This window comes from Chloroflexota bacterium, from assembly GCA_016887485.1.
Lineage (GTDB): Bacteria > Chloroflexota > Anaerolineae > Anaerolineales > Anaerolineaceae > Brevifilum.
This window is the reverse complement of the sequence record CP069394.1, coordinates 1326444-1787816: the sequence shown is the minus strand read 5'-3', so window position 1 is coordinate 1787816 and position 461373 is coordinate 1326444. Positions and strand designations below refer to the sequence as shown.

The following is a 461373-nucleotide window of genomic DNA, read 5'->3' as shown; positions in this document are numbered from 1 at the left end:
CTGACGTCATAAAGGTCACAAATTTCCGAATGGCTAGGGAGGTTTTCTTCGTTTCGCCAAATCCCATCAGTGATTTCTGACTTAATAAGTTCTTTCAATTGGGCGTAGTAGGGGACAGAACTTGAAAAATCAATTTTATTCATAACCTCATTCATGTATTCTCTCCATTGACAAAACGATAATCCTTTCTTATAATCTTATTATAATATGATAATATCAGTTAATGCAACCTTAACCTCGCAGTAATGAAACACCTCGTACGTTAACAGAAGTTATAGGAATAATTCTAAATTGATTATATGTTCTAGTCAAAAATTAGTAAACGATTTTTTAGTGGTTATGTCTAGAGCGTTATCCTATGGAAGGAGGAGAAATCTAACTTTAGAATTTTGTCACTTTTTGGGGAAGAAATCACCAGATCTATCCATTTAAGGAGTTTTAGAAAAAATGAAAAAGAGTTTGTTGGTTGTTAGTGTTTTACTTGTCATCTTCTCGATGTTGGTAGCTGGCTGCCAGTCTGCTGCTGAACCCACCGATGCGGTTGTCGATGAGACCGAAGCGGCTGTCGTTGAAGAAACCGAAGAGGTTGAAGAAGCTGTGAATCCCGAAGACCTGACCATTGCATTGGTCTATGGTATTCAGGGCGATGCCTTCTATATCACCATGGAAAAAGGCGCCCGGGCGAAAGCTGAAGAATTGGGCGTGAACTTTATCGCTGATGGCCCCTCAAAATGGGATCCTGCTGTGCAGACCCCCATCATTGATGCTATGCTGGCCCGCGGTATTGATGCTCTGATCGCTGTCCCCAATGATCCTCAGGCTATGATTGCTCCCCTGCAACGGGCCTATGAATCCGGTATTCCCGTCATCACCACCGACCAATACATCGGCGATGGCGACTATGCCAATGGTTCCGTGACATTCCCCTACTCCGTGATTGCCTCTGACAACTACGAGGGCGGAAAGATCGCCTGCGAAGCTCTGATCGAAGAAATCGGTGGGGAAGGCTCCATCTATATTTTGACCTCAACCGCCAATGTTCCTTCTGACATCGCCCGCCGTGATGGTTGTATTGCCGCCATCGACGCTGTTGACACCGTGACCCTCGCTGGTGTGGACTACACCGAAAGCAGTGCCCCGATTGCAACAACCCAGACCCAGGCTATGCTGGAAAAAGAACCTGAACTAAGCGCCATCTTTGGTGCCAACCTCTTCAGTGCCCAGGGCGCTGCCGCTGCCATCAAGAGCGCCGGCCTCGAAGGTATCGTGAAGATTGCCTCCTTTGATGCTCCCGAACAGGCCATTGTTGACCTGCGCAACGGCGTGATCGACATGGTCATCGCCCAGCAACCCGCTCTGATCGGCGAACTGGCTGTACAATATGCTTATGATGCACTGATGGGCAACACGGATGACATTCCGGCACGGGTCAACACACCCTTTGTCGTCATCACCCGTGACAACGTCGATACTGATGAAGCTCAGAACGCGATCTACAAGTCAGAATAATCTCAACATAATTTTCAACCTAAAATACCTTCCTGAGATCTTCTCAGGAAGGTATTAGGAGTATTTATTCGCATGAAATTATTTAAGAAGAGTAATGAATCATCATCAGCGATTTCCTCACCACAGGATCAGAAGCAGGGTGTGGAATCCGGCAGCTATGTTGCGAAATCGGGCATTGGATCGAAGACGCTTCTTCTCATCGGTAAATATTGGGTACTTGTTTTTCTGGTTCTGCTTCTGACTGGGTTTTCTTTTGCCCCAGGCTTTCTGAGCCTGGATAACTTTCAAGCAGTTCTTGCCAATAATGCCATGCTTTTGGTCCTGGCGATTGGGCAGACATTAGTCATTATTACCGGGGGGATTGACCTCTCGACAGGTTGGGTGATGGGCTTGGCCAGCGTTGTTGCTTCACTGGTGATGCGCCAGTTCGCTTTGGATGCCAACCTGATTTACGTGATTGCGACAGGCTTTTTTACGGCGGCTATCATTGGGATCCTGGCCGGTTTGGTCAATGGGGTCGTCATCTCGAAACTTAAAGTACCGCCATTTATTGCGACATTGGGTATGTACGGCATTGCGAGAGGGCTTGGTTATATCCTCTCCGGTGGGCCACCCGTGAGCATCAATTTCCCTGATGTGGGTCATTTTGCCAACGGTTATCTGATCTATATCCATCCTACCGCAGGCTTTTCGTTCTTTAATCTTCCTGAAGGATTGACCGGGATGGATCTGAGAAACACCATCAAGCTGATCCCATTCCTGATCATCTACTTTGTGATCATCATCCTGATTTCCCACTGGGTGCTCTCCAAAACAAAATTTGGTCAGCATGTTTATGCTGTGGGTGGGAATGTGCGGGCTGCATTACGGGCAGGCATTCCCGTCAATAAAATTTTGCAGAAGGTCTACATCTTCTCCGGGCTGATGGCCGGTATCGCTGGTTTCTTTTATGTCATGCGCTATTCAGGCGGTGTTGCCGCAGCGGGAGATGCGCTCAACCTGAACTCGGTGGCTGCCGTGGTCGTGGGCGGCGCGTCCCTGTTAGGTGGCGAAGGGACCTTGATTGGCACCCTCCTGGGGACCCTGATCATTGCCTTCATTCAAAACGGGCTGATCATTGTTGGCATCGATCCCTTCTATCAATATGTGGCGGTTGGGGTGATCATCATATTCGCGGTCATTATTGACCAATTAAAGAAGCAGGCGGTCAAATGAAAGAGCAGAAGATAAAAAATACAATGAGCGCTCCTTCCGAGAATGAACAGGCTCCGGTTCTCAAATGCGTTGGGCTAACCAAGCATTTTGGCGGCCTGGTGGCGGTTAACCGTGTCAGCTTCCATATCAATCCTGGCGAGGTTGTTGGACTCGTCGGTGATAATGGCGCTGGTAAATCGACTATGATCCAAATGATTTCAGGTGTCTATTCGCCGGATGAAGGCGAGATGTACGTTGATGGGAAAAAGGTCTCTTTTTCAACGCCCCTGGATGCAAGGAATGCAGGGATTGAAACTATTTATCAGGACTTGGCCCTCGCGACGAACCTGAATGCGGCGGATAATATTTTCCTGGGGAAAGAAGTATCCACGAAGAAGCTGGGTATCTTCCCTACATTAAATAAGCGAAAAATGCAGGAAGAAGCCAGAAATATTCTGAAAGAATTGGATATCAAAATCCCCGGGTTGACTCGGCCAATTAGAGAACTCTCCGGCGGTCAGCGTCAGGCAGTTGCCATTTCACGGTCCATCTATTGGAATGCAAAACTACTGATTATGGATGAGCCTACAGCAGCCCTGGGCGTTCCGGAACAAAGAAAAGTTTATGAGCTTGTCAACAAGCTGAAGGAACGGGGGATGCCAATCATCCTTATTAGCCACAACATGCGCGATGTCTTCGCAATCGCAGACCGGATCATTGTTTTGCGGCGCGGCGTCAAGGTGGCGGATATTGAAGCGCACACAACCAATGATAAGGAAATTGTGTCGTTTATGGTTGGCAACGAGAACGAATAGAAAAGACAAAAACCTCAAAGAATAAAGATTAGAGGATATTTTTATGAGTAACCAAAAGACAGAACTAGCTTCATTAATGACAACATCAGAGCTTCGGGCATTCCAACGAATATGTTCTGACAGTGGGAAAATGCTGGTGGTTGCAATGGATCAACGCAACAGCATGCGAGCTGCTATGAGAAATAATGGTGACCAGGCAGATGAAATTTCAAATGATGACCTTGGGGATGTGAAATGCCGGTTGGTTGAAGGCCTGGGTAATTTTGCCCCTGCACTATTATTGGATCCTGAATGTGCGCTGCCCAAAGCAGTTGATACCGGTGTTTTATCCAGAGATACCGCCCTCATCGTCAGCCTGGACGCTTCCGGCTATGATCGCGGTGATAATTCCGGGTTGAGAGAATCTCGGGTTGTCGAAGGTGTCAATGCCCGAAAAGTGAGAGATTTAGGCGGTGACGCTGGTAAATTGTTGGTTTTCATGCGGCCGGACAAGGATGATGGCGATTCCTTTGCCCAGAGCCTGATTAAGAAAACTGTAGAAGAATTTGAAAAGGAAAATGTCCTGCTGGTGGTTGAGATCCTGGTTTACCGCCTGGAAAACGAGACGGAAGAGGATTATCTCAAACTCAAACCTGAATTGATCCTAAATTCAGCGAAACTGGCGGTTGAGAATGGCGCAAAATTCCTGAAATTGCAGTATCCTGGTTCTGGAGAAGCCTCTGCAAAGGTCACGGCTGCCATGAAAGGCGTGCCTTGGGCTGTGCTTTCACAGGGCGTTGACCATGAGGTCTTTATCGAACAATTGAAGGCTGCGATGGATAACGGCGCCATTGGCGCTATCGCCGGCCGGTCATTGTGGAAAGACTGTGTTGCATTGGATGCTGAGAAAATGAAGGCAGACCTTAAGGAAAAAGGCCAACCCCGCTTGAATGAGATCCTTAATCTGTTGGGCTAGTTGTACAATAACAGGATGAATAAAGTACCGATGGAAGAAACACAAACGACGATCGGGATTGACCTGGGCGGGACGAATGTCCGCATTGGGAAAATCACAGCGGATGGAACCATTCTGGAGTTTGTTAAGTCCCGAGTTCCCAAAACACGGGAAGAACTGCTGGATTTGATCCACGAAGCTGTTCAGGGTATGTTGGATCCGGATGTGTTGGGTATTGGCTTTGGCTTCCCGGGTCGGGTGGATCATGAAACCGGACTGGTCTTGTCGGCGGGCTTTCTGGATTTTGCTAATGTGAATCTTGTCGATGTTTTTGCAAGTTGGACGGACCTCCCATTTTTCCTGGGTACAGACCCCAATATGGCCTTATTCGCTGAAATCCAAATTGGTGCCGCCAAGAGCCATCAGGAAATTGCCTTACTGACTATTGGGACCGGCATTGGGGGCGCAATCGCCTCAGATGGCGAGTTGTTCTATGGCAATGGCTGCTCTGCCCAGTTAGGACATATCACCGTCAAGATGAATGGCGATCTCTGTAATTGCGGCCGACGAGGTTGTGTCGAAACGACCAGTTCAGGGACCGCTCTTCATAAAATAATTCTGAATTCAAGTTTCACCAAGGATATCAAGGTCCAAACGCTAGCGAAGATGGCCGGGCAAGGGCACCTTGAAGCAAAAGAATTGCTGCTGAAGTGGGTCAGTCCCTTACGTCGTGCAATGGATTCGATTTGTGCCACTTTGGGCTCTGATCTGATCCTGATTGGCGGAGGATTGGGAGAGGCGGCTTGCCAACTCGTCAAAGAGCTTACAACTGCCGAATCCGAATGGTTTGTTTACGATGTAAAGCATTGTCAGCTTGGGGATGATGCCGGCGTGATTGGTGCCGGTTTATATGCCAGGCATAAAGTCAGCCAGCTGCGAAATTAGGTTATGACAAATGAATAATGAGAATAAGACCCAACGAAAAATAATAATGGTGAATGGTTTGCCTGCGACAGGTAAAACCTCGATTGGACGGGATATCGCCGAATATTACCATGCCCCTTTGATCACTCTGGATATGCTCAAGGAACCCATGTTTGATGAACTAGGCGTCGGTGACCGTGAATATAACCGGACACTGAGCAGGACCTGTAAGAAAATCATCTGGGCGGAGATTCGCGATTTCCCTAAGGATGCCATTGTCGTGTTGGATGCATGGTTTGGCTTGCCGCCCAATGAGGATGTGAAGGCAGGACTGGAGAGCGTTGGCGCTGATAAGGCAGTTGAGATCTGGTGCCATGCAGCAGGGGAAATTCTGAAAGAGCGTTATATTTCTCGCGTTGGGCTGCGCCACTCTGCACACCCCGGTGCGGAATTTGGCGATGAACTGGCCGAGCGTTCCAAGACCGTGGTCCCGATGGATTTTTGCCCGATGTATGACATTGATACTGGTGACTTTTCAACGATTGATTTTAATGATTTGCATCAATGGTTGGATGAAAATTTGTTTTAGAGTTGTTATAAATTATTAGTGCTCCCAACCCCTGGCCGGTTTATCCGGCCAGGGGTGCACTGGGCATTTTCCCCTTATTGTTTTGTGACAATTTAACCCAGGCATCTATCAACCGGGTTTTGACTGGATTAGGTTATCGTTTTGTTAATTAACAGAGAATCCCCTAATTTATTAAATGATATGCCATATAATTACTCCTACCAAAATTGAGTTATTCGCCGAGTATTTTCTGGCTTTCGGCTGAGACCATTCACCAAAATTTCTCCATATCATAAGAGGAACCCTCTTTGACAACTCAAATGCAAGCAAATTACCATGCTTCGGAAACCTCCCGCGAGAGGATTATGAAAGCGCTGCGCCATGAGCCCACCCGCCGGGTCCCAATTGACCTGGGCGGAATGGCTTCCACCGGGATTATGGCAATTGCGTATGACAAGCTGAAAAAACACCTAGGGATCGAGAGCGGCCAGATCCGCATCATCGACATTGGGCAGCAGCTTGCGGAAGTGGAGCTGGAAGTACTGGAGCGATTTGGCGGTGACGTGATTCCTCTGACGCATTCGCTGGGTGAAGCTCAGACCGGTAAGTGGAAACCCTGGACGCTGCCCAATGGGGTGGGGTGTTGGGTCTCTGCGGGGCTGGACCTGCGGCCAAATGAGTCGGATGGCGGCTGGCTGGTCTGGGAGAAGGGCATTCCGGTTCGCCGAATGTCACCGGACAGCCTCTATTTCACCCGCGTCAATCCACCGCTGCGTGATGCAACGTCATCAGCGGACCTGAAAGACATTCCCATTCCCCTCCTGACCGATGAACAACTGAAAGCCCTGGCAGACCGGGCAAAACTGCTTGATGAGACCACCGATTACGCCATCATGGCGGCTTTTGGCGGCAGTATTCTGGAGATGGGGCAGAAGCTGCGGGGCTGGGAGCGCTTCATGGAAGACTTGGCCGAGGGCGGCGCCTTCACAGAGGACCTGATTCAGGGCATGGTGGAGAAGCATCTGAAAAATCTGGCCCTATATCTGGAAGCGGTTGGCGACCATGTTCAGATCGTCCAGTTTGGCGATGACCTTGGCGCTCAGGACCGCCCACAGATGTCCCGCCGAATGTATCAAAGGACCATTAAGCCCGGACATAAACAACTTTATCACTTCGTTCATGACCATTCACAATGCAAGGTCTTCCTGCATTCCTGTGGCAGCATCACCCCGCTGATCCCTGACCTGATCGAATGCGGTGTGGATATCCTCAACCCCGTTCAGACCAGTGCGAATAATATGGCGCCGGAGAAGCTCAAAGCTGAATTCGGTGAGCAGTTGGTCTTTTGGGGCGGCGGGTGTGATACCCAATCGGTCCTATCCAATGTCAGCCCGGATGAAATTCGGGCGCATGTGACGGAGCGGCTGCAGATCTTCATGCCGGGTGGTGGTTATGTCTTCAACCAGGTGCACAATATCCAGGCCAATGTCCCCCCGGAGAATGTTGTGGCCATGTACGACGCCGCCCGGGCGTTTGAATTACATCAAGCAAGATAATGACAATTTACCAGTCCACTTATTAGCATAATGTCATATGATTTTTTGGTAATTTGTTCATGATTAATTGGATGAATATCCTAACTTGGTCTGGAAGGGTGTCTAATCTGGGTGATTGACCTATAATTAACGGTGTTTAGAGTTATGTTATGTAGCCCTTGAAGGCCGCCTGCCCAGAAAATGGAATGGCGGCTATAAAATGAGTTCGATTTACAAATTTAGAAGTGGAGTGTATTAATGACAGAAAAGAAGATCCATACGATTGAAGAAGTGACCGCATTAATTGAGGAACAATCGCTCACTAAAGAGCAATTGATGACTTATTTGCGGCAAATGATGGAAATCCGAGCCCTGGAGAACAATATTGCCAGTCTATTGGGGACAGCGGTATTGAAGGGCGCTTCCCACCTCTATGCCGGTGAAGAGGCTGTTGCTGTTGGTGCCGTTGGTGCGATTGATGATCGTGACTTTATCACCAGTACCCACCGCGGTCATGGTCATGCCCATGCGCATGGCGACATGGCAGCCAAGACCCCCGAGGCCAAGCAGGAACATTACAACAAGATGATGGCCGAGGTTCTTGGTAAATCCGGTGGTTATTGTAAGGGTAAGGGCGGTTCCATGCACATCGCTGATGTGGCCCATGGTAACCTGGGTGCCACCGGTATCGTTGGCGGTAACCTGCCGATTGCCGTTGGTGCTGGTCTGGCTCAAAAGATCAAAGGTACTGATTCTGTAGTACTTTGTTTCTTTGGTGACGGCGCTTCTAACACCGGTAACTTCCATGAGGCCCTCAACATGGCTTCCGAATGGGACCTGCCGGTTATTTTCGTGGTTGAGAACAACAAATACGCCATGTCCACACCCTTCGTCAAAGCCAGCAAGCTGGACCATGTTGCTGACAGGGCTTGTGCCTATGGCATCCCCGGCGTGATCGTGGACGGCATGGACGTTTTGAAAGTCCGCAAGGCCGTTTCCGAAGCTGTGGCCCGCGCTCGCAAGGGCGAAGGTCCTTCCATTGTTGAATGTGAAACCTACCGCTACTATGGCCATTCCCACTCTGACCCGCGTGCTTACCGCACCCGTGAGGAAGAAGCGGAATACAAAGCCAAAGATCCCATCAAACGTCTTTCCGCTGAATTGGAAGAAATTGGTATGGCCAAAGAGGCTGAGATCGAAAAGATGGACGAGACCGTCGATGAGAAACTCGATGCCGCGATGGATTTCAGTAAAGCCTCACCACCCCCAAGTGCTGACCTCCTGATGACGGATGTCTATGCACCTGATAACTGGACCGATGCTGACATTGCCGCTGAGAAGAAACTGCGCGAACAGGTTCGCAATGACAAAGATATGCGCCAGATCACCTATTCCCAGGCTCTGAACGAAGCTATGCGTGAAGAACTGATCAAAGATCCCTCCGTCTTCCTGATGGGTGAGGATATTGGTCTGTATGGTGGTGCGTATGGTGCGACCCGCGGCCTGGTGGATGAATTTGGTGAGGAACGTGTTCGCGATACACCCATCTCCGAGGCGACCATCGCTGGTGCAGCCGTTGGTGCAGCGATGTGCGGTATGCGTCCTGTGGCTGAGATCATGTATGTTGACTTCACACCCTTGATCATCGACCAGTTGGCGAACGTTGGCGGCAAGAACCGTTATATGTTCGGCGGTAAGACTTCCGTGCCCGTCACCCTGCGGACTGAAGGTGGTGCCGGCCGGGCGATAGCAGCCCACCACTCCCAGAGCCTTGAGGCCCTTTGGACCCATCACCCTGGTGTATACGTTGTGATGCCCGCGACTCCTTATGATGCCAAGGGTTTGCTCACAACCGCTATTGAAAACGACAACCCAGTCATGTTCATTGAGCACAAGATGCTCTATAAGGAAAAGGGCCCCGTCCCCGAAGGTGAATACAAGATCCCCTTTGGTGTGGCCGATGTGAAACGCGAAGGTAAAGACCTGACCATCGTGACCTATTCTCGCATGGTGCTGCGTGCCCTGGAAGCTGCTGAAGTCCTGGCGAAGGAAGGCTATGATGTGGAAGTGGTTGACCTGCGGACCCTGATGCCCCTCGATATGGACACAGTGATAGAATCAGTGAAGAAGACCGGTCGTTTGGTGGGCGTCACTGAAGCTTATGAAAACACCAGCTTCATCAACGAAATTATGGCTCGAGTCAATGAAGAAGCTTTCGATTATCTGGATGCTCCGATGGTCCGGGTTGCTTCCCTGAACATTCCCGTTCCACGGGCCGAGGTTCTTGAAGATCTGACCATCCCGAATACGCAGCGCATTATTGATGCCTGCAGGAAGGTGATGAGCTAATAATGGCAACTGATTTATTCATCCCTAAAATGGGGCAGACTGTTGAAGAAGTGACTCTTATCAACTGGCTGATCCAAGAAGGCGACAAAGTTGACTTCGGCGATCCAGTGATGGAAGTTGAGACGGATAAAGCTATCTTCACGGTGGAAGCCAATGGCAAGGGCTATGTCCATTTTGGACCCTTTGAAAAGGGCCAGGTGGTGCCTGTCCTAAGCGTTATTGCCACCATTGGCAAGAAGGATGACTCCTTCTCCCCCAGTGTATCTGTGATTTCACCTGATGGTGAAGCTGCTAAGGCGGAAGAAGAAGCGCCAAAAGCAGAAGAGCCAGTTGAAGAAGAAAAGCCAGCCGAAATGGCAGTTGCTGCCTCACGCGCTAAGGTTTTCGCTTCCCCTCGCGCCAAGAAATTGGCTGCGGCCAAGGGCGTTGATCTCTCCAAAGTGGCTCCGACCGGCGGTGAAGGCGTTCGGGTGACCGAGAGCGACGTAACGGCTTATCTTGAAAAGAACGCCAAATCGGCAACACCTATTGCAGCGAAATTGGCTGCGGAAATGAATCTCGACCTCTCCGGTGTGACCGGTACCGGCCCCAAAGGCACGATCACCCGTGAAGATGTTGAAGAAGCAATCCGCCAGCGAATGGCAGCCGGCCCTGTGGCATCAGCCGCACCAGCCGCCGCTGTTGCAGCCGAAATTCCCTATGCCTATAACAAGGCTCTGAACACCAAACCGGTCTCCGGCGTCCGCAAGATCATCTTCGACCGGATGGGCATGAGCGACCAATTGACCGCCCGTGTGACCCTGGTGACAGAAGTTGATGTGACTGAACTGGTTCGCTTCCGCACAAAGTTGAAAGCGGAGAAATCCGAGGCCTGGGGTTATAAACCCGGTTTCAATGAGATGATAGGCCTGATCGTGGCCCATGCTCTCAAGGAAACACCTTATATGAATGCCCGGCTGAGCCAGGACGGCACCAAGATCGAAATCCTGGAAGATATCAATGTGGCATTTGCTGTGGATACTGACCGCGGACTTTTGGTCCCGGTGGTCAAGAAAGCTGACCAGATGGAGTTGAAAGACCTGGGTGCCCGGTTCCATCACCTGGTGGATGCCGCCAAATCAGGCCGAATTTCCCCCGATGACCTGGTGGGTGGCACGTTCACCATCACCAACCTGGGTAGCTACGGCGTTGATGCCTTCACCCCTGTGATCAACCTGCCTGAACTGGCTATTCTGGGCTTGGGTCGAATTCAAGAGAAGATCGTACCTGTGAACGGTCAGGCCGAGATCCGCAAGATGATGACCCTGAGTTTGGTCTTTGATCACCGCCTGGTAGATGGCGCTCCGGCAGCGAAATTCCTGCAGACTGTCAGGGAATTGCTCGAAGATCCGATTATGATCTTTGTGTAAGCAAGAAATAAATTCAATATTGCTTAATGCCTGGGACAAAGTCCCAGGCATTTTTATATTCCCAAAGCAGTTATATCCAATTGAAGGGAGAGCTATGTTACACTCTGGTATAGTCCAACTGGAGGAAAGGTGAGGTGTGTGTTGAAGATGGTATCGATTGTCAATCAGACTTCTCCAACCGGAGAAATCCAGGTGAAGGTGTGCGAATCCTTTTTCAGCCGGCTGCGGGGTTTGATGTTTACCAAGGAGATCAACCCAGAGGGCGGGATCATCATGGACGAGAAAGTCCCCTCCCGGATGAATGCATCAATCCATATGCTCTTTATGAACTATGCCATCGCCGTGATCTGGTTGGATAGGGACCTGGTTGTGGTGGATAAGGTGCTGGCAAAACCGTGGGCTTTAGCCTATCTGCCCAAGGTGGCCGCCAGATATGTGATCGAACTGCACCCATCCCGGTTGGATGATTTCGCTGAAGGGGACCGGATAGAACTGGTGGGTGAGGGCAGCTGAATTACCTCGTTCAAGGGTGTAATTTCCAGTTAGAATTAAAGTAGAAATGTCAGGCTCCTGCTGAGTGTTGAGTGGAAGGGTTCCTTTTCCCCAGCACCAACAGGATGGCTTGATGTTTATAAGGTTTGACCAATGAGAAAAAGGAATGAGATGAGAGAACGAAAAAGCCCACTGCTCGGTTACCTTCTTCCTAACTTCAACGATCTGGTCTGGATCGTTGCTTTCATTGGCGTCCTGGCGCGCGGTCATAAGATGATGAACCTCGATGGGGACCTCGGACGGCACCTGACCATTGGTAAATATATCCTCCAAAACCTGACCATTCCCCGCTTTGACCTTTTTTCACACACCATGCTGGGTGATCCAGTCACGCCGCATGAATGGCTTTCACAGGTGGTCTTTGCCCAGGCGCATAACCTGGCCGGTTTCACCGGTGTGATCCTGGTTTGTGCTCTGTTGATCGCCACCACCTTCTGGTTGGTCTACCGGCGGATCCGGCTGAACACTAATTCAATGCTGATCGCGTTGTTGGTGGCTTTTCTGGCGATGACGACCTCTGCACTGCATTGGCTTTCCAGGCCGCATATCTTCACTTTCCTTTTTCTGGCGTTGTGGGCGGTGGTGTTGAACCGGATGGTGCAGGGAAAGGTGAAGAGCTGGTGGCAGCTGCCGCTGCTGATGGTCTTGTGGGCTAATTTCCACGGGGCCTTCATTGCCGGATTTATGACCTGGTTTCTGTTTGGCTTCGGCACGTTACTGGACCAAATTTGGGCGAAGCGTCCCTTGCGGGAGGGCTTGCCGGCAAAATTCTGGCAGTCCTATCTATTGGGCGGCGGTGCGTCCCTGTTGGCTTCGTTCATCAACCCTGCTGGGCTGGGCATTTGGGGTACCAGCGTAGGGTATTTGGGTGAAAGTTTCCTGGTGGATATGACGATTGAATATCAATCGCCGAATTTCCACCTCTACCGCATGTGGCCGTTCCTGTTATTCGTTGTCCTGCTTTTGGTTCTCTTTGCGGTCAATAAGCGGGACCGGAAATTCCGTGACCTGGTTCCCGCCATCGCCTGGCTGGCGATGGGGCTTTATAGCGCCAGGAATGTCCCCTTATTTGCGATCATCTCCGCCCCGCTGCTTGCTGCTGAACTGGATATGTTGTTTATTCAGGCAACGGAGAAGTTCAAATGGGTGGCTCGATTGAAGAAGTCGGATGACCGTTACTTGAGTCTGGACGGCCAGTTGAAGGGGTATGTCTGGCCGGTGTTGATTGTCCTGCTGGCGGTGATTGGCCTGAGCCTGGGATTTACCTTTGATGCCCAGCAGGAAGGGTATGCCTATGACCCTGATATCTTCCCGGTGGATGCGGTGGCCTGGATGGAGGATCACCCCCAGGAAGGGAATATGTTCAACTATTTCATCTGGGGCGGCTATCTGCTTTATGAGGAATGGCCGGATGATCTGGTCTTCATTGATGGCCAGACGGACTTCTATGGCGAGGCGCTAACCCGGCAATATCTCGAGGTGCTCTCCGCTGAGGATGGCTGGGCGGATATTTTCGAAAGCTATGATGTCACCTGGGCGATCCTGCCGCCGAATGAGATTGTGACGCATTTGATGGTGGTTGACCTTGGCTGGGAAGAAGTCTATCGGGACGACGTGGCGGTGATTGTTCACCAGTAGTTCGGATGCTTTAGTTGGAAATGGTTTCATGAAAGAAAAGTAAAACCTTCCTTATGATCCTGTTGGCAGGGGACGGTGGGCGGCGGAAGCTGGCTAGCACGAATGGCGCGCAGGAGGAACTGAATAGTCAGTTGCCAGCTGAGTGATAAGTTTTTAGAGGGGATGGGTTATTGATTTAGGGATTAGATATAAAAGATCATGATGATCCCAAAAATCAGGAAGGGGGCAAACGGGAGCGCATTGGAGAAGGCGCTATATTTTTTTGTCAGGATGAGCACAATCAGGGCGATCACGGAAACCAGAGCGAATGAGACAATGGCGATGATGATGACGCCCACAATGGCCGGCCAGCCAACCAGCAAGCCGAAGATTGTCGTGGCCATGACATCCCCGAGGCCAAAAGCAACCTCCGATAATTTCTTCTTGCGTATGGCCCCCACGATCTTTGAAACCAGGATCCCGAGGAAGTAGAACGCCAGGGTGATGAGCAGCCCACCTAAAGCACCCAAGAGGGATTTCTTCCAACCCAGAAAGATAAGACCATAGGTGAGAAAGAGAATGAAGCCGGCACCGGTGGTCTCCAGCAGGACAGCATGATGTTCGATATCAATGACGAAGATGATGCCTAACAGAGCCGTGACGGGCAGTGCGGCCCAATAACCCAATAGGGCCGGCGGGAAGAACTTGAGCAGGAAGCTGATGGCGGCTGAGACGAGAATGACCAGCAGGTTCCTGGCAGGCAGCCTGGTGCCGCAGTGCGAACACTTATATTCGTAAAGGTAATCTTTCAGGGATAAAGGGCGCTGACAGGATGCGCAAGCGGGCATGGACAGCCCTGAGTCACTCGGAAGGATATCGGCAAAAAAGTTGATGATGATTCCCAGGAGAATTCCGATGACCGCAGTAAGTATATATTCCATTTTGGCTCCGAACTTGCATGGTTTATTTTATTGTTACGATATTGTATTTGATTTTTTGGAAAATTAATGTAAAATTAATCTATCACTCGAAATAAATTATACACGAAAAGAGTATATATTCGAGATTTGCCATAGCGTCGATTTTGAAATATCTTCTCCAAAGTAAACAGTTCTTATTAATTCAGTTATATTAGCATCTAGTTAGTGACGTTGTGAGATTATCTTGAAAGCTTTTTGAATGATTAATAAGTGATATCAATCAAATTTATTCAAAAGGGGTAGCTATGATAGAAAACTTAGTATTGCGGCCCAGAAAAAGTGCGATATTGGAAAAGCACGAAAAAGAAGAGGGACAAGGTTTGATTGAATACGCATTAATTGTTGTCTTGATCTCAATCGTGGTGATTATTGTTTTAGGCCTGGTGGGCGGCGAGCTTAATGGGTTGTTCCAGGATATTGTGAATGGGCTCAGTACTTAATTCGCGGGCATAAAACGCTTCCGGGTGATTAATTGATACTTGGAATTTTTTTACCGTCGCTGGATAGTTGAAAGGACCAAATTATATAATAATGGTTATATTACACTGGATTTAAACTGATATCCATTATTATGCGAATCGTAATTGACAACTTGGTATATCTGTTTATAATGTTTTATACACTTTTTAGAAAGGGAGATGAACGATGTTTTTGCAAATGTTGTTAGCACAGCTCAAACAGCATGATGAAGGACAGGGGTTGATCGAGTATGCTTTGATCGTACTCCTCATCGCTATTGTCGTGATCGTTGTCCTTACCGCAGTTGGTGGTGAAATCAACGGCGTATTCTCTGATATTTCCAACGAACTCAGTGGCGCCGGCACGTAATCACTAACAGCTTGTCAATTCTTTACGAAAAGCATATAAGGTCTCTGAAAAGAGACCTTATATGCTTTTCATGGTATGTTTGCGTTCTTTTGTCGGGGCTTCTTGTGCAAAATTTACATATTAATTTAGCATTAAAATTGGGTATTAGAGTTTACACCCTCTTTTTATTTTCCATTGACTCTATGCTATAATAATTATTGTCAATTCCGCTCAGTTCTGGGAGATAACTGTCTATGCGGACTTTAAAACATTTAAATTCATATTCCCTTCTCTTCATCGCCGCTATCATTTTTATCTTTTTATTTGGAGGGATCGTATTCCCGTCTGTTCAACCTCAGGTGGTTGAAGCGCAGACTGTTTCTACCTGTCTTAATCGGGTCAACATACCCACATCTGATCTGCACTGGGCTTATGTACCTGAGACTGCGGACCAGCTCTACACTGAAGAAAAATACTATTACTTGGCTGGACAGTTGATTGCCAACGGCGTTGTTGACGCAAGCACTTGTCCTTCTAATGGTTTGATGTCCACCGGTTATGCAAATGCCTGTGGTATGTCAGAGGCTTTGCCAACAGTCATTATTGTGCAGAATCTATTAAACGAACCTATTTTGCAGGCTTATGATGATGTGGGCGTTCCCCCAGTTATTTTAAAACTATTGATTGGTACAGAGAGCCAGTTCTGGCCATCATCGATCAACTCGATCCATTTTGGCTATGGACATCTGACCAATATGGGCATTCGGAATGCTGTCCAATGGAATTCCGACCTTTATAACCAGGTCTGTCCTTCCGGGACGGATTGTGTGGCAAGCTACAGCATTGCCGACCAGATCCTGGCTTCCCTGGTGGATACCTGCCCAACATGTGAATATGGCATTGATACTACCAAGGCCAGCCGGAGCGTCAATGTTTTGGCTGAATCACTGCTTGGTTATTGTTATCAAACGGAACAATTGATTTATAACGCAACCGGCTGGTATTCAGGTTATGCAGTGGATTATGCAACGATCTGGAAGCTGACATTAATGGATTACAACGCAGGTTCGCAGTGCGTTTATAACACACTTGAATCTACATTTGATTATACGCAGGGTCCAATGCGGTGGTCTGATATCTCTGCTCATGTATCCGGTGATCTCTGTATTCGTGGCTGGAATTATGCCAACACCATCACATCGAGGTATTTCGATTTTCCACCGACTGAGGACTAGCATCGATCTCCAGGGTTTTTGATAGAGCAATGCAGTATTAAAAGGAAGTTCGGTGAACGGACTTTCAGTTTTGGGTACCCGAGGGTTAAACTGCGTCAGAGTATAATTTTCATCACAAAGGATAAGCTTCTTGTGATGAAGGAAGAGAGCTTCCCCAATTGAAATATTCGCACTTTTATGTCCTGGGGGATCATTGCTAAGGTTAATGAGACTCCTTTGAAGAGGACGGATTAAGCGGATATGACAACTTGGGGGTGAGAATAAGGAAAGTATGTCTAGCGACCTGAATTTTAAACGGAGAAATAAACGTTCCAAAGGTCAATCCATGATCGAAATGGCGTTGTTATTGCCGCTATTATTGGTGTTGATCATTGGCGCTTTGGAGTTCGGACGCCTGTTCTTTACGCATATTGTGATCACGAATGCTGCCAGGGAAGGGGCGTTCTACCTTTCTACACATCCTGAAGATTATGATTCTGGCACAGGAAATGCACCTAAGGCAGTATTAGCAGCGCAAGCTGAGGCGGCAAATTCCGGGGTCTCGGATATTACCGTTACGATCACCCAGCATAACTGCTGTACCTTCGGCTTGTATAGTGTTGAGGTGACAGTTGAGACGGATGTGGATGACGTGCCAATATTAGGTTTTTTTGGTGACATTTTTAATGTCACCCTCCTAAGAGATGGCGCTTTTCATCTGACTGCGTCAGTGGAGATGATGGTTCAATGAAAATTTCGCATTCAAAGGCAGGCCAATCTCTGGTCGAATTTGCTCTACTTTTGCCCCTATTGATGTTGCTCATCATGGGCTTGTTTGATCTTGGCCGAGCCATATTTTATTACGCCGTACTCAACACCGCAGTTCGTGAAGGAACCCGTTATGCCATTGTGCAATCGGACTGTGACTATCGAGTTAACACCGGTTCATGTGATGGCGGTTATTGGGAAAGTTATCCCCTCAACTGCGCCGATGCCATTTCGGTGGGCAATGTCAACATTTGCAATGAGGTACGTTCAAAGTTGTTTGATGTCAATGAACTTTCAGACACCGTGATCACGATTAACCATCTAAATAACGCTGATGGTGAGCCGTTGATTGAAATAGAAATTGATTTTTTGTTTGAGCCATTGACGCCTGGAATAGCGTTATTTGGCGATTTAAATATGCACGTTCAATCACAGATGCTGCGGACCGCAGTCGCCATTCCATTTTAGGAGGGAATACAATGAAGAAGTTCCGCGTTAATGAAAAATTTGAAATAGGTCAGACTTTACCCTTCATTGTGTTGATGCTGTTTGTGATTATTGGGATGGTGGCATTGGTTTTGGATGGCGGATCTGTGATGGCGAACAGGCGTACGGCTCAGGTTGCCGCTGACTCCGGTGCGATGGCAGGCGCTAATCGGGCTTGTTATGGTTATTATGATGCTGAGGCAGTTGCAGAAGCCTATGCCACGAATAATGGTGCAACATCGACTTCTGTAACTGTCACAGGCTCAACCGTCAGTGTTGAGGCGACGGTAGAAAACCCTTCCTTTTTTGCTAAGATTTTTGGCCGAGAAACATTGACCGCTTTGGCAGATGCGACGGCAGGTTGCTATCCCCTTAAAGGCGCGGGTGCTGTTATGCCGGTGGCATGGAGTTGTCGACCTTCAGTAGGCGGTGCAGGGTTTGATGAGGGCAAAGATTGTCAGATCAATTCCTTGGATTGGGATGGCTTGCTTGAACCTCTGGTCAACGGAGAGGTGTCGTCCATCTCCATCCCAGGTAATGATGGGACTTTTAAGATGGATGGGGATGAGATCATAAATAGGGTTACCGGTGATCCACCCAGCCAAATCTATATCTTGATGGATGAGGAAAAAACTGTCGATGATGTAACCTGTATTGAAGATAATCCCACCTATCCTGGTGCACTTGTTTGTGACCATGATGGGGATGGACAAAGTGATTTCCGCTTTGGCGGGGCGCGGGGATGGCTCTATTTGGAGGACAAACTCAAACCTCAGGACGCTTTGTCGGATGGGTTTGATGGAACCCTTTCACCAGTTATCTGGCTGCCTTCTGATAACGGTAATATGACCGTGGCTTTTGAGGCTGCCAAAGATTATGTAGTCGGCACTGTTGTCCTGGTCCCTGTATACAATCAACTCTGTGAAGGGAAATATAATGCTGGCAACCAGACAATTGGCAGCTGTTCCACTGCCGGAGAAGATGTCAGTCCAGGCACAGGCGATCAAAAATACTACCGTGTCATCACCCTGGCCCCATTTTATGTGACTTGTGTTCATGCCGTACCTGGTGATCCCATATGTTCAGGATTGGCACTCGCCAAAGCATTAAACCCCAGTCTGAAAACAAATAAGGCCAGAACAATTGAAGGATTTTTCCTTGAAAATATCGATCTTGGTTTGGATATTGCGCTCGAATGTGATGTCAACCTCGGCAACTGCACAGTATCAATTATTCACTAGTATGGATGAAGTAATAATTCCAGATAAAACCAACTAATCTGGAGGCGGAGATGAAAGTGACAAATAAGGTACGAAAACTTGAGCACGGTCAGATGATGGTTTTGGTCGTCTTCATGATATTTGCCATTGCTGCGATGATTGTGCTGATTCTGGATGGGGGAGCTATCATGTCCAACCGGCGCACTGCACAGGCTGCAGCGGATGCAGGCGCGCTGGCTGGTGCGCAACGGGTTTGCTATGGATTTTCAGATGGTGAAGCTGTTGCGACCCATTATGCCATGGAAAAAAATGGAGCAACTTCTGTAAATGTTTCCATTGTTGATTCTGTTGTCTATGTTGAGGCTACAGTTCAAAGTGAGTCGTTTTTTGCGAAACTCTTTGGCATGGATACTTTGACAGCCACAGCCGATGCCTCCTCGGGATGCTTTGGCCCGATGGGGAAGTCCGTTATCCCCTTGGCCTGGAACTGTCGAGCGCCTTCTGTGGGCGGCGAGTTGCCAGATATGCCCTTCCCCGATGATTATGGCTGCCAGATGCAAACCATGGATTGGGATGAGCTCAAGACATTGGTCAATGGCGATGTCCCTAATCTAGATATCAGTGATTATGATGGTAATGTTGACTCCTATCATATGGATGGGACGAATGTTGTTAATGCATCCAATCAACCACCTGAGCAGATCTATATTATTTTCGATTCCGATAAGATTTGCATGGAGGACGACCCTTTACTTGGTGCGATTCAATGTGACCTTGATGGCGATGGTAAGAAGGACCTCCAGGTTGCTGGCGATCGGGGCTGGCTCTATCTGACGGCTGACACCTCCAACATCGGGGACTGGGTGGATGAGGGACCACACCCGAATATCACCATTGATTCGCATACCTGGCTTTCGGGCAAGAGTGGTGTTGTGGTTGCTGTACTTAATTTGATGGAAACCCACGGATTTGCAGGCGAGGTTGTACTGATCCCGGTTTATAACGTGATCTGTGATGAGAACCCTCAGATTCAGAGTCCTCAGACCTGTGTTAATGACGCTCATGCTTCACCCCCATGGCCAGCATACTCTGGAGTGGATGATTTTTCAGAGATGAAGAATTCCGGACCCTATTACCATATCCTGACATTTGAACCTTTCTATATCACTTGTGTGGCTAGTAACGGGGATTGCCCGGGCTATCGGTACGCTCAGACCCTACCGAATAATGTAGACCTCTCCGATAACGAACCTGTGATTGAGGGGTTTTTCCTCTCGGATGTTGGCGTTATACCGGATATTACCCAAGGCTGTGAAATTAACCTTGGCAATTGTACGATTTCATTAGGTAACTAGATATAGATCTTATACGATCATTGGAGGTTTCCTTTGTCAAACAAAGCTAAAGTATTCTTGATAGTTATTGCGGGGTTGATCCTCGTCGCTGTGGGTGTTTTTGCCAGTATATTATTGGTCCAACGTTACCAGGCAGCCCAAACCCCCGTTAATGTTGAGGAAGAGACAGTCAAAACCACTGTTGTCGTATTGACACGTGATCTTTCTCTTGGTGACCGAATTGAGACCGGCGATGTCGAACTGGCGAGTGTGCCAGTGGAAATCGCCCCCCGCGATGTGCTTTCCACACTGGATGCCGCTGTGGGCAAGATGGTCAAAACTGATATGATCCAGGGTGAGATGGTGCTCCTCCATAATTTAGCTGATCCGACCAACAACATCGGCGATATCAGCTTTATTTTAAGTGAGGATCATATCCTGATGGCCTTCCCAGCCAATGACTTGATGAGCCGCAACAGCATGGTCCAGCGGGGTGACATCGTTGATATCTTTGCCACCTTTGACGAAGAGGTTGAGACTGTTGGCGATACCCCCGCGGCGACTGATGAGGAAAATGAGCCTCAGACGAGGACATTCACGGTTGACACCATGCAACGGATCAGTGTTACGGCGCTTGTGGTAGATGTGATCGAAGCATCAAATACCAACACAGAAGAGAATATGTTGAACACCAATAATCAACAGTCGACGGCTGTGAAAGGGACGATTGAAGCCTATCTCTTCGCTTTATCCCCCCAGGACGCTCTGATTCTGAAGCACCTTAAAGATACAAATGCCATCTTCGATATTGTACTTCGTGCGCCCACATCAACCATGCAATTTGAACTGACACCCGTTACCGCTGAATACATTATTGAATTTTATGGTCTTGAGATCTTACCTTGATTGTATAAGGAACTCTAATAATGGCGAAAAACAACGAATCCGCAACAATACTCCTGGTTTCGAAGAATCCATCAGTCATTGAGGCAACCAGAACCACTCTGGCAGAACAAGATGAGTTGAAACTGCTTGAAAAGGAAATCACACAGGAGAACTTACTGAGTGTGATTTCACAATTGAAACCAGATGTTGTCCTCCTCGACTTTGGTTTTCAACATCATCCATTTTATTTGGTAGATAAACTTGCCTCTGATTTTCCTAAGAGCGCCGTAGTTGCGTTACTTTCAGAAGCGGAAATGGTTAATTTGGATCGGGTTGTTTTGTCAGGTGCCAGAGCATTTCTGCAGTACCCTTTCCAATCGGAAAAATTAGTGATCATCATCAAGCGAGTATTGGAACTTTTAGAACGCAATCAAACCACACCGACTGAAGGTACCCTTATGGAGAATATTATCAACGCGAAAAACACATATACTGTATTTAGTCCTAAAGGTGGGGCAGGAACAACAACAGTTGCCATTAACCTGGCAATCAGCCTGAATAAGGCGCTTAACGAGGACGTCTTATTGATTGATGGTAAGCATTTGTTTGGGCATGTCGCACTGTTCTTGAACCTGTTCACTGGCAACTCGATCACCGATTTGATTGCTCATGCCGGAAAGTTGGACCAGCAATTGATCAAACAAGTTGTGGAGCAGCATGCATCCGGTGTTTATGTGCTGCCCAGTCCAAATTCGATTTCTCAGGCCCAAGGGATCAAACCCGAGAACCTTTTCACTGTCGTTCAAAGCCTACAAGAAGTCTTCCCGAATATCATTATTGATGGCGGCAATTACTTGGATGAAAACACGGTCACTTACATGGATTCATCGGATAAGATCCTGCTCGTCCTGAATCCTGATCTTGCCTCCATGCGCGATGCCAGGCAATTCCTTGAAATTGCCTCAACGCTCTCTTATCCGAAAGAAAAGATGCTGTTCCTCCTCAATATGGTCGGCAGAAAAGCCGATGTGAAGAGCGATGAGATTGAGAGCATCTTGAAGATGAAGGTATTTGGCAAAATTCCTGCTGATGAAAATCTGGCACTCAGTTGTTTGAATGAGGGCGTTCCGATTGTGATGAAGAAGGGCCGCCATCCGATCAGTCGGGCCTATACCGATATTACGAAAGATTTGCTGAAGTTGATCCAGAGCCCTGAAGGTAAATAGTCAATAAGGATATTTCTTTATTTAGGTTCTGGAAGGAATAATAAGCGAGGATCTTTTGAGTCAGACATTAATCACCGGCATCCTAGTTGCGGTTTTTGGCGTTAGCTTTCTTGGGCTAATCGGGATCGCTGTTTGGCTATATCGAAACAGACTGTCGGCAAAGAAGCAAGGCCGGATCTCACAGTTTGTCACTCAGGAAGAAGAAGTTGAGGACCAGCGTAAGCCGTCCCGCAGGACTGTGCCTTTGCCTTCCGTGGAAGATATCAGCAATTTTCGGGAATGGATCAATTCATCTCTCTCGAATATATCTTCTGAAAAACTTCAAATAAAGATTTCCAGTGCGTATTGGGAGATCACGGATATTGAATACATCCTTATTCGTGTCTCGCTCACAATATTGACTTTCGCAGCTTCCTGGTTGATTTTTGGTTCAATGTTAGCAGGATTGTTTATTAGCGTGGTTGCGATTATGATTCCGCCGATCTTGTTAGATAGGGCGATCATCCGCAGGCAGAATAAATTCCAGGATCAGCTCCTGGATGTTCTGGTTCTGGTCAAGGGCGCGGTTCAATCCGGTTACAGCTTGATGCAGGCTCTCGACCTTGCGGTTAATGAGGTGCCTGCGCCGGCATCTGAGGAGTTCGGACGGGTGCTTCATGAGGTTCGCCTAGGTATTTCAACGGAGGATGCTCTGTTGAACCTTTCCGAGCGTATGGCAAGCGATGACCTGCAGATTGTTGTCACAGCGATCATCATCAACACGCAGGTGGGTGGCAATCTTTCAACCGTTCTTGAATCCACGATTGACACCATCCGTGACAGGATGCAGTTGTTTGCTGAAATTCGATCACTGACATCGTATTCGCGCTATGTTGGCAACTTTTTGTCATTAATGCCATTTATCACAGGTTTAGCGATTTTCATGTTGTCCCCCAGTTATTTTGACGCCGTGGCGACATCGATTATCACCCAAGGGATTTTCTTAGGTGCTCTGGTGTTGGTGATCATCGGCAATGTTTGGATCCGAAAACTCATTCAGATTAAAGTTTAAGGGTTATTTTCTATGGAAAATCTTCTGGATAGCGATTTATTATTTGTTGGCGTAGGGGTGGTGGTCGTCTTCCTTGGTTTGGGGACGATTATTTATGGTATCGTCTCCTGGCTTAAGTCGGGGAAGAAGGTCTCGAACCGGATCGAACAGTTCGTCAACGCTGAGCCAATTGTGTCGGAGGGCGGCCCAAAGCGCCCAATGATCGTCCAGCGTGAAATCAGTGGGTCGCTCTTCAATCGGACCATCGTCAATTGGTTTAAAAAGATCCTCCAGTTTCTGGGGCGATTTACGCCTGAAAAGCTGGTTGTTGATCTGGAACACAAATTGACGATTGCGGGGAATCCACGCAATATGCACGCGGGTGAATTTTATGCTATCCGTTTCCTGGCCTTTGTGGCTGGCATTGTGGTCGCATTCATTCTAAATCGCGATTTTAAGAATATTGACTTGAAGATGTTGGGCATAGGTGTAATTATCGTCCTACTCTGCTATATGTACCCAACGGTCTGGCTGAATGGCAAAGTCAGGGTCCGGCAGGATGAAATTCAGCGAGGGCTGCCGGATGCCTTGGATATGCTTTCAGTTTGCGCCAGCGCCGGTTTGGCGTTTGATCAATCCTTGTTGAAGATCAGTGGTTATTGGGATACCGATCTTGGGCATGAGATCAAACGGGTGACCAAAGAGATGGAAATGGGTATCTCCCGGGCGACCGCGCTGAGGAATATGAGCAACCGGTTGGATGTGGATGACCTTTCCCGTTTCGTCGCAATTATCATCCAGGCAGAAAAAGTCGGTATGAGCTATGCGGATGTTTTGCACAGTCAGGCTTTACAGATGCGTGTTCAGCGCCAGTTTAGGGCCAGAGAAATTGCAAATAAACTCCCAGGGAAGATGTTGTTCCCAATTGCTTTGTTAATCTTCCCGGCCATGCTTGCAGTCATTCTGGGCCCATCCATCCCAGCCATTATGGACCTCTTTAGCACTTTATAGATTGATTTATTAGGTAAGAGCGGAAGAAAATGGGATCACTACGACCGAATTTTGGAAGATCAAAAAATGAGGATTCCAAGTTTGAAGGAATAGACGAAAAGATCGTGATACCGATCGATCTTTCGAATGATCCTGAGTACATTAATATAATCAAGCTATTTCAAAACGGCGACTTCTCTGAATGCAATGAAGCCCTTGAAAAGATTGAAGAGCGTTATCCGGAACACCCGGCATTATTAAAGTTTAAAGAAAACCTCCAGATGAAGCTGATGATTAAGACAATGGAGGATAAAAATAAGAAGGTTGAAAAAAGAACAAAAGTCAAAAACTCCTTTGGCTTTATCATAATGATTGTTGCCGTCATTCTGATCGTCGCTACCGTTTTCTATTTTTCCTTTAAATATTTCAATAATCAGATCGCTGAGAAACAACGCATTCAACAATCCTATACGTTGGACAATATGGCCAATCAGGCGGAACAGCTCTTGCTGGTTGGCAATCCCCAGCCTGCTGCCGCCATTATCGATAATATTCGTGAAATCAATCCGGATTATGAACGGTTATCCAATTTGACAACGGAAGTCGAGCTGCTCTTGCGCATGGAGTCTAAATATCAGGAAGCCGAATCTCTTCTGGAGGCTGGCAATCTGGAAGATGCGTTAGTTTTGTTCTATGATATCCAGGTAGAAAGCCCTGGATTATGGGACGTATCCCAGCAGATTGAAGCCATCGAGACGGAAAATCAAATAGCCATTTTGTTGGCTGATGGCAATACAGCTTATGAGAACGAAGACTGGGATACCGTCATCGGTTCTTATGAAAGTGCACTCGCATTAGACTCTCAGCTGAATGATCCCCTGATCACAGAGCAGTTGCTTCAGGGCTATCTGAAAAAGATCATTAGTATGCTTGAGGATGATGGGGCTACCATTGAAGACATTGAGGCAGCGGAACAATATTATCGTAAAGCCGTTGCCCTGATTCCGCAGAGTAAGCAATATGCGAATGAGCGCGAAAACCTGCAGGAAGCCAGCAGCAACCTTCTGCAATTAAAATTTGTTCAGACGGCGAAGGAAATGCTTTCGGACAGCAATCAGACGATCACTTCGGTCAAGAAAGCAGTCACCTATCTATCCAAAGCCGCAAGTATTGACCCGAAGAATTCGGCGTTACAAAGAGACCTGAACAACGCTGAGTATTATCAAGTGGCGTTTCAGGATTTCCTGGATATGGATTGGGCGCCTGCGATTACAAATTTGACGAAGATCATGGAATCAGATCCCAACTTCGCTGGTGGAAACAGCGCTACCTTGCTTTATGAGGCGTATTCTGCCCTGGGCGAGCAGTATTACTCAGCAGGATTCTATTCCGATGCGCTCAACAATTTTGAGCAGGCGGAATTGGTAGCTTGGGACGATAGAGAAAATGATTTGAAGTTGTTCCAGATTCAGCTATATATCGGCGACACTTATGGGAAGCTTAGAGATTATGAGAATGCTGTGTCATATTATCTCTATGCTTTGAATTCGATTGAGATCACCTCCTATACTGAGCTGGGGTCCGTCAATAATTTGATGGCTCAGGCCAGTTACTGGGATGCAACCGGTGATTATGATTCGGCCTATTCAGCGCTGCAGGAAGTGCTTCAAGGAATCGGCGGCATATATATTAATACTGAAATTGAGATCAGCGATGGGGCTTGTTTGGCCTTCTTCGCAGATGACAACCTATCGACCATTGATGCTATTCTTGAGGCGAATAATTTGCCTAAGAGCACGGTGATCAATTTTGGGAGACAATTGATTGTTCCCAGCATTCAACAATAAAAAGGATTTATCTGTAGGACCTTGTAGGAGGGCTCATGTTTTCAAATCGACCAGCGATGAATAAGGAGAGTTCAACTCCCGTTCAACAAAGCCAAACCATTGCTTCAGAGCATCATAACGATTTTATTGCCATTCGGGATGCAGTCCAAAAGGAACTGCTTGAAAACAGCAAATCTGACTCGTCGGTCAATCCTGAAAAGCTGAAGGTATTGATTGAAGAAGTCTTCAATAAAGTTCTGGAAGAAGAGCATTTTCTTTATAACCATGACACCCGTAATCAGCTTTTGGAATTGGTTGTTGCGGATATTGTGGGGTATGGCCCAATTGAACCTTTGTTGAAAGATAACGACATTACAGAAATCATGGTCAATGGCTATGATAAGGTCTATGTTGAACGATTTGGTCTTATCAAACCGACTAATGTGAAGTTTGAAAGCGAAGGGCACCTGATGCGGGTCATTGACCGGATTGTATCGCCCATCGGCAGGCGTGTGGATGAATCCTCGCCAATGGTGGATGCCCGCTTGCCCAGTGGTTTCCGTGTGAACGCAACCATTCCACCGCTTTCACTGAACGGCGCTGTACTGACTATCCGTAAATTTGCCACCCGGCCGTTCCAAGTGCAGGACTTGATCTCGAATGGGACGTTGAACATCAGTTTGGCCAACTTCCTCAAGGCTTGCGTTGAGGCCAGGGTTAACATGGTGGTCTCCGGTGGTACCGGTACCGGTAAAACCACCTTCCTCAACGTGCTTTCCTCGTTCATCCCTGAGGGTGAACGGGTGATCACCATTGAGGATACAGCGGAGCTTCAGCTGCGCCAGTCGCATGTGGTCCGGCTTGAGAAACGCCCACCGAACATTGAAGGGAAAGGCGAAATTACCATTCGCCAATTGGTGATCAATGCCCTGCGTATGCGCCCTGACCGCATTGTCGTCGGTGAGTGCCGTGGTGGTGAAGCGGTTGACATGCTTCAGGCCATGAACACTGGTCATGACGGCTCTATGACCACCATCCACTCTAACGGTCCTCGGGATGCCTTACGACGTATTGAAACCATGGTGATGATGGCCGGGATGGATCTGCCCCTGCGGGCTATCCGTGAACAGGTGGCCTCCTCCATGGAATTGATTGTGCACCTTGAAAGAATGAAGGATGGTACCCGTAAGATCGTGAAGGTGGCTGAGGTGCAGGGCATGGAGAGTGACACGGTCGTTATGCAGGACCTCTATGCCTTTGAACATGCCGGCATCAAGAACGGTATGATCCAGGGCACGCATAAGCCCACAGGTTTGCGCCCAGGGTTCACCCCGAAACTGGTTGCCGCTGGGATTAGACTGCCTGATAGCGTGTTTGAACGGTAAGTAGCACCTAAGATGATAAACGCCCCCACAACGTGGGGGCGCTTTTGTCATTAATGGGAGAAGGATAAAAAGTTATGTTATCAGGGCCTGGCATAGTCAAGCGCACAATATGGCGTGTTGTTCAAGATTTTCTCGCGGCGGTGATCCATATACCTCTCGCACCAGGCATCCAGGTTGTTCATATCCATGCTCCGGTGGATGATGATGTAAAGGTCCATTTCCCGCAATTTGAGAAAAAGAGGGATTTGAAGTAACCAGCCTGGATCAAGTGTGAATTCCTGCCGGTAACCGCTCAGGAAGCTGCTTAGAAAGGTCTGGGCGGCTTCCAGTTCCTCCTGGCTCTGGCAGTCCATGGAAATGGCATAAAACAACGCCATCGCAATGTCATAGATATACCAGGCATATTGGCAATCATCAAAGTCGAATAGGGTGATTTGGCCTTTGTCCGTTATGAAGAAATTGCCACTGTGAAAATCGCTATGGCAGAGGCCAAAACCGCCATTGTCCCTTGGGAGGGCCAAGATTTTATCAATCGTCTCCCGATAGAGCGCTTTGATGACTTCGTCGCCCTTTGGGAGGGATTTTTCTGCCTCAGCAATCATCGCCTTAGAATCCACATCGAAGGTGTATCGCTTTGGGGTATTCTCGTCTGGCTGATAGGCTGCGCTGAATGTGTGAAGCCGGCCCAGAAAGGCGCCCATCCGCTTGAACAGCTCGGGGGTCCGGTCCTTGCGCTTGGGGGGATGACCTAGTGCTTTTGTGAATAAGGCTGTGATGAAATGTGACCCATCAGCGGCCGGAATAGCACTGACCAATGTGCCCTCACGCGTCGGGTGGACGGCGGGGACCGACAACCCGCATAGTGAAAGGTAATTCAGAAAATTCGCTTCGGCATAAACCAGGTCAGCACCGCGTCGATGGTCGTGACCAATACGGAGGATATATTCCTCGTCGCCCATTGTGACCTGGTAGATGAAGCTCTCAAAGCCGTCCAGAATCTCAGCCTCTGCGGGTTTTATGCCGTAGGCAGCCAAGGCTTGTGCCAATAGTTCGTCAGTGAAAAGTTTTCGAATGCTTTTATCCATTTGAGTTGGGTCCGAAATTCCTGTTAGAAGGTTTATGGTTGATGAGGATGGGTTGATTATAAATCACATATTATGAGGATAACATTTACCATATGATGGAGGTTGTGTTATATTTTATAGGTTGGGCCTTTTTACCAAAAAGGATAGAATAATTTAAACGGCCCTGGAAAGTTATATGAAGATTATTTTAGATTATTACCCATTAATCATTTATGCTCTACTTTTTGCGGGACTCAAGATCAGTGAACGAGCTGTCCTGCGGCGTCCCGGAAACAACATTCGTAAAGGTTGGGGGGATTGGACTGTGTGGCTGATCCTGGCCCCGATGTGGCTGGTGCTGGTTGGACCCGTGGCTGAGTTTATTTTCCTTCACACCCAACCTTCCATCTGGGAGATGGTTTCTGGTGGAGCGCTATTTGCTGGGGCGGTGTTTTTCTCTGTCAAAGGATATTTGAACCTGGAAGAGGGCTTCAGCCAGGCCATAGAACGCGACGATACCCAGCTGGTGATTACCGGCCTCTATAAGACTATTCGGCATCCCGTTTCCCTGGGAAATATTCTTTTCCTGGTTGCCTGTCCGCTTTTTTTGGCGGCTGGGCCATCTTGGATTCCTGCTCTGGTGGGTGTTCTGGGCGTCATGCTGCGCATCTCAATTGAAGAGTCTTTCATGCAACGCCATGTTCCCGACTATGCGGCCTATAAGGAACGCACCTGGGCGCTGATTCCGTTTATCTATTAGTTGATATACTCGATATTCTTACCAAAAATAAAAGCCCCATCCGAACTTCGGATGGGGCTTATGTATTATCCATGTGTAGGCCCTCAGGGAGGGCCGGAGAGGGCCGTAACCAGATAATTAGTCGTAATTACCAATTTAGTGGTTGCTATGGTCTTTTGGTAGCTTGGGGAGCAGCCAGGAAAGGAATGCGTCCGTTGAGCGGGTCTGCAGCAGGACTTTTCCGGGGCCAGTCAGATCCACCACCAAGCCCTCACCACTGAAGAGGGTGGACTTGATGCCACCAACGGCCCGGACATTGAAGCCCATGTTATGGCTAAAAGCGACCAAATGGCCGGTATCAACGGTGTAACGTTGGCCGGCAGCCAGGTCCAACTCGTGGATGGCGCCATAGGAGGAAAGGACGGCTTTACCCGTGCCGGAGACCTGCAGCATAATCAGCCCTTCGGAGGCAAAGAAGGTTTTCGCGCCGCCCCATTTGGTGTCAACAGTGACGCCGTTTTCCGAGGCCACATATGAGCCGGATTGCACGACCATGGCATCATTGTTTAATTGAACGATGTGCATATCGCCCGGTAATGCGGGGGCAACCGTGATCTCTCCGCCTTTTGGGCCGGCGCGGAAGGTGTTCTGAAAAAAGGATTCGCCGCCCAGCATCGCCCGGCCCAGTGATTTGAGCAGGCCACCGCGCGCCTTGGTTTCGATGGCAACATCCGGGGACATGCTGACCATTGAGCCGCCTTCCACCTGGATTTCTTCACTTGGTCCGAGGGTAACGATCCCCAGGGTGTAGGAGGGTTGATATTTGAGTTCGATATTCATTGCTACTCCTTTAAATTTTGGATTGACAAACTTTGATTAGGGTTGAGTAAGTCAAAGTTGCTTTCTCGCTGGATTGGTTAAGGGGTGGTTGAAAGTACCCGTAGAAGCACTCGCCTTTGGTGGGCTGAATTCCGATGTTCAGCCAGGTAGATGCCTTGCCAGGTTCCTAAACTGAGGATTCCATTATCCACTGGTATTTCAAGGCTGATGTTGGTGACCATGGTGCGTAGATGGGCGGGGGTATCATCTTTGCCTTCCAGGGTGTGAGCGTACCAGAGTTCCCCTTCCGGTGCGATATGCTCTAAAAAGTTCTCCATATCGGTTTGGGCGGACGGGGCATAATTTTCGTTTATAACCAGAGACGCACTGGTATGCTGAACAAAGAGGAAAGCCATTCCCTCTTCGATTTCCCACTGGCGGAGCTGGCTATTGATTGCGTCTGTAAAATTGTAGAAGCCTTTGCCAGATGTTTTGATAAACAATATTGATTTGAACCACTGCATACGAATAATCCTTTATCTTAAACACTATTATACATTTTTCAAGGCATTAAATCGATTATATGTCAATAAAAATTTTTGATTAAGGTGCTGTTTATACGGTTTACTTGTCTTGAATAAGTAGAGTTATTCACAAAATGTGTTTTGTCTGATAAGATTAACAAATATTGATTTGGAATGAATACATGGAGTGATTGCCATTCATTATCAATTGTTGGATGAAAATGACTTCTGTTTATCGGTGCGGCAACAGGGAAGAAGAGCAGAAGGCGGCTGTGGATAGTAAATACCCGATCACGAGGACAAAATTAATTATTCCGCGTCGGCGTGACGAAATCGTCACACGTCAGCGACTGTTATCGATTTTAAATGACCTGCTTGACCTCAAACTGATCATTATTGCTGCGCCCGCTGGCTATGGCAAGACCTCCCTACTGATTGATTTTGCCACCCATACCGAATGGCCCATTAGTTGGTTAACGCTTGATCCGCTGGATCAGGACCCCTTCCGATTTATTTCGCATTTTATCGCCGCCATTCAGGCTCGTTTCCCGGAATTTGGCAAAAACTCCCTCTCTGTACTGAATAGTATCCCCCAATCTCAATTGGATATCCCTGCAATCGTCTCAACGATTGCCAATGATATCTACGAGCACATCACAGAGCACTTCATCTTCATGCTGGATGACTATCAGCTTGTTGAAGATGGGGAGTTGGTGAATCAATTTATCAACAGCTTCCTCCAGGCAGCGGATGAAAACGTCCACCTGATGGTTTCATCACGGCGGTTGCTGACCCTTTCGGATATGCCCTTGTTGGTGGCCCGAAATCAGGTCGGTGGTCTGTCATTTGAGGAAATATCATTCACTTCGCAAGAAATTCAGGAACTGCTCCTGAAAAATTATCACATTACCATTACCGATAAATCCGCTGAAGAGATCACCCAGCAGACGGAAGGGTGGATCACGGGGTTATTGCTCTCCACGCAGCTCTTGGAAGATGAAATTGGAGAGCGGATTAGGACGGCCAGAGTTTCGGGTGTGAACCTGTATGACTATATGGCCCAACAGGTCTTTGAGCAGCAGCCGGAAGATATCAAGCTTTTCCTGCTGCGAACATCCATTCTTGAGGAATATGATGTCCAGCGTTGTAAGCGGGTGATTGGAAAGGCATTGAAAATCACCGAATCCTGGCAGTCGTCAATTGACCAGGTGATGATTCGGAACCTCTTTGTGCTGCCGGTGGGGGATTCGGATGACCTGTGGCTGCGATATCATCATCTCTTCCGGGATTTCCTTCAAGTCAGGATGCGCAAAGAGCGCCCCGAAGAGACAGTCTTGATCACAATTGCTTTAGCGGATGATTTCGCAGAACACCAGGACTGGGAACAGGCTTTTATTCTGTATAAGCAGGTTCGCGCGGTTGATAAGATGCTCAGCCTGGTGGAAAAAGCCGGCCCTGCGATGGTCACAGGCGGTAAGCTGCTGACCTTGAAGGAGTGGATGGCAGCTCTGCCACCGGATATCGCTACTTCGCGTCCTTCGTTACTGTCTTTGCAGGCGGCGATTTTGGTCAATGGCGGCGAAGTGGATCAGGGCATTCAGCTTTTTACCAAGGTCATTGATCGCCTTCTGGAAGATAATGACCCGGCGAATATCGAGGTATTGGCTCTGAGCCTGATCCGCAGAGCGGTGGCCATGCAGATTCAAGGCGACCTTCAAAAATCGCTGGCGGACAATAGAAACGCTATTGAGATTCTGGACGCATTCCCGGAATATGGCCTGATCAAGGCTGAAGCCCTCCGCAACATTGGGGTGACGCTCTACTATAAGGGTGAAGTTAAGGAAGCGATCAATATCCTTAAGGAATCCCTCCGACTGTTTGAGAGTTATGACGACCATCAGAACGTCCCGAAGGTTTTGTTCAACATCGGTCTGATGCACAAGGTCTTGGGTGACTACGTCCGGGCTGAAATGATGTATCAGGAGGCGCTGGATATTTGGAGTACAGGCGGCAACATGTCCTGGACTGCAGAGTTATTAAATAACTTGGGTGTTCTTCAACAACTACGCGGTGATTTCGAAAAAGCTGCAGCGAATTTTGAAAAAGCAATTGAATATTCCAAAATTAGCAATTCTCCAAGAACTGAAACTCTGAGTTTGACAAGCTTGGGTGACCTTTATAAAGATTTAGATGCGTATGAAGAATCATTAGATGTCTATAGACAAGCTGAGACTATTGCAAAGCGGACCAATGATTACTTTATGCTCTTCTATCTGACGTTGGCTGAAGGAATCCTCAACCGGATTTCAGGCACATTTCCCAAGGCGGAAGTGGTCTTTGCGAATGCCAAAGAAAAGGCGCTTGAAAGTCAATCATCGTATAACCTGAACCTGTTGGAACTGGAGCTGGCGATTTATCACCTTCGCCAGGACCAGTATGCACTTGGTCTGTCTTCTGCTAAGAAAGCTTATGATTATTTTGAGGCGGAGGGCAACCAGAGTGAGGCCTTGCGGGCAGCATTCAGCTGTTCACTGGGGCTTGCTGCCCAGGAGGACAAAGATGAGGCCCTGGTCTATCTGGAAAAGGTACTGCCTGCTCTGTTGGAAAACAACTATGCCACGCCTCTGATCATTCAGGCTCGTGAATTCAAGGACCTCCTGACCGCCGTGAAAGGCAAGCATGAGGTCAAACGCCAATACGCCAGGATCCTGGAACGGGTGGATTCGTTTGAGGAGAAACTCCCCGTCACCAGGCGCAAGATCCGCCGACAGGCAACCATCATGCCCTTCGCTCCACCGAAGATGATCATTCAAAGCTTCGGGAAAGCTCAGGTGCATATCAACAGCCGCTTGGTGAGCAGCAGCGATTGGCAGACTCAGACCTCCCGAGATATGTTCTTTCTGTTCCTGGCCCACCCGGAAGGGCTGACCAAAGAGCAGGTGGGGTTGTATTTCTGGCCTGATGCGACGCCTGACGAATTGAAGCTGCGTTTCAAGAATACGCTCTATCGGCTCCGGCGCGCCGTGGGTCGCCAAAGCGTTTTATTGCAGGATGACTATTACCAGTTCAACTGGTCATTGGATTATGAATATGACGTGGAATCCTTCACCAGCGCAGTTGATCGTGCCCAAAAGGCGAAGGATCCGCGGGATAAGATCAATTATTTAAAGACTGCGGTGGAAAGCTATAAAGGGGATTACCTTTCCGAGATCGAGGAAATTTGGGCGATCACCGACCGACAGCGTTATTACCAGATGTATCTGGATGTGCTGATGCGGCTGGCCAATATGTATATGGAGCGTAAGTCATATAAGACCGCGTTGCGGTATTGCTATCAGGCGCTCACTGAAGATGCCTGCCTAGAAGATGCCCATCGCTTAGCCATGCGGATCCATGCTGCAACTGGAAATCGGGCCGCAATCGTCCGCCAATATGAGCGCTGCCGGGTCGCTTTGGTCAAAGAAATCAACGCGCCGCCCTCCCGTCAGACCCGTGAACTCTATGAAACACTGATCCAAAAGTAGCGAAGTATAACAATTCGGCACTGAAATTGCACACCGGATAGGTATCTATCCGGTGTTTTTTGCGTCTAACAGGCACTTGATAGGTTGGTGCAGGATTAAAGTATATCAATCCTGTTATATTTGCGTACTTGAGCCTGTTTTGCAGAGTAGTTTGAAGCCACTCGGCAATAATAATGGAGTAGAAATTTGAAAGACCACACCATGTGACTTTCACCAAACACCAACCTAGATGTATTCTTTGAAAGGAATTACCATGTCCAAGCTCTCAAGCAAAATCACCTCTATTGCAACCCGTTTCGATTCCCGCACCGTCCGTTTAGTTGTCACTGTTGCAAGCCTCGTTATGTTCGTTTTGGCCGCTGGCGCTCCTGATGGATGCGGTGGCATCGGAATGCAATGATCCTGGTCTTTGCCGTTGCCCTTGGTTTGGCAGCGGGTTTGTTAAACGCAAGTTTTAGAAAAGAACCTTACCAACCGATTGATCTGAAATACATCTGGCTCATACTGGTCGCCGCAACGCCACAGATGCTTGCCTTCTTTATCTCGGGCACCCGGGATAAGATACCGGACCAGTGGATTCCTGTCATTCTGATCACCTCCCAGCTTATCTTGGTCGTGTTTGTCTGGCTAAACCGCAAACAGCCCGGTATATGGATTTTGGGTTTGGGACTTCTCCTGAACCTGGTGGTGATCGCCCTGAATGGCGGATGGATGCCGATCTCACCGGATACCCTCAACAAATTGGGTGTACCGGCGGATACCTGGCAACTTGGCGCCAGACATGCTTTCAGCAAGGACATGGTCCTGATGAAGGAAACCACCCGTTTGTGGTTCCTCTCAGATATCCTGACCCTTCCCAAATGGATCCCTTATCGGGTTGCATTTAGCATAGGCGATGTCGTTGTTGCAGCTGGAGTGTTTTTCCTCTTATTACAGAACAATCATTCAGAAGACAAAAAGTAGGACAGTCGTTCAACAGGAGAACTGACGATGACTAAGAATTTTCATATACAACAGGAATTTAGCCGATTATTGACGGCAGCTGTCATCAATGGCTCTTTCCGCAAGGCATTGTTAAATAACCCTGGCAAGGCCATTTCCTCCGGGTTCGGTGGTGAAGCCTTCAACCTTGGTGCGGATGTTGTTCAGCGTGTTTCAAGCATCCGGGCGAATAACCTGGCAGAATTTGCTACACAATTATCTGAACTCTAGGATAGCACATTGATCTGCTTTCTGACAGACTGTGTCGCTCTGGCGGCCCACTGTCAATGATGAATAGCGCAACTTAACAAGTCAATAATTCTTGAATCGTTCCTCGAATCTCTGCATACGCATCCGATGTTTGGGTTGTCAAGAGATCCAGACCTGATTTGTTTCAAATCCTATTCAGATACGCTATAATTAATGGATAGGAACGTGAAACAATACATGGAGGCTGGAATGAAAAAATTTGGCAAATTCTTATTCGGCGCTATGCTGGGCGGGTTGATCGGTAGCGGTGTGGCATTGCTTTTGGCCCCTGCTTCCGGCAAGCAGACCCAACAGGAGATTGTGAGCTACTTTGGTCATCTGAAAGATGAGGTTCAAAAGGCTGCAGATGAGAAACGTGTTGAGTTGGAAGCCCAACTTCACGCCTTGCAGTCCGGAAAACAAGTTACGATTGAAGAAAAGCAAGCTTAAACTGAGAGCTTAAGCAAAATGGTATTGATCACCCCTCGCATCATGCGAGGGGTGTTTTTTTGTTAATTCAGAGTTGTGGGGGATGGGGATTCTACCGGACTTTTTAGACCAGCCTATGGATAGGATTGGGTAGGCTCGTACCAGGGATAGCCGTCATCCACCGGGTAGGAGGTGGGCTCCTGGGTCGGCTGCGGCATGGGGGTGGGCGTGGGCTGGGGTGTGGGGGTCGGCGCCTGGTTGACATCCGGTGTGGCGGTCGGCGTCACATCAACCAGCGATGCTTCGGGCATGTAGGAAATATCTTTCACATAGTTGATGCTGGCCTGGCAGGCAGGTTCAAGATAGCGAGATACATTTTCCCAGTTGAGCGGGAGGTTACGATTGTAGGCTTCCTGGATGGCGTTGGTCAGGCAGCCTGGTCCGGCGTTATAGTTAACCAGGGTGAACTTCCAGAGATCTTCATAAAAACTGACCTCGCCGGCTTTTTGGCGGGTGGTGTTATAGATGATTTGCCCCACCTGCTCACAGTTAGCCAGCAATGAACGGGCGAAGATGCTGATGCTGAAATTCGCCTGGGTCAGATCAATTCCCAGGGGACAATCCGGGCAGGCGGCATTCACTTTTTGGACCAACGCGCCCCGTAACATTTCCTGTTCTGCCTGATCCAGGTTTCCAAAGCCCCTCTGACAGACTTCCGTATCCAGAATCAGGGGGCAGAATTGGCTAAAGAAGCTGGGATTCCAGAGCAGCACCGTATCTGCACCAAGGTCACTTAAGTGGCCCAAACCTGCTTCATAGTAATTGGCGGAATATCCAGGCCAGAACTGGCTCTCCCGGCTGAAGATATTTTTGAGCAGCTGGGCCGGAACACCGGTATCCTGAGCAACCTGAACGATCTCGCTGTCGAATTGGTTTTGCCAGGTGTTTAGTTCTTCACGAGCGGTTTCCAAACCGCATTGGTTAGCCACCTGGGTGTTTTCCAGGCCGCCATCAGCACAAGCGCTGGCATCCACGATGCCCTGATTGATCAGTGATGCAGCCAGGTAATAATAGGGGACAGTGGAGACCAGCCCCTCCGGATTATCCGGTGAGGTGAGCCACGCGGGTGCACCGCCGACAGGCGGGAAGGAGGACCAGATTTGAGAGCAGGTCGATTCGATATCGCCCAAATATTGGCTGCTGATGATATCTACATACCACTGAGGCGGGTCGTTGCTTATGCCATCCGGCTCAACGAAATCTCCCCAGGGGATCACGCGGACCTGAGCGGTGTAGGTTTCGGATGAATCGCCATAACTTGATTCGGCCCAGAAAGATACAGCAACACCAGAGAGCCCCGTGGCAGGCAGCGGGACGGAGCATTCATTGCCTTCGCAGTTGAAGGCCTCAGCGCCGATATAGCCCTGGATATTGATGATCATTTCATTAGGGAGGGGTTCTTCAGCCATGAAATGCAGGCTGGGCAGGGTGTTACAGCGGTTTTCAGGGGCCTGGGGGTCACAATCGGAGATGTCCACATAGACTTCCGGCGCTTGTAGGTCCACTTCAATCTGACGTTCACCGGGAGTGACGCTGACCTGATATAGGTAGAGGCCGGGACATTGTTCTGCTGCCGTGATGTCGTCATCAAAAACACAGGGGGAGGTTTGCAGCCAGTCGTTCAGGACCTTATCCCCGCAATAATATTGAACCTCTTCAGTTTCCGGCCAGCCTTCATGTTCCACGTAGATTTGGCAAACCACCTGAGAGTTGCTCCAGGTGAGCAGCCACCATTCGTAGGTTGTGTATGAGACGGTGATGGTTGCTTTGCGCTGGGGGCCATCCGCCTTTAGGCTGGTGGCATCCACAGGGTTGGTGTTGATGGTGAACGCGCCCAGGACAATGCTCGCCACGGTGAACATGACGAGTATAAGGATCCAGTTAGGCTTTAGACTATTGTTCACCATCATCAAATTCCCTTTAAGGGTACCCCGGCGGTGTTGGTGTGCCTATCGGGGTCGGTGTGGGCGTGTAGGTTGGTGAGGGTTGGCGTGTTTTTTCGTATTGTTCGGTTAGCTGTGCCTCGAGCGTCTGCACCAGGCCGGTCAACGGGGCCGGCTGCATGATGTCGTCAATGGCCTGCAGGAGGATCGCGCGTATGGCGTTCTGATTGGGTAGCAAGACCTGTGCCTGGCTGTAACCTGGCACTTCCCAGATTGTGAAGGCATCCCGCCCGATCATGTAGTAACCAATTCGATCGGTATCGGCCAGACGGAGTGAAAGTGGAACCATGTCCATCAGTTCGGTCAGCGAAATGTCCGTCTTGACCCAGCCCTGATAGCTTGAATAGAGCAGCGGCAATTTTGTGAGGTAACTCTCATGGGTGAATTTCTTGAAGATCACCCTTAGAAGCTGCTGCTGGCGCTCCATCCGGTCCACTTCGTCGATGCCGTCCAGATAGGAGGCGTAACAGAGGGCCAGAGCGCCGTCCATTTCGACCAGTCCGGCCCGGATGCCGCCACATTGACCGGCGATAGGGTAGAAGATGGTCACATCAATGGAGTCGAGATCATCTACCAGCCATTGAAAATCGCCGGGGTGGGCCAGGACAAAGCGATCCACATTGAGGCCGAGGTTGTAGGAAAGGGTTTCGAGCATTGTCTCGATACCGCCCAATGCATAGGCGGTGTTGAGCCTCTGCATGCCGAAACCGGGGATGTAAACGTACAGGTTGCCTGGAATCGAGATCAGGCTTGCCTTGGAAAACCTGGGATGGATCAGGAGTAAGTGGATGGCCTGGATTCGCCCGGTGAAGGGAGGTTCGGAATCAGAGCCCAGTAATACCCAAACCTGTACCTCATCGGAGAGCGTTATATCGCTCATCGGGTCCGGAATGGCCGTCGCTGAGTCGAATTCCGGCAGCGCATAGATTGTTTCGGCTGTAGGACCTGCTTCGGTTGACGTGAGGGGTGCGGTGTTGGGCAGCAAGGTTGGAGAAATGGCGGTTTCCGGGTTGGTTGCCACTGTCGGTCCGGTTATATCCACAACACGCTGCTGGCAGCTTGCTACCCCAAGACTCGTTAGGATGATGGTGATGACAGCCAGCGCAATCCACGCCCGTTGACGATATTTCATACGTTGTTTACTCATGAGATCCCAGAATCTGATTATAGCATGAATCAACTCTGAGCAATTTTGGAAGGAGAGTGAGGAATTGATTAAATTCACTTAAAAATGATTATATATCGAGTCCACTTTACATTATAATTAGATTAATTACTGGACACATTGCACTCTCAAGGAGAATTCTATGGAAAAGCCCAAATCAAAGGGGGGGATGTCACTCATTTTGGGGGCTTTATTAATTGCCACTGGCGTTATATTTTTATTGAATAATTTTGATATCATAACCCTTGATTGGGATTTTTTGATGGGTCCATTGTTCGGATTGGGTGGTTTGATCTTCTTGTTGGTTTTTATAGTCAATACTGATGACTGGTGGGCTTTGCTCCCTGGGATGGCGCTGATCAGCCTTGGGTTGATCATTTTCATGGGGCAGAGCGATTTTGAGAATGGCTGGGTGGGGGCTTTATTCCTGGGTATGTTGAGCCTTTCTTACCTTTTAGTCTATTTCTTCCACCCAGTTCATTGGTGGGCCATTATCCCCAGCGGCGCCCTTTTTACTCTCGCAGTTGTCAGCCTTTTACCTGCAAGTGGCGGGCTTTCCGGAGGGATATTCTTCCTGGGGCTTGCATTGACCTTTTGGCTGGTTTATATTCTTCCAAAACCGGTTGGCAAGCTTGTCTGGGCATTGTTCCCGGCGGGGATCCTGTTTGTTCTGGGGATATTGTTCCTGTTAGGTTCAACCAGCCTGATTGCCTACTTCTGGCCCGCTGCCCTACTGGCAGTTGGTGGGGGAATCCTGGCGTATGCTTTAAGAAAATAAATTGAGAAGACAATAATAAAGAGGGCTGCCCACCTAGGGGCAGCCCTTTGATGTTTAAATGAATAAACGGCGATTAGCTGAGGGAATCTAGCAGTTCTTGTTGAAAGGTGTTGATTTCCTTGATGCCTTTTTGGGCGAGAGAGAGCATTGATTCCAATTCATCTTTGGTAAAAGGCTCACCTTCAGCTGTGCCCTGCACTTCAATGAACCGGCCGTCATGTGCCATGACTACGTTCAGGTCCACATCCGCCAGGCTATCCTCGGCATAGTTGAGATCGAGCACTGGATTGCCCTCCACCATGCCCACACTGACTGCACCAATTGGCGGGCGCAGGGCGTTTTCGGGGATGGCGCCGGAGGCGATCAGCGGTCTGAGGCCTAAAGCCAGCGCGAGGTAACCTCCGGTGATCGAGGCTACCCGTGTGCCGCCATCGGCCTGGAGCACGTCGCAATCCAACAGCAGGGTGCGCTCGCCAATCAGATCCAGATCAACGGCCATCCGTAATGACCGGCCGATCAAACGACGGATCTCCTGGGTACGTCCTTTCAGGCCGTTTGTTTCACGGGAGGTTCGGGTCTGGGTGCTGCGAGGAAGCAGGGCATATTCGGCTGTGATCCAGCCGGTGCCTTTGCCAGCCATCCAGGGTTTGACGCCATCCTGAATGGTCAGGTTGCAGAGTACGCGGGTCTCTCCCCAGGTCACGAGAACGGAGCCCTCTGCCACACTGACATAATTGGGGGTGAAAGCCAGCGACCTCAGTTCATCAAATTTGCGCCCATCGGGGCGAGAAAATTCATTGTTCATAAATTGATTATACCCTTGTGAAAATATATTTATTTCTGGAACTGAAACAGAAGGCGTGTAGCAGGGTTACAATTGAAGAATAATATTGATAAGACAAATTTTTAGATGAAAGGGTTGATTAATGGTTGAGAAACCATTTGTTTCAGATCGGGATCATCGTGTCGTTGCCTTGAACTGCGATTCTTATAAACGGGTCAAACAGGTTGTAAAAACAGGTATTGGTTTGTTAGGTGGGGTGGGAGAGTTCGTTAAACCCGGTGAGAGGATTGTATTGAAACCTAATCTGTTATTTGGCGATGAGCCTGAGCACGGAACCACTACCCGACCGGAATTCTTTGAAGCAGTGATAGATATATTTCAATCAGCAGGGGTGAAACTCCAATATGGCGACTCGCCTGGATTTGGTCCGGTTGCTTCTGCTGCGCGCTGGGCTGGACTGGCGGATGTGGCTGAGGCCAATGCCGTTGAATTAGCGGATTTTGCTAATGGCGTTGATATCCGCAATCCGGTTGGAAATTTGATCAAATCATTTAACCTTGCCAACGGCGTATTGGCCGCTGACGGGGTTATCAATTTACCGAAATTCAAGACACATGCACTGACCCGCCTGACAGGTGCAGTCAAGAATCACTTTGGTTGCCTGCCGGGTGTGCAGAAGACGGGTTTTCATGCTCGTCTGTCGAATGAGTTCGAGTTCTCTGAGATGTTGGTGGACCTGGCAGAGTTGGTTGGCTCACGGCTGCATATTATGGATGGCATTGTTGGGATGGAAGGAAACGGCCCGCGAAATGGGATGACTCGAAAGGTGGGTGTTGTTTTGATCTCGGCTAACCCACATGCGCTGGATTATGTTGTTGCCCGGATTATGTCCCTTGATCCGAGCTTGGTTCCCACCCTCAACGTTGCGACCTCACGAGGTTTATTGGTCCCAAATGATATCGTCCTACTGGGCGACCCGATTGAGGCCATGGTAATACCTGATTTCAAGGTGAATCGATCCCGGGTCAGCACAACGGGTGAGCCAGGATTTTGGTCAAAATTTGTTAAAAACTGGATTACCCCGCGACCGGTCATCAACTCGGATCGTTGTACCCGCTGTGGACGCTGTGTAAAAGTCTGTCCGGCAGAGCCTAAAGCATTAGGTTTCACTTCGGGAAAGCAAACGCCCCCGCAATATGACTATGACCACTGCATCCGCTGTTATTGCTGTCAGGAGATGTGTCCGGAGGAAGCCATTTCGGTGGAAAAACCGGCTCTCGGTAAACTTTTGGATCATGTCATGGGATGAATCCAGACAAGTTGAGAAAAGAATCCATATTATAATTTTGTGGGTGACCATAACGCCGAAAAACCGGCGATGACACTGATTAGGTCGAATTGACCGTACTTATTGCCCTGCTGAAAGGATGATGAGAAGATGGATGAGACTTTGAAGACTCTTTATGACGCCGTGATGGATGGTCAGCGCGATGTTGCTAAAGAGAGCGTTGAAAAAGCTCTGGCGGATGGTGTGGATCCTGGTGAGATCCTGGATGCGATGGTCAAAGCAATGGGGGCTGTTGGCCAGCTTTTTGAAGAAGGGGAATACTTTGTGCCGGAAATGCTGATTGCTGCCCGGGCGATGAAAACCGGGATGGATATTCTCAAGCCTGAGCTGGTGGATGCGGATATCCAGCCGGCTGGCAAGATCGTGGCCGGAACGGTCAAGGGCGACCTGCATGACATCGGCAAGAACCTGGTGTGCATGATGTTGGAAGGGGCAGGATTCCAGGTGGTGGATCTGGGATCGGACGTCTCACCGGAAGCTTTTGTGGCTGCAGTCAATGAACACCATCCAGATTTCATTGCTATGTCAGCGCTGCTGACTACCACGATGCCTAATATGCAGACGACGATTGAAGCGCTAAAGGCTGCCGGTGTGCGCGATCAGGTTAAGGTGTTGATTGGCGGTGCGCCTATCACAGATGCTTATGCCGAGAAGATCGGTGCTGATGGATATGCGCCGGATGCCAGCCGGGCGGTCAAGCTGGCTAAGGCGCTGGTGTGAGAGATCACTCTTACCGCTGAAATTGATTAGGCTTTAGGAGGCGCTGCTTGCAGCGCCTCTTTTCCATTTTAATTATTCTGCTTGTCATTGCGAGCTTGCGACACTGTCCCCGGAGCGTAGCGGAGTGGGAAGCAATCTATATTCTTCTCTTTTTGTTTTCTTGGGGGATTATTTCTCGCCCACCTTCGCTTCGGAGATTGCTTCGTCCGCCTTCGGCTCCTTCGCAATGACAAGATTAAATAAAAAGTATCCCCACGGGAATGGACAGGGGCATTTCGTTCGAATCCCGGTTTTGGCCTGTACTCTTAATGGATATACAGATGCTTCATCTTGTCATTGCGAGCTTGCGACACTGTCCCCGGAGCGTAGCGGAGTGGGAAGCAATCTATATTCTTCTCTTTTTGTTTTCTTGGGGGATTATTTCTCGCCCACCTTCGCTTCGGAGATTGCTTCGTCCGCCTTCGGCTCCCTCGCAATGACAAAATTAAAAGGAAAGTGCCCCCACGGGAATTCGAATCCCGGTTTTGGCCTTGAGAGGGCCACGTCCTAGGCCGCTAGACGATGGGGGCGTGCAAAAAATTCTAACACATACAACAACCAGCGTCAATCAATTGATCGGCTCACAAATTCCTAATTTGCTAGATGAGGATACAAAAAACACCGCTGAATTACTCCAGCGGTGTCAACTTTCATTTCTTCAAAGGCTTAGCAGCAGCCACTTTCACAGCCGCAGTCACCGCTGCCACAACCCGAGCATGAGCTGGCGATTGCGCCTTGCTGGATCTCGGTTTCAGTTGCGGGGCGCAGGTCATCAATCCGGGTTTTGAAGACCAGATCTTTGCCGGCCAGGGGGTGGTTCAGGTTCAGCTTCACGACCTCGTCGGTGATGGCGATGGCGATGCCTGTGAAGACATGGCCCTGACCATCCTGCATGCGCATGGGGCGGCCAAGTTCAATGTCGAAATTGTCGGGGAAACTGGTCCGCGGGACATCGATTTCAAGTTCGGGATCATAATGTCCATAGGCGTCCTTGGCCTCAACATGAACTTCCTTTTCATCGCCGACCTTCATACCTTTAATTTGATCTTCAAGGCCGGAGATGATATTGCTGTGTCCATAAAGGAACTGGATGGGACCGGAATCAACTTCCTGGCCTTCCACTTCCAATTGGTAATCCATGGTAACGGCGACATCTTTGTCGACGGTTAATGCTTTTTCTTCTGCCATTATCTCACTCCTCATTCCCATAAGCGGGGTGTAATTTAAATCGCTTCATTATACTTCATACTTCAAGAGGGCCAACCAGCGCTTATCGTTTGAAGGTCCCCAGGTGTTCTGTGACCAATTCGCGAAAGGCTTTTTCCTCCTCCGGCTCCGTGAAAACTGCTTTGGGGATGAAAATATATTCTGAGCGATTGGTGCGGGAAAAGAGCAGGTAATAACCATCACTTTCCTCGGCCAGGCTGAAGGATTCCCAATTATATTTGGTTGTTTTCTCGCCCTTGATCTCTGAAATCCCGGCGTTATTTACGCGCCATTCAAACTCAAGCCCTTCTTTGGCAACTTTCTTTGCCGCTCGCCGCAGGTTGATCGGCGTGTAGAGCAGGAAGAAGATGAACATCATTGGTGGGAGCAAATAGAGCAGCAGCCGCTCGTTATCCACAGAGAGCCAGCCCAGCCCGAGGGCCAGGATGGTGGCGATGGAGACAATCCCCATAAGGACAATGAGCACAATCGTAGGCCGGTTGAAAGTGGCGGCCTGGGAAGCATTCAGATAGTCATCGTAATCGGGTTTGAATTTGAGGGTCATTCGGGACATGGAATCTCACCTTATTTCGCTAGCGGCATTGGTTCTGATTATAACGGACAATAGGGGTGAGGTATAATCGGCTTAATATCAAAGTAAGGATAAAAAAGGAAGAAATATGAAGATCAGCCCACTTGCTGGAAAGCCAGCGCCAAACAGTTTGTTGGTTGATGTCCCTAGATTAATTTCAGCTTACTATACTGAACACCCCGATCCGGATGAGATCACCCAGCAGGTCCGTTTTGGGACCTCTGGTCACCGGGGCACCTCGCTGAATGGCTCATTTAATGAGGATCATATCCTTGCGACCAGCCAGGCGATTGTCGAATATCGCGCTGGGCAGGGGATTACCGGGCCACTTTATATCGGCATGGATACCCACGCTCTCTCAGAACCGGCGATGCGCACGGCTGTGGAAGTCTTCGCGGGCAATGGCGTTGATATTGTCCTGCAAGAGGGGCTGGGCTACACCCCCACGCCGGTGATCTCACGGGCGATTCTGATCTTTAACCGGGATCATTCCGGCGTTGAAGCGGATGGTGTGGTGATCACACCCTCCCATAACCCCCCGAACAATGGCGGCTTCAAATATAACCCACCTAACGGCGGCCCGGCAGGCACCGAAGCGACCAGGGCGATTCAGGACCGGGCGAATGAGATCCTGCGCCAGGGACTAAGGCCTGTCAAACGGATGCTCTGGGAAAAGGCGCTGAAGGCGGACACGACCCATTTTGAGGATTATCTCCATCCCTATATCGAAGACCTACGCAATGTGGTCAATTTGGAAGCGATTGCTGCTTCGGGCTTGCGAATTGGTGTGGATCCTCTGGGCGGCGCGGGTATCCAGTATTGGGAACCGATCGCTGCGATGTATGGGCTGGATATGGATGTGGTGAACCCCGCGGTTGATCCAACCTTCCGATTCATGACCGTGGATTTTGACGGAAAGATACGCATGGATTGTTCGTCACCCTATGCGATGGCTTCACTGATATCTCTCAAGGATAAATTCGACGTTGCCTTTGGCAACGACCCGGATTATGACCGGCATGGAATTGTCACACCCGAAGGCGGTTTGATGAATCCCAATCATTTTCTGGCCGTTTCTGCCTGGTACCTTTTCAGCAACCGGCAAAACTGGCAGCCCTCCGCCACGGTTGGGAAGACGGTGGTCACCAGCGCGATGCTGGACCGGGTGGCCCGGTCACTGGGGCGGGGTGTGACGGAAACGCCGGTTGGATTCAAATGGTTTGTCCCCGGTCTGCTGAGAGGCAGCCTGGGCTTTGGCGGTGAGGAAAGTGCGGGGGCTTCATTCCTGCGGATGGATGGCACCACCTGGACGACCGATAAGGATGGCATCATTATGGACCTGTTGGCTTGCGAGATTCTGGCCGTGACGGGTGATGACCCTGCCATTCATTATGAGGATTTGGAAGACCAGTTTGGCAAATCCTATTACAAACGCCTTGAAGCGCCGGCCACCTTGGAAGAGCGGGCTGTCTTTAAGAAATTGACCCCCGAGATGGTCATGACGGATACCCTGGCGGGTGAACCGATCGAGGCCAAATTGACCCGTGCTCCGGGGAATGATGCCCCGATTGGCGGGCTGAAACTGGTAGCGGAAAATGGCTGGGTGGCTGTTCGGCCCTCCGGCACAGAAGATATCTACAAGATCTACGCAGAGAGCTTCAAGAGCGAAGATCACCTGGAAAAGGTTCTCAAAGAAGGCCAGGAGATCGTTCAGGATCTTTTTGAGAATGAGCTGTAGGAATTAACAGATAGGCCACTGAACCAGTGGCTTGTGTTGATGGCTTATCTGATGTATGACATCTTTCATCACTACTGAGGGATTAAGGAGAGGGTATGGAAATTATCAACGGGTTCGAAATTGTGGTCAATCAATTTTTTCAAAGCCTGGGCATCTGGCTGAAATGGCCGATGATGGCGATCACCGCAATCGGGTATGAACAATTTTTTGTGTTGTTACTACCGGCGATCTATTGGTGCATTGATCAGGCGATCGGGCTGCGGATGGGGATGGTTCTGCTCCTTGGTACGGACATAAACACTTTCTTCAAGTTCCTGTTTCACAATCCTCGCCCCTATTGGATCACCGATACGGTCGTGCCTTTATCCCATGAGACTTCTTTTGGTTTGCCCTCCGGGCATGCTCAGATTGCGGCCTCGGTCTGGGGCTGGCTGGCAGTGGAGGTGAAGAAACGCTGGTTCACCATCTCGGCGATTGTGTTGATCTTACTGATCGGTATATCCCGGCTTTATTTGGGTGTTCACTTCTTCAGCGACGTGCTCCTGGGCTGGCTGCTGGGCGGGCTCTTGGTGTTGGCCTTTGCCGGTTTGAGCAAACCGGTTGGCAATTGGCTGGGAAAACAATCTGTGGGCATGAAGCTGTTCTGGGTCCTGGTCAGCACGGTATTGCTGCTGGTGCCGGTCTTGCTGGCCAGCCTGAATGCCAATGAATGGGTGATTCAGCCTGATTGGGCGGCACGGGCCGGTGAGGTGGATCCTTTCAGCTTGAAAGGCGCGCTCACCACGGCTGGCACCTGGTTTGGCATGTTGGCCGGTTATGTGATCCAGACCGCCACTAAAGGTCATTTCCTGGCGGCCCAGGGCGGCTGGCGGCGGCTAGTTCGCTTTGTGGTGGGCCTGGTGGGCGTTTTGGCGCTCTATTTAGGCTTGGGAGCGATCTTTCCAAATAATGGAGATCTCCTCAGCTTCTCGCTGCGTTTCTTCCGCTATACCCTGATCGGCCTGTGGGTCGCCTGGCTGGGGCCGCTGGTCTTTGAAAAATTGAAGCTGTTGGAATACGAACCGAAATCGGCAGAAGCATAGCTCATCACTGCGAGCAAGTAAGAGAAGGACGACGATGAAGACACTTTCACTTGGAAACGATGGCCCCCAGGTCAGCGCGATCTGCCTGGGTACGGCCTATTTCGGCACCCGGATTGACCGGAATACCGCTTTTGAAATGATGGACACCTATTATGAACAGGGCGGCCGGTTCATTGATACTGCCAATAATTATGCCGGCTGGATGCCGGAGGGGCTCGGTGGTGACGCTGAGCGCACCATTGGGGCCTGGATGCAGGCCCGGGGCGTCCGGCAGGATATCTTCATCGCCAGCAAGGTCGGATTCAATTATCGTGATATTCCATTGGGAACCTCACCGGATCGGGTCCGGCAGGAATGTGAAAAGAGTCTGCGAAATTTGGGGGTGGAGCGGATTGACCTTTATTACACTCACTTGGATGACCGCAGCACGCCTCAGGAAGAGACGCTGCGCACCCTGGATTCGTTAGTACGCTCCGATAAAGTTGGATTGCTGGGGGCCAGCAACCACGCCGCCTGGCGGATGGAGGGGGCCTATCAAATCTGCAAATCCGAAGGTTTAACGCAGTATGTCGCGCTGCAAAATCACCATAGTTTTCTCCAGCCCCGACCCGAGGCGGACTGGGGAGATAATGTGGTGATGAACAAGGAACATTTTGACTTTGCCCGGAACCGGGGTGTGCGTCTGCTGGCATATTATTCCCTTCTCAAGGGAACCTATGCCCGGGCGGATCGTCCACTTTGGGCTTCATACGATACACAGGCCAACCGGCAGCGTTTGGAACGGCTGAAGGTCGTGGCGGATGACCTGGGTGTGACATTACACCAGGCTGTGCTGGGCTGGATGCTCAATCGGGATCCGGCGGTTCTGCCGATCACCACCGCCAGTAAAAAAGCGCACCTGCTGGAGAATCTTGGCGCGCTGGCGGTGGAAATCGCCCCCGATCAGATGGACTTCCTGAATTTCACGGATATCGTCACCCGCTGAGGTGGCTTATTTCTGATTTGACGAACGCCTGGGAATTGCCAGGCGTTTTTTTATTTGGGGAGGAATTGGGAATAGAAATTGGCGATGGCGGGCAAGGTGGTTTGGTTGGCAGCGCGCTCAATCAAGATTTGCCGGTTGGTCTCAGCCGCCTGCTTTCGCATTTTCGGCGACTGGAGCGCGGCGAGAATGGCTTCTGCCAGTTGATCCGGATCACGCGGTTCAACCAAAGCCCCATTGACGCCGTCTGTGATCCATTCTTCCAGTGATTCGATCCGCCCCAAAACCGGGTAACAGCCGCAGGCCATTGCTTCGAGCAAGGAATTAGGCGTGCCATCGTGGCTGGAAGGGGAAACGAAAATCTGTGACCGCTTGAACAGGGCAAAAAGCTGCTCCTGGGATAATTTTGGCAGGAGGTAGGCTTGCCCGGCGAGGTTCCATTGTTGAATCCACCCTTCAGCTTCCCGCACACCAGCCAGGGCTGGGCAGATGAAGATTGTCCTCGGTGCTTTTGCCAGCACTTTGGCGGTCGCTTCAAAAAAGATGTCCTGATGGATGGAACCCGGTCGAATGCCACGGGGGTTGATTACCCAGGGCTTGTCCGTGGGCAGGTTGAATGTGGCAGGGTCAAAGCTTTCCAGGGGTATTTCATCAAAGGCTGCCAGATCAAGGCCGCCGGAGCCTGGGACTGTCAGGGTGGGCGCATCAGGATGCAGGCCCCAGTCATGAGCCAGCCGGATATCGCGCGAGGTGTCTGAGGTCAGGCCATCCGCACGTTTCAGGCAGTGACGGGTCCCCTTTTTCATCCAGGGCGTGCTGTCCGCGTGCAGTGTGAGGTCGTTGCCCCAGGTCGCCACCAGGAAGGGAATGCTTTCCGGGGTGTAACTGCCTAACATGCCTTCAAAGGGGATGCGCAGGGCGTGAACCAGATCCGGTTGCACTGACGCAACAAATTCCAGATATCGCCTGGCATAGGCGCGGGCGGTGAACGGGCCAATCAGGATGCGCAATTTGCGGTAAAGAGGAACCAGATGTTTCACCCATTTCTTTACGCTGGGTACCAGACCTTGTTTGTCACCCACCATGCCTTGCACTACTCCGCCGTTATGGAAGCGGTTGAGGGCCAGGGGGAATACAATTGTCTCATTGACGCCTTCGATGGGTTCGAAGGGATAGGTGGAGACCAGGCTGATCTCATACCCGAGTTCGAATAGGTGGGCAATCCAACTGCGTGTTGTGGGGCTGCGGCCGTCGGCAATGAGCAGGATTTTTGCCATTATGCCACGCTCCGGTTCAGAGCTTGAATGAAGGTGTTGACCATTTTGTCGAGGTTGATCTCCTCGGCAACGATCCGGTAGCTTTCCGCACCCATCCGGCGCAGACGGTCCGGGTCGGCCAGGGCGTCATTAAGAGCCTGGGATAGCGCACTGACATCACCCGCGAGGATCTGCCAGCCGTTGGTGGGCCGGACAAGGTCGGCCTGAGTGCCGTCAGCTTCCGCGGCGATCACCGGCAGTCCAAAGCTCATAGCTTGCTGGATCGCCAGGCCGCCTGTGCCAGGGAGGACGAAGAGATCGGCTGCCCGGAATTGTTCTTCAAGGGCGTCACCATAGAGTGCACCCGTGAAAACGGCAGCGGGGTAGATCTCGGCGGCGAGAGCTTCCAGTTTGTTCCGCTCGGGGCCGTCGCCTACGATCACGACTTCGGGTTGCTGCCCTTTGGGTCTGTCCGCACAGGCCCGAAGCAGGTTGGCGATGTTCTTGCGAGCCTGCAACCGGCCCACAAAGAGGATGCGCGGTATCTGGCCGCCTTTGAGGGGCGGGCGAATTGGCAGGGGGTGGGCAGGTGGAGGGGTGACGGCGTTGGCGGCCACGAAGATTCGGTCCTCAGGGAAGCCCAGGCTGGCATATTCCGCCGCGCCGGTTTGGCTGTAGGTGATCATGCCATCCAACTGGCGCAGGAGGGCCAGGCGGCGGTTGCGGCGAAGGTCTGCCAGTGCACCTGAAAGCGGTGGCGCGCCCAAACCCCAGCCGATCACGGTTCGCTGGCGGTTTTTCATCCAGCGGATGGCGCCGGGCGTGCTCAGGTAGCGGGGGTTGGCTTCCACGATCAGGACATCCGGTTCCCAGTGGGTCAGCCAGCCATGCAGGCAGGATTGCCAGCAGAGGTAGCGGTTGCCGTGGAAGAAATGCCAGTTCTTTCCCTGTACGAGGGCGGCATCCACCAGGATGGACGTTGTTTTGATCATTTCTTCAGCGCGGGGTTGACCGGTGAAGACGCTCAGGCCATTGGGGCAAGCCTGGCCCAGCGCGTTGAAGAACGGTGCGCGATAGACCGGCAGTACCCGCTGAACTAGTCCGACTTTACCGGAGAAGGTGTCCATCAATCCACCAACGCTTTCAGGTAGGCTTCCACCATCGCATCCAGCCCAAAGGAGGCTTCTGCACACTGACGGGCCTTTTGACGGTAGGAATCGTTCGCTTTGAGAATTTTGGCGCAGGCTGCTGCCAACGGCGGGATGACGGGGTCCTGCAGGCGCCAGTAATCCGCGCCATAGGGGACGACTTCGCCCGCACCACCTAGAACAAGCTCAGCGAGTGCACCGGTGTCATAGGCGACGACCGGCAGCCCGCAGGCCAGGGCTTCAATCACACTGTTGGGGCAGGCAGCGTTCAGGTCTGCGCTGAAGAGCACATGCGCGGAGCGGTCGAGAGTGGGAATGGTCTCCCGCGGGACAACGCCCTGCCAGGTGATGGGTAAGTTGGGTGCCAGGGCTTCGGCTTTGAATCGAATCTCCGGGCTGACATCGCCGACGACCATGAGTTCAACAGGCAGCTTATGTTCGGACTGTACCTCTGCGGACATTTTTACGGCTGTTTCCAGACCGCGGGCATAGCCGCCGGTGAGATGCCCTTCCACCAGCAGGATGCGGTAACGGTCCGTGGGCCTTTCGCCAGGACCGTCTGGGGTGTATTGGGTCAGGTCTACGCCGTTATGGGTCACCTGAGTGGGGATAGTGAGCGGGCCATATACCCGGTTCCACCAGGATTGGCTGAATTCGCTTTGATAGACGATCCGGTCCGCCAGGTTACGCCGGATGAAAGCTAAAAGGCTGTTATTGGCGGAAGCACGCAGGGAAGCCCGCAGCGGGATCTTTTCAACCTTATGCAACCAGTTCATGCCGTTCAACCGCTGGACAATCCGTGCGCCGAGGCGTTTTGCCCCCCAAAGGGGAAAAACGTGCTTTGTGCCGCCGATCACCAGTACAGCAGTGATTTCGGGGTCGTTGAGGTCAAAGGTGAAGGGGATTTGCCGGGCTTCAAGGCCCTGGATGAACTTGGCTTCAAACGAGACCATGCCGCCAAGGCCGTCCAGTTTGGGTACCAGGCAGATTTTGGGGGTCATGCTGCAGGTTCCTCAGGGTGGGGCCGTTGCCCGACACAGCGCGCGGGCGAACCGGCCCAGATCTCATATTCGCCGGTGGATTCCAGCAGGACGGCATTCGCACCGATCACGGTGCCCTGAGAGACTTTGAGAACACCTTCTCGACAGAGTACTTTGCAGCCGGGAGAGAGGATCACATCATCGCCAATTTCAATCCCCTCGAATTTGGACTGTTCACTGGGCAGGTAGATGTCCGCCCGACCGAGGGTGACACCCTGATAGAGGTGTACGTTAGCGCCGATTTTGGCTTTGGAATGGACGACCACGCCGTGGCCGCCATGTTCCAGAATGAAGCCGGGACCAACCGGAACGGAAACGGGGATCTCGGCCCCCAGTAATTTCAGGAGGTAATACGCGAGTTTGCCAGTCAGCTTCTTCTGACGGGCATAGACCAGGCGGGTATAGAAATCCTGGCGGGCCATCAGCTGCCCTTTCCAACTTCTAGTAGGGCGTCCACGATCTTCTCAGCGGCATGCCCGTCGCCATAAGGATTGACCGAACCGGCCATTGCGGCATAGGCCTCAGGAACATCCAGCAAGCGCTGGGCTTCGGTGAAGATATTCTCGGGATCGGTGCCCACCAGTTTCAGAGTGCCGGCGGTGACGCCTTCCTGGCGTTCGGTGGTCTCCCGCAGCACAAGGGTAGGGATGCCGAAAGAGGGTGCTTCTTCCTGGATTCCACCGGAATCGGTCAGGATCAGGGTGGCATGCTTCATTAAATGGGACATTGGCAGGTAATCCAGCGGGGGCAGGAGGATGATATTGGCAATACCATCCAGTTCCTCGTGGACCGGCCCCTGGATGTTGGGGTTGAGGTGCACGGGGTAGATCAGCGTGATCTCATTCTCGTAGGCCTTGGCTAACTTTTTCAGGGCCTGGCAGATATCGCGGATGGGCTGGCCGAAATTCTCCCGCCGGTGGGCGGTGACCAGCACCAGACGGCGGTCGCCGGGCTCCACTTTGGCCTGGGCCAGGAGTTCCAATGTGGCTGCGGGGGTGGGCTGCTGGGTGATGATCTGCAGGGCATCAATCGCGGTGTTGCCAGTGACCCGGATCAGGTCGTCAGGGACGTTCTCGCGCAGCAGGTTCTGGCGATTGTTCTCGGTGGGGGCAAAATGCAGGTCAGCTACAACGCCGGCCAGCCGTCGGTTGATCTCCTCGGGGAAGGGCCGCCATTTATCAAAGGTCCGCAGGCCCGCTTCGACATGTCCTACTTTTACCCGGTCATAGAAGCCCAATAGAGCCGCTGCCATCACGGTGGTTGTGTCGCCCTGAACGAGCAGCCAGTCCGGCTTGAAATCCAGCAGAACGGGATGCAGTTCGGTGAAGATCCGGGCCGTCAGTTCGGGCAGGCTTTGGTTGGGCCGCATCAGGTTCAGGTCGATGTCGGGTGTGATCTGGAAAGCCTCCAGCACCTGATCCAGCATTTCACGATGTTGGGCGGTGACGCAGACACAACTCTCGATCTGGTCAGGGAAATTCCGCAGTCGTTTGACCACGGGTGCCATCTTGACGGCTTCCGGCCGAGTGCCGAAGATAGTGATGACGCGCAGTTTTGAGTCCATGTGGCTATTATACAATATGCTGGTCGGGAGAGGCCGGGGCTTTTTCGGGGATTCAATTTTTGCCTCGGTATGCTATACTTTTAAAAATATCACCGTCGAATAGGTGAAATGACAGTAAAATTAAAAGCTGATAGGTTTGATGGCAAGCAGGACCGAATTTGGCATTGAGGATGGATAAGGATCAGATGTCCAATCACCTTGAACAAAAAACAGGAGCAATTGCATGACCTGGGCCATGGTGGGCTGGATCATTATCGGGCTGGCAGCCATCCTTCTTGCGGCGTTAACCTGGATCGTCAAGCCGCGTGAGCTTGCCTTGCGGCGGCAGGACTTTGTCCGCCATTTGAACCGCTCCCGCACTGCTACCCTTGAACAGGGGAGGCGGCAGGAAGTGGTGTTGGGCCATGCGCTCTGGTCACGGGCCTATCCCGGGCTGGGGCTTTCCGGCCTGGCAAATTATGATGCCCTGCTGGATGGGGAGACTCTGGCGGATGGCCGGCAAACCGTTTCAGCCAATGCCGGCATCCTGGCTGTTTTTGCCCGGCAGATCATTCACGGGCGTTATGAAACCGGTTTTTCAGAACAATTGCTTTCCTCCGAAATACAACCAGTGGTATATGGGCCGACGACCTTTTCCTTTAATTCCGGCTTGATGTCGGACCTCAAGATGCAGGATTACGGCACGTTGGTGATCCTTGGTGATTTTGGCCCGGAATCGGCCATTTCCGTCAAGAATATCCATGACCAGCGTGGACAGGCTTTCTCGGCGGCTGGTTCGATGGCATCGCAAGCCACCCTTCTGCTCAATGTGCAAAATATCCTTCTCGGTGAAGAAGTTTTCATGGCCCCGGCTTTGTTGGACCCGCAACCCAAGAACCTTGCAGCGGCTCAGGCGGAGGATTGGCTGCGGATTGGCCTGATCCTGGCTCTGGTGATCGGCGCAATACTGAAAGCGGTGGGTGTGCTGTGAAGAAACTGATCTTTGCTGCCATTACTCTGCTGGTCGGGCTGACCGTTCTGGCTGGTTTCTTCTTCCAGGACCAGCTTGGCCCCACGCTGACTCTGATCTTCGATTGGGGGCTTGTACTGGTGGCTGTGGGCGGTCTAATCGGGATGGGTTACCTGGCCGCCTTCCACGTTCGCAATATCATCCAGCGCAAGAAAGGCTGGATTTACAGTGTTGTCTTGCTGGCTGCCTTCCTGCTTTCATTGGTGGCCGGTTTTGTGCTTTCCCCTCAAAGCCCTTTATATCGGGACCTGATCCTCAAAATCCAAATACCGGTTGAGACCAGCCTGCTGGCGATCCTGGCTGCGACCTTGCTTTTTACCAGTTTGCGCCTGATCCGCACCCGCGGCTGGACCCCTTTGACGATTGCTTTCATGGCTTCCGCATTCTTGTCGTTGGTATTCAATCTCGGCCTGATCCGGACTGCTTCCGGTTCGGTCGGCGAGCAGGTGCTGGGATTTTTCCAGCGGCTGCCGATGGTGGGCGCGCGGGGCGTGCTGATCGGGATGGCATTGGGCGGGCTGTTGATGGGCCTGCGCTACCTGTTTTCAATCAACTCTCCGGGAGGTGAGCGCTAATGGCTTACTTGCTCTGCCCGGAATGCGGCGCCCGAAATCCCCTTGAAGAAGAACAATGCCGGATCTGCCAGACCTCACTGGTGGGGGTGGAACCGGTTGAAGAACCTCAGCCGCCTTATGAGGGCGAAGAGGCGATGGACCTCCTCCCAGAAGAACAAAATGACTTACCAGACCTCTTGCAGGGTTTAAAGCTGGAGGATATCGAGTACGAGATCGACCCGGAAGGCCTGCCCGAGATCAATTTGGATGACGATTCTGAGATGACTGATGCCCCCAACCAGACGCCCGGATGGCTGGATGCGGTCCGCAAGCGCGCTCAGGTGGAAGATGACTCAGTTGGTGACCTGATCAGGCGGGTTGAGGCCGCCCAGGAGTCTGTAGCCGGTGAAGGTGCGGAAAAGCACAGCGATTTTGAGAGCTGGATCCAGAAATTGCGGGATGAAGCCCGTGATGAGGCGGCTGGGAATGAGATCCTCCCGGAGCAGTCGGCTGAGACCGGTGCAGAACCTGAAATGTCGGAACCTGAACCGGAACCTGCACCTGAACCGGAAGAAGCCGATCACTCAGATTGGCTCACCCGTATTCGTAAGGCGCATGGCGTCATGGACCCCGAGGAGGGCCCCAATGCTGCCAGCCGGAGCCTGCTGGATTGGTTGGTGGCACTGGAAGATAACCCACCTAAGGATGAAGAGGGGGGCGATGGCAGTGATAAAACCCAGGAAATTGAAACAGGTTGGGAAAAGCTGCCGCCCGAAGACATCACCCGCCAGATCAAGGTGGTTTTAGAGCCGCGGGTGACACCCCAGTCTTTAAGTCTGACCCGTGAAGAAAGCGATCAGGCGGATTTACTCTCCACGATCATTAACAATGAAAAAGCGGACCATCCCGCCGGTAAACGGATTTATAAAGTCGGCGTGCAGTGGATCAATATGCTGTTCCTGCTGATTTTGGTGGTGGGGATCAGTTTGGCATTATTCAGCGGCAGCACGCTGGGTCTGGCCCGGCCGCAAGCCACTGATGGCGCAATGGCCCTGGTGGATTGGGCGGATGCGCTCCCAGAAGATTCGGACTTGCTGTTGGTCTTTGACTATCAACCAGCCTATGTCAGCGAAATGACAGCGGTGGCAGAACCGATCTTGACCGATTTGGCGGATAGGACGGGGCAGATCTATGTTGCGTCGTCGGTTGCCTCCGGTCCTTTATTGGCGGATGACCTTTTGAGTGGTTTGGACTTTGACTACACCGATATTGGTTATTTCCCGATGGCCAGCTACGGCGCTTATGGCGTTGCCACCGGACTTACCAGTGGGGAAACTTTCGCCGGGTTGCCTGAACCCGTTCGGGCGATGCTTGACTATGACTATGATGCGATTCTGGTCCTTTCTGATAATTTTGAAGGGGCTCAGACCTGGATTGAACAGCTCACAGCCCGCGCGCCCGAGATGCCTTTAGGCGTGCTGGCGACTTCGCAGGCTGCCCCGCTTTTGCAGCCATATTACGCTTCGGGCCAAATCGTTGGTGTGGTGTCCGGCTTCCGTGACGCCGTCGCCTTGGCAGACCTCTCCGGTAATGATTCGGACCTGCCTCAGCGGTGGCAAGCCTACCAGGTGGGTGTGGTGATCCTGATGGTTGCCATGATCCTTGGTGCCTTGTTTGCGCCCAATAAACGTTCCCAAAAACGACCGCGAGGTGGCAAATGACACTTAACGCGGTGATTTGGGGCGTGATTGGTTTCCTGCTGACGGTGATGGTCCTGAGCTACCTGATCAAAGACAGCCTCTTCTTCCGTTTGGCGGCCTACCTGCTGATCGGGCTGACGGCAGGTTATCTGGTGGTGCTGCTGGTGAACCGGGTATTGCTGCCGCACTTGATCTGGCCGATGGCGGACGCAAGCTGGTCGGAAAGGCTGTGGCTGCTGATCCCGATCGTGTTGGGCTCTCTGTTGTTGATTGGACAAATCCCGCACCTGTCGCAGCTTTCGCGGATCCCACTGGCTTTTCTCGCGGGGCTGTCCGCCGCGATTGCCATCGGTGGGGCGGTCTTTGGGACGATGGTGCCGCAGGGACAGGCCGTGCTGGATGCTTTTGACCCCTACCGGATCTATGCCGACCCGCAGCTCGTTTGGGTGCGGATTCTGGATGCAGGCGTGATGATTTTAGGCGTTGTGGGCACATTAAGCTACTTCCACTTTGGCCAACCGCTGAAGAAGTTGAACCGCGGGGATGAAGACAAACGCCCACGTGCAATGCAGATTCTCAGTAAGGTTGGTGAGGTGTTCCTGGGGATCACTCTGGGTGCGGTTTTTGCGGGAGTGTTTTCCACCGCGTTGTTGGCATTTATCGATCGGATTGCAGTCGTTGGCGAGATGATTGGTCAATTCCTGGGAGGTCTCTAGTGGACTATTCCCATCCTTCACAGGTTGTCCTCGGGCTGGATCTGGGTGCAGTGAACACGCGGGCGGCTTTGTTTGGGCTGCAAAAGGGTAAATATCACCTTTTGGGTCAGGCAAGCGCGCCGGCCAGCCTCGGTGAGGGACGGCACCTTGGCGAGGGCGTAGGGAATGCCCTGGAAATATTGCAGCAAACAACCGGCCGCAAGTTGTTGAATGAAGATGGCAGCCTGATTCGGCCTTTCACCTCAACAGGGCAGGGGCTGGACCAGATCATTCTGGCATCCGATGCCGGGCCACGCCTCAGGACGGTTATCCTGGGTTTGAGCGAGGCCGGGTCGCTGACAGCCGGAAGGGCCTGGGCGGCTTCTCTGCCGTTGGCTTTGTCGGGCGTTTATGGCGTGCAGGATTTGGCTTGTCAGCCTGACCTATTGGATCAGCTTGTTGAAATTCGGCCTGAACTCCTCCTGATCACCGGCGGTGAAAACGCTGGGAATGAGGATGCTGTAGGGGCCTGGATTGAGTTGGCGCGGACCTTGTGCTTGCTGCTTCCCCCAGATATCCGCCCGGATGTGATTTTCGCCGGGAATCCGGAGATGCAGGAACTTGGTAAACGCCGATTGGAGCCCTATACCCGGGTTTGGTTCGTGCCTAACCTGCAGCCCCTGGCGGGCTACACCGATTTGACCCCGGCGCAGGCAGTGGCTGATGAGATCATCTGCCGCCGCTGGCAGGAGACCTTTCCCGGCTGGCGGGATCTGGTTCGGATCGCTGAAGGTCAGGTTTCCACGCTCAGCTTCGGGCTGAACCGGATGATGCGCTTTCTCAGTCGGGCTTCTTCCCCAACGGATTCGAACCGTGGGGTGGCTGCAGTGGATCTTGGCGGGGGATGGACACGGCTGGCATTGGGTCTGGGTGGCCAGGCATTGCTTGTTGCCGATCCAACGGAGTCACAACTGGTGGCGGAAGCAGGCACCTCGAGCTTTGATGTATTTCACCGCTGGCTGGCAGAGGAGATCAATGAAGACCAGGCTCAGGCCTACCTTTGGAACCGATTAAGTCATCCGGCTGCCGTGCCGATCACGGCTGAGGAAAATGCGATTGAGCATGCCCTCGGTCATTACCGTTTGCATAAAACCGCCCAACACCTGGCGGCCTGCTATCTGCAGGCAGTATTTGATCCCGAATGTGGACTGACAGCCCATTTTGAGCCGATCATCGCCAGCGGGGAGCTTCTTACGGCAGCGCCCACGCCGGGTAAGAGCCTGCTGATGGTGCTGGATGGCATTCAACCCAGTGGGGTGACCACTGTCGTGTTGGATAAATTCCAGATTTTACCGCTGCTGGGTGCTGTGGCACCGAGTCTGCCGGTTTTGCCAGTGCATCTGCTGGAAACGGATGTGTTTCAGAATTTGGGAACCGTAATTGTGCCCCGCAGCCCCGCACCGGCGGGTGAGCTTATTCTGACCGTTGAAGTGCAGAAAGAAGGCGGGAATAATTTCGATGTGGAGATCACCCAGGCTTCGTTGAAGCGGGTGGTGATTCAAGTGAATGAGCCGGCTGTGATGATCCTTAAACCTGAACGGCAGACAGATGTCGGTTTTGGCGGGCCGGGTGTCGGGGGGCGCTTGAAGGTGACCGGCGGCGCACTTGGACTGGTAGTTGACGCAAGAGGGCGGCCCATCCAATTACCGGAGGATGACGAAGTCCGGATTGCCCTGATCCAGCGCTGGCAGTGGATATTGGGGGGCTGAGATGGCGAAAATGGTGGATGTCCTTCAGATCTCGAACCATGTACTTATCCAACGCACTCGTCGTCTGCCGCTGGCAGGGCGGGTGTTAGTGGCGGTCGGTGATGCTGTCCAGGCAGGGGATGTACTCGCTGAGGCGATCTTGCCCGCGGGCGTGATCACGTTGGCCGTGGACCGGGGTTTGGGCGTCAGTGCCGAAGAAGCGGATGAATGTGCCCTGCGAAAGCCGGGGGACGCCCTCAGAGAAGGCGACCTGCTTGCGCAGTGTGAGGGGACTCTTACGAGGGTTGTGCGAGCCCCAGCGGATGGCCGATTGATTGATTTCAGCCATGGCAAGGCCGTGATCGCCACCCAAGAGTTAAAGGTTACCGTCCAGGCGGGGATGCCGGGCGTGGTGGAGGATATTTACCCTGAATTTGGCGTAAAAATAAGAGCTGAGGGGAGCCTGGTACAGGGTGAATGGGGTAACGGCGGCATTTGTGAGAGTCCGCTGCGAGTGCTTGATACACTTGAGACTGAAGATGGGGAGGAAACGGAACTTGCCAGTGGTGAGATTCTCGTTATCCCCGTTGTTGACAGCGCTGAGGTTTTTACCCTGATCCGCAAATATGAACTGGCAGGATTGGTCACATTTTGGCTGTCACCGGCTTTGAAGCAATCCGCTCAGGACGCCGGCATTCCGATCTTGGTCATTTCCGGGTTTGGCGCCGGTGAGGTTGATCCCTGGGTATGGGAGCTGTTGCAGGGATGCCAGGATAAACTGGCGAGTTTGAATGCAAACTTCACACTGGATCGATTTGGGGAGCGGCCGGAATTGGTCATCCCTGGCGAGGGGGAGAAACCTGAGAGTGCAATGGCTCCACAGGCGTGTTTAGCTGTTGGGCAGCGGGTTCGTATTCTGACCGGTGCCGCTATGGGCCAGATCGGGCGGGTGCGAGCTTTGGAAGAACCACTGATGTTTGAAAGTGGTTTTGCCTTCCCCACGACGACCGTGGAACTAGCTTCCGGCGCGCAGGTCCAGGTGCCCCAGCAGGATCTGGTGATCCTCGGGGTTTAATGTAGACAATTATCCGAAGATTGAATAACTAAATAAGATTACTCACCCGGGGTCGGCGACGGCGTGGGAGTGGGCGTCTGGATCAATGATCCAAGCATCCAGCCGACCTCACCATATTCCGTTTCCACCTGATACCAGAGGGTGTTCCCGGAGAGGTACTGCCCGATCAACGTGACCAGATCACCATCATTCACGTATGAGACCACAAGGGCTGTCGTGCTGGGCTCTTCCCGCACGATAGCGCCATTTTCGGCAACGATCACGCCATAAACAACGGTTGGCTCCAGGGTAGGTGTGGCGGATGGGGTGGCGGTCCATTCCGGTGTGACGGTTTGGGTCACGGTGGGCTGCAGGGTGGCGGTGGAGATCGGTGGTGTCTCGGTTGGGGCCAGAGTGGCTGTGGGCAGGTCGGTTTCTTCCACAAGCGCGATTGCTTCGGTCGGGGTGGGCGTGAGGGCTTTGGATTCCCAAGGCAGCACGATCTGACCGGACAGGAGGGTGGCTGCTGTCAGGAACAGCAACGTGAGCACCACAGGAAACAGACTGAGTGACCAGCCAAAGAGGGTTTTAGGTGCAAAGCCGATCACGATGAAGGCCAGGGTGGCTGCCAGGAGGGCGACAGCCAGGTGGAGCAGGGCGGTCAGTGAAGCGCCCGGCCAGAAAGCCGGTGCCCCAACGATCAGGCCAAAGCCAGCCAAGGTGAGCGGGAGGAAGATTTCATAGGAGAGGATTGCCCCAGCCAGACGGGGGAGACGGTCTTGCCGGATCAGGATCAGGCTGCAGAAAAAGGCACTGCCGGCCACTGCGGCCAGGTTGGGCCACCAGGGTACGTTGAAGGTGGTCAGGGCGAGCTGGTCAAAGGCCGTTTCGGGTGCAAACCAGCCGACCAACATGCCAGCACCCAGGGATAGGATGATGGGAACGATCAGGCTGATCAGTGATTTCAAAGCAAAGCCCAGTTTACGACTGGCGGGGTAGAGCGCCAGGTTGAAAACGGGATTAGTAAAGGGCAGGAGGACTAAGGCTACAATTAGTAGCAATGGTTCGTTGAAATAAAGCGCGGCACCGCTGACGACCGTCCCCAGGAGGGCCAGAAGGAAGAATTCAAGCGTTGGGCGGGTCAGGTTGAGGAGGGATTCCAATAGGATTTCCCACTCAGCAGGAGAAGCAGCCCGAGGCATCCGCCGGAGATGGCGCTGACGGGCGGGGGGAAGTTCGTGAATATCATCTGGAAGGGGTTCGCTGCTGGGCAGGCTCATGGACTGTCAACTCCAGGATTAGATTGGTTAGTTTGTGATGCTTTTGATTGCTTGTTTTCATTATAATACACGCCTGACTCATAAAGCTATGGCCTGGGGGTGGTAGAAACGCAGAAACGCAAATAGAATAATCCAAAATTGATGAATAAGGTAAAATAGGGACAATGTATAAAATGAATCGAAATACGCATGTCTTTATCGTTCTCTTGATCCTTCTCGCCAGTCTAATTTCGGCTTGTAAGCCGAATGGCAACCCGACTGAGGTGGTTGGATCGGAGACTGTTATCCCAACTGTACCTCAATCTACTCCCACGCCGACTCTTGGTGCGCCAACGGTTCTGCTGGCTGTATCAGGGGATGCCGACGCGTTAACCCTGCAGCAGCTACAGACCACCCTCCAAGCGCTCGCCACGGAATCCTTGCTGACCCTGACGGTTGTGGATAACCTGACGCCTGACCAACTGACTGAAAATGTCAAAGTTGTGGTGGGCCTGGGTGCTGGGATTGATTTGGCCGCGCTGGCGCCTTCTTCACCGGCCATCCAGTTTATCGCGATCGACCAGCCAAATGCTGTGGCAGGCGGAAACCTGAGCGTGATTGGTGACCCCCTGGTGGAAGAAGAGCGGCAGTCCTTCATGGGCGGCTATCTGGCTGCCCTGGTGACATCGGATTATAAGGTCGCTGGTCTGATTCCATCGGATATTCCGCTCACAGCGGAAGCCCAAAACGCCTATGAGGTCGGTGCTCGTTTCTATTGCGGCCTCTGTAAGTCGCAATATCCGCCTTATAACTCCTACCCGCAGCTGATGACTTTACCTTTGAATAGCGATGCCATTACTCTCAAAAATGCAGCCGAATCGTTGACAAACCTGGGCGTGCAGGTGGTTTATGTGCACGGTGATCTAGTCACCCCGGACCTGCTGGGTAATTTGGCGGATTATGGTATTGAAGTGGTTGGCGGGAAGAGCCCCGATATGGCCCGCAGTAATTGGGTGGGGACGGTGGCGATTGACCCCTCACCAGCATTAACAGCAATTTGGGGTGATGTGATGGCTGGGATCGGTGGACAACAGGTGCCTGGCGCTGTTGTGCTATTGGATTTGGAGTCTGGATTGCTTTCTGAAGGCCGAATGCGACTGTTTGATGAAATAAAAACGGACTTAGAGAACAACTTAGTATTGCCTGAGACTTAACATTAATATAATATTATTAATAATCGGGGAGGATTATTGAGAAGGATTTCCGCGGAATGGCTCCGCAGTGGCCTGACCGGGTTGGGATATACCCTCCCTTTTCAGCACCTTTACAAGCGAAAGAGCGAGGATTTTCAGGTCGAGCCAGAACGTCCAGTGATCCACATACCAGACATCAAATTTGAATTTCTCCTGCCAGGTGATGGCGTTTCGGCCGTTGACCTGCGCCCAGCCGGTGATCCCGGGCAACACATCATGCCGCCTGGCCTGTTCGGTGTTATACAGCGGGAGATACTGGATCAATAATGGCCGAGGTCCGACAATGCTCAGATCCCCTTTGATGACGTTGAACAGTTCTGGTAATTCGTCGAGGCTGGTTGACCTGAGGAATTTTCCGAATTTAGTCAGACGTTGGTCATCGGGCAGAGCATTCCCTTTTGAATCGGTGGCGTCTTTCATCGTACGGAACTTGTAAATGGTGAAAATCTGTCCCTGTAGGCCTGGCCGTGACTGGCGGAAGAGGATTGGAAACCCAAGCTTAATTGCAACCAGAATACTCACAAAGAGCATCACCGGCGATAGCAGGATCAACGCCAGAGATGCCAGCAAGAGATCAAATAACCGTTTGACAAAGGGAGTGCCTTTCGGCAATAATTTAAAAGTCATTATTAGATTAATTTTACCAAATTAAGGTTAAAATAACTTTACGGATTGGGTTTGATAAAAGGGTTGTGTTCACGAAAGGACCGAAGATGGATGAGCGAATTCTCATAATCGAAGATGATGAAGAAATTTTACGGGTACTTAAAAGAGTACTGACGTATGAAGGCTATGTTGTCGATACCGCACTGACAGGCCAGGCCGGCCTGACTCTGGCGCAGGAACAAGTACCGGACCTCGTTGTCTTGGACTGGATGCTGCCCAAAATGGATGGTTTGGAAGTTTGCCGTCGCCTCCAAAAACTTGGTAATCAACCCATCATGATGCTGACCGCAAAAGACACTACCCAGGATCGGGTTCAGGGTTTGGATGCGGGCGCTGATGATTATGTGGTGAAACCTTTTGAAATCGAAGAACTTTTAGCCCGGATTCGGGCATTATTACGCCGTACCGCTGCTGATCGGGTGAAGGTCCTTGAATTCGCTGACCTGAAACTGGATAGCAGTACCCGGCAGGCTATTCGTGGCGATCGTGAAATTGAGCTGACCGCCAAAGAGTATGATCTTTTAGAGCTGTTCATGCGGCACCCCAGGCAGGTGATGACCCGTGAGGTGATCTTCGACCAGGTCTGGGATTATGATTTTGGCGGTGAGAGCAACGTTTTGGATGTTTATATCCGCTATCTCCGGCAAAAACTTGAGGAAAATAATGAATCCCGGCTGATCTACACGGTCAGGGGTGTGGGCTATGTAATGCGGGATTCTGAAGAGTAATATCTGGCATGTCGCTGCGTCTTCGTCTGACATTGATATATTCCGGCTTGCTGAGCGGTGTGGTTATCCTGCTCAGCATTGTCGTTTATACAATGGTCAGTGTGGTGATGATCAACGAAATGGATACTAATATCCAGCATGCCGCTGATCAGGTCATCACCAATCTTCGGGCGGATTCGTTGGGGGATATGGCTATTCCGCCAGGCGTGGTCAATATTTCGGGAAACATCTACTATCAGGTTTGGTCGCGCTCCGGCCAGCTTGTGGCATATTCGGATAATGCTGTCAGTTTCACATCCGCACTGGACCCCGCTGCACTGGATAGCCAAGAACCGATATTTCAGAATGCAATCATTCAAACGACCCCTCTCAGGGTGCTGACTGTTCCGCTTATGGTGGAGAGCATGCTTTCAGGATGGCTACAAGTTGGGGCTGTCCAGACCGAGTTGCATTATACGCAACAACTCCTCCAGATTGTCTTTGTTATCTCAGCGTTATTCGCGATCATCGTCGCGGGTATTGTTGGCTGGCTGGTGACGGCTCAGGCACTTGAACCGCTTGAGACAATGGCTCAGGTTGCCACGCGCATTACCGGCACGAACGATCTCTCGCAACGGATTCCCCTTTCACCTAGCCGGAATGATGAAATCGGCGAAGTCGTGCTGACCTTTAACCAGACTCTGGTCCGTTTGGAGAGGCTATTCACGGCTCAACGCCGTTTCCTGGCAGATGTCAGCCATGAGCTGCGAACTCCCTTGACGGTGATCAAGGGGAACGTGGGGTTGATGCGGATGATGCGAGAGCTGGATGAGGAATCGCTCCTCAGCATTGAGTCCGAAGTGGACCGGCTGACCCGGCTGGTGGGTGACCTCCTGATGATGGCGCAGGCTGAAACCGGGCGGCTCCCCCTGATGTTTGAACCCGTTGAGCTGGATGAGCTGGTTTTTGAGGTGTTTGAGCAAATGAAGGTGCTCTCTGGCGGCAAGCATGTCATCCAAATTGATGATATCCGCCCTGTAATGGTGACAGGCGACCGGGACCGGTTGAAGCAGGTTTTTCTAAATCTGGGCAGCAATGCGATCAAGTTTACTGAAGCTGGCGGCCAAATCACCTTCAATCTCTCAGTGAGTGGGAATTGGGTCGAGGTTGATATGATTGATCATGGTTCTGGGATTCCCAAGGAAGAGCTTCGTTATCTTTTTGAGCGTTTTTATCGTGGGGATAAATCCCGAACCCGTTCCAGAGCCGATAGTGGTTTTGGATTAGGTTTGCCAATTGCCTACTGGATCGTGCGAAACCACGGCGGACGGATTGACGTGGAATCTACTGAGGGTGTTGGAACCACTTTTTCTGTCTGGCTGCCGATCTCTCAGGCGGACGTGCCAACCCAACCTTTGACGTGAATAATGCAAGTTAGGTTAAAGAAATGCCGACTTTCCGCGCATGTCTATCGAACGGATTATAATGGTGTTTGATGAGCCTTTCGATGGTGAAAATTGAATAATTTAATGCTGGAATTATCTTGACCTTTAGCGGTAAATCGGATAGACTCATAAATCGCACTGGACTTGAATTGTGTGGCTAGTGAGCCTTGCGCTTAGATATAGGCTTTGGTATAATCGTGCAGTCTTTGCGCTTACTGAACATTAAAAAGTGCGAATTTTGCCGATGTAGCTCAATGGTAGAGCAATCGCCTTGTAAGTGATAGGTTATGGGTTCGATTCCCATCATCGGCTCAGGTTACACGTTTGCGACCGGGATTGATTTATTCTGAAACGATCCCGATCTCGAGCGGGTAACACACTCGCTTGATCCTGGACGGTTACCCAAGTGGTCAAAGGGGGCTGACTGTAAATCAGCTGGCACAGGCCTTCGTTGGTTCGAATCCAACACCGTCCACTACTGAACGCTTAATACGGCGTGCAGTCGGATCGGCTGCCCTCATAGCTCAGTCGGTAGAGCGCATTCTTGGTAAGAATGAGGTCATGGGTTCGAATCCCATTGAGGGCTTTCTGCCGAAAGACAATTAAGAGAATTAAGGTTGAGGCTTTTTTACTAAGGAGAAAGGTTAAGATGGCCAAGGAAAAATTTGATCGATCAAAACCGCATATGAACGTAGGCACGATGGGGCACATTGACCATGGTAAAACCACGTTGACAGCGGCGATCACAAAAGTACAGGGACTGAAGGGCTACGCAGATTATCGGGCCTTTGACACAATCGACAATGCGCCGGAAGAAAAAGATCGCGGTATCACGATTAACATTTCACACGTTGAATATGAGTCTGAAAAACGGCATTACGCTCACGTGGATATGCCGGGTCACCGTGACTACATCAAGAACATGATCACTGGTGCGGCGCAGGTTGATGGCGCAATTCTGGTAGTGGCAGCTCCTGATGGAGCGATGCCCCAGACCCGTGAGCACGTTCTATTGGCCCACCAGGTTGAGGTTCCCAGCATCGTAGTCTTCCTGAACAAGGTTGACATGATGGACGATCCTGAGCTGTTGGAACTGGTTGAAATGGAACTCCGTGAAATGCTGAGCAGCTACGGTTTCCCTGGAGACGACATTCCGATCATCCAGGGTAGTGCACTCCAGGCTCTGGAATGCGAATCCACCGATCCGAACGCTCCCGAATATGCCTGCATCAACGAACTGATGGATGCCGTTGATAACTACATTCCGCTGCCGGAACGTGACGTTGACAAACCGTTCATGATGCCCGTGGAAGACGTCTTCTCGATCAAGGGCCGTGGTACTGTGGTGACCGGCCGTATTGAACGCGGTATTGTTCATACCAGTGACCCAGTTGAGATCGTCGGTCTGCAGGAAAAGAGCATGAGCTCGGTCGTGACCGGTGTGGAAATGTTCCACAAACTTCTGGACGAAGGTATGGCGGGTGATAACGTTGGTTTGTTGCTTCGTGGTATCGGTCGTGAAGATGTGGAACGTGGTATGGTTATTGCCAAACCCGGCAGCATTACCCCCCACACGAAGTTTGAAGGTGAAGTCTACATCCTGACCCGTGAAGAGGGTGGACGGCACAGTGCATTCTTCACTGGCTATCGTCCGCAGTTCTTCATCCGGACAATGGATGTTACCGGCACGGTGACCCTGCCCGAAGGTACCGAGATGGTGCTGCCTGGCGACCGTGTGAACATGGAAGTTGAATTGATCGTGCCTGTGGCGTTGGAGAACGGTTCCCAGTTCGCTATCCGTGAGGGTGGCCTGACCGTGGGTGCCGGTGTGATCTCCAAGATCATTGAGTAATAAAACTATTTAGGAAGGATAGCATGGCTGCCTCGGTCAAAGAGGCAGCCATGGTAAAATACACATGGCAAAAAAGAAGGGTATCCGCCCGGTTATTACACTGGAATGCACGCAATGCCAGGAACGGAACTATACGACTGAGAAAAATCGGCGTAATGATCCGAGCCGGATGGAGTTGAAAAAGTATTGTCCGCGATGTAAGGAACATACCCTGCATCGTGAGGTAAAATAAGCTGACGAGGTAGGAGAACTCTTACTTTACAGCATGCACAGGCCAGTAGCTCAATTTGGCAGAGCACCGCTCTCCAAAAGCGGGGGTTGTGGGTTCGATTCCTACCTGGCCTGCCTGAATTTTTCAACGCCGTCTATTATGGGCGGCGTTTTGGACGTAAGCAAGGAGTGACTTGTGACGCCGAAAAAGAAGAAAGTTAGTTTAGGTCAAAGGTTCCAACGCTTTTTACGAGAGACAGTTGGTGAGCTGCGTAAGGTCACCTGGCCCACGCCCGAAGAAGCATGGAAGATGACACGCATCGTGCTGGTTGTAATGGTTGTCATGGCGGTCGTGTTAGGTGCATTGGATTTTGTATTTGCAAAGACGATCTCCTTCCTGGTTAACCTTTAGGCTTTAAACTAAGAAGAGATAGGTGTGCAATGATGGCAGCAGAAAATCTAGAAGGACAGGTTCCAGAAGAAGAACGCGAAGAATCCGCCATTGAAGCGGAAGAAACACTCGCGCCAGCCGACGATGCTGCCGAACAACCTGACACTGTGATCGAAACGGCAGATAACGCTGAAGAACAACCCGCTTCCGATTCGGAAGATATGGAAGAACCGGATGATGACCGCGGTTGGTTTGTGGTTCATTGTTATTCCGGTTACGAAAATAAAGTCAGGCACAATCTGGAACAGCGGATTGAATCCATGGGTATGAAGGACCAGATATTCGATGTGGTCATTCCCACTCAGGAGGAAATCGAAGTTAAAGATGGCAAACGGCGATCTATTGAGCGCCACGTTTTCCCGGGTTATGTTCTGGTCAATATGATCATGAGCGAAGAATCCTGGTATGTGGTTCGCAATACTCCCGGCGTAACTGGGTTTGTTGGTATGGGTAATGACCCCATTCCGCTCCGGCCTGAGGAAGTCTCCCAAATTCTTCGCAGGATGGAAGCTGAAGCACCAACCATCAAAGTTACCTACAAGCCTGGCGAGACCGTCCGCATTGTGGATGGACCGTTCAACGACTTCCATGGCACTGTGGACGAAATTGATATGGAACGCTCAAAAGTCCGGGTGATGGTGAACTTCTTCGGACGTTCAACCCCAGTTGAACTGGACTTTTTGCAAGTCGAAAAAATCTAACGACTACGTTTTAGTTAAATGTGGGAGGGTTTTCGAACCCGTTAGAACCACAAAGGAGTATACAAGTGGCAAAGAAAGTAAAGGCAATAATTACCCTGCAGATCCAGGCTGGTAAGGCAAACCCGGCGCCCCCGATTGGCCCGGCTTTGGCTCAGCATGGTGTGAACATTATGGCGTTTTGCAAGGACTACAACGGCCGTACCGCTGCGCGGGCTGGCGAGATTGTCCCTGCTGAGATCACCATTTTTCAGGACGGTTCTTTCCGTTTTAAATTAAAATCATCACCTGCAGCTATCCTGCTCTGTAAGGCAGCTGGGATTGAAAAAGGGTCCGGTGAACCCAATCGTACTATGGTTGGTTCAGTCACCCGCTCACAGGTTCGTGAAATTGCGGAACAGAAGTTCAATGATATGAATGCTGTGGATATTGAAGGTGCTATGCGTCAGATCGAAGGCACCGCCCACAATATGGGAATCACAGTTGTTGAAGATTAATTATTAATGATGTGGGAGGGCTCATTCAGCCCGTTGGAACCACAAAGGAGTTTTCATGGCTAGTCATGGTAAAAAATATCTAAGTGCTCGCGAAAAGATCGATAAGGATACTTTGTATGAGCCTTTGGCAGCGATTAACTTGTTGAAAGAAGTTGGCTTCGCCAGTTTTGATGAAACAGTTGAGGTTCATATTCGAACCAGCTTGGACCCCCGCCAGGCAGATCAGCAGATCCGCGACGTAGTTGTTATGCCCAATGGCTTGGGTAAATCCGTCAAGGTGATGGTCTTTGCTCAGGGTGAAGCTGCTGATGCAGCTCGCGCAGCCGGTGCGGATTACGTTGCTGACTCTGAAGAAATTGTAAATAAGATCCAGGGTGGATGGACTGATTTTGATGTCGCCATCGCCACCCCTGATATGATGGGCACCGTGGGTCGCTTGGGCCGTGTTCTTGGTCCCCGCGGCTTGATGCCGAACCCGAAAGCTGGCACCGTTGTCCAATTGGACCAGATGGCTGGTGCCATCAAAGAAGCGAAAGCCGGTCGGATTGAATTTCGTTTGGATAAAACCGCGAACATTCATGTTCCGATTGGGAAATTGTCGTTTACTGCTGAGCAATTGGATGAAAACCTTCAGGCTTTCATGCGTGCCCTGCGGCAGGCTCGTCCTGCAGCCGCCAGCGGTAACTTCATCCGCCGTGTGACCCTGACCTCAACAATGGGCCCTGGCATCAAGGTGGATCCTTACGCTTCAACATTAACTTTGTAAGTTGTACGGATTGTGCTATAATCCGTAATGCAAATCTGAAAAGTCAATACTGAAGATTTCTTCGCTGAAGAAAGCAGGTGCTCCATCCGGAGCTTAATATCCCGCCGAGGTGAAGGCAGACCAGAAATAACGGATACCAGTTGGTATTTTGTTCCAAAGTCTTTGCCTCAGCGAAAATTGAGGCAAAGACTTTGACGATTAAAACACTAAAACTGGAAGGAGGTGAACACTTTGGCGTTTACTCGTAATGAAAAAGAAGCTATGGTCGCTCAATATAAAGAGTGGGTGGACAATAGCACGGCATTTTTTGTGGTTTCCTACCAGAACATGGGTATGTCGGCGATTGATGATGCACGCGCAAAGATGCGTGATGTCAATAGCGAGATCCATGTCGTCAAGAACCGGCTGTTCCGTCTTGTGATGAATGAGATGGGCATCGAGTTTGATGAGAATTTCTGGGAGCAAAACAATTTGGTTGGCTTCGCTTTTGGCGAGGCTCCTGCCGCTGCGAAAGCACTCAACGAGCTCACAAAGGCTAATACCTTTGATGTGCGCATGGGCTATATGGATAACAATCTGCTAACTGCAGATCAGGTGAAGGCACTTGCCGATCTACCATCCCAACCCGTTATGCGCGGTATTTTGCTGGGCACCATCATGGCTTCTGCCACCAAACTGGTACGCACTCTGGCCGAACCCGCACGTTCTATGGCTGCGGTTGTCAAAGCCTACTCTGAAGAACCTCAGGCTGCTAGTAGCGCTGCCTAAGAATTTTAGACAAAACAAACCATCGGCACAGATGTGCTGAAATTATTAGAAAATACACATTTTTAGGAGAATTGAAAATGGCTGATTTAGAAAAATTGATGGATCAATTGAGCGAGCTTACCGTTTTGGAAGCTGCTGAACTGGTTAAATTGTTGGAAGAAAAATGGGGCGTTTCCGCCGCTGCTCCTGTCGCCGCCGTTGCTGCTGCACCTGCTGCTGCCGCTGAAGAAGTTGAGGAAAAGACTGAATTTGATGTTATCCTCAAGAGCGCTGGCCCCAAGAAGATCGAAACCATTAAGGTTATTCGCCAGCTCACCAACCTGGGCCTGGTTGATGCCAAGAATATGGCTGAATCCGCAGACAGCAAAATCCTCGAAGCTGTTGGCAAAGATATTGCCAATGACGCCAAGGAAAAACTGGAAGCTGCTGGCGCAGAAGTCGAACTCAAATAAGAAGTACCCAGTTTTAGTGAACAAAACCCCTGTCCATAAAGACAGGGGTTTTTTCATAAAAGAAAACCCCGGCGCTTTGAAAGGCCGGGGTTGGGCTTTATTGGGGGAAGTTTAGCCGCCCTGGAGTCGTCGGATCACCAGGACGACCTTGCCCTGAACTTTGACCTGGGCGGGGTTGTCAATGATGATGGGGTCCATCAATGGGTTGGCAGGCTGCAGCCGCACTCGACCGTTTTCCTGATAGAAGTACTTCAGAGTTGTCTCGTCCCGATCCGTCAGCCAAACAGCGACCATTTCGCCATTGTCAGCCCGGTTTACCGGGCGCATAACGACGATATCGCCGTCATTGACCATTGCATCAATCATGGAATCACCCTGCACTTCAAGAGCAAAGAGGTCGGCGGTTTTTTCGCGTGGTGGGAGGAGGCTGCGTGCAATTTCGATCCCGGTCTCCTGGTCGTAATAGTTAAAATCGGAGGTGGGGACGGGAACCGGCTCACCGGCGACGATCCGTCCGACAACCGGAATCTGGAACATATCTGAGATGGCCTGGGCAGCTTGAATCAGGTTGCCTTCCAGAGTGCGCACCAGACGAATCCCGCGGGAGACATTGCTCTCCCGTTCAATGTAGTTCATCTCCTCAAGTTGATTGAGGTAATAATTCACGACGGAAGTGGAGCTGATATTGGTGTTTTCACCGATCTCGCGGATCGATGGGGGAAATCCGTTTTCGTTTTGGAAGCTTTCCAGGAATTTGAGGATCCTTTTATGTCGTTCTCCCAGACCTGCTTTCTTACGTGCCATCATGTCAGGCTCCTTTTAGTAAACCCGCTCATTTGTGCTAATTATTATTTCTAATAATACACGAACATACGTTCGGTGTCAAGATGGCGGTCAAATTGTTAAAATATCTCAATATTATGACTCTATCATACCCAGCAGAAGGCTGCGAATGGATACTGAATGATGCGGTTATAATGAAAATTCAATTACTGATGTTGAGAGGTGCAGAATGACAGTTCAATCGTATATTAAAGCAATGCCAAAGGTCGAATTACACGTCCATCTGGAGGGTTCCATCCGGCCGGAAACCTTTTTGAAGCTGGCTGGACGGCATAAGATTGAACTGCCTGCGCATGATCTGGAAGGACTGCGGCGCTGGTACCAGTTTACCGATTTTAATCATTTCATCGAGGTTTATCTGAAGATCGCTGCCTCGCTGAAGACCCCCGAAGATATCGAATTGATCGCCAGGGAATTCCTCAGTGGGCAAGCGGAACAAAATGTGCGTTATTCTGAGGTGATCTATTCGCCCTATAACCAGTTTTTGGCCAACGGGATTCCCTTTGATGAGCAGCTGGATGCGCTCAACCGGGCGCGGAGCTGGGCGGAACGTGAACATGGCGTCCATTGCCAATTCATTATGGACATCTCCCGGGAGACCACGCCGGAGCAAGGTGAGATTGTGGCCGGTTGGGCGATTGGCGGGATGGGGCAGGGTGTTTGCGGGCTGGGATTGGGTGGCCCGGAGATTGGCAATCCCCCGGAGAAATTCAAATCAGCCTTTGAGATGGCTTTTGAGGCCGGGCTGCCTGCTATGCCGCATGCCGGGGAGACGGTCGGCTCGGAATCGGTACGCGGCGCGCTGAAATGGGTGCATCCCGTGCGGCTGGAGCATGGCGTGCGCGCTATGGAAGACCCGGCGCTTGTGGATATTCTCCTGGAGAGCCAGATACCATTGGATGTCTGTCCGACCAGCAATATCTGCCTAAAGGTTTATCCTTCATTGGCAGAACATCCGCTGCCCAGGATGTTTGACCTTGGCTTGAATGTGACGTTGAATTCTGATGATCCGCCGATGTTTAATACAACCCTGACACAGGAATATCTCAACGCCGTGGAGGTGATGGGAATGGACCTTGAGCAGTTACAACAGATGGTGCGGAATGGCATTAAGGCTTCCGTGCTCGGGGAGGCGGAGCAGCAGGATTTATTGACGATGTTTGAGGTGGAGAATGAGCGCCTGGCGGGGATTCATTTAGGATAGCAGATTGTGGTTTCTTTGGTGTCACGTGCCGCGGAGCGCACGTGACCTACTTTTTGTCATTCCGAGGAACGAAGCAATCTCTGAAATTGAGTATTTAAGTATAAGAACTTAACAAAAGCTCAAAGTCATCGGTTTACTGAAACAAAAGACGCCCAATTGGGCGTCTTTTCGTCTCTCTTATTAGCGGGGATTAATCTTCCAGAATCTCAAAGCTGGTGATGATCTCGGCTTTACCGCGCAGCGTGGCGGCAACGGAACAATATTTCTCCTCCGAAAGCTCAATGGCCTGCTCCACATTTTTCTCTGTCAGCCCATCGCCTTTGACCAGGAATTTGATGTAGATCTTGCGGAAGGTCCAGGGTGGGTCGGCATCCTGTTCAGCAGTGACCTGAACTTCCAGGTGGGAGAGGGGAGTGCGCTTTTTGGCAAGGATATCCACAACATCCACCGAGGCGCAGCCCGCCAGGGCGGATAGGATCAGCTCGGAGGGTTTCATCCCGCTGTTCTCTTTGGGGGTGGACATCACGACGGAATGTCCGGTGGAATCGGTTGAAACGAAACGGTTACCGCCGGGAATCCAGCGCAGGGTGGTTTGACCAGACATTTATGATTACTCCTTAAGTTTTCGCTATGAGACTTTGCCCAGCAGTTTGACCAGATCCATCATCAGAGCCCGTTGGGCCTCCGGGTCGTTTTGGTCGGTCGGGTTCATCAGGCAATCACTGGCAACATCCTGCATGAAGTTCAGGCTGGCCGACTGCACGGCTGAACGGATGGCTATCAGTTGCTGGAGGATCTCGCGGCAATCGCGATTCTCGTCGATCATCTTCTGGACGCCACGCAGCTGACCCTCAATCCGGGAAAGCCGTTTATGGATCTGCCCTTTGACCTCTGGGTTTTCAGTTTTTATGATCATTTACAATCCTTCGTCAGGCCGCCGGCCTGACCAATGACTAACCTGCTCAGGAAAAGCCACCGGAGGAGCCACAGGAAGAACCGGAAGATCCGCTTCCGGAGCTGGTGCCATGAGCGGCAACCCGTGAGATGAGCCGGTGGGTCTGGTTTGACTTGCAACCAGGGCATTCAGGTGAATTGATATTGGGATCGGAGAAGCGCATCAGTTTCTCGAATTCTTCTCTACAATCCTCGCAAGCATACTCATAAATGGGCATTAATAAAAGCACCTCCAAATGCTATACTGGGGTATAGTATATTCGTATACCTATGAATTGTCAATTGAAAGTTGGATTGGGTTTCCCCTCATCCGGCACTTTGTGCCACCTTCCCCCCGAGGGGAAGGCAGAAGATAGTTGAATCCCTATTTTCCCGATGAGATTATTCAGATGTAAATTTATTGTGAGTCCTAATTAAGGCTTTTCCTTGAGGAGAAGCTGGCTGAACAGCAGGCTGGTGAGGTGGGGCATGGTTTTTCCCCTCATCCGGCACTTTGTGCCACCTTCCCCCCGAGGGGAAGGCAGAAGATAGTTGAATCCCTATTTCCCCAATGAGATTATTCAGGAGTATCTATTTTTATCAGTCCTAATTAAGGCTTCTCCTTGAGGAGAAGCTGGCTGCATAGCAGGCTGATGAGGTGGGGCATGGTTTTTCCCTTATCAGGCACTTTGTGCCACCTTCCCCCCGGGGGGAAGGCAGAAGATAGTTGAATCCCTATTTTCCCGATGAGATTATTCAGATGCAAATTTATTGTGAGTCCTAATTAAGGCTTCTCCTTGTTGAGAAGCTTGCTGCGCCACACGCTGATGAGGTGATGTGTTTCCCCCTCATCCGGCACTGCGCGCCACCTTCCCCCCCAGAGGGAAGGCTTAAGATATGTGAATTATTTTCTAAGGCGTAGGAGAGAGGGCAATGAGAACCGCGGGATGGCTTTGGGAGAATACGTGGATCCTGTGGCAATCGAATCGGCTGCCAGGATACCGCTTTGAATGGCGGGGCCGATACCCTCACCCATGTCACGGGTGGCCAGCCCCAGCGAATCGCCGATTAGCAGCACGTTGCCCTGGCGGGGGGTGAGGTTCCGCGGCCGCAGGTAGTAGCTGTAACCCAGGGGATGAAAATCGTGGTTTCTTACCAAATTCAACTCCGCAAGCTTGCAAATCAGGCGCTGCCAGTGCTGATCGAGGCTTGTTCCCCGCTTTTTCAGCCCAGCAGCCGCACCGCCAATACCAACATTGATATAGCCGCCCGTTTTGGGTACAAACCAGGCATAGCCGGGCAAACCATCTTCAAAAAACCAAAGATGGCAGCGGGGGTCGTTGACCGGATAGGAGAATTCCTCTTCTTTAGCGAGGATTAATCCATTTTCCCGGTCTTCTTTCGCCATCGGAAAGAATTTCGCTTTGACCGGGCAGTGGGTGCCACCCGCCCCGACCAGGTAGCGCGATTCATATTGCCCATCAATTATGAATTTTTCCCCACGCTGTTCAATCTCAGCTACCCGATGATTCACGACCGGCGCCCCAGACCTGGTCAGGAACCAGTTGTCAAATTCCAGCCGGCGAATGGCATACTGATCGGTACGCATGCGGAAATGGAGACCCTTGAGGGAGATTTCAAAGGAGGTGAAGTGGGTCAGGCCCAGTGGATAGTCACCGGGCGATATCTCCAGCAAGCGGAAAAGAGAAGGCGTGACCCAGCCGGCACAGGGTTTCTGGCGGGGGAAATCGGCCTTATCCAGGATAAGCACATCCAGCCCATGCCGGATGAGCCGCTGGGCACAGGCCGATCCGGCCGGACCGCCGCCCACAATCAGCACATCTTTTTGGATCATAGGCTGCCTCAGACTAACCGGCAGTCGGGTTGGGGGGTGCCGGGGCGGGTCATCACGATCTGCCAAAGCTGCGTTGAACGGGAGCGGAAGCCGCCGGCGCTGCTGAGCAGGTAATAATTCCACATCCGCCGGAAGCGCTCGCCATATTTCTCTTTCAGCTCCGGCCAGGCAGCGTTGAAGTTGGCATGCCAGGCCATCAGGGTCTGATCGTAATAGGGGCCAAAATTGTGCCAGTCTTCCATCACGAAACGGTCTTCCATCGCCCTACCTAGCTGGGTGATGGAGGGCAGCATACCGTTGGGAAAGATGTATTTATCCGTCCAGGGATCCCCGGTAGTAATGCTGTGGTTGCCGCCGATGGTGTGGATGAAGGCGACCCCGCCAGGTTTAAGGGTTCGCTCCACCACATCCATATAGGTGGGGTAATTCTTATAGCCGACATGCTCCATGACACCAATCGAGATCACGGCGTCAAATTCCCCGGTGACCTCGCGGTAATCCTGCAGCCGCAATTCCACTGGCAGCCCCTCGCAGAGTTCATTGCCAAGCGCGACCTGCTCTTTGGAGATGGTCACGCCGAGGACCTGGCAGCCATGTTTTTCGGCGGCATATTTGGCGAAGCTGCCCCAGCCGCAGCCCAGCTCCAGGATTCGCATACCGGGGTGGGCCCCGATCTTGCGGCAGACCAGCTCGAGTTTGGCTTCCTGGGCGTCATCCAGATTGTCGGCATCGCGCCAATAGGCGCAGGTGTAGTTCAGGCGTTTATCCAACATGGCGTTGTAAAGGTCATTACCGAGGTCATAATGCTGTTCACCGACCACATGGGCGCGTTGGCGGGACTGGCGGTTGGTCAGCTTGGCGCGTGCCACCTGGAAGACCAGGCGAAGGTTTTTCTCCACTTCAGTCCGCAGGTCAGCCCGCAGGGCACGGTCAATGAATTGGTCAATGGCCTGACAATCCCACCAGCCATCCATATAGGCTTCGCCGAGGCCCAGGGAAGCATCCCGCAAAATCTGGTCATAGAGGCGGTCATCGCGCACCTGGATATCCCAGGGTCGATCGCCATTGGCTTGAATGTCAGCAGTTTGGAGGAGATCCCTAACAATTTTCTCGGATTTACGCATCATTTCATCCTTTTCTTGTTGGGACAGTTAACTATATAACCCGAATGGGGTGATAAGGTGCTACTCTTCTATATTAGACAATTGTGGTAGTAAATTTCAAGGGTGTAGTTTATTTTTTGGGGAGTACGCCCCCTACCTGCCTGCAAACAAAGCGCAGCAGGCAGGTAGGGGTTATAGTATCCGATTCCTTTTGGCTTCCTTCCTTGACACCCCCTTCATTTTTAGTGATAATATATGCATTGAAATATGTCATCGGCCAAGACAGAGGAAAGTAGGCTGGCGGAAGTTGACAGGGCGGTGCGGGCAAGACTGAGACCCACACCCTGCTGAACCCAACCGAAGTTCCCTCTCGAGCCGCTCAGGTGAAGCCGCAGGTGCGTAGTCTGAGCCGTCCCGTCCGACGTTACCCGGGCAGCCAATTGCTGTAGCTGTTGGCAATGAGTGGGTCGTGCAGTGCGCCTGTGCGGCTAATGAAGGTGGTACCGCGGTCAACCCCGTCCTTTGGTGAAGGATGGGCGTTTTTATTTAAACGTTCGGGTTGCAGATGACAGCCCATAAATGACTTATTTTTAGGAGGAAGGTTTAAATGGCAGATAAAGCAGCAGAACTGGCAAAACTGCAGACGATCCAGGCGGAAGGTCTGGCGACTCTGGAAGCCGTTGCCGAAAAGGAAGAACTGGAAGCCTGGCGTGTTTCCAACCTGGGACGCAGCTCACCTGTGATGGGCGTCTTCAGCAGCATGGGCACAATGGATAAGGAACTGCGGCCTGTGATGGGTAAAGCGGCCAATGAAGTCCGCACTGCTCTGGAAACCGCTTTTGAAGCCAAGCGGGAGGTTATTGAAGCCGCCGCATTGGCAAAGGAACTCGAAACCGAATTTTTGGATGTGACCATGCCCGGGCGTCCCGTGGAACGCGGCCGCCTGCACCCGTTGACCCAGGTGCTGCGCCGGATCGTGCGTACATTTGGCGATATGGGCTTTCAGGTCTATCGTTCCACTGAAGTGGAGACGGATGACTATAACTTCACTTATCTCAACATGCCGCCCTATCACCCGGCGCGCGATATGTGGGATACCTTCTATACCAAGGACGAAGGCGTTCTGTTACGCACCCACACCTCCGGCGGCCAGATCCATGTGATGCGAGAACGCGCACCTGAACCGATTCGGGTGATCCTGCCTGGCACGACCATGCGCTATGAACAGCTTTCCGCACGCAGCGAGATTGAATTCGCACAGGTGGAAGTTCTGGTGATCGGTGAAAAAGTGACCTTTGCTGAGTTGAAAGGCACCCTGGAAGATTTTGCCAAACGGCTGTTTGGTGAAGAAGCCCGCACCCGTTTGCGGCCTTCGCACTTCCCCTTCACGGAGCCCAGCGCTGAGATGGATGTGGAATGTTTTGTCTGCGGTGGCAAAGGCTGCGGCGTTTGCAAGGAAACCGGTTGGCTGGAGATCCTCGGTTGTGGGATGGTCCACCCGGTGGTGCTGGAATATGGCGGCTATGACCCCAAAAAATATTCCGGCTTTGCGGCTGGGATGGGCATTGACCGCAGCACCCTGATGCGCTATCGGATCGATGACATCCGCCATTTCCGCAATAATGATATTCGGTTCCTCAAGCAATTTTAAGAATGGTGAATCGAAATTGGTGAGTAGTATTTGGTGAATGGAGACTGGTGGAAGTTCTGCGGTGGAGAAATGGAAGTGAGGGAATATGGCTTTGGAAGGTTTAAATCGCCTGCAAGTATATATTGCCGCGCAAAGCCTTGCCCAGAGGGTTTATTCTTCTGTGGTTCCTCTTTTGCCTTCTGAGGAAAAATGGGGGCTCAGTTCGCAAATCCGTCGAGCCGTCGCTAGTGTCCCCGCTAATATCGCTGAAGGTTATGGCCGATATTATTATCAGGAGACAATTCGCTTTTGCTATATTGCGAGAGGATCGTTAATGGAACTTTCCAGCCATTTTGATCTAGCGCGAGAACAGGGTTTCATTTCTGAAGAACTTTACCACCAGCTTGATAATGAGATGAATACCTTATTAAAGCTGATTCATGGATTCATCAAATACCTTAAACAGACTAAGCGCGGAATGAATGAGCCTGGAAGCCATTCAATTTCAGAAGCGCCTGGAGACTATTTTGTAGTTGATGACGACCATGTGGAAGTGAGCGATTGATGTATTCCCATTCCCAATTCTCATTTCACCATTCACACGAAATTAAAAGGAATTTTGGCGTAATTAGATAAAACACGAGGTTGAAGACATGAAAGTACCGTTAACTTGGTTGAATGATTATGTAGATTTGTCCGACCTGGACGTTGAAGACCTGGCAAAAGTCATGACGATGGTCGGCTTGGAAGTTGAAGAAATCCATCTGGTAGGCTTGCCTATGCCCGAGGCTGAGCGACATGAGTTTAAGTACACCGGCTTCTCCTGGCCAAAGGATAAGTTCATTGTTGCCCGAGTGGATGAGGTGCTGCCTCATCCGAACGCGGATCGGCTCGTTCTGTGCCGTTTGAATGATGGCGAGGAAGAGATCATCGTACTCACCGGCGCGCCGAACCTCTATGACTATAAAGGCAAGGGTCCCCTGGATGAACCGTTGAAGGTGGCTTACGCCCGAGAGGGTGCAGAGCTTTATGACGGGCACCAACCCGGCCACGAACTGACCACGCTCAAGCGGATGAAGATCCGCGGCGTGGAATCCTTCTCGATGATCTGTTCCGAGAAGGAATTGGGCATTTCAGAAGCTCACGAAGGCGTGATCCTGTTGGATGCCGATGCGCCAACCGGGATGCCCCTGGTGGATTATATGGGTGATGCTGTGTTTGATGTGGACACCCTGCCTAATATGGTGCGTGATGCTTCTGTGTTGGGGACGGCCCGCGAGATTGCCGCAGCCACCAGCAAAGAACTGAAATACCCGGATGATTCCTTTGAGATGGCCGGTCCGGCGCTGGAAGGACGGGTTTCGCTTGAAATCAAGGACCCCGAACTCAACCCCCGCTTCATGCTGGGGATGTTGGAGGGCGTTGCTACCTGCCCCAGCCCATATTGGGTACGTCGGCGCTTGAACATGGCCGGTATGCGGCCGATCAACGCGATCGTGGATGCGACCAATTATGTGATGCTAGAGATTGGTGAGCCGCTCCATGCCTTTGACTATGACATTCTTGTGGATCGTGTGGCCGGTAAGACACCCAAGATCATCACCCGCACGGCGGAAGAGGGCGAGAAGCTAACAACTCTGGATGATGTGGAACACACTCTGGATGCCGGGATGGAGCTGGTGACCGATAATGCCGGTGCTCTCTCGCTGGCCGGTGTGATGGGTGGTCAGGAAAGCGAAGTGAACGGCCAGACCTGCAACGTTTTGCTCGAAGGCGCTTCCTGGAACTTTATCAATATCCGCAAGACCGTCAGCAAGCTGAAGATTAACTCGGAAGCCGCCTATCGCTTCAGCCGGGGGATCCATCCGGCATTAGCCGAACTGGGCCTGCGGCTCTGCCTTAAGCGCATGCAGGAATGGGGCGGTGGCACGATTGCCAAGGGCGTGATTGATAATTATCCCAACCCGCCGGAAGACCCCGTGGTGGAGATTTCTGCGGAATGGGTGGACAATAACCTGGGCGTGGCGATCAGCCCCGACGCCATCGCTGAGATTCTGGGCCGGCTTGAGTTTGAGTGCAGCGTGAAAGGTGATATCGTCACCGCCAAGACCCCGCCGCACCGATTGGACATCCATGACGGACTGATTGGCCGGGCGGATTTATTGGAAGAGATCAGCCGGATCTATGGTTATGATAAGATTCCTTCCCGCTCTCTGAACCAACCCCTGCCGCCGCAGCGGGTGGACTATGAGATGGCGATGGAAGAGGTTCTGCGGGATTTGCTGGTCAATCTGGGAATGCAGGAGTTGATTGCTTACCGGATGACAGCGCCTGAACGTGAAGCCCGCCGGTTCCCGCCCGAATATACGGCGCCGGAAGTGCCTTATGTTGAAATTCAGAACCCGATCACCGTGGACCGCAGGGTGATGCGCCGCAGCGCGGTGGCGACCCTGTTGGAGATCATGGAATATAACGCCACGCTGAGTGACCGGCTGGCATTCTTTGAAATCGGGCCGGTGTTCCTCCCGGTAGAGGGACAGCAGCTCCCGAATGAAAAGATGATGCTTTCGATTGGCCTGACCGGCCTGCGGACCACTGCCGATTGGCAGAATGACGCCACAGAGGTGATGGATTTCTATGACCTGAAGGGTGTGATTGAGGGCATGATGGCCGGGCTGCATATTGATGATGTGGCCTATGTGGCCGCCGAACACCCCAGCCTGCACCCCGGGAAGTCAGCGGATGTGCTGGTGAACGGGAAGAAAGTCGGCGCAATGGGTGAGCTTCACCCGCTGGCAAAGGCCAATTACGAACTGGGTGACGCCCCGGTCTATCTGGCAGAATTTGACCTGGTCCCGCTGTTGGCGGCGGCCCGGATCCTGTTTGACGTAGAGCCCGTCCCGACCTACCCGCCTGTGCTGGAAGACTTGGCCGTGGTTGTGGATGAAACGGTCACGGCTGCTCAGGTGGAAGAAGTGATCCGAATGGGCGGCGGGGAATATTTGGCGAAGCTGCAACTCTTTGATATCTTCAGGGGCAAGCAGGTGGGCGAGGGGAAGAAGAGCCTCGCTTTCAGCCTGACCTATATCGCTCCGGATCGCACCCTGACGGACAAGGAAGTGAGTAAGCTCCGGCAGAAGGTGATCTTCCTGCTGGGTAAGGAACTGAACGCGGAATTGCGCAGTTAGGTTAGTAGGATATTTAATAGAAGAGAAAGAGGTGCTTTTTAGCACCTCTTTTTTCGTTTTGGTGGGTTAGCGACCTATCTTACAAAGATTGAATCTGAGATTGCTTCACTCCGTTCGCAATGACAAGAATTTTTTTGTCATTGCGAGCTTGCGAAGCAATCTAAAAGTTTATTTTTGGGGTCGACTATTTATCCGCTGAGTATTCCTTAGATGAGTTCAATCATTTGGAATGGTGCTTACTTACCCGAATGGGTAGGTTCAAATTAGTGACATTATTGTAAAATCTTTAATGGAAAAACCTCCCTATCCCAGAAAGAGGAAAAATAACATGATCGATCCGAGATGCGCAAAACTGGCAGATGTTCTGGTCAATTATTCCGTGGCGGTCAAGCCCGGTGATTGGGTGCTGATTCAGGGTGACCTGCTGACAGCCCCTATGATTGAAGAGATTTATCGTCAGGTTCTACGAGCCGGCGGCCATCCTAATACCCAGATCGGGTCGAATGGGATGACTGAAACCTTTTATAAGGAAGCCAGTGACGAACAACTGGAATGGATCTCGCCTTTCACTGATCTGGCGGTGACCAAAGCCGATGTGCTGATCAGCCTGATGGGGACGGGAAACACCCGCCACCTCACCCATGTGGACCCGGCGCGGATTGGGAAGGTCCAGGGCGCTAAGCGGCACCTTTTCCAGACCTTTATGAAGCGCTCTGCGGAAAACACCGTGCGCTGGGTGGGATCGATGTTCCCCAATAACGCCCATGCGCAGGAAGCGGAGATGAGCCTGAGCGAATATGAGGATTTTGTTTACGGTGCAACCTTTGCCGACAAGGATGACCCGGTGGCGGAATGGCAAAAATTCTATCACCGCCAGCAGGTGGTGGTGGATTGGCTGAAGGGTAAAAAGCACCTCACTGCCAAGGGGCCGAACCTTGATCTCTCGATGTCAATTGAGGGGCGGCTGTTTGTGAATTCGGATGGCAAGAAAAATATGCCGGATGGCGAGGTCTTCACCGGGCCGGTGGAGGACAGTGTGAATGGGTGGATTGAATTTACCTATCCGGCCATCGAACTTGGACGCGAAGTTGAAGATGTGCGGCTGGTGTTCAAGGATGGTAAGGTGGTGGAGGCTTCGGCCTCGAAGAACGAGGAAACGCTTCTCAGCCAGCTTGACATTGATGCCGGAGCGCGTTATGTGGGTGAATTTGCCATCGGGACCAACTATGGCATCCAGACCTTCACCAAGAACATGCTCTTTGATGAGAAAATGGGCGGCACGGTGCACCTGGCCCTTGGCGCCAGCATCCAGGAGACACTTGGGAAGAACGAATCGGCGATCCACTGGGATATGCTCTGTGATGTGAAACACGACAGCGAGATCCGCGTGGATGGCGAGCTGCTCTATAAGGACGGCGAATTCCAGATATAAGCGATTACAGGATGAATAAACACGCCTGACTGAGTATTTGTTAGGCGTGTTTCATTTAACGTTGAATTAGCGCTAAGAAATTACTCGGTAGATGTGGATTATCAGAAAACCTATCATGGCAACCAATCCGCTCAGGTATATCCAGCGGATCCATTTCCTGCGATTTGCTGTATTTGGGTTTAATAGTTGGATCGCAGAGATAAGGGTGATTGCATCGGCAAAGAGAATGGGTGGCAGAAAAACCAGTTCAAACCAGCCAAAGATGAATGGCAGGCTGCTGGCTGCGATCACGAAAAAGAAGATAGATGCGCCGACTCGGATAGCGGCTTCACGGCCAAACTTGATTGCCAGCGATTTCGAACCAGCTTCGTTATCCCCTTCCATATCCATCGCATCCGCTGATATCTCTTCTCCAAGATTAAAGAAAAAAGACCACAACGAGAAAAATATAACTGGGGTGGAGAATGGATTATTTACGGCGATACCGCCGAAAAAGAATGTCATTCCCACAGAAAAGCTGACCATCATATTGCCGACAAGGCCAAGTTTCTTGAATTTCCAGTTATACAGGAAACCGATCACCCACACGAAAAAGGCTACCAGGAATGCCTGGAAGGTGATTAATGTGGCCAGGGCCAAACCTGTCAATGTGACCAGAATGAAAAAAATGACCACTTCCCGGATGGATACCATCCCGGAGGGGATGGGACGGTGTGGGGCATTGATTCGATCACTTTCAACGTCGAAGACGTCATTCAGGATCAACGCGGCGGCAGAAAGGAGAAATACAGACGAAAAGCCCAAAAGAATGATCCGAAGAGGTGGCAGGTGGTCCAAAGCCACCAATTCACCGATGACAGTGCATATTCCGGCAGCCAAGGGTAGCTCAAACCGGACGAGAATTAGTAAACCATGCAGCTTTCGGAGCATAGCATCCTTCACTTTCTCGATAATTAACCGATCGGACAGGATAACCGAATAGCAACAACACCTTTTGTATTTTGGTTTGTTCCAATAGTACATTATTATCGGTAGTTTGAATACTGGCATTATGTGGGGAGAGATGGTTTTTGGATAGTGCTCAGACTTCGCTAGTTCACGGCATTTATCGAGGTCCAATTTACTTATAAAAACCCATTTTGAGACACTTCTCCCGACCTATATAAGGGAAAAGACCTTCGAAATCATTGGGGCTTTCAATGAATAACTTCAGATTCGACTGTCAGGCCGGATATAATAAATCATCAGACACTAACCAGTGAAAGGAATGGCTGATGCGCATTACAACGGTGGTCGAAAATCACGCCGGGGATGGCCTACAGGGTGAACATGGTCTCTGCTTCTACATTGAGCATGAGGGACAGGTTTACCTTTCCGATGTGGGCAAAACGGGATTGTTTGTGGAGAATGCCCGCAAGCTGGGCGTGGACCTGGCGCAGGTGGACGCGCTGGTGATTTCGCATCATCATTTTGACCACGGGGGCGGGCTGAAGCTGTTCTTCGAGGTAAACGAAAAAGGGATTGTCTACTTGCGTAAAGCACCGGAGATGGACTTGGTCATTGAAGACCCGGAACTGCCGCCTTATGTCGGCCTGGATAAGGCTGTGCTGGCGGCATTCGCCGACCGGATTCGGTATGTTGATGGTGACTCGGAAGTGCTTCCCGGGCTGCATTTGATAACAGAGATTCCCAGCAGCTATCCGAAACCCACCGGTGACATTCGGCTGAAGATGCAGCGGAGGGATGAAGTGCTGCCGGACACCTTCGAGCACGAACTGGTGACGGTTTTGGAAGGGGAGCGGGAATTGGTGGTGCTGACCGGCTGCGCGCATAACGGCGTGCTGAACATGATTGAGGCTGCCCGTACGGCGCTGCCCGGCAAGCCGATCAGGGCGGTGGTGGGCGGATTTCACCTGAACGCAGAGACCCAGCCGACAGTCTTTGGCGTGGGCAAGGAACTGCTGGAAATGGATATCCCCGAAATTTACACCGGTCATTGCACCGGTGAGCTGCAGACCGATATCCTGGCCGAGGTGCTGGGAGAGCGGCTGCACCGGCTGCACACCGGGCTGGTGATGGAATTCAATTGATTTATTATTTACAGGAGGGTGATTATGGATAGTAACCAATGGGAAGTCACGAATGAAGATTGGATAGCATTTACATACCAATTAAACATAGAATCAGATCGCGGTGTGGCTTTAGTAGGCTCAGAAATGTTGAGTCAGTTACTTAAGGGTTTGATTGGAAAGAAATTACTTCCGGATCCAAAAACAAGAAATAAGATTTTAACAAACGTTGGATCTCCAGTTTCAACTTTTAGTTCGAGAATCGAATTAGCATATGGAATGGGTTTAATTAGTAATGATGAATACCATGATTTAACGATTATTCGGAAGATTAGGAACAGTCTTGCTCACTCAATTAAAGAAAAATACTTTGCCGATGAAGATATAAAAAATAAAATTAATGAATTGCGAATTCCTAGGCTTTCAGAATATAGTTATTCAGAAGTTCCAAGGAAGAATTTTATTAATGGATCAAGTATGGTTGCGGCTTTCATAAGTATGCGTACTTCTGAAGATTATCCTGATGTTAATAATCCAAAGCGCATTATTTATGAAAGATAGATAGAGGACCATAAAAAATCTCTTTTGGAGGAGAAGATGGCACAGATTGAAAAGCGCATATTAGGCAAAAGCGGCATTGAGGTCACCAAGCTGGGCGTGGGGCTCTGGGCGATCGGCGGAACGGAGTGGGGAGCGACGGATGACAAGGAATCGCTGGAGATGATCTCGGCCGCAGCGGATCTGGGTATCAATTTCTTTGATACGGCGGATATCTACGGTGACGGACATAGTGAGACCCTTTTGGGGCAGGCCTTGAAGGGGCGGCGAAAGGATTTCGTCATCGCCAGCAAGATTGGCTGGGATGGCTTTGATTATGACAAGTGGGTCAGCAAATATGCGACGGTGGAGCAATTGATCGCCGGGGTGGAGACCAGCCTGGACCGGCTCCAGACGGATTATCTTGACCTGATCCAGTGCCACATTGACTACCGGGAACCGCACATGGAAATCTTTGTGGAAGGCTTCCAGAAACTGCAAAAACAGGGCAAGGTGCGCGCCTATGGCCTCAGCACCAGTGACTTTGATTACCTGCAGGCCTTCAACGCTGATAACCGGGCAGCCGCCCTGCAAATTGACTATTCGATCCTCAACCGAACCCCCGAAGCGGAAATCTTCCCCTATATCAAGGATCATCGCCTGGGCGTGCTGACCCGCGGACCGCTGGCTATGGGGATATTGACCGGGAAATTTACCGCCGAGTCCACTTTCGGCTCCGGTGACTTCCGGCAGAATTGGGTTAAGAACCCTGAGGAACGTGAAATCTTCCTGAGCGACCTGGAGAAGGTGCAGCGACTGCGAGCTCTGGCCGAAGACCGCACGCTGGCGCATATTGCGATCCAGTTCGTGATGCAGAATCCGGCCGTCACGGTGGCGATTCCCGGAGCGAAGCGGATTTCCCAGCTCAAGGAGAACGTAAAAGCTGCTCTTCTGCCGGAATTGGACGCTTACGAGCTGGATTATATCGACACCATCACGCGTCCCGGCGGCGGCCGCAAGATCTGGCCAGCTTAGGAGCTGATTTCAGATTTGAAAAGATTTGGGAGCTTACCAGATCCAGGGGAAGAGACGATAGCGGACCCGGTGAGTGTATTCAACGTATCCCGGCAGCTTCTCCTGCAGCGTCCGGTCTTCCAGCGCGGTCCGGGTGAGCATGATGACCGTCAGCAGGAGGGCGGGGAGGCAGGCCCACCATGAATCCAGCAGGAAGGGTGTTGCCAGATAGCTGAGCAGCGCGCCGCTGTAACCGGGGTGCCGCAGCCAGCGATAAGGGCCGCTGCTGACCACTACTTGCCCGCGATCTTCCTGAATTCGGACCACACCGGAGAAAAAGCGGTTGGCGATCAGTGCCCAGGAGGCGACTACCATCCCGGCGAGGTAGAGGGTGGCGGCGGTTAGATGCGCCCAGAGGGGGAAGCCCGCAGGAGAGCCAAAGCGCGCATCCAGCCCGGCCGTGAGGGGCAGCAACAAGCCGGCAATCCCCAGCAGGGTGGTGAGGGTCTTGTCCCAGGGTTCGATATTCTCGTGTTTGGTGATTTTGCCGCGTTCGGCGATGATGTCGGGGTTACGTTTGGCGGCCAGGGTGCGGCTGATGACGAAGCTGAGGATCATGCCCAGAGCGAAAACCCAGCCCTCCCACCAGTCCCAGCGCCAGGAGATCAGCAAGGGCAGCATGGGCACGAGGAGGATGAAGAGTAGGAGTTGAAGGATCAGGCTTGGGGTAAAGATGCGTTCTTTTTCTGTCATCACACACCTGCCTTTAGAATGGGGACAGAAGAAAGGTCTATCTCAACTTCCATTATACATTTTCCGACTGGATAAAAAACAGATCGTCAACGTAATCCATCTGGCGATCTGCAACTTTCCGATAATTATAAAAAATGGACTATTCTTCCGGCTTCCTCGCTACAATCACCAATGACAACCCCTCCCAGGGCAGGATGCGGTCGATCAGGCGAAAGAGGGGGACCATCACATTGAAGACTTTCAGTCCCAGGCGACCGATGGCTTTTTGTTTGGCGATCTTGCCCCGCCACCACCAGCCGATCACGCCGATCTTGTTCAGCGTGAAGAGTTCTTCCACATCGTAATTCAACTCCTCAAACAGGACTCGCAACTGCTCACGGTCATAGCGCCGATAGTGACCGATAGCCTCGTCCAGGCTGCAATAGAGCTTTTGTCCCCGCGGCACGATGAAGATCATCCGCCCACCGGGTTTCAGCACCTGGTCGGCATGGGCCACCACCGCGCGGTCATCCTCGATATGCTCAATGACATTCGAGCAGAGGATCGAATCCGGCTGGGGTAGGTCTGTGGGTGGCAGAAGGGTGGCATCCCATTCGCGCACGTCCACGCCGGGGGTGTTGAGGTAGGCGTTGCGCAGGATTTCCAAATAGACCGGGTCAATCTCGGTGGCGATCACATCCGTGTATTGCATCAGGATGCGTACGTCATTGCCGATCCCTGAGCCGATCTCCAGCAGCAGCTGGCCGACATAAGGGCGGGTGCGCGCCAGGGTCCATTCCGTGTATTTGGGGGCGGCTTCCATATCGATCAGGTCTTTGTGACCATAGGAGCCCTGGAACATGTCGTCGATCACCCAATATTTGAAGATGGTCCAGATGGCCTGCAGGCCGTCTTTCCAGCCGATTTTCTTCCCCTCGGCATAGGTGCGGCCGTGATAGCTGATCGGCACTTCATAGATCCGCAGCTTGCGTTTGGCAAATTTGGCGGTCAGCTCCGGCTCGATCCCGAAGCGTTTGGAGCGGATTGGGATGGTCTTGGCGATCTGCATCCGGAAGGCCTTATAGCAGGTCTCCATGTCGGTCAGGTTCAGGTCGGTGAAGAAGTTGCTGAGCAGGGTCAGAAACTGGTTGGCGATGGTGTGGCGGAAATAGAGCACCCGCCGCTCCTGATGGTCGGCAAAACGGGAGCCATAGACCACATCGGCCGCGCCTTCCAGGATGGGCTGCAGGACCGCGGCATATTCACCGGGGTCATATTCGAGGTCAGCATCCTGAATGATGCCGAGGTCACCGGTGGCGGCCTGGATCGCAGTGCTGATCGCGTTGCCCTTGCCCTGGTTCTGTTCCAGCAGAATCACCTGGATCGTATCCGGGTGTTCGGTTGCCAGTTCAGCCAGGATCTCATGGGTGCCATCCGTGGAGCAGTCATCCACGATGACCAGTTCAAGTGTGTCGATGCCGGGGATTTCCTGCGCCATGACACGGCTGACGATCTCTCGCAAGGTGCGGCGTTCATTATAGACGGGGATCAGAACAGATAATTTCATTTTCACTCCGGTTTTGATTATAACATTTCACCCACTCAAGGCTTTCTCAGCTTATTCCGGCTATAATTGGTTTTGATGACACGTACCATTGAAGTTTTACCTTATGACCGCGAATGGCCTGGGTTTTATCAAGCCGAGGCAGATAAAATCGCGCCTATCCTTGGTGAGAACTTAATTGCATTGCACCATATCGGTTCCACCAGCGTGCCGGGCTTGGCGGCTAAACCGACAATTGATATCCTGGCAGTAGTCAAAGATTTGGAGCAAATGGACGTGCTGAACCTTCGGCTGGCAGACCTGGGATATCAACCCAGAGGTGAAAACGGGATTGCTGGAAGGCGCTATTTTGATAAAAAAGATGGCGATGTCCATCTTTTCCACCTCCACGCATTTCAGGAAAACCATCCGGCGATTGAAGAGCATCTGATCTTCCGAGATTACTTGCGATCTCATCCGGAGCGCTGCAGCGAATACGCCGCATTGAAGCATGATATAGCTGAAATCTACAAGTTTGAACCTGTTCGATATACCGATGGCAAGGCGGATTTTATCCAAAAGACGATTGAAGCTGCCAAAGCCTGGAAGAATATTGGTAGCACCTAAGGAGTTCTTATGCCACTGGCTGTAATTGTGATCCTTGTCCTCCTCGGATTTGCCCTGATCTGGCTGATCTATAGCCTTTTTTGGGGGACTCCGCCCACCATCAATCTGGCGGTGGAGCGGATGGGGCTGCGCTTGTTGGGGATGGATCCAGAATTGTTCAGTTCCCTTGGCTTGTTGGATAACACGCTGCTCGATTTTCACAGTGGCAACCTGACCGATGCCTCACCAGCCCAAATGGTGCGCAGTCAGCACCTGGATCGGGAAGGTCTGCGGTTGATTCGGCGGTTTAAACCGGAAAAGCTATCCGGACAGAAGTGGGTCACCTATCATTTGATGCGCTGGTATTACGAACAAAACCTACGGGGGCACCGGTTTGATTATCACTGGGTGGCCAATCCGGTTTTCATGGGTCCTTACCCGGTGAATCAGGTTTTTGGCGTTCAGGTGGACCTGATCAACTTCCTCAGCACGATTCACACCATCAAGGGCCGCCGCAGTGTCCGACGCTATTTGCAGCGGCTGGAAGAAGTGAGGTGGAAATTGGAGGGGTTGATCCAGAGCCTGCAGAGCCGGGCCGAGAATGGCGTGATCCCGCCCAAATTTGTTCTGGAGAAATCTCTGGATCAAATTAAAGTCCTGCTTGAAATGCCTATCAAGGGGAGTCCGCTCTATACCAGTTTGATTGAGCGAATGCAGCAGTCGGGGCGCTTTAGCATCCGAGCACAGGCTCGCTGGGCTGGGAAAGCTGCCCAGATCATTGAACACACTGTTCAGCCAGCCTATCGCATGCTGGCAGCCGAACTGGAAACCCAACTGGAGCAGGTTGGGGAGGGGGACGGCGTTTGGCGGCTGCCGGGCGGGGAGGAATATTATGCTTTCCTGCTGCGCAACCACACGACCACAGACCTGACAGCCGACGAGATCCATGAATTGGGTATTGCCGAAGTGGCCCGCCTGATGGATGAGGTCCGGAGTGTGCTGGTGGAACTGGGATTGCCGACCGATTATCCCAACGCTCAGCTTAAAGAGTTGAGGGTTGACTCCAAATATCATTACCAGGGGGAGAAGGCCGGTCAGGAGATCCTTGAGGATTACCAGGCCATTTTAGATGAAATCAATGCCCGCATGCTGGAACAATTTTCCTTTGGTCCACTGGATGAGATTGTGGTGAAACGCCTGCCTGAATATAAGGAGCTGGATTCACCGATTGCCTATGCCGAGGCGCCTGCTATGAATGGCAGCCGGCCGGGGACGATGTGGATCAACCTGAGAGATCCAGATAACGTTTATCGCTGGGGTATGCGTACATTGGCCTACCATGAAGGGATTCCCGGCCATGTCTACCAGATGGCCCAGACGCAGAAGATAAAAGGTCTGCCAACTTTCCGCCGGGCGTTTTTCTTCAATGCGTATAGTGAAGGTTGGGCTCTTTATGCAGAGCGGCTGGGTTGGGAAATGGGCCTGGAAGACCCTGTCAGTAATTTGGGCCGGTTGCAGGCACTGCTTTGGCGGGCCGCCCGTTTGGTGGTGGATACCGGCATCCATGCCAAGCGTTGGAGTCGCCAGGAAGCGATTGACTACATGGTGGCTGTCACGGGGCTGCCGGAGCAGGATGTGATCTCGGAGGTTGAGCGCTACGTGGTGATGCCCGGCCAGGCCTGCGCTTATTACATCGGCTATCTTAAGCTGTTAGCGCTGCGCCAAAAGGTCGAATCCACCCTGGGCGAGGCTTTCAGCTTGCAGGATTTTCATGATGTCATTATCAATAATGGGGGCTTACCGTTGACGCTGCTGGAGACTGTGGTCAACAATTATGTGGACAAGGTGACAGGAATCCGCCCCTGAGGGTTCAAGCTATCAGAAGGGGATTATCCGGCCGGATGGGGAGCATGCCGACCTGGATGAATTGGAGTGTGCCAGCCCGGACTGCGAGTTCAGCGGCGGGACGGAAGTCCTTGCCTGCCAAAGTTTGGGAACAGAGCACGGCCAACACCTGATCGCCGCAGCCGGTTGATTCAGAGTGCGGTGGGATGGATAGCTCGGGTGGGGGGAGATGGAAAGCGCTTTCCTTGGTGAACCCGTAGGCGCCCTTCGCGCCATCGGTGATCAGCACATACTCAACCCCTTGATCCAGCAGTTTCTCAGCCGCTAATTTTGCATCTTTATAGCCCTGCACACCGACATCTGTGATCCTTTCAGCTTCCTCTGCGTTGGGCTTGATCCATTTAGGCGGGTGAACGAAAAGAGGGGCGAAATCAACTTGGGCTTCCGGGGGCTGTCCGCCGGGGTCCAGCATCACGGGCAGGTCCAGTTCATGGGCCATTGCCAGGACAAAGGCAGCCGTCTCAAGCGGCATTTCCAGCGTCATCAGGAGGATGCCGTTGTTGGCAGCGAGCTTTTCCAGCAGCGGCCGGGCCTGGGTGATCTCAGCGGGGGTCAGGGTCTCGTTGCGCCCTGGCAGGTAATAGCTGGCGCGCTGGCCGTTGGTCTGGTTGAGGAAAATGGAGAGGGTGGGCAGCTCATCGGGGCGGTCCGTTTCGAGCTGGATGCCTTCCAGGCTGATCCCTGCAGATTCCAGAGAATCAAGCGGGATTTTATATAGCCCGCGTGCATCCTGGACGAGTTTGCTGATCATCCCAACCTGACCGGGAGCCAGCCAGGGGGCCAGCATAGTTGCGATGTTACGGCCCTTGCCGCCTGGCGAGAGCCGCACGGATTGACCGTTGACCTGTTCATCGGACTGGGCAAAATGCGGCAGGCCCTGGATGACCAGGTCAATATTCAACGCACCAATGACAATGGCCTTGAGTGGTTCGGTCATGGTTGGGGTCTTTTGTCTTGAATTTAATCGATACCGGTGGCCTTACGGGCTTTGGCGAGGATCGGTTTGGCAATTGCCCGGGCTTTCTCTGCGCCTTCATTCAGAATCTTGTCAATGTTGGCTTTGTCGGCGATTAGGGCATTGAATTTCTCGCGGGGTTCCGCAAATTCATCAAGAATCAGGTTAGCCAGTTCCTTCTTTAGATCACCATAAGCTGCGCCGCCGTTGATATAGAGTTGGCGGATTTCTTCCAGTCGGTCGGGGGTGGCGAAGAACTGTAGCAGGGAGAAGAGGTTGTCACCCTCGGGGTCCTTGGGATCTTCGGGGCGTTTGCTGTCCGTGACGATCCGCATCACCTGTTTGCGCACCTTTTTCTCGGTGGCAAAGATCGGGATGACGTTGTCATAGCTCTTGCTCATCTTGCGGCCATCCAAGCCGGGCACCTTCTTGACTGCTTCCTGGATGATGCCTTCGGGAACAGTCAGCACCTCGCCATAGGTTCGGTTGAAAGCTTCGGCGATATCACGGGTGATCTCAATATGCTGTTTTTGATCCAGGCCTACAGGCACGACGGCGGAGCCATAGAGCAGGATGTCGGCTGCCATCAGCACAGGGTAGTAAAACAGGCCGCTGTTGATGCCCTCATCGGGGTCATGATTGTTGCCGAGGTTGGTATCCACGGCGTCCTTGTAGGCATGGGCACGGTTGAGCAGTCCTTTGGAGGTGAAGCAGGCGAGAATCCAGGCAAATTCTGGGATCTCAGGGACGTCGGATTGGCGGAAGAAGATAGCCTTGTCGGGATCGAGCCCCAGGGCCAGCCAGCTGGCTGCGACCTCATAGACCAGATCTCGCAGGGTCTGGGCGTCGCGCATGGTGGTCAGCGCGTGGTAATCGGCGACAAAATACATCCCCTGGTAATTTTCCATCAGGTTCAACGCAGGGCGATACATGCCGAGGTAGTTGCCGATGTGGGGATTGCCGGTGGGTTTGATTCCGGTCAATGCGATGGGTTTCATAATGGTCCTTCTATCCGTAAAAAGTACTTGGTTATTAGTCAGGTTTCTATTATAAACGATTATTATTTCGGCTAAACAGCGCTCCTGGAGACTGGGTGGAAGTAATCGATATATCGAAAAAGAAAACTTTAGAACCTGCCCCTTCCTGCCTGCAAACTAAGTGAAGCAGGCATCCTTCCCCTGAGCTCAGGGGAAGGAACGAGGATGGGGTTCTCACCTCTGTATGGGCAATGTGTATCATGTTAAATTAGTCCCCTCGATCAGTTGATTAATAAGTATTGTTATTTCAAGTAACCCCCGAAGTATTGGGCTCAATGGTATATTTAGGACGATAAGCCCTGCCAGGCGACATGCTTCGAAACGGTTGGCGGGAAAAAGGAGTGAATTGATGCGCGAAGAGAAGCAAGAACGCCGATTGGAAGATATCCAGTGCTTCCTGATGGATATGGACGGCACGATCTATCTGGGGGACCAGTTGCTGCCCGGCGCACGGGAATGGCTGGAATTACTTGATTCCAATTGTATTGCCTATACTTTCCTGACCAATAATTCCTCGCGCTCCCGCGTGGAATATGCCCAAAAGCTGCAGCGGCTGGGGCTGCCTGTGCCGGAAGAAAAGATATTCACCTCCGGTGAGGCCACTGCGATCTATCTTGAGAAGAATTACCCTGGTGCGACGATGAAAGTGTTTGGAACACCGCCGCTGTTGGAGGAATTTGAGCGGCATGGCTTTACGCTCACCGATGAGGACCCGGATGTGGTGGTGCTGGGTTTTGATACGACCCTGACCTATGAGAAGCTATGGAAGCTGTGTGATTTGGTGGTGGCCGGAAAACCATATATCGCCACGCACCCGGATATCAATTGCCCAACCGAGACCGGCTATAAACCTGATATTGGTGCGATGATGGCTTTGGTGGCTTCCTCGACGGGCCGCCGTCCGGATGAGATCGTGGGCAAACCCAATTGGCCGATTGTGGAGGCCCTTGCCGCCAAGACCGGTTTCCCAATTCACACCCATTGCATGATTGGCGACCGGTTATACACCGATATCGCCCTGGGTCAATGGGGAATTGCCACGGCGTTGGTACTCAGCGGGGAATCGAGCGCAGAAGATCTGGCTGTTTCCCACTATAAGCCCGATTTTGTGGCGAAAGATATTGCGGAGATGGGGGATCTGTTGCTGAGGGCATTGGCGGCGTGATGGAACTTTCCGAGTACCTGGCCTCTCTCAATCTGCCGGATTGGCGCTATCTCTCCGAGACCGGTTCGACCAACGACCTGGCGCTGGCCTGGGCAGGGGAGGGCGCTGCCGATGGCTCTCTGGTGCTGGCTGACCGGCAGACCGCTGGCAGGGGGCGGGCGGGCCGCCATTGGATGACGAAATCGGGGGCCGCCATCGCGATGAGTTTGGTGCTGCGGCCGGCAGAGGCTGAATTAGCCTATATTCCCCGGTTCACGGCTTTGGCCACTCTCGGGCTGGTGAGTGCCCTGGCTTCAAAGGGTCTGAATGCTGAGATCAAGTGGCCGAATGATGTGCTGCTGGCAGGCCGGAAGGTCGCCGGGGTGCTGGTAGAGGCTTTTTGGCAGGGGGAGAACCTGGAAGCGCTGGTTGTGGGGATGGGGGTGAATGTGTCTCGAGGTGCGCTGCCCCCAGCGGAGGAATGCCGCTATCCGGCGACAACCATTGAGGACGAAAGGGGGGAATCGGTAGACCGTTGGGAAATTCTGGCAGGAATCTTGCATAGTATATTTACCTACCGCACGAACCTGACCACGGATGCCTTTATGGCGGCCTGGAATGAGAAATTGGCCTTCAAAGGAGAGCAGATCGCTTTTCGCTTAGCCAATGGACAGGCAAAACACGCCAAGGTGCTCAAAGTCCAACCGGATGGCAGACTGGCCCTCCAGGTTGAAGGACAAACAGAGCCATTCCTGGCAGCTGCTGGAGAAATTGAAATGGCAGGTCGTGACGGTTAGCTGAAAGTTAGGACTAACGAGGAGTCATGCCATGTCAGAATATGTTGCGATAAACCGCAGTGGTCGGATGACCGCCCCCAGATATATGCAGCCCCGTAAACCCGTTTTGGATGAGCCGCTGGACATTGACTGTGGCAGGCAGACGGTTGCCATGCCGACCCATCAGACTGTGATCCCCACACCGGTGGTTGCGCAGGTCCAGGTGGAAACCGCACCGGTCCTGGTGGAAGAACCTATCCTGGCAGTGAATACCCCCGCAAAAGATAATATTTATTATGCTGAACTGGCAGCCCAGCAGAATGTCGCAGCCCAGCCCGCACAGTTCGTGGGTGAGACGGTCGAGGTAGATGAGGTCGAAGTTGAAGCAGCCCCCGAACGCAAACGGCGGAAACTGACGACATTCCAGCAGTGGATCGTCATTCTCCTGGAAGTGGCGGTCGTTCTGATTTTGGCAACGGTTTATCTATATATCACGGACAGAATTGACATGCCCGAGGTGGTGCTGGATACGATTGAGAAAGGGCTGAGCCTGATTTCAGCAATTAAATAGTCATATCGGACCATACTAGTTGTGAAACTTATTGGTTCCTTTAAAGACAGATAGACGGCAAAGCCGTCTATCTGTCTTTTTTGTCCCTGAAATCTTGTCGCGCTGTAAGTTTGACTTATGTTAGATTCCAATTACTTTCTCTATAAGCTCATCTTCATACTATTTGCTTTGAACGGCTGCGGTTGAAGCTGCAATTTCACTTCCCGCCAACCCATCCATTGGGTAGATGATTATCGTTGAGCTCTCTTCCTTGGACATTTCCAGAAGAGCCTGGATCTGCCGGAGCTGCATTGTGCCTTCCGAACTGGTTAGAATCTTGCTTGCATCAGCCAAGGATTTTGCTACAGTAATTTCCGCATCTGCCTGAATTTTCTTTGCCTTTGCGCTCCGCTCTGCTCTGGCGATAACCGCCAATTCTTCAATGAGAGCTGGAGGAGTGCCAACATCTGTGATGCGTACAGCTCGCACGTTGACACCATAATCCTGAGCGACCGTATCTATCTCAGCTTTCAAACTTTTGGCAATTTTCTCAGTCTCTGAAAGCAAGGGGCGCAAATCGTTTCTTCCAATCGTGCTCTTCAGGGCTTCCATCGAGGCCCATTCGGTTGTTTTCCAGAAATCCTTGACATTTATGGCGGCTTTCTCAGGGTCTTCAATATCCAATTCAACCGCGGCCGTCACATCTACAGGAATATTGTCTCTGGTCAATGTCTTGGTTGCCTTGACCTCGTAAGTTGAAATCCGCACGTCAATGATGTCTGCTACCTCATAAATAAACGGTGGGATCAGGAACACACCAGGCCCACGAGTTCCGACTGATTTGCCCAATCTTAACAGGATCAACCGTTCCCATTGGGGAAGGACATACACCATCTTCGCTAATAGATTCCCAATCCAAAAGATCACTGTAATCTTGACGATCATCAATAGAATTCTGGTAATTGGATTGCCAGGACCACCAGCAATGATGCTTACAATATTTCTATAATCTGGAATCAGAAAAAGTAATAACAGTGGAATAACCACCACCAGACGGATCAGAGTCCGTAAGAAAAGTTGTACCGTATTACGTCTTCTTATAAACATCTTTTATCTCCTTGTATTAGATATATATAATTTTATTATGAAGGCGTTTTGAAATTATGTTAACTATAAAATATATGGGTTTTTGTTACAAATAACCTGACTTATGGTCTCGCTGGAAGTGTGAGCTACCAAAGTGTAGGAGTGAAAAATCTCAGAACTAGTAAGATAAAAAGAACCCCCTGATTTTTTTCTCAGGGGGCTTTGCGTTTATTGTTCTTCTTCAGTTTCGCCGGGCTTTATCTCGGGGATCCGGGCCATTGCAGCGACTGTATCACCTTTCTCAAGGTTCATGATCGTGACCCCGCGGGTGGCGCGGCCCTGGATGGAGATATCCTTGACAGCTAACCGGATCACAATTCCGCCGCTGGAGATCAGGGAAATCTCATCTACTTCCTGCACGACTCTGGCTTCTGCGATCAACCCAATCGTCTTGAGTGCTCGTTTATCAATGGTAGCGATGCCCATGGTGGCCCGTCCCTTGGGGGAATATTCATCCAGCGGGGTGCGTTTACCCAGACCACGTTCGGTCACGACCAGCAGGAAGCCCTTCGGTTCGACTACTTCCATCGAGGCTAGTTCATCGTTGCCGCGCATGCGGATCCCGATCACACCGGATGCCTGGCGGCCCATCGGACGGATCTCGGATTCGGCGAATCGCAGCGCTTGACCGTCCCGAGTGACCAGCATGATCTCGTCCTCACCGCCGGTCAGACAGGCCCAGCCCAGATTGTCATCGTCGTCCAGGTTCATGGCGATCAGACCTGAGGGCCGGACGGATTCAAATTCGGACATATGCACCCGTTTCACTCGACCTTTGGTGGTTGCCAGGGTGCAGTAATTTGCACCGGCGAAATCAGCCACGGGCACTACTGCAGTCACCTGTTCATCGGCATCAATATTAATGATATTGAACATCGGAATCCCACGCCCCGTGCGCCCTTCGTCCGGCAGCTGCCAGACCTTCTCGGAATAGACCTTCCCTTTGTCCGTGAAGAACAGCAGGATGCTCAGGGTGTGGCAGCGGAGGAAGAACTTCACTTCGTCCTCGTCATCCTTCATGGATTGGCCGATCACGCCCCGGCCGCCGCGCCCCTGGGAGCGGTAGGTGGATTCGGAGACCCGCTTGATGTAACCCTTCTGGGTGATGCTGACGAACACTTCTTCCTTTTTTACCAGTGCTTCTTCCGAGAGGTCATTGTCGGCATCAGGAGAAATCACGGTGCGGCGTTCGTCGCCGAATTTTTCAGCCACTTCGTTGAGGTCTTCCCTGATGATTTCGAGGATCTTCTTGGGGTGGGAGAGCAGATCTTCCAAATAGGCGATGGTCGCCATGACCTCTTTATGCTCATCCATGATCTTCTGACGCTCGAGGGCTGCCAGACGGCGTAACTGCATGTCAAGGATCGCCTGCGCCTGAAGGTCACTGAGCTTGAAGCGGGACATCAGGTTTTGTTTGGCGACATCAGCGTCTTTCGATTCGCGGATGGTCTTGATGACATCATCCAGGTTCGCCAGTGCGATCAATAAGCCGTCCAGGATATGTGCCCGGGCTTTGGCCTTCCTTAGTTCATATTCCGCTTTGCGGGTGATCACGTTCTGGCGGTGTTCCAGATAGAGCTGGAGCGCCCGTTTGAGGGTCAGTAGGCGGGGTTCGTTATTGACCAGAGCCAGGATCTGCGCCCCAAATGTGGATTGGAGGGGGGTGTATTTATAAAGCTGATTCAGCACCCGTTTGGGCTGAGCGCCGCGCTTTAGTTCCACCATGATCCGCATACCGGTCCGGTCGGATTCATCACGCAGGTCCACAACGGAATCGAGCCGACCCTCGCGGGCCAGTTCAGCGATCCGTTCGATCAGCGTGGTCTTATTAAGCTGATAAGGGATCTCAGTGATTGTGATTTTATATTTACCGCCGCGCATCTCTTCGATGATGGCTTTGCCGCGCATGATGATGCGGCCGCGGCCGGTACTGTAGGCCTGCCGAATACCTTCATCGCCAACGATGATGCCGCCGGTGGGGAAATCCGGCCCGGGCAGGAACTCCATCAACTCTTCGACGCTGATGTCATCCATTTCATCATACCGGTCAATCATGTGATCGACCGCGGCCACCAGTTCTCGTAGATTGTGGGGTGGAACGTTGGTTGCCATCCCCACGGCGATCCCGGAGGAGCCGTTGAGCAGCAGGTTGGGCAAGCGGGATGGCAGTACCTCCGGTTCCATCAGAGAGCCGTCAAAGTTCTCGATGAAATCGACGGTTTCCTTGTCCAGATCGACCAGCATTTCCTCGGCGATCTTGGAAAGACGGGCCTCGGTGTAACGCATCGCCGCTGGGGAGTCGCCATCGACTGACCCGAAGTTACCCTGACCATCGACCATCATGTAGCGCATGGAGAAATCCTGCGCCATACGGGCCATGGCGTCATAAACGGCCTGATCGCCGTGCGGGTGGTATTTACCGAGGACTTCACCGACGATCCTGGCGGATTTCTTGTGGGGGGAGTTTGCCCGGATGCCCATATCTCGCATGGCGTAAAGGATGCGGCGATGGACGGGCTTGAGGCCGTCACGCACATCGGGCAGGGCCCGGGCCACGATCACGCTCATGGCGTAATCGAGGTAGGCTTCCCTCATCTGACTGTCAATATCCACCTGTTGGATGCTGTCTCTTTCGGGCATATGTTTCTTCCTTCAATGGGTTTTTCGATGGTTTCTGACAAAATAATCACCTCCAAAAGACCTTCTCAGGAGGCGATTGGTGTTCAGTTTCAACAGCGTTAATTATACCCCAGAAGGGGATTTTTTGGTCAAAACCGCAGTTTAATATGCTTTCTATTAAATGAAGCGAGAGATATTAAGTGAGTAATAATAGACAAAACGCCAGGGATATTGAAGTATCGGGTTGTGGAGAATAAAAGCTTGGTTGCTTCGTCCGCCTCCGGCTTCCTCGCAATGACAATCAAAGTGTCGTTTCATTGCGAATGTAGTGACATGGCCTCCGAAGCGAAGTAGAGAGGGGATCAATCTAAGAATGGGTAGTAATAAGGTGGAATTTGTTTCGTCAGCCTTCTTGTAATGACAATCAAATTATCTTGTCATTGCGAGCTTGCGAAGCAATCTTAGGATGGGTTGGATGGATAAACGGAATGACTAAGTACGGATTATGAGTGTTGAGGTAATATATGACGTTTCCTGACATATAATGACCTTATACTGAATCCAGAATGATCCAAATCAACAAGAAAAAGGTTGTCAATTCAAATGAACCCTGAAGTCATCGTCATCCGCGGCGCAAAGGAACATAACCTGAAGGATGTGGATATCACTCTGCCGCGTCATAAATTAATCGTCCTGACGGGAGTCTCGGGCAGTGGGAAATCCTCCTTGGCTTTTGATACCCTCTATGCCGAAGGTCAGCGCCGCTATGTGGAATCGCTTTCCGCCTTCGCCCGCCAGTTCATCGGCCAGATGGAAAAGCCAAAAGTGGACTATATCGGCGGCCTCAGTCCGGCCATCGCCATTGAGCAGAAGCCGGTCTCCCGCAACCCGCGCTCGACCGTGGCGACTGTGACCGAGGTGGCGGACTACCTGCGGGTGCTCTTTGCGCGGGTGGGGACGCCACACTGCCCGGTCTGCGGGCGTGAATTGCATGCCCAATCGGCGCAGGAAATTGTGGAACAGGTGGCGAATCTGGCAGCGGGGGTCCGTTTTCAGGTGCTGGCCCCACTGGCACGGCAGCGGAAGGGAACTTTCAAGGATGTCTTTGCCCAGGCCAAGGCGGATGGCTTCAACCGCGTGCGGGTGGATGGCGAAACGCTCGACCTGAGCGAGAAGATCAAGCTGGATAAGAATAAGAAACACGTCATTGATCTGGTCGTGGACCGGCTGGCGGCGCATGAACGCGACACGGAAGGCTACGGTGATTACATCACCCGCCTGACCGATTCGGTTGAAACGGCGCTCAAAATGGGTGAGGGTGTGTTGGTAATCGACCGGGGGGAAGAGGACGGCGATTGGCTGCTCTCAGAGAGTCTATCCTGCCCAGATTGCGGTGTGAGCTTCCCGGAACTGGAACCGACCATGTTCAGCTTTAACTCACCCCTGGGTTTTTGCCCGACCTGCAACGGCTTGGGCGAGTTGTATGAATTTGACCCGGAAATGATCATCGACCCGACCCGGACGGTGGGTGAGGGCGCTGTGCGCACCTGGGGTGAGCTGAATAAGAAAAAGAAATCCTACCTGCACCAGGCAGCCACCCAGATTTTGGGCAAGTATGGTGCGGATTTTAATACACCCTGGACTGAGATTTCGGAAGAGGGTCGGAATGCGATTCTGCACGGCGGGGTCCAGGTGAAGAGCACCTGGGAGAGCGACCGGGGTTCAGGTGAATATGAATATGTGACCGAGGGCGTTTTTAAAGTCATCAAGCGCCGCTACCGGCAGACGACCTCTGAGGGGGCGCGCCGCTGGTATCAGAGCTTCATGAGCCAGCAGCCCTGCCCGGTTTGTCATGGAAAGCGCCTAAGGCCCGAGAGTCTGGCTGTGACCATTGGCGGAAAGAACATTGATGATGTGATGCACCTCAACATCCGTGAGGCAGGCAGGTGGGCGCAGGAGATCAGCGAAGTCCTCACGCCCGAACAGATGGTGATTGCGGAAGAAGTGCTCAAGGAGATTCAGGGGCGGCTGACCTTCCTGTTGAATGTCGGCTTGCACTATTTGACCCTCAGCCGATCCGCCCCAACCCTTTCGGGTGGTGAAGGCCAGCGGATTCGCCTGGCGAGTCAGATCGGCTGCGGGCTGGTGGGCGTGCTGTATGTGCTAGATGAGCCAACAATTGGCCTGCACCAGAGGGACAATCAGCGCCTGCTGGAAACGCTGGAAAGCCTGCGGGATATGGGCAATACCGTGGTGGTGGTTGAGCATGATGAAGAGACCATGCGCACCGCAGATTTCATTGTGGACCTCGGCCCTGGCGCGGGGATCAAGGGCGGGGAAGTGGTGGCTGCCGGACCCCTCGAGGATATCCTGAGTAATCCAGCTTCCCTGACCGGCCAATATCTCAACCACGACCTGATCGTGCACTCCCCGCATGAAAAACGCCGCCCGGTGAATGGCAAATGGCTGGCACTTTATGGTGCCCAACAGAATAACCTCAAGGACATCACTGTCCGCTTCCCGCTGGGCCTGTTCACCTGCGTGACCGGGGTGAGCGGCAGCGGGAAGTCCTCCCTGGTGGCGCAGACCCTCCAACCCTTACTGGCCAGGGAACTGCACCGGGCACAGAGTAAACCCGGTAAATTTGACCATCTCGAAGGGCTGGAACATGTCCATAAGGTGGTTAATATCACGCAAGACCCCATTGGCCGGACACCGCGCTCCAACCCGGCAACCTATGTCAACGTTTGGACCGACATCCGCTCGCTTTTTGCGCTGACACCTGAAGCCAAACTGCGCGGCTATGCCGGCGGACGGTTCAGTTTCAACGTCAAGGGCGGCCGCTGTGAGGCCTGTCAGGGTTACGGGCGCAAAAAGGTAGAGATGCATTTCCTGCCGGATGTCTGGGTGACCTGCAATGTCTGCAAGGGACGGCGCTTCAATCGGGAAACCCTGCAGATCAAATATAAGGGCAAGTCGATCGCCGATGTGTTGGATATGGATGTGGATGAGGGACTGGAGTTTTTCGAGAATGTTCCCAAGATCAAACGCATCCTCCAGACCCTCTCCGATGTTGGTTTGGGCTACATCAAGCTGGGCCAAAGCGCGACGACGCTCTCAGGGGGTGAGGCGCAGCGGGTCAAACTGGCGAAGGAGCTGGCCCGGGTCAGCACTGGTGATACGGTATATATCTTGGATGAACCAACCACCGGCCTGCACTTCGCGGATATCCAAAAGCTGCTGGACGTGCTGCACCGGCTGACGGATGCCGGGAATACGGTGATTGTGATTGAGCATAACCTGGATGTGGTCAAAACCGCAGATTGGTTGATTGACCTCGGCCCGGAAGGCGGCGATGAGGGCGGCCAGATTGTGGCGGAGGGGACGCCGGAAGACGTCGCTGAGAATGAGAAAAGTTATACCGGCGCCTTCCTCCGGGAGATATTGGATATGCCAACCTAAGTTGAAATTCAATTGGTCTTTGGCCGGATAAGAATTGATTTGAAATGAAACAGACTAAAGACCATTCACTAATAACAACTCACGAATTATATAGGAGACAAACCATGCCAAAGATTGAAGTTGTGGATTTTCCAATGACCTATGTAGTTGGGATGCTATACCACGGAAAGAATGAAGAAAATGAAATCCCCGGATTGTGGGATATCCTGATGCAGCGTGAGGCGGAGGTCGCCCGGCGTGACACTTCCGCCCCGATAGCGTTTGGGATCAGTATCATGGGGCCTGAATGGGAAGCCAACCATATGTTTGACTATATCGCGGGGTATCCCGTGACGGACACGATGGATGACTTGCCAGAGGGGATGGGGCAGTTTGAAATCCCTGAAGGCCAATTTGCTGTTATCACCTGCCCGAACCTTGCCAGCCTGGCTGAGGCTTATGATGCCATCTACAACCGCTGGCTGCCGGATTCGGACTATCAGCTGGACCTATCCTTTGGCAATTTCTGCTTTGAGCTCTATGGAGAGGAATTTAATCCACCAGCCGGGTCTGAAAAGTTCTATATTTATCTGCCCGTGGCGAAAAAATAAAGGAAAATAGTCAGGAACAGGTGATGGAACCCCGGATCATTTATAAATCGGCTTTCACAATTGTGGGATTTGCCCAGGAACTCGATGGGGCTGAAGGCGCTGAGGATGTCCTTTGGGATCGGCTGGCTGCGCGCTATCAGGAGATCCCATTTGTAGATCCGGATGTGGGATACGGGGTTCACATCATCACGCCAGAAAACCATCGCTATCTGGCGGGGCTGGGCGTGACCCGACCGGGTGTAGCAGCTCCGGCGGACATGGCCGATTACCGGATTGACCCGCACACTTATGCTGTCTTTACCCATACCGGGCACATGGCAGACTTGGGTGAGACGCTGGATAGCATTAATCATGACTGGCTGCCGGGGGCAAATTACACGGCTTGTGCAGATTTCTATTTTGAATTCTACGACGACCACTTCCAGCCGGATTCACCCCTCTCAACACTCTTCATCTGGATTCCCGTTAAACCCAAAAGCCCTGAAATCTCCTGATTAATTCTGGAGAACCTTAGATTATCTTAGGGTTCAATTTGAAGTCTGCCGCTAAAGTGGACTCAAAAGAATTCGGGAGGGCTGACCATGACCACAGAACAAAGTAAAGCCTTATGGCGCTGGGTGATCCGGATGACGGTGTATTTGGCCGTCAGTTCGGCGATTCTATTTTGGATTGCGGGGGATTGGACCTGGACGGGCGGGTGGCTTTATGTGGCCCTCCAGGTGGTGAATACAGTTCTGACCTATTGCATGCTCTATTTGGATCGACCGAACCTGTTGATCCGGCGTGAGGCGATGGGAGAGGGTACGCCCAAGTGGGATAAGGTATTGGCCCCTCTGATGGCGTTCAGCACCCTGATCATCAGCCTGGCTTCGGCAGTGGGGGTCCGCTTCACCGGCATGATGCCGGTGCCTGCCTGGCTGCTATTAGTCGCGTTCCTGTGTATGACCACAGGACATATCATTACGATTCAATCCATGCGCCAAAACGACTATTTTGAGGGCAGTGTCCGCATTCAGGAAGAATTTGGACATAAGGTCATCACCACCGGTCCGTATAAAATTGTTCGGCACCCCGGTTATCTGGGCTTGCTGCTCTATAACGCCCTGCTGCCCGTGGTGCTGACCTCGGCCTGGGGTTTCGCCGGGGTGGGCTTCTTCCTGGTCATCCTTGTCTGGCGCACGGCCAGGGAAGACAGATTTCTTTGGGAGAATCTGACTGGTTATGACGAGTTCACCAAGCAGACCCCCTGGCGGTTAATCCCGGGGATTTGGTGAGTATTTCAACCATTCCAAAAGCGAATTAATAAGCATTAAATTTAATAAAGAATAGTCTCTTCTTGATAATTTAAAGCCCCACACTAGTTAAGATATAACTATGGAAAGGGTGGAATGGTGAACTGGTTTTCAAGGAGGGACCGATGGAAAAGTATTATGTGAACTCAAATGCGCAATCCGGCAGTGAACATGAGGTTCACCAAGAGGGATGTTCCTATATGCCGGATCACCCATTGCCTCTTGGCTATTGCAAAGATTGTTGGGAAGCTTTAGAAAAGGCAAAAGATCACTTTGGGCATGTGGATGGCTGTTTTTATTGTTGTTTCCCATGTCACAGGGAGTAAAGTATATACAAATCTGAATTGGCGATTGGGATTAACGATCACTGTGCTTGATAAATCTTGAGTATTTCCTGAGCATCTTCTTTCACCCTCTCAACCAGCTCCGGCGGCTCCAGTACCCTGACCGTCCGGCCCCAACTCAGCACCCAACCGGTGGCCCAATTGAGGTTATCGGCTTCAAAACGCACGGTGGAGGACCCGTCCGGGTGATTTTCGACGCGAATCCAGTCACCTGCGCGCTCGTTCATCTCAGATGAAATGATCGGGGAGGCCCACAGTACCACCTTGTAGCGGTTTTCGAATTGCATACTGGATTCGAGATAGGCTTTGGCGTCAAAATCCCGGGGGAGCTCAAAGGTCGTATCAAGCGGAACCAGGTTGCTGATCCGGTCAATCCGGAAAGTGCGCAGCTCCTGGCGCAGGTGACAATAGCCCACTAGGTACCAGTTGCCCCAGCGCAGGCTGAGCGCGTAGGGATCTACGATCCGGTCGGTTTTCACCCGTGAGAAGGATTGGTAGTTCAGGCTGACCTGCTGGCTCTTGGCCATGCAGTCCCGCAGGGTGGTCATCAGGTCGTGATAGGGGGCGTAGTCGCGGGAGGTGCCGGTGACCACCACCAGGCTGCGCTGGGCCCGGCCCGCTTCCTGCCGGATGTCATCAGGTAGGACGTTATCCAGCTTGGCGGTCACCCCTGTGACGGCATCCTGGAAGGTCTTGCCCCAGATATCATCGATCAGCCGCGCACCCATATAGAGCACTGTGGCTTCCTCAGGAGTGAAGATCAGCGGGGGGAGTTTGTAGCTGCGTAATAGTGAGAAACCGCCATAGGGTCCGCGCTCGGAATAGAGCGGGATTCCCATTTCTTCCAGCATCCCGATATAGCGGTGGATGGTGCGGTCCGAGACATCCAGTTCTTTGGATAGCTCCGAGACCGTCCACTGGCGCCGGGACTGAAAGAGGAAAAGCATTGAGAGCAATCGGGTTGCGACATTAGCCATAAATCCATTATACAGCGGAATATGACATGAACTGACATATAAGCGGAGTATGCTAGGGTTACCGAGTGAGCGGGGGCGCTATATATAGAAAACCAGGAGGTGGAATATGGAGAAGTTGATCGCATTTTGCGGCTTGGATTGTGCAGGATGCGAAGCCTACATCGCGACCCAGGCCAATGATGAGGCAGCAAAGGCGGCGTTATTGGAAAAGTGGCGGACGGAATACGATTCGCCCGATATGCCGGAATCGGCGGTGACCTGTGATGGGTGCACCAGTGAAGGCCGGCTGGGTGGGTATTGTGCATTTTGCGAGGTGAGGGCATGCGCTACTGCCAGGGGTGTGCGCAATTGCGCGCATTGCAGTGAGTATGAGACCTGTGAGACCTTGCAGGGATTCATTGTGAATATCCCATCAGCCCAGGCGAATTTGGCCGAGATCCGCGCCGCGATGTGATTTAAATAACAGGCGCGTATGTGAGAGACCCTCTGCCCGAGTTCCCGCGGGTGGAGGGTTTGTTTTTTGTGATTAAGAACACGTTGGTAGAAGTTGGGGATTGCTTCGTTCGCCTTCGGCTCCCTCGCAATGACAATCAAAATGTCTTGTCATTGCGAGCTTGCGAAGCAATCTAGTAGTAGGGTGGAACACAACCTGCCATGAGAATAGTCTTGATAAAGGAATTGTGGTGGCTTCAAAGGTGGAACACACCCTACGAACTAGGTAAAGTTGAATAAATTGGTGCGGATTATGATCATTGGGTCGAAGAGAATAAGAGATGGGATTGCTTCGTCCGCCTATGGCTCCCTCGCAATGACAAATTAATTTAATTCTGAGCGTAACTTTGGCAGAAGGGGGAGCAGGAAGGGCGCGCCGAAGAAGAAAAACACAAATTCAAAGAAGGGACTGCTGTCCTCGGCCTTGACCCCTTTGAAACGGCTGAGAAAGGCATCGAAGGTGTTCCCCGAGAGGTTGCCAAAGGTGATCATGCGGATCACGATCTGGATTTCTTCTGCTTTTTCTGCCCCATAGGCGTCAATCAATTTCTCAGTCATCTCTGGGGAGGGATTGCACCGGGTTTCCGCGTAGTGTTGGGCATAGAGCAGGGCCATCAGCTCCTCTTCATTGGCGTCGGCCTGGAATTGGAGCTTCATCATCCGCTGGACCTCTTCCGGGGAGATGCCACTGGAGACAGCCTGCCGGGCGTGGAACCAGGCGCAGTAACGACAGCCATTCACGGCTGTGACCACGGTCATGATCTTTTCCACAAAGGCGTGATCGAGGTCCTGCATGGTCTTTTTGACGAGTTTGCGATGCGAGAGCATGAACTTCAGATCCTCACGTAAGGATTTGAAGGTGTAGATATTGCGAGTGAAGAGTTCCGTCATGTTGATTGTCTCGCTCCATTGACCCACAGATAAAATGGTGACGAAGTGGTCAGCACTCATCACCATATGAGTATACTCTCAGGGGCAAGGGGGAATGTCAGGTTAGGGTCTTGGCGCTGCCGTTCACAATAATGGCATTGGGCCAGCGTTGAAGTGCTTGCGGCAGGAGGGCGGAGCGGATCACAACTGCGGCAACCTTGTAGTCCCCCGCATCGAGCTTTGCCATCCCCGCGGTCAGGCCTTTATTTTGGAAGAATTCCAGGGGTCCCAACTCGTCAATTACAAGCAGGTCACTTTTACCGGATTGAGCCAGGGTTTGATTGGCCCAGTCCATTGCTTCTTCGTTAAAAGCCCAGCGTGGGGTCTGCATATTGGCGGAACCCTCTTCACGCAGCCGGGCCAGTTGACGATGGTCACTGGAGTGCAAGTCCACCACTTCAATGCCCACCTTGCGCCCATCCTTGAAGATGCTGGGTGAGAGCAGTCCACTGACAGAAAGCCCGGCATCACGAGCCAGGCCGATCAACTGGGTGCACCAGGTGGTCTTGCCGACGCCGCTCAACCCGGTCACGAGGATCAACTGCGGCTCCTGTTGGCTTCGGGCAAAGATCCGCCCCAGGGGGCTTTGGGGGTCCTGCAGGGCGGCAGGTTCCAGCGCGATCGGACGCTGGGTGATCACGGCCAGCGGCTTGCCGTCGCCATTGGCGAGCACTTCGGTGCGGATGCCATAAATAGCGGAGAGCATTGGCTCGTTGAGGGTTTCCTGCGGCGAGCCATAGGCGGTGACCTTGCCGGAAGCGAGCAAAAGTACCCGGTCGGCATAGGATAGGGCGTTATTGGGAGAGTGGGAGCTGATGATGAAGGACAATCCCCGGTCGGTCAGCTGACTGACGATTTCGAGGATGCGATGCTGATTGGAAAGGTCGAGGTGAGCAGTGGGCTCATCCATGAGGAGCAGCTGGCATTTCTGCGCCAGGCCGCGGGCGATCAGCACCAATTGCTGTTCACCGCCGCTGATCTCGGTATAGGGCCGATCCCGCAGTTCAAAGAGCCCCAACTGCGCCAGCGCTTCATCCACGATGGCCTGGTCTTCACGGTTGGGGGAGCCCAGCCAGCCGAGATAGGGCGCGCGGCCCATCATGACCATTTCGTTAACGGTGTAGCCAAAGGCGGGGGTGTGCATCTGGGGGATCAGGCCGACCATGCGTGAGCGTTCGGCGGGGGTGAAGGATTGCAGGTTGTGTCCATCCAGCAGGACCTCACCTGAGGCAGGTTCCAGCAAGCCAGCCAGGCAGGAGAGCAGGGTAGTTTTGCCGCTGCCGTTGCGGCCAAGGATGTAGAGGGTCTCACTGGGACCGATTTGGAGTGAGACATCATCCAGCACGGTCTTTTCCGGCAGATAGGCGAAATGGAGGTGGTTGGCATGCAGCTGCATCGTCACCATCCCGTCCGACTGCGGCGTAATAAGAAAGCCAGCACCGGTGCGCCGACCAGACCAGTCAGCACGCCCAGCGGTATTTCACCGGGCAGCAGGGTGCGGGCGATGTTGTCAATTAAAAGGAGGAAGGACGCCCCCAGCAGGATGGAGGCGGGCACAAGCCGTTTATGATCCGGCCCAACCAGTAATCGCCCGGCATGGGGGATGACCAGACCCACCCAGCCGATTACGCCGCTGACCGAAACAGCCGCAGCAGTCATCAGGGTTGATGTGATAATCAGCCAGAGTTTGGCACGGGTGGGGTTGATGCCTAGGGCACGCGCTTCTGCATCACCCAGAGAGAGCACATTGAGCCGCCAACGGATCAGCCAGAGGAAAGCCAACCCCAGGACTGAGATGACGGCCAGGATGGGCAAATCTGCCCAGGTGATGGATGAAAGGCTTCCCAACAGCCAGAAAGTGATTGCCGGGAGATTATCCAATGGATCGGCCATGTATTTTAGTAAGGCGGTCAGGGAGCCAAAGAGCGATCCAACCAGGATTCCCATCAGGGTTAGCACCAACAGCGGGGAGGACTTATAGAGCCTGCTGCCAAAGAACGCCAGCCCCACGGCCAGCAGACCAAAGGCGAAGGCGAAAAGCTGGATCTCCCAGTTGCTCCGCATCAGCAGGAGCGCCAGGGCAGCTCCAAAGCCGGCCCCGGAAGTGACGCCAAGGATGTTGGAATCTACCATCGGGTTTTTGAAGATCGCCTGGAAGGCGGTCCCTGTGCTGCCATAGGACGCACCGATCAGCAGGGCCGCCAGGGCACGTGGTAGACGTACCCGCAGGACCAGTCGGCGGGCGACTTCGGGGATATCTGCCCCGAGTTTGGGGAAAATTGGTGAAAGCAGGGAACGGCCCACATCCAATGGGCTAATCGGGTATCGTCCCAGCATCAGGGCCAGGATGAAAAGGATCACCGGCAGAGCAGCCAGTGCCAGGCCCGAGATCGTCTTATTTGGTCGGGTTGGTGCTTCAGTTGATGGCACAGATCGAGTCGATTTCTTCTGGTGTAATCGCGTAATTATAGAATGTATTATAGAAGAAATTAGCTTGTTGGGCGCAATCCGGTGTCTCCAATTCAGGGAAGAGGTGCTGGGCAAGCCAGATGATCCCTAAGACCGAATCGGGGGAGGGGGTATCCCAGGGGATCACCAACTTGGGCATTTGGTAAACGCGGCCTTCCTGGACGGCGGTCAGGATCTGCCAATCGGGATTCTCGGTGATAGCTTCAACGGTGGCACCGCCATAAGGGGGGACAATGATCACGTCCGGGTTCCAGGCTGCGATCTGTTCAAGGTTGACATCGTTCCAGTAGCCTGTCAGCTCTGCGCTGACGGATACGCCGCCGGCGATTTCAATCAGACTGGTCTGGAACATATCGCCGCTGGCCACACGTAAGGGGTCTGTCCCGGTGAAGAGGACTTTTGGACGATCTTCATCAGCGATTGTTTCGGTCTGCGCCAGGATTTCACCAGTGAGCCAATCGTAATAGGTCACCCAGGCTTGCGCCTGTGCGGTGGAATGGGGGCCGAATACCTCACCGGTCATCAGGATGGCTTCGATTAAACGCTCGGGGGTTTCAGCGTCATAAAGCACGTAGGGAATACCCAGTTCGCTTGCGGTATCCAGCCAGGCGGTTCGAGAACTGGCTATGATCAGGTCAGGGTCCAGGCGGGCAGCTTCTTCAACATTGAAATCACTTTGGCTGAAATAGCTGTCACCGATGAGATTCTGGAAACGCGGGTCGATGGCTTCCATAGCGGCTGCACCCGCAGGATCGCGAGCGCCGAGATAGGATGCAGCAACCAGGGGATCTTCCCCATCCACAATATAGATCATGGCGGTGGCGGGGCCATAAGCGGAGAGAACCCGCCGGACGGGTTGAGTGATCTCAACGGTGTTTCCGGCCTGATCGGTCATGGTAATGGAAGCAGAGAGCAAACCGGCATCAATCAGCGCTTGCTGACCGTCAATTGAGATGGCAAAGTCAATAAAATCAGCGGCATCAATGGAATCGGTTTGGGGAATGAGAACTGCATCCGGCAGGAAAGTGGCGGGGATATCGCCAGGGACATCACCTTCACTAGCAGCTGTCACCAGCAAATCAGCATCTGCTTCAACAAAAACAGGTGATTCGTTAGAGGTGTAAGCCTGGTAGAGAGCGGTAACCGCTTCCGTCAGTTTTGGATCAGCCTGAATGGTGAATGGGCTTTCAGTAGCCTCTTCCGTTAAGGCAACAGGTGCTTCTGTCGCGGCCTCGGTGGGTGGGGTTATGGCTGGTGCGCAGGCAGCAGTGCCCAGCATGACAACCAGAAATAGGAGGGCAAATTTTGTTGTGATCTTCTTCATGATGTGTCCTTTATTAGAGTGGTAGTGCATTGTTCAGGTGGCCTTTTCGCCATCTGGGATTTTCTTCGGTGGAATGACTAGGGGAAACGCTTTGCAGTGGTTCAGCCAATCAAGTGCTGCTTCCAACTGTCCGGCCACGAATTGTAAGGTCATGATTTCAACTGAAGAGCTGGAGGAGCCGATATTGGCCTGAATTTTCACTAATTGACGTTCACAAACGGAGATTTGGCGCTGGATGATTTCTTCCGTGGGCAGGTCCAGCAGGGTGGCAATATAGAGCCTGGAGAGGAAGACGATCCGGATGCGATGAATGCTTACAGGGGGATTTGTTTCAGCCAGCCAGGCCATCAGGCGGCCCTCGCCTTTGGACGTGAGGTGATACACCATGCGGGGCGGTGCCTCCGGCTGGGGAATGGGATGGCCTGTGATTGCGCCCTCACTCTCTAAACGCTTGAGCACGGCATAGATTTGGCTGGTGCTCATGTTCCAGATTCGGCCCAGATGGTCTGAGTCTCGAAAGCGGTCGAGGAGTTCATAGCCATAGGAGGGAGCGGCCAGTAGCAGGCCAAGGATTACTTCGTCGGGAGATAATCGTGACATAACCTATTCTATCATGGAATAGGTTATGAAGTATCCCTGATAATTAGGAATACCACACTTGTGAATTATTCTCTTTTTGAATGATTACATGCAACCATTTTCTAAAATTACACACAAACCCGGTTTAGTTGTTGCGGGTATTACCCAGAATATCTTATAATTAATTTATCATGAGTAAATTGCGTTTCAAAAGCCAGAAAATCATGATAATATATAATAATTAAATTCGAAAAATTATTATAAAATAATTTAGTTTTATTCAGTGCAAAAAAATAAATTTTAATATTAATTATTTGGGTCGTAGTGATTGAAAATAAATAATCGATCTCTATATAAGGGGTTTTTACTAAGCATTTTGAGGAGGTGACCTACAGATCAATAATAAAAATACAGTAAAAAACTTGGTCAAACTGAATTAGGATTTCGAGGAGAAAATTCTATGAAAAAGATACTTGGAATTGTTTTAACAACTGTGTTATTAGCTTCTGTAGTAATAACGCCAGTGACAGCGGCAATTAATCCAATTGACGCTGCAGGTCCGATCGTACCGGAAGTCGATGAGCCGGTACGCCCTGAGCCCGAATTGCTTCCCCAGGAAATATTAGATGAGTTTGCTGATGGCATGACCATTGAAGAGTTCCTGATTCGCAATCAAGGGCCAATCCCAAATGCACTGATTGATTATGCGGATATGCCTGTTACGGTTGTGGTGCAATTAGATAAACCTTCTCTGATTGAATATGTAAATGAACATGGCATGGACCGGGCGAGTGGCACAGACGCTCAGGTGGATTATGTCACTGAACTAAAGAGCGATCAGTCCGCCATTCTGAGTGAGATCTCTGCCGGTCGGTCTGGTGATGTGCAGCAAATTGGTGACAGCTTCACTAAAGTCCTGAATGGCTTTATGCTGATGGTACCTGCTAAGATCGTCAATGAAATCCGAGCGATTCCTGGCGTAAAATCCGTTAGTCAGGCACCTGAATATAAAATTAATCTGGCTGCCAGCACTGAAGTAATCGGAGCTACTGATGTGTGGGCCTTTTCAGGTTACACTGGTGCAGGCGTTACCATTGCAGTGATCGATACTGGTATCGACTATAACCACGCCATGTTTGGTGGCTCTGGCGATCCAGCGGATTATGCTGCAAACGATCCCGATATTATTGAAGAAGGAACCTTCCCAACCGCTAAAGTGATTGGCGGGTATGATTTTGCGGGTACAGCCTATACTGGTAGGAATGTTCCTGTTCCGGATGATGATCCTTTGGATGAAGCTGGGCATGGTACTCATGTCGCTTCTATTGCTGCTGGATATGATGCTGGTTTCGGCAGCGGTGTTGCACCGGATGCCAGCCTGTATGCATTGAAGATCTTCGGTGCTGTGGGCTCAACCAGACTGACCTTGCACGCTATCGAGTGGGCAATGGATCCCTTGGGTCTGGGCCATCTTGGCGAACCGGTTGATGTGATTAATATGTCTCTGGGCGCCGACTGGGGCCCAGCCGATGAGAACGATCCCGAATTCATCGCAGTTGAAAATGCCACTTCCATTGGTGTGGTTGTGGTGGCTTCCGCTGGTAACGCCGGCGATAGTTCTTATGTCGTTGGGTCACCCTCCGTTGTCGATTCGGCGATTTCAGTTGCCGCCTCTACAACGGGTTATGAGACTCTTCCCTATATTGAATATGGTTTGGGTGAGCAGATTCCTTATCATACATCGGACGCTGCTTTCGTTTCAAATATTGTGGCGGAGATGGTTGATATTTCTGTTTCAATTGATCTCACTGGTTTCTTGTGCACAATTCCGGAAGGTCAGGAAAGTGCGTTGACTGGCCAGATCGCACTGATCAGCCGTGGTGATTGTTCCTTCGAAGATAAGATCAATAATGCTGACAGTATGGGCGCCGTTGCAGCAGTGATTTACAATAACACCACTGGCGTTTTCAATATGGCTGTCGGTGGAGCAACACTGCCTGCTGGTTCCATTCTACAGGCGGATGGGCTAACATTGAAGGGATTAGCGCCATTAACCGTCTCGATCGGGCCTGATAGCCGAGTGGATGTCTTTGAATCGCTTGATCCGGTGGATTCTATTGGTGACTTCTCATCACGCGGTCCCCGTGGGTTTGATTCCAAACTGAAACCTGAAATTACTGCTCCCGGCGCTTCCATTTTTGCAGCTGCAATGGGATCCGGTAATGAGGGGACGACAAAGGGCGGGACTTCCATGGCGGCGCCTATGGTTGCCGGTGTGGCTGCTTTGGTTCTTGAGGCGAATCCTGGTTTTGATCCCATTCATGTGAAAGCGGCGATGATGAATAACGCCGTTGATCTGGTTGGCGATGCCAGCGGTGATGTGCCAAGAATTGGTGCTGGGCGGGTCGATGCCTTTTATTCTGTCATAACGCCTGCTGTTGCTTATGCTGATCCTGAGTTGGTCAGCCTGAGCTGGGGTGTGATCGAAATGATGTCTGATTATTCAGACACAAAGGCGATCACCCTGAAGAGCTACTATGACTTTGATATTACCTTTGATGTCGATGTTTATTTCACCTCAGATTTTTACGACGGGGCAACTCTGACCCCCGATGTTCTCTCTGTGGAACTTCCTGCTTTTGGCGTGACGAGCGTTGATGTCACCCTGGATTTGATCGCAGATCAAGTTTATCGGGAGTTTGGTTGGTTGGAGGAATATTTCGGTTATGTGGTCTTCTCAGCCTTTGGTGGTGAACTCACTCTCAAAGTGCCCTTCTACTTCGTGCCGCGGCCCTATAGTGGGCTGATTGAGCTCTTTACATACAATGAATTTGAAGTTTACAGTGATTGGGGCGAGGTGGATTTTGAACAATATGGACCGATTGCCTCCAGCCTCTGGGCTTATCCTGTCACCTTGACGTCGGATAATGATCCAACTGTGTTGGACGGCGGTGACCTTCGCTATGTCGGCATGGACTATGGCTGGTTTAGTGGAAGTTATGGTAATGTATTTGTGCCCGCCTTTGCCATGTGGGGAGATGTTCATACGAACCAACCCTACTTCAACGAAGTTGATATGTATGTCTACACACCGTATGGCAATGTGGTGAACTTCAACTATAACTTTGGCGCGATGACCGGCGGCGATGGGACCAATGAGTGGATGGTCGCTAAGGTGGACTTCTCCGATGGCATGATGTACCTTGGCAGCCCATACCTCATCTATGGTGACTTCAACTCCGGTTTCCAGGAATGGTATTTGCCGGCCGCCTGGCAGTATGTGGTGGATGTGTTTGATTATGAAGTCGTCAGCTATGACTGGAACGGCAACTATGACTACGCCGGCTATGCAAGCTTTGACCTTTCACGGCTTCCGGTCAGTTGGGGCTTTACCGATCCTTACCCAGCAGGTACGGTTGAAGCCCTGTTCTATTGGGTGAACAACTGGCAAGGCCTCCTCTATGCGGATATCCAGGGTATGATGGTTGTTGACTACAACGGTCAGCCTGGCGCAGGACAGTCCTATTACTGGCCATTTGAGGTCCACGGCGACACTATGGTACCCGTCCTCCTCCACTAAATTCTGATCATCTAGTTTACTGTTTAGAGGCTGCCCCTATGGGCAGCCTCTTTCTTTGAATAGGGTAGGTTCCGAGACTATAGATTGACTGATGGGGGAACCTTTGCTATAATGACGTCCTACATGGCGCGTAACTTCCCAGACCCTGCCAAGGGCTGCTGGTTAGAGTGCAAGAAGGTAGTTCCAAATTGGGCGCGTAGCTTCCCAGACCCTGTCAAGGGCTGCTGGTTAGAGCGCAAATGTAAGTCCCGAATTGGGCGCGTAGCTTCCCAGACCCTGCCAAGGGCTGCTGGTTAGAACGCAAATGTAGGTCCCGAATTGGGCGCGTAACTTCCCAGACCCTGTCAAGGGCTGCTGGTTAGAGCGCAAATGTAAGTCCCGAAATGGGCGCGTAACTTCCCAGACCCTGCCAAGGGCTGCTGGTTAGAACGCAAGAAGGTAGTTCCAAATTGGGCGCGTAGCTCAGCTGGTTAGAGCGCACGGTTCACATCCGTGAGGTCGTGAGTTCGAGTCTCTCCGCGCCCACTTTGTATTTAATTTCCCATACGCAATGCTATAATAAATTTTAAATATTTTTAGTTGGTTTTATTTAATAACAATTAGCAGGGATAATATATTTGGAATGGGATAAGGGTCAAGTGACGGCAAGTGATTTATATAAGATAAGTCAATATTTAAATAAACCTGTTGAGTTTTTCTTTGGTGAAGAATTTGGGGGAAAAGATGTTCAAACCTTAATTTCGTTCTTGCGTTCACAATCACCTGAGCAGCGAAAAGCTAATATCGAGTATATTCAAAAGAACATAAAGCTTCAGGAGTTAGGGAAAAAGATTTCAAATCAACCTGAAGATGAGATTTCGGCAGATCAAATGAAAGAATTCATGGAGTTATTAATTGATATAACGAATATGAATAAAACTGCATCCAATCATGTTGAAGATGCAACTAAACGTTTACTTGCAGAGATTGAATTTCAGGGAATTGATTTTAGCGATTATTTAACTCGTTTATAGATTCAAGGTTTTATAATATTTAGAACTTATCTTCATAATCTGGTTCTATTCCGTCACCATGAATGTAGCTTATTTACCATTATTGCTTCTTATTTTCTAATTATCTTCCCTGTTACTCACATTATTATCAGTTATGTTTCTAATTGGATTTATTTGTCTCGAAAGAACATAATTATCAAATTCTCTTTTAGCGGAGTCCATTCTATCGATGACGGATTGGGGAATTGTATAATTTTTAGCGTTTTCCAAAATATCAATCATGGATTGGGGTATTGCTGTTCTGTTAGCCCTTTCCATCATGTCGATTATGGATTGGGGTACTGCTGCTTGATTAACCCTTTCCATCATTTCGATCATGGATTTGGGTACAGCTGCTTGATTAGCCCTTTCCATCATTTCATAAACATCTTTTGCCGACAATAAAGTACGATAAAACTCTTGGTTCTTTCGTTGTATCTGTAAATTTTCTTCTTGCAGACGAATGTCTCTAGCTTCTTCAATTTCTTTTGGTTCTACTTTACTGTCAAGATATTCTTTTGCAAAATTCAGGAATTTGTCAGCAGAATACATATAAAACTTGATATTAGCCTTCTCAAGAATTTCTTTTATTAATTCTGGTCTTGGACCTATAGTCTTCCCATGGATTTGATACCACCAGTCTTCTTTTCCATCATCAGTAACAAAGATTATTGGCTTCTCGCTTTTTTTTGCATGATTAATCATTTCAAACCAAATAATTAAATCGCCGAATCCATCATCCTTGTATCCTGGGGGAATTAGTTTCTTATAACGATCTTCTCCTTGCGTAATTATTTCTTTTTTCTCTTCAGGATCTAGTTGATCACAAACTCTTCCATTAAAAAGTTTAGTTAACTTATCTCTAATTGGATCCTTATTTAATAAATCTGGATGTTTTTCTTTCTTTGCATCTAGGTCAATAGAAATCTCATTAATTATTGTTTCGATTTTGGAAAGGTAATCCTCATAATTGATATATGGATGTCTTCCATTATTGCATGATGTAAATAATTCATCTTTGATCTTATGTTGAAAACCAGTCAATGATTCTTTGACTTTATCATAAGTGTGTTTTAGTTTTTCTATTTCAACTATCCGATTTTTGTGATATTCGAAACCTACTTGATATGGAATCCAAATTCGATCATTAATTTGTTCCATAATAGTTATAAATGTATTTCTTGTCTCTAAAGAGTAACGGTATAAATTTAAGAGAATATTTGTATCAAATATGAAATCACATGAATCCCACATTTCTTCAAACTCTTTTTCAGTTGGTTGATAAAATTCTGAGAATTCTTTTTTCATAGTATTGCCCCATCATATATTATTAAATCGGTCTATTGATTAAACTTTACTGACCATATCTTTTCTTAATTTAGAATTATACCCCGTCCTGAGTTTGTGTAACATCCGTGAGGTCGATGGTTCGAGTCCATTCGCGCCCACTTTGTATTTAATAATCCCCAAGATAAAAAAACCAGAATAATTTTCGTTGTGAGTTCCTGCCCTAAACAGTCCGCTTGCATTTTGACTCTAAAGTTAGTCACATCCGAGCCCCTGAAAAAATTGGAACCCCCGAAGGGAATCGAGGGGGTATAAGGTCGATGGTTCGAGTCTCTCCGCGCCCACTTTGTATTTAACCGAATAAATTATTTCCCCCAGAAATTGTATAATGAAAATAAGCCCACCCAGAGATTGAGGCCCCTATGCCTATCCAATACCAAGCCAATCTGACCTGTCAGCAGTGTGGCACGGTCACCCAGGAGGAAATGCCCGGGAACTACTGAGTAACGATCTATGTGTGCCCCAGTTGTGGCGCTATGCTCAAACCGAAACCGGGGGATTGCTGTGTTTACTGTTCTTACTCGGACCAACACTGCCCCAGCGTTCAAAAACGGCATCCATCCTCCCACTAACCTGCTGCCTAACTGTTTGTCCAAGCTGAACTTTCCCCGGAAATTCTTTACAATTTGATTACCTTTTCCACCCTTAAAAACAGCTTGACATTTGTTGCCCACGCGAATATAGTTAAGCCCGTTTAACTATTAAGCGAGGTAAACTTTGCCGCAGGATGATCTTTTCTTAACAGCCCTACGTGAGTGGATGGAGGCTTCAATGCACAATTCCTTTCACGCGTTCATCCGTCATATTCGTGGATCAGACCTATCGCTTTCACAGGTCAACACCTTGTTCTGGCTCTATCACCACGGTTATGGCTCAGTGAATGACCTGGCTGAACACTTGGGTGTGACCAAGGCGGCTGTTAGCCAGCTTTTGGATTCGCTGCTTGAGGCCGAGCTGGTCGTGCGGTCGGAAAACCCGGAGGACCGCCGGATGAAGCTGATTGCATTAACCGATAAGGGGAGGTGTTTGGTTCGCAAAAGCATGAAAACCCGGCATGCCTGGCTATCGGATTTGGTTCAGGAATTCTCGGATGAAGAAAAGGAGGAAATCCTGCCTACCATCCAAATGTTGAACCAACGGGTTCAGGTGTTCAATGCTGAATTAGATCATCACTGCAAGCATCAAAATAGAAAATGTCAAAAAAGGAATCGTCAGTAGAGTATTTGATCCATTTCCTCTTATTTACCGATGAAGGACCATTAATTTATGATCAAACTTCTTAAATATCTAAAACCTTATGCGCTATTTATCATTGTGACGATTGGCCTGCTGTTCGTGATGGCCAATGCTGATCTTGCGCTGCCGGATTACCTTTCACGGATTGTCAACGTTGGCATCCAGCAGAATGGTATTGACAGCGTCATCCCGCAATACATCCGCCAGAGCCAGCTTGATAATATGGCGCTGTTCTTTGACGATCAGGAAGCGGCCACTGTATATGATGCCTACCAGCTGGTTGATGAAAACTCAGCCGACTATTCAGAGCTGGTCCAAACGGTGCCTGCCCTGGAAACGGAACCGGTTTACGTCCTCAAGGACCTGACCAATGATGAATTGGCCCAAATCGAACCGGCGATGTCCCGGGGCTTATTGGTGCTCTATGTTATTGAGCAGATTCAGAATAACCCGGATCAGGCGGCTGAAATGCTGGGTGATCTGCCCTTTGATCCTTCGCAGATCCCGGCTGGGATGGACCTTTTTGCCGTGCTCAGGATGGCACCGGATCGGCTTGAAGAAATCAAGCAGCAAATCACCGTTCAGTTTGAGTCCATACCGGAAACCTTATCCACCCAGATGACGACCGCAGCCATTCAACAGGAATACGATGCTCTGGGTGTGGATCTTGGTAAGGTTCAGACCAACTATATCCTCCGAGTGGGCGGCGTGATGGTCTTGCTCTCACTGCTTTCCGGCGTGACGAATATCGCTGTGAGTTATCTGGCTGCGCGGACATCGGCTTCAGTCGCACGGGATATCCGTAAGGATGTGTTTACAAAAGTTGAATCTTTCTCCAGCCAGGAGTTTAATAAGTTCTCCACCGCTTCTCTCATCACGCGTGCCACCAATGACGTCACGCAGATCCAGCAAGTGGTTTTCATGGTCATGCGCTTGGCATTCTTTGCCCCAATCATGGGCATTGGCGGTGTGATTAGGGCTTTGGATAAGAGCCCGAATATGTGGTGGATCATCGCCCTGGCTGTCGCTATATTGATCCTGCTGATCGTGGTTGTCTTCTTCATCGCTGTACCGAAGTTCACCATCATCCAGAAATTAATTGACCGTTTGAACCTGGTGACCCGGGAAAACCTGTCCGGTATGATGGTCATCCGTGCTTTTAACAAGCAAGGCTTTGAGGAGCAGCGTTTTGACGGGGCCAATAAGGACCTGGCAGATGTAACTTTATTCATCAACCGGGTCATGGCGATCATGATGCCGGTGATGATGCTGATCATGAACGGGCTTTCCGTTCTGATCATCTGGGTTGGCGCTCATCAGATTGCGGCTTCGACCCTTCAGGTCGGTGATATGATGGCTTTCCTGCAATACAGTATGCAGATCATGTTTGCATTCCTGATGCTCTCCATGATGTTCATTTTCCTGCCACGGGCTTTTGTTTCGGGTGACCGGATTTCAGCAGTTCTGGAAACGGAAAATAAGATCGAGGACCCCGACGACCCCAAGCCTTTGCCTGCACCTTTCACCGGTAAGATCGAATTCCGCAATGTGGATTTCCGTTACCCGGATGCCGAGGAGGATGTCCTCAAGAATATTTCCTTTACGGCGCTGCCGGGGCAGGTGACTGCGATCATTGGCTCCACCGGCTGTGGCAAGTCGACTGTCGTCAACCTGGTGCCGCGCTTCTTTGATGTTTATAAGGGCGCTGTGCTGGTGGATGGCGTCGATGTGCGGGAAGTGCGCCAGCATGACCTGCGCGCCAAGATTGGATACACACCTCAGAAAGGTATTTTATTCTCCGGGACCGTGGAATCGAACCTGCGGCTGGCTGATGAAGGTGCCAGCGAAGCGACCCTGTGCGAATCCATTGAGATCGCTCAGGCGGCCGATTTTGTGTTTGATAATCCCGAAGGATTGGAGGCACCGATCTCGCAGGGTGGCGGGAATGTCTCCGGTGGGCAGAAACAGCGGTTGAGCATTGCCCGGTCGCTGGTCAAGAAACCCCCAATTTTCATATTTGATGACACTTTCTCAGCGCTTGACTTCAAGACGGACGCTGCATTGCGCAAGGAGCTTGAAGAGAAAACAGGCGACAGCACCGTGCTGCTGGTAACGCAACGGGTGGCCACTGTGATGAGTGCGGATCAGATCATCGTGCTGGATAATGGAAGAATCGTTGGCAAAGGGACCCATCAGGAGCTTATGAAGACCTGTCAGACCTATCAAGAAATTGCCACATCTCAGCTCAGCAAGGAGGAACTGGCATGACCGACAGCCGTCCTAACGAAAATAATCAACCGAAACAAAATGACGCCAGACCGCCCATCCGAATGGGACGTGGGGGTCCGCATGCGATGATGCGTGGCGAGAAGGCCCGCGATTTCAAAGGTACATTCAAACGCCTGGTGAAATATCTGGGGAAGTATAACCTGCTGATTCTCGGCGTCCTGGTAATTGCAGCCGCCTCAACAGTCTTTTCGATCTTTGGACCGAAGATCCTTGGTCAGGCAACCACCCAGTTGTTCCAGGATGTGGCGGCTCAGATCGCCGGAACGGGCAGCGGCGTGGACTATGCCGCCATCGGCGCCATCTTGCTTCGCGTAGCGCTCTTATATGTGATCTCGTCCTTCCTGGCCTTTTTCCAGGGCTTCATCATGTCGGGTATCTCGGCCGATATTACCTACCGTTTCCGGCAGGACATCGCTCACAAGATCAACCTGTTGCCGCTGCAATATTTTGACAAGGTCAGCCAGGGTGAGATCCTTTCGCGGGTTACCAATGATGTCGACCTGGTGAGCCAGACGCTCAACCAGAGCCTGTCGCAGATTATCACATCCATCACAAGCGTTGTCGGTATTTTAATCATGATGCTGACCATCAACTGGCAGATGACGCTGGTGGCGCTGTTGACGGTTCCGATCACGATAGTGGTGATCAATGTGATCGTCAAGATTTCACAGAAATATTTTATGCAGCAGCAAACTTACCTGGGCCATGTCAACGGTCACGTGGAAGAGATGTTTGGCGGGCATATTGTGGTGAAAGCCTTCAACGCCGAAGAAAAATCGGTGAGAACTTTCAATGAACTGAACGAGACCCTGTATTCATCCGCCTACCTCTCACAGTTCCTTTCCACCGTGATCATGCCGATCATGCGTTTCATCAGCAACCTGGGCTATGTCGCAATTAGCATTCTTGGCGGCTATTACGCTATCAAGGGGGCGGTCACTGTTGGGGACATCCAGGCGTTCATTCAGTATGTGCGCCAGTTCAACCAACCGCTGCAGCAGATCGCTAATATCTCCAATGTTCTTCAGCAGACAGCCGCCGCCGCTGAACGGGTATTTGAATTTCTCAATGAGCCGGAGGAAGAGCCTGACACGGACACCCCAGTCACTTTAGAACATGTGGATGGGTTGGTTGAATTCCGTGATGTCCGCTTTGGTTATGAACCCGAAACGACGATCATCAAGGACCTGTCCTTCAGCGCTCAACCCGGGCAGAAGATTGCCATCGTAGGCCCCACAGGCGCCGGCAAGACCACCCTGGTCAAGCTGCTGATGCGGTTTTATGACGTGGATGGCGGCGAGATCCTGGTGGACGGGCATAACATCCGTGATTTCAAGCGGGAAGACCTGCGTAAGATGTTCGCCATGGTGCTGCAGGATACCTGGCTCTATAACGATACGATCTGCGAGAACATCCGCTATGGCCGGGAAGAAGCCACCGATGAAGAAGTGGTGCGTGCGGCAGAGACAGCCCATGTGGACCACTTCATCCGCACGCTCTCCGGTGGGTACCAGATGGTGCTGAACGAAGAAGCCACCAATATATCCTCCGGTCAGAAGCAGCTGCTGACGATTGCCCGGGCGGTGCTGGCTGATCCGCCGATGTTGATTTTGGACGAGGCGACCAGCTCCGTCGATACCCGAACCGAGGTGTTGATCCAGGAAGCGATGGACCGGTTGATGCACGGCCGCACGAGTTTTATCATCGCCCACCGGCTTTCAACCATCCGCAACGCTGACCTGATCCTGGTGATCCGGGATGGTGATATTGTGGAAAAGGGTAAGCACGAAGAGCTGCTGAAAGAAAAAGGCTTCTATGCGGAGCTGTATAACAGCCAGTTCGAGCACGTGGGGGTGTGAGCGAGGCTGGATAGATTGAAGTTGGAAATGAATTGTTTTACGGGGTTAGTGATCCATATCAAATGAAACAAATTACGGGCATTATTCATAAAAGAATAATGCCCGTTATACTTAATTTTCACTATCTATGGAATACCGTTTTTCCTCCACCCTTCACCAGCCACATTTTCTCCACCTTGCCGCTGAGAGGCATGCTGAAATCGGCGATCTTTTCGCTCACGAGAAGGCAGCTCAGCCTGGCCTGATGCTTCGTGCAAGCAGCTGAATTTACAGGAATCTAACAGCGAAGTGTCGGGCTTAATCTGGATTTTGGGGTATTCATCAGTTACCATCCATTCGAACAATCCAGCACGCCTGAGAAGGCTCTTAGACTACAATTTAATATAATAATCGTACATGATGGTTTGAGACCGACTTTGATAATATTGTTTTGTGTGTGAAGGGAAGCTGAATGAAATTAAGAGTGCTTTTTACTGGTTTGACAGTGATTTTACTGGCAACTCTCCTGATAGCCCCTATTTCAGATGTGAATGCCCAGGATGACACACCCCCAAGCCCCACCCCGGCCTCGGTTGAGGTGGTCAATGAGTATTTTACAGTCTCCACATATACCACAAGAGATGGCACAAGCCTCACGGCTGCCCAGATCAATGGCCCTTCCGAACCGCCTGATCTGGCAGCCTGGGAAGCATCGCGGGTGTCATCCTTGGATAGGGCCGCTGGAGAACTGCCGGGTTTCCCAGCCTATACCTGGGTTTATGGCTGTTCGGCGGTTTCGGGTGCTATGATTGCGGGCTATTATGATAATAATGGCTATGGCAACTTATATACTGGCCCCACCAACGGCGGTGTGATGCCATTAGTTGAAGATCCTTCCTGGGGAACATGGACAGATAGTGAGTCTGTAACATATCCCAACAATCCCTTGGTTGCTTCACATAAAGGCGTGGATGGATTGAGTGGTAATGGCTCAATTGATGACTATTGGGTAGCGTATAATGTGGGAAGCACGCCTCAGGAGCCTTGGGGATCCTCTGGCATTCAGCATGACTGGGACACAGCAATTGGCGATTATATGATGACCAGCCAATGGGCCTATGGGAATGTGGATGGCTCAACAACGTTCTATAATTACACAGATGGTTCACGGTTGCCTTGCGCCCTTTTCGAACAACCAGAGTACGAAGATTTTCATGATGGTAATGCTGGGCAAAAACATTTTTATGAAGCCCGGGGATATACGGTCACAGAGTGTTTTAACCAATATATTGAAAATTATAATGGTAATGAATATGGGTTTACGCTTGAGGATTTCCAAAGTGAAATTGATGCAGGCCATCCGGTAATGATCCAGTTAGAAGGTCATACGGTTGTTGGCTTTGGATATGATGGATCAACAATCTACATCCGAGATACATGGGATAGTAGTATTCACAGCCTTCCATGGGGCGGTTATTATTCGACCATGCGGATGTATGCCGTCAGCGTTATTCAACTTGAGGAAGCCGCATCCAGCTTCTCCAAGACCAGCCCTGCGAATGCTTCGAATGGGATCAATCCGAATTCTGCTGCACTGGCCTGGGAGGAAAACAACGGCGCTCAGTCCTATGAATATTGCATCAATACCAGCGCAAGCTGCTCCAGCTGGGTCAATGTTGGAACGAATAGAACTGCTGCCTTGACACCTCTGACGGGCGGCGAGACCTATTATTGGCAGGTCCGCGCTAACATGGGGACGCCGGAGCCGACCTATGCCAATGGGGCAGAGGGCGAGTTTTGGTCATTCACAACCTTTGACCCCAGTCTGCTGACCGAATCGAACTATATCCCCTTGATGGCAAACTGAAGTTTAATGGAAGTGAGAACAACCTGACAAGAAGAAAAAGCTGGTGATTTCACCGGCTTTATTCTATATAATTAAAGTGCCCCCCTGGGTCGGTTTGAGCCAGCTTATTTGTCATAAATATGCAATCGCTTAAATGAATGAAGGAATTAAAAATATGGTTGAAAAATTAGATTTATCAGCTTTACTCGCCTTACAAGAGAAGCCAGCACCCTTTACACCCGGGGAGCCGCTCTTCTGGAATGACCCTCACATTTCCGCCCAGATGCTCAAAGCGCACCTCGATCCCAATTCTGATCAGGCCAGCCGGCGGCCGGAGACCATTGATGCGATGGTGGCCTGGATCGCTGAAGAGGTCGGGTTGGAACCGGGTGATGCTGTTTTGGATCTGGGTTGTGGGCCTGGACTGTATGCCACCCGATTGGCGCAGAGGGGAATGACGGTGACGGGGGTGGATTATTCCCGCCGGTCAATTGATTATGCCCATACTGGGGCGGAAACCGCGGGATTGGCGATCACTTACCGGTATGAAAACTATTTGGATTTATCGGATGAGAACAGCTATGATCTGGCCATGTTGATTTATGGCGATTATTGTCCCCTGAGTCTTGAACAACGTGGTAGGCTGCTTGCTAATATTCGACGGGCATTGCTTCCCGGTGGGAAATTTGTGCTGGACGTCACTACCCGGAAGCTCCGGGAGAAGTATGGGTTGAAAAATCACTGGTATGCCGCTGAAGGCGGTTTCTGGCGGCCTGGCCCCCATTTGGTCCTGGAAATGGGCTTTGACTACCCGGAAGAAGCCATCTATCTCGACCAATATATTGTGATTGAGCCGAATGGACAACAGGCTGTCTATCGTAACTGGTACCAGGACTTTGATCCTAAAACGATCACTCAGGAGCTGGTGGAAAACGGATTTGAGGTAGCAGGGCTGTGGAGTGACCTGAAGGGGACGCCCTGGCGGGAAGGCTCTGAGTGGATTGGCGTTGTCGCAAAGGTTGCGCCAGGGTGGGTTGCCTGATTAAAGGAGTGAATATGGCAGCTATGAACGAAGAAATTATCTCCGTTTTGGAGAAGATGCTGCTGGATGACCCGAGGGTGAGGCCGGGAAAGATGTTTGGCTATCCGGCTTACTATGCGGGTGAGAAATTGGCGGTTTGCCTTTATGAAGGTGGTGTGGCAGTTAAGCTGCCAGCTGATACGGCTGCGGAACTGATTGGGATGGACGAAAATATCACCCCATTTCAACCCTTAGGCAGGCCCAAAATGCGAGAGTGGATTCAGATAACCTTGGAGGACCCAGAGGAATATCTACATTATCATGAACAATTTAAGCAATCGATTAGATTTGTTCTCTCGCTGCAGAATTTATAAGCGGTTAGATAGACTCATATTGGAAAATCCGCAATAGATTAAAATAAAATTATAAATATTTAAATTGTATTAATTTCCGTTATGAAAATTTTCAAAATTTACGGTTTGGTGCCTGTGATAGGCTATGATATGGGGTGAGTAATGGACATTTGCTTTGATAATAGCTTTATTGGCAGGTAGCACTATCTGGAATGATATAAACAACTAACAGTCTGGAAGGTAATTCTTATAGGTTTTTCCCACAAACGGATTTGGGAAAAAATAAATTAAACCCAGGCTAAGATTTGGGATCTTCACTCCTGATAGACTGAGGAAATGTTTCCAATAAGATGATTTTCAGAGTAAAGTTATTATAAATTGGCCAAAAAACAATAAAGGTATTGGCTATGGTTGAAGGTCGTCAAGATACCTCGCAAAATGATTCAGGGGATTATTTACTGACTCTGTTGGCAGAGGCTGATGTTATTGTGTTGGTGATTGATGACAGTGGATACATTCGTTATGCGAATCCTGCAGCAGAAAATGCGATCATGCCGGACCTGGATGGGTTGACAGGTGCTCATTTTGGTGTCCCCGCAATGGAAGGTAAATTTCAGTTTTCTCTTCTGGATGAAACCCATAGTACGGCTGTGATGCAGGTCAGCCCATTAGGGCCTTCAATATTGGTGTCCATCCGTGTGCTAGATAATTTACTCATGCAGGAAGCTATCCCCATTTCCGTGCAGCATGAAGCCGAGTTTCAGCTTAATGATAGTGAGCGGCTTTTCAAGAATGTTTATGACAATGCCATAAATGGGCTTGGTTTATGTGATGTGATCACCGACGAGGATGGTGCTGTCATTGATTTGATTGTTTCCTATCTTAACCCTGCCTATGGAGAGATTCTGAGACGAAAAGCAGGAGATGTCCTCGGAAAATCCGTCGGTGATTTGATTGATTGGGAGGAAGACGGGAGCTTATTGGCACGGCTTTTCAAGGTCGCTCAGACAGGTGAGGCTATGCACTTTTTATATCATGCACCTGTCTCGGCTCGCCATTTTGCCGTTTCCGCCTATCGCTCTGCCCCGAAGCAACTAGTAATTGATATTAAGGATATCTCTGAGGCAATCAATGCTCAAGAAGCATTAGCGAAGAGTGAGAAAAAATACCGGCAATTATTTGAACTTTCAATCAACGGCTTTGCACTGCATGAGATGGTGTTTGATAAAGAAGGTGAGCCTGTTGATTTCCGATATCTTGATGTCAATAGTGCTTTTGAAGAACATACCGGCATCAGGCGTGAGGATGTCATTGGTAAGCTCGCTACGGATGTGCTGCCTGGGATTGAAAAGACGGACCTGTTTGACATCTACGTACAAGTTGCAACAACGGGGATATCACAACGATTTGAAAAATTTTATGAACCGCTAAATCGCCATTTTCTGATAACAGCATTTTCTCCAAAGCCCAACCAATTTGCTACAGTATTTATCGACTTGACTGCTCGTATGCAAGCAGAGACCATTCTCAAGCATAGCGAACTTAATTTCAGGGCATTGTTTAGCTCCATGCTCCAGGGGGTTGTTTATCAGGATGATAAGGGGCGGATCACCGGGGCGAATAAAGCAGCGGAACATATTTTGGGCTTTACTAATGAAGAACTAAAAGGGCTCAGCTCCTTTGATGATTGCTGGAAGGCCATAAAAATGAATGGGGATCCTTTGCCGGGTCCTGAGCACCCAGCGATGATTGCCTTAAAATCCGGCAAGGCTGTTGAAGGGTATGCATTTGGCGTTTTCAATCCGAAACGAAATGATGTTGTCTGGATTGATGTATGTTCAGTGCCGCAATTTCATGAGGGAAAAGATGAACCCTATCAGGTTTTCACCACTTTTGTGGATATCACGGATCAGATTCGGATTCAACGGGCTTTGGAAGAGCGGATTAAAGAATTGCACAGTTTGGCAAGAATCAGCCGAATCATTCAGCAGGAAAACCAACTGCAAGACATCTGTAACTTGTTAGCGCGGGAACTTGTTAGAGGCATGCAATTTTCAGAGTTGGCAGTGGCAACCATAAATCTGGATGGCCTAAATTTTACAACAGATCCAATGGCCGTCGAAACACAATATTGTCAGAAAGTCCCAATTAAAATTGAGAATGAAGTGATTGGGCAAATTTCAGTTTTTTATACAGAAGACAAGCCTTTTCTCCTTCCAGAGGAAGTTAATTTTATGGCAAGTGTCGCTGATCGCCTAGGTCTTTGGTATCAGCAGCAGCAAACTCAGAACCAATTGCTTGAAAGTGAGCGGCGCTTCCGTAATGCGATATTAAATGCGCCAAACCCAATTATGATTCACGCAGAAGATGGGACTGTACTTGACGTCAATGAAGCTTGGCTAAATACAACTGGGTATGGCCGGGAAGAAATTAAAACTATCCCTCAATGGATCCACCTCGCGCATCCTGACATTGAAAAAGAAATTGAGGAAAGGGTTCAGCGATCGTACGCAAAGACATTTACCGGGCATCAGGGCATTTTCCCTGTTACAGCTAAGTCGGGTGAATTGTTGCACTGGTATTTTAGTTCTGCTCCATTAGGAAATCTTCCTGATGACCAGTCTATTGTGATTACGATTGCGATTGATATCACCAATCGGGTGAAGGCGGAAGAAGAAAAACGCCAATACTACAACCGTATCATGGCAATGGGTGAACTTGACCAGGTGATCGTTTCAACCCTGGAATTGGATGAAGTCCTTGATTTGATTACAACCCACCTTGGGAATTTGATCAAATTTGATTCGATGTCGATTTTGGCCATTGATGGAGATCAATTACAGATTATTGCCTGTAAAGGGTTCGAATTTCCTGAGGAAGTGCTTCAGATGCGATTCCCTTCAGAGCCGGGCTATCCTAATTATGAGGTGATTAAAAATCGGACACCATTGGCATTTACCAATGTATCAGAAATCTACCCAACATTTAGGCCCGCTACAGTCAAGAACCTGCATGGAACAATCCAATCTTGGTTAGGGGTCCCTTTATTCAATCGGCATGAAGTCATCGGTATGTTCACAATTGACCGGTGTGATGATACTCCTTATACAGAACAGGATATCGAAGTGGCCATGCAGTACGCCAATCGAGCGGCAATCGCCATCACCAATGCCCGTTTGTTTGAACAAACTAATAACCACCTGCGGAATCTGGAGGTGCTGCGAAAAATTGATGGCACCATTACTTCTAGCAAGGACCTTTCAGATGCCTTACATATAGTTTTGGAACAGGTGAAGGTTGGACTGAATGTTGATGTTGCATCGGTTTTTCTGTATGAAGAAGAAGAACAGGTCTTAGCTTACCAACAAAGTTATGGCTATCGGACGGAAGGGGATCTAGATCATAAAGTCCCAGTTGGCCAGGGTTATGTGGGTACTGTTGCTGCTCAGATGAAGCCTTTATTTATCTCAGAGATCAACCTGACAGATGATGGGCATAAATATCCCTTCAGCTTTGCCAAAGAAGGTATTGTTTCATATTATGGTCTTCCTCTGATCACGAAAGGTAAACTTCAAGGTGTGCTGCAAATTCTGCACCGGTCGAAACTGAATCCCAGCGATGACTGGATTGATTTCGCTAAGGCTTTGGCGGGCCAGACGGCTATCGCAGTGGATAATTTGATATTGTTTAGGGGCCTGGAACAAGCGAATAAGGAAATGCGTGAGGCTTATGACGCAACCATTGAGGGTTGGGCCCATGCGCTCGAGATCCGCGACAAGGAAACCGAAGGTCACAGCCGCCGAGTGGTTAAATTGACTGAGAAGGTTGCCAAGGCCTATGGTTTTGATGATGAGGCCCTGGTGCACCTCAGGCGGGGCGTTCTGCTCCATGATATCGGCAAGATGGGCATCCCGGATCAGATTTTGCATAAACCTGGACCACTGGATGAGGCGGAATGGGAGATCATGCGTCAACATCCGGTATATGCCAATGAAATGCTGAAATCCATCGTTTATCTGCAGCCGGCGTTACTTATTCCTCATTATCATCATGAGCGCTGGGATGGCTCCGGCTATCCGGAGGGGCTGAAGGATGAGGACATCCCGCTGGAGGCTCGGATATTCTCCGTGGTGGATGCTTATGATGCGCTGACCTCCGACCGCCCATATCGGGGTGCCTGGTCGGATGAGGAAACCATAAAATATATAAAGAAACAAGCTGGGAAGGAATTTGATCCGGAGGTAGTGGACAAATTCCTGGAGATACTTGAAAAAGAATAAGTGCAGTAATAACTAGAAAAAATAAAAAGAACGCTCTCATTGAGAGTGTTCTTTTTATTTATGGCATGACCTTGAATTAGTAGGCGTCAATCTCAGCCCAGTCGCCATTGAAATTGGCGGCGGCTTCATCCACCAGGTCCTGCGTGAGATAGGTTTCCACGTCCTTTTCCCAGATGAAGGCGGATTTGATCCCATAGCCAGCGTAACGGGCAATTTCGGTCGCATCGTAAATCCCGGTGCAGATCTCGACATCGTAACCCTGGGTTTCGATGATATCCTGCATGGCGAAAACGCCCTCCATTTTTGAGAGGATATTACGCTTCTGGAGCATACCGCTGTAGGGGGCGACGGCGACCGCACCGGCAGCGATGGCAAAGATCATCCAGGTGCTTGTGGGGACAGCCGTGGCCATCACGGGGATGCCTTGATCGGTGAGCTTCCGGATGACAGCCAGCCCATTACGCGTGGCGGGGACTTTGATCCGCATTTTGGTGGGATCAATGGACAGCATTTTATCCGCTTCTTTCAGCATATCCTCCACCGTGCCGGCGTGCAGCTGGTAATAGGCAGCAGGCGCGATCTTGACCAGATCGGTGAAGAGGGAAACGGGCTCGCGTTTTTCAAGGGCAACGACGTGGGGATTGGTGATCACACCCTGAAAAACGCCATAAGCCAGACATTCTTCGGTTCGTTTGAGATTGGCGGTTGCCAGCCAGAATTTCATGAGGTTGCTCCTATAGTTTAGCGATTAGTTTCTTATGGGCTTCAAATAAGGCCTGCTCCTGAGCGATCATGTCATCCAGGTCAGCGCTGACATTATGGCTCGGGTAGATATGGAAGGGAACGTCCGCTTCGATCAGCAAGCGGATGGTTTCCACAATGATGGCATTCATCACCACCATTGAAGCGATTGTCGAGCCGCCGCCGGCTTTTATGCCGCCATCGAGATCCACCAGGGCGTCGCCTTCGCGGACATGCGTGTCAATATGGATATCCGAGACTTCCATCAGACGCTTACCGAGGGGATTCTTGGGTTGATTGGCCAGGGCGTGGGTGGTGGAGCCGATGCTGATTGTGGTGAGCCCTTGCTTTTTGGCCAGGTCACAGATTTCCACCGGAAGGGCGTTGATCCCGGAATTAGAGATCACGATTAAGGTGTCTTCGGGGGTCAGGTTGTAATTTTCGAGGATGACTTCGGCAAAGCCGCTGGTTTGTTCGAGGAAGGACATTTGCCGCTGTCCGCCCTTGCCCGTCACGAACCCATTGAACCCGAGTTCAGGTTCGGTGATCTGAACAAAACCAACAATTGAGCCGATTCTCGGGAAAGCCTCCTGCGCGGGGAGGGCGGAATGCCCGGCTCCAAACATCAGCACCGCACGTCCGGCTGTGATGGAGGCGGCGCAAGCCTGGGCAGCTTTGTGAATGCTTTCCTGTTCGTTCTGTTCAATGGCGCTGAGCACGCCCTGAATTTCCTGGATGAAAGCCATTTGTTTTCCTTTTTATTTATTTTAATTTTATTTTACCGCATCACTTCTTGGATGATAAATCCATTCGGCGGGTTACAAAACCATTGGCATTTCTGGTAAAATCAATACAGACCAATTGTTCGATAAATTCAAAGTAAACCCCCAAAAAAGGATAACCCTCATGCAATTCGATCTGCATGCACCCTATGAACCCACCGGAGACCAGCCTGAGGCGATTGCGGAATTGGTGGCAGGCCTCAATCGGGGCCTCCACGACCAGGTGCTGTTGGGCGCCACCGGTACTGGCAAGACCTTCACTATCGCGAACGTGATCCAGCAGGTCCAACTGCCAACCCTGGTGATGGCCCATAACAAGACCCTGGCCGCCCAACTTTATGCGGAGTTCAAAGAGTTTTTCCCCAAGAACGCGGTGGAATATTTCGTTTCCTATTACGACTACTATCAGCCTGAGGCGTATGTCCCCCAGCGGGACCTTTACATTGAAAAAGAAACCGACATCAATGAGGAGATCGACCGCTTGCGGCTGGCGGCTACCACGGCGCTGATGTCCCGCAAGGACGTGATCATTGTAGCGTCCGTCTCGGCGATCTATGGCCTGGGCGACCCGGATGCCTACCGAGGTAACCTGATCCGGCTGGAAGTGGGCGAAATTTACCGCCGGAACGCCCTGCTGCGGCGGCTGGTAGAAAGTCAGTATTCCCGCAATGATTTTGAACTCAAGCCCGGCATCTTCCGGGTGCGCGGCGATACGCTGGAAATCCTGCCGGCCTATGACGACACCCGCGCTTATCGGATCTCATTCTTTGGCGATGAGGTCGAACGGATCATCGCGGTCAACCCGCTGACCGGTGAGGTGTTTGAGACCTTGGATACTGTGGATATTTATCCCGCCAAGCACTATATCACCGAGGAAGAGAGGATGGCGGCGGCGATTGCCAACATCGAGCTGGAGTTGGAGAGCCGACTGAGCGAGCTGCGGGCCAATGAAAAGCTGCTGGAAGCCCAGCGGTTGGAACAGCGCACCCGTTATGACCTGGAGATGCTGCGGGAAGTGGGGTACTGCTCGGGGATTGAGAACTATTCCCGCCACATTGACGGCCGTCCGGCGGGTTCCGCCCCCTGGACGCTGATCGACTTCCTCCCGCAGGATTACCTGCTGGTGCTGGATGAGTCGCACATGATGGTGCCGCAGATCCGGGGGATGTATAACGGCGACCAGGCCCGCAAGAACGTGCTGGTGGATTTCGGCTTCAGGCTGCCTTCCGCGCTGGATAACCGCCCGTTGAAATTTGATGAATTTGTGCAGCAGATGGGGCAAACGATCTATACATCCGCCACTCCTGCCGCCTATGAATTGGATAAAGCTGACCAGGTGGTGGAGCAGATCATCCGCCCGACCGGCTTGATTGACCCTGAGGTGATCGTACGCCCAACCGAAGGTCAGGTGGATGACCTGGTGGGTGAGATCAACCAGCGGCTTGAAAAGGGTGAGCGCATCCTGGTGACCACCCTGACCAAACGGATGGCTGAGGACCTCTCGGATTACCTGCTCGAATTGGGCTTGAAAGTGCATTATCTGCACTCTGAAATTGACACCCTTGAACGGATCAGCATTTTGCGTGACCTGCGGCTGGGTGTTTATGATGTGGTCGTGGGGATCAACCTGCTGCGGGAAGGGCTGGACTTGCCCGAAGTTTCCCTGGTGGCAATTTTGGATGCGGATAAACAGGGCTTCCTGCGCTCTGGGACGGCGCTGGTGCAGACCATCGGCCGCGCGGCCCGACACGTGCATGGGCAGGTGATCATGTATGCCGACCAGATCACAGATGCGATGCGGTTTGCGCTGGATGAGACCAACCGACGCCGTGAGATCCAGCATGCTTACAATGTGGAACACCATATCGAACCGGCTAGTGTGGTCAAGGCCGTGCGCGACCTGACCGACCGGCTGGTGCATGAGGTGGGCGGCGATAAGGAAGAAGGCCTGCGCGGTAAGGCCAGCAAACTGGAGCAGAAGGAACTGATGCGGATGATTGGGGAGCTGGAAAAGCAGATGAAGGCTGCGGCCAAGGAGTTGATGTTCGAGCAGGCTGCCTTGCTGCGGGATCAGGTCTATGAGCTGCGGGCGATGCTGGCGGATGAGTCTGATTTGCCACCGTGGAAGAAGATTAATCTGCTGACGGGGGGCGGGGAAGAGTAAGAGGGGGCTGTGAAGAAATAAAAAAAAGCGATCATTATTTGAGATCGCTTCGTCCGTCCTTTGGACTTCCTCGCGATGACAAACTTAATACGTTGCCAACACCCCAAACTGCTTGAACTCCCCTTTGGAATCTGAGAAGTCATATTCCACATCTTCCACCTGCGCGCTCATTGGGCCGCGGCGCAGCTTGAGCAGCAATTTATTAAGCGCGTCGTGGGGGCCTTCAGCGGCCACTTCCACGCGGCCGTCCCAGCGGTTACGTACCCAGCCGGCCAGTTCCAGTTCTTCAGCGCTTCTCAGTACGAAGAAGCGGAAGCCAACGCCCTGGACCATGCCGGTGATCAGGGCATGCAAGTGGTAGTCTTGAGTTTCGGTCATATCTTTATCCCGTTTGTTTAGTTACAGGATATTTTACCCGACATGGAGTGAATTGGCGGGGTCGAGTAGGGTGCGCTCCGGGGTCGAGCGCACCAAATCGGAGAGTTTGGGATTCTTGGGGCGCACAAAAGAGGTGCGGCACCCTACGGAAGGGTAATGTTTGGGGTTTGTAGAGTGCGCTCCGGGGTTGAGTGCACCATGGAAGTGTTCTTGGGACGGATGGTGCGCACAAAAGAGGTGCGGCACCCTACGGAAGGGTAATATTTGGGGTTTGTAGGGTGCGCTCCGGGGTTGACCGCACTATGTAAATGTTCTTGCGATGGATGGTGCGCACAAAAGAGGTGCGGCACCCTACGAAGGGCATTTAATTTGGTGGGTTGGGGTACAAACAAGGTGGGTCAGTGATCCACGAAGGATTTATTCGTCTTCCTCGTCATAATCATCGTCGTCCTCAAAATCGAGGTCGTCGTCATAATCCGCATCATAATCGTCAAAGTCATCGTCGTCATCATCGTCAAAATCATGGCTGTGATGGTGATGGCTGTGAACGGGGGTGTAGGAATCGCCGTTTTCATCCACCCATTCACTGGGGTCGTCTTCATCCACGAGCATCAAGTCAAAGGAATTGACTTGTTCGGTGAAGTCCAGGTTTTCAAGGGCTTCTTCCAAAAGCTGTAATTCCTCGGCATCCACCGCTTCTTCGAGGTTCATCTCGATCAGGTTACGCACGCCCTGGCCGCCGATCTTGGAGAGCGCCCAGATTGCCGCGAAGTAGATATCGTCGTCATCGGTGCCTTCTTCCAGCAGATCGAAAAGGACCTCACGGGCAGCAGTGAGTTCAAGTTCGCCTGCCGCGCGGATGGCTTCATAGCGAACGACCATGTCGGGGTGCTCAAACATCCGCAACACCATCCGGGCATAACGCTCCTGGTCACAGGAGCGGCCCATCGCAAACAGCGCCGTCTGGAGCCAATCTTCATCATTAGACTCATAGGCCTGCTGGATGAATACGGGGACATCAGGGTGGCTGGCATAGCCCAGGGCTTCCAGCGCTCGGCGGCGGACCAACACTTCATCTGAACCGCGGTGGGCTTCGATCAGGCCGGTCATAACTTTATTAAAGGTCTCTGCGCTGATTTCTTCCAGTTCACCGAGGTAAACGAATATACCCAGCCCCGTGGCAGCAGCGGCCCGAACGATTGGGTTGGGATCCTCAACCAGAAGCGTGAGCAGACGGAGAGCCAGTTTTTCCTCTTCCGATTGCCAAAGCAGGCGGATCGCAGTGGAACGGGCGACCGGGTCTTCATCATCGAGAGCCATCAGGGCGACATTGTCGAAAAACAACAGGGTATCGGCTTCGGCCATGTTTTCCATATCTTCCAACAGCCCGCGCCGGCGATCAAGCCAGATCTGCGGCCACACTTCTTTAAGGCTGCGCAGGTTCTGGGTGCTGATGTCGGAAAAGAAATAGACCATCTGCGTGGGGAACGGGGAGGCGTTATCCAGCAAGGCGGTTTTGATCTCGTCGAAGGTGAATTCTTTCTGGTTAGGTGAGTCCATTTTCGGGGGTCCTCGTTATGACGTCGTCAGGGCAGGACGACTGGATTGGTGAAGTCCAGGATGGTGATGAACACCATCAGGAGTAATAGCAGGAAGAAGCTTGCGGTGTTAACCCTGTTTTCCCATTCTTGAGGGATGCGTTTCTTGAAGAGCAGTTCAGGCAGGGTGAAAAGAATCCGACCGCCATCCAGAGCCGGGATGGGCAAGAGGTTGGTGATGCCCAGCGCCAGGGAGATGTTGGCAATGAAGGAAAGGGTGTAGATGGGCAGAGGCTGCGCAGTGATCATGGGGTTTTCTTCATCCATTGTGACAGCCTGGCTGTAGACATCGTAAATGCCTTTATAACCGATTGGGCGGGCTGAGGCGGCATCCACAGCACCGGTGATCAGGCGGCCGGGCAGTAGCAAAGTCTCTTTGACCACATAGCCGGTGGAGGTGAACGCAGCTCCGACCGCATCAAAGAAGGGGGCGGGTTTGCGAGGGTTGGTAAGGCCAACGCCCATGCTGCCTTCGCCTTCCGGTGGGTTCACCCGCGGGATCAGCGCGAAAGTGAGCGGGGTGCCATCCCGATCAACGGTGATGATCATTTCTGTACCGGCATTTTCAAGAGTTGCCGCGCTGACCTCGTTGATGGTACCGACAGGTTCGTCGTTGATCGAGGTGATGAGATCGCCGATTTGCAGACCGGCTGCCATCGCGGGGGAATTGGCTGCAACATCATTGATCAATGCCTGATCTGAGGCTGGAACTCCGAGGCCGACGTAGAGCACGATCAGCAGGATGATGCCGATCAGGAAGTTCATGGCCGGGCCTGCCAAAGCGATCACGAACCGCTTCCAGGCTGGCGCCGAAGCCATGCCGCCATCAACATCGTCATCTTCCTCGCCATGTGGGCGGACAAACGCGCCAAAGGGTATCAAGTTAATTGTAATTTCGGTGCCTTTCCACTCACCAATTTTGAACAAGCGGGGTGGAAAACCGAAGCCGAATTCGTCTACCGGAATCCCGACAGCCAAAGAGGCCAGGAAGTGCCCAAATTCGTGGAAGAAGATCAGCACGCCCAGGACGACAACGACCTGTAATATTAGAAGAAAGACATCCATGTGTCAAAACCTTTTCATTAGGCAGCCGAAATTGGCTGCTGCTTATAGTTTTTCTATCAGGGAGTAATTATACCTTTTGGGAGGAAACTTGCGAATCATCCGGCAATAATCGGGCGGGTCCAGCGGGGAAGCCTTTGAGAATTTCGATCAGGCCGGGCATTTGGCGCAGGCGGGTGAGCACCTCGCTGAGGGCTTCCTGCAGGCAGATCACGTGCACATTTGGGCCGGCATCGAGGGTATAGGTGACGGGCAGACCTTCAACCTGCCAGGCTTTGACGGCTTGCATGATGGCGAGTGATTCGGGCTGCCAATAGAAGAGCGGCGGTTCAGAGGTCATCATCACGGCATGCATCAGGTTGCTGTCCAGTTCGGTGATGGCAGCAAAGGAATCAAAGTCCCTGTTGAGGATAGCCTGCCTGCTGAGCCTCATCCGGCGGGCCGCATCGGCCACCCGGGCCTCCTGGAGCGGGCTGGTGTTCGCCAGGCGCATGCCGGCTTCCGAACCGGTGGCCTTATGTTCATTGCTCAGGACGGCGATGCAATCCACCAGGTCCCAATGATCGGCGGGGGCAAAGCTGCGGGCATAGGAATCCCCCGTTTCCGGGTCGGTGCGCCATTCCACGAAACCGCCGGGAATGGATCGGCAGGCTGAGCCAGAGCCGAAGCGCGCCAATGATGAGAGGGCGGGTTCGGGCAGGTCCAGACCAAAAGCGACCGTCCCGGCCAGCGCCAGGGCAGCGAATCCGGAGGCAGAGGAGGCAACCCCAGCACCGATGGGGAAATTGTTCCTTGATTCGATGAGGACCGGGCTGGGTTTGCCCGCCAAACGACGGATGCGGTCCATGAACTGTTGCGCACGATCCAGGCTGGCACCACGCACCTGCTGGCCGTTGAGCACCAGCACATCAGCAGGCAGTGAGGGGTCGAGTGTCACCGTGGTGCGCGTGGAGAGGCAGCCGATGTTCATTGAGAGCGAATCATTGGCCGGGATGCGATGGGTGACATCGCGCAGGCCCCAATATTTAATGAATGCGATGTTGGGGTGGGCGAGGGCGGTTGCCTGTTCGGTCATATTTCAAAGGATACTATAGGAGGATGTCGGGGTCAATTGGGAGAAATGATTCTCATTTATCAATATTGAGTGGATAATATGAACTTGACAATAGTATCAATAGTAGTATCATATGTTATATGCCCTCTATTGAAAATATCCTTACAAAGATGCAACAAAACCCAAAAGGGGTGAGGTTTACTGACTTATGTAAGATTTGTGATCTCTTCTTTGGAGAGCCAAGACAATCTGGAAGTAGTCACAGAATTTATAAGACTCCGTGGATAGGAGACCCCAGGATAAATATCCAGAATGATAAAGGAATGGCGAAAGCCTATCAAGTGAAGCAGGCGCTAAAGGCGATTGAGCGGTTGAAGGCGTAGTAAAAAGTGAGTTGGAGGAGCTAATAATGTTACAGAATGATCGTTATACGTATCGTGTGTTATGGTCGGAAGAAGATGGCGAATATGTGGGTTTATGTGCTGAATTTCCATCCATAAGCTGGCTGGCTTCGGATCAGGAAAAAGCGCTTATTGGCATCCGCCAAGTGGTGGCTGAGGTTGTTGCGGATTTACAGGAGAATGGGGAACAGGTCCCTGAACCTTTTGCTACGAAGAATTACAGCGGCCGTTTTGTAGTGAGGATGACACCTGAACTCCATCGACAACTTGTGATCGAAGCTGCGGAAGCAAAAGTGAGTTTGAACCGTTTGGCAAATGACAAACTCAGTAGAGTGAGATGCTAGACAAAAGCTCTGATTAGGCAGTGGCTGCATATCGTATGCAGCCACTTTTTGATTCTTCCAAAGGTTTTGATTTACAGCCTGGTCGTATTAGAGTGTGGACTTTACTCCGTTCTATAATTACAATAGATTAACCCTTCCTTCCTGCAATCTACCCAGGAGCCTAATCATGCAAATTTATCCCGTCCGAACCAAACGAGAACTGCGAGCCTTCATCCAATTCCCATACGATCTATACCGGGATGACCCGGTCTGGGTACCGCCGCTGCGCTCGGAGCAGTGGTCACAGTTTGACCCGAAGAAAAACCCCATGCTGGATCACTGCGAGACGGAGCTTTTCCTGCTGAAGGAGGGCGATCAGGTGATCGGGCGCTGTTCAGCCTTCATTGACCGGCTGGCGGTGGAGCACTGGGGTGAACCGATTGGGCTGTTTGGGTCGTTTGAGTGTGTGGATGATGAACAGGCTGCCCACTTGTTACTGGGCGCCGCCCGGGACTGGCTGCAGGAACGGGGGATGGAGGCAATGCGGGGACCGTGGAGCTTTGCATCGCAGGAGTGGGGTTTGGAGATTGAGGGGCATGACCGCCGGCCGGTGATCATGGCGCCGCATAACCCCCATTATTATCAGACCTATTTCGAGTCCTTTGGCTTGGGGAAAGCGATGGATCTGCTTGCCTATCTGGCGGATATGGGCAGCGGCTATCAGATCCCGGAACGCTATCTGACCCTCACTGAGCGAATCAGGGCGCGCTATGGCGTCACGGTGCGGCCGGTGAATATGGATAACCTTGAGGCGGATGTGGTCACGATCATGGACCTTTCCAACCAGTCGATTTCCGATAACTGGGGCTATTATCCTGTGACGGATGATGAGGCCCGGGCGATGACGCATGATCTGAAGCAGATTGTGAATCCGGAGGCGCTGCTGATCGCAGAGGATTCAGAGGGCAAGCCGATCGGGTTTGGACTGTCGCTGCCGGATATTAACGTGCTGCTGGATGGGATGCATGGCCGTTTATTCCCCTTTGGCTGGCTGAAAATGCTAACTGGGTTGAAGAAACTCAAGAGTTACCGGATGTGGGCGCTGGGCGTTATTCCGGAATATCAGGGCAAGGCGATTGACACACTGCTCTATCAGGCGACTTACGAGGCCTTGAAAGACCTGCCGGTGTCTATGGAGATCAATTACGTGCTGGAAAACAACCACCGGATGAACAATGCCCTGTTGAAGCTGGGTGTGGAACCCCTCCGGCGCTACCGGGTGTTTGAGATGGCGATTTAGTCGAGAAATAATTGGATTTGGCGGGGATTATTCACCCCAGGGGATGTAAAGGTCGTTTTCGATCCCAATTCGGGCCAGCATCCGGCCAACGGTAGCGTTGACCAGGTCATCCACGGTGGCGGTCTTTTGGTAAAAGGCGGGGACGGGTGGGAAGATGATCGCCCCGGACTGGGTGGCATTGGTCATCAGGCGCAGGTGCCCGGCGTGCAGGGGAGTCTCCCGGACGGCCAGGAGCAGGGGACGGCCTTCCTTGAGGCAGACATCCGCCGCACGCTGGATCAGGTTTTCAGCATAGCTGTTGGCGATCCCCGATAGGGTTTTAATCGAGCAAGGCGCAACGATCATCCCATCCGTGACAAAGGAGCCGGAAGCAATGGCCGCACCGAGGTTGGTGGGGGTGTAAGTGACATTTGCCAGGCGGCTGGCTTCCGCAGCTGTGACCCCGGTTTCTTCCAGCAGGACTTGTTCGCCCATTTTGCTGATCACCAGGTGGGTTTCAATCCCAAGGCTGTGCAGGGTTTCCATGGTTCGCAGGCCATAGATGGCGCCGCTGGCCCCGGTGATAGCGAGGATTATCCTTTTATTTCGTTCCATGGCTTCATTATACTGGAGAGGGGAGAGAAAAGGTTCTTTGGGATGGGCCGGTTATAAAAGGTGCGCATAAAGTGATGCGCACTCTACAAACTACGCTATGGGGCGGGTGTCGCAAGCTCGGATTGAGAAAAATATATTAGGCGTTGATCGTTACCCAGCCTGTTTCTGCATCCAGGGTGACTTGTTGGCCGCTGGTGAAGGGGGTAAGGTCCACCTGGTCGAGACAGGGGATCTCAGCGATGATGCAGCCTACTGCGGTGATCGTTTCACATTCGGCGTTGATGATCGCCAGCGGAGCATGACCATTCTTTTTCAACCGGTAAAGCACATAGGAACCTACGGTGGAGCCTTTCCCGGTGGGGAAGATCAGCACTTTGCCGGCGATGGATTGGCCTGCCAGGTCGTGTCCGGCTTCGGTGATGATTCCGGTCTCGGGGTCCACGCCGCCGTAGAAGGAAATCCCCATTCGGCTGACGAGTGCTTCTCCTGTCACCTGGCCGGGGAAAATGGAACGGCCCTGGAGAGTGATGGCGGGGGTCATTGGAGTGCCTCCCGGATCACATCATCAAAATCCAACAGGCGGGTCTTGAAACGGTTCTTGCCCTCTGCATAGTAACAGGCTTTGGCGGAATCGGTCGCAAGCCCTGTGAAGCGGCCTTTGATCGGTGCAACCACGCAGCAGGTGTCCGTGGCGAACTTGGCCCCGGCTGCTTCAATAATAGCCGTGTAGCCCATCTGGTCCGCCATACCCTTGACCGGGCGTGAGGTGGTGATCCAGAACTCTTTTTTGACCTGCTGCCCTTTGAGTAGCTCTGCGATCCGTTGAATCTCACGCAGGGAGAGGTGCGGGCAGCCCAGACTGACGAAATCGATCTCGTCTGGTGCGGCGGTGTTCAACTCCTGCCGGGCTTGGTCCAGAACGGCCTGAGAAATTCGGATTTGGGTTTGAGGGGCGGAAAATTGACCAGCTTCGGGGGTCAGCCCGGGGATGTGGAAAAGTGCCACGCCGCCAAAAGTGGCAATACTGGCACAGAAGGATTTCAGGTTTTCAAGGGTGGCCTCATCAATGCCAGTGATGAAGGGGACTTTGCCGAGGGGTTCCGCCTGGAGCCGATCGCCAATCGCTTTGCCCAGCGCACCGAAATCGGGGTTGGACTGGATTTCGGCCTCCACCACCACCTGCACGGTGGGATGCCGGTTTCCATCCAGATGGTAGCCATAGGCGGGGGTGATGCCGGTCAGCGCGGCGGCCAGGGCGGAAGGTCCGCCTTCACGGTTGGTGCGTGCGCCCAACACGGCATTGGCGAAACAAACTGCGCTGCTCTCTGCCCAGGCGATATGCTCACCAAAGTGGGGCAGGTTGCCGAAGAGGTAGGGCGTGCACGAACAGGTGGTCACAACCCCCATTGACTCGAAAGCCTCCAACACCCGCCGCTGGTTGACGGCGAACTCTTCGGAGATTCCCAGATTCCTGTAATTTTCAATATCCATTCCGGCAGGGTTGAGCGTGGTAAAGACCTGAGCGCGCCCACCACCCGCTGCCATCTCCGCCAGCCAATCCAATCCAGCTTCTCCGAGGTTGGCATAGGAGACGCCGCTGATCTGCACGGAATTTACCGGGATCATCCGGTCCGCGCCATAGATCCGACCCAGCGTCGCCAGGATTTGCATCGCTTTTTGCGCGGCTGGGCCGTGATCGCCGTTCAGGAGGGCTTGTTCATGGGATGTGAGCTGCATAAGGGAATTGTACTATGGGGCGGGGGTCACTGGCAGGTCATTGAGTTGACGCCAAACGGCATCAATCACCTGCAGGGCGGTTAGGTTGCGGTTGGGCCAGCCCTGCCGCATATTTCGGCTGTCCGAAAAGTCATTGGGAATTGCCAGACCGCTGAGGGTCAGGTGAAAACCGCCCTCATCCAGCCCCTGATCGGGCAGGGATTGGACAGCCCGCCAGAAGTTCCACAGCGGGAGATCATATTCATAGGCCAGGCGGGCATTGGTGGCATTGATGGCATAGTTGCCTTCGATGTTATCGGCCTTGGTGGAAAGGATCGGTAAGGCACCGAATTCGATCACGGTTTCGATGATCTGGCGCATGTATTTTTCGTAATTCTCGACTTTGTTATTGCTTCCCCAGGATTCTTCCATACTGATCAGCACAATGCTGGGTTGGTTGAGCCGCAGTTCGCAATCCAGTGGTGATTCGCCTGATTCACAGCGTTCATCTTCCGCGGCCCAGAAGGACGAAAGGACGGAGGCTACATTCATCCCGCCATGGACCGCAGCGCTCTCCCGGGACCAGGACTCGCTGAAGTGGTCAATGGCCTCCTGAAGATAAGCGTATTGATCGCTGAGGATGTACAATTCGGGGTCATCAAAGGCGGCGAGAAAGAAGGTGGTGATGTTCTGACAGTCGCCGACTTTGGAAAAGCGATCCGGATCATTGCCCTTCGCGAGGCCTTCTTCATAGATGGCACGAGCTGAGGCTGACACGGTGGGGATGACCGGCCAGTTCTGCCAGTCTTCGGGGTCCAGACGCAGATCGGGGGTGTTGGTTGGGGAAGGAACCGTTGTTTCAGTGCTGGTTGCTGCCGGTTGAGCGGTGTCGCTTGGGCTGGCCGGTTCCGTGGTGCCAGCTGTTTCCATTTTAGGAGCGGAAGTCTCGATAATCGCCGTCTCCGTTGGAGTTGAACAGGCGCTGAGAAGCAGCCCCAGCATGGTTGCGAAGATGATCAATTTGGTCAGAAGTTTTCCGGAAGTCATAAACACCCTTGTTCAACAGAATTCGGCGGGTTGTGAGTATCTGCCTTATTTTACTGGCATTAGGCAATTTGGAAAGGGACTAATCAATGAATTCGTCCAGGTTGATTTGGGGGAACGGCACCTTATTGAAGTGCTTTCCGGCTGTTTCCAGCGGGGCAGTCAGGTCAAAACCGACCTTGCAGGTTTCATAGGTGCCGGGGGTGGCGCTGGGGTCCAGTGAGGAACCGCGTTCGCGGCCCAGCCAAACGAGGTCCTTATCGGCCTGGAAGCGGGTCGCCATGGCCCATTCAACCGAGAGCGGATCGTAGATGTCGATATCTTTGTCCACAACGTAGATATGCTTGCATGAACGGTGTCCGCGGGAGGCGGCTTCGAGGGCATTGCGGCCGTCATCCTCGTGACGTTTGCGGATTTTAACGATTGCATGCAGCCAGGAGCAGCCGCCAGGGTTGATGTTCACATCCAGGCATTCGGCGACCTTGCTGACCTCGCGGAAGATGGTGGGTTCACGGGGCATACCCATTAGCAGCTTATGCTCCAACCCGCCGGGGAGCAGGGCGTGCCAGATGGCGTTCTTGCGGTGAGTGATGCACTTCACTTCCAGCACAGGCTCCTCGCGGATCACGTCCTGGGTTTCCGTCAGGTCTACGAAAGGCCCTTCAGCGTGGCGGCGGTCACGGTAGATGGTCCCTTCGATCACGAATTCAGCATCCGCCGGAATCAATAGCTCCGAAGTCTTGGCCTTGACCACATCAAAGGGTTCCAGGGCATTGGCAATTTCAAGCTCATCCTGCCCGAGTTCCACAGAGGTGGCGGCGGCGACGAGGATATTGGGCGTGACGCCCACGCAAATGGCGACATCCACCGCGCCGAGGTCTTGCAGGAAGGTGTCAAAATGGCGGGTTTTCACCACCCGCACGGCCATCTCGGTCTTGGAGAACTGCATGCAGCGGTGAAAATCCATGTTTTGACCATATTTTGGATGGCCCGCGATCATCACTCCCGAGCTGATGTAGTTGCCGCCGTCCCCTTCACAGTGGAAAAGGATGGGCAGGGCATCGAGATCGGGTTCGTTGAGGATGACCTCCTGACAGGCAGCTTGTTCAACCACAGCCGGCCGTTGGGGGTTGTCAATGGCGTGGGTGAGGGTCGGGATGATCTCCTGCACGCTGATATTGAGATAGTCCGCGAAGGACTGCTTGGTGCAAAAGAGATTCCCCGCTACGGTAAAATCCGAATCGCTGACCTGGGAGAATAGGACGGGCTGGGGCTCCAGCGCTTTCAGGATCCCCGCTGCCGTGAGGTGCTTCGTGACAGGTTTTTGAATCTGGGTGAGGCTTTTATCCCGGGTACATTTTTCAAGATAGCTTCTGAATGTCATGGCTGGCCCTTTACTGTTTGGGTTTGGGTGAATTATAGCACTCGCGTCCTCGCTCCGGTTTGGGATTGGTTTCCTGATACCTCGCTATGCTATACTCTGCTTAGAAAACGCACCTTCCCGGCAGTTGGAACTTATCGGTAGTTTGGGAGCAATTACGTTGAAAAAACCTCTCTGGCATATGATCATAATATGGCTGGCTATGCTGCTGATCCTGGCAGCGGTTTTCCCCTTGCAGGGAGCAGTCTCAGCACATGAGACCGGCGGCGAAGACCCGGAAGTGGACCCCGAGCTGCTGGCAGAGGCCAGCCGTTCGGATTCGCTGGACTTTCTGATCGTCTTTGGCGGTCAGGTGGACCTTTCCGCGGCTTATGAGATGGATTGGTCGGCACGCGGCTGGTATGTCTATGAGACGCTAAAAACCAATGTGGATTCAGCTCAGGCGGAGGTGCGGGCTTATTTGGATCAGGAGGGGATCAGCTATCAGGCTTTTTGGGTGCAGAATGTGATCGCTGTAGAGGGTGCCACGCAGGCTGCCTTTGAAGGGCTTTTCACCTTTACTGAGATTGAAGCCCTGAGGGTCAACGCCAAAGTAAGTTTGGTGGAGCCGGTGGAGATTTCTGCTGCCGAGAGTCAGAACGCGGACCGGACGTTGGAGAGCAATCTGCTTCACATCAATGCGGATGATGCCTGGGGGCTGGGCTATGATGGCGCCGGCCTGGTTGTGGGGAGTATCGATACCGGTGTGCGCTATACCCATGAAACCCTGGTGGATCACTACCGCGGCGCTTTGGGTGGGGGCGGATTTGATAATAGCTACAGTTGGTGGGATGCGGTTGATGACCAGATCGTCCCCTATGATGACCACGGCCACGGCACGCACACGACGGGCATCATGGTCGGCGATGACGGGGGTAGCAACCAGATCGGGATTGCGCCCGGTGCGGAATGGATCGCCTGTAAGGCAATTGAGAGCAATGGGTCAGGATATGACGCTGACCTGTTGGCTTGTGGGCAGTTCATGCTGGCACCGACGGACCTGAGTGGCAGCAACGCCAACCCGGACCTGCGGCCGCAGGTGGTGAATAATTCCTGGGGCGATTGCGGGCAGAGCTATGATGATTGGTATGAGGGCACGATCACAGCCTGGGAAGCGGCGGGCATCTACCCTGTTTTCGCCAACGGCAACGCCTCAAATTGCACCTATTCCCAGCCGCCGGGATTGAACACCGTGGGGAATCCAGCCCGGGGCTATAACGTCACGGGGGTGGGCTCAACCGGACTGAATAATGGCGAATATGCCATCCATTCAAATTGGGGGCCGACCGACAGCCTGGATACCCTCAATCCCAATGGCTATCCGGACCTGAAGCCCCAGGTCGTTGCGCCGGGGGTGACGATCCGCTCTGCCGTGGCGTCTTCCGACACCAGCTATGCGACGATGAGCGGGACATCCATGTCCGCACCGCATGTGGCCGGGCTGGTCACTTTGATGTGGCAGGCAGGGACCTGCCTGGTGGGGAATTACGTCCAGACGGAGACACTTTTGCAGGACAGCGCCACACCCATCCCCTATGACACGGGCAGCGGCGAAGTATCGCCCAATTACGCCACGGGCTGGGGAGAGATTGACGCGCTTCAGGCGGTGCTGGATGCCAGAGATTATTGCGGGGATGCTGCTCTGGTGGGGATGGTGACCGATTCGAGCACCTCCCAGCCGATTGAAGGCGCTATAGTGACGGCGTTGGCGCAGGGAGATCCCCAGAATGATCGTGAGGTGATGACAGAAGCGGATGGAAGCTATGTTGCCCCAGTGTATAGCGGCGAGACCTTTGACCTGACCGCATCGGCGTATGGTTATTATGATCAATCGGTAAATGATGTGATTGTGCCTGCGCCAGGGGTGGGAGTGCAGAATAACTTTTCGCTGAGCCCCAAAGCTGCAGTGACTTTGAGCGGGACGGTCACGGATGGCAGTGGTCAGGGGTATCCGCTCTATGCCCGGCTGACCTTTACGGCGGGAAGCCATCAGGAAGTGACCTTTTCCGATCCCTTTGAAGGGACCTATGCCATTGAGCTTTACGAAGATGTGACTTATACGGTTGAGGTCAGCGCGGTGCTGAATGGCTACCAGACGGTGTCGGAGACTGGCCTGACCTTCACCGCCCCAACAGCCGTGCGAGATTACGCTTTGTTGGTCGGTGATTATTGTGAGGCCCCCGGCTATTTGGTTGCCAATGGCTTATATGAGCCTTTTGATGCGCCAAGCCTTCCTGCCGGATGGTCTGTGATAGATCATGCCGGGGAGGGCGTCATTTGGCGCTTTGATGACCCGGCCAAACGCAGTAACCGGACGGGTGGCGAGGGTGGTTTTGCTGTGGCTGATTCCAGCTATGCGGGTTTGAAACACGTGGGCTCGTCGCTGATCTCCCCTTCGATTGATTTCAGTGGGCAGGGGCTGGTGGTGTTGGAATTTGATCAGGATTTTGCGATCTATCCTCTTTCAACTGCGGAAATGGCAGATGTGGATGTGTCCATCAATGGCGGCGCATGGGAAAATGTGCTGCATCAGGAGGAGGACGCCATTGGGCCAAACCACCAGACCGTGGATATCAGCGTCTGGGCCGGGTGGCAATCGGACGTACGTATCCGGTTCCATTATTACAATGCCATTTTCGACTGGTGGTGGCAGGTGGATAACGTCCGCCTGGGGCCGTATGACTGCGCGCTTGAGCCGGGGGGCGCGGTTGCTGGCTTCGTCACGGATTTTGATTCGGGATCCCCAATTGACCAGGCGATAGTCTCAAGCCCGGATGGCAGCACCCTGAGTGAGTCTACGCCGAATGACCCGACCCTGGCGGACGGCTTCTATTGGCTGTTCAAGCCGCTGGCGAGCAGCCCGCAGACGATGACGATTACCGCTGAAATTGAATCGCATATCCCGGAGACAGTGGATGTGGAGGTCTCCCTGGGCGCGATCGTCCGGCAGGATTTTGCCCTGAAATCGTTCAAAAGCCACTTCCCCTTGTTTATGAAGTAGACCAATCTATTGATTTTCACTGCGCTGGCTCGCAGGTATAATCACCCGCATGTCCAACGCACCACTCTACACCGTGATTACCCTGGCAGAAGCCCTGCAGGATCCCGCCACGCGGGATTGGCTGCTGTCCACAGGCGTTTCCCTCCCGGATGACCTTCCGCCGGGTAAGGATACCGCGCCGCTGGAGATGCAGGCCATTTTGGAGGGCATTTCAGGTCTGCGGATAGTATACAAGATCACGGCGACCACCTGGCAGGCCTCAATCACCAGCCGGAAGGACGTGAGCTGGGCCAGCCTGCGGTTTACCGCATTCACGGGTGACCTGGAGCTGCCGCAGAAGTACTGCTTTGATGGGGGTTGGGATGAGGTGATCCTGTTGATCGCCAGCCGCGTGGCAAGACACTCCGGTCCCTTGGTGCTATTGCATGATTCCGGCGCCGCGCCCCAGGTAGTTTACTAGATTATTCGTACTCCGTAATAATTGGAATTAAAACGAGACGCTGAAACCGGAGCTTCAGCGTCTCTGATCATCATGAGCTGGTGGTTGAGAGGATTCTAGGAGCGAGCGCAGCCACGCAGGAGTGTCGGGCCGCACTTATTAGAAAATGGCCACCAGCAGGAGGACGGGCAAAGCAAGGACAAGACCCACGACGATGAGCACCGTAAACACCACTGCCAGAATGGCGAAAACTAAACCCAAAACGCCGCCGATCAGGCCGAATACCAGCCCGAAAATCCCTTTAATTAAACCAAGTATGGCATGCATAAGACCTCCAATTACTATAAAAATTCGTTATTTTTTTCTTTCACTACAATATACGGCGAATGGAAAGAAAAGTTGCAGATAATTGGGGAATCATTGCTTTATTTTTGTTATGGATTCGCGTTTGGTGCGTTTGCCTTCAATTCCTCCCGGTGGCGGCGATATTCAATGATGGGTCGGTCGGCATGGATTAACCTTTCAGGCATGCCATAATCTGACCGGGGAGGCTGCTGGGTGATGACCACTGTTTTATCCTGTTTCAAAATCACTCTTGACCCCAGGGCTGTTGCTAGATTGACTAAATTCTTGATAATGGGGACCTTGATGAAACTTTGATAGTAGCGGAGATAGAATTTTGTGTGGGTATCGTCAACCGGCACAAATGCAATAAAAATTCTGAAGTCATCACTTAAGCGGTTCATCCAGATATTGGGGAATCTAAAATAGAGGAGGGCAGGTTCTGGCTGTTTGGGTAGATCGCGCTGGAATTTTGCAGGTTGACCATTTTCCGCACGATTTGTGACCCAAACCTTTAGGGTTTCATGCTCGAGCACAGTTACGGGGCCATCGGATACGATCCTATTTCCTCTTCCAATGGTGTTGTAATGAACAAAGGGCAAGTGAAAGACATCCAATTGGTTCTCAATTGCTCGAGAATAATGGACAGGCCAGAGGTCAAAATCCCTCCCATAACTGAAATTTTCATCTAAATCTGAAAACCAGGGCAGATCCGGGTAATTTTCTTGCGGCTTTCCCCACCAAAGCCAAATAAAATCGTGCGCTTCTCTAAGCGGATAACCAGCAATCTTGAACTCGGCTGGGATTGGGTTGTTTTTTCCCCTGGCAGGGATATATTGGCATTTACCGGTTTCATCGTATTCAAATCCATGAAATGGACATTGAATATGATCATGGAGGATTTTCCCCGCGCTTAAGGCCGCCCCGCGATGCAGACATTTATCTTGGAGGCAATTAGGATTGCCGTCCTGATCCCGCCAGAAAACCAATTTTTCACCCATCCGAGTCACGCCTATCGGTTTGCTCTTTGAAATTTCTCTGGATTCAAGGATCGGATACCATTGATTTTTTATCATCGCATCTCCTAATTTTTATTTCAGTGTTTCTTTATATGCCGCCAAAGCCCTGTCACGTGCAAAAGCATGGTCCACGATTCGCTCCGGATAAGTTTGGTCGGGTTGGAAGCCATACTCCCGGCATTGAGCCGCGGAGAGCTTCCAGGGTTCGTGCCGGAATTTGGGCGGGAGCGCGGCCAGTTCAGGCACCCATTGGGCGATATATTCCGCGTCAGGGTCAAATTTTTGGCCTTGCAGAACGGGATTGAACACTCGGAAATAGGGCGCGGCGTCGGTGCCGGTGCCGGCGGACCACTGCCAGCCGCCGTTATTGGCTGCCGGGTCGCCGTCTACTAATTGCGCCATGAACCAGGCTTCGCCTTCCTGCCAGTTGATCAGCAGGTCTTTGGTGAGGAAGGAGGCCACGATCATCCGCCCGCGGTTATGCATCCAGCCGGTCGCCAGCAGCTGGCGCATGGCGGCATCAACCACGGGGTAACCGGTCTGGCCTTGCTGCCAGGCTCGAAGGTCAGCGGGGGATTGCCGCCAGTGGATGTTGTTGTAGGGTTCTCTGAATGCGCCGCGCATCACTTTGGGGAAGTGGTAGAGAATACTGGTATAGAATTCCCGCCAGATCAGTTCGTTGATCCAGGTTTGAATTTCCTGTCGGGTGGAGTCGTTTCCGCCCTGCAGGAGCGCAAGCTGTGCCCCGGCGAAACACTCACGGGCGGAGATTAGCCCAAAACGGAGATAGGGGGACAGGCGGGAGGTGCCGTTGAGGTCCATCCGGTCACGTTGGCTCTGGTAGTGGTGCAGGCCATTGGCGAGAAAATTATCCAAACGTTGATGGGCGGCTGCGCTGGACGCTGGAAAGTCAGGAACCGGCTTAACGTTTGGGAGGGTTTCGGATTTCAAGTTAGCTGGCAGCGGTGGTAAGGATTTGGGCGAGGGCAAGCAGTCCATCGGCGTGGGTAGGGGGTGTTCCAGCCATTTGCGCTTATAGGGAGTGAAGACTACATAGGGTGTGCCATCAGACTTGAGGACGGCGCTGGGATGCTGCAGAACCTCACCGGACGTGAGGGTCAGGTCCAGTTGACGGGCGATGGCGTCATCCCGCTCTCGGGCCAGGGGGCTGAAATCTTCCTGGGCGAAAACTCGTGCCTCGTCAAGGTCAGTGATCAGGGCTGGGAGTGCATCTACTGCTGGACCCTGCCGGAGGATCAGGCGGCTGCCCAGGGCGCGTAGCTGCGCGTTCAGGTCCGCCAGAGCGCTCAGGAGAAAAGCGCGCCGTTTGGTGGCGGCCTTTGAGAGCATCTCCGGTTCGAGAATGAAGAGGGGAATGAGGGTCTGTGCGCCTTCCATTGCGGCGGCAAGCGCCGGGTTATCCTGCAGGCGAAGGTCTCTCCGAATCCACCAGATGTTGACCATCTTCACACTCCTTTCCCTTCTATTTTATAACAGCCTTGTCTGCTGCGCTTGGATTTGTTCAGGGTTAAAAGGAAAGCCGCCCGGCTAGCGGACGGCTTCACTTTTGGCTGTAGCACCCTTATCGAAGATCATCGAGGAGGGGTGCCACAGCCGTTGTCAAGTAACTACTACTGTCTATCATGTACACCACCTCCTCATTTCGTGGGATCGCATCTGAAGCAGATGAGGCTGCATTGTTATGAATTAAGTATCACATAGGCCCAGTCGCTTGTCAATAAAAAGGCGTTGTGGGGCGAAAAGGGCCTCAGAATGCCAGTTCGTCAACACTGATGACGCGGTTGGTCCTGCCGGGATAACGCAGACCACCGATCGTGATATTGAAGGCCTGGATGATCTGAGTAGCCTTGATCGTTTCGCCGTTATCCAACTCAAAGTCGTCGGTCGTGTGCGCATCTTCAATCAGGGTCAGGTCGTAGCCCTTGTCCAGGGCAGCGTAGGCTGTGGATTGGATGCACCAGTTTGTCAGCACGCCTGCCAGGACGATATGGGTGATGTTGAGCCGGGCCAGGGTGTTCTCAAGGTCGGTTTCTTCAAAAGCTGAGTTGAAATGTTTTTCAATTTGGATTTCATTGGGGAGTGGTTCAAGCGGCGGGATAATCTGCCAGCCAGAGCTGCCAGGGACCAGTTTTTGATTGACATGCTGGATCCAGATGACAGGAATGCCCCTTTCCCGAGCCTTTTTGAGAGCGAGCCGGGTGTTTTCAATGACAGTACCTTCTTTCCAGGCTGAGTCGATGACATGGACCTGCATATCCACGATCAATAGGGCGGTTCTATTACCTTCACGTATGGTCGCCATCATTTCCTCCGCTGACTCATTTAGTGCCATTATACAACTTACTGGTAAGGAAAATTCACGGCAAACTGATGAGATTTGATCTTACTGAGGATTGAACTCAACTCTAAATCCATGCCTGATATAATGATAACGTTGGACCATATTGTGAGGAGGATTAGCATAATGAAATATCGGAAATTTGGATCCCTGGACTGGAAAGTTTCTGCCTTGGGTTTTGGCGCGATGCGGCTTCCGGTTCTGGATGATGACAGCGGAAAGATCAATGAACCACTGGCGATGGAAATGATCCGCCATGCGATTGATTCCGGGGTTAATTATGTGGATACAGCCTATCCCTACCACCAAGAGCAGAGTGAGCCCTTTGTGGGCAAAGTCCTCAAGGATGGTTATCGGGATAAGGTCAAATTGGCGACCAAGATGCCCTCCTGGCTCGTGAAAGAGGCAGCAGATTTCGACCGGCTGTTGGAAGAGCAACTGAGGCGGCTGGATGTGGATCATATTGATTTCTATTTGCTGCATGCGCTCAACGCCCGCTGGTGGGCGACTTATAAAAAGCTGGATGTGTTCAGCTGGGCTGAGAAGAAAATGGCGGAGGGGCTGTTCGATCATCTTTGTTTCTCCTTCCATGATGATTATCCGGTCTTTGAAGAGATCGTGAATGGTTACGATAACTGGACGCTGGCGCAGATCCAATACAACTATATGGATACAAATTATCAAGCTGGAACCAAGGGATTGAAACTGGCTGCGGATAAGGGCCTGGCCGTAGTTGTGATGGAACCCCTGCGGGGAGGACGGTTGGCGAAGAATCCCGCCCCGCCTAAGGTGGAAGAGGTCTGGGCTAAGAGCGAATATGATTGGTCTCCGGCAGCCTGGGCGCTGCAGTGGGTCTGGAATCAGTCTGAAGTCTCCACCGTTCTGAGCGGCATGAGCACTATGCAGCAAGTGGAAGAAAATTTGGAGACGGCCTCGCATTCCGGCATTGACCAGCTTACAGCACAGGATCTTGCACTGATTGCGAAAGCGAAAGAGGCCTATGAGTCCCTGGCGCCGATCCCCTGCACACAGTGTGAATACTGTCTGCCATGTCCGAATGGCGTTTCGATTCCCAAGATCTTCGCGATTTATAATGAAGCGATTATGTACGATGAATTCAGCGACTCCCGCTGGATATATATGAACCAGTTCTCAGCTGAGGCTCGAGCGGATAACTGCATCGAGTGTGGAGAATGTGAAGCGGTCTGCCCGCAGAGCATTGAGATCATTGATTGGCTGGCCAAGGCGCATGAGGTCTTGCAAGTAAACGAAAAATAAATCCTCATGTTCAAAGTGAACACTTCGACCCCGGCATATACCGGGGTCGTTTGGTTCCCTCCTGAGGGTGGGTTTTCCTTGCATGGGTAGGGTGAACCCTCTATAATGAACGGATGAACGAGACACCAAAGAAAACCGATAAAACTTTTCCCTGGCGCTGGATCCTGTTGGGTCTGGCTTTCCTGTTGACCGCCGTTTGGCTTTTTCTGACACCGAGTGGGCTATTGGGTAAGGCGCAGGCCGTTGGCTATGCGGTCTGTCACCAGATTGACCACCGTTCCTTCCACTTCTTTGGCTATACCTTTCCACTATGCGCGCGCTGCTCGGGAACCTTCCTGGGCGCGATGCTGGGGCTGATCTATCAGTCTGCATTCGGCCGCAAGGGAAAGATGCCCAAGCCGATCGTGCTGGTGTTGTTTGGCCTGATGGCAATCGCCTGGGTTTTGGATGGGAGCAATTCTTTCTTGATGATGCTGCCTGGCGGGCATGCCGTTTACACCACCCAGAACTGGACCCGCCTGGTAACTGGCACGGGGATGGGGCTGGCGATCTCGGCAGTTTTACGGCCGGCCTTTGTGCAAACAGTCTATCGGACCTGGGATGATGTATCCGTGTTTGATAATTGGAAACTGCTCATGGGGGTACTTGGGGCTGCAGCGGTTTTGGATATCCTGATTTTGTTGGAAATCCCCTGGATACTATACCCATTAGCCTTGATCGGGTCATTGGGGGTGGTAGTGCTGCTGACGATGATCTATAGCATGGTGTGGGTGATGATCACCAATCATGAAAATCAATATGCCCGGCTTCGTGATTACTGGGTGCCAATGGTCGGGGGATATATCGTGGCGCTGCTTCAAATTGGGATCATTGACCTGTTGCGGTTTATCTGGACGGGGACCTGGGCGGGATTTTCCCTATAATACGTTGCAACTTTGAGGTGGGTTAGCCGTATAATATTAAGAGAAGAATGTGTTCGAAAGGATTAATATTTAAATGGATATCTTAGCTGCTTTTGGCCTCTCAGCCAGCGCTGGATTGAATGCGTATATTCCCCTGCTCACGGTTTCATTGCTGGCCCGCTTCACAGACTTGATCACGCTTTCTGATCCATGGTCTGCGCTGGAATCCTGGTGGATTATTGGTTTGCTGGTGGTGCTTTCATTGGTGGAGTTCTTCGCCGATAAGGTGCCGGCTGTGAATCATGTGAACGATATTATTCAATCTTTCATCCGCCCGGCTGCCGGTGCGATCCTGTTTGCTGCCAGTGCAAACGTGGTAACTGAAATCCATCCGGTCCTGTCAATGGCGGCAGGGCTCTTGATCGCCGGCGGCGTCCATGCAGTCAAAGCTTTAGCGGTTCGACCCGCTGTGACAGCCACGACCGGCGGCACGGCGAACGTGCCGGTGAGCGTGCTGGAGGATGTGGTCTCGACTGTGGTGTCAGTGGTCTCCGTTCTGTTACCAATTTTGGTAGCGGTGTTCGTCGTGCTATTGGGGATCCTGATCATATGGTGGACCACGCGTAATACTGTGGATGAACGCGACCTGCCCTGAGGTGATTTTTATTTGACCTTTGGAAGGTTGTTGTTATAAAATTTATTATAGAAAAGGAGTGAGATCATGTCTTATCAATCTGGAAATCAGTATCAAACGACGTCCTCGCTGGCTGTGATCAGCCTTATCGGCGGGATCGCCAGCTATTTCATCCTGCCAGTCTTGGGTGCCATCGTCGCGATTATTACCGGTGGGATGGCTAAGAAAGAAATTCTCAATAGCGGCGGCACGATTGGTGGCCTGGGAATGGCTAAATGGGGTGTGATCCTTGGGTGGATCAATGTCGGTTTCGGCCTGATTGGCATCTGCCTTGCTGTATTGGCTTTCTTAGGTGTTTTAACGGTGCCTGCTTGCCTAATTCCTTTTGGAAATATGGACTTTAGCTACTAAAAATTAATTCTGCAATTTTCATTCTAAGGAGAAATTATGTCTGAAGAGATTAAAATGCCCAATCCACCCGAACCAATGGAACCGGAACCCGTTGAAAAGAAGAGCAAAACCTGGCTTTGGATCCTGCTGGCAGTCCTGGCAGTCCTGATCCTCTGTGGTTGTGTGATCGTGGTTATTGCTGTTGTGGTCTTCGCTATCTCCGGAGAAATTGATTACTATCTGTTTAATCAAATCTCCACCTTGCTGAGCCTGGTCTAATTTAACAGACCTTTCCAAATACGATAAAAGAAAAGAGACGCCGTAGGCGTCTCTTTTTGGATATATCAGGTTGTCACTCTGGCCAAGCCGCCATTTTTGGCGAGTTGGATCAGTTGATCAAGCGCCTGACGGGCTTTCTCGCTGGTTTCCTGATCGAGTTCAAGGTCAGCGAACTCGTCTTCATCCAGAATGAGGTAACGGCCATCGGGATAGGCCAACAAATCCAGAGCCAGGTCCACATAGGTGACCCGGTCGGCTGTGATCTCGGCTGGGTAGGTCACATTGCAATACCAGCCTTTGATTCGGTCATCGTCCTTATCGTGGATGGCGAAGATGTTATACCAGCGGTCGGCATAATAGCGTTCCACAAAGCGGTCGTTCTCGCGTAGTAGGATCTCATGAAAGAAGAAGTCGTCGCGGTTGAAACGGGCTTCGATCAGGACGCTGTGTTCAGTTTGATCAAGGACACGACCATCATAGCGCCAGGTTTCTTCGTGGAAGGTGTTAAGTTTGATGATATCCAGAATTTTGGCTGCGTTGTTCATTCCTTTTCCTTTCCATTTTCCAGGCAGAGCAGGTCTTCGGGTTTATAGGAAACCGTTAAAGTCTCTCCAATGGCATGGGGTTCCTGCAGCAGGACCTGGAAATTGGGTTCGGTCTCATTGATTTTCAAGGTTACCAGATATCTTTCGCCCTGGAAGACCTGATCGGTCACTTTGCCAGTGACCTGGTTGGTTCCTTCATTATTATCACTGATTTGAGCCTGGCCGGGGCGGAAAAGGAGCGTGGTCTTATTATGTGGCCTGGATGAGCCTGATTTGTTTGCCTGGAACTGACCCAGCGGGGTTTGGATGGTGAGTGGAGCCCGGTTGACCACCTGACCCGGCACCAAGTTGCCTAGGCCGAAGAACCTTGCCACCCAGACATTTTTCGGCTGGTGATAGATCTCATGAGGTTTGCCATCCTGCAGGATCACACCGTCATGCAAGAGGAGCAGGCGGTCGGCAATGGCAAAGGCTTCCTCCTGGTCATGGGTGACGTAGATTGCGGGGATTTTGGTCTCACGCAGGATTCGGCGCAGTTCACGGCTGAGCTGCTCCCGCAGGGTTCGGTCCAGGGCACCAAGGGGTTCATCCAGCATCAGCAGGCGCGGTTCAGGCGCCAATGCCCGGGCCAGGGCGACACGCTGTTGTTCGCCGCCGGAGAGCTCCGTCACCTTGCGCTGGGCAAAGTTGGTCATATGGATGGTCTCCAAAGCGGCATCCACCTTCTTTTGGATTTCTTCTTTCGCCAATCCCTGCATCCGCAGACCAAAAGCGATGTTTTCGCTCACGTTACGATGGGGAAAAAGGGCATAATCCTGAAACATCAGGCCAAATTCGCGCTGGTGAACGGGGACGTTGGTAAGGTCTTCACCATTCCAGGTCACCTGGCCGGCCTCGGCTTGTTCCAGCCCGGCGATAATTCGCAGCAGGGTGGATTTGCCGCTGCCGGATGAGCCCAGCAGGCAGACGGTTTCATCGTTCTGAACGGTGAAGGAGACCTTTTTTAGCAGGGGTTGGCCTTCGAATGTCTTTTCGATTTCGTGGATGGAGAGCATTAGAAAATTTCCTTATCCGGCAGGCGGAGCCGTTCGATCAGGAAGATGCCGGCTGCACAGACCAGCATCAGGAGGGTGGACATCGCCAGCGCCTGGCCGTAATTGAGCGCGCCGGGCTGGGAGATGTAGCGGTAGATCGCTATGGGGAGGGTGGGGAATTGCGGCCTTGTGAGGAAAGAGGTCGCACCAAACTCGCCCAGTGAGATGGTCAGGGCAAAGATCATGCTGACCAGAATGGACGGCGCCATCAGGGGCAGGTCCACTTCCCACCAGACTCGGAACGGCTTTGCGCCCAATACACGGGCGGCATTCCGGAGAGAAGCGGGGATGCTCTGCAGCGCTGGGCCTAATGTGCGTACCACGAAGGGCAGTGCGATCAGGCTGTGGGCGATGGGCAGCAGGATGGGGAAGGTCAGCGTGCTGAAGGGTGGTTTGTTGAATACGATGATGAAGCCCAAGCCGAGGGTGATGGCCGAAGCGCCAAGAGGCAGCATCAACAGTGGGTCAAGGATCGCGTTCAGGCGGCTGGGTTGATTTTGTCCGTAGGCCACCAAAGTCCCCAGGAAAACCGCAATTGCAATGGTGATCAGCGCAAACATCAGGGAATTGCGGGCAGCTTCGATCGGTGGGACATAAAAGAGCGAGCCGCGGGGATTTTCCCAAAGGGCAGTGTAATACTGCAGAGTGAATCCCTGCTGAATCTCGCCGCGCTCACCGCGATTGGCATCAAGCTTCACCACTGACCGTAACGCCAGGGCTGCCAGAGGTGAGACCAGGAGGGTGAAGAGGGTGATGACCAGCACTACCACGACAAAAGTCTCAAAGCCGCGTTTGGGCTTGCGGATGGGCATAGTTTGGGCGCGGGTGGAGGATGAAAGCACATCTTTGCGGTTGATCCGGTTGTGACCAATGGTGATGATCAGGGTACAGATCAACTGCAGGATGGAAAGGATGGCAGCCAGGGGCAGGTTCAGCAGGTGCATGGCCTGGATGTAGATATCCACTTCCAGGGTGGCAAACTGGGGACCGCCCAGCATCAGAATCACGCCAAAGCTGGTGAAATTGAAGAGGAATACCAGCAGAGTGGCGGAGAGGATCGCCGGCCGCAGGAGGGGCAGGGTGACTTCGCGAAAAGTTCGCCAGGGGCCGGCGCCCAGCACACGGGCAGCCTGCTGGAAGCGGACGTTCTGGCGGGACCAGGCGTTGCTGACCACTCGAATGATGATTGTTGTGTTGTAGAAAACATGGGCGGTCAGGATTGCCCCAAAGGTGTTGAGAAATTGAATGGGGGGCGAATCGAGGTTGAATAGTGTCATCATCCCCAGGTTTAACCAACCTCGGGGTCCCAGCAAGGCGTTGAACCCGGCAGCCACCACAACAGTTGGCAGGATGAAAGGCAGGGTGGAGAGCAGCTTGAGGGTCTTCTTGCCCGGGAAGGTAAATTGTGCGAATAACCAGGCACTGGGCAGACCAACCAGCAGGGTTAGCAGGGTGGAGAGGGTCGCTTGAAAGAAGGTGAACCGCAGCGGCTCCCAAACCTGACTCCAATTCAGAGCGGAGAGGTCAAAGCCCCATTCCGGCGATATCAACAGGTTGAAGATTGCCAGCAGCGGCTGATAGAAGAAGACGCCCAGGAAGGCGGCGGGCAGCAGCCAGAAAAGCGCTGCCCGCCAGGTGGGTCGTTTGAAGAGTCCGCGAATGCGGGCTGAGTGCAAGGTCACTGCAGAACCGTCTCCGTCCAGGCGTTGATCCAGGCTTCCCGGTTGGCATCAATCAAATCCGGGGCCAAGGTTGCGGGCTGGGTGGGGATATCCACGTTATCCTGAAAAGCAACGGGTAATTCCGCTTCAGTGCTGACCGGGAAAACGAACATCTGCAGGGGGATATCCTCCTGGAAGGTGGGGCTGAGCATGAAGTCAATGAACTTCTCAGCCAGGTCACGGTTCTGGGTACCTTTGAGGATGCCGGCGAATTCGATTTGGCGGAAGCACGTATTGGGGCCCACGATGGAGGCTGTGGGGGCTTCTTCAATCGGGGATTCGGCGTAGACGACCTCGGCAGCGGGGCTGGAGCCATAGGAAACAACCATTGGCTGAGGACCCCGTCCGGAGGAGCCGCTGAAATTTGTATAGTAAGCAGTCTCCCAGTCGTTGACGACCACCAGGCCGTTATCGACCAGCTGCTGCCAGTAAGCCAGATAGCCGTCTTCACCAAATTCAGCGATGGTTGCCATCAGGAAGGCCAGCCCGGGGGAAGATGTGGAAGGATTTTCGACGGCCAGCAGACCGGCGTATTCCGGTTGAACCAATTCTTCCAGGGTGGTTGGGACGGTCAAGCTGTTATCTTCGAAATAGGCTTTGTCATAGTTGATGCAGACATCACCATAATCAATTGACAGGGCAGAGAAACTCGAATCAAGCTGGAATTCCTCAGGCACCTGGGCGAGGAGCGGGGATTGGTAGGATTCAAAGATCCCGCCTTCCAGCGCACGGGTCAGGAAGGTGTTATCAACCCCATAGAAGACATCTGCCAGGGGATTGTCCTTGGAGAGGATGGCTTTGTTGAGGGCTGCGCCAGTGTCGCCGCTGCGGACGAATTCAACTTTGACATTGTTCTCGGCCTCAAATTGGGCGATAACATCTTCACTGATGGCGAAGGAGTCGTGGGTCATCACGGTCAGGGTGCGGGTTTCTGTCGCGGTGGCATCAGGGGATTGCCCGGTGCAGGCGGCCAGGATGCCGGCGATGACGATTAGGATAAGAAGTGATTTCTTCATTATTTTTTGGAACCTTTCTATTGATTGGTTGTGTTGAAAGTATGGATGCAAAGCAATATACCGCTATCGATTGTGACAGAAGCTGTTGTGGTGGTCATCAGGTTGCTGATGCCGCGGGTTCGGTCGGGATAGAGAGTTTCGTGGTTGAGGGGGTAGGCCATTTTATCTGTTAAGACACCTGGTACCGGCCCCATTAGGGGAAGCAGGGAGACGGTTTGGCCGGGCTGCCCGGTGATGACGGCGTGATCTCGGATCAGGAAGACCTCCTGCGAGCCATCCATCAGCCGGACATCGATATCCGTCAGAGATGCTTGGGTCAGCAGGAGGATATTGCCGAGGGTCTGGTCCAGCCGGCCGCCAATGGCTGCGACGATCCAGATGGTCTGAGGATGATGTTCCAGGGCGGCCAGGATACCGAGTTCAAGATCGGTTTCATCTTTGGCGATGGGGTAGCGCCGGACCGGGACGCCCTGCGCTTCAAATTTCTGGACATCTTCCGGAATAGCGGAATCCAGGTCGCCGAGGATCAGGTCGGGGGTGAGACCCAGGGAGACAATGTGGCGCAGACCGCCATCCACCGCGATCAGGATATCCGTGGGCAATAAACGGGTATGCAGCTTCTCCGGCTCTGGCAGGTCGCCATTGACAAAGAGAATGACCCTTTGATTGTCTTTGAGCATAGAAAAACACCCTCTCTTGACGGGGAGGGTGTTGATTAGTTAACAAGTCTTATCCCTCCGCCGGCATTATCCGGATCAGGTCTTGCGGGTCGAGGACCGAATGTCCTCCTCTCAGCCTGAAAAATCAGGCTCCCCGTTCAACTGTTGCATGTTTCAATTTACAAGTATCCTACCATACCTTTTGGCAGGATGTCAATTTTCAAGAGTGCTCACATTACCATTGTGGTTCATATTGGTCGTTTTTCCGACCTTTCCCAACGGTTAGCGCGACGATCACACCAATTACGAAGCCGCCGATGTGGGCCCAGAAGGCCGTACCACCCACATCTTGCGTCATACCCAATGATAGGACTCCGTTGAATAGCTGCAAAATGAACCAAAACGCCAACAGGATAGAGGCCGGGAGCGCTCTGAGAGTCATAAAGAAGCCGATTGGGATGAATGTCTGGACCCGGCTGTGGGGATAGAAGACCAGGTATGCCCCGAGGACGGCGGCAATCGCGCCGCTGGCCCCGACGGTGGGCAGGAGAGAAGTGGGATTTATGAAAGCGTGAGTAAGGGCTGCGATAACGCCGCCGGCCAGGTAGAAGAGCAAGTAGGGGACGTGGCCCAGGCGATCCTCGACATTATCACCAAAGATCCATAGGTACAGCATATTCCCGGCCAGGTGCAGCCAGCCTGCGTGCATGAACATGGAGGTGAAGATGGAAGCGAGATTGCCCGGGTTGCCCGGTGCGGCCAGGAAGGTGGCTGGGGTGAAGGCGAGCTGGGAGAGCAGGGCGGTGTTTTCCGTCGTTGCCCCTGCGAGCCATTCAAATACGAAGATGATGATATTGATGGTGATCAGCAGGTAGTTGACAACAGGTACGCGGCGGGTCCTGATTTGATCGCGGATTGGAATCATGGTGATTTTGCTCCTTGATATTTGAGAGTTATGAATGAAAAGCGTTGATTAGTTTGATAGGCTGATTTTACCTTAGACATTTAAAGACGAGAATGGCCATTGCGTGATGTCATTTCCGACGTAATAACGATTTTTTAAGGTTAAATCCCCGAAATGGCTTGACATTTGGCATTGATAAAATTATAATGAATACAAATAAATAATAATTATAAATAAAACACGAGCAGGATATGTTTAAAAGAAAACGACATTTTCAAAAGAGAATGTCCGGACCAAAGACATAAAAACCAAAAACCAAATACTAAATAGGCGAAATGGAGAAAAGTATGGAAATTCAAGAATCATCAACAGTCATTCCGATGCCCCGCATTGGCGATAAAGCCCCTGAATTCAAAGCTGTCACCACGCAGGGTGAGATCAACTTCCCCTCAGATTATAAAGGCAGCTGGGTGATCCTCTTCAGCCATCCCGCTGACTTCACCCCCGTTTGTACCTCCGAATTTATGACCTTCGCTTCCCTGGAAGAGAAATTCGCCAAAGCCAACACCAAGTTGGTTGGTCTCTCAGTTGACGGCCTTCACAGCCACATCGCCTGGCTCCGCACGATCAAGGAAAAGATTGAATATCATGGCATGAAGGATGTTGAAGTCAACTTCCCGTTGATCGAGGATATCTCGATGAATGTTGCCCACAAATACGGGATGATCCAGCCCAATGAGAGCGGCACTCAGGCTGTTCGTGCTGTGTTCTTTATCGATCCCAAGGGCATCATCCGGGCCATCATTTATTACCCGCTGAGCCTCGGCCGCAATTTTGATGAAATCTATCGGGCCGTGATCGCTATGCAGACCGCCGATGAATTCAAAGTTGCCACCCCCGCAGATTGGGTACCTGGTGAGGACGTGATCATTTCTCCTGCCGGCACCTGCGGTGCTGCCAAGGAACGGATGGAAGATACGAGCAAGTTTAAATGCTACGATTGGTTCTTCTGCCTGAAACCATTGGACAAGGTTGAAATTGAAAAAGCGCTGTTGAAGAAATAAGCCTTACGAAATAAGAATTGCCAAACAGGCTGCTCACAAGTTGAGCAGCCTTTGGTTTTAAGGGCGGAGTGGATATATGTCATCTTGAAACCGAGAAAAAAGGCGGGATATGATGGGCTGCGAAAAAAAAGGTAAAAATAATAATAGAACTTTTATGGACGTGACTAAGATACTTTGATAGGATAGTTTGCTTAAAACTTGTGAACCTGTATAATACGCTGTGCCCGTAAAGTTGTTTTGCCGGATTAAGCCTGCTCTGGGTAATTAGCGTAACCGCACCGATTTTTGGTTTCTCGTTGATCTTGCTTTCTCTATGGATGAGACAGGCCTGGCGGTTTTTTTTCAGGGACTCCAATTATTTGTTAAATTGACTACTTACCGATTTAATAGAGTTGATGTCCGTCTATTTTTGGGTTTTATTGAGAGCCAGTTGAAATTTTTGGTCAAATTGTGCTATGATGGATGGGCGGGTGATAAAAACGGATAGATAGCTTGACTCTTCCCCCTCAATTTGTTATAATGACAACTTGCGCTTTGCGCCTGCTTATTTATTTAAATGGATTATCGATTATAGATTAAATCCCGGCAATCTTAGCTTACCAGGAGTGCTAATGGCAGAATTATTGCCCACCAAATCGTACCGACGAATTCCAGTTGGTCTGGAACTCCCCAAATTGATTCAAGTTCAGATGGATTCCTTCTTGCGGCTTAAGCGAGAAGGTTTTACACAATTATTCGGTGAGATTTCTCCAATCGAATCGTACAACAAGGGAATGCAGCTTTATTTCCCCAGCGACGATGAGATCTCGAAGGAATGGGACCTGAAGTATTGGTTCGAAGACCCCAAGAATACCATTGAGGAATGTCTCGAACGTGACCTGACCTATGCTTCGCCGCTGTATGTCAGCGTGCTGTTGAAGGGTAAGGACATCCAAGAGCCGATTAAGTCCGATCTCTTCCTGGGTGATTTTCCGGAGATGACTCCCAAGGGTACCTTCATTATTAATGGTACCGAGCGTGTGGTTGTTTCCCAGTTGATCCGCTCTCCCGGTGTTTATTTTGAGCGTGAAGTGGACCGCACTACCGGTCGGTTCCTTTCCACCGCCAAAATGATCCCAGATCGCGGGGCCTGGATGGAGTTTGAGACCCGTAAGAACGATTATGTGATCATTAAATTCAACCGCAAACGCACTACCCCTGTGACCGTTTTCCTGCGCGCTCTGGCAGCCGTGGATGATGGCATGGGTGACTTTTCCCCGATCAAGACCGGTAACGATGAAGAATTGATCGAACTCTTCAAGGATGTCGATACCAATCCCGACCGGCTGTTCATTCCTTCTTCCATTAACCAGGAACCTGCCTGGGAATTGGATGGAAACCGGACAGTGGCCCAGGCCGCGCTGATTGAATTCTTCAAGCGCTTACGCCCTGGCGACCCGCCAACCCTGGAGAATGCTAAGGAATTCCTGGAAGAGCAACTCTTTGATCAACGACGCTATGACCTCGAACGGGTCGGGCGCTATAAACTGAACCAGAAACTGGATCAGGAAATCCCGATCAGCCACCGGACGATCACCAAATCGGATATCCTGCACATTGTGCGCCGGATGATCCAGATCAACAACGGTGTGGTTCGTGAGGATGATATCGACCATCTCGGCAACCGCCGAGTGAAGACCGTTGGTGAATTGATCCAGAATAAACTCCGCGTGGGCTTGCGCCGGATGGAACGTGTCATCCGTGAGCGTATGTCCATCCGTGATCAGGACCAGGTTTCACCGACCAGCCTCGTGAACATTCGCCCAGTTGTGGCGTCCCTGCGAGAGTTCTTCGGTTCCAGTCAGTTGTCCCAATTCATGGAAGAAACCAACCCGCTCTCCGAGTTGCGTCACAAACGGACCCTCTCTGCTTTAGGCCCTGGCGGTCTGCGGCGTGAACGCGCTGGCTTTGATGTGCGTGACGTGCATCACACCCACTATGGCCGGATCTGCCCGATTGAGACCCCTGAAGGTCCAAACATTGGTCTGATCGGCCGTATGGCGACCTACGCCACCGTCAATGAATATGGCTTCATTGAGACACCTTATCGCAAAGTGGTCAAACAGCTCAAACCGAAGGATGACCTGGAAGGTCACGAGCTTCGGGAAGATGTGAAAGACCCCAAGACTGACAAGGTGATTGGCGTCAAGGGTGAGCGTATTGACAAAGACCTGGCGAAGAAACTGGCGAAATTGGACGTTGATTTCATCCTGATAACCCCCTTCGTCTCTGAAGTTTATGAATATCTCTCTGCTGATAAGGAAGATAAATTTGTTATCGCTCAGGCGAATGCATCTCTGAACGAGCACAAAGAATTCACCCGCCGTGTTTCATGTCGTTTGCACTCCGGCTTTTTGTTGGGGAACCCGGAACAGATTGATTATATGGATGTGGCGCCGCAACAGATCGTAGGCGTCAGCGCCGCGTTGATCCCCTTCCTCGAGCATGACGACGCCAACCGTGCGTTGATGGGCTCGAACATGCAGGCTCAGGCAGTTCCATTGGTGCGGCCTGAGGTCCCGATTGTTTCAACCGGTATGGAAGAATTCTCCGCTCTCGACTCCGGTCAGCTCGTTGTGGCTGATGACGATGGTGAAGTTGTGTCCGTGACGGGCCGGATGGTTCAGGTCCGTGAAAAGGGCGGTAATATCCATACCTATAACCTGCGGAAATACCGCCGTTCCAACCAGTCAACATGTATTGACCAACGCCCTGCTGTGATCAAGGGGCAGCGGATCCAAAAAGGCCAGATTGTCGGCGACTCTTCCTCCTCGGTGGATGGGAAACTTGCCCTCGGCCAAAACGTGCTGGTTGCATTCTTGCCCTGGGAAGGCGGAAACTTTGAAGACGCCATCCTGATCTCGGAAGTCCTTGTTGAGGAAGATCGGTTCACTTCTGTGCATATTGAGAAGCACGAAGTCGAAGCCCGGGACACCAAACTGGGTCCTGAAGAGATCACTCGTGATATCCCCAATGTCGGTGAGGATGCGATTCGCAACCTTGACGAACATGGCATCATCCGGATCGGCGCTGAAGTCGGCCCGAACGATATTCTGGTCGGCAAGATCACGCCTAAAGGTGAAAAAGAACTAACCCCTGAAGAGCGGTTACTCCGGGCGATCTTTGGGGAGAAATCCCGTGATGTGAAAGACACCTCCCTGCGCATGCCGCATGGTGAACATGGGATTGTGGTGGACGTGAAAGTCTTCACCCGTGAGGATAATTCCGACCTTAAAGCTGGTGTGGATATGATGGTGCGAGTCTCAGTGGCACAACACCGGAAGATCACGGCTGGTGATAAGATGGCTGGCCGCCACGGAAACAAAGGTGTTGTTTCCCTGGTAGTTCCGGTCGAAGATATGCCCTTCCTGGATAATGGCCGTCCTGTTGACGTGATCCTGAACCCGTTGGGTGTGCCTGGGCGTATGAACATCGGTCAGGTTCTGGAAACCCACTTGGGTTGGGCCGCAGAACGTCTCGGCTTTCGGGCTGTGACACCTGTTTTCGATGGTGCAACCGAGTATGAAATTGAAGCTGAGCTGGCCCGGGCCTGGATGATTGACTATGCCTGGGATATTGCTGCTGAGAAAGCCTGGGAATGGCTGGATGAGCAGACCTACGATCCTGAGATGATCCGTGACCAAGACGAAGTCCGCTTGCTCTATTTGGAAGAGTGGCTGGGCGATCGCGGCTATGATGTATACGAACTGGCCTCAAGCCAGACCTATGCCCGTAGGGTTGTATTAAAGGAATGGTTGCGGGATCAAGGTTATGACCCTGATTCGATCTTGGCCTTTGAAACTGATGAGATCCCTGTTGCCGGTCGTTTTGACCAGGATACACGGGCCATCGAAGCCTGTCTCCATCTCTGGATGGAACGCCACGGCGAGAAGGTCAAGAAGAGCCTCAGCGGGGAAGAACTGCGGGAAAAGGCTCGTGAGGTGATGGTGAAGGTCAATCGCCCGATGCCGACCCTCGGTAAGCAGAAGCTCCGCGATGGCAAATCCGGTGATTATTATGATCACCCGGTGACCATTGGTTTGATGGTTGTGATGAAACTGCACCACCTTGTCGAAGACAAAGTCCATGCTCGTTCTACTGGCCCTTACAGCCTCGTGACTCAGCAGCCTCTGGGCGGTAAAGCTCAATTCGGCGGCCAGCGTTTCGGTGAGATGGAAGTGTGGGCGCTGGAGGCTTATGGCGCCGCTTACATGCTCCAGGAAATGCTCACTGTGAAATCCGATGATGTGACCGGCCGTGTGGCGACCTATGAATCGATCGTCAAGGGTGAGCCGATTGAAGATCCTGGCATCCCGGCAGCCTTCAAGGTTCTGGTCAAGGAAATGCAGAGCCTCGGGCTGGCAGTGGAAGCTGTACTCGAAAGTGGTGAAGTGATCAAATTTGGTAAGGACGAGGATAAGGCCCGATTGCCTAACACACCTACCGGTTTGATTAGTATTGGGAGTGATATCTAAGAGGGACTCGGGCGGCTGAATCTCCTTGACGCCCCCCCTCACACATGGTAGAATCATCCCTCGTTACCTTCATTCTGGCCCTATAATGCCGGTCAGCATTTGGAGGCAAAATTGGATAGCAGCGAGGCCATCGACTTGCAAGATGATGATGGCCTCCCTTATTGGAAGAAGTCATTAGTTAGACTTGGAGGCAAATGTGCCCACGATCAACCAATTGATACGCAAAGGCCGAGATTCCAAACGGAATAAAAGCAAGGCGCCTGCACTGCAATATACCTATAACTCACAGAAGCAGAAACGCATTCGCCAGCCGAAAGGCGCACCGCAGAAGCGTGGTGTTTGCACGGTCGTGCGTACCATGACCCCCAAGAAACCGAATTCCGCTCTGCGGAAAATCGCCCGTGTACGTCTGACGAATCACATGGAAGTGACCGCCTACATCCCTGGTGAAGGCCATCAGCTCCAGGAGCACTCTGTTGTGCTCGTGCGCGGCGGCCGTGTCAAGGACCTGCCTGGTGTTCGCTACCACATCGTCCGAGGTACATTAGACTCGACTGGTGTTGAGGATCGTTCCCACGGTCGCTCAAAATACGGGGCTAAGAAGCCCAAGTAATTGCCAGAGTCAGAGTTAGAATTTTTAGGGCGAAGCATTTCAATCGGTCTCATAGAGGATTTGTTTAAATGCTTTGCCCTATTTTAATTTTTTATGTTTTGTAAGGAGTAGGAATGGCGCGAAGATATACACCAGAAAAACGAGAAATCTTCCCTGACGCTCGTTTCGGGAGAATCGAAATTCAGGAGATGATCAATCGGATCATGCTCAATGGCAAGAAAAGCACAGCCACCCGGCTGATGTATGATGCCCTTGACCTGATTGGAGAGCGTACTGGCAAAGATCCACTCGAGACATTCGACGCCGCGATCAAAAGCGTTTCTCCCATGATGGAAGTTCGCCCCCGCCGTGTCGGTGGTGCGACCTACCAGGTGCCTATGGAAGTTGAACCCAGCCGCCGTAAATATTTGGCGATGCGCTGGATCATTGCAGCTTCCCGTGAGCGATCAGGGAAATCCTACGCGGAGAAATTAGCGGGTGAATTGATGGACGCCGCCTCCAACCAGGGCGCCGCCTATCGCCGCCGTGAGGAAACTCACCGTATGGCCGAAGCCAACCGCGCTTTCTCCCATTTCCGTCTTTAGGATTTGGATTTTCCTTTGATCGGATCGGATGATTATTGATGGCTGAGAAAGAGTACCCGCTGGAACGATATCGCAATATTGGTATTATTGCGCATATTGATGCCGGTAAGACGACAACCACAGAACGGATATTGTTCTATACCGGCCGAACCTATCGCATTGGTTCGGTTGATGACGGCACAACTGTCACCGACTGGATGGAGCAGGAACGTGAACGTGGTATCACGATTGTTTCAGCTGCGGTAACTGCATTTTGGAAAGATTACCAGATTAACCTGATTGACACCCCCGGGCACATTGACTTCACCGCCGAAGTCCAGCGCTCTTTGCGCGTATTGGACGGCGGTGTTGTGGTTTTTGATGGTGTTCAGGGTGTGGAGCCTCAGAGCGAGACGGTTTGGCGCCAGGCTGACCGATACCAGGTGCCCCGGATCTGTTTTGCTAACAAAATGGATCGGGTTGGGGCTTCCTTTGATCGCACAATCAAGTCGATTGAAGAGCGGTTGGGTGCTCATCCCATTGCCATGCAGGTGCCGATTGGCGCTGAAGACAACTTTGTTGGTGTCGTTGATTTGCTCACTGAGCAGGCGATTCTTTTTGAAGATGAATTGGGCAGTACACCGGAATATACAGAAGTTCCGGAAAATATGCGCGATCTCGTCAAGGAGAAGCGGGCTGAAATGGTTGAGCGGATTGCCGAACTCGATGATGACCTGACTCTCAAGTATCTTGAGGGTGAGGAGCTGACCATTGAGGAAATGAAAGCTGCCCTTCGCCATGGCGTTCTGAAAAACGAGGTCGCTCCAGTATTTGCCGGTTCTTCATTAAAGAATAAGGGCGTTCAGCCTTTGCTGGATGCTGTGGTGGATTATTTGCCTTCACCGTTGGATATGCCCGATGTTATCGGCCACCATACCAAAACGGATGAAGAGGTGACCCGCGCTTCCCGGGATGATGAACCTATGTCAGCCTTGGTCTTCAAGATCGTCACGGATCCTTATGTTGGTCGCTTGGCCTATATTCGGATCTATTCTGGTGTGGTTAAGAAAGGTTCCACCTATCTTAATTCCACGCAGGAAAAACGTGAACGGGTTGGCCGGTTGTTACGTATGTATGCTGACCACCGCGAAGATGTGGATGAACTGCATGCTGGTGAAATTGGCGCGATTCTGGGCCTCAAACAAAGCTATACCGGTGACACACTCAGTGACATGAACAATCCGATCGTTCTTGAAACGATCAGCTTCCCTGATCCAGTGATCTCTGTGGCGATTGAGCCCAAAACACTGGCTGACCAGGATAAGATGAGTGAAGCTCTGCAGAAGTTGGCTGAGGAGGATCCGACCTTTAAAGTCCGCGTGGATGATGAAACAGGTCAGACCATAATTTCAGGTATGGGCGAGCTTCATCTGGATATCCTTGTGGACCGGATGCTCCGGGAATTCAAGGTTCAGGCTAATGTAGGTAACCCTCGGGTTGCTTACCATGAGACTATTACTAAAGCCGTTCCTGAAGCAGAATATAAATTTGTTAAACAAACCGGCGGCCATGGTCAATATGGTCATGTTGTCCTTCGGATTGAGCCTTTGGAAAGCGGTTCGGGCTTTGAATTCGCAGAAGAAATTAAAGGCGGCGCTATTCCGAGAGAATATATCCCATCCGTTGAAAAAGGTGTTCGTGAAGCTGTCGAAAGTGGTGTGGTCTCCGGCTATCCCATGACAGACATGAAAGTCACCTTGATTGATGGCTCTTCGCATGAAGTTGACTCCAGTGATATGGCATTCCGCACAGCTGCAATCTTCGCCATCCGCGAAGGTGTGCCGAAGGGTAGACCTGTCTTACTTGAACCGATCATGAAGGTTGAAGTTGTGGTCCCCGAAGAGCATATGGGTGAGGTAATCGGACAAATAAACGCCCGCCACGGTAATGTGTTGGGGATGGATGTGCGCCCTGGTAATGCTCAGGTGATTGACGCGGAAGTCCCGCTGGCCCAAATGTTCGGTTATGCAACAGAATTACGCTCAGCTACTAAAGGCCGTGGTGTATTCACAATGGAATTTGACCATTACGCGCCAGTTTCAGAGGCCGTAATGAAGAAGATCCAAGGTATGTAGAAATCGTTATCTTATCTAGTTGAGGAGTTATTTTTAAGATGGCCAAGGAAAAATTTGATCGATCAAAACCGCATATGAACGTAGGCACGATGGGGCACATTGACCATGGTAAAACCACGTTGACAGCGGCGATCACAAAAGTACAGGGACTGAAGGGCTACGCAGATTATCGGGCCTTTGACACAATCGACAATGCGCCGGAAGAAAAAGATCGCGGTATCACGATTAACATTTCACACGTTGAATATGAGTCTGATAAACGGCATTACGCCCACGTGGATATGCCGGGTCACCGTGACTACATCAAGAACATGATCACTGGTGCGGCGCAGGTTGATGGCGCAATTCTGGTGGTGGCAGCTCCTGATGGAGCGATGCCCCAGACCCGTGAGCACGTTCTATTGGCCCACCAGGTTGAGGTTCCCAGCATCGTAGTCTTCCTGAACAAGGTTGACATGATGGACGATCCTGAGCTGTTGGAACTGGTTGAAATGGAACTCCGTGAAATGCTGAGCAGCTACGGTTTCCCTGGAGACGACATTCCGATCATCCAGGGTAGTGCACTCCAGGCTCTGGAATGCGAATCCACCGATCCGAACGCTCCCGAATATGCCTGCATCAACGAACTGATGGATGCCGTTGATAACTACATTCCGCTGCCGGAACGTGACGTTGACAAACCGTTCATGATGCCCGTGGAAGACGTCTTCTCGATCAAGGGCCGTGGTACTGTGGTGACCGGCCGTATTGAACGCGGTATTGTTCACACCAGTGACCCAGTTGAGATCGTCGGTCTGCAGGAAAAGAGCATGAGCTCGGTCGTGACCGGTGTGGAAATGTTCCACAAACTTCTGGACGAAGGTATGGCGGGTGATAACGTTGGTTTGTTGCTTCGTGGTATCGGTCGTGAAGATGTGGAACGTGGTATGGTTATTGCCAAACCTGGCAGCATTACCCCCCACACGAAGTTTGAAGGTGAAGTCTACATCCTGACCCGAGAAGAGGGTGGGCGGCACAGTGCATTCTTCACTGGCTATCGTCCGCAGTTCTTCATCCGGACAATGGATGTTACCGGCACGGTGACCCTGCCCGAAGGTACCGAGATGGTGCTGCCTGGCGACCGTGTGAACATGGAAGTTGAATTGATCGTGCCTGTGGCGTTGGAGAACGGTTCCCAGTTCGCTATCCGTGAGGGTGGCCTGACCGTGGGTGCCGGTGTGATCTCCAAGATCATTGAATAATAATTAGGAAGAAATTATGGCTAAACAAAAGATTCGAATTCGTCTGAAGGCTTATGATCACCGAGTGATCGACCAATCCGCCAAGCGGATTGTGGAAACGGCTGAACGCAGTGGTGCTCAGGTTGTTGGACCGGTCCCGTTACCGACCAAAATCGAACGTTTCACAGTCACACGTTCACCGTTCATTGATAAGGACTCGCAGGAGCATTTTGAGATGCGGACACACAATCGTTTGATTGATGTGATGGACCCCGACTCAAAGACCATTGATATGCTCATGCGTCTGAATCTGCCTGCTGGCGTTGATATCGAAATCAAGATTTAGCATCTGACCTGGTTGCTGGCAGATGGCTGGTCGATCCCGGGAGAGAAAACCTCTATCCCTTGGATGACCTCCTTCTGCCAGGAATCAATCAAAATTGAGTCTTGGCAAACTTGCCATATGATGGTAGAATCATCAAGTTTCGGCTTAAAAGCCGACCTTTTAAGGTGGCATAAGAGCTTGTCTGTGCGTAGGTCCAAAGAGAGGCCGCGCCAGGGAGGTTGACTGTGCTACGTTCGGAGATGATGCAGCCGTGCCCAGGCTGACAGTCTTGACGAAATCGAATGTTACAGGAGAATACATATTATGTTAAAAGGGCTTATTGGACGAAAAGTTGGTATGACCCAGATTTTCGATGATGACGGGATTTCGATCCCCGTTACGCTTATCGAAGCTGGGCCTTGCTATGTCACCCAAGTGAAGACAGTTGAGAATGATGGTTATTCCGCTGTCCAGCTCGGGTTCGCAGAGGTTAAACCCAAGCGCTTGACCGGGGGTCAGATGGGGCACCTCGTGCGGAATGAATTGCCACCATTAAAAGTTTTACGTGAATTTAGATTAAGTAAACCGGACGTTTCCGAAGGCGATATGCTTAAAGCTGATGTCTTCGAAGCGGGTGAACGGGTTGATGTCGTTGGAATCAGCAAAGGTCGCGGATTTGCCGGTGTAATGAAGCGCCACAATTTCAATGGCGGCCCCAAGACGCACGGTCAATCTGACCGTCAACGTTCGCCTGGTTCCCTGGCAGCAGGCACGACCCCAGGTCGTGTGTTTAAGGGGAAGCGCGGCCCTGGACGGATGGGGAACGATCGCGTAACATCCACGAATATGCGTGTCGTTATAGTTGACCCGGAACGCAATCTTATTGCAGTTGATGGCTCCGTGCCCGGCCCTAAAGGCGGCGTGGTAGTGATCAAGGCTGCCCGGAAACAATAGACGCCCGGTTGGGCGATAGCCACTAATGGGAGTTGAGTAATCATGGAAGTTGATGTCTTCAACATGAAGGGTAAGAAAGTCAGTAAGGCAGAGTTGCCTGCAGCGATTTTCGAAGCCCCAGTAAAAGTTGATCTAATGCATCAGGCTTATGTCAGGCAGATGGCCAATAGCCGCCTGGGCACCCACTCGACCAAAGGTCGCAGTGAGGTATCTGGTGGTGGCCGCAAACCCTGGCGCCAAAAAGGAACCGGTCGTGCCCGGCAAGGCTCTATTCGAGCTGCGCAATGGGTTGGCGGTGGTAAGATCTTTACCCCCAAGCCGCGTTCTTATGACAAGGCAATGCCTAAAAAGATGCGTAGGGCGGCCCTTCGGTCTGCCTTATCAGTAAAAGCCTCTGAAGGCCAAATCGTCCTGGTGGATGAATTTAAGTTGGATGAAGCTAAGACTCGGAACATGGCAGAAGCACTGCAATCTCTGGCTGGGGAAGGTAACGTTTTGGTGCTGATCCCGGAAAATGCCCCGGAATATGCTGATGTGAAGCGGACTTGCGCCAATATTGAAGATGCCAAGACCCTGAACGCCAGCTATCTCAACGTTCGTGACCTCCTGGGTTACAAAAAAGTTGTGATGCCGGTTGCTGCTTTGGATGTCATCGCGAGTTATCTCGGATAGGTAGGAATGAAATCATGAAGAAAACTGTATTTGACATCATCCGCCGCCCGATCATCACTGAGAAATCGAATTATCAGTCTTCGATGCTGAATCAGTATGTGTTTGAGGTGGATGCCAAAGCCTCAAAAACTGAGATCAAAGAAGCGATTGAAACGATTTTTGATGTGAAAGTGCAAACCGTCAACGTTATGAACGTGCCCGCTAAGCAATCACGAAGCCTGCAGAGCCGCCGGATGCGTACCCGCTCCAGCGCTTACAAAAAGGCGATCGTGACCCTGACCGAAGGCGAGCGCATCCCGATATTTGAAGGGGTGGAGTAATGGCCGTAAAAGTATATAAACCTAAGACACCCGGTACTCGTCATAAAACGAGTTATACGTTTGAAGAGATCACAAAAACGACACCTGAAAAGTCGTTGATCATCCCCTTGAGGAAGAGCTCTGGCCGCAATATGTACGGCCGGGTCACCGTTCGCCATAGAGGCGGCGGACACAAGCGGTATATCCGTATTGTGGACTTCAAACGCGATAAAGTTGATGTTCCCGCCACCGTTGCGGCGATTGAATATGACCCCAACCGAACGGCTCGTCTGGCTCTGCTGCACTATGCTGACGGCGTAAAGGCCTATATTGTGGCCCCAGTTGGTTTGATGGTCGGCGACAAAGTGCTTTCCAGCACTGAAGCTGAAATTCGCCCTGGCAACAGCCTCCCGATGGCGAGTATTCCCGTAGGTACCACGATCCACAATGTGGAACTGCACCCCGGTAACGGCGGCCAGATGGTTCGCTCCGCTGGGACTTCCGCCCAATTGCTGGCTAAAGAAGGTAAGTACGCCCATGTGCGCCTCCCCTCGGGTGAGGTTCGCCTGGTCCTGCAAGAGTGCCGTGCTTCCATTGGTCAGGTTGGCAATGTGGAACACTCCAACATCAAGTTGGGTAAAGCTGGCCGGAAACGCCATATGGGTTGGCGGCCTGCGGTCCGTGGTTCCGCAATGACCCCCCGAGACCATCCGCATGGAGGTGGTGAAGGTCGTTCACCGATTGGTATGGCTGGTCCGAAGAGCCCCTGGGGCAAACCCACTCTGGGCAAGAAGACCCGGCATAACAAACGTACTGATAAATACATCGTTCGCCATCGCTCCCAAGCGAAGCGGCGTCGTAAGTAATCGGATATTGTAGCGAGAAAGAGGACGAAATCATGTCGCGATCGCTGAAAAAGGGTCCGTATATCGACCCGAAATTATTGAAAAAGATTGAAAACATGAATGACAAGGGTGAGAAGAAAGTGATCCGCACCTGGAGTCGGGCAAGTGTTATCTTCCCCCAAATGGTTGGACACACCATTGCCGTTCATGATGGACGCCGCCATGTGCCGATTTATATTACTGAGAATATGGTAGGCCATCGACTGGGTGAATTTGCGCCCACTCGGTTCTTCCGCGGCCACGTTATCTCTGGTCGGGATTAATCGGATCGGGATAGAAAGGTTATAACAATGGCTACTGATATTCGAGCGAAATTGAGCAATCTTGATACGTCTGCCCAGAAGGCACGTCTTGTGGTTGATCTGGTTCGCGGTAAGCCTGCCCTGGAAGCGGTGACCATTTTACAGTTCACACCGAACAAGGCGGCTCTGCCCGTTCAGAAATTGATTAAATCGGCAATTGCCAACGCAGAAGAGAACTTTGGTGTTGCTCGTGAAGACCTGTTTGTTCATCAGATCTTCGCTGATGAGGCCCCGACCCGTAAATGGCGCCGGTTTGGTGCTCGCGGCCGGTTCAAACCGCTGTTGCGGCGTAAGTCCCACGTTACCGTCGTCCTTCGTGAGATGGATTAACGGGGCATCTGTAGAAAGATTATTGAAAGGAACCAGGAGCAAATATGGGTCGTAAAGTACATCCTACAGGATTTCGACTGAAAATTAACAAACCTTGGTTAGGCCGCTGGTACGCTGAAGGTATGGATTATCAGGATCAATTACATGAGGACCTCGCGGTCCGTGATCTGATCCGGAAATCAAATGACCGGGCTGGTATCTCACAGATTGAAATTGAACGGTTCCCCGGAAAAATCAAGATCTATGTGCATACTGCCAAGCCAGGCATTTTGATTGGCCGCAGCGGTGAGAACGTGAAGAAACTGCGCAGCAGCTTGGAAGCTTTGACTGGCGAGAAGATTGACCTCGAGGTCAAGGAAATTAAATCCCCTGACCTGGATGCTTATTTGGTTGCTGAGAACGTTGCTGGTCAGTTGACGCGCCGGATCAGCTATCGCCGTGCTATGCAGCGTGCCATTCAACAGGGCATGCGCCAAGGCGCCGAAGGCGTCAAGGTGATGGTGTCTGGTCGTCTGGGTGGTGCTGAAATGTCCCGCAGCGTTTGGCTGCGTGAAGGACGGGTGCCGTTGCAGACCTTGCGTGCAGATATTGATTATGCCAAGACCGAAGCATTGACCACCTATGGTCAGATCGGTATCAAGGTTTGGATTTATAAAGGCGAGATCATGCCCCAGGTGGAAGAAGAATCAACCTCCACTGAAGGCGTTTACGTCAGCGAATAACAACGACGCCGGCAAGGCGACCGGCTGTTAGTGAGGTAGTCAATATGTTAATGCCAAAACGAGTTAAGTATCGCAAGCAAATGCGTGGCCGCATGCGGGGTAAAGCCTATCGTGGCTCCGATGTGTCCTTTGGCGAATTTGGCTTGCAATCTTTGGAACCGGGTTGGGTTAGTGCTCGACAGATCGAGGCCGCCCGGCGTGCCATCGTGCACGAAATGAAAAGGCGTGGTAAGGTCTGGATCCGGATTTTCCCGGACAAGCCATACACAAAGCGCGCAGCTGAAACCCGTATGGGTAAAGGTAAAGGCCCAGTGGAATATTGGGTAGCCGTGGTCAAACCTGGCCGCATCATGTTTGAAGTTGGCGGGACTGATCCCGAAACAGCAAAACGGGCGCTCCTTCGCGCGAAATATAAGATGTCCGTGAAAACCAAAATCGTTTCACGTGATGTCCCAGGAGAGGCGTAACCATGCAGGCATCAGATATTCGTAAAATGAGTGTCACCGAAATTGAACAGGCAATCACTGAAACCCGGCATGCGTTGATGAACATGCGGTTCCAAACCATTACCGGTCAGTTGACTGATACCAGCCAGGTTCGGAATGTCCGTCGGGATATTGCCCGGCTGGAGACCATTTTGAAAGAAAAACAAATGGCTGAGGAGAGTGAAGCATGAATGATCGACGTCGTTTGGTAGGGACTGTCATCAGCAATAAAATGAGTAAGACCGCTGTTGTGGAAGTGGTTCGCGTTTTTCGCCACCCGCTTTATCGCAAAGTTGTTCGCTCTGCAAAGACCTACAAAGCTCATGACGAAATTGGCGTGAACCCTGGCGATAAAGTCAGGATCGTTGAAAGCAAGCCGATTTCCCGCACAAAGCACTGGGTTATTGAGGAAGTACTACGCGTTGAAGAACGGTCTGAAGATGACTTAGTGGAAGAATTGGGAGTCTGAGTCATGATCCAACAAGAAACACTATTAAAAGTTGCCGATAACACCGGCGCTCGCGAACTCCTGGTGATCCATATCTATGGTGGTTCAAGAAGGCACTATGGCTATGTGGGTGACATCGTTGTGGGTACAGTCAAATCTGCGACTCCACAGGCGACTGTGAAAAAGAGCGAGATTGTCAAGGCCGTTATCGTTCGGGCAGCCAAGGAATGGCGCCGATCTGATGGCTCCTGCATCCGCTTTGATGACAACGCCGCTGTGATTTTGGATAACGATGGTGTCAACCCCCGTGGTTCACGTATCTTTGGTCCTGTTGCCCGTGAGCTTCGTGAAAAAGGCTTCATGAAGATCGTTTCACTGGCCCCAGAAGTGCTGTAGTCGGTGAGATAGGAGTAAAGATATGAAAACCAAGATTAAAAAAGGTGATCGGGTTATGGTGATCAGTGGCAAGGGCAAGGGCACTGTTGGTGAAGTGATCCGTGTACTGCCTTCTGAAGACCGTGTCGTGGTGCAAGGCGTCAATATTCGCATCAAGCACCAGGCTCAGACCCAGTCCCGCGGGAAAACCATCCCAGCTGGCAAGATTGAGTTTGAAGCGCCGATTAGTATTTCAAACGTGCAGATTGTAGATCCGAAGGACAACAAACCCACTCGGGTCTCAGTCAAGCGAAAAGATGGCAAGCCGGTGCGTGTCGCAAAACGCAGCGGTAGTGCGATCGACAAATAAGGCGCGATTGGGAGTAAGTATGAATAGACTACGAGAGCAATACACAAAAGAGATCGCACCTGCCCTTTTCAAGGAATTATCCCTCGAAAATGTGATGCAGATACCGAAGATCCAGAAGGTTGTGGTGAATATCGGCGTTGGCGAAGCATTGGATAATCCCAAGGCACTGGACGAGGCGGTCAAGGACCTGACCACTATTGTCGGCCAGAAACCTGTCGTTACGAAAGCAAAGAAATCAATTGCGAACTTCAAATTGCGCGAAGGGCGTGCAATTGGCACAAAAGTCACCTTGCGCGGTGACAAGATGTGGGCATTTCTTGATCGTCTAATCAACGTGGCACTGCCCCGTGTTCGCGATTTCCGCGGTATTTCGGCTGACTCATTTGACGGCCGTGGGAACTACACACTGGGTCTGAATGAACAGCTGATCTTCCCTGAGATCAATTACGATGAAGTCGATTCGATCCGGGGTATGGAGATCACAATTGTGACCACAGCAGAAAATGATGATCAGGCACGTGCGCTGCTGAGTAAATTCAAGATGCCGTTCAGGAAAGGATAGTATGGCTAGTAAATGTATGAAGTATCGCGAACAACGGCGGAAATATCCCACTCAGGTCGTTAACCGTTGCCGACGCTGTGGGCGCCCACGTGGTTATATCCGCAAGTTTGGTTTGTGCCGTATTTGTTTTCGGGAATTAGCACTGCAGGGAAAAATTCCTGGCGTGACCAAGTCGTCGTGGTAGATCGGCGGAGGTATTATCGATGAGTATTTCAGATCCAATTGGCGATATGCTGACTCGAATCCGCAATGTTGCTATCAGCAATGGTACAGTTGCAAGCATGCCCAGCTCCAAGATCAAGGCTGAAATAGCCCGGATTTTGACAGAAGAAGGCTATGTAGATAGCTACGAAGTGGTTGAAGGCAGTAAGCCTTATCAAAAGATTTTGCGCATTCGGTTGAAATATATCGGTGAACGGCGGAACCGCCGCCCGTTGATCACGGGCCTGGAACGTGTCAGTCGTCCCGGTCGCCGAGTGTATTCACAGAAAACAGACATCCCCTGGGTACTTTCGGGTATTGGTGTGGCCATTGTGTCCACCCCCAAGGGTGTTATGACTGGCCAGCGCGCTCGCAAGATGGGCGTCGGTGGCGAGATATTATGTAAAGTTTGGTAGCGCCTGGCGCTATAGGAGGTACGAGACGTGTCTCGAGTAGGACGTTTACCGATAGATGTGCCAGCGGGTGTTGAAGTCAAGATTGATGGCTCCTACGTCCATGTTAAAGGCCCCAAAGGTGAATTGGAATGGACCTTTTCACCTGATATCACCATCAAAGAAGAAGATGGCGTGATCTTCATTGATCGCCCATCCGATGAGCCCACCCACCGTGCATTGCACGGCACAACCCGGGCTTTGATCAACAACATGGTGGTCGGCGTGAGCAATGGATTTGAACGGATCCTTGAAATCGAAGGCGTGGGCTACCGCGCCGAGTTGGATGGCAAGAATTTGATTGTCAATGTGGGCTTTTCACATCCGGTGGTTGTTGAACCCCCCGAGGGTATTGACTTTGATGTGGATATGAAAGTCCGCCAAATCAAAGTGTCCGGCTATGATAAACAGGTGGTCGGACAAGTTGCAGCAAATATTCGCAAACTGCGACCGCCAGAGCCTTACAAGGGCAAAGGTATTCGCTATCAGGGTGAATATGTGCGCCGTAAACCGGGTAAGGCCGGCAAGACAGTATAAGTGTGAAGGTGAAATAATATGGCTAAAAAATCACGCAATCAGGCACGTTTACGCCGACACCTGCGGGTGAGAAAAAAGATTTTTGGCACGCCCGAACGGCCGCGCATGAACGTATTTCGCAGTTCAAACCAGATCTACGTTCAGATCATTGATGATTTCCAGGGACATACCTTGGCTTCGGCTTCGAGCATTGACGCCGAATTGGCGGCTTCAATGAAGGGTCTGACCAATTTGGAACAGGCTACGAAAGTTGGCGAGGCGATTGCCGAACGCGCTAAGAATGCTGGAATCGACAGTGTGGTCTTTGACCGTGGCGGATATAAATATATCGGCCGTGTGAAGGCGTTAGCCGATGCTGCCCGTGAAGGCGGGCTGGATTTCTAGGAAAGAGGCGATTATGACAGACTACCAAGTCGAGAACCAATTTGATGAGCGCGTAATTGATATTGCGCGTGTGGCAAAAGTTGTGAAGGGTGGTCGCCGCTTTTCCTTCCGAGTGACCATGGTGATTGGCGACAATAACGGGCGTGTTGGCCTGGGTATTGGTAAAGCCAACGCTGTTCCGGATGCTATTCGGAAAGCCAGTGAACGTGCTCGCAAGGATATGCGCAAGGTGAACCTCAACGGCACCACTATCTCCCATGAAGTTATTGGGAAACAGAGCGGCGCCAGGGTTCTTCTTCGACCGGCCGCTGCCGGTACCGGCGTTATCGCTGGCGGTGGCGTTCGGGCCGTGTTGGAAGCAGTTGGTGTCCACGATATTCTCACCAAGTCATTGGGCAGCAAGAACATTTTGAATGTTGTCAGGGCGACCTTTGATGCGCTTGACCAGTTGAAATCGGTCAAGGATCAGGCAGCCTATCGCGGAAAACCCATTGAACAGGTGAAACCATATTGGGAGCGCGAAACCAATGGCTAAGAAAAAACAAGCACAATTAACGATTACATTAGTCCGCAGCCCCATTGGCTATCCTCAACGGCAGAAAGATACGTTGAAGGCATTGGGCCTGAAAAGGATCAATCAGACAGTCACCCGAGTTGATAACGACGCTGTGCGCGGCATGGTGAATTCAGTTATCCATCTGGTTACTGTGGATGAAGCATAAGGTGTCATTATGGAATTACATGATCTAAAGCCAAATAAAGGCGCACATAAGGACCGCAAACGTGTTGGTCGTGGCCCCGCAGCGGGACAGGGTAAGACAGCTGGTCGTGGTATGAAAGGCCAGAACTCCCGATCAGGCGGTGGCGTGGCTTCTTACCACCAAGGTGGCAATCTTCCGTTCTTCCGGAAGCTGCCGTTCATGCGTGGTGAAGGTTTCACTGTCCGAAATCGTGTGGAATATGAAGAAGTCAACCTGGAAGCTTTGGCAGATTTTGCCGCAGGTACAGAAGTTACGCCTCAACTGATGGTCGAGAAGGGCCTGGTTAAAAAATTAGGTCTTCCTGTGAAGATCCTCGGTCGGGGTGATGTCTCTGTTGCTCTGAAGGTGAAAGCCAACAAGATTTCCAAAAGCGCTAAGGAAAAGATTGAAAGCGCTGGCGGAAGTGTTGAATTGATCCAGGATTAATGACTGTCCTTGAATAGATAAAGGAGCCTGACAAATGAAACGGTCCGCATGGCGCCACCTTTGGAAATCGCAAGACATTCGTCGGAAGTTGTTGGTCACCCTGCTTTTACTGGTGATCTACCGACTGGCGTCCAATATCCCAGTTCCCGGCATTGATAAGAACCTGGTGGCACAACTGACCCAAACAGGTGGGGCAGCCGGTGGTTTGATTAACATGCTGGATATGCTCTCCGGTGGGGCAGTTTCCACCTTCTCAATCCTGGCAATGGGTGTTTATCCCTACATTACCGCCCAGATTATCCTTCAGCTCCTCGTTCCGATCATTCCTGCTCTCGAACGCAAAATGCAGGACGATCCCCGTGAGGGTCGGGCTTGGATGGAGCGCTGGACTATCATTCTGACTGTTCCTATGGCTGCTTTATCAGCTATTGGTCAGATCAACATTTTCTCCGCAATGCTCGGAACGTCGGTGATGACAGGCTTTGGGTTTACAGGGGCAAGCCTGATCCCCACACTGGCAACGATCCTTTCCATGATGGCAGGGACGATGTTCGGTGTCTGGTTGGGTGAATTGATCTCCGAATATGGTATTCGGGGACAGGGCCTTTCTCTGATCATTTTCTCCGGTATTGTCGCAAAGATCCCGGATCATATGGTCGCACTGCTAAGCAACAGCACCTATTGGTGGCTGATCTTCATCGTGATCGCACTGCTGATTGTGACCATCTTCGCTGTTGTCCATGTGCAGCAGGGCCGCCGGTACGTTCCGGTTATGTTCCCTGGCCGTCGAGTGGGCAGCCGCATGTCCATGCCTGTCAAGAGCAGCGTGCCCTTGATGGTGAACATGGCCGGTATGATCCCGATCATCTTCGCGCAATCACTGTTGACTTTCCCGACCATTTTGGCCAGCTTCTTTAATAATGCCAATGCCGAGTGGTTAAAGAAATTCGCAGCCTGGATTAACAACACTCTCAGTGGTGAAGGCGCAGTTTACCCGATCTTGTTCTTCCTGATGGTTGTTGGTTTCACCTTCTTCTATACCGATGTGCTTTTCACCCAGCAGAATTACGGTGATAACCTCAAGAAGCAAGGCGCCCAGATCCCTGGCGTTGCCCGGGGTGCTGCGACCCAACGTTATTTGAGCAAGGTTCAGCGCCGGATCACCTTCCCAGGTGCTTTGTTCCTAGGTGTGGTTGCTGCTCTGCCGTACATCCTCGGTCTTTTCTTGCCTTCGGATCTTTCTTCAACGAACATTTTCCTCGTTTCTTCATCGGGACTGTTGATTGTTGTAGGTGTTGTTCGTGACACCTTCCAGATCATTGAAACCGACCTGAAGATGCACGGGTATGATGACCGTCTGATTAGCTGAGAAGGTAATCGAGGCAATTGATGACACCGATGTATATTGTGATGCTGGGGCCTCCGGGAGCTGGTAAAGGCACCCAGGCCAAGAAACTTGCTGAGGCGCTAAACCTCGTGCATGTTTCCACCGGGGACCTCTTTCGGGAGAACCTTAAGAAGGAAACCCCGTTGGGCCAACTGGCACAGCAATATATGAACAAAGGGGAGCTTGTCCCCGATGACGTAACGGTGGCAATGGTTGAAGAACGGTTTGCCCGACCGGATTGTGAGAAGGGCGCGGTTTTGGATGGTTTCCCCCGGACACCTGCCCAGGCGGAAGCACTCGAAAACTTATTAGGAAAATCTAACAGTGACGTCAATGTTGTACCCTTCATCAAGGTTCCAGATGATGTCCTGGTTGAGAGATTGAGCGGGCGTTGGATGAGCCCCTCAGGACGTGTCTATCACGAGAAATACAATCCACCGGTAGTGAAGTGGATTGACGATATTGATGGCTCGCAACTTTACCAGCGCGAAGATGATCGCCCAGCAACAGTGCGTCATCGTATCGAAGTCTATAACGAACAAACTGCACCTTTAATAAACTATTACCGAGATAAAGGACTGCTTGCGGAAATTGACGGCACCCAGCCCATCGATGATGTTTTCGATGCAATTATGAAATCAGTAAAGGAAGCATAAAGTGATTTCCTGGGAACGTTCGATCAATATCAAGACCCCTTATGAGGTCAAGATCATGCGTGAAGCAGGCCGGATCAATGCGGAAGCACTGGCGGCTGCGATTGATTTGGTGAAACCTGGTGTGACCACGGGCGAACTGAACGAAGCTTTTGAAGCTGTTCAAAAGAAGTACGGTGTGACTTCGCCCTTCAAACATTATCCAGGCCCTTATCCTTACCCAACGAGCATTTGTACCAGTGTCAATGACGAATTGGTGCATGGCATCCCGAGTAAGCGGGTGCTCAATGAAGGCGATATCGTCAGCATTGACTGCGGCACCATTTATGAAGGTTTCGTTGGTGATATGGCACGAACCATCGCTGTGGGACATGTCAGTAAGTCCACTACACATTTGATGGAAGTGACCGATAAGGCTTTGGAGATCGCCATTTCGAACATGGTCCCCGGCAACACAATTGGTGACATCGGCTATGCGGTGCAGACCTATGTTGAAGAACAAGGCTTTTACATCACCAAGACCTACACCGGTCATGGGGTGGGCCGCAAAATGCACGAAGGTCCCCAGGTGCCGAATTATGGTCGACCTGGCCGTGGGATGAAACTGCGGGAAGGCATGACCATTGCCCTGGAGCCAATGGTGTTGGTCGGTACGCCGGAAACGATCGTCAAAGACGATGAGTGGACAGTGGCTTCGGCCGATGGCTCACTGACGGCACATTATGAAAATACGGTAGCTATTACCGCCGATGGACCGCTGGTCCTGACAGCGTTGTAGAAAAGTTAGACTAGACGAAAAATAGCTCAGCAAGTATAATCATTACTTTGCTGAAATTCGTAGCAAAATGATTAAGGAGTTTGAAAGTGAAAGTATCAGCATCGATCAAGAAACGCTGCGCTAAATGTAAGATTGTAAAACGACAGGGTCGTTTGTATGTGATTTGTGAAAACCCGAAGCATAAACAGCGACAAGGATAAGGATTTATACTATGGCACGTATTGAAGGCGTTGACCTCCCACGTGATAAACGTGTAGAGATTGGTCTGAGGTATATTTACGGGATTGGCCCAACACGGGCAAATGAAATTATTGAAGCCACCGGTGTGGATCCGGATCTTCGCGTCAAGGACCTGACAGATGCTGATGTTTCTAAAATGCGCGAATACATTTCCGGTAACTTTTCGGTAGAAGGCGATTTGCGCCGCCAGGTGCAAATGAACATCAAACGCTTGATTGAAATTGGCACATATCGCGGCCTGCGTCATCGCCGTGGTCTGCCGGTTCATGGGCAGCGCACAAAAACGAACGCCCGGACTCGTAAGGGTCCCAAGAAGACGGTTGCCGGTCGCGGCCGCCGCCGGGGTGTTGGTAAGAAATAATCGGAAAAAGTCGTCCGTTCGAGATGTCCGTCTGGGGTTCTCCTTCCTTTCTGCCCCGCGGCAAGACAGCATTTCGATTGGGTGAGGATATAAATTAGTGAGGTACAATGGCAACTAAAGCAACACGATCGCGGCGAGGTACAAGCTCGCGCAAAGTCAAGCGCCAGATGTCTTCAGCTCAGGTGCATGTTTTTGCTACATTCAACAATACCATCGTGACCGTTACCGATCAACAGGGTAACACGGTTTGTTGGGGAAGCGCCGGATCAGCCGGTTTCAAAGGCTCCCGGAAAAGCACACCCTTTGCTGCTCGTTTGGCAACTGAACAAGTGATGAAGACTGCACAATCCTTTGGGATCCAGGAAGTTGATATTATTGTGAAAGGCCCTGGCCCAGGTCGTGAGTCTGCTATCCGCGCCGTGCAAGGTATGGGCATCACGGTTAAGTCCATTTCGGACATTACGCCAGTTCCGCATAATGGCTGCCGACCGCCCAAGCGACGCCGCGTCTAAGTAGGATAAGAGAGGAATTCAATGGCAAGATATACTGGTCCGGCGTGTAAACTCTGCCGGCGTGAAGGTGAGAAATTATTCTTAAAGGGTGAGCGATGCTTTACCCCTAAATGCGCGATGGAAAAACGTGCCTATCCCCCAGGAGAACACGGACGTTATGGTGGACGCGGCAGCAATCGTCAATCCGACTATTCCCTGCAGCTCCGTGCCAAGCAGAAAACCAAGCGCATTTACGGCGTTTACGAACGCCAATTCCGTCGCTATTTTGGTGATGCTCAAAAACGCACAGGTCTGACAGGTTTGAACCTGCTTCAGATCCTCGAATCCCGCCTGGACAATGTCGTTTATCGGTTGGGTTTCGCTGAAAGCCGCAGCCAGGCTCGCCAATTGGTGAATCATAGTCATTTCTTGTTGAATGGTCGCCGCAACGATATTGCCTCTACCATCCTTAAGGCCGGCGATACCATCACCGTACGGACACAATCCAAGCAGAACGAATACTTCAAGGCCCTCAAGGCGAGTGATGAAACACGAACACCTCCCGCTTGGGTTGAACAGGATGTAAACAACCTGTCTGGCCGGGTTTTACGTTTGCCCGAACGTGCTGAAATTGATGGTAATCTGAACGAACAGTTGATCGTTGAGTACTACTCACGATAAACCTGTTCAATGGTAGTGCAAAAGGATGCACTGGTAAGGGGTATGACGTGACTGGAACTATGAGTATGGTAAAACCGAAAGTCGAACGGGTTGCAGAAGCTCGAAATTATGGAAAATTTGCAATCAGCCCGCTGGAGCGCGGATTTGGCACTACAGTAGGTAACGCCTTACGCCGTGTCCTGCTTTCCTCGCTGGAAGGCGCTGCTATCACATCCATTCATATAACGGATGTGCTGCACGAGTTCAGTGATATTGAAGGTGTCCGGGAAGATGTAATCCAGGTGATCCTCCAGCTGAAGCAGCTGCGCATGATCCTCTTTGATGTGGATATGGCGCACATTCATCTGGAAGTCAGCGGTGAGGGTACCGTTACTGCGGCTGACATTATTTGTCCGCCCGAAGTGGAAATCGTGAACCCTGACCTGTACCTGTTTACCGTGGATAGCAAGAAAGCCAGCCTTGAAATTGACATGACTGTGGAACGCGGCCGTGGGTATTCCCCAGCCAGTGAACGCAGTGACCGCCTTCCGATCGGCGAATTGCCGGTGGATGCGATCTTCACACCTGTCAAGAAGGTCAATTGGACCGTTGGCTTAGCTCGTGTTGGTCAGAGCACGGATTATGACCGATTGATTTTGGAAATCTGGACCGATGGGACTATTTCCCCCGAACAGTCCATGAGCGATTCCTCCAAGGTCCTGATCGATCACCTGCGCTTCATCGCTGGGATCAGTGAAGAAATGCTCTCGGTCCCGATTGAGCAAGCTGAACCGGTAGGAACGATCAACAGCGAGGCTGCTGAAATGCCGATTGAGAACCTCGACCTAACTGTCCGGGTCTTCAATTCCCTCAAGCGCACTGGGATCACCACTGTGGGTGATGTCCTGGAACTGCTGGATAAAGGCGAAGAAGCAATCCTTTCGATCCGCAACTTCGGTGAGAAGAGTCTGACCGAGTTGAAGGAAAAGATGGCTGAAAAGGGCTTCCTGGACGAGGAAGAAGAAATAACGGAGAGTTAATATAATGCGACATAAGATAAAAGGTTACCGGCTGAATCGCTCTACCGGCCATCGCACAGCGATGCGCCGCACGATGATCCGGCAACTTCTGGAAAATGAACGGATCAAGACCACGCTGCCGAAGGCAAAATCCATTCAGGCAGATGCTGAAAAATTGATCACCCTGGCCCGTAATAACCAGGATGTGGATGAAATCAAGATCATGAATGCCCGCCGCTTAGCTGTTGCCAAACTCGGTACCGGCAGCCGTGATGTTGTTCAGAAATTATTCAATGACATTGCCCCTCGATACGCCAACCGCAGTGGCGGTTACACCCGCATTCTCAAACTGGGCCCCCGCCGCAGTGATGGGGCTGAAATGGCGTTGATCGAACTGATCGAAGAGTAGTCCTCCCGGAACCCCGGATGGACCCTGTACTTTACAAAGGTATTCTTTCATACAACGGCACTGAATTTGCTGGTTTCCAACGGCAGAAGGATACTCGGACGGTTCAATCTGAGCTTGAAGAGGCCCTTCGCCAATTAGGCTGGAGCGAGAGAAGCATTGCTGGCGCAGGCCGCACGGATGCAGGCGTGCATGCCAGAGGTCAGGTTGTGAGTTTTAGGCTGAGCTGGGATCACTCTGAGAGTGACCTGGTGAGAGCACTGAACTACTATCTGCCTCAGGATATGGCGATCACCTCGGTGGAGGTGGCTGAGGATGATTTTCACCCTCGGTACAGAGCAACCTGGCGCCGCTACCGTTACCATGTCATCTGCCAACCGGTTCGTGACCCAATCAGGGAAAAATTCGCCTGGCGGGTTTGGCCGGAGGTTGACCTGGATCGGATGAACCATGCAGCTAAGGACTTGATTGGTTCGCATGATTTCGCAGCCTTTGGAAGTCCGACAAGTGACTCAGGCGTGACGGTGAGAGAGGTTTTTTCGGCAGTTTGGCGACAAATGGATGACGAATATCAATTCGACATTACCGCCAATGCCTTCCTCTATCACATGGTTCGCCGGACCACAATGGCTTTGGTCACGATTGGACAAGGCGAGGCTCCGCTTAGCTTGATCGCTGACGGCCTGAATTCCGGAAAATTGCCGATGAACGGACTGGCACCTGCGCATGGCCTTGTATTGGAAGAAGTAAGTTATACCTGATGAAATATCGGATTTCATCTCTCGGGCGAAAGCCGGTGAGTGGATCTTTGAATGATGGAGAGTTAGACTGTGAATAAAACATTTGTACCAAAGGGACAAGTTGAGCGAGAATGGTTGTTGATTGACGCCGAGGGTAAAAACCTTGGGCGCTTGGCGACAAAGATTGCCCAATTACTGATTGGTAAGCATAAACCGAATTACACCCCCGGCGCTATGACTGGCGCAAATGTGGTTGTGATCAATGCTGAAAAAGTTGATTTCTTCCCGACTCGGCTTGACAGCAAGAAGTATTATCACCACTCCGGTTATCCGGGTGGGATCAAAGAGATCACCCTGCGTGACCAGTTGGCCAAATTCCCCGAACGGGTGATTGAAAAGGCCGTTTGGGGCATGGTCCCAAAGACCAAACTTGGCCGCCGGATTTATAAGAACCTGCATGTTTATGCCGGAAGTGAACATCCACATCAGGCACAACAGCCAGCGTTAGTTGAGTAAGAGGAGTACCTGTATTTATGGATAACCGATATTATGAAGGTGTTGGTCGTCGTAAAGAAAGCTCTGCCCGTGTACGTTTGATGGCAGGCTCCGGCGATTTCACCGTTAATGGTAAAACCTTGGAAGGTTTCTTCACCCGTCAAGGTGATGCACCTGCAATCCTCAAAGCATTTGACCTGACCGATCAGAGCCAGAAAAACTATGACGTGATCGTGAAAGTTGAAGGCGGTGGTGTGACAGGTCAACGTGACGCCGTCAAACTTGGCCTCGCCCGTGCGTTGGTCAAAATGGATGAAGACCTCCGGTCAGCCCTGCGTCATGGCGGTTTCCTGACCCGCGACCCCCGTGTCAAGGAACGGAAAAAACCAGGCCTCAAACGGGCCCGCAAGGCACCTACCTACACCAAACGCTAGAGCTTTATTCCTCTGCGAAGCTATCGCTTACAGGGAACTTCACTGCAAACTTATTTAGCCTTTTGGCTCAAACCGTTTGCAGTGGCCTGAGCAGATGTTAGGTATGTTCTTGTTCACAGGCTAATATTGTTGGAAAATAATAGAGACGTTATTGCAACGTCTCTATTTGTTAATTGAGTAATAGGATTTGGAATGACTGAAAAAGAAACGCCTCTGCCTGATTCCGGTATCACCCTGATGGGGCTTGGCCCGGGCGATATCGCAAGCCTTACCCGGGAAGCCTGGGATTGGATTTTATCCATAGATACACTTTATATGCGTACGATGACGCATCCGGTTGTTGATGCCCTGCCGAATGGGCTGGAGTTGATTGGATTGGATGACCTATTGGACCTGGAAGGGGATCAGGATGAAGCTGTATCAACTGTGGTGGAGACGATCCTGAATTTGGGTTTGCAGCCCGGCGGCGTGACCTATGCCGTCCCTGGGCATCCACTGGTGGGAGAAGCCACCTGCCAGGCGATCCTGCGCCGTGCAAAGCATGAGGATATCCCCTGCCGGGTGATTGATGGATTGAGCTTTTTAGAGCCGACATTTCATGCCCTGGGGATTGATCCCTTTGGCGGCCTGAGTCTGGCGGATGGATTGACCTTATCCAGGCTCCACACCCCCGATTTTTCACCTGCTAACTCCGTACTAATTACCCAGATCTCCTCAGAGAAGGTTGCTAAGCGCATTAAACAAGTGCTTCTGAATACCTACCCGGCTGAACACCCCGTACGGTTGGTTCATGCCGCCGGGACGGATCAACAGGTGCTGGAAAATCTGCCTTTGGAGAAGATTGACCAATCCTCCTACCTGTGCGCCCTCAGTTCACTCTTCATTCCGCCTCTTTCGGCAACCTCATCCTTTGAATCCTTCATGGAAGTTATCGCCCGGCTGCGTGCTCCGGATGGCTGCCCCTGGGATCGGGCACAAACGCATATCACGCTGCGGCCCTTCCTGATTGAGGAGGCATATGAAGCGCTGGACGCCTTGGATAAGGAAAATATGGCGGACCTGGCGGAAGAATTGGGTGACCTGCTGCTCCAGATTGGCTTACATGCACAAATCGGTGTTGAAGAAGGTGAATTCACCATTAACCAGGTGATTGAGGGCATAAGTAATAAACTGATCCGGCGTCACCCGCATGTCTTTGCTGCGGTCGATATGGAAGATGTCTCTGGCGTGATCCAAAATTGGGAAGCTATCAAAGCTGATGAACGCCGTGAGAATGGCGACAATGGCAAGAAGGGCCTGCTGGATGGCGTACCAAGGGCCTTACCGGCATTATTGCAGGCTGAGGAAATTGTGGAGCGGGTTGGGAGGGTGAAATTTGATCATCTGGCAGCTCTGGGCCATGAGGATGTCATTCGTACGATGGGGGCGGAAGCCCTTGAAACGGATGACGCCCAATTGCCTGAGAAACTCGGTGAACTTCTGTTTGCCATCACCAGTTTTGCGCATCAAAAGGACATTGACGCAGAAGCAGCGTTGCGGGTGGCGATTAACCGTTTCCGCAGGCAATTTGATACAATGGAAGCTGAAGTCCTGGCTGCCGGAGATAATCTGGTCGATCTCTCTGATGAAGAGAAGCGCCAGCTCTGGACCAATGCCGCCGATCAAGCTAAAGAGGATTAATGACTCAAGCCGAAAGCACGACGCCCTCCGCTAATCAACAGATTGCCCGCGCTGCCGGGACGGTGATGGTGGCTTTCATCATCAGCAACCTGGTGGGGGTGATCCGGGGGATTGTGATCACCAATGCCTTTGGAACGTCTGTGGAGATGGACTCGTTCAATGCGGCTAACCGGATTGCTGAATTACTCTTCAATCTGGTGGCTGGCGGTGCGTTGGGTTCGGCTTTTATCCCGACTTTTACCGGATTTCTGACCAAGGATGACCGCCCCGGTGCCTGGAAATTGGCTTCGGGTGTGATCAACCTGGTCTTTTTGGCCTTGATCTTGATCTCTGTCCTGGCCTGGATTTTTGCGCCCCAAATTGTGCGGGACGGCTTGTATTTATTAGTGCCGGATGCCAATGTGGGCCAGGAAGCGTTGACGATTTCTCTGTTGCGAACGATGCTGCCCTCGGTGGTCATCTTTGGTATCAGCGGCTTGATCATGGGTATTCTCAATGCCCATCAAGTATTTCTGATCCCGGCGATTGCACCTTCGATGTATTCACTGGGTATGATCCTGGGTACCTGGTTATTGCCGCATGAGTGGGGCATCCAGCGGCTGGCTATTGGCGTGGTCGGTGGGGCTTTATTGCACTTGCTGGTGCAGATCCCGAAGCTGCTGACCCTCAAAGACCGGGCCTATCACTTCTTCCTTGGCTTGCATGATAAAGTTGTCATGGAAGTGTTCAAGTTGATGGGACCGCGGCTGTTGGGTGTGGCAGTGGTCCAGCTCAACTTCATTGTGAACACGGTTATTGCATTGGGCCAGCCGGCAGGCAGTGTCAGCGCCATCGCCTTGGCCTTTACTTTGATGTTAATGCCTGAGATGGCAGTGGCCCAGTCCGCAGCTATTGCTTCGTTGCCGACATTTTCAGCACAGGTGGCACGCGGCGAGGTGGAAGAAATGCGCACGTCACTGGCCTCCACACTGCGGGCCGTGCTGCTGCTGGCGATCCCGGCTTCTGTGGGATTGATCCTACTGCGATATCCCCTGATCCGAGTCTTGTATGAGCGGGGTGAATTCACCGCTCACTCTACTGATCTGGTCACCTGGGCGCTGCTTTGGTATTCTGCCGGCCTGGTGGGGCACGCCCTGGTGGAGATCCTCAGTCGGGCGTTTTATGCCATGCATGACACTCGCACGCCGGTCACGGTGGGCGTAGTGGCGATGGGATTGAATATTGGCTTGAGCCTGGCTTTCGCGAACCTGTTTGTCCGCTGGGGCTGGCTGCCGCATGGGGGACTGGCTCTGGCCAATTCTCTGGCAACGGGATTGGAAAGTATTGCTCTGATCCTGCTCATGCGTAAGCGGTTGAATGGCCTGGGTGGGAGTTACATCTGGAAGGGTGTCGCTGTCTCAGCCCTGGGTACCGGGTTGATGGGGGCGGTGGTGCTGGGCTGGGAAGCGCTGATGGCTGGCCGCTCGAACCTGGTCATCCTGTTTGGCGCGTTGGCAGTGGGCGTGGCGGTCTATGGCGGGCTGATGTGGGCGCTGAAGATGCCTGAGTTGATGGGGATGGTCCGGGTACTGGTGGGGAAGATAAAACGAATAAATAAATACGAATAACAATTACTGATACCCCCATTAGGGCGACACGCTAATTCAATAAATCAGATAACCGATAAAAATAAAAATAACGGTTATCTTTGTTGATTTTTTTGAATGCTGGGGTGTAATTTTTCTTATTCATTGTGTCATTAAACACAATGCTAAAATAATCAGAATTTACTTGATAATTCTTGTCGTTCCAAATTTCAAAATTAGTAAATGTAGCTCCTCTGTTCACAATAGAATCGACTACAAGTATTTTTATATTTGAATTTAATGGGATATTGTCTTTTATTATTCGACCATATTCTTCCGAATTTTCACTAATAATGAATGGCTTGTGGAACATATTATGCAAAATTGTAACTATAGGAATTCCCGAACAAGCAATGCCACAGAGTAAATCGTATTGTTGAAGAAATAAGTTAAGTTCTTTTGCTTTTTGATGGATGGTTTGTTCGATTAAATTTGGGTGTAAATATAATTTCCAAAACTCCAGGTAAGTATATCCATTATTTTTTATGGTGTAATTATTCTGAATAACTATTTGGGCCAATTCTTCCATCAATAAATTCTCCAGATCGAAAATCCTTTGGGGTAAAGTTTGGTAAGATGTATTCCGAAAGAGATTCATCCGTATAGGACTTTTGTATTTCTGTCCATATTCTAGCCAAAAATAGATATTCTTTCCTAATATCACCTATTGCCCATGCTGAAAACCAATTTTCAACTAAGTATGAGATATATGCAACCTCATCTGTTGCTCTCGTTTCAAAGAAGGTTTTAGATTGAATTAAATTATAAAAACTTAATAAATGTGAATCCTGATAAGTTGTTATATATTCTTTTAGCGTAATAAGAAATTTTGTAAGTCTATTTCCTGTTTGATATACATTCCTTGAAATCAGAAAATCAAAGTTTTGTGAAAATTCAACAGCCAATTCCCTTTTCATGTTTACACTTAGCTTATTACTGGTAGTATTAGGCAATTTTCCATTATCGATTAGAAATACCGTATCTAAAAGGCTGTTATAAAAATCCTTAAAGTTTTCTTTCTTTAGACTATTAATTAGAGTTGAAAATTGTGAATAAAAAATTAGTGGTTCGGGAGGTTCATTATGGAACTCACCAATAGTGTATTTTTTATTTATGGGCTGTGATATAAATCGAAAATACTTTGAAGAAAAACGCTCTATTATAAGATTACTGTTTTGATATTTGTCAACTAAGGACTGAAATGAGGATGCTATCCTTTGGAGCAATTCACAATATTCGCCATCCAACTGATATTCGGTTCCGCTGTCAATTTTTTTTATTTTCTGTAAATATTCGGAGATCTCAGAAATTATGGGATTAGTAGATAAAGATAGCTTTTCTCCTTTATTTCCCTGTGTTCCTCGTAGAACTATTAAAAATATTATAAGGGAAACAAATGTTAAAAATATAGTTAATGGTAAGTGATTTTCAAAAAAAGTTATCATGTTTTTTACTTTACTATTTGCGCATTAAATTCTTAGCATATCCATCTGAACAAATGTGGTAAATGAAGTAGACAAGAATCCAAACGATAAAAATGGAGGGAATTAATAAAATCATTTCAAAAGGCAATTTTGATTGATTGTAGAATACTGTATCAAAACTATATATTGTCATCGTTGCAAAGAATAACAAAATTATAAAAGGAATTAGTCTCCAAAGATTATATTTACTTGGTCTTTCTTCAAATAGTATTGATAAAAATATAGCAAGAAATGAAAATATAGTTATTACTATAAGTGAAAAGACAAGATTAAAATCGGTAAAATTTGATCTTTTAATATAATATCCGACACAAATACTAGTGAGGATATAAAACATTTTGTTTGCGTGTTCCATAAGTTGAATTAACCCTCTTTAGTTAAAATTAGAAGTTCTTCCCCTGATAAAATTGATAAGGTTGGAACATCATCGATAATGGATTGGGTAGAACTTAGATGGTTATCAACATCTGTGAACATAAACAGGCCACCAACATGTCCACCTAAATTAATTATTGTGTTTTTTGTTCTAACAATTGAAGATCCTCTAACGGTCCCATCAATAAATAATAAGAAAGTAATCTCAGCTAGATCTTGAGAATCATCTAAATTTCTTGAAATGTTAGGATAAATGTTGAATTCGCCAGGAGTATCTTCTTTTATTACATAATTATCCCAATTGAATTTTTGGCTAATGAAAGGCATTATTGGTATTGGGCCTAATGTCCCCAACAATGTGGTAATACAAATTATGGCATTACATTGATCAACTATTTGAGAATTAATTTCAATTAAATCGCAAGTAATTTTAGATAATTTTGTTATAACCTCTGGTTTTTTCCAAAAGCGATCATGATAAAGAATAGGGACTCTTTTACCATCACGGGTTAATGTAAAGCGTGCAGGTCGAATTACGTTAGTCCTTTTACATAAATCAACAAACTCTTTTTTATAATTTTGAGGGACCTCTATTTTGCTCATTACCCCGCCCATATTAATTCTTTTAATAAATTATATTTGTTTTTATTCAATATGTCAAACTAATGAAAGTTTTGGTAGAAGAATATTGAAAGATATTACGGCCAGATCTGCCAAGCGGCGATACTGATCAAGAGGCCTAGAATGATGCCGCCCAGGGCTTCCATAGGGGAATGACCGAGGACTTCTTTTAATTCCTGATATTCTTCCAAGGGTTTGGCTTTGCCTTGAATAAACTCATCGATGATGCGGTTGATCTGTTGGGCGTGGAAGCCGGCCTGACGGCGGATGTTCGTGGCGTCATAGATCACCACGGCGGCCAGGGCGATTGCCAGACCGAAAGCGGGGGTATCAAAGCCCATATAGTGCCCCACACCCGCTGCTGCGGCTGTGACCATCGCGGAATGGGAACTGGGCATACCGCCTGTGCTGAGCATCAGGGACCAATCCCACTTTTTCGTTCGCAGATATTCCAGGGGGAGTTTGAGGATCTGCGCCAGGAAGGAGGCAACCAGGCTGCTGATCAGGACGGGGTTTCTAATGACATCAATTAAGGGCATGGTTAATTATCCTTCAGAAGGCGCTTGAGAGGCGGCGTCCTGAGAAAGTTGACGGAGTTTAATTTCGGCTGTTTCCAGCAGTTCTGCACAGTGCCGGGCCAGCAGCTGGCCGCGTTCATAGACTTCCAGGGCTTTTTCGAGGGGCAATTCTTCGCCTTCCAGCAGGGTGACATTCTCCTGCAGGGCGGTGAAAGCGGCTTCAAAATCCATTTTCTGGATCTCTGTTTGTACTTTATCTGGCATCAGGAACCTCCTGGGTTAATCTTTGAAATCCGAGCGGACAGGCTTCCCTGGCTAACCCGGACGTGTAGGTTTTCATCAACAGCCACCTGGCTGGTGTCTTTCACAACTTGCCCATCCTCTTCGCGGGTGACGATCGCATAACCTCGTTTCAGTACGGCCATCGGGCTCAGGCTGTGCAGGGACTGGGTCAGGTGCGCCAGGGTGAGCTTACTATGCTCGAAGTTGGCCTGGATGGATCGCTCCAGTCGCAATTGTACTTCATCCAGGCGCTGGCGGTAATTATCCACCCGGTAATGGGGGGAGTGGCGCTCGAGGTTGTTGGTCCATTGTGCGACCTCCCAGCCCAGAACAACGAGGGATTCTCGCAGCCGTGTTCTATGACGATTTTCCAATTCAGCAATGATGCCCAGCAATTCCATCCGGTCCGGCGTAGCGAGTTCAGCGGCGGCAGTTGGGGTGGGCGCCCGGCGGTCAGCGGCAAAGTCGGTTAGGGTGAAGTCGGTCTCATGGCCCACACCGGAGATGATGGGCGCTTCCGAGGCAGCCACAGCCCGGGCAACAGCCTCGTCGTTGAAGGCCCAGAGGTCTTCAATTGAGCCACCGCCGCGCCCAATCAGGATCACATCAGGTGCCACTTCCCGATTGAGGCGTTCCAGCGCAGCTACGATCCCTGCCGGGGCGTCAATGCCCTGCACAGGGGTAGGTGAGAGAACCACCTCGGCCACGGGATAGCGCCGGGTGATCGTGTTGAGCATATCCTGGAGGGCCGCGCCGGTGGGTGAAGTCACAATGCCGATCACCTTTGGCAGCCAGGGAGTTTGTCTCTTGAGTTCTTCCTCAAAAAGGCCTTCAGCTTCCAGTTTGGCTTTAAGTCTAAGAAATTCCTGGAAGAGTGCGCCTTCCCCAGCCGGCGTCATCGTATCCACATAGAGCTGGACCTGACCGCTGGTTTCATAAATCCCCATGCTGCCATGCGCCTGGACTGCCATGCCTTCTCTGGGGGCAAAATTCATCCGCTGGGCAGCGTTCCGCCACATGACGCAGCGGATTGCAGCGTCGCCATCCTTGAGGGTGAAATAAAGGTGGCCGGATGACGGCTGGGCAAAATTGGAGATCTCACCCTCCACCCAGACATCCTGCAGGATGGGATCATCCTCCAGTAACTGGCGCAAATAAGTGGTCAGTTGACTGACTTTGAGAACGTTCTTGGGTTGAAATAGCGAAAATTGTTCCATAATTGGTCGCTTGATAATGCGCGAATGCTTAAGTATAACAACAAATCCGTCAAGATGATTATCTGATACAATTATCCAATATCAAAATAAGGATGACTCAATAGTGGATCTAATCTGGACACCCTGGCGTATGAAATATATTCAAGAACATCACGACTATCCCGGTTGTGTCTTTTGCCTGGCGGCTGAGGAGCCGGATGGCGTGGATAACCTTATTTTCCATCGCGGAGAGCATGTTTTCATGATCCTCAACCGCTTCCCTTATACGAGCGGGCATGTGATGTGCGTGCCCTATGCCCATGTGGACCGACTGCATGCCCTTTCGCAGGCTGCCAGGGCCGAGATGATGGAAATGACCAACAAGGCCGTTGATGTCCTACAAATAGTTTATAAGCCCCAAGGATTCAATGTGGGTTTGAACCTAGGCGAGATGGCTGGGGCTGGTGTTGCGGACCATTTGCATATGCACGTTGTTCCTCGTTGGGGCGGCGACACGAATTTCATGTCTACGGTGGGTGAGACCCGGGTATTGCCTGAATCACTGACTGAGACTTATGAACGGGTGAAGACGGCCTGGGATAATTTTGAATCCTGATTGGAATAGACCTGTTAAAATAAAAGAGACGCTGTCATCAGCGTCTCTTTTTGTATAGATAGAAAGGTGGGTTAGATCTGTTCTTTTTTCTTGAGCAGAGCTTTGACCAGGGAGACGAGGCCAAGGAGGATCAACAGGATCGGCCAGTAGGTCATCACATAGGATTGCAGACCGAACTGAGTGCCGAAGGCAAAGAACAGCACAGCGCTGATAATGATGAGGGTCAAAGCCGCATTGGTCGTATCTTTGAAGTTCTTATCAATCAGCCCCTTCAGCAGAATGCCAATACCCACAAAGCCGGGGATCAGTGCCCAGATATAGGCCCAGGAGTCCCAGTTTTGGGTAAGTTCCTGATAATAGAAGATTCCGCCCAAGCCGGAAAGGATCGAACCTGGGATGGCGAGGCCGCCGGTGCCGGAAATCAGAGCCCAAAGCAGGAACATGACGCCCAGACCTATGAGGATGAAGGGCCAGCTCCAGAAGCTGAAGATTTCGGGGTAGAGTTCACCAGCCAGGAAGAGACCACCCAACAAAATCATGATGATCCCAGTAAAAATACCTGATTTCTTTTTCATTTTGATTCCTTTTAATTAATCCTGCTGGAAAACTTTCCAGCAGGTGATGAACAAAAATTAATTATTTACTGCCAAGATGAGTGATGTTTGCCGCGCCATTGATATTTTGGATGATAGCAGGTTCTCCGAAATAATTCAATGTGCCGCCGCCATTAAAAGTGACTTCAAGGCTGTCCGTGACCCAAACGGTGGCAATACCCAGCCCATTTGATGTGAGGACAGTCTGCGAGGTCTTGAGATCGCCATTTTGGATGGTGCCGGCGCCATCTATACCGAGTATCTGGGAATTGACCTCACCACTGATATTGACATTGCCGGTGCCATTGATCTGGATGATCAGTGAGTCCGCCGTCAGGTCTGTGATGTGAGCTTGTGCAGCGCCATTGACAGTAATGCTCAGGGTGTCGGTGTCCAGCAGGTTCATATCCATGTCGCCCGCGCCATTGAAGGTGATGGCATTTAAGTCCGTGACGACCAAAGAATAAGTGATGGTTTCGGTAGGAAGCAGGGATTTCTGCCAGAAATGGTCCTGGAAGCCGAGAACCAGTGTGCCCCCTTCAACGGTGGATTTCAAATAGGGGAGGATGTTGTCCTCAGCCTCAATCTGCAGTGCGACAGTGTCACCCTGGGTGATCACCAGTTGGCCCGCGCCATCCAATTGGATCGCATTGAAATTGTTAATGCTACGGGTCTCGGTTGTCAGCGTGCCAGAGCCCTTGACGACCCTAATAATGGGAAACGAGCAGGCCATCAGGGTTGCGCTCAAAAGTAGCAGGGCGCTGATAAGGAATATCTTCTTGGTTTTCATTGATTATGCCTTTCTTTAAATATCTTTCAGTATATATATTATACGAGAAAGGCCCTGATAAGTTGCAAGCCTGGGTTTTTCAGGGTTTTACTAGTTTTTTGGGCAAGGGATTACAATTAGGGGTGAATAGAAAGGAAAATATGCCAGACAACAACGGTAGAGAAGCCTTATTCAATCATTGGTCTCAAACCTATCAGGATGATGTCAGCGATGGAGAATTTCCTTTTATCGGTTACGAACAGACCCTTGATTGTTTAATTCAGGCTGCTGAGCTTCAGCCAATCCATAAAGTGTTGGATCTTGGGATCGGCACGGGCGCTTTGGGTGTCAGGCTGTCTATTCCTCCAGGTCAATTGTGGGGTGTGGATTTTTCGGCTGCCATGTTGGACAAGGCGGCTGAAGTTCTCCCTGAGGCACATTTACTCCAACTGGACTTGCTGTCAGATGAGTGGCCCGAGGAGATTCACCAGCCTTTTAATCGGATCATCTCCGGGTATACCTTTCATGAGTTCACCGATGAGCAAAAGCTGGCGGTCCTCAAGAGTCTGGTCGCGGATCATTTGGCCGATGATGGGGTTGTACTAATTGCAGATATTTCATTTCAGACCCAGGCGGCATTTCGAGTGGGTTTCCAACGTTTTGCCAATCAATGGGATGATTCAGAATTCTATTGGTGCGCAGAGACGATGATCCCGCAAATGGAGGTGTTAGGCCTGAAGGTTCAGTATACGCAGACCTCGGATTGTGCTGGGATCTACAAGATCCAAAAGAGCTGATCGATCTGTGGGCTGACAAGTGAAAGGATTGACCGTGGGATTAGGCAACCGACTTCACCCGGAAAGATATCATGGTTTTACAGCAAATCCGCCCTTCTTTGAAGGCTGGTATTTCAAGCTGGTCAGCCGGGATGGCAGTCACCGATTGGCAATTATCCCAGGTATATATCTGAGCGAGGATCGTGAGAAGCGGCATGCTTTTATTCAGGTCTTTGATTCGGAATCGGAGGCTGGTGCTTATCTTCGGTTTCCATATGAGGATTTCAAGGCTTCACCGGATAGCTTTGAAATATTGATTGGGGAAAATTTCTTCTCTGCTGGTGAAATCAATCTGGATATTGATGAGCATAATATATCTCTCCACGGAACGCTGAATTTCAGTGGGTTGACCCCCTGGCCCGTACGTTTGACATCGGTTGGCGCAATGGGGTGGTTTGCCTGGGTGCCATTCATGGAGTGCTATCATGGTGTGGTCAGCCTGGATCATGAGATCTCTGGCTCTCTCAGGCTTAACAGGCAAGAGATTGATTTTAGCGGCGGCAGGGGCTTCATCGAGAAGGATTGGGGCCGTCAATTCCCTTCGGCCTGGATATGGGGACAAAGTAATCACTTTGACCGGCCCGGGATCAGCCTGATGTTGTCCGTGGCGGTGATTCCCTGGCTGGGACGGTCTTTTGGCGGGTTCATCGTTGGGTTCTATTTTGAAGGCCAACTTCACCGGTTCACGACCTATAATGGCGGAAAAATTGAAGAATTGGTCGTCGAGGATAACTGGGTGCGGTTGACCTTCCGCAATCGGACCCATCGCCTGAAAGTGGAAGCTCGGCAGAATGCGGGAGGGCTTTTACAGGCGCCCACGACTGTGGCGATGGAGCGGCGGATTCTGGAAAGTCTGAATGCCTGTTTCAGAGTTAAATTTGAGGACCTGGATGGTCAGGTGCTTTATCAAAGCATCGGTGAAAATGCAGGGTTGGAAGTGGTTGGCGATCAGGAAGCCCTGATCCAACGGGTGTTTCCTCACCGCTAGGTTGATTAAACTTTAAATAGACAAGGCACCATAACGGTGCCTTGTGTTTTTTGGAGTTTGATCTTAGATAACCTTGAAACCGGTTTCTTCGAGGAATTTATCCCGGTTTGCCAAACGGGCAGTCTTGCCGGAACTGGTCTTGACGATCCAGCCATCTTCCACCAGGTGCACATGGCGCAGCGCAACCGCTGAATCCTGGGTGATGGTCTGGCGGATGTCATTAGCGATCCGCTGCTTTTCTTCCTCCTCAGCGGTATCCACTTCCGCCACCAGAACTACCTGTTCGGTGCCCATCTTCTGTGAGAAGATACCAAAGGCCACGGCCCGGCCGGGGTGCACGCCGGGAATGGTATAGGCGATCCGCTCAAGGTCTTGGGGGTAGATGTTCTTGCCGCCCACGATAATCAGGTCCTTTTTGCGACCGGAAATATACACTTCGCCATCTGCCATATAGCCATAGTCACCGGTCAGGTACCAGCCATCAATGAAGGCTTGTTCGGTGGCGTCATGTCGGTGATAATATTCCGTCAGCATACAGTCTGAGAGTAGTGCGATCTCACCAATGTGCCGCTCCGGCAGGGCATTACCATCCGCATCCACTATTTTCACCTGGGTGTTGGGGATGGGCTTGCCGGCGGAGACCATGTCAATGGAGGGCTGGCCTTCAATAGCCGGCCTGGCGATTCGTTCGGTCTGAACAGCATCTCGATCCACGGGGTCAATCCGGACGGGGCTGTCCACGCCGCCCTGTGTGACGGCAAAGGTGTTTTCCGCCATAGCGTAACTGGTGCCAAGCGCGCTTTCTTTGAAGCCATAGGGTTTGAAGGCTTCCAGGAAAAGCTGCTGGCTGTCATTGCGCATCGGCTCAGAGCAATTCGTCACCAGCCGCCAGGAGCTGAGGTCAACCCCTTCCATGTGACGGGGGCGGATCTTGGTGGCGCAGAAGTTATAGGCAAAGTTCGGCAGCCAGACCAGGGTGCCCTTGTATTGGCTGACAGCCTGCATCAGCCTATAGGGTGCCCGGACCCAGTCGAAGGGGGACATCAATACCAGCGGCAGGCCGTAGAGGATCGGCATCAGGAAGCCGGCGATCAGGCCCATGTCGTGATAGAGGGGCAGCCAGCTGACCAATACATCCGATTTTGGATCAATATGAAGCACATCAGCATAAGCGCTGACCTGGTTCAGAACTGCCTGGTGCGAAAGAGCGACGCCCTTTTGCAGGCCGGTAGTGCCGGAGGAATGCTGGAGCAGCACGATGTCTTTAGGTTTTCGGCGGGAGAGGTCAAAGACTGGCTCTTCACCTTCACCGAGTTGTTCCGCCACCATCACCGTGCGGACCGAATCCTCTTCCTTGAGAGCGGCGCGCACTTCCATTTCAAATTCTGCATAGGTGAAAATTGCGGCGGGTTTGGTCACTTCGATCAATGAGGCAAGGTCCCGGCGGTATTTTTCCGGTTGGAGCTTTTCCGTCAGATAGGGCATGATCGAAGGGATCGCCCCATGCAGGATGGTGCCGAAATAGGTGCGGATCAGGTCATGACCATGTTGGAAGATCAGCAGCACCACCTCACCGGGCTGAATGCCTTCAGCTTCCAGCTTGCGCTGGGCGCTGACCGCACTCGTGACCAGCTGGCGCACGGTGATCTGTCGGTCTTCCTCACCGGCATGCTGCAATGTGAGGGCGATCTCATCCGGTCGATTTTCGTAATGGTTTTTTAAAATGTGGTGAAACGTCTGCATTAAGCGTCCTGGCGTTCGATGATCAGGTCGGCTAATTGGTTGAGGGTGTCAAAGGTGTCCGCGTTCAACTCGGTGTCATCAATATGGACATTGAAATTGTCCTCAACGAACAAGGCCACATCCACCAGGCTGAAGGAATCGATCAGGCCGCTGGAGATCAGGGCTTCGTCGGCATCAATCTGGCGGTCCGGTTGCTGCAAGACTTCGTCGCGCAGGTAACTATCCACTTTGGCAATAATTTCATCTTTCATGTTCAGTTTAGTCTCCTCTTTGAGAAATTTCAGCCGTCCGAGGTTGATTTATTGACGGCAACCTGTGTATTTTACCACCAGGGTATACCTAGGGGGCAATTAGTTGTTCCAGAGCGGGTTTTAAGGCTTCGTATAAGGTTTGGGAGCCTGCGGGGGTCAGGTGAACAGCGGAATTGGTGAATTCAGCTTCGGGAACAACATCCCAAAGGTCAATGTAGGTCCAATCCGCATCTGCAGAGAGGCCGGTCATCAGTTCGCGGTACTGGTCATAGGCCCAGCGGGGATAGAAGAAGTTATAGTGGATATCACTGTTGGCCCCTGTGCTGACCAGGATCGGTTCATTGACAATCAGAACAGGCACATCCCCGGCCAGGATTGTCCCGGCTGAGAGTGCGCTTGTCAGTAGTTGATCTACGGGTAGGGTACTTGCATCCCAACCGGCAAAGTTTGTGTCACCGGCTTCGAAATCGCGCTGAGCGGGGGTGTAGTTGCTGGGATAGGTCTGGTCGATTCCGGTGGCAGCCCACATCATGCCGTAGAACTGCAATTGGAGGGCGTCAAAAATCGTACGCCGGCGGCCGATGAGAGTCTGGTCCCAATAAGTGGATTGGGTGAAGGCTGCCAGGTTATCCTGCAGCGGGAGGTCGAATCTGTCAATCAGGGGGATCACCCGTTGGGGGTTATTGGCAACCAGGGGCGTCTCAATCTGAATTTGGTTAGGGAAGGATTGAAGCGTGACCGGCCATAGGATCAGGTCCGGGCCATAGGCCAGCACTTTTTCAAGGATCATCAGGTCCTTGGCGAGGGACATGGAAGGATAAGCCAGGTTATAGGCCCTGACCGTCCGGCCATCGCTGGTGGTGAGGCCATCCGCATTAATCAGCCCGCTGAGGGTGTCCTGTGGCTCCAGCAGGGTGCCCCAGGTGGCGCTGTCACCGATCAGGATGATGCGGAACTCGTCACTGGGTTTATCACCCGCGTTGATCTCATGGGAGGCGAACATCGCTTCCAGGTCATAGAGGCTGAGGTTATAGGCTTCGGTGGGGTTCTCGCCAAAGGGCAGCCGGACCCTGCCGGGCCAAACCAGGTTATAGAGCGAGAGCTTGCCCCAGTTATTGCCTACAGGGATCAATCCAATTGTGAAATTGATAATAATGAAGAGCAGCAGGCCTTTGATCAGCACATTGCGGATGAATTTGCCTGTGGATTTTTTATCAGTAGTTGTGTCTTCTGTCATTTGTTTTATTTCTCTCATCGATCATCGGGGGGATTATTCGGCCGCTGCCAGCTGCTGGCGGATGCTGTCAAGCAGTTCCAGCGCAGAGAGGTTGCGGATATCCCAGGCCCGGTAATTGAGGTAGACATCTTCCCGATCTTTATCCAGGCCGCCATTAGGCAGGTCCTGCACGGTTGCCCAGAAATTCCAGAGGGGTAGATGCCGGTCATAAGCCACCTGTGCCATGGCCAGGTTGCGGCTGTAATCGCCTTCGGTGTTGTCCGCTTTGGTGGAGAGCACCGGCAAAACGCCTTGTTCCAGCAGGATATCAACGATCTGGTTCAGATAAGCGATGTAATCTTCCTGTGAGGTGGATGGTGTCCAGTTGGTTCCCAGGCTGATCAAGGCTAGAGAGGGATTGGACAGACGGACTTCACAGGCAACTGGGGTTTCAGTGGTTTCGCAGAGTTCAGAATTCGCTCTGGCCCACATTGGGTTCAGGGCACTGGCAACCGTCATACCATTTTCAACGGTGATGCTGCGGTGCACGAAGGAACCAGCGTACCACTCGATGGTGTCTTCCAAATATTCCTCACCCTCTGGTAGGGTGTAACGATTTTCGTCATAGAGGCTGAGGAAATAGGTGGGCGAGCTTTGGCAGTCGCCGATCACCGAGAACACGTGAGCATCACGGCCCATTTCCTGACCCAGGCTGTAAACCTCATAAACATAAGACTCCAGCTCAGGGATTACCGGCCATTCCTGCCAGTCATCAGGTTTGAGGCGGGTGTCCGGCGTGGGGGTGGGGACTTGGGTTTCGGTGGGGGTGGGCTGCAAGGTGCCCGTAGGGGTAAGCGTGGGCTGCAGGGTGGCGGTTGCTGTGGCGGCGGGTGATTCGCTGGCGGTCGGTGCTGTTTGAGGGACGCAGCCAGCGATCAACGCGGATGCCAGCAGAATGGCGGCCAGGGTGGGTAGTTGGGAGGAAAGAGTCAGCTTTTTCATGCGATTCCAAACAGCTTTCCGAAGGTTTGAAGTGCCAGGCTCGTTGAGGGCAGGGCAAACCAGATCCAACCCAGGCTGACAAAGACGAAATTAAAGGCAACGCCGCTCACATAGAAGACTTTGCCCAGCGCGGGCTTCTTCTCAACCAGAGCTGCGACCTTCGGGCTGGCAAAGCTGCTCCAGCGATTATGGATGAACAGGCCCAGGCCATGCCAAAGGCCCCAAATGATGAAATTGGGGGTGATTCCGTGCCAGAGGCCGATCACCAGCATGGTGCTGATCTGTGTTATGAAAATGATCAATGGGGTAGGGAGTTTCTTGTTCCTGCGCAGCTTGCGGGTGATGGGGTTGAAGAAATAGCCTCGGAACCATTGCGTGAGGGTCATGTGCCAATTATTCCAAAACAGGGTCAGGTTGGGCTCTCGATAGGGGTGATTGAAGTTTTCTGGCAGGGCGAAGCCCAACAAATGTCCCATACCGATAGCAATATCGGTGTAACCCGCAAAGTCGAAATAGAGCTGGAAGGAATAAGCCGCCAGCATCAGCCAAAGCCAGCCGGTGGAATTCGTCTGGGTGACGTTGGTCGCGGTGATCGCCACCAGTGCCAGCGAGTCGGCCAGGATGAATTTGCGGAAGAGACCGGTTGCCAGTCGCTTGCCGCTGGTCTTCAGTTCACCGGCGTTCAGGGGCTGCGGGGCGTCGAGGTCCTTGCGGAATCGCTGCAGTTTATCCAAGGGGCCAGCCATGAAGGACGGGAAGAAGATCGTATAGATTAGCACTTCGTCCAGACCCATTTCTTTGAGTCGCCCGTTCATCCGGTCAATCAGGGTGTGGATCAGGCGGAAGGCCACATAAGAAAAGCCCAGCCAGCCAAGGTCGGTTGAGAGGGCCAGGTTGGGGTCCTGCGACATCAGGCCGCGCAGGGCGGCACTTGTGCGGGCTGCCAGGGTGGGGTTCTTGAGCAGAACGAAGAACACCAGGATCAGCAGCACACCGACTGTCAGTGCAGGACGGGCCGGCTTGAGGAAGCGAGTGAGTACCAGCGTCAGCACGGCAATGATCGCCAGGGCGATTGCCACTGAGAGGAACTGGGGCGGTCGGGAAGCCGTCAGAATGCCTTTCAGGCTGACGAAACGCAGCAGGCCCAGCAGCAAGACGGTCCCCAATGTGAGGACCGCCGCCAACCAGTTTTGTTTGATTTTGAATTGTTCCTTCTCAGCCGTCAGGCCCCAGACTGCTATAACCAGGCCGAGGGTGGCGGTTGGAAACCAGAAATCCATCTGGCGGATGGGGAGGCTGGGCTGCAGCCAGTAGATCGCGATGACCGAACTGACCAGCAGCGCCCAGCGCCGCAGCTTTCCCGGAAAGAGAAGCCTGAGCGCGAGGGCAGCAGCGATGAGGATCAGGATATTGAGTAACGACATTTAAAATCCCTGATAGATCCAGAGCGGAGAACGGTCAGCGCTGAAGATCACCAGGATGACGATCAGCAGGCAGAGCAACAACGCCCAGAGGTTTTCTTTAGTTAGCAGATGGTCTTTTAGCCAGCGCAACGATTACCTTTTCTACTCGTAACCGCAGAGGCGCCAATCGCCATTTTCGTTGACGAGGGTATAGGTGCGGCCGCTGAGGGAGAATTCCCGGGCTTCGCCATTATAGGTCGCTGAGATGGCTCCTTCACAGGTCACCTTGGCGGTGTCGCCATCTTCGCTGACGGTTTGGCAGGTGGCGTCAACAAGTTCGGTTTCCACGCTGACGAAGCTATCGAGCTCCAGAAGCGCTTGAGATTCCCAATCGGCACAGGCATAGCTGATCAGTTCTTCCTGATTTTTATCCACCAGGGCCTGCTGATAGAGCAGAACCGTTTGGGCGGGGGCATCCTGGCCGCCGGCGCAGGCGGAAAGGGCCATACTGAGCAGGGCAATGACACCGATGAGATAGAACCATTTATTGTTTTTCATATTGTCGTCCTCCGTAAAATTATGGTGTGATCCAATAGATTGCATCTAAGGTGATGAAATCTGTAGAAGTAATCGTCAGGGAATCATCCAGTTCATCAAAGAGACCGGATCCCAGGTTGAGTTGGCGGAGATGGATTTGATAGCCATCATCCATTGGCAGGGTTGAGGTCAGGAAAAGCTGGCCTGAGCCGGCACTCCAGACGACGCTGGGGTTGAGGCCGGGGAAGGCATAGTATTCCAGTTGGCTCATGGCCGCGATATTGACCACAAAGATGCGGGCATCACCGGATTTGCCGGTGTAATCATCACGGGTCTTGGAGAGCAGAACCACATCGTCACTGTCCGGCGACCATTCCAGGTCCACTGCCCGATTTCCGGGAAGGTAAAGGTAGTCCTGGTAGGTCTTTCCGGTGTTTTCAACGTAGAGGATCTGGGTGGGGTCATCCGTACCTTCAACCCAGACAAATGTCTTTCCATCAGCGGACATGGCGATATTGGATTGTTCCTTATAGAGTGTACTGCCATTGGCGTCATTGGTCCAAACGGTATTTTCCTCGCAGGAAGCTTCAGCCAGGCATTCACCTTCATACCAATAGAAGCTGGCGTCGCCAGTGGGGCGAATCAGGCCGGAGATTTGTCCGGAAGCTATTTGGAGCCAGGTGTCATTGACGGGATCAATCAACCAGATGGCCTGATTTTGATCTTCTTCGGTCAGGACCAGCAGGCGGGAGTCGTTTGGCAGCCAGAAAGCACTGGCACTTCGCCCGGTGACAGCCATTTTATCGGTTACTACCGAGATATTGCCGTCGGCATCGCTGATGAAGAGGTTGCTGCCCTGATTGACCAGCAGCTTGGTACCGGTGGGGTCCACATCCTGCAGCTCATATCCGGTCTCAAGGACCTGAAAAAGGGTTTGGGTCGTCATGTCGTAGGTGAACACGCCCAGGCTTTGGCTTGCTTCACCGCTGCGCTGCTCGATGGAGAAGACCAAACGTTGGTTTTCCACCGTCACCTGTGGAGCGATGGGGCTTGGGCTGAGCGAAACATCTGCAAAGGTCACTTCGGGGGTCTCGGTGACAACAGGGGTGATGTCTGCAACGGCTTCATCGCGAACCCCGCGCCAGACTGCATCCAGCGCTTCGAGGGCTGTTAGGCTGCGCACGGACCAGGCAGCGTAACTTATATGGAAGCCGTCCCGGTCGGGGTCAATCCCGTGGTAGGGCATGTCCTGCACAGAAAGCCAGAAGTTCCATAAGGGGATGTGATATTCATAGGCCAGTTGGGCGGTTGCCAGGTTGATTCGGTGATCACCTTCAACATTATCGGCTTTGGTGGAAAGGATCGGCACAACGCCGTTGTCGATATAATATTCGATCATTGTGCGCATATATTCTTCATAGCGTTCCACCGTGCGGCCGGACCACCAGACTTCCAGGCTGATGATGACGAATGAGGGGTTGTGCACCCGGTTTTCACATTCGATTGGCGTCTCGCCCGGTTCACAGACCTCCGGGTCTGCCCAAATGGGGGAAAGTACCGCAGCAGCGTTGAAACCGCCCCGTACAGCTTGTCCATCACGGTTGAAGGATCCGGCGAAGTTATCAATGCTTTCCTGCAGATAGGCGTTGCGTTCGGTCAGGGTGAAGCGGGTGGGCTGGTCATAGATACCCATCAGCACCTGTTTGATAGCCTGGCAATCGCCAACCTTTGAGAAACTGTGGGGGTCGTTGCCCAGGCTTAGGCCATATTGGTAGATTTGTTTTTCATACCCGGTTAGTTCCGGGATCACGGGCCATTCCTGCCAGCGTTCCGGGGGGAGACGATTATCCACAATTGGGATTGCAGTTGGCGCAGGGATGGTGGGGGTGGGCGCTTCTGTCACTTCGGCGGTCTCATTTTGGAGGGCCTGGGTCACAGTAGCAGCGATGGCATCTGCCTCGCTAATCTCCGTTGAAGCAGGAAGGGTTGGGCCGGGTACTTTACAACTGGTCAGGACCAGTGTCGCCACAATAAGCAAGACGACCACCCGATAGGTCGAGTTGGTACGCATAAAGTGTCCTTTCAAAACACCACTTCCCTGTGCGATGAATTGGTTTTGGAAGAGGGAAGGGTGTGGGAAATTAATTTCAGACAAAATTTGTCCGCTACGAATTATAACATGTTCTGCTTTTATGCCAAACAGGGAGCCGATGGGTTTTGAGGTTTTTTCTGATCAGCAAACCTTATACAAGCCTTTTACTTTGGAGTGAAGAAATTATAAAATAAAGGAAAAGAAATCATAATGGAGAATAGAAAATGAAACGTAATCGAATATTAATCATTGGATCGCTGGTGCTGACTCTTGTAGCTAATTTTCTGGCGAACGCCTTACCGCTCAACGGCCTGACCACCGGTGAAATCTCGGATGCCTATCCGATCTTTTTTGTCCCGGCCGGCTTTGTCTTTTCCATTTGGGGCCTGATTTACCTAGGCCTGGCAGCCTTTGCGGTTTACAGCGTCACGAAGATGGGCCTGGCCGATCCTCGGGTGGATAAAGTTGCCGGGTGGGTCGTGGCATCCAACCTGTTCAATTTTGTGTGGATTTTCCTCTGGCACTACGAGCAATTCCCCCTGACCCTGGTTGCAATGGGTGGCCTGCTGGTCAGCTTGTTGACAACCTATCTCAAGTTGCGGGTCGGCCTGGAGAAGCGCAGCTGGCAGGGAAAACTGCTGGTGGATACTCCCTTTAGTATTTACCTCGGCTGGATCACAGTGGCGACGGTGGCCAATTTCTCCCAGGTGTTATATGTGCTGGGGTGGCGGGGTATGCCGCTCTCTGAGCCGTTTTGGGCCGTGATTTTGCTAGCTGTGGCGAGCCTCCTGGGATTGCTGATGATCTTCCTGCGTAAGGAAGTGGCCTATCCTTTGGTGCTGGTCTGGGCGTTTGTGGGGATCTGGGTCAAGCAAGGCGAGACGCCTCTGGTTGCCATGACGGCTCTGGTGGGTGCGATCCTGCTGGGTGTGCTGGCGCTGGGAAGGTGGGTTGTAGGGGCGGTGAAGACGGCGTGATGAGATGATGTAAGTGTAGATAATTGCTTATCACTGGTACTCACTTCGGCTTCCCTCATCCGGCACGTTGTAGATGAGATTGCTTCGCAAGCTCGCAATGACAAAAGGATGTAGGTCACGCTTCCAGCGTGACAGGATGAATGAGATTGCTTCCTTCGTCGCAATGACAAGAGAATGTAGATGAATGAGATTGCTTCCCACTCTGCTTTGCTTCGGGGACAATGTCGCAAGCTCGCAATGACAAAGAATAAGTGAAAATAAAAAGGCTGTCCACACTGGACAGCCTTTGTCATTTACTTAAGTCTCCCTTACCTGCGGCGTCTACCGCCAATCATCGAGGCAAAATACATCAACTGCAGGACGGAGGTGGCAACTGCAGCCACATAGGTCAGGGCCGCGGCGTTCAGCACCTGGCTGACACCCCGCTCTTCTTCGACTGTGGTCACCAGACCGTTGGTCTTGAGCAGCTGTTTGGCGCGGCGGGAGGCGTTCAGCTCCACCGGCAGGGTCGCAATCGAGAAGATCGCGCCTGCGGAGAAAGCGATAACGCCCACCCAGGCCAGGTCACTGATCTGGAGCAGCAAGCCGATCAGGATGAAAAGCCAGCCTACGGTTGTGCCGATGTTGACCACAGGGACCATTGCAGTTCGCAAACGCATGGGGAGATATTCCTCCTGGTCCTGTTGGGCATGCCCGAGTTCATGGGCCGTGATTGCCATTGAGGCAACACTGGCTCTCTGGGCGATGCCCTGTGAGAGGCTCAGGACGTTCTGCTGGGGGTCATAATGGTCGGTCAGCTTTCCAGGGGTCCCTTTCAGCCGCATCCCATACAACCCCATCCGGTCCGCCAGGCGTTGTGCCACCTGGGCACCGTTCAGACCGCTTTGATTGGGTACCTGACTCCAGCGGGAATAGCTGGCATTGACAAAGAACTGCGCGATCATGCTCAGGATGAGCGCGGGCAGCATGTAGATCAGGTAATTGAGATTGAAAACTGGAAAGAACATAATATTCGTCCTGAATTGAGTTAGTTGACCATATCGAGCAGGACTTCAATCGCCTTTTCGAGTTGGGGATCATTGCCGTTAAGGTAATCATCCTCGGTCATTTCCACTTCATAATCCGGGGTCAGGCCAATATCGCTGATCTGGGTGCCATTGGGGGTCAGCCAGCGGGCAATTGTGATTCGCACGCCGCCTGCCTCATCCGAGAGGGCGATCCAGGTCTGCACGGAGCCCTTACCATAGGTGGTTGAGCCCACCAAAACGCCCCGGTCCTTATCCTGAATGGCACCGGCAGTAATTTCTGATGCGGAAGCTGTGCCGCCATTGACCAGAACGACCAATGGAATATCTGTGGCTGAGCCGCCGGGGATGGCTTCATAGGCATACGTTTCACCATCACCGTACTGCTCATACATCACCACGCCATCGTTGACAAACTCGGAGACAACTTCAATGGCAGTATTGAGATAACCACCGCCGTTATCCCGCAGGTCTAAGATCAAGCCAGCGGGGTTTTGGGATAACAGATCGGTCAGGGCTGCCCGGAGTTGTTCGGTGGAATTGTCGCCATAGGTGTAGAGGGCAACATAACCGATATTGTTATCGAGCATTTCATAATCAACTGTCGGGACGACGATGTGTTGACGAGTGATGGTTACATCAAAGGTCTCGCCATCCCGGTCAATGGTCAGGGTCACGTCCGTACCGGCAGGGCCGAGAATTTGTTGGAGGACCAGGTCCCCGGGGGTGCCGGTCATATCCACGCCGTCAATCGCAACGACTTTGTCATTGGGCCGTAAGCCGGCGGCTTCGGCAGGGGAGCCCTTCATCGGGCTGATGATCTCGACATAGTCGCCGGAGACATCTACATAGGCACCGATGCCTTCGTATTCGCCAGTGAGCGATTCATTTGCCTGAGTGAATTCTTCCGGGGTCATATAGGAAGTGTGCTTGTCGCCTAGTGAGGCCAGCATGCCTTCGATTGCACCACGCATTAGGTCGGTATCGTTCAATGGCTGATCGACATAATTTTCATGCAGCAGGTCCCAGGTCTCCCAGAAGGGGGAGAAGAGATTCGCTTGATCTGCCGGGGTGCTGGTGGAGGGATCAACGGTGACCGTTGTATCTTCTGTGGCAGCCGGGGTTTCATAAGATTCGATGATTGTCGTCGTGCTGGAATCGTCACAGGGTGGGCAATCATAGGGTCCGCTGATATAGGATTGGTCTATCCCAATCCATTTGGGGCCAAAATAACCAACGCCGACACCCGCAGCAAACACCAGGGCGATCACAATCAACCCAATTCCAATCGACAAACAAGTGCGTAGGCCTTTATTTTTCATTGTGAACTCCTTAATTACCTGACATTACGTGTAATGGATCCGGCGAACAGGCGTGGAAGTAGGAAAGATACCGGATATTTCAGGTTGTTTTTAATATTTTATGAAGATTACCACAGATTTATTAACAAATAATATATTACCCCATATTTTCGTTTTATTTGTCGGTGAGTATTGGGTGAGATAAGGCGGAGAGCAGCAACGTTGTCATCACGCGGGTGCCGGAGAACAGACAGTTCTCGTCCACATCAAAATTGGGTGTGTGCAGCATGGCATATTTCCCTTGCTCGGGATTCGCCCCGCCGACCCATACCATTGCGCCTGGCACAGACCTAGTATAGAAGGCAAAATCCTCGCAGTTGAAGGGATAGGTCGTTTTGATATGCAGCAAGTCTGAATTGAAGGCCGTTTTCAAATCGGGCAGGGTCTGCCGGACCAGGTCAAAGTCGTTGCGCATGTCCGGCATGAATCCGACGGGTTCCAGCCGGTAGCGGACATGGGTGGCACCGCAAATTGTGTTCAATGTGGCTTTGATCCGGCCCAGGGCGGCCCTGCGCAGGTGGGGCGTGGCAGCTTTGATACCGATTCCGAATTGGCCCGGCCAGACATCGGGGTGTTCTGAATTCCGGCTGGCATCATAGACGATGAAGCGCTCCAGCTCGGGTGGCCCCTGCTGCATCAGATCACAAAAGTGCTGCATTTCCGGCCAGGTTTCTGGCAGGTGCCAGATGTTCATCTCCCGAATCGTCCGGCAACAGCGTTCAGCAACAGCGTTTAGATCTGCTTGGGGGCCCTGCCAGTCCCGATTTTGGGAAAGGCTGACCAGGAAATGTTGAAAGCCGGACAGGAAGAGCCCATCCGTCCAGGCGATCTTGCCGCTGGGGAATGGAGAAACATGCAGGCCAAAAATGGCGATGGGTTTGGGACTTGTTAGGGCGCCGGCCCGGATCATCCGCAGCGCACCGGTGATTTCTTCTTCCTCAGCTTGAAAAAGGATTCGGATGTTCCCCTGGACCGCATCACCCAGCGCCGTGATGACCCCGGCCACGCCCACGCCGATGGCGCTGTGGACGTCATGGCCGCAGGCATGCATCACGCCGGAAATTTCCGAGCGATAGGGAACGTCATTTTCTTCGTGAATGGGGAGAGCGTCCATATCCACCCGCAGCGCGACGGTGGGTTTGGCGGGGTCGGTGATCCAATCTGCAACCAGGCTGTGCCCGCCCATTCGAGACCGGACTTCCCAGCCCAGTTTTTCAAGTGCTGATTGTAAGGTTGCCGCTGTCCAGGATTCCTGCCCGGAGAGTTCCGGGTTTTGGTGGAGGGCACGCCGCAAAGCAACCATGGCATCATATTGGACCGTGCTATGTTTGATGATCGCGAGATGGGTGGGCGCGGAAACAGACATGGTGAGATGGAGCCCCATTTGTAGATAGTGAATATTGGCCTGATGGTTATCTTGTCAGGTCAGGCAGAGATCGGGAAACCTATTACTTCTTATCCTTCTTCCCTTTCTTGCCCTTTTTTTCTTTCTTTTCCTTCTTGTCTTTCTTGTCCTTCTTATCCTTATCTTTTCCCATAATGAACCTCCAGATTGTCAATTTGGGAGGCGATGGTTGATCGCCTTATAATTTTACAGGAGAAGGTCAGGTAAGTCTAAGATTTGTTGGATATGTGGGCTGCCGTCATGCGGGAATTGACCAACCGAGATGGTTGTCATCCCGAGTTCCTGGGCTTTTTCAAGGTTGGCAGGGGAGTCATCAATGAAAAGGCAGTTTTCCGGTTCTTTACCGACCGTATCCAACGCAATTTGGAATGCCTCGGTTTGTGGTTTGCAATAGGGCATCTGGGCGTAAATATCAATGACTTTATGAAAGTGCTCCGCTATTTCAAGCAGCTCCAGGACCCGATTCGCATGGCGGTAGTCTGAATTGGTGAAAATAAATTTGGGCTGCGGAAGGCTTTCCAGAATTTGATTCAAGCCCGGCTCGGGAGTGATGAAACCATCCAGTGGCACCTTATGGACATATTCCAGATAAGTGTCCATATCCACCTGGAATTCCATTTGCAGGCCCCTGAGCGTTGTGCCATAGGTGCGCCAAAGCCGTTTGCGCAGTTCTGAGATTTCATCTTTGGGAAAGTGCAATTCCTCATCCATGAATTGCTGGATGCGGTTGCGGATTTGTTCCCAAAGACCGCTGTTATGGGGATAAAGGGTGTCATCCAGATCGAATAAGATGGCTTTATAGTCGGTGATGTTGATTTTTTCAGCTTGGTTGTTCATAGAGCAATTATAGCAGGATTGGATTTTATCGCTTATGGAATCATGGTGATCATTCTGGGGTTAGGGAGGACAAAGTCAAGGGCTTTAGGATTTTTAAAACGAAAAATTGCCCGCTTGCGGACAATTTTTCTAAATCGTTAACAATTGGCGATCAGGCTTTTCTGAAAGCCATACTAATCCAGTCGCCTTGATTAGTGCGTTCCAGAAATTTGAAGCCGTTCTGTTCAGCTTTTTGACGCATTTTCTCTTCCTGGTGCTCCAAAATACCGGAGAGCAGCAAGGTGCCGCCAGGGCTGACCAACTGGGCCAGACCGACATCAAACAGGCGCAGGATGATGGGGGCGAGGATGTTGACCAACACCAGAGGTGCTTCCTGATACGAATAGCGGCCGGTCAGGACTTCTTCCACGGATCCTTTGCCGATATCGAGCCATTCCGCTGGGATGTCATTTAACTTAGCGTTCTCCTGAGTGGAAACCACTGCCGCGCCATCCACATCCACTGCAACCGCATGGGTTGAGCCCAGTTTGAGGGCGGCAATCGAGAGGATGCCGGACCCGCAGCCGATATCCAATAGGGGCTGGCCGGGTTGGACGTAATCTTCCAGCAGGGTCATGATGAGCTGGGTGGTGGGGTGGGTGCCGGTGCCAAAGGCCATCGCCGGGTTGATGCGGATGATCGTGCGTTGTTCGCCTTCCTTGGGTTCCTGCCAGGCCGGCAGGATCAGGAGCTTTTCACCAATGTTGATGGGGGTGTAATGTTTTTTCCAGGCCGCCATCCAGTCTTCATCGCGGATGTCGGTGTAGGTTGGCTCGGGGAGAGGGGCAATCCGCCCCATATACCAGAGCGCTTCTTCCAGCTTTTGGCGGGTTTCTTCGATGTATTCATCCATGGGAATATAGCCAGAGACGGCCAATTTACCGGTGGGGAGGTTTTCCTGGGTGTGTTCGTCAAACCGGGTCACGGATTCAACGGCCACACCATTGGAGGCAAAACGGCCAATGACATCGGCAAGCGCTTCAGCCAGTTCGCCATCTTCGGTGATGAATTGCACTTTGATCCAGCGGATCGGAGCTTCGTTTTGATCAGCCACCAAACACCTCACGGAGCTTATCCAGGAAGCTGTGCTCCTGGATCTTGATATCCGGGTCCATGGTCTCGGCCAGCTTCTCGAAAAGCTCGCGTTGATCATTGCTCAGCCGGGTTGGAATTTGTACGGAAACGGTGACAAGTTGGTCACCCTTGCCGGAACCGCGCAAGTGAGCAATGCCTCGCTCACGCATTCGGAATATCTTGCCGGGCTGTGTCCCAGGCGGGATGCGCAGGTCCACTTCACCTTCCAGTGTGGGCACTTTGATCTCATCACCCAGAACAGCCTGGGCGATATTGATATCCAGGTCTAAAAGGACATCATCATCCTTGCGGCGGAAGAAGTCATGCTTTTGGACGATAATTTCGAGGTAGAAATTGCCATGGGGACCGCCATTGGTGCCGGGTTGACCTTCACCTGCCAGGCGGATTTGCACACCGCTGGAGACACCTGCTGGAATGGAGACCATCTTGGTGATGGCTTTGCGCTCCAAGCCTCGTCCATTACAGGTGGGGCAGGGTGTGTCAATCACTTCACCCCGGCCGTTACAGCGCGGACAAGTGACCACCTGGACCATTGAGCCCAACAGGGTCTGATGGACCTGGCGGACTTCGCCCTGGCCGTTACATTGCTGACAGGTATGCGGGGTGGTGCCGGGCTTGGCGCCGGAGCCGTGACAGGTCTCGCAGGTTTCATCACGAGTGATCTGAATTTCCTTTTCAATGCCAAAGGCAGCTTCTTCAAAGGTCAGGGTGATCCGGCTGGAGAGATCAGCGCCGCGTCGGGGTGCGTTGCGAGATCGCCGGCTGGAGCCGCCGAAACCACCAAAACCGAAAATCCCTTCGAGAATGTCGGAGAGGTCGATGTTGGTGAAGTCGGGCATACCCTGTGAATTAACGCCGGCATGACCATAGCGGTCATAGGCAGCGCGCTTATCGCTGTCCGAAAGAACAGCGTAGGCTTCGTTGATCTCTTTGAATTTTTCTTCTGCGTTGGGGTCGTCACTGACATCGGGGTGATATTGGCGTGCCAGGTTACGGAATGCCGATTTCAGTTCATCATTGCTTGCCGAACGGGAGACACCCAATATCTCGTAATAATCTCGTTTTTCCATATTATTTTTCTTGTCGTATTGAATGTAATAATGCCTGTTTGATAATAAATCCGGATAAGTCTACTCAGGTCGGGCGGATGCGTCAACCAACCTGCAGGGTTTGAAACGGGTCAGGTGCCCGATATACTTCGGGCACCTGAATATTCTTTTATTTAGATAAGCAGAGCTTAGACCTGCTTGAATTCGCCATCCACAACATCTTCATCATCACCGGGTTTGTCTTCCGGAGCGGCTTTCCCTTCGGCTGCTTCTGGTGATTCTGCTTGCTGCTGCTGATAGGCGGCCTGGCCGACTTCCTGAAGGACTTCCGTCAGATTGTCGGTGGCGGATTTGATGGCTTCCAGATCGTCGCCATCTTTGACATCACGGACTTTGGAGACCGCATCTTCAACTTTTTGTTTGATGTCAGCGGGCACCTTGTCGCCCAGGTCTTTCAGGGTTTTTTCTGAGGTGTAGACCATGTTATCGGCATGGTTCTTGGCTTCGATCATCTCTTTACGCTGGCGATCTTCTTCAGCGTTCGCTTCGGCTTCCTGGCGCATCTTATCGACTTCGGCATCACTGAGGCCGGAGGAGGCGGTGATGGTGATGTTTTGGGTGCGTCCGGTGGCCTTGTCCTGTGCGGTGACTTCGAGGATGCCGTTGGCATTGATGTCGAAGGTCACTTCGATCTGTGGGACGCCGCGCGGCGCTGGGGGAATGCCATCCAGCACGAACTTACCGAGGCTCTTGTTGTCACCGGCCATTGGGCGTTCGCCCTGCAGGACATGAATCTCAACCTGAGTCTGGCTGTCGCTGGCCGTGGAGAAGACCTGGCTTTCACGGGTGGGGATGGTGGTGTTGCGCTTGATCAGGGGGGTAGCCACGCCACCGAGGGTTTCAACCGAGAGTGTCAGAGGGGTGACATCGAGCAGGAGGATATCTTTGACTTCGCCACCCAAAACACCGGCCTGGATTGCGGCGCCAACGGCCACAACTTCATCAGGGTTAACGCCCTTGTGGGGCTCTTTGCCAAACATCTTCTCAACTTCGGATTGGATCTTGGGCATACGGGTCATCCCGCCGACCAGCACGATCTCGTCAATGTCTTTCGTCGTGAGGTTGGCATCATTCAGGGCCTGTTTCACGGGGGAAAGGCTGCGCTGTACCAGGTCATCGGTCAGCTGTTCCAGTTTTGCCCGGGTCAGGGTTAGCACAAGGTGTTTCGGCCCGGAGGCATCGGCTGTGATGTAGGGCAGGTTGATCTCGGCCTGCATCGTGGTGGATAGTTCGATCTTGGCTTTTTCAGAGGCTTCTTTCAAGCGCTGGAGGGCCTGGCGGTCACCGCGCAAGTCAATACCGTTTTCTTTTTTGAATTCATCTGCGATGTAGTCAATAATGCGCTGATCGAAATCATCGCCGCCGAGGAAGGTGTCGCCGCTGGTGGAGCGGACCTGGAAAACGCCTTCGCCAACATCTAGAATGGAAATATCGAAGGTGCCGCCGCCCAAATCGTAGACTGCGATCACTTCGTTCTTCTTCTTTTTATCCAGTCCATAAGCCAGGGAGGAGGCTGTGGGTTCGTTGATGATCCGCAGAACTTCCAAACCGGCGATCTTGCCGGCATCTTTGGTGGCGTTACGCTGGGCGTCATTGAAATAGGCGGGGACCGTGATCACAGCCTGGGTGACCGGTTCGCCCAGATAGGCTTCGGCATCACGTTTGATCTTGGAGAGGATCATGGCCGACACCTCGGGTGGGGAGTATTCCTTGCCACCGAGTTTGACGCGCACGTCGCCATTGGAGGCTTTGGCCACCTCGTAGGGTACCAGTTTGAGCGCATGCTGGACTTCCGAGTCATCGAATTTCCGACCCATGAAGCGCTTGATTGAAAAGACAGTGTTTTCCGGGTTGGTAATAGCCTGGTTACGGGCCACACGGCCGACCAAGCGTTCACCATTCTTGTTGAATGCTACAACGGACGGGACCAATCGTTCACCTTCAGCGGAAGGGATCACGACCGGCTCGCCGCCGACCATCACTGCGCCGACGGAGTTGGTTGTTCCGAGATCAATACCTATGATTTTTCCCATTTTCTTTATTCTCCTGTTTTTATCTGGCTACTCGTACCATTGCTGGGCGAATGACACGATTTGCAATTTTATAACCGGGCTGGACGACCTCGATGATCTGTCCATCGGAATAGTCTGGATTATCTTCCTGAGTGATGGCTTCATGGAAATTCGGGTCAAATTCATCCCCTGGTTTGATTTCCATCCGCTCCACATCCTCTTTTTTCATTTGATTGACAAGTTTTTGCTGGATGAGCTCGATCCCGTTAACCCAACCGTCGCCGTCTTCGTTCTGTGGCCGATGGGCGAGGGCGCGATCCAGGTCATCGCTGGCATCGAGGAACATCTTGATGATGTTGGCTTTAGCGTCCTGATAGGATCTTTCGGCGTCACGAGCGACGCGTTTTTTATAGTTATCAAAGTCTGCCCGGCTGCGGAGCCAGGAATCTTTGGCTTCTTCAACTTCTTTTTCAAGGCTTTCGATTTTCTTTTCGAGAGCATCATACTCATCGTATGTCAGAGCAACCATAGCCTGTTCGGTATTTTCGCCTTCAGTTGGGTTGTTCTTTTTTTCTTTATCTTTAGGTTCTTTTGCCATAAAAATCTCCATTACGCATTCAATTTGCTAAAAGTAGGTTTTCCTACACAGCCAATGTCTCTGAGACAAGGTCGCTCAGGACATTTGCAACGAACCGCACGGTAGAAATGGTGCGGTCATAAGGCATTCGGATTGGTCCCAAAACGCCGATCGAACCTGTTAGGGTGTTGGGATCGCCATAACGGGCCAAAACAACGGAGCACGACCGTAATTCATCCCAGGTGCCTTCCCCGCCGATCAACACCTGAATACCACCCACATCGGTGTTCATTACCGTGCTGGCCAATAAATTTTCGAGCAGAGACCGCTCTTCGAGCACGTGCAGTGCCTGGCGGGCTTCTTCTGATTCGGAGAATTCTGGTTCGGAGAGCACATTGGTCATACCGTCCAGGTAGATTTCGCCGGTGGCGGATTCTTCAGTGAGAGCCATTTCGATCAGCAGGACATTGAGGATTTCAACACCCAGGGTGTCGAGCTGAGGGCGGATGCGAGCCATTTGGTCGGCATCACAGCGGACGCAGAGATTGGAGATCTCAGCGGCGACGGAGGAAAGCCTGTCCTGCGGGACGGGTTCGGCCAGGGTGATGAATTGCTGCCGGATTTCGCCGCCCATCAGAACAATCACCATCAACACCTGCCGGCCGCGAGTGGCGACCAATTCCAGGTGCTTGAAGATCGTCTTTTCCGAGTGGGGGGCGGTGACCAGCGAGGCCGCCTGGGACTGGTTGGCCAGGACGGAGGCCGCCAGCTTGAGCCATTGTTCCACGTCCTGCCGGGACTGGTAGAACTGGTGGGTGATCGTGCGGCGGGTGTTGGTTGGCAGCCCGGTTTTGTGCACCAGGTTGCCCACGAAGAAGCGATAACCCTCTTCGGTGGGGACCCGGCCGGCACTGGTGTGCGGCTGACGCAGCAGCCCATAGTCCGTCAGGGTGACCATTTCGTTGCGTACCGTGGCGGAACTCATCGACAGGTCATATTGTTCCACGATGGTTCGCGATCCGACCGGCTGAGCCGTGCGGATGTGTTCGTGGATGATGAGGGTCAAAATGAGTTTTTGGCGGTCAGTAAGTCGCATTCCATGCCTCAGTTTGTGTTAACATTTAGCACTCTCAAGGCGAGAGTGCTAAAACAGCACAAAATTAATGTTACCATGACGAAAAATGGCCGTCAAGAAAAGCAGGCCTGTCAGGGCGTAAGAGTTTTGTTAGAAATTTCGGCTATAGTGATTGCAGCAGATAATGCTGCGCTGCGCTCGTAAAAACATTTGAGGAATTGGATAATGATTTCAGCCGCCGACCAGAACCTTTATGCCTGGGCGGCTGACCCTATGTACGGCCAGGTCAATCTGTTCCCGCCCCTCCGGGGTGTCCTGCAAGCCCTTGGTATCGCCCATCAGGTTAGGCCGGCAGAGGCGGGTGTATTTATCCCGCCCGAATTGGTGGAAGGGCATGAGATGGATTTCTTTGATCTCGAGGTGTGAGGCCAGCTCACCAACTGCCCGGAGATGCTCTTTGTCCAGATTGAATTTGGGGATGAGGGGGACGCGAAGGATAATGTTGGCACCAGACTCCACCAGCCGGCTCAGGTTGGCGAGGATTACCGTGTTGGATACCCCCGTATACTGCGTGTGTAATTGGGCATCAAGGTGTTTGATATCAAAAAGGAAAAGGTCTGTGATTGAGAGGGCCTGGGCCAGCACGGACCAATCCACATGCCCAGTGGTTTCCACAGCAGTGTGGATACCGCGCTCATAACAGAGGCGGAGCAGTTCCAGGCTGAAATCGGGTTGGTAGAACGGCTCGCCGCCGGAGAGCGTCATGCCGCCGCCCGACCTGCGATAAAAGATTTCATCCTTGAGAACCTGCTGGAGAATTTCTGCGGCGGGATATTCCTGTCCAATCAAGTGCAGCGCACCGGTAGGGCAAGCTCGTTTGCATCCTCCGCACAAATTACACCGGAGGAAATCAATTTTCTCCTCAGGCGCGGCGAAGAGGTCGGGATGGATGGCATTTTCCGGACAGGCAGGGATGCACAGGCCGCAATGCTCACACAACCTGGAACGAAATTCAAGCTCAATGTTTCCCTTTTGGGATTCAGGATTGCTGCACCATAGGCAGCGCAAGGGACAACCTTTGAGGAAGACGACGGTGCGGATGCCGGGACCGTCATGGATGGAGTAGCGCTGAATGTCAAAGACCAGCCCTTTCAAAAACGCATCTCCGCCCGCTCAATGATGGTGTCTTGAACCTCTTTGCTGAGTTGGACAAAAATGGCGCTGTAACCCCCTACCCGCACTAGGAGATCACGGTAGGTGGAGGGGTCCTTCTGGGCTTCCCGCAGCGTTTCGCCGTCAACAACGGTGTACTGCACCTGCTGCCCGCCCATGTCCATGTAGCTGCGCACCAGATCCATCCACTTACGCACATCGCGAGGGCTGCCAACAGCGGTGAGGTTGAAACGCTGGTTGAAGGTGACCCCGTTGGGGACGTGGTAGGTATCAATCGCGCGGGTAACCGATTTGTGAGCTGCGGTAGGACCAAACACCGGGGCAAAGGAAGATGGACTGGTGGCATCCGCCAGGGGAGCACCGGATTTTCGTCCATCCGGAGTGGCACCGGTCATGGCGCCCAAAGTGACGTAATTGCCCATACTGAGCAGACCCATCACGTAGCGGCCGTTGCGGGGATTGGTGTGACTTTCAAAAGCCTCGGTCCACATTTGGAGAGCTAAGCGGGCCCATTTGTCGGCGTACTCATCATCAGCCCCATATTTGGGGGCAGCGATGAACTTGCGGCGTAAGTCGGCTTTGCCTTCCCAGTTATTCTGCAGAGCGGTAAGCAGTTCATCCCAGGTGGCTTCCTTCCGCTGGAAAATCACGTCATCCACAGCAGCCAGGATGTCACCGGCATTGGCCATACCGATTGCCAGAACGCCGGTGGAATTATAGCGGCAGCCGCCGGCCTGGATATCCACCCCGCTCTGGCGGGGGCCGGGGTACATCAAATCGTGATAGACGCAGGGGAAATAGCGTACAAATACCTGATCGTAAACGTTGTTGATGATGACATTCATCTCAACGGCATAGTTAATCTGTGCCCGGACGGCATCCACAAACTGGTCCATGGTTGTGAAGGTGCGCGGGTCTCCAGTTTGCGGTCCGACCTGTTTACCGTTGCGCGGGTTGACGCCATTGTGCAGGGCCAATTCGAGCGGTTTGGGCAGGTTAATCCAGCCGGTGTTATTGCGCCCATTTATATCTACGCCCGACGTATTGGGGTCAATGCTGTTTTCCTGACAGCCGGCGTCACCGTAATTACGGGCATGGGCCAGCTCGACCCCTATACAGCCCATCAGAGCGGGGATAATGACGTCATCGTTGATGAGGATCGGCAGGCCGCCGCCCAGACGCAGGACCTCCAGAGAACTCTGCAGGAGGCGATCCGGGGTGCCCTTGTGCATCCGCAGGGAAAGGTTGGGGTCCACCAGGTGGACGTGGGCATGCGCTTCCAGGAGCATGTAGGAGAGGGAGTTGGTGGTGTCGCGGCCATACACATCCATCCCGCCGATGTTGATCTTGGCGTTATTGCCGCCGCCGGAGCTGCCAACGCTCAGATTGGGTTTGAAAGCACGCGTTTCGTTCCATTTCAGAAACAAACATTCCAGCAGCTCTTGGGCATCCTGGGGCGTGATTTTCCCGGCTTCCAGATCATGCTGCAGGTAGGGAAACATATATTGGTCAAAACGCCCGGCGGAATGGGAATCGCCGCCCTCACTCAGGGCTGTGCCAGAGCACAGGAAATGGAAAGCCTGTAAAACCTCCCACCAGCTTTCGGCCGGGTGGGCCGGGACCTTGCGGCAGATGGCAGCCATGCTGCGCAGTTCAGCAGCCCGGTCTGGGTCTTGCTCTGCTTCGGCCAGGGAATCTGCCAGGTCGGCATTGCGGTTGGCATAGGTGATGAGGCCGTCAGCAACGATCAGCATGGCCTCGTAGATGTTACGGCGCTCAAATGCCTCACGGGCTTCATAGCTATCCATAGACAGGTGGGCAATCTGCTCCAGAATCTCCTGCTTGACACCCAGCAGCCCTTTCTGGAGGATGGAAAGATAATCCTGCATGGAATGGGCCAAACCACCGCCAATCAGCGGGGAGTAACGGGCACAGTCGGCCTCGCGCATATAGGCCCAGGCCTGGGGATAGTGACTGCTAAGTTCATTGTAAAAATAATGTGAACGGGCATGGGTGCGCCAGTAGGGCCAGATTTCCTGTTCAAAGACCTGCTGGTCATCAGGATCAAAGACATAAAACTGGTCAGCGCTCCTCAGTCCACCGGTCAAGAAGCTGTCCGGCTGCCACGCCTGGAGGTCGAGGGGAAAGAACTCGGGGGTGAAATCGATGATGTGCGGGCCGCTGGAAGCGCCGCCCATCAGCAGCTGGCCCGGCAAAAGGGCAATGGGGAGTTCAGTGAAGACCCGCTTCATCGCAAGGGCGCGCCGCAGGGCAGGGTGCAGCCCTTCGGTTTCCTGGTATGAGCGGGTGACGGAAAGCGCCTGGGCAATGGAAAGCTTGCGCTTGCCGCTTTTGTAGCGCGGCAGCATGCCTTCCCGGATCGCCTGGATGCGCATCTCGCGAGGGTCCTCCGGCTGGAGGAGCATGTCCTCAAAGAATTGCCCATACCAGGGGGCTTTACTGCGCTGCCACCAGGGGGTGATGTGATTCAATTCCATATTAACCATAAGTGTTTCCCTGATTTATTTTGGGCATAACCTGGATAGAGGTCTGAACCTGTCAGCCTGCAGAGGTAAAAGGAGTTAAAAAGCAGGTAAGCTTGGCATTTTGTCTTCTGCTATTGATGAGCTAATGATAATCTAAAAATCTACCTGGTTCTGCACTCTTTATAACATTAAGACTCTTCCATTGTCTAGAAAATTTTCCTTCCATCTGATCGGCTAGACAAGAAGAGTAAACCACCGATTACCATTCTCTATTCCCCATTCACATTTTACTTCCTTATCACCACTCGCTCCACAAACCTATCCACACCCCCAAATTTATACTTATAATCCTCGTCACCGCGCATGAAGTCAAAGGCGGTGATGTCATTTTCCGTGGCCCAGCGCAGCAGGTTGGCCAACAGCAGCCAGCCGGGTGAATAGCTGCGGAATTCCCATTCCCAGCCTGAGTTATACAGCCAGAGCCGGTCCTCCCAGATGAAGGAGAAGTGCGCGGCGGCTTTCTTGCCATCCAGAGTGTAGAAAGAAAGGTGCAGCCAGCCGTTTTCAAGCGCTGCCCGGGCAACATTGTGCATGTGGGCGCGCATGGGCGCGGTCAGGAAGGCTTTTTTCTCGGGGTCCTGAGCCATCATATTAATGAAGGCGTTCACCTCAGCATCCAGAATATCAGGATCTTCCACAAAATACATACCCGGCTCTACCGGGTCCGCTTCGGCGTTGCGGAGCTTGCGGCGGATCTCATGGCGCTGCTTCTTCTCCAGGCTCATCAGATAAGCCTCAAAGTCACCGGGCAGGGCGACGATCGGTGAGGGCTGTAACCGGCTCTGCTGATGCTGCCAGCCGCGTTTTTTGGCTTCAGCCTGCAGTGCGGCCAAGGTGGGGGAGCTGTCGAGCAGATTGTGGAGGTCAAGCACATCCCAGGAGGGGATGGAGTCGCTATTAATAAGGAAGTCCAATAAGCCAGAGAGGAAGGCTGGCAGCATTTCCGCTGTGACGATGAAGTCCAGGTAGTCGGAGACCTCCACTGCACCAATAAACATCAGGGCGGGGATGCCATCCTGGTTTTTGGCGGCAAAGAGCGGCGCGATTCCCACCAACTCATCACCCTCAAAAGCTGTGATCAGGATCAGTTCGCTATCCTCGGGCCATTCGCTGCCGCCTCGGGTCTGCCACCAGGCAGAGAGGTATTCAGGTGTGAGAAAGGGAACCGGACTGACGGATTGTTTTAGCAGGGCATTCCAGTCATCAGTATATTTCGCAAATGCGTTGAAATTTTCGATCTTTTTGAATTCCATAGGAGGGATTATACCTTAGCGGACTAGTGTGTATAATGAAGGTATTAACTCATTGAACTACTGGTCAGGTGCCTATGTATGATCTGAACATCTTACCCATCCATCTCCGGCAGGGCAGAAATACACCGGATTCTACCGGGATTCAGGCCTTTTCACCCCCCAGGCGCGCAGCCCGCGGTCGTGAAGAGGACGTGTTGATCCTTGCCCTCCAATTTTCCGATAAGGACGAAATCTCGGATGATCTCGTTCAGACCTGGACGGAGCATCTTTCGCATACCTTTTATAAAACTGCCGGGACGGTGACCGCCGCCCTGCGGTCTTTGATCGAAACGCTGAACCTGACCCTGATGGAGCGCAACATCAAGACCGCTGCCGAGGGCGTCTCGGTGACAGCGGCTGTGAACATGGCCGTGATCCACCGCCGCAGCCTCTATATCGCTCAAGCTGGGCAGACTCACGCTTTTGTATTGAATCATCAGGGGTTGGAGCATCATACCGATACCAGTCAGACCGACCGGGGCCTCGGTGTGAGCCGGACGCCGACCATCCGTTATTATCAGGATGAGATTGGGACCGGTGCTTATTTCTTCTCTACCACCACGCCCCTGGAAAACTGGCAAGATTCCCTGCACTTCTCGGAGAGTTATCCCAGCCTGGATCAACTCCGGCGGAGATTGCTCAATCAGGCACCTTCCCGGTTTGATTTGGCGCTGGTGCAGTTATTGGTGGGTGAAGGCAAGATCAACCTGATCCGCCCGGTTGTCAGGGGAACGACACCCGAAAAACCTGCAGTGCAAGAGACAGGTGAAAAGCCAGTAATTGAAGAACCGCCAGTTGAGCAGGAGAAGGTGATTGTACCCGTTCCTGCCCAGCCGGAAGTGCCTGTTGAGAAGGTGGACCTGGCAAAGGAAAAAACACTGGAAGAGCAGGAAGCGGTTATTCCTGAACAGCCCCACAAGGCGGAGCCCCGGAGGGAGATGTCCGCTCGGGAAACACCTCAGCAAACGCCAACTGAGCAGCCGATGCGAACTCAACTACCATCTCGTCAATCTGCTCAGCAGACACCGCTATCCCATATGCGCTCTGAGCCGGAAGTTGATGCTGACCAGACCCATGGCAGACCGAGCGCCCGCCGTGAAAAGCCAACTCAGGATCGGGATATGCTTCTTCAGCGCAATGCTGAATTCGAGGAGAAAAGCCTGAAAGGGATTTCCGCTGCGCTGAAATGGTGGCGAAAGGTCAAGACCAATATCCAGACTTTCTTCCGGGATTTGGTGGCGCATTGGTCGCCTGAGGACACAGAACCGACGATGTCTAAGAGTTCGATGATCTTCATCGCTGTGGCAGTTCCGTTAGTAGTTGTGGCGCTGGCTGTGGGTGTTTACCTCAGCCAGGGCAAGAGCCAGCAGTATGAATATTATTATCAACAGGCTGAACAATATGCACAGGCGGCTGCCATGATGACGGACCCGGCCACAGCCAAAGATAGTTGGACTCAGGCGCTTGAAATGGTCCAGTTGGCTGAAACCTATCGCTCCACGGATGAGACTGTGCTGCTGCGGGATCAGGTGGAAGATGCTCTGGACCTGCTGGATGGCGCGGTCCGGCTGGATTATCGCCCTGCACTGACCGGGACGCTCTTTGATGGGATTGAGATCACCCGGATCATCTCCGTTGGTGCGGACCTTTATCTTCTGGATGAAGCTGGCGGTCGTGTGATCCACGCCGAGAGCCGCAGTTCGGGTTTTGAGGTGGATGCCGATTTTGTCTGCGCCGCCGGGAATTTTGAGACCGGCAGCATCGGCAACCTGGTGGATATGGTTGCCCTGCCGATCAACAACCCTTATTTGGCACATGTCCTGGCAATTGATGCGCAGGGGACAGTAGCCTACTGCGGCGCGGGGATGGACCCGATTGTGTCTCAGCTTCCGCAGTCCACCGGGCTTTCGGGTGAAGTTACAGCGATCACCTATGCCAGCAATACGCTTTATGCTCTGATCCCCTCGGTTAGCACCGTTCGAGTGTTCTATGCCACGAATAGTCTGTTCAGTGAGACCCCGGAGGAATTCTTCTCAGGAACGGATGCGCAGAACATGCCCGATCTCAACCAGACCGTTGACCTGGCCGTCAATGGGGATATGCTTTACTTGTTACGGGCCGATGGGTCTCTGGTTTCCTGTGAGGCCAATGCGGTGGGCGATAGTTTGGTTGTTTGTGAAAAACCGGTGACTTATGTGGATGGACGAGTGGGCTTTGAAGACCAGGCGGTAATAATGCCTGCATCGGTATTTACTGAATTGCTCTTTACTTCACCCCCTGACCAGACGATCAGCATGTTGGATTCGAACAGCGGCGACATCTTCCAATTTTCGCAAACTTTCCGCCTGCACCAGATGCTGCGGCCGTCATTTGGGATCTATGAGGTGGAAGACCCGACAGCAACGGCCTTTTACATTGGCATTGACCGGGTGGCCTTTATTGCTTTTGGTCACCAGCTGTTTTATGGGTACCTGGGTCAATAAGTAAGGCTGGGACCCATTGATGAAAATCAAGCAGGGATTATGAATAATAGTCTCTGCTTTTTTTTGGCAGACCTGATGACTGGCAAACGCTAACCTGATACTTAGCACTTGTGGAATATTTTAAGGTTGATAATGTTATAATTGCACTTTCGAAGCGAACTCATAAACTATTAAGGAGAGATATGGCAAACGTGGATCCCCGAATTGAAGAGCTGCGCGAAATGCGCGCCAAAGCTCAACAAGGCGGTGGGCAAGACCGGATTGACCGCCAACATGCCAAAGGAAAGCTGACTGCCCGAGAGCGGCTGGCAATCCTGTTGGATGAGGGCAGCTTTACCGAGTTGGAAGCCTTTACCGTTCAACAGAATGACCCCGATGGTGATCAAACCATGGGCGACGGTGTTGTGACCGGCTATGGCACAGTGGATGGGCGGACAGTTTATGTCTATGCTCAGGACTTCACCGTTCAGGGTGGTGCGCTGGGCGAAATGCACAGCCGCAAGATCTGCAGGGTGATGGATTTGGCAGCCGCTAATGGAAGCCCGATCGTCGGCCTGATTGATTCCGGCGGCGCCCGGATCCAGGAAGGCGTCAAGAGCCTGGGTGGATATGCTGAAATTTTCAAGCGAAATGCCCAATATTCCGGCGTTGTTCCCCAAATCAGCCTGATCCTTGGGCCTTGTGCCGGCGGCGCAGCTTATTCCCCTGCGATGACCGATATGATCATTATGGTCGATAAGCAGTCTTTCATGTTCCTCACTGGCCCGCAAGTTATTAAAACAGTTACAGGTGAAGAGACTGATTTTGAGTCCCTCGGTGGTGCGCAAGTGCACCTGAACGAGAGCGGCACCGCTCACTTGGTGACCAAGGACGAAGAGAGCGCTCTGAAGATGGCTCGTTATCTGTTGAGCTATTTGCCTGGCAACAATGTTGAGAATCCACCTTATGTGGAGACCAATGACGATCCCGCCCGATTAGTGCCTGCACTGAATGAATTGGTGCCGGTGGACCCGGGGACGCCCTATAACATGCACACGGCAATCGAAGCAGTTGTGGACCAGGGAACCTTCCTGGAAATTCAGTCCGGCTTTGCCCGTAACGCAATTGTCGGCTTTGCCCGCTTTGAGGGTTATGCGGTCGGAATTGTGGCCCAGGAACCCAGCGTAATGGCGGGTGTGGTGGATATTAACGCAGCGGATAAGATTTCACGCTTTGTCCGCTTCTGCGATGCTTTCAATTTACCGATTGTGACCTTCATCGACTCGCCCGGCTTCCTGCCTGGTGTCAGCCAGGAACATGGCGGAATCATCCGCCACGGCGCCAAGGTACTCTATGCCTATTCCGAGGCGAATGTGCCCAAGATCAGCGTGGTGACCCGCAAAGCTTATGGTGGGGCCTATGTTGTGATGAGCAGCAAATTCCTTGGCACGGACGTCTACTATGCCTGGCCGAGTGCTGAAATTGCTGTGATGGGTGCTGAAGGCGCAACCAACATCCTCTATCGCCGAGAATTGAAAGAAGCAGAAGATCCTCAAGCCGAAAGAGAACGCCTCGAGGCGGAATATCGCCAGAAGCATCTCACACCTTATGCTGCGGCCAAGGCCGGTTATGTGGATGATGTGATCGAACCTGCCGAGACCCGCTGGATGATCATCAAAGCATTGCGGGCGATTGGCAATAAAACCGAGACACATCCTGCCCGCAAACACGGCAATATGCCGGTCTGAGAGGGAACTCAATGACTGTTATTGAACAAGGATTGTTGATCACCGGTATTGGCATGGGTTTGGTGTTCGTCGTCATCATCTTCCTTTGGGGGTTGATGGCGCTGATGATGAGGGTGACCTCCGGAAAGAAGCGCAAGCCAACCGAAGAATCGCTCCCAACCCAGACGGATGAACCCCTGGAGCCTGAATTGGAAAACGCAGAAGGTCAGCGACGAGCTGCCGCAGCGGCGGTGGCTGTGTCTTTGGCGATGGCGATGAGCGGCGGCAGGAAACTTCAAAGCGCTGCTCAGAGTGACCAGGGAAATCTAAGCCCCTGGCAGGCGGTTCACCGTGCCCGGCAACTGGAAGAAAAGTAGATAGAGGAAAACTCCATGATGATTAAAGTCGTGATAGATGGTCAAACTTACCAGGTTGATGTTGAAGATATCCATGCCCGGCCTGTGATCGCCGTGATTGATGGTGAACGTTTTGAGGTCTGGCCGGAAGCCGATACCTCAGGACCTGCATCAGCGCCGGCAATGGCAGCCCCTGAACAGGTGGTCGCCAGCGCAGCGGCACCTGCCAAACCACAAAATGCTGGCGGATCGTCATTAGTGGCACCGCTGCCGGGTGTGATCGTGGCGATTGCCGTCAAGCCTGGCGATAAGGTTACCAAGGGGCAGGAACTCTGCACCCTGGAAGCAATGAAGATGAAAAACGCCATTTGCAGTGGACGGGATGGTGTGATCGGCTCAGTCGAGGTAGCAGTTGGCGATCAGGTCAGCCACGGGCAAGTCCTGATGACCTACGGTGGGTAGGGGAGCGAGCCAATGGATTTTACCTATTTGATCGAAGAAATAACCCGGGGATTTACCAATTTCACCTGGGGCAATGCAGTGATGATCCTGGTGGGTCTGGTCCTGATTGCTCTGGCAGTGATCAAGGAATATGAACCGGTTCTATTGTTGCCGATTGGCTTTGGCTGTATTATGGCCAATATTGGCATGTCCACTGATGTGGGCTTTATGAAGGTGATCTACGAGGCTGGGATAAAGACTGAACTTTTCCCGCTGCTGATCTTTGTTGGCGTTGGCGCTATGATCGACTTCAGTCCCCTGCTGGCTCAGCCCAAGATGGTGCTGCTGGGCGCGGCGGGCCAATTCGGGATTTACGGCACGCTGCTTTTGGCCCTGCTGTTGGGCTTTGACCTGCCGCAGGCCGCTTCAATCGGCGTGATTGGCGCGATTGATGGTCCTACGGCCATTTTTGTGGGCAGCAAGCTGGCCCCGGAAATGCTGGGCCCGATTGCAGTGGCAGCTTATTCTTATATGAGTCTGATCCCGATCATTCAGCCGCCGATCATGAAACTGCTGACCACCCGCAAGGAACGTATGATCCGGATGGAATATGCCCCAAAGCCAGTCTCCCGGTTGACACTGGTGGTTTTCCCGATCTTCGTTACCCTGGTGGTTAGCCTTGTGGCCCCGGATGCGGCGCCCCTGATTGCATCGCTGATGCTGGGGAACCTGCTGCGGGAAAGCTTAGTGGTGGACCGGTTGAGCAAGGCTGCGCAGAACGAGATCATCAATATCTCCACGCTGTTCCTTGGCCTGGCGATCGGCGCAACCATGAAGGCTGAATCATTCATAAATGTCCAAACCCTGATGATCCTGGGCCTGGGCCTGATCGCCTTTGTTCTGGATACGGTGATGGGTTTGCTGTTTGGGAAGTTGATGTCTGTGATGAGCGGGCACAAGATCAACCCTCTCATTGGTGCTTGTGGGATCAGCGCCTTCCCGATGGCCGGACGGCTTTCAGCCAAGATGGCTCAGGAAGAGGATTTCGAGAACTTTATCCTGATGCACGCAATGGGCGCCAACACTGCCGGTCAATTGGGCAGCGTGATCGCCGGTGGGCTGCTCCTGGCTCTGGTGAATGGGATGCTCTAATCGTAACAACACAAGATATATGAAAGAGACGTTGGAAACAACGTCTCTTTTTAATTTAAATTTGGAAAAAATAAAAAATCCCCGTTTTGGGGATTTTTGTTTTATTTGGGGGTGACAAGGGGGATTATTTGTCTTCGCGGAGGTCTTTGGGCTTCCAAAAACCGACCAAATCACCCATCGTCTCAATGGTAATTTCATCCCATTCATCCACAGCCAACATCAGGTAACCTAAACCGCCGGTGGGGAGGGATTCAATCTCACCATCAATGATTTGCAAATAGGCTTCGAGTCCGGGGTTGTGACCGACAAACAACACCGAATTATATTTTTCTTTGATGCCCTGCAGAATCTTCAAATAGTCTGAGGGTTCACCCATATAAAGTTCATCTGAGGTGTTGATCTTGCCTTTGTACCCGAGAGCTTCAGCTAAAAGTTCGGCAGTTTCCTTGGCACGAACCGCAGAAGATGTGATGATCAGCTCAGGTTTTAGATCGCTTTTCTTCATTACCTTTGCGATCAATTTGATATCTTTCTTCCCGCGTTTCTTAAGCGGTCGTTCATGATCCTCAAGGCTGTCATCTTTCCAACTTGATTTCGCATGCCGCATTAGGAAAAGGGTTTTCATCCACACAACTCCTTACAAACGCAATCATAAATTTCAAAAACATCATATCATAGATTCATCAAGATATGATTTGCAGGTGAAAATATTGACGGGATATTAACCTTATGGTGTCTCAGTTTTTACATAAAGCATGTGGGCTTTTTCCCAGGGCGTGCCCTTTTAGCCATTTTGGGTTTTGCGAAAATAGGGTTATAATACATCCAATTTCCAGCCCAGGCTGTTTTTGGCTGGTTTTACAGAATAGAATCGTCCTAGGAACAATATTTATGATCAATTTTGGTTGGCGGACTCTCAATAGGAGTAACTCGGGTACAGGCACGCGGAATGCGGGCCTCTATCTGGTTTAGGAGAGTTAACCATGCGCCGCCATATGCAGAACATTTCCTTTCTGACGATCATCGCAACGTTAATGAGTTGTGCCTTTTTCTTTTCCCAGAAAAACAATAATACTGATGATCCGGCCTCAATTCAATCCAATATGGCTAATGTGTCACAGGTTGAATCGGTTGTGGATGTACCAGATTGCTCAGATGACTCCATTGAAGACCAACAGACATGCCTTGCGCAGGCTGTTGAGGCCTCTCAATCCTTGCTGGATTCAAAGTTAGAAGATATTCTGGCCCTGACGACGGATTCGGAACTTCGGATCAAGTTGGTTGAAAGCCAAATGAACTGGGAAGATTCCCGTGATGCAGATTGTGACCTTCTCAGTGATTTGAACGCCGATGCCGACGAGGATGGCGTTGACGAGCAGACTTGTCTGCGGGATGCCAATATGGAACGGCTGGAGTATCTGAACCAGCTTTATTGTGATATCGAGACTGATGCCATCTGCGCTACTGAAGTAGTAAACTAATTCTCCCTCAATAAGGATGACTAACATCAGGATACAGTACCCTGTTCGATTACAGGGTAATACACGCCAGCCCATGGATTTTGAGATGGTGATGGATTACTGCTGAAAAATGACAGGACTACACCATCAATATGGATGTAAATCGTTTAAAATGGACAAATAAGCATTTGTATCTTTGTTTTTTGTTCCTTATTCTAATTTGGGAATAATCTGTGATAAATTAATTTAATGCTCGATTAAAAAGATCAATAGGAAAAATCGAGTAGGCAGACTTTATAAGAAAAAATTTTGAGGTGAATTAGAAAATGTGTATATTCTGCAGAATAGCATCTGGGGAATTGCCGGCCAGTGTTGTTTATGAAGATGAAAAAACGATTGCATTTCTGGATATCCAGCCGATAAATCCGGGGCATGTATTGGTGGTCCCGAAGGCGCATGCCGAATCGCTGGTCGAGCTATCACCGGAAGACGCCGCTCAAACGATGCGGGTCGGACAGCTGATGGATAAGGCTTTACGGGCCAGCGAGCTGCATTGTGAGGGCGTTAATTTGCTTATTGCGGATGGAAAAGCCGCCGGACAGGATGTGGGTCATGTCCATTTGCATGTCTTCCCGCGGTTTGAAGAGGATGGCTTTAATCTCAATCTCGAATCCTATGAACGGGCCACGCCTGGCAGGCAGCAGTTGCATGAAACTGCCACCAAGCTCAAACAGGCAGTAGATTCCCTTTAGCGAGAATGTTCATTAAATTAGAACCGGCTTTCCTTCTTGATTGAGGAAAGCCGGTATTTTTATTGTTTCCAAATCCACTAGGCTGCGGATTTGTGTTGGCGGCGGGAAATGGAATAGATCAGCACGCCAATCACTCCAATGACGCTGCCTGCCAGGGCAGCCCAGGCCCATTTGGGCAGTTGGATGATTGGGGCAGGCAGGATGGCTGGCGGCACTTTGGCTGTTGACCAGTCGATCCCATAGGCTCTGGTGCCGGTGGTGTCCACACCGGTGAAGTTTGCACCTTCCACATTGATCCCCGTCAGCCAGGCATTGGCCAGAGTGGCGCCTGTAAAATCCGTTTGGCTGTAATCGCCGCCAATCAAGCCGGCATTTCGAAGGTTGGCATTCATAAACTGAGCTTCGCGCGCATCTGCACCGATCAGGCCACCGTCGCTAAAATCAGCGCCAAGGAAATCCGCCCGGACAAGATCGGGATTGAGCATGACGGTATGCTGGAAGTTCGCCTGGTGAGCCGCAGAGCGATAGAAGTTCGGGTTCGTCAGCAGCCCGTGGGTGAGGGTTAGCCCTTTCAGGTTGGTCTTGCGCAGAATTGCACCGCTGGCATTGAGGTCTTCCAGATTTAACCCTTGCAGGTCAGCACCTGTCAGGTCGCGTTTTTCCTTAATCGCCTGCCAGGCCTCTTCAGACGATTTTGGATGGAATATATCTGAGGCTTTTCTTTCAATTTTGAACTCGTTTGACATTTGGCCCCTTTCTGGTGATCCACTTTTTTATTCGTCGTCGATCCTTTTGGATTTGCCCAAGCCGCTAATCACCTGGCGGAGTTTGGGCCTTCCATAATATTTTACATTACCCACGCCAGAAATGGTAATATTCAGGCTTTCTTCCACCCGCAGGGTGGCGTCACCCTGGCCTGAGATTGAAATTTTGGTGTTTTGGCTGCTCAGATCAGGCGCTTGATAGTCACCGGAGCCGGAGACATTAATTATCTGTTCTTCAACGGCGCCGGCCGCTTTGACATCTCCCCGGCCGCTGATATTGATCTTTACGGCGTTGGCTTCCAGCTGATCGATATTCATATTGCCGTAACCGGAGATGTTGACCTTCAATGTGTCGGCCTTGAGGGAATCGCATTTCAGGTTGCACTTCCCGCTGGCGTTGATCTTCTGAAGAGAGACGAATGTCAGATAGTAGGTCACTTTATGGTTGGAGGTTGAGAATACGGTTGAGACAAGTTTGCCTATCCTGGAGATCCAATCTTCATCCATGCCAAGATAAAGGGTGCCATCCCGGACTTCTGAGATCAGGTCGTCCATCAGGTCGTCATCAGCTTCAATGGTCAGTGATTCCTGCTCCCCCTGGGTCAGGATCAGTGTGCCGAAGTCCTTGAAGTTGATCTTGTCGAAGCTTTCAATCGAGCGTGTCTCGGTTTTCATTAGAATTCCTTTCGTTATTGACCTTAATTCCTTGATTTAAATAATCCTAAATGGATTATAGCATAAATTAAAGTCATTTTGGATAATACTAATGAAAAACAATAAGATTATTGATATAATTAAGCTACGTATTTATTTTATTGATAAACCTACACATGAGAAGGCTATTCCTGGGCAGCTTCCTCGTTTTGGGGCAGGAAGATGATCTTCTCCCAGACTTTCTTGGCCCAATCCAGGTCGTTGGGGTTGTCGAGATAGAAGGCAACCTGTAAGAAGGAGGTGTCGCTGGCGGTGAAGGTGATGAGGGAGAGGCGGTCATTTTCATTCTGGACCTTTTGAAGTTGGGTGTAGCCCAGACCGACGATTTCCCCTTTAGTAGAGACCAGTTTCTCCAGTGCGTTTTCGGGGATCTTAATTTGAACCTGGTTTAACAGTTCCAGTTTATCCGTGCCTTCAGAGATGCGGAAGGCCGCAATGATGATAGTGATGCCTGTTTTCCAAAAGACCAGTTTATCTTCCTCGACCCTTTTTTCAAAATCGTCGGGAAGGTCAATGAGCCATTCAGAGGTGATTCGAAACGCCATACGATCCTTTCAGATGCCAGCTGCACGGAGCTGACTCAATGTGTTGGTAATTAGTTTGGGATTATTATACCTTTTTGCGGTTCTTGCTTGCCAGCCTGGACGTAGGAACTGATTTTATCTTATAATGAGGCGATTGAACCTTTGGTTTTTTGAAGAATGGAAAAGGAGAAATTTATGCCAAAAACCCCTCCCCATTGGGACCTCTCTAATGTGTACACTAGCCTGGGCTCTGCAGAATTAGCTGCTGATATTGCCTGGGTGAAGGATGCCAGCGCTGAACTTAAGCGTGTCTATGATGAAGAACTGAAAAAAGTTACCCCTGGATCACCAAATGAGGAAATCAACCTGGCGATCAGCACGGGGGTGGACAAGTTGAATGCCATCCTGCTCAAGGCTATCACCATAGGGGCCTATATTCAATCGTTCTTAACCACCGATTCCTATAATAAGGAAGCTTTGCAGATCGATTCCAAGTTTGATCAGGTGATCGTGGGCTTGCAAAAAGTCAATGTTGGGCTGGAAGCCTGGTTGGGCACCTTCAAGGACAAGCTGCCTGAGGTACTTGCCCTGGGCAATTCTGCCGGCGAGCACACTTTCCCAGTTACTGAAATTGCTGAACAAAGCCAGTATCTGATGAGTGAGAAGGAAGAAGTCCTTGCCACAGAACTGAGCCTTTCTGGTGCAAACGCGTGGTCAAAGCTGCAAGGGACTGTGACCTCACAAAAGAGTGTGGATTTTGACCTGGATGGCGAGATCCAATCCCTGCCGATGCCTGCATTGATCAACTTGCATGGGCACCCGGATGAGAATGTGCGCCGCAGGGCGTATGAAGCCGAGATGGCTGCCTGGGAAGAACTGAAGGAGCCGCTGGCCGCATGTATGAATGGGATCAAGGGTTGGGTGAATACACTCAACGACCATCGTGACCGTGTGGACGCCCTGGCGGAACCTTTGGATCAAGCCCGGATTGACCGGGAAACCCTGGAAGCGATGATGGAAGCGATGGAAGAGTCTTTCCCGACCTTCCGCCGATACTTCAAGGCCAAGGCTGCCCGCTTTGGTCAGGAAGCGCTGCCCTGGTGGAACCTTTTTGCCCCGGTGGGCAAATCTGAGATGACCTTCAGTTTTGATGAGGCCCGGGAATTTATCCTCAAGAATTTTGGCACCTTCTCCGACGAGCTGCGTGATTTCGCCAAAGGCGCCTTTGATAAGAACTGGATTGACGCGGAGCAGCGCTCCGGGAAGCGCGGCGGCGCATTCTGTATGCCTGTGCCGGCAGTGAAAGAGTCCCGGGTCTTGTGCAATTTTGATGGCACGCTGGATCAGGTGATGACCATTGCCCACGAGCTGGGTCACGGCTATCACAACTTCAATATGTTCCAGGCGGATAAAACCATGCTGCAGCAGCAGACCCCGATGACCATGGCTGAGACCGCTTCGATCATGTGCGAGACGATCGTCTTCAACGCCATTTTGGAAAGCGTTACGGACCCTGATGAGGAACTGGCTTTGCTGGAAACAGCTCTCATCGGCGATTCGCAGGTGATTGTAGATATTTATTCCCGTTTCCTGTTTGAGAAAGAGGTCTTCGAGCGGCGCGAGAAGGCTGAATTGAGCGCAGATGAGCTTTGCGAGATTATGGATAAGGCTCAGGAAGCGACTTACGGTGAAGGACTGGACCCGGACTTCCGCCACAACTATATGTGGACCTGGAAACCGCATTATTATTCAGCGGGATTGTCCTTCTATAACTTCCCCTATGCTTTTGGGATGCTGTTTGGGATCGGCCTTTATGCGATCTATAAGGAACGCGGGGCTGATTTTGTCCCGGATTATAAGAAGCTGCTTTCCAGCACCGGTGAAGCACCGGCTGCGGAACTGGCTGCCCGATTTGGGATCGACATTCGCGACAAGAAGTTCTGGGCCGACAGTCTAGCCGTGATCGCCAAGCGGATTGACCGGTATTGCGAGCTGTAAAAACCCGTGGGTGGTGAATGGGGGATGGTGAAAAGGAAACAAACAATAAAGAGACGCTGCAAGCAGCGTCTCTTAGCTTAATAAATATTTGTAGATGGAAATGGGCTACGGCTGAAATTCCTGATCCAGCCAATTCTGGATTTTACCTTTGATTTGATCCCGCACTTTGCGGAAGAAATCGAGTTTCTCATCTTCGGGACCTTCAAAGACCGCGGGATCCTGGAAGGGCCAGTGCATTCGAATGCCCATGCCGGGGAAGTAGGGGCAGCGCTCATCTGCATTCCCGCAGACGGTGATCAGATAGTCAAAATCCACCTGACCGATATATTCATCCAATTGTTTGGAGCGGTGACTGTTCATATCAATCCCCAGTTCTTCCATCACGATGATCGTGTTGGGGTTTACGCCGTGGGGTTCCAGACCAGCGCTGTAGACTGTGAAGTCGTCGCCGCCCAGTTCACGCAGCCAGGCTTCGGCCATCTGGCTCCGGCAGGAATTGCCGGTGCAGAGGAAGAGTACTTTGGTGGGGGAGTCTGCTGTCATAAAAAACCTCCGGAGGTTACCGATAATGGACTTTCAAAGGTGCTTGATCTCTTTCATTTTAACAAAAATGGTGGCCGGGATTGTTTTCAGGGGGTTAGGAGCGGGTTAACGCTGGCCGTCATTCCAGGGTCAGCCGGACACCGTTTTCTTTCAACCAACGTCGGTTGGTTTTGTAATCCGGCTTGAGCTGCCCAACCAGATTCCAGAAATCTTTGCTGTGATTGCGAACCTTGAGATGGGCTAATTCATGCACCACAACATATTCGACCACTTCGATGGGCGCCATGCTGAGCCGGTAAGTGAAGTTCAGGGTGTGGTTAGCGGAGCAGCTGCCCCAGCGGGTTTTTGCACTGGTGATCCTGACGCCTTTAACCTTGAAACCATACTGCTTTGAATAGGTATCAATGAAGTGGCTTGTGATCTGGCGGGTTTCTTCCCGATACCAGGCAATGAAGACCTCTTTGGCCCTTTCCTGGGCCGTGCGGGCGAGCATGAACGCGCCGTCAAGCTCAAGGGGTGGTCTTTGCCTGTTGGTGAACTGCAGGGGGTATTGCTCACCGAGATACCAGAAGGTTTCACCGGCGGAGAAGGTCTTGGGCTTTAGGTCACCATAACGGCTGGTGGCTTTAGCCTGGTTCTTGGCGATCCAGTCTGCTTTGCGGTTCACCAGTGCCTGGATCTGGGCGTTGGTCGCAATTTTCGGGGCGCGCACCACCAGTTTGCCGTCGGGATGAATTTCCAGGCTGATGGAGCGGCGGTTGCTGCGGATGATCTGGTCAATTTTCATTGCTGTTTGCGGGACCTCTCGTTATAATCAGGTCAATTATACTGGGTGGAACGGTGAGTGGCGAAAAGTGAATGGTCAATTGGATAAGAAAGTAACCATGAGTATCTTATCGGATGAGGCGAAATCAAACCGGAGAGAAAAATTATGGGCCTTGATAGGCCTGATTTTCCTGTTCATCCTCTCCGCCTGCCAATCTTCAGCAAGTGAAGCGCTGCCATTGACTGCAGAGACCTATACCCACCCAAGCGGAATCTTTACCATCCCGATCCCGGAGGGCTGGCAGACCGAAGTGGATGCTGAGTCACCTGATGTGGTCTGGCTGACACCGCCGGAGGGCGGACCGGAGGTCACCATTGTGATGATCGCTGCGACCTTGCCCGGTGAGAACGAAGAAGAGATGAACGCTGCCGCCCAGCTCCTGCTGGAAGACTATCTGACCCGCTTCCTGCCGTATACGGATTATGAAATTTATAACAGCGCTGAAGTGCGGGTGGCAAAGAACCCGGCTATGATCCTGGATATCGCCCGGCCATTGGGAGATAGTTACCATGTGGGGCGGATGGAATTGATTTACCTGCCCGGCCATCTGGTCTATTTGGCCGGATTTGGGCCGCGTGAAGCCTGGGATCCCTTCCTGCCCACTTTCCGGCAGATGGTGGAGGGGATGAGCTTTTATGTTCAAGCACTGACCGAAAATTGAAGCGGAAATCGTTATAATAGGTCCGAGACGATTATCAAATCTATCCAGATGAGGGAGGTCATTATGAAAACCAATCGCTTGAGAATCATCATTATCGTCACATTACTCGGTTTGGTGCTGTCAGGGTGTGATGGGCTGCTTGCCCAGCCTACGGCCACGCCCACAGCCACCAACACGCCGCAGCCAACGGCGACGGTGGTCAACACGGCCACACCAACCATAATGCCCACACCCATAAATATGCCGTCTGAGGGTTATTTTGATTCCGGTATCTATCAAGTGCCGCTAGGCGGGTATAGTTTTGCGATGCCCACCGGAAATGATATATGGCATGATTTCGTCGTGGATATTGATTTTTCGGCGACGTCCATCAAGAACGAATATGGCAATTTCTGGCTTCGGATCAGCGATATTCAACACGATGCGGATTTCACCCTGGCCGATCAGATCCAGAGTATCGAAGACCAGATCAGCAGTCTTAGTCCGGAGCTTACAGTCATTAATAATGATGAAGCCTGGTGGGTAAACGGTCATGAGATTATGCAAATTATCTTTTATTATGAGTCTGAGTCAGCGGAAGGCATGATTGATTGGCTTGTCTTGGATGCGGGAAATGGGCGGTTTTTCTCATTTGATATTGAAATTTATGCCAGGAACTTGAGAAGTGATATTTTTGAGGCCTATGTAGATATTCGAGATCAGATCTTGAATGATTTCCAGGTTTTTGATCCGATCTATGTTTCACCCGCCGAATGTCAGATCAGTGAAGACCCCACCTATGGGTATTCTGAAAATAATCCCATTCTACTGGGTGGCGGGTCCCTTCAAGCCATTGACCGCAAGATGGAATACTTGAATAATCTCCTTGGCCCAAATCAGGAATTAGTTATGGCTACCAGGCTGCGATCGTTCATGGTGGAAAATTTGCTGGTCGAGGAATATGAATTGACTTATGTGGGCCTGGATGAGCCTGTGATCATCTACCTCAATACCGGTGTTTGGTCACCCATTGCCGCACCGATAGGGTTCATTTGTAAGCAGCCCTTCCCGCAGGATGAGCCATAGGTGATGTCTGAAAGTAATCTCAATCCGGTTCTATTTTGATTCCAACGTGTTGTATAATCGTTTCAAGGTTGATGGACGAAACACTACGCAGGAGTTTATTGTCGCTTTGAAGCCGCTTATTTGTGATTCCGCTCAACAAATGAATAAGAGATCTGCCGCATGCTGACTTCTGAGCAGCTCTGGCCGGAGATCCGGAGCCTGCATGGGCGGGAACTGCGCACCCTGGTTTACGGGCATCCCTTTGAGGTGGCCGTACCGGGGGAGGATGGTGTGGTGCTCTCACCGGTGGTCAGCGGCAAGCCGCGCTGCATCGCCCGGGATACGCTGGAAGAAGCTTTCGGTGCGCTTTATGAACGGCGGGAGCTGACCGGGCTGGAGATTGCGGAGGAGTTTTCGTCCTTCAATGCGCCTTATGTGGCCGCCCTGCTGGCCGCTTTGCCCGATGTGGCGGTCTGTAAGCAGCCGGTGCGCCTGATCTTTATGGGGAATCAGTTGTTTTATTTGTGAAACCTTTTGCCTCCCGATTTTGGGAGGTTTTTTATTGCTTGATATAATTTCCACATATGAAAGACAAAGTCCTTCCACCTCATTATCCCCGTCAGTTCTGGTTGATGTTCGCCGGGCTGATCCTCTCCACCCTGGGGACGACCATGATCTGGCCGTTTCTGATGATCTATGCCAGCGAGACACTGGCCCTGCCACTGGCTGCGGTGGCCAGTTTGATGACGGTCAACGCTACGGCGGGGCTGCTCTCATCCATTGTTGCCGGACCGATCATTGACCGGCTGGGGCGCAAGGGCGTGATGGTGGTGGGGTTGATCGGTAACGGCCTCTGTTATTTCATGCTCAGTAAAGCTCACAGTTATAGTGCCTTCGCCCTGATCCTGGGGGCCAGCGGGCTCTTCTCCCCACTCTACCGGGTGGGGACTGATGCGATGATGGCGGACCTCTTTCCGGTGGAGAAGCGGGCGGACGCCTTTGCCCTGTTGCGGATGGCACGCAATATCGGCGTGGCGACCGGCCCGGCCATCGGCGGGTTCGTGCTGGCACAGTCTTATACGATCGGGTTGTATGGCGCGGCGGCTGGGCTGGCGATTTATGGCGTGATGCTGCTGGTCTTTGCCCGTGAGACCATCCCGGCGGAGGTCACGGCTGCGGCCAGCTCACTGCGGGATCAGTTGAAGGGTTATTGGCAGGCGCTGCGTGATAAGCCCTTCATCGGCTTGGTCGGCGCGTTCACGCTGGTACAGATGACCACGTCGCTAATCTGGGTGCTGCTTTCGGTCTACGTCAAAACCGGTTTCGGGATCAGCGAGCAGCGCTATGGCTGGTTGGCAACCACCAATGCACTGATGGTGGTCTTCCTGCAGGTGCTGATCACCCGCCAAACCCAACGCCATCCCGCGCTGAAGGTGATGCGCTGGGGGGCGATGTTTTATATCGTTGCACCGCTGCTGATCGCTTTTTCTACGGGCTATTGGGGCTTCTGGCTGGCGATGGTGGTGATGACCTTGGGGGAATTGATCGTCGTACCAACGGCCAGCGCCCGGGCGGCAAATTTGGCACCGGTGGAGATGCGGGGCCGCTATATGAGCCTTTATGGCCTGACCTGGAACCTTGCCTCCGGCATCAGCCCGGTGATGGGCGGCTTGCTCAGTGACACCCTGGGACCGCAGGCGCCCTGGTTCGGCGGGGCGGTCATGGGCGTTCTGGCAGTGCTGGCGTTCTGGTTTCTGCAGGTTCGTTCTGGCCGAAAAACTGGCGAAATTCTTTAACGCTCCCGACCTTGACAAAGAACCCATACTTCACGTAAGATTAGAACATACGTTCTATCTATAGAACGCTTCAGATTGCATTGGCAGCAAAGGGAATGGCATTCAGGAGGTTGCCATTGATGGCAAGCGTATTAGTTTTTAATGAACCGGACGCATTTAGGGTATTGGATGTTGATGCGCCACCTGAGCGGATCGTCCGGGCCGTCAATCAGGGACGCTGGGAAGAATACCTGCCCGGTGAACATGGGCCGCTTTTTGCCCATCAGCAGGGGAGCATTGTGGTGGTGACTCACAGCGAGGCTGAACCGAAGGCGGACCTGCCCAAGCTTAGCCCGCGGGAACAGCAGGTGTTGGTGCTGTTGGGGGAAGGGATGACAACCGCACAGATTGCGATCGCGTTGGGGCTCAGCCCGCGCACGATCCGCGGTTATGTGGCGAATATGAAAGCGCGGCTGGAGGCGCAGAATATCCAGCAGCTGGTGGCCCGGGCGGTCGCGCTGGGGCTTTTCCGGCCGGAGGTGTGAGCTTAAATCAATAGAGGCTCTCCACTTTGGAGAGCCTCTTTGATTTCATTGATCCGCTAGGGAATAATTACTCTTCGATGACGATAGCTTCTTCGGGGCATTCTTCCACGGCCTGCCGGACAGCATCTTCAAATTCAGCCGGTACGGGATCGACTAAAACTTCAGCGAAAGGCTCATTGGCCAGGCTGAAAACCTCAGGGGCCAAACCTTCGCAAATGCCGCAACCCAGGCACAGATCTTGATCAACAGTAACCTTCATCAGACATCCTCCTAAAATAGTTTCTTGTTAAGTCGTACGAGTGATTATACTCCAGATGGAAATAACCACACTGAATTAGTCAACTTCTCAAGTTGTTCTCGTCGGAATTATACCATAATGGATTTTTGTGGGGAGGTGGAGAAACGGTCACCAGCGTTATAATATGAGCCATGAAAAAGAAAAATGATAAGGGTCAGGTAACCCTGTTGGAAGCATTCGCAACGATCAACAAAGCGATTGAAACGACCCTGGATATCGAATTAGCGGATCAGGATTTCGCCGATGGGCGGGAAGAACTCCTGCATATCTATTGTCACGAAGCCTGCCACGCTGCCCTGGCGCATTCCGTTCCCTGGCTGAAAGACCTGCCGGAAAAGGTACATACACTGGCGGATGAAGTCCTGGCGAGGCTGTTGGAGAAGGAATTTGCCCCTCGCCTGGGACTATATCTGCACAGCGATGAAGAATTTCTGGTGGAACTCTCGATGTGCCCGGTGGAAATTGAGCGGGAGACTTACGAGCGGCTCAGAAAAGCCTGGGAGGCGGATTTTTGGCCTCGGCGGGACCTGGCTGGTATGGTGGTGCATACCCTGCAGACCCTGCGATATGGCGACCTGATTTATCACATCCTGCCCCGTGCGGATTGGAAAACGGCAAAAAAGACCGGCGATTACCGGCCTGCCAGCCTGGAAAGCCAGGGTTTTATTCACTTTTCACGTGCGGAACAGGTTTTGCAGGTAGCTGAAAATTTCTATAGCGGCATGAAAGACCTTCTGCTGCTGACTGTTGCCGTGGATAAGCTGAAAGACGAAGTGCGTTATGAGGATTTGTTGGGGGAGGGGCAGTTCTTTCCGCACCTTTATGGCCCGCTGAATCTGGATGCGGTGGTGGCGGTGGATCAATTTAGCCTGGATGACACGGGAAAATTTGCGTTACCCCAGAAGGCGTGACCGTCAGCCGGATTGTTGTTTTAGTCTCAGCAGGTGATTGTACAGATTGCGCTGTTTCGTCAAGGCTTGTTGGAACATGGCCTGCACGCCGGGAATGGATTGGCGTTCTTTAAGCAGGGCGACATCCTGGGTGACCAGTTCGTAATCCGCAATGGCTTGTGCCAGATCCGAGCTGAAGGGGGGCTGGATGTGGCTGGATTTCAGTTGTTGTGAGATTTCAACGTTTTCAAGAGATGCCCAGTGGTTGAAAAACTCCTGATATTGTTCTCTGACCTGTTGACGCGCCAGGCGCACTTCGGGCGTGGCCGGCTGCTGGTTGAGATGGGTGATGTCCTGGTTATACGTGGTAAGTTGGTTTCGGACCTCATCCAGATTCTGGCTGAAGGGGGCTGTAATCGTAAGTGATGCCAGGCCAGCAGTGAGCATTTTGGCTGCGTTTTGGACTCTGTTGATTTCCTGAGCCTCGCCATGACTCTTTAGCAGTTTTCTCTCCTGCCGGCGTAGAGATTTGATCTCCTTCTGGAGGGGACGGGGCGGATCGGGCACCAGTGAGAGCCAGCGGATGGTGGCCTGGGTGGATTCCAGGTGGCGTGCAATCCGAGCGGCATCTTTGCCGGGATCGCTGTTAGGGGGCAGATCACCCCAGCATTGACGATAAACTTCCCGGTGGAAGTGCTGAGAGAGGTCCATCTGAAGTTTGAAAAGCTCCGATTTAAGCTTATTTAGAACCGGGGATGGTGCTTGTTGATTTAAATGGCGTAAGTCCGTGTGAATTTGGACCAGTTGCGCTTTCAGCTGGTTGAGGTCTTGGCTGAAGGGCTTTTCAATCGCAAAAGAAGCGATCTTCTGACGTTGCGATTTTGATTGCAGCTCATCGTGGTATTCCTGATAGAGCGCTTTTTCTTCCTGAAGAGATTTGATCAGCCCCTGGTTTTCCGGTGAAGTCTGACAGGTGCGCAAGATCAGGATCGAGTGATCGATCATATCCTTTTGATTCGTGAGCGCCAGGTCATTGTGTTCGATGGGGCCAAATTCCAGCATATCCAACTGCATTTGTGCCCGGCGGATATCTTCCCATTGGGTCCATTCCTGAAAGGTCAAGGCGTCCAATTGTTGGAGTGCGGCGGGGGTCATCTCTCCGCGGGTGAGGGAGCGTATCTCCGCCATGGTGGCGTTCAGGGCGCTGTTGGCGGCATTATAAGCCTGGGTGAGCTGCATCCGCTGGAGTTCCTTGCGGGTTTCCTGCGCGCCTTCCCGGATGGCATCCTGGGTGCCACGCCCGGTTTCGTGAATGGCAGTGCTGATCTGTTCCGCAGCCTTGAGCGCGTAATAACCTTCGCCGCGCTCCAGGACAAGAAACGTCCCGCAGTTTGAACAGGTTAATCGATCAATATCTTCTGGAATGGAGATGGGCGCGCCGCAGGCGGAGCAGTTGAGTTTAATTAATTTCATTATTCCCTCGAAATCATTCAAACTTGGCTATTAAATGAGTCATGTTCTGATATTTGGAAACCACAAAATACCAACTAACACTAAGTATAATTGAATTGGTTTATTTTATAAGAGAGGAAAGCGAAATATTATCTTGGAAATCCTAACTGAACTTCCTTATGGTTTTAAAGGCAAAATATATCGAAGCCCAATGCCCTTCAGCAGAATGTTTGACCCGGATTGGGTGGTGATGCCCGCATATATTGATGCAGGCATTGATGTTGTGGTGGTGCTCACTTCCTGGGAAGAAGTCTGGTCAAAGGCAGGGGTGGATTTGAAGAAGCTTTATTCGATGTCCGAGATGGAAGTGATTTACCTGCCGACACCGGATTTCCACACGCCAGACCCTGACTTGTTCCGGATTGCCTTGGGGCAGGTTCTGGATGCTGCCAATCAGGGGAAGAATGTGGCGATCCATTGTCATGCCGGCGTAGGCCGGACTGGGATCTTCGCAGCCTGTCTGGCGAAGGTGGTTTTAGGCCTGGATGGTCCTCAGGCCTATGCCTGGGTGCGCCAGGCGATCCCAGGCGCGGTGGAGAATCAGGAACAAATTCAATTCATTGATAATTTTGGTTATTCTGAAGGGTAGGATTAGCTTTTGGCCGAATCATCTGCTGGGGTAACTGCCAGCATACCGGATGGACCGATTAGCCAGGTCAGGTCCTCTTCGACTTCGGCGAATTGCAGTTGTTCGGGTGAGCCATTAAGTTCCAGAGTGTCGCCAGCGGTCACCTCAACATCATATTCATAAAGGTAGTAGAAAATATTGATGAGCCGGTTGATGGTTTCCTCTTCGTCGGCTGGGTCGGTGACCAGGCTGGTCAGGTCTGGTACATCGAAGATATGATGACCTTTGCTTGCCAGCCAATATTGGGAGGGATCGAGGTAGAACTTGACATATCCCATCCAGAGGATGAAAGGCAGTTCAGAGCGGTAGGTGCTGATCTGACCCGGGTCGAGGAAATCCGCAGGGGGATGCGCCGTCCAGGCTTGTTCGTTGACAATCCCCAATAAGTTTTCATTTTCCAGAGCAAAGGCTGTTTGATAGAGCGCGATCATTTTCTCCACTGGGTCCGGATGATCCCCGGCATAGACCAGGCTGATGTGGGAGCGGTGCTGCCGCATCGCCGCCCGGATCTGTGGCTGCCAGGGAGAAACGTTCACTGTCCGGTCCAGTACTTCAGGTGGTAGGGGGGTGGATAGCCCCGCAACATGGAGGATATGCTGTCCAAATTTGATTTCACCCAGCAACTGATTGGGGCTGTCGAATGAGCGTTTTAGCTCGATTTGCTCAGGATCTTCCACTCCGCCGCTGACCACCAGGTTGGTGATCAGATCGGCATCGCTGGGGATGCTCAGGCTGGCCGGGGCATAGATCAGATGGATGGCGGGGGTGAAGGGGTCGAGTGAGGTTTTGTTCTGCATACAAGTTTCCTTATTCGTTAGGTTATGCTAATTATGCCAGAAATCAACAGAAAGCCACATTTACTGATAAAAATGAGTGCTTATCATATTATAAAGTCCAGGTGGTAAAATTAGGAAAATTTCTAATCAGAAAGGCTGGAACTCCAATATGCCTCTCCAGGTCAAATTTACGCCAAACCGAAAAGATTATATCCGAGCCTCACGTTTGATGGCTTTAAAGACGCCTATTTTTATTGTGCTGGTTGTGGTGACGGTCATCATAATTGTAGGTTCGCTGATCGGATTGGTTTTTCAATTGTTTCCCGATCCAACCTGGAATAATGTGGCTTTTATCTCATTGTTGGTTGGCGGCTTCTATATCGTCTATTATTTCATTGTGACACCAGCTCAATTGACCAAGACGATTAATAAGAATGAAGCTCTGCAGAAGGAACGCAAGATCACCTTTAGTGAGACGGAAGTGGACTTGATGATTGGGAGAAACATCTCCCGGCTGCCTTGGGATAATTTTGTTCATGTCTTTAATGGCAAGACGATGTATATTATGGTCTATGAAGAAGATAAGAAAACTTACCCCTTCCTGCCGAAAAGAGCATTCACTGATCCCGGTTCTGAGAAGGCATTTCTTCAACTGCTTGAGGAACGTAACATCCCCGTGAAATAATCCGCTCTGGACGGTTTATCAATCTGATGGTTGTAAGATGGATCGAAAATCGCAATGATATTAAGGAGAACGTGATATGACATTAGGAACGATTTTAGCGTCAATTGGTATCGGCCTGGGCGTTTTATTACTCTTTTTGGCCGGTTTTATCGCCCTGAAAACCATGCTCTATTCACCCCCGCAGAAGAAAGCGGATAAGGTGGATTTTGTGAAGGTGGACGGGAAGAATGTGGCAGAGCGTTTGGGCCTGGCTGTGCAATGCAAGACAGTTTCCTATCATGAGGCTGAAAAAGTGGATACCAGCGCTTTCCTGGCGCTGCATCGGCTTTTCCAGACTCTTTATCCCCAGGTACATTCCAAATTGACCCGTGAGTTGGTCAACGACTACAGCCTGCTTTATACCTGGGAAGGTAAGGACCCCAGCCTGAAACCGATTATGCTCACGTCGCACCTGGACGTGGTTCCCGCTGATGAAAGCGAAGCGGGTGGCTGGACGCATCCGCCTTTTGCAGGTGAGGTGGTGGATGGCTATGTTTGGGGCAGGGGTACCCTGGATATCAAATCCGGCGTGATCGGTATCCTCGAAGCGGTGGAATATCTGCTCAAGCAGGGCTTCCAACCCGAGCGGACGGTCTATATCGGTTTTGGTCATGATGAGGAAATTGGCGGTGAACACGGCGCACAGGCGATTGTTGAGCTGCTGGATTCACGCGGCGTCAAACTGGGCAGCCTGTTGGATGAGGGCGGCAGTGTGATTGACGGCTTCCTGCCCGGTGTGGATCGCCCGGTGGGTGTGATCGGCATCAGCGAGAAGGGCTATATCAGCCTGAAACTGAGCGTGGAGATGGAGGGTGGCCATTCGTCGATGCCACCTCAGGAGACGGCTATTGGCGTTCTCTCACGCGCTGTTGCCAGTGTGGAACTTAACCCAATGCCGCCGCATTTGGAAGTAATTGAATTCCTGATGAGTTATCTTGGTTCCGCCTTGCCCTTCAAACAGCGGCTCTTATTTGCCAATACCTGGTTGTTTGGCGGCGTCCTCAAAAAGGAACTGGCAAAAGCGAATATGCTCAATGCGACCATTCGTACCACGACCGCCCCGACTATCTTCAATGCCGGCATGAAGGACAACGTGTTGCCTGCCAAGGCTGAGGCTGTGGTTAATTTCCGCATTCTGCCTGGAGATGACCTGCGGTCAGTATATGAAATGGTGCTGGAGCGGATCAATGACGAACGAGTCAAAGTGACTCCTTATCTGGGCGAAACGCTGGAAGGCGAATCTGGCTGGAATCCCTCTCCAGTGGCCGATACGGACTCACCCTATTACCTGCGGTTGGCCCGGTTGACCAAGGAAGCTTTCCCGGATGCTCTGGTGACACCATATCTGGTCCTCGGCGGGACTGATGCCCGGCATTATGGCCGTCTGACCCGTAATGCCTTACGGTTCACCCCGATTCTGATGTCCAAAGAGGACGTGGGCAGCGTGCATGGTGTCAATGAGAAATTATCCATTGACGAGTGCTCCCGGATGGTGGGGTTCTATATTGCCTATATTGAAGAACTTTCTAATTTATCCGGTGAACTGGATATCGAACCTGAACCAGAGCCGGAATTGGAAACGGTTGAGGAAGACCTGATCGAAGTAAATCCTGTGGAAGAGCCTTATGCCGAATTGGGCAAAGAGGAACTGGATGCACTGAAAGAGAAACAGGAAGAAGATTAATCTCGAATTCCTGATATCCTATAGTTAGTAAATGGAGAGACGCCCCGCGGGGCGTCTCTTTTTTAGTTAAGCATGGGGGACTATTTATGCCTTGCCACATAAATGTCCGCTTCAATCATCTGCCCATTTTCAAAGTAGTGATGGGTGAAGTAGAGATTACCCTGGCTGTCCACAGAGGATTCCCCGGCAAACTGGGAGAGGATCAGTTCGGGTTCGCCCCAGCCCTCACCCTGACGCAGGCAGCGGAATATAGCCGGGCTGCCGTTATAGGTGCGGGTGAACCAGAGCTCGGAACCGTCCGGTGAGATGTCCGGCCAGCCTTCATTCCCCTCTGTGTTCACCACCTCAATGTTGATTGGGTCGGTCCAGGTGTCGCCATCTCGGGTGGTCATCCAGATATCCAGGCCGCCTTTGCCGCCGGGCCTGTCAGAGTGGAAGTAAATCGTGTCGCCGTAGATTTCCAACTCACCGATCATAATTTCATCCCGCAGGCGGGAACTGACCGGTTGCCATTCCTGCCAGCGGCCGTCCACCCAATGGGCGGTGAAGATCTGCAGGCTGCCGATGCCTTCCCGGATCGTGGCGAACCATAAGGTGTCACCATCCACGGTTGGTGCGCCATCCAGTGAAAGGATGTCGGGCGGTTCCAGCCAGACTCTCTCCGCCTCACCCCAGGTTTCGCCTTGCTTGTGAGCCACATAAATCCCCGTGACGCCATCCAAAAACTGCTGTTCGGCGGGAATCCGGACATCGGGCGTGAAGAAGAGGTAGAGCGTCTCGCCATCCGGCAGGATGAAGGGGGAGTCCTCACCGCCGCTGGTGTTCACGCCACCGGGCACAGGGATGGGGGCCGCGTAATCTGTGGAATGGAGAATGGGCGGTGTGCTATCTGTGGCCGGGCTGCGTTTTTCGATATCCACCGGCACAATGGCCGCGCGGTTGATTTGGGGATAATCTTCAGGGGAGTACGCCACCGGGCCACAGCCAGCCAGCATCAGCAAGGTGAAGATCAGGATAAATTGAATCGTACGTTTGGGAATCATAAGTCCTCCCGGGTCGAAGGCTTATTCCCATTATAGAATAATTTTCGCCGGGAGGACGGTTTTTCGGTTTAGCGGATGAAGATGGGGGTGTAGCGATATTCGATCACTTTTGGCAACGGAAGGTTTAAATGGAAATCCCGATAGGCGATATAAGCTGCCTGGACGCCATTCTCATTCGGGGTGGTGCCGCCCCAAACCTGGCCGGCATTCTGGAAGTAATCGAAGAGCAGCGTGATGCTGTCATTGGCAGGGGTAACTGTGACCCCATCAAGGGTGATCTTGGCGCTGCCGGTCACCCAGCCATACGGCGTTGTGCCCGTGCCGCTCAGAGCAGCCTGGGCAGCGCCCAATTGGGCCGCAGCTTCACTGATGGAAGCAGGCAGGCCCATCAGATTTGCCAGGGCGGTGTCGTTTGGGCATGTGGAGAGGGCGTTTTGTTCGGCTTCCATGATCGCCAGCAGCAATTTGGGGCTGATCTGATTGGTGGTTGCGGCTTGCTGGATCAGGTTGGCAACGTCGATTTCAACATCATCCGAAACCAGGATGGGTTCTGCAAGGCAGGAACCATTGAAGATCAGGAAGTTACGAATTTCATCCGTGGTGGCATCGATTTCATCCACAGCCCAGTCCGCAGGGACGAAGTTGGTGTCATGAAATTGTTCACCGGTATTCCCTACGAGGGTGAAACGGGCCGCGCTGGCGGAGACTGTTGTGGTTAAGTCGGTTTCGCCGGTCACATCGCTGAGTGTGATCGAAGCGGCGGTATCGGCGTCGAAATGGAAGATGCCCAAATCAACCCAACTGTCGTTCACCCCAGCCTGGTTGACCAGCACGGTGCTGGTTCCATTAGCATGGGTGATGGTGTAGGCAGCGTAGTTAGTATCCCAGTTCACCGTCTGGGAAGGGCAGGACCAGCTGATGGCATTATGGGACGGGATGAAAACTTCCAGCCGGTATTCACCGCTAGAGGGGAGGGCAGGCGTCCAACTGGCGACGTTATCGCTTTGCGCTTCCTCTTCGGCGTTCAGCGCCAGGTAAGCATATTCCCCGCGCTGGTTGGTGTAACGATACCAGCCGGAATCACAAATCCCGCTGCCATAAGCGGGGGTCAGGCTGGGCGTTTCCAACGTGATAGGCATTTGGGTGGGGGTGCTGTCACAATTCACCTGCAGGTAAGTGCAAATCCCTTCCGCCATGCTGTTGGCGGCCAAAAGCTTGAACGATTCCTGATGGAGAAGCAGGTTGTCCTGGTAATTATCCATAAATGCCAGTTCCACCAGGATGGCGGGCATGTGAGCATAGTTGATCTCACCATAATCATCGTAGGAGGTCTTGATACCCCGGTTTGTCCAGGAGCCATAGGCATTCGTCATGTTATAGATGATTTGGTTATGCACGGCAATCGCCAAGTCGTGGGAGCCGGGATTGTTGTTGTAGTCCCAATAGGTCTCGGTACCGCGTAAATCACCATTCCAGCCGTTGTTGTGGAAACTGATCAGGAGATCGGCGCCATAATAATTCGCCATATAGGGCCTGGCGCGGATGTCGCTGTTGTAGTTGGAGTTGCTGCCATCCCAGACCCATTTTGGCAGGCCCAGATAGATTCCGTGTTGGCGGGCATCCTCATGCCAGGCGGGATAACCTGTTATCCCGGTCCGGGCGTTCTGATCCATCTCGCGGGTGTCGATCACAGTAGCGCCCTGGTTTTCCAGTTCGGCTTTGAGATATTGCATGATTTCCGAGTTGACAGTGTCTTCCCGAATTCCCCAGAACTCACCACGCTGGTACATCCATTCACCGTAATACTCATTGAAATAGAGGCCGTGACCGGCGCTGAGAGCGATCTTGTAACCTGCCAAGGGGCCATCACCTGGCAGTTCCCGATCCAGAGGCCATTCCGCCGTCTCGCTGAAATCCGGCAGCGGCATCCCCCAATCTTCCAATGGCAGGCCTTCAACTTTGAAGGTGACCATAAAGAATTGGTTGACCTGGAAGGCCGTGTTCAGTCCGGATTGCAGTTCAGCGAATAGAGCGTCATCGTACTCGCCATTGGGGAGGACTTCCTGGCTGAGGTCAATGACCAGCACCTCGCCGACATAGGTGACGGACAGCACCTGACCGCCGGACTCGGCAATCTGGGGCAGCGCATTCAGGAAGTCGGCAATATCGGCTTCAGTCGGTGGCGTGGATTGGGCTGTGACAAGCGGTGATGGCAGCAGGAGGATCATGCCAATCAGTATCCCAGTGAGGAGTAGAAGGTTTTTTTTCATAAGGGTTCACCAATGTTTTAACGGTTAATTATTTCCATTTTACTGGATGGGTGTTGCAATTTAGGTTCCAAACGCACTTCTGGAAGAATACTCTTAGTTTGAATTAATGACAATGAGTGAGATTTCTACCTTTTTGCCGCTTTCGGCAGGGATTGGGGGAGAACCTGCCGCTTTTGCCGGATTGAAAAGTCCCAATTCGAATGATAAAGTTAGAACAACTTAGAACATGTGTTCTAAACAGGGTTGGCCGGGTAACGAAAGTCTTGACCCAAATATTCCTTTGCTGCGCTTTGCGTTCACCCGGCAGCCCGATCTCTTCATCAAAGATTTGGGAGGTGGCATTCTGATGATGGCCAAAAATCAGGCCGGCAACGAAGCGGGTTTCTATGTTGAACATTTCACCAAGGCCGAATTGGCAGATCTGGACCGCGCCCTCGGAGAATCGCTGTTGGGGGAGATCGGCATGCTGCGAGTGGTCATGCGGCGCTTCTTTGAGAGGGCAGCGAATGAAGCCGATGACCTGGACAGGATGACGGATGTGCTCCGGGTGCTGGGCATGAGTGTGACTCGGCTGGCGAAAGTGATCCAGACGGAACACGGCCTGCAGGATAAGAAAGCGGATGGACTGGGGGATTCGTTGACCCGGGCGATGACGGCTGTGCTGGAAGAGATGGGCAGCGCTGGACTGACCGGGCCTGGAGAGGGGGAGCAGAATGGATGAGAAGGACGTTGCCTTGTTGACTGAACAATTGCGGCATGCAAATGCCCTCATTCAGGCCCGGGTGAACGCCCTGGAGGCCCGGCTGGCCCACCAACAGGCGCTGAACAACCAGCGGCTGGCTGCACTGGAGGAAGAAATCCGCGACCACGAAACCCGCATCCGAGCAGCTACCGAGGGCGTGACCCAATTCAAGCTGGTCTCTGCGCTTTCCAGTGGCGGGTCTGGGTTGATGTCGCTGGTAGCAATCCTGCGGGCATTTCTGGGGGGTTAGGATGACCACATTGGTGGAGTTACTCAAAAAATTGCTGCGGGATATTGTGCTCTTCGTGCGCTATGCCAGCGGCCTGAAGCTGCGCCATTACCAGGAAGAGGCAGCCCGAGCGATTGTCAATTCGGTGGTGCATCACAAGGGGTTGAATTTTGTGGTGATCTTTCCCCGACAATCGGGGAAGAATGAGCTCCAGGCGCAGGTCCAGGCCTATTTGCTGACCTTGCTTTCCGGCGAGCGCAATGAGATCGTGCAGATCTCACCAACCTGGAAGCCGCAAACTGAAAATGCCATGCGGCGGCTGGAAGAGGTGTTGAGCAATAACCTGATCGTGCGGGACCGCTGGCAGAAGCACTTTGGACATATTTACCAGGTGGGGCGGGCGCGGGTGGTTTTCCTCTCCGGTTCGCCGACCACCAATATCGTTGGGGCGACGGCTTCGGCACTGCTCTCGGTGGATGAGGCGCAGGATATCCAAATTGAGAAGTTTGACAAAGAGATTTCGCCGATGGTTGCCAGCACCAATGCCACAACGGTCTTTTGGGGCACGGCCTGGACCAGCCGGACATTGCTGGCGAGAGAATTACGCACAGCGATGTCTGCCGAGGCGCGGGATGGCATCCGGCGGGTGTTTCACCTCTCGGCGGATCAGGTGATCACTGAGGTGCCGGCTTATGGGAAGCACCTGCAGCAGGTGCTTGAGCGTCTGGGCCGGAATCATCCAATGGTGCGCACTCAGTATTACTGCGAAGAGATCGACGCCGAGGGAGGACTTTTTACCCCGGAACGCCAGGCCTTGATGCAGGGCGTTCACCCGCCTGAGGCCTTGCCCCAGCCAGGAGAAACTTATGTCATGCTGCTGGATGTGGCCGGGGCGGATGAAGCTGCGCAGGATTTGATAGGCAGTGGGCTTTCTAACCCGGGCCGGGATGCAACGGCGCTCACGATTGTGGCGGTTCAGCCGGGCAGCCCGGATGGGATCAACCAAAACCTGCCGACCTACCGGGTGGTTCACAGGAGGCTGTGGGTGGGGTTGTCGCACACTGCCCTGTTCAGTCAAATTCGGGCGCTGGCGGAGACCTGGCGGATATCCCGCCTGGTGGTGGATGCCACCGGGGTGGGCGCGGGGTTGACGGCTTTTCTCGATAAGGCGCTGCCGGGCAAGGTGAACCCCTTTATCTTTTCCGCCAAGACCAAGTCGCAACTGGGCTGGGGATTTCTGGCAGTGGTTGATTCAGGCCGCTTCCGGGATTATGCCTGCCCGGATGAGGACCTGGGTGAACAAGCTCGTTTGGCCCGCAAGTTTTACCGGGAAGCCTCTTTTTGCCAATACACCGTTCAGCCGGGGCCGGATAAGCACCTGAAATGGGGCGTGCCGGATGGCACTCGGGACCCTGGGGACGGTGAATTGGTGCACGACGATTTGTTGATCAGCGCCAGCCTTTGTGCGGTGCTGGATGAAGAAAACTGGCAGATCCACCTGCCTGGGTTGATGATCCCCGGACAGGACCCACTCAAGGAGATTGACCGTGGTTAATGATGAAATGGCATTTGGGGTGGAGCGAAGCGGAACCCCTGAAGCGTAAGCGGAGTGGGGTTGATATGGGTTGTTTGATTAGGAGATTTATTGATGGCAAATGAGATATTCGCATTTGGGATTGACTTATCCCGTTACAACACATCCCCGGACGGCAAGATTCAGGTCGATTTTGACCGGATCGCGGTCCATGAACCCCGGGTGGCCTTCATTGCCATGCGGGCGGGGATTTCCTGGGGTTATCAGGACCCCTGGTTCAGCACTTACTTTACCGAAGCAGGACGGATTGGCAGGGCACGCCTGGCCTACCATGTGCTTTACCCAGGCGAATCGGCGGAGGCGCAGATGGATAATTTCTTCCGCATTCTGGGGGACGCCAATCTAAACCGGATCCCTCTGGTGCTGGATTTGGAGCTGGATCACGGCTTTTCGCCTGCCAGGATCACAGCCACCACTGCCGAAGCCTGCCGGATCATGCAGAAACGCAGCGGGCGCACCCCTGTGCTCTATTCACGGGCGGGATGGGTGGATCAATACCTGCGGGTGGCCGACCTGCCGGAGGTGCACTGGTGGCTGGCGCAGTATCGCTGGCCCTGGCCCTATCCGCTCTATACACCGGAGCATCCCTGCCCACCGGCTCTGCCGCAGGGGGTTGCGGATTGGCTGATCCACCAGACGGCAGCCCGCGGGGCTTCGATTGGGGCGGAAGCCGCGCATTACATGGACTATAACCGCTGGAACGGGACCGAGGCGGACCTGGCGGCTTTTATCGGGGACGAAGCACCTCAGACGGTGATCTGCCCGTTGGATCAGCAGGTCTGCCCGGTTCATTCAATTGACTTACGAGAGAACGAAGAAAGGAGGTTATGAAATGTCACTGGCAGAACGATTGTTTAGCCGCTGGTTCCAGCCCCTGGTGGACCGGACTGTGCGGGAAAGGCTAGCTGTGATCGAGGATGACAATACTTTTTTAGTGGGGGTGCGCCGGCTGGATGATTCCCCCCGTGACCGGTTGAACCCGGACCGCGAGACCGTGTTGGAAGCTTGTTTGGATGCCTGGCGGAGTGATCCTCTGGCCCGGCGGTTAGTGGAGTTGACCAGCGAATATGTGGTTGGTGGCGGGGTGGATATTGAGTGCGGCCATACCCCTTCACAGGAGTTCCTGCGGGCCTTCTGGTCGCACCCGCTCAACCGGATGGCGATAAGGATGGTGGAGCTCTGTGATGAGCTGACCCGCTCGGGGAACCTTTTCCTGTTGATCTCCACCGACCGGGTGGGGATGTCCTACCTGCGGGTGGTGCCAGCAGCGGATATTGACCGGATCGATTCGGCTGAGAATGATATTGAACAATCACTGGCCTTTGCAGATAAGGATGGACAGGTCTACCCGGCTTATGACGCTGCTGGGGACGGCTTGGGCGAGGGAGGTACCTTCCCGGCGGTGATGCTGCATTATGCCGTTAACCGACCTGCCGGGGCGCAGTGGGGGGAATCGGATTTGGCGCCGCTGTTGATCTGGCTGCGGCGGTATGCAGCCTGGCTGGAGGATCGGATGCGGCTGAATCACTTCCGCAACGCCTTTATCTACCGGGTTAAAGCAGCCTTCACCTCAGAGACCGCCCGCCGCACCCGCCAACTGGAACTGGCCGCCAATCCACCTTCACCGGGGTCAATCCTGGTGACCGATGAGAGCGAGGATTGGTCGGTGATCTCACCCAAGCTGGAAGCGCTGGACGCCCAGACCGATGGCCTGGCGCTCAAGAAGATGATCGCGGCGGGGGCGGGCGTACCGATGCACTTTTTGGCGGAGCCCGAAAGCGCCACCCGGACCACAGCGGAGGCTGCCGGTTCACCGACCCACCGCAAGTTTGAACAGCGCCAGCGATTTTTCCTCTGGATGTTGAAAGACCTGCTGGGTGTCGTTCTGCAGCGGCGGTCACTGGTGGATGGACAGGTGGATGCAGGTGCAGTCATCACCGTGCATGGTGCGGATATTACCGCTCGGGATAATGTGGATCTGGCTGAATCGGGGGGCAAGATCGGACCGCTGTTTGAGGGGCTTTATCAGGCCGGTTTGATAGATGCCCGGGAGTATCTGCGGGTGGTCTATCGATTTGTGGGGGAAGAGGTGGACCTGGATGCCCTGTTGGAACGGGCAGGGACACCTGAGGCCCCCGGAAAGGAGCGTGAAGATGAGTGAACGGATGAAGGGAAAGGAGGAAATCCGCCTGACTTTGGAAGCCAGCGCTAAACCAGTCTCACCCGGCAAGTTTGAAGTGCTGGCGATCACGGCCGGGGAGGGCAATGGTTGGTTCTTCCCGCCGGAAGTTTTACAGGCTAGCCTGGCACTTTGGGAAGGGGCGACCTGTTTTATTGACCATGACCGAACCGTGCGTTCCGTGCGGGATATCGGCGGGGTGCTGCGGGAAGCGGTCTGGAATGAAGCCCAGCAGGGAATCAGCGCCATTCTGATGGCATTTGGCCCCGGCGGTCCGGTACTGACCGCGCTGGGTGAGGAACTGCTTGCGGGGGGTGAGACTGCCGTGAACAAAATCGGTTTTTCGGCTGATGTGCTCTTTGCGGGCAGGAATCGCCGGGTGGAGAAGATCATCAAGGTTTTCTCGGTGGATTTGGTCTATGACCCGGCAAGGGGCGGCGCTTTTTTACGTCAATTGAATCAACTTAACAAACAGGAACAAAATGGAGGATATCAAATGAATGAGCAAGTGAAAGACCCCACCGCCGGCATGCCGACAGGGGTAAATGGGACGACAGGAACAGGGACCACGCAGGATGTGCGGGCGCAGATGTGCGGTTATTTGCTGGATTCGGCTTTGGCCGCGGCCAGACTGCCCAAACCCGTCTCGGATCGGGTACGCAAGCAGTTTGATGGGCAGGTTTTTGAGGGAGAGCAGCTCAAGCAGGCGATTGAGGACGCCCGGCAAATGGTCACGGAGCTGACCGGGCCTGCTGCAGTGGCCGGACCCGGCCGAATCACTGGCATGGTGACCTCGGAAGAGCGGCTGCAGACGGCTGTGGATGACCTCTTTGGCGTCCCCCGGGATGCTAGCCAGCAAAACCTTTCGGTGGCACGCCTTTCGGGCATCCGTGAGCTCTATCTGACGCTGACCGGTGACACAGACCTGCACGGCGGTTACCATCCTAACCGGGCGCAGTTGGCGACCACCGCGGACTTCACGGGTTTGGTGAAGAATGCGTTGAATAAGCTGGTGGTGAATACCTGGGATGCCCTGGGACGGGCAGGCTACAACTGGTGGCAGCAGATCGCCGTCACCGAACACTTCAACACACTCAATGACATCACCGGTACCCTGGTTGGGACGGTGGGTGACCTGCCGACTGTGGCTGAGGGCGGAACCTATACTGAATTGGTGGTGGGTGATTCACCTGAGACGGCCAGCTTCGTCAAATATGGCGGCTATATTCCCCTCACGCTGGAACTGATCGATCGGGATGAGACCCGCAAGCTGAAGGCCTATGCCCGTGAGCTGGCTTCGGCTGGTTTACGCAAAATCTCCAAGCTGGTCAGCCAGATCTTCACAGCCAATGCTGGCGTTGGCCCCACCATGGCCGATACCAGCGCCTTGTTCAACGCCACTGCGGTCACAACCGCGGGCGGGCATGCCAACCTGCGCACCGGAGCGCTCACTGCGGATGAATGGGATGCCGTATGTGGCGCGGTTTATAACCAGCCGATGCTGATCAAGAATGCCGCCACCTATTATGGCACCGGCCCAAAGATGGCCGTCAATCCCAAGTATTTGCTGGTGTCCCGCAGTTTGCAAAAGACGGCTTTCCAGATCCTGCAAGGTGAATTTGTGCGGGAGCAGGATTATGTCTATGACAACATCCTCAAGGGTACTGCAGTGCCGGTGTTGGTTCCGGAATGGACGGATGCCGATGACTGGGCCGCTGTTTGTGACCCGGTGATTGCTCCGGCAGTTTATGTCGGTGAGCGGTTCGGGATCTTGCCTGAGATCTATGTGGCAGGCGATGAACTCAGCCCGGCGGTCTTCATGAACGATGAACACCGCTTGAAAGTCCGGCACTATTTGGCTGTTTGGGTGAACGATTTCCGCCCGCTGCACAAGAATAACGTGCCGGCCTGATCATAGCTGGATTAGCTTCATATTTTTCTCCTTCGATGGGACCTGCTTTGCCATCGGGTGGGGCAGGTCCGCAATAAAGAAAATCAACCTGGGAGGGTCTGATGGAAAAATTCAAACAACTACTTGGCAGCCGCAAGTTCTGGGCGGCATTGATTGGCCTGGCTCTGGTGATTGTTAAGGCCTGGCAGCCGGATTTCCCGCTGGCTGAGGAACAACTCACCGCTGTGATCTATGTGCTGGTGGCTTATATCCTTGGCACGGGGATTGAAGACGGCCTGAGTAGGGCTGCCTAGAAGAAATAAATGGAACCGGCTCTCCGTTCACAGGGGAGCCGGTTGATGAAAAGGAGGCATGATGGCACGCAGGAAAACGAACCCGATTGAGAAAGTAGCCGCTGCCTTGGTGGGCGGCACCCCCCTGGATTATCTTCAGCGCGTAGATGGCACCCTGGTGGTGATCGGCCCGGAGGGGCGCAAGGTTGTTTTCACGGCGGCGGAAGTGCGCAAGGCTGTTGAGAAGCAGAAAGTGGAGGGGATCAAATGAGCCTGACCCTTTCGGATATCAAAACAAAGGTGAGCGCCCACCTGAACGACACCGGCAAGTTGATCTGGAGCGATGCTTTGTTGGAATCGGCCATCCGATCGGCCCTGCTGGCAATTGGGCGGGTGTTGGATGAATCCCTGACTTTGGAAGGGCTGGACGGCGCGGCCGTCACCAATTTAGATGACGATCATCAGCATGTGCTGGTGGTGGGGGCGGTGGCCTATGGGCTTACCCTGCGCGCTACTGGGCGGTTTGATGATGCCCGCGCTCGGGAAGACCTGCCGGACGCCATGGCATCCTGGGCCTCGGCCCATATGGCTCGCTTTCAGGTGATGCTGGGGGAGGTCAAAGCCGCCACCCATCAGAAGGCGGCAACGGTTCCATATGATAACTGGGAGTGGGAGGAGAACGAATGAACCAGATTGCGATTGGCAGTTACGATCCCATTGGGGAATGGCTGGTGCTTCATGGCGAGGGAATCATCGCCCCGTTTAAACAGGCGGATTATCAGCCTGTGTTTGGGACGGGGGAGGAGGTGGCTGAGACGATCCAGTTGAGCCTGGAAGGGACGCCGAATGAACTAGCCGAAGGTGTGGCGGCATTGGAGACGATCCGGCAGCGTAATCTGCTCTATCACCAGACCGGCTACCCGGCGCCGCAGTGTCTCAGGTTCCAGATGACGGCAGGCGATGGCTATTATTACTGCCTGCTGAACACTCTTGAGATCCAGGCGAACCCCGACAGCCCCCAAACCCGTCTCACGGGGTCATTGCTGCTGACATTGCACTTCACTCGGGCGAACCATTACGACGCTGATCCTGTGGAGCTGCCGTTAACCGTGGGCAGTGTTGAGGATGTCCTGGGCGGGGCGGATCTGATCAACCATACCGATGCCCACAGCGGTCACGTTAATAGCGTTCTGATCAAGCCTGGCGACTTCAACACGGATCTGCCCGCCCCACTGCGTTTGGAATTGATCAACACCAACGAGGCTGGTGTCCTGCACGATGCCTTTGTGGGGATTTACCATCATCCGGAGGCCCTGGCGGAGAGAAAGCTGTTTTGTTATGCGGGGGATTTCTCCGGGGGCACGGCGTTGAGCGTACCGGATGGCGTCAATGAACGGTATCTTCGAGTCACCTGGTCTGAGACGGAATGGAAACCCCTGGGTGGCTGGTATTTCGATAGTGACAGGGTTAAGAAAATGGCAGGCTTATCCTTCCGTCCGGTGCTGCGTTTTTACAACATGCCGGCAAATGAGGATCTTTATCTACGGCTTAATATTCAATCCGGGTTGAAAATGCTCTGGGAAGGTGAGAGTGTCTATGTGGATCCTGATTATGGATATGTGTTATTTCCACCGATACAGATCCCACCCAATAAGCTGTTGAATGAAACCCAACCTCATCCGCTGGATCTGTTCCTGTATGGCTTACATGAAACAGACGCCGCCTACACGATTGACTTTGACTGCCTGACCTTTTTGCCCCTGGAACCCGGCGCGAATTTTCTGGCTTTCTATGAGATCTATGAAGATGGAAGATTGCTTGATGAAAATTTCCTCAACCGGCATACCGCTAATTTTTCTTCCAATGATGAAGAGATTGTGGCGCATATCCGGCAGGGTGCGCCTTTGACTCTTTTTCCTGGTCATTACCATCGGCTGTTTGTGATGGTGGTTGATGAGAATAATGAGATGGACATCTTCCGGACGTTCAATCTACGGTTGTATTACCGGCCCCGAAAACGGATTCTTTAGTGAAGGAGGCAGGATGACAAACATGAATGATTCAGACGTTTTTACGACCGAAATCCTTCAACGGGATTTTACCCAGCCGATACACCTCAGGCTGCCGGTCAGACCGATTCACCTGACCTGGTCTGCATTTGGCGGGCCGGAAAAGGCGGAATTGCTGGTTGATGGGCCAAAAGATGAGTTGCTGGATTTGGTGAACCTGCTGCGCTGTGGTGTCACCGTTCGTGACGGACAGGGAGAACCGGTCTGGTGGGGGTATATTGAGGAAGTGCAGGTGGAGCTTGAAGAAGTGGAGGTTAGAGTATCTCTGGAAGACCTCGCTAATCAGGTCAGTGTTCAATATGATTACACATCCCCGGCTACGTTACCCGGGGATCGCAACCTGACGGATGTGGCTGAAGACCTGCGCTCACAGGTGGATTATGGGATCAAGACGAAATTGCTGCGAAAGACCAACATTGATTCTCCTCACGCTGAGGCCTTACGGGACACCTGGCTCGAGCAGCATGCCAGGCCAGTCTCTCGCTTGACCCAGCGAAAGGATAACGGCCCAGTGCAGGGCAGGCTGATCTGTGCGGGGTGGTTCAAAACCTTGGGATGGCAGCCCTATACCCAGTTGGAAGGGTTTTATGCGAATTATGGTCCTGGTCCGGGGTCATTTACCTTTGGCCGTTACACGAGCGCGAAATACGTTGGTCAATCTTTCACACCCGAAATAAATTGTGCTTTAAAAATGGCAAGTTTTTTGGTGCGGAATGTTGGGGGTGCAACCCGCACGCTGACGGCACGCTTGCATGCGAACAATGACTGGTATCCCGGGGCTGTACTGGCAACCAGTGAGCCTTTCAACCCGGTGGACCTGGTGGAGAATGGGTATACCTGGGCAAATTTCGTGTTTTCAACACCCTATCCCCTCATAGCTGGGGAACGTTATTGGATTTCTCTGGATCCGGATGGGGTGAACAGCTCAGAATATTTCATCCTCCGGATAGATGAGAGTATGAATTTTAAAGGTGGTGTGGGACGTTATTACAATCAATCCACTAATAGCTGGGAACTCTTCCCACCAACTGATCGCCCGGATGTCTACTTCCGACTGGTGTGCGTTACGGACACATCGGAGCAGTTATTGGCGATAGCCGGTTCCGGCGGGCAGTTCTTCCCAAAGATCACAGCGGCGCTGACCGGCGTTGGTGCTTCTCCATATCGTAAGGATGGGCTGACCTGTCTGGAGGAGATCAGGAAGTTGATGGTTCTGGGGACGGCAAATCAACGGTTGGTTTTGGCGCAGGTCACGTCTAACCGGCATCTGCGCTTTTATGAACAACCTGATCCTGATGAAGTGGACGTGTATATGGATCAGTTCAGCCAGTTCTATACCCGGGAAGGCGTGCCATTGACTCGCTGGCGGCCGCCGGTGGGGCGGTTTGCTCGTTTCTCCGGTGCAAGCCGGATCAATCTGCCCTGGGATAAAAAACGGCTGCCGGCTTGTTTCATTGCAGGGGCAGAATATTGGCCCCAAACCGGCAATCTTGAAATCCGTACATTGGATGGAGAGGGTGGGTTTGGTTAATCAAATGACGATAGCTGGGACATACAGGCGCTCCTTAGGGAGCGCTTTTGGTTCCGCATACTTTTTTACCTTTCCCGCCTTCCTAAAATACGTTATGATTTATAGCGTTCAAACACAGTTAATGAATGTGATCAGGAGTGAAGTTCATTATGCCTGAAGGCACTTATTATTTTCCAGAAGGTTTCCTCTGGGGAGCAGCAACCGCTGCTGCGCAGGTGGAGGGCCGCAATCCCAATAACACCTGGTCGGCCTGGGAGCAGGAAGAAGGTCGAATTATGGAAGGTCAGCGGTCCGGCCTGGAATGTGACTGGTGGGGAGGCCGCTGGCGGGAGGATTTTGACCGGGCGCAAACCACTTTTCAGAATGCTCATCGCCTATCCATTGCCTGGAGCCGCATTCAACCCGCACCAGATCGCTGGGATGAGACGGCTCTGGATTATTACCGGGAGATGCTGACTGGGCTGAAAAACCGGGGGATGGTTCCGATGGTCACCCTGCACCACTTCAGCGAGCCGCTCTGGGTGGCCGAAATGGGGGGTTGGGAGAATCCTGACATCATCGACCACTTTATTAAATTCACGGAAAAGGCAGTGGAAGCCCTTTCGCCCTATTGCAACCTCTGGGTGACGATTAACGAGCCCGAAGTGTTTGCCCTTAGCGCCTATCTTGTGGGTTTGTTCCCACCAGGCAAGAAGGATATCAAAGCGGCTTATCAGGTGCTGAAGCATATGGTCATAGCGCATGCCCGCGCCTACCGCGTGATCCACGAGATCCAACCGGATGCACAGGTTGGCTCATCCTATCATTACCGCCAATTCAAACCGGCGACCTGGTTCCCCGCCGATCGCTGGCTGGCAAAACTATTCAACCAGTTCTTTAATAATCTCTTCCCGCAAACACTGGTGGATGGCAACTTCAACGCGGTGATCAAGAAGGAAAGCATCCCAGAGGCCGTTGGCACCCAGGATTTTATCGGATTGAATTACTACGCCAATGACCTGGTCCGGTTAAGCCTGAAAGCAAAGGATCAGATGTTTGTTGAACGCAGTTTTCCGAAAGACGCCTTGTTGAGCGAGACCGGTTTCATCGCTCACCAGCCGGAGGGCATGGAGGCTTGTGTCCGGTGGGGGATGCAGTTTGGCAAGCCAATCTACATTACTGAAAATGGGGTGGATGATTCCGCCGATGAACTACGTCCACGTTACCTTGTCGAACATTTACACTCGCTCTGGCGGGTCATCAATGATAACGCGCCGGTTCGGGGTTATTTCCATTGGACACTGGTGGATAACTTTGAGTGGGAGCGCGGCTGGACCCAACATTTTGGTCTTTGGGGGCTGGATGAAGCAACTCAAAAGCGGATTCGCCGTCCCAGTGTGGACCTTTTTGCGGAAATTTGCCGGCTGAACGGGATTTCATCTGAGATTGTGGAGAAATATGCCCCGGATGCCATGCCGCAGGTCTTTCCACCTGCCTGAACTTAGCAGACCGAAAATAAAGTGAAGTGGACCATCCTCCTGGGGATGGTCTTTTTCTTAATTTTTCCGGTTTTTTTGTTACTCGAAAACAAAATCACTGAAACAGATTCATCGTGGCTTAATTTTCAGAAACTCAAACATTTAGTGCTCTCTAAGCCGTTTGTAATCTCAGATTAAGGTAGTCCGTTTTTAAACTCATTAGAATAATAATGTAATTGATATGGATTGCATATTGTTGTTATGAAATAACGAAGATAACGGAAACGTGAACATTCCATATTAATTTTTGGGCTTGTACGTATGGTTGCGGTTACAGTTCCACAAGCGGTCAGCCTTTACTGGAGAAAAAATTAGCTGATTGCGAAGAAAAGAAATAAGTAAGGTTTATTGACAATCTTACTGGGAGGAACTTATGGAGTACGTTGAATCGGTAATGATCGTTGATGATGAAAACGCTTTTCAGAGTGCCTGGACGGACGCGCTGGAGAAACAGGGCTATCCGATTGCTCAGGCGATATCCGCGGATGAGGCAGAAAAACTACTTTCGGAGCAGGAAATTGGCCTCGCTCTGGTGAACCTGAAATCCAATGGACATGTTCGGGGGCTGGACATGTTGGAATGGATCAAGGAAAATTCACCATCAACCGACGTGATCCTTGTGACGTCCTACGCTCATCTTGAAGCTTCAATTAACGCGCTGAAAATGGGCGCTTATGATTATTTGGTAAAACCTGTCAATATCACCGAAGTGGTGACTCGCGTTAACCGCTGCATGAAAGAACGTAAGGAAGCTTCGGAGCGGCTGCAGGTGATCAACCAGATTGAAATGATGCTCAATCAGCTGCGTGCGGCATTGGAACCCGAAGCCGAAGATCGAATGGGGCATGACCAGATCATAGAGACCCCCAATATCATCGTGGATCGGCGCAAGCGGATGGTGGTGCAGAATGGTGAGCCGATCTCGCTGAGTCCTACAGAATTTGACATGCTGGATTATCTCGTCTCCAACGGTGACCGGGTGGTCAGCGCTTCGGAGTTGATCCGAGCTGTGCAGGGTTATGAGATGGACGAGATGGACGCCCGCCCAATTGTCCGGGTGAACGTCCGTCGTCTACGGCAGAAGATTGAGGAAGATACTGCTAACCCGCGACACATCCTGACTGTGCGCTCGCGCGGTTATCGTTTTGCTGCCTGAGGCACAGAAACCATTAATCGTTTTCCCAATATCCATAGTAAATACACAGAGACTGTTGGCCGTTAACGGTCACGTTCCAACCATGCGTATCGTAATCCAGGAAAGTTGTTTCTAATTCTTCTGAATGTGATTCCAGTAGGTTGAGCGCTGTTCCGCGGGAGGCCTGCCAGGCATACCAGGCAGTGGATTGTGGAAGTTCATCGGTGACGGACCGGCAAGCCAATATCCCACCGATTTTTTCATGTAAATCTGTTGGTAGATTACCTTGATCGTAAAATTCGACCAAAGGTGGAATGGAGTCATAAGAGAGGGAATAGAGATAGCCGACATCCAGCCCAGTATAGTCGCTTTCTCCATCATCGTTCAGGGCTTGATTGATATTCTGCTCCACAATAAAGCGATCCAGATTGACGACATTGACTGTGACACCAAAACCAAAGATGAACAAGATCACGGCCAAAGGCAGCCGGTACATCTTGCGGGTCAGCTCCAGAACGGCAGCCACCACAAGCAGGACCCCCAGCCAGAAGATGAACAGGTGGGTGATGGTCCGGAGGCGGGTGAAGCTATAGACACTTTCATAGAGTGACAGCCGGGTGTGGGCGGAGACCAGCATGACACCCACCTGCGCGATCAACAACAATCCTAACCCGGAGAAAAGCCATTTCTGGGTTTTACCCTCACGGTTTGTCTCCTGGCTCAGTATGTAGAACAATACCAGGCTGATAACAGCCACCGCCACCAATTCAAAGAAGCCGCGCACAGCATATTCTGAATAGGTGAACCCTTCCACGTTGATATTGTCCGTGCCACCAAAGAGATAGGTGAATTGAAGGATCACAAAGCTGAGGAAGAGCAGGTTGACGGCTCCAAGGATAATGCCCGATTCGATCATACCGAGGAATCGTTTTTCCATCGGCTTTTCAGCCGGACTGGCTTCCAATTTTTCGCTCTCAACCAGGCTGTAATACAAAGCGCTCAGGATGATATAGGCGATTACGATGATATAGGTCATGCGAAAGACGGTTTCGCCGAGATTTTCAATTTTAAACAGATCCTTGATCGCCTGGACGTGGGAATTGAAAACCGGGTCGGCTGAAGCCAACAGGCAGGTGAATATGATGATGATTGGCAGTGCCAGAAGGACGCCGCGGATATAAGGCGCGTATTTGTTGGGTTTCTTCAGTTTTTTATCGGATTCTGCCTCTTCACCAGATTCGGCAGAGATTTCTTTTGGCGATTCGTTGTTTTCAGGTTTGGTTTTAGAGAAGAACAAGATTGAACCAGCGAATAGCATTACATTGAATTTGAAAGTGTTGACAAGATAGTCCTTGAGGTTGAACTTTACCCAGGTGCCTTTACGCAGAGTCATGGCGAACAGGACCACGGAACCCAGGGTGACCAGACCGTTGGTTGCGTTGGTGAAGGGTTCAGCACGGAAGGCAAGCATCAACGTAAAATAAAAAATTGGCGTCAGCAAGATGTAAGACGTCCAGGGGATGGAGATTCTCTCCAGCCAAAAGGGTATCAACCCGCAGAGCAGGGTGATGATCACGAAGATGAAGAAATTGATGCCCCCGGGTTGTTTCCAGAACAGTTGGTCAAAGCTGAATGCCGCCACCAGGGCCAGCACCCAAAAAAGATTTCGATATTTATATTTCATGACTTACTCCTTGTCCATGATTGTCAGGCCAGATTGTCTGATCCAAGGTTAGATGGTAGGGATCATGTCATCAAGCATCTAGCGTAGTGGTTTGGAACTGTCAAAAACTATCGAAACCGATAATGGGTTTAAATCTTGGATAATCGGCTTTTTCCCCACCGTGTTACCTAAAAGTATTATATCTCCATTCAAAAAAAGCCTGAAACTAGGAATGTCTATGTAGAAGCAGGAAAAAACCCTTTTATTTTGGCTTCCCCTTGAGGGGAAGCTGGCTGCGCAGCAGGCTGATGAGGTGGAATTTATGAAACGCCCTCATCCGGCACTTCGTGGCACCTTCCCCCAACGGGAGAAGGCAAAATAGAAGGATAGCCTGCTAGGTATAATAACAGCTCGATTTGCTAGTTTACGTGCAGTGGTCTGGTATGCAGAATATTATGGGTAATGGCTTGGTTTGATTCGTGGATGAGAATACAATTGTAAATACCCCCTTATTTCATTCATCCTCTTAATATTACTTTCATGTATACTAATAACAGCAAAATTTCTTATTGTTATCCAGGAGAAATTATGAAGAAAGTTGTGATAGTAACTGATAGTACAGCATACCTCCCGCAGGAGATCGTTAACGAACTCGGTCTTACCATTGTCCCATTGACCTTACATTGGGATGGTGAGAGTTACCGAGATGGCATCGATATCCGAGCCGAGGAATTTTATGAACGTTTAGCTCATTCCGAAACCATTCCCACAACCAGCCAGACCACGGTCGGTGAGTTTGTCAAGGTTTTCCAATCGCTGCTGGATCAGGACTATGCCGTTTTGGTACTGCCGATTTCCAGTGGGATCTCCGGCACCGTTGAATCCGCATTCCAGGCCAAGAAGGAATTTGAAGGACAGCCAGTTGAGGTTGTGGATACCAAATTGGTCTCCATGGCGCTGGGTTTCATGGTGATGACCGTGGGACGGGCAGCCAAAGCTGGCGCCAGTCTGGAAGAATGTGTGGCCCTGGCGCAGGATGTTTACCCCCGGATCGGCGTTTATTTCACAGTGGATAATTTGAAATATCTCCATAAGGGCGGGCGGATCAACACCGCCAAACGCCTGGTAGGTTCCGTGTTGAATGTCAAACCTCTGATGGAAATCCGCGATGGCAAGATTGAATTGGTCGAATCGGTGATCTCACGCAAGAAGGCTATGAGCCGCATGCTGGACCTGATAGAAGCGGATGTCGCTGGCCGGGAACCCGTGCGGATCGGCGCGTTCCATGCCGCCGCCGATGAGGATGTGAACACTTTGCTAGAGATGGCGATTGAGCGCTTCCACCCGGTTGAGACTGTGCTGACCTTTGTCAGCCCGGTGATCGGTTCACACACCGGTCCTGGAACGATCAGCCTGGCCTATATGGTTGGCTAGAGCCAACCGCGCAGGTGATAAACCAATAGGCCGATATACTCTTTGATGACCGTGGTGGTCAAATCCAATGCACTGGCATTAGGTAATAATGTGATGGAAAATTCACCCAGGCTGGGCTGAAAGACGCTCTGCCAGTTTTGTTCGGTGACGGTGAAATCTGCCGGGGCGGGGATCACGTCAATACCCTGATTTTCAAATAGGGCTTTTGCTCTGGGCATATGCATCGCCGAGGTCACAAGGATGACCTCGGTGATTTCTTTTTCCTGCAGGAGCTCTGCACAATAGAGAGCATCTTCATAGGTATTTTGCGATTGATCCTGCTGCCAGATCGCTTCGGATGGTACGCTCAGCAGGTTGAGAAGTTCCGTCATTTCCTCAGCCGGGGTCGTTCCGCGGGCGGAGCTGAAACTCAGGTTACCACCGCTGACCAGGATCACTGGCGCAGCACCTTCATGATAGAGTTTGGCGGCATACAGCACCCGGTCTCCTGCGCTGTTCACTTCCGTCATTTTCCGGGGATAGTCGTTTGGCTCCGTGCCGCCGCCCAACAAAACGATCACTTCTGCCTGCGGGGTGGTCTCTGCGGGCAGGTTCTGCCATTCCAGTGAACGGGCCAGGCCATAGGACACCCAACGGTTGCTGCTGATAAGTAATACCACCAGGGCCAGGATCAGGAAGGCTTTGTGCCATTTCTGGCGATGCTTGGAAGCCAATCCCAGGATCAAAAGCAGCGTAACTAACCCGAGGGGGAAGATGAAGAGTGGTAGAAGCTTGCTGAGGTAGACAAACATTGATTTATCCTTGAATTATAGTTAACGGACCGCTGTTATAAGTCTGCTGGTAGCACTAGGTCTTGGGGAGCTGCGTTTAGAGTAATCTCCAGACCAGTTTTTCAACATTGTATCACGGTCGGGCTTGGGGTTTAAATGTATAATCTATTTTATGGCATCTGAAGACATTCGCAGCGGTTTCAAAACACTTGGACAGTCATTTCGGCTTTGGTGGGATGATTGGAGCAATGGCGTTCTGGTCAGCATTGCGACGTTATTGCTTTCATTGACGGGACTGCTGGCGGGGCCGGCCATTCTGGGCATGAGTGTGGTTGCCGAAGATTTGGCGGATGGCAACCGGACCGGTATCGCGGGATGGTGGGGGGGAGTCAAGCGGTATTTTTGGGTTGGGCTGCTATGGGGTTTTGTCAATATCCTCGCCTTTGCCCTGGCAGGGATTGGTCTGTGGTTCTATGTGCAATGGGATACGCCCTGGTCTCCGCTGCTGGCAGTGATTTTATTGATCATAATTATCCTTTGGGCTCAGGTCCAGCTGTTGACGCCCGGTTACCTGATCGCTCAGGAGGACAAAAAGCTGGGCCTGGCCTGGCGAAACAGCCTGCTGACCCTTTTGGCCTCTCCGGGCTTTTGCGCGGTGAGCTGCGGGATTTCATTGGTGATCCTGATCCTCAGCCTGGCGACGGTTCTGCCATTGGTCGTTGGTACAGGCCCACTGCTGGTGTTAATTTCAGTCTTGGCGGTCAGGGATAGGTTAGCAGTTTATCGTAAGCAGAACGAAGGATAATCCCTATATTTTGAAACTTTTCACGGGCTTCACCGTAAATTAAAGTGATGACATTGTCGCCGGGTGGTCGGTTTTGTTGACTATTCGGAATATAATGGGTGATTATCTGCCCCAATATTGGTGGGATTGCCCTTAGGAGCCTGGATGGGTCGCTCGCTTTGGTTGATTAATTTTCTAAAACGACATTTCTCAATGCGATTTGCAGTTGCAGAGATGACCAAGTGGCCGTTGATCGGCCCGGTCATGGAGCACGCCTTGTTTAATGGCCATAAGAACGGCGATACCCTTTTCTACCTGCCTAAGGATCGGGTGGTGATTAATCAGCAGATTGAAGACCAGCAGAATGTTGTCATCCCCTCAGAAGTTGTTACGCATTTCATTGAAGAAGCCAGCCATATCTTCCTAATGAACCATTGCGTCTGCCGCGAAGCTGCGGACTGTCAGGATTATGACCATGATATTGGCTGCATTTTCCTTGGGGAAGCCGTGCTGGATATCAACCCGAAACTGGGGCGGATCGTGGATAAAGAAACCGCATTGACCCACCTCGAACGGGCCAGGGAAGCTGGGTTGGTGCATTTGATCGGCCGGGATAAGATTGACGCGGTCTGGATGGGGGTGGAGGCTTCCACCCGACTGATGACGATTTGTAACTGTTGCCCCTGCTGTTGTTTGTTCAAGTTCCTGCCCAACCTCGCACCAAAATTGAGTAATAAGGTGGAGCGCATGCCGGGCGTGGTGGTCACTGTAACGGAGGACTGCATTGGCTGCGGAAAATGTATGCAGGATAATATCTGCTTCATTGACGCGATCAGCCTCGTGGATGGTAAGGCTGTGATCTCGGAGGAATGCCGGGGCTGCGGGCGTTGTGTGGAGGTCTGCCCGACAGGGGCCATTCGACTGGACATTGAGCAGGATGATTACATTGAAGCGGCCATCGACAAGCTCTCACAGGCCGTGGATGTCCGGTAAAGTATGGTTTATTTGGGGAAAATAGGTAAAGGATCAGGCGAGTTCCGCCAGGCGTTTTTCCGCTAAGCGACAGTATTCAGGCACCAGATCAAAACCGACGAAGTGGCGTCCGTCCTGTTTGGCGGCCACACAGGTGGTGCCGCTGCCCGCGAAGGGATCCAGAACAACATCGTCCTTGAATGTATAAAGCTGGATGCACCGGTGGGGGAGCTTAATCGGGAAGGGGGCCGGGTGGCCGATGGTCCGTGCCTGGACGGCCTTGAACTGCCAGACTGATTTCGTCCAGGCCAGGAAGTCCTCTTTTTCGATGGTGCTCACCCGCTCACCCTTGGGACGGCTGAAACTCTCCTTGCAGAAAACCAGGATATATTCATGCACATCCCGCAGGACAGGGTTGCTGGCGGATAGCCAGGATCCCCAGGCTGTGGAAGGGCTGGCGCTGGCGGCTTTGTCCCAGATGACCTCGCCGCGCATCAGGAAACCAATTTCCAGCATCTGATCAATGATGTAACTGTGCAGGGGGATATAGGGTTTGCGGCCCAGATTGGCCACATTGATGCAGGCCCTTCCGCCCGGCACCAGCACCCGGTAGGTTTCCTGCCAGACCCGGAAGAGCAGGTCGAGGTAGTCTTCCAGGCTCAAGTCTTCATCATAATCCTTTTGGGCGTTATACGGAGGGGAGGTAACCATCAAGTGCACGGAGGCATCCGGCAGACCCGCCATCGATTCGCTGGATTGGCAGTGGATTCGGTCGAGCACATTCTCAGGGATGGGGTTCTCGAAGTATTGGACTTTTTTACCCTGATCCAGTTGAGCATACATTCGACTCTGGTAGAAGCGGGAAGAATCGTGGCTCACATGGCCGGGGGTGCCAAAAGCGCTGGTTTCGGTGCCGGAGGTTTTCTTATCATCCATAGGGTTCATTATATACTGAAGCTGGACGAGATTTGTCTCTTTGTGGAGTCTACGGGAAAATGGGCGGGAAAATTACTGTATAATTAGCCAATCAAATTCGATAGGGAGGATAAAAATGTCTCAAGAAGTGCCTTTGCAATCCAAATCCACTCAACCTGCGAAATTTCCATATAAGAGAATTATCAAAAGGGCCTGGAAACAAGCCTGGAAGAATTTAAAATTTCACAAATATGGCATTGGTATCTTATTTCTAATTAGTGGCGTTACCCCCGCGTGGAATCCTCTATATCTTAGCGCCGTCGCATCTAATTTGGGCACACCGGTCCGATATTTATTTGATCAACGCGGGTTATTAATTAATCCGCAAGTTAATTCTTTTTGGGCGTTTGTCGTTGTATTACTGATCAAGTTTTGTGTTAGATCCTTATTTACTTATATTGGTGTAAGGTCCTTGATGTCGGCTTTCAGAGTCATGAACAATGTCTTTAAGAAAGAATTTCACTACATTCCTTTATCTGATCCTGAGAAGAATGAGCCTTATAAACCTCAAACAAAGAAGAATATTCAAAAGGTGTGGTTTTCACTTTTCTCGATTTCAATAATTATTACTGGAATAGTCCTCGCTCTGCAGTGGCATTTAACCACAATTACACGATTTTATCGTTTACTGATTATTGGATTGGATTTACTTTCGGTTATTATTATTCTTATCACCTTTTTTGTCACGATTGAGATGTATCACTCAGAAATCCCTTTTAGAACAGCTTACAAGAAAATGGTTGGCTGGGTGAGTATGTATATAAAAGAAATGTTCTTCACCCAATTACTTGTATATTTAGTGGGTTTTGCTGTAAGTCTTGTTCTAGGCGTAATCGTTATTATCTTACTCGGGGTATGTACTGCACCATTATCAGCTGGGGGTACTGAGGGATTCGGTGCCTTAGTTCGAGTTATCTTGTTATTTCTTGGCCTATATTATGTTTGGGGGATTGTTCAGTCGTTTCGTTTTGCCGTCAACTGCCTGACCTATCAGCAACTGGATAAAATGGAAAATCCTAAAGAGGAAGTTTTACCTGCTACCGAATAGCTTGTTTTCAGATGCCCTTCTCAAAGGTATAATCCCTGAAAATCAAATTATCGGAGGCAAGATGTTAAATCCCGTTGATGCGGCGTTGGTATTGGTGGATTTTCAGGGGCGTTTGGCACAAATTGTGGACCGATCTGAATTGGTGGTTCCCAATCTGATGCGCCTGGTCAAAGGCGCACAGGCACTGGAAATGCCGATCCTGGCGACCGTACAGGTGCCGGATAAGCTGGGGCCAGCCCTGCCAGAGCTGAGCGAATCCCTGGGTGATACGCCGATCATCTCCAAAGCGGCTTTCAGCGCCGTGCGTGAACCAGAGTTTATGCTGGCTCTCAAACAATCCGGCCGCAAGCAGTTCATTCTCGGCGGGATTGAGGCACATGTCTGCGTGCTGCAGACCGGGTTGGACCTGCTGGATGCGGGTTATGAGGTCCATATCCTCAGCGATGCAGCGTTCTCCCGCACGGCTGAAAACCATGATCTGGCCCTGGGTCGGATGCACGATGCCGGTGCGACGGTCTCCAGTGTGGAAATTGCGCTGTTTGAATTGATCCGCACCTCGACAAACCCGGCCTTCCGAACGATCTCAAAGCTGGTTAAATAGCCCCAATTACCTCTAAGAATTGCCTATTTTCAAAACATCCTTTGCCGTGTTAGAATGAAGTCAGTAAGACATGTCTCTTCAACAGCCTGCTGGACTAGAGAGGATAGATATGCCTGTCATCCAAAAACTTCGTAAATGGCACTTCTTATTGTTAGGCGGAACGCTGATTCTGGTTGCCGCATATCTTTGGTATTGGGACTGGATCAGCCTCGGCATCCCTTCACCGCTGCGCGCGGAACATTTCATCACGATTCTGACCTATGTGGTCGGGTTGTTCGTGCTGGGGATCTTCGTTTACCGGTTGAGCCGTAAACAGGTCACGATCATGCTGATTGGCCTGGTCGCAGTAAATTTGTTGGCTGTGCTGGTCACAGTCTGGATTTACCGCACCTATCCGGCGTTTTTTGAGCTGATCCGACATAAGTCAATAGATGTGTATGATCCTGTCTATGTGGCAGAATGGGAGAACTGTTTCATCATGCCCGCGCTGGTGAGTATGCATATTGGCCTCGTGGTGCTTTGGTTGGAATCGCTGGTGATGTTCCTGGTGCGCAAGCCGACGGATAATCCCGAATAATCTCTCCATCAAACAGATCAATGGTGGCATAATTAAACCTTCGATTTGGTTTTTCACGAATCGGAAGTAAAATTGGATTCCTGCATTTAATTAAGATGAACCCTGCGGACAATCTCTTCGGCAGGCTCAATGAAGAAATGGAGTGATGAATGAAGAATCGACGAAATCGGCTGTTCCTGATCAGCGGAATGGTGTTGATAATGGTGATGGCCCTCTCGGCTTGTTCCACCGAAAACACGGCGACTGAGGTTACCGGTGGCAGTGAAGTAGGCTCGGATGCCGGCACGATTACCGGTGAACTGAGCTATCCCGGTGAGACTATGCCTTCTCAGCGTGTGGTCGCTTTTGATATCACAGACCCCACAATTTATTACTACGTTGAAATTGCGGATGGCGGCAGCTACAGCCTGGACGTCCCCGCTGGGATGTACGTGATTTCAGCTTATCCAATTGATCCTATTTCAGCCGGGGCTGCCCCCGGTTTTTGGGCCGGTTATTCCAAGGCTGTGGCTTGCGGCTTGACTGCAGATTGCACCGATCATGGATTGAAACCTATTTCGGTCGAGGCTGGCGAAGTGGTGGCCGGGATTGACCCTGCGGATTGGTACGCCGAAGCAGGACAGGATAAGGGCTGGCTTTCTGACCCAATGAATAACGATTTGGGTTCGATCACTGGCAGCCTGGGCTATCCCAGCGAATCCATCCCGCCGCTGCGGGTGGTGGCTTTTGATGTGAATAGTGACGAGTTCTTCTATACCGATACTGCGTTAAACCAAACCGAATTTATCCTCACCAGCATCCCATCCGGGACCTATCAGGTCGTGGCATATGTGCTTGAGGGTGATAATCATCTGGGCGGCGGTTATTCCAATTTTGTGACCTGTGGCTTATCGGTGGATTGCACCGATCACAACCTGATTGATGTGTTGGTCTATCCTGGCTTGGAGACATTTAACATCAATCCGGTGGATTGGTATGCGCTGCCAACCGATGCACGCTGGCCTGCTTTTCCTAATCCCTAAATTTCCAGGTTTGCTTGACAAGGATGGACTGAACGGTTAAAATCATGTTCACGCTCACGCAAGGAAGCGTCATAAGCCGAGTTAGCTCAGTTGGTAGAGCACGCGACTGAAAATCGCGGTGTCCACAGTTCGATTCTGTGACTCGGCACCTTGTATTTAAGTCCCATGTTTTCATAAACATGGGATTTTTTATTGTAGAGCGGCTGAGGTGGGTAATCTGCTTGACAAAGGAGTTTAGTTGTTATATCCTATACATATATGTATAGGATAAACAAACTGTTCGAAATTAAGCGCCACATTTTTCATACGAATGATCTTGCTATTCTTTGGGAAATGGAAAATCGTCAGACTTTGTACCAAACCATCTCCCGTTATTTAAAGAAAGGCATATTATTCCCTGTCTATAAAGGGTTGTATGCTACGATTCCGGTTAATGAACTCGATCCATTAGATCTAGGTCCGGCGGTTATTCACCGTTTTACTTACCTTTCAACTGAAACCATATTGGCCCAGGGTGGGGTCATTTCTCAATCAATATATGATTTTACATATATCGCTGATATTTCAAAAAGGGTTTCCGTAGGCCAATGGACCTTTCATTACCGCCAAATGAAGGAAGGTTATCTCTTTAATCCGATTGGGATCGATTCAACATCAACCCATTTTTTTGCAACTCTTGAACGGGCTGCTGCGGATATGCTCTATTATGTACCAAATTACCATTTTGATTCACCAGAGTTGTTAGATTTGGATAGAATGAAGGAAATTCAAGAAAAGGTGGGATATGATTGAAAACTATCTGAGGCCTGAGGATCTTTACCACAAATCCCAGCTTAATCGGCTCCTGATCGAAATCGTAGATAAGCCAATTCTGGCGAATTCACTTGCCTTTAAAGGTGGAACTTGCGCTGCGATGTTGGGTTATTTAGATCGGTTCTCAGTGGATCTGGATTTTGACCAGTTAACTGGGACGGATACCAGCTTAATCAGACAGGCCTTTGAGGAAATCTTTGTTCGTTTAGGTTTTGAATTGTTGGTAGCCTTCGATACCGCTTTGATTTTCCAATTGAGGTATCCCAATGAACCAGGCAAGCGGAACAAGCTCAAAGTGTTTGCAAATTCATTAATTGTTAGGGCCGACCAATATAAAGTGCATTTCTTCCCTGAAATTGATCGCTTAGTGAATTGCCAAACGATTGAAACCATGTTTGCTAATAAACTTGTTGCATTAAGCGATCGTTTCAAATTACATGGATCAATTGCCGCGCGCGACCTTTATGATGTCCATCACTTTTTTATAAAAGGCTATTCGTATAATTCGGATGTCATTATCGAGCGGACCGGCTATAGCCCGAAAGACTATTTTATTTCCCTTCAGGTTTTTATCAGGGAGCATATTACACAGCGCATGGTGAATGAGGATCTTAATTCCTTGTTGCCAAATCAGAAATTTCAGAGTCTCCGTAAACTCCTTATCCCTGAAACCCTTTCACTTCTTAAAGGCGAAGTATCACGATTATCAAATTCCGGGAAAAATTAATATACTGGATAATAATAAGAATAAATCCGAGCGTGGAGGAGAGAACCAATGTTTGTGGGGTTCAAGAAGCGAATCTTAGTAGATACATCCAGTGAAGAAGCCAGAAGGGTCACAGCTTTGCTGGATGAGCATAAGATCAAGTATGAATTTCGTACCAGACGGCCACGGGGCTCCGTGGGTACCGCACTGGATGCGCGAGCCTATGCTCGGGGGAATATATCCATGTATAAAGGTGCCACTCAACCGATTTTTATCTATATGGTTTATGTCAAGCGTAAAGACTTCGACAGGGCGAAGGAAGTGTTGTATTCGCGATAGCGATTGACGGCCTGTCAGGTTAACTCAAAGCCCAGTTCACTGCTGCTTCTGCATGGATTCGGGTTGTATCAAACACAGGGATGTCCACATCCGCTTGTTTGACCAGCAATGGGATCTCTGTGCAGCCTAGTACGACACCCTGGGCACCCTTTTCTCTTAGTTTAGCAATGATGGTCAGGAAAGCCTGGCGTGATTCCGGGTTGATCACCCCTTTGACTAATTCGCCGTAGATCGTTTTATGAACGATCTCCCGATCAGCCTCATCCGGGATCACCACATTTAACCCAAAGCGCTCATTCAAGCGTTTGCCGTAGAAGTCGCCTTCCATGGTGAATTTTGTGCCGAAAAGTCCAACGGTATCCAATCCCTGTGCCTGAATGGCTTCACCGGCAGCATCTGCGATATGGAGCAGGGGGATTTGGATGGCGGCCTGCATCTCAGGGGCCATCTTGTGCATCGTGTTGGTGCAGATGATCAGCATTTCAGCCCCGCCCGCCTCAATCCGTTTGGCGGCGGTGATCATCATCTCGGTCAACTTATCCCATTTATCCTGGTGCTGAAGTACCTCAATTTCATTAAAATCCACAGAGTACATCAGGCATTCTGCAGAGTGAAACCCGCCCAGCCGTGACTTCACGGCTTCATTCACGATCCGGTAATACTCCAGCGATGATTCCCAACTCATCCCGCCCAACATGCCAATGGTTTTCATGGTGTCTCCTCAAATCCTGAAAGTCTCAGGATGTCTAATGCTTTTGTTCGAATTGGGCCATATTGATGGTCATTTTCTCAAGTCGGGATTCCTCCGCAGCGAAAGCCATCAAATGGCTTTCAAGCGAATCGCGGGCACTGGTCAGCGGCTGGACTTCGCCGCGCATTACCTGAACAAAGTGATGCATCAGGCCGGCGTCCCCGCCGCCGTGACCGGAACTCTGGTCCACATCGGAGGCAAATTGGTAGCGTTCCACCTCGCCCGAAACGTGTTCATGCACTTCCAGCCAGGCTGCGCTGGTGGCGAATTTACCTTTTAAGGTAGCCCGCGAGCCGTCAATCCGCAGGGTGCGTCCCTCTTCTTCGGAGTGACCGTGCATTGTGAGTGTGGCAGTGACGGCGTTCTTGAAGGTGATATTCACCACCTGATGATCCACGACATCGTTATCGCAATGGTACACACATCGCCCATAAGGCCCGGTGCGCAGCGCCTCCATCACGGCGGCATTGCTCTCGGGGTCATCGGTGATCACGTTGCGCGGCCAATCATGGTAATTAACCAGGGCATTGACGACGGGGACCACGGCAGCGATCGCTTTGGTCAGTCCGGGGTGGTGGAGTGAGAGATTGCCTATAACCTTAAGTGGAAGCCGTTTGGACCGGCTGACTGCCATTTTGATCGGGACGTTATCCCGATAGATGCGCGGGGCATAGAAGGGGCAGTTGGCTTTTACCGGACAGCCGTCCGTGCAGCGAGCCGGGGCACCCTCTGGGGCATTCTCCGGACGGTAATAGAGCAGATTGCCGGATGAACTGAGGTTCTCCGGGTGGCTGTCCATCCACCAATAGAGCAGGTCCAGGTCATGGCAGCACTTAGCCAGGATCATCGGTGCGGCGATCTCGGTATTCCGCCAGTTGCCGCGCACATAGCTATGGGCCATGTGGTAATAGGAGACGTTTTCGGAGTGCGAGATATTGACTACCTTGCCCAACCGGCCGGATTTGATGATCTCATTGACCTTGGTGAAGAAATCCGTGAAGCGCAGCACATGGCAGATGACCAGCGTGCGTCCGAGTTTTTCAGCGGTGCGGATGATCTCCAGCGTTTCTTGCAGGGTAGGGGCGATGGGCTTTTCGAGCAGCATGTCATACCCGGCTTGCAGGGCGGCAATAGCTGAATCGTGATGCATTTCATCCTGGGTGGCATCGAGCACGGCATCTGCAGGAATATTCGCTTCAAGAGCTTCTTGCCAGGTGTTGAATTGCAGATCTGTGGGGATTTGGTGATCGCGGGCGAATTTCTCCCGGCGGATGGGGTCGGGTTCGGCCACGGCAATGAACTTAACTTCATCGGGGTGGGCTATCGCATACCGCCCATAGGAATCTGCGCCGCGGTTGCCCGCACCAAAAAGCAATAATCGAACCGGTTGATCCAAAGAAACCTCCTCGCCTGTTAGCTGCTCGGATTTGATTATATCATCCTGGTTTTTTTGCCGGTGATAAAATGGAGGAGAGCAGAAAGGATCATCATGAAAATTGACCATATTTCTCGAATTGAAGAAGTTGCCCTGAATGCTTGGCCTTCACCGCGCCAGATGGTGTATGACGGCTGGTTATTACGTTTCACCGGTGGCCCTTCCAAACGGGTCAATTCCGCGAATGTCCTTTATCCTTCCAGGCTGTCCTTGCCCGAAAAGATCAAATACTGTGAGGCGGTTTATGCTCAGGCGGAGCTGCCTCCACTTTTCCGGGTCCCTACGCCATTCAGCACGCCGGAGCTGGAGCAATCTCTGCTGGCGGCAGGATACCACTCTTTTGATGAGACCTATGTCCTGACCTGTGAACTGGCTGCTACAGATCCTGTGCCAGAGAATTTGTGGGTTCAAGCTTTCTCGGTTGATGAATGGATTCCCTATAAGGGCAGCATATGCGGCACCCAGCCCGGGCCTCTTTCGCGGCAACAACAAATTCTGCATTGCATTGTGCCGCAGACAACGCTGATCGTGCTGTTTGCCGGAGAGCAGCCCGTAGCCTGCGGAATGGGTGTTCTCGAAGGTGACTTGCTGGGCTTCTTCAGCATCTATACCCATCACGATGTGCGCCGGATGGGCTATGCACGGGTGGTGATGTCCGCCCTGACGAGTTGGGGCTTGCAGGGCGGCGCAAAACTCGGTTATTTACAGGTGGAAGGCTGCAACCAGCCGGCTAGAGCGCTCTACCGGCAACTGGGTTTTGAGCTGTGTTATCCCTACGAATATTACAAAAAAGAATAAATGAATTTAGGCGAAGGTCACTTGTTGAACTGGGTTTCATAGAGGTGGGCATAGAGACCGTTCAAACCCAGTAGTTCCTCATGCGTGCCTTGCTCGATAATCCGGCCTTTATCCATTACCAGAATCATATCCGCAGAGAGGATTGTACTCAGCCGGTGGGCGATCACGATACTGGTGCGGTTGGCATACATCCGTCCCAGGGCCTCCTGGATCAGGGCTTCGGATTCGCTATCCAGGTTGCTGGTCGCTTCATCCAGAATCATAATCCTGGGATCTTTAAGCAGCACCCGCGCCAGGGCAAGCCGCTGTTTTTCACCGCCGCTCAGGCGATAACCCCGTTCCCCCACAACCGTATAATAGCCATCCGGCAGTTCAGCTATGAATTGGTGGATGTTGGCTGCTTTGGTCGCCGCCACCAGGTCCTCATCGCTGGCATCTGGTTTGGCATAGAGCAGGTTTGCTTTGATGGTGTCATGGAAGAGATAGGTCTCCTGAGTGACCATGCCGATCGCTTTGGCGATGTCATCCAATCTCAAGTCGCATAAGTTATGCCCGTCCAATAGAATTGCACCATCCGTGGGGTCATAGAGTCGGGGGATCAGATAGGTCAGGGTGGTCTTTCCCGCGCCGCTTGGGCCCACCAGCGCGACAAGCTGGCCGGGAAGGGCAGTGAAGTTGATATCAACCAGGGCCAGCTCTCTTGCCTGGCTCCCGGACTGGCTCAAAATGCTTTTGCCTTGCTCTGTGTCTTCTGTGAGAATCCCTCCTACTTTCTCCACGGCATAGGGCCGGTCCACATCATGTAATAAACCGGTTTCGCTGTCCGGATATTTGAAGAATAGATGGTCAAAACGGATTTCACCTTGAACATCCTTAAGGGCGATGGGATCTTCCTTGTCCTGAATATCCACTGGCAGGTCGAGGACTTCAAAGACCCGCTCGAAGCTGACCATTGAGGTGGCAAATTCCACGGGGGCGTTGATCAGGCCCTGGAAGGAGGTGAATAGCCGGGAGAGGTAATCGCCGAAGGCAATGATCGTTCCGAGGGTAAAGGCATTGATGATAACCAGGTAACCCCCGACGCCATAAACGAGTGAGGAGATCACAGCGGTCAGCAGGCTGATGATGACCATGAAGATCACACCAATGGTCGCTCGCTGAACACCCAGGCTGCGGACTTCATTCGCTCGGCGGCCAAACCGTTCCACTTCAATGTCACGCCGGCCAAACAGCTTTACCAGTAAAGCGCCGCCGATATTCAGCGTTTCATTGAGTGTGGCGTTCATCCTGGCGATTGTTTCAAGCTGTTTTCGGGCGATATCCCGTAAGAGCTTGCCTATCTTGCGGGCAGTGAAGATGAAAATTGGCAGAATGAGGATCCCAAGGAGGGTTAAGTGCCACTCCAGGGTCAACATCATAACGAGGGTCGCAATAACAGAAATCAGGTTGGTCACCATGGTGACCAGGGTGCGGCTGAGGGCGACCTGTGCGCCGACCACATCATTATTCATCCGGCTGATCAGTTCACCGAGGTGGGTGTGGGTATAAAACCGCAGGGACATCCGCTGCAGGTGTTCATAGAGGCCCACCCGCAGGTCAAAGATCACGCCTTCGCCGACTTGTGAAAGCAGGCGGCGGGTGATGATTTGAAAAAGGCCGCTCACAATCGGCAGGATCAACAGCCCCAACGCCGCCAGGATCAGGTTATGAATATTTTTTTCAGGGATGGCATGGTCGATGATATAGCGCAGGATAAGGGGGGAAAGCAGCGCAACCCCGGTATAGATCAGAATGGTTGCCAGGCTGCCGATGAGTAACCAGCGGTATGGCTTCGCGTAGGTTAGCACTCGTTTGACTAACGCCCAGGAAAGCTGGGGTTTTTCTTCAGAGGCGTTAATATAGCTTCGCCAGTTTTTTCGTCGCATCATCATGTAGCGCTCTCTTTGGGTGTTGTTTTGGTGATCTGTTGTCTATTATACTCAGAGATAGGATGGCCTAATCCTTATCCAAGGAGAACGATGATATGGACTCGATTAGCTATTTGAAGAAGCAGTTGGAAAGTATGTGGAGTCTCCAAAAATCTGCCGTAGGCAGCGTGACAGATGAGATTCTGATGCGGCTGCCAACTGGGACCGCTTCGCCAATTGGCGTGATCTGGCTGCACATGATCAATTCCCAGGATAATTTCACCGGGATGCTCTCCCCAAAAACGTCACTTTGGCAACGAGGCTGGGCTGAGAAATTTGACCTTGCGCAGGCACCCGATATTGGTGACGATTGGACGCCATATTATGAAACCTCCCTCACGGTTGATTTATTGACCGCCTATGGTGAGGCGGTTCAACAATTTACGCAGGAGACGCTTGAAGAGATTGATGAGCATTCACTGGATGAGACCGTTCGGATGTTCACTGACCAGGACCCCAAGGCGGATGTTTGGGTTTTGATGATTGCCCATACCCTCCTGCACTGCGGGGAGATTGCTATTTTGAAAGGCATTTTTGGCGAAAAGGGGCTGCCTTTCTAAGGGTTAGTAAGGCGAAAGGATGGCATTATGGAGCTAGGTGTTTTCTCGGTTAGTTTAGCTGTTCAAGATATTGAAAAATCCCGAAATTTCTACCAGAAGCTTGGGTTTGATGTGGTTGGCGGTGACCCGGATCAAAAATGGCTGATCTTGCGGAATAGGGAGTGTACGATTGGTTTGTTTGAGGGCATGTTTGATAAGAATATCCTGACTTTCAACCCTGGATGGGATTATCAGGCAAAAGACCTTGATACATTCACCGATATTCGTGACTTGCAAGTGGAGCTTAAAGACGCTGGACTGAATTTGGCAACAGAGGTCGAACCGGAGTCAACAGGCCCGGCGAATATCATGTTGCTTGACCCTGATGGCAACCCGATCTTGATTGACCAACATCGGTAGAGGAGGCAGGATGAACAGCCAAGCCAAGACAATTGAAGCCTATTTGCAGGATATCCCATCTGACCGACGGGAAGTTTTGGCCCAGTTGGATCAGCTATGCAGACAGGTTCTACATGGTTATCAGCCCTCTATGGATTACGGAATGCCATGCTATCGAAAACCCGGCGGTGAGATTGAAGTGGCCTTTGCCAGCCAAAAGAACTATATCTCAATTTACATCTTAAAAAATGAAATACTGGATCAATATCGGGATGAGCTGAGTCATCTCTCTTTGGGGAAGGGCTGCATTCGTTATCGCAAACCGGAACAGATGGATTTTTCTTTGGTGGAAAAAATACTCATAGATACCCTACAGTCCACAGCCGGGGCGTGTTAATTACTTACTGATAAAATGGGGGAGAGGGAAAGAAATTCTAATCTTTCGGCAGGGAGAAACAGATCCGTGCGCCGGCTGTGGCTTTGGGGTCTGCCCACATGCGGCCGCCGTGCGCTTCAATAATCGCCCGGGCCAGGTAGAGCCCCAGACCCGCGCCTTTGGTCTTGCGGCTGGTGTCGGGGGCACGATAGAAACGGTCGAAGATATAGGGCAGGTCACCGGGGTTGATGCCGGGGCCTTCATCCGAGACGCAGATGATCACCTGATCGGGATGGTTTTGGCCGCTTATATGGATCTCGCCATTGGGGGAGTATTTAATCGCATTGGACAGCAGGTTCGTGAGGACTTGTTCGATCCGTACCTCATCAACCATCACTACCGGGAAGCTTTCAGGAATATCAACGATGATCTGATGTTTATCCGTTTGGGTCTGGAACCGGGTGGCCAGCCGGATAGCCATCGTGTAGAACGAGAGATCAGTTTTCTGCAGCTGCATTCCGCCTGCTTGCAAGCGGGAGGCTTCCAGCAGGTTCTCGATCAGGCCGGTCAGGCGGTCCGCTTCTTCTTCGATCACCTCAAGGCTGTCATCCATGATCTTGCTATCCCACTCTACGTCTTTGCGGCGTAAGGTGCTGACATAACCTTTGATCAGGGCCACAGGGGTCTTTAGTTCATGGCTGACGATGGATATGAACTCACTTTTGAGTTCATCCGCCTGGCGGAAGCGTGTGATATCACGCACGGTGACGATGATATTGATCAGGGTGCCGTCCATTGAGAGCAGGGGGGCATAGGTGATCCCGACCGGCAGGGGTTGCAATCCATTGGGACGAACGATATCGCCTTCAACGTAAAGATGGGCCTGGGGTGAAAGCGGCCAGCCGCCGGCTTCCGCCTTGTCCAGGGTGATCCCATGAGGGGGCTGTTTCCATTGGATGATTTCGCCATGGTCCTTTTCCTGAAGCTGCGCTTGAGATAGTCCGTACATTCGGGCAAAAGCGGCATTTGATCGCTCGATGGAATGGTTAGGGTTTAGGATCAGGATGCCGTCAGCGGCGGAATCCAGCATGGTATCTGTGCGTTGCTTTTCACGGCTGACCTCAGAATAGAGTCGCGCATTCCTGACGGCGATGGCGGCCTGGTTGGCGAAGCTGGAAAGCAGGGAGCGGTCATTGGTTGAGAACATCCCCCGATAGTTCCGGAAGATGTAGATCAGTCCGATGACTTCCTTATTGGCAATTAGAGGCAGGCCAACAGCCGTGTGATTCCCCATGCTGATCTGCTGGAGCAGGTTATTGATCTCCGGGATCAGGACCTCGTCCGAATCCTTCATCGGCGGGATCTTGTTCAGCCAGCGATTGAGGAAATGCTGGATCGGTTCAGGCAGCCCATTGGAGACGGCCAATGACCAGAGGCCTTTGGCATTGGTTAACGCAATAAAACCGGCATGGCCAGCCATCATTTCAATCGCATATTTCAGGATCTGGCCTAAAAGTTTGTCCAGGTCCAGCTCTTCAGTCAGCGAACGGGAGATCTCAAGCAGATAATCCCGTTGACGCACGCGGATATCAGGTAACATGAACTAATTTTAGCCCAGTTTTGTTACAGGAATATAAGAAATGTTGATCCTGACCGGCAGGCAGGGTTTGGGAAGGGTTATTCTTCTTTGTGCTGGGCTTTGATGATGATGTCAATGACGGAGATGATGATACCCACGCCCAGCAGGGCATAACCGATGAAGCGGTTGTCCTCAAAGAGCATTCCGGCGATGATGAAGGCGAAGGCAACCCCGGTTAGAGGGCTGAGCCGCTTACGTTCCGAGCTGCGCTTGATGAGAAACACAAACGCGACAATCGTCACAAGGGCCAGAATTGAAATGATCATAAAGATTGTTCCGGCTGGCATACAAGCCTCCTTTGATTAACTTTACTATTATTTCATTAATTGATTATCGCAAAATAAACCTGTTTTGTCTCCCTTCCTGGGAAGGGTTGACAGTAATGCAGGAGGGTTGCTGTTATTTTTGGGAAAGGCTGTGCAGTACTCTGGCTGCCCGATAGGTGACCCATTTATTAGGCGCTTTCTTCGGTCCGAAACCGACCCAGGTTTTCCCTGTGTAGTCATATTCCATATGCCAACGTTGATCTTCCCCGCCTTTTTCCACGATCAGCGCCAATGTGGGTACCATTCGGGGGTCATTGCCATAGCCAAGGTTGACCAGAGCTTCGGCTAGCTGCAGCAGGTCAGTGACATAGAAAATCGGGAAGCCAAATTTCCACCAGTTGCCGCTGGGTTTATCATTCCACCCGTTTGGATAGGGCACTTCGCTCGGGTCGCCGCTGAAAAGGAAATCCACCCCTCGGTCAATGGCCCTTTGGATCAACGGGGTGCGCTTGACTTTGGGGAGCTTGCTGAAGGCTAACATGACCTTGACCGCGCCCCAGGCGCAGGCTAGCTTGTTGTTAGCGCCGCAGAGGAAATCCGGGCCGTATTTACCGGAATAGTAACGAAGGGGCGAGCTTTTATCCCCCATCGGTGCGACCCCTTCACCGGTCAGGCTGCGGGCCATCCACTCATAGGCCAGGTCCAGCCTCGAGTCCTGAACACCCAGGTCAAGCAGCGCGCTGCAGAGGTTGCCCTGGATGCAGTCCGCCGTGCTGCCGGGTGTACCGGAAGCGGAGAATTGGCCGTATTCCGTAAGGGTATTGTTCAGGACATATTCACAAGCCGTGGCGATGCGGGGATGAGCCTGAATGGAGGCGCCAAGTTGGCCCAGCAGGATCACCGACCAGACCGTACTGGTGTATTTAGGGAGGTACCCCGGCCCCGGTTCGACCCAATAGCCCTCGGGCGCCATTTGGTGAAGAACGGTGGCGATGGGGCCATTCTTATGGGCAGCTTCAGCGGCCTTATCTAACTCAGGTTGGGACGTTTCCAGCAGGTCACGCAGCGCGAGATAGCGGACGCCGGGTGTGTTTTCTTCAGTTAACCAATGGATTGTTTCTTGGGAAAGGGTGAATGGCGTTGGCATGCTGCACCTCCTTGAATTATTCAGATCATAAAAGCGGGGATGAAGCGGCAATCAAAACCGGAGGCTGATCTCAGCCTCCGGTTAATTATAGTCCTGTTCGAATTTCTGTTAGATCAGGCCGTGTTTCTTTTCGGCCAGGGTGATCGCTTCTTCAAAGATTGCCATGGCATCATCCACTTCACTCTTCGTGACAGACAGCGGTGGCGCAATGCGGATCACACTTTGCCCGCAGCCCAGGGTCAGCAGACCTCGCTCAAAGGCGAAATCGACAACATCATCGCGCAAAGCGACGGCAGGTTCCTTGGTTTCATGGTCAAGGACGAATTCCACCCCGATCATCAGCCCGATGCCGCGCACAATGCCGATGCTGGGATGTCGGGCCATAATCTCGGCCAGAACATCCTGGGCGTAGTCTCCGATGTCCTTAGCGTTCTTGAGATATTGCTTTTGGATCAGGTCAATGGTTGCCAGGGAGGCAACGCACGACAATGGGTTGCCGCCATAGGTGTTCCCGTGGGAGCCCTTCGGCCAGTCCATGAGCTCTTTCTTGGCGATCATTGCGCCCAACGGAACGCCGGAGGCGATCCCTTTGGCGCTGGTGATGATATCCGGTTCCACATCGAAATTCTCAATGGCCCACCACTTACCGGTGCGGCCCATACCGGATTGGACTTCGTCGGCAATCATCAGGATGCCGTGTTTATCGCAGAGTTTTCGCAACGCGGGGAAGAAATCCGGGGGTGGTACGATGTAACCGCCTTCACCCTGGATTGGTTCGATCAAGAAGCCGGCGATATCTCTTGGCGGCACGATCCGAGCCAGGATCTCTTCTTCAATATAACGGACCACCGCTTCGCCATAACCTTCGCCTTTGCGCTGCACGAGTACAGGCCGATAGGGATCGGGGAAAGGCACATGCACAACCCCATTCATCAAGGGGAAAAAGCCACCTTTGTAATGGGATTTGCTGGCGGTAAACGAAACGGCTCCCATTGTCCGCCCATGAAAAGCACCGAGAAAGCCGATGAACTGTGAGCGTCCGGTGTGATATCGGGCCAGTTTGATGGCTGATTCAACGCTTTCGGTGCCTGAATTGGTCATGAAGGAACAGGCAGGACCTTCAAAGGGCGCGATTTCGTTCAGCTTTTCCGCCAAACGCACCCAGGATTCGTGATAGAAATCTGATGAGATATGAATGAAATTTTCCGCTTGTTTCTGGATGGCTTGAACAACCTGGGGATGGCTGTGTCCGGTGGCAACAACCGCGATTCCTGCTGCGAAGTCGAGGAACCTGTTTCCGTCAACATCCCAGACTTCCGTCCCTGCGCCATGATCCATCACAAAGGGATACCCCCGCGGGTAAGAGGGTGAAATAAATTGCCGGTCGCGTTCGATAATCGCTTGCGCTTTTGGCCCCGGTAGCTTAAGCGGTTTCATATGTTGATACCTCCATATCAATGTTAGGGTGCATTGTTCGCCTGGTGAGAATTCAAGAGAATGGCGAACTCGCTTTGGTTCGGAGATTATAACACTGGTGGCATTTATGGTGAATGGGGAAAAGGCCCAGGATGTAGGGTGCGCTCAAAAATGGAGCGCACCAAATTGTGAAGTATTTCATTGGTGCGCAGAAAGGTACTGCACACCCTACGAATGGTCATAAATCAATTCCACAAGGTGTAGGGTGCGAGCGCACCAGCAGGTTAAACAAAGGTGCGCAGAAAGGCGCTGCACACCATACGAATGGTCATAAAATATTTCAGCAAAGTGTAGGGTGAGCTCTATGTTTGAGCGCACCAGATCGGTTGAAAAATGGTATGGAAAAAGGTACGGTGAACCCTTAAATTCAAAATGGTTTTATTGACGTGACCCCTGAATCCTGCTATGATTCATACGATATGCAAGAACCGAATAAGGGCTTTTTCTCCCGGCTTTGGGATAATATCCGCCGGGAATTGCAATGGTTTCGACCGGGTCTGGGGTATAAGCGCTGGTTGATCCTCGTTTTTTTAGGGACAACGCTCTTGAGCGTTGGCCTTGCATTGTTCTTATTGGATATCTATCGTAACGCACCAGAAACCTGGTGGCTTCCCGTTCTCTCAACTTTATCACTGCGCTTCCTTGACCGTCCCATCCGGGTGATCATTTTCGGTGGGATTGGTGTGATTCTGGTGATGGTTGGTGTTTGGGGTTCCAACCGTTCCTTGCTGCGGCCCTTTGTCCCGCCCGGCAAGCCCCTGATTGAGGCACTGGAAAGTTACAGGCGCAGAGATCGCGGCCCCCGGGTCGTGGTGATCGGCGGGGGGCATGGCCTGGCGGCTTTGTTGCGCGGGCTCAAGGAATATACCCATAACCTTACGGCCATCGTGACTGTGGCGGATGACGGTGGCTCTTCTGGTGAGATCCGGCGGGATATGGGAATCCTGCCGCCAGGTGATATCCGTAACTGTCTGGCTGCGATGAGCAACAACGAGGATTTGTTATCTCAAGTCTTCCAATACCGCTTTACGACGGGGAAGGGGTTGGAGGGACACTCTCTCGGCAACCTCTTCATCACTGCGCTGACCGAAGTAACCGGCAGCTTTGAGGAAGCCGTGGCGGAATCAGGCCGGGTTTTGGCGGTCTATGGTCAGGTTTTACCTGCGACGTTGACCGATGTGCGTTTGCTGGCCGACCTGGAAGATAAGAATGGCAAAATCATCCACGTCTCCGGTGAGACTAATATCCGTGAGACGGAAGGCAAAGTGAAGCAAGTCTGGCTGGACCCAGCCAACACTCCTGCTTTTCCCCCAGCGATTTCAGCCATTCTCAGCGCTGACCTAATCCTGATTGGCCCAGGCAGCCTCTATTCCAGTATGCTGCCCAACCTTTTAGTGCGGGACCTCTCAGAAGCCGTCCGTGCCAGCCGGGCTTTGAAGTTTTTCATCTGCAACGTTGCCACTGAACGTGGTGAGACGGATGGATTCAGCTGCTATGACCATGTTAGGACGGTTGAAGAGCATGTCGGCGAGGGGATGTTTGATCTGGTGATTTGCAATAACCACTTCAAGGGTCACCTGGGTCATGATGTGGAATGGGTCAGGATGGACCAGAAACTGATTGAGCATACAGCCGTTTATTGTGGTGACCTGATCGATCCAGACTATCCCTGGCGCCATAATTCCACTCTGTTGGCTAAGACGGTGATGAATTTATTCTATGAACGCACCGGCCCGCTGATAGAATAATGACAGAAATTATCGGGAAACATATCATCTAGACAGGTGAATAAGTAATGGTAAAATTTAATTCGGTAATACAATTTATTTAGGAGGTAGAAATGGCAATTAGAGTTGGTATTAATGGTTTCGGCCGCATTGGCCGTCAGGTCTTGAAAGCGATTAAGGAACGACATCCCGACGCGCTGGAAGTTGTGGCAGTCAATGACTTATTTGACGCAGACATTAATGCGTATTTATTCAAACATGACTCCAACTATGGCATTTATAATGGCACCGTGGAAGTCAAAGAGGGCAACATCGTTGTGGATGGCAAGGAAATCAAAGTCCTTTCCGAACGCAACCCTAATAACTTACCCTGGAAGCAGCTGGGTGTGGATATCGTCATCGAATCCACCGGTGTATTCCGCGATGGTAAGAGCACCGATGCCAAACCCGGCGCTGATGCACACATCGTTGGCGGCGGCGCCAAGAAGGTCATCATCTCTGCTCCAGCGAAGAATGAAGATTTCACGGTCGTGTTGGGCGTCAATGACGAACTCTATGACCCCGAGAAGCACAACATCGTTTCCAATGCCTCTTGTACAACCAACTGTTTGGCCCCCGCAGCCAAGATTGTGCATGACAACTTCACCATCAAACGCGGTTTGATGACCACGATCCACTCCTACACCAATGATCAGAAGATCCTGGACCTGGCTCATAAAGACAAACGCCGCTCCCGCGCTGCTGCCCTGAACATTATCCCCACCACCACCGGCGCTGCCAAGGCTGTTGCCCTGGTGATCCCTGACCTCAAGGGCAAATTCGATGGTTATGCGCTGCGCGTTCCCACCCCCACCGTTTCCATTGTGGACTTCGTTGCTGAAACTGAAAAACCCACCACCGCTGAAGAACTGAATTCTCTCTTCAAGGCTGCTTCTGAAGGCGCCATGAACGGCATTTTGGGTTATTCCACCGAAGCTTTGGTTTCCATGGACCTCAAGGGCGATTCCCATTCCTCCATCATCGATGCTGACTTGACCACCGTTATGGATGGCAACTTCGTCAAAGTCGTGACCTGGTACGACAATGAATGGGGTTACTCCTGCCGGACTTCCGACCTCGCAGCATTGATGGCGAAGTATCTCTAGTCCTTAATTTTTTAGCCAAACCATTAATGCGTAATGTGTACCGACAAAGTCACATTACGCATTTTTTAAAGGAGCACTGAAAGCATATGTTCAATAAGAAAATGGTTACTGATTTTGATGTGAAGGGTAAGAGAGTCCTGGTGCGCGTGGACTTCAATGTCCCTTTGAAAGATGGCCAGGTTGCTGATGACACCCGCATCAAAGCCGCTTTGCCCACCATCAACTACCTGGTGGAAAATGGCGCGGCCGTGGTCCTTTGTTCGCATTTGGGGCGCCCCAAAGGTGAGGCGAAGCCTGAATTCAGCCTCAAACCCGTTGCGGAATATCTCGGTGGTCTGATCTCAGCCCCGGTCAAATATGCAGAAGACTGCATCGGCCCCAAGGCTGATGAAGCTGCCGCTGCATTGAAAGCCGGTAAGGTTCTCGTTTTGGAGAACACCCGCTTCCATGCTGGTGAGAAGAAGAATGACCCTGAGATGGCGAAAGCCCTGGCTTCTTTGGCGGAGCTTTATGTGGATGATGCCTTTGGTACTTCCCACCGGGCGCATGCTTCGAACGTGGGCGTGACGGAATATCTCCCCGCAGCCGCCGGTTTCCTTTTGGAAAAGGAAATCCAATATCTTGGCAATACGATTGCCGACCCCAAACGCCCCTTTGTGGCGATCCTGGGCGGCGCCAAGGTCAGTGACAAGATCGGCGTGATCGAGAACCTGCTGGATAAAGCCGACAAGATCCTGATCGGTGGCGGCATGGCCAACACCTTCTTCAAGGCACAGGGCTTTGACATGGCCGATTCACTGGTTGAAGAGGATGCCCTTGAAACAGCCAAGATGCTGCTCGCCAAAGCGGGCGGTAAGCTGGTGCTGCCGGTGGATGTGGTCATTGCCGATGCCTTTGCGGAAGACGCCAATGCCAAGACAATGGACCTTGGCGATGTGCCCGCTGGCTGGCGGATCCTTGATATCGGCCCCAAGACGGTTGCCGCTTTCGATGAGATTATCAGCAAAGCTGGCACCGTGGTCTGGAATGGACCGATGGGCGTCTTTGAGTTTGATAAGTTTGCCAAGGGTACCTTTGCCGTTGCTGATGCGCTGGCCAAGAGCGACGCGATCAGCATTGTAGGTGGCGGCGATTCCGCTTCCGCTATCCAAAAATCCGGCCTGGCCGACAAGATCACCCATATCTCCACGGGTGGCGGTGCCTCGCTGGAAATGCTGGAAGGCAAGGTTCTCCCTGGCCTGGCAGCCTTGAACGATAAATAGGAACACAATCTCTGATGAACTAATAACAGCCCGTGGTATTATTCTGCGGGCTGTTTTTAAGTACTTGTTTGAGTAATATCTTATACATCCCAGAGAAGTTTGCTGGTAGAATCACACTGGTTTAAATTAGGCCATTATTGAAAATCTTTATAATGAAAGTGAGTGGACATGCGTAAAATGTTTGTTGCTGGAAACTGGAAAATGAATATGACCATTGCGGACGCCAAAGCCTTGGTGACCGAAATGCTGCCTGAATTGGAACAGATTCCTAATGTGGATATGGCTGTTTGCCCGTCCTACCTGGCCGTCCCCGCTGTTGCAGAACTCTGCAAGGGCAGCAAGGTGAAGGTTGGCGCACAGAATGTCTATTGGGAAGAAAAAGGGGCTTACACCGGTGAGGTGGCTCCCGGCATGGTGGCGGAAATTTGTGACTATGTGATCGTCGGCCACTCAGAACGCCGCCAGTACTTTGGTGAGACGGATGAAACCGTGAATAAACGGCTCAAAGCTGCACTGGCTGTTGGTTTGAAGGTGATCGTCTGCGTGGGTGAGACTCTTGAGGAAAATGAATCAGGTCAGACCCAGTCAGTCGTTTCCCGCCAGCTCAAGGGCGGTCTGGCTGACATTACCGCGGAACAGGCTGAAAGCATTACGATTGCCTATGAACCCGTTTGGGCAATCGGCACCGGCCGTTCAGCAACCCCTGAAGATGCCAACAACGTGCATAAAGACGTTATTCGTCCGTTGCTCAAGGAACTGTTTGGTGAGGCTCGCGCCGAATCCATGCGGATCCAATATGGCGGCTCCATCAAACCCGGAAACGCGAAGGAACTCTTCTCGATGTCCGATATTGATGGCGGTTTGATCGGTGGCGCTGCGCTCAAGGCTGCTTCCTTCTGGGCGATCGTCAAGGCTGCTTCCGAAGTCTAAAATCAATAACCTTAAAAAATAAAATAGACGCCGTAAGGCGTCTATTTTTTTGTCATTGGTTGGGTGATGATGTGGCATTTCGCTATCTCTCACCTCATCCGGCACTGCGTGCCACCTTCCCCTCTCCCAAAGGGACTGCGTCGCAGAGCTCCTTGAGGGGAAGGCTAATTATCTTATAGGTCACGCTTTCAGCGTGACGCTTTCCTACCCTCTAGTCATGCAGGTTCGATCATTGATCTCACCAAACATGACCTACATTTCCCAAATTGTAGTTCACGCTTTCAGCGTGACAATTCTCTTAGGTGCCAAACTGGCGGTCCCCGGCATCGCCCAGGCCGGGGACAATGTAACCATTCTCGTTCAGGTGGTCATCAATCGCCGCCAGGTGAATCGGCACGTCAGGATGAGCTTCGTGCAGGCGCTGGATGCCTTCCGGGGCACCGATCAGCCCCACAAACTTGATCTTGTTTACGCCCCAGTTTTTGAGGATATCTACTGTGGCTACAGCGGAGCCGCCGGTGGCCAGCATCGGGTCAAGGATCAGGCAGACTGCCACGGTGGGGGCCACGGGTAGTTTGTTGTAATACGCCACGGGTTTCAGGGTGCGCTCATCACGGTACAGGCCAATATGCCAGACCTCAGCGGAGGGCATCAATTCCCAGACGCCTTCCACCATGCCCAGCCCGGCCCGCAGGATCGGCACCAGGCCAATCTGCTCTTTCAGGTGGTCACCCTGGGCCTGGACCATCGGGGTGGTCACGTCCACTTTGCTGGTTGCAAGGTCGGCGGTGGCCTCGTATGTCAATAATGCGCCCAGCTCCCGCACCAGTTCGCGGAATTTCTTGGGTTCGGTGGTTACCGACCGCAGCAGGGTCAGTTTATGTTTCACTAATGGGTGTTGCGATTCAAATACATTTTCCATAATGCCTCGGTTTAAACCTAAATCTTACTTGTCAATCTTTATCTGAACAGTATCGTCACTAAGTGTATCACCGGCTGTCTTGGGCTGGCAAGCATGACGGCTGTAAATGAAGATCAGCAGCCAAAGCGCCCACAGGAACAGGGTAGAGCCGATCAGATATTTGAAGTGCAGAGGGTCCCGCATCACACGGTAAAACATGGCAGCGGCATAGGCCCCCCAGGAGATCACCTGCAGGACGAATGCTACCCACCGGCCGCCTCGGCAACCTTTCTTTTCAAGCTTCAGCCAATTGAAGCCCAGCGGGGGCAGGACTGTGGTCAGCAGGGAGGCTGTCATGGCGAAGGCCATCAGCCATAGTGATAGCTCGATGCCGTTGAAGATCAACGCCACAACGCTGCCCGCCAAAAACAGCAGGAAAGAAAATGTTTGGAAAAATTCAGAGAGTGAAAAATCCATTCTTTTCATCAGTCACCTTCTTTTTGAGCCATGATCAGGAAGCGGTGGGCGGTTGCGACGAACTCGCCCTGCCGCTCGATGATGTTATGCAGCCTGACCAGTTTATCATGGCTGGTCTGGGGGTCAAACCCCTCAATTTGCCAGGGGATTGCCTTGAGGTAATAAACCACAGCGCCGATATCCCGGAAAGAGGAGCGGAGGGCGGCTTTTTCCGCCCGTGAGACCTGGAAACCTGCTTCGTATAGCCCTGTGAGTGCTTCAGCCAGTCCCCAATGTAGAAAGGGGAAAGAAAGTTGGTCCTCCAGAGTCTGATTCAGTTCAAGATTGTCCAGACCGCCCACCTGTTGGGTGATGAAGAGCCCGCCAGGCTTGAGGATGCGGTGAATCTCTTCCGGGGCGTAAGACTCGTGTCGGTTGATGACCAAATCGAATTGCCCGTTGCTGAAAGGCAGGTTGGGCTTGTCATCGATAGCGTGGACGGTGACGCCCATGGGTTCCAGCCGCTGCCGGGCGATGATTTGGTTGGGAGGGTAGGCCTCGGTGGCGTGGGTGTTACTTGGCAGGGGGCCTAGGTCGGCAAGCAGCTCACCCCCGCCTGTCCCCAGATCCAACAGGGATTGGGTTGAGACAAAATGGGAGCGGACGATTTCAGGATAGTCCCAAGGGGTATCTTCCTGAACCAGTCGACCTTCCAGCCAGCAGAAATCCCAACCCTCGAAATGGGCTTCCAGGGCGTCAGCGACCAGCCGGTCGAACTGTTCAGGGTGAACCATTTCCATCTTAGAACCTAGGTCCTTTGGCGATGCGCGGGCCGGTTTGGTTAGCGTTCCACTGGCGGGGCTGTACGAGAGGGAAGATCGCGCCGATCCCGGTCAGCACGCCGAGAACGCCCAGAATGCCGGCAATGATGCTGGCAGCCGGCAGGACGAGAGTTAGCAGAAAACCCAGCAGGGCCAACAGGATCAATCCTCCGGCTACTGCGGCGATGATCCCGGCGATCTTGCCGCCGCGCTTCGGTGAAGCCAGCAGAGGCCCTTGAATCGCTCCGGTGACACCGTTGACGATCAGGATTTGTTTCTCACCCTCGTCATCAGTGTAATGGGTGGCAAAAAGCGGCAGCAGGAATTGGGTCCAATTCAGGTTGGTGTATTCCGCCTTGATCGAGAAATTGCGGAAGTGCTGCGCACCGGCCGCCTTCAGGCAGACGTCACCCGCCGCTTTTTCCACCGCGGGTCGGGCCAGGGGCCAGGCATCTTCCGGTGGGAAATCCGGCACTTCCAATAGGGCCTGGCTTTCCATGCCGGGTGAATAGGGCCTGGATTGTTCCAGAGGGTATTTGCCAGTCATTTGCAGCCGGTTCTGATATTCTTCCAGTGCCTGAGCGGCGATGTTATCAACATGGGTATTAATCCTGCCCAGCCTTGGCTCCCAGCGGACCCGGCCTTCAATTTGCTTGCTGGATTGCCACCGCCCGCCGTTGTAATATTCCTTGGCGCTTTCCACCTGGTAATCGAACCCGGCTTCCATCTGCCAGTGGCCCTGAACGTCGCTATCGACCAGCCAGAGCGGCCAAAAGACAGGGCGGGTGTTCCTGAGCAGTGATTCCGCCGTAAGGTCCTCAGGTTTGATCCAGACCCGGCTGACGGCATTGGCGTAGATCGAGGACAGATTGGCCTGGTTGATCCTGAAGGGCAGGATCTGCTCCGGCTCAGCAGCACGCATCCGCACGGGTTGCGGTTCGAGTGTGCCTTTGCGGCAGAGGGGGCAGAGTTGACCGAGTTGATCGGATTGGACGATATAGACCCGTCCACACTGCAGACAGCCCGCAGCCTGATGGTTCTCCGTCCAGAGGGACTGATTTACGTCAAAGATGGGGGTGGCGTCGATGGGTGTCATTTTGCCTCCGATTGCTGGGCTTTCCGATAGAGCAGGAAACTGAAGATGCCGCCCAGCACAAACAGGATGAAGCCTATTGCCAGGAGGATCACGCCTGCACCACCCAGGAGCATCAAAGGTAATCCGATCAAGCCCAGCAAGACGCCCGGTGCCAGCATAGCGCCAATCGCCAGCCAGATCTTCCACCAGGCGACGGGTTTTTGCCCGCCGACTACACCGGTCTGTCCGTTGACCATCACCTGATAGGTGTTCTCATTGGAGCGATAGGCCGCCACATAAACCGGCAGCAGCACATACCGCCAGGATTCATCCCTGAAATCGGCGCTCATGCTGAAATTGCGGACATGTGAGGTGGGGATGTCCTGATAGCAGGCTTTTTTGGCTTTCTCACGAATGCTGTTCTTGCCCACTTTCCAGGCTTCGGTCAGGGTTGTCTCATAGACCTGCGCCTGCCAGCCCGCCAGGTAATCCGGTTCATAGGTTTCAAGGCCGCTCATATTGAAATTAGAAATATCTTTCAAAATGCGCAGGCTGAGCCGTTTCGGCGAGGATCCAGTGACCAGATAATCATCAATTGATAGATGCACATCACCGTTTTGCCAGCGCCAGACGATCTGGGTACGCGTCTCCCAGCGTTTCTGGGAGGCGTTGTAATGACGCACGGTGTGTTCATAACCCACCTCTGCCCGCCACTTTGCATCCACCTCGGTATCAAAGGTCCAGAAGGGGAGGTAGATGCCCGTCAGCCTTCCGACGACGGTGGTCGCTGCCAGGTCGTCCGGGTGATACCAGCCCTTGCCCAGCCAGTCGACGACTAATAGTTTGGAACGGGCAGCGTCGATCGTGAAAGGGATCAGGAAACGAGGCCGCAGCTCTTCATTCAGGCTGGTGGTCACATTGACGTGATTGGACGCGCAATAGGGACAGGTGCTGGTCAGCGCGCCAAAGGGAATTGAGAGTTCGGCACCACAGGAGTCGCAGTGCAGGATCTGGCGCTTCTCTCCCCAGCCGCGTTCGGATTGGGAGATGGTGTCCAGTTTGAATTCGTATTCTTCCGCCGTCCGCCCAACATGGATGGCGTGCACCGGGGCGACATAACCGCAGAATTCACAAGCTACACCGCCAGCGGTAACATCATAGGCTGTGTTCGCACCGCAGTTGGGGCAGGAATACTTTTTAGGGCCGTCCGATTTGACGGTTTTGGGGATGGGTGCGAAGACCTCCACGCCCGAAACGGCGGATTCCACCTGGTGATATTGTTCAGGCGCGCTCCATTTTGTTTTGAGGTTTGCATCAGACATAGTGTTGACTCCATTGGTTTTATTTGACGTGCTTTGGTTTCATAAGAGCCAGGGCATGAAAATGCTCTTGTTCCATTATAAGATTAAATACCGCTGGAGAAGTCAGATTTTCTATGGTTTTGAGAAAAAGCGGCGGATGGGATAGAATAAGCCCATGCTGATATTGATTGATGGTCACAATCTGATCCCGAAGATCCCTGGGATGAGCCTCGCGGACTTAGATGATGAGAACCAGCTGATCCCGCTGCTTCAGACTTATTGCCGCAAGCGCAGAAACACGGTGGAGGTCTATTTTGACCGCGCGCCTGTCGGGAGGGCGGGCAAGCGGGGCTTTGGGCAGGTGAGTGCTTTCTTCGTCCGCGAGGGGATCACGGCGGATGAGGCGATCATGGCCCGCCTGAAAGCGCTGGGTAAACGGGCGCGCAACGTCAAGGTGGTCAGCTCCGATCGTCAGGTCCAAGCGGCCGTCCGCGGGGTGCACGCCGGGCTGGTTACCTCCGATGAATTCTCCCGTGAGCTACAGGCGATTATGGAAGAAACGCCATCCATTGACCCACGGAATCGGTTATTAAGCGACGATGAACTGACGGAATGGGAAGCGGTGTTTCGCAGGGGGCATCCACCTGTTGACAAAGGTCATTAATATTACTAATTAGGTCTAATTGGTATACTCTAATCTTATTTTAATGTATTAACGCCACACATTTAGTATAAATAATCATAGACACAAAACTTTATTGGTATTTGGTGTGTCTGCCACCCCGAAATCTGCAGTCTGTGCTAACAACTGTTGGATGGAAAAGGTGGTTTCCTCCCTGAAGATTGCCTGGCATGTCCCCCCCATGCCAGGCGATCCCTTTAAACAGATAAACTATCGAACGCGGGTATGATTAACTCATCCGCAGCACTATGAATAAGGATCATCTATGCCCGAAGACATAAAAGATCAGCAGAAGAAAATCCTGGTTGTTTTGGCGCATCCCGATGATGAAAGCTTTGGGATGGGCGGCACGCTGGCCCTCTACGCCCGGCAGGGGGTGGACGTGCGGCTGGTCTGTGCCACGCGAGGTGAAGTGGGTGAGGTGGACCCATCGTTCAAAGAGACGATCAAGAGTGCGGCCTGCCTGCGGACCCAGGAACTGCGTTGCGCAGTGGATGCACTGGGTCTGTCAGAATTGTATTTCCTCAATTACCGCGATTCGGGGATGCCCGGTTCGGAGGATAACCATCACCCCCGCGCTTTGGCTGCACAGCCGGTAGCGCAGGTGGCTGCGGAGGTGGCGCATCTGATCCGTGAGGTGCGGCCCCAGGTTGTGCTGACCTTTGATCTGATTGGCGGGTATCGTCACCCGGATCACATAGCCATCCAAAAAGCGACCGTTCAGGCTTTTGATCTGGCAGCATCCTCTGATTTTGCCGACCCTGATGGGCTGCCGGCCTTCCAGGCGGACGCACTCTATTTCCATACGATGAACAAAACCTACCTGAAAATGGCGATTGTGGTGATGCGCCTGATCGGGCAGAACCCGCGAGAGTTTGGCCGGAATAAGGATATTGACCTGGTTTCACTGACCGAGGTTGAGTTCCCCACCCATGCTCGGATCAATTATCGTTCGGTGCGGGCAGCTAAAACGGCGGCCGCAGCCTGCCATGCCAGTCAGGGCGGCGCGCAGATGAACAAGGGATTACGCGGCCTGATCGGGCGGCTGTTTGGTGGCTATAACGACACGTTCATGCAGGCCTATCCAGAGCCGGTGGCGGGGCAGAAGGTGAAGAGGGATTTGTTTGAGAAATTAGGCGAAGGGAATGGTGAAGAGGGGATAAGTGAAAAGTAATTGAAGGCGCGTTAATTTAGCACCTCATCAGTCTGCTTCGCAGCCAGCTTCCCCTCAAGGAGAAGCGTTAAAAAATTTAGTCAATTTCTATTTCATAACCTGAAATTATCACCTTATCAGTTCGTAGGTCATGCATGGTGAGATCGAAATATCGAACCTGCGTGACAGAAAAAAGTCGTGTTGGTACACCCGAAGCGTATGCGGAGGGTGCATGAGGAATGGCCGTGTAGAAAAGTCACGCTGGAAGCGTGACCTACGAATTCTGAATAATTTACCACCTCATCAGTTTGCTGCGCAGCCAGCTTCCCCTCGAGGGGAAGCCTTAACAAATTTTTCCAAAGCCTATAGTTTTTATGCCTTCCCCCTATGGGGGAAGGTGGCACGTAGTGCCGGATGAGGGCTTCTTTGTGGGTCATGCATGGTGAGATCGTGTGATAGAACCTGCGTGACAATAAAAATGTCACGCAGGAAGCGTGACCAATGAAGTTGAAAATGGTTCTATCGGTTGTACATATCAAAGGGCTGACCCTTCAGGTCAGCCCTTATCACTTAATTTCACACTCTTAACTTTCTGCTTCATCCTTCGAGGTATGGGTAGTCTCAAACTGCAAGCCATCTTTGCCCCGTGAGATATGGACCGTATCGCCTTCGCTGATCTCACCGCTGACCACTTTGATGGCCAGGGGATCCTGCACTTCACGCTGGATCGTCCGTTTGAGCGGCCGAGCGCCGAAGTCCGGATCATACCCTTCTTCTGCCAGGTACTCACGGGCGGATTGGTCCACTTCCAATTTCAGGTTGCGTTCTCGCAGCAGCTCTGACACTTTGGCAAGCTGGATATCCACGATCTCCACGAGGTCACTGCGCGTGAGGGGATGGAAGACCACGATCTCATCCACACGGTTCAGGAACTCCGGGCGGAAATGCGCCTGAAGGAGCTTATTGATCTGATCACGTGAGACGGTTTTATGATCATCATTATCTGCGTTGGTGCCAACCCACAGCTCGCTGCCGAGGTTGCTGGTCATGATCACGACTGTATTGCGGAAGTCCACTGTGCGGCCCTGACCATCGGTCAGGCGGCCGTCATCCAGCAGCTGCAGCAGGGCATTGAAGACCTCAGGGTGGGCTTTCTCGATCTCGTCGAACAGCACCACGCTATAGGGGCGCCGGCGAACCGCTTCGGTCAGCTGGCCGCCTTCTTCAAAGCCAACGTATCCGGGAGGGGCACCGAACAGACGACTGACGGTGTGCTTTTCCTGATACTCGCTCATGTCGATCCGAACCATGGCGTTCTCGTAATTGAACAGGAATGCTGCCAGGGAACGGGCTAATTCTGTCTTGCCGACCCCGGTGGGGCCGAGGAAGATGAAGGAGCCGATTGGACGGTTGGGGTCCTGCAGACCAGCCCGGGCACGCCGGACGGCATTGGAGACCACGCTGATGGCTTCATCCTGGCCGACAATCCGCTCATGCAGGCGGTCTTCCATGTGCATCAGTTTTTCCATTTCGCCTTCCAGCAGCCGTGAGACCGGGATGCCGGTCCAGTTGCCGACCACTTCAGCGATTTCTTCCGCGTCCACTTCCTCTTTCAGCAGAGGAGCTTCCTCCTGAAGCTGTTTAAGTTTGGTTTCTGCGCCTTTCAACTGATCTTCAAGCTCGTGCATTGTGCCATAGCGCAGGCGGGCAGCCTTTTCCAGGTCCGAATGCCGTTCAGCCCGTTCGATCTCGGTCTCGGTCTCGTCAATCTGACCTTTGATGTCACGGATCTTTTGGATGGCTTCCTTTTCAACTGACCAGCGGGCATTCAGCTCGCTGCCAGCCTCACGCAGGTTCGCCAGGTCTTTTTCCAGGTTGGCAAGCCGCTCTTTGGAAGCCTTATCTTTTTCTTTTTGCAGGGCTTGGCGTTCAATTTCCAACTGCATGACCGCGCGGTCCACTTCATCCAGAGCTTGGGGCTTGGAGTCGATTTCCGTGCGCAGCCGAGCGGCGGCCTCATCGATCAGGTCAATAGCCTTATCGGGCAGGTGCCGGTCGGAGATGTAACGGTTCGAGAGGGTCGCTGCGGCAATCACAGCCGGGTCCGTAATGCGGACGCCGTGATGGACTTCGTAGCGCTGCTTGAGGCCGCGCAGGATGCTGATGGTGTCCTCCACAGAGGGTTCGGATACCAACACAGGTTGGAACCGCCGTTCAAGTGCGGCATCCTTCTCGATGTATTTGCGGTATTCGTTCAGCGTGGTTGCACCGATCATGTGTAGCTCGCCCCGAGCCAGCATAGGCTTGAGCATATTGCCGGCATCCATGGAGCCTTCTGCTGCGCCTGCGCCGACCACTGTGTGCATCTCATCAATGAACAGGATGATCTCACCGGCTGAATCGGTGATCTCTTTCAGGACAGCTTTCAAGCGTTCCTCAAATTCACCCCGGAATTTTGCACCGGCTACCAATGAGCCGAGATCCAGGGCGACAATTTTCTTATTTTTCAGGCCTTCCGGTACGTCACTGTTCACAATCCGCTGGGCGAGGCCTTCCACGACGGCAGTCTTGCCGACGCCAGGCTCACCGATCAGAGCCGGGTTGTTCTTGGTCCGGCGGGAGAGGATCTGCACGATCCGGCGGATTTCTTCGTCACGCCCGATCACGGGGTCCAATTTGCCGGTACGGGCCAGGGCTGTCAGGTCACGACCGTATTTTTCCAGTGCATCATAGGTGGACTCGGGGTTCTGGCTGGTGACGCGCTGCGAGCCGCGCACTTCCTTGAGTGCTTTCAGGATCGCATCTTTCGTTAAGCCGTAATCCGCGAGTCGTTTACCTTCCGGACTGTCTATAAGGCCCAACAGGAGGTGTTCAGTGGAGACATATTCGTCCGACATTCCTTTGGCATAACGTTCAGCCGCGCTGATCACATCCGATGTTTGGCGTGAGAGGCCAAGCTGACCGCCGCCATCACCGAAAACCTTCGGTTGGTCATCCAATTCTTTTTGAACAGCTTCTCGCAGGGCAATCGGGCTGCCGGCGACCTTGGTCACAATGGCAGGGACAACGCCCTGATCCTGCTTGAGTGATGCCAGAAGCAGGTGGGCGGGTTCAATTTGTTGATGATGGAGTTCTGAGGCTAATTGCTGAGATTGGAGCAACGCTTCTTGTGCTTTTTGAGTGAATTTATCTAAATTCATAATGGCGTATCTCCCTTTCTTAATTTATTATTCCGAACAGGCGGTCCCACCACTCTCCCCCAATGGGTATGGGACTGTTGCTGTTCTTAACTTCCTTTCAAGCAAATTAATGATAGTGAGAGAATGTTGGATTAATGTTAAAGAAATGTCAGATTTTTACTAACAGAAACGGACCAGAATCAGACGCAATTCCCTTAAAACCACTCTTTGGAGCCTGGTAGGTATCGCATTAGGGGTTAAAATAGCATTGGTTTGACATCTATTCTAAAAATCATTAAACTTATATCAAAAGAAAGATATTATTTGCTGACTGGAGGAGGTCCAATGGCAGCTTCAATTTTTCAATTAACCATGCGTTCCGGCCCCACACCCGGAAAAACCTATCCCCTTGAAAAACAGGAAATTCTCCTGGGCCGTGACCTGGCAAATGACATTGCCATAAGCGACCCGGAAGTTTCCCGCCGGCATGCCCGGTTCCTGATGCAGGAAGATAACGTCATTATCGAGGATTTGGGCTCCACCAATGGGACTTTCCTCAATGGGCAGCGGATCGCCAGCCCCCAACAGCTGCGCGCCGGAGATGTAATTACCCTTGGTGAGAATATTGTGGTGGTCTTTGACAGGTCGGATTTTGACCCCGATGCCACCGTGGTTTCTACAGGGATGGATCAGACCGTTCAACCTGCACCTTCACCGGAACCTGCTATGCCACAGCCGTCTTATGGCGTGATCCCGCCCCAATCTGCCCCGCAGGCCACCCCGTCATACCAGGCTCCCGTTCCGGAAGCGCCGGAGCAGGATTTTGAGCAGCTGCGCTCGAAGATGAAACCTGAGAAAAAGAAGATGCCCGCGTGGCTGGTGGTGCTGATCGTCGCAATTGTCGTGATTGCCTGTGTGATCGCGGTCACCTTATACTTCATGCCCGCTTCCTGGTGGTGCGCCATTACCTTCAATATGCTGGAAGGATGCCCCATCCCATAGCAGCCTCAGTTTTGATTATCAAGCCCCGGTTTTTATTCGCCGGGGTTTTTCTTTTAAATGTAGGGACTTAGTCACACTGGCTAAATGTCCTTGAATAAAGTTAATATAATTCCGATTCTCAACCTGTAAGATTAAGGCGTTATTGAGAAAAATGTCCAAATGAGTAAAATGTCACTATGCTATAATGACTCTTTGAAAATAAAAAGATTTCATAGAAAATCAAGGTATGAACCCTATGTTCAAGAAAATTTCAAAAATATTCGGCGGCGATCCTTTTCAACGCAAGATTGAAGATCTGAGAGGAATTGTTGACCAGATCAACGCCCTGGAGCAGGAATATGAAGCCTTAAGTGATGAGGCGCTTTCCGCCAAGACGGCTGAATTCAAGGCACGGCTTGTCAAAGGTGAGACGCTGGATGATCTCCTGGTAGAAGCCTATGCAACCGTTCGTGAGACCAGTAAACGTGTGCTGGGGCAGCGGCATTATGATGTCCAGCTGATCACCGGCATCACCCTTCACCGGGGAGAGATCGCAGAAATGCGGACCGGTGAGGGTAAGACTCTGGCTGCGACCCTGCCGCTCTATCTGAATGCCTTGGCGGGGAAGGGCGCGCATCTGGTCACGGTCAACGACTATCTGGCACGCCGTGATGGGCGCTGGATGGGGAAGATCTACCGCTTCCTGGGCCTCTCCGTGGGTATTCTGCAGATGGCGGCCCGCACGGAGAACGGCCGGATGGCTTTTATCTTTGATCCCGATCTGCGTTCTCCAATTGAAGAGCAGGACCAGGTGCGGCTGGTGAGGCGGGCGGATGCCTATAAAGCGGATATCACCTATGGCACCAATAACGAATTTGGTTTCGATTACCTCCGGGATAACCTGGCGCGGGCCAAGGCGGATAAGGTACAGCGAGGCCATAATTACGCGATCATAGACGAGGTGGACAATATCCTGATTGATGAAGCCCGAACCCCCTTGATCATTTCCGGCCCTTCTCATGAGGATTCGGAGTGGTATATTCGCATGGCGCAGATTGTGAAACAACTGGTTCCTGAGGATTACGAGATCAGTGAAAAAGATAGGACTGTGACTCTTTCAGAGATAGGCCTGGCCCATGTGGAAGAGTTGTTGGGTAAGCCCCTGAGGGACCCGGAACGGCCTGAGGATATCACCCCTGAACAAGCGCGGTTATTGGGCTTTTTGGAGCAAGCGCTGCGGGCGGAATATCTCTTCCATCGCAACAAGGATTACATCGTCCAGAGCGGTGAAGTGGTAATCGTGGATGAATTTACCGGACGTTTGATGCCTGGCCGGCGTTGGTCGGATGGTCTGCATCAGTCCGTTGAGGCCAAAGAGGGTGTTAAGGTCCAGGCAGAGAATGTGACTTATGCGACCATTACCATTCAGAACTATTTCCGGATGTATGGGAAATTAGCCGGTATGACTGGTACTGCCCTGACAGAGTCAGAGGAGTTTTACCGGATTTATGAACTGGAAGTTTTACCTATCCCAACCCACCTGGAATATCGGGTAATGGGCAGTGAACCTGATCTGGCGCGCGCGGATGGCCGAGATGAATATGGCTATAAATACACGTATTACTATGACCCCGAGGACGAACAGAATACGCCCTCCTTCTGGCAGCGAAAAGACTACCCTGACATTGTCTACCGTACCGGTGAGGCCAAGCTGCGTGCGATCGTCAAGGAGATTGTTCGTTTCCACGTGATGGGCCGACCGCAATTGGTTGGTACCTCATCCGTGGATAATTCCGAACTGCTCTCTGACCGGCTGAGCGCTAATAATGTGCGGCGGCTGGCGGAGGTCTATCTGATTCGGAACGCTTACCTGATCCAAAAAAACCTGCAGGATCGGGAAGCGCTTTCCAATCCTGAACTCAATGACCTGCATCAACCACTGGACCAGCTCCACAGCCCGGAAATGCGCCGGATGGGGCGGGGCTATGGCCTGACCTCACTCAGCCCTCTGGATGAGGGTAATCGTGAGACCCTTTTGGAGGCCTTTGGCGTGGCCCCTGAAAACTGGGATCGACTGGAGGCTGTGATCAAAGCTGGTGTGCCTCACCAGGTGTTGAACGCCCGGAAACATACCGAGGAATCCAAGATCATTGCGGATGCAGGAGCTTTTGGCGCCGTGACTATTGCCACCAATATGGCTGGTCGTGGTGTAGATATCAAGCTGGGCGGTGAGCTGCCCGAAGAAAAACTTTCCAATATCAACCGGATGCTGGCGCAAGCTGGGGTGGAAGATCCCTATAACATGCAAATGGGAGAGCGACTGTCAGCCTTGCGGCAGATCCCTGAGGTGGATTATGGCGACGCAGCGGAGGATGTGGCGGATTTCTTCCGCTATATGGATGAAATGCACCGGGTGCGGGAGCTGGGCGGCCTGCATGTGATCGGTTCGGAACGGCATGAAGCCCGGCGGATTGACAATCAGCTGCGTGGCCGTGCCGGCCGGCAGGGTGATCCGGGCTCGACCCGTTTCTATCTCTCATTGGATGATGATCTGATGCGGCTCTTCGGTGGCGCTCAGGTGGAAGGCCTGCTGACCAGGCTCAAGATTGATGAGGATGTCCCGATTGAAAGCGGGATCATCGGCAAAATGGTGGAATCCTCCCAGACACGTGTGGAAGGCGCGAACTTTGATGTTCGCAAACACCTGCTGGAATATGACGATGTGCTTAATTCCCAGCGTGAACGGATCTATGAACAGCGTGACCGGATCTTTGACAAGGAAGACTTGCGCGAGGATGTGGTCGAGATGTTGCATGTGGAGGTCAGCCGGCGTGTGACGAAGGGTCTGGCTGATGAGGAAAGTCCCTGGAAATTGCTGGCCTATCTGGAAGATACTCAGCCACCTATTCAGCACAGCACGATCAGTCACCCTTCCTATACGCTGAAACTCATGATGGATCGGATCGGGCACCCGGCGACAACCGCTGAGCTAAAAGCGAATTTGTTGGAGCTGGCGGATGCTTCACTTCGAGCCTGGCATGAACATTTGCGCAATTGGGCGATGGACCTGATCCAACATTCTGAGATGGGTTATGAGACCCAGTTTGCTGAACGAACCGATGCGCTGGATACATTCGTGGAAGGGCTTGGATATGATGAGTCCGGGCAGCAGCGGGACATCAACAGCGAGCTATCGAATTTGGTGCGTGTTCCCCTGCGGCTCCCTCAGGAGACGCTCACAGGCCTTGAGGAAGGCTCTGGTGAGGCGATAGATGAGGTGCGGAGCCAGGTGCGAAATGTGTTGATGCTGGTGTTCCTCAGAAGGTTGATCCTGACCTTTGAGCGCCGCTTCAATGATTCCTGGAATCTGAAACCCAGTGAGTTGATTTCGGATGACTGGGCGGAGATCAGTAAGAATCTGCTGGCCAGGGTGGAGGATACGCTAATTCGACGAGAAGAGCATTTCCTGGGCGAAAATGGGGAGATTGCTCATGATTTGGATGTGAATAATGACCTGCTTGAAAACGCACTGAACGATTCGGGTGCGCTGATGCGGCTTCTGATCATGATGACCCAGGGGCGGGTGATCACCTTCGACCAGCAGTCCCACAAGCGCCAGATGAAGGCGACTATCAGGCTGACCTATATTTTCCTGGCTGCCCATGAGCTTAAAGGCAAACCTGTGGAAGAAGTCCAGCAGGATATCCTGACCCATCTTGAAGCTGCTCAGGATAAGCTGAGTGAGATTTGGGGTCAAACAGAGCTGGACCGCTTATATAACGCCGGGCAGGTGCTGAATAATATTCCGCCGAACTGGCAGGAGCGTCTGCAGGAGGCGATTGGTGAGGAAGTCTTTGACCGAGTCAAGGATCAACCGCTGGATCAATTATCACCGGATGATCATCAAAAGGTGATCGTTGCGATGGGACGTTTTGCCCAGAACCGGCTCTACCGGCAGTTGCTGCTTTCAAAGATCTCAGAGCTTTGGGTGGAATACCTGACCCAGGTGGAAGCCTTAAGGGTCTCGGTCCGGATGGAAGCCTATGGACAACGGGATCCCCTGGTGCAGTATCGGGGGCAGGCCAGTGAGATGTTCACGCAGCTACTCTCGGATATCCGCGCCGGTGTGATTGACCAAATGTTCCGTGCTCGGTTGGTAAGCCGGGAAGAGCTGAAGAAGATTCAGCAGAACGCTCAACAGGCGAATAACGCCAATGCTGCCGCTGTTGACAATTCGAAGAAGAAGAAAAGCCGTAAACGGCATTAATGGATTGAGAGGGAAGATGCATATTCTGGTAACCAATGACGACGGCGTGCAGGCACCTGGTCTGCTGGCGTTGACCCAAGCCATGCGCCAGGTGGCGGATAAAGTCACTGTGCTGGCACCTGACCACAACTGGTCCGCCTCCGGGCATGTCAAGACCTTACACCGGCCTCTGCGGGTCAATGAGACCCGTCTGGACGACGGCAGCCCAGCCTGGGCGAGCGATGGCGCGCCTTCGGATTGTGTCGCCCTGGCACTGTTAGGATTCATCCCAGAGAAGATTGATATGGTCGTCTCGGGCATCAACCCAAACAGTAATATTGGTCATGATGTCACCTATTCCGGTACGGTCACGGCAGCGATGGAGGCTGCCATCTGGGGTATTCCTGGGATAGCGGTCTCTCTAAATCGTCCTGAGAAGCCCACAGGTGAGGTAGATTACAGTCATGCCGCAGAAGCCGCTCGGCGGGTGATCTCCTGGCTGATGGCACAGAAGGACATCCCGGAGGACCTGATATTGAATGTCAATGTGCCCTATGGCCCACTGGCTGAAATGAAAGGTTTTCGAATGACCCGTCAGGGTCTGCGGATTTACCATGATGAACTGGTGCGGCGGCTGGACCCGCGCGGCAATCCCTATTACTGGATTGGCGGCGATGCGCCCACCGGCGTGGATGAACCCGGTACAGATTACGGCGCTTTGGCCAATGGATTCGTCTCGATCACCCCGATTCAACTTGACTTAACCAGCCAAAAAGTGATGGATTGGATGAAGTCGGATGGGTTTGAGGAATTCTTGGATTGATCACGTGAAATCACTCCGCTAAATTTCCAATCATTTTTCTAAATTGACACTCCCCTTGAAAATAAGGGGAGTGTTTTTGGTTTGGATCAGCCTGGTTTGACAGCGGAAAGTGGGGATGAAAGCGGAACGCGCCATGAATGATCTGAGAGCAGGACCGAGCTAGTTATTGAACATTGCATATAAAGAGTGGCGGTCTTTTGCTTGAAATATGCTAGGAAGCCCCTCCTGGCAGGGAAAATCTACAGGTTTTTACGGGAAAAAAGGGATAAATGCTGATAAATAAAGGGGTTTTAGAGATTCAATGATTTTTTAAGGTAATATATCCCTTTTTTCCTTGACAGGATAAGAAATATGCGTATAATCCTTCTTCGTGCTTAAAACACAGATCTTGTTCAGAAATGAGCGGATCCATAAAAACAAAATAACGACCAGCGTCATAAGTTTGCAAAGGTGACGAAGTTGGTTCAGAAAAATCGGACCAATTTTGAGAAATTGCTTGACACAGGACAGGATGTGTAGTAAACTGAATTTCCCCTAAAACGGGGAGATGATCTTGCCTGCAAAGAGCAGATCCTTGAAAACTTAAGACCAAGCGAGACGAAAGACAATTGCTGTAGCACTTCGAGAGAGGCGGCCGGTGTTGGCGAGAAGACATCGGCGCTTTTGTCTGAAAGCGAAAAACTCATGTACGAAAGGGATTGACGCCAGCAGATAACTCGAGTAGAATCAGCACTCGCTTAAAGGTTAGAACCTTAACAACTGAAAAGTGATAGGAAGATGACAAACCTCGTCAATGAAAGATAAGATCGAATCAGATCTAACTTCCGCAAACAATAGATTGACCCAAACGCCTTTTTAGGCGATATTTTTAGCGGAGAGTTTGATCCTGGCTCAGGATGAACGTTGGCGGCGTGCCTAATACATGCAAGTCGAACGAAGAGCTCGAAGTAGCAATACTTCGATCACTCTTAGTGGCGAACGGGTGAGTAACGCGTTGGTGATCTGCCCCAAAGAGAGGGATAACAGCCCGAAAGGGTTGCTAATACCTCATGTGATCATTTGTTTTAGAAACTTATGATTAAAGGAGCTTGCTCCACTTTGGGAGGAGCCTGCGTCCCATCAGCTAGTTGGTAGGGTAATGGCCTACCAAGGCTATGACGGGTAGGGGACCTGAGAGGGTGGCCCCCCACAATGGAACTGAAACACGGTCCATACACCTACGGGTGGCAGCAGTAGGGAATATTGGTAATCTGCGAAAGCGGGAACCAGCAACGCCGCGTGCGCGATGACGGCCTTCGGGTTGTAAAGCGCTTTTCAAGAGGAAGAGGAAGGACTGTACTCTTGGAATAAGTCTCGGCTAACTACGTGCCAGCAGCCGCGGTAACACGTAGGAGGCTAACGTTATCCGGATTTACTGGGCGTAAAGCGCGTGCAGGCTGTTCGGTAAGTTGGACGTGAAAGCTCCCGGCTCAACTGGGAGAGGTCGTTCAATACTGTTGGACTAGAGGATGGTAGAGGGAGGTGGAATTCCGGGTGTAGTGGTGAAATGCGCAGATATCCGGAGGAACACCAGTGGCGAAAGCGGCCTCCTGGACCATTCCTGACGCTCAGACGCGAAAGCTAGGGTAGCAAACGGGATTAGAGACCCCGGTAGTCCTAGCCGTAAACGATGTGAACTTGGCGTCGGTGGGATTAAATCCATCGGTGTCGAAGCTAACGCGATAAGTTCACCGCCTGAGGACTACGGCCGCAAGGTTAAAACTCAAAGGAATTGACGGGGACCCGCACAAGCAGCGGAGCGTGTGGTTTAATTCGTTGCTACACGAAGAACCTTACCTAGGTTTGACATATAGGTTGTAGGGAACTGAAAAGGGACCGACCCTTCGGGGAGCCTATACAGGTGTTGCATGGCTGTCGTCAGCTCGTGTCGTGAGATGTTCGGTTAAGTCCGCTAACGAGCGCAACCCTCGCCGTATGTTACAAGTGTCATACGGGACTGCCAGTAAAAAGCTGGAGGAAGGTGGGGATGATGTCAAGTCAGCATGACCTTTATATCTAGGGCTACACACACGCTACAATGGTCTGTACAATGGGTAGCCAAGCCGCGAGGCGGAGCCAATCCTAAAAAGCAGGCCTCAGTTCAGATTGCAGTCTGCAACCCGACTGCATGAAGCCGGAGTTGCTAGTAACCGCAGGTCAGCAATACTGCGGTGAATACGTTCCCGGGTCTTGTACACACCGCCCGTCACGTCATGGAAGCTGGCAACGCCTGAAGCCGGTATCCTAACCCTCACGGGAAGGAGCCGTCTAAGGCGGGGTCGGTGACTGGGACGAAGTCGTAACAAGGTAGGTGTACCGGAAGGTGCGCCTGGATCACCTCCTTTCTAAGGAGCACATACTGAAACGCCCAAGGGCGTGGACGTCACTCCAAATAAAAGGTACCTCTCAGCGGTGGGAGGTATGCATTGCACGAAGGAATAAGTTTTCCTATCACTTTTCAGGGGTTAAGGTTGACCCTCAATTGGGCTATTAGCTCAGCTGGTTAGAGCGCGCCTCTGATAAGGGCGAGGTCTCTGGTTCGAGTCCAGAATGGCCCACTGTGCCCGGCAGGGCTGGGTACATCTCTAACGGGGATGTAGCTTAGTTGGGAGAGCGCCGCCTTTGCAAGGCGGAGGTCGTGGGTTCGAGTCCCATCATCTCCATATGCTGGGCTCATAACCCAGAGTTGGACGAATATGGTTGACATGAGATGGTTGCTGCAATATGTAAGTCTATAAGCGGCGACCATCGCCGGTCAACCGGCGAATTGGCTGCAAAGCCAACTGCACATTACCAATTGAATAGTAATGACATCAAATTGTAGGCCGAAATCTAAAAAAGATTTCAATTTATAAAATTATTAGCAAGTGATTGCAAGATAATGATGCATATATGAAAGAGCATCGATTTCTCCGCATCACGTGTGAAGCTACTAAGAGCTTACGGTGGATGCCTTGGCGTCAAGTGCCGATGAAGGACGTGGGACACTGCGATAAGCCTCGGGAAGCTGTGAACAAGCGATGATCCGGGGATTTCCGAATTGGGAAACCAGCTATTGTGAACCAATAGCATCGTATGTTGAATATATAGACATACAGAAGGGAACCTGGGGAACTGAAACATCTAAGTACCCAGAGGAAAAGAGATTATTCCCCTAGTAGTGGCGAGCGAACGGGGATCAGCCCAAACCGATGCAGTTTACTGTGTCGGGGTTGTAGGGTCCGGCATATGAGAGTGATAAAATGTGCGGCTAGTAGAATGGTATGGAATAGCCAACCATAGAAGGTGAAAGTCCTGTAAACGAAAGCCAATCAACTCTCGCTGGATACCTGAGTACTACCGGGCACGCTAATCCGGTAGGAATCTGGGGAGTCCACTCTCCAAGGCTAAATACACTCGACGACCGATAGTGAACAAGTACCGTGAGGGAAAGGTGAAAAGTACCCCTGTTAGGGGAGTGAAAAGAACCTGAAACCGTAAGCTTACAAGCAGTCGAAGGGCTATGATAGGTTGGTGCTATGGTGAAAGCCTGTGCGCACTATAAAGCCTGACGGCGTGCCTTTTGGAGAATGAGCCTGCGAGTTAATTTCTGTGGCAAGGTTAAGGGAGTTACACCCGGAGCCGGAGCGAAAGCGAGTCTGAATAGGGCGACAGTCGCAGGGATTAGACACGAAACCAGGTGAGCTAACCATGGCCAGGTTGAAGCGGGTCTAAACGCCCGTGGAGGACCGAACCCACTAATGTTGCAAAATTAGGGGATGAGCTGTGGTTAGAGGTGATATGCCAAACGAACTTGGAGATAGCTTGTTCTCCCCGAAATAGCTTTAGGGCTAGCGTCATGTGTTAAATAACGGAGGTAGAGCACTGAATGGGCTAGGGGGCTCACTGCTTACCAAACCCAATCAAACTCCGAATGCCGTTATTCGAGAGCATGGCAGTCGGACTCCGGGAGATGAGTTTCGGGGTCGAAAGGGAAAGAGCCCAGACCATCGGCTAAGGTCCCCAAATTCAAGCTAAGTGGGAAACGATGTGAGGTTACTGAAACAACCAGGAGGTTAGCTTAGAAGCAGCTATCCTTTAAAGAGTGCGTAATAGCTCACTGGTCGAGTGATCTTGCGCGGAAAATTTAACGGGGCTAAGCTTGATACCGAAGCCATGGGTTCTAGATTTATCTAGAGCGGTAGGGGAGCGTTCTGTCAGCAGTGAAGGTTGACCGTAAGGACAGCTGGAGTGGACAGAAGCGAGAATGCAGGCATGAGTAGCGTAAAACACGTGAGAACCGTGTTCACCGTATGTCTAAGGTTTCCGACGCCAGGTCGTTCCGCGTCGGGTTAGTCGGGGCCTTAGCCGAGGCCGAGAGGCGTAGGCGATGGATAACCGGTCAACATTCCGGTACTACTTAATACGAGCGATGGAGGGACGCATTGAGGTAAGCCAGCCTGAGATTGGAAGTTCAGGTGAACCTTGTGTCAGACGTTGAAGTCCGCAGGAAAATCCACGGACCGAGTTGAGACATGGTTGCGAGTCTATAAGACGTAAGTGAGCTGACCCTTAGTGCCAAGAAAAGCTTCTAAGTGTTGACTATTAAGTACCCGTACCGCAAACCGACACTGGTAGACGGGTAGAATATACCAAGGTGAACGGGAGAACCTTCGTTAAGGAACTAGGCAATTTAGCCTCGTAACTTCGGGATAAGAGGTGCCCTTTGACGTGAAAGTTTACTTGAGCGTTGGAGGGTCGCAGTGAAATGGCTCAAGGGACTGGTTAACAAAACCACAGGTCTCTGCAAAACCGTAAGGTGATGTATAGGGGCTGACACCTGCCCAGTGCCGGAAGGTTAAAGGGAGAGGTTAGCGCAAGCGAAGCTTTGAACTGAAGCCCCGGTGAACGGCGGCCGTAACTATAACGGTCCTAAGGTAGCGAAATTCCTTGTCGGGTAAGTTCCGACCCGCACGAACGGTGTAACAACTTGAGCAGTGTCTCAACGAAGGACCCGGCGAAATTGAAATGGCTGTGAAGATGCGGCCTACCCGCAGTAGGACAAAAAGACCCCGTGGAGCTTTACTGCAGCTTGACATTGAGTTTGGATATTATTTGTGGAGGATAGGTGGGAGGCTATGAAGCTAGGGCGCTAGCCTTGGTGGAGCCGTCAGTGAAATACCACCCTGGTAATGTTTAGACCCTAACCTACGACCGTTATCCGGCGTAGGGACCGTGTCAGGTGGGCAGTTTGACTGGGGCGGTCGCCTCCTAAAGAGTAACGGAGGCGCCCAAAGGTTCCCTCAGGCTGAATGGAAACCAGCCATAGAGTGTAAAGGCACAAGGGAGCTTGACTGCAAGACCAACGCGTCGAGCAGAGACGAAAGTCGGGCTTAGTGATCCCACGCTTCTGAGTGGAAAGGGCGTGGCTCACCGGATAAAAGCTACCCCGGGGATAACAGGCTAGTCAGGTCCAAGAGTCCATATCGACGACCTGGCTCGGCACCTCGATGTCGGCTCATCGCATCCTGGGGCTGGATAAGGTCCCAAGGGTCGGGCTGTTCGCCCGTTAAAGCGGTACGCGAGCTGGGTTCAGACCGTCGTGAGACAGGTCGGTCTCTATCCACTGTGGGCGTAAGGGATTTGAGGAGAGCTGCTCCTAGTACGAGAGGACCGGAGTGGACAGACCTCTAGTGTGCCAGTTGTCGTTCCAACGGCATCGCTGGGTAGCTACGTCTGGCAGAGATAACCGCTGAAAGCATCTAAGTGGGAAACTCGCTCCAAGATTAGATCCCTGTAATCCAGTAAATGGAGTAAGATCGCAGGTAGACCACCTGCTTGATAGGCAGTATGTGTAAGCGTAGCAATACGTTTAGCTAAACTGTACTAATGATCGAGGGCTTCATCACGTGATGTGGAGAACTCGTTGCTTTTTCGCCACAATTGAAATGTCGTTATTATTCATTGGTATCTTTAACATTATTTTGTGAAATTGTCCCTTGGTGATTTGAGCGGCGAGGGTACACCCGGTAACATCCCGAACCCGGTCGTTAAGCTCGCCAGCGCTGATGGTACTTGGGGGGTAGCCCCCCGGGAGAGTAGGTCATCGCCAAGGGACTTTTTTCGTTAAGGCGGAAAAGTCCCTGCGCACCTCATCAGTCATCATCCCCTGCAAGATTCCTTGATTTAGAGTATAATAAAGCCCCGGTGCGTCCAAAGCGTTATTTAGCGCCATTCTGCCTTGGGAACGATACAAGGTTGGTTTGGTTAAACCTCCCAACCCGTGAAGGTTCCACATATCACCTTTTGGAAGGGAGGTGAGGGTTTTGGCTCGTGTCGTGTTACGGCCAAATGAATCACAAGAGCAATTGCTCCGGCGATTTAGAAAGCAAGTTGTCAAAGGTGGTGTGTTGAGCACCATTCGCCGAAAACGTTGGTTCATTTCAAAAAGTGAATTGCGGCGTATTGAGAAAAAGAAAGCCATCCGGCGATCTCATCGACGTGATTGATCGAATTAGCATTACAGATCAATGGAGGTGTAATGGCAAAAGAAGATGATAAAATTACGGTTGAAGGCACTGTGATTGAGGCCTTACCTGGGACTCAATTCCGGATTGAATTGGAAAATGGCTCTGAGATCTTAGCTTATCTCTCTGGCAAAATGCGGCGGCATTATATTCGGATTTTGCTGGGCGATAGGGTTCGTTTGGAAATCTCGCCTTATGACCTGACCAGGGGCCGTATCGTTTATCGTTATCGCCGTCATTCTGCAGCTCCTAGATCGAATTAATATTTTGGATAAACTCCCCGGGACAATGACCTGTCCCGGGGTTTTTTTATTTAATATTCTCCCATTGCGGTAAGGAATCCATTCGCGGTAAAATGGCCTTATGTCTGATACCCAACACTCTTCCTTGGCAGAATCCCCACATATTCGCTCGCTCGATGTGACCCGGGATCTTTACCCGGTCGCTGACCTGATCGAGATGTGTTTTCCCATCCATAAGGATCGGGACGGACAAACCTACCTCAAACAGATGCGTAAGGCCGCTCGAGATATGCAATATATGCGCTGGCTGGGTTCGATGGCGGATTTGAGCGGGGATCGGATCGCTGGATTTGTCTGGGAAGAAGATGGTCAAATCTTGGGGAATATTTCACTCGTCCCGTTCACGGAGAATGGCCATAAGATCCATATGATTGCTAATGTGGCCGTGCGCCCTGAGGCCCGGCGCAGAGGAATCGGCAAAGCCTTGACCGTCCGGGCAGTGGAACTTCTCCGGCGCAAGCATGAACCGCGGGTTTGGCTGCAGGTGCGCAACGAAGATGAAACCGCTCTGGCGCTCTACCGATCGGTGGGCTTTGTAGATCGTCTGAAGAGGACAACCTGGCGAGCACGACCGGTGGATGTGCATAAGCCAAAAGAAAATGATACTGAAGCGATCGAGGTTCGTAAGCGACGGGATTCGGATTGGGGGGTTCAAAAACAATGGCTGACCACAGCCTACCCAATGACAATGCGCTGGAACTTGCCTGTCAAATTTTCGCAATTTGAGTCAGGACCATTTCAAGAGATCAAGAATTTCATCGATGGGATCAACCTGAAGCACTGGGCTTTGGAACGAAATGGAAACTGCCAGGGGTTCCTGAGCTGGCAGAGGACCAGCACCTATGCCAATAACCTGTGGCTGGCTCTGGCACCGGATGCCGGAACAGGCTTGCTGATGGGGGCATTCCCGGAAATCATGCAAATTCTCCCTCGGCGGCATCCCTTATCCTTGGATGTGGCATATGGCACCCGCACGGATGAACTGGAGGCATTGGGTTTTAATATATTCCGATCCCTGATCTGGATGTCGATGGAATTAAACTAAAAAGCGTCTCAATTGAGACGCTTTTATGTTTTAATCGCTCTTGTGATTAGAGTTCTTCATCCAGGATCAAATCAACCAGATCAAGGAATTCCTGCCATTCTTCTTTGAAGAAGTGGAGGGTGATATTGTTCAATTCCAGATGAAAGGTTGTTTCGCTATCTGGTTCTTCAGCTTTCCAAGCCAGGTAATTCTCGGTTTCAGCAATAGTGCTGGTTTCGGGTTCAAATGAGTCAGTCATTCCAATACTCCTTAAGGCAGATAATTTTCATTCGTACCATTTATAACACAATTCAAGAGTGCTTCACAGGGTGAAATGTCACCCTTTATTAGCTTTGTTTTTGCGGTTTTTCTTCTTATCTTGAGAAGTCTTAAATTTTGACTTGATGAAATCCACAACCTTCATAACTTGGGTTTTAATCCAGGCACCAACTTTTTGCAGGAAACCAAGCAGCCAGTCTTTGAAGCGATCCCACTGGGCATCCACAAAAACCGCCCACCGTGCCGGTTCTTTGGGCTCTTCAGCGTCCAGCTCCTCCCATGGGTCCTGATCAACCAGTTTCTTCATCAGATAACCAAATATCAGCTTCAGTGTCGCCAGGACAGGGGCAGCAAGCAAAATGCCGATGAAGCCTAATAACTTCAAGGCAAGCAATGCGCCAACCAGGACCAGCGCCGGGTGGACTTTCAGGTTCTCGGACATCACCTTTGGCACCAGCAGGTTATCCAGGAGGGTGTCGATCAACATCGCACCACCCAACAAAATGATCGCATAGATGCCGGGTGAGAGATTGAAGATCGTTGGTCCTTGCAGCAGGGCCACCAGGCCATAAGTGATCCAGGTGATCCAGGCGCCGACATAGGGGATGAAGCGGCCGATGGCGGCAACCAAAGCCAGGCCAAAGAAGAACTGGATCCCCATAATGCCCAGATAACTGGTGTAGATGATGATGGTGATCAGGACGACGATCAACTGGCCACGCAGGAAGGCGTTCCAAATTCGGCTCAGTTCCTGGCCCATCCGTTTGAGATCAGTTGTATAACCCGGAATACGGATATTAAGGAAGCGATTGGAAATGCCCTCGGTCTCTGCCAGCAGGAAATAGGAAACCAGCAGCACAACACCCATCCAGAGGATGACATTCGCTGCCCCGGTTGCCAGGGAACCCGCCAGAGAACCCACTTGACCAATCGCCGGGCGGATGGTACTCACTATTTCAGTGGATATCTCGTCCCAGCCCAGGCCGGAAAGGGTAAAAGACCAGGGGCCAATCGCATAGGTTTGGCTGGTGATGTCGTCAATTAATATTGGAATCTGATCAATGTTCTTTTGAATGAAATCGATCAAATTTTGGATCTGGTCAGCCAGCGCCAACCCGCCCCAGGTCAGCAGACCCAAGAGGGCCAGCACAATGATCAGATAGATCAGGGTGACGGCCAGCCGCCAGGGGAGCTTGAATGTGTTCCGGATAAAGTTTGCTACCGGATAGAAAAGGTAGGCCAGGATGAAAGCCAGAATGATTGGCCCGAGGAAGTTCTGGAATTGGACCAGCAGCCAGATGGCTATGGCAACCAATCCCAGCCCGACAACCAGCTTGGTCGTCCAGCTCCAGCGGGGGGAAGATTGGTTAGGGTTCGGATTTTCGGAGATTTGAGGTTTTGAAGTCACGATTATTTTCTTTTATTGTAGATCTTGATGTTGGATAGTTTATTTTATAATCTAATTATACAATACAGCTTCTCTCTACCCAACCCATTTCTAAAACTCGATAATGCCATCCGTATTTGCTGTCACATTGATTCAGGGGAAAAGGATTGATTGATTGCGTGATAAAATTAATCCAGAACGGTAAATATAAAAAAGGAGCTATGTTATGGCAGAAAAACGGAACGTTTTCCATTGGCAAATTTATTTTGGGATAATGTTAATCCTGATGGGCGCGCTTTTTGTTGCCGATCTCTTTCTTGAAACACCAATCATGGACCAATATTGGCCTTTGCTGGTTGTCCTTTTTGGCCTGACTTTCATCGGAGAAATGCTGACTTCTAAAGGGCATGGCGCTGGCCTCGCTATTCCTGGGACATTAATCATTGTCATTGGCTTGCTGCTCTTTGTTCAGAACACCTATGATTTATGGATTACCTGGACCTACACCTGGGCGCTTCTGATCGTCGCGATAGGCTTGGGTATGGCGATCATGAATAATTATCTGAAGCGGGATACACTCCGATGGGTTTCGGGTTTATTGATCGGGCTTGGTCTGGTGCTCTTTGTCGGTTTTGGTGTGCTGTTCGAGCTTATCTTCCAGGTTCGCGGAGCAGATATCTATAGTGGGATTTTCCTCGGGGGTGGGTTGGTCCTGTTAGGGCTCTATGTTGTCTTCAGCCGGGCTCTGTTTGGTCGTAAACGGCCAAAAGTTAATAAGGTGAAGGAATCAGTACCAGAAGCGGTTGACGCGGTGGCCACAGATTCCGGACCTATCCCGGACCCCAATGGTAAGGTTACCGAATTCATTCCGGAAGGGGCGACTTTCTCCGGTCTGTTTTTCAAGAGCGTTGGCGAAGTCTTCGTCATTCAGGGCGAACCTTGTGCTCTGAAGATTGAGGGCAGTGAAGATCTGATCGAATCCATTCAGGTCTCCGTGAAGGATAACATACTTGAGATTGATTTCTTTTCCGATATGGAAAATTGGACGAATTTCCGTTGGGCGGACGGCGACAAGCATTTACGCTATTACGTCACGATGCCCAAGATTGACAAGATCAATATGAAAGGCGCCGGTATCCTGATGGGTGATTCCCTCACAGGTGAATCACTGGCATTGACCCAGGGCGGCGCTGGCAAGATCGAACTACATAATTTGACATACCAGACGCTGGATGCGGTACTGGGCGGTTTGGGTGAGATCTTACTCACCGGCCAGGTTGAATCGCAACAGATAAATCTGAGCGGGGCCGGCGGTTATAAGGCTGAAGAATTACAATCTCAGGATGCGGAAGTGCTGCTCTCCGGAGCTGGCTCTGCCACCGTCTGGGCGGAAAAGACGCTGAAAGCAACCGTTACCGGAGCTGGCAGCATTAAATATAAAGGCGACCCAACGGTTGATGAGAAAAATACAGGTATTGGCAGTATAACGCCGCTCTAAGGAAAAATATATGATGATTTACACCCTGACACCTAATCCCAGCATCGATCGCACACTAACCATACCTGAGATTCAGTTCAACAGCGTCCTTCGCAGCAAGTCGGTACGTTTGGATTGGGGTGGTAAGGGGTTTAACGTTTCCCGGGCTTTGGCACAATTTGGCATTGAATCAATGGCAATGGCCTGGGTCGGCGGGGGCACAGGTAAGATGCTGGCGGATGGTCTCCAGCGACTGGGTATTCAGACGGATTTTGTCTGGGTGGATGAGGAAACACGCACCAACACCATGATCATTGAAGATCAGGGAGATTGGCATATCAAGGTCAATGAACCCGGGCCATCCATCTCACCTTATGATGTGAGTCTACTGATGCAGAAAGCTGAATCTTATGCCAAGAAAGGTGATCTGTGGGTGCTTTCCGGCAGCCTCCCACCGGATGTCCCGGAGGAATTCTATGCTGATCTGATCACAATGATTAATTCCCGGGGCGCAAAAGTGTATCTGGATGCCAGTGGTGCGCCGCTGCGGTACGGCTGCCAGGCAGGGCCGTATTTGGTGAAACCTAACCACCACGAAGCCTCTCAGATCGTTGGCTTTGACATTGAGGATCAGGAAGATGCCAAACGAGCCGCGCTGCCATTCCTGCGGATGGGCGTAGGTTATTTTGCGCTGACAATGGGTGAGCAGGGCTTGCTTGTGGCGACCCAAAAGGAAATGGCTTTTGCCACGCCGCCCAAGATTGATGTTCACAACACCACCGGCTCAGGCGACACGGCGATGGCTGCCTTGATCTATGCGCAGCTTAAGGGGATGTCCCTCGTGGAGACAGCTCAATGGACGGCTGCGACCAGCGCTGCCTCGGTGGAAACGATGGGCGTCAGTGAGTTTTCAATTGATCGGATTCAGGAACTTTTGCCGCAGATTGAAGCCAAAGTCATCAACGTGATGTAAGCTTCAGAGTTGAATTTATATAATTAAAGGCGCTCATCTGAGCGCCTTTTTGGTTGAGTAGAGGCTGGGCTAGGAGAGGCCAAGCACCTTATTGGTTTTCATGTCAATGTCAATGTCATAGTAGGCCGGCCGGGTGGGCAGACCGGGCATCAACAGGATGGGACCGGCGATGGGATAAAGGAAGCCTGCGCCAATGGAGGCCCGAACTTCCCGGATCGGGATTCGGAAACCTTCGGGACGTCCTTTGAGTGTTGGATCATGGCTGAGGCTCAGATGGGTCTTGGCCATGCAGATCGGCAGGTCGCCGTAACCCAGGCGGGTATATTCGGCAATTTGTTCTTCCGCTTCAGGTGAAAAATCCACACCCTCAGCGCCATAGATCTCTTTGGCAATGGTTTCGATCTTGTCCTTTACGGAACGATCCAGCGGGTAGAGGAAATTGAAGTTAGAGGGCATCTCGGCTGCCTTGATGACAGCTTTACCGAGTTCCACAGCGCCTTCACCACCTTCTTCCCAGTGATTAGTCACGACGGCGTCAACAACCTTGCCGCTGTCCAAACAGGTCTGGCGGACCAGGTCGAGTTCAGCCTGCGTGTCGGTGTGGAATTCATTGATGGCAACGACTACCGGCACACCAAACTTGTTGGCATTGTCGATATGGGCCATCAGATTAACCATGCCCTTACGGAGCAGGTCCAGATTTTCGTGTTCATATTCGGGGGCTAAGGGGCTGCCGGCTTTCACCTTGGGGCCGCCACCGTGCATCTTGAGCGCACGGATCGTTGCCACCAGCACGACCACATCCGGAATATTGCCGGAATAGCGGCACTTGATATCGAAGAATTTTTCCATGCCCATGTCGGAGCCGAAACCGGATTCCGTGATCACATAATCGGCCAGCTTGAGCCCGATCATGTCAGCCATGATGGAGCTGTTGCCGTGGGCGATGTTGGCAAAGGGTCCGGCGTGCACAAAGACGGGAGTGCCTTCCAGGGTTTGCATCAGGGTGGGTTTGATCGTGTCCTTCATCAGAACCGTCGCAGCACCCGCCACACCGACATCCTCAACGGTGACCGGGTTGCCGTCCATATCCAGGGCGACCACCATCCGGCCGATCCGATTACGCATATCATCCAGGCTGGTTGCCAGGGCTAAAACAGCCATTAATTCGCTGGCGACCGTGATATAGAAGCTGGTCTTGAGGTCGAAATCCTTTTCCTTTGGCCCTTCACCAACCGTGATCTCACGCAGGATCCGGTCATTGGTATCGGTGGCTCGCCGCCAGGTGAGGGTTTCCCGGTTGATATTCAACCGGACAAAGCGCCGGCGTTCATCTTCGGTCAGCTCGTTGGGGTCGGTTTTGTCGATCCCGAGATTGCGAAGCCGCCCCAGCATGCCGATGCCAAAATTGCGGTTACCGTTTTCATCTGCAGGGCAAAGGTGTTCGAAGAGCTTTTCATCGCTCTGATAGGACTCGTGGAACATCCGGGTTTCAATTGCAGCAGCAATCAGGTTGTTGGCTGCGGTGATGGCATGGATGTCGCCGGTGAGATGGAGGTTGAAGTTTTCCATCGGAATCACCTGGCTATAGCCGCCGCCTGCCGCGCCGCCCTTGATGCCAAAGGTTGGTCCCTGGCTGGGTTGGCGGATGGCGGTGATCACGCGTTTGCCAAGATGTGCGCCGAGGGCCTGGCTTAGGCCGACGGTTGTGGTTGTTTTGCCCTCGCCCAACGGGGTGGGGGTGATGGCGGTTACGTCAATATACTTGCCATCCGGTATGTCCTTCAATCGTTTCAGCACGTTGGGGCTGACTTTGGCGATATATTGGCCGTACGATTCATATTCATCGGGTAATAACCCTAGTTCATCTGCTACCTGTGAGATCGGTTTAAGTTCAGCGTCCTGAGCAATAACAATATCCGAAGGTACAGGCGTCTTCCGGTCAAGTGGTGTTGGGGTGAACCCTACTTTGAGGTGTGTAAAGACATTCGTGTCCATTGATAAAGGGTGGTCCTTTCTTCCTGATAAAAAAACGTGTGGAAAAGAAGCACAGAAAACCACTTCTCCCACAGTATAATTATGCTATCAAAGGTCATAAAAATCAAGAAACTACCTTTTAGATGACCTTAAAATATCTCAGGTTACATTAACCCAGAATCAATCAACCCTCCTGCTCATCTGGAGGGTTGATTCTTCAGGAGAGAGTAATGAAGAGCTAACTAGTAGGTACCTTTATAGCGGACCAGCCAGAGGCCGGTACCATCCGCTTCTTTTATGGGGAAGAAGGGGTACTCACTGATCTCCGATTCGACTGCAAAACTCGTGGTGGACATCACTTCCACCCAGGTCTGGCCGTTTTTGAGGGCCACCGGATCGCCATTTTCGTCAATGTAACGGATGGGCCGCAGCAGACCGGTTTCTTTCTCATACTCGCCATATTGGGTGGTCCAATTGATTTCAAAAGCCTGACCATCCCGGAAGAGCAGGGCTTTCATCGGGGGCATATTGGTCAGGGCAATGTCGATCAGGGTGGGGGCGTAATATGTATGGAGGGCGTAAAGCACGATCACGTTTTCACGGGTGATCGGTTTGCCATCCAGCCGGTCAGTGGACATCACAAATTCACCGCTGCCATCGGTTTTGATGTCATAGCGGATATAAGCGCCAAGCGCTTCATCATAGCGCCATTGAATTTGGTTCAAATTACTATAGAAGAGCCAGACCGTATCGGCTTTTTTGCCGCCTTCTGGAATGTCGGGCGAAAATTTCATCCCATCCAGGTTGAAATTGGAGCCGGGATAGGTTTCGGACCGGGACAGGGCGATGTTATACAGCTGGCTGACGTCAATCAGCGCGCTGTTGATGTCGTCACTGTCGGAGCCAAAGATGTTGGTAGTGTCACTCAGGTTCTGGGCCACGCCGCTGTAGGCTGAAGCCATCACCAGGAAACCCGAGAAAAGGGAGCGGATATCTTCATAGGGCAGCCGGCCGGAACGGATTGGTCCGATGCTGGCTGAATTGGCGGCAGCAGCTTCGCCCGAACTACCGCTCGAATCCCCGCTGTCGTCACCGGAGGAAATGCTGAAACCCTGTCCTTCGGTCAGGCCGCTGACCATTTCGGGATATGCGCCGTAGAACATCGCCAGGAAACGGGTCATGCCTTCACCAATGGTGATCTCAAAGACCATTGGGCTGGTGTTCAAACCGGATTGCGGCCGGGCTGAGGCGGGGAAGTTGGAGACGGAGATCAGCGCGGGGGGCAGTTTGAGCAATTCTAGATCGGTCGCCAGGCCGGTCAGGGGGTTGATCCCATCCGGGAAATCGGTGGGGCCATATGTGCCAAAACCGCTGGTCTGGGGTTCCTCTGTGGGGATGACCTCTCCGGTCACTTCGGGAGTCTCTGTTTCGGTGGGGAGGACTTCCTCAGTCGGTGCTTCAGTGGCTGTCTCGACCGGTTCAGTGCTTTCTTCAGTGGGCGCAGCGGTCTCACTCTCAGCGACTTCCTCAACGGTGGCCTGAGGCAGCGTGAAAGGTAATTTGCAGGCGCTCAGGATCAGTGTGAGGATGACAAGGGTGGAGAGGGCTAGTAGAAGACGCTTTTTCATGATAACTCCCTTCAACAAATAAAACGAGATAGGCAAATATTGCCGCGTTTATATTTTACAAAACAACGTTCCCAGATTAGATTAAATGGAGCGCCTATGCTATGATTTAAGGCATGATGACCCCGCTAGATCAGATTGGATTGGGAGGCCAGATGCAGCCGGAGAAAGAAAACCCAAAGCTGTTGTTTATCTCTGGAATCAATGAAGGGGAGCAGGTGCAGATTCAAGGGAAGGTCTGTGTCATTGGCCGTGACCCTTCCGCAGATATCTCCCTGGATTCACCCTTTATCTCCCGTCACCATGCTGAGATCCGCAGCGAGGGGGTCTATTGGACGATTGCCGACCTTTTCAGCAAGAATGGCGTCTTTCGCAATAAAGCCCGGATCGAACCAGGCGAGCCAATCCCCCTGCATAATCACGATGAAATCCAGATTGGCAGTGTGTGCATGTTCCGATTTATGGACCCCGAAGACACACTGCTGGAATCGGATATGCAGATGCGCACCCCGGGCGTCTGGCTGGACGAGCTCAACCGGGAAGTCTATGTGCATAATAACGAGTTGGATCCGCCGCTTTCGCAGCAGCAGTTTGACCTTTTGGCGGTCTTGTTCCATCATCAGCGCGAAGTGGTCACCAACGAGATGATCGCCGATGCCCTCTGGCCGGAAGCGGTTGGCGGCATCGAGAGCGCTGCCATTGATAACGCCTTCAGCCGCCTGCGCAACCGGCTGGCCGAACTGGACCCTGAGCACGAATATCTTGAGACCGTGCGGGGCGTGGGCCGGCGCTTTGTCCAGCGGGAGGATAATTGAGGGCTTGAGGCCTGCAGCCATGCCCCGCTGGCGTGAATTGGGGTAGAATCGCCTGAGATTTATCATGAAACGACGACGACTTTTTCAATTACTGATCGGTCTGCTGATCCTCTTCCTGCTGAGCGGGTGTGTGAACTTGCGGCAGGATATGCTCGTTAACCAGGACGGCTCCGCATTGCTGCATTTTGCCCTTGGGGTGGAAACGGAATCCTACGAAGCCTTTCAGGAGCAGATCCCGGATGGGATGTCATTGGAGAGCTTGCTGGCGACCCTGATGTCGGATGAGCTGGTGACTGAGGTGACGACCGATCACTATGAAGACGAGGGCTACACCTGGGATACGGTGGACCTGGCCGTGAGCGATTTCGCCGCGCTGCTACAAACCGACCGGCGGATTGGGATGGCTGTTTTGGCAGTAGATGAGACCGATGAGGGCTATTATTTTAGCCAGGTCCTGGACCTTCAGAATACCAATCTGGCGATCCCGGGCGTGAACTTGATGGACCTGACCGGGGCCCGTTACACCGTCACGCTGGAGACGCCCCAAATTTTGAACACCAACGGCGACCAGCCAGAGGCAGGCACGGCGATCTGGGATGTCACCGTGACGGACCTGCTGCAGGGGGGCGATACGATCATCCTCACCGCCGATTACAACCTGACGCCCTATGAGGGAAATTTCATCCCGGTGAAGCTGCTCTTCCCCTATGTGGTGATGGGCTTCTTGGGCATCGGCGGGCTGGCAATTGTGATTGTGATCCTGCTGAATACGACCAAACTGGGGGATAAGACAAGGAAGCTGAACTTCAGACGGTAGTAAAAAATATTAGCTTCGAGAATTCACTTGTAGATATCTCAAATTACAAATGATTGATGCAACCAACCTGGTTATAATAAAATTAAATCTTAAAAATTCATTTGTGTTGTTTCCTGGAGGCACCTTAAGAGATTTAATATTTTGGTTGAGGGACTTTTAGAAGCATTCAATTTGATAAGCCACCAATCCGATAGATGAACCAAACTTATAGGTGTGAACAAAGGCACCAGGATGATGAATGGTATCAACGAGGTTTATTAGAGGAATAATCATGCCAAATTTTGAGCCTGAACATAACGCTCCGAGACTCAGAGAATATTTAGGTGGAGTTATCTTCAAGACTAAAACTCTTACTATGAAGAGGGAATATTGGGAGCCTTATGTAAAACAACTCATTGAACAACCCGATGGAGTTGAAATTGATATTTCAAAGACGCCCTTGGATAATATTCAGTTTTCGTGTGATGTTATAGGTTGTATTGCGACTAGGTCGGATCCAAATATCTTCAAAGTAAAGGTATATAGGATAGATCCTAATGATGATCCAATGTTTAACGTTGATACATATGTTTTGTATAACGATTTTGAAGCATTTAAGAATTATTCGAGAATTGTTAAATATTCATCTACAAGTACAGATGTCAATATGAGCCGATTTCATGAAACAACTGTTATGTTATTTCATAAAGAACCAGATTGTGATCATTGGCTCCAATATCAAAAACTACCTAAAGTCATACAAGAAAACTATAAATCCTTAATAAGGAGTCTATAGTCCCTATCTCTCCCCCGGTAGACATTGTAGATCAATTTAATAGATAGCCAAGAAGTGGAAGGATGAGGCCTGTGGTTCCCAGCTTTTCCCAATACATCTAAGCTTGATCATTCATTTCCATCCACCCCCATCCCCTATTCACCCTTTCCCTTTTTGTGCTAAACTTAAAGGTCTGATGTTCATATTTCAAAGGCCCGTAAACGCGTTTTACGGCCCTTTAGCGCGTCACAAATCTTGAAAGAACCGATGATGAGACTATTTATGAAGAGCGAAAACGCACCCTATTTGATCGTTGGCCTGGGCAACCCCGGACCGCAATATCGTATGAATCGCCACAACGCCGGCTTTTTGGTGGCGGACACCCTGGGGGAACTGGCTTCCATTCCCCTGACCCGGGTGAAATTCCGCGCGCTGATGGGCAAGGGCAGCTTTGCCGGCGAGGCTGTGGTGGTTGCCAAGCCCCAGACCTACATGAACGACTCCGGCCAGTCGGTCGGTTCGCTGATGCGGTTCTTCAAGGTGCCGAATGACCACCTGCTGGTGGTGCATGACGACCTGGACCTGCCCTTTGGCACACTTCGGCTGCGTCCCTCCGGTGGGACGGGTGGCCAGCGCGGCATGGAATCGATCGTGAAACGCCTGGGCACCCGGGATTTCGCCCGTCTGCGTGTGGGGATCGGCCGTCCACCGGGACGGATGGACCCCAAGGATTATGTCCTGCATGATTTTGAAGCGGATCAGATCGAATGGCTCCCCGGCCTGCGGGAGACCGCAGTGGAAGCCATCCGGATGTTCATCGTGGATGGGATTGATAAAGCGATGACCACTTTCAACGGGAAAGTGTTTGACGAGGACTGATGCCCTTATTGGATCGGATCGGTAAGCTCGCCGCCTACCAGGACCTGCTGGCCCGGTTAGGATCAGGCGCGGAAACGGTGACCACCGCCCGCGGCCTGGGTTTGCCGCGCGCTGCCCGCCTGCCGCTGGTGGCGAGGCTGCAGGATGACCTGAAGCAGCCGATCCTCTTGATCACCAACCGCGCCGACCGTGCGTTGGCGCTTTATGATGAGCTGCAATTCTGGCTGCGGGATATCCCCGCCTATTACTTCCCCGAACCCAATCCGCTGTTCTATGAGCAGGCTGGTTGGGGCAAGGGCACCCGGCGGGACCGCTTGCAGGTGCTGACGATGCTCGCCCGCACGCTGATCCCAAATGCCCCTTCGCCCAAAGTGCCGCCTGTGATCGTGACGCCTATCCGGGCCTTGATGACCCGCACCATTCCCCGCAGGGACTATCTCAAAAACACCCGCACGCTACGGCTGGGCCAGCAGGTCACGCCCGATGAGCTGACCCGCGCCTGGGTGGATATTGGCTATGAATATGCCAACATTGTGGTCGAAGCCGGGCAGTTCTCCCGGCGCGGCGGCATTCTGGATGTCTGGTCGCCGGGTGAACCCAAACCGGTGCGGATCGAGTTCTTTGGCGATGAAATTGACACAATGCGCGCCTTTGACCCGGCCACCCAGCGTACTGTGGAATCCGTGGAAGTGCTGACGATCCCCCCGGCCCGGGAGATCCTGCCGGTGGCGGCGCAGAAAGCGGGCATTGAGCTGCAGGAACTAAAAGAGTTCCAGATCCCCCTGGCCCATTCGATGGCCGGCTCGATGCTGGATTTCCTCCCCGAGAACACCCTGATCGCTCTGGATGGGCAGGAGTTTATCTCCGCCGCGGTGATGGATATTGAGGAAGAGAGCCTTTCCCGCCGGGAAGAGGCCATTCAGGAAGGTGAACTGCCTGAAGATTTCCCTGTGCCTTATCTCACCTGGTCAGAGCTGGAAGACCGCCTGGGCAGCCGCCCCGTGGTAGAGCTGGGACATACCCATGCCCCGGACATCCCCCGGCTGGCGGCGTCCTTTGAGCCTGGACCGCGCTTTGCAGGCAAACTGCGGGACTTCATTGACTTCCTGGCGGAGCTGGAACAAAAAGGTGAGGATTGGGTGATCGTCTCACGCCAGGCCCAGCGCTTGCGCGATCTCTGGCAGGAACAGCAGATGCTGCTGGATGAGCCTTCGGAAACCCTGACTGCCACTCGCTTCATCGAGGGTACGCTGGCTGGCGGCTGGACGCTCCGGCCGCCCAGCGGCACGCCGATCCACCTGTTGACTGATGATGAGATTTTCGGCTGGTCCCGGCCGCAGCCCCGCCGGCGTTATCGCCCGACGGCTGAAGCGCCGGAATCGAGCTATGCCGACCTGCAGCCCGGTGACTGGGTGGTGCATGTCGATCACGGCATTGGCAAGTATACCGGCCTGGTGCAGCGCAGTCAGGACGGCGTCCAGCAGGAATATCTGTGCGTGGAATATGCGGAACAGGACCAGCTTTTTGTCCCGATCCACCATGCTGACCGGCTGACCCGTTATGTTGGGGCGGAGGGCCAATCGATTCATGTTTCCCGTCTGGGTGGTGTGACCTGGCAGGCTACGAAATCCAAGGTCCGTGAGGCCGTGCAGGAAGTGGCCGGGGAGCTGCTGGAACTCTATGCCTCCCGCCAGGTGGCCGAGGGTTATGCCTTCAGCGGTGATACACCCTGGCAGCGGGAATTGGAGGCCAGCTTCCCCTATATCGAGACTGAGGATCAGCTGCAGGCTCTGACCGAGATCAAAGGAGATATGGAAGCGGCCCGCCCGATGGATCGGTTGCTCTGCGGTGATGTCGGTTATGGCAAGACGGAAGTGACCCTGCGGGCGGCTTTCAAGGCTGTGATGGATGGCAAGCAGGTGGCTGTGCTGGTGCCGACCACGGTGCTGGCTCAGCAGCATTATGACACTTTCCGCTCGCGCCTCTCTGCTTTCCCGGTGACGGTTGAGATGCTCTCCCGCTTCCGCACACCCCAACAGCAGGACCGGATCATCAAGGACCTGCGCCAGGGGAATGTGGATATCGTGATTGGCACCCACCGGCTGCTGTCTCAGGATGTCTCATTTAAAGACCTTGGCCTGGTGGTGATTGATGAGGAACAGCGTTTCGGTGTGGCTCATAAGGAACACCTGAAACAGCTGCGTAAATCAGTGGATGTGCTGACCCTGACAGCCACGCCCATCCCGCGCACGCTCTATATGGCGCTGACGGGGGTGCGGGATATTTCCACCATCAGCTCGCCGCCGGAAGAACGGCTGCCGATTGTGACTCATATTGGTCCCTATGACCCGAAACTGGTCCGTCAGGCCGTGGTGCGCGAGTTGGAACGCGGCGGGCAGATCTTCTTCGTGCACAACCGCGTGCAGACCATCCAGGCCATGCAGAGTCACCTGGAGAAGCTGGTGCCGGAAGCTCGGATTGGGATTGGGCATGGACAGATGGATGAGCATAAGCTGGCGGATGTGATGCATGAGTTCGGCGCCGGTGAGATTGATATCCTGCTCTGCACTTCGATCATCGAGTCCGGGTTGGATATTCCCAACGCCAACACCCTGATTGTGGATCGGGCGGACACTTTTGGTCTGGCGCAGCTCTATCAGTTGCGCGGGCGGGTGGGGCGCGGTGCACAACGGGCCTATGCCTATCTATTCCGTCACCGGGTCAAACCGCCCACCATTGATGGACAGGAGCGGTTGGAAGTGCTGGCGGAGAATACCCAGCTTGGTTCGGGTTATGCCATTGCCATGCGGGACCTTGAAATGCGCGGCGCCGGTGAGATGCTGGGCACTCGCCAATCGGGGTATATCGCCTCCGTCGGGTTCCATCTCTATACCAAGCTGTTGGCGCAAGCGGTCAAGCAGTTCCGGATGGCCTCCGACCTGGAGGGTCCTGAGGACGCGGCCTTGTTGGATGCCTCGCTGATCATCCCGACGGTGGTCAACCTGCCGCTGTCAATTGGGATTCCAGACTTTTACATCTCCGATCAGAGCCTGCGACTTAAGCTCTACCGGCGGCTGGCGGATATCAAAGATGAGGCTGAACTGGTCACCATCGAAATGGAATTTGAGGACCGCTTTGGACCGCTGCCTGAGCAGGTACGAAACCTGATCTATCAAATCCGGGTGAAGCTGCTGGCTGCCAACGCGGGGGTGGCTTCGGTCGGGTTTGAAGGCCGCCAGCTGGTGCTGCGCTACCCGCCGCTGCCAGAGGGCGTCAAGTCCCGTAAGCTGCGGGAGTTCCCGCGGCCGGTGATGGTTGGCAAGAATGCCTACCGGATCCAGTTTACCAACCCGGATGAAGAGCCCTGGCCGGAAGAGTTATTACGATTTCTCTTGAAGATATCCTAAAACTGGCTAATTATCCTTTACATAGAAATCCTCCAATATTGTTCTAAACATAATAAATATATTGGCTTTAAGGTGGGTATGCTAAAATTGTTAAGTAAGTATGGAAATTAATGGATAAGAATTAACCAGAAAACTGAACAAATAACATGCCTCTTAAGTCAATTTCTTCAGTGAGGATAAAATGAAATTTGGTTTGATGTTGCCGAATACGGGGAAGGATTATGGAAACCCAACTGTTCTGATCAACCTCGCTGAGTTAGCTGAGAAGTCGGGTTGGGATGGCTTTTTTATCTGGGACCATATTGGTGGGAGAGGTAAATCACCCATAGTTGATTCCTGGATGTGTTTAGCGGCGATCGCCACTGTGACTAAAACGATACGCATAGGGACAATGATCACGCCATTGTCAAGGCGTAGACCATGGAAGGTTGCGCGGGAAATTATCACATTGGATCATATATCAGGTGGCCGGGTAATTTTAGGAGTCGGGCTAGGCGATTTGGTCAATAAGGACTTTCAATCTTTTGGGGAGGTCACTAATCCAAAAAAACGAGCAGAGATGCTGGATGAAAGCCTGGAAATTATCGCTGGCCTTCAATCTGGTCAAGAATATTCGTTTTCAGGAAAACATTATCAGATTTTAGATACGTTATTCCAGCCAACGCCAATTCAAACCCCAAGAATTCCAGTTTGGGTTGCATCTCATTGGCCATTTAAACGGCCCTTAACTCGTGCAGCTCGCTGGGAAGGCGTTTTGCCACGTCAGTGGAGTGCAGGGCCGATCACGCCTGAAGTGATCAGGGAGATATCCTCTTATATAACAAAAAACAGAAAATCTACCGATGCGTTTGACATTATAAAATATGGGCTGACTACTGGTGAAGATGTTGCCAAGGACAGGGCTATGGTCCAAGAATATCAGGATGCGGGTGCAACATGGTGGGTTGACGAGATTTTTTCAAGTAGGGGTTCGCTGAATCAAATTAAGGCGCGGATAGCCTTAGGCCCTCCTAATTAAGCTGGGTGAGTATTTATTATTTCGACCAAGTTGTGGATGATCCATAATCAAAAACCGTGTTTGATGCCATTGATTTCTCCGATTGCCCATTAGGAATTATCCAAATCAATCTTTATGGTTAAATCCCGCAAATTGAGTAATCTAAATTCGTAACTCTCATCCTCGAGACTAGGGGCAATGACAACCTGTTCTTGTCATTGCGAGTAAATGAATTAATTGGTATGTGATTTTTCTCTCCCCTCACTTGCCAAATTTATTGGGTGTGTTATACTGCAAAAATATCCCAGAACGATGAGAACTCGGTTCCGGATGTTTAAAAATGACTAAATTTGACACAATCAAACAAAACTTGAATAAAAACAAGAGAATACTTTTCCCGGCAGCCATCCTCGCGATTCTGGCCGGGATGGTGTTGATCTTTTTCGGCCTGCTGCGAACAGTGACCGTTGTGATCAACGGTACGGCCCAGACTGTCCGCACCCCGGCGCTGACCGTGTCGGGTGTGCTGCGGGCAGCCGGCCTGCCCGGTGACTCGGCGAATAAGTCGCAGCCCAGTCAAGGCCGCCTGATCTGGAATACGCCCCTGGTGACCGTTCAGACCGCCCGAGAAGTAGTCCTTTCTACCCCTGAATATGAAATTTCGATTCGGTCCGCTGAATCGATTCCCGCGAACCTGCTCGAACAGGTGGAGATACCGCTTTACCCCAATGATCAGGTCCGCGTGAATGGTGCGAAGGTGGATGCTCTGGAATCCCTTAACACCACCGAGGGTTTTGTGATGCAATACCTGCCAGCCCAGCCGATCACTCTGGAAATTGGCAATCAGATCACGACGATCTATAGCGCTGAAACCACCCTCGGAGCAGCCCTGGAGGAGGCGCAGATCGCTCTATCTCCTCAGGATGTGGTCTCACTTGACCTGGCAACACCTATGGATGGTCCCCTGATGGTGAGCATCCGCAAAGTACGAGCCGTGACCGTTATGGTGGATGGCAAGATGGTGAGCGGGATGACTGCTGCGGAAACCGTGGGCGGCGCACTGCTGGCACTGGATATCCCCCTGCAGGATCTGGATTACAGCATACCTGCTGAAACGGCTGACTTGCCCGAGGATGGGCAGATCGAGCTGGTTCGGGTGCATGAAGAAATCCAAATTGCCACGGATGAAGTGGCTTATGCCAATTCCTATGTTGAAGACCCCACCACACCGCTCGATGAGACCTCGGTGGTTGAACCCGGGCAGATGGGGATTTATGCCTCCCGTGTGCGTGTTCGTTACGCCGATGGGGAAGAAGTCTGGCGGGATAGTGACGGCACATGGCAAGCCAGCGAAGCCAAAGACGGCATTCTGGGTTACGGCACCGATATTGTGATCCAGACTGCGGTTGTGGATGGCATCACGATTGAATATTGGCGCAAAAAGAGCGTCTATGCCACCTATTACGTGCCCTGCGATGCCTATGGCAATTGTTATGATGGCACCGCCGGCGGCTATCCCTTGCAGAAGGGAATTATAGCGGTGATGCCCTGGTGGTATTCCGTGCCGGAAGGCCTGGCAATGGCGGACCTGCAGGTTTATGTGCAGGGCTATGGATATGGGATCATCGGTGATGTCTGCGGCGGCTGCAGCGGCAATACACCCTGGATTGACCTGGCGTATCGTGACACAGACGATATCAACTGGGTCAATGGCTGGACCGTCATGTATTTCCTGACTCCTGTGCCCGACCGATATATACCAGCGATCATCACACCATGACCCTCGATCCCCTGCGCATTCCCGAACTCCTGCAGAAATATGACCTGCGTCCCCAAAAGTCATTGGGGCAAAATTTCCTCGCGGATCATAACGCCCTGCTCAAGATCGTGCGTGATTCCGGCGTTGGGCCAGGTGACCGTGTGCTGGAAATCGGCGCCGGCTTGGGCAGCCTGACCCGCTTGTTGGCAGACAGTGCTCAATCCGTCACGGCAATTGAAATTGATGAGCATCTTTTTCCCGCTTTGGAATCGGTCACAGCACCTTTTTCGAATATCTACCTGGTGAAAGGGGATATTTTGGAGATTCCTCCTGAAACACTTTTCCAGGAGGATGGCTATCTGGTGATCGCCAATATTCCGTATTACATCACCTCTGCGGTCATCCGGCATCTGCTGGAAGCTAAAATCCGCCCGGCCAGGCTGGTGCTGACTATGCAAAAAGAGGTGGCGGAGCGGATCATCAATCGCGATGAGAAGATGAGCTTGCTTTCGCTGTCGGTGCTGGTATATGGTGTCCCCCGAATCAGCAGTCAGATCCCGGCCCAGTGTTTCCTTCCTGCCCCTAAAGTCGATTCCAACGTTTTGGTGGTGGATTTATATGAACAGCCCTTGCTCACTGAGGCTGAGATGGATGACCTCTTCAAATTGGCCCATGCCGCCTTTAACCAGAAGCGGAAGATGCTTCGGAACTCCCTGCGGCCCCTGTTGGACGGTGACGCTGATGCCGTCACGCTGACACTGGAGCAGGCCGGAATTGAACCTGGGGCACGGCCGGAGAACCTCACCCTGGATGAGTGGATTCGCCTGGTGAAGGTGTTTACAGCCCGTTAAATTGGTTATGAATGGGGGTTATTGATCGCGGTAGAGCCGTCTGAGCTGCCAAACGCGGAAGGCCGCCTCAATTTGGATGCGCAAGGACATCTTGGAATCCCCGTGACTGCGTTCAGCGAAATAGATAGGCACCTCAGCAAATTTCAAATCCGCCAGTTTTGCCATGTAGGCTAACTCCACGATGAAAACATAACCGCTGGAGCGGCTTTCATTGAAGGGGATGGCCTCCAGCGCTTCCCGCCGCCAGAGCCGGAAACCGCCGGTGGTGTCTTTGATGGGCAATCCCAGGATGGTCCGGGCATAGGTGTTGCCGAACCAGGAGAGGAACTTGCGGAATAGCGGCCAGGTTTTATCTACGCTGCCGCCGGGTGTGTATCGGGAACCAATCACGACATCCGCCTCATCCAGCGCATCCAGCAGGGCAGGCAGGCGGTCAGGGGGATGGCTGAGATCGGCATCCATCATCCCAATTACTTCTGCGCCCTGATCCAAGGCCTGCTTGAAACCCTGAATGTAGGCTTTACCGAGTCCTTCCTTGCCCTGGCGATGCAGAACAGAAACCTGGTTCGGGTACTCGCCGGCCAGTTGGTCTGCGACCGCGCCGGTTCCATCGGGACTGTTGTCATCCACGATCAAAAGATTAAGCCCCTTGATTCCCTGGGAAAGCAAGGCATTCACCAGTAAGGGGAGGTTCTCAGCTTCATTATAGGTCGGGATGACTTGAATGATTTTCATAATGCCTTAGTATAATGCGGATTTGACTGCTAGGGCAGTTGCGGCCTAAGCGAGTTCAGTTTTAACATGCCTACCCCTAGGTGTCAAGCATTTACCGGTATAACCTTTCGTATAGCAATAAAAACTCTCGATAAACAGTTAAATTAGTCCGTTTCTTCGGTGAATTTTCCTTATCTTTGGTGCAGTTTGCCTAAAAATTATTTATAATTGATAGAGCCTTTCCAACGAAACCAAAAGGGAGTTCTCATGCAACCCAACCCCGTACTAAAGAAACTCGGATTTTCCAATGATGATCTGGTGATCATTATCCATACAGATGACATCGGCATGTGCCAGGCATCCGTGGACGCCTTCGCCGATCTGGTGGAATTTGGCCTGATCTCCAGTGGCGCAGTGATGGTGCCCTGTCCCTGGTTCCTCGAAGCGGCCAAATTTGCCGTGGCGCATCCCGAAGCGGACCTTGGTGCCCATATGACCCTGACCAGCGAGTGGGACACCTACCGCTGGGGGCCAATCAGTACCCGCGATCCCGAAACCGGTTTGATGGATGAAGAGGGTTTCCTTCACAAGAAATCCGAAGGTGTGTGGTCAAATGCCAAACCTGAAGCCGCCATCCAAGAATTGGAGATGCAGATCCAGCGGGCTTTGCAGGCTGGTATGAACCTGACCCATATGGATACGCACATGGGCTCCGTTGCCCATCCCGGCATCATCCCCGGTTATGTTCAATTGGCGATCAAGTATGGCCTGCCCCCAATGATCCCCAGAATGACCGCAGAGGCTTTCGCCGCCCGACCTGATGTGGATAACGAGGCTGCAGCAATGGCCGTGGAATTGATAAACACACTGGAAGAAATGGGCGTCCCGCTGTTGGATGGCCTTTCCGGGTTGGAATTGGTGGATGCGAACAATCGCTTTGAACAGGCCAAGCAAGCCCTGCAAGCGCTCAAACCGGGACTGACCCATTTCATCATCCATCCTTCCAAAGACACACCAGAATTACGTCATATCACCAAATCCTGGGATTGCCGGGTTGCTGATTACGAGACTTTTATGAGTGAAGCCACCCGCGAGTTCATTAAAAACGAAGGTATCCACGTCATCGGCTATAGGGCGCTCAAGGAGATTATGCCAACTGCCCCCTAATCATAAGCATCAAAGAGGAGAGAGTTAGATGTCAGAACATACTGTACATGCACCGAAAAAGCTCAGTCTAAGTTATAAAGTCCATTGGGGCTTAGCTGCCCTGGGAACGTCATTGATCTCCGGCATTTATGGCGGGCTGTTGACCATCTTTTACCAGGATTACCTGGGGCTCAACGCCACCTGGATCGGCATCGCAGCGACGATTTATGCGATCTGGAACGCATTCAATGACCCGCTCTTTGGTTATATCACCGACAGCACCCGCAGCAAGAAAGGCCGGCGCATCCCTTATATGCGATACACTGCGCCTTTCCTGGCCCTGACCTTTGTTCTGGTCTGGTTTGCGCCTCCGCAAGCCGGCCAACAGGCCCTTTTCTGGTGGATGCTGGTGACAATGCTGCTATATGACACCTGCTATACCATCGTTGGCCTGGTCTATTCTGCACTTCTGCCGGAAGTGACTGAGTCGGATGCGCAGCGCAATGGCCTGCAGATTTCCAGTTCACTCTTTGGGATGCTGGGGACCTTGTTGGGCTTTCTCATCCCTGATATGGTACGCCCCAAGACTGGGGATACTTCCCTTATGCCGCTTTATATTGCGATGGTGATTGTTGCTATCATCAGCGCGGGGCTGATCATGCTCACTACCTTCAAGGTCAAAGAGCGGCGTGAATTTGTCACGATGGACAAGGATGTGCCCTTGTGGGATGCGATCAAATTTACCTTCACCAGCAAGTCTTTCCTGGTCCTCGTCTCGGAGAACTTTATGTCGATCCTGATGAGTTCACTCATCCTGGGTTCGATTTATTATCTGGCGGATTATGTGCTGCAGTGGCCGGCGATGCAGCTTTTGGTTTTCCTGTTTGTGCCGCTCATCATCGGGATCCCGCTCACAACCTATTTCCGAAAGTGGTTAGGGGTAGTGGGAGCCCAACAGTTCTTATTAGTTCTGGCGGGAATTGGGTTGATGGCGATTGCCATAGTGCCAAAATCGCTGATTCCGGTCTGTATCGCCCTGGCGGGCTTTGGGCTTTCCGGCCCGCAGACGTTGACCAATGTCCTTTTTGCCCAGGTTGCTGATGAAGATGAGCTGCGTACCGGGGCTCGGCGGGAGGGCGCTTTTTTTGGCGTCAATGCCTTGATCACCAAACCAGCGCAGTCCATTGCGATTTGGATCATCCCCTTTATTTTGGAAACGACCAATTTCCTCACCCGTGCTTCTAATGAAGGTGAGATCATCCTCAATCAGCCGGCTGAGGCGATTCAAGGTATGAAAATCTTTGCTGGGGTTATCCCGGGTGCGGCTTGTATACTTGGTGCGATTATTCTGATTTGGTTCCCCTTACGCGGGAAATACTTGAAGAAAGTCCAGGACGATGTTCTGCTGCTTCATCAGGAGAAGCAAGAGGCATTCAATGCTATGGAGCAGAAAGAAGCTTAATCGGATTTTATCTGCTTAGGATATCAACATCCCGGCCAGCGCCACGTCCTTTTCAGGAGTATGCTGGCCGGGTTTGATTTAGAATGACGAAAATTGGCATGGGGTGGGCAGATGTCTCAGTTGGATAGCTTTGATCTTCAACGTTTTGTAACTGCACAGGAACCGGTTTACACCGAGGTGCTGGCTGAGCTGCGCTCGGGCCGAAAACGCACCCATTGGATGTGGTTTGTCTTTCCGCAGGTGACCGGTTTGGGTTTTAGTCCCACTTCACGACTATACGCCATCAAAAGTGTTGAGGAAGCCCAGGCCTATCTGAAACATCCTTTATTGGGATCGCGCCTGCGTAAATGTGTGGCGGTTCTGCTTGCAGGGGATAGTTCATCTGCATTTTCCATCTTTGGTCAGCCCGATACAATGAAATTTCAATCCTCGTTGACTCTCTTTGCAGGAATCAGTGAATCTGGGTCGGTATTTGAACAGGCTCTTAATCGTTTCTTTTCAGATGAACGATGTCAAAAAACGGTGGCATTTCTACAAGCAGCCAATTATTTGCCCTGATTGTCAATTTATGCAAAAAAGTATGTCCAGAATTATTCACAAGTGCGTTATACACTTGGTAGAGTCTAATGACTCTTATCAAACTTTCCAATTACGGTTGATGAGCCGTTAACAGTTTGATAGCATGGTGTGGAGTCACCTGGTATTTTTATTATGACTATGGTCCCTGTTCCGGAAAATTGACCTCTTCCAGAATCGTCAACCCATACGTGATCATACCCACCACCTCTCCATTCTAAAGTTGCGGTCACTTTTTTAATTGGGTAATCACGTCTATCAACAAGGATAAGTGTGTTTGCCATGTCAGACTCCTATATTTAATGTTATGAAATTATTGGTGGGCTTACATCATTAGACGACCTTCAGCAAGAGCTCGGATTCGATACACTTCTTGTTCAACCAAGTTCTTGTCTTCTTCGGTCAGGTCGTCATATTTCAAATCGTCAACAACGACATTCATCAGGCTGGTAAATATATCCTTTGCTCCAGCTAATTTGCTGTTAGTACAAAAGTCTGCGATTGAGAAGAGCCGGTTTGAGTAATCAATGTAGTCTGTTGCTTGCAAATAATATTCGCTAAATAGACTATCGAAAATTTCAAGAAGGCGTTTTACTTCACTCTTAAATTTGGCTTGTGACACCCCCACCTTGCTGGCCGCAACACCCATTGATCCTGCTCTGACAAAAAATTCTGTGACACCTGCAGCGGATAAGCCGTTCTTTGGGACCAGGTTGGATGCTCCGCCGGGAATATGAAGGATATTGTCTGCGGCGATATAGGTCTTCACCAGTTGCGAATTAAAGGAAAGGGGCTCGATTTTTAAGGCAGTATTAGCTTCGTTAATTGCCTTGTTGATTAAATTCTCGGCCATCTTTTCAACTCGTCTGCCTGGTTGTTGAGCCTGGCAAATCGCAGCATCATAATAAATCATTGCTAAGTTTGAATGAATAATAGCGTTGGGCTCCGGCGCTTTCTTAATAGCCATGAGCATGAATGAGATTGTATTATTAAACTTATTCATATCCTGCTGTTTTACTGCTTCATCCCACTCTTGCATAGCATTGTTAAACATATGGACGAATTCTTCGGTCATTGGAAATTCCTTTCTAACATTGAGTGTTTGAAGAAGAGACAAATATATTTACAGTTACAGGATGTGAAGGGCTTTATTGGTCGTAGTCCATTTGATAATATTGTTAGGTGTAGTTTATTTAATGGCGGATAATTAATAAAAATCAATAATAAAACTCATAATGGGTTATTTATGCAAATAACATTTGATAATTATATCAAACGGTTTTACCAATTCCGGCTAATAAGAGAAAATGATCAAAAAAAATCCCTGGATTTGCTAATTCCAGGGATTTTCCAACCTTCAGTAAACCTTTTTAAATTTTATCCGTGTTTCGACTACAGAAAATCCGATAGCTTTATAAAACTGTTGATCTGATCCTACGATCACCTTCTCTGCGCCCAGTTTCTTCACCCGCCGCATACCCTCGTAGATTGCCTCCCGTGCCAATCCTCTCCGCCGGAAATCCGGGTGTGTGCCCACCGGCTCCAAAATTGCGAGCTTGTTTGGCGCGTCATACCAGATCAGGCTGAAAGCTACGAATTGACCATCTGGCGCCGTGACGACGATATCCTGCGCAGGGCGGTAATCAGGCGCCTTTTGCAGATGCTCATATGACAGGACAGACGGCCATTCAAGCGGGTCAGGGTGATTGAACCCCCGGCCAAAAATCTCACAGCGTTTCGCCAGGTCGTTATCGTCTGCCATGGATTGGAGCCTGAATCCCTCCGGTAAGTTGGGGGCAGGGGGCAAGGCTTGTTTCACCAGGTCAAACTCACTCTCATTGGCAGGCCAATCTGGATTGCTGATAAAGCCGCGTTGTTCAATCAAGCTGACCAGATCTCGATCTTCAGGATCGGCAAAAATGTATAACTGGCCGTTGTCCGGATTTGTTAAATATTTTTCAGCGTAATCCAACATTTCAGGAAGCAGGTCCAGATGGTCGGGATGGCGCTGGATGAAGAATTGGCCAAAGGAGGAATGGGTCCGGTCGGCATGCTCGATGCACACCACCCCGGCGATCTCGCCTGTTTGCGTTTCCCAAATCCCGGTATGGTCGTTCATGAACTGTAAAGCCCGATTCACGGACTCTTGACTGGGCGGGTCCTCACGAATGTTGGCGAAGCAGGGCGCCAAGAACCCAAAGGCATATTCCCAGCGCTCGATACGCCAGTTCATCGAGTGACCGTAATGGCCATAGGTTTGGGAGAGGAAATCACGAACGCGGAGGAAATCTCGTTCGAAATCAAAAGGTATAAGTTGTACTTTCATTCTGGTCCTTTTAAATGTTATGAATAGGTGTTATCCACCGGAAAGGAAAATGCTGGAAAATCCGTGCCAATTCTACGTGGCAGTACGAATGTTTTAATTTAGAGCTGGAAAAAACGCAGGACACAGCGCTGCATCAGGGCATTCATCAATCCCGGGGAATTAAGGTAATCGTCATGAAGATATGGGAATTAATGAACGCTCATTGGCCGGTCCTCTTGAGGTTTATTTCTTTTAATCATAGCAATGGAAACCCATAATCAGGCATACTATGGTTTTGACTGTGGGATTATCTTTTCGTATTTTGGTGGAAAAGGAACCCGAGCCCAATCAGGGTTGCTAGGCTGAGCAGGATCACCCAGGGCCGCTCAAGCAGCCACAATCCGGTTGCCATCCCAGTTCGGATGGCGCGCACCTTTTTTGTGCCGACCGGAGGGGCGATAGGTTCGTCCCAGTCAAAATCCATCAGCCGGGAGAGGAATCCCTGAGCGATACAGCCTTCCAGACAGAAGATATGGATCGGTTTTTGGTGGGTAACGCAGATCCGCAGGTCGCGGGAGAACTCCTCCCAGGTGAGTGGGGGAATATCTAGCAGGTTGTTGATATCCACGCCGCCCCCGGTATTGCCGACGCCTACCGAATCGCTTTCCGGGGCATAACTCCAGAGGACGGCATCGCCATTGGGCCGCAGAAAGCTGGAATAGAGCATCAGCACTTCACGATCCACTTCAACATCCACCAGACCGGCAGTCCGTCCGAGCACAGTGGCCTGGGCACGTCGTTCTTCAGCAATCAAGGGGATGTGGTAACTCTCCACGGGATAACCATCTGCATGGATCTGATCCACCAGTCCTTGATAAGCTTGGCGGGCTTTTTCGGCATGTCGGCGGTCTCTGTAACGGTGGAAAAGGGTTACTGCGAATTTCCCAGCCTGTTCTCTATCCTTGAGTTGGATGAAGTCATTGATATTCGGTTCGATATCGAGCCCAATCCCGGTCCAGTCCAGTTTATGCGCCTGGGTCCACTCAGTGAAGGCGTGATATCGGGCAATTGCCTGGGGGTAGTTACCAGTATTGAACCAATAACCCTCAGATTTCGGTAATAACAGCCAGGCAATCACCGGAATTTTAGCTTTGTTAAGCTTCCTGACCACTTTCGCCCGTTCATCAGAAAGATCCAGCACACCCAAACTGACGGCAGCATGCAGGGATTTCAGTGTTTTGATCACTGTGGAATCGCTGAATAAGGCCGTCAAATGCTCACTGTCGAGTTCAGTAAAAAACGTCAGATTCGGTTGGGGCATATGGACCTTTCTATCGGGGGCGGTCGTTATTTTGTTAGTCTAAAAGAGTTTCGCTATGATTCAGGTAGATCCTTGACCATTTTGCGCAGAGAATTGGATTTCTCACGCCATTGCTGTCGGACTTCAGGGGTGGCTTTATCGGCGCTATTGACCATGTCAAAGAATTCATGGCTGTGCTTGATCAAATCCTGGGCGGCTTTGACACCATTGGGCATATCCAGTTTTTGATAGGTGTTCACCACTTCATTCAGCGTCTCAAGATATTGATCGCGAGGGAGAATCAGGAGATTCTTCTTCCAAACCTTGATCGCTTCAATGCCCTGACCAGATTCAACCAGTGTTTTGACATTATCCGATTTGTTGACAGCTATATTGATTTTGATCACCTGGATGATCTGTAGGATAACTTGATAGGCCAAAAGACCGCCAATCAAGAGCAGGAAGAACATCAAGGATGGTGAAATCTCAACGTTGTATGAAATGAGGATCAGGTAAACGATGATTTCAATGATCAGCCCTGCAAGGGGGAGTAGTAAGGGGAGATTCATTTGTCTGCTTTTTTTGCCTGCCATAAGGCCTCCTAAAATTGATATGATTTCAGCAGTCTTTATTTTACTGCAATGTTCAATTAATAAAACTAGTTCTCTGGAAAAGGTGGGATGCAATGGGCTTCCATCAATACATCCGTTGACGATTGGGCCAGACCGATCATGTACTCCGCCCGATTCAGCAGTTCGCTTCGGGAGGATTTCAGACTGGCTATACCCTGTTCCTGGGCTTTTAGCCCCACAGCCGCTGCCTGGAGGGGATAGATTTCCATATCCATCATTCGTGGCAGGAGGTGTTCACCGTCCAGTGAGTCACCCACCGCTTCGGCCAGGGCTTTCGCCGCAGCGAAGCACATTTCATCGGTGATCGTGCTGGCACGCACATCCAGAACACCCCGGAAAATTCCGGGGAAGGAGAGTGAATTATTGACCTGGTTGGGAAAGTCGGAGCGCCCTGTCGCAACCACGGCTGCCCCGGCGGCTTGCGCCTCCCAGGGCCAGATCTCAGGCACTGGGTTGGCACAGGCGAAGACGATTGGGTCAGCCGCCATCCCCCGGATCCATTCCGGCAGGATCACGCCCGGGCCGGGCTGGGAATAGCTGATGACTACATCAGCGCCTTGCAGGGCGGCTTCAATCCCGCCTTCACGGCCCTCCTGGTTGGTGACCTGGCATAAATGGTGTTGGGGGGTATTTTCGGGGAAGTCGTTCCGGTGTTTGCCGAGGATGCCGCGGACATCCACCATGGTGGCCTTGGCCGGGTCCACGCCCCAGGCGAAGATCAGCCTGGAACAAGCCACACCGGCCGCGCCGCTGCCCACGAAAGTGATGCGGATATCACCTTTGTCCTTGCCGACCAGTTTGAGGGCGTTCATCAGCCCTGCCAGCGTGACCGTTGCAGTGCCCTGTTGGTCATCATGCCAAACCGGGATTCGTGCTTCCCCGCGTAAGCGGTCCAGAATCTCAAAACATTTGGGCTGGCTGATGTCTTCCAGGTTGATGCCGCCAAAGCCGGGCTGCAGCCGCAGGACCGTTTCAATGAAGGGTTCCGGGTCGGACGGCTCCAGCATGATCGGGACGGCATCCACGCCGCCCAGATATTTGAACAGCATGGCTTTCCCTTCCATCACAGGCAGTCCTGCTTCCGGGCCGATATCACCCAGGCCCAAAACCCGTGAGCCGTCACTGACAACGGCGATCAGGTTGCCTTTATTGGTCAGGTCATAGACCCGTTCGGGATGCTGCGCAATTTCCTTGCAGGGCGCTGCCACACCCGGTGTATACCAGATGGAAAAGTCGTCAATTTGCTCCACCGGGCATTTCGGAAGGGTGCTCATCTTGCCCCGGAAGTATTCATGCAACCGGATAGCGTCCTGGGCGGGTTGGCTGGCTTTGGCCAGTAGTTTTTCGATTTCTTCCGGGCTGGGTTGGTGAGGGAATTGAGGTGACATGATTATGATTCCTTGTTGGATTCTTCCTGATGCAGAAGGGCTTTGGCTTCGACTAATGCTTTTTGGGCGGAGGTGAAGAGCTGATCGTTGGCAATGAAGATGCGGCTCTGACCAATGGATTCGAGGATGCCGGAGGATTTTAGTGTTTCTCGGATTTCATCATGGACGCCGCAGAATAAGACCTCCACATCTTTTTCACGGGCGGATTTGATGAGATGGCCCAGTGCCATGATCCCTGTGCTGGCCAGCAGGTGGGTTCGGCGGAAGCGGAGGATCAACACCTTTAGGCCAGAATCCAGAATTCGGTTGATCTGGTCCTGAAGCTCTTCCACGGCCGCAAAATAGAGATCACCTTCAATGTTCACAATGGCAATCTCTGGCTTTTTCTCTTTGATGGTATCCATCGGAAGTTCCATGAACTGACCATTTTCATCTTCCAGGATATAGGTAAGGTTCACATGACTGCTCTCTCCTAGATACATCAGAATGGTGGAGAGAATGCCAAGGAAGATCGCATATTCAAGCGGCAGTACCAGGGACGAGGTGAAGGTGACCAATAGCACGATTCGGCTGTTCAACCGGCTCTGCCAGGTCATTTTGATGAGGTCCGGGTTGATGAGTGAGGCGGAGGAAACAACCACCACCCCTGCCAGGGCCGGAATCGGGATGTATCCGATTAGGCGTGAAAAGAGCAGGATAAAGATCCAGACGCTCAAGCCGCTAATGATTGCTGAGGCTTTAGTCTTTGCGCCGTTGACGACATTGATCACGGTTCGGGATGGTGAACCGGATGAGGGGATGCAAAGGAAGAAACCACCGACCGTTGATGCCAGCCCCTGACCGATCATCTCCTTGGAAGGGTCGAGTGGGTCACCGGTCATCTGGCTCATCGCTTTTGTGATCGAAACGGCTTCCATCAACCCAAACAAAGCAACAGCCGCGCTGGGAATGAGCAAATCTGTGATGCTTTCCAGTGTGATATTTGGAACATGCAACTGGATGGCGAGGTGTTGGGGCAGCCCAACATCATCCACCAGCCGAACTCCCAGACTGTTCCAGTTCAGCAAGTGTGCCAGCAGTGAAACAAACACGATGGTTGCCAGGGCGGCGGGCAGCTTGGGATTGATCGCCCGGATCAGGATCATCAGGGCAATGGCAATCAGGCTGACCGCCAGAGAAAGGAGATGGACGTCCTGTATGTTGATTAATAAGCTTTTTAGAATTCCCCAAGCGCCGCTCGAACGTTCTAGTGTCAGGCCCACCAGGTTCCCCAGCTGGTTGGCGATGATCAGCACGCCGGCAGCGGAGAGAAAACCAACCAAAACCGAATTGGAAATGTACCGGCTGATTCTGGCGATCTTGAAGAGGCCAAACAGAAGCTTGAATACCCCCGCCAGAACGGCCACAGCCAGAACAAATTCCAGGTAATCCGGCCGATCTGCGTATGCCAGCAGGACGCTTGCGGTAACCAGTGCGGTTGGGTTAGTCGGGCCGGTGACAAGGTATGGAAAGCTGCCAAATATTGCACCGATAATGGTCGGGATGATGGCGGTATAAAGCCCATAAAGGGGATTAACCCCAGCAATGGCGGCTATGGCCATGGACTGGGGGATCACAACCATCCCAACGGTCAGACCAGCGGAAAGATCCGAGCGAAACTTTCCCCTGAAATAGCGTTGGATGGATTGTAATGACAATTTCATTCACGAGCCTTTCAAACAATAATGGCTAGAATAATTTTACCATTCCCCACCTCTCTAATTCGAGAGTCGGTCTGGTGGGGTGGAGGCGACAGTTTGGTGCGGTGTTGAAGGAATTAAATAAAAATTCGACGAAATAATAGGCGAAATAATGGAAAATAATTAATTATTACGCACAAATACTATAATATTATGCAGTAATTCAATGAATTATTGTAGTAATTTCGTTGAATTCTACTAAACTGCGAATTAATTCCCATAATTTATTTATTTTGTTTCACTGTCAAAAAAGGCCATTTATCGCTATAATGGTATTGCTGTGTTCTCGGGATATTGAGAGGGTGTCGTATATGAAGGAAAAGCAACACAAATCCAATCGCCTGTTAGTGCGGACGCACTACTTTTTGGCATTGATACTTCTGTTCCATACTTTGTTCTTCATCGTGTACTGGCTGTCGGTTGGGCGTTTTCGCCTGGCAGTGGACCAGTACCTGGGCGGTCTGATCGGATTAAACCTGCCTTACACGACCATTGCGATTGTGCTGTATGTCCTGGTCATGCTCTGGAGCCTGATCCGTTTTATCCGGCTGCGTCTGGCGGTTCGAAGTGACTCGGTTCATCCCCTGAGGCGCGGCTGGGCTTATGCTGCGATCTGGCTGATCTCCATAATCGGTGCGTACCTGGCCTTTTATTTCATCCTTCAACAGGACCCCAGTCAGAAGGGCGTTCTGATTCACCTTTTAAATTTGGTCCGATTAGCTGGAGATGCGGTTATATTCCTGTTCGCCGCAATCTGGCTGCGGCGGCTCATTCTCTTCCTGCGGAAGAAAATGCTCGCTTCGACGGCAAAGAGCAAATGGCTGTGGACGGTTGCCATTGTTATGGTGCTGCTCTCATTGGTGGGGTTGTGGCTGGCGCCGGCGCTCTTCCCGCCCAATTGGGCCTATCAGGGCGATCTGCCAACCCGCCCCGCTTTGATCGCTCACCGCGGGGCGTCTATGCTGGCGCCGGAAAATACCGTGGCATCCGCTGAGCTGGCCGCGGATTATGGTGCATTGGGGTTTGAAACCGACTTGCGCATCAGCAAGGATGGGGTGGCATTCCTGATGCATGATGATACCCTCGCCCGAACGACGAATATCGCTGAGATTTTCCCGGACCGCGTGGATGAGGATGCTTCCAATTTTACGATTGATGAACTCAAGCAGCTGAATGCCGGTCTGTGGTTCATTCAAACCGACCCCTATAACACAATCAACCAGGGGCTGGTTTCCCAGTCCCAGTTGAGCATCGACCAGGGGCAGCAAATCCCCACACTGGCCGAGATCCTGGAAGTGGTGAAAGATCAGGGCATGGTCATTATGTTTGACATGCGCTACCCGCCGGTGGAGCATCCCTATTACGATAAATTCTTTGATGTCGTCCTGCAGACCTGCCTTGAATCCGGTCTGAACGGCGATATCTGGTTCCTGGTCGAGGAGGCGCAACTGGCGAACCTACAGGAGAACGCCCCTCAGATGACCCGTATAGTGGGTGTTTCCAGCACCGATCTACCGGGCGCCGATTCACTGGCGGCTTTACATTATGAAATTGTGAATGTTGATACCGGGATCAACACCCAGCAAATACTGGCCTATCGAGACCAGGGGCTGGGGGTGAATGTCTACACCATTGATGAATCCTGGCTGTTTTCTCAATACTGGCTTTCGGGCGTCACTTCTGTGACAACAAATAACGTTCAGACCTTCGGAGATATGCAAAAGCCCTATTTGAATGTACCCTATTCCCGCTATCTGCTCTTCTGGGGTGTCTATGGCATCATTATCGCCATCTGGTTGGCCTCCAGCCAACCCAGCCCGGAAAAGAAACCCGAAAAACCGCTTCAAACGCCTGACTTGATGGACTTTGCAGAAGAAAACGAGATCCCGGAGAATATTATAAACTTGGTCCGGGAGGTGGTTGAACCGGAACACCCGATTGCTGAGGTTATCGAGCAGGAACCGGCGGCTGAACCTGAAGAGATTATGGAAGCGCCTGAAATTCAGGAGCAGCCGGACGCTGAAAATGGGATAGAAGGCGAAAATAGCGAAGAACCGAATTCCCCTGAAGGCGATTCCTGAACCGTTTATCCTGTTGGGGTTTACTGAACTACCAAAAAATGAACGATGAACAAGGAGAAGTAAATCATGGCTAAAGTACTGGTTGTCGGCAGCATGAATATGGATTTGGTGGTTAGAGTACCCCATTCGCCGCGGCCGGGGGAAACAGTATTGGGTGGAGATTTTGAAACCTTCCCCGGCGGCAAGGGTGCGAACCAGGCCGTTGCCGCGGCCCGGATGGGTGGGGAAGTGACCATGGTGGGCCGGGTCGGCAGCGATAATTTTGGAGACACCCTCATCCAGGGACTGGTTGAGGACAATATCCGGACAACTTATGTGATCAAAGATACCGATACACCAACCGGGATAGCCATGATTGCGGTGGCGGCCAATGGTGAGAATTCAATCGTTGTTGCCTCTGGGGCGAATTATAAAGTGACAGAAGCGGATGTAACCAATGCCCGGGATATCATGCGGGATACGGATTTGCTCCTGCTCCAGCTGGAATGCCCAATGGAGGTGGTCACCGCCGCAGTGAACCTGGCAAAAGCCTATGACATCCCTGTGGTGCTGAACCCAGCCCCTGCCCAATCCCTTTCACAGTCCCTGCTGGCCAATGTGGATATCCTCACCCCCAATGAGACCGAGTTGATGATGCTCGCCGGGGAGGACACGGTGGATAAGGCGGTTGAAAAGGTGCTTAGCTGGGGGACCAAGAACCTGGTGGTCACGCTGGGCGCGAACGGCGCCAGAGTGGTCACGGGGGGAGTGGATAAACATATCCCCGCCCATGAGATCACCGCTGTGGATACCACTGCGGCAGGCGATGCCTTCAATGGCGCCCTAGCCGTGGCTTATGCTGAAGGAAAACCGCTGCTTGAAGCAGTAGAATATGGAATGGCGGCTGGTGCGCTGGCCGCTACCCGGCGCGGGGCACAGCCTTCTCTGCCAACCCGTGAAGCCGTTGAAAATTTAATCAAATCCAGTCATATCTGAAAGTTGCGTGAAACATCAATGAGTAAAAACATTGCGAACAACCTCGTAGCCGAAGCGAAGGACTACTTCGCTCAAAAATATAACTGTTCTCAATCGACCTTTGCCCCTTTTGCTAAATACTATGGCATGGACCAGGACCTGGCTTTCAAGATAGCCACGCCCTTTGGTGGTGGTTTTGGCCATATGGGGGAGGCCTGCGGCGCGGTCAGCGGTGCATTGATGGCGTTGGGCCTTGCCAAGGGGAATGCTGTGGTGGACCGGGAGAAGAAACATGCCTGCTATCACCTGGCTGCGGAATTCCAACAAAGGTTCAAAGCCGAACACGGCAGCGTGCTCTGCCCGAAATTGTTGGGCTTGGATATCGGAGATCCTGATCAACTCCAGGAAGCGCGAGATCGGAATCTGTTTGCAGAGGTCTGTCCGAATTACATAGAGACAGCCATTCGACTGATGGTGGATATTCTGGAATTGGATGAGTAACTAAACGCACTAAAAATTATGGGCTCCTGAGTCTCTGGAGCCTTTTTCGTTCCAAAGGCTTGATTAATATAATCATGGCGAAAAAGTCCCCCATGAGGTGACGTTGAAACAATTAAGAATTATGGTCGTGTGTGGCTTTGGCCTGGGGTCCTCGCTGATCCTTAAGATAACTCTGGATGAAGTCCTGCAAGCGCATCAACTGAAAGCCGACACCTTTTGCTCAGATGCCGAAACCGCCAAAGGACAGCGTTTTGACCTGGTGTTGACCTCAGCGGAGTTAACGCGGTTGTTTACAGGTATAGCGCAGCCCGTGGTAGTGATTTCCGATTTCCTCAGCAAAGTGGAAGTGACTTCAAAGGCACTTCCGGTCATTCAAGAGCTGCTGCAGGTCGAGTAATCTGAAACTAGGAGAAGAATCAAAATGGATGTGAGTATCTTCTTTGATATTGTCCCCCAACTCCTGCCCACCTTCATGCTGGGGCTGGTCGCGCTGGTTGGGTTGCTGGTTCAGCGTAAGACCTTCAGCGAAGTCCTGACCGGCGTTATCAAAACAATGGCTGGCACGCTGATCCTGTTCACCGCGGTGGGAGTTTTAAACCAAACCATCACACCGATCGCAACATTGTTTGGCCTGGTCTATGATTATCAGGGGCAGGCCACCGCAGTCGACTGGACGGCCTTCCTGGGGGCCTATGGCGTTCAAATCGTTCTGGTGATGCTGTTGGGTTTCCTCGTGAATCTGGTGCTGGCCCGGATCACCCGCTGGAAGTATGTCTTTCTGACGGGGCATATCATGTTCTGGAATGCTTTTATGGTGGTGGCAGCGCTCACGGATGGCGGCCAGGTGAATGGACTGGCGTTGATTCTGATCGGCGGTCTGGTTCAGGGTGTACTCTCCACGCTCTTCCCGGCCTTGCTTGCGCCATTTATCTTCAAGCTGACCGGGCGCAAGGACTTCACCGTCGGTCACACTACAACCATCCTCGCAGTGATTGGCGCCTTGCTGGGAAAATGGTTTGGCGATCCTGCAAAATCCACCGAGGAGATGGATCTGCCGGAGGGACTGTCCTTTATCAAATCCATGACCGTTTCCACAACGATCATTATGTTTCTGCTCTACTTGGTGATGGGCTTCGTTGTGGGGCTGCCAGCCGCGGCGGGCACGTTCACAGGTGGGGTGGTCTGGCTGTGGTTCCTATGGATCGTGATGCAGGGGATTCTCTTTGGCGGTGGGCTGGTCATTTTATTGACCGGCGTGCGGATGATGCTGGCGGAAATCGTCCCGGCCTTCCATGGCATCGCCCGCAAGATTGTCCCCGATGGTGTGCCGGCTTTGGACTGCCCGATGATTTTCCCTTATGGACAAAACGCTCTGATGATAGGGTTCCCCATTGCGATGGTCGCCTCCCTGGTGACCTTGGTGATCTTTGGAATGGCGGGTTACCCCTACTTGCTGCTGCCCTTGGTTGTAGCGGCTTTCTTTGATGTCGGCCCAGCGGCTGTTTTGGCAAATGCTACCGGTGGACGGCGCGGAGTGGTGATCGCCTCCATCGCGGGTGGTGTCTTGTTGATCGTCTTCCAGGCGCTCTCGCTGCCCTTTGTGATGAACACTGCAGCGGGTTTCGTCAACGCTTTTGGTGGGAATGACTTTTCGATCATTGCGATTGTGGTTGGGGGATTGACCCGACTAATTGGCAGTATTTTCTAGACAGAAAGATAAGTTGAGAAATTAAAAACAGCCCTGCATTTGCAGGGCTGTTCGTTATCTGTTGAAATATGAGCGAGGATTAGATGAAGATCACGCCGTTGGAGTCGTCGGAGTCGGCCAGCATGGATGCCACGCCAACCACTTCGATCCCATCGATCAGTTCTTCCCGCTTGATCCCCATCAGGTCCATGGACATCTGGCAGGCCTGGATCTTGACCCCGTTATCAATGGCGGTCTGCAGCATCACAGGCAGGGAATCGACGTTTTTCTTCTTCATAATGCTCTTGATCATCTCAGTGCCCATCCCGGCCATTCTCATTTGGGAGAGCTGGGCTTTCTTGGTGCCGCGGGGCATCATCCAGCCGAACATCCGCTCGATCAGGTTCTTCTTGACACTGACATGCTCATTCTTACGGAGCAGGTTCAAGCCCCAGAAGGTGAAGAAGATCGAGGCTTTATGACCGGAAGCAACAACGCCATTGGCGATGATGCAGCCAGCCAGCGCCTTATCCAAATCACCTGAGAACATGATCAGAGTCTTGTTCATGCCCATGGCTTTACCGGGTTCAGCGACTTTCGGGGCACCCTTTTGGATCCGGGCTTCAATCACACCGTTGACGGTATCCAGTGAGAGCAGGCGGTTGCCGGTGGAGTTGGCCCAGGCTTCCACGTCGGAGGTGAAGCCGAAATCGGTGGCCTGAACCTTGACGACATCGCCCTCATTGACCTCTTTGATCTTGTTATAGAGCTTCAGGATGGGGCCGGGGCACTGCAGCCCGCAGGCATCCACCGAGAACTCGCTGCCGGAGGTGATGGCCATGGGTGGGATTTCCTTGATCTCTTCCCGGCTGTTGATCGTTACATGCTCAAAGACGTCAAAATTGGACTGGCGTCCAACCGCATGCGAATAGGTCTTATAGCCGCCGGTCAGGTTATAGGCCTCAAAACCAAGCTGGTTGAGGATCCGGGAGGCAAAGTAGGAACGCTGGCCGGTCTGGCAGTAAAGCAGTACGGGACGGTCCTTGGGGATTTCGTTGATCTGCTGGCGAACACTCTGCAGCGGGATGTTGATGGCGCCATCAATCATGCCGAGAGCGAGCTCTTCCGGCAAACGGACATCCACGATGGTGACTTTACTGCGATCCAGTGTTTTCACCTGGTCCCAGGTCATCACACGGGCATCGCCGCGCAGAATGTTGGCAGCAGTGAAGCCGATGATATTTACGGGGTCACGGGAAGAGCTGAAGGGCGGCGCATAGGCCAGTTCAAGTTCTTCGAGGTCGAAAACGGTCATGCCGGCCTGCATGGCTGTGGCGATGACATCAATTCGCTTATCAACGCCATGAATACCTACGACCTGCGCTCCCAGGATCTTACCCTTTTTGTTGAAAAGGAGTTTGAAAGCCATTGGTGAAGCGCCAGGGTAGTAGCCGGCATGGTTGGAGGCATGAATGATGACATTTTGGAAAGGGATCTCCGCCTGTTGGAGGGTCTTGGCGTTCATCCCGACCGAAGCGACCGTCAGGTCAAAGACCTTCACCACGGAAGTGCCGATCACACCGGGGAAGACGGATTTCTTGTTCCCGGCAATGTGATCCGCAGCCACTCGGCCTTCACGGCTGGCAGGGCCTGCCAGGGCGAGGGCGGTTGGGCTGTCGGTCAACCGGCTCATCACCTGAGCCGCATCGCCGACGGCATAGATGTCGGGGTCGGAGGTCTGCATATGTTCGTTGGTTACGACAGTGCCGCGGACACCCAAGTCAAGACCGGCATCCTTCGCCAGTTTGTTCTCCGGGCGGACGCCGATGGAGAGGATCACCATCTCGGTGTCAACCTTGCGGCCGCTGGAGAGTTCAACTTCCATCCAGCCGGCTTTTCCGGTCGCAATGGCTTTCAGTCCATCACCGAGTGCCAGGCGAATCCGCTTGAAGGTCAAATGCTGGTGCACCAGGGCAGCCATTTCATAGTCAATGGGCGCCATAACCTGATCCAGCATTTCAATCAGAGTGACTTCCACGCCACGGTGGACGAGGTTTTCGGCAATTTCCAGGCCGATGAAACCGCCGCCGACCACAACGGCGCGGGCGGGTTTTTTCTCATCAACGAAGGTCTTGATCTTATCCATATCAGGCAGGTTACGCAAACTGAAAACACCGGGCAAATCCACACCGGGCAGCGGCGGCACGATGGGGCCGGCGCCGGGGGAGAGCACGAGTTTATCGTAGGTCTCTTCATAGGTCGTGTTGGTTTCAAGGTTGCGAACCTTCACGGATTTCTTCTTGCGATCAATGCTGACAACTTCATTGAGAACCCGGGAATCGATGTTCATCATCGCCTTGAGTTTTTCGGGCGTCACAACCAGCAATTTGTCGCGTTCCGAAATAACCTCACCGATATAATATGGGAGGCCACAGTTGGCAAATGAGATATAGGGTCCTCGTTCGAGGATGATGATCTCAGCCTTTTCGTCCATCCGGCGTAACCGTGCAGCTGTGCTGGCCCCACCGGCCACGCCCCCAATAATAATGGTCTTCATAAAAACACTCCTTAAATCAAAAGGTTGGGGTAATAAAAACCAACCCCACATTTGTGATAAATTTCACCCGAATTATACCATTCTATGCATTAAAGGGAGAGAATAGATTCAAATTGGGAGGGTTAACAACTGTTTTTTGATACATAAATATTGAGTTAAAAAGTATGGATATGTTACACTAACAACAGAACCAAAAGTTACCACTCGAAATGGGTATCAGATGAATATTCAGCGGATAACGGTCAAGCGAATTTGGGCGAAGTTCAAATGGGGTATCCTGGCTGTTTTATGGGCTGCCAGCTTCCTGTTGGGATATTGGGGGTTTGAAAGGTATGCCTTTGCCAACCAATTTGATCAATCTTCCACCGAGATCCTCTATCGCACGCTTCAATTGATCAGCATGAACTCCGGTGCCGTGGATGGCGTGAACAATTGGATGTTGGAAGGGGCCCGCTTTGCCCTGCCAGGTTTGACCGCTATCACGGCCTTGGAAGCCTTGGCGACCATCTTCCGGGAGCAGACCGTTTGGCTGCGGCTGTGGCGTAAGAAGGGACATATCGTCGTCTGTGGTCTTGGCCGCAAGGGACGTTTTCTGGTGGATGACCTGCTTGCCAGCGGCTATCAGGTGGTGGTCATCGAGCAGCAGGTTACCCCGGTGATCGTGGAGGAATATCAGCGCAGAGGGGCGATCATCCTGGAGGGTGATGCGACTGACCCGGAGATGTTGGAAAATGCACGTATCAACCGGGCAAAGACTCTCATTTGCCTATTGGGGGATGATTCCCAAAACCTGCAAGTGGCTTTCCTGGCGGCCCATCTCATCCGGAGAGAACCCCAGGATAAACTGACCTGTCTGGTGCATTTTGTCTCCCGTGATCTGATGGAAGTGGTCCGGGCGAGCGAACAATCCCTGGCTGCAGAGTCCAATGTGGTGTGGGAGGTATTCAACACCTATGATCGGGCAGCCCAGCAATTAATTCAGGAAGATTCCATATTAGCAGATGAATCCAATAGCAAACCGATGAGCTTTTTGGTCTGCGGCCTGGGTGGCTTTGGTAAAGGCCTCATCCGACAGATGGCCTACACTCTTTATCGGAGGAAATTCACGGGCAAGGTCAATATGATCGTTTTGGATCAGGAAGCGGATGCCCGACTGGCCGAATTGCGTGCCCATTGCCCCAAGGTTGACACGATTTTCCAGTTTCAACCGGTCAATATTGATTTGAGCTGCAATTCGGATTTGAGAAGCCAGTTAACTACCTTATTGAAGAGGAAAAAGCTTGAGGAAGTCTTCATCTGTCTGGGAAATCCGGTTTTAAGTGTACAGGTATTCCTGGTGATCAGGCAGATCCTTTCAAATAAGGACATTCCGATCAGAACCCGGATTGAACAGGGTTCAGGCATGACCTATCTGTTGGAAAATCATCAGGATGGTCATTTCTTCGATATTTACCAGCAGACCTGCACGCACGAGTTAGTCATTGGCGGTACCCATGAACTGGTGGCCCGGCAGTTGCGGGAGTATTATCTCAAAGGGCTGGATACCGCAGATGCAAAGCGGCAGTTGGCGACCCCCTGGGAGAAAATTGAAGAGGACGAGAAGCAAGCCAATCGGGCCCAAGCCAGCCGGATTTACCGGATATTGAGCGAAAATGGCTATCAGGTCTCGCCCCTGATCGATTGGGATGCTGCGGATAGGGAATTTGACCATCAGGATGTGGAACTGATGGGTAAAATGGAGCACCAACTCTGGTGCGATTGGAAGCGTGACCAGGGCTGGCAGCATGGCGAGGTCCAGGACAGCGGCCAAAAAACCAATCCGGATCTTATCCCTTGGGAGGACCTGCTACCGGAGGAGCGCGAGAAGAACCGCCATTTCATCCGCTGCCTGCCTGAATTGTTGGCTGAAATTGGCCTTCAAATTGATAATTAGTCTTTAGCTCAAATTGATTTGAAAACACCCCAGATTATCACTGGTGTGAGATAACCCCGAACTTTATAATTAAATTTAAGAAATCAAATAACTGACAAGTTTCGCAGACCTTAGGTCAACACCTTCTGAGAAGGGAGTAGAGGCTATGGACAGGAAATTCCAATTGTCGCTGCAGCAAATCACCCGCTTACGGCAGGAATTGGCGGCTCTCGACGAAAAGAGCATGCAAAGCCCGGCAGCGGAACAAACCCAGTTCTCCCAGCGGATAGTCGATATTTGTCTGGAAATTGAAGCGATCGAAAGCCAAATCAGGGTGGAAAATCAAAATTCGGCGGCTTTGATCAATGATCTGCGTCAAAAGATTGTCACCTCCCTGGAGCAGTTCAATCAGTGGCAGAAAGCCATGCGGGAAATGGAAAAGCTGTTCCTGGTCAATTTCGTCCGACCAGGTTTCATCCTCAAGCAAGCGGTTCGGCAAAGGGCATACCTTGAGGCGGCCTTGATCCGGCTGCGATCCCGGATCATCAATCACGAATTTCAATCCCTCAGCGATTTGGATAATGAAATCCGAAATGTCCTCAGCCATTCAGAGCACGGTTTTGTGGCTGACCAGCGCAGCTTTGAAGATGAGGAAGTCCAGACGGAGAGCTTCTGGAAAATGATCCAGCAACTTGATCCGCAGCCACTGGTGGAAGGGGTCAGTGAGGACCAGATTGAACGGGAATTCCGAAAGATCGTCCTGCCGGCCGTTCACCCGGATACCTCCGACACGCCGGTTGATACCTTCCTGACCGTGAAGACGGTTTATGAGCAAAACGACACTCTCCTGATGGAGGCCTATGTGGCGAAATATCGGGGTGAGACTACTCTGGATGAAGGCGCTGACCTTCGGGAGACACGCGAAATGCTGGAAGAACAGGAGCGCCAATATCAAAGCCTGGCGGAGCGGTTGGACCGCAGGCTCAATGCCCTGAAGAAGGAATTGACCACCGCTGAATTAGAAGACCCGGAGAAAGTGAAGGGACTTCTCCATGAGCAGCGGGATGAAATCAAGAAGCTGATCCAGGCAGAGACTGAGAAGATCTTTGATTTACGCAGTCGGATTATGGATCTCATCAAGCTCTACCAGGATCTTTCCAAAGGAGAAACCGATGCCTGAAAACGGACTGATGAGGTCATCTAATGCCTGGGAGAATAAGAGTGATTTGAGGGCTCTCTTCAAGCAGTATTTGGAAAAGGGAGAAGCACCGGAGAAAATCCAGTGGGATTCGATCACGGTCAGGGATGGGCTGCCGAATAATTGGATATATGACCTCTATCAGGCTGCGGATGGAAAGATCTACGCGGGAACCTGGGGCGGGGGTTTGGGTGTGTTTGCCGGCGGCGAATGGCGAACGTTCACAAAACGAGACGGCCTGGCCAGCAACGCTGTGACCTGCATTCAGCAGGGGCCCGATGGCAGGCTCTGGCTGGCAACCGATAATGGCTTGAATGTGTTGGAAGGTGGGAAAATTCTGGATGGTGGTCTTTACGGTAAGAGCTTGCTCAATTTGACATTTGACCGCAAAGGCAACCTTTGGGCAGGCTGTTGGCGGGCGGCATCTTCCGGTGGCGGACTTTTTCGCTATGATGGCAGAAAATGGCAGTCCTTCACAACCCGTGATGGGCTTCCCGGGCAGGAGATATTAAAAGTTTTCGAGGACTCACAGGGGCGAATTTGGGTAGGGACTTATGAGCATGGCATGGGTGCGGGTGTGGGCTGGACGGATGGGAGAAACTGGCATAACACCACCCGCGCGGACGGTCTGGCCGATAATTGTGTCTATTCCATGTTTGAAGACCCTTCCGGAAATATGTGGTTTGGCACGATCAAAGGCATCAGCATCCTTGAAGGACATAAATGGCACTATCTCACCTCAAGGGATGGTCTGGTTGATAACCGCATCTACTGTATGTGGATTGATTCGCAGAAGAAAATGTGGTTTGGCACTGAGAAGGGCATCAGTCGCTTTGACGGCACGAATTGGACATCATATAAGAAGAAGGATGGCCTGGTGGAAGATCTGGTGCGGACAATCCTGGAAACTCAGGAGCATGACCTTTGGTTTGGGACCTATCCTTATGAGCAGGGGAAGGGGGGCATCAGTATTGCCCGTTTTGATTCGGTGAAAAGCCTCAAGGATACGGTGCTGGACCTGCTGCCTGATCCTGGCCGCTACCCGCGCTTGGACGCTGGGGATCAGGATGATCACTAGCGAGAAAAAACTTGATTATCTGTAAATCTCAGTTTTGCTCGTTTATATATTCTTCCAGTTCATCCGGCAGGGGATAGTTGCTCAGAAGGGTCATGGCCATCCGTTTGCCCTTATACCAAAACAGCTCGCCATAGTCGACTTCCTGATCGAAAATACCATAGAGCCCACCGTTGTTTTCCAGAAGAGAGATAAATTTCTCCCGGATGGAAGTGGAGTCATAAAACAGCATGCTCATCCTGGTGCCGGTTGTTCCGAATTCGAACAGGACGATATCCGCTGGGTTATCAAATGCCCAATGGGAGCTGATATCCGCATAAACGGTCAGATAGATAAACCCAATACCCCACTGCCGGATATCACCATCCGGTGGGCTGCGGTCACTCAAATCATCCCCACGACCGATCATATAATCCAAAATCGCTTCATCCTCATCAAAGATCTGTGATAAGGCAAACTCAAATTCCGGTTCGTTATAACTCACCGGCGACTTGGACATGTAGGAGCCTTCAAAGGGCAGAGTCAGTACATGATCGGGGAAGGTGATCTGGGTTTCACAAGCCCCTGCCAAATCCGAGAATTCAGCCAATGCCTGCAGGACATCCCAGATCCTATCCTTCTTGAAATAGAGCAGGTAGTTGAAGTTCAGGCCCATTTGTACCTCCTGTGCAAACGAAGGTGAATTATCGAAGGGTGTTGATGAAATTCTGTGCAATTTCTGGAAATTTACCCAGGTTGAACTCGCGGCAATCTGAGAATTGTACGAGCCGAATATAAGTGGGCAGGATGGCGGAATAGAGATAGACCGGTAATAAAACAGGGTCGTCTGACTCTCTATGTCGGCAAAGGGCAATGTTGAATTCCTCAAGGCACACTTTGGAGTCCAGATAAGAAGGGGAATAAAAGGTGAACACCTTATTGCAATCGTCGATCGGTCTCACGACCTGATCCGTGGCCGTTTTATCTCTGGTTGAATAGCACACATACACGGCGCGATCCATATTTGCCTCGCAATGAATCGGATTAGGGGGTCAGTCGCAGAACGGCAAGTCCCCAGGGTTTGTCCGTTACAAAAACGGCGTCTCCCCAGGCTTGGATATCTGAAGCCTGATGCAGGTCAGTGTAGGTTGCAATGATAGCCAGCTTGGCCGGGTCGGTGATATCAATAGCATAAACACCGCTTTCCACGACATCATAACCATCCATGACGATGTAGGTAAGGAATAGCGTGTCTTCGGTGGCCGAGGATTCCATGACGTATCCGTCGGTTTCTAGGGTATCCATCATGATCGGTCGGCTGGGGTCCGAGACGTCCAGCGCTAGAAGGCCGGTATCGCCCAGGGATAAGAAAAGGTTGTCACCGGAAAGGGACATGCCCACGATCCAATTGGGCGTGTCATAGCCGCCAATGAGCTCAGGGCTGCTCGGATCGCTGATATTAAAAACATAGAGTCCTTCCCAACCGGCACCGATATAAGCGATATCGCCATCCAGCACAACGGTGCAGGTCACGCCTGAATTAGTCGGTGGCTCCCAGCTCCAAAGTTCATTGGCATTGCCCGGGTCTGTCAGGTCAATAATGCCCCAGTAATTATGACCGGTGATATGTACCAGGTCATTTTGGACGGCCAGGTGAGATAAATTCCAGGGGAGATCACTATTTTGGTTGGAATAGGTGAAGGATGTGTTGTTATTGAAGTCGATCACCAGAAACTCTTTGGAGTCCTCGCCGATGATGATATAGGCTACGCCATTTTCAACGGCCACTTCCAGCGCGCCATAGGCGCTATAGACATCCAGAGGCATGGGATTGGTGGGATTGCTGACATTTATTCGCATCAGGTTGTCCGCGCCATTCGCCAGGTAGAGCGTGTTATCCTCAATGTACAGGCCCTCAGCGGCATGAGATGTCCGATATTCACCGATCAGCTCGAAGCTGGACACTGAGGCAGTGGTTACCGTGGGCTCAATGGCGGATACAATGGATGAGGTAGGTGTGGTGCCAGGACTGTCAGGTACTCTATTCTGAACCGGATTGAGTGCTCTGTAGACCAGGAAGCCCAAAATGGAAAACACCAGAACGGCAGCCATCCCGATCATATAAGGCAGCCACTTCTTCTTTTTTGGGCCGGATTGGAAAGGTTTGTCAGGAGGCTGCTCGCCGGATAGAAACGCTGAAACGGTCCGGACGAGTTTATTAATGTGCTTTTCCAGCGGGGGTGTGAGCGCATCCAGCCAATGTTCGGCGGAAAGAAAATACGCCATTGCGCCTGTCGGGTCAATATTTTCGATCCGGAATGGGATGATAATCACTTCTTTGGCGGTTGCCCGTTCCACTTCACGAAGGACCTGGCGGGAGTGGTTAGAATTGTCGGAGAGTACCATCACCATGATTTGAGAGGCTTCAATGGCATCCACAATAGCCTCGCCCCAGGTCTGCCCAGGGGTGACATCCCGAGGCGCGATCCAGCAGCGGATGCCCTCGCCTTCAAGGCTGGCCACTATTGCGTTGGCGACAGCCTGATCTGTGTGTGAATAGCTGATGAAAACATCATGGGTCATGAATTAACTCTCCAAGTAATATGTTGATTTTTTCTGCTGGGCTATAGCCCTTCAAAGCTGACCTGGCCCTGCTCGTGGCCAAGGCTCGTTGGCTTGTCGGTCCCCGGTCGGCGGTTGCCGGCATGGATCCAAACCAGTGAAATGCCCCTCTCGCGTGCCAGGGCAACGATATTTTCTGTGCCACCAATACCCTGAGCCGGCTCTCCATCCCAGATGGCGATGATCACATCGCTCATCTCAAGCATCACCTGTCCGGCTTGCAGGTAAGCATCCGGCAGGTCTTTTGCTTCAGGTGGGGACATGATTTCATCAGCAGCGGAAAGGAGCTGGTTGAAAGTCGCCAGCGCATCCTGGTTGGTAAATTGGGATTGGTAGATCGGGGTTGGCAAGGGCAGGGGGACGATCAGGCTGCAATCCGGCCACCGTGTCAATGCGCGTTCAGCGACCAATTGATCTGTTCCTTCAGCGAGCGAAGAGACAATAGCGAATGGCGCAGGCAGGCATTCTTCAATTTTAATTAAACCGATATCAATCGCTTGATTTAGTTTTCCTATTTCTGCCAGGATTCTGTGTCCTGTAACACCAATCCGGGTCAAGATTAAGCCTTCTCGTCCTGTTTCACTTTATTCATTGTATAGCCTGCTTCGGCCAGGATTTTCGGAATCGCCCGGATGAACTCGATGTCCTTTTCCTGCTCTTCCGGGCTGAGTTCTTCCCAGGGGACCATCGAGGCATGGATTTTATTTTCTTTATCGGTAACAGGGCCAACTTCCCAGCCCATCTCCAGTTTATTGTTCCACCATCTGTTATGTTCGATCATTGCCAGGGCAATGGCATCCTGATCTTGCTGTGGGAAGTGGAAGATTGGCTGGTTGCTTCTGGAGGGGATCATCACGTAACCGATGGATGCTAATTTATTGGGAATATCTTTGATGGCATTGCGATTTTGTTCCTTTTCGTCCTCCGGCAGGTCGTCCCAATCTTTCTTACTGCTGTCCTGGGCCGAACCGGTGGATTTCCCGGTCATCATCCGTTGATAGATCGTGTGATTTGCCTGGGCGAGTTTTTCCAGCAGCTCACCTTGCAGCTTCATGGTCTGCACAAGTGAGAGGAATTCGACCGAATCAACATGCAGGTTCAATTGGTCGCTGGGGGGCAGGCAGGACCTCTCATAGGCATGCTTGTCGCTAAGCGAACTCATTGTGATGATCGATTCCATTGACCGGATGCCGTGTTTGTACCTATCTACCTCAAGGAAAGCTTTGAGTACGCCGCCGTCAATATTTAGAACCTTTATGCCGTTAATTTTGGTGAAAAGATTCTTCGCGGATCTTTCAAGTAGTGACCGCAATAAGATGGCCCGGCGGATGATGTAATAGGGATCTGACTCCATTGTGTTCTCTGGCGGGTTTGGCCCCATGATATTCACGAAGCCCTTCAACCGGCTGACAAAGTCAGGCACTTTGGCGGCCCGATACTTTTCATCAGATAATTTCTTGCCGAATTCATCAATTCGGTGACTCGTTCCGCCAGCAAAGACGAATATTGAACGTCCAATTGGATGAACGATCTGCTCCTGACGGAAGGAACCATCCTGCATGGGGGAGAGGAAAAAGCGCAGCCATCCCAGATCCTGGTCGTTCAACCGGGAATCGAATTCATCCCAAAAGACCAGCGGGATTTTACCGGACAGTACCACATCACGCACGCGATGAAGAGCATCAATGATCTCTTCCGGTCCGGAGAACTGGGAGAGGTTAAATTCCAACACCTCTACCTGGCCCTCTGCCAGTGATTGAGCCACCTGGGTGATGCCAAAGGATTTACCGGAACCTGGGGCGCCAAATACCGCAATCGAAAGTGGTTTCTTCTGGTTCCCTTTCTTCAGATATTCGCTGGCCAGGTTGTGGATACTGCGAAAACTCTCAATTTCCTGCCGGTCCACGGATAACAGGTGTCCAAATCTCCCCAGAGGGACATTTTTCAAGGTTGGCTCAATGCCATTCAGAACAATCTTTTCCGCAATTTGATGCAGATTTTCAAGATATTGATCTTCGAGAATTGTCCACCAGCCATTGCGCCTCTCTTCATCCGATAGGCTTGCCTTTTGGTCATAGACAAACACTGGATTTTGGATCTTGACCTTGGCAAAGGATGCAGAGGGCTCAGTGATATGCCTGGCAATGGATTCTATTGGGAATTGAAGTTTTTCAGGATTATCCTGATTGAGCTGATATCCTTCCAGGTGCAGGAGCCGAATGGCTGAAAGCCCGGATTGGATGCCCTGGGAAAGATCAGGATTTTTCGGGTCTTTGATGAGCTGATGCGCAAGGCTGCTGGTCAGGCAGGTTGTGTAGCCTATAACCTCACCGCTGTGTTTTTCCCGCCAACTGCCTTCAATGATATCCGGGTCGAAATATAAGAAACCTTCGGGCACAGGGCTGAGCTGTCCTGCTTTTCTGTGGGTCAGATGGACGGCACCGGCGGGGTTGAAAGAGACGATGACATCTGAACAGGTTCCCAGGCTGTTGATCGTTGGGTTATAAACCAATTCCCACACAATATCCTGTGCGGTCCGCTCCCAGGACAGGCCCTGGCTGATATGGACTTCACTCTTTCGGAGGTCTTGAACGGGAATGACAACTACCAGTTTCTCGGCGTAGTTGTCGCGGAGATGTTCCCAAAGGGGTCCTTGGGCGATAGGACAAGCCATCTTGTAGATGATCCAATCCAGATCAGCCCCATTTTTAATGGCATCAGGCCAGAATTCTGGGTGATCGCGGAATCCCAGGTTGGCATCGTCAATCACGAGGACATTGGGCGTTTCGGTGGTTGAGATGGGGAAGGGCGCTATTCCATCCTTCACATAACTCTCGACCGGGTCTAACCCGAGGAACTGTGACACCCGCCAGACGGATTGTTTTCCCTCTGAGAATTTCGACCAAAGAGCATAGGAGTTATGAAACTGGTCCTGACAGGGGTGAAAAGGCTGCTTGGAGATATTGGGCGTTAGGAATGTTGTTGATTGGAGTTGGGGATCCAAAGCTGTGGACTGTTTAATTAGATCAGCCAGCAGCCCGGCCCCGCCGATTTGAGAGCAGGCCCTGGTCCACATATTTCTGTTCCAGCCGATACTGTCCCCCTGATTTTGTGCCTGATTGATGATATGCCAATCCAAAGCCAAATCGCCAGTGATTAAAACGCAATTACCAGAAGAAGGAGCAGTCATAAGACCTCGCTTATTTTGAATAGAAATGGTTATAAGTACTGGTAAGATGCTGGAAGGTTTTTTCTCTACGAATAATGATAATTCTAACATACCCTTCTGAACAACCTATATAGATAAACAGAAACTTCAGGGTTATTCGATAGTTTCCATATTACCGATTGTCCAGCCCTTTCAATCTGCATCACGTATCTGCTTTTTTGCATGGACGTGATCCAAACACTGATATAGGCTTTCATATGTAAGGCTTTGTCAGTGACACAAGGCATACTTATTTGCTACTTGGTGATCAATCCCATTTTCAAGAAAATTTACATTGCTGGATTGAAAAGTTGCGACATTCGCGTATTGAGTTCCTCAACCTTGGAGATGATTTTTAGAAAATTATCCATATCCCATGCTCATCTACCAATGAGCAGGCCATCAACTTGCGGTTGTGAGATTAGGTCAATCGCGTTGTTTTTTTGACGCTACCGTCTTTAATCACTGGAGTGCCTGCGAGGATATTTGCATTTGGTTTCTGATAATGATGATAAAACGAAAGAGTAGATTTCCGATGAGGTGAAAATCGGTTCAGACTTGGGTCAAGGCTGTGAATGAATTTGAGCTTTATTTCACCCGGAAAACCAAGAAGAAAAAACTAGTTTTGGGTTTTACCAACCCAACCTTCGCAAAAGAATTTAAGCGGATCAATCAAGGGAAATTCACTAAGAAGCCTTAGCGCCTTCCTGGGAAATGATTTCCATCATTTCGATCATCTCTTTATTATATCGTTCTCCTAAAGGCCGACCGAAAACCGCAGCTTTTTCCAGGTATCCCCTTGCTGCCTGATACTCATGATGTTTGAATGCTATTTTTCCCAATAAATAGTAAGAATATGATTGATCAATAACGGAATTATTGCTTATAGTGAGCAGGCAATCTTTTGCGTAATCTTCATCAACCCATTGTTCTCCTCCCGGAGTTATATAGATTGATATGATTTGGTCTGCCGCAAAAGTGTTGTGCGGATTTATGCTCAGGACCTCTTTATAAAGTCTTGCGGAATTTTCGTAATCAGCCTCAAACCAATGGTAAAAAGCCAAAGATGTAATGTATTCTTCCCGGGGATCAATGGAAATTGCTTTATGGATCCATTTATATGCAGAGGTAAAGTCCGAAATCAGAATATAGCATGATGAAATGGCACTTGCAACCAATGCAGACTCTGTGCACTTGAATAAGGGTTGATATATTTTCAAAGCTTCAGGAAAGTTGCCCTTTCCCATAAAATCCCTGGCTTGTAATAGTTTTGCGAAGTTCTTTTTTGAGGATAGCGATTGTTTTTTAAACATGTTGCGTAGCCTTCTTAATGTCAAGGGTATAATTCTACTGGCTAACTTGTTTTGGAGTTCAAAATGGCCTCCCGTTTGAAACATTAATTATAAACCCTTTAAAGGTCCTGATCCGGACAGGGGGAGGGGAAGTCTTTCTGTGGTCCGGTATAACTCCGCTGAAAAAATCCAATCTGTATAATCCATAAAATTATTCGAGCTGAAAATCAAGCAGTTAATAAATATTTATATTATGGCCTCTGTTATTTCGATTGACGCCGATGCTGCGACCTCATAAAATATCTAATGAGAAGTATAACGTCACAGTACATTAATAGCCTGGGAGCTGGATTTTCACTTGACGGATGAGCCAACCAGGATAAATGTTCAAGAAATTATCTCACCAACATTAAAAATATTTTTCTCGATAAATTGTTACGATAAAAAAATTTATGATTGGGCTCGCCTGGCATATAAGAATTTTCGGTGAAGTACAGCATCGAAGAAGGCGAGATGCCAGTTAGCAGGCTAATAACTCATATTAAAAACTGAAGGGTAGATTATGGCGACCATAAAACATTGGGATACTGAAATATCTTATACAACGGAAGATCAGATCCGAGTTAGGGGATACGATCTGGTAGAGATGATGGGAACAGTTCCATTCTCTCATGTTGTCCACTTACTGTTCACGGGTGAACTGCCCTCGCCAAAGGTTGGCAGAGTCGTTGATGCCCTAATGGTGGCTTCTATTGATCATGGACCTGGATCGCCATCCGCTTTGGCCACCAGGACTGCTGCCTCGGGTGGCGCTTGTATGAAAAATGCTGCAGTGGCTGGTTTCCTGACGCTGGACAAATCTCATGGTGCTGCTGTTGAAGATTGTATGAAAGTTCTGATAAAGGTTTTAGAATTGACTGAAGAAACCTCCGGCGGCGAAGAAGAAAAAGCTGCCATCGTGGTGGATTTTCTACAGAGTGAAAAAGAAGCAGGAAGAAAGATCCCAGGTTTTGGCCATCGCCAACATCATCATGACCCTCGGGTTGATAAACTTTTCGCGCTGACAATGGATGCTGGTGTTAACGGACAATACCTTGCCATTGCCCAGGCTATTTCAAAGGCTTTATCTGAAAGGGCTGGTAAAGAGTTGCCTATTAATGTCGATGGGGCGGTTGCGGCGATTCTCTGCGAGCTGGGTTACCCGGTTGGGCTTGGGAACGCGCCTTTCCTCATCGCGCGTCTGTCCAGTTTGCTCATCCATGCCTATGAAGAAATTGAGAGTATGCCCCGGATGCGGCGGATTGATCCGGTAGATTTTGGTTATGTCGGCGTTGCCGATCGAGAATTGCCCAAATTCTACCAACCTGAGGACGAAGAATAGGAATAGGATATCAATGATCACTTCAAAAACAAAGAAATTAGGCCTGATTTGCTGGCCTGTCGGTCACAGCCTTAGTCCCATCATGCACAATACCGTGTTTGAGTCCTTGGGGATGGATTGGGTTTATTTACCCCTGGGGACAAGGCCCGGCGAGCTTGAAGCAGCGGTTAAGGGGTTGAAAGCTTTGTCTTTTGAGGGGTGCAACGTCTCCGTGCCCTACAAAACCGAGGTCATCCAATATCTGGACGAGGTCGAAGACACGGCTATGAAGATGAACGCGGTTAATACGATTAAGAACATCGATGGCAAGTTGATCGGAATGAATACCGATGCCCCTGGGTTCATCCAGCATCTTACCTCAGAAGGCTTGGAACCTGACAGATTTAATATTCTGATGATCGGCGGAGGTGGCGCTGCCAGGGCGGCACTTTTTGGCCTTTCACAGTTTGATATCCAGCACATTACGGTGATGGATACCGTTGAATCACAGGCAGCGTCATTGATTCATGATTTGGGATCAGTATATTCACCTGATAAAGTGGAATATTTACCCCCTAGCGAAGAAAACTTCAGAAATCTTAGTCTGAATGGACTTGACTTAGTGGTCAACGCAACCCCGGTGGGAATGTCACCAAAGGTCGATACTACTCCCTGGCCTGATGGTGTGGATTTACCGGATGGGGCGGCCTTTTTTGATATCGTTTATAACCCCCAAATGACCAAATTCCTCTCTCGCGCAAAAACCGAAGGTCATAAGACAATATCCGGGCTTGGAATGCTGGTTTACCAGGGCGCGATCTGTTTTGAATCATGGACAGGTGTTAAACCCACTGTAGACTTGATGTTTGAAGTCTGCCAGAACTCTTTAAAATAAGCAAGATTGAGCTGATTGAACCATTTGTGAAAGGATCCTAGCATAATGAATGTATTGAAAGTCTCACCATTAGAGCATTCACTGGAGGGAACATTAAAGGCTTCTCCTTCGAAATATCACACACATCGAGCGCTGATTCTCGCAGCGTTGGCTGAGGGTGAATCGACCATTACCGGAATGAGCACCTCCTTGGACAATATGTCCACGGTTACTTGTCTGGCTCAAATGGGCATAAAATTTACAGCCATCGAGAACGGGTATAAGGTAGTTGGCGGCCCATTCCAGACTCCGGCGAATATCCTGGATTGTGGTAACTCGGGTTCGACCATCAACTTCCTGCTGGCGGTCACCTCAACTGCCCCGGGCACGATTGTCTACACCGGAGATGAGTCCTTGCGCTCCAGGCCTTTGGGACCCTATATTGATGCTTTGAACCGCTGGGGCATTGATACCTGGTCAACTCGCTCGAATGGTTTGCTGCCGGTTGTCATCCGTTCGGGAGATATCACAAAACTATCGGATCATGTGTGGATCAATGGATTGATCTCGCCTTGGACCAGCGGATTACTCTTAGCGGCTCCGTTTACCGGTCATGACGTGACGGTTGATATTGAAGATGGAAAACTGAACGAAGCAAGCTACACGGATTTGATGATCCAGATGATGGCTCAATTTGGCGTTGAAGCTGAGGGAAAAGAAGACCACTCCAGTTTCTTCGTAAAAGGTGGCCAAAAATTCCATCCAGCCCAGGTCCATATTCCGGGTGATATTGCCTTGGCTTCATTTGGTCTGGTTTTGGCTGCCATCAGCGATTCACATATTTGTTATTCCAATATGGACCCCAATGCTTTCCATCCGGAATCGAAGATACTGGAAGCGCTTGAGCAGATGGGCGCGGATGTCCGAATTGACGCTGAGGCGAAGACCATTGAGGTCTATGGCGGCAAGCCGCTGAAGGGCATTGAGATCGATTGTAATGATGCTCCTGATATGATCCCGGTTTTGAGCATTTTATTGGCTCATGGCGAGGGTGAGAGCCGGATTGTGAATGCTGAACAGGTCCATTATAAAGAATGTGACCGGTTAGAAGCGATGGCTCAATTAAACAAGATGGGTGTCCCGGTGGAGGTTACGCGGGATGGGTTGATCATCCAGGGCGTCAAGAAGCTCAAAGGAGCAAGTGTCGATTCATTCAAGGACCATCGCGTCATGATGAGTTTTACGATTGCCGGTTTGGTTGCTGATGGGCCGACTTATATCACTGATCCTCAGGCGGCCGGCGTTTCATATCCCGGTTTTATAAAGGATATTTCAGCCTTAGGTGCGGACCTTGAGATAATCTCTGATCCGGCGTGATCAAATTGAAAGAATGATAACCTATGAAGAATGTTCTTGAAGTTGATCAGACCGGTCTTTGTTTAGAGTGTGGAACTTGTGAGGGCATGTGCCCTCACAATAATATTAAATTGGTTCCTGATGATGAGGGGCGAAATCGGATCCATATCCAGGATGACAGCTTTTGTGAGAAATGTTCTGGGATCTGTTTGAAAGTCTGCCCCGGGGCTGTAGTAGATATGGACCAGCTCAACAGGCAGGTGTTTGGGGAACTACCTGAAGACTATTGGGCCGGAAACACCATCCAGGCATTTTTAGGATATAGCCCGGATGAAATGGTCAAGAAGACCTCCGCTTCAGGAGGGATCGTCAGCTCGCTTATCATTCATGCTATTGAATCCGGGATGATCCGGGGGGCTTACCTCCTGACCCCACAGGAGGGTCTGCCATTCGAATTGAAAGCGGTTTTGGCCACAGATAAGGAATCCGTTCTCAAATCTGCCGGTTCATTCTATTGGCCAGCGCCCATTGGTCAGTGCCTCAGGGAGATACGTCATGCGGAAGGTAAATTTGCCTTTGTAGGGTTGCCTTGTGAAATTCAAGCACTGCGAAAAGCCCAGGCCATTAATAAAAGCCTGCAGGAAAAGATTGCATTTACTATTGGCCTCTATTGTGGGGGACGACCGACGATTCAGGGGCAGCGCTTTGCTTTTGAGCGTTATGGTATTGACATGGCTGATGTCAAGGATATCAAATATCGGCAACCTGAATGGCCCGGTCATCTGATGGTGACATTGGCGAATGGCGAGGAGGTCCATGTGTATAAGCCTGAACAACTTCAGGGTTTTTCTGGTCAGATATTTGGACATCCCCGCTGTCTTTTATGCCACGATGCAACGGCTGACCTGGCTGATATCTCCACAGGTGATGCAATCCGGCTTGAAGATATTCGGCAGCCCGATGAGAAGTCGATTGTAGTTGCCCGCACTAAAACTGGTTTTGAATTATTAGAAAGTGCCCGCGCTGCTAATAAACTCGTCTTACGAGAGGTGGGGATCGATAAATTCCTGCATTCCCAACACAGGCCAATCCTACATAAGAAACTAGCCCTGTGGGCACGGATCAGGCTCGCATATCGCGTGTTTGGCAAATCAACACCTAAGATCAAGATGACTGCACCTGATGGCGAGATTAAGATGAAACCAGTGTTTTATTTTGCTGGTTTTCGTATTCTTCTGGTTAGCATTTTGACGGCGAAACCCATTTTTCGAAAACTTCTTAAAATTGTGCCCATGAGCTTGTTGAGGAAGTATTCGAACTTCGAAATTTATTTCTAACAAAAAAAGAGCTTGCATTTTGCAAGCTCTTTTTTTAGTTTAATTTAGTTACTACTCTTCATCAGCAAATTTTTTGCGTCCATTGGTTATTTCTGGCTTTTCAGTATAAATATCATTGATGTTCCAGATCCCTGGGGTAGGCACGGGGATATTTTCCATTGGGCAATCGATTAGGAATGGTGCATTGGCTTCCAGGGCAACCTTTAACTGTGGGCCAAGTTCCTCAGCGGAATTGATTGTTGCAGCTTGAATTCCATATCCTTTGGCTACCTGCGCCCAATCCGGTGAATAAGGCTGTTCATCTGCTTTGAAAACGGTACCAAATTCGGTATGGTAGTGGGCCTTCTCAAGCCCGGCGATGGTCCCAAAGGCTGAATTGTTCATCACGATCCAGATGATCGGGAGGGCCATTTCCCTAGCTGTGGCCAGCACGGATGGATTAGTTCCAAAGCCGCCATCGCCCACCAAAGTGACAACGACCTTTTTCGGTGCGGCGAGTTTTGCGCCAAGCACAGCGGCGGGCCCGAAGCCCATGGTAGCTAATCCGGAGGGATGATGGATCGTGTCGCACTGAGTCACGGCATATTGTTGGGCGACGCCATTCTTGTTCCATCCGACATCGGTGAAAATCAAGGCATCGTCGGGGAGCACCTGTTTGACCTCCCATAGGATCCTCTGCGGCGTCATGGGGAAACGGTCATCCGTCTTGAGTGAATGATTCTCTTTAGCAAACGCTTCGCGGGCCTTTGAGATCTTTTCGATGGTTTCCGGATGTTGGATGGGTTCAGGCTGGCATTGCTTCACTTCTTCAAGGATCTGTTCAAGGGCGAGCCGAGGGTCAGCCACCGCGCCAATTTCCACGGGGTAGTTCCGGCCGATCTCCTGTGGCTCAATATCGATTTGGATGAAGCTTGTCTTGTTGGTGTCAAAGGTGATTCCATCATACCAGGAGGACGAATCGGCTTCGGCAAAACGGGTGCCTATCGCCAGGATCAGGTCAGCCTGTGACGTATAGCTATGGGTCAATTCCGACCCCCAGAAGCCGGTTTGTCCCAGCATGAGCGGGTGGGTATCCGGCAGCACGCTTTGCGCCATCAATGTTCTGGAGACGGGAACCTCAAGGTATTCCACGAGCTGCTGTAAGGCTTTCTCGGCTTGTGAGGCCCTGACGCCGCCCCCAACATGGATCACCGGAGATTTGGCGGAGAGCAGACGTTCAGCGATCTTTTTAGCAATTGTTCTATCCAGGGCTGGTTTGGCGATCTCATGGGAATTGCTGAAGGTTCGTTCAAACAATTTGGTGGGGATTTTCCTGGAGAACATATCCATGGGTACGGAGATGAGCACGGGACCCGGTTTGCCGCTCTCAGCAAGCTGGAACGCTCTGTCCAGGATCCTTGGCAGTGATTCCGGATCGTCAATTCGCCAGGCTCGCTTCACAAATGGGCGATAGATCTCAAATTGATCCCCATCAGCGTGCATGTTGACTTCCTGATGGGGGTGCTTGCCAAAATAGTAACTTGGGACATCCCCGGCGATGACAACCATCGGGATCCCATCCAGGCTGGCATTGGCAACGCCGGTGGTGGCATTTGTCAGCCCAGGCCCCAGGTGGCAAAGGACTACGCTGGCCCTATGGGTCACTCGTGCGTAGCCATCCGCGGCTGTTGCGGCAATCTGCTCATGGCGATTGCTTACATAGGTGATATTTTCACTCCGGCTAAGCGCATCCAGCATGGCGATGACTGTATGGCCGCACAGGCCAAAGATATGCGTCACGCCCCTGCGCTCAAGATAGTCAACAATTTGATCAGCGACAAGTTTTTCCACTTGAAATTCTCCTAATTACAAACCGTTTTACATTTATAAGATTATTCGACACCCAAATATTGTTTTGAGGTTTCGAGACACTTTTTAGCGTGTTCCAAATAGCCATGTTGCGAACTATAGCTTAACCTGGGCAGTTCAATGGAGTAGGGAACCTGGGGCAGCGCGGAGATGATGGATTTGACATCAATGCCGCCTTCTCCCAGAAAAGCCCGATTTTCTCTTAGAATATAAATCATTTCCTCGGTAGTGGTTGGAATCTCTACCTCTGCATCGCAGAGGTGGACCATATGGAACCAATTCCTGGGCAGAACTGAGAGGATTTCCGGTTTGTCACCAGCCCGGTGGAAGTGGTGAATATCCACCAGGATCCCGGCGTTTTCCCGGCTAACTTCATTCAGCACCGCTACCACACCTGACAGGTCCTTGACGGCTGCGATGGGGACGTATTCCAGCTCTACGGTCAGATCGTATTGAGCCGCCAGGTCACAAAGCTGGGCGAAGCGGGTCATATACAGGTCTCGGTTGTCCGTCCAGATGCTGCTAAGCACATGCTTCCCGCCTAATTCTACTGCGGTTTGAAAAGCAGGCTCATATCTGGCTGGGTCTACATCATCGACAATTCGAGCCAGCTCGATATCTAATAGGCGGATGCCTGTCTCTTCCATAACGCGTTTGGTTTCCGACATGAGCTGTTTATTCTTTGAGAGGTCGAAATCCGGTTCTTCGGGCAGCCCCATATAGATTTGTCGCATGCTGAAATAGTCATAACCCGCCTGGGAGGCGATAGTCGCCAGTTCCACTGGAGAGGCGTTTAGTACCGTCAATTGAGCTAGTGAGAATTCTTGAGCCATATGAATCAATTTATCCTGTTCAGTAAATAAAAAGGAGAGCCTTGAATATCGAAGCGTAGAACGATGTTCTTACTGCTTTTCAGACAGGCTCTCCAAAATTTGTGTATTACGTCTAAACTAGACTAAATCCCATTTTGGATCCATGTCTGTCATTGCCCGAGAACCCTTGACCATCAGGATGGCATCAACCAAAGCCAGCCGGACCATTGCTTCGCAGACGGGATAGATCCGGGGGAGAATTGAGGCGTCTCGGCGGGTGATCGGCTCAAGAATTTCGTCGGCCATCTTATCCATGTTCACTGCCCGTTGAGGAACGGAGACAGTGGGGGTGGGTTTGACAGCAACCCGGAGCCGGATCTCATCACCATTGGAAATGCCGCCCAGGATACCGCCGGAATTGTTGGAGTAGAAGTTCACCCGGCCGTTTTCTTTGTTGACGTAGGTTTCGTCGTTGCATTCGCTACCCAGCATATCAGCAACGCCAAAGCCTGCACCAAATTCCAGACCTTTAACAGCGCCGATGGACATCAGCCCATGAGCAATGGTTGCAGAAAGCTTATCGAAGACCGGTTCGCCAAGCCCAGCAGGCACACCATGAACAACCACCTCAACCACACCACCACAGGTATCGCCGGTTTCCTTGACAGCCAGGATATCTTCGATCATCTTCTGGGCTGCTTCTTCATCAGGACAATTGATTGAGTTGGCGCGATAATTCTTCTTGGCCTCTTCAAAGGTCACAGGCTTGGCCTTGATCCCATGGGAAGCCACTGTATAGGCCAGGACTTCAATCCCCATTTTATCAAGGATCTGTTTGGCCACGGCACCACCGGCCACTCTGCTGACTGTCTCTCGGCCAGAGGCTCGTCCAGCGCCTACCCAATCAGTAAACTCGCCATATTTCTTCATGAAGCCATATTTTGCATGGCCGGGGCGGATATTCCAGCGATAATCACGATATTGGCCCACATGGACATCTTTAATATCATTGTTGGGGATCACAATCCCGATGGGAGCGCCTGTGGAAAGATCGTCTTCCATCACACCGGAAAAAATATATACCTTATCCTTTTCAAGCCTGGGAGAATCAAGCGGAGTTTGTCCGGGTTTGCGTTTATCCAGTTCAATCTGAATATCCTCAGCCGTGATCTTGATGCCGGCGGGAACGCCATCAATGATTGTGAGTAATCCACCATACAACGTTTCAGGGATGCCTCTATCTTTGCGGAAGCAACCTGCATAGGATTCGCCACAAGTTGTTACTCGAAATACTCGACCAAACGTGTTGCCCATCATAATAAGCAATTGTCCTTTCTGGTTTTTTCACCAGACGCTTGTAAATGGAAGCTCTATTGAAAAATAAATAATTACGATTTGTCCAGTGAGGAATGGATGGCTAGCAAACTTTGTTTCAATTCACTAACGGAAATTTGTCCCGGCGCAGAGCTCTTGCCTGCGCTGCCAAATGTCATAGATGATCCGAAGATTTCTCCACTCAATCGGCTGATCGAACCGAGACCGCCCATGGACATGGTCACCAGGGGGCGATCGGCATATTTGGTTGCCATTTCTTCGGTTGCCGACAATAGGGTGAGAACATCGGCGGATGAATTTGGCATCACAGCGATCTTTGGTAGGTCAGCGCCAAGCTCTTGCATTTTCCTAAGACGGCTGATGATCTCATCTTTATTTGGTGTCGCATAAAAATCATGGTTGGACATAATGACATAAGTCTCATGTGCATGAAGGTCCTGAACGAGTTGATCTACCTTTAGGCCTTCTTTAAACAATTCAACATCAATAATATCCACGTCGCCGAGGCTGGCAATAAAATTGAGGAGATCGGCATAATTTGGACCGGAGATCTGAATTTGTCCGCCTTCTGCAGCAGTGCGAATGGTGTAAATTAAAGGAATATCGCCAATGATCAGCCGGAGAACGTGCAGAGTTTCTTTGATTTTCTGTTCATCGCGAACATCTTCATAGAAATCAGCGCGCCATTCAATTAGTTCTGCGCCGATTTCGACGATGGATTTCGCATCTGACAGGATTTCTTTCTGGGTTTTACCGACGATGGGAACAATAATCTTTGGTATACCAGTTCCGATTTCGATGTCGCGAATTGTTAATGGCTTGATAATGTCACACCTCATGCAAATCTTCAATAAGAAAAATTTTTACTAACTTTATCCATTTTTATCATGAAAATTGGCCTAAGTACAATTCAAGAATCCATTTGACTGATAAAAAAATTTATTAATATTTTTTGAGTGAAAATCCGCTTAAATGAAAAGACCATGTCTTTTAGTGGGTAAATGGAATTGATAAATAAAATAAATCATAGCAACGAAAACTTGTATTAGACATTCGCAATCTATTCTTTTAGAATGAGGCTCATAAAAATATTTATTGAAAATATTTTAACACTCGTTAAGCAGGTATTAATCAACGGAAGGTTCCCATTGGAAAAAGAAATCACAGCAGTTGAACATTCTGAACTAGATGATGTTTTTTCAAAAGCTCATAAGGCATTAGAAATTGCTGAAGGGTTTGATCAGAAAACAGTGGACCGCTTGTGTCAGGCCGTAGCCTGGTCGGTGGCTAATAAGGAGACATTCCTCAAGTTGGTGGATATGGGGGTTGAGGAGAGCAATTTGGGTGACCCTGTTGGCCGCCAAGGTAAACGGTTTAAGATTATTGGCTGCTTACGAGATGCTCTTCGAGAGAAATCAATCGGCGTTATTGAAGAGATTCCTGAAAAGGGCATTGTGAAGTACGGCAAGCCTGTGGGTGTCATTGCCTCTCTGGTGCCGACTACAAACCCAGCGCTTACACCTGTTGGTCAGGCGATCTATGCGATTAAAGCCAGGGATGTCGTCATTTTTTCGCCCCATCCACGCTCTGCAAAGACAACAAATACAACAATCGAATTGATGCGTGAAGCATTGAGGCAATGCGGTGCACCTGCAGATATTCTGCAGTGCTTGACCAAGCCCAGTAAGGCGCAAACAGCTGAGTTGATGAAACGTGCTTCATTAGTTATTGCTACGGGCGGTAAGGCTATGGTGCGGGCGGCCTATAGCTCCGGTACACCAGCTTATGGCTCCGGCGCAGGCAATGCGACTATGATTTTTGATGAAACAACGGATGTAAAAGTAGCTTGTCATAACTCCATGCTGAGCAAGACATCCGATTTCGGTTCCGGTTGTTCTGCTGATGGGAATCTGATTGTATCCGACCAGGTTTATGACCAGGTGTTAGAAGGCCTTCAGGACGAGGGTGGCTACATGGCATCCGACCAGGAGCGTGAAATGCTCAGGAAGGTCATGTGGGATGAGGAAGGCCATCGACTTCCGAACACTATCGCCATCCGACCTCAAAAGTTGGCTGAAATCGCCGGTTTTTCCATTCCTGATGATCGGAAATTCATTTTCGTAATTGGCGATGGGATTGGCAAGGAATATCCGTTCTGCAGTGAAAAACTGACTACTTTGATGGCCGTTCATAAATATTCGGGTGAGTTTGAGAACGCTCTCACTATGATGAAGGCTATATATGAAGTGGGTGGCAAGGGACATTCCGTTGGCATCTTCTCATTTGACGATGACCACATCGACAGGCTGGCCCTCGTAGCGCCTGTCAGCCGGATCATGGTTCGTCAGCCACAGTCGAAATCGAATGCCGGTTCATTCACGAATGGCATGCCGATGACTTCATCAATGGGCTGTGGTACATGGGGAGGCAACATTGTCTCCGAGAATATTAGCCTAAAGCATTATATAAATACAACATGGGTCTCAAGGCCTATTCCAGAGGATCGACCATCCAACGAGGAACTGTTTGGTGAGTTTTATGATCCTTCGAAAGAGCTGTAATTAAGACATGTGGTTGACTTTTTATTGAGGTTTGAGGGAAGAGGCTTTTAATGATTACTCATGTCCTAAGCGTGAAGAACAGGCAAAATAGTGTTCTTGTTGTGATAGACTCGAATGGTTTGATAAACATTTGCACTGTTTCCTGTAAACATTCACTAGGCATGAGAATTAGGATGCGATCATGAGATTACATCAGTTAAAATGTTTTACCACTTTATACCAGACACTTCACTACACTGAAGCGGCTAATGAATTATATGTTTCGCAGCCAAGTTTGAGTTATGCCATACGAGAACTTGAGAAAGAATTAGGCGTGAAGCTGTTTGACAAGCACGGGAAGACTATCACCGCTACAAAATTCGCGACAGCTTTTTTGCCTTTTGCGCAGACAGCCATTGATTCATTGCTTGCCGGTGAATTGAAGCTAAAGGATATGATGAATCCCTTGAATCTGCGATTGGGATACATTTTTAGCCTTAGCTACGATTTCCTGCCCAGCATCTTCAGTCTGCTTCCCCATCTTGCCGCAAATGAGGACTTTACGTTTTCCTTCTACCAGGGCACGTCGGAAGATCTGGTTCAGAAAATTCAGCAGGATAAACTGGACCTTGCTTTCACGCCATATTATCAGGGCGAAGGGATTTCAAGTTACCAAGTATTTTCCCAGGAGATTTTCCTGGTTGTGCCAAAATCACATCCCTTGGCTGATGAAGAGGAAGTGGATTTTTCCACGATTGCGAGTGAGAAATTCGCATTGATTAAATCCGGGACTCATCTCCGCCATGTGATTGATGACATTTTTACCGGATATGAAGTTGATCCAAACGTGGTGTTTGAAGCGGAAGAATGCAATTCGATTGCTTCATATGTCGCTTCTGATTTTGGGGTGTCGCTCATTCCAAGAATTCCTCCTTTGGTTCAATATAACTTATCCTTCCTACGGATTAAAAACTACCCAATCAATCGCAAGATCTATTTGATCTGGAAGACGGATAGTGCCGTAAAGCCGATTATTATACAGATCCAGGAGAGTCTCAAAGAACATTTTGACACGAACCAGGTCAGGTCCGAATAATGTTAGCCTCAATATTGTTTGTGACCAAGAATTAGCCACTTATGGAATAACGCACTGCTGTATTGCGTAGAGAAAGATCGATATTAGTTTCACTCATAAACCATATAAGGAGATAAAGGATGAAACGTAGTTTGTTGTTTTTGTTAGTTGCCATCATGGTGCTTAGCATAGTGGGATGCCAAAGCTCCGCTGTCACTGAAGCAGTAGTTCCTGACGATGATGGCTCTTCAGAGGTTTCTGGTGAGGAAACCTCAGGTGAGGAAGTCGTTGCGGATAGCTCCGACAGGATTCTCCGCGAACAATTAGTGGTTGCAATCAGCCAGGAACCTCCAACATTGGATGCCTATGCAGCTTCCAATGAAGTTGTTTTTCTTGCTACCCAGACTGTTTTTGAATCTCTGATCAAGAACGTGGATGGTGAACTTGTGCCTTGGCTGGCAACGGGATTTGACATCATCGATGACACCACAATCCGCTTCACACTTCGTGAGGATGTGCTGTTCCATGATGGCACTCCGATGACCGCTGAAGATGTTCTGTTCTCGATGAGCATAGCTCAAACAAGCAACTTCACCAGCACAATTTTTGGTGCACTGGATATAGAGAATTCTCAGGTCATTGATGACTTCACTGTAGAATTTAAGTTACAGTATCCTTTTGCCCCGATCATGGAAGCATTTGCCTGCTATCGTGGCGCTATTTTCAGCAAGGCTGCCTATGAAAGCATGGGTGCAGAAGCCTTTGGCCGTGCCCCCGTTGGTACTGGCCCCATGATGTTCAGTGGATGGGTCGCTGGTGACCGGATTGAATTGGTGAAAAACGATAGCTATTGGGGTGTGGAACCTGCTTATGGCAAATTGGTCTTCCGCGTTATTCTGGAAGCTTCCTCCCGTGCTATTGAACTTGAGACCGGTGGCGTTGATATTGCTTTCGACCTTTCAACCACCGATTGGGGTCGGATCGATGAGGATCCCTCCCTGCAGATGCTCAAGGGTACCTCCCTCAAGATGGTCTACCTTTGCTTCAATAACGAAAATGAACTTTATGGCAATGAGTTGATCCGCAAAGCTATTGCATATGCAATCAATGTAGAAGCTGTTGCCACAACCGCTTACCAGGGTTACGCAGAAGCTGCTGATGGTTTCATGGCAAAAAGCATTCCTGGTTATAAGGTAGAGGGTCCCTGGGAATATAATCCCGAGAAATCCAAAGAATTGCTCGCTGAAGCCGGTTATGAAGATGGTCTAGAAGTTAAATTCATCACCTTCCAGCAGCAGAATTACAATGCCGCCATCGAGATTATTCAGAGCATGCTCAAAGAAGTTGGTATCACCGCCACAATTGAAATGGTTGATATCACTACCTTTACAACGATGAATAATGCCGGTGAACTGCCCATGACGGTTATGTCCAACAGCGCCACCATTCTTGACCCGGCGAGTGCTCTGGTTGCATGGCCTCTTGCCCGCACAATTTCCCTCCGCCATAACGACCAGCATGTTCAGGACCTTCTGGACGCCGGTGAGCAAACCTATGCGATGGAAGATCGTATTCCGATCTATGAGGAACTGCAGGACTACCTCTGGGACAAACTGTATCTTCTTCCTCTTGCTTATCCGGAGAGAGGGTATGCCGCCAGTGGAACCATTCTTAATTTTGAATTTGTGAGTACTGGTATTCCTGATTTCACAGTGATTGAATTCACACAAGAGTAAAATGTACCAAGCGAAGAAGTAGTAACAACGAAAAATAGGAATAGTTGCCATAGGGGGTTCCCTGTGGCGACTATTCTCTTTCTTTGCAATGTAAGGAGCAATCTCTTATGGCTCGTTATGCACTAAAAAGAATTCTTGCCATGATACCGGTGTTAATTGGCATCAGCTTTGTGATTTTTACCCTTCTATATTTTACGCCGGGTGATCCAGCGCGAGCACTATTAGGTGACTTGGCAACGGAATCAGAAGTGGAAACGCTTCGCGAAGAGATGGGGCTGAATGATAGTTTTATGTCGCGATATTTCCACTATATGGGTGATTTGTTAAAGGGCGATCTTGGTGTTTCATATGTTTCCAAGCTACCTGTCAGTGAAGAAATTATGACCAGATTACCTGTAACTGCTCGGGTTGCTTTTTATGTCATAATTTTTGCTGTCATTATTGGTGTGCCAGCTGGAATCATATCTGCAACAAAGCAGTACAGTTTCGTTGACAATCTGGTACGTATCTTGTCATTATTAGGCATCACGATGCCCAGTTTCTGGCTGGCTTTGTTATTAGTTTTATTATTCTCAGTTAAACTGGGTTGGCTACCGGCCTCAGGCCTATATGGGCCGATCTATTATCTTATGCCTGTGGTAAGTATTGCTGCTGTGCCGGTGGCTACGATCGCACGGATCACAAGATCGAGCATGCTTGAGGTGATCCGTTCGGATTACATCCGAACCGCCAGGGCTAAAGGCCAGTCTGAGAATGTGATCTTGTTCAAACATGCTCTCACCAATGCTTTGATCCCCATCCTGACAATCGTTGGTATCCAGTTTGCCGGGAGCTTGGGTGGTGCTGTGGTCAATGAACAGGTTTTTGCCATACCTGGCCTGGGGAAAATGATGGTGGATGCCATCAAGGCAAGGAATTATCCCTTAGTTCAAGGTTCTGTGCTGATGTTGGCAATGCTACAGAGTGGTGTTAATTTGGTTGTTGACCTTCTGTATGCATTAGTGGATCCACGGATTCGTTCTCAATATATTACGAGGAAGAAGACTTCAAAAGAAGATCCTGTATCAACGTCCAGTCTACCGAGTAACACTGATGCGCAGGAGAGTTAGGCTAAATGGATAATAAAAACCAAAAGGTTCACGAAAACAAAATTGTGATTGTTAAGAAACGCAGCCAGTTCCAGGAAGTGTGGCGACGGCTGAAGAAAAACCGTTTAGCGTTGGCTGGTCTGGCAATGCTGCTAATTTTGGTGTTGTTAGCTATATTTGCGAATGTTATTGCACCATATCCGTATGATAAGCAGAATTATTCAGAAATCATGCAATCACCTTCGCTGCAGCATTTGGCAGGAACGGACGAATTCGGCAGAGATATTTTGAGTCGGATCATCTATGGGTCACGCATCTCCCTGCGGATCGGTTTTATCTCATTGTCAGCTGGCGCTTTAGTGGGTTGCATCCTGGGTGCGATTGCTGGGTATTTTGGGAATATGGTAGACAATGTTATCATGCGTATCTGCGATATTCTCTATGGGATTCCAAGAGTTGTCCTTGCGATTGCTATCGCTTCGACTCTTGGCGCTGGAATCACAAGCGCTTTGATTGCGGTTGCGGTCAGTTCTGTGCCCAACTTTGCCCGGGTTGTGCGCGCTGCCACGATGACGGTTCGCGATCAGGATTATGTTGAAGCGGCACGTGCAATTGGTGCCAATACTGGACGTATTCTGAGGGTTCACATTTTCCCGAACATTCTGGCACCTATCATCGTCCAGGCAACACTTGGTATTGGGAAGTCAATTCTCCTATGTGCCTCATTGAGTTTTCTGGGGTTAGGGATCCAGCCGCCAGTTCCCGAATGGGGAGCCATGCTCTCTAGCGCAAGGACTTATATGCGGGATAACCCATATATGGTTATTGGGCCTGGCCTGGCGATCATGTTAACGGTGATGGCATTGAACCTCTTCGGAGATGGCCTCCGCGATGCTCTCGATCCAAAGTTGAAGAAGTAAGGGGCCAGTATATATGACTTATGAAACGAACGATAACATTCTTGAAGTAAAAAACCTGACAATCCATTACATTACCGAGGAAGGTGTTGTCAGGGCAGTCAATGATATAAGCTTTTCCTTGAAGGAAAGTGAGACCTTGGGCTTAGCCGGTGAAACTGGCGCAGGGAAGACAACGACCGCGCTTGGTTTGATGGGGCTTATCCCTGAGCCGCCCGGAAAAGTCATTGATGGGCAGATTATCTTTCATGGAAAAGACCTGCTCAAATTGAGTAATTCGGCGATGCGAAAGTATCGTGGAAATGAATTATCCATGATCTTCCAAGACCCAATGACGGCTTTGAACCCGGTTTTGACCGTCGGTGATCAAATTTCAGAGGTAGTCCGTTTGCACGAGAAACTATCCCGCGCGGATGCTGAGATTAAGGCTGCTGAAATGTTGGAGATGGTGGGGATACCCAAAGAGCGTATGGTTGAATATCCCAACCAGTTCTCTGGCGGCATGAAGCAAAGGGTCATCATCGCGATCGCGCTAGCCTGTAACCCAAGCTTGATCATTGCTGACGAACCTACGACCGCTTTGGATGTGACCATCCAGGCTCAGGTTCTTGATTTGATGGGTGGATTGAAGAAAAGGCTGAATACTGCAATGATCATGATCACACACGATCTGGGTGTGCTCGCTGAGATCTGTGATCGGGTGGCGATTATGTACGCAGGACAGATTGTTGAGATTGGCTCTCTGGAAGATATTTATGACCATACGATGCACCCTTATACCAAGGGATTGTTTGGTTCTCTGCCGGATTTGAACAGCAAGGTTGACAGGCTTACCCCAATTGTCGGCCTGATGCCAGATCCAACTCATCTTCCAACTGGCTGTCCTTTCTACCCACGATGCAGCCATAAGATGCCAGAGTGTGAATTAATTGCCCCTGAGGATATTGAAGTTTCGCCTGGGCATTTGGTCAAATGCTTACTTTACAAATGATGGATGGATGTCTTATGGCGAAGATGAAACAATGTCGTACCTTTTTCGTTGGAGAAAAAAATGGATAGTCTGCTTGAGGTAAGTAACTTAAAAAAATATTTCAAAACCCCCAGGGGAATGTTACACGCTGTCGATGATGTCAGCTTTGTCGTTAATCAAGGCGAGACATTAGGTGTGGTTGGTGAATCTGGGTGTGGTAAATCTACCTTGGGACGTGTGATTATTCGGTTGATTGATTCCACGGCTGGAAAGGTGATTTTTGATGGCGAAGATATCACAAACTCGAATGCCCGGCAAACTCACGCATTGCGGCAAAAGATGCAGATTATCTTTCAGGACCCGTATTCCTCATTGAATCCCCGTTTGACGGTTGGCGAGAGTATCTCAGAACCTCTGGTCATTCATAAATTGTGTGCCAAGAAAGCAGAAATTGAAAAGCAGGTCTATACTTTGATGGATACCGTCGGTTTGGCCAGGCGCTATGTTAATTCATATCCACATGAATTGGATGGGGGACGCCGGCAGAGAATCGGGATCGCCCGAGCCCTCGCTTTGAACCCGAAGTTCATTGTCTGTGATGAACCCATTTCCGCTTTGGATGTTTCCATTCAGGCCCAGATCCTCAATTTGATGCAGGATCTTCAAGAGGAAAAGGATTTTACCTACATTTTCATCACACATAACCTTTCAGTAATCAAGCATATCTCCAAGAACATCATGGTCATGTATTTGGGTGTTACGGTTGAGAAATGCTCAACTGATGCTTTATTTGATAAACAATTACATCCGTATACTAAAGCGCTTCTTGCTGCAATCCCTGAGCCAAAAATTCATAAGACCCGGGTACGCAAGTTGTTGACAGGTGAGATCACATCGCCTATTGAACCCAAGCCCGGTTGTCGGTTCGCAGCTCGTTGTGAGTATGCAAAGGAAAAGTGTTTCAATAGCACGCCCAAGTTCGAAGAGGTTCTTCCTGATCACTTCGTTGCCTGCCATTGGGTGCGAGAGATTAACGGGCTTTAGAGGAAAAAGAAAGTTTTTTTGAAGAAGAATTTACTGAAGCCATCGGAAAACTGACCCTGTATCATTTGGACTATTTTCGATGGCTGCAGTTATATATTCAGCAAAGGATATAAAGTGACAGAGAAAAGTTATTTCAGAGAACTTGCAGAATATTTCAATTCATATTCGTTTTCTGATATTGATGCTGAAACTTTGCATCAGGTAAAACGTTCATTAGTGAATTATTTGGGTGGGAGTATCTATACGGCGTCCCACCAGAGCTGTCAGGATCTGTTGCAGTTGATCCGCGATTTAAACCCGAGCGCTGGCACAGCCAGTATCTGGGCTGACCAACAACCCGTGCTCCCAATTATTGCTGCATTCTCTAACGCAGCTAGGTTGTCTAGCATTGAATTGAACGATGGCACTAAAGCATCGGCGCATCCTGGGATTTATGTCTGGTCAACTGTTCTGGCGACGTATCAGCGTTTCCCGGTTCCAGTGGAAGATGTCATCCGGGCAGTGGTTTTTGGCTATGATGTCTGCACCCGAATGGCTTTGCTTTCGATTGAAAGAATCCGTGAATTGGGACTGCATAACCCTGGTTTTGTGGGCGGATTAGGTGCAGTCGCGGCGACTGGATTGCTCAGAGGTCTGTCTGTTGACCAGTTATGTAATGCATTTGGTATGACGGCCTCCTTGCTCCCACTTTGCCCGTTTGTTGGTTTTGTTGAGGGGGCCAACTCAAAGGATCTTTATGGCGGATGGGGAGCATATCTGGCGATGTTTGCGGTTGAAGCTGCGAGCCGTGGCCTAACCGGCCCCGATACTGTTCTCCATGGTGTAAAATCTCTGAAGACTGTCTTTCAGGGTCATACTGGAAAAGAGATCAAACCTGGGCAACCCTATTTGATTAACGAATTATCCATCAAAGAATTTCCTGCCTGTTTCGCGGTTAATCCGGCGATTAAGACAGTGTTTAAATTGCAGGAAAAGCATGATATTGCCCCCGATCAAATCAAATCCATTCTGGTTGATTCCTATCCTTATTCCTACGATCTGGATGGGGGCCTTCCTGAGTCTTTAAACACAACATCCAGTCGTTTATCTCTGACCCATTCTGTTTCTGCAGCCATTATTGATGGAGAGGTGACCCCGGCGACGTACACAACTGAACGGCTAAGAGATCCTCGGTATGTTGAGATGAGGAAAAAGGTTGTCACCTCCCGGCATAATGAATATGGCACCGGGCCCACCGGAAAGAGGGCTTGTATTATTGAGATCACCCTGATGGACGGGCAGGTTCTGCGTGAGGAATATGATTCAGCTTTGTCGGTCAAGGATAATTCTGACGAGTATCTTTTGAATAAGTTTAATGGCCTGACAGAGGAAGCATTGGAGGAAAGCCAGCAGAATGATTTGTATGAATTCGCAATGAGCCTTGAACGCCAGGCGAGTTTGGATCCAATGTTGGATTTACTGAAAGCGATTCCCATTATCGGTTAGAATTTCCATTAGTTCAAAAAGGTTAATTGTTGTTCAATAGGTTTCAGCTCGATGTTTTTCCATAGCTTGGGCTGAAATACGCATTGGACACTTAGCGCTATTTAAACAGAGAATGAGGAGTTTATCCTGAACAGGCAAATGTATCTTGATTATGTGAAAATTCTTGAGGAAGAGCTTGTACCCGCGACAGGGTGTACGGAGCCGATCGCAATTGCCCTGGCAGCAGCAAAAGCCAGAGAGATGCTGCACTGTGAGCCTGAGAAAATGCAAGTGCTTTGCAGTCGTAATATCTTCAAGAACACGCGGAGTGTGACAGTTCCAAATTCCAATGGGCTAATCGGCATTAAAGCCGCCGCCATATTGGGCGCTTTGGGTGGGAAGCCATATTTGGGAATGGAAGTCATCTCGGAAGTTGAGCCTGATCAGGTGGAACAAACTCAAGCCCTTGTGGAAGGACAATTTTGTGAGGTCGGGCTTCTCGAATCCGACATTGATTTACATATTCAGGTCGAAATGTTTAAAGGGCCCGATTCCGCCCTAGTGGAAATCAAACACACGCACACCAATATCACACTGATTAAAAAGAACGGTCAGATATTCTTCCAGCAACAGGATGATTCCGGTAACTATTTAGGAACCTTTGTTGATCGTTCCATTCTCTCGGTAGCAAGGATTTATGAATTTGCCAATGAGGTTGATCTGGCTGATGTTCGGCCGATGATTGAACCTCAAATTGAATATAATTCGGCCATTGCGGACTATGGGATCAATCGAAAATTAGCGGTTGGGTTAGGGCAGTTGATCTTGCAGCGTCACCCTGATGATGATTATGAGAAGGCCAGAGCATATGCTTCAGCGGCTTCAGAAGCCCGAATGACGGGTTGTCCCTTCCCAGTGGTAACAAATTCGGGTAGTGGCAATCAGGGCATCACATGTTCAGTGCCGTTGATCAGCCTGGCAAAATCCTGGGGTGCCTCGGAAGAGGAGCTTATCCGCACTCTGGTATTTTCGAATTTGTTGACCATTCATCAGAAGTCGGGGATTGGCAGGCTTTCCGCGTTCTGTGGCGCAATCAGCGCGGCAATCTCGGCAGGAGCAGGTATGACCTATTTGAAGGGCGGCTCCTTGAAGCAGATCAACTGGACGATTTCCAATATCATGGCGAATATCCCCGGCGTGATTTGTGATGGCGCTAAGTCATCTTGTGCCGCAAAGATTGCCTCGGGCTTGGATGCCGCGATTCTTGGTCACCAGCTAGCAATGCAATCAAGTAAATATTATGAAATGTCAGGCATTTTACAATCGGATATCGAGGTATTAATTCGGAATGTGGGAAAGATCGCTAAACAGGGGATGGCTGAAACCGACCAGGTGATTATGGACTTAATCGTTAATGATAATGTCCAAAATTCTGGATAACTAAATTATTGATTGACTCTATTGGGTTTGTTTCACTAATATAATGCCGGACGAGATGGAGCCTCGTTGTTCTTTGATTGTTTCTGGTAAAAAGGCATATTTGATTTCTGTTTTCTGCCCGCGAGGAAACAACCACCAACAATAAATTATTTTATCGGTCAATTGCTTGACATTTCAGTTATGGTTGATAAAAACTCGCTAAGCAAAAATAGGGGTTTAGTTCATCTGGAAGAACGTCTCCTTGCCAAAAAGAAATGAGGGCTAAAAGCTCTCTTTTTTAACCCCCCATATACTGTGTATATATTCCAATTACGGGCTTTGTCCCCTATATAGGGATGCTCCTATTTCCGGCGTCGGAAACTAAGTCTTCTCCGGTGGGATGCCGGCTCCTTTTTCTGTAAGTATTATTAATGATAGCTACTAGTTTATTCATGCCTTTATCTGAATAGGCTGAATTGTTGTTGGATAAAAAAATCAATAATAACTAGACCTGTTTTTGGGGCGGTCATATATGTTGAAAGTATAAAGAAACAATCTTAACGAGTTGAGAAATTGTGGATAAGAACCTGATATATAAGCGATGGTGGGGCGATATATTCGTAACTGAAATAAGTGAAAAAAATATATTTCAAAACCGATTTATTCTATTTTAGCTAAAGGGAAGTTAAATTTCATTGACATGGGTCCATATTTATGATAATTTTATAAATATAAAGCGCAATCGTTTGCGTAACACCTTTTGATAATTGTTTTATTAAAATTTTATTGAAATAGCCTCACAATAATAGAATTTGTTTACTAAAGGAGAAAAATGAAAAAAGATAGAGTTCTTAATCCTGATATTGTTGCCGAGATTGCAGCACTAGGCCATACGGAATATTTTTGTATTGCAGATTGTGGTTTACCCATTCCGGAGGGGGTTGCTATTGTCGATGTATCAGTTACAGCGATGATCCCTACTTTCTTACAGGTTTTGAAATCAGTTGAAGCAGAACTTGTTGTGGAATCATATATCGTGGCGAGTGAAATCGTCGAGAAGAATCCAGAGACTCTAAAGGAAATTGAATCTTTGATGGGCGGAAAACCAGTCGAGATGGTGCCCCATGAGGAATTCAAGAAGCTGACTGCCAATGCGAAATGTATTATCAGAACTGGCGAGACTTCGCCTTATGCCAATATTATCCTTGTTGGTGGTGTGAATTTCTAAATTGCGTTCTTCAACTTAAAATGAATAACGGTTTATTAGTTGGCTTGTATTTGCTAAATCCATAGATTAATCCAGGCGCATATATTTACACCCGAATTCTTATGGGATAACAGGAGTTGGTACAAATGACAAGGAAAGCTTTGATATTTCATGGTGGATGGCAAGGCCATGAACCGAAATTAGTCAGCAAGCGATTTGCTAGTTTATTGGAAAAAGAAGACTTTGAAGTCTTTGTCTATGACACGTTGGAATGTCTGGGCGACAAGGACTTTTTGCTGTCTATGGATTTGATCATTCCCATGTGGACTCAGGGCGAACTTGACGATCGCTATGCCTTTTTCCTATCAGAGGCTGTCGAATCTGGGGTTGGGCTGGCGGGCGCTCATGGCGGCATGTGTGACTCCTTCCGCTGGTCAGTTGAGTATCAATTCATGACAGGCAGCCAATGGGTGGCGCACCCTGGGGACGTGTATTATCACCACATCTCAAAACTGACGGAAGAAAATTTGGCCTATGTGCAAAAGAACTATCCCACACCTTCAGATGGATTCCAGACAGATTACATTGTCAATGTCAGGCGGGGCGCAGCTTCTCCAATAGTGGAAGGGATTCCGGACTTTAGGGTGCATTCGGAACAATACTATTTGCACCTGGACCCATGCGTGAACGTTCTAGCAACCACTCTAGTGCATACTGTGGGACCGCACAGTGCAAATGGGCCGGTTGCGATGCCGGTGGTTTATACTAAGTTGTGGGGGAAGGGTCGAGTGTTCTACAGCTCACTTGGTCATGTTGATGCTGTTTTTGAGATCCCCGAGGTTACGGAAATTATGCGTCGGGGGATGCTTTGGGCGGCTCGCAAGTAATGAACAAGTTGAAAATTCAATAAAATTAACAGGTTCTCTCTATTCAAAGAGAACCTGTTTTTATTTTGACTGGTTGAGATTCGGGATTATTCTATTTCACCTTTAACGACAGAGGTGTTAAAGGGGCTGTCCCTGAGAGACACTTCCGGTGCCCGGCGTTCAATGGCCGCTCTTGCGATTTCGATATCTTCAGCCGCTTCACGGGGATTGAATGTGCCGATACAGACCATGTCCTGTTCGCGGATGGTGTTATATACAAAGTTTAGGCCCACGAATGGTGTGGTGCGACCTGCTGCCAGGGGCTTGATGGTGATGACAGGCTTCTTTGTGTTGTGGATGATCTTGGCGACACTTTCGATTTCGATCTGCATTAGGAAACCCATGCTGTTATAGATTTGGATATAGGTCTCGACATCGTATTCATTGATATCAGCATATTGCACAACTTCAGGCATATGGGCCGAAAGTCCGGGGATCATACCGGCTTGCCGGATCATATCCAGATAATCCGGTAAGCGATCGATGGATTGGGTGTTTTTGTTGAGGAGCTGCTCGACGCAGGAATGCAATGGCATGCAGAAAGTTGCGCCTCGCTTGGCACATTCTTCTATTGTCTGCCTGGCTTCGGCTCGCGCTGTGGGATTATCGTCGACATTGATGATTGGTTCATCAATGATGATCATCTCTTTTCCCGAATTTTCCTGCGCCATCTTGACAGCTGGTAGGAGGTTATGATCGACACTGAAGAGGCCTAAAACAGCGTTGATGTCGTGTTCCAAAAAGGTCTCAAAAATATCACTGACAGATTTTGGCCCCTGATGGGTTTGTTTAATAAATAAGTCATTGGAAGCGCTCAGGTGACTGAACCCTGAAACCCAGTTGCAGCCAATAATCATTCTGGGTAAGGAGACGCCGGCGACGGTTGTTCTTGGAAAGCTATTATTCATAAAAGGCTATTCCTTTCAGCCAGTTGTATGGGGCTATTATGCAGGTATCGGGAGGTGAGGCTAACCCCGATTATTCTTAACGAATAACATTGTTTATTAGATTAGATCATTAATCATTTTGAGAATATCCATACTAAGGATGTTTGTCAAGGGTAGGGGGAGGGATTGATGCGGAACATAGTGGATTCAAGGTGGAAAGCCGAAGCGCACGGAAGGTTTGCCGGTTTGAAAAACTGGTGGAATTGCGAAGAAGTTGGTTGTTTATTCAATTTAATCCGGAAATCAGGCTTGTAGGGGTGGGAAGACCTTAATAAACGATAAAGAAGTGTTAATTTTCTATTGACATGGGCTAAATCTTATGCTAAATTAAATAAAACGTTTGCGCAATCGTTTGCTAGAGAGGGAAGCAATGGACAAGGTTACGATAAAAGATGTAGCAAAAGAAGCAGGGGTGTCTTATACAACGGTGTCTCATGTGATTAATGGCACCAGACGAGTCAAACCAGAAACCAAGGCTCGCGTTGAAGACGCTTTAAAGAAATTGGATTATACGCCGAACAGCCTGGCAAGGTCTTTACGGGTTGGGTCCACGAAGACAATTGGTCTGATTGTGCCAGACGCGTCCAACCTCTTCTTTGCTGAAATTTCTCGCAAAATTGAGGATTTAGGTTTTCAACTGGGCTATAGCGTTATTCTTGGTAATAGCGACAATGATCCAAATAAACAAAGTAATTATATAAATACTTTAATTGCGAAACAGGTTGATGGGGTGATCTTTATGGCAACAGGGGGTGATGTGGAGGATCTCCAATCTCTGTTAAAAAATAAGATCCCGGTTGTCGTCGCTGACCGTTATGTACCACTCGAGTTTGCAGACGTTGTTTTGCTTGATAATGAGGCCGCAGGTTATGAGGCGACAAAGTACTTGTTGGACCTGGGTCATGAATGTATCGCTTGCATAACGGGGCCGAATCACCTTTCACCGAGTATGAAACGGGTAGAAGGTTACAAGAAAGCACTTGCGGAACGTAATATTCCCTTCAAATCGAGTTTAGTCAAGGCTGGCAATTTCCGCTTTGATGGAGGGATGTCTGAAATGACAGATCTCCTGAATGGTTCCTGCAAGCCAACTGCAGTATTTGTTTTGAATGACATGATGGCGATTGGCGCAATTGCCGCTATTCGTAAAGCTGGTCTCAACATTCCTGATGATATTTCAGTGATTGGCTTTGATGATATTGAGCTTGCGGCAATAACAACCCCATCGCTCACCACAATTGCCCAGCCTTTTGACGAAATGGCAGAGCAAGTCATTCATTTACTCATAGATAAAATCCAAGGAAACCGCACTGATGGGCATAAACGGATAAGCCTAAACGCGGAATTAATCGTACGAGAATCAACCAGCGCAAAGGAAAACAGAAAGTGAACAGCATTGCCGTCATTGGTAGTCTAAATATTGATCTTGTCGTTCAGACCACGAGGGTTCCCGAAGCTGGTGAAACCCTTTCTGGTGATAGTTTTAATGTGATCCCGGGAGGTAAGGGAGCAAACCAGGCAGTTGCGGCCAGCCGAGCCGGTGGCAGTGTATTTATGTTCGGCTGCGTTGGTCAGGACACCTTTGGGCCTAAGATGATCTCAGAACTCCAGAAAGCTGGTGTCAATACAGAATTTGTAGAGACTGTCGCTGACGTGTCTACTGGAACAGCCACGATCCTGGTTGAGCAGAGCGGTGAAAACCGAATTGTGATTGTGCCCGGCGCTAATGCTTATGTAACGCCGGAGTGGATTGACGACCGATGGGATGAAATTTCGAAGTCTTCATTGATCCTGTTGCAGCATGAGGTCCCTCTGGAAACGGTTTTTCATATCATTCACCGGGCAGCCGAGGATAATATTCCGGTAGTCCTAAACCCTGCGCCTATATATCCTATTCCTGAAAATTACTTAAAGCAGGTCAGTGTACTTATCGTGAACGAGATCGAATGCGCCAGCCTGGTTGGTTTTCCGATTACCGATAGACTCAGAGCCAAAGAAGCTGCAGAAATTTTGCATTATCAAGGGATTGATACTGTTATCGTCACCTTGGGGAGCGGTGGTGCATTTATTCTCAATACGGATACAAATTTTCACCAACCAGCATTTCAGGTCGAAGTCGTCGATACGACTGCCGCTGGTGACACCTTTGTAGGTGCTTTTGCTGCATCAATGCTCCAAAAGAAATCAACGCAAGAAGCGATGCGTTTTTCCAGTGCCGCAGCGGCTTTGGCCGTAACGGAACTTGGCGCACAAACATCAATTCCAAATGCCGAGGAAGTGTATAGATATCTTTTGGAAAATCAAACTGATTGAAATTTAGCTTTAACTTGTTTACCTATATTTTGACTAAATATTTTGATTATTAGAAAGTTACAATCGATCAAGGAGAATCATAATGGATAAAAAGGTTTTACGTGTTGGTATCGTTGGGTGTGGTGAGATTGCCCAGGTGGCTCACCTCCCATTACTCCAGGAATTGCCCAATTTGGAAGTTACCGCTATTTGCGATCTCAGTGAAAAGATCCTGAACTATCTTGGGCCTCGCTACAACATTGAGAAACGTTACACCGATTATCACGACCTGGTCAAATCCGACGATGTTGACATCGTTTTGGTTACCACCCGGGACCATGCGCCAGTTACCATTGCAGCCATGAATGCCGGTAAACATGTCTTCTGTGAAAAGCCGATGTGCTTCAACGTCGAAGAAGCGGATGCCATCATCGCCGCCGAAAAAGCAAGTGGCGTTAAATATATGGTTGGCATGATGAAGCGTCAGGATCCCGCATACCAATATGTGCTTCCGTTGATCAAGGAACTGGACGATGTGCATTTGGTTCGGGTTCACGATTTTGGCGGCGATTACACAATCAATGGCGAGATCTATGATGAGGTCCGTAACGATGACCTCCCTCAGGAAGTCCGTGATGAAATGGCGGATTCTGATATGCGCAAAATGATCAAAGGCATTGGTGAGGACAGGAAAGAACTTGGTGTCGCCTATAGCACTTTGTTATATCTGATGGTCCATGACGCCATCCTTCTGCAGGAAGCCTTCGGGCGGCCAACTGAAATTCAATATGCGGACGTTTACAACAACGATACTATCTTGGCCGTCTTAAAATTTGGCGAGGATATTCGCTGCGTTTATGAGGGCGGATTACTTCTTAAACGTCGGGATTGGGATGAAAGGTTTGAGGTTTTCTCTGACTCGAAACGAATTTCGGTTCAATTCCCCTTCCCATATATCAAAAACGCTCAGACCCTGGTCAAGATCAATGAACAGGATGTCCATGACCCCAAAGCCAATGTTGATAAGACTGTATACGTTTCATATGACGAAGCTTTTAAGCGTGAATGGCGCCACTTCTATGAGTGCATCACAGAAGATAAAGAGCCTTTCACCAACAGCGAGAAAGCCCGCAATGACATTGAGCTGAGTGCCAATATTATTAAAGCTGTCAAAATCTAATCTGAGGATTCTTTCGTGACGATTCCAAATCTTAACCCATTAGGAGCCATATTTGTTATCTTGTTCGCGGCCTTTATGTGGGGCTCATGGTTCCAATTCATTAAACATTTGGATAATTATCCTGTTGATGGGTATCTGCTTCATGTTTTCTTCTTCTCTGTTCTCCTTGTTTTCTCGGTGATGGTGGTTTTGGTGGGGGGGGCCTTTACCTCCATCATCAGGAGCCGATTACAGGCTGATCCGATCGTGATTTACGGCACCTTATTCTGTGGTGCGATGTATGCAATTGGGATGCGGATCAACCTGAATGTCATGAGCAAGATGGGTCTGATTTTAGCCACTGCCATCAGTTCAACTGGCAGCGTTTTGGTCGGAACTGGCATCTCGATTGTGATGAAATCAATTGATCCAAATGCCAACCTTTGGCTAGTTCTCCTGGCAGCGATCGTGCTGGTGGGCGCTTCAATGGCCTGTGTGTATTCGACAAAATTGAAGAATGATGAACTGAACAAAAATGACAGTGAGAAGAAAGCGGATACTAAAACTCTTCGCAAGGCCGTTCTAACTCTACTGCTTACATCTTTGATTTTTGCGCCTTGCTATACATTGGGTATGTCCATTGGACTTGAATCGCCTCAGAATTTGCGAGGATTACCCCCAATAGTGTTCATGTTTATGCTGTCGTCCGGAGCTTTTATTGGTATTGGAATTGTCTGCTCAATAATATTGGTGAAGAAGAAGTTATTCATCAAAAGCATTTTCCATGCACCTTTAAAGGTTAGGATTTTTGGATTAGTTTCAGCTATAGCCCATTATGGCGGCAATATTATCCACTCCTTTGCCACCCCGATTGTGAGTTTAGCGATTTCTTGGCCATTAGGTCAGACCTATAACATGTGGTCATATCTCTGGGGGCTGATCTACGGAGAATATCGCGGAACTTCAAAGAAAGTCGGTCTAACGCTTGCACTTGGTATTGCCCTTTATATTTCAGGAATTGTCATTCTGGGATTTGCATTGTATTGGAATTGATCTTTCCAAGGAGGTCTATGGTAGATTGTTGGGCTAAATGGAGAAAATTTATAAACCTTAACTTTGAAAGTATTTGGAAGGAGTGAAAATGGGTAAGAAAATAGTCTCTTTACTGTTTATTTTTGTGATGCTGGCAGGTGCAGTGACTGCTTGTACACAAGGCGAGGCCACTGAAGTAGTGTCTGGTTCGGAAGATGACGGGGCAGAAGAAGTGACAGGCCTTGGTAATGGTACGCTTCATATCATCGGTAGTGAACGTACATATCCTGGAGAAGCTGAAGCTTGGGATGAAGTTATTGCTGATTTCGAGGAAGAATATGGCGTGACTGTCGAGGTCAAATGGCAAGGGGCGTGGAATGAAGTTCCCCAAATGCTTGAGACAGCTCGTATGGCTGGTGAACCTGTGGACATTAGTTCCGCTGGTGCAGGCTTGATCAATACCACCTTGGTACGCTCTGGTATTGCCATGGATCTGACTGAGTATATTGAACCATTCCAGGATCGTTTCTCTGAAGGGTCTTTCCTGGCTTACACCATTGATGATAAAGTTTGGGGCATCCCCTTTGGCGCTTCATCAACGACCGGTGTGATCTATAACAAGACCATGTTTGATGAATTAGGTTTGGAAGAACCGACAACCTACGAAGAACTATTAGCTGTTGCCAAGGTTATTGAAGAAGAAAAAGGGATCATTCCAATGATCCATGATGGGAAAGCCCCCTGGTTCTGGCCGATTTGGTATTTTGAGGCCTATGCTCAGACGACTGGTAACACATCGATTGCTAATATTGTCGAATTCCTCTCAGGTAACAAACAATTTACTGGTGAAGCTGAGATGGCGGCTTTTGATAAGATTGCACAATTCTACAGTGATGGAATCCTAACGCAAGAATCGCTTGACACGGATTCTGATGCCAAGTTTGCAGTCTTTGCTCAGGAAAAAGCAGCGATGTTCTATGCTGGCACCTGGCATCTTTCTCCCGTTCGTGCTGCAGTTGAAGATGCCTTTGAAATCGGTATCTTTGAGTTCCCGATCATTGTTGAAGGTTCCACTTCCCAGCATGGTGGCGGCCCCGGTGACTGCTTCATGATTCCGTCGTTTGCTGATCCTGCGAATTATGGCCTCTCTCGACAGTTCTTTGAATTCATTTCTCGCCCTGAGAATGCGACAAAGATTCTCTCTCGTCGGGATCCCTTAGGCCCATCTATTGCAGCAGTGCCTTCGACTGATACAGAACCTCTGGCCGAGGAACTGGTTGCAGAATTCTATCCAAACACCATCACATTCCTGGACTGGATTTGGCCGGTGGAAGTGAATGATGCGTTTGTTTCTGGTATTCCAGCTGTGCTTACAGGTAATATGACTTCTGAAGAAGCAACACAAGCTGTTCAGAACGCATTGGACACATTGATTGAAGAAGAAGATTTCCAATTTGACTGGTGGTCCACATGGACGGTAGAAGATTGGGATAAGGTGACAATGAAGAACCTGCCTGAGATTGAGGTAATTGATTAATCTTTGTGCAAACCAACCGCGACGGGGCGCTCCCTTTTTTACCCGTCGCGGTTGGAGCCATTGTGAAAGGTAATCCATGAAAAAACTGACGCTGGCTATAAAGAAATACGGCTTAATTTATATGATGGTGTTACCAGCCGTTATTCTTTATTCGATATTTGTGATCTATCCAATGATAAAGGGCCTTCATGTCTCCTTTTATCGGTGGGATGGCCTTTCTGAGATGGAATGGATTGGCATAAAAAATTATAAATTCGTGTTCAAAGACGAAATATTCTGGTCGGCGATGAAGAATACGCTATTGTTTGCTTTTGTCGTTTCGATCGCAAAAAATGTTATAGCGCTTTTCTTGGCGTTATTATTAAATCGGAATATTAAGTTTCGTACATTCTTTCGAACGTCAACCTTCTTACCGGTTACTTTGGCATTTGTTGTGGCTGGTATGCTTTGGTCTTGGATGTATAATCCCATATTTGGACTTATCAATAACTTTTTAACGCTTGTGCACCTTGAATCATTAATTCAGGGATGGTTGTCTGATCCAAAGATTGCGCTTTGGTCTATTATGTTCGTTGATATTTGGAAATGGGTTGGGTTCCATATGGTACTTTTCTTGACGGGCATCCAGGCTATCCCAGAAGAATTATATGAAGCGGCTCGGATTGATGGTGCAGGGCGGTGGCATTGTTTCTTTCATGTCACTATCCCGTTGGTGATGCAGGTAACCATTGTCAGCTTCCTGTTATCGATCACCGGAGCTTTTGTGAGTAACTATGATCTGGTCTACGTTATGACAGGTGGTGGGCCTTTCCACTCCACCGAAGTCGCCCTGACATGGATTGTCTCGACAACTACTCGTTATGCTGCTGTCGGCAAAGGTAATGCTATGTCGATGATTATGTTTGTCATAGTGCTTGTATTCGGTGTTCTCCAGATGTATTTCTCTCAAAAGAATTCATACGAGATGTAGAGAAGCGAGTTGAACATGAAACAAAAGAACACTATTAAATCTGAGAAACTAAAAAGCCTTGGGCTGGATATCACAGCCTATGTCATTCTTTTCTTGGTCGTAATTTTTACAGTATATCCAGTAATTTGGATGCTCTTAGGCTCTTTAAAAACCCCAAATGAATTCTATGTAAATGTATGGGGGTTCCCTGAAGTGCCAATTTGGCGAAATTACATTGAAGCCTGGCAGATGGCAAATCTCGGGCCGAAGTTTATCAATAGTGTAATTATCACTGTTGGAACCCTGGCGTTGGTTTTGCCATTAGCTTCTTTAGCAGCATATGCGTTTGCCAAGATGAAGTTCCCTGGCAGTAATTTGTTGTTCTATTTCTTCTTATTGAGCCTAATGATTCCAAGAGGGGTAACAGCCATTCCTACGTTTTCTGTTGTGATTGGTTTGGGTATTCAAAATACACGGTTGTCTCTGATCCTGGTTCTGGCGGCATTGAATTTGGGATTTGCAATATTCCTAATGCGAGCCTATTTCATATCGTTGCCAAAATCCATTGAAGAGGCAGCTTTGGTGGATGGATGCAACCCGATAACAGCGTTTTTCAAGGTGGTTCTGCCGATTTCAAAGCCCGCCTATGCAACAGTAATTATTTTCACTGGGCTGAACACTTGGAATGAATATTTTATGAGCAGTATTCTGATCCGAAGTGAAAAACTGCAAACACTACCTATTGGTCTCGTGTCATTTATCGGCCAATATCAAACAAATTACCCCCAGTTGTTTGCATCATTATCAATCATGACGATCCCGGTTGTCTTGCTCTACATCATCGGACAAAAACAATTCATTGAAGGATTGACAAAAGGTGCTGTAAAAGGTTAAACAGCACGGATTACTAAATCAACCATAGGAGGATTTGATATGAAAATTGCATATACATTATGGACCTGGTTAATGGATGAACATAATGAATGGGGACCCACCAGTTCAAATTTGAAGAAGAACTTTGAAGATTCCTTGCGAGAGGTTTCAGACCTGGGTTTCAAGTATTTCGAAGACTTCAACTTAATTGTAAATCTATTCGAGGGCGCCGATGCGGAATTCGACGATCTTTGTGCAAAATATGATATGAAATTCGTCAATGTATATCATTATATTAAGACGGATTTTGAACAAGATTTGGCTATGGCAAAGAAGTGCTGCGAATTCCTCAATAAACATGATGCCAACTTGATGAATCTCCAAGCGCCATTTACAACAACACCCAGAGGTGAACGTCCAACACCTGAAGAGCTTGAAGAGACGATTATCAAGGTTAATAAGATTAATGAAATAGCCCAGGACCATGGCGTTACAGTTTGTTTCCATCCCCATTTTGGATCAACAGTTCATTACGAAGAGGATATTACACGAGCGCTCGAGGGTTTTGAACCGTCCGTGAAGATTTGCCTGGATACAGCTCATACTCGTCTGGCTGGCATGAAGGTCTATGACAAGATCAGAGAAATTGGTGACCGGATCGCTTATGTTCATCTCAAGGACGTCTGTGATTCAAAAGATTTTGCTTTGGCTGATCAGATGTTCCGGTTCAAGGTCCTTGGCATGGGTACGATTGACTTTGCTGAGGTTTTCAAAGCCCTTGAAGATATCAAATTTGATGGATTTGCTTGTTTTGAACAGGATTACCAGCGGATTTGCAATTACGAGACTGGTTTGAGTGCTCGGAATTACTTGCACAAAATTGGAAGGATGTAGGGTTAATCACCAACGCAGTAATACTGGCTGAAATAATTAATTGAAATAGGATTTGTACTTATTTATAAGTACAAATCCTATTCATGAAAAAGGGCTTATCCCTAGAGCAATATTACACAGAAGGAATTTATGCTGAAGAAACGCTCTACAACTATTGCAATTACCTTGGGGATTCTAATCAGCATGTCAGTATCAAATATACTGACAAAGTTTGCATATCGTGACATGTCTCCAATTACGTTCATCTATTGCAGCTTGTTTGTGGGAATTGTCACGATGCTTATATATACCTTTGTCATTAAAAAAGAACGGATTCCAAAGGAATTGATGACAAAGCAGGTTTGGTCGCTTATCCTCCAAATTGCCTTTTTTAATTTTGTCTTGGGAACATTGGGGATTTATTCTTTGAATTACCTCAATGCATCTACCCATTCTTACCTGACCAATTTCATTGGTTTCATAACAATGGCTATGAGCATCTTTCTTTTAAAGGAAGCGCCTACGTTGTGGCAGATTGTTGGAGCGGTGATTGCATTTTCCGGGTTGAGGCTCTTTTTCCCGGAGCTGCCAAAAGATAACCAGTTGATCGGTGTTGTCATGGTGTTGGTTTCCATTACTGGAGTTGCCTACACAAATAACATTACCAGGAAACTGGCTCAGGTGACTGAAAATAAGATCAGTAATAATGTGATCTCAACCTTGGCAATTTCCATTGGCGGATCTTTAGCGATCATTATTTATCTGTTTATGGATGGTTTCTCTCCTGTGATTCCAACAGTAGCAGATTTTGGCATCATTCTCTTTGTGGGTATTGTGACCCGCGCGATTGGCCTGACTGTCTGGAATTTAATCCTGAGAACTTTACGCTCGTATGAGGCTTCAATCCTGGGTGCATCCACTGTAATTTGGACCTCCATATTGTCGGTGATCTTCTTAGGTGAAACGCTGCTTTTGAATCAAGTATTTGGAATATTGCTGATGTTAGTTGGTCTGATACTGGTTCAAATTCGAAAAGGCAGGATATTTACAAAATCCCAGCATTGATTGCTGGGATTTCTAAATATTTGTCTTAAGCGTAATAGGTGCAATATCCTGACCGATATCAACCTATAGTTAATAAGCTATTTTTACCCCCAGGCATCGCATAGCACTTCGGCCTGCTCCAGCATCAGGTCAATCAGCTGCCCCAGGCGGAACTAATCCAGGGCTGGCCGGGCATAGTCCTGGGGAGCACAGCTTTCAGGCGGGGGTTCTCGACCTCAATGGCGGTCATCGCGTCGTCAATGATGACGCCGATCTTGGGGTCTTTGGCCTTGGCCATCAGGTGCGGCCAGCGGGCATCCTTCGGGACCCAGAAGGCATTCTCCGCCAGGTATTCATCCCGGTCTTCCGGGGTCGGCATATTACTGCTGGTTGAGGCGGTTGTAGAATTCTTCGAAGGTGTCCGAGATGTATTTGAGGAAGATCAGGCCGAGGACGACGTGCTTATATTCCGACGCGTCCATCGTGCCGCGCAGCTTGTCGGCTGCTGTCCAGAGACGTTCCTCGAATCCCGGGTTTGAACCGTTGCCGTTTGCTAAAATGTGACTCTCCTGTGAATGGGGCTGCAATTATTTACCCCGCCTATGCGGATGTTCCTCACCACTCTAATATAGGATGAAATGGATGGATTATTGGATCGTCTTATAGTAATAGTGCGTGGGATTGATGGAACACTCTCTTTATTCATTGACAATCTGGCCTAACTCTAGTAAAATATTGGTCGCTTAACTTATGCGGGTGTAGTTCAATTGGTAGAACGTCTCCTTGCCAAATAGCGTCTTATAGATAAGACATTACAGATTCTGTAGTAGGCCCCGATATATGGGCCTATTTGCATTTAAAAGGGCATTTCGGCTGTATATGGGGGTTTTCAATTTCAAAATTAGTTTGTGAGGTTGTCCATAAACTGCTCCACTTATTTTTGATGAAGGTATTTCATAGCCTACTACACAATTTACGTGGGGTACACTATATTTTCTCTTTATTGAATATAAAGAGAAACGGACTGTACCTGAGACAATACGAATAATATAGTTGACACATTAGAATGTATGTGCTAATATATAGATATCACATTATTATGATCCAGGAGGAAAGAATATGAAGCTAAAAGACTCTGTCGATGAATGGTTGATAGCAAAAGAAATTGAAAATGTGTCTGTGAAGACAATGCAGATCTATTCATCTATGGCAGGGGAAATGGTTGATTACCTTGGGGATATTGACCTTAAGGACTTTGAGGCCAGGCAAGTTAGAGCATTCCTTGGGTATCAAATGAAAAGGGAAGGGCGTCATGGCAAGTTATCAGACGCAACTCTCCATAAGTACTATTCTGTTATTCGAACCTACTGTAGATGGCTTCAGGCTCAGGAATATAAGGTCCTGGCGCCTACAGATAAAGTCAAGGCGCCGAAGGTTGAGGAGAAACTACCTGAGACATTGAGTGATGATGAATTGGATAGACTTTGGCTTTACCTGAATGCTCGTTGCACATTCAGGGTGCGGCTCATTTTTGAATTTTTCCTTGATACTGGTGCTCGACTTTCTGAGGTCCAAAGACTGAATGTCAAAGATGTGAATTTAGATAATGGTTGGTGCAAGATTTACGGAAAAGGCCGACGCGAGGAGATAATCCCATTGGGGAAAAAGCTCACTCTTGATATGCATCGATACTTATTTGATATTCGTCCAGAAATTGTAGGAAATCTAAGTGAGGATGCTTTCTTTGTCACGAAGCAGGGTAGTCGATATACAAAAAGCGGTTTATCCACATTGGTCAAGACTAAACTAAAAAGGGTTGGTGTTGATGGATCCTACGGTCCTCATAAATTGCGCCATACATATGCGACTAATTTCTTGCGGAATAAAGGGGGTGTGGAACAGTTACGGAGGATTTTGCGGCATAGGTCTGTAAAAACTACTCAAAGATATATTGCTTTGTTGCCAGAAGATTTGATAAACGCACAAATGGTGGCTTCACCGTTAGACCATTTGATGCATCGTATGGGGCAATAAAACGACAGATCAGCTATCTGACGTCAGATACGTAATAAATAAAATATCAGGAAATTTGTGCCAGTAAATAAACTCTACTACATGTAAATAAAGGAACAACGATGGAGCTTTTACGGAAATGTGACTTGTGTGGCGAATTGATCTCGATTGAAGGTAATGTGGGGGATCCTCCGAAAGGTCATCTTTGTGGAATTTGCTACCGGTTTGTTTGTGATAATTGCATAGATTGGGGGGCAAGTGGGCGAGGGTTTGGAAATGTATGTAAAGCATGCACATCGAATCAGGTCATATTGGATTTGGGTAAATTTGTTATTCCAGAAGAACCTGTTTTCCTGAAGGGAAATGACGTCACGACAAATCTTGATGAGGCGCAACAATTCTCAACTGAAGAATTTTGTTTCATCAAGCTCAAAGACGATAAGCTTCCGCTGCCAATCAAGGAAGCTATTATAATGCTTCAATCATTGGATGAGACAAATGCTGTAAATTCAGATATAGATAGTTTATTATCTATCGGTCATCCCCCAAAAAGATCAGTTAGGGAAATCCGAGGAGAAGTCAAAGCAACCTGTCTTTGCGGCTATACGTTTACCACAAAATTCAACTGGGAGGAAAACAAGGATGGCTTTCTTGAAGTCCGTGATCCGTGTCCAAATTGCGGGAAAAAACTAACGCTGTCATTCCATGGCCGGTTTGAATAACACAAGTTACATTTGGCACATGGGAAAAGTGAGGGGATTATTGATTGATAGATAGGCAATAATTCAGACCTTGGATTGATCGACACGTATTAGCATGAGATCAGAAGGTTTTTGCTAAATATACCTTTCCGCAGTTCAGCGTATGAGCCCAAACAGCCCAATCCGATTTCGGATTGGGCTGTTGCTTTTATAGGTAGTAAGAAAACACCTGATGTGAAGTTGTGATAAATTACTTGGAGCGTTTCTAAGAGAAAAATCATTATATGGCATACAAGAACATATGTTCTGTATACAAATCGCTCCCAGGCTTTCCTGTGGCTTCTGACGGGATTCCTGGGAGCGTCTTGGCACTGATTTTTCTTGTATTATCAGATGGACATATTTATGAAGTTGGTCACAATCAAATCGTATATAGTTTTTCCATAACGATCTGAATAGAATTTGAGGAATCCCTCAATGGCTATAGTATCTCCTAATCGGCATTGATTCAGAATATCACACCCAATTTCATTGTATGCTGCGCAGTATTCTATCGCCTTCTCATAAGAACTTTGATTAGCGTTGATACCAATCGCGGTCTTATCGATCCTAAAAAGACAAACACATTTTCCAGATGGGTAATTGTGGATGAAGGGTTCAGCGACAATTTTCCCCATGACAGTAACATTGTAGAAATGTTCAGTTTCTTTGAAATTTGTATTTGATTGACTCTCAAAGGAAGTATATTCTGTATTGATTTCTGGTATAACCATCAGTCATTCCAAAGGAACTCATCTTCAGGTGCAGTTGCACACATTTTAGGTAATTCTTGGCGTTCATGTAATTCTTGTTGAATTCCGCCAATGAAGTCCACCGTTTGAACGATAATTTGTGGGTAAATATTTCCATCGTTCCCTTTATTAAATATCATCTTTCCTTCTATGAATATCGGCTCGCCTTTATGTTTATATTGATGAATGTTCTTGCCAATTGCATTCCAGGCTGCACATTGAAACCAGGTTGTGCTGGGCACTTTTTTCCCGGAGCGATTTGTATATGATTCGTTCACGGCAATTGAGAAGTTGCATACAGAATCTCCCTTGGCAAATTCTTTGATTCTTGGTTCGCTTCCAATATTGCCTCGAACCAAAATTCTTTGATATGACATAAATTTGGATCCTTTCTTACTAGTAAAAGTGAATAGTTGTCTTTACATCGTACGACTAGTGAGAAAATAAGTCGAATGAGTGTTACAACTTGATTGTGTCATAAAAAGGACAAATTGTCAAGCATTAAGTCCAAAATGAACGCCAGGAGTGGTTGATTACGTCTTCCCTTTCTTATTGTTTGGATACTCTTTCCATTAGCTTATTTTGAAAAGGTTAGATTTAAATAAAATATTAATTAACGATTAACTTATTAAATTGATCAATATTTATTAATCAATTATCAATTAAATTGGTTAACGATTTAAGATTACTTAATGAATTAATATCTTATTCCATTAATAATATTTATTACGAAATAAGATTTAATTAATCTATTAATTAAATAAGGGGAACAACCGAATAGTGAGTAAATCCGGGGATTGATATCTATAAACATCAGTTAATTCATGAAAGCTTGCAATGCTTTTTCCATCATCGAATTATTCGCGCCAACTCCTTGGAAAAACCAGTCAAATATGTTGTTTTTCTCTTTATTTAGTCCAGCCAGAGAGGGATACCTAAAAACCAATACACTGATTTATGAAGGGAGTCCAAGGAAAGCGTTTGGTATACCAATTCACAAAAGATTAATATCTTTTTTGGAATTTTGCATCATAACGGTAATATAGTCCTAGGCCCCTCGCATGTAAATTTATTTCGTCCATCATCAGTGAGATGGAGACTGAGTTAAAGATGGGAATACTTGGCATTATAATAGGTGAGGGTTTGGGTTAACTATTGCATAAACGATTGTTAGCGAGCCATACCGTTAATTACACCAGTACAAAGGATAATCATAATCATGACAGATGCCGAGAGGGAAAAAGAACTTCAACGGGAAATCCGTGGTGTATCAAAGTCAATTCGCAGCTTATTATCGGGGGTCAAATACACCATTGACTATTATCAGCGTGAATATAAATGGACAACTAAGCAGGTCTCGGAATTGCTCCAGGACCTTACCAACCGATTTCTAGATGATCATGAAGATGAGAACGAGCGCAAAGCCGTTGCTGGTTACGGACAGTACTTTCTTGGCTCAATTGTCATTAGCGCGAAGAATGGTCAGAAGTTCATAATTGATGGTCAGCAGCGTCTGACAACACTTACTCTCTTGTTGATCTATCTCGATAATCTCCAAAGCGATCGTGAAGACAAAGTCAGCATCAAGGAAATGATCTTCTCAGAGAAATACGGTGAGAAATCATTCAACCTGGACGTGGAGGAGCGAGCAGCGGCCATGGAAGCGATCTTCAACCAGGAAGATTATGAAATTAATGGCCAATCCGAATCAGTCAAGAATATCATCGCCCGATATAAAGATATTGAGAGCTTCTTTGATCCAGACATTAAAGATGAAACCCTACCATATTTTATTGATTGGCTGATCGATAATGTTCACCTGGTGGAGATCACAGCATATTCTGATAATGATGCTTATATGATTTTCGAGACCATGAATGATCGTGGCCTTTCGCTGACGCCCACAGATATGCTCAAAGGGTATTTGCTGGCCAATATCATAGATGAAGAAAAACGGGACGAAGCTGCTAATATTTGGAAGGCTCAAAGCCATGAGCTTAAAGAAATTTCACCTGAAGAGGTTTCTGATTTTTTGAAAGCCTGGTTAAGAAGCCAATATGCTCAGTCTATCCGTGAGAGAAAGAAAAATGCAAAACCACGGGACTTTGATCGGTTGGGGACCGAATTCCATCGATGGGTCAGGGACCATAAGGATATTGTTCAAGAAAAGGAGAATATTAAAGTCGGGATCGGTTTAACAACCTCTGACGATTTTTATACCTTTATTAAGAATGATTTTACTTTTTATGGGCAGCAATATCTGATATTACGCAAGGCGTCATCAGAATACCTTCCTGGATTGGAAGATGTTTTCCATATAGCCCAATTAGGGTTGACATTGCAGTATCCAGTAATTCTTGCGCCTCTCACGCCTGACGATGATAAATCGACAATCCAATTAAAAATCCAGGCTGTTTCTACTTTCCTTGAAATTGTCCTTGCCCGTCGGCTATGGAACTGGCACAGCATTAATTATTCTACGATGCAATATACGCTGTTTCTTATTATGCGGGAAATCCGGAGAAAATCCCTTGAGGACCTGATCCCGATTTTGGTTCGCCGGCTGGATGATCAAGATGATTTTGATAATTTTGACAGGTTTTCACTTCACAAGAAGAACCGTTATATGATTCATCGGTTATTGGCGCGGATGACGGATACTATTGAACGTGGTTCCGGCCAGCCATCCCATTACCTAGAATATATCAATGTTAAAGGCGACCCCAAGAACCCTTATGAAGTCGAGCACATCTGGGCAAATCATCCGGAACGTCACACAGATGAATTCAACCATCCATTTGACTTTAGCGAATATCGCAACCGGATAGGCGGCCTCCTATTGCTACCTAAAAAATTCAACGCGAGTTATAACGATTGTACCTATCAGGAAAAATACAATCATTATTATGGCCAGAACTTATTAGCGCAATCACTTAGTCCTCAATGTTATGCGCATAATCCCGGGTTTCTCAGTTTTATCAAGCAATCTGGTCTTCCTTTCAAGCCCCACGAGCAATTTAAGAAGGCGGATCTGGATGAGCGCCAAGCCTTATATATCGCACTGGCAAAATACACATGGAATCCTGATCGGTTGCGGAAGCTGTTGGAGGGCTAATGGAAATCAGGGAATTGCATACACTCGAAGACATCCGGCGGAGATTGGATCGGATCCATTCCTTTCAATCAGAGAATCCCTATCCTGAATACGAGGATATCGCAGCCTGGTTTGACTATCTGAACAGTATCAAATCGATCCAGGGCAACTTCAACAATGACATCGGATTCGTTTCAACCCTCCTGGCAAAGCGTTACCTTGAAGAAGAATTTAACTTGCAAGGTTTCAACGCAGCGGATAAACCTCAAGGCGCGCCAGGCCTGGATATTGATGTCAAACTTCCGGATGGCCGGCATTTGGTCGCTGAAATTAAAACAACCTCGCCCTATAAATCAAATGACCTGGGTGCTCAGCAGATAAACACCTTCAGAAACGATTTCAAGAAACTCCGGGAAGCTAACGCTGACATCAAAATATTCTTTGTCACCGAGCCAAGGACTTTTGAACTGATGAAGCTGGACAAATATAAAACACTGTTAACCGGTGTTCATGTTGTCTTGCTGCCCTCTGGTGAGGAGTTTGTTGCATAACCATGGCCAAACAAGAGAAGCCCTTCCATCTCATCGTCCGATTTGCTGATAGTCTATTTGATGTGGGCGATGTTGTTGCCCTTCATAATGAAGTCGTTGAGAAAAAGGGCTCGGTCTGGTTTGGGAAGATGGGTCAGACCATTTCTCAAATAAGGATTGACAAACTCACACAACAGATTGCCGAGAATATCCCCACTTATCTTTATTTGGTCAAAGGCAACCGGAAGAAATCAACAGCTTATCAGGCGCCCCTCCTTTCAATTAGCAGGGAGTTGCCGACTGATCAGGCGTTGATCCCTCCGTATTACACTGAAAAAGATATCCTCCAATTCATGAAAGTGTTCATGAAAATAGGAAAAATTACCAAGATTGAGATGAAAGACCTGAACAAGCTGCAGGCGGTCAGTTCGGTCTATCCGATGTCGGATACGCTGGCCCGCAGCTCATCCGGTTATTTTCTGGTTCACGAAAAAAAGATCAAGGAGTAATAAACCAACCACCATGGCACTCAAAAAATCAGAACTCTACTCGACAATCTGGGCAAGCTGCGACGCCCTGCGCGGCGGCATGGATGCCAGCCAATACAAGGACTATGTCCTGGTCCTCCTGTTCATCAAATACATCAGCGATAAATATGCCGGGACGCCCTATGCTCCAATCAATATCCCAAAAGGCGCAAGCTTCAAGGATATGGTGGCGTTGAAAGGCCAATCAGACATTGGCGACCAGATCAATAAGAAAATTATTGGCCCTCTGGTCAATGCCAACGCGCAAATATCACGTGCTGATTTTCCCGATTTCAACGATCCGAATAAATTAGGCTCCGGAAAAGATATGGTGGACCGCCTGACGGACCTGATCGCCATTTTTGAAAACCCTGCGCTGGATTTCTCCAAGAACCGGGCGGATGATGATGACCTGCTGGGTGATGCCTACGAATATCTGATGCGCAATTTCGCCACGGAGAGCGGGAAGAGCAAGGGGCAATTCTATACGCCGGCTGAGGTCAGCCGGGTGATTGCGCAGGTGATTGGCATTCGTGAAGCCAATACCAGCGCAGAAACCGCCGTCTATGACCCTACCTGTGGATCGGGTTCACTGCTGCTCAAAGTTGGCGAGGAAGCCACAACTCCCGTGACCCTCTATGGCCAGGAAAAAGATGCGGCCACCAGCGGTCTGGCGCGGATGAACATGATCCTCCACAACAATCCAACAGCGACAATCAAACAGGAAAACACCCTGTCAAAACCCCAATATTTGACAGGCGAGGCCCTCAAACAATTTGACTTTGTGGTCGCCAATCCACCCTTCTCTGATAAACGCTGGCGAACCGGTTTCGATCCGGATCATGATATCTATGGTCGGTTCGAATCCTTCGGCGTGCCACCTAACCGTCAGGGCGATTATGCTTATTTGCTGCATATTGTCCGGTCGCTCAAAAGCACCGGCGTGGGGGCCTGCATCATGCCCCATGGCGTGCTCTTCCGGGGTAATTCGGAAGCGGAAATCAGGCGCAACCTGATCCGCAAGGGTTACATCAAAGGCATCATCGGGCTGCCGGCTAACCTGTTTTATGGCACAGGCATCCCGGCTTGCATTGTGGTGTTGGAAAAACAAAACGCCCAGGCGCGCAAAGGCATCTTCATGATCGACGCCAGCAAGGGCTTTATCAAGGACGGCCCAAAGAACCGCCTGCGCGCCCGGGATATTCACAAGATCGTGGACGCCTTTAAGAACCAGACCGAGATCGAGAAATATTCCCGGATGGTGTCCTTTGAAGAAATTGAGGGGCATGAATACAACCTCAACCTGCCACGCTATATTGACACCCAGGAGCCGGAAGACCTGCAGGATATCGAAGGGCACCTGAAGGGCGGAATCCCTGCCCGGGATATTGACGCCCTGCAGCGCTATTGGCAGGCCTTCCCGGGATTGAAGGTGACACTCTTCAAGGAAAACCGTCCAGGACATGTTGACCTCGCTGTTAAGGAATCAGCGATCCGATCGACCATTGAGGAAAATCCCGAATTTATGGCTTTCACCCAGGAAATGGCCGATCACTTCGCCGCGTGGCAGGAAAAGTGGGTTCCCAAACTTAAGGCCCTCGAACCGGGATTCAAACCCAAAGAACTGATCAAAACACTCTCCAATGACCTGCTGGAACACTACCAGGACCTGCCGTTGATTGATCCCTATGATATCTACCAGCATCTAATGGATTATTGGGAAGAGACCATGCAGGATGACTGCTATCTGATCTCAACCGATGGCTGGAAGGCGGAGACTTATCGGATTATTGAAACCGATAAGAATGGCAAGGAGAAGGATAAGGGTTGGGCTTGCGATTTGATCCCCAAACCATATCTTGTAGATCGATTTTTCAAGGACGAAAAAAAACAGCTTGATGGATTAAATGAAAAAATTGAAGATCTCACTTCACAAATTTCTGAGCTGGAAGAAGAACATAGTGATGAGGAAGGTGTTTTTGCTGACTTTGAGAAAATCAATAAAACAAATGTAAATTCTCGTTTATCAGAATTAAGGATTGATCCTGAAGCTCAGGAAGAGTCCAAGATATTGAGTCTTTGGATAAATTGTTACAAAGAACTTGCTAGCCTAAAAAAAGAACTTAGAAGAGCCGATTCATTTCTTGACCTGAGATCCTATAATCATTACCCCAATCTTACTGATAATGATATTAAAACATTAGTTATTACTAATAAGTGGATGATGACGACTTCGTCTTCTTTACAAGAAGAAATAAAAACGATTGGTCAGCAACTAGTTTTAAGTCTGAATGATCTTAATAAACGTTATAAGATTCCATTGCCGCAATTAAACCAGTTAATTGCAGAACTGGAAAATAAAGTAATCAATCACCTTGACCAGATCGGCTTTCCTGGGATTGATCGGATATGAAAATAACAGAAATTGGATTGTTCCCAGAAGACTGGACCGTGATGAAGGTCAGTGAAATATCAGATGTGAAGACAGGTCCATTCGGTTCAACTTTACATGAAAAAGACTATGTTCAAAGTGGTACGCCAATAATTACTGTTGAACACCTTGGAATCACTAATGTTATACACGATAACCTTCCCTTAGTTTCTGATACCGATAAGAAACGATTAAAAGCTTATCTCCTTAACAAAGGCGACATAGTTTTTAGTAGAGTTGGTTCTGTTGATCGTAGTGCTCTAATTAGATCAAGTGAAGTTGGATGGCTTTTCTCTGGAAGATTATTGAGAGTCAGACCTTTTCGCAAATTAGTTTTACCCGAATATCTTATTTATCAATTCCAATCCGAGCCTTTGAAGCAACGAGTAAGAGAAGTCGCTGTCGGACAAACGATGGCATCTCTAAATACGAAAATCCTCGATAGCATAAAAGTTATTATTCCTCCCACTCTCAAAGAACAAAAAGCCATCGCCGAAGTCCTGAGCGACATGGATGCCTACATTGACTCGCTGGAGCAGCTGATCGCCAAGAAGCGCCTGATCAAGCAAGGTGTCATGCAGGAATTGCTGACGGGGAAACGAAGGCTGCCGGGTTTTACGGGAAGGTGGGAAGAAAGGCAATTAGGCGAAATTGGAGAAATTTCAGGAGCGGGAATTGATAAGAAAATTAAGACTGATGAGTCTCCAATAAGACTTGTTAATTATTTAGATGTGTATCATAGGAATTTGATTTTCTCAAAGGATTTACATCATTGGGTTACTGCCCCAACAAAAAAGATACTGAAATGTTCAGTACAAAAAGGGGATATTTTCTTTACTCCCACCTCCGAAGTCCCATATGACATTGCTAATTCCGCAGTGGCGATGGAAGATATACAGGATGCTGCTTACAGTTATCATCTTGTTAGGTTGCGTCTTTATGAAAACAATAATTGGGATCTATTATTTCGAGCCTATATCTTTGCTACTAGACACTTTCTCTCACAGGCAGAAACAATGTGTGAAGGAAGTGGAACCAGATATGTTATTACGCTAAAGAGATTCCGAGAACTAAGTGTGTTCTATCCCACTGATATTATTGAGCAAGCTGCAATTGCAGAAGTGTTATCGAGTATGGATAATGAAATTACCACTTTGGAAAATAAGCTTGATAAACTTAATAAAATTAAAGAAGGTATGATGCAAGAATTACTGACAGGGAGGATTCGCTTGGTATGAAAGTCTACAGTATTGAAGGGCGGCAATACAGGCTTAATGGCTCTCTGAGACCTTTTCAATTAGGCATGCAGGTCCATCTGGTCAATTGGAAATGGGCACATATCACCCGGGAACCAGGTTGCCATGGGGAGGCTCCGAATGATGCGATCTTACCCGAGTCCTATGCGGGTCAATTTCCAATGATCTATCCCCCAACTCTGGTGGCCTTTATGCGTCATCATGAAAAATTCCCATTCAAGTTGCATAATTACAGCAATCACGTGGCCAGCTCCCAGGTGGCGAACGCCAACCTGTTCCTGCCCATTTTGCTGCATCCCAAGGCGGATGCTGTTTTCTCGGCACTCAAGCCCGATTTTTCCCGCCTGGCAACCGACTACCTGGACCATGGCTTCCGAATCGAATTCTGGGATGAGCCTTTCGGCACCCTGGGGGATAAGCGGCCAACAACCGGCACCGATTCGGATATCGGGATCGCCTATTATAACCATCAAGACGAGCTGTGCCTGTGGCTGATCGAGCATAAACTGACTGAAGCTGAGTTCACGACCTGCGGTGGAAGCCGAAGCAATGGGCGGAATGCCAGCCATGATTGTTCGCGGTCGATTTCCGAGATCCTGATGGAGAAAGACGTTTGTTATTATCATAGTGCGAACCACTACCATTATTGGGAGATTACAGAAAAGAATCAGGACTTCTTTGTCAATCATGCGGACTATGACCACTGCATATTCAAGGGTGGCATGAACCAGCTCTGGCGCAACCAGCTGCTGGGCCTGAGTATTGAGCAGGATGAACGCCAACCTTTCCAACAAGTCACCTTTTCAGTGGTGAGGCATCCTGGAAACACGGCGTTGGATAAGACCTTGCAGGCCTATCAGCACCTGATTAATCATAATCCCGGGTTCACCACGTATACTTCGGCAGACGTAGTTAACGCTGCCGCTGCTATTAACGACCCGGAAATGAACCACTGGATTGCGTGGTATCGCGATCTATATGCTATCTAAGGGAGAAATAAATGAGTAACATTGGCGTACCGGAACGAGCGACCCAAAACCGGGTGATTGGTTTATTTACAGAGGAGTTAGGTTACCGATATCTGGGGGACCGGTCGGACTTTGAGAACAGCAACATCTGGGAAAAATATCTGAAGGACTGGCTGAGCAAGAGCGGGTATACGCCGGCTCAGATCAGCCGGGCGGTGGAACTGCTTCATCGCAAGGCGGATAACAGCCACAATTCGTTGTATCAAAATAACAAGGCCGTTTACAACCTGCTGCGTTATGGTGTGTCTGTAAAGGTAGAAGCTGGCGAAGTTCATGAACTCGTTCACCTGATCAACTGGGATGAACCCGAAAAGAATGACTTTGCCGTTGCCGAAGAGGTCACGCTGCGAGGGGGGCATGAGCGCCGTCCGGATGTTGTGCTCTATGTCAATGGGATCGCGGTTGGGGTGATTGAGTTGAAGAACAGCCGGGTCAGCATCGGGGATGGCATCCGGCAAAACCTATCCAATCAGCAGCCAAATTTCAACGCCTGGTTTTTCAGCACCGTCCAGTTCGTCTTCGCAGGGAATGACAGCGAAGGTCTGAAGTATGGAACGATCGGCACACCGGAGAAGTATTTCCTCAAGTGGAAGGAAAACGAAGAGGATAATACCCGCTTCAAACTTGATAAATACCTGCTGATCTTGTGCGAGAAACATCGGATCATTGAATTGTTGCATGACTTTGTGCTGTTCGATGGCGGGATCAAGAAGCTCCCGCGTGCGCACCAGTATTTTGCGCTCAAAGCTGCCCAGGAACATATCCGACGTAGAGAGGGCGGCATCATCTGGCACACCCAGGGCAGCGGCAAGAGCATTGTGATGGTCTACCTGGCAAAGTGGATTTTGGAAAATAATCCCAATGCCCGAGTGGCCATCATCACAGACCGGGATGAACTCGATAAGCAGATCCAGGGCGTTTTTACAGAAATGGGTGAAAGCATCCATCGGGCAACCAGTGGACGCGATTTGTTGCATCAGTTGGGTCAGGCAACGCCGAGGTTACTTTGTTCGCTTATCCATAAATTTGGCCATCGGGATGTGGGTGATATGGATGCCTTCCTGGAAGATATGGAAAGCCAACCCAGCCCAACGGTGGGTGAGATCTTTGTTTTCGTGGATGAATGCCACCGGACCCAAAGCAATAAATTGCACCGGTTTATGAAAGCGACCATGCCGAATGCGGTCTTCATTGGTTTCACGGGGACCCCACTTTTGAAAAAAGATGCCAAGACCAGCCTTGAGGTTTTTGGAAACTATATCCATACCTATAAATTCAATGAGGGTGTGGAGGATGGTGTCATTCTGGATCTGATCTATGAGGCGCGGGACATTGACCAGCGACTAAGTTCGGAGGATCGAATTGACGCCTGGTTTGATGCAAAAACCAGAGGGCTGAATGATTGGCAGAAGGATGAGCTCAAGAAGCAATGGGGCACCATGCAAAAGGTGCTCAGTTCCCGGGCTCGGATGGGTCGGGTGGTTGGTGATATTATTTTCGACTTCAGTACTAAGCGACGGCTTAACGATGAACGCGGTAACGCAATGCTGGTCGTTTCCAGTATCTATGAAGCTTGTAAATATTACGAGCTTTTTCAGGAGACACCTTTCAAAAATAAATGTGCTCTGATCACATCCTACAATCCCTATGTGGGTGATATCACCCTTGAAGAAACAGGTGCCAACTCGGAAACGGATAGACAATTTATCTATAAAACCTACGAGAAACTTCTTGAGGGAATTGAGGCTCAACCCAACAAATCGAGGACCGAAACCTACGAAGATGTGATGAAGGAATTGTTTCTCAGTGAGCCGGCCAATATGAAGCTGCTGATCGTGGTGGATAAATTGCTGACAGGATTTGATGCTCCTCACTGCACTTATTTGTATATAGATAAAACCATGCAGGACCATGGCCTTTTCCAGGCGATCTGTCGGGTGAACCGATTGGACGGTGAAGATAAAGATTTTGGTTATATTGTGGACTACAAGGACCTTTTCAAGAAGGTGGAAAACGCGATTGCAGTCTATACATCTGAGTTGGACCACAGTGCCGGCGGCTCTGCGCCTGAGGTGCTGATCCAGGACCGTTTGAAGAAGGGGAGGGAGCGACTGGATAACGCGATTGAGACTCTGGCTTTGTTAGTTGAGCCTGTCGAGGAACCAAAAGGTGAGTTGGAAAACATCCATTATTTCTGTGGCAATACGGAAATCCCAGAAGATTTGAAGGAGCACGAGCCACGCCGGGTGATGCTTTATAAATCCACGGTTTCTCTAATCCGGTCTTATGCAAATATCTCTGATGAACTTCCTGAGGCTGGCTATACAGGGGATGATATTGAGCGGATCAAACGAACAATGGACCGTTATCTGAATCTGCGCCAAATTATTAGGAATGCCAGTGATGAAACTCTTGACCTGAAACCTTATGAAGCGGACATGCGACACCTGATTGATACCTATATCGAGGCTGATGTGCCTCGGAAAATCTCGCCATTTGATCATCTTGGCTTACTGGATTTGATTGTGAAATCAGGTATTGCAAGTGCCATTGCTGAAAGGCTGGCTGGTCTAAGAGGCAATGAAGCAGCAATCGCAGAAGTCATCGAAAATAACGTCCGTCGGAAGATTATCAGGGAGTTCCTCAATGATCCGGCCTTCTTTGAGAAAATGTCCACTCTCTTGGATGAGGTAATTGCGGCTCGGAGAGCAAGGGCGATTGAATACGAGGAGTATCTCAGGCGAATTGCTGACATAGCGACCCAGGTCAATACTGGCCGATCGGACGATACCCCTGAACTACTTAACACACCAGGGAAAAGAGCTCTATGGAATAACCTTGACCAGGACATGGATTTGGCATTGCGAATTGATAGAATGGTTAAAGTCGTGCGGCCGGATGAGTGGCGAGGGTATCAGGCGAAGGAAAATGTGATCAAGTCAGCGATTTATGAGATTGTTGGAAATCAGGATGAGGTAGAGCGGATTTTTCAGATCATTTATCACCAACGTGAGTATTGATGGCTGACAAAATATTGATTGGTGAAATCCCAGTAGAAGTGGAATTCAAGGCTATCAAGAATATCCATCTCAGTGTCTATCCGCCGGACGGCGATGTCCGGGTGGCAGCACCAGAGCGGATGGATCTGGATATCATCCGCCTTTATATCATATCCAAAATAGGATGGATAAAACAGCAACAAAGGAAATTTCAGGCGCAGAAACGCGAGACACCTCGTGAGTATCTTGATATTGAAAGCCATTATGTCTGGGGAAAAAGGTATTTGCTCAATATTATTGAGGCAGATCAAGCTCCTTCTGTCCAACTGAAGCACGATCAGTTAATCTTGACTGTCCGACCTGGTAGTGACCTGAGAAAAAGGGAAGAGGTTGTGGCAGCCTGGTATCGTGAAGAAATTCGTAGAATTGCAGCACCTTTATTTGAGAAATGGGAAGATAAATTAGGTGTCAATGCGAATAAGATAATCGTGCAATGGATGAAGACGAAGTGGGGAAGCTGTAATCCTGTGAGCAAGAATATTCATCTGAATACAGAACTGGCAAAGAAACCCGAGATCTGCCTGGAATATATCATTATCCATGAACTGATCCACCTCATTGAACCAAGTCATAACGCTTATTTTATTTCATTGATGGATGAATATATGCCTAATTGGAAGTATGTGAGAGATGAGCTGAATAGGGCTCCTTTGGGGCATGTGGAGTGGGGGTATTGAGAAGTAATAAGGGCAGTATTTCTTGATTGGAAAGCTACCTTTCCCGAAGCAAAAGGTAGCTTGGATGTCTGCTGGGGATGAGTTGGATTAGTTATTGATTATTGGAGAAACGTGATTTGTCGAACGTTGTTCTGTCAACAATTTGGTATAATTTGTCTGACGTGATGTACACAATAGATTGTAATTTTGTTTTTCTTTCAGTATTTGCTGGAATGAGGATTGGATAATACAAAGATGGGTAAGAAAAAAACAAGCAAACTTGCCAGTATGCTAAGAGATCGGATGGATATGCAAGGGCTATCTGTCCGTGATGCTGGTAAATTAATTGGCGTTAGTCATTCAACTGTGGCTAGAGCTCTCAATGGCGAGACTGTTGAAATCGAAACACTGGTGAAATTCTGTAATTTCCTCGGAGTGCCTGTAGAATCGATGCTCAATTTACGGGAGGAAACAGATGATTTGGTAGATCAGATCTTAAGGGTAATCGGTATAGAACCTGAATTAGCTGAGGTGTTTATTGAAATTGGACATAACTTAGCTGATGATAGACTTGACAAGAGAATCTTAAATGAGATCGCTGCTTTTGCCCATTATAGGCTGGATTATTTGAAAAAGAATTGACAAATAGAAAAGCAGGAATTTTCTCGCGAAATTTCATACGCTTTTATAACACCAATCCGATGTCGGATTGGTGTTATCTGTTCTGGGAAAATAAACAAGGGGTGGGGTGGGATGTTCACTTTATAAATTTAAATAATCAATTTATATACACAGACCCCTCATCGGGCAAAAAATTTTATATAACCCCCTTGTAGTGGAAGAGATAGAGAATGTCATGCAAATATTGAAAAGATATTTTTGTTGGAATAGAATTGGCTTAAAAAAAATATTGAATGTGTTCTAAGCATTAGTGATAATTGAGAGACTATGGAAGACTTAGCGAGATTGCTTAGAAATAGAATGGACTCCGAAAATATGTCTGTTCGGTAAGAGGGCAAGTTGATTGGCATAGGTTACTCGACTGTCGCACGGGTTGTAAACGGGGAGACTGTTTAAGTTGATACACTTATCAAGATCTGTGATTTTCTTGGTATTCCTGTTGAATCCGCACAGAACCTTCAGTTTGAGAATGATGAATTGATGAAACAAATAATGATAATTCTTAGCATTGAACCTGAAATGGCTGAGGTCTATAAAGAAATCGCTGAAGATATGGCCTTAGGGAAATTGGAACCTGTTATTCTGTCGGAGATAGCGGCTTTTGCGCATTATCGATTGGAGTATAGGGGAAAGAGAAATGATCCTAATCCAATTAGCTTGATTTAACAGTTAATTTGTTTTAAATTTGGATTATCATGTGGTAGTTCAACCCCTATCTGACGTCGGATTGTGATTCTATTCGGGGAGTAGAGTGATTAATATTTGATTATTGATCTAAAAAAATTTTCCATTAGTTTTCTAAAAAAATATTTATTGATCTGACCTCTAAAAAAATGGTCAAGATATAGTGATCGTATTTTGGGGTCAGGTCACACCCAATGGAATGAATTCATCAAGAGCAGTAAAGAGTTCTTCGTAATTAGTAAATTGGTGTCGCAGGAATGAAAACAATGTTGTCCATTGATTTTTCCCCCACTCTTTTTTTGTGTGATTAGTTCATCAAAGGAATCGGGGAGGGGTTTCGTTATTTGTATTGAGGTTCTTTACAAAGAAAGCAGTTTCTCATTCATAATTTCACTTGGCTATACCTTATCATTCTTACCAAATAATCACTTTGATGGTTTACATGAATTTAATCTCATCATTAATGATATTATAGATAAACAAAAAGCCAAGTAAAGAGGGAAAACAGTGACATAACCCATACAATTTCCAAATTATTATCTTCGCTTAAATAAAAATCAATAACCATTAATTCTCGCTGCTTTACCACATAACTGCTTCGTTCATCAAAGTGAATAGAGAAAAATCGCCAATGTACACCTTGAAGATAACTAAAAAATATGAAAGTGACCTAAAAGATTTGCCCACGCATGTGAGGGATAAGCAATTACCGAAAACGCAAACCTTGTTACAGCAGAATCCTCATCACAATTCATTGCAATCTCATAAATTCAATAGCTTCACAAGGAAAGATGTGTTCCGATCCTATGTCAATGATAATTATCGGATTGCCTGGTTTTATGGAGATAGTCGTCGAACAATAGTTTTATGGCGGGTAGGGAAGCATAAATTAATTGACGATTTAGCGGATCTTGATGATATTTCTTCTTGTGTTGTAATCTCTGAGATCAATCCCAAATCCGATATGGAAAATAAAAAACCAACAGAAGGTGAAAGTTGGCAACGGAATCAACCTGGAATTTTTCAAAGGGTCAATCCCAATCATTTACGTTTGTTCGGTGTTCCAGAAGAAAAAATTGATAAAGTTAGAAAAGTAACTGACTTCGATTTCATCTATGAACTTAATTTACCAAAACAGGCCAATGATATTCTGTTAAGTATTTACACAACCCCAAACTGGTCCCCAGATAATTATTTGGATATCCACAATATTCTTTATAGGGAAAGTGCAGATCGATTAGAACAGTACTGTAAAGGCAAGATTAAGCGGCTGATGCTGGATCTTTCGCTGGAGCAGGAGGAGATTGTAAACGCCAATGCGACAGGAACGATCCTGATCAAAGGAGTGGCGGGTTCAGGAAAAACAACGGTGGGCGTTTATAGAGCTTTGCAGCTTTCTAAAGCACAAAGGTTATTCTCAACAAAGCCGGTATTATTTCTCACGTATACTGAAACCCTTACCAAAGTCGTGGAAAAATTATTTTATGAACTAACCTCAACCGATTCACATACGGAACTTTCAAAAAGGATTGAGGCATCAACAGTTAGAGACTGGTGCCAGTCTTTTTTAGGCGATCACAAACGCCGATTAGATTTTTCGTTAGCTGAAACGCAACTATCATCTTCAATATCTAATATCGTACCCAAAGAAGCAGATTTTTTCTTCTTGAAGCAGGAAAACTTCATCAAAACTGAAATTGACCAAGTGATTAAAGGCAGGGGAGTGAAAAGCTGGCAGGAATATAGCCAAATCAGTCGGGTTGGTAGAGGGCGGCCACTTCAACAAAATGCCCGTAGGATCATTTGGAAAATTTATCAGGATTATCAATCTCGATTAAAAGAAAAACAAATTATGGATGAAGGGGATCTTGTTCTGGAATCACTTGCAAAAATCAAAGAGATGGGAAACAATTTTGAGCCTTATCCAGAGGTAGTTATCGACGAAGCACAGGATTTAACACCTAAGGAATTAGAACTAGCAGCCGCATTGGCGGGGGGTGGGGAGAGCCGTGGTTTATGCCTTTTAGCAGATCCTTCGCAAAGTATCTATTACAAGGGCATCTCATGGAAAGACGCGAACATTACTATCTATGGGGCCAGAGTGAGAAATTTGGCAAAAAACTTCCGTAACCCAAAGCCGATCCTGGAAGCTGCCTGGGCATTATCAAAAGCTGATCCACAACATGAATTGGATGAGGCAATCGAACCCAGCTGCAGCGACCGTCCGGGCTTCAAACCAAGATTGCATTATGTTAGCTCTGAGAGCGATCAGGACTTGAAGAAGATGAAGGATTTGATTTTACAATTTGCAGAATCAAATCACTACAGGTTGGGTGATATTGCAGTATTGTGTCGTTCAAACGATCGGGTACAAATTGCTAAAAATTATTTGCAGCAAGCTCAGATACCAGTCTGTCATTTTAGAGAAGATCATTTTGATGTCTTCGAAAATGATATTAAAACCATCACTTTTCATTCTGCAAAGGGTTTGGAATTTCCAGTTGTGATATTGATGAATGTAGAAGAAGGCGTGATCCCAAGAAACACGAGTCACATCACTAATGCCGATGATCTGCAGGATGCAATAAGAATGGAACGCAAATTGCTTTATGTATGCATGACCCGAGCATCAGAGGAATTGTGTATGATAGCCACCGAAGGAAAGGGTTCACGGTTCCTACAAGATATTCCTACGAATCACCTGAAAATAATAAATTAATTAGGAGCAAAAATTAACCTATTGCTTTACGAAATGCGAACGTAAATAAAACTGGATTATAGCCGGTGATTTTCGATCCTTTTCAACACAATTGGCAAGGGTATTCAATTCTGCGAGGGAAATTTCTCATTTAAGAAACAATTGGAATAATAGTCCCTTCTCTCAAATACGTTGCATAATTTTGCCACTGATAATCTAACTCGTTATCCTTAAGTCTATTAATCCACGATGTAAATCGAGCACTTAGATTTTCTTTGTTCATTAATTCATCTAGTGTGGGAACTTCATTTTGGATAATTTCGACAATTTCAGGCATCATATACCAACGATCGCCCCACCATCTTTGTTTTGATTCTATTTGAATATTTGCTCTATATAAATCTTCTCTAACTAAATCCACCAATTTCGATTCATTAATTTGATAAGGATCCACCAAAACTCCAATTAGGGATTCATCAAAGTCAGCATATTGACCTGAAAAGGTTAGACTAAGTTCAGGGCTGCTGGCGCTTGGCAAATTGAAGGTTGCTTTTAATTCAACTTTGGTTTTTAATATTGGGTTTAGGTATTGAAAATGATAGTCGTCTTGAAATTCACGGCTGAAAAGACTGTCAACTTCCTTCATTTGATTTAGCGATTCCACTCGACGATCAAATCCCATGCATCCTGCAGACCGGAGACAAATAGCCACGTCTTCAGCTTTTTTTAAAACGGCTGGAGAGAAGATGAATGTAATTGGGCCGTAAACAGTGGGTACACCAGCATGCCCCTTTGCAAAAATTTTCCCGAAATCTTCTAAATTTAGAAAAACCTTATCCCACACGCCATTGTCTTTATCATTTTGATCGGTAACAAATTTCGTCATGTTTTGTTTTTCCTTCTCGAGCAAGGCTCTCGAAGGTATTCCGCCAATATGTAGATACGATTTGAAATCTTTGTATTGAGCCGAGTGGTACAGTTTGACATCCCGTTTTTGTAACAATTCAACTAATTCTTCAATCTGATTTTTCTTAAACATTTGGTCCCTTCCTAAAATAGACTATGTTGAGTTGCAATGATATTTTGGTTAATGTGATCTTCCAATTCTTTGGCTTCACAGCTTAACCTTTCAGCGATTTTCAGTCTTGCTTCTTTCCAAATGTCTTCTGCCTCTTGAACACTAATTCCGAGCTTGTTTAACCTCCATTTCTTTTCTCTTTCCCACCAATAAAAAGTATGCGAGTTACGTGTTCGGCCACTTTCCATGTAAAAACTAATCCACCCTAATTGGCGATTGGGTATTCCCAACTCATCCGCAGTATCTCTAATAGCGTTTTTACCGTCAGCAGTATGCTTATCAATGGCTACCCAAAAGGGGAATTTGGTATTTACAATTTCCTTGGATTCATTCAAAATCTCTTTAGGATCATGGAAAAATAGATATCCTGCAGCCTGAATAAAAGCCCGATCCCAGGGCCATCCCCCTTTTTTATGCAATGAGATCAGGTGATCCACGAGACTTTCTTCTTCTGGACGGGAAGCGAGCGACTTCAACCACAGCCAATATGCATCTGGACGTGTAATAGCTCGAGATATTATTTTGACGGGTTTATTGTTGGTTTGGCCTTGGAGGACGCTTTCCTCTCCCTGAGACAGAGCATATCCTAAAGATCCTAATCCGGCCGCATCCTTATTCTTTTTTCTTCTGGCAAGGATCGATAGATTCTCTAAAGTTTCGATCTCATCAGTTGTGTAATTTAATTCTCTAAGGTATGGCCAGCACTCCTCAGCACAAATGACAACACACCTGCTTCTGAGCCATGCTTTATCTCCATTGTCAATTAGATGGTAAGCTGTTTTTCGAGTAATATCTTCATTGCCCCGCCTAATCGCTTTCTGCAAAAGAGAACGACAATTTTGATGTGTTGATTTCTTTGTTTTATGGAAACTCATTTATTCGGTTTCCTGTGATGCAATGCGTTGTTGCCGAGGTCTACTTCATTATTTTTAACATCATATATAAACAATAAGGTTTATGACCCTATTGAGTTATCTATAAGATCATAACCATGATCGTAACCATCTCATGCTTAGTAACGTTTATCTTTGTTTCAGAAATTCCGGTTTTACTAGATCATTCCAAAATGCTTAAAGGCGGCCTTAATTGGTATCACTTTATCTCTTGGACAAGGGTTCTCTCGTTTCTTTCCTTACCGATTCCAGGCTGTCCTAAATGGAAATCTGCACGTCTCCGCAACCTGACCCTATATGTTGTATCGTCCCTTCATGATAGTCCAATCGGCTGAAATTGAGTAGGTTGAACCAAGTTAGTTGCAAGTACAGAGGGATGATAGCCTAGAGAACTATGAGGACGGACCGTGTTGTAATGTTTCTGCCACACCTCGATCAATATTTGAGCCTCCTTTAGTGTGTAGAAAATTTTTCTATTCAATAACTCATCATGCATTTTGCCGTTGACCGATTCAAAATAACCATTCCCCCAGGGGTTACCAGGCTCAATTGATTAAGGACGAACATGGAGCCTTGCTGAACAATCCCAGACCCGCATGGCAATGAATTCAGGGCCTTTATCAGAACGGATATGGACGGGAGCGCCACGCTTAATGAATAGGTCAGTGAGCACCTCAACGACATTGTGGAAGGTCAACCTCCTGGCCACCTTCACAGCGAGACATTTCCGCGGATATTCATCGATTACATTCAGAATGCGGAACTTGACCCCATTTGGGTGCAATCTTCCATGGAGTCATAACTCCACACATGTTTGGAGAACAACGGCCTCAATCTTACTAATGAACCATCATTGAGTCATAATCTGCCACGTATTGGCTATTTTTGGGGTATTTTTCGCACTTCCTCCCGCTAAATGCGCTGCCCCGCTTGTGGTTGATGATCCAACCCTCATTCCCTAGTAATGCTGTGATCACCCGATACCCATAGCGCCCATACTGACTGGCCAGCTCAATTTTCCTTTGTCTGAGCAGTGCTTCATCCTCAGGGACAGGCTTGTCGTAACGCTGGGTTGACCGTGGCTGGCCTATCGTCTGGCAGGCTCTGTGTTCGGAGATATCCAAGGCTTCCACGGCCTACCTGACAGCTTGACCCTTGCAGTCAGGCGCAATTACTTTTTTCCCAGCACCTCCTTATAGATGGCATTTTCCAAAGAGAGATCAGTCACCAGTTTTTTAACCTGGTATTTTCTTCTTCATTCTCTCCATTTTTTTGGCCTGTGTTATATCCATGCCCTCATATTCTCTCCGCCAGCGATAATAGGTCTACTCGCTGATCTCCAGTAGCTTTCTGGCTTCTTTCACTGTCTTGCCTTGAAGATGAGGATCTCAGCCTCTCGTAGTATGGTGATGATTTGTTCCGGAATATAAACTCGTCTTCGTGTCATTTCTAAACTCCAATTTCACCAAATACTATCACATTATCTGGATCAGTTTTTGGGGGTCAGATCAGGTGTTCACTTTCCGTATAGAAGAAGAGGTAATATAACCATTTTTTAAATCTAAGAAAAACCATCCTGGCATTTCCGATTTCGGAAAGTTTAATTTGTATATTATCAAATTGTAATTTTCTATTGAATTTCCTGTGAAACTTATAAAATGAATTCTTCAGTATTTTCTATTTCTATTGGATAGATTATTACTGATTTATTAATTTATGATGAAAACTTAAAACACTTAATCGATATATTATCTATGGTTTAGGTTTATTAACCTAGATAGACTCTTATATATATAGTTTTTCTAGTTTAGGGGGTAAGGTTTTGAATATTTCTAAAGAAAAACAAAAAATATCAACAGTTGCAATTCTAGCAAAAGATACATATTCTCGAAATTGGATTTCCCATATAATCCTGTTTGATTGGCGTACCCGGATAGTTGGCGAATTAATGTCCTTTGATGAATTAAAGGCTAATTCCATCACATCAAAAATAGATTTCTTATTGATCGATGTAGATGACTACAAGGACAACCTCAATGAAATCTTAAACTATTTAATTAATGTATTGCCTCGAATCAAAACACTATTACTAGCATCCACTGTTGAGGAGGATAATTTAATTCATTTAAGCAATGATCGAATTTCAGGATACTTATTGAAGTCTGAATCGGACATAACATTAGGGTGGGCAATCGCATATTTAATGGAAGGTAAACTTGTCATAACAGAGACTATATTGAAAGAAGCAAATTCTCAGGGATTTGATTTTGGTCCTAGGTGTTTGGTCATTAACGGAATAGATTCAGACGATTATTTAACTTCTACGGAAAATCGATATGCAAGATTGGCATTTATTCACAGTATGCCTCGAAGCAATCTTGCAGATGAATTATTGATATCAACAAACTCATCATTTACCCTAATCAGCAATTTATATACTAATTTGGGAGTTACCGATCTATTGAATGGAGATGACTGGATAAATTTTAATATCGAAAAACAAGGGGTTATATCATCTCATTTTGTGGAATCAAACGGTTGTGGTTATAAACCAAGGAATGGAACCTCAAAAGAAACAATAGCGTTTCATGTGTATTCAAAGCCCAGAATTGTCAATTAGTAAATTTATGAGGGATGGATCACTATGGAATTCTTAAGGAAAACTCAAGTTACATCAAAATTAATTATGTCACAATGGGGGATAGTAAAGGAAATAATGAAACACAAATTTAATTTCACATTACTCATAATTTCATTAATCTGTCTCTGTGCTTTATCTGCAGGCTCTATTTATGAGCCTAGCTCTGAGAATGTTAATGTAATTTTCGTTATAGATAATTCTGGAAGTATGGCAAATAACGATCCGGAAGATTTGCGCTTTGCTGCCACAAAATTATTCATTTCTTTATTGGATCAAGGTGATACGGTCGGAACGGTTATTTTCTCGAACGAAGCCAAGGTTTTACATGAGGGGATTGTAACAATAACTTCTATGCAGACAAAGTTGACCTTAACTGAATCCATTCATGCTGTGACACCTGACGGCTATACAGACGTAAAAGCCGCATTTTTAGCTGTTTCTGAGTTAGTTCAATCAGGTTCAAAGAATTCTGATCAATCCATCATCATTTTTTTAACGGATGGACAACCTGAACCTGTAAATTTTTACACCTCCTACGAACAGGATACGATTGATCTAATTGGATCGTTGAATATCCCAGTGATCTCAGTAGCATTGACCAATCATGCGTCCGTTCAATTTCTGGCAAAAGTCTCATCGCAGACAGATGGAAAATTATATTCAGCCAAATCGTATTTAGATCTGATTGATGTATATCTAGACATTTTGGGCCAGTGGAAGGATAGAACGATTATTGGCGAAGGTGAGATTCCTAGTCCTTCAAACAAGATTGTAAACATTGACCTTGGTCTTGCCCCTTACCTTACTGAAATTAGTTTTGTGGTAACAAAGGATGAGAAAATCAATGTTTCACTACTAAACCCCGATGGGCAGATTATTGAACCTAATGATCCTGAGGTGACTTATTATCAAGGGACAGATCCTGATTATGCAGTAATCACCATTGCCGATAATTTTCCAGGGGATTGGCAGGTTGACCTATCAGGTGAAGGGCAGGCACAGCTAAGGGTGATTATTTCTTCTAATCTTAAAGCCGACTTATTTTCTGGCAATAACCTGGCTGAAACTGGACAACCCATGTTGATTGAGGCTCAAATCTTGGAACTTGATCAATATTCAACACCACATCGTGTTATTGGTGAAGGCCAATTTAGTGCAGTAATCACGTGGCCGGATGGAACTCAGGAAGCGATAGATCAACTTTTTGATGATGGAACGCATGGCGATATCACTGCAGATGACGGTCTTTTCTCTAGACTATATCCTAATACCACGGTTCCAGGGACCTATTCCATTGAGCTCAGGGGATATAAAGGGCTTATTCCGTTGAGTACAAAAGAGATGGTCACTCTAATTTCTGTGCCTGATATTGTGATTGAATCGCCCCAATCCGAAAAGATTGCCATCAATTCTGGCGAGAGTGTAGACATTAGTGTTCGAATTGGCGAAAGCCAGGAAGAGGCGTTGGATTCGGGGACAGTAACAGGGAAAATCATTGATGAAAGTGGAAAAATTACAATAGTTGAATTAGTCAATAATGAGAACCTTTATACAGGTCACTTTGAGCCTTCGAAAACTGGGCACTACACTTTGGACACCTATGTGGATAACGGTTATTGTCAGACATTGCCTTATCTTCACACTAGCACACTGGAGTTTGAGGTTCAAATCATTCCGAGTATTGCTATAAACCTTATGGCTGGGCAATCAAATATCCTGGTTGAAAACCAGGAACTAGTAGAAGGCGTTCCAGTTCAAGTGAAAATTACTTCGACGGCCAGTGAAGTGCTTTCGCTAACACCGACAATGGAAGGGCCTTCAGGTGTGTATTTGGAGGGACCCAGTCAAATCACGCTAACATCGAATGAGACTATATATCGAGACCTTTGGCTCAAATCAGATTCGTCCTTAGGGCTAGGGGCATACGATCTACAAATCGTGTTTTCGACACTGGCAAAAGTGAACTTTACCAACGCTTCCATCCCGATCAGGATGACAGTCTTTGAGCCGACCATCACAGTCCTTAATGTGCAGCCCATCGGCTGTGAAGAGCCAATCGGTTGCCTGAATTGGAAGTCGAATCTGGAATTAACAATTTCGTCTTCAAGTAGACAATCGGAAGTGCTTTATTTAGCACTTTTAGGGGACAGCTCCATAAAACTGGTTTCCGACGAAATTATTGTGGAACCTGGGCAAGGAGAATATCAAATTGATGTGACCAACACTAAGCTTTTCACTTCTGGAATGCAGGAATTCGATTTACTACTTGAAACAGAAAAAGATTCAGTAGGAATGGAGGAAGACACACAATCCATTCCAGTTCGAATTGAATTGCCCTCACTATTCTCCAGATGTAAAAAGGTCATGCTTTGGACCGGCCTAATCATCCTTGGAACAATAGTGATTACAATCAAAGTTATTGGAGCGCTAAAGCAGCGACAAAAAAGATCTTTCGTGACTGGGACATTACGCATTTGGACTGATAAGAATCGATCTGCTGTAAGTACATTTGATCTTACCGCTATGAGTAAACGGCAACTGCTCATTGGTAGTGATCCGAGTTGTGACGTCTTTTTAGAGAGAGGGACAAGTCAATCGGTTTATTTTAAGCTAGTATCGCAGGTCATTTCTGGAAGGTCTGAGATTGTGCTAATTCCTGTGGAAGAGGTGAAGCAAAAATACAATTACGTTGTGAATGAATTGAAATTAGAAAATGAGATCAAATTCTCTGTAGAAAATAATAATTTCCAATATCTAAGTGACAGTGGTTATTAAACAAGAAAAGGATAAGAGGGGTAAATTAGCAATGGCTAAACAAATTGATAGTCCACAAAAAACTGAACTCAATATACCGCCAACCTTAATTGTTATGGAAGGCTCAACTGCAGGGAAGATTGGATTTCGAGTCAAGCAGGCGATCCAAAATCAGTATGGAGATATTCCGATAGTCAGATTCCTTTGGGTGGACACCGATGTCAATATTCCCAAAGGCGCAGAAAATTGGTTCTCAGCTGATGAGAGGGCGGAACTGGTAGGACATGATGTCAATACAGTTATCCGAAATATTGAGAACTTCCCCACCCTTAAAAAATGGTGGCCACATAATACTGAGATTCACGCTGGCATTGTTTCAAATGGCGCAGCTAAACAGATGCGTCTCATTGGCAGGCTCAGCCTTTTTCGGAAGTTCACTGAATCGGTTGGTGGCTCTTCATTCTTATCAAAGCTGCAATATGCGATTGAGAGTATTCACCATATCGAAAACATTATGAAAACTCACGAAAAGAGCAATGAATCCATTACCTTCAATGTCTCAGATAGCAATACAAGGGTGATCTTCATCTTCTCAACTTGCGGCGGGACTGGTAGCTCAATGTCTTTCGACCTGGCCTATCTCTGCCGGCGACTCCTTAGGGGTAACCATCCTGAACTTCTGGCGTTTAGCATCCTTCCTCCAGTGATTGATCAGGAAATTAAGGATGAATCGACGCTTCAGCGTCGAAAAATCCGAGCAAACACATATGCCTGGTTTCTGGAAGATCAATATCTCATGGAACATCCTAATTGGTATGTTGAATATCCTGGGATTGCTCCCGTGGATGTGGACCATGTCCCATTTGATGTCCATTTTGTGATTGATATGCTGAATGAGGCGAATAATCGACTCGATTCCTCTGAGGATATTTATAAAATGCTGGCCCAGGCGATTTTCCTCGACACAGGAACGGCTATTGCTGGTGAAAACAGCAGCTTCATGACCAATGTGGGCGTTTTAGATAACTATGTTTTCGGGCGGAAACAAGCTTACAGCTCATTAGCTTCAGCATCGATTGTCTACCCTGCTGAGAGACTTAAAAAATTCTGTGGGAACAGGTTTGGTTACGAGATTCTTCAGAACGAACTTTTTCGCGATGTGGATAGTGGTTGGATTAAGACAACAGCCTCATCCATGATTGTTGATATTGGACTGGATGATGAATCACTTGTGCGCTCGATCCAGGCGCATCGTTCCATGGACCTTTTGAAAAAATCGGCCATTTTGAAAAGCGAATCACTCCGAAATTCCATTACATTGCTGTCAAATCAATTTCAGGAAGCAGGCATCTTCTTTGACCAAGAGTCGGATCTGCTTTCTGATCAGCAAGCTAATATTGTACTGGGCTTCAAAGGACAGATTGAGAAGGTGATCGCTTCAACTTTATTGAATCACGGGATTAAGAACGCCAAAGCATTAATTGAAACTCTCCGGTCCCCAATTCGCGCAGATGCATCCGATCTGGTCACTTCTTTAAACGATTTGCAGAATAGGATCACAGAGCAAGGCGTTTCAGAGTCAAAGCTCTCTAATTTACGGCAAACCTATGAAAAATCCGTAAGTCGATTATCTGATATGGACGGTAATCTACTCCATAATGCTCAACAGCTCCTCTTGCGAAAAAAATGGGACAATGCTTTCGAAGAGCGGAAGCGTGCAAGCCTTTCATTGATGGAACAATATATCGAAACAAGGCTTGTTTATATCGCGCAAAACAAAGCCAGAGAGCTTTATAACCAATTAGTGACATTTCTTCAGGTCAAATCTGCTGAGCTGGATAGCATTGAACAAATTTTAAAGAAGACAATGGCGAGCCTCGATGAAAAACATAAGAAATTTCTTGAACCTCAGACAATAGCTGAAGGCACATTTGAGCTAAAGCGAGAGATCCTTAGTGATAAACAATATTTCCTAGACTTCTACCAGGAAAAGTCTTCATCACTTATCCAAAGTGTAATATTGAAGGATTTTATTGATCGGTTACAGCTTAATTCCTTGGAAGAGATTATCCAATGGATGGAGAGCCGATTTGAAGAAGACTTGGTCAGGATGTCCATGGACGAGTTTACTGATGCAATCAATGGAACTTCTCTTTTGGACGCTATTAATGAGAGGTATCCTGATAATGCATCTGAGCGATTGGGATCCATGATGGATGATTTGCTTGCTTATTGCAGTCCCTTCTGGCAGTTTGAACGTGATACCAGCCGTTTTGATCAGGAAGGGAAGAGCATTATCGGCATTCAGAACAAGAACAATGCATTGATCCCAGAACGTTTTCGGCAGAACCGAAACTTTAATATGGTCTCGACTGGATTCAAGCATAGCATCGATGTTGTCCGGGTAAAGCACGGTGTGCCCGCCTTCTTGCTGAAGGATATGGACGAATATAAGGTCATGTATGAATTGGTCCAACAAGAAACAATGGATCCTTTGCACATTCTGCCAAATATCGTAGTCTATGAAGATATCTTCCCGGACGAGCATAAGAAAAGCCGCCAGATGTTTGCCCTGGGTTTGGTCTTTGATTTCATAATCCAAATTGGCAGCTTCTACTATATTGATCTGAAACGAGACTATTCTGGGCCTCACAAAATTAAACCAACTGCAGAATTCCGGCTTGAACAGGGTCGTTCGAAAGCTGAGGAAGTCCTGATTCATAAGATTGATTTCAGGAAAGAGCTTGAACGCAGAATTGAAGACCTCGTTCAGGATATGGGGAATACCTCAGCCATTGAGAAAATCGAAGAGGCGATCACTGAATTGAAAGTCAGGATCAGTAATTTGCCCACCAATAACGAGGAGATGCGCCCCCAACTTCAACGTGAAATTACCTACTTGCGAGATTATCAACGCATGTTGGGTGCTGTTGTAAAAGATTATTAATCAATTTCAAAGGTGTGGCATCCACAGTTCTGGGTGCCACACCCAGTCCCACTGGGGGGTTCTAGAATGGAAAAACAAACAAAGGTTTCACCTGCACTTGTCATTGGCATTGGGCCGTTTGCCCAAAAGATTCTTACTCGTGTATCAAAATCATATTTCGACTCCGATCCGACTAGAAGGAAGATCACCAAATTTGTGGCTCTTTATGAAACCGACCAAGAAAAGGGCTTAGACCTGGCCTCGATTTTACAGGAGAATGGGGAACCTCTCCCTGAAATTAATTTCCCACTGGCATCCACGGCTGGCGAGAGACAGAAATTTATTGAAAATCTGGTAAAGAGCGCAGATCAAATTCGAGCATCGTTAAATGTGCATTTTCATGAAATCAGAACCCATGATAGCTTGATGGAAATCAATTTAGATAAACGCCTTGGGAAGAATATCAATTTATATGTTGTTGCAGATCTGACTGATGCATTATCCTCTGCTGCATTAATGCCTATTGCCTTTTTGCTTCAGGATATTATGCAACAGACTCATAATACACTCGGTAATTTAATGCTGAACATATCCATTTTTCCTGATAAGGAAGATCGGGATGACAAAGATGAGGTGGGGTTGTTCTCATCCTTATTGATTCTCGATAAGGGATATCGGGATGTCTCTGATAAAACCACTTTGGATATGCTAAAAGCAATGGGGATTAAGGATAGATCGCCGTTAACGCTTTCATCCTATCTTTTCGATTATCGGAAACCCAACGGAAACGACGCACGTGATGTGGATGAGTTGGAATTGGTGTTTGGCAACAGCTTGCTTGGTTTAATGCTTGCGGATATTCCTCAGACATTGTCCTTCGGACGGCCGATGGGTTATATCCAAAAGAACGGCTCGTTCTATTCCAGTATCGGGGCATCGTGTTTGAGCTATGATCCTGATCATTTGATTGAGAAATGCGTTGATTTGTTCTCATCCAGAATTATTAGCGAAGGTTTCTTAGGAGAACATAGAACCGACTCAGATTTGATCAATTTGATAAATCGGGCAACTGCCTATTTTGGCGATTTACCAGAATGGTATTCACAATTATCCTCCGGAAAAAATTTCTTCCATGTTTCTCATGAGGGGCAACTTCCTGATATCAATGTGAATATTGATCACTTGTATCTGAGTCCGATGGATTTCGAGGATATCAGAAATACACCTTGGCAAATTGAGGTTGCAGACTATTCCCTGAAGTTTAAAAAAGAGATCTTGCTTGATCTCCAGCAGACGTTTGATTCCCAGGCGATCCAGATGGCTTCTGGGAAATTCGGTCAAATAGTTCAATTCCTATCAGAGCTGGTTGGAAATCCAGGGATTTATCCGCAAGGTGTGTCAGTGATTAAACGCATACTCAAAGGTTTGGATGAAACTACTATCTCTTCTGCAGAGGTAATCACCAAACAAATTAACAAACTGGATGCTATCGACAATTCCAATGTCATTCAAGAGGATTTTGAGAAAATCCAAACTATACTCAAGAAGGCGAAATCCCTACCGATATTTTGGCGGTTCTTGCCGAGGTTTTTCCGAAAGCCTTTGAGCATCGTAATTAACCTTGAATGGATTATCAGGAATTACCTGAAGCTTGAAGGTCTCAGGCGGCATATCCTGATGATGCTTGCTGAGGAACATTCCGCTAGAATTGAAGCTGTTTTGCTTGAGAGCATAAAACTAGCATATAGCGCGATTAAGGAAGACCTAGGCGAGTTTGAAACTCAGATTGATACTTTCGATGGTAAATTAAAGGAAACACAAAACCTGTTAGCGCTCGATTTTGGCAATGATATTTTTAAAACGCTATACTCCTCGGATGAATACGATCCTTTTCGGAGCACAGCCATTGACCCAATATTCGCTGAATGGGCTTACCAACATTTTCAGCAGCCGATCAAATCGGTTGTATTGGATCTGCTGGTAACTAAGAAGGTGTTCGACCAATGGGAAGATTTGTCAGCGGAAAATTTCAGTCAGGCTATTCTGGCTGCGAGCAAGGATTTGTATCTCCCTCTGCGAGATTATCATCTCGACCAGGTGCTTGAACAGGGATTGGAATTACGAAAAGAGCAATCCACCCACCCAGATGAGGTTGAGTTCAACCCTTATCTTCCATTGATCAGATCGGCTTTACCGATGATGAGACCAAACTTTGATGCAATAGGGGGAAGTGAATATTCCACTAAGCGCAGGTATTTCTTGGCCGAAAATAAGTCATCGCCATTTGTCCAACCCGTCCTTGGAGAGCAGAATATCAAGTTCTGTCAGGTGGATGACCGGCGGATTGCCACAGCAGTAACTGTTCGGGACTTGATGCCCCTGGAAGCATTCACGGAACTCAATTCAAATTTACAGTGGGCGTACGACAAATTGAATGAGGACCAAAAAGAACAGTTGAAAAACGTATTTGTCCCAATTCCAACGCTTGAAGGGACAAACCTGACCGATAGGTCTTTTACTTGGAAATTTGGAAACCCTGAAGAAGATTTTAGCATTGTTCTTCCTGTTGATGAGAGACGTTACCATCTGGCTCGCCTGGAGCAAAGGCTTGATCAACCTGAGTGGTATCAATATGTCCTGGAGGATTCACAGGAGCTCAACTATCTAGCCGCTTGCTTCCTTAATCTATTCCTTCAGCATCCAGAATGGACACGGTATGACCAAACCAATGCAATCCTTGCCTTTGTTCAGCAGGGAATTAAATATGCCCTAGACAAAGATACAACTCCATTAACCGAGTGGCCTCGCTCTCCAATTGAAACGCTCTATGACCAGGTCGGGGATTGCGAAGATGTTGCTATCCTGACAGCAGCCATCATGAACCGCCTGGGTTTCCACGTTGCGCTGCTCCTACTTCCCGGCCATTGTGCAATGGGTATAGCTGGAGTGGATCATATGCCAGGCTCGTTTGCCATAGATTCTGACTCCGGTTATCATTATTACTATGCTGAAGCGACAGCGACCGGGTGGTCTGTAGGAAAGCTTCCTGAAGATTATCAAACAGCCGATATCAAAATCCAGTCGTGCAGCCGGCTGATTACAAAAGAATCATAGAAAGGTGGGAAAAATAGATAACGTTATGGATCCATATATTCACATCCAGGACATTGGCAGCAAGGCTATACAAGCAATTTTCGGGCTTCAACTGGTCTCAATTCCCGCTTTTTCAAGTGATCCGGGTCGAGCGAGTCATACTGGACTTCAAAAATATTCTGATTTGATTAACCAGCTCTACCTCCCGGATTTATCAGTGAGCTTCTCATTGAGAACGGTTTATTGCCCGCATCAGGAAAACGGACAGCACAGCGCGGTTGAAATTGCCCTGTTCGGGATATTGAATGGCACATCCAAACGGGAATTAAATAAACGGGTTGAACAGGTCCAGCATCAAATGAGGGCGATCCTGGTCAGTTCCTTCCCTTATCATGATTTTCAATGGATATCCAATAACCAGGATTTTATCAGGTTGTATTCGCCTCCTTTCCTCGAAGGCGCACACTTTTGTGAAATCAGAAAGAGGGAATCGGCGATCCATCTAAATAGTAATCATCCCGAGAAAGCCATCGGTTTTCTCAGAAACGAAGAGCCAGGCTTCAAACCTAATCAGGAGGATATGGTTTATTTTTCTCATCCATTCTCTCCTCGTGAAGCTGATTTTGAACAACTTTATCGCCTGTTAATTTCAAACGGTCATCCATTTATCCTTAATATCTGCCTGACCCCGACTGTTCTCGATAGTGAAGAAGAAAAAGCGCTGATCTCCGAAATCGCTAAAGGGGAAGGTTTTCAACCCAAAGCAGAAATTCCGCTTCGACAGATCTATTTGGACCGGGCCAGATTGATCCGTCAGGGACTGATTGATCAACTTCTTCGCCTCCAGGATGCCCCTTTTTATTGTCAGATTTTCCTTGCCAGCTCAGAGCCAATAGGCAGAGGAATCGCTGAAGCAGTTGGCAGTGTTCTCTCTCAATCTGTGGGGTCAGGTTCTGCGCTGGATCATATTGACCTCCGGTTACAAATGGGCGGTTATGATGTGCTTTTCCCAGAGGATGAAGAAGATCAGAGTAATTTTGCTAAGGATTTCTTTCAGCCCGGGAAATCCAGTTGGGGAAAAACGATTGCTGGGCAAAAACTCGAACGATTCAGATTTTTAGTTGACGGTTACCAGGGAACTTGCGGTTTCCGTTTCCCTGATGCCGAAAATTTAAGTATGGTCGACTTCAAGACCCACCAGACGAAATTAACCACCCCACCCAGAGAGATCAATGCCCTGGCGCATCAGGATGGGATTGAAAAGAAAATGATTGGAACCAATGCCGCCTTTGGTGTTGAGAGGCCCATTTACCTGGCCGAAAAAGACCTCCGGCAGCATGTCTATATCGTCGGCCAATCTGGGACAGGAAAAACAACCCTGCTAAAATCTATGATTTTAGGGGATATAGCCAATCACAAAGGCGTCGCTGTGATCGATCCCCATGGCGATCTTTACGATGAACTACTTGGCCTCATTCCACAAGACCGCGTGGACGATGTGGTTTTGCTCGATCCCTTGGATATGACCTTCCCGGTGGGGTTCAATTTACTGGCCTGTGACGACCTTTCCAAACGGATTTTCATTGCCCGAGAGATCAAAGCGATCATGCACCGCTTACTCCATGATACCTTTGGTCAGGTGAGCAATAACTATATTGGGCCGATCTTCTATAAACATGTCCAGATGAACCTGCTATTGGCAATGTCCGACCCCGAAAATCCAGGCACTCTGCTCGAGTTTTATCAGATATTCCAGAACGATGATTATTGGAAGAAATGGTTGCCATTGAAATGGGATGAACCTCTTCTGGCAAATTGGGTTGAGGAAGTACTGCCGCGGATCAATTACACCTATCGCAACCGTGCCGATAATGTGTCAATGGGGGAGTATGTTGGTTCCAAATTTGATGATTTCATCCTTGATCCCAGGCTGCAACTGATCTTTGGTCAAAAGGAATCGACCATAGATCTGGGTGAGATCATGGATAACGGGAAGATATTATTGATCAACCTGGCAAAAGGACTGCTTGGGGAAGCGACGGCCCAATTCCTGGGCCTGATCATCATGGCGAAATTCCAAAGTGAGATCCTGGCTCGCGGGAACCAGAAAATTGAGGAGCGGAGACCGTTCACCCTCTATGTGGATGAATTTCAATCTCTGGCAACCGAGAATTTCGGCTTACTGCTGTCGGAGGCCCGAAAATTTGGTGTCTCATTGGTTTTGGCGAATCAGTTCATTTCCCAGATCAAAGATACCAAGATTATGGACGCCGTCTTCGGAAATGTCGGGACAATGCTGTCCTTCCGGGTGGGTAAAGATGATGCCGTTCGGCTGGAGCCGCAGTTTTCACCGCAATTCACCCGGCATGAACTGGCGAATTTTCCTAATTGGACTGCCTGCATCAAAACCACATTAAATGGACAGAATGTACCCCCCTTTAACCTGCAAACCATCCCTTCTGCAGGTCTTCCGGATCCTGAGGTGAAAGAGCTCGTGATGGCTGAATCCCGGCGTAAATATAGCCGTCCAGCGGCTGAAGTGAGAGAAATCATCAAGGAAAGCCTGAAGCAGCCAGAAGTGGAAAACGAAGATAATGAATTACGGCTTGCTCTCTAATATTGGCCCTGATCGCAATCTATTTTATTCCCTGGAGTCGAGCGAGAAGGGGGGTAGGGGGAGATTTTGAGTCGCTCGACTCAATGGCGCTAGTGTACCCATATATGGCCATAAAGGGGTCGCACAACCCCAATATATGGGGGTTGAATTTAAAAAGAGTCGAGCGACTCGCCTGTTTTTAACGATTTTGTCTCGCTCGATTCTAAAGATTATTGAGGAAAAAGGATGAAGGTGTTTCAACCTATGCATGTCAACTTGAATTTTTCTAAAAACTATATTAGAATTCTAGAAGGTGAGAGCAGTGGAAATTTAACTAATCCCCTTCGGGGGATTGAAATGTGAATTGTATCTGGCTAATGGATCACCAACAACCGGTATACAGTGGAAATTTAACTAATCCCCTTCGGGGGATTGAAATAAGGTGAATAAAAATCCAATTTGTTAACGTACAAACAAAAGGGTGGAAATTTAACTAATCCCCTTCGGGGGATTGAAATATTACATTCGTTTTCCACTTCTATCACACCATTTCCTTGTGGAAATTTAACTAATCCCCTTCGGGGGATTGAAATTGGGTTTATTTGGATTGGGAGTGGTGAGGTCAAAAGTGGAAATTTAACTAATCCCCTTCGGGGGATTGAAATAGAAAGTGATCTCAACATTTACCCCGTTCTTATTGGGCATAAGTGGAAATTTAACTAATCCCCTTCGGGGGATTGAAACGATCCCACTTGGCACCAAAGCCGGGCAACGCTGCGTAGAAATTTAACTAAACCCCTTCGGGGGATTGAAACACAACAGCAAAGCCCACAGCGAGATAATATGTAAAGTAGAAATTTAACTAAACCCCTTCGGGGGATTGAAACTCATAATATCCTCTTTTCTAAAACACTTGATAGAGTGTAGAAATTTAACTAAACCCCTTCGGGGGATTGAAACTTGATCTGGACATTCCGGAATCTCGCCATTCTGAATCATCTGGTAGAAATTTAACTAAACCCCTTCGGGGGATTGAAACCCTTTTCCAATAATCTTCTTCGTTTTCTCTGTACAAAGTAGAAATTTAACTAAACCCCTTCGGGGGATTGAAACATTGGCTCAAGACTTATTATTGCTGCGAACACGGTTAAGTAGAAATTTAACTAAACCCTTTCGGGGGATTGAAACGATTTATCCCTGAAAACTGGGCAGTCAGAGAATTTGATTCGTAGAAATTTAACTAAACCCCTTCGGGGGATTGAAACATTAAAAAACCGATCCCAACAACAATTGCAAGGACGGTAAGTAGAAATTTAACTAAACCCCTTCGGGGGATTGAAACTTGTGGTGTATCGGTCAATAAGATTGCTTTCTTAGAGTAGAAATTTAACTAAACCCCTTCGGGGGATTGAAACGGTTGGGACAGGGGTCGGGTCTGCTGTAAGAGTGGGTAGAAATTTAACTAAACCCCTTCGGGGGATTGAAACAATATTCACGCCTCGAGAGGCGAGAACAAGCTTTACAGTAGAAATTTAACTAAACCCCTTCGGGGGATTGAAACACTTGCTTAAGCATATCTTGTAGGTAAATTCTTACCTGTGGTAGAAATTTAACTAAACCCCTTCGGGGGATTGAAACGAATTCTTTGCTATTGCGGGAACGCCATAATCCATATTGTAGAAATTTAACTAATCCCCTTCGGGGGATTGAAACGTGTAGTTTCCAAACCAAGCACTGTCCATATTTTGAGTAGAAATTTAACTAATCCCCTTCGGGGGATTGAAACAAAATGTTAATCTGACTGCCTTGATGGCCAGCCGAGATTTTGTGTAGAAATTTAACTAATCCCCTTCGGGGGATTGAAACCTTTTGTCTTTTGACATTCTCTCTGGTTGCTCTTCCTGTAGAAATTTAACTAATCCCCTTCGGGGGATTGAAACACTTGGCAAAATAGCCAGAAACAATGTGCCTTTTCAGTAGAAATTTAACTAATCCCCTTCGGGGGATTGAAACAGGTACTGCAGTAGCTGTAGGGGTGGGGACTTCGGTAGGAATGTAGAAATTTAACTAAACCCCTTCGGGGGATTGAAACGTTACAAGGAACCTCGCGGTTACCATTTGCATCGAAGCACTCGTAGAAATTTAACTAAACCCCTTCGGGGGATTGAAACATTGCGATCAATCCATTCCTCAAAGTCAACCTCCGGATGTAGAAATTTAACTAAACCCCTTCGGGGGATTGAAACCAATTTTCAAGATACCAATCTGTCATGTAACCAGAGTAGAAATTTAACTAAACTCCTTCGGGGGATTGAAATGCTCCATCAATAAATTCTTTCAAAGGGTTGCCCCACTGTGGAAATTAAACCAAATGTCTTCGGCCCCTGCGAGGGTACTGCGCGTGAGAATGAAATAATTTCATAAAAAAAGAGGTAACCCTATCTGGTAGTGTGAAAATTTAACTAATCCCCTTAGGGGAATGAAACAAACAAAGTAGGTGCTTAGTCTCATATTAGGAGTGGGGTATGTGGAAAAAAACTAATCCCCTTCGGCCCCCTGCAAGGGTGTTGCGCGAGGGACCGAACCTTGGCAGTTAATTGACCAACGATGGCCAGGAAATTGGTGTAGAATAAAATAACCCCTTCGGGGGATTGAAATAATTTATCAGGTGCTTCAAGGTGTCCGAAGACATATTAGGGAAATTTGACTAATCCCCTTCGGGGGATTGAAACGCTGCAAGCTGACACAGGACAACAGGCCACGTCTTGTGGAGATTTTACTAACCCCCTTCGGCCCCCTCTGCGAGGGTGCTGCGCGAGGGATTGAAACCCGACCGTTTAGTGACCAATAGTGGCTCGGAAGTTGGTGTAAAATATACTTAACCCCTTCGGGGGATTGAAACGGAGATCAGTGAAATCATTGCCAGCACTGAGGATGCCACAGTGGAAAATTAACTAATCCCCTTCGGCCCCCTGCGAGGGTGCTGCGCAAGGGATTGAAAGTGCGGGAGGCCACTAATATCGTATGAGATGGGTATGTATGGACAGCCGATTGACGAGTTGTGTGCACAATAACAATTAATTAAGTTTGGTATAATTTTCAGAGGATACCTAATCCCCCTTGGGGGATTGAAACCCATCACCTGCCCGCTGAGTGTCAGCATCGAACAACACATGGAAATTTAACTAATCCCCTTTCGGCCCCCTTTGAGGGTGCTGCGCGAGGGATTGAAACACTAACAAACCATTGCATCTTCCTAACGGAAATGCGTGGAAATTTAACTAATCCCCTTCGGCCCCCTGCGAGGGTGCTGCGCGAGGGATTGAAACGTCTTTTAACGCCCTTTGGCAGGAACGAAGTTTGGATTTGTAGAAATTTAACTAAACCCCTTCGGCCCCCTGCGAGGGTGCTGAGCGAGGGATTAAAAGGGTTGGCATCTCCTATTGGCCGTGATTAATCAAAGCATAAGAAACAAGAAATCCCCCAGCTGGGGGATTTCTTGTGAAGTATAGATTAAATCAAATAGCTCCTACTGATTTGATCGCTTTTTCCTTAAGGTGTCCCGTAGATGCTGCAGGTCCACAACCTCCGCCACTTCGTATTCCAATGGCAAGCTCTCCGGCTTTGGTTTGAAACGGATGATGGCTGGAAAGCGTCCGATCCTGGCCTGGATTTCTATCAGGATCAGCGCGGCGATGTAGGCATGGGAAGGAAGGATAATCGCCAGCGGGTGGGTCATGAACTCCTGATAAGGTAAATCACTATTGGCAAGTAATTTCTCAACCTGTTCTTCAAAGGAAATGTCGTTATCGAATTGAACCGGTATATGGAAATACCCTCCGATATTATGGGAGAGCAGTTCTTCAATCCTTGCTTTTTGAAGATCCGCAAGAGGGTAACCAAAGTTGATCAGGAACATCTAGCGCTCCATAGAAAGCAGAAGGTAATCCGCAACATAAGGGAGCCGGTCGCCATAGATCAACTTTACCTTATTTTGTCTGAATTCTTTTTTTCGATAATCAGTCAAGGAATCTTCCCCGCTGGCAAAAACCTTACCACAGTAGATCCCGAATTTCTCTCTGGCGGTGAGTGCTTCCAGCTCAGCCAGGAATTTTGGGTTATATTTTCCGGATTTGCAGGAACATACAGCCAGCCGGCCATTCTTGATGACAACCACATCCAACTCATGAAGCAATGGCTGTTCAAAGCCCATCGCTTTTCTAATAAAGAGGCCTTTCTTCACGTCGTTAAAATATCCTGAATCAACGGCATGTCGGTAAACAACTTCTTCTAATTCATCTCCAATTTTGGGAGGATGGTAGGTGTGCTCATCAGGATTGGTAAAGCTTTGGTCAAGGCTGGATTCGATTCCGTAGGCAGAGAAATATTGATCAATGGTTATTTTGACATCTAAAGGAACAACTTCGGGATCGGGGACACCGGGCGTGAGATGGAGGATCTCATTATTCTCTGTCGCCACATAGAGCATTTGGTAACCCATTTCATAAGCAGCCATCATCCCCGCCATGGTCATGATCTTTGTGCCGCCAGTCAGGTTGATGCAAACAGGCTCGTCGCAGGAATTTTGGAGCAGCCCAATCTGTTTCACAAGGGTCTGCTTGGCCTTATCTAGATCATACGCAGATACTTTGAAGTAAGGCAGCACCTGAACACAGGATAGATCGGGGTCGCTTTGGATGAATGTGGTCACGATCTTACCCAGGTCTTCCGTCTTCTCAGTTGGCACCACACAGGTAGCCGTGAACCTGGGATCATTCCAGAGTGGCAGCAAGGTGGGAAGAGGTTGTTCTCCAAGAAATGATATTAGCAACATAATGAAGTTTCTTTCACATTTTCAGAAAAGTGGATGATGAGCATAATATCAAGAGTAGAAATTATTCTCGAATAGGTGCCCAAACAGAGGTCGTTAGCGGTTTCTCCTCGAAGATGAACTGGCTGATCAGGCCCGTGATATAAGCAAGGGGGATGAAGACAATCAATTGGGGAACTGAAATTGCCCCAGGAATATTATTTATCAATATTTGACAGCAATAATCTGACGTTGTGTAAGCCAAAGTGGAGAGAGGGATGACAATCAATCCAATAAAAATGGATAATAGGAATGTCAATCCCAGGGTTTGGGCTGTCCGAGTCCTGGTTTCTTTGGGGTCAATTGCCCAAGGGAGGATGTCATGATAAAGATAAATCCAGCTGACAGCTAAAGTGAAAGCTAGTAAGATAGGAATCCAAAGAAATCGTACTCCAAGAAATTTGCTATTCCATAATGCGCAGGTGATTTCAACTGAACTGGATTCAAATATAAGGGCGGAATAACCGACTAATATCCCGGCCCATACTCGTGGCAGAAGTAAATGGATGATCAATTCAAAGGAAAAGGTTTTTAGTATATAGAAGATCGCTGCCGCCAATCCAATAAAGAATAATAGGTATGCGATCGAGGTCGGCATTGTGTTGACTGAAAAGAAGATGACATCAAGAGGTGAAGTAATATTTAGAATCAAACCAGGAATCAATGAAAGAGCTGCAAGCACCAAAATAAAGAGCCAGGTTGGCTTTTTGATCCATAGTGGGTCATTTGTTTTCATAAGGTGAGCAAGGTTTAAGCTTGCATCAAAATCATAGCTTGGTAGGGCATAATGCGTGACAAGGCGAATGACAGCAACGCTTGCTGGTCGGTGATTTTTGAAGACCGGATGAAGAATCACCGATTTCCAATCAAAGCTATCTCTTTTTGTTAGGCCTGGAGCAGGTAGAGGTTTTCGGAATTCGATCTCCATTTTGGGGTGTACCGGCAGGGGTGTCAGCACTAAAGAATAAGCCATGAATTCATCGAGGCCAGAGGGTAGAGAAATGCCTGACCCAAATTCATTGATTCTGGGGATTATATCAAAGTAATCAGGATCTTGGATAATATTATTCATGGTCTTATAGGCATATGCCAGCTCATCTAATAGTGGGATACTTGAGAGATCCATCTCAGGTTGTTTGCAAAAAAAACCTTTAATATTTGCTAAGAAATTCAGATTGGTTGGTTTTCTCGTTTTTATCATTTCATTGAATTTAGAATCGGTGATAATTTTTAGAAAAGAAAACCATTGCCAGAGGGAGATAACCATCAGCAGTTCTGCGTCAAGTTTCTTCGCCCGGTTATCCTGCACCAGGAACTGGAATAACGCTTTATAAATCGCTGCTAATTGAATATTGGATGTGATGTCTTCATGCCTGGTTGAACTTACCCCCTGTTTGGATGATTCTAGAATATACCCATTATCCTTTATGATATTTTGATCTGAGAAATTTGAAAAAACAGGATTGTTTCCGTCCGGATTGAAAATTTCCCTTAATTGGTTTTCTATTGTCAGGCTAAATTTGTGATAAGCATCATTTAAATTGACATTAATTACATTGCAGGAAATCGTATCAGCATTGCCGGGTTCTGGCTCCGGCTGGTTGCTGACTTCCAGCAAAATGGACCAGAGATCACCAGAAGGTTTACCGGACAAGGAAGAAAAAGGGAATATTTTTAACATTAGAAGTACCTGCGGTTTCTCTTCTCATACCTTTTATGGAGTAGAACGGTCATGCAGTTCGGTTTATTCTGAACACCTTGGGCTGCAAGTTCTTTCCAGAACTGACCCCAGAATTCTTTCTTCGTTTTTGTCGAAAGGTCATATTTTGGTTGTAAAGATTGTAAACCGTCCGAATCTTCATAAACATAAACCATTTCAATGCCAAAAAAGAAAGATGCGAGGGTCATACATGGAATGGTTGATTTGAATCCACCGCTAATAGCGAGTACATAATGGGAATATTTTTTAAATTCCTCTTCGTTATCGATGTCAATGGATTGTAAGATATTATTTGCAAAATTCATCAAGGTCGAATCACTATTTGCGGGTTTCTCCCGTAAATCTTTTACAACCTTGATATCAATCTGGCCTTCTTCCAAACCATATACACCCTGGAGGAGGCGTTTAATCAGACTTGCTACCGACTGTCCTTTTCCAGTCTCTGATGAGATGAGAATGATCCTGTCTTCCTTAGGGTTCCATCGGACACCTGTCTCTCGATTCTTTAAGAGGTGCAGCGTGCTTAGCTCTGCCCCAAGGGGATTGTTTCCCTTACCAATTTTTTCATCCAGAGAATCCAGGTCACCTTTTATTACAATCTGATACTTCTTGAGAAGAGAACCATCTACCCATTGGAGGAAATTTGGTGGGACTTCTAACGGATGATTCCTAAAGAATGCTTCAAAACCCCAACCGTCATATTCTTTAGCTAAATTTTTATCAAGGATTTTAAATATTGAAGGATCGATTTGAGATGTCCCACAAGTGACAATGAATTTATTCATTTCTGCTCCTAAAAGGGTAATCTCACTGATGGATCAAACCAACTCTATACTATTTCCATTGACATTTTCAACCAAGGCATGGCTCGCACTTACTTTGAGAATAAGCCCATGCCGCTGGAAGTCTTCCCACCGAGACCGAAGTCCCTGAGTCCCTTATATAACCAGTTCTTGGCACTTTTGAGTAGGAAGGAATCCTTTTTATCTTTCTGTCTCGAACTCAGACAAAAGGCGAACGGGGTTCCTTCCCTGACAGCCAGGTATACCAATGGGTGGAGAGATTGATCCTCCGATGGAAATATGGGTTGTTCCCCATTTGGAAGCTTTTTCTGCTGGTAAAAATCAGCGAAGTGGGGAGTCATGATCTCAGCCACAATGATATTTTCAATGGTTAGCGGGAACGCATCAAAGAAAATGATATCCCCAGCATGGCCCATTGTTCCAAAAATAGCCCGGAATCCTTTGAATATGTCAGAATTGATAAATTCATCAAGAGAGTATTCATGGATTGCGCTGTCGGATGACAAATAAGGACTGTTTTTTAGCTGATCTTTAAACACCGAGTTGATGGCAACAAGCTGTTCCTGATATTGAACCCGCGGCGCTTTTTCATCGAGAGGCAGCTCCAACAGCCTATCCAGAATTTGCAGGGGTGGCTTAGGGAGGTTCTTATCCTCTTTGATTCTCAGGAGATCTTCACCAGAAAGATGTGGAATCTCAAACATTTCAGCGATAATATTAATTCCATAAGATCTGGCAAGCCCTTTGAGAGCAGACCCGGGGATATAAGGAAAGCCATAAAGATGGTGCAAAGTGATCCCCATTTCAAGGGTTCCCTTACCACCCAATCCTATAATCAACCGGTTTCTAGTTTTTAGAGGGAAGCTTCTTTCAGGAAGTGCGCCAAGATATCGAGAAAGGAATTTTTTGAACAATTCATTGTCGAATCGATCGTTGGCACGTAATTGCCTTGGGGGCTCTTCAACATTAAACTTGGTGTTTGGATTGAGCCAATACCCTTTTGCTTCGCTGGAATCCGCAAATTTTAAATCATGGTGATTGTCTCTATATTTCATGCAAAGGTCCCAATTATCTGGACCTATGTTATAACTACACTTACACCAGGGTTGATACTTATCCAAGAGCAACCCAAGGTTTTTACAATTAACACTCTCTGCAAGGGCAGATTCTTGTGTATCTCTGGGGAGTGCGTATTCTCGATTTATTGCAGTAATATTAGCCATTGGCCTCGCCTTTTAAGTGACTATTCCCAACCTTGTGCTTCAACAAAACGCCTCAGCCAAATGCTGAATTCAATGGCTTCGCTGCTCGCTCTTCGATAGATTCCTGAATTCTGGTCTACAATCCAATCCAGAAAATCGCCAGGGTTTTCCAGGTCGCGGAGATTTTCATTCAACCAATCGGAAAGTTGGGTTGAAAGCAGCCGATATGCGGGTTTTTCGGGGGCTTTGGATTTCAGAAAAGCAAGTGTCTGGGCGAGGCCATTGGTTTGAACCATCATGGAAAGGCTTTTAGCTGCAGAACCATAATCCTTCTGCTGATCCGAGGGGACATTATCAATGTAATTCAGGGCAACTTGGGCTCGTTTTTGATCTAAATTTCTCATCGCTCTCTCCTACGATTCCCAATTCAAATTCACTAGACCACGGCCAACTGTTTCGTCTCCTCCAAGCTGGAGCTTTTTCCCGAGATTTTCCTTGAGCCAATTCAGGACCTTCCGGGCCTGTTCTTCGGGTTCTCCACTGAAATCAGCTGGAATATCATCCTCATTCATCCGCACCCGGGTTGCCCGGATTGGCGTGTAGAGAACAGTCTCCATGGGGAGGTATTCTTCGTTCCATAGGGCGCCGCGGACCACAGTTTTAGTGTCGGGTTCTAGGCGGGTGCGAGTGATCACTTCAGTTGTGTACTTTACGAAATCAGTAAAGGCATCATCAGGAAGGATAACCAGGTTCGTCTGTAATAATTCTTTCCAATATGGATCCAGATGGGAGGAAAACACCCTTTCTGCCAGGAGTTTGGCAATTGTTTGGATCTTTTCATGCGGTTGGTTTCTGATAGTAAAATCCTCCAGGATCACGTTATTCCGGCCGGTTAAAACATTGGGAGAGCTGGCATAACAGTAATCAACATCATCTGTTGATGCTGGCCCTATGAAATTATTCAACACAGAACTCAGATCGGTGACTTCTTCAATATCTCTAGCCCACCTTTGCAGGATATTGGCTGAAGTAACCCAGACAAAAACACCTTTCAGGCTCCTGACAGGGAAGAGCAGGATTCGGCCATCGCCGGGACTAAAAGCACCGGCATGGGCTTTGTTTCCGTTCTCTCCAGGATCTGGCCCAAAGACTGCTTCAATAATTGGCGCTGGTTCTGTTCGCAGCGCATCACGAAGCGCACCTTTGATACCGCTGGCCTGGATCATTGGATAGGATGTAGGCCTTTCTCTCTGGATTGGCAAGTCAATTGCTCCTAACCCAGAGCCAGCGCCGACATGAAGGGGTGTTTCTGCGTGCAGGTAAAGAATATTTGATTTTAAGTACATGCCTAGTTTTCCTCCTCAGGAGTTTGCCAATCCCATTGTCCTAAAAATGCCTGACCATAACCCATTCGATCTAAGGGCATTTCCGGGGTAGGACTTTCTGTAAATGGCCTATTCAATTGTTGAATTGGTTTATCAGTTTCAAAGAAAAATACACTTCCAGGCGGGATAAAGGGATAGATAGCCCTTTGTTTATGACGAGCAACATCGTATCCGCCAAGATAAAGGGGTTTCCCTAGTGCGACCGCAATTAATTTAGCCGGAATTCCCAGCACAGAGGACCAATCGGACCTTGCGGGTTCCCAGCCTGCTGTAAAGAATGCTGGGGTCATGAGCACTACTTTTAATCGGTTTGTGGCTTTTTCTAGACCGAAATTGAAATTGATATCCGTTTTAACTCTTTCGTAATTGGCGGCTTTGAATTCACCTCCGAGGATCAAATTCCCCTTATTTGGAAGAGTGTCGAATTCTTTATTCAGGCGAACAAGGAACCCGTAGGAAGGTTTCATCCTTATGTAGGTCGCCTGGTATAGATGTTCATCCCGGGTTGAATGAGTGATCCTATCCCGAGCGTTTCCAATCCTAGGCTCAAAACTGATGACTTCACTTTCAAGTTTAGCTGAGAAGGCACCTCCCTTTTTATAAGATGAAATACCATCCACCTGGAGCCAATAAATTTCCTTTGGATTATCTTTCCTTTCACCATTGGGCGGCCAAAGTGGGTGTAGAGAGGATTTGGGCCAGTTTGTTGAAAATGTGCTGCTCTTGACCGGAGAGTAAGATTGAAATTCCTTATGGCCCTGCGCCCAAACTTCTTTTGGAATTAAGTAAGAATCACTGGGTAGTTTTGTGTGAAGGTTGAAGAGATTCCCGGTGCGGTACACAAGGAAGGGCCCCTGCATTGTAAAAGCCGAATCCTCAAAACCTGCAGGTGAGCCGATTACCGATTGGACAGATGCGGCCGAAGGGGCGCTTTTGGTAAAATCCTTCCAGTCTACCTTTGAATGACCCAGATATAAGGAGCGAAATGCACCCGCTACAGTTCTGGGATTTGGGGGAAAAATACTGGTTGCAAGGTGATCTTCCCCTGCGCCAAATGGCCTTGAATCCCTAAAGAATAACACATCGGAAGGTTCAATATAAAACCAGCTCATGCGCGCTCTCCTTTGGCAATGAATCTTGCGATCATCAGCCAATCCATCCAATCCACCATCGCTTGAATCATTTTTTCATGCGGCATCAAAGGGATAAATTTAAGTAGTCGGTCCGCAAATAAATCTACATCAATTTGGGGTTGAGTTGACTTCTGAACATCGGGATCAATATGCCGTTTTGCGAGCCGCTTAATTTCAAGCTCCAATCCTGGCAGATTTTCAACTAGTGCGTTGATCTCACTACGAAGGTCGTACACGAACTTTGTTGAAAGCCAGCCCATAGAGAAATACTGGATCAAATCGCTTATTGGCGGGTCATATTGGGGATCATCTGACCAATTCATTGCGGCAGATAAGTTTTCACCAGATCTTTTAAGTACTGAGACCACCAGGCAAGACCTGCCATAGGTTTCTTTAGCTTGGTGTTCTGCTTTGCGTGCCTCCTGCAAAATTGTTTCCAACGGGGATTGATTGTGCATAATTGCAACCCCGCCACTCATGTCAGCCTCCACCCCAATCGTCTGCATGTTTTTCTGGAACTTTTCACGGATTTCTTTGGCAACATCCAGGGCACAGGTAATTGGCAATAAAGCCAGGACGTCATCACCACCTGAATAAACCAGTATCCCGGTATGGTCTTCTTCAACGATCTTCTGGAAATCATTGGCTGTTGATGACATCGTCCTGCTGATTTCCTTATGTTTTTCCAATGATCCCGCATTGTCAATCATCTGCCCCATATGGTCACCATCCATCACGAGAGCAGCATAATAGGCGTTTGGTTTTGGAATAGATATGGAAATTTCCGATGGTAATGATGCGATTTTATCAAATAGCGCAGTAAGGGATTTGGATCCCGCCTTGATCAGGCTGGAGGTTTGATCGCTGGTCTCCATATCCCCCAGCGTATCCTTCCTGTTGGCATTGACTTTTTCCAAAGTGAAAAAATCACGGAAGAAATAATTTCCATCCAACTGAAGGAGCTTATTTTTATCGGGATCTCCCTGACTGGATTTCAGGTGCCTGGTAAAAGGCTCCGGTTTAGAAAATGTCATCAACCCCAGATCATCGACTGCTGTGACAAATTCCGCTACCTGGGGTTCCAAGGAAATCCAATTATCCAGAATCTCCTGTTTGAAGGAAGAGACAGCTATGGAACCTGTTGACGGGAACCGATCCAGGTCGATCCCTGGCACTTCTGCCTGATCCGCAAAACGCTTGATTGCACCAATTGCGGAGAGTACTTCATTATCCTTGAGCTGAACCTTGCTGATTTTGGAACTGATTTCACGCCAGATGTCCTGTTCCACCCCGATGGCCGATAAGGTCCCAACCAAAGCGCCTTTTGTCCCTGGTTGCGGCGTGGATCGAATAGATCGGACAGCTTTACGGGCATCAATTGCCAGGTTTAGAGTCTGGAATGTATGCAGGTAGGTCTGGTCTTTGCCATCCCAATGGACAGTTACCCAATAAATTTCCAGCCATTCTTCCACCTGGGTATCCCAGTCATTGAACCAGCTTGTATTGGATGTCTTCCCTGCAAGGTACGATCTCACAGCGACGGCAATGTTATTCCACCGACCTTTGACCCGTTTTTCCACTTCCTCTGCCTGGATTTTCCCCTGTCCTTCCGATGTCAGAAAAACCAGGCGGTTTGGCAATCGTTTTTCCCAATTTTCAGCACCCTGCATTGGAAAAATAGGTTCAGTATCTGGGTTTTCTGTAATATAGGATAAACCTGCATGCGACAGAGAAGAGAGGATTAGACTAGAAACGGCCAGGTCCTGGGTTCGGCGGGAAGCTGCGATGAAGGGTTGGATAGGGCCAAATGTAAAAAGGACGAGGTCAGAAGGGTTAGGCATCGTTGTTGTCCCTTTCTGGAGAAAAGAAGATTGCTCCACCATACGCATTCAAACAGGATTGATAAAGTTTATAATGTTTTTTCCAGGAATCGGTTGTCGGCATTGGGCTGGCATTGAAGGCTATCAAGACTAAGTGAAAACCATCCTTCGCCCTGACCATATGCAGATGGAAAGGTGATGCACGTCGACCGCCATTAGCATAACCGAACGCTCTATCTCTTGGATGATCAATGATCACATCCGATCGTAAATGTCTATGCCAAAAGTTTTCCATTGCCTCCTTATAATCATTGCCTAGCGATTGTTCGGTCACCAGGGCACACCAGGAGCCATCAGCAAAAGCTGGGTATGAATGGCTAACATCATCCTGGGGAAAGCCAGCAATGGTGGTAGACGAATTGAATCGATCATTCAGGACATGGGAAAGTAGGGAAGAATAATGCTGTCTGATTTCAGCCACGTTCTTAAATTCACTTGCCCCCAGGAGATCCAGTCCCTGTTGATATTCATCAGGAATGGTGTCAGCTGACATCTCCAGGACTTTCAGGCTGCTAAAACCCCGGCGAACCCTTTTACCAACGCCACTGAAATTGAGCAGGAGCAGCAGGGATTTGAGCAAGGGATCTATGGAGGCTCTATCCTTCACCCGGGTGGTCAAGTAAAATTGAGAACCTTCTGAAAATGCTTTTAGTGTAAACCGACCATGATTACGGTGGGGAAGAACGACCTTCGCATTCACAGGCATACTTCTCGAATTTTTAGGTTTAGTGATGACACTCACCCTGGAGCCTATCTCGGTAGATCCAAACACCTGTGCTTCAAGCCTTAGGAGATTCTCTGAAGAACAATTTGGATATAGAGTTCTGTACCAGTAACGAAGCTGACCACGGAAAGGAGCCCCTCTCAATTCCGGTTGAGCGTTATTTCCTGTGGCAGCTCCAAATAGAAAAATGGGTGTTACTGCTTCCAGCAATAATTGGATTTCATTCAACGTATCCTCCCGTCCAATCCAATGGGCTTCGCTAATTTATTTTTCCCTCAATGCGATAATTATATCGTATTTAAATTGAATTTTCGAATAAATTTAGGCTTAAGTACAATATTTTAATAATTTATCCAAGTTTCACTCTACACATTATTTATGAAAATTGATGAAACTGGGGCGGCCGAAGCCGCCCCTGCCAGCTTGCTCCCCCTCATGCAGCAAACCGGCTTTCGAGGTAATGACAAAAACTGATCAGGTAATATCGGGACATCCGGAGGTTTTTCTGCTCATAATTACGCCACACAAAGGGTGTTAGGAGCGCCGGCAGGATGAAACCGAGTGTCAGGATGACCACGATTCCAATTTTGTCCCTGGTCATTAGGAAAGGTACAGGCGTAATCCTCGTCTTTCCCTCCGGCGATGGCTCGAGGCGATATGCCAGACATTGTTTTTTCCCAATCGGTGCTACGACAAGGGCTGATTGTCCCTTCGGCCTGACCACCCGACAGGGATGGCGTCGATTGTAACGTTGGATGATCTCAATAAGGCGCCGCTTTGCACCTGCTTTTTCAAGGATATCCGCCGCCCAAAAAGTGGATCCCTCAAAACTTGTTTTGATCGAGTCAAAGTTGCCATCAAAAATAGCTGACTCAAAATAACCCTGAATTTCAAACTGTTTGCATTCCATCTCGAATTCCCCCTAAATTACGTTATCTCAGAATTGATTTGCTACGCCCAGATAATCTTGTTTGTGCCGAATTCCTTTCAATCCGCTGGTCCGATTGCGATAGACTGTCACGATGGCTTTCTGACCGGGATCAAGAACTACCGTAGTGCCTTCAAGCCTGGCCAACTCAGCGTCTTTGCGATCTTCGGGCGGGATATCTTTACCGCCCAGGAAGTAAAAGCATGCCCCGGCCTTGTGGACTCTGGTTCCATGTCGTATGACATATTCCAGATCAGCTTTGGATAAATTGCGTTGTGCAGCTCGTTTAGTTGCGTGGATCGTAAGTGTCTTCATTTCCCCCTCTATTCACTTGTTGTTTGATGTTCTTAGTTTACTGCGCCCTAGAAGCCGCCGCCTTAGATTTTCTTAGGTTTTGTGAGATGTGTTTTTTTGATGTGATGGATTAGGGTCTTTGCATGGAGGTATTCAGAATATTTCTGTTTCATATAATCCCTCCGGGAATTAACCGCCCTGATTACTGAATTTAGAAAATTAAAAAATCCCCCGAAGGGGATTAATGATCCTCTGATAATAATCCAAAATTCATTACTTCCTTTTTGGAAATCAACTTTCATTTTGGGTTTGAGGCTGATTTCCTCAGATCTCAATTGGATTTAACTAAATCCCCGCTCCCTAGATCCAACTACGGTGTCTGGTTATCCCAGGCAAACACCAACCGTTGCAATATTGGGACAGCCCGCCCACCGACTGTCTATGCCTACCCATCCCTTACACCATTGGTAGACTCCCTCGCTTTCAATCCCTCGCGTAGTACCCTTGTAGAGGGCCGCCGGGGATTAGTTAAATTTCCACATAATCCTCTGCAGAAGGATGTCGCTCTCAACAATCTAGTTTCAATCCCCCGAAGGGGATTAGTTAAATTTCCACTCTTTGATAACGAGTTTATCAACCGTGTGGTTCAAGTTTCAATCCCCCGAAGGGGATTAGATAAATTTCTACGCTTTAGATTTGCGCTGGCAGATCTGGGGACCGGAGAAAACTGAGTTTCAATCCCCCGAAGGGGTTTAGTTAAATTTCTACGAAAGATTCAAGGTGAATGTATACGACACACAGCTTTTGTTTCAATCCCCCGAAGGGGTTTAGTTAAATTTCTACGTTTAGTTTTTCTGATGAGGAATCTGTCTTTTCAGTCAGTTTCAATCCCCCGAAGGGGTTTAGTTAAATTTCTACAAAACATGTTAACCATGACACAAACTGCGTCGAAAAGTTTCAATCCCCCAAAGGGGATTAGTTAAGTTTCCACTCATCTATGGAGAATGATCACACTCATCACAGCATCAGTTTCAATCCCCCGAAGGGGATAAGTCATCTTCTAAAAATTATACCAAACTTCACTAATCGTTTTTTTGCGTGTGTAAACCGTCCACCGATTGTCAATGCGCACCCATCCCATGCGCCATTGGTGGACTTCCTCGCTTTCAATCCCTCGCTCAGCACCCTTGCAGGGGGCCGAAGGGGATTAGTTAAATTTCCACTGGCAATAGGAAAGGATGTTCCCATTATGAAAGTGTGTTTCAATCCCTCGCGAAGCACCCTCGCAGGGGGCCGAAGGGGATTAGTTAAATTTCCACACGCATATACACCAGAATTCAATGGCGATCTTGCCAATGAGTTTCAATCCCCCGAAGGGGATTAGTTAAATTTCCACGGAAACGTTGGAATTTTTATCGAGAAGGCCGATATAGTTTCAATCCCCCGAAGGGGATTAGTTAAATTTCCACGGACCGCAACTGTGGGTGATCCAATTCCCCACGAGGGTTTCAATCCCCCGAAGGGGATTAGTTAAATTTCCACTAGAGGTCTTCAAGACACTCAGCCAACAGGCACAAGCGTTTCAATCCCCCGAAGGGGATTAGTTAAATTTCCACGGAATCGGAATGTATACATGAAGTAGTATGTGTAAAAGTTTCAATCCCCCGAAGGGGATTAGTTAAATTTCCACAGCAGCAGGAACACCAGCAGCAGGAACACCAGCAACGTTTCAATCCCCCGAAGGGGATTAGTTAAATTTCCACTTTTCCAATTGCAATTGCTGGTCTCGAAAGCTTGATGAGTTTCAATCCCCCGAAGGGGATTAGTTAAATTTCCACGCTCTCACCTTTTAGAATTTTAAACCAGATTTGAGAAAAATTCAAGTGAATACGATAGAGATTCAATACATTTCTCCAAACTGCTTGATATTCTTAAAAACCGAGCGACTCATTAACCCCCTAAAATGGGGGGTTCGCTCGGTTTTTAAGGTTCCACAAACCCCACATATGGGGGTCGATGGCGCTCTCGCCTGCAATATATGGGGGATAACCAACATTAAAAACCGAGAACCTCCAAAAGTGCCCATACCCCCCATCTCGCTCGGTTCCTGGTAATAATTTCATCCAACAATCACCCCCGACACTGGAGGTCGAAAGGAATTATATACATTTCCACGGATGTTGTAGTGGAACCATTCAGTGGGATAGTTGTTGGTTTCAGTCCCTCGCGAGGCACCCTCGCAGGGGGCCGAAAGGAATTATATACATTTCCATGCATGAGTGCACTCAATACCAACGTCGCGGCGATGAAATTGTTTCAATCCCCCGAAGGGGATTAGGTATCCTCTGAAAATTATACCAAACTTCTATACTTGGTTTTTTGCGCACATACCATGCACTGGCTGTCCAAGCACACCCATCTCATACGAAGTAGGTGACCTCCCGCGCTTTCAATCCCTCGCGCAGCACCCTCGCAGGGGGCCGAAGGGGATTAGTTTAAGTTCCGCCCTCGACATCCCAGGCGCACCCGAAGAAGTCCGGCCGTTTCAATCCCCCTAAGGAGATTAGTTAAATTTCCACTCACCAGCAGACACTGTGCGCTATATGCTCGAAACTGTTTCAATCCCTCGCGAAGCACCCGCGTAGGGGGCCGAAGGGGTTTAGTTAAATTTCTACTTAAACCATACGGGTTCCTAGTAACTAGGGGAAAGGGTTTCAATCCCCCGAAGGGGTTTAGTTAAATTTCTACGACAATGGATTCGACAGTCCAGTCTGGGTCCAATAATCTAGTTTCAATCCCCCGAAGGGGATTAGTTAAATTTCCACGGTTGTATTTGTAGTGGCGAGTTTACTCGCCGGGTGTGTTTCAATCCCCCGAAGGGGATTAGTTAAATTTCCACAATTGAAGAACAAGAGTCTCTCTCTCAGTATGTAATCGTTTCAATCCCCCGAAGGGGATTAGTTAAATTTCCACAAGTATTTAAAGGAGAAGAAATGTTAGATTACATTTTGTTTCAATCCCACGAAGGGGATTAGTTAAATTTCCACGGTCTCGGAACCATTTGGTTTCGTATTCCCATTGAAAGTTTCAATCCCCCGAAGGGGATTAGTTAAATTTCCACTAATTATAACCTCTACTCTAATATTACTGTGCATAGAGTTTCAATCCCCCGAAGGGGATTAGTTAAATTTCCACCAAGTATGATGACCATGGTCCTGGGCTTCGCTGAGGGTTTCAATCCCCCGAAGGGGATTAGTTAAATTTCCACATCCTCTGCAGAAGGATGTCGCTCTCAACAATCTAAAGTTTCAATCCCCCGAAGGGGATTAGTTAAATTTCCACCTAATACAAGAGAGGTAGAGGAGTGGCCACAAACCACTTGTTTCAATCCCCCGAAGGGGATTAGTTAAATTTCCACAAACCCATGGTGGACGAGCATCATAACCTCATCCCACTATCGTTTCAATCCCCCGAAGGGGATTAGTTAAATTTCCACGACTCCGGCAACGGAAGAAACGGTTTCTACGGAGTATCAAGAGTTTCAATCCCCCGAAGGGGATTAGTTAAATTTCCACTAATTATAACCTCTACTCTAATATTACTGTGCATAGAGTTTCAATCCCCCGAAGGGGATTAGTTAAATTTCCACCAAGTATGATGACCATGGTCCTGGGCTTCGCTGAGGGTTTCAATCCCCCGAAGGGGATTAGTTAAATTTCCACATCCTCTGCAGAAGGATGTCGCTCTCAACAATCTAAAGTTTCAATCCCCCGAAGGGGATTAGTTAAATTTCCACCTAATACAAGAGAGGTAGAGGAGTGGCCACAAACCACTTGTTTCAATCCCCCGAAGGGGATTAGTTAAATTTCCACAAACCCATGGTGGACGAGCATCATAACCTCATCCCACTATCGTTTCAATCCCCCGAAGGGGATTAGTTAAATTTCCACGACTCCGGCAACGGAAGAAACGGTTTCTACGGAGTATCAAGAGTTTCAATCCCCCGAAGGGGATTAGTTAAATTTCCACCATCTCTGCTTGCCCAGGAAGAAGCTGAAAAGCTTGTTTCAATCCCCCCGAAGGGGATTAGTTAAATTTCCACATTGCAACAACATTTTGTTTGACGGTCTACGCAATGAGTTTCAATCCCCCGAAGGGGTTTAGTTAAATTTCTACTTTTTTCCTCGGAGGGAAAATGATAGCCACAAGACAAACGTTTCAATCCCCCGAAGGGGTTTAGTTAAATTTCTACACACTCGTGCCAAACTCTGCAGGATATCGATGAATTTATGTTTCAATCCCCCGAAGGGGATTAGTTAAATTTCCACTTTCCCCTGGTATCTTGATCCCAGTTTCATTGATTTCGGTTGTTTCAATCCCCCGAAGGGGATTAGTTAAATTTCCACTCAACCAAATAGTTATTGGTTGGAGGATATGGAATTGGTTTCAATCCCCCGAAGGGGATTAGTTAAATTTCCACCTTGGCGGGTTTATGTATGTTAACCTTACTTACTTACCGTTTCAATCCCCCGAAGGGGATTAGTTAAATTTCCACAGTTGATAAACCATATTTTCCAGAAATCGAAGAATTCATGTTTCAATCCCCCGAAGGGGATTAGTTAAATTTCCACTCGTAGATTTTGGACTTCCGAGAGCCCCCGGACGAAAAGTTTCAATCCCCCGAAGGGGATTAGTTAAATTTCCACGGAAACTTTCGCGCTAAAAAGGAGAATGCCATGCGGTTTCAATCCCCCGAAGGGGATTAGTTAAATTTCCACTGACAGCGCTGGATTTCAGCTCTGGGAGAAAAACGGTTTCAATCCCCCGAAGGGGATTAGTTAAATTTCCACTGCTCTCACCTTTTAGAATTTTAAACCAGATTTGAGAAAAATTCAAGTGAATACGATAGAGATTCAATACATTTCTCCAAATTGCTTGATATTCTTAAAAACCGAGCGACTCATTAACCCCCAAAAATAGGGGGTTCGCTCGGTTTTTAAGGTTCCACAAACCCCACATATGGGGGTCGATGGCGCCCTCGTCTGCAATATATGGGGGATAACCAACCTTAAAAACCGAGAACCTCCAAAAGTGCCCATACCCCCCATCTCGCTCGGTTTTTCATAATATTAACCAAATTTATAAAGCCCGGTAATCATCCTGGTCCATCCGGCGGGTTTGTCCTAAACCAATGGTGGTTTTGATGCCCGTGCCGGCATAGAAAGCAAAGCTGGAAAGACCGTTGATCATCTGCTGCCAACAGGAATCGCGATTGACAATAGAATAAGTGCAATTCCCCACGCCACCAATAAAGGTCGCTTCACCATAGTGAATCACATCGCTCTTCATTTTGAAATTAGAAACGCCTATGGCTCCTTGAAGATCTTCGAACAAGGATTCGGGGAATTTCATGGGCGAGTAAGCATTCCAGTTCTTCATCCAGGAACGAATAGCAAGCTCAGGCCGTGGGAAAGGTAAATGTACGCCATGAGAATGGAAAGCTGTTGGTGAAGCGAAATATAAGGGGATCTGAGGTGTTGATTGACCCAGCAAACCATCTTTGATTAAGCTGGCGTAACTCGTGCCACCAGCCCAGGGGTGATTTTCGGGATTCCAAGTGACATCTTTGATTATAAAAGCAGACTTTGAGACGGTCATTTTTTCACCAGGGAGATTATTGAGTAAGTTGTTCAGGATGAATTTTGATAAATCAGCTGAGATGCTGGTCAGCCTGAACCATGCCTGGGAGTCGGCCTGGAGGAAAACGCGGTCCGTTTTTGGCTTTGTGTTAGTGTGGAGATTTGAGACGGTGTACGGCTTGGGGGCAGAACCAGTATCATGGAGCTGTTTTGAAAAGTTGGGATCAACGTACCGCACCCAGGAGAGGAAAGCGGCTGAAAGAGCTCTGCCTTGATCACAAGGGAAGCTTACCGGTTCCGGGTTGGTGAGTGTGATGACAACTGATATAAGTTCAGGCAACAATGTTAAGGCCCTCCAAAAACTTCTTTGCAATCCTTTGGTTACCGGATCATGCCAAAATGTCTGAAAGCTTTCTTAATGATTTTCTTTTTCTCGTCTGGGCAGGGATTGAGACGCTTTGGCCCCTGCCGATTGGCCGCTACTCTTACGGGTAATCCGCATTCTTCTTTCATATCTGCAATCCAGCAGGTCTTGATATGACCACCATGGTGCTTTTTCACCCAATCTTGAATTTCACGATAGGTTGCCAAGTTTTATCCTCCCACGACTTGATTTTTTGAATTATAACAGATGGCTGAGGAGATAATTGAAGCCCACCTTTCGATGGGCTCCAATCTGTCAGCTGAGGGGGTCAGCCAACATAATTATTATAACCCAAGTTGTTTCTATAAAGCCTTTTGATATATTTACGAAGTTAATTAACCCTTTTATATAGTAAAAATTTGGTTCTATAAAATATGGCAGAATTTACATTTATTTTAGACAGGAAAACAAATGGTATTTTTCCCCCACATGCGTGGGGGGACCGTTGCTTGAAACGTTCTTATCAAGGTTATTACCTGTTATCTCTACTTACAAAGGGGGTACCTTAAACCTGGCCACAGAGAGATTTGAACTCTCAACAAAATTGTTTCTCGCCTTACGCGGGAGAGCAAAGGCCGTACGCAGGAATTAGTTTAAAATGATAGCCCGGCATCTCAGGTTGATGAGGATCTTTAAACTGCTTCGGCACAGTTTGAAGAAATATTGGATGGAATGAGTGATCAGAATCCGTAATTGTTCATAGAGATAAGTTAGCAAAGTTCAATCTGACGTCGGATTAGTCTTTGCTGATCTAGTCATAGTATATAAGGGGGGTGGGGTGTTTGCCTCTAAAACTCAGTAAATCAATAAATTAACAAAGTTATCTCGGAGGAGTAAATAAATTGGGGTTTTTCTGTTCTCTTTTTATGATTGGTATAAGGATTAAAAAGGTAATAAAACAGCTTTCATATTGGCAATAATTATCTCTGTTCTCTGCTCGAGATGAGGACATTTACCAACTTCATATTATTAAGTCAGTCAAATACTTGACATTTCAGCCTTAGATGATAAAATAAGAACTCGCTGGAGTTATAAACTGCTCCACTTTTTAGAGTGACCTTAAAAAGTTCAGTCATAGCACTTCTCCTCTGCGGAGGTAGTCTATGAAAACCAGGGTCTAATGCCCCTAGATTTTGGGGCGCAGAATTTGTAAGCCCCTATATATAGGGTAGCTATGCGGGTGTAGTTCAATTGGTAGAACGTCTCCTTGCCAAGGAGAAGGTTGAGAGTTCGAGTCTCTTCGCCCGCTCTTCATCAGAATGATGGGCTGATATCCAAAGGCCATATCGGCCTACGATATCAGTTTTTATTTTCCGGGCGACGTAGCCAAGTTGGTAAGGCAAGGGTCTGCAAAACCCCGATCATGGGTTCGAGTCCCATCGTCGCCTCCAAAATGAACACCTCACGATAGTGGGGTGTTTCTGTATTCCAATTGAGCTAAAATGTTTACCATAGATATGGTACAAATGTTTACGAGTATTAATCAAATGGGCCTGACTGAATCTGGGGCTTTAGTGTATATTTACGGCGAACCTTTAGAATCTACCTAGAATTACCTTCTTCAAAGGAGGGAGCGCTTTGAAGATGTGAGACTCGCTAGCCTGATTGTGGGGAGAATGTCAGGCTGGCGAGTATTATTTATTTTCCCTTACATAAAATTTACAACTTTCCCTTGTATCCCGCTTGATTTCATGGTAAATTAAAACAGACCGATCGGTCGGATTATTTTTTATTGTCTGGTTATTATGGTTAATTCATCCCGGAGCGAGGAGACTCGTTCCAAAATCCTTCATACTGCTCTGGAATTGTTTTCTAAGAACGGTTACGATGCCACCGGCGTCGCAGAGATCTGCGAACGGGCCAAGGTTAGTAAGGGTGCGTTTTACTACCATTTCCCCTCGAAGCAGGATCTCTTCCTGGCGCTGCTGGCAGACTGGCTAAGTGCTCTTGATGTGAACCTGCAGGTGGCCTCCGCTTCGGCGCAGGACATCCCTCAGGCCATCGAAAAAATGGCGGATGCGTCAGGTGAGGTGTTCGAGGATCTGCAGGACGGTTTTCCGTTCTTGCTGGAGTTTTGGACCCAGGCCAGCCGTCAGCCGGAGATCTGGCGTAAGGTGGTTGAACCTTACAGAAAGTATCTTTCCTATTTTGCCGATGTGATCCAATTAGGGATTGATCAGCAAGCCTTCAGGAAAGATCTTGATCCTGAGATGACCTCCAGGTTCCTGACGGCGATTGTGATGGGGCTGCTTTTGCAGGCCACATTCGACCCCGAAGGTACTGATTGGCAGGAAGTCACCCGTTCTGGAATCAAAATCCTTTTAAACAGTATGAGGTGAAGGTATGAATTTAATAACAGGTGGGGCAGGTCATTTGGGGAACGTTTTGACCAGAGAATTGCTCGAACGGGGGGAGAGAGTCCGGGTTTTGGTTTTGCCCGGGGAGGATATTCAATCGCTTGAGGGTTTGGATATTGACGTTGTTGAAGGGAATATATTGGACCGCGAATCGCTGAGGGCGGCTATGCAGGGCGTCTCAGTGGTCTTCCATCTTGCCGGCCTGGTCTCGATAACAGAGGATGGTTCAAATCTCCTGGAGAAAGTCAATGTCGAAGGTACTCAAAATGTCATTGATGTGGCCAAGGAAATGGGCGTCAAGCAGTTGATCTATACCAGTTCCATTCACGCTTTGGAAAGGGCACCTGAGGGCGTGCCCATAGATGAAAACCTAGCGTTTGATCCGATGAACCCGGCTGGCCCCTATGACCGGACCAAGGCCCAGGCGTCATTGCTGGTCCAGGCGGCCAGTGAGGAGGGACTGGATACAAGAATTATCTGTCCGACTGGCGTGGTTGGCCCCTTTGACTACAAACGATCCGAAATGGGCGAGTTGATCCTCTCCTGGATGCGACGCGGCCTTCATTTCATGATTGACGGGGCGTTTGATTTCGTCGATGTGAGGGATGTTGCGTTGGGACAAATTCTGGCACGGGATAAGGGAAAAAGGGGTGAGACCTATATCCTTGGTGGTGAGAGGATTGAGCTCCCCTGGCTGCACCAGGTCATTCAAAAGGTCACGGGCAGGAAATCGCCAATGATCACTTTCCCGCTGCCCATTGCGATGATTGTCGCCCCCATGGCGGAGTTTTTCTATAAGATCACCAAGACCAAACCCCGCATCACGCGTTACTCGATTGAGACGGTTGTCAGCAATTCCGCGATCAGCAGTGAGAAAGCCAAGCAGGAACTGGGCTACCATCCCAGGTCTATGCTGCAGACGGTGACGGACACGGTCAAATGGTGGATGGAAAACCTGGGTTTGACCCATCGATCGCTCAGGTTCTAAGGAAGAAAAAGCCGGGCCAGCTTATGCTGACCCGGTTTGTTATTTAAAGGAAGTCAGGGGCTTGTTATGAGCGCTTGGGGGCTTTTTGACAGCAAGGGCAGAAATAGGTGCTGCGCTGGCCGACAGTGATCTTCTTTATCGTGCAACTGCAATCTGGGCAGGGCTGCCCTTCGCGCTGGTGGACTTTGAAATAGTTCTGGAATTCGCCCCCCCGATACATCCAATCCAGGCTGGAACCGAGTTTCTTGATCGCCAGGGGGAGGACGGATTGCATGCCCTGATAAAGGGCCGCTGCCTCCGCTTTTGTGATCGTGTCTGAGATCCGCAAGGGATGAATTTGGGCTGAGAACAACACCTCATCGGTATAGATGTTTCCCAAGCCTGCGATAAAGGACTGATCCAAGAGGAGCGGTTTGATCTGTCGGTGATGAGCGTGCAGCATGGTGTAGAGCTTATCAGGGTTGAGGTTCAGCCCCAAAGGCTCTGGACCCAATTTACCCAAAACGGTCTGCGGGTCCATAACATACCAAACTCGGCTGAACTTGCGGATTGAGCTCAATACCATCCGCCAATCCGATTGGAAATTGACGATCACCTGGTCGTAATCCTGCCTGGGGAGGGGTTTGCCGTTATCGGATAGGCGCTGTTCCATGCGCATATCCCCGCTCATGCGCAGGTGGGCGATCAGGTGACCTTGAGACAGCGGGAAATGCAGGAACTTGCCCCTCCTACGGGCGTCGGTGATGGTTT

At 50.1% G+C, this 461373-nt stretch carries 411 protein-coding genes, 11 tRNA genes, 3 rRNA genes, 2 pseudogenes, 3 CRISPR repeat arrays, 1 riboswitch and 1 other annotated feature (2 of these 432 running past the window's edge); of the genes and pseudogenes, 269 read left to right on the top strand and 158 right to left on the bottom strand.

What is annotated here, in order from left to right; all coding sequences use genetic code 11:
• On the bottom strand, positions 1 to 143 hold the start of the coding sequence (locus tag JR338_08155) for a GntR family transcriptional regulator (GenBank protein QRN82403.1). Its footprint begins 601 nt before the window's first position; 143 of the gene's 744 nt are visible here — the first part of the coding sequence; it begins with the start codon at positions 141 to 143; its stop codon lies beyond the left edge, outside the window.
• Positions 144 to 447: 304 nt separating this feature from the next.
• Between JR338_08155 and JR338_08150 the strand changes: the two genes are divergently transcribed.
• From JR338_08150 to JR338_08100, 11 genes are all read left to right on the top strand, one after another.
• Complete coding sequence (locus JR338_08150) at positions 448 to 1509, top strand: substrate-binding domain-containing protein (GenBank protein ID QRN82402.1); 1062 nt, start codon at positions 448 to 450, stop codon at positions 1507 to 1509.
• 72 nt (positions 1510 to 1581) lie between these two features.
• Entirely contained in the window at positions 1582 to 2724 is a 1143-nt protein-coding gene (locus JR338_08145; GenBank protein QRN82401.1) for an ABC transporter permease, read from the top strand.
• Between the two features lie 23 nt (positions 2725 to 2747).
• Positions 2748 to 3518, top strand: a complete 771-nt coding sequence (locus tag JR338_08140) for a sugar ABC transporter ATP-binding protein (protein QRN84391.1) — start codon at positions 2748 to 2750, stop codon at positions 3516 to 3518.
• 76 nt (positions 3519 to 3594) lie between these two features.
• Positions 3595 to 4473, top strand: a complete 879-nt coding sequence (locus tag JR338_08135) for a tagatose-bisphosphate aldolase (protein ID QRN84390.1) — start codon at positions 3595 to 3597, stop codon at positions 4471 to 4473.
• 30 nt (positions 4474 to 4503) lie between these two features.
• Positions 4504 to 5397 (top strand): ROK family protein, encoded by an 894-nt coding sequence (locus JR338_08130; protein ID QRN82400.1) that lies wholly within the window; start codon positions 4504 to 4506, stop codon positions 5395 to 5397.
• A 10-nt stretch (positions 5398 to 5407) separates the two neighbouring features.
• Positions 5408 to 5965, top strand: coding sequence for a hypothetical protein (locus tag JR338_08125; protein ID QRN82399.1), 558 nt, complete (start codon positions 5408 to 5410; stop codon positions 5963 to 5965).
• 287 nt (positions 5966 to 6252) lie between these two features.
• Positions 6253 to 7500: a methyltransferase gene (locus JR338_08120; protein ID QRN82398.1), complete on the top strand. Its 1248-nt coding sequence runs from the start codon at positions 6253 to 6255 to the stop codon at positions 7498 to 7500.
• 336 nt (positions 7501 to 7836) lie between these two features.
• Positions 7837 to 9828, top strand: a complete 1992-nt coding sequence (locus JR338_08115) for a dehydrogenase E1 component subunit alpha/beta (GenBank protein ID QRN84389.1) — start codon at positions 7837 to 7839, stop codon at positions 9826 to 9828.
• A gap of 2 nt (positions 9829 to 9830) precedes the next feature.
• Positions 9831 to 11237 (top strand): 2-oxo acid dehydrogenase subunit E2, encoded by a 1407-nt coding sequence (locus JR338_08110; protein QRN82397.1) that lies wholly within the window; start codon positions 9831 to 9833, stop codon positions 11235 to 11237.
• Between the two features lie 138 nt (positions 11238 to 11375).
• The gene (locus JR338_08105) at positions 11376 to 11750 is read left to right on the top strand and encodes a DUF192 domain-containing protein (GenBank protein ID QRN82396.1); all 375 of its coding nucleotides are present in this window, start codon (positions 11376 to 11378) and stop codon (positions 11748 to 11750) included.
• 150 nt (positions 11751 to 11900) lie between these two features.
• Positions 11901 to 13427 carry a hypothetical protein gene (locus tag JR338_08100; protein QRN82395.1) on the top strand — a complete coding sequence of 509 codons (1527 nt, stop codon included), beginning with the start codon at positions 11901 to 11903 and terminating at the stop codon, positions 13425 to 13427.
• A gap of 182 nt (positions 13428 to 13609) precedes the next feature.
• Here JR338_08100 and JR338_08095 read toward each other — a convergent pair whose 3' ends face one another.
• Complete coding sequence (locus JR338_08095; protein QRN82394.1) at positions 13610 to 14347, bottom strand: prepilin peptidase; 738 nt, start codon at positions 14345 to 14347, stop codon at positions 13610 to 13612.
• Between the two features lie 284 nt (positions 14348 to 14631).
• Between JR338_08095 and JR338_08090 the strand changes: the two genes are divergently transcribed.
• The 13 genes from JR338_08090 to JR338_08030 all read left to right on the top strand — a co-directional run bounded on the left by JR338_08090 (position 14632) and on the right by JR338_08030 (position 27557).
• Positions 14632 to 14826, top strand: coding sequence for a Flp family type IVb pilin (locus JR338_08090; protein ID QRN82393.1), 195 nt, complete (start codon positions 14632 to 14634; stop codon positions 14824 to 14826).
• A 217-nt stretch (positions 14827 to 15043) separates the two neighbouring features.
• A complete protein-coding gene (locus tag JR338_08085; GenBank protein QRN84388.1) occupies positions 15044 to 15214 on the top strand; it encodes a Flp family type IVb pilin in 171 nt (56 codons plus the stop codon).
• A 233-nt stretch (positions 15215 to 15447) separates the two neighbouring features.
• The gene (locus JR338_08080; GenBank protein QRN82392.1) at positions 15448 to 16428 is read left to right on the top strand and encodes a hypothetical protein; all 981 of its coding nucleotides are present in this window, start codon (positions 15448 to 15450) and stop codon (positions 16426 to 16428) included.
• A gap of 271 nt (positions 16429 to 16699) precedes the next feature.
• Positions 16700 to 17158, top strand: coding sequence for a pilus assembly protein (locus JR338_08075; protein QRN82391.1), 459 nt, complete (start codon positions 16700 to 16702; stop codon positions 17156 to 17158).
• Positions 17155 to 17643, top strand: a complete 489-nt coding sequence (locus JR338_08070) for a pilus assembly protein (protein QRN82390.1) — start codon at positions 17155 to 17157, stop codon at positions 17641 to 17643. Before JR338_08075 ends, JR338_08070 begins: the two co-directional genes overlap by 4 nt.
• Before the next feature lie 11 nt (positions 17644 to 17654).
• Positions 17655 to 18902, top strand: a complete 1248-nt coding sequence (locus tag JR338_08065; GenBank protein ID QRN82389.1) for a flp pilus-assembly TadE/G-like family protein — start codon at positions 17655 to 17657, stop codon at positions 18900 to 18902.
• A gap of 50 nt (positions 18903 to 18952) precedes the next feature.
• Positions 18953 to 20236 (top strand): hypothetical protein, encoded by a 1284-nt coding sequence (locus JR338_08060; GenBank protein QRN82388.1) that lies wholly within the window; start codon positions 18953 to 18955, stop codon positions 20234 to 20236.
• Between the two features lie 33 nt (positions 20237 to 20269).
• Positions 20270 to 21121: a flagella basal body P-ring formation protein FlgA gene (locus tag JR338_08055; protein QRN82387.1), complete on the top strand. Its 852-nt coding sequence runs from the start codon at positions 20270 to 20272 to the stop codon at positions 21119 to 21121.
• Between the two features lie 20 nt (positions 21122 to 21141).
• Positions 21142 to 22326, top strand: a complete 1185-nt coding sequence (locus tag JR338_08050) for an AAA family ATPase (protein QRN82386.1) — start codon at positions 21142 to 21144, stop codon at positions 22324 to 22326.
• Positions 22327 to 22381: 55 nt separating this feature from the next.
• On the top strand, positions 22382 to 23377 hold the full coding sequence (locus JR338_08045; protein QRN82385.1) for a type II secretion system F family protein: 996 nt from the start codon (positions 22382 to 22384) through the stop codon (positions 23375 to 23377).
• Between the two features lie 12 nt (positions 23378 to 23389).
• Positions 23390 to 24367 carry a type II secretion system F family protein gene (locus tag JR338_08040; GenBank protein ID QRN82384.1) on the top strand — a complete coding sequence of 326 codons (978 nt, stop codon included), beginning with the start codon at positions 23390 to 23392 and terminating at the stop codon, positions 24365 to 24367.
• Between the two features lie 269 nt (positions 24368 to 24636).
• Complete coding sequence (locus JR338_08035) at positions 24637 to 26193, top strand: tetratricopeptide repeat protein (protein QRN82383.1); 1557 nt, start codon at positions 24637 to 24639, stop codon at positions 26191 to 26193.
• Between the two features lie 35 nt (positions 26194 to 26228).
• Entirely contained in the window at positions 26229 to 27557 is a 1329-nt protein-coding gene (locus JR338_08030; protein ID QRN82382.1) for a CpaF family protein, read from the top strand.
• Between the two features lie 80 nt (positions 27558 to 27637).
• Here the strand turns inward: JR338_08030 and JR338_08025 are convergent, their stop codons facing one another.
• Positions 27638 to 28642, bottom strand: a complete 1005-nt coding sequence (locus JR338_08025; protein ID QRN82381.1) for a phosphotransferase — start codon at positions 28640 to 28642, stop codon at positions 27638 to 27640.
• Positions 28643 to 28817: 175 nt separating this feature from the next.
• Between JR338_08025 and JR338_08020 the strand changes: the two genes are divergently transcribed.
• Complete coding sequence (locus tag JR338_08020; protein ID QRN82380.1) at positions 28818 to 29381, top strand: isoprenylcysteine carboxylmethyltransferase family protein; 564 nt, start codon at positions 28818 to 28820, stop codon at positions 29379 to 29381.
• A gap of 135 nt (positions 29382 to 29516) precedes the next feature.
• Here JR338_08020 and JR338_08015 read toward each other — a convergent pair whose 3' ends face one another.
• The gene (locus tag JR338_08015; GenBank protein QRN82379.1) at positions 29517 to 30200 is read right to left on the bottom strand and encodes a TIGR00266 family protein; all 684 of its coding nucleotides are present in this window, start codon (positions 30198 to 30200) and stop codon (positions 29517 to 29519) included.
• A gap of 77 nt (positions 30201 to 30277) precedes the next feature.
• Positions 30278 to 30703: a YjbQ family protein gene (locus tag JR338_08010; protein QRN82378.1), complete on the bottom strand. Its 426-nt coding sequence runs from the start codon at positions 30701 to 30703 to the stop codon at positions 30278 to 30280.
• Positions 30704 to 30924: 221 nt separating this feature from the next.
• On the opposite strand from JR338_08010, the gene JR338_08005 reads away from it, so the two are divergent.
• The 4 genes from JR338_08005 (at position 30925) to JR338_07990 (ending at position 35907) form a co-directional block, all read left to right on the top strand.
• Complete coding sequence (locus JR338_08005) at positions 30925 to 34227, top strand: tetratricopeptide repeat protein (protein ID QRN82377.1); 3303 nt, start codon at positions 30925 to 30927, stop codon at positions 34225 to 34227.
• Between the two features lie 375 nt (positions 34228 to 34602).
• Positions 34603 to 35190 (top strand): DUF5317 domain-containing protein, encoded by a 588-nt coding sequence (locus JR338_08000; protein ID QRN82376.1) that lies wholly within the window; start codon positions 34603 to 34605, stop codon positions 35188 to 35190.
• Between the two features lie 27 nt (positions 35191 to 35217).
• Complete coding sequence (locus JR338_07995) at positions 35218 to 35439, top strand: hypothetical protein (protein QRN82375.1); 222 nt, start codon at positions 35218 to 35220, stop codon at positions 35437 to 35439.
• Positions 35440 to 35667: 228 nt separating this feature from the next.
• Entirely contained in the window at positions 35668 to 35907 is a 240-nt protein-coding gene (locus tag JR338_07990) for a YtxH domain-containing protein (protein ID QRN82374.1), read from the top strand.
• Between the two features lie 113 nt (positions 35908 to 36020).
• Here the strand turns inward: JR338_07990 and JR338_07985 are convergent, their stop codons facing one another.
• Both JR338_07985 and JR338_07980 read right to left on the bottom strand, forming a co-directional pair.
• Positions 36021 to 37856 (bottom strand): hypothetical protein, encoded by a 1836-nt coding sequence (locus tag JR338_07985; GenBank protein QRN82373.1) that lies wholly within the window; start codon positions 37854 to 37856, stop codon positions 36021 to 36023.
• A 10-nt stretch (positions 37857 to 37866) separates the two neighbouring features.
• Positions 37867 to 39036, bottom strand: a complete 1170-nt coding sequence (locus JR338_07980; protein ID QRN82372.1) for an LCP family protein — start codon at positions 39034 to 39036, stop codon at positions 37867 to 37869.
• A gap of 160 nt (positions 39037 to 39196) precedes the next feature.
• Between JR338_07980 and JR338_07975 the strand changes: the two genes are divergently transcribed.
• The gene (locus JR338_07975) at positions 39197 to 39832 is read left to right on the top strand and encodes a hypothetical protein (protein ID QRN82371.1); all 636 of its coding nucleotides are present in this window, start codon (positions 39197 to 39199) and stop codon (positions 39830 to 39832) included.
• Between the two features lie 73 nt (positions 39833 to 39905).
• Here JR338_07975 and rph read toward each other — a convergent pair whose 3' ends face one another.
• Positions 39906 to 40637: a ribonuclease PH gene (gene rph / locus JR338_07970; protein ID QRN82370.1), complete on the bottom strand. Its 732-nt coding sequence runs from the start codon at positions 40635 to 40637 to the stop codon at positions 39906 to 39908.
• A gap of 121 nt (positions 40638 to 40758) precedes the next feature.
• On the opposite strand from rph, the gene JR338_07965 reads away from it, so the two are divergent.
• Positions 40759 to 41925: a DUF362 domain-containing protein gene (locus JR338_07965; protein ID QRN82369.1), complete on the top strand. Its 1167-nt coding sequence runs from the start codon at positions 40759 to 40761 to the stop codon at positions 41923 to 41925.
• Between the two features lie 129 nt (positions 41926 to 42054).
• Positions 42055 to 42684: a corrinoid protein gene (locus tag JR338_07960; protein ID QRN82368.1), complete on the top strand. Its 630-nt coding sequence runs from the start codon at positions 42055 to 42057 to the stop codon at positions 42682 to 42684.
• Between the two features lie 496 nt (positions 42685 to 43180).
• Here JR338_07960 and JR338_07955 read toward each other — a convergent pair.
• From JR338_07955 to JR338_07945, 3 genes are all read right to left on the bottom strand, one after another.
• Positions 43181 to 43253 (bottom strand) — tRNA-Glu (locus JR338_07955).
• 136 nt (positions 43254 to 43389) lie between these two features.
• Entirely contained in the window at positions 43390 to 43911 is a 522-nt protein-coding gene (locus JR338_07950; GenBank protein QRN82367.1) for a peptidylprolyl isomerase, read from the bottom strand.
• 82 nt (positions 43912 to 43993) lie between these two features.
• Complete coding sequence (locus JR338_07945; GenBank protein QRN82366.1) at positions 43994 to 44503, bottom strand: YcxB family protein; 510 nt, start codon at positions 44501 to 44503, stop codon at positions 43994 to 43996.
• Between the two features lie 106 nt (positions 44504 to 44609).
• Here JR338_07945 and JR338_07940 point away from each other — a divergent pair, with 106 nt between their 5' ends.
• The 3 genes from JR338_07940 (at position 44610) to JR338_07930 (ending at position 48326) form a co-directional block, all read left to right on the top strand.
• Positions 44610 to 46259 carry an alpha-D-glucose phosphate-specific phosphoglucomutase gene (locus tag JR338_07940; protein QRN82365.1) on the top strand — a complete coding sequence of 550 codons (1650 nt, stop codon included), beginning with the start codon at positions 44610 to 44612 and terminating at the stop codon, positions 46257 to 46259.
• Between the two features lie 95 nt (positions 46260 to 46354).
• Positions 46355 to 47341: a phosphatase PAP2 family protein gene (locus JR338_07935; protein QRN82364.1), complete on the top strand. Its 987-nt coding sequence runs from the start codon at positions 46355 to 46357 to the stop codon at positions 47339 to 47341.
• Between the two features lie 34 nt (positions 47342 to 47375).
• On the top strand, positions 47376 to 48326 hold the full coding sequence (locus JR338_07930) for an aldo/keto reductase (protein QRN82363.1): 951 nt from the start codon (positions 47376 to 47378) through the stop codon (positions 48324 to 48326).
• Positions 48327 to 48376: 50 nt separating this feature from the next.
• Here JR338_07930 and JR338_07925 read toward each other — a convergent pair whose 3' ends face one another.
• Genes JR338_07925 through wecB form a run of 5 tightly spaced genes read right to left on the bottom strand, consistent with a single transcriptional unit; the run spans position 48377 to position 53331 of the window.
• Positions 48377 to 49600, bottom strand: coding sequence for a glycosyltransferase family 4 protein (locus JR338_07925; GenBank protein QRN82362.1), 1224 nt, complete (start codon positions 49598 to 49600; stop codon positions 48377 to 48379).
• Positions 49600 to 50706: a glycosyltransferase family 4 protein gene (locus tag JR338_07920; GenBank protein QRN82361.1), complete on the bottom strand. Its 1107-nt coding sequence runs from the start codon at positions 50704 to 50706 to the stop codon at positions 49600 to 49602. Before JR338_07920 ends, JR338_07925 begins: the two co-directional genes overlap by 1 nt.
• The gene (locus tag JR338_07915; protein QRN82360.1) at positions 50706 to 51728 is read right to left on the bottom strand and encodes a glycosyltransferase family 4 protein; all 1023 of its coding nucleotides are present in this window, start codon (positions 51726 to 51728) and stop codon (positions 50706 to 50708) included. The genes JR338_07920 and JR338_07915 overlap by 1 nt, the downstream gene beginning before the upstream one ends.
• Complete coding sequence (locus JR338_07910) at positions 51725 to 52189, bottom strand: serine acetyltransferase (protein QRN82359.1); 465 nt, start codon at positions 52187 to 52189, stop codon at positions 51725 to 51727. Before JR338_07910 ends, JR338_07915 begins: the two co-directional genes overlap by 4 nt.
• Positions 52189 to 53331, bottom strand: a complete 1143-nt coding sequence (gene wecB, locus JR338_07905; GenBank protein ID QRN82358.1) for a UDP-N-acetylglucosamine 2-epimerase (non-hydrolyzing) — start codon at positions 53329 to 53331, stop codon at positions 52189 to 52191. The genes JR338_07910 and wecB overlap by 1 nt, the downstream gene beginning before the upstream one ends.
• Positions 53332 to 53554: 223 nt before the next feature.
• Between wecB and JR338_07900 the strand changes: the two genes are divergently transcribed.
• Genes JR338_07900 through JR338_07875 form a run of 6 tightly spaced genes read left to right on the top strand, consistent with a single transcriptional unit; the run spans position 53555 to position 60112 of the window.
• Complete coding sequence (locus JR338_07900) at positions 53555 to 54301, top strand: hypothetical protein (protein ID QRN82357.1); 747 nt, start codon at positions 53555 to 53557, stop codon at positions 54299 to 54301.
• Positions 54298 to 54915 carry a hypothetical protein gene (locus tag JR338_07895; GenBank protein QRN82356.1) on the top strand — a complete coding sequence of 206 codons (618 nt, stop codon included), beginning with the start codon at positions 54298 to 54300 and terminating at the stop codon, positions 54913 to 54915. The genes JR338_07900 and JR338_07895 overlap by 4 nt, the downstream gene beginning before the upstream one ends.
• On the top strand, positions 54915 to 56615 hold the full coding sequence (locus JR338_07890; protein QRN82355.1) for a hypothetical protein: 1701 nt from the start codon (positions 54915 to 54917) through the stop codon (positions 56613 to 56615). Before JR338_07895 ends, JR338_07890 begins: the two co-directional genes overlap by 1 nt.
• Entirely contained in the window at positions 56612 to 57310 is a 699-nt protein-coding gene (locus tag JR338_07885; protein QRN82354.1) for a hypothetical protein, read from the top strand. The genes JR338_07890 and JR338_07885 overlap by 4 nt, the downstream gene beginning before the upstream one ends.
• Positions 57310 to 59058 carry a glutamate mutase L gene (locus JR338_07880; protein QRN82353.1) on the top strand — a complete coding sequence of 583 codons (1749 nt, stop codon included), beginning with the start codon at positions 57310 to 57312 and terminating at the stop codon, positions 59056 to 59058. Before JR338_07885 ends, JR338_07880 begins: the two co-directional genes overlap by 1 nt.
• A 1-nt stretch (position 59059) precedes the next feature.
• Positions 59060 to 60112, top strand: a complete 1053-nt coding sequence (locus JR338_07875) for a hypothetical protein (GenBank protein ID QRN82352.1) — start codon at positions 59060 to 59062, stop codon at positions 60110 to 60112.
• A 38-nt stretch (positions 60113 to 60150) separates the two neighbouring features.
• Here JR338_07875 and JR338_07870 read toward each other — a convergent pair whose 3' ends face one another.
• The gene (locus JR338_07870) at positions 60151 to 61371 is read right to left on the bottom strand and encodes an SH3 domain-containing protein (GenBank protein ID QRN82351.1); all 1221 of its coding nucleotides are present in this window, start codon (positions 61369 to 61371) and stop codon (positions 60151 to 60153) included.
• Positions 61372 to 61544: 173 nt separating this feature from the next.
• Between JR338_07870 and JR338_07865 the strand changes: the two genes are divergently transcribed.
• Positions 61545 to 62564 (top strand): hypothetical protein, encoded by a 1020-nt coding sequence (locus tag JR338_07865; protein QRN82350.1) that lies wholly within the window; start codon positions 61545 to 61547, stop codon positions 62562 to 62564.
• A gap of 33 nt (positions 62565 to 62597) precedes the next feature.
• Here JR338_07865 and JR338_07860 read toward each other — a convergent pair whose 3' ends face one another.
• Positions 62598 to 63230 (bottom strand): sugar transferase, encoded by a 633-nt coding sequence (locus tag JR338_07860; protein ID QRN82349.1) that lies wholly within the window; start codon positions 63228 to 63230, stop codon positions 62598 to 62600.
• Positions 63231 to 63316: 86 nt separating this feature from the next.
• Between JR338_07860 and JR338_07855 the strand changes: the two genes are divergently transcribed.
• From JR338_07855 to rplL, 14 genes are all read left to right on the top strand, one after another.
• Positions 63317 to 63997 (top strand): response regulator transcription factor, encoded by a 681-nt coding sequence (locus JR338_07855; GenBank protein QRN82348.1) that lies wholly within the window; start codon positions 63317 to 63319, stop codon positions 63995 to 63997.
• A gap of 8 nt (positions 63998 to 64005) precedes the next feature.
• Positions 64006 to 65400, top strand: a complete 1395-nt coding sequence (locus JR338_07850) for a HAMP domain-containing histidine kinase (GenBank protein QRN82347.1) — start codon at positions 64006 to 64008, stop codon at positions 65398 to 65400.
• Between the two features lie 261 nt (positions 65401 to 65661).
• Positions 65662 to 65733, top strand: a tRNA-Thr gene (locus JR338_07845).
• An 80-nt stretch (positions 65734 to 65813) separates the two neighbouring features.
• Positions 65814 to 65896 (top strand) — tRNA-Tyr (locus JR338_07840).
• 38 nt (positions 65897 to 65934) lie between these two features.
• Positions 65935 to 66007 (top strand) — tRNA-Thr (locus tag JR338_07835).
• 63 nt (positions 66008 to 66070) lie between these two features.
• Positions 66071 to 67273, top strand: a complete 1203-nt coding sequence (gene tuf, locus JR338_07830; protein QRN82346.1) for an elongation factor Tu — start codon at positions 66071 to 66073, stop codon at positions 67271 to 67273.
• 64 nt (positions 67274 to 67337) lie between these two features.
• The gene (gene rpmG, locus JR338_07825; GenBank protein ID QRN82345.1) at positions 67338 to 67505 is read left to right on the top strand and encodes a 50S ribosomal protein L33; all 168 of its coding nucleotides are present in this window, start codon (positions 67338 to 67340) and stop codon (positions 67503 to 67505) included.
• A 39-nt stretch (positions 67506 to 67544) separates the two neighbouring features.
• Positions 67545 to 67618: transfer RNA gene (locus tag JR338_07820), tRNA-Trp, on the top strand.
• 61 nt (positions 67619 to 67679) lie between these two features.
• Positions 67680 to 67895 carry a preprotein translocase subunit SecE gene (secE, locus tag JR338_07815; GenBank protein QRN82344.1) on the top strand — a complete coding sequence of 72 codons (216 nt, stop codon included), beginning with the start codon at positions 67680 to 67682 and terminating at the stop codon, positions 67893 to 67895.
• A gap of 32 nt (positions 67896 to 67927) precedes the next feature.
• Positions 67928 to 68635 carry a transcription termination/antitermination protein NusG gene (gene nusG, locus JR338_07810; protein QRN84387.1) on the top strand — a complete coding sequence of 236 codons (708 nt, stop codon included), beginning with the start codon at positions 67928 to 67930 and terminating at the stop codon, positions 68633 to 68635.
• A gap of 65 nt (positions 68636 to 68700) precedes the next feature.
• Positions 68701 to 69129: a 50S ribosomal protein L11 gene (gene rplK / locus JR338_07805; GenBank protein QRN82343.1), complete on the top strand. Its 429-nt coding sequence runs from the start codon at positions 68701 to 68703 to the stop codon at positions 69127 to 69129.
• 55 nt (positions 69130 to 69184) lie between these two features.
• Positions 69185 to 69895: a 50S ribosomal protein L1 gene (locus JR338_07800; protein ID QRN82342.1), complete on the top strand. Its 711-nt coding sequence runs from the start codon at positions 69185 to 69187 to the stop codon at positions 69893 to 69895.
• A gap of 46 nt (positions 69896 to 69941) precedes the next feature.
• Positions 69942 to 70097, top strand: a sequence feature (ribosomal protein L10 leader region).
• 29 nt (positions 70098 to 70126) lie between these two features.
• Positions 70127 to 70663 carry a 50S ribosomal protein L10 gene (locus JR338_07795; protein QRN82341.1) on the top strand — a complete coding sequence of 179 codons (537 nt, stop codon included), beginning with the start codon at positions 70127 to 70129 and terminating at the stop codon, positions 70661 to 70663.
• A gap of 77 nt (positions 70664 to 70740) precedes the next feature.
• On the top strand, positions 70741 to 71115 hold the full coding sequence (gene rplL / locus JR338_07790) for a 50S ribosomal protein L7/L12 (protein ID QRN82340.1): 375 nt from the start codon (positions 70741 to 70743) through the stop codon (positions 71113 to 71115).
• Positions 71116 to 71226: 111 nt separating this feature from the next.
• Here the strand turns inward: rplL and lexA are convergent, their stop codons facing one another.
• Entirely contained in the window at positions 71227 to 71919 is a 693-nt protein-coding gene (gene lexA, locus JR338_07785; protein QRN84386.1) for a repressor LexA, read from the bottom strand.
• 208 nt (positions 71920 to 72127) lie between these two features.
• Here lexA and add point away from each other — a divergent pair, with 208 nt between their 5' ends.
• The gene (gene add / locus JR338_07780; GenBank protein QRN82339.1) at positions 72128 to 73162 is read left to right on the top strand and encodes an adenosine deaminase; all 1035 of its coding nucleotides are present in this window, start codon (positions 72128 to 72130) and stop codon (positions 73160 to 73162) included.
• Between the two features lie 190 nt (positions 73163 to 73352).
• Here add and JR338_07775 read toward each other — a convergent pair whose 3' ends face one another.
• From JR338_07775 to JR338_07750, 6 genes are all read right to left on the bottom strand, one after another.
• On the bottom strand, positions 73353 to 73766 hold the full coding sequence (locus tag JR338_07775; GenBank protein QRN82338.1) for an OsmC family protein: 414 nt from the start codon (positions 73764 to 73766) through the stop codon (positions 73353 to 73355).
• A gap of 24 nt (positions 73767 to 73790) precedes the next feature.
• Positions 73791 to 74078 (bottom strand): metal-sensitive transcriptional regulator, encoded by a 288-nt coding sequence (locus JR338_07770; GenBank protein ID QRN82337.1) that lies wholly within the window; start codon positions 74076 to 74078, stop codon positions 73791 to 73793.
• Between the two features lie 46 nt (positions 74079 to 74124).
• On the bottom strand, positions 74125 to 74334 hold the full coding sequence (locus JR338_07765) for a zinc ribbon domain-containing protein (GenBank protein ID QRN82336.1): 210 nt from the start codon (positions 74332 to 74334) through the stop codon (positions 74125 to 74127).
• A 665-nt stretch (positions 74335 to 74999) separates the two neighbouring features.
• Positions 75000 to 75950, bottom strand: a complete 951-nt coding sequence (locus JR338_07760; GenBank protein ID QRN82335.1) for an NAD(P)/FAD-dependent oxidoreductase — start codon at positions 75948 to 75950, stop codon at positions 75000 to 75002.
• Between the two features lie 8 nt (positions 75951 to 75958).
• Positions 75959 to 77074, bottom strand: coding sequence for a cyclopropane fatty acyl phospholipid synthase (gene cfa / locus JR338_07755; protein ID QRN84385.1), 1116 nt, complete (start codon positions 77072 to 77074; stop codon positions 75959 to 75961).
• 403 nt (positions 77075 to 77477) lie between these two features.
• Positions 77478 to 77630, bottom strand: coding sequence for a hypothetical protein (locus JR338_07750; protein ID QRN82334.1), 153 nt, complete (start codon positions 77628 to 77630; stop codon positions 77478 to 77480).
• A gap of 30 nt (positions 77631 to 77660) precedes the next feature.
• On the opposite strand from JR338_07750, the gene pheS reads away from it, so the two are divergent.
• The 4 genes from pheS (at position 77661) to JR338_07730 (ending at position 83303) form a co-directional block, all read left to right on the top strand.
• Positions 77661 to 78704: a phenylalanine--tRNA ligase subunit alpha gene (gene pheS, locus JR338_07745; protein ID QRN82333.1), complete on the top strand. Its 1044-nt coding sequence runs from the start codon at positions 77661 to 77663 to the stop codon at positions 78702 to 78704.
• 85 nt (positions 78705 to 78789) lie between these two features.
• Complete coding sequence (locus JR338_07740) at positions 78790 to 79248, top strand: four helix bundle protein (GenBank protein QRN82332.1); 459 nt, start codon at positions 78790 to 78792, stop codon at positions 79246 to 79248.
• Between the two features lie 88 nt (positions 79249 to 79336).
• The gene (locus tag JR338_07735) at positions 79337 to 81871 is read left to right on the top strand and encodes a phenylalanine--tRNA ligase subunit beta (protein ID QRN82331.1); all 2535 of its coding nucleotides are present in this window, start codon (positions 79337 to 79339) and stop codon (positions 81869 to 81871) included.
• A 328-nt stretch (positions 81872 to 82199) separates the two neighbouring features.
• A complete protein-coding gene (locus JR338_07730) occupies positions 82200 to 83303 on the top strand; it encodes an aminopeptidase (protein QRN82330.1) in 1104 nt (367 codons plus the stop codon).
• 72 nt (positions 83304 to 83375) lie between these two features.
• On the opposite strand, the gene JR338_07725 is transcribed toward JR338_07730, so the two are convergent.
• Positions 83376 to 84233: a UbiA family prenyltransferase gene (locus JR338_07725; protein ID QRN82329.1), complete on the bottom strand. Its 858-nt coding sequence runs from the start codon at positions 84231 to 84233 to the stop codon at positions 83376 to 83378.
• 344 nt (positions 84234 to 84577) lie between these two features.
• Between JR338_07725 and JR338_07720 the strand changes: the two genes are divergently transcribed.
• From JR338_07720 to JR338_07710, 3 genes are read left to right on the top strand one after another with little or no spacing between them, the layout of a single operon-like run.
• Positions 84578 to 85393, top strand: coding sequence for an MBL fold metallo-hydrolase (locus JR338_07720; protein QRN82328.1), 816 nt, complete (start codon positions 84578 to 84580; stop codon positions 85391 to 85393).
• Positions 85394 to 85417: 24 nt separating this feature from the next.
• Positions 85418 to 85933 carry a hypothetical protein gene (locus tag JR338_07715; GenBank protein ID QRN82327.1) on the top strand — a complete coding sequence of 172 codons (516 nt, stop codon included), beginning with the start codon at positions 85418 to 85420 and terminating at the stop codon, positions 85931 to 85933.
• Positions 85934 to 85969: 36 nt separating this feature from the next.
• Complete coding sequence (locus JR338_07710; protein ID QRN82326.1) at positions 85970 to 86944, top strand: aldo/keto reductase; 975 nt, start codon at positions 85970 to 85972, stop codon at positions 86942 to 86944.
• Positions 86945 to 86977: 33 nt separating this feature from the next.
• Here the strand turns inward: JR338_07710 and JR338_07705 are convergent, their stop codons facing one another.
• Positions 86978 to 87676 (bottom strand): isoprenylcysteine carboxylmethyltransferase family protein, encoded by a 699-nt coding sequence (locus JR338_07705; protein QRN82325.1) that lies wholly within the window; start codon positions 87674 to 87676, stop codon positions 86978 to 86980.
• 139 nt (positions 87677 to 87815) lie between these two features.
• Positions 87816 to 89222: a glycosyltransferase gene (locus JR338_07700; protein ID QRN82324.1), complete on the bottom strand. Its 1407-nt coding sequence runs from the start codon at positions 89220 to 89222 to the stop codon at positions 87816 to 87818.
• 75 nt (positions 89223 to 89297) lie between these two features.
• Between JR338_07700 and JR338_07695 the strand changes: the two genes are divergently transcribed.
• Complete coding sequence (locus JR338_07695) at positions 89298 to 89825, top strand: GrpB family protein (protein ID QRN82323.1); 528 nt, start codon at positions 89298 to 89300, stop codon at positions 89823 to 89825.
• A 9-nt stretch (positions 89826 to 89834) separates the two neighbouring features.
• Positions 89835 to 91670 (top strand): DUF885 domain-containing protein, encoded by a 1836-nt coding sequence (locus JR338_07690; GenBank protein QRN82322.1) that lies wholly within the window; start codon positions 89835 to 89837, stop codon positions 91668 to 91670.
• A 4-nt stretch (positions 91671 to 91674) separates the two neighbouring features.
• Here the strand turns inward: JR338_07690 and JR338_07685 are convergent, their stop codons facing one another.
• Together JR338_07685 and trpS are read right to left on the bottom strand one after the other, a co-directional pair.
• Complete coding sequence (locus JR338_07685; GenBank protein QRN82321.1) at positions 91675 to 92646, bottom strand: bifunctional hydroxymethylpyrimidine kinase/phosphomethylpyrimidine kinase; 972 nt, start codon at positions 92644 to 92646, stop codon at positions 91675 to 91677.
• 23 nt (positions 92647 to 92669) lie between these two features.
• On the bottom strand, positions 92670 to 93662 hold the full coding sequence (gene trpS, locus JR338_07680; protein ID QRN82320.1) for a tryptophan--tRNA ligase: 993 nt from the start codon (positions 93660 to 93662) through the stop codon (positions 92670 to 92672).
• A gap of 388 nt (positions 93663 to 94050) precedes the next feature.
• Between trpS and JR338_07675 the strand changes: the two genes are divergently transcribed.
• Genes JR338_07675 through JR338_07665 form a run of 3 tightly spaced genes read left to right on the top strand, consistent with a single transcriptional unit; the run spans position 94051 to position 96192 of the window.
• Positions 94051 to 94866 carry an HAD-IIA family hydrolase gene (locus JR338_07675; protein ID QRN82319.1) on the top strand — a complete coding sequence of 272 codons (816 nt, stop codon included), beginning with the start codon at positions 94051 to 94053 and terminating at the stop codon, positions 94864 to 94866.
• The gene (locus JR338_07670) at positions 94866 to 95642 is read left to right on the top strand and encodes a biotin--[acetyl-CoA-carboxylase] ligase (protein QRN82318.1); all 777 of its coding nucleotides are present in this window, start codon (positions 94866 to 94868) and stop codon (positions 95640 to 95642) included. The genes JR338_07675 and JR338_07670 overlap by 1 nt, the downstream gene beginning before the upstream one ends.
• Before the next feature lie 31 nt (positions 95643 to 95673).
• Entirely contained in the window at positions 95674 to 96192 is a 519-nt protein-coding gene (locus JR338_07665; protein QRN82317.1) for a hypothetical protein, read from the top strand.
• Positions 96193 to 96351: 159 nt separating this feature from the next.
• Here the strand turns inward: JR338_07665 and JR338_07660 are convergent, their stop codons facing one another.
• The gene (locus JR338_07660; GenBank protein ID QRN82316.1) at positions 96352 to 97116 is read right to left on the bottom strand and encodes a hypothetical protein; all 765 of its coding nucleotides are present in this window, start codon (positions 97114 to 97116) and stop codon (positions 96352 to 96354) included.
• A 369-nt stretch (positions 97117 to 97485) separates the two neighbouring features.
• Positions 97486 to 99957 carry a DNA gyrase subunit A gene (gyrA, locus tag JR338_07655; GenBank protein ID QRN82315.1) on the bottom strand — a complete coding sequence of 824 codons (2472 nt, stop codon included), beginning with the start codon at positions 99955 to 99957 and terminating at the stop codon, positions 97486 to 97488.
• A 582-nt stretch (positions 99958 to 100539) separates the two neighbouring features.
• Here gyrA and uvrA point away from each other — a divergent pair.
• The 5 genes from uvrA (at position 100540) to JR338_07630 (ending at position 105606) form a co-directional block, all read left to right on the top strand.
• The gene (uvrA, locus tag JR338_07650) at positions 100540 to 103398 is read left to right on the top strand and encodes an excinuclease ABC subunit UvrA (protein ID QRN82314.1); all 2859 of its coding nucleotides are present in this window, start codon (positions 100540 to 100542) and stop codon (positions 103396 to 103398) included.
• 104 nt (positions 103399 to 103502) lie between these two features.
• Complete coding sequence (locus JR338_07645; GenBank protein ID QRN82313.1) at positions 103503 to 103988, top strand: GyrI-like domain-containing protein; 486 nt, start codon at positions 103503 to 103505, stop codon at positions 103986 to 103988.
• 23 nt (positions 103989 to 104011) lie between these two features.
• The gene (locus JR338_07640) at positions 104012 to 104482 is read left to right on the top strand and encodes a GyrI-like domain-containing protein (protein QRN82312.1); all 471 of its coding nucleotides are present in this window, start codon (positions 104012 to 104014) and stop codon (positions 104480 to 104482) included.
• A gap of 87 nt (positions 104483 to 104569) precedes the next feature.
• Positions 104570 to 105262, top strand: coding sequence for an isoprenylcysteine carboxylmethyltransferase family protein (locus JR338_07635; GenBank protein ID QRN82311.1), 693 nt, complete (start codon positions 104570 to 104572; stop codon positions 105260 to 105262).
• 143 nt (positions 105263 to 105405) lie between these two features.
• Positions 105406 to 105606: a hypothetical protein gene (locus JR338_07630; GenBank protein QRN82310.1), complete on the top strand. Its 201-nt coding sequence runs from the start codon at positions 105406 to 105408 to the stop codon at positions 105604 to 105606.
• Positions 105607 to 105644: 38 nt separating this feature from the next.
• Here JR338_07630 and JR338_07625 read toward each other — a convergent pair whose 3' ends face one another.
• On the bottom strand, positions 105645 to 106601 hold the full coding sequence (locus JR338_07625) for a YafY family transcriptional regulator (protein ID QRN82309.1): 957 nt from the start codon (positions 106599 to 106601) through the stop codon (positions 105645 to 105647).
• Between the two features lie 106 nt (positions 106602 to 106707).
• On the opposite strand from JR338_07625, the gene JR338_07620 reads away from it, so the two are divergent.
• Positions 106708 to 107055, top strand: coding sequence for a DUF3795 domain-containing protein (locus tag JR338_07620; protein ID QRN82308.1), 348 nt, complete (start codon positions 106708 to 106710; stop codon positions 107053 to 107055).
• Positions 107056 to 107417: 362 nt separating this feature from the next.
• On the opposite strand, the gene JR338_07615 is transcribed toward JR338_07620, so the two are convergent.
• From JR338_07615 to JR338_07595, 5 genes are read right to left on the bottom strand one after another with little or no spacing between them, the layout of a single operon-like run.
• Positions 107418 to 108044: a carboxymuconolactone decarboxylase family protein gene (locus JR338_07615; protein ID QRN82307.1), complete on the bottom strand. Its 627-nt coding sequence runs from the start codon at positions 108042 to 108044 to the stop codon at positions 107418 to 107420.
• A gap of 37 nt (positions 108045 to 108081) precedes the next feature.
• The gene (locus JR338_07610) at positions 108082 to 109419 is read right to left on the bottom strand and encodes an ATP-binding cassette domain-containing protein (protein QRN82306.1); all 1338 of its coding nucleotides are present in this window, start codon (positions 109417 to 109419) and stop codon (positions 108082 to 108084) included.
• A gap of 2 nt (positions 109420 to 109421) precedes the next feature.
• A complete protein-coding gene (locus JR338_07605; protein ID QRN82305.1) occupies positions 109422 to 110453 on the bottom strand; it encodes an iron ABC transporter permease in 1032 nt (343 codons plus the stop codon).
• The gene (locus JR338_07600; GenBank protein QRN82304.1) at positions 110440 to 111816 is read right to left on the bottom strand and encodes an ABC transporter substrate-binding protein; all 1377 of its coding nucleotides are present in this window, start codon (positions 111814 to 111816) and stop codon (positions 110440 to 110442) included. Before JR338_07600 ends, JR338_07605 begins: the two co-directional genes overlap by 14 nt.
• A gap of 33 nt (positions 111817 to 111849) precedes the next feature.
• The gene (locus JR338_07595; protein ID QRN82303.1) at positions 111850 to 112416 is read right to left on the bottom strand and encodes a PadR family transcriptional regulator; all 567 of its coding nucleotides are present in this window, start codon (positions 112414 to 112416) and stop codon (positions 111850 to 111852) included.
• A gap of 439 nt (positions 112417 to 112855) precedes the next feature.
• Between JR338_07595 and JR338_07590 the strand changes: the two genes are divergently transcribed.
• The 3 genes from JR338_07590 to JR338_07580 all read left to right on the top strand — a co-directional run bounded on the left by JR338_07590 (position 112856) and on the right by JR338_07580 (position 116988).
• On the top strand, positions 112856 to 115975 hold the full coding sequence (locus JR338_07590) for a S8 family serine peptidase (GenBank protein QRN82302.1): 3120 nt from the start codon (positions 112856 to 112858) through the stop codon (positions 115973 to 115975).
• A 451-nt stretch (positions 115976 to 116426) separates the two neighbouring features.
• Positions 116427 to 116500: transfer RNA gene (locus tag JR338_07585), tRNA-Val, on the top strand.
• Between the two features lie 92 nt (positions 116501 to 116592).
• Positions 116593 to 116988, top strand: coding sequence for a hypothetical protein (locus tag JR338_07580; GenBank protein QRN82301.1), 396 nt, complete (start codon positions 116593 to 116595; stop codon positions 116986 to 116988).
• A 96-nt stretch (positions 116989 to 117084) separates the two neighbouring features.
• Here the strand turns inward: JR338_07580 and JR338_07575 are convergent, their stop codons facing one another.
• Positions 117085 to 118314, bottom strand: coding sequence for a DUF4935 domain-containing protein (locus tag JR338_07575; protein ID QRN82300.1), 1230 nt, complete (start codon positions 118312 to 118314; stop codon positions 117085 to 117087).
• An 810-nt stretch (positions 118315 to 119124) separates the two neighbouring features.
• Here JR338_07575 and JR338_07570 point away from each other — a divergent pair.
• From JR338_07570 to JR338_07540, 7 genes are all read left to right on the top strand, one after another.
• Positions 119125 to 119571, top strand: a complete 447-nt coding sequence (locus tag JR338_07570; GenBank protein ID QRN82299.1) for a MarR family transcriptional regulator — start codon at positions 119125 to 119127, stop codon at positions 119569 to 119571.
• A gap of 48 nt (positions 119572 to 119619) precedes the next feature.
• Entirely contained in the window at positions 119620 to 121857 is a 2238-nt protein-coding gene (locus tag JR338_07565; protein QRN82298.1) for an ABC transporter ATP-binding protein, read from the top strand.
• Positions 121854 to 123737, top strand: coding sequence for an ABC transporter ATP-binding protein (locus JR338_07560; protein ID QRN82297.1), 1884 nt, complete (start codon positions 121854 to 121856; stop codon positions 123735 to 123737). Before JR338_07565 ends, JR338_07560 begins: the two co-directional genes overlap by 4 nt.
• A gap of 451 nt (positions 123738 to 124188) precedes the next feature.
• Positions 124189 to 125583, top strand: coding sequence for a hypothetical protein (locus tag JR338_07555; GenBank protein QRN82296.1), 1395 nt, complete (start codon positions 124189 to 124191; stop codon positions 125581 to 125583).
• A 154-nt stretch (positions 125584 to 125737) separates the two neighbouring features.
• Positions 125738 to 126604 (top strand): class I SAM-dependent methyltransferase, encoded by an 867-nt coding sequence (locus JR338_07550; protein ID QRN82295.1) that lies wholly within the window; start codon positions 125738 to 125740, stop codon positions 126602 to 126604.
• Between the two features lie 14 nt (positions 126605 to 126618).
• Positions 126619 to 126957: a hypothetical protein gene (locus JR338_07545; GenBank protein ID QRN82294.1), complete on the top strand. Its 339-nt coding sequence runs from the start codon at positions 126619 to 126621 to the stop codon at positions 126955 to 126957.
• 386 nt (positions 126958 to 127343) lie between these two features.
• Positions 127344 to 131216, top strand: coding sequence for a PAS domain S-box protein (locus tag JR338_07540; GenBank protein QRN82293.1), 3873 nt, complete (start codon positions 127344 to 127346; stop codon positions 131214 to 131216).
• Positions 131217 to 131292: 76 nt separating this feature from the next.
• Here the strand turns inward: JR338_07540 and JR338_07535 are convergent, their stop codons facing one another.
• Together JR338_07535 and JR338_07530 are read right to left on the bottom strand one after the other, a co-directional pair.
• Positions 131293 to 131940 (bottom strand): transaldolase, encoded by a 648-nt coding sequence (locus JR338_07535; protein ID QRN82292.1) that lies wholly within the window; start codon positions 131938 to 131940, stop codon positions 131293 to 131295.
• 10 nt (positions 131941 to 131950) lie between these two features.
• Positions 131951 to 132703: a sugar isomerase domain-containing protein gene (locus JR338_07530; GenBank protein QRN82291.1), complete on the bottom strand. Its 753-nt coding sequence runs from the start codon at positions 132701 to 132703 to the stop codon at positions 131951 to 131953.
• 160 nt (positions 132704 to 132863) lie between these two features.
• Here JR338_07530 and uvrB point away from each other — a divergent pair, with 160 nt between their 5' ends.
• Complete coding sequence (gene uvrB / locus JR338_07525) at positions 132864 to 134903, top strand: excinuclease ABC subunit UvrB (protein QRN82290.1); 2040 nt, start codon at positions 132864 to 132866, stop codon at positions 134901 to 134903.
• A gap of 84 nt (positions 134904 to 134987) precedes the next feature.
• Here the strand turns inward: uvrB and JR338_07520 are convergent, their stop codons facing one another.
• The 4 genes from JR338_07520 to mvaD all read right to left on the bottom strand — a co-directional run bounded on the left by JR338_07520 (position 134988) and on the right by mvaD (position 139016).
• Positions 134988 to 135281 carry an acylphosphatase gene (locus JR338_07520; protein QRN82289.1) on the bottom strand — a complete coding sequence of 98 codons (294 nt, stop codon included), beginning with the start codon at positions 135279 to 135281 and terminating at the stop codon, positions 134988 to 134990.
• A 417-nt stretch (positions 135282 to 135698) separates the two neighbouring features.
• Complete coding sequence (locus JR338_07515) at positions 135699 to 136841, bottom strand: HEAT repeat domain-containing protein (GenBank protein QRN82288.1); 1143 nt, start codon at positions 136839 to 136841, stop codon at positions 135699 to 135701.
• 26 nt (positions 136842 to 136867) lie between these two features.
• Positions 136868 to 137944 (bottom strand): site-2 protease family protein, encoded by a 1077-nt coding sequence (locus JR338_07510; protein QRN82287.1) that lies wholly within the window; start codon positions 137942 to 137944, stop codon positions 136868 to 136870.
• A 67-nt stretch (positions 137945 to 138011) separates the two neighbouring features.
• The gene (gene mvaD, locus JR338_07505; protein ID QRN82286.1) at positions 138012 to 139016 is read right to left on the bottom strand and encodes a diphosphomevalonate decarboxylase; all 1005 of its coding nucleotides are present in this window, start codon (positions 139014 to 139016) and stop codon (positions 138012 to 138014) included.
• Between the two features lie 388 nt (positions 139017 to 139404).
• Here mvaD and JR338_07500 point away from each other — a divergent pair, with 388 nt between their 5' ends.
• Positions 139405 to 139740: a type II toxin-antitoxin system HicB family antitoxin gene (locus tag JR338_07500; protein ID QRN82285.1), complete on the top strand. Its 336-nt coding sequence runs from the start codon at positions 139405 to 139407 to the stop codon at positions 139738 to 139740.
• Between the two features lie 166 nt (positions 139741 to 139906).
• Positions 139907 to 141019, top strand: a complete 1113-nt coding sequence (locus tag JR338_07495; protein ID QRN82284.1) for a GNAT family N-acetyltransferase — start codon at positions 139907 to 139909, stop codon at positions 141017 to 141019.
• A gap of 27 nt (positions 141020 to 141046) precedes the next feature.
• On the opposite strand, the gene JR338_07490 is transcribed toward JR338_07495, so the two are convergent.
• The 5 genes from JR338_07490 to JR338_07470 form a co-directional block, all read right to left on the bottom strand.
• Entirely contained in the window at positions 141047 to 141613 is a 567-nt protein-coding gene (locus tag JR338_07490; protein QRN82283.1) for a UbiX family flavin prenyltransferase, read from the bottom strand.
• A gap of 136 nt (positions 141614 to 141749) precedes the next feature.
• A complete protein-coding gene (locus JR338_07485) occupies positions 141750 to 142142 on the bottom strand; it encodes a DUF126 domain-containing protein (protein ID QRN84384.1) in 393 nt (130 codons plus the stop codon).
• An 8-nt stretch (positions 142143 to 142150) separates the two neighbouring features.
• Positions 142151 to 143350, bottom strand: coding sequence for an aconitase X catalytic domain-containing protein (locus JR338_07480; protein ID QRN82282.1), 1200 nt, complete (start codon positions 143348 to 143350; stop codon positions 142151 to 142153).
• A 12-nt stretch (positions 143351 to 143362) separates the two neighbouring features.
• A complete protein-coding gene (locus tag JR338_07475; protein QRN82281.1) occupies positions 143363 to 144376 on the bottom strand; it encodes a hypothetical protein in 1014 nt (337 codons plus the stop codon).
• A 79-nt stretch (positions 144377 to 144455) separates the two neighbouring features.
• Positions 144456 to 145757, bottom strand: a complete 1302-nt coding sequence (locus tag JR338_07470) for a UbiD family decarboxylase (protein ID QRN82280.1) — start codon at positions 145755 to 145757, stop codon at positions 144456 to 144458.
• A gap of 157 nt (positions 145758 to 145914) precedes the next feature.
• On the opposite strand from JR338_07470, the gene JR338_07465 reads away from it, so the two are divergent.
• Positions 145915 to 148794 carry a S8 family serine peptidase gene (locus JR338_07465; protein ID QRN82279.1) on the top strand — a complete coding sequence of 960 codons (2880 nt, stop codon included), beginning with the start codon at positions 145915 to 145917 and terminating at the stop codon, positions 148792 to 148794.
• 49 nt (positions 148795 to 148843) lie between these two features.
• Complete coding sequence (locus JR338_07460) at positions 148844 to 149254, top strand: hypothetical protein (GenBank protein ID QRN82278.1); 411 nt, start codon at positions 148844 to 148846, stop codon at positions 149252 to 149254.
• A 138-nt stretch (positions 149255 to 149392) separates the two neighbouring features.
• Here the strand turns inward: JR338_07460 and JR338_07455 are convergent, their stop codons facing one another.
• The 4 genes from JR338_07455 to JR338_07440 all read right to left on the bottom strand — a co-directional run bounded on the left by JR338_07455 (position 149393) and on the right by JR338_07440 (position 152947).
• Positions 149393 to 149560: a hypothetical protein gene (locus tag JR338_07455; GenBank protein ID QRN82277.1), complete on the bottom strand. Its 168-nt coding sequence runs from the start codon at positions 149558 to 149560 to the stop codon at positions 149393 to 149395.
• A gap of 107 nt (positions 149561 to 149667) precedes the next feature.
• Positions 149668 to 150651: an aromatic ring-hydroxylating dioxygenase subunit alpha gene (locus JR338_07450; protein QRN82276.1), complete on the bottom strand. Its 984-nt coding sequence runs from the start codon at positions 150649 to 150651 to the stop codon at positions 149668 to 149670.
• A gap of 15 nt (positions 150652 to 150666) precedes the next feature.
• Positions 150667 to 152058, bottom strand: coding sequence for a deoxyribodipyrimidine photo-lyase (locus tag JR338_07445; GenBank protein QRN82275.1), 1392 nt, complete (start codon positions 152056 to 152058; stop codon positions 150667 to 150669).
• Between the two features lie 304 nt (positions 152059 to 152362).
• Complete coding sequence (locus JR338_07440; GenBank protein ID QRN82274.1) at positions 152363 to 152947, bottom strand: isochorismatase family protein; 585 nt, start codon at positions 152945 to 152947, stop codon at positions 152363 to 152365.
• Positions 152948 to 153079: 132 nt separating this feature from the next.
• On the opposite strand from JR338_07440, the gene JR338_07435 reads away from it, so the two are divergent.
• The 5 genes from JR338_07435 (at position 153080) to JR338_07415 (ending at position 156436) form a co-directional block, all read left to right on the top strand.
• Complete coding sequence (locus JR338_07435; protein ID QRN82273.1) at positions 153080 to 154231, top strand: aldo/keto reductase; 1152 nt, start codon at positions 153080 to 153082, stop codon at positions 154229 to 154231.
• A gap of 113 nt (positions 154232 to 154344) precedes the next feature.
• Positions 154345 to 155154 carry a DUF2085 domain-containing protein gene (locus JR338_07430; GenBank protein QRN82272.1) on the top strand — a complete coding sequence of 270 codons (810 nt, stop codon included), beginning with the start codon at positions 154345 to 154347 and terminating at the stop codon, positions 155152 to 155154.
• Between the two features lie 73 nt (positions 155155 to 155227).
• On the top strand, positions 155228 to 155788 hold the full coding sequence (locus JR338_07425) for a DUF4126 domain-containing protein (protein QRN82271.1): 561 nt from the start codon (positions 155228 to 155230) through the stop codon (positions 155786 to 155788).
• Positions 155789 to 155854: 66 nt separating this feature from the next.
• A complete protein-coding gene (locus JR338_07420) occupies positions 155855 to 156178 on the top strand; it encodes a DUF4190 domain-containing protein (GenBank protein ID QRN82270.1) in 324 nt (107 codons plus the stop codon).
• A gap of 36 nt (positions 156179 to 156214) precedes the next feature.
• On the top strand, positions 156215 to 156436 hold the full coding sequence (locus tag JR338_07415; GenBank protein QRN82269.1) for a hypothetical protein: 222 nt from the start codon (positions 156215 to 156217) through the stop codon (positions 156434 to 156436).
• A 65-nt stretch (positions 156437 to 156501) separates the two neighbouring features.
• Here the strand turns inward: JR338_07415 and JR338_07410 are convergent, their stop codons facing one another.
• From JR338_07410 to JR338_07385, 6 genes are all read right to left on the bottom strand, one after another.
• Positions 156502 to 156981, bottom strand: coding sequence for a DUF402 domain-containing protein (locus tag JR338_07410; protein QRN82268.1), 480 nt, complete (start codon positions 156979 to 156981; stop codon positions 156502 to 156504).
• A complete protein-coding gene (locus JR338_07405) occupies positions 156978 to 158036 on the bottom strand; it encodes an ABC transporter ATP-binding protein (protein QRN82267.1) in 1059 nt (352 codons plus the stop codon). Before JR338_07405 ends, JR338_07410 begins: the two co-directional genes overlap by 4 nt.
• Complete coding sequence (locus tag JR338_07400; GenBank protein QRN82266.1) at positions 158036 to 159757, bottom strand: iron ABC transporter permease; 1722 nt, start codon at positions 159755 to 159757, stop codon at positions 158036 to 158038. The genes JR338_07405 and JR338_07400 overlap by 1 nt, the downstream gene beginning before the upstream one ends.
• Positions 159754 to 160812, bottom strand: coding sequence for a thiamine ABC transporter substrate-binding protein (locus tag JR338_07395; GenBank protein ID QRN82265.1), 1059 nt, complete (start codon positions 160810 to 160812; stop codon positions 159754 to 159756). The genes JR338_07400 and JR338_07395 overlap by 4 nt, the downstream gene beginning before the upstream one ends.
• Before the next feature lie 17 nt (positions 160813 to 160829).
• Positions 160830 to 161492 (bottom strand): thiamine diphosphokinase, encoded by a 663-nt coding sequence (locus JR338_07390; GenBank protein QRN82264.1) that lies wholly within the window; start codon positions 161490 to 161492, stop codon positions 160830 to 160832.
• Positions 161493 to 161527: 35 nt separating this feature from the next.
• A riboswitch (TPP riboswitch) is annotated at positions 161528 to 161638 on the bottom strand.
• A 68-nt stretch (positions 161639 to 161706) separates the two neighbouring features.
• Positions 161707 to 162396 carry a rhomboid family intramembrane serine protease gene (locus tag JR338_07385; protein QRN82263.1) on the bottom strand — a complete coding sequence of 230 codons (690 nt, stop codon included), beginning with the start codon at positions 162394 to 162396 and terminating at the stop codon, positions 161707 to 161709.
• A 359-nt stretch (positions 162397 to 162755) separates the two neighbouring features.
• Between JR338_07385 and JR338_07380 the strand changes: the two genes are divergently transcribed.
• From JR338_07380 to murJ, 41 genes are all read left to right on the top strand, one after another.
• Complete coding sequence (locus JR338_07380; protein QRN84383.1) at positions 162756 to 163439, top strand: peroxiredoxin; 684 nt, start codon at positions 162756 to 162758, stop codon at positions 163437 to 163439.
• Between the two features lie 611 nt (positions 163440 to 164050).
• Positions 164051 to 167953: a DNA-directed RNA polymerase subunit beta gene (locus tag JR338_07375; GenBank protein QRN82262.1), complete on the top strand. Its 3903-nt coding sequence runs from the start codon at positions 164051 to 164053 to the stop codon at positions 167951 to 167953.
• A gap of 196 nt (positions 167954 to 168149) precedes the next feature.
• Positions 168150 to 168566, top strand: a complete 417-nt coding sequence (gene rpsL / locus JR338_07370) for a 30S ribosomal protein S12 (protein QRN82261.1) — start codon at positions 168150 to 168152, stop codon at positions 168564 to 168566.
• Positions 168567 to 168679: 113 nt separating this feature from the next.
• Entirely contained in the window at positions 168680 to 169150 is a 471-nt protein-coding gene (gene rpsG, locus JR338_07365) for a 30S ribosomal protein S7 (GenBank protein QRN82260.1), read from the top strand.
• A 38-nt stretch (positions 169151 to 169188) separates the two neighbouring features.
• Positions 169189 to 171264: an elongation factor G gene (gene fusA / locus JR338_07360; GenBank protein QRN82259.1), complete on the top strand. Its 2076-nt coding sequence runs from the start codon at positions 169189 to 169191 to the stop codon at positions 171262 to 171264.
• A 38-nt stretch (positions 171265 to 171302) separates the two neighbouring features.
• Positions 171303 to 172505, top strand: a complete 1203-nt coding sequence (tuf, locus tag JR338_07355; protein QRN82258.1) for an elongation factor Tu — start codon at positions 171303 to 171305, stop codon at positions 172503 to 172505.
• A 16-nt stretch (positions 172506 to 172521) separates the two neighbouring features.
• A complete protein-coding gene (gene rpsJ / locus JR338_07350; protein ID QRN82257.1) occupies positions 172522 to 172830 on the top strand; it encodes a 30S ribosomal protein S10 in 309 nt (102 codons plus the stop codon).
• Positions 172831 to 173133: 303 nt separating this feature from the next.
• Positions 173134 to 173763, top strand: a complete 630-nt coding sequence (gene rplC / locus JR338_07345) for a 50S ribosomal protein L3 (GenBank protein ID QRN82256.1) — start codon at positions 173134 to 173136, stop codon at positions 173761 to 173763.
• 42 nt (positions 173764 to 173805) lie between these two features.
• Positions 173806 to 174435: a 50S ribosomal protein L4 gene (rplD, locus tag JR338_07340; GenBank protein ID QRN82255.1), complete on the top strand. Its 630-nt coding sequence runs from the start codon at positions 173806 to 173808 to the stop codon at positions 174433 to 174435.
• A 14-nt stretch (positions 174436 to 174449) separates the two neighbouring features.
• The gene (gene rplW, locus JR338_07335) at positions 174450 to 174755 is read left to right on the top strand and encodes a 50S ribosomal protein L23 (GenBank protein QRN82254.1); all 306 of its coding nucleotides are present in this window, start codon (positions 174450 to 174452) and stop codon (positions 174753 to 174755) included.
• A complete protein-coding gene (gene rplB / locus JR338_07330; GenBank protein QRN82253.1) occupies positions 174755 to 175600 on the top strand; it encodes a 50S ribosomal protein L2 in 846 nt (281 codons plus the stop codon). The genes rplW and rplB overlap by 1 nt, the downstream gene beginning before the upstream one ends.
• A gap of 32 nt (positions 175601 to 175632) precedes the next feature.
• Positions 175633 to 175902: a 30S ribosomal protein S19 gene (gene rpsS, locus JR338_07325; GenBank protein QRN82252.1), complete on the top strand. Its 270-nt coding sequence runs from the start codon at positions 175633 to 175635 to the stop codon at positions 175900 to 175902.
• Between the two features lie 27 nt (positions 175903 to 175929).
• Positions 175930 to 176271 (top strand): 50S ribosomal protein L22, encoded by a 342-nt coding sequence (gene rplV / locus JR338_07320; protein QRN82251.1) that lies wholly within the window; start codon positions 175930 to 175932, stop codon positions 176269 to 176271.
• Positions 176272 to 176315: 44 nt separating this feature from the next.
• Positions 176316 to 176993 (top strand): 30S ribosomal protein S3, encoded by a 678-nt coding sequence (rpsC, locus tag JR338_07315; GenBank protein ID QRN82250.1) that lies wholly within the window; start codon positions 176316 to 176318, stop codon positions 176991 to 176993.
• Positions 176994 to 177037: 44 nt separating this feature from the next.
• On the top strand, positions 177038 to 177460 hold the full coding sequence (gene rplP, locus JR338_07310) for a 50S ribosomal protein L16 (GenBank protein QRN82249.1): 423 nt from the start codon (positions 177038 to 177040) through the stop codon (positions 177458 to 177460).
• 2 nt (positions 177461 to 177462) lie between these two features.
• A complete protein-coding gene (gene rpmC / locus JR338_07305) occupies positions 177463 to 177669 on the top strand; it encodes a 50S ribosomal protein L29 (protein ID QRN82248.1) in 207 nt (68 codons plus the stop codon).
• Positions 177666 to 177947: a 30S ribosomal protein S17 gene (gene rpsQ / locus JR338_07300; GenBank protein QRN82247.1), complete on the top strand. Its 282-nt coding sequence runs from the start codon at positions 177666 to 177668 to the stop codon at positions 177945 to 177947. Before rpmC ends, rpsQ begins: the two co-directional genes overlap by 4 nt.
• 3 nt (positions 177948 to 177950) lie before the next feature.
• Positions 177951 to 178322, top strand: a complete 372-nt coding sequence (gene rplN / locus JR338_07295; protein ID QRN82246.1) for a 50S ribosomal protein L14 — start codon at positions 177951 to 177953, stop codon at positions 178320 to 178322.
• Positions 178323 to 178344: 22 nt separating this feature from the next.
• The gene (gene rplX / locus JR338_07290) at positions 178345 to 178671 is read left to right on the top strand and encodes a 50S ribosomal protein L24 (protein QRN82245.1); all 327 of its coding nucleotides are present in this window, start codon (positions 178345 to 178347) and stop codon (positions 178669 to 178671) included.
• A 19-nt stretch (positions 178672 to 178690) separates the two neighbouring features.
• Positions 178691 to 179233 (top strand): 50S ribosomal protein L5, encoded by a 543-nt coding sequence (rplE, locus tag JR338_07285; GenBank protein ID QRN82244.1) that lies wholly within the window; start codon positions 178691 to 178693, stop codon positions 179231 to 179233.
• A 1-nt stretch (position 179234) separates the two neighbouring features.
• Positions 179235 to 179417, top strand: a complete 183-nt coding sequence (locus JR338_07280) for a type Z 30S ribosomal protein S14 (GenBank protein QRN82243.1) — start codon at positions 179235 to 179237, stop codon at positions 179415 to 179417.
• Between the two features lie 19 nt (positions 179418 to 179436).
• Positions 179437 to 179850 carry a 30S ribosomal protein S8 gene (gene rpsH / locus JR338_07275; GenBank protein ID QRN82242.1) on the top strand — a complete coding sequence of 138 codons (414 nt, stop codon included), beginning with the start codon at positions 179437 to 179439 and terminating at the stop codon, positions 179848 to 179850.
• A 27-nt stretch (positions 179851 to 179877) separates the two neighbouring features.
• Entirely contained in the window at positions 179878 to 180423 is a 546-nt protein-coding gene (gene rplF / locus JR338_07270) for a 50S ribosomal protein L6 (protein ID QRN82241.1), read from the top strand.
• Positions 180424 to 180441: 18 nt separating this feature from the next.
• Entirely contained in the window at positions 180442 to 180807 is a 366-nt protein-coding gene (locus JR338_07265) for a 50S ribosomal protein L18 (GenBank protein QRN82240.1), read from the top strand.
• A gap of 13 nt (positions 180808 to 180820) precedes the next feature.
• Positions 180821 to 181342, top strand: coding sequence for a 30S ribosomal protein S5 (gene rpsE / locus JR338_07260; GenBank protein ID QRN82239.1), 522 nt, complete (start codon positions 180821 to 180823; stop codon positions 181340 to 181342).
• Positions 181335 to 181529 (top strand): 50S ribosomal protein L30, encoded by a 195-nt coding sequence (rpmD, locus tag JR338_07255; GenBank protein QRN82238.1) that lies wholly within the window; start codon positions 181335 to 181337, stop codon positions 181527 to 181529. The genes rpsE and rpmD overlap by 8 nt, the downstream gene beginning before the upstream one ends.
• A gap of 9 nt (positions 181530 to 181538) precedes the next feature.
• Positions 181539 to 181994: a 50S ribosomal protein L15 gene (gene rplO / locus JR338_07250; GenBank protein QRN82237.1), complete on the top strand. Its 456-nt coding sequence runs from the start codon at positions 181539 to 181541 to the stop codon at positions 181992 to 181994.
• A 34-nt stretch (positions 181995 to 182028) separates the two neighbouring features.
• Entirely contained in the window at positions 182029 to 183363 is a 1335-nt protein-coding gene (gene secY / locus JR338_07245) for a preprotein translocase subunit SecY (GenBank protein ID QRN82236.1), read from the top strand.
• A gap of 29 nt (positions 183364 to 183392) precedes the next feature.
• Complete coding sequence (locus tag JR338_07240) at positions 183393 to 184037, top strand: adenylate kinase (protein ID QRN84382.1); 645 nt, start codon at positions 183393 to 183395, stop codon at positions 184035 to 184037.
• Between the two features lie 4 nt (positions 184038 to 184041).
• Positions 184042 to 184812, top strand: coding sequence for a type I methionyl aminopeptidase (gene map, locus JR338_07235; protein ID QRN84381.1), 771 nt, complete (start codon positions 184042 to 184044; stop codon positions 184810 to 184812).
• A gap of 86 nt (positions 184813 to 184898) precedes the next feature.
• Positions 184899 to 185012 carry a 50S ribosomal protein L36 gene (rpmJ, locus tag JR338_07230; protein ID QRN82235.1) on the top strand — a complete coding sequence of 38 codons (114 nt, stop codon included), beginning with the start codon at positions 184899 to 184901 and terminating at the stop codon, positions 185010 to 185012.
• An 11-nt stretch (positions 185013 to 185023) separates the two neighbouring features.
• Positions 185024 to 185413, top strand: coding sequence for a 30S ribosomal protein S13 (rpsM, locus tag JR338_07225; GenBank protein QRN82234.1), 390 nt, complete (start codon positions 185024 to 185026; stop codon positions 185411 to 185413).
• A 107-nt stretch (positions 185414 to 185520) separates the two neighbouring features.
• Entirely contained in the window at positions 185521 to 185925 is a 405-nt protein-coding gene (rpsK, locus tag JR338_07220) for a 30S ribosomal protein S11 (protein ID QRN82233.1), read from the top strand.
• A gap of 21 nt (positions 185926 to 185946) precedes the next feature.
• Positions 185947 to 186585, top strand: coding sequence for a 30S ribosomal protein S4 (rpsD, locus tag JR338_07215; protein ID QRN82232.1), 639 nt, complete (start codon positions 185947 to 185949; stop codon positions 186583 to 186585).
• Positions 186586 to 186644: 59 nt separating this feature from the next.
• The gene (locus tag JR338_07210; GenBank protein QRN84380.1) at positions 186645 to 187604 is read left to right on the top strand and encodes a DNA-directed RNA polymerase subunit alpha; all 960 of its coding nucleotides are present in this window, start codon (positions 186645 to 186647) and stop codon (positions 187602 to 187604) included.
• Positions 187605 to 187608: 4 nt separating this feature from the next.
• Positions 187609 to 187992 (top strand): 50S ribosomal protein L17, encoded by a 384-nt coding sequence (gene rplQ / locus JR338_07205; GenBank protein QRN82231.1) that lies wholly within the window; start codon positions 187609 to 187611, stop codon positions 187990 to 187992.
• Between the two features lie 17 nt (positions 187993 to 188009).
• Positions 188010 to 188750 (top strand): tRNA pseudouridine(38-40) synthase TruA, encoded by a 741-nt coding sequence (truA, locus tag JR338_07200; protein ID QRN82230.1) that lies wholly within the window; start codon positions 188010 to 188012, stop codon positions 188748 to 188750.
• A gap of 69 nt (positions 188751 to 188819) precedes the next feature.
• Complete coding sequence (rplM, locus tag JR338_07195) at positions 188820 to 189245, top strand: 50S ribosomal protein L13 (GenBank protein ID QRN82229.1); 426 nt, start codon at positions 188820 to 188822, stop codon at positions 189243 to 189245.
• Positions 189246 to 189262: 17 nt separating this feature from the next.
• A complete protein-coding gene (gene rpsI / locus JR338_07190) occupies positions 189263 to 189658 on the top strand; it encodes a 30S ribosomal protein S9 (protein ID QRN82228.1) in 396 nt (131 codons plus the stop codon).
• Positions 189659 to 189850: 192 nt separating this feature from the next.
• On the top strand, positions 189851 to 191338 hold the full coding sequence (mazG, locus tag JR338_07185) for a nucleoside triphosphate pyrophosphohydrolase (GenBank protein ID QRN82227.1): 1488 nt from the start codon (positions 189851 to 189853) through the stop codon (positions 191336 to 191338).
• The gene (gene murJ, locus JR338_07180; protein QRN82226.1) at positions 191338 to 192945 is read left to right on the top strand and encodes a murein biosynthesis integral membrane protein MurJ; all 1608 of its coding nucleotides are present in this window, start codon (positions 191338 to 191340) and stop codon (positions 192943 to 192945) included. The genes mazG and murJ overlap by 1 nt, the downstream gene beginning before the upstream one ends.
• Positions 192946 to 192976: 31 nt before the next feature.
• Here the strand turns inward: murJ and JR338_07175 are convergent, their stop codons facing one another.
• The 6 genes from JR338_07175 to xseA form a co-directional block, all read right to left on the bottom strand.
• On the bottom strand, positions 192977 to 193492 hold the full coding sequence (locus JR338_07175) for a phosphoribosyltransferase (GenBank protein QRN82225.1): 516 nt from the start codon (positions 193490 to 193492) through the stop codon (positions 192977 to 192979).
• Positions 193458 to 194408 carry a hypothetical protein gene (locus JR338_07170; GenBank protein QRN82224.1) on the bottom strand — a complete coding sequence of 317 codons (951 nt, stop codon included), beginning with the start codon at positions 194406 to 194408 and terminating at the stop codon, positions 193458 to 193460. Before JR338_07170 ends, JR338_07175 begins: the two co-directional genes overlap by 35 nt.
• A 402-nt stretch (positions 194409 to 194810) precedes the next feature.
• Complete coding sequence (locus JR338_07165) at positions 194811 to 195425, bottom strand: hypothetical protein (GenBank protein QRN82223.1); 615 nt, start codon at positions 195423 to 195425, stop codon at positions 194811 to 194813.
• A gap of 95 nt (positions 195426 to 195520) precedes the next feature.
• Positions 195521 to 195982 (bottom strand): divergent PAP2 family protein, encoded by a 462-nt coding sequence (locus JR338_07160; GenBank protein QRN82222.1) that lies wholly within the window; start codon positions 195980 to 195982, stop codon positions 195521 to 195523.
• 6 nt (positions 195983 to 195988) lie between these two features.
• On the bottom strand, positions 195989 to 196225 hold the full coding sequence (xseB, locus tag JR338_07155) for an exodeoxyribonuclease VII small subunit (protein ID QRN82221.1): 237 nt from the start codon (positions 196223 to 196225) through the stop codon (positions 195989 to 195991).
• Positions 196225 to 197460 (bottom strand): exodeoxyribonuclease VII large subunit, encoded by a 1236-nt coding sequence (gene xseA / locus JR338_07150; protein QRN82220.1) that lies wholly within the window; start codon positions 197458 to 197460, stop codon positions 196225 to 196227. Before xseA ends, xseB begins: the two co-directional genes overlap by 1 nt.
• A 103-nt stretch (positions 197461 to 197563) precedes the next feature.
• On the opposite strand from xseA, the gene JR338_07145 reads away from it, so the two are divergent.
• Positions 197564 to 198055 (top strand): HIT domain-containing protein, encoded by a 492-nt coding sequence (locus JR338_07145; protein ID QRN82219.1) that lies wholly within the window; start codon positions 197564 to 197566, stop codon positions 198053 to 198055.
• A 71-nt stretch (positions 198056 to 198126) separates the two neighbouring features.
• Here JR338_07145 and JR338_07140 read toward each other — a convergent pair whose 3' ends face one another.
• The gene (locus JR338_07140) at positions 198127 to 198630 is read right to left on the bottom strand and encodes a hypothetical protein (protein QRN82218.1); all 504 of its coding nucleotides are present in this window, start codon (positions 198628 to 198630) and stop codon (positions 198127 to 198129) included.
• Between the two features lie 61 nt (positions 198631 to 198691).
• On the bottom strand, positions 198692 to 199438 hold the full coding sequence (locus tag JR338_07135; GenBank protein ID QRN82217.1) for a DUF2807 domain-containing protein: 747 nt from the start codon (positions 199436 to 199438) through the stop codon (positions 198692 to 198694).
• Positions 199439 to 199578: 140 nt separating this feature from the next.
• Between JR338_07135 and JR338_07130 the strand changes: the two genes are divergently transcribed.
• Positions 199579 to 200214: a class I SAM-dependent methyltransferase gene (locus tag JR338_07130; GenBank protein QRN82216.1), complete on the top strand. Its 636-nt coding sequence runs from the start codon at positions 199579 to 199581 to the stop codon at positions 200212 to 200214.
• 34 nt (positions 200215 to 200248) lie between these two features.
• Positions 200249 to 201241 (top strand): hypothetical protein, encoded by a 993-nt coding sequence (locus JR338_07125; GenBank protein ID QRN82215.1) that lies wholly within the window; start codon positions 200249 to 200251, stop codon positions 201239 to 201241.
• Positions 201242 to 201304: 63 nt separating this feature from the next.
• Here JR338_07125 and JR338_07120 read toward each other — a convergent pair whose 3' ends face one another.
• From JR338_07120 to JR338_07090, 7 genes are all read right to left on the bottom strand, one after another.
• Positions 201305 to 202984 carry an AMP-binding protein gene (locus JR338_07120; GenBank protein ID QRN82214.1) on the bottom strand — a complete coding sequence of 560 codons (1680 nt, stop codon included), beginning with the start codon at positions 202982 to 202984 and terminating at the stop codon, positions 201305 to 201307.
• Positions 202984 to 203235, bottom strand: a complete 252-nt coding sequence (locus tag JR338_07115) for a hypothetical protein (protein QRN82213.1) — start codon at positions 203233 to 203235, stop codon at positions 202984 to 202986. Before JR338_07115 ends, JR338_07120 begins: the two co-directional genes overlap by 1 nt.
• An 88-nt stretch (positions 203236 to 203323) precedes the next feature.
• Positions 203324 to 204472, bottom strand: coding sequence for a hypothetical protein (locus JR338_07110; protein ID QRN82212.1), 1149 nt, complete (start codon positions 204470 to 204472; stop codon positions 203324 to 203326).
• A 33-nt stretch (positions 204473 to 204505) separates the two neighbouring features.
• A complete protein-coding gene (locus JR338_07105; GenBank protein QRN82211.1) occupies positions 204506 to 205453 on the bottom strand; it encodes a hypothetical protein in 948 nt (315 codons plus the stop codon).
• A complete protein-coding gene (locus JR338_07100) occupies positions 205450 to 206877 on the bottom strand; it encodes a hypothetical protein (protein ID QRN82210.1) in 1428 nt (475 codons plus the stop codon). The genes JR338_07105 and JR338_07100 overlap by 4 nt, the downstream gene beginning before the upstream one ends.
• A 141-nt stretch (positions 206878 to 207018) precedes the next feature.
• A complete protein-coding gene (locus JR338_07095) occupies positions 207019 to 207414 on the bottom strand; it encodes a hypothetical protein (GenBank protein ID QRN82209.1) in 396 nt (131 codons plus the stop codon).
• Between the two features lie 19 nt (positions 207415 to 207433).
• Positions 207434 to 209464 (bottom strand): hypothetical protein, encoded by a 2031-nt coding sequence (locus tag JR338_07090; protein QRN82208.1) that lies wholly within the window; start codon positions 209462 to 209464, stop codon positions 207434 to 207436.
• 245 nt (positions 209465 to 209709) lie between these two features.
• Here JR338_07090 and JR338_07085 point away from each other — a divergent pair, with 245 nt between their 5' ends.
• The gene (locus tag JR338_07085; GenBank protein ID QRN82207.1) at positions 209710 to 210462 is read left to right on the top strand and encodes a tryptophan-rich sensory protein; all 753 of its coding nucleotides are present in this window, start codon (positions 209710 to 209712) and stop codon (positions 210460 to 210462) included.
• A 308-nt stretch (positions 210463 to 210770) separates the two neighbouring features.
• On the opposite strand, the gene JR338_07080 is transcribed toward JR338_07085, so the two are convergent.
• From JR338_07080 to hrcA, 9 genes are all read right to left on the bottom strand, one after another.
• Positions 210771 to 211472, bottom strand: coding sequence for a zinc metallopeptidase (locus JR338_07080; protein ID QRN84379.1), 702 nt, complete (start codon positions 211470 to 211472; stop codon positions 210771 to 210773).
• A 17-nt stretch (positions 211473 to 211489) separates the two neighbouring features.
• The gene (locus tag JR338_07075) at positions 211490 to 212809 is read right to left on the bottom strand and encodes a S41 family peptidase (GenBank protein ID QRN82206.1); all 1320 of its coding nucleotides are present in this window, start codon (positions 212807 to 212809) and stop codon (positions 211490 to 211492) included.
• Between the two features lie 154 nt (positions 212810 to 212963).
• Positions 212964 to 214214, bottom strand: coding sequence for an amidohydrolase (locus tag JR338_07070; protein QRN82205.1), 1251 nt, complete (start codon positions 214212 to 214214; stop codon positions 212964 to 212966).
• Between the two features lie 225 nt (positions 214215 to 214439).
• Positions 214440 to 215090, bottom strand: coding sequence for a pyrimidine 5'-nucleotidase (locus JR338_07065; protein QRN82204.1), 651 nt, complete (start codon positions 215088 to 215090; stop codon positions 214440 to 214442).
• 151 nt (positions 215091 to 215241) lie between these two features.
• Positions 215242 to 216183 carry a 50S ribosomal protein L11 methyltransferase gene (prmA, locus tag JR338_07060; GenBank protein QRN82203.1) on the bottom strand — a complete coding sequence of 314 codons (942 nt, stop codon included), beginning with the start codon at positions 216181 to 216183 and terminating at the stop codon, positions 215242 to 215244.
• Positions 216176 to 217294, bottom strand: coding sequence for a molecular chaperone DnaJ (gene dnaJ, locus JR338_07055; GenBank protein QRN82202.1), 1119 nt, complete (start codon positions 217292 to 217294; stop codon positions 216176 to 216178). The genes prmA and dnaJ overlap by 8 nt, the downstream gene beginning before the upstream one ends.
• 167 nt (positions 217295 to 217461) lie before the next feature.
• Positions 217462 to 219366 carry a molecular chaperone DnaK gene (dnaK, locus tag JR338_07050; protein ID QRN82201.1) on the bottom strand — a complete coding sequence of 635 codons (1905 nt, stop codon included), beginning with the start codon at positions 219364 to 219366 and terminating at the stop codon, positions 217462 to 217464.
• 19 nt (positions 219367 to 219385) lie between these two features.
• Positions 219386 to 219943: a nucleotide exchange factor GrpE gene (grpE, locus tag JR338_07045; GenBank protein ID QRN82200.1), complete on the bottom strand. Its 558-nt coding sequence runs from the start codon at positions 219941 to 219943 to the stop codon at positions 219386 to 219388.
• A gap of 43 nt (positions 219944 to 219986) precedes the next feature.
• The gene (gene hrcA, locus JR338_07040) at positions 219987 to 220988 is read right to left on the bottom strand and encodes a heat-inducible transcription repressor HrcA (GenBank protein QRN82199.1); all 1002 of its coding nucleotides are present in this window, start codon (positions 220986 to 220988) and stop codon (positions 219987 to 219989) included.
• On the opposite strand from hrcA, the gene JR338_07035 reads away from it, so the two are divergent.
• Entirely contained in the window at positions 220971 to 221201 is a 231-nt protein-coding gene (locus JR338_07035; protein ID QRN82198.1) for a hypothetical protein, read from the top strand. The genes hrcA and JR338_07035 overlap by 18 nt on opposite strands.
• Positions 221202 to 221228: 27 nt before the next feature.
• Here JR338_07035 and JR338_07030 read toward each other — a convergent pair whose 3' ends face one another.
• The 3 genes from JR338_07030 to JR338_07020 form a co-directional block, all read right to left on the bottom strand.
• Positions 221229 to 222152, bottom strand: a complete 924-nt coding sequence (locus tag JR338_07030; protein QRN82197.1) for a glycyl-radical enzyme activating protein — start codon at positions 222150 to 222152, stop codon at positions 221229 to 221231.
• Positions 222149 to 224677 carry a hypothetical protein gene (locus tag JR338_07025; protein QRN82196.1) on the bottom strand — a complete coding sequence of 843 codons (2529 nt, stop codon included), beginning with the start codon at positions 224675 to 224677 and terminating at the stop codon, positions 222149 to 222151. Before JR338_07025 ends, JR338_07030 begins: the two co-directional genes overlap by 4 nt.
• Positions 224678 to 224943: 266 nt before the next feature.
• A complete protein-coding gene (locus tag JR338_07020) occupies positions 224944 to 225969 on the bottom strand; it encodes a GNAT family N-acetyltransferase (GenBank protein ID QRN82195.1) in 1026 nt (341 codons plus the stop codon).
• 74 nt (positions 225970 to 226043) lie between these two features.
• Between JR338_07020 and JR338_07015 the strand changes: the two genes are divergently transcribed.
• From JR338_07015 to JR338_06995, 5 genes are all read left to right on the top strand, one after another.
• The gene (locus JR338_07015; GenBank protein ID QRN82194.1) at positions 226044 to 228491 is read left to right on the top strand and encodes a hypothetical protein; all 2448 of its coding nucleotides are present in this window, start codon (positions 226044 to 226046) and stop codon (positions 228489 to 228491) included.
• A gap of 182 nt (positions 228492 to 228673) precedes the next feature.
• On the top strand, positions 228674 to 230218 hold the full coding sequence (locus JR338_07010; protein QRN82193.1) for an acyl-CoA carboxylase subunit beta: 1545 nt from the start codon (positions 228674 to 228676) through the stop codon (positions 230216 to 230218).
• A gap of 11 nt (positions 230219 to 230229) precedes the next feature.
• Positions 230230 to 230574 (top strand): OadG family protein, encoded by a 345-nt coding sequence (locus tag JR338_07005; GenBank protein ID QRN82192.1) that lies wholly within the window; start codon positions 230230 to 230232, stop codon positions 230572 to 230574.
• A gap of 15 nt (positions 230575 to 230589) precedes the next feature.
• On the top strand, positions 230590 to 231015 hold the full coding sequence (locus JR338_07000; GenBank protein ID QRN82191.1) for a biotin/lipoyl-binding protein: 426 nt from the start codon (positions 230590 to 230592) through the stop codon (positions 231013 to 231015).
• A 12-nt stretch (positions 231016 to 231027) separates the two neighbouring features.
• On the top strand, positions 231028 to 232146 hold the full coding sequence (locus JR338_06995; protein QRN82190.1) for a sodium ion-translocating decarboxylase subunit beta: 1119 nt from the start codon (positions 231028 to 231030) through the stop codon (positions 232144 to 232146).
• Positions 232147 to 232270: 124 nt separating this feature from the next.
• Here the strand turns inward: JR338_06995 and JR338_06990 are convergent, their stop codons facing one another.
• A complete protein-coding gene (locus JR338_06990; GenBank protein QRN82189.1) occupies positions 232271 to 232771 on the bottom strand; it encodes a histidine phosphatase family protein in 501 nt (166 codons plus the stop codon).
• 358 nt (positions 232772 to 233129) lie between these two features.
• On the opposite strand from JR338_06990, the gene JR338_06985 reads away from it, so the two are divergent.
• Complete coding sequence (locus JR338_06985) at positions 233130 to 233627, top strand: DUF1311 domain-containing protein (GenBank protein QRN82188.1); 498 nt, start codon at positions 233130 to 233132, stop codon at positions 233625 to 233627.
• A gap of 305 nt (positions 233628 to 233932) precedes the next feature.
• Positions 233933 to 234358: an HIT family protein gene (locus JR338_06980; protein QRN82187.1), complete on the top strand. Its 426-nt coding sequence runs from the start codon at positions 233933 to 233935 to the stop codon at positions 234356 to 234358.
• Positions 234359 to 234435: 77 nt separating this feature from the next.
• Here JR338_06980 and JR338_06975 read toward each other — a convergent pair whose 3' ends face one another.
• From JR338_06975 to JR338_06965, 3 genes are all read right to left on the bottom strand, one after another.
• Positions 234436 to 235104 (bottom strand): pentapeptide repeat-containing protein, encoded by a 669-nt coding sequence (locus tag JR338_06975; protein ID QRN82186.1) that lies wholly within the window; start codon positions 235102 to 235104, stop codon positions 234436 to 234438.
• Between the two features lie 27 nt (positions 235105 to 235131).
• Positions 235132 to 235797 (bottom strand): DUF2807 domain-containing protein, encoded by a 666-nt coding sequence (locus JR338_06970; GenBank protein ID QRN82185.1) that lies wholly within the window; start codon positions 235795 to 235797, stop codon positions 235132 to 235134.
• 164 nt (positions 235798 to 235961) lie between these two features.
• Positions 235962 to 236381, bottom strand: a complete 420-nt coding sequence (locus tag JR338_06965) for a hypothetical protein (protein QRN82184.1) — start codon at positions 236379 to 236381, stop codon at positions 235962 to 235964.
• Between the two features lie 174 nt (positions 236382 to 236555).
• On the opposite strand from JR338_06965, the gene JR338_06960 reads away from it, so the two are divergent.
• Positions 236556 to 238358 (top strand): M3 family oligoendopeptidase, encoded by a 1803-nt coding sequence (locus JR338_06960; protein QRN82183.1) that lies wholly within the window; start codon positions 236556 to 236558, stop codon positions 238356 to 238358.
• A 105-nt stretch (positions 238359 to 238463) separates the two neighbouring features.
• On the opposite strand, the gene JR338_06955 is transcribed toward JR338_06960, so the two are convergent.
• Positions 238464 to 238901, bottom strand: a complete 438-nt coding sequence (locus JR338_06955) for an arsenate reductase ArsC (protein QRN82182.1) — start codon at positions 238899 to 238901, stop codon at positions 238464 to 238466.
• 118 nt (positions 238902 to 239019) lie between these two features.
• Complete coding sequence (locus JR338_06950; GenBank protein QRN82181.1) at positions 239020 to 239688, bottom strand: M48 family metallopeptidase; 669 nt, start codon at positions 239686 to 239688, stop codon at positions 239020 to 239022.
• Between the two features lie 97 nt (positions 239689 to 239785).
• Between JR338_06950 and JR338_06945 the strand changes: the two genes are divergently transcribed.
• The 5 genes from JR338_06945 to JR338_06925 all read left to right on the top strand — a co-directional run bounded on the left by JR338_06945 (position 239786) and on the right by JR338_06925 (position 243752).
• Entirely contained in the window at positions 239786 to 240388 is a 603-nt protein-coding gene (locus JR338_06945; GenBank protein ID QRN82180.1) for a hypothetical protein, read from the top strand.
• A gap of 63 nt (positions 240389 to 240451) precedes the next feature.
• Positions 240452 to 241453 (top strand): hypothetical protein, encoded by a 1002-nt coding sequence (locus tag JR338_06940; protein QRN82179.1) that lies wholly within the window; start codon positions 240452 to 240454, stop codon positions 241451 to 241453.
• A 159-nt stretch (positions 241454 to 241612) separates the two neighbouring features.
• Positions 241613 to 241960: a hypothetical protein gene (locus tag JR338_06935; protein QRN82178.1), complete on the top strand. Its 348-nt coding sequence runs from the start codon at positions 241613 to 241615 to the stop codon at positions 241958 to 241960.
• A 56-nt stretch (positions 241961 to 242016) separates the two neighbouring features.
• Entirely contained in the window at positions 242017 to 243228 is a 1212-nt protein-coding gene (locus tag JR338_06930; GenBank protein QRN82177.1) for an MFS transporter, read from the top strand.
• Between the two features lie 119 nt (positions 243229 to 243347).
• On the top strand, positions 243348 to 243752 hold the full coding sequence (locus JR338_06925) for a helix-turn-helix transcriptional regulator (protein ID QRN82176.1): 405 nt from the start codon (positions 243348 to 243350) through the stop codon (positions 243750 to 243752).
• A gap of 67 nt (positions 243753 to 243819) precedes the next feature.
• Here JR338_06925 and JR338_06920 read toward each other — a convergent pair whose 3' ends face one another.
• Complete coding sequence (locus tag JR338_06920) at positions 243820 to 244011, bottom strand: ferredoxin (protein ID QRN82175.1); 192 nt, start codon at positions 244009 to 244011, stop codon at positions 243820 to 243822.
• Positions 244012 to 244586: 575 nt separating this feature from the next.
• Here JR338_06920 and JR338_06915 point away from each other — a divergent pair.
• On the top strand, positions 244587 to 244961 hold the full coding sequence (locus JR338_06915) for a DUF952 domain-containing protein (GenBank protein QRN84378.1): 375 nt from the start codon (positions 244587 to 244589) through the stop codon (positions 244959 to 244961).
• 3 nt (positions 244962 to 244964) lie between these two features.
• Here the strand turns inward: JR338_06915 and JR338_06910 are convergent, their stop codons facing one another.
• Complete coding sequence (locus JR338_06910; GenBank protein ID QRN82174.1) at positions 244965 to 246413, bottom strand: hypothetical protein; 1449 nt, start codon at positions 246411 to 246413, stop codon at positions 244965 to 244967.
• Positions 246414 to 246603: 190 nt separating this feature from the next.
• Between JR338_06910 and JR338_06905 the strand changes: the two genes are divergently transcribed.
• Positions 246604 to 247041: a dual specificity protein phosphatase family protein gene (locus JR338_06905; protein ID QRN82173.1), complete on the top strand. Its 438-nt coding sequence runs from the start codon at positions 246604 to 246606 to the stop codon at positions 247039 to 247041.
• 2 nt (positions 247042 to 247043) lie between these two features.
• Here the strand turns inward: JR338_06905 and JR338_06900 are convergent, their stop codons facing one another.
• Positions 247044 to 247877 carry a hypothetical protein gene (locus tag JR338_06900; GenBank protein ID QRN82172.1) on the bottom strand — a complete coding sequence of 278 codons (834 nt, stop codon included), beginning with the start codon at positions 247875 to 247877 and terminating at the stop codon, positions 247044 to 247046.
• A gap of 148 nt (positions 247878 to 248025) precedes the next feature.
• On the opposite strand from JR338_06900, the gene JR338_06895 reads away from it, so the two are divergent.
• Together JR338_06895 and JR338_06890 are read left to right on the top strand one after the other, a co-directional pair.
• Positions 248026 to 248541 (top strand): YcxB family protein, encoded by a 516-nt coding sequence (locus JR338_06895; protein ID QRN82171.1) that lies wholly within the window; start codon positions 248026 to 248028, stop codon positions 248539 to 248541.
• A gap of 76 nt (positions 248542 to 248617) precedes the next feature.
• Positions 248618 to 250264 (top strand): M20 family peptidase, encoded by a 1647-nt coding sequence (locus tag JR338_06890; GenBank protein QRN82170.1) that lies wholly within the window; start codon positions 248618 to 248620, stop codon positions 250262 to 250264.
• Between the two features lie 80 nt (positions 250265 to 250344).
• Here the strand turns inward: JR338_06890 and JR338_06885 are convergent, their stop codons facing one another.
• Positions 250345 to 251307: a PD40 domain-containing protein gene (locus JR338_06885; GenBank protein QRN82169.1), complete on the bottom strand. Its 963-nt coding sequence runs from the start codon at positions 251305 to 251307 to the stop codon at positions 250345 to 250347.
• 68 nt (positions 251308 to 251375) lie between these two features.
• On the bottom strand, positions 251376 to 253577 hold the full coding sequence (locus JR338_06880) for an N-acetylmuramoyl-L-alanine amidase (protein QRN82168.1): 2202 nt from the start codon (positions 253575 to 253577) through the stop codon (positions 251376 to 251378).
• 226 nt (positions 253578 to 253803) lie between these two features.
• On the opposite strand from JR338_06880, the gene JR338_06875 reads away from it, so the two are divergent.
• The 13 genes from JR338_06875 (at position 253804) to JR338_06815 (ending at position 266778) form a co-directional block, all read left to right on the top strand.
• Entirely contained in the window at positions 253804 to 254298 is a 495-nt protein-coding gene (locus JR338_06875) for a hypothetical protein (protein QRN82167.1), read from the top strand.
• Positions 254291 to 254569 (top strand): hypothetical protein, encoded by a 279-nt coding sequence (locus JR338_06870; protein ID QRN82166.1) that lies wholly within the window; start codon positions 254291 to 254293, stop codon positions 254567 to 254569. Before JR338_06875 ends, JR338_06870 begins: the two co-directional genes overlap by 8 nt.
• A 1-nt stretch (position 254570) precedes the next feature.
• Positions 254571 to 256103, top strand: a complete 1533-nt coding sequence (locus JR338_06865) for a hypothetical protein (GenBank protein ID QRN82165.1) — start codon at positions 254571 to 254573, stop codon at positions 256101 to 256103.
• A 93-nt stretch (positions 256104 to 256196) separates the two neighbouring features.
• Entirely contained in the window at positions 256197 to 256973 is a 777-nt protein-coding gene (locus JR338_06860) for a hypothetical protein (protein QRN82164.1), read from the top strand.
• Position 256974: 1 nt separating this feature from the next.
• Positions 256975 to 258303: a hypothetical protein gene (locus tag JR338_06855; protein QRN82163.1), complete on the top strand. Its 1329-nt coding sequence runs from the start codon at positions 256975 to 256977 to the stop codon at positions 258301 to 258303.
• Entirely contained in the window at positions 258296 to 260233 is a 1938-nt protein-coding gene (locus tag JR338_06850; GenBank protein ID QRN82162.1) for a hypothetical protein, read from the top strand. The genes JR338_06855 and JR338_06850 overlap by 8 nt, the downstream gene beginning before the upstream one ends.
• Before the next feature lie 101 nt (positions 260234 to 260334).
• Positions 260335 to 260526: a hypothetical protein gene (locus JR338_06845; protein QRN82161.1), complete on the top strand. Its 192-nt coding sequence runs from the start codon at positions 260335 to 260337 to the stop codon at positions 260524 to 260526.
• A gap of 61 nt (positions 260527 to 260587) precedes the next feature.
• Complete coding sequence (locus JR338_06840; protein ID QRN82160.1) at positions 260588 to 260776, top strand: hypothetical protein; 189 nt, start codon at positions 260588 to 260590, stop codon at positions 260774 to 260776.
• On the top strand, positions 260773 to 261192 hold the full coding sequence (locus tag JR338_06835; protein QRN82159.1) for a hypothetical protein: 420 nt from the start codon (positions 260773 to 260775) through the stop codon (positions 261190 to 261192). Before JR338_06840 ends, JR338_06835 begins: the two co-directional genes overlap by 4 nt.
• Positions 261189 to 262535, top strand: coding sequence for a hypothetical protein (locus tag JR338_06830; protein QRN82158.1), 1347 nt, complete (start codon positions 261189 to 261191; stop codon positions 262533 to 262535). Before JR338_06835 ends, JR338_06830 begins: the two co-directional genes overlap by 4 nt.
• A 13-nt stretch (positions 262536 to 262548) precedes the next feature.
• The gene (locus tag JR338_06825; protein ID QRN82157.1) at positions 262549 to 264105 is read left to right on the top strand and encodes a hypothetical protein; all 1557 of its coding nucleotides are present in this window, start codon (positions 262549 to 262551) and stop codon (positions 264103 to 264105) included.
• Positions 264106 to 264254: 149 nt separating this feature from the next.
• Positions 264255 to 265583 (top strand): glycoside hydrolase family 1 protein, encoded by a 1329-nt coding sequence (locus JR338_06820; protein ID QRN82156.1) that lies wholly within the window; start codon positions 264255 to 264257, stop codon positions 265581 to 265583.
• Between the two features lie 412 nt (positions 265584 to 265995).
• Positions 265996 to 266778: a response regulator transcription factor gene (locus JR338_06815; GenBank protein QRN82155.1), complete on the top strand. Its 783-nt coding sequence runs from the start codon at positions 265996 to 265998 to the stop codon at positions 266776 to 266778.
• Positions 266779 to 266791: 13 nt separating this feature from the next.
• Here JR338_06815 and JR338_06810 read toward each other — a convergent pair whose 3' ends face one another.
• Positions 266792 to 268441: a DUF4173 domain-containing protein gene (locus JR338_06810; GenBank protein ID QRN82154.1), complete on the bottom strand. Its 1650-nt coding sequence runs from the start codon at positions 268439 to 268441 to the stop codon at positions 266792 to 266794.
• 567 nt (positions 268442 to 269008) lie between these two features.
• On the opposite strand from JR338_06810, the gene JR338_06805 reads away from it, so the two are divergent.
• Positions 269009 to 269854, top strand: coding sequence for a DegV family protein (locus JR338_06805; protein QRN82153.1), 846 nt, complete (start codon positions 269009 to 269011; stop codon positions 269852 to 269854).
• Here the strand turns inward: JR338_06805 and JR338_06800 are convergent.
• On the bottom strand, positions 269851 to 270645 hold the full coding sequence (locus tag JR338_06800) for a YdcF family protein (GenBank protein ID QRN82152.1): 795 nt from the start codon (positions 270643 to 270645) through the stop codon (positions 269851 to 269853). The genes JR338_06805 and JR338_06800 overlap by 4 nt on opposite strands.
• A 151-nt stretch (positions 270646 to 270796) precedes the next feature.
• Here JR338_06800 and JR338_06795 point away from each other — a divergent pair, with 151 nt between their 5' ends.
• Positions 270797 to 271429, top strand: a complete 633-nt coding sequence (locus JR338_06795; GenBank protein ID QRN82151.1) for a hypothetical protein — start codon at positions 270797 to 270799, stop codon at positions 271427 to 271429.
• Between the two features lie 144 nt (positions 271430 to 271573).
• Entirely contained in the window at positions 271574 to 272401 is an 828-nt protein-coding gene (locus JR338_06790; GenBank protein QRN82150.1) for a 4Fe-4S binding protein, read from the top strand.
• 33 nt (positions 272402 to 272434) lie between these two features.
• On the opposite strand, the gene JR338_06785 is transcribed toward JR338_06790, so the two are convergent.
• Positions 272435 to 273316, bottom strand: coding sequence for a site-specific DNA-methyltransferase (locus JR338_06785; protein QRN82149.1), 882 nt, complete (start codon positions 273314 to 273316; stop codon positions 272435 to 272437).
• 115 nt (positions 273317 to 273431) lie between these two features.
• On the opposite strand from JR338_06785, the gene JR338_06780 reads away from it, so the two are divergent.
• From JR338_06780 to JR338_06750, 7 genes are all read left to right on the top strand, one after another.
• Entirely contained in the window at positions 273432 to 274403 is a 972-nt protein-coding gene (locus JR338_06780; GenBank protein QRN82148.1) for a hypothetical protein, read from the top strand.
• Between the two features lie 61 nt (positions 274404 to 274464).
• Entirely contained in the window at positions 274465 to 275004 is a 540-nt protein-coding gene (locus JR338_06775) for an isochorismatase family protein (GenBank protein ID QRN82147.1), read from the top strand.
• 109 nt (positions 275005 to 275113) lie between these two features.
• Positions 275114 to 275581, top strand: coding sequence for a hypothetical protein (locus JR338_06770; protein ID QRN82146.1), 468 nt, complete (start codon positions 275114 to 275116; stop codon positions 275579 to 275581).
• A gap of 149 nt (positions 275582 to 275730) precedes the next feature.
• A complete protein-coding gene (locus tag JR338_06765) occupies positions 275731 to 276603 on the top strand; it encodes a hypothetical protein (GenBank protein QRN82145.1) in 873 nt (290 codons plus the stop codon).
• Between the two features lie 75 nt (positions 276604 to 276678).
• Positions 276679 to 276751 (top strand) — tRNA-Phe (locus JR338_06760).
• Between the two features lie 185 nt (positions 276752 to 276936).
• Complete coding sequence (locus tag JR338_06755) at positions 276937 to 277395, top strand: hypothetical protein (GenBank protein QRN82144.1); 459 nt, start codon at positions 276937 to 276939, stop codon at positions 277393 to 277395.
• Complete coding sequence (locus tag JR338_06750; GenBank protein ID QRN82143.1) at positions 277388 to 278143, top strand: nucleotidyl transferase AbiEii/AbiGii toxin family protein; 756 nt, start codon at positions 277388 to 277390, stop codon at positions 278141 to 278143. The genes JR338_06755 and JR338_06750 overlap by 8 nt, the downstream gene beginning before the upstream one ends.
• A 337-nt stretch (positions 278144 to 278480) precedes the next feature.
• On the opposite strand, the gene JR338_06745 is transcribed toward JR338_06750, so the two are convergent.
• Both JR338_06745 and JR338_06740 read right to left on the bottom strand, forming a co-directional pair.
• The gene (locus tag JR338_06745) at positions 278481 to 279173 is read right to left on the bottom strand and encodes an aspartate/glutamate racemase family protein (protein ID QRN82142.1); all 693 of its coding nucleotides are present in this window, start codon (positions 279171 to 279173) and stop codon (positions 278481 to 278483) included.
• Between the two features lie 34 nt (positions 279174 to 279207).
• Positions 279208 to 280608 carry a Gfo/Idh/MocA family oxidoreductase gene (locus tag JR338_06740; protein ID QRN82141.1) on the bottom strand — a complete coding sequence of 467 codons (1401 nt, stop codon included), beginning with the start codon at positions 280606 to 280608 and terminating at the stop codon, positions 279208 to 279210.
• A gap of 93 nt (positions 280609 to 280701) precedes the next feature.
• On the opposite strand from JR338_06740, the gene JR338_06735 reads away from it, so the two are divergent.
• Positions 280702 to 281445 (top strand): GNAT family N-acetyltransferase, encoded by a 744-nt coding sequence (locus tag JR338_06735; protein ID QRN82140.1) that lies wholly within the window; start codon positions 280702 to 280704, stop codon positions 281443 to 281445.
• 17 nt (positions 281446 to 281462) lie between these two features.
• Here the strand turns inward: JR338_06735 and JR338_06730 are convergent, their stop codons facing one another.
• Positions 281463 to 283373, bottom strand: coding sequence for an ABC transporter ATP-binding protein (locus JR338_06730; protein QRN84377.1), 1911 nt, complete (start codon positions 283371 to 283373; stop codon positions 281463 to 281465).
• 95 nt (positions 283374 to 283468) lie between these two features.
• Here JR338_06730 and JR338_06725 point away from each other — a divergent pair, with 95 nt between their 5' ends.
• From JR338_06725 to JR338_06715, 3 genes are read left to right on the top strand one after another with little or no spacing between them, the layout of a single operon-like run.
• Complete coding sequence (locus JR338_06725) at positions 283469 to 283972, top strand: DinB family protein (protein ID QRN82139.1); 504 nt, start codon at positions 283469 to 283471, stop codon at positions 283970 to 283972.
• A gap of 27 nt (positions 283973 to 283999) precedes the next feature.
• Positions 284000 to 284371 carry a VOC family protein gene (locus JR338_06720; GenBank protein ID QRN82138.1) on the top strand — a complete coding sequence of 124 codons (372 nt, stop codon included), beginning with the start codon at positions 284000 to 284002 and terminating at the stop codon, positions 284369 to 284371.
• Between the two features lie 10 nt (positions 284372 to 284381).
• Positions 284382 to 284747: a DUF1801 domain-containing protein gene (locus tag JR338_06715; GenBank protein ID QRN82137.1), complete on the top strand. Its 366-nt coding sequence runs from the start codon at positions 284382 to 284384 to the stop codon at positions 284745 to 284747.
• A 37-nt stretch (positions 284748 to 284784) separates the two neighbouring features.
• On the opposite strand, the gene JR338_06710 is transcribed toward JR338_06715, so the two are convergent.
• From JR338_06710 to JR338_06695, 4 genes are all read right to left on the bottom strand, one after another.
• Entirely contained in the window at positions 284785 to 286326 is a 1542-nt protein-coding gene (locus JR338_06710) for a PAS domain-containing protein (protein QRN82136.1), read from the bottom strand.
• A 77-nt stretch (positions 286327 to 286403) separates the two neighbouring features.
• On the bottom strand, positions 286404 to 286652 hold the full coding sequence (locus JR338_06705) for a hypothetical protein (GenBank protein ID QRN82135.1): 249 nt from the start codon (positions 286650 to 286652) through the stop codon (positions 286404 to 286406).
• A gap of 112 nt (positions 286653 to 286764) precedes the next feature.
• Complete coding sequence (locus JR338_06700; GenBank protein ID QRN82134.1) at positions 286765 to 287778, bottom strand: nitrogen fixation protein NifH; 1014 nt, start codon at positions 287776 to 287778, stop codon at positions 286765 to 286767.
• A gap of 108 nt (positions 287779 to 287886) precedes the next feature.
• Positions 287887 to 289215, bottom strand: coding sequence for an acetyl ornithine aminotransferase family protein (locus tag JR338_06695; protein QRN82133.1), 1329 nt, complete (start codon positions 289213 to 289215; stop codon positions 287887 to 287889).
• Positions 289216 to 289673: 458 nt separating this feature from the next.
• On the opposite strand from JR338_06695, the gene JR338_06690 reads away from it, so the two are divergent.
• From JR338_06690 to JR338_06675, 4 genes are all read left to right on the top strand, one after another.
• Positions 289674 to 291002: a YvcK family protein gene (locus JR338_06690; protein ID QRN82132.1), complete on the top strand. Its 1329-nt coding sequence runs from the start codon at positions 289674 to 289676 to the stop codon at positions 291000 to 291002.
• A gap of 92 nt (positions 291003 to 291094) precedes the next feature.
• Positions 291095 to 292126: a type I glyceraldehyde-3-phosphate dehydrogenase gene (gap, locus tag JR338_06685; GenBank protein ID QRN82131.1), complete on the top strand. Its 1032-nt coding sequence runs from the start codon at positions 291095 to 291097 to the stop codon at positions 292124 to 292126.
• An 86-nt stretch (positions 292127 to 292212) separates the two neighbouring features.
• On the top strand, positions 292213 to 293388 hold the full coding sequence (locus JR338_06680) for a phosphoglycerate kinase (GenBank protein ID QRN82130.1): 1176 nt from the start codon (positions 292213 to 292215) through the stop codon (positions 293386 to 293388).
• A gap of 168 nt (positions 293389 to 293556) precedes the next feature.
• Positions 293557 to 294318 (top strand): triose-phosphate isomerase, encoded by a 762-nt coding sequence (locus JR338_06675; protein QRN82129.1) that lies wholly within the window; start codon positions 293557 to 293559, stop codon positions 294316 to 294318.
• 298 nt (positions 294319 to 294616) lie between these two features.
• Here the strand turns inward: JR338_06675 and upp are convergent, their stop codons facing one another.
• From upp to JR338_06650, 5 genes are read right to left on the bottom strand one after another with little or no spacing between them, the layout of a single operon-like run.
• Positions 294617 to 295240: a uracil phosphoribosyltransferase gene (gene upp / locus JR338_06670; protein ID QRN82128.1), complete on the bottom strand. Its 624-nt coding sequence runs from the start codon at positions 295238 to 295240 to the stop codon at positions 294617 to 294619.
• Between the two features lie 24 nt (positions 295241 to 295264).
• Positions 295265 to 295705, bottom strand: coding sequence for a hypothetical protein (locus JR338_06665; GenBank protein QRN82127.1), 441 nt, complete (start codon positions 295703 to 295705; stop codon positions 295265 to 295267).
• A complete protein-coding gene (locus JR338_06660; GenBank protein QRN82126.1) occupies positions 295705 to 296475 on the bottom strand; it encodes a class I SAM-dependent methyltransferase in 771 nt (256 codons plus the stop codon). The genes JR338_06665 and JR338_06660 overlap by 1 nt, the downstream gene beginning before the upstream one ends.
• 1 nt (position 296476) lies before the next feature.
• Positions 296477 to 297592 (bottom strand): hypothetical protein, encoded by a 1116-nt coding sequence (locus tag JR338_06655; GenBank protein ID QRN82125.1) that lies wholly within the window; start codon positions 297590 to 297592, stop codon positions 296477 to 296479.
• Positions 297589 to 298893, bottom strand: a complete 1305-nt coding sequence (locus JR338_06650; GenBank protein ID QRN82124.1) for a hypothetical protein — start codon at positions 298891 to 298893, stop codon at positions 297589 to 297591. The genes JR338_06655 and JR338_06650 overlap by 4 nt, the downstream gene beginning before the upstream one ends.
• 154 nt (positions 298894 to 299047) lie before the next feature.
• Here JR338_06650 and JR338_06645 point away from each other — a divergent pair, with 154 nt between their 5' ends.
• Together JR338_06645 and JR338_06640 are read left to right on the top strand one after the other, a co-directional pair.
• Positions 299048 to 299536, top strand: a complete 489-nt coding sequence (locus JR338_06645; protein ID QRN82123.1) for an NYN domain-containing protein — start codon at positions 299048 to 299050, stop codon at positions 299534 to 299536.
• Positions 299537 to 299819: 283 nt separating this feature from the next.
• Entirely contained in the window at positions 299820 to 300728 is a 909-nt protein-coding gene (locus JR338_06640) for a PIG-L family deacetylase (protein QRN82122.1), read from the top strand.
• 563 nt (positions 300729 to 301291) lie between these two features.
• On the opposite strand, the gene clpB is transcribed toward JR338_06640, so the two are convergent.
• The gene (clpB, locus tag JR338_06635) at positions 301292 to 303907 is read right to left on the bottom strand and encodes an ATP-dependent chaperone ClpB (protein ID QRN82121.1); all 2616 of its coding nucleotides are present in this window, start codon (positions 303905 to 303907) and stop codon (positions 301292 to 301294) included.
• Between the two features lie 324 nt (positions 303908 to 304231).
• Here clpB and JR338_06630 point away from each other — a divergent pair, with 324 nt between their 5' ends.
• The 11 genes from JR338_06630 to JR338_06580 all read left to right on the top strand — a co-directional run bounded on the left by JR338_06630 (position 304232) and on the right by JR338_06580 (position 317828).
• Positions 304232 to 304888, top strand: coding sequence for an FHA domain-containing protein (locus JR338_06630; protein ID QRN82120.1), 657 nt, complete (start codon positions 304232 to 304234; stop codon positions 304886 to 304888).
• Between the two features lie 235 nt (positions 304889 to 305123).
• Positions 305124 to 309134 (top strand): hypothetical protein, encoded by a 4011-nt coding sequence (locus tag JR338_06625; protein QRN82119.1) that lies wholly within the window; start codon positions 305124 to 305126, stop codon positions 309132 to 309134.
• A 16-nt stretch (positions 309135 to 309150) separates the two neighbouring features.
• The gene (gene surE, locus JR338_06620) at positions 309151 to 309936 is read left to right on the top strand and encodes a 5'/3'-nucleotidase SurE (GenBank protein QRN82118.1); all 786 of its coding nucleotides are present in this window, start codon (positions 309151 to 309153) and stop codon (positions 309934 to 309936) included.
• Positions 309937 to 310804: 868 nt separating this feature from the next.
• A 16S ribosomal RNA gene (locus JR338_06615) occupies positions 310805 to 312320 on the top strand.
• A 139-nt stretch (positions 312321 to 312459) separates the two neighbouring features.
• Positions 312460 to 312533, top strand: a tRNA-Ile gene (locus JR338_06610).
• Positions 312534 to 312565: 32 nt separating this feature from the next.
• Positions 312566 to 312638: transfer RNA gene (locus JR338_06605), tRNA-Ala, on the top strand.
• Between the two features lie 259 nt (positions 312639 to 312897).
• Positions 312898 to 315863: ribosomal RNA gene (locus tag JR338_06600) — 23S ribosomal RNA — on the top strand.
• Positions 315864 to 315952: 89 nt separating this feature from the next.
• Positions 315953 to 316069: ribosomal RNA gene (gene rrf / locus JR338_06595) — 5S ribosomal RNA — on the top strand.
• Together the 16S, 23S and 5S rRNA genes with 2 tRNA genes alongside form the textbook arrangement of a ribosomal RNA operon.
• A 211-nt stretch (positions 316070 to 316280) precedes the next feature.
• The gene (locus JR338_06590) at positions 316281 to 316463 is read left to right on the top strand and encodes a 30S ribosomal protein S21 (GenBank protein QRN82117.1); all 183 of its coding nucleotides are present in this window, start codon (positions 316281 to 316283) and stop codon (positions 316461 to 316463) included.
• A 32-nt stretch (positions 316464 to 316495) separates the two neighbouring features.
• On the top strand, positions 316496 to 316744 hold the full coding sequence (gene infA, locus JR338_06585; protein ID QRN82116.1) for a translation initiation factor IF-1: 249 nt from the start codon (positions 316496 to 316498) through the stop codon (positions 316742 to 316744).
• A gap of 100 nt (positions 316745 to 316844) precedes the next feature.
• On the top strand, positions 316845 to 317828 hold the full coding sequence (locus JR338_06580; protein QRN82115.1) for a GNAT family N-acetyltransferase: 984 nt from the start codon (positions 316845 to 316847) through the stop codon (positions 317826 to 317828).
• Between the two features lie 46 nt (positions 317829 to 317874).
• On the opposite strand, the gene JR338_06575 is transcribed toward JR338_06580, so the two are convergent.
• Both JR338_06575 and JR338_06570 read right to left on the bottom strand, forming a co-directional pair.
• Positions 317875 to 318066 carry a hypothetical protein gene (locus tag JR338_06575; GenBank protein QRN82114.1) on the bottom strand — a complete coding sequence of 64 codons (192 nt, stop codon included), beginning with the start codon at positions 318064 to 318066 and terminating at the stop codon, positions 317875 to 317877.
• A 78-nt stretch (positions 318067 to 318144) separates the two neighbouring features.
• Positions 318145 to 319494, bottom strand: coding sequence for an AI-2E family transporter (locus tag JR338_06570; GenBank protein QRN82113.1), 1350 nt, complete (start codon positions 319492 to 319494; stop codon positions 318145 to 318147).
• Positions 319495 to 319699: 205 nt separating this feature from the next.
• Between JR338_06570 and JR338_06565 the strand changes: the two genes are divergently transcribed.
• A complete protein-coding gene (locus tag JR338_06565; protein QRN82112.1) occupies positions 319700 to 320971 on the top strand; it encodes a DUF2807 domain-containing protein in 1272 nt (423 codons plus the stop codon).
• A 10-nt stretch (positions 320972 to 320981) separates the two neighbouring features.
• Positions 320982 to 321923, top strand: coding sequence for a 1-phosphofructokinase family hexose kinase (locus JR338_06560; protein ID QRN82111.1), 942 nt, complete (start codon positions 320982 to 320984; stop codon positions 321921 to 321923).
• Positions 321924 to 321992: 69 nt separating this feature from the next.
• Here JR338_06560 and JR338_06555 read toward each other — a convergent pair whose 3' ends face one another.
• Together JR338_06555 and JR338_06550 are read right to left on the bottom strand one after the other, a co-directional pair.
• Positions 321993 to 323921 (bottom strand): formate--tetrahydrofolate ligase, encoded by a 1929-nt coding sequence (locus JR338_06555; protein ID QRN82110.1) that lies wholly within the window; start codon positions 323919 to 323921, stop codon positions 321993 to 321995.
• 221 nt (positions 323922 to 324142) lie between these two features.
• A complete protein-coding gene (locus tag JR338_06550) occupies positions 324143 to 325528 on the bottom strand; it encodes a DUF3048 C-terminal domain-containing protein (GenBank protein ID QRN82109.1) in 1386 nt (461 codons plus the stop codon).
• A 113-nt stretch (positions 325529 to 325641) separates the two neighbouring features.
• On the opposite strand from JR338_06550, the gene JR338_06545 reads away from it, so the two are divergent.
• The 8 genes from JR338_06545 (at position 325642) to rsmA (ending at position 335804) form a co-directional block, all read left to right on the top strand.
• Positions 325642 to 326340, top strand: coding sequence for an FHA domain-containing protein (locus JR338_06545; protein ID QRN82108.1), 699 nt, complete (start codon positions 325642 to 325644; stop codon positions 326338 to 326340).
• A gap of 64 nt (positions 326341 to 326404) precedes the next feature.
• Positions 326405 to 327157, top strand: a complete 753-nt coding sequence (locus tag JR338_06540; GenBank protein QRN82107.1) for a hypothetical protein — start codon at positions 326405 to 326407, stop codon at positions 327155 to 327157.
• Positions 327158 to 327428: 271 nt separating this feature from the next.
• Positions 327429 to 327932 (top strand): hypothetical protein, encoded by a 504-nt coding sequence (locus JR338_06535; protein ID QRN82106.1) that lies wholly within the window; start codon positions 327429 to 327431, stop codon positions 327930 to 327932.
• A gap of 246 nt (positions 327933 to 328178) precedes the next feature.
• On the top strand, positions 328179 to 328790 hold the full coding sequence (locus JR338_06530) for an aminoacyl-tRNA hydrolase (protein ID QRN82105.1): 612 nt from the start codon (positions 328179 to 328181) through the stop codon (positions 328788 to 328790).
• Positions 328790 to 332197 (top strand): transcription-repair coupling factor, encoded by a 3408-nt coding sequence (gene mfd, locus JR338_06525; GenBank protein ID QRN82104.1) that lies wholly within the window; start codon positions 328790 to 328792, stop codon positions 332195 to 332197. Before JR338_06530 ends, mfd begins: the two co-directional genes overlap by 1 nt.
• A 181-nt stretch (positions 332198 to 332378) precedes the next feature.
• A complete protein-coding gene (locus JR338_06520) occupies positions 332379 to 333215 on the top strand; it encodes an LLM class flavin-dependent oxidoreductase (GenBank protein QRN82103.1) in 837 nt (278 codons plus the stop codon).
• A 319-nt stretch (positions 333216 to 333534) separates the two neighbouring features.
• Positions 333535 to 334974 carry a DUF348 domain-containing protein gene (locus tag JR338_06515; GenBank protein QRN82102.1) on the top strand — a complete coding sequence of 480 codons (1440 nt, stop codon included), beginning with the start codon at positions 333535 to 333537 and terminating at the stop codon, positions 334972 to 334974.
• A complete protein-coding gene (gene rsmA / locus JR338_06510) occupies positions 334971 to 335804 on the top strand; it encodes a ribosomal RNA small subunit methyltransferase A (protein ID QRN82101.1) in 834 nt (277 codons plus the stop codon). Before JR338_06515 ends, rsmA begins: the two co-directional genes overlap by 4 nt.
• An 18-nt stretch (positions 335805 to 335822) precedes the next feature.
• Here rsmA and JR338_06505 read toward each other — a convergent pair whose 3' ends face one another.
• Positions 335823 to 336539 carry a polyprenol monophosphomannose synthase gene (locus tag JR338_06505; GenBank protein QRN82100.1) on the bottom strand — a complete coding sequence of 239 codons (717 nt, stop codon included), beginning with the start codon at positions 336537 to 336539 and terminating at the stop codon, positions 335823 to 335825.
• A gap of 246 nt (positions 336540 to 336785) precedes the next feature.
• On the opposite strand from JR338_06505, the gene JR338_06500 reads away from it, so the two are divergent.
• The 3 genes from JR338_06500 (at position 336786) to JR338_06490 (ending at position 339684) form a co-directional block, all read left to right on the top strand.
• Entirely contained in the window at positions 336786 to 337685 is a 900-nt protein-coding gene (locus JR338_06500; GenBank protein ID QRN82099.1) for a polysaccharide deacetylase family protein, read from the top strand.
• Positions 337686 to 337713: 28 nt separating this feature from the next.
• Positions 337714 to 339126: an MFS transporter gene (locus JR338_06495; protein ID QRN82098.1), complete on the top strand. Its 1413-nt coding sequence runs from the start codon at positions 337714 to 337716 to the stop codon at positions 339124 to 339126.
• A 111-nt stretch (positions 339127 to 339237) separates the two neighbouring features.
• Entirely contained in the window at positions 339238 to 339684 is a 447-nt protein-coding gene (locus JR338_06490; protein QRN82097.1) for a DUF1810 domain-containing protein, read from the top strand.
• Positions 339685 to 339749: 65 nt separating this feature from the next.
• Here JR338_06490 and JR338_06485 read toward each other — a convergent pair whose 3' ends face one another.
• The 7 genes from JR338_06485 to JR338_06455 all read right to left on the bottom strand — a co-directional run bounded on the left by JR338_06485 (position 339750) and on the right by JR338_06455 (position 347030).
• Entirely contained in the window at positions 339750 to 339986 is a 237-nt protein-coding gene (locus JR338_06485; protein QRN82096.1) for a hypothetical protein, read from the bottom strand.
• 41 nt (positions 339987 to 340027) lie between these two features.
• Entirely contained in the window at positions 340028 to 340777 is a 750-nt protein-coding gene (locus tag JR338_06480; protein QRN82095.1) for a hypothetical protein, read from the bottom strand.
• Between the two features lie 282 nt (positions 340778 to 341059).
• Complete coding sequence (locus tag JR338_06475) at positions 341060 to 342028, bottom strand: GNAT family N-acetyltransferase (protein ID QRN82094.1); 969 nt, start codon at positions 342026 to 342028, stop codon at positions 341060 to 341062.
• A 286-nt stretch (positions 342029 to 342314) separates the two neighbouring features.
• The gene (locus tag JR338_06470; protein ID QRN82093.1) at positions 342315 to 343328 is read right to left on the bottom strand and encodes a hypothetical protein; all 1014 of its coding nucleotides are present in this window, start codon (positions 343326 to 343328) and stop codon (positions 342315 to 342317) included.
• A 53-nt stretch (positions 343329 to 343381) separates the two neighbouring features.
• Entirely contained in the window at positions 343382 to 343900 is a 519-nt protein-coding gene (locus tag JR338_06465) for a hypothetical protein (GenBank protein ID QRN82092.1), read from the bottom strand.
• A 65-nt stretch (positions 343901 to 343965) separates the two neighbouring features.
• The gene (locus JR338_06460; protein QRN82091.1) at positions 343966 to 345327 is read right to left on the bottom strand and encodes an NADP-dependent malic enzyme; all 1362 of its coding nucleotides are present in this window, start codon (positions 345325 to 345327) and stop codon (positions 343966 to 343968) included.
• A 2-nt stretch (positions 345328 to 345329) separates the two neighbouring features.
• A complete protein-coding gene (locus JR338_06455) occupies positions 345330 to 347030 on the bottom strand; it encodes a SulP family inorganic anion transporter (GenBank protein QRN82090.1) in 1701 nt (566 codons plus the stop codon).
• A 347-nt stretch (positions 347031 to 347377) separates the two neighbouring features.
• Between JR338_06455 and JR338_06450 the strand changes: the two genes are divergently transcribed.
• From JR338_06450 to JR338_06430, 5 genes are all read left to right on the top strand, one after another.
• Positions 347378 to 349147: a hypothetical protein gene (locus JR338_06450; protein QRN82089.1), complete on the top strand. Its 1770-nt coding sequence runs from the start codon at positions 347378 to 347380 to the stop codon at positions 349145 to 349147.
• Between the two features lie 63 nt (positions 349148 to 349210).
• Positions 349211 to 350122, top strand: a complete 912-nt coding sequence (gene rbsK / locus JR338_06445) for a ribokinase (GenBank protein QRN84376.1) — start codon at positions 349211 to 349213, stop codon at positions 350120 to 350122.
• 18 nt (positions 350123 to 350140) lie between these two features.
• Positions 350141 to 350602 carry a C_GCAxxG_C_C family protein gene (locus tag JR338_06440; protein QRN82088.1) on the top strand — a complete coding sequence of 154 codons (462 nt, stop codon included), beginning with the start codon at positions 350141 to 350143 and terminating at the stop codon, positions 350600 to 350602.
• Between the two features lie 103 nt (positions 350603 to 350705).
• Complete coding sequence (locus JR338_06435; GenBank protein ID QRN82087.1) at positions 350706 to 350999, top strand: PTS sugar transporter subunit IIB; 294 nt, start codon at positions 350706 to 350708, stop codon at positions 350997 to 350999.
• Between the two features lie 24 nt (positions 351000 to 351023).
• Positions 351024 to 352310: a PTS ascorbate transporter subunit IIC gene (locus tag JR338_06430; GenBank protein QRN82086.1), complete on the top strand. Its 1287-nt coding sequence runs from the start codon at positions 351024 to 351026 to the stop codon at positions 352308 to 352310.
• 79 nt (positions 352311 to 352389) lie between these two features.
• Here JR338_06430 and JR338_06425 read toward each other — a convergent pair whose 3' ends face one another.
• Positions 352390 to 354846: a CoA-disulfide reductase gene (locus tag JR338_06425; GenBank protein QRN82085.1), complete on the bottom strand. Its 2457-nt coding sequence runs from the start codon at positions 354844 to 354846 to the stop codon at positions 352390 to 352392.
• Positions 354847 to 355066: 220 nt separating this feature from the next.
• Between JR338_06425 and JR338_06420 the strand changes: the two genes are divergently transcribed.
• The 3 genes from JR338_06420 (at position 355067) to JR338_06410 (ending at position 359034) form a co-directional block, all read left to right on the top strand.
• A complete protein-coding gene (locus JR338_06420; GenBank protein ID QRN82084.1) occupies positions 355067 to 356779 on the top strand; it encodes an NAD-binding protein in 1713 nt (570 codons plus the stop codon).
• Between the two features lie 145 nt (positions 356780 to 356924).
• On the top strand, positions 356925 to 357938 hold the full coding sequence (locus JR338_06415; protein QRN82083.1) for a hypothetical protein: 1014 nt from the start codon (positions 356925 to 356927) through the stop codon (positions 357936 to 357938).
• Positions 357931 to 359034 carry a hypothetical protein gene (locus tag JR338_06410; protein QRN82082.1) on the top strand — a complete coding sequence of 368 codons (1104 nt, stop codon included), beginning with the start codon at positions 357931 to 357933 and terminating at the stop codon, positions 359032 to 359034. Before JR338_06415 ends, JR338_06410 begins: the two co-directional genes overlap by 8 nt.
• Before the next feature lie 28 nt (positions 359035 to 359062).
• On the opposite strand, the gene JR338_06405 is transcribed toward JR338_06410, so the two are convergent.
• The 5 genes from JR338_06405 to JR338_06385 all read right to left on the bottom strand — a co-directional run bounded on the left by JR338_06405 (position 359063) and on the right by JR338_06385 (position 366153).
• The gene (locus JR338_06405; protein QRN82081.1) at positions 359063 to 359686 is read right to left on the bottom strand and encodes a hypothetical protein; all 624 of its coding nucleotides are present in this window, start codon (positions 359684 to 359686) and stop codon (positions 359063 to 359065) included.
• A gap of 368 nt (positions 359687 to 360054) precedes the next feature.
• Positions 360055 to 361593, bottom strand: a complete 1539-nt coding sequence (locus JR338_06400; protein ID QRN82080.1) for a TIR domain-containing protein — start codon at positions 361591 to 361593, stop codon at positions 360055 to 360057.
• 41 nt (positions 361594 to 361634) lie between these two features.
• Positions 361635 to 362189, bottom strand: coding sequence for a hypothetical protein (locus JR338_06395; protein ID QRN82079.1), 555 nt, complete (start codon positions 362187 to 362189; stop codon positions 361635 to 361637).
• A gap of 2 nt (positions 362190 to 362191) precedes the next feature.
• A complete protein-coding gene (locus JR338_06390; protein ID QRN82078.1) occupies positions 362192 to 364822 on the bottom strand; it encodes an ATPase in 2631 nt (876 codons plus the stop codon).
• 704 nt (positions 364823 to 365526) lie between these two features.
• A complete protein-coding gene (locus JR338_06385) occupies positions 365527 to 366153 on the bottom strand; it encodes a hypothetical protein (GenBank protein ID QRN82077.1) in 627 nt (208 codons plus the stop codon).
• Between the two features lie 541 nt (positions 366154 to 366694).
• On the opposite strand from JR338_06385, the gene JR338_06380 reads away from it, so the two are divergent.
• From JR338_06380 to JR338_06365, 4 genes are read left to right on the top strand one after another with little or no spacing between them, the layout of a single operon-like run.
• Positions 366695 to 367513 (top strand): citryl-CoA lyase, encoded by an 819-nt coding sequence (locus JR338_06380; GenBank protein QRN82076.1) that lies wholly within the window; start codon positions 366695 to 366697, stop codon positions 367511 to 367513.
• A 13-nt stretch (positions 367514 to 367526) separates the two neighbouring features.
• Entirely contained in the window at positions 367527 to 368387 is an 861-nt protein-coding gene (aroE, locus tag JR338_06375; protein QRN82075.1) for a shikimate dehydrogenase, read from the top strand.
• 45 nt (positions 368388 to 368432) lie between these two features.
• Positions 368433 to 369743: a 3-phosphoshikimate 1-carboxyvinyltransferase gene (gene aroA, locus JR338_06370; GenBank protein QRN82074.1), complete on the top strand. Its 1311-nt coding sequence runs from the start codon at positions 368433 to 368435 to the stop codon at positions 369741 to 369743.
• Between the two features lie 23 nt (positions 369744 to 369766).
• Positions 369767 to 371059, top strand: a complete 1293-nt coding sequence (locus JR338_06365; GenBank protein QRN82073.1) for a Coenzyme F420 hydrogenase/dehydrogenase, beta subunit C-terminal domain — start codon at positions 369767 to 369769, stop codon at positions 371057 to 371059.
• A 51-nt stretch (positions 371060 to 371110) separates the two neighbouring features.
• Here JR338_06365 and JR338_06360 read toward each other — a convergent pair whose 3' ends face one another.
• From JR338_06360 to JR338_06345, 4 genes are all read right to left on the bottom strand, one after another.
• Positions 371111 to 372889: a thiamine pyrophosphate-binding protein gene (locus JR338_06360; protein ID QRN82072.1), complete on the bottom strand. Its 1779-nt coding sequence runs from the start codon at positions 372887 to 372889 to the stop codon at positions 371111 to 371113.
• A gap of 41 nt (positions 372890 to 372930) precedes the next feature.
• Complete coding sequence (locus JR338_06355; GenBank protein ID QRN82071.1) at positions 372931 to 373740, bottom strand: sugar phosphate isomerase/epimerase; 810 nt, start codon at positions 373738 to 373740, stop codon at positions 372931 to 372933.
• A gap of 117 nt (positions 373741 to 373857) precedes the next feature.
• Complete coding sequence (gene aroC / locus JR338_06350; protein QRN82070.1) at positions 373858 to 375036, bottom strand: chorismate synthase; 1179 nt, start codon at positions 375034 to 375036, stop codon at positions 373858 to 373860.
• 71 nt (positions 375037 to 375107) lie between these two features.
• Positions 375108 to 375881 carry a type I 3-dehydroquinate dehydratase gene (locus JR338_06345; GenBank protein QRN84375.1) on the bottom strand — a complete coding sequence of 258 codons (774 nt, stop codon included), beginning with the start codon at positions 375879 to 375881 and terminating at the stop codon, positions 375108 to 375110.
• Between the two features lie 321 nt (positions 375882 to 376202).
• Between JR338_06345 and JR338_06340 the strand changes: the two genes are divergently transcribed.
• The 11 genes from JR338_06340 (at position 376203) to JR338_06290 (ending at position 389401) form a co-directional block, all read left to right on the top strand.
• Entirely contained in the window at positions 376203 to 377615 is a 1413-nt protein-coding gene (locus JR338_06340; protein QRN84374.1) for an aldehyde dehydrogenase family protein, read from the top strand.
• A 181-nt stretch (positions 377616 to 377796) separates the two neighbouring features.
• A complete protein-coding gene (locus tag JR338_06335) occupies positions 377797 to 378690 on the top strand; it encodes a LysR family transcriptional regulator (protein QRN82069.1) in 894 nt (297 codons plus the stop codon).
• Positions 378691 to 378809: 119 nt separating this feature from the next.
• Positions 378810 to 380405 (top strand): ABC transporter substrate-binding protein, encoded by a 1596-nt coding sequence (locus JR338_06330; GenBank protein QRN82068.1) that lies wholly within the window; start codon positions 378810 to 378812, stop codon positions 380403 to 380405.
• A 107-nt stretch (positions 380406 to 380512) separates the two neighbouring features.
• Positions 380513 to 381514 (top strand): ABC transporter permease, encoded by a 1002-nt coding sequence (locus tag JR338_06325; protein ID QRN82067.1) that lies wholly within the window; start codon positions 380513 to 380515, stop codon positions 381512 to 381514.
• Positions 381515 to 381519: 5 nt separating this feature from the next.
• Positions 381520 to 382413 carry an ABC transporter permease gene (locus tag JR338_06320; GenBank protein QRN82066.1) on the top strand — a complete coding sequence of 298 codons (894 nt, stop codon included), beginning with the start codon at positions 381520 to 381522 and terminating at the stop codon, positions 382411 to 382413.
• Positions 382414 to 382426: 13 nt separating this feature from the next.
• Complete coding sequence (locus tag JR338_06315) at positions 382427 to 383401, top strand: ABC transporter ATP-binding protein (protein QRN82065.1); 975 nt, start codon at positions 382427 to 382429, stop codon at positions 383399 to 383401.
• A gap of 60 nt (positions 383402 to 383461) precedes the next feature.
• Positions 383462 to 384424 (top strand): ATP-binding cassette domain-containing protein, encoded by a 963-nt coding sequence (locus JR338_06310; GenBank protein ID QRN82064.1) that lies wholly within the window; start codon positions 383462 to 383464, stop codon positions 384422 to 384424.
• A 114-nt stretch (positions 384425 to 384538) separates the two neighbouring features.
• Complete coding sequence (locus JR338_06305; protein QRN82063.1) at positions 384539 to 385909, top strand: MmgE/PrpD family protein; 1371 nt, start codon at positions 384539 to 384541, stop codon at positions 385907 to 385909.
• A gap of 138 nt (positions 385910 to 386047) precedes the next feature.
• Positions 386048 to 387328, top strand: a complete 1281-nt coding sequence (locus tag JR338_06300; protein QRN82062.1) for a serine dehydratase subunit alpha family protein — start codon at positions 386048 to 386050, stop codon at positions 387326 to 387328.
• An 811-nt stretch (positions 387329 to 388139) separates the two neighbouring features.
• Positions 388140 to 388535, top strand: coding sequence for a D-ribose pyranase (gene rbsD / locus JR338_06295; protein QRN82061.1), 396 nt, complete (start codon positions 388140 to 388142; stop codon positions 388533 to 388535).
• 125 nt (positions 388536 to 388660) lie between these two features.
• Positions 388661 to 389401, top strand: coding sequence for a ThuA domain-containing protein (locus JR338_06290; protein QRN82060.1), 741 nt, complete (start codon positions 388661 to 388663; stop codon positions 389399 to 389401).
• An 86-nt stretch (positions 389402 to 389487) separates the two neighbouring features.
• Here JR338_06290 and JR338_06285 read toward each other — a convergent pair whose 3' ends face one another.
• Entirely contained in the window at positions 389488 to 390348 is an 861-nt protein-coding gene (locus JR338_06285; GenBank protein ID QRN82059.1) for a hypothetical protein, read from the bottom strand.
• 409 nt (positions 390349 to 390757) lie between these two features.
• Here JR338_06285 and JR338_06280 point away from each other — a divergent pair, with 409 nt between their 5' ends.
• From JR338_06280 to JR338_06240, 9 genes are all read left to right on the top strand, one after another.
• Positions 390758 to 391777: a LacI family DNA-binding transcriptional regulator gene (locus tag JR338_06280; GenBank protein ID QRN82058.1), complete on the top strand. Its 1020-nt coding sequence runs from the start codon at positions 390758 to 390760 to the stop codon at positions 391775 to 391777.
• Positions 391774 to 392700: a ribokinase gene (gene rbsK, locus JR338_06275; protein QRN82057.1), complete on the top strand. Its 927-nt coding sequence runs from the start codon at positions 391774 to 391776 to the stop codon at positions 392698 to 392700. Before JR338_06280 ends, rbsK (JR338_06275) begins: the two co-directional genes overlap by 4 nt.
• A gap of 82 nt (positions 392701 to 392782) precedes the next feature.
• A complete protein-coding gene (locus JR338_06270; GenBank protein QRN82056.1) occupies positions 392783 to 393859 on the top strand; it encodes a Gfo/Idh/MocA family oxidoreductase in 1077 nt (358 codons plus the stop codon).
• Positions 393860 to 393874: 15 nt separating this feature from the next.
• Positions 393875 to 394891, top strand: a complete 1017-nt coding sequence (locus JR338_06265; GenBank protein ID QRN82055.1) for a hypothetical protein — start codon at positions 393875 to 393877, stop codon at positions 394889 to 394891.
• Positions 394892 to 394979: 88 nt separating this feature from the next.
• The gene (locus JR338_06260) at positions 394980 to 396407 is read left to right on the top strand and encodes a carbohydrate ABC transporter substrate-binding protein (GenBank protein ID QRN82054.1); all 1428 of its coding nucleotides are present in this window, start codon (positions 394980 to 394982) and stop codon (positions 396405 to 396407) included.
• A 76-nt stretch (positions 396408 to 396483) separates the two neighbouring features.
• A complete protein-coding gene (locus JR338_06255) occupies positions 396484 to 397377 on the top strand; it encodes a sugar ABC transporter permease (GenBank protein ID QRN82053.1) in 894 nt (297 codons plus the stop codon).
• A gap of 15 nt (positions 397378 to 397392) precedes the next feature.
• Positions 397393 to 398250, top strand: coding sequence for a carbohydrate ABC transporter permease (locus tag JR338_06250; GenBank protein ID QRN82052.1), 858 nt, complete (start codon positions 397393 to 397395; stop codon positions 398248 to 398250).
• Between the two features lie 39 nt (positions 398251 to 398289).
• Positions 398290 to 399123: a sugar phosphate isomerase/epimerase gene (locus tag JR338_06245; protein ID QRN82051.1), complete on the top strand. Its 834-nt coding sequence runs from the start codon at positions 398290 to 398292 to the stop codon at positions 399121 to 399123.
• A 129-nt stretch (positions 399124 to 399252) separates the two neighbouring features.
• Positions 399253 to 400167 carry a DMT family transporter gene (locus JR338_06240; GenBank protein ID QRN82050.1) on the top strand — a complete coding sequence of 305 codons (915 nt, stop codon included), beginning with the start codon at positions 399253 to 399255 and terminating at the stop codon, positions 400165 to 400167.
• A 152-nt stretch (positions 400168 to 400319) separates the two neighbouring features.
• On the opposite strand, the pseudogene JR338_06235 reads toward JR338_06240, so the two are convergent.
• Positions 400320 to 400628 (bottom strand): annotated as a pseudogene (locus JR338_06235) (type I restriction-modification system subunit M N-terminal domain-containing protein).
• Positions 400629 to 401265: 637 nt separating this feature from the next.
• Between JR338_06235 and JR338_06230 the strand changes: the two are divergent.
• Together JR338_06230 and JR338_06225 are read left to right on the top strand one after the other, a co-directional pair.
• The gene (locus JR338_06230; GenBank protein QRN82049.1) at positions 401266 to 402180 is read left to right on the top strand and encodes a tyrosine-type recombinase/integrase; all 915 of its coding nucleotides are present in this window, start codon (positions 401266 to 401268) and stop codon (positions 402178 to 402180) included.
• Positions 402181 to 402281: 101 nt separating this feature from the next.
• A complete protein-coding gene (locus JR338_06225) occupies positions 402282 to 402881 on the top strand; it encodes a hypothetical protein (protein ID QRN82048.1) in 600 nt (199 codons plus the stop codon).
• Between the two features lie 368 nt (positions 402882 to 403249).
• Here JR338_06225 and JR338_06220 read toward each other — a convergent pair whose 3' ends face one another.
• Positions 403250 to 403633, bottom strand: a complete 384-nt coding sequence (locus tag JR338_06220) for a single-stranded DNA-binding protein (GenBank protein ID QRN82047.1) — start codon at positions 403631 to 403633, stop codon at positions 403250 to 403252.
• Entirely contained in the window at positions 403633 to 404028 is a 396-nt protein-coding gene (locus JR338_06215; GenBank protein ID QRN82046.1) for a single-stranded DNA-binding protein, read from the bottom strand. The genes JR338_06220 and JR338_06215 overlap by 1 nt, the downstream gene beginning before the upstream one ends.
• Positions 404029 to 404870: 842 nt before the next feature.
• Between JR338_06215 and JR338_06210 the strand changes: the two genes are divergently transcribed.
• The 11 genes from JR338_06210 (at position 404871) to JR338_06160 (ending at position 420316) form a co-directional block, all read left to right on the top strand.
• Positions 404871 to 406766, top strand: a complete 1896-nt coding sequence (locus tag JR338_06210; protein ID QRN82045.1) for a DUF262 domain-containing protein — start codon at positions 404871 to 404873, stop codon at positions 406764 to 406766.
• Positions 406766 to 407296, top strand: coding sequence for a hypothetical protein (locus tag JR338_06205; GenBank protein QRN82044.1), 531 nt, complete (start codon positions 406766 to 406768; stop codon positions 407294 to 407296). Before JR338_06210 ends, JR338_06205 begins: the two co-directional genes overlap by 1 nt.
• Before the next feature lie 2 nt (positions 407297 to 407298).
• Positions 407299 to 407784 (top strand): hypothetical protein, encoded by a 486-nt coding sequence (locus tag JR338_06200; GenBank protein ID QRN82043.1) that lies wholly within the window; start codon positions 407299 to 407301, stop codon positions 407782 to 407784.
• A 13-nt stretch (positions 407785 to 407797) separates the two neighbouring features.
• On the top strand, positions 407798 to 410215 hold the full coding sequence (locus JR338_06195) for a type I restriction-modification system subunit M (protein QRN82042.1): 2418 nt from the start codon (positions 407798 to 407800) through the stop codon (positions 410213 to 410215).
• Complete coding sequence (locus tag JR338_06190; protein QRN82041.1) at positions 410212 to 411471, top strand: restriction endonuclease subunit S; 1260 nt, start codon at positions 410212 to 410214, stop codon at positions 411469 to 411471. The genes JR338_06195 and JR338_06190 overlap by 4 nt, the downstream gene beginning before the upstream one ends.
• The gene (locus tag JR338_06185; protein ID QRN82040.1) at positions 411468 to 412478 is read left to right on the top strand and encodes a hypothetical protein; all 1011 of its coding nucleotides are present in this window, start codon (positions 411468 to 411470) and stop codon (positions 412476 to 412478) included. Before JR338_06190 ends, JR338_06185 begins: the two co-directional genes overlap by 4 nt.
• 11 nt (positions 412479 to 412489) lie before the next feature.
• A complete protein-coding gene (locus JR338_06180) occupies positions 412490 to 415537 on the top strand; it encodes an HsdR family type I site-specific deoxyribonuclease (protein QRN82039.1) in 3048 nt (1015 codons plus the stop codon).
• Positions 415537 to 416253 carry a M48 family metallopeptidase gene (locus JR338_06175; protein ID QRN82038.1) on the top strand — a complete coding sequence of 239 codons (717 nt, stop codon included), beginning with the start codon at positions 415537 to 415539 and terminating at the stop codon, positions 416251 to 416253. Before JR338_06180 ends, JR338_06175 begins: the two co-directional genes overlap by 1 nt.
• 219 nt (positions 416254 to 416472) lie before the next feature.
• Positions 416473 to 416874: a helix-turn-helix transcriptional regulator gene (locus JR338_06170; protein ID QRN82037.1), complete on the top strand. Its 402-nt coding sequence runs from the start codon at positions 416473 to 416475 to the stop codon at positions 416872 to 416874.
• 519 nt (positions 416875 to 417393) lie between these two features.
• A complete protein-coding gene (locus JR338_06165; protein ID QRN82036.1) occupies positions 417394 to 417579 on the top strand; it encodes a hypothetical protein in 186 nt (61 codons plus the stop codon).
• Positions 417580 to 418228: 649 nt separating this feature from the next.
• Positions 418229 to 420316, top strand: a complete 2088-nt coding sequence (locus JR338_06160) for a UvrD-helicase domain-containing protein (protein QRN82035.1) — start codon at positions 418229 to 418231, stop codon at positions 420314 to 420316.
• 130 nt (positions 420317 to 420446) lie between these two features.
• Here the strand turns inward: JR338_06160 and JR338_06155 are convergent, their stop codons facing one another.
• From JR338_06155 to JR338_06145, 3 genes and pseudogenes are all read right to left on the bottom strand, one after another.
• Complete coding sequence (locus JR338_06155; GenBank protein QRN82034.1) at positions 420447 to 421334, bottom strand: hypothetical protein; 888 nt, start codon at positions 421332 to 421334, stop codon at positions 420447 to 420449.
• A gap of 11 nt (positions 421335 to 421345) precedes the next feature.
• Positions 421346 to 422248, bottom strand: a complete 903-nt coding sequence (locus JR338_06150; GenBank protein ID QRN82033.1) for a hypothetical protein — start codon at positions 422246 to 422248, stop codon at positions 421346 to 421348.
• 331 nt (positions 422249 to 422579) lie between these two features.
• Positions 422580 to 423713 (bottom strand): annotated as a pseudogene (locus JR338_06145) (IS3 family transposase).
• 375 nt (positions 423714 to 424088) lie between these two features.
• Here JR338_06145 and JR338_06140 point away from each other — a divergent pair.
• The 5 genes from JR338_06140 (at position 424089) to JR338_06120 (ending at position 436297) form a co-directional block, all read left to right on the top strand.
• A complete protein-coding gene (locus JR338_06140; GenBank protein ID QRN82032.1) occupies positions 424089 to 424886 on the top strand; it encodes a response regulator transcription factor in 798 nt (265 codons plus the stop codon).
• A gap of 24 nt (positions 424887 to 424910) precedes the next feature.
• A complete protein-coding gene (locus tag JR338_06135) occupies positions 424911 to 427682 on the top strand; it encodes a VWA domain-containing protein (GenBank protein ID QRN82031.1) in 2772 nt (923 codons plus the stop codon).
• A gap of 31 nt (positions 427683 to 427713) precedes the next feature.
• Entirely contained in the window at positions 427714 to 430608 is a 2895-nt protein-coding gene (locus tag JR338_06130) for a hypothetical protein (protein QRN84310.1), read from the top strand.
• Between the two features lie 66 nt (positions 430609 to 430674).
• Positions 430675 to 433701: a transglutaminase domain-containing protein gene (locus tag JR338_06125; GenBank protein ID QRN84309.1), complete on the top strand. Its 3027-nt coding sequence runs from the start codon at positions 430675 to 430677 to the stop codon at positions 433699 to 433701.
• Positions 433702 to 433726: 25 nt separating this feature from the next.
• Positions 433727 to 436297, top strand: a complete 2571-nt coding sequence (locus tag JR338_06120; protein ID QRN84308.1) for a type IV secretory system conjugative DNA transfer family protein — start codon at positions 433727 to 433729, stop codon at positions 436295 to 436297.
• A 301-nt stretch (positions 436298 to 436598) separates the two neighbouring features.
• Positions 436599 to 438594: direct repeats of the CRISPR family, unit length 37 nt; unit sequence GTAGAAATTTAACTAAACCCCTTCGGGGGATTGAAAC.
• 1211 nt (positions 438595 to 439805) lie between these two features.
• Here the strand turns inward: JR338_06120 and JR338_06115 are convergent.
• From JR338_06115 to JR338_06050, 14 genes are all read right to left on the bottom strand, one after another.
• Complete coding sequence (locus JR338_06115) at positions 439806 to 440195, bottom strand: hypothetical protein (protein QRN84307.1); 390 nt, start codon at positions 440193 to 440195, stop codon at positions 439806 to 439808.
• Entirely contained in the window at positions 440196 to 441110 is a 915-nt protein-coding gene (locus JR338_06110) for a DUF1887 family protein (protein ID QRN84306.1), read from the bottom strand.
• Between the two features lie 61 nt (positions 441111 to 441171).
• Positions 441172 to 442827 (bottom strand): hypothetical protein, encoded by a 1656-nt coding sequence (locus JR338_06105; GenBank protein QRN84305.1) that lies wholly within the window; start codon positions 442825 to 442827, stop codon positions 441172 to 441174.
• Entirely contained in the window at positions 442827 to 443651 is an 825-nt protein-coding gene (locus tag JR338_06100) for a hypothetical protein (protein QRN84304.1), read from the bottom strand. Before JR338_06100 ends, JR338_06105 begins: the two co-directional genes overlap by 1 nt.
• An 89-nt stretch (positions 443652 to 443740) precedes the next feature.
• Entirely contained in the window at positions 443741 to 444724 is a 984-nt protein-coding gene (cmr6, locus tag JR338_06095; protein QRN84303.1) for a type III-B CRISPR module RAMP protein Cmr6, read from the bottom strand.
• Between the two features lie 188 nt (positions 444725 to 444912).
• Positions 444913 to 445275, bottom strand: coding sequence for a type III-B CRISPR module-associated protein Cmr5 (cmr5, locus tag JR338_06090; GenBank protein ID QRN84302.1), 363 nt, complete (start codon positions 445273 to 445275; stop codon positions 444913 to 444915).
• Positions 445276 to 445284: 9 nt separating this feature from the next.
• Positions 445285 to 446217: a type III-B CRISPR module RAMP protein Cmr4 gene (gene cmr4 / locus JR338_06085; GenBank protein QRN84301.1), complete on the bottom strand. Its 933-nt coding sequence runs from the start codon at positions 446215 to 446217 to the stop codon at positions 445285 to 445287.
• A 2-nt stretch (positions 446218 to 446219) separates the two neighbouring features.
• Complete coding sequence (gene cmr3, locus JR338_06080; protein QRN84300.1) at positions 446220 to 447368, bottom strand: type III-B CRISPR module-associated protein Cmr3; 1149 nt, start codon at positions 447366 to 447368, stop codon at positions 446220 to 446222.
• On the bottom strand, positions 447365 to 449230 hold the full coding sequence (gene cas10, locus JR338_06075) for a type III-B CRISPR-associated protein Cas10/Cmr2 (protein QRN84299.1): 1866 nt from the start codon (positions 449228 to 449230) through the stop codon (positions 447365 to 447367). Before cas10 ends, cmr3 begins: the two co-directional genes overlap by 4 nt.
• Positions 449223 to 450221: a type III-B CRISPR module RAMP protein Cmr1 gene (gene cmr1, locus JR338_06070; protein QRN84298.1), complete on the bottom strand. Its 999-nt coding sequence runs from the start codon at positions 450219 to 450221 to the stop codon at positions 449223 to 449225. The genes cas10 and cmr1 overlap by 8 nt, the downstream gene beginning before the upstream one ends.
• Before the next feature lie 205 nt (positions 450222 to 450426).
• A complete protein-coding gene (locus JR338_06065) occupies positions 450427 to 450903 on the bottom strand; it encodes a hypothetical protein (GenBank protein QRN84297.1) in 477 nt (158 codons plus the stop codon).
• A 27-nt stretch (positions 450904 to 450930) separates the two neighbouring features.
• Positions 450931 to 451236: a DUF4258 domain-containing protein gene (locus JR338_06060; GenBank protein QRN84296.1), complete on the bottom strand. Its 306-nt coding sequence runs from the start codon at positions 451234 to 451236 to the stop codon at positions 450931 to 450933.
• Between the two features lie 1165 nt (positions 451237 to 452401).
• Positions 452402 to 453053: a CRISPR direct-repeat array (repeat unit 37 nt; unit sequence GTTTCAATCCCCCGAAGGGGATTAGTTAAATTTCCAC).
• 800 nt (positions 453054 to 453853) lie between these two features.
• Positions 453854 to 456065: direct repeats of the CRISPR family, unit length 37 nt; unit sequence GTTTCAATCCCCCGAAGGGGATTAGTTAAATTTCCAC.
• Positions 456066 to 456354: 289 nt separating this feature from the next.
• On the bottom strand, positions 456355 to 457194 hold the full coding sequence (gene cas6, locus JR338_06055) for a CRISPR-associated endoribonuclease Cas6 (protein QRN84295.1): 840 nt from the start codon (positions 457192 to 457194) through the stop codon (positions 456355 to 456357).
• Between the two features lie 41 nt (positions 457195 to 457235).
• A complete protein-coding gene (locus tag JR338_06050) occupies positions 457236 to 457445 on the bottom strand; it encodes a hypothetical protein (protein ID QRN84294.1) in 210 nt (69 codons plus the stop codon).
• Between the two features lie 1009 nt (positions 457446 to 458454).
• Between JR338_06050 and JR338_06045 the strand changes: the two genes are divergently transcribed.
• From JR338_06045 to JR338_06030, 4 genes are all read left to right on the top strand, one after another.
• Positions 458455 to 458527: transfer RNA gene (locus JR338_06045), tRNA-Gly, on the top strand.
• 67 nt (positions 458528 to 458594) lie between these two features.
• Positions 458595 to 458669: transfer RNA gene (locus tag JR338_06040), tRNA-Cys, on the top strand.
• A 354-nt stretch (positions 458670 to 459023) separates the two neighbouring features.
• Positions 459024 to 459617 (top strand): TetR/AcrR family transcriptional regulator, encoded by a 594-nt coding sequence (locus tag JR338_06035; GenBank protein QRN84293.1) that lies wholly within the window; start codon positions 459024 to 459026, stop codon positions 459615 to 459617.
• A gap of 4 nt (positions 459618 to 459621) precedes the next feature.
• Positions 459622 to 460623: an SDR family oxidoreductase gene (locus JR338_06030; protein QRN84292.1), complete on the top strand. Its 1002-nt coding sequence runs from the start codon at positions 459622 to 459624 to the stop codon at positions 460621 to 460623.
• A gap of 64 nt (positions 460624 to 460687) precedes the next feature.
• On the opposite strand, the gene mutM is transcribed toward JR338_06030, so the two are convergent.
• On the bottom strand, positions 460688 to 461373 hold the 3' portion of the coding sequence (mutM, locus tag JR338_06025) for a bifunctional DNA-formamidopyrimidine glycosylase/DNA-(apurinic or apyrimidinic site) lyase (GenBank protein QRN84291.1). It continues 163 nt past the right edge of the window; the window shows 686 of its 849 coding nt (coding positions 164–849); the start codon falls outside the window, past its right edge; it ends in the stop codon at positions 460688 to 460690.

Bases quoted from the DNA above. Each gene is read 5' to 3' on its own strand.
- JR338_07005 (QRN82192.1), top strand. From the start codon at position 230,230: ATGACTGTTATTGAACAAGGATTGTTGATCACCGGTATTGGCATGGGT.
- cmr4 (QRN84301.1), bottom strand. From the start codon at position 446,217: ATGTACTTAAAATCAAATATTCTTTACCTGCACGCAGAAACACCCCTT.
- JR338_06925 (QRN82176.1), top strand. From the start codon at position 243,348: ATGGCAAGCGTATTAGTTTTTAATGAACCGGACGCATTTAGGGTATTG.
- JR338_07740 (QRN82332.1), top strand. From the start codon at position 78,790: ATGGCTTTGGAAGGTTTAAATCGCCTGCAAGTATATATTGCCGCGCAA.
- rpsS (QRN82252.1), top strand. From the start codon at position 175,633: ATGTCGCGATCGCTGAAAAAGGGTCCGTATATCGACCCGAAATTATTG.
- mazG (QRN82227.1), top strand. From the start codon at position 189,851: ATGACTGAAAAAGAAACGCCTCTGCCTGATTCCGGTATCACCCTGATG.
- JR338_08100 (QRN82395.1), top strand. From the start codon at position 11,901: ATGAGAGAACGAAAAAGCCCACTGCTCGGTTACCTTCTTCCTAACTTC.
- JR338_06330 (QRN82068.1), top strand. From the start codon at position 378,810: ATGAAACGTAGTTTGTTGTTTTTGTTAGTTGCCATCATGGTGCTTAGC.
- JR338_07445 (QRN82275.1), bottom strand. From the start codon at position 152,058: ATGGTCAACATCTGGTGGATTCGGAGAGACCTTCGCCTGCAGGATAAC.
- JR338_06460 (QRN82091.1), bottom strand. From the start codon at position 345,327: ATGTCACCTCAATTCCCTCACCAACCCAGCCCGGAAGAAATCGAAAAA.
- JR338_06915 (QRN84378.1), top strand. From the start codon at position 244,587: ATGGTGGTGCATACCCTGCAGACCCTGCGATATGGCGACCTGATTTAT.
- trpS (QRN82320.1), bottom strand. From the start codon at position 93,662: ATGAAACCCATCGCATTGACCGGAATCAAACCCACCGGCAATCCCCAC.
- JR338_07710 (QRN82326.1), top strand. From the start codon at position 85,970: ATGGCACAGATTGAAAAGCGCATATTAGGCAAAAGCGGCATTGAGGTC.
- JR338_06950 (QRN82181.1), bottom strand. From the start codon at position 239,688: ATGAAAATTGACCAGATCATCCGCAGCAACCGCCGCTCCATCAGCCTG.
- JR338_06930 (QRN82177.1), top strand. From the start codon at position 242,017: ATGAAAGACAAAGTCCTTCCACCTCATTATCCCCGTCAGTTCTGGTTG.
- JR338_07730 (QRN82330.1), top strand. From the start codon at position 82,200: ATGATCGATCCGAGATGCGCAAAACTGGCAGATGTTCTGGTCAATTAT.
- xseB (QRN82221.1), bottom strand. From the start codon at position 196,225: ATGCCAGATAAAGTACAAACAGAGATCCAGAAAATGGATTTTGAAGCC.
- JR338_07770 (QRN82337.1), bottom strand. From the start codon at position 74,078: ATGATCATAAAAACTGAAAACCCAGAGGTCAAAGGGCAGATCCATAAA.
- rpmG (QRN82345.1), top strand. From the start codon at position 67,338: ATGGCAAAAAAGAAGGGTATCCGCCCGGTTATTACACTGGAATGCACG.
- rsmA (QRN82101.1), top strand. From the start codon at position 334,971: ATGACCCTCGATCCCCTGCGCATTCCCGAACTCCTGCAGAAATATGAC.
- JR338_06955 (QRN82182.1), bottom strand. From the start codon at position 238,901: ATGACAGCAGACTCCCCCACCAAAGTACTCTTCCTCTGCACCGGCAAT.
- rplV (QRN82251.1), top strand. From the start codon at position 175,930: ATGGCTACTGATATTCGAGCGAAATTGAGCAATCTTGATACGTCTGCC.
- JR338_07490 (QRN82283.1), bottom strand. From the start codon at position 141,613: ATGGAACGAAATAAAAGGATAATCCTCGCTATCACCGGGGCCAGCGGC.
- JR338_07120 (QRN82214.1), bottom strand. From the start codon at position 202,984: ATGCAGACGTTTCACCACATTTTAAAAAACCATTACGAAAATCGACCG.
- JR338_07210 (QRN84380.1), top strand. From the start codon at position 186,645: ATGAGTATGGTAAAACCGAAAGTCGAACGGGTTGCAGAAGCTCGAAAT.
- rplW (QRN82254.1), top strand. From the start codon at position 174,450: ATGAAGAAAACTGTATTTGACATCATCCGCCGCCCGATCATCACTGAG.
- JR338_07110 (QRN82212.1), bottom strand. From the start codon at position 204,472: ATGACAGAAGACACAACTACTGATAAAAAATCCACAGGCAAATTCATC.
- JR338_06980 (QRN82187.1), top strand. From the start codon at position 233,933: ATGTGTATATTCTGCAGAATAGCATCTGGGGAATTGCCGGCCAGTGTT.
- JR338_06645 (QRN82123.1), top strand. From the start codon at position 299,048: ATGCTGATATTGATTGATGGTCACAATCTGATCCCGAAGATCCCTGGG.
- JR338_07435 (QRN82273.1), top strand. From the start codon at position 153,080: ATGAAATATCGGAAATTTGGATCCCTGGACTGGAAAGTTTCTGCCTTG.
- JR338_07875 (QRN82352.1), top strand. From the start codon at position 59,060: ATGGCGAAAATGGTGGATGTCCTTCAGATCTCGAACCATGTACTTATC.
- JR338_08075 (QRN82391.1), top strand. From the start codon at position 16,700: ATGTCTAGCGACCTGAATTTTAAACGGAGAAATAAACGTTCCAAAGGT.
- JR338_08000 (QRN82376.1), top strand. From the start codon at position 34,603: ATGCGGTGGCATCGGAATGCAATGATCCTGGTCTTTGCCGTTGCCCTT.
- JR338_07170 (QRN82224.1), bottom strand. From the start codon at position 194,408: ATGATAACTTTTTTTGAAAATCACTTACCATTAACTATATTTTTAACA.
- JR338_06285 (QRN82059.1), bottom strand. From the start codon at position 390,348: ATGAATAATAGCTTTCCAAGAACAACCGTCGCCGGCGTCTCCTTACCC.
- JR338_07425 (QRN82271.1), top strand. From the start codon at position 155,228: ATGGATATCTTAGCTGCTTTTGGCCTCTCAGCCAGCGCTGGATTGAAT.
- JR338_06385 (QRN82077.1), bottom strand. From the start codon at position 366,153: ATGTTTAAAAAACAATCGCTATCCTCAAAAAAGAACTTCGCAAAACTA.
- JR338_07990 (QRN82374.1), top strand. From the start codon at position 35,668: ATGAAAAAATTTGGCAAATTCTTATTCGGCGCTATGCTGGGCGGGTTG.
- JR338_06910 (QRN82174.1), bottom strand. From the start codon at position 246,413: ATGAAATTAATTAAACTCAACTGCTCCGCCTGCGGCGCGCCCATCTCC.
- JR338_06150 (QRN82033.1), bottom strand. From the start codon at position 422,248: ATGAGTTTCCATAAAACAAAGAAATCAACACATCAAAATTGTCGTTCT.
- wecB (QRN82358.1), bottom strand. From the start codon at position 53,331: ATGGACTCAAAACTGCGCGTCATCACTATCTTCGGCACTCGGCCGGAA.
- JR338_07885 (QRN82354.1), top strand. From the start codon at position 56,612: ATGACACTTAACGCGGTGATTTGGGGCGTGATTGGTTTCCTGCTGACG.
- JR338_06065 (QRN84297.1), bottom strand. From the start codon at position 450,903: ATGGAATGCAAACAGTTTGAAATTCAGGGTTATTTTGAGTCAGCTATT.
- JR338_06440 (QRN82088.1), top strand. From the start codon at position 350,141: ATGAGTAAAAACATTGCGAACAACCTCGTAGCCGAAGCGAAGGACTAC.
- JR338_06940 (QRN82179.1), top strand. From the start codon at position 240,452: ATGAAAACCAATCGCTTGAGAATCATCATTATCGTCACATTACTCGGT.
- JR338_08140 (QRN84391.1), top strand. From the start codon at position 2,748: ATGAGCGCTCCTTCCGAGAATGAACAGGCTCCGGTTCTCAAATGCGTT.
- JR338_06735 (QRN82140.1), top strand. From the start codon at position 280,702: ATGAAAATTGACCATATTTCTCGAATTGAAGAAGTTGCCCTGAATGCT.
- JR338_07240 (QRN84382.1), top strand. From the start codon at position 183,393: ATGTATATTGTGATGCTGGGGCCTCCGGGAGCTGGTAAAGGCACCCAG.
- JR338_06540 (QRN82107.1), top strand. From the start codon at position 326,405: ATGAAACGACGACGACTTTTTCAATTACTGATCGGTCTGCTGATCCTC.
- nusG (QRN84387.1), top strand. From the start codon at position 67,928: ATGGCAGCAGAAAATCTAGAAGGACAGGTTCCAGAAGAAGAACGCGAA.
- cmr5 (QRN84302.1), bottom strand. From the start codon at position 445,275: ATGAGAAATTTAGATCAAAAACGAGCCCAAGTTGCCCTGAATTACATT.
- grpE (QRN82200.1), bottom strand. From the start codon at position 219,943: ATGGCAAAAGAACCTAAAGATAAAGAAAAAAAGAACAACCCAACTGAA.
- rplE (QRN82244.1), top strand. From the start codon at position 178,691: ATGAATAGACTACGAGAGCAATACACAAAAGAGATCGCACCTGCCCTT.
- JR338_06100 (QRN84304.1), bottom strand. From the start codon at position 443,651: ATGAATAAATTCATTGTCACTTGTGGGACATCTCAAATCGATCCTTCA.
- JR338_06790 (QRN82150.1), top strand. From the start codon at position 271,574: ATGGGTCGCTCGCTTTGGTTGATTAATTTTCTAAAACGACATTTCTCA.
- JR338_07095 (QRN82209.1), bottom strand. From the start codon at position 207,414: ATGAAAAACAATAAATGGTTCTATCTCATCGGTGTCATTGCCCTGCTC.
- uvrA (QRN82314.1), top strand. From the start codon at position 100,540: ATGAACCCTGAAGTCATCGTCATCCGCGGCGCAAAGGAACATAACCTG.
- JR338_07910 (QRN82359.1), bottom strand. From the start codon at position 52,189: ATGGCCCGCCAGGATTTCTATACCCGCCTGGTCTATGCCCGTCAGAAG.
- infA (QRN82116.1), top strand. From the start codon at position 316,496: ATGGCAAAAGAAGATGATAAAATTACGGTTGAAGGCACTGTGATTGAG.
- JR338_06575 (QRN82114.1), bottom strand. From the start codon at position 318,066: ATGACTGACTCATTTGAACCCGAAACCAGCACTATTGCTGAAACCGAG.
- JR338_06110 (QRN84306.1), bottom strand. From the start codon at position 441,110: ATGTTGCTAATATCATTTCTTGGAGAACAACCTCTTCCCACCTTGCTG.
- JR338_06710 (QRN82136.1), bottom strand. From the start codon at position 286,326: ATGTTACCTGATATCCGCGTGCGTCAACGGGATTATCTGCTTGAGATC.
- JR338_07430 (QRN82272.1), top strand. From the start codon at position 154,345: ATGAACGAGACACCAAAGAAAACCGATAAAACTTTTCCCTGGCGCTGG.
- JR338_06945 (QRN82180.1), top strand. From the start codon at position 239,786: ATGAGTATCTTATCGGATGAGGCGAAATCAAACCGGAGAGAAAAATTA.
- JR338_06550 (QRN82109.1), bottom strand. From the start codon at position 325,528: ATGAAAAAGCGTCTTCTACTAGCCCTCTCCACCCTTGTCATCCTCACA.
- JR338_06335 (QRN82069.1), top strand. From the start codon at position 377,797: ATGAGATTACATCAGTTAAAATGTTTTACCACTTTATACCAGACACTT.
- tuf (QRN82258.1), top strand. From the start codon at position 171,303: ATGGCCAAGGAAAAATTTGATCGATCAAAACCGCATATGAACGTAGGC.
- JR338_07750 (QRN82334.1), bottom strand. From the start codon at position 77,630: ATGGGCTGTCATCTGCAACCCGAACGTTTAAATAAAAACGCCCATCCT.
- JR338_06175 (QRN82038.1), top strand. From the start codon at position 415,537: ATGGCTGACAAAATATTGATTGGTGAAATCCCAGTAGAAGTGGAATTC.
- rpsM (QRN82234.1), top strand. From the start codon at position 185,024: ATGGCACGTATTGAAGGCGTTGACCTCCCACGTGATAAACGTGTAGAG.
- JR338_06625 (QRN82119.1), top strand. From the start codon at position 305,124: ATGTTCAAGAAAATTTCAAAAATATTCGGCGGCGATCCTTTTCAACGC.
- JR338_07620 (QRN82308.1), top strand. From the start codon at position 106,708: ATGGAGAAGTTGATCGCATTTTGCGGCTTGGATTGTGCAGGATGCGAA.
- JR338_06365 (QRN82073.1), top strand. From the start codon at position 369,767: ATGAAGAATGTTCTTGAAGTTGATCAGACCGGTCTTTGTTTAGAGTGT.
- JR338_06810 (QRN82154.1), bottom strand. From the start codon at position 268,441: ATGAAATATAAATATCGAAATCTTTTTTGGGTGCTGGCCCTGGTGGCG.
- JR338_07020 (QRN82195.1), bottom strand. From the start codon at position 225,969: ATGGAATTCAAAAAGATCGAAAATTTCAACGCATTTGCGAAATATACT.
- JR338_06430 (QRN82086.1), top strand. From the start codon at position 351,024: ATGGATGTGAGTATCTTCTTTGATATTGTCCCCCAACTCCTGCCCACC.
- JR338_07685 (QRN82321.1), bottom strand. From the start codon at position 92,646: ATGACCGAACCACTCAAGGCCATTGTCATTGGTGCGTTGAATATTGAC.
- JR338_06290 (QRN82060.1), top strand. From the start codon at position 388,661: ATGACAAGGAAAGCTTTGATATTTCATGGTGGATGGCAAGGCCATGAA.
- rpsE (QRN82239.1), top strand. From the start codon at position 180,821: ATGACAGACTACCAAGTCGAGAACCAATTTGATGAGCGCGTAATTGAT.
- rplP (QRN82249.1), top strand. From the start codon at position 177,038: ATGTTAATGCCAAAACGAGTTAAGTATCGCAAGCAAATGCGTGGCCGC.
- JR338_06720 (QRN82138.1), top strand. From the start codon at position 284,000: ATGGAGCTAGGTGTTTTCTCGGTTAGTTTAGCTGTTCAAGATATTGAA.
- JR338_07985 (QRN82373.1), bottom strand. From the start codon at position 37,856: ATGATGGTGAACAATAGTCTAAAGCCTAACTGGATCCTTATACTCGTC.
- JR338_07515 (QRN82288.1), bottom strand. From the start codon at position 136,841: ATGGACTCACCTAACCAGAAAGAATTCACCTTCGACGAGATCAAAACC.
- JR338_06900 (QRN82172.1), bottom strand. From the start codon at position 247,877: ATGCAGAACAAAACCTCACTCGACCCCTTCACCCCCGCCATCCATCTG.
- JR338_07495 (QRN82284.1), top strand. From the start codon at position 139,907: ATGCAAATTTATCCCGTCCGAACCAAACGAGAACTGCGAGCCTTCATC.
- JR338_06560 (QRN82111.1), top strand. From the start codon at position 320,982: ATGATGATTTACACCCTGACACCTAATCCCAGCATCGATCGCACACTA.
- JR338_07950 (QRN82367.1), bottom strand. From the start codon at position 43,911: ATGGCAGAAGAAAAAGCATTAACCGTCGACAAAGATGTCGCCGTTACC.
- JR338_06185 (QRN82040.1), top strand. From the start codon at position 411,468: ATGAAAGTCTACAGTATTGAAGGGCGGCAATACAGGCTTAATGGCTCT.
- JR338_07065 (QRN82204.1), bottom strand. From the start codon at position 215,090: ATGAACAACCAAGCTGAAAAAATCAACATCACCGACTATAAAGCCATC.
- JR338_06485 (QRN82096.1), bottom strand. From the start codon at position 339,986: ATGGCAAACACACTTATCCTTGTTGATAGACGTGATTACCCAATTAAA.
- JR338_07595 (QRN82303.1), bottom strand. From the start codon at position 112,416: ATGTCACGATTATCTCCCGACGAAGTAATCCTTGGCCTGCTACTGGCC.
- JR338_06455 (QRN82090.1), bottom strand. From the start codon at position 347,030: ATGAAATTGTCATTACAATCCATCCAACGCTATTTCAGGGGAAAGTTT.
- JR338_08135 (QRN84390.1), top strand. From the start codon at position 3,595: ATGACAACATCAGAGCTTCGGGCATTCCAACGAATATGTTCTGACAGT.
- JR338_06660 (QRN82126.1), bottom strand. From the start codon at position 296,475: ATGGAAATGGTTCACCCTGAACAGTTCGACCGGCTGGTCGCTGACGCC.
- JR338_07800 (QRN82342.1), top strand. From the start codon at position 69,185: ATGGCTAGTCATGGTAAAAAATATCTAAGTGCTCGCGAAAAGATCGAT.
- JR338_07675 (QRN82319.1), top strand. From the start codon at position 94,051: ATGCGCGAAGAGAAGCAAGAACGCCGATTGGAAGATATCCAGTGCTTC.
- JR338_07115 (QRN82213.1), bottom strand. From the start codon at position 203,235: ATGAAAGATGAAATTATTGCCAAAGTGGATAGTTACCTGCGCGACGAA.
- JR338_07390 (QRN82264.1), bottom strand. From the start codon at position 161,492: ATGCTCAAAGACAATCAAAGGGTCATTCTCTTTGTCAATGGCGACCTG.
- JR338_06825 (QRN82157.1), top strand. From the start codon at position 262,549: ATGACAAACATGAATGATTCAGACGTTTTTACGACCGAAATCCTTCAA.
- JR338_07700 (QRN82324.1), bottom strand. From the start codon at position 89,222: ATGAAATTATCTGTTCTGATCCCCGTCTATAATGAACGCCGCACCTTG.
- JR338_06475 (QRN82094.1), bottom strand. From the start codon at position 342,028: ATGAAAGTACAACTTATACCTTTTGATTTCGAACGAGATTTCCTCCGC.
- JR338_07590 (QRN82302.1), top strand. From the start codon at position 112,856: ATGAAAAAGATACTTGGAATTGTTTTAACAACTGTGTTATTAGCTTCT.
- JR338_07480 (QRN82282.1), bottom strand. From the start codon at position 143,350: ATGCAGCTCACATCCCATGAACAAGCCCTCCTGAACGGCGATCACGGC.
- JR338_06705 (QRN82135.1), bottom strand. From the start codon at position 286,652: ATGCCAGCCGGAACAATCTTTATGATCATTTCAATTCTGGCCCTTGTG.
- JR338_06420 (QRN82084.1), top strand. From the start codon at position 355,067: ATGAATATTCAGCGGATAACGGTCAAGCGAATTTGGGCGAAGTTCAAA.
- JR338_07085 (QRN82207.1), top strand. From the start codon at position 209,710: ATGAAACGTAATCGAATATTAATCATTGGATCGCTGGTGCTGACTCTT.
- JR338_06675 (QRN82129.1), top strand. From the start codon at position 293,557: ATGCGTAAAATGTTTGTTGCTGGAAACTGGAAAATGAATATGACCATT.
- JR338_07865 (QRN82350.1), top strand. From the start codon at position 61,545: ATGAATCGAAATACGCATGTCTTTATCGTTCTCTTGATCCTTCTCGCC.
- cfa (QRN84385.1), bottom strand. From the start codon at position 77,074: ATGCGTAAATCCGAGAAAATTGTTAGGGATCTCCTCCAAACTGCTGAC.
- JR338_07450 (QRN82276.1), bottom strand. From the start codon at position 150,651: ATGATAAAAAATCAATGGTATCCGATCCTTGAATCCAGAGAAATTTCA.
- JR338_06840 (QRN82160.1), top strand. From the start codon at position 260,588: ATGGCACGCAGGAAAACGAACCCGATTGAGAAAGTAGCCGCTGCCTTG.
- JR338_07160 (QRN82222.1), bottom strand. From the start codon at position 195,982: ATGCCCTTAATTGATGTCATTAGAAACCCCGTCCTGATCAGCAGCCTG.
- JR338_06405 (QRN82081.1), bottom strand. From the start codon at position 359,686: ATGGGCCTGAACTTCAACTACCTGCTCTATTTCAAGAAGGATAGGATC.
- JR338_07610 (QRN82306.1), bottom strand. From the start codon at position 109,419: ATGCAGCTGCATGCCAACCACCTCCATTTCGCCTATCTGCCGGAAAAG.
- JR338_07535 (QRN82292.1), bottom strand. From the start codon at position 131,940: ATGAAATTCTGGCTGGCAACCGCCAATCTCAAACGAACCGAAGAATGT.
- JR338_06765 (QRN82145.1), top strand. From the start codon at position 275,731: ATGAAGAATCGACGAAATCGGCTGTTCCTGATCAGCGGAATGGTGTTG.
- JR338_06470 (QRN82093.1), bottom strand. From the start codon at position 343,328: ATGCCCCAACCGAATCTGACGTTTTTTACTGAACTCGACAGTGAGCAT.
- JR338_06655 (QRN82125.1), bottom strand. From the start codon at position 297,592: ATGACACCCATCGACGCCACCCCCATCTTTGACGTAAATCAGTCCCTC.
- dnaK (QRN82201.1), bottom strand. From the start codon at position 219,366: ATGGGAAAAATCATAGGTATTGATCTCGGAACAACCAACTCCGTCGGC.
- JR338_06775 (QRN82147.1), top strand. From the start codon at position 274,465: ATGTTAAATCCCGTTGATGCGGCGTTGGTATTGGTGGATTTTCAGGGG.
- JR338_07640 (QRN82312.1), top strand. From the start codon at position 104,012: ATGGAACCCCGGATCATTTATAAATCGGCTTTCACAATTGTGGGATTT.
- JR338_06220 (QRN82047.1), bottom strand. From the start codon at position 403,633: ATGGTTATACCAGAAATCAATACAGAATATACTTCCTTTGAGAGTCAA.
- rplO (QRN82237.1), top strand. From the start codon at position 181,539: ATGGAATTACATGATCTAAAGCCAAATAAAGGCGCACATAAGGACCGC.
- JR338_08010 (QRN82378.1), bottom strand. From the start codon at position 30,703: ATGCAGTGGTTCAAATCAATATTGTTTATCAAAACATCTGGCAAAGGC.
- aroA (QRN82074.1), top strand. From the start codon at position 368,433: ATGAATGTATTGAAAGTCTCACCATTAGAGCATTCACTGGAGGGAACA.
- JR338_07765 (QRN82336.1), bottom strand. From the start codon at position 74,334: ATGCCCATTTATGAGTATGCTTGCGAGGATTGTAGAGAAGAATTCGAG.
- JR338_06205 (QRN82044.1), top strand. From the start codon at position 406,766: ATGGAAATCAGGGAATTGCATACACTCGAAGACATCCGGCGGAGATTG.
- JR338_07140 (QRN82218.1), bottom strand. From the start codon at position 198,630: ATGAAAAAGAAATCAGGTATTTTTACTGGGATCATCATGATTTTGTTG.
- secY (QRN82236.1), top strand. From the start codon at position 182,029: ATGAAACGGTCCGCATGGCGCCACCTTTGGAAATCGCAAGACATTCGT.
- JR338_06105 (QRN84305.1), bottom strand. From the start codon at position 442,827: ATGTTAAAAATATTCCCTTTTTCTTCCTTGTCCGGTAAACCTTCTGGT.
- JR338_06665 (QRN82127.1), bottom strand. From the start codon at position 295,705: ATGAAAAGAATGGATTTTTCACTCTCTGAATTTTTCCAAACATTTTCT.
- JR338_06490 (QRN82097.1), top strand. From the start codon at position 339,238: ATGTCTCAGTTGGATAGCTTTGATCTTCAACGTTTTGTAACTGCACAG.
- JR338_07920 (QRN82361.1), bottom strand. From the start codon at position 50,706: ATGGACACCTTCTCCGGTAAAGTCGGACTAGTTCAGCGGGTACTGCCG.
- JR338_06270 (QRN82056.1), top strand. From the start codon at position 392,783: ATGGATAAAAAGGTTTTACGTGTTGGTATCGTTGGGTGTGGTGAGATT.
- JR338_07130 (QRN82216.1), top strand. From the start codon at position 199,579: ATGCCAGACAACAACGGTAGAGAAGCCTTATTCAATCATTGGTCTCAA.
- rpsD (QRN82232.1), top strand. From the start codon at position 185,947: ATGGCAAGATATACTGGTCCGGCGTGTAAACTCTGCCGGCGTGAAGGT.
- JR338_08125 (QRN82399.1), top strand. From the start codon at position 5,408: ATGAATAATGAGAATAAGACCCAACGAAAAATAATAATGGTGAATGGT.
- JR338_07540 (QRN82293.1), top strand. From the start codon at position 127,344: ATGGTTGAAGGTCGTCAAGATACCTCGCAAAATGATTCAGGGGATTAT.
- rpsK (QRN82233.1), top strand. From the start codon at position 185,521: ATGGCAACTAAAGCAACACGATCGCGGCGAGGTACAAGCTCGCGCAAA.
- JR338_07570 (QRN82299.1), top strand. From the start codon at position 119,125: ATGCACAATTCCTTTCACGCGTTCATCCGTCATATTCGTGGATCAGAC.
- mvaD (QRN82286.1), bottom strand. From the start codon at position 139,016: ATGACCGAACAGGCAACCGCCCTCGCCCACCCCAACATCGCATTCATT.
- JR338_06990 (QRN82189.1), bottom strand. From the start codon at position 232,771: ATGAAAACCCTTTTCCTAATGCGGCATGCGAAATCAAGTTGGAAAGAT.
- surE (QRN82118.1), top strand. From the start codon at position 309,151: ATGCATATTCTGGTAACCAATGACGACGGCGTGCAGGCACCTGGTCTG.
- JR338_06450 (QRN82089.1), top strand. From the start codon at position 347,378: ATGAAGGAAAAGCAACACAAATCCAATCGCCTGTTAGTGCGGACGCAC.
- JR338_08065 (QRN82389.1), top strand. From the start codon at position 17,655: ATGAAGAAGTTCCGCGTTAATGAAAAATTTGAAATAGGTCAGACTTTA.
- JR338_07665 (QRN82317.1), top strand. From the start codon at position 95,674: ATGTCAGAATATGTTGCGATAAACCGCAGTGGTCGGATGACCGCCCCC.
- JR338_08020 (QRN82380.1), top strand. From the start codon at position 28,818: ATGAAGATTATTTTAGATTATTACCCATTAATCATTTATGCTCTACTT.
- JR338_06495 (QRN82098.1), top strand. From the start codon at position 337,714: ATGTCAGAACATACTGTACATGCACCGAAAAAGCTCAGTCTAAGTTAT.
- JR338_07860 (QRN82349.1), bottom strand. From the start codon at position 63,230: ATGACTTTTAAATTATTGCCGAAAGGCACTCCCTTTGTCAAACGGTTA.
- JR338_06965 (QRN82184.1), bottom strand. From the start codon at position 236,381: ATGGCGTTTCGAATCACCTCTGAATGGCTCATTGACCTTCCCGACGAT.
- JR338_06630 (QRN82120.1), top strand. From the start codon at position 304,232: ATGGCAGCTTCAATTTTTCAATTAACCATGCGTTCCGGCCCCACACCC.
- JR338_06860 (QRN82164.1), top strand. From the start codon at position 256,197: ATGGCAAATGAGATATTCGCATTTGGGATTGACTTATCCCGTTACAAC.
- rpsQ (QRN82247.1), top strand. From the start codon at position 177,666: ATGAATGATCGACGTCGTTTGGTAGGGACTGTCATCAGCAATAAAATG.
- JR338_06745 (QRN82142.1), bottom strand. From the start codon at position 279,173: ATGAAAACCATTGGCATGTTGGGCGGGATGAGTTGGGAATCATCGCTG.
- JR338_07630 (QRN82310.1), top strand. From the start codon at position 105,406: ATGGAAAAGTATTATGTGAACTCAAATGCGCAATCCGGCAGTGAACAT.
- JR338_06640 (QRN82122.1), top strand. From the start codon at position 299,820: ATGCCCGAAGACATAAAAGATCAGCAGAAGAAAATCCTGGTTGTTTTG.
- rplD (QRN82255.1), top strand. From the start codon at position 173,806: ATGGAAGTTGATGTCTTCAACATGAAGGGTAAGAAAGTCAGTAAGGCA.
- JR338_07440 (QRN82274.1), bottom strand. From the start codon at position 152,947: ATGGCACTAAATGAGTCAGCGGAGGAAATGATGGCGACCATACGTGAA.
- JR338_07410 (QRN82268.1), bottom strand. From the start codon at position 156,981: ATGAACAACGCAGCCAAAATTCTGGATATCATCAAACTTAACACCTTC.
- JR338_08030 (QRN82382.1), top strand. From the start codon at position 26,229: ATGTTTTCAAATCGACCAGCGATGAATAAGGAGAGTTCAACTCCCGTT.
- JR338_07735 (QRN82331.1), top strand. From the start codon at position 79,337: ATGAAAGTACCGTTAACTTGGTTGAATGATTATGTAGATTTGTCCGAC.
- JR338_06210 (QRN82045.1), top strand. From the start codon at position 404,871: ATGACAGATGCCGAGAGGGAAAAAGAACTTCAACGGGAAATCCGTGGT.
- JR338_08080 (QRN82392.1), top strand. From the start codon at position 15,448: ATGCGGACTTTAAAACATTTAAATTCATATTCCCTTCTCTTCATCGCC.
- upp (QRN82128.1), bottom strand. From the start codon at position 295,240: ATGGAAAATGTATTTGAATCGCAACACCCATTAGTGAAACATAAACTG.
- JR338_06390 (QRN82078.1), bottom strand. From the start codon at position 364,822: ATGACTGCTCCTTCTTCTGGTAATTGCGTTTTAATCACTGGCGATTTG.
- JR338_08085 (QRN84388.1), top strand. From the start codon at position 15,044: ATGTTGTTAGCACAGCTCAAACAGCATGATGAAGGACAGGGGTTGATC.
- JR338_07715 (QRN82327.1), top strand. From the start codon at position 85,418: ATGGATAGTAACCAATGGGAAGTCACGAATGAAGATTGGATAGCATTT.
- JR338_07520 (QRN82289.1), bottom strand. From the start codon at position 135,281: ATGACCGAAACTCAAGACTACCACTTGCATGCCCTGATCACCGGCATG.
- aroE (QRN82075.1), top strand. From the start codon at position 367,527: ATGATCACTTCAAAAACAAAGAAATTAGGCCTGATTTGCTGGCCTGTC.
- JR338_07775 (QRN82338.1), bottom strand. From the start codon at position 73,766: ATGTCTGGTCAAACCACCCTGCGCTGGATTCCCGGCGGTAACCGTTTC.
- JR338_08095 (QRN82394.1), bottom strand. From the start codon at position 14,347: ATGGAATATATACTTACTGCGGTCATCGGAATTCTCCTGGGAATCATC.
- JR338_08115 (QRN84389.1), top strand. From the start codon at position 7,837: ATGGAAATCCGAGCCCTGGAGAACAATATTGCCAGTCTATTGGGGACA.
- JR338_06885 (QRN82169.1), bottom strand. From the start codon at position 251,307: ATGATTCCCAAACGTACGATTCAATTTATCCTGATCTTCACCTTGCTG.
- uvrB (QRN82290.1), top strand. From the start codon at position 132,864: ATGCAATTCGATCTGCATGCACCCTATGAACCCACCGGAGACCAGCCT.
- JR338_07165 (QRN82223.1), bottom strand. From the start codon at position 195,425: ATGAGCAAAATAGAGGTCCCTCAAAATTATAAAAAAGAGTTTGTTGAT.
- JR338_06850 (QRN82162.1), top strand. From the start codon at position 258,296: ATGAGTGAACGGATGAAGGGAAAGGAGGAAATCCGCCTGACTTTGGAA.
- JR338_07070 (QRN82205.1), bottom strand. From the start codon at position 214,214: ATGTCTGTTTCCGCGCCCACCCATCTCGCGATCATCAAACATAGCACG.
- JR338_06700 (QRN82134.1), bottom strand. From the start codon at position 287,778: ATGCCAACGCCATTCACCCTTTCCCAAGAAACAATCCATTGGTTAACT.
- JR338_07105 (QRN82211.1), bottom strand. From the start codon at position 205,453: ATGAAAAAGCTGACTCTTTCCTCCCAACTACCCACCCTGGCCGCCATT.
- JR338_06995 (QRN82190.1), top strand. From the start codon at position 231,028: ATGGATTTTACCTATTTGATCGAAGAAATAACCCGGGGATTTACCAAT.
- JR338_06785 (QRN82149.1), bottom strand. From the start codon at position 273,316: ATGGATGATAAGAAAACCTCCGGCACCGAAACCAGCGCTTTTGGCACC.
- JR338_07935 (QRN82364.1), top strand. From the start codon at position 46,355: ATGGAAATTATCAACGGGTTCGAAATTGTGGTCAATCAATTTTTTCAA.
- JR338_06200 (QRN82043.1), top strand. From the start codon at position 407,299: ATGGCCAAACAAGAGAAGCCCTTCCATCTCATCGTCCGATTTGCTGAT.
- JR338_07135 (QRN82217.1), bottom strand. From the start codon at position 199,438: ATGAAAACCAAGAAGATATTCCTTATCAGCGCCCTGCTACTTTTGAGC.
- JR338_06355 (QRN82071.1), bottom strand. From the start codon at position 373,740: ATGGCTCAAGAATTCTCACTAGCTCAATTGACGGTACTAAACGCCTCT.
- JR338_06820 (QRN82156.1), top strand. From the start codon at position 264,255: ATGCCTGAAGGCACTTATTATTTTCCAGAAGGTTTCCTCTGGGGAGCA.
- JR338_08035 (QRN82383.1), top strand. From the start codon at position 24,637: ATGATTAAGACAATGGAGGATAAAAATAAGAAGGTTGAAAAAAGAACA.
- JR338_06380 (QRN82076.1), top strand. From the start codon at position 366,695: ATGGCGACCATAAAACATTGGGATACTGAAATATCTTATACAACGGAA.
- JR338_07565 (QRN82298.1), top strand. From the start codon at position 119,620: ATGATCAAACTTCTTAAATATCTAAAACCTTATGCGCTATTTATCATT.
- murJ (QRN82226.1), top strand. From the start codon at position 191,338: ATGACTCAAGCCGAAAGCACGACGCCCTCCGCTAATCAACAGATTGCC.
- rbsD (QRN82061.1), top strand. From the start codon at position 388,140: ATGAAAAAAGATAGAGTTCTTAATCCTGATATTGTTGCCGAGATTGCA.
- JR338_06120 (QRN84308.1), top strand. From the start codon at position 433,727: ATGGATCCATATATTCACATCCAGGACATTGGCAGCAAGGCTATACAA.
- JR338_06425 (QRN82085.1), bottom strand. From the start codon at position 354,846: ATGAAGACCATTATTATTGGGGGCGTGGCCGGTGGGGCCAGCACAGCT.
- JR338_06195 (QRN82042.1), top strand. From the start codon at position 407,798: ATGGCACTCAAAAAATCAGAACTCTACTCGACAATCTGGGCAAGCTGC.
- JR338_07900 (QRN82357.1), top strand. From the start codon at position 53,555: ATGACCTGGGCCATGGTGGGCTGGATCATTATCGGGCTGGCAGCCATC.
- rpmC (QRN82248.1), top strand. From the start codon at position 177,463: ATGCAGGCATCAGATATTCGTAAAATGAGTGTCACCGAAATTGAACAG.
- rplQ (QRN82231.1), top strand. From the start codon at position 187,609: ATGCGACATAAGATAAAAGGTTACCGGCTGAATCGCTCTACCGGCCAT.
- JR338_06180 (QRN82039.1), top strand. From the start codon at position 412,490: ATGAGTAACATTGGCGTACCGGAACGAGCGACCCAAAACCGGGTGATT.
- JR338_07375 (QRN82262.1), top strand. From the start codon at position 164,051: ATGGCAGAATTATTGCCCACCAAATCGTACCGACGAATTCCAGTTGGT.
- rplC (QRN82256.1), top strand. From the start codon at position 173,134: ATGTTAAAAGGGCTTATTGGACGAAAAGTTGGTATGACCCAGATTTTC.
- JR338_06650 (QRN82124.1), bottom strand. From the start codon at position 298,893: ATGTCTGATGCAAACCTCAAAACAAAATGGAGCGCGCCTGAACAATAT.
- JR338_07890 (QRN82355.1), top strand. From the start codon at position 54,915: ATGGCTTACTTGCTCTGCCCGGAATGCGGCGCCCGAAATCCCCTTGAA.
- JR338_06035 (QRN84293.1), top strand. From the start codon at position 459,024: ATGGTTAATTCATCCCGGAGCGAGGAGACTCGTTCCAAAATCCTTCAT.
- JR338_06920 (QRN82175.1), bottom strand. From the start codon at position 244,011: ATGAAGGTTACTGTTGATCAAGATCTGTGCCTGGGTTGCGGCATTTGC.
- rpsH (QRN82242.1), top strand. From the start codon at position 179,437: ATGAGTATTTCAGATCCAATTGGCGATATGCTGACTCGAATCCGCAAT.
- JR338_06870 (QRN82166.1), top strand. From the start codon at position 254,291: ATGGATGAGAAGGACGTTGCCTTGTTGACTGAACAATTGCGGCATGCA.
- JR338_06325 (QRN82067.1), top strand. From the start codon at position 380,513: ATGGCTCGTTATGCACTAAAAAGAATTCTTGCCATGATACCGGTGTTA.
- aroC (QRN82070.1), bottom strand. From the start codon at position 375,036: ATGATGGGCAACACGTTTGGTCGAGTATTTCGAGTAACAACTTGTGGC.
- JR338_06960 (QRN82183.1), top strand. From the start codon at position 236,556: ATGCCAAAAACCCCTCCCCATTGGGACCTCTCTAATGTGTACACTAGC.
- JR338_06780 (QRN82148.1), top strand. From the start codon at position 273,432: ATGTCTCAAGAAGTGCCTTTGCAATCCAAATCCACTCAACCTGCGAAA.
- JR338_06750 (QRN82143.1), top strand. From the start codon at position 277,388: ATGATTGAAAACTATCTGAGGCCTGAGGATCTTTACCACAAATCCCAG.
- JR338_06680 (QRN82130.1), top strand. From the start codon at position 292,213: ATGTTCAATAAGAAAATGGTTACTGATTTTGATGTGAAGGGTAAGAGA.
- JR338_06895 (QRN82171.1), top strand. From the start codon at position 248,026: ATGCCTCTCCAGGTCAAATTTACGCCAAACCGAAAAGATTATATCCGA.
- JR338_06480 (QRN82095.1), bottom strand. From the start codon at position 340,777: ATGACCGAAGAATTCGTCCATATGTTTAACAATGCTATGCAAGAGTGG.
- JR338_06730 (QRN84377.1), bottom strand. From the start codon at position 283,373: ATGATGCGACGAAAAAACTGGCGAAGCTATATTAACGCCTCTGAAGAA.
- JR338_07385 (QRN82263.1), bottom strand. From the start codon at position 162,396: ATGATTCCAATCCGCGATCAAATCAGGACCCGCCGCGTACCTGTTGTC.
- JR338_07000 (QRN82191.1), top strand. From the start codon at position 230,590: ATGATGATTAAAGTCGTGATAGATGGTCAAACTTACCAGGTTGATGTT.
- JR338_07280 (QRN82243.1), top strand. From the start codon at position 179,235: ATGGCTAGTAAATGTATGAAGTATCGCGAACAACGGCGGAAATATCCC.
- JR338_06555 (QRN82110.1), bottom strand. From the start codon at position 323,921: ATGGACACGAATGTCTTTACACACCTCAAAGTAGGGTTCACCCCAACA.
- lexA (QRN84386.1), bottom strand. From the start codon at position 71,919: ATGGCACGTAAGAAAGCAGGTCTGGGAGAACGACATAAAAGGATCCTC.
- JR338_06310 (QRN82064.1), top strand. From the start codon at position 383,462: ATGGATAGTCTGCTTGAGGTAAGTAACTTAAAAAAATATTTCAAAACC.
- JR338_06260 (QRN82054.1), top strand. From the start codon at position 394,980: ATGGGTAAGAAAATAGTCTCTTTACTGTTTATTTTTGTGATGCTGGCA.
- JR338_06415 (QRN82083.1), top strand. From the start codon at position 356,925: ATGGACAGGAAATTCCAATTGTCGCTGCAGCAAATCACCCGCTTACGG.
- JR338_07380 (QRN84383.1), top strand. From the start codon at position 162,756: ATGCCCCGCATTGGCGATAAAGCCCCTGAATTCAAAGCTGTCACCACG.
- JR338_06505 (QRN82100.1), bottom strand. From the start codon at position 336,539: ATGAAAATCATTCAAGTCATCCCGACCTATAATGAAGCTGAGAACCTC.
- truA (QRN82230.1), top strand. From the start codon at position 188,010: ATGGACCCTGTACTTTACAAAGGTATTCTTTCATACAACGGCACTGAA.
- JR338_07720 (QRN82328.1), top strand. From the start codon at position 84,578: ATGCGCATTACAACGGTGGTCGAAAATCACGCCGGGGATGGCCTACAG.
- JR338_06410 (QRN82082.1), top strand. From the start codon at position 357,931: ATGCCTGAAAACGGACTGATGAGGTCATCTAATGCCTGGGAGAATAAG.
- JR338_07015 (QRN82194.1), top strand. From the start codon at position 226,044: ATGTATGATCTGAACATCTTACCCATCCATCTCCGGCAGGGCAGAAAT.
- JR338_07100 (QRN82210.1), bottom strand. From the start codon at position 206,877: ATGTCGTTACTCAATATCCTGATCCTCATCGCTGCTGCCCTCGCGCTC.
- JR338_08040 (QRN82384.1), top strand. From the start codon at position 23,390: ATGGAAAATCTTCTGGATAGCGATTTATTATTTGTTGGCGTAGGGGTG.
- JR338_07010 (QRN82193.1), top strand. From the start codon at position 228,674: ATGGCAAACGTGGATCCCCGAATTGAAGAGCTGCGCGAAATGCGCGCC.
- rpmD (QRN82238.1), top strand. From the start codon at position 181,335: ATGGCTAAGAAAAAACAAGCACAATTAACGATTACATTAGTCCGCAGC.
- rph (QRN82370.1), bottom strand. From the start codon at position 40,637: ATGAACAATGAATTTTCTCGCCCCGATGGGCGCAAATTTGATGAACTG.
- JR338_06315 (QRN82065.1), top strand. From the start codon at position 382,427: ATGACTTATGAAACGAACGATAACATTCTTGAAGTAAAAAACCTGACA.
- JR338_06800 (QRN82152.1), bottom strand. From the start codon at position 270,645: ATGTTTGTCTACCTCAGCAAGCTTCTACCACTCTTCATCTTCCCCCTC.
- JR338_07945 (QRN82366.1), bottom strand. From the start codon at position 44,503: ATGTCCCGAATGACCCTCAAATTCAAACCCGATTACGATGACTATCTG.
- JR338_06245 (QRN82051.1), top strand. From the start codon at position 398,290: ATGAAAATTGCATATACATTATGGACCTGGTTAATGGATGAACATAAT.
- JR338_08050 (QRN82386.1), top strand. From the start codon at position 21,142: ATGGCGAAAAACAACGAATCCGCAACAATACTCCTGGTTTCGAAGAAT.
- JR338_06835 (QRN82159.1), top strand. From the start codon at position 260,773: ATGAGCCTGACCCTTTCGGATATCAAAACAAAGGTGAGCGCCCACCTG.
- JR338_07995 (QRN82375.1), top strand. From the start codon at position 35,218: ATGACTAAGAATTTTCATATACAACAGGAATTTAGCCGATTATTGACG.
- mfd (QRN82104.1), top strand. From the start codon at position 328,790: ATGCCCTTATTGGATCGGATCGGTAAGCTCGCCGCCTACCAGGACCTG.
- JR338_06905 (QRN82173.1), top strand. From the start codon at position 246,604: ATGCCCTTCAGCAGAATGTTTGACCCGGATTGGGTGGTGATGCCCGCA.
- JR338_08130 (QRN82400.1), top strand. From the start codon at position 4,504: ATGGAAGAAACACAAACGACGATCGGGATTGACCTGGGCGGGACGAAT.
- JR338_06215 (QRN82046.1), bottom strand. From the start codon at position 404,028: ATGTCATATCAAAGAATTTTGGTTCGAGGCAATATTGGAAGCGAACCA.
- JR338_08110 (QRN82397.1), top strand. From the start codon at position 9,831: ATGGCAACTGATTTATTCATCCCTAAAATGGGGCAGACTGTTGAAGAA.
- JR338_07600 (QRN82304.1), bottom strand. From the start codon at position 111,816: ATGAAGAAGATCACAACAAAATTTGCCCTCCTATTTCTGGTTGTCATG.
- JR338_08015 (QRN82379.1), bottom strand. From the start codon at position 30,200: ATGAATATCGAACTCAAATATCAACCCTCCTACACCCTGGGGATCGTT.
- JR338_06805 (QRN82153.1), top strand. From the start codon at position 269,009: ATGAAGAAAGTTGTGATAGTAACTGATAGTACAGCATACCTCCCGCAG.
- JR338_06880 (QRN82168.1), bottom strand. From the start codon at position 253,577: ATGAAAAAAAACCTTCTACTCCTCACTGGGATACTGATTGGCATGATC.
- JR338_06935 (QRN82178.1), top strand. From the start codon at position 241,613: ATGCTGACTTCTGAGCAGCTCTGGCCGGAGATCCGGAGCCTGCATGGG.
- JR338_07475 (QRN82281.1), bottom strand. From the start codon at position 144,376: ATGACTTCCGGAAAACTTCTGACCAAATTGATCATCTTCGCAACCATG.
- rplL (QRN82340.1), top strand. From the start codon at position 70,741: ATGGCTGATTTAGAAAAATTGATGGATCAATTGAGCGAGCTTACCGTT.
- JR338_07560 (QRN82297.1), top strand. From the start codon at position 121,854: ATGACCGACAGCCGTCCTAACGAAAATAATCAACCGAAACAAAATGAC.
- JR338_06300 (QRN82062.1), top strand. From the start codon at position 386,048: ATGTATCTTGATTATGTGAAAATTCTTGAGGAAGAGCTTGTACCCGCG.
- JR338_07690 (QRN82322.1), top strand. From the start codon at position 89,835: ATGCCACTGGCTGTAATTGTGATCCTTGTCCTCCTCGGATTTGCCCTG.
- JR338_07660 (QRN82316.1), bottom strand. From the start codon at position 97,116: ATGATCGTCAAGATTACAGTGATCTTTTGGATTGGGAATCTATTAGCG.
- JR338_07545 (QRN82294.1), top strand. From the start codon at position 126,619: ATGGCAGCTATGAACGAAGAAATTATCTCCGTTTTGGAGAAGATGCTG.
- JR338_06715 (QRN82137.1), top strand. From the start codon at position 284,382: ATGAACAGCCAAGCCAAGACAATTGAAGCCTATTTGCAGGATATCCCA.
- JR338_06815 (QRN82155.1), top strand. From the start codon at position 265,996: ATGGAGTACGTTGAATCGGTAATGATCGTTGATGATGAAAACGCTTTT.
- JR338_07625 (QRN82309.1), bottom strand. From the start codon at position 106,601: ATGGCTAATGTCGCAACCCGATTGCTCTCAATGCTTTTCCTCTTTCAG.
- JR338_06890 (QRN82170.1), top strand. From the start codon at position 248,618: ATGACATTAGGAACGATTTTAGCGTCAATTGGTATCGGCCTGGGCGTT.
- JR338_07635 (QRN82311.1), top strand. From the start codon at position 104,570: ATGACCACAGAACAAAGTAAAGCCTTATGGCGCTGGGTGATCCGGATG.
- JR338_06135 (QRN82031.1), top strand. From the start codon at position 424,911: ATGGAATTCTTAAGGAAAACTCAAGTTACATCAAAATTAATTATGTCA.
- JR338_07575 (QRN82300.1), bottom strand. From the start codon at position 118,314: ATGAAAAAAGAATTCTCAGAATTTTATCAACCAACTGAAAAAGAGTTT.
- JR338_08090 (QRN82393.1), top strand. From the start codon at position 14,632: ATGATAGAAAACTTAGTATTGCGGCCCAGAAAAAGTGCGATATTGGAA.
- gap (QRN82131.1), top strand. From the start codon at position 291,095: ATGGCAATTAGAGTTGGTATTAATGGTTTCGGCCGCATTGGCCGTCAG.
- JR338_07705 (QRN82325.1), bottom strand. From the start codon at position 87,676: ATGACAGAAAAAGAACGCATCTTTACCCCAAGCCTGATCCTTCAACTC.
- JR338_06985 (QRN82188.1), top strand. From the start codon at position 233,130: ATGCGCCGCCATATGCAGAACATTTCCTTTCTGACGATCATCGCAACG.
- JR338_06155 (QRN82034.1), bottom strand. From the start codon at position 421,334: ATGTTTAAGAAAAATCAGATTGAAGAATTAGTTGAATTGTTACAAAAA.
- JR338_06755 (QRN82144.1), top strand. From the start codon at position 276,937: ATGGAAAATCGTCAGACTTTGTACCAAACCATCTCCCGTTATTTAAAG.
- JR338_07550 (QRN82295.1), top strand. From the start codon at position 125,738: ATGGTTGAAAAATTAGATTTATCAGCTTTACTCGCCTTACAAGAGAAG.
- JR338_07975 (QRN82371.1), top strand. From the start codon at position 39,197: ATGGAAAAGCCCAAATCAAAGGGGGGGATGTCACTCATTTTGGGGGCT.
- JR338_07455 (QRN82277.1), bottom strand. From the start codon at position 149,560: ATGCATGCCATACTTGGTTTAATTAAAGGGATTTTCGGGCTGGTATTC.
- JR338_07870 (QRN82351.1), bottom strand. From the start codon at position 61,371: ATGAGCCTGCCCAGCAGCGAACCCCTTCCAGATGATATTCACGAACTT.
- JR338_06530 (QRN82105.1), top strand. From the start codon at position 328,179: ATGATGAGACTATTTATGAAGAGCGAAAACGCACCCTATTTGATCGTT.
- JR338_06565 (QRN82112.1), top strand. From the start codon at position 319,700: ATGGCAGAAAAACGGAACGTTTTCCATTGGCAAATTTATTTTGGGATA.
- JR338_06695 (QRN82133.1), bottom strand. From the start codon at position 289,215: ATGAAACCGCTTAAGCTACCGGGGCCAAAAGCGCAAGCGATTATCGAA.
- JR338_07500 (QRN82285.1), top strand. From the start codon at position 139,405: ATGTTACAGAATGATCGTTATACGTATCGTGTGTTATGGTCGGAAGAA.
- tuf (QRN82346.1), top strand. From the start codon at position 66,071: ATGGCCAAGGAAAAATTTGATCGATCAAAACCGCATATGAACGTAGGC.
- JR338_06060 (QRN84296.1), bottom strand. From the start codon at position 451,236: ATGAAGACACTTACGATCCACGCAACTAAACGAGCTGCACAACGCAAT.
- JR338_06855 (QRN82163.1), top strand. From the start codon at position 256,975: ATGTCACTGGCAGAACGATTGTTTAGCCGCTGGTTCCAGCCCCTGGTG.
- JR338_06865 (QRN82165.1), top strand. From the start codon at position 254,571: ATGACCACATTGGTGGAGTTACTCAAAAAATTGCTGCGGGATATTGTG.
- rplB (QRN82253.1), top strand. From the start codon at position 174,755: ATGGCCGTAAAAGTATATAAACCTAAGACACCCGGTACTCGTCATAAA.
- JR338_07395 (QRN82265.1), bottom strand. From the start codon at position 160,812: ATGAAGAAATCACTTCTTATCCTAATCGTCATCGCCGGCATCCTGGCC.
- JR338_06160 (QRN82035.1), top strand. From the start codon at position 418,229: ATGTACACCTTGAAGATAACTAAAAAATATGAAAGTGACCTAAAAGAT.
- JR338_06515 (QRN82102.1), top strand. From the start codon at position 333,535: ATGACTAAATTTGACACAATCAAACAAAACTTGAATAAAAACAAGAGA.
- JR338_06545 (QRN82108.1), top strand. From the start codon at position 325,642: ATGATGACCCCGCTAGATCAGATTGGATTGGGAGGCCAGATGCAGCCG.
- JR338_07530 (QRN82291.1), bottom strand. From the start codon at position 132,703: ATGGCTTTCATCCAGGAAATTCAGGGCGTGCTCAGCGCCATTGAACAG.
- rplX (QRN82245.1), top strand. From the start codon at position 178,345: ATGAAAACCAAGATTAAAAAAGGTGATCGGGTTATGGTGATCAGTGGC.
- JR338_06845 (QRN82161.1), top strand. From the start codon at position 260,335: ATGGAAAAATTCAAACAACTACTTGGCAGCCGCAAGTTCTGGGCGGCA.
- add (QRN82339.1), top strand. From the start codon at position 72,128: ATGACAGTTCAATCGTATATTAAAGCAATGCCAAAGGTCGAATTACAC.
- JR338_08145 (QRN82401.1), top strand. From the start codon at position 1,582: ATGAAATTATTTAAGAAGAGTAATGAATCATCATCAGCGATTTCCTCA.
- JR338_06130 (QRN84310.1), top strand. From the start codon at position 427,714: ATGGCTAAACAAATTGATAGTCCACAAAAAACTGAACTCAATATACCG.
- JR338_06520 (QRN82103.1), top strand. From the start codon at position 332,379: ATGAAATTTGGTTTGATGTTGCCGAATACGGGGAAGGATTATGGAAAC.
- JR338_06580 (QRN82115.1), top strand. From the start codon at position 316,845: ATGTCTGATACCCAACACTCTTCCTTGGCAGAATCCCCACATATTCGC.
- JR338_07405 (QRN82267.1), bottom strand. From the start codon at position 158,036: ATGCTCTCCATCCACGAAATCGAAAAGACATTCGAAGGCCAACCCCTG.
- JR338_06725 (QRN82139.1), top strand. From the start codon at position 283,469: ATGGACTCGATTAGCTATTTGAAGAAGCAGTTGGAAAGTATGTGGAGT.
- dnaJ (QRN82202.1), bottom strand. From the start codon at position 217,294: ATGGAAAAACGAGATTATTACGAGATATTGGGTGTCTCCCGTTCGGCA.
- JR338_06225 (QRN82048.1), top strand. From the start codon at position 402,282: ATGGAGCTTTTACGGAAATGTGACTTGTGTGGCGAATTGATCTCGATT.
- JR338_08150 (QRN82402.1), top strand. From the start codon at position 448: ATGAAAAAGAGTTTGTTGGTTGTTAGTGTTTTACTTGTCATCTTCTCG.
- JR338_06970 (QRN82185.1), bottom strand. From the start codon at position 235,797: ATGAAAACCGAGACACGCTCGATTGAAAGCTTCGACAAGATCAACTTC.
- JR338_07670 (QRN82318.1), top strand. From the start codon at position 94,866: ATGGAACTTTCCGAGTACCTGGCCTCTCTCAATCTGCCGGATTGGCGC.
- JR338_07855 (QRN82348.1), top strand. From the start codon at position 63,317: ATGGATGAGCGAATTCTCATAATCGAAGATGATGAAGAAATTTTACGG.
- JR338_07930 (QRN82363.1), top strand. From the start codon at position 47,376: ATGAAGACACTTTCACTTGGAAACGATGGCCCCCAGGTCAGCGCGATC.
- JR338_07090 (QRN82208.1), bottom strand. From the start codon at position 209,464: ATGCGTACCAACTCGACCTATCGGGTGGTCGTCTTGCTTATTGTGGCG.
- rplN (QRN82246.1), top strand. From the start codon at position 177,951: ATGATCCAACAAGAAACACTATTAAAAGTTGCCGATAACACCGGCGCT.
- xseA (QRN82220.1), bottom strand. From the start codon at position 197,460: ATGGAACAATTTTCGCTATTTCAACCCAAGAACGTTCTCAAAGTCAGT.
- JR338_06690 (QRN82132.1), top strand. From the start codon at position 289,674: ATGCAAGAACCGAATAAGGGCTTTTTCTCCCGGCTTTGGGATAATATC.
- JR338_06465 (QRN82092.1), bottom strand. From the start codon at position 343,900: ATGGCAGGCAAAAAAAGCAGACAAATGAATCTCCCCTTACTACTCCCC.
- clpB (QRN82121.1), bottom strand. From the start codon at position 303,907: ATGAATTTAGATAAATTCACTCAAAAAGCACAAGAAGCGTTGCTCCAA.
- JR338_06400 (QRN82080.1), bottom strand. From the start codon at position 361,593: ATGACCCATGATGTTTTCATCAGCTATTCACACACAGATCAGGCTGTC.
- JR338_06030 (QRN84292.1), top strand. From the start codon at position 459,622: ATGAATTTAATAACAGGTGGGGCAGGTCATTTGGGGAACGTTTTGACC.
- JR338_07960 (QRN82368.1), top strand. From the start codon at position 42,055: ATGGATGAGACTTTGAAGACTCTTTATGACGCCGTGATGGATGGTCAG.
- JR338_06255 (QRN82053.1), top strand. From the start codon at position 396,484: ATGAAAAAACTGACGCTGGCTATAAAGAAATACGGCTTAATTTATATG.
- JR338_06795 (QRN82151.1), top strand. From the start codon at position 270,797: ATGGCATCTGAAGACATTCGCAGCGGTTTCAAAACACTTGGACAGTCA.
- JR338_06770 (QRN82146.1), top strand. From the start codon at position 275,114: ATGCCTGTCATCCAAAAACTTCGTAAATGGCACTTCTTATTGTTAGGC.
- JR338_07940 (QRN82365.1), top strand. From the start codon at position 44,610: ATGAAGATCAGCCCACTTGCTGGAAAGCCAGCGCCAAACAGTTTGTTG.
- pheS (QRN82333.1), top strand. From the start codon at position 77,661: ATGGCAGATAAAGCAGCAGAACTGGCAAAACTGCAGACGATCCAGGCG.
- JR338_07420 (QRN82270.1), top strand. From the start codon at position 155,855: ATGTCTTATCAATCTGGAAATCAGTATCAAACGACGTCCTCGCTGGCT.
- JR338_06500 (QRN82099.1), top strand. From the start codon at position 336,786: ATGCAACCCAACCCCGTACTAAAGAAACTCGGATTTTCCAATGATGAT.
- JR338_06230 (QRN82049.1), top strand. From the start codon at position 401,266: ATGAAGCTAAAAGACTCTGTCGATGAATGGTTGATAGCAAAAGAAATT.
- gyrA (QRN82315.1), bottom strand. From the start codon at position 99,957: ATGCCCGAAAGAGACAGCATCCAACAGGTGGATATTGACAGTCAGATG.
- JR338_07615 (QRN82307.1), bottom strand. From the start codon at position 108,044: ATGAGTGCTGACCACTTCGTCACCATTTTATCTGTGGGTCAATGGAGC.
- JR338_06875 (QRN82167.1), top strand. From the start codon at position 253,804: ATGTGTTCTAAACAGGGTTGGCCGGGTAACGAAAGTCTTGACCCAAAT.
- JR338_06240 (QRN82050.1), top strand. From the start codon at position 399,253: ATGCTGAAGAAACGCTCTACAACTATTGCAATTACCTTGGGGATTCTA.
- JR338_07925 (QRN82362.1), bottom strand. From the start codon at position 49,600: ATGGCAAAAATCCTGCTCATTGCCGACGGCCGCAGCCCCACAACACGC.
- JR338_06975 (QRN82186.1), bottom strand. From the start codon at position 235,104: ATGTCAAACGAGTTCAAAATTGAAAGAAAAGCCTCAGATATATTCCAT.
- JR338_07760 (QRN82335.1), bottom strand. From the start codon at position 75,950: ATGATCCAAAAAGATGTGCTGATTGTGGGCGGCGGTCCGGCCGGATCG.
- JR338_06830 (QRN82158.1), top strand. From the start codon at position 261,189: ATGAACCAGATTGCGATTGGCAGTTACGATCCCATTGGGGAATGGCTG.
- JR338_08025 (QRN82381.1), bottom strand. From the start codon at position 28,642: ATGGATAAAAGCATTCGAAAACTTTTCACTGACGAACTATTGGCACAA.
- JR338_06165 (QRN82036.1), top strand. From the start codon at position 417,394: ATGAAACAAATAATGATAATTCTTAGCATTGAACCTGAAATGGCTGAG.
- rpsI (QRN82228.1), top strand. From the start codon at position 189,263: ATGGATAACCGATATTATGAAGGTGTTGGTCGTCGTAAAGAAAGCTCT.
- JR338_06190 (QRN82041.1), top strand. From the start codon at position 410,212: ATGAAAATAACAGAAATTGGATTGTTCCCAGAAGACTGGACCGTGATG.
- fusA (QRN82259.1), top strand. From the start codon at position 169,189: ATGGCTGAGAAAGAGTACCCGCTGGAACGATATCGCAATATTGGTATT.
- rpsC (QRN82250.1), top strand. From the start codon at position 176,316: ATGGGTCGTAAAGTACATCCTACAGGATTTCGACTGAAAATTAACAAA.
- JR338_07025 (QRN82196.1), bottom strand. From the start codon at position 224,677: ATGGTTAATATGGAATTGAATCACATCACCCCCTGGTGGCAGCGCAGT.
- JR338_07915 (QRN82360.1), bottom strand. From the start codon at position 51,728: ATGACCCCCAAAATCTGCCTGGTACCCAAACTGGACGGCCTTGGCGGC.
- JR338_06280 (QRN82058.1), top strand. From the start codon at position 390,758: ATGGACAAGGTTACGATAAAAGATGTAGCAAAAGAAGCAGGGGTGTCT.
- JR338_06535 (QRN82106.1), top strand. From the start codon at position 327,429: ATGCCAAATTTTGAGCCTGAACATAACGCTCCGAGACTCAGAGAATAT.
- JR338_06115 (QRN84307.1), bottom strand. From the start codon at position 440,195: ATGTTCCTGATCAACTTTGGTTACCCTCTTGCGGATCTTCAAAAAGCA.
- JR338_07470 (QRN82280.1), bottom strand. From the start codon at position 145,757: ATGACATTCAGAAGCTATCTTGAAAAATGTACCCGGGATAAAAGCCTC.
- JR338_07555 (QRN82296.1), top strand. From the start codon at position 124,189: ATGAAATTAAGAGTGCTTTTTACTGGTTTGACAGTGATTTTACTGGCA.
- JR338_06125 (QRN84309.1), top strand. From the start codon at position 430,675: ATGGAAAAACAAACAAAGGTTTCACCTGCACTTGTCATTGGCATTGGG.
- JR338_07645 (QRN82313.1), top strand. From the start codon at position 103,503: ATGCCAAAGATTGAAGTTGTGGATTTTCCAATGACCTATGTAGTTGGG.
- cmr3 (QRN84300.1), bottom strand. From the start codon at position 447,368: ATGAGCTGGTTTTATATTGAACCTTCCGATGTGTTATTCTTTAGGGAT.
- JR338_07510 (QRN82287.1), bottom strand. From the start codon at position 137,944: ATGGATGTCTTTCTTCTAATATTACAGGTCGTTGTCGTCCTGGGCGTG.
- rpsJ (QRN82257.1), top strand. From the start codon at position 172,522: ATGGCTAAACAAAAGATTCGAATTCGTCTGAAGGCTTATGATCACCGA.
- JR338_07460 (QRN82278.1), top strand. From the start codon at position 148,844: ATGTCCAACGCACCACTCTACACCGTGATTACCCTGGCAGAAGCCCTG.
- JR338_07980 (QRN82372.1), bottom strand. From the start codon at position 39,036: ATGAGTAAACAACGTATGAAATATCGTCAACGGGCGTGGATTGCGCTG.
- JR338_07265 (QRN82240.1), top strand. From the start codon at position 180,442: ATGGCTAAAAAATCACGCAATCAGGCACGTTTACGCCGACACCTGCGG.
- JR338_06250 (QRN82052.1), top strand. From the start codon at position 397,393: ATGAAACAAAAGAACACTATTAAATCTGAGAAACTAAAAAGCCTTGGG.
- JR338_07725 (QRN82329.1), bottom strand. From the start codon at position 84,233: ATGCTCCGAAAGCTGCATGGTTTACTAATTCTCGTCCGGTTTGAGCTA.
- JR338_08060 (QRN82388.1), top strand. From the start codon at position 18,953: ATGAAAGTGACAAATAAGGTACGAAAACTTGAGCACGGTCAGATGATG.
- JR338_07175 (QRN82225.1), bottom strand. From the start codon at position 193,492: ATGGAAGAATTGGCCCAAATAGTTATTCAGAATAATTACACCATAAAA.
- JR338_07695 (QRN82323.1), top strand. From the start codon at position 89,298: ATGACACGTACCATTGAAGTTTTACCTTATGACCGCGAATGGCCTGGG.
- cmr6 (QRN84303.1), bottom strand. From the start codon at position 444,724: ATGAAATATAGAGACAATCACCATGATTTAAAATTTGCGGATTCCAGC.
- rpsG (QRN82260.1), top strand. From the start codon at position 168,680: ATGGCGCGAAGATATACACCAGAAAAACGAGAAATCTTCCCTGACGCT.
- JR338_08005 (QRN82377.1), top strand. From the start codon at position 30,925: ATGACTTCTGTTTATCGGTGCGGCAACAGGGAAGAAGAGCAGAAGGCG.
- JR338_07075 (QRN82206.1), bottom strand. From the start codon at position 212,809: ATGAAAAATAAAGGCCTACGCACTTGTTTGTCGATTGGAATTGGGTTG.
- JR338_06320 (QRN82066.1), top strand. From the start codon at position 381,520: ATGGATAATAAAAACCAAAAGGTTCACGAAAACAAAATTGTGATTGTT.
- JR338_07415 (QRN82269.1), top strand. From the start codon at position 156,215: ATGTCTGAAGAGATTAAAATGCCCAATCCACCCGAACCAATGGAACCG.
- JR338_07850 (QRN82347.1), top strand. From the start codon at position 64,006: ATGTCGCTGCGTCTTCGTCTGACATTGATATATTCCGGCTTGCTGAGC.
- JR338_08070 (QRN82390.1), top strand. From the start codon at position 17,155: ATGAAAATTTCGCATTCAAAGGCAGGCCAATCTCTGGTCGAATTTGCT.
- JR338_07965 (QRN82369.1), top strand. From the start codon at position 40,759: ATGGTTGAGAAACCATTTGTTTCAGATCGGGATCATCGTGTCGTTGCC.
- cas10 (QRN84299.1), bottom strand. From the start codon at position 449,230: ATGCCTAACCCTTCTGACCTCGTCCTTTTTACATTTGGCCCTATCCAA.